Origin of the sequence: Gordonia phthalatica, from assembly GCF_001305675.1 — a bacterium.
Classification (GTDB): domain Bacteria; phylum Actinomycetota; class Actinomycetes; order Mycobacteriales; family Mycobacteriaceae; genus Gordonia; species Gordonia phthalatica.
Map to the genome: position 1 here is coordinate 171,588 of NZ_CP011853.1, position 457,655 is coordinate 629,242.

The 457,655-nt window shown below is 68.5% G+C and carries 413 protein-coding genes, 8 tRNA genes, 3 rRNA genes, 1 other RNA gene, 5 pseudogenes and 2 riboswitches (2 of these 432 cut by a window edge); of the genes and pseudogenes, 236 read left to right on the top strand and 194 right to left on the bottom strand.

The window, feature by feature from the left end; translation table 11 throughout:
* Together ACH46_RS00805 and ACH46_RS00810 are read right to left on the bottom strand one after the other, a co-directional pair.
* Positions 1-762: pseudogene (locus ACH46_RS00805) on the bottom strand (SDR family NAD(P)-dependent oxidoreductase); it reaches 35 nt to the left of the window's first position.
* A gap of 108 nt (positions 763-870) precedes the next feature.
* Entirely contained in the window at positions 871-1,263 is a 393-nt protein-coding gene (locus ACH46_RS00810; RefSeq protein WP_062391260.1) for a YccF domain-containing protein, read from the bottom strand.
* A gap of 36 nt (positions 1,264-1,299) precedes the next feature.
* Between ACH46_RS00810 and ACH46_RS00815 the strand changes: the two genes are divergently transcribed.
* Both ACH46_RS00815 and ACH46_RS00820 read left to right on the top strand, forming a co-directional pair.
* The gene (locus tag ACH46_RS00815; RefSeq protein ID WP_062391261.1) at positions 1,300-1,560 is read left to right on the top strand and encodes a hypothetical protein; all 261 of its coding nucleotides are present in this window, start codon (positions 1,300-1,302) and stop codon (positions 1,558-1,560) included.
* A 114-nt stretch (positions 1,561-1,674) separates the two neighbouring features.
* Entirely contained in the window at positions 1,675-2,184 is a 510-nt protein-coding gene (locus tag ACH46_RS00820) for a hypothetical protein (protein ID WP_226995717.1), read from the top strand.
* A gap of 10 nt (positions 2,185-2,194) precedes the next feature.
* Here the strand turns inward: ACH46_RS00820 and ACH46_RS00825 are convergent, their stop codons facing one another.
* The 6 genes from ACH46_RS00825 to ACH46_RS00850 form a co-directional block, all read right to left on the bottom strand.
* Positions 2,195-2,758, bottom strand: coding sequence for a LemA family protein (locus ACH46_RS00825; RefSeq protein WP_062391263.1), 564 nt, complete (start codon positions 2,756-2,758; stop codon positions 2,195-2,197).
* 76 nt (positions 2,759-2,834) lie between these two features.
* Entirely contained in the window at positions 2,835-4,592 is a 1,758-nt protein-coding gene (locus ACH46_RS00830) for a DUF2207 domain-containing protein (RefSeq protein WP_062391264.1), read from the bottom strand.
* Between the two features lie 133 nt (positions 4,593-4,725).
* Complete coding sequence (locus ACH46_RS00835; RefSeq protein ID WP_062391265.1) at positions 4,726-6,177, bottom strand: catalase; 1,452 nt, start codon at positions 6,175-6,177, stop codon at positions 4,726-4,728.
* 179 nt (positions 6,178-6,356) lie between these two features.
* A complete protein-coding gene (locus tag ACH46_RS00840; protein WP_062391266.1) occupies positions 6,357-7,160 on the bottom strand; it encodes a crotonase/enoyl-CoA hydratase family protein in 804 nt (267 codons plus the stop codon).
* 29 nt (positions 7,161-7,189) lie between these two features.
* Positions 7,190-9,334 carry an acetate--CoA ligase family protein gene (locus ACH46_RS00845; RefSeq protein ID WP_062391267.1) on the bottom strand — a complete coding sequence of 715 codons (2,145 nt, stop codon included), beginning with the start codon at positions 9,332-9,334 and terminating at the stop codon, positions 7,190-7,192.
* A 4-nt stretch (positions 9,335-9,338) separates the two neighbouring features.
* A complete protein-coding gene (locus ACH46_RS00850; RefSeq protein ID WP_062391268.1) occupies positions 9,339-10,112 on the bottom strand; it encodes an enoyl-CoA hydratase/isomerase family protein in 774 nt (257 codons plus the stop codon).
* Positions 10,113-10,352: 240 nt separating this feature from the next.
* Here ACH46_RS00850 and ACH46_RS00855 point away from each other — a divergent pair, with 240 nt between their 5' ends.
* Positions 10,353-11,246 (top strand): MurR/RpiR family transcriptional regulator, encoded by an 894-nt coding sequence (locus ACH46_RS00855; RefSeq protein ID WP_062391269.1) that lies wholly within the window; start codon positions 10,353-10,355, stop codon positions 11,244-11,246.
* Positions 11,247-11,265: 19 nt separating this feature from the next.
* Here the strand turns inward: ACH46_RS00855 and ACH46_RS00860 are convergent, their stop codons facing one another.
* Entirely contained in the window at positions 11,266-12,378 is a 1,113-nt protein-coding gene (locus ACH46_RS00860) for a C45 family autoproteolytic acyltransferase/hydolase (protein WP_062391270.1), read from the bottom strand.
* 195 nt (positions 12,379-12,573) lie between these two features.
* Between ACH46_RS00860 and ACH46_RS00865 the strand changes: the two genes are divergently transcribed.
* Positions 12,574-14,019 carry an amino acid permease gene (locus ACH46_RS00865; protein ID WP_062391271.1) on the top strand — a complete coding sequence of 482 codons (1,446 nt, stop codon included), beginning with the start codon at positions 12,574-12,576 and terminating at the stop codon, positions 14,017-14,019.
* Positions 14,020-14,099: 80 nt separating this feature from the next.
* Here the strand turns inward: ACH46_RS00865 and ACH46_RS00870 are convergent, their stop codons facing one another.
* Positions 14,100-15,101 (bottom strand): alpha/beta hydrolase, encoded by a 1,002-nt coding sequence (locus ACH46_RS00870; RefSeq protein WP_062391272.1) that lies wholly within the window; start codon positions 15,099-15,101, stop codon positions 14,100-14,102.
* A 211-nt stretch (positions 15,102-15,312) separates the two neighbouring features.
* Here ACH46_RS00870 and gltB point away from each other — a divergent pair, with 211 nt between their 5' ends.
* The 5 genes from gltB (at position 15,313) to rrf (ending at position 27,055) form a co-directional block, all read left to right on the top strand.
* Entirely contained in the window at positions 15,313-19,920 is a 4,608-nt protein-coding gene (gene gltB / locus ACH46_RS00875; RefSeq protein WP_062391273.1) for a glutamate synthase large subunit, read from the top strand.
* Positions 19,913-21,367 (top strand): glutamate synthase subunit beta, encoded by a 1,455-nt coding sequence (locus ACH46_RS00880; protein ID WP_062391274.1) that lies wholly within the window; start codon positions 19,913-19,915, stop codon positions 21,365-21,367. Before gltB ends, ACH46_RS00880 begins: the two co-directional genes overlap by 8 nt.
* 401 nt (positions 21,368-21,768) lie before the next feature.
* Positions 21,769-23,289 (top strand): 16S ribosomal RNA (locus ACH46_RS00885).
* Positions 23,290-23,664: 375 nt separating this feature from the next.
* A 23S ribosomal RNA gene (locus tag ACH46_RS00890) occupies positions 23,665-26,803 on the top strand.
* Between the two features lie 135 nt (positions 26,804-26,938).
* Positions 26,939-27,055, top strand: a 5S ribosomal RNA gene (gene rrf / locus ACH46_RS00895).
* The 16S, 23S and 5S rRNA genes sit together here, the layout of an rRNA operon.
* A gap of 465 nt (positions 27,056-27,520) precedes the next feature.
* Here the strand turns inward: rrf and ACH46_RS00900 are convergent.
* Positions 27,521-27,733, bottom strand: coding sequence for an RNA-binding S4 domain-containing protein (locus tag ACH46_RS00900; protein ID WP_120298678.1), 213 nt, complete (start codon positions 27,731-27,733; stop codon positions 27,521-27,523).
* Positions 27,734-27,792: 59 nt separating this feature from the next.
* On the opposite strand from ACH46_RS00900, the gene lysX reads away from it, so the two are divergent.
* The 4 genes from lysX (at position 27,793) to ACH46_RS00915 (ending at position 33,626) form a co-directional block, all read left to right on the top strand.
* Positions 27,793-31,188, top strand: a complete 3,396-nt coding sequence (lysX, locus tag ACH46_RS00905) for a bifunctional lysylphosphatidylglycerol synthetase/lysine--tRNA ligase LysX (RefSeq protein ID WP_062391275.1) — start codon at positions 27,793-27,795, stop codon at positions 31,186-31,188.
* Between the two features lie 106 nt (positions 31,189-31,294).
* Positions 31,295-31,450 carry a hypothetical protein gene (locus tag ACH46_RS21175; RefSeq protein ID WP_157850980.1) on the top strand — a complete coding sequence of 52 codons (156 nt, stop codon included), beginning with the start codon at positions 31,295-31,297 and terminating at the stop codon, positions 31,448-31,450.
* Between the two features lie 75 nt (positions 31,451-31,525).
* Positions 31,526-32,014 (top strand): ribonuclease E activity regulator RraA, encoded by a 489-nt coding sequence (gene rraA / locus ACH46_RS00910; RefSeq protein WP_062391276.1) that lies wholly within the window; start codon positions 31,526-31,528, stop codon positions 32,012-32,014.
* Between the two features lie 58 nt (positions 32,015-32,072).
* Complete coding sequence (locus ACH46_RS00915; RefSeq protein WP_062391277.1) at positions 32,073-33,626, top strand: succinic semialdehyde dehydrogenase; 1,554 nt, start codon at positions 32,073-32,075, stop codon at positions 33,624-33,626.
* Positions 33,627-33,691: 65 nt separating this feature from the next.
* Here ACH46_RS00915 and ACH46_RS00920 read toward each other — a convergent pair whose 3' ends face one another.
* Together ACH46_RS00920 and ACH46_RS00925 are read right to left on the bottom strand one after the other, a co-directional pair.
* Complete coding sequence (locus ACH46_RS00920; protein ID WP_062391278.1) at positions 33,692-34,870, bottom strand: NAD(P)/FAD-dependent oxidoreductase; 1,179 nt, start codon at positions 34,868-34,870, stop codon at positions 33,692-33,694.
* 152 nt (positions 34,871-35,022) lie between these two features.
* Positions 35,023-35,505 carry an Lrp/AsnC family transcriptional regulator gene (locus ACH46_RS00925; protein ID WP_062391279.1) on the bottom strand — a complete coding sequence of 161 codons (483 nt, stop codon included), beginning with the start codon at positions 35,503-35,505 and terminating at the stop codon, positions 35,023-35,025.
* 148 nt (positions 35,506-35,653) lie between these two features.
* On the opposite strand from ACH46_RS00925, the gene pdhA reads away from it, so the two are divergent.
* The 3 genes from pdhA to ACH46_RS00940 are packed head-to-tail and all read left to right on the top strand — an operon-like array spanning position 35,654 to position 39,085.
* Positions 35,654-36,730, top strand: coding sequence for a pyruvate dehydrogenase (acetyl-transferring) E1 component subunit alpha (gene pdhA / locus ACH46_RS00930; RefSeq protein ID WP_062391280.1), 1,077 nt, complete (start codon positions 35,654-35,656; stop codon positions 36,728-36,730).
* Positions 36,730-37,731 carry an alpha-ketoacid dehydrogenase subunit beta gene (locus ACH46_RS00935; RefSeq protein ID WP_062391281.1) on the top strand — a complete coding sequence of 334 codons (1,002 nt, stop codon included), beginning with the start codon at positions 36,730-36,732 and terminating at the stop codon, positions 37,729-37,731. The genes pdhA and ACH46_RS00935 overlap by 1 nt, the downstream gene beginning before the upstream one ends.
* 19 nt (positions 37,732-37,750) lie before the next feature.
* Positions 37,751-39,085 (top strand): dihydrolipoamide acetyltransferase family protein, encoded by a 1,335-nt coding sequence (locus ACH46_RS00940; protein ID WP_062391282.1) that lies wholly within the window; start codon positions 37,751-37,753, stop codon positions 39,083-39,085.
* Between the two features lie 80 nt (positions 39,086-39,165).
* On the opposite strand, the gene ACH46_RS00945 is transcribed toward ACH46_RS00940, so the two are convergent.
* A complete protein-coding gene (locus tag ACH46_RS00945; RefSeq protein WP_062391283.1) occupies positions 39,166-39,891 on the bottom strand; it encodes a cutinase family protein in 726 nt (241 codons plus the stop codon).
* Positions 39,892-39,898: 7 nt separating this feature from the next.
* Positions 39,899-40,624, bottom strand: a complete 726-nt coding sequence (locus tag ACH46_RS00950; protein ID WP_062391284.1) for a DUF6474 family protein — start codon at positions 40,622-40,624, stop codon at positions 39,899-39,901.
* A gap of 130 nt (positions 40,625-40,754) precedes the next feature.
* Between ACH46_RS00950 and ACH46_RS00955 the strand changes: the two genes are divergently transcribed.
* Positions 40,755-42,398, top strand: coding sequence for a TM0106 family RecB-like putative nuclease (locus ACH46_RS00955; RefSeq protein WP_062391285.1), 1,644 nt, complete (start codon positions 40,755-40,757; stop codon positions 42,396-42,398).
* Positions 42,399-42,536: 138 nt separating this feature from the next.
* Here ACH46_RS00955 and ACH46_RS00960 read toward each other — a convergent pair whose 3' ends face one another.
* Positions 42,537-43,298: an SDR family oxidoreductase gene (locus ACH46_RS00960; RefSeq protein WP_062391286.1), complete on the bottom strand. Its 762-nt coding sequence runs from the start codon at positions 43,296-43,298 to the stop codon at positions 42,537-42,539.
* Positions 43,299-43,387: 89 nt separating this feature from the next.
* Positions 43,388-44,125 carry a TMEM165/GDT1 family protein gene (locus ACH46_RS00965; protein WP_062391287.1) on the bottom strand — a complete coding sequence of 246 codons (738 nt, stop codon included), beginning with the start codon at positions 44,123-44,125 and terminating at the stop codon, positions 43,388-43,390.
* Between the two features lie 159 nt (positions 44,126-44,284).
* On the opposite strand from ACH46_RS00965, the gene ACH46_RS00970 reads away from it, so the two are divergent.
* From ACH46_RS00970 to ACH46_RS00995, 5 genes are all read left to right on the top strand, one after another.
* Complete coding sequence (locus tag ACH46_RS00970) at positions 44,285-46,312, top strand: ABC transporter ATP-binding protein (protein WP_062391288.1); 2,028 nt, start codon at positions 44,285-44,287, stop codon at positions 46,310-46,312.
* The gene (locus ACH46_RS00975) at positions 46,312-47,061 is read left to right on the top strand and encodes an energy-coupling factor transporter transmembrane component T family protein (RefSeq protein ID WP_062391289.1); all 750 of its coding nucleotides are present in this window, start codon (positions 46,312-46,314) and stop codon (positions 47,059-47,061) included. Before ACH46_RS00970 ends, ACH46_RS00975 begins: the two co-directional genes overlap by 1 nt.
* Positions 47,062-47,188: 127 nt before the next feature.
* Positions 47,189-47,641 carry an ABZJ_00895 family protein gene (locus tag ACH46_RS00980; RefSeq protein WP_062391290.1) on the top strand — a complete coding sequence of 151 codons (453 nt, stop codon included), beginning with the start codon at positions 47,189-47,191 and terminating at the stop codon, positions 47,639-47,641.
* 36 nt (positions 47,642-47,677) lie between these two features.
* On the top strand, positions 47,678-48,217 hold the full coding sequence (locus tag ACH46_RS00985; RefSeq protein WP_062391291.1) for a dihydrofolate reductase family protein: 540 nt from the start codon (positions 47,678-47,680) through the stop codon (positions 48,215-48,217).
* A 213-nt stretch (positions 48,218-48,430) separates the two neighbouring features.
* Complete coding sequence (locus ACH46_RS00995) at positions 48,431-49,060, top strand: hypothetical protein (RefSeq protein ID WP_470303241.1); 630 nt, start codon at positions 48,431-48,433, stop codon at positions 49,058-49,060.
* Positions 49,061-49,141: 81 nt separating this feature from the next.
* Here ACH46_RS00995 and ACH46_RS01000 read toward each other — a convergent pair whose 3' ends face one another.
* Both ACH46_RS01000 and ACH46_RS21180 read right to left on the bottom strand, forming a co-directional pair.
* Positions 49,142-49,771, bottom strand: a complete 630-nt coding sequence (locus ACH46_RS01000) for a superoxide dismutase (RefSeq protein ID WP_062391294.1) — start codon at positions 49,769-49,771, stop codon at positions 49,142-49,144.
* Positions 49,772-49,896: 125 nt separating this feature from the next.
* Positions 49,897-50,040, bottom strand: a complete 144-nt coding sequence (locus ACH46_RS21180) for a hypothetical protein (protein ID WP_157850981.1) — start codon at positions 50,038-50,040, stop codon at positions 49,897-49,899.
* Between the two features lie 112 nt (positions 50,041-50,152).
* Here ACH46_RS21180 and msrA point away from each other — a divergent pair, with 112 nt between their 5' ends.
* On the top strand, positions 50,153-50,872 hold the full coding sequence (msrA, locus tag ACH46_RS01005; protein ID WP_062391295.1) for a peptide-methionine (S)-S-oxide reductase MsrA: 720 nt from the start codon (positions 50,153-50,155) through the stop codon (positions 50,870-50,872).
* Between the two features lie 13 nt (positions 50,873-50,885).
* The gene (locus tag ACH46_RS01010) at positions 50,886-51,950 is read left to right on the top strand and encodes a winged helix DNA-binding domain-containing protein (RefSeq protein WP_062391296.1); all 1,065 of its coding nucleotides are present in this window, start codon (positions 50,886-50,888) and stop codon (positions 51,948-51,950) included.
* An 11-nt stretch (positions 51,951-51,961) separates the two neighbouring features.
* On the opposite strand, the gene ACH46_RS01015 is transcribed toward ACH46_RS01010, so the two are convergent.
* Entirely contained in the window at positions 51,962-52,699 is a 738-nt protein-coding gene (locus ACH46_RS01015; RefSeq protein WP_062391297.1) for a VOC family protein, read from the bottom strand.
* Positions 52,700-53,145: 446 nt separating this feature from the next.
* On the opposite strand from ACH46_RS01015, the gene ACH46_RS01020 reads away from it, so the two are divergent.
* From ACH46_RS01020 to ACH46_RS01035, 4 genes are read left to right on the top strand one after another with little or no spacing between them, the layout of a single operon-like run.
* Entirely contained in the window at positions 53,146-53,496 is a 351-nt protein-coding gene (locus ACH46_RS01020) for a rhodanese-like domain-containing protein (RefSeq protein ID WP_062391298.1), read from the top strand.
* On the top strand, positions 53,496-54,470 hold the full coding sequence (locus ACH46_RS01025) for a DUF4328 domain-containing protein (RefSeq protein WP_062391299.1): 975 nt from the start codon (positions 53,496-53,498) through the stop codon (positions 54,468-54,470). Before ACH46_RS01020 ends, ACH46_RS01025 begins: the two co-directional genes overlap by 1 nt.
* Entirely contained in the window at positions 54,467-55,255 is a 789-nt protein-coding gene (locus ACH46_RS01030; RefSeq protein ID WP_062391300.1) for a glycerophosphodiester phosphodiesterase, read from the top strand. The genes ACH46_RS01025 and ACH46_RS01030 overlap by 4 nt, the downstream gene beginning before the upstream one ends.
* A 58-nt stretch (positions 55,256-55,313) precedes the next feature.
* Positions 55,314-56,279 carry a DUF5926 family protein gene (locus tag ACH46_RS01035; protein WP_062391301.1) on the top strand — a complete coding sequence of 322 codons (966 nt, stop codon included), beginning with the start codon at positions 55,314-55,316 and terminating at the stop codon, positions 56,277-56,279.
* A gap of 2 nt (positions 56,280-56,281) precedes the next feature.
* On the opposite strand, the gene ACH46_RS01040 is transcribed toward ACH46_RS01035, so the two are convergent.
* The 4 genes from ACH46_RS01040 to serS all read right to left on the bottom strand — a co-directional run bounded on the left by ACH46_RS01040 (position 56,282) and on the right by serS (position 60,533).
* Complete coding sequence (locus ACH46_RS01040; protein WP_062391302.1) at positions 56,282-56,839, bottom strand: ferritin; 558 nt, start codon at positions 56,837-56,839, stop codon at positions 56,282-56,284.
* A gap of 72 nt (positions 56,840-56,911) precedes the next feature.
* A complete protein-coding gene (locus tag ACH46_RS01045) occupies positions 56,912-58,309 on the bottom strand; it encodes an LCP family protein (RefSeq protein WP_226995718.1) in 1,398 nt (465 codons plus the stop codon).
* Positions 58,310-58,414: 105 nt separating this feature from the next.
* The gene (locus ACH46_RS01050; RefSeq protein ID WP_062391303.1) at positions 58,415-59,233 is read right to left on the bottom strand and encodes a hypothetical protein; all 819 of its coding nucleotides are present in this window, start codon (positions 59,231-59,233) and stop codon (positions 58,415-58,417) included.
* 43 nt (positions 59,234-59,276) lie between these two features.
* Entirely contained in the window at positions 59,277-60,533 is a 1,257-nt protein-coding gene (gene serS, locus ACH46_RS01055) for a serine--tRNA ligase (protein ID WP_062391304.1), read from the bottom strand.
* A 56-nt stretch (positions 60,534-60,589) separates the two neighbouring features.
* Here serS and ACH46_RS01060 point away from each other — a divergent pair, with 56 nt between their 5' ends.
* The 3 genes from ACH46_RS01060 (at position 60,590) to ACH46_RS01070 (ending at position 63,090) form a co-directional block, all read left to right on the top strand.
* Entirely contained in the window at positions 60,590-62,032 is a 1,443-nt protein-coding gene (locus tag ACH46_RS01060; protein ID WP_062391305.1) for a septum formation family protein, read from the top strand.
* A gap of 1 nt (position 62,033) precedes the next feature.
* Complete coding sequence (locus ACH46_RS01065; protein ID WP_062391306.1) at positions 62,034-62,384, top strand: metallopeptidase family protein; 351 nt, start codon at positions 62,034-62,036, stop codon at positions 62,382-62,384.
* A gap of 127 nt (positions 62,385-62,511) precedes the next feature.
* Positions 62,512-63,090, top strand: a complete 579-nt coding sequence (locus ACH46_RS01070; protein ID WP_062391307.1) for an HD domain-containing protein — start codon at positions 62,512-62,514, stop codon at positions 63,088-63,090.
* A 21-nt stretch (positions 63,091-63,111) separates the two neighbouring features.
* Here ACH46_RS01070 and ACH46_RS01075 read toward each other — a convergent pair whose 3' ends face one another.
* Positions 63,112-63,783 (bottom strand): histidine phosphatase family protein, encoded by a 672-nt coding sequence (locus tag ACH46_RS01075; protein ID WP_062391308.1) that lies wholly within the window; start codon positions 63,781-63,783, stop codon positions 63,112-63,114.
* Position 63,784: 1 nt separating this feature from the next.
* Complete coding sequence (gene pheA, locus ACH46_RS01080) at positions 63,785-64,726, bottom strand: prephenate dehydratase (RefSeq protein WP_062391309.1); 942 nt, start codon at positions 64,724-64,726, stop codon at positions 63,785-63,787.
* Between the two features lie 104 nt (positions 64,727-64,830).
* Here pheA and ACH46_RS01085 point away from each other — a divergent pair, with 104 nt between their 5' ends.
* Both ACH46_RS01085 and ACH46_RS01090 read left to right on the top strand, forming a co-directional pair.
* Positions 64,831-65,601 carry a DUF2470 domain-containing protein gene (locus tag ACH46_RS01085; protein WP_062391310.1) on the top strand — a complete coding sequence of 257 codons (771 nt, stop codon included), beginning with the start codon at positions 64,831-64,833 and terminating at the stop codon, positions 65,599-65,601.
* A gap of 34 nt (positions 65,602-65,635) precedes the next feature.
* Entirely contained in the window at positions 65,636-66,457 is an 822-nt protein-coding gene (locus tag ACH46_RS01090) for a CPBP family intramembrane glutamic endopeptidase (RefSeq protein ID WP_082399298.1), read from the top strand.
* 258 nt (positions 66,458-66,715) lie between these two features.
* On the opposite strand, the gene ACH46_RS01095 is transcribed toward ACH46_RS01090, so the two are convergent.
* Both ACH46_RS01095 and ACH46_RS01100 read right to left on the bottom strand, forming a co-directional pair.
* Positions 66,716-68,293, bottom strand: coding sequence for an MBL fold metallo-hydrolase (locus ACH46_RS01095; protein WP_062391312.1), 1,578 nt, complete (start codon positions 68,291-68,293; stop codon positions 66,716-66,718).
* 99 nt (positions 68,294-68,392) lie between these two features.
* Positions 68,393-68,977 (bottom strand): TetR/AcrR family transcriptional regulator, encoded by a 585-nt coding sequence (locus ACH46_RS01100; protein WP_062391313.1) that lies wholly within the window; start codon positions 68,975-68,977, stop codon positions 68,393-68,395.
* Positions 68,978-69,074: 97 nt separating this feature from the next.
* On the opposite strand from ACH46_RS01100, the gene ACH46_RS01105 reads away from it, so the two are divergent.
* The 19 genes from ACH46_RS01105 (at position 69,075) to ACH46_RS01195 (ending at position 97,294) form a co-directional block, all read left to right on the top strand.
* The gene (locus tag ACH46_RS01105; protein ID WP_062391314.1) at positions 69,075-70,211 is read left to right on the top strand and encodes an acyl-CoA dehydrogenase family protein; all 1,137 of its coding nucleotides are present in this window, start codon (positions 69,075-69,077) and stop codon (positions 70,209-70,211) included.
* Positions 70,212-70,259: 48 nt separating this feature from the next.
* On the top strand, positions 70,260-71,030 hold the full coding sequence (locus ACH46_RS01110; protein ID WP_062391315.1) for a lysophospholipid acyltransferase family protein: 771 nt from the start codon (positions 70,260-70,262) through the stop codon (positions 71,028-71,030).
* 2 nt (positions 71,031-71,032) lie between these two features.
* Positions 71,033-71,803: a lysophospholipid acyltransferase family protein gene (locus ACH46_RS01115; RefSeq protein WP_062391316.1), complete on the top strand. Its 771-nt coding sequence runs from the start codon at positions 71,033-71,035 to the stop codon at positions 71,801-71,803.
* Entirely contained in the window at positions 71,800-72,636 is an 837-nt protein-coding gene (locus ACH46_RS01120; RefSeq protein WP_062391317.1) for an HAD hydrolase family protein, read from the top strand. The genes ACH46_RS01115 and ACH46_RS01120 overlap by 4 nt, the downstream gene beginning before the upstream one ends.
* A gap of 145 nt (positions 72,637-72,781) precedes the next feature.
* Positions 72,782-74,386 (top strand): SpoIID/LytB domain-containing protein, encoded by a 1,605-nt coding sequence (locus tag ACH46_RS01125; RefSeq protein ID WP_062391318.1) that lies wholly within the window; start codon positions 72,782-72,784, stop codon positions 74,384-74,386.
* Between the two features lie 110 nt (positions 74,387-74,496).
* The gene (locus ACH46_RS01130) at positions 74,497-75,552 is read left to right on the top strand and encodes a mechanosensitive ion channel family protein (RefSeq protein WP_062391319.1); all 1,056 of its coding nucleotides are present in this window, start codon (positions 74,497-74,499) and stop codon (positions 75,550-75,552) included.
* 122 nt (positions 75,553-75,674) lie between these two features.
* On the top strand, positions 75,675-76,874 hold the full coding sequence (glf, locus tag ACH46_RS01135; RefSeq protein ID WP_062391320.1) for a UDP-galactopyranose mutase: 1,200 nt from the start codon (positions 75,675-75,677) through the stop codon (positions 76,872-76,874).
* Positions 76,874-78,775 carry a glycosyltransferase gene (locus ACH46_RS01140; protein ID WP_062391321.1) on the top strand — a complete coding sequence of 634 codons (1,902 nt, stop codon included), beginning with the start codon at positions 76,874-76,876 and terminating at the stop codon, positions 78,773-78,775. Before glf ends, ACH46_RS01140 begins: the two co-directional genes overlap by 1 nt.
* Positions 78,756-79,373 (top strand): phosphatase PAP2 family protein, encoded by a 618-nt coding sequence (locus ACH46_RS01145; RefSeq protein ID WP_062391322.1) that lies wholly within the window; start codon positions 78,756-78,758, stop codon positions 79,371-79,373. Before ACH46_RS01140 ends, ACH46_RS01145 begins: the two co-directional genes overlap by 20 nt.
* A gap of 10 nt (positions 79,374-79,383) precedes the next feature.
* The gene (locus tag ACH46_RS01150) at positions 79,384-80,307 is read left to right on the top strand and encodes a decaprenyl-phosphate phosphoribosyltransferase (RefSeq protein WP_062391323.1); all 924 of its coding nucleotides are present in this window, start codon (positions 79,384-79,386) and stop codon (positions 80,305-80,307) included.
* Complete coding sequence (locus ACH46_RS01155) at positions 80,294-82,387, top strand: arabinofuranosyltransferase AftB family protein (protein WP_226995719.1); 2,094 nt, start codon at positions 80,294-80,296, stop codon at positions 82,385-82,387. Before ACH46_RS01150 ends, ACH46_RS01155 begins: the two co-directional genes overlap by 14 nt.
* A 369-nt stretch (positions 82,388-82,756) precedes the next feature.
* Complete coding sequence (locus tag ACH46_RS01160; protein WP_062391324.1) at positions 82,757-83,755, top strand: alpha/beta hydrolase; 999 nt, start codon at positions 82,757-82,759, stop codon at positions 83,753-83,755.
* A 272-nt stretch (positions 83,756-84,027) separates the two neighbouring features.
* The gene (locus tag ACH46_RS01165; protein WP_193392931.1) at positions 84,028-85,458 is read left to right on the top strand and encodes an alpha/beta hydrolase-fold protein; all 1,431 of its coding nucleotides are present in this window, start codon (positions 84,028-84,030) and stop codon (positions 85,456-85,458) included.
* 106 nt (positions 85,459-85,564) lie between these two features.
* A complete protein-coding gene (locus ACH46_RS01170) occupies positions 85,565-86,137 on the top strand; it encodes a DUF732 domain-containing protein (protein WP_062391325.1) in 573 nt (190 codons plus the stop codon).
* Positions 86,131-87,114, top strand: a complete 984-nt coding sequence (locus ACH46_RS01175) for a cutinase family protein (RefSeq protein WP_062391326.1) — start codon at positions 86,131-86,133, stop codon at positions 87,112-87,114. The genes ACH46_RS01170 and ACH46_RS01175 overlap by 7 nt, the downstream gene beginning before the upstream one ends.
* Positions 87,115-87,271: 157 nt before the next feature.
* The gene (locus tag ACH46_RS01180; protein WP_062391327.1) at positions 87,272-88,282 is read left to right on the top strand and encodes an LLM class F420-dependent oxidoreductase; all 1,011 of its coding nucleotides are present in this window, start codon (positions 87,272-87,274) and stop codon (positions 88,280-88,282) included.
* A 107-nt stretch (positions 88,283-88,389) separates the two neighbouring features.
* The gene (fadD32, locus tag ACH46_RS01185; RefSeq protein WP_062391328.1) at positions 88,390-90,291 is read left to right on the top strand and encodes a long-chain-fatty-acid--AMP ligase FadD32; all 1,902 of its coding nucleotides are present in this window, start codon (positions 88,390-88,392) and stop codon (positions 90,289-90,291) included.
* Between the two features lie 114 nt (positions 90,292-90,405).
* Positions 90,406-95,700, top strand: a complete 5,295-nt coding sequence (pks13, locus tag ACH46_RS01190; protein WP_062391329.1) for a polyketide synthase Pks13 — start codon at positions 90,406-90,408, stop codon at positions 95,698-95,700.
* Positions 95,701-95,713: 13 nt separating this feature from the next.
* A complete protein-coding gene (locus tag ACH46_RS01195; protein ID WP_062391330.1) occupies positions 95,714-97,294 on the top strand; it encodes an acyl-CoA carboxylase subunit beta in 1,581 nt (526 codons plus the stop codon).
* Positions 97,295-97,387: 93 nt separating this feature from the next.
* Here ACH46_RS01195 and ACH46_RS01200 read toward each other — a convergent pair whose 3' ends face one another.
* A complete protein-coding gene (locus ACH46_RS01200) occupies positions 97,388-97,855 on the bottom strand; it encodes a DUF2231 domain-containing protein (RefSeq protein ID WP_062391331.1) in 468 nt (155 codons plus the stop codon).
* 142 nt (positions 97,856-97,997) lie between these two features.
* Between ACH46_RS01200 and ACH46_RS01205 the strand changes: the two genes are divergently transcribed.
* The gene (locus ACH46_RS01205) at positions 97,998-98,732 is read left to right on the top strand and encodes a VIT1/CCC1 transporter family protein (protein ID WP_062391332.1); all 735 of its coding nucleotides are present in this window, start codon (positions 97,998-98,000) and stop codon (positions 98,730-98,732) included.
* A gap of 35 nt (positions 98,733-98,767) precedes the next feature.
* Complete coding sequence (locus ACH46_RS01210; protein WP_062394809.1) at positions 98,768-99,088, top strand: putative quinol monooxygenase; 321 nt, start codon at positions 98,768-98,770, stop codon at positions 99,086-99,088.
* A gap of 61 nt (positions 99,089-99,149) precedes the next feature.
* Here the strand turns inward: ACH46_RS01210 and ACH46_RS01215 are convergent, their stop codons facing one another.
* From ACH46_RS01215 to thpD, 7 genes are all read right to left on the bottom strand, one after another.
* Complete coding sequence (locus tag ACH46_RS01215; RefSeq protein ID WP_062391333.1) at positions 99,150-100,355, bottom strand: ABC transporter permease; 1,206 nt, start codon at positions 100,353-100,355, stop codon at positions 99,150-99,152.
* On the bottom strand, positions 100,352-101,596 hold the full coding sequence (locus tag ACH46_RS01220) for an ABC transporter permease (RefSeq protein ID WP_062391334.1): 1,245 nt from the start codon (positions 101,594-101,596) through the stop codon (positions 100,352-100,354). The genes ACH46_RS01215 and ACH46_RS01220 overlap by 4 nt, the downstream gene beginning before the upstream one ends.
* Positions 101,593-102,501, bottom strand: coding sequence for an ABC transporter ATP-binding protein (locus ACH46_RS01225; protein WP_062391335.1), 909 nt, complete (start codon positions 102,499-102,501; stop codon positions 101,593-101,595). The genes ACH46_RS01220 and ACH46_RS01225 overlap by 4 nt, the downstream gene beginning before the upstream one ends.
* Positions 102,502-102,610: 109 nt before the next feature.
* A complete protein-coding gene (locus tag ACH46_RS01230) occupies positions 102,611-105,943 on the bottom strand; it encodes an arabinosyltransferase domain-containing protein (RefSeq protein ID WP_417935266.1) in 3,333 nt (1,110 codons plus the stop codon).
* Positions 105,944-105,969: 26 nt separating this feature from the next.
* Positions 105,970-109,326 (bottom strand): arabinosyltransferase domain-containing protein, encoded by a 3,357-nt coding sequence (locus ACH46_RS01235; protein WP_082399302.1) that lies wholly within the window; start codon positions 109,324-109,326, stop codon positions 105,970-105,972.
* Positions 109,327-109,398: 72 nt separating this feature from the next.
* Positions 109,399-112,725 (bottom strand): arabinosyltransferase domain-containing protein, encoded by a 3,327-nt coding sequence (locus ACH46_RS01240; protein ID WP_062391336.1) that lies wholly within the window; start codon positions 112,723-112,725, stop codon positions 109,399-109,401.
* A gap of 89 nt (positions 112,726-112,814) precedes the next feature.
* Positions 112,815-113,756 carry an ectoine hydroxylase gene (gene thpD / locus ACH46_RS01245; RefSeq protein ID WP_062391337.1) on the bottom strand — a complete coding sequence of 314 codons (942 nt, stop codon included), beginning with the start codon at positions 113,754-113,756 and terminating at the stop codon, positions 112,815-112,817.
* Between the two features lie 141 nt (positions 113,757-113,897).
* Here thpD and aroQ point away from each other — a divergent pair, with 141 nt between their 5' ends.
* Both aroQ and ACH46_RS01255 read left to right on the top strand, forming a co-directional pair.
* Complete coding sequence (aroQ, locus tag ACH46_RS01250; protein WP_062391338.1) at positions 113,898-114,365, top strand: type II 3-dehydroquinate dehydratase; 468 nt, start codon at positions 113,898-113,900, stop codon at positions 114,363-114,365.
* Positions 114,366-114,626: 261 nt separating this feature from the next.
* On the top strand, positions 114,627-116,102 hold the full coding sequence (locus tag ACH46_RS01255) for a DEAD/DEAH box helicase (RefSeq protein WP_062391339.1): 1,476 nt from the start codon (positions 114,627-114,629) through the stop codon (positions 116,100-116,102).
* Between the two features lie 105 nt (positions 116,103-116,207).
* Here the strand turns inward: ACH46_RS01255 and ACH46_RS01260 are convergent, their stop codons facing one another.
* The 4 genes from ACH46_RS01260 to ACH46_RS01275 are packed head-to-tail and all read right to left on the bottom strand — an operon-like array spanning position 116,208 to position 121,197.
* On the bottom strand, positions 116,208-116,954 hold the full coding sequence (locus tag ACH46_RS01260; RefSeq protein ID WP_062391340.1) for an MBL fold metallo-hydrolase: 747 nt from the start codon (positions 116,952-116,954) through the stop codon (positions 116,208-116,210).
* 4 nt (positions 116,955-116,958) lie between these two features.
* Positions 116,959-118,956: an arabinofuranosyltransferase gene (locus ACH46_RS01265; RefSeq protein WP_062391341.1), complete on the bottom strand. Its 1,998-nt coding sequence runs from the start codon at positions 118,954-118,956 to the stop codon at positions 116,959-116,961.
* Positions 118,957-118,962: 6 nt separating this feature from the next.
* Positions 118,963-119,724: a decaprenylphospho-beta-D-erythro-pentofuranosid-2-ulose 2-reductase gene (locus ACH46_RS01270; protein ID WP_062391342.1), complete on the bottom strand. Its 762-nt coding sequence runs from the start codon at positions 119,722-119,724 to the stop codon at positions 118,963-118,965.
* Positions 119,725-119,778: 54 nt separating this feature from the next.
* Positions 119,779-121,197, bottom strand: a complete 1,419-nt coding sequence (locus ACH46_RS01275) for an FAD-binding protein (protein WP_062391343.1) — start codon at positions 121,195-121,197, stop codon at positions 119,779-119,781.
* A gap of 160 nt (positions 121,198-121,357) precedes the next feature.
* Here ACH46_RS01275 and ACH46_RS01280 point away from each other — a divergent pair, with 160 nt between their 5' ends.
* Entirely contained in the window at positions 121,358-121,777 is a 420-nt protein-coding gene (locus ACH46_RS01280) for a universal stress protein (protein WP_062391344.1), read from the top strand.
* A gap of 21 nt (positions 121,778-121,798) precedes the next feature.
* On the opposite strand, the gene ACH46_RS01285 is transcribed toward ACH46_RS01280, so the two are convergent.
* The gene (locus ACH46_RS01285) at positions 121,799-123,016 is read right to left on the bottom strand and encodes an alpha/beta hydrolase family protein (protein WP_062391345.1); all 1,218 of its coding nucleotides are present in this window, start codon (positions 123,014-123,016) and stop codon (positions 121,799-121,801) included.
* 106 nt (positions 123,017-123,122) lie between these two features.
* On the opposite strand from ACH46_RS01285, the gene ACH46_RS01290 reads away from it, so the two are divergent.
* Positions 123,123-123,623, top strand: coding sequence for a GtrA family protein (locus ACH46_RS01290; RefSeq protein WP_417935288.1), 501 nt, complete (start codon positions 123,123-123,125; stop codon positions 123,621-123,623).
* 86 nt (positions 123,624-123,709) lie between these two features.
* On the opposite strand, the gene ACH46_RS01295 is transcribed toward ACH46_RS01290, so the two are convergent.
* From ACH46_RS01295 to ACH46_RS01320, 6 genes are all read right to left on the bottom strand, one after another.
* Positions 123,710-124,732 carry a fused (3R)-hydroxyacyl-ACP dehydratase subunits HadA/HadB gene (locus tag ACH46_RS01295; RefSeq protein WP_062391346.1) on the bottom strand — a complete coding sequence of 341 codons (1,023 nt, stop codon included), beginning with the start codon at positions 124,730-124,732 and terminating at the stop codon, positions 123,710-123,712.
* Positions 124,733-124,795: 63 nt separating this feature from the next.
* Entirely contained in the window at positions 124,796-125,674 is an 879-nt protein-coding gene (locus ACH46_RS01300; RefSeq protein ID WP_062391347.1) for a TIGR03619 family F420-dependent LLM class oxidoreductase, read from the bottom strand.
* A 74-nt stretch (positions 125,675-125,748) separates the two neighbouring features.
* Positions 125,749-126,663 carry a galactofuranosyltransferase GlfT1 gene (gene glfT1, locus ACH46_RS01305; protein WP_062394816.1) on the bottom strand — a complete coding sequence of 305 codons (915 nt, stop codon included), beginning with the start codon at positions 126,661-126,663 and terminating at the stop codon, positions 125,749-125,751.
* 14 nt (positions 126,664-126,677) lie between these two features.
* Entirely contained in the window at positions 126,678-127,487 is an 810-nt protein-coding gene (gene wzt, locus ACH46_RS01310; RefSeq protein WP_062391348.1) for a galactan export ABC transporter ATP-binding subunit Wzt/RfbE, read from the bottom strand.
* Between the two features lie 9 nt (positions 127,488-127,496).
* On the bottom strand, positions 127,497-128,360 hold the full coding sequence (gene wzm / locus ACH46_RS01315) for a galactan export ABC transporter permease subunit Wzm/RfbD (protein WP_062391349.1): 864 nt from the start codon (positions 128,358-128,360) through the stop codon (positions 127,497-127,499).
* Positions 128,361-128,382: 22 nt separating this feature from the next.
* Positions 128,383-128,931 carry a bacterial proteasome activator family protein gene (locus tag ACH46_RS01320; RefSeq protein ID WP_062391350.1) on the bottom strand — a complete coding sequence of 183 codons (549 nt, stop codon included), beginning with the start codon at positions 128,929-128,931 and terminating at the stop codon, positions 128,383-128,385.
* 40 nt (positions 128,932-128,971) lie between these two features.
* Here ACH46_RS01320 and ACH46_RS01325 point away from each other — a divergent pair, with 40 nt between their 5' ends.
* Together ACH46_RS01325 and ACH46_RS01330 are read left to right on the top strand one after the other, a co-directional pair.
* Positions 128,972-130,168: an aminotransferase class V-fold PLP-dependent enzyme gene (locus tag ACH46_RS01325; RefSeq protein ID WP_062391351.1), complete on the top strand. Its 1,197-nt coding sequence runs from the start codon at positions 128,972-128,974 to the stop codon at positions 130,166-130,168.
* 126 nt (positions 130,169-130,294) lie between these two features.
* Positions 130,295-130,819, top strand: coding sequence for a MarR family winged helix-turn-helix transcriptional regulator (locus ACH46_RS01330; protein WP_226995720.1), 525 nt, complete (start codon positions 130,295-130,297; stop codon positions 130,817-130,819).
* On the opposite strand, the gene ACH46_RS01335 is transcribed toward ACH46_RS01330, so the two are convergent.
* Positions 130,776-131,741: an NAD(P)H-quinone oxidoreductase gene (locus ACH46_RS01335; RefSeq protein WP_062391352.1), complete on the bottom strand. Its 966-nt coding sequence runs from the start codon at positions 131,739-131,741 to the stop codon at positions 130,776-130,778. The two genes, ACH46_RS01330 and ACH46_RS01335, sit on opposite strands and share 44 nt — an antisense overlap.
* An 80-nt stretch (positions 131,742-131,821) precedes the next feature.
* Between ACH46_RS01335 and ACH46_RS01340 the strand changes: the two genes are divergently transcribed.
* The 4 genes from ACH46_RS01340 (at position 131,822) to ACH46_RS01355 (ending at position 136,488) form a co-directional block, all read left to right on the top strand.
* Positions 131,822-131,906, top strand: a tRNA-Ser gene (locus ACH46_RS01340).
* Positions 131,907-132,189: 283 nt separating this feature from the next.
* On the top strand, positions 132,190-132,870 hold the full coding sequence (locus ACH46_RS01345) for an MspA family porin (protein WP_062391353.1): 681 nt from the start codon (positions 132,190-132,192) through the stop codon (positions 132,868-132,870).
* Positions 132,871-132,987: 117 nt separating this feature from the next.
* Positions 132,988-134,985 (top strand): ABC transporter ATP-binding protein, encoded by a 1,998-nt coding sequence (locus tag ACH46_RS01350; RefSeq protein WP_062391354.1) that lies wholly within the window; start codon positions 132,988-132,990, stop codon positions 134,983-134,985.
* A 39-nt stretch (positions 134,986-135,024) separates the two neighbouring features.
* Positions 135,025-136,488 (top strand): alanine/glycine:cation symporter family protein, encoded by a 1,464-nt coding sequence (locus ACH46_RS01355; protein WP_062391355.1) that lies wholly within the window; start codon positions 135,025-135,027, stop codon positions 136,486-136,488.
* Between the two features lie 60 nt (positions 136,489-136,548).
* Here the strand turns inward: ACH46_RS01355 and ACH46_RS01360 are convergent, their stop codons facing one another.
* Positions 136,549-137,553 (bottom strand): bile acid:sodium symporter family protein, encoded by a 1,005-nt coding sequence (locus ACH46_RS01360; protein ID WP_062391356.1) that lies wholly within the window; start codon positions 137,551-137,553, stop codon positions 136,549-136,551.
* Between the two features lie 92 nt (positions 137,554-137,645).
* On the opposite strand from ACH46_RS01360, the gene ACH46_RS01365 reads away from it, so the two are divergent.
* Both ACH46_RS01365 and ACH46_RS01370 read left to right on the top strand, forming a co-directional pair.
* Complete coding sequence (locus tag ACH46_RS01365) at positions 137,646-138,524, top strand: LysR family transcriptional regulator (protein WP_062391357.1); 879 nt, start codon at positions 137,646-137,648, stop codon at positions 138,522-138,524.
* Between the two features lie 50 nt (positions 138,525-138,574).
* Positions 138,575-139,411, top strand: coding sequence for an SGNH/GDSL hydrolase family protein (locus tag ACH46_RS01370; protein WP_062391358.1), 837 nt, complete (start codon positions 138,575-138,577; stop codon positions 139,409-139,411).
* A 3-nt stretch (positions 139,412-139,414) separates the two neighbouring features.
* On the opposite strand, the gene ACH46_RS01375 is transcribed toward ACH46_RS01370, so the two are convergent.
* A complete protein-coding gene (locus ACH46_RS01375) occupies positions 139,415-141,613 on the bottom strand; it encodes an acyltransferase family protein (protein ID WP_062391359.1) in 2,199 nt (732 codons plus the stop codon).
* Positions 141,614-141,770: 157 nt separating this feature from the next.
* Between ACH46_RS01375 and ACH46_RS01380 the strand changes: the two genes are divergently transcribed.
* The gene (locus ACH46_RS01380; protein ID WP_062391360.1) at positions 141,771-142,466 is read left to right on the top strand and encodes a hypothetical protein; all 696 of its coding nucleotides are present in this window, start codon (positions 141,771-141,773) and stop codon (positions 142,464-142,466) included.
* On the opposite strand, the gene ACH46_RS01385 is transcribed toward ACH46_RS01380, so the two are convergent.
* On the bottom strand, positions 142,454-143,509 hold the full coding sequence (locus tag ACH46_RS01385) for a LacI family DNA-binding transcriptional regulator (protein WP_062391361.1): 1,056 nt from the start codon (positions 143,507-143,509) through the stop codon (positions 142,454-142,456). The genes ACH46_RS01380 and ACH46_RS01385 overlap by 13 nt on opposite strands.
* A gap of 130 nt (positions 143,510-143,639) precedes the next feature.
* On the opposite strand from ACH46_RS01385, the gene ACH46_RS01390 reads away from it, so the two are divergent.
* Together ACH46_RS01390 and ACH46_RS01395 are read left to right on the top strand one after the other, a co-directional pair.
* Positions 143,640-144,827 (top strand): acyl-CoA dehydrogenase family protein, encoded by a 1,188-nt coding sequence (locus ACH46_RS01390; RefSeq protein WP_062391362.1) that lies wholly within the window; start codon positions 143,640-143,642, stop codon positions 144,825-144,827.
* On the top strand, positions 144,824-145,933 hold the full coding sequence (locus ACH46_RS01395) for a CaiB/BaiF CoA transferase family protein (protein WP_062391363.1): 1,110 nt from the start codon (positions 144,824-144,826) through the stop codon (positions 145,931-145,933). Before ACH46_RS01390 ends, ACH46_RS01395 begins: the two co-directional genes overlap by 4 nt.
* Positions 145,934-146,015: 82 nt before the next feature.
* On the opposite strand, the gene ACH46_RS01400 is transcribed toward ACH46_RS01395, so the two are convergent.
* On the bottom strand, positions 146,016-146,480 hold the full coding sequence (locus tag ACH46_RS01400; RefSeq protein ID WP_062394818.1) for a winged helix-turn-helix transcriptional regulator: 465 nt from the start codon (positions 146,478-146,480) through the stop codon (positions 146,016-146,018).
* 106 nt (positions 146,481-146,586) lie between these two features.
* Here ACH46_RS01400 and ACH46_RS01405 point away from each other — a divergent pair, with 106 nt between their 5' ends.
* The 4 genes and pseudogenes from ACH46_RS01405 to ACH46_RS01415 all read left to right on the top strand — a co-directional run bounded on the left by ACH46_RS01405 (position 146,587) and on the right by ACH46_RS01415 (position 149,011).
* Positions 146,587-147,003, top strand: coding sequence for a PaaI family thioesterase (locus ACH46_RS01405; protein WP_062391364.1), 417 nt, complete (start codon positions 146,587-146,589; stop codon positions 147,001-147,003).
* A gap of 33 nt (positions 147,004-147,036) precedes the next feature.
* Positions 147,037-147,648, top strand: a pseudogene (locus ACH46_RS21545) (cysteine hydrolase family protein); the annotation flags it as partial.
* Between the two features lie 9 nt (positions 147,649-147,657).
* Complete coding sequence (locus ACH46_RS21550; protein WP_226995834.1) at positions 147,658-148,209, top strand: maleylpyruvate isomerase family mycothiol-dependent enzyme; 552 nt, start codon at positions 147,658-147,660, stop codon at positions 148,207-148,209.
* Between the two features lie 16 nt (positions 148,210-148,225).
* Positions 148,226-149,011 (top strand): substrate-binding domain-containing protein, encoded by a 786-nt coding sequence (locus tag ACH46_RS01415; RefSeq protein WP_082399308.1) that lies wholly within the window; start codon positions 148,226-148,228, stop codon positions 149,009-149,011.
* A 6-nt stretch (positions 149,012-149,017) separates the two neighbouring features.
* On the opposite strand, the gene ACH46_RS21040 is transcribed toward ACH46_RS01415, so the two are convergent.
* The gene (locus ACH46_RS21040; protein ID WP_062391366.1) at positions 149,018-150,418 is read right to left on the bottom strand and encodes a serine/threonine-protein kinase; all 1,401 of its coding nucleotides are present in this window, start codon (positions 150,416-150,418) and stop codon (positions 149,018-149,020) included.
* Positions 150,419-150,528: 110 nt separating this feature from the next.
* Between ACH46_RS21040 and ACH46_RS01425 the strand changes: the two genes are divergently transcribed.
* Positions 150,529-151,431 (top strand): D-isomer specific 2-hydroxyacid dehydrogenase family protein, encoded by a 903-nt coding sequence (locus tag ACH46_RS01425; protein ID WP_062391367.1) that lies wholly within the window; start codon positions 150,529-150,531, stop codon positions 151,429-151,431.
* Between the two features lie 166 nt (positions 151,432-151,597).
* Positions 151,598-152,143, top strand: coding sequence for a hypothetical protein (locus tag ACH46_RS01430; RefSeq protein ID WP_157850982.1), 546 nt, complete (start codon positions 151,598-151,600; stop codon positions 152,141-152,143).
* 161 nt (positions 152,144-152,304) lie between these two features.
* Here ACH46_RS01430 and ACH46_RS01435 read toward each other — a convergent pair whose 3' ends face one another.
* The 3 genes from ACH46_RS01435 to ACH46_RS01445 are packed head-to-tail and all read right to left on the bottom strand — an operon-like array spanning position 152,305 to position 155,450.
* Entirely contained in the window at positions 152,305-153,912 is a 1,608-nt protein-coding gene (locus ACH46_RS01435; protein ID WP_062391369.1) for an FUSC family protein, read from the bottom strand.
* Positions 153,903-154,523, bottom strand: coding sequence for a class I SAM-dependent methyltransferase (locus ACH46_RS01440; protein ID WP_062391370.1), 621 nt, complete (start codon positions 154,521-154,523; stop codon positions 153,903-153,905). Before ACH46_RS01440 ends, ACH46_RS01435 begins: the two co-directional genes overlap by 10 nt.
* Positions 154,524-154,550: 27 nt before the next feature.
* Entirely contained in the window at positions 154,551-155,450 is a 900-nt protein-coding gene (locus ACH46_RS01445; protein ID WP_062391371.1) for a LysR family transcriptional regulator, read from the bottom strand.
* Positions 155,451-155,590: 140 nt separating this feature from the next.
* Between ACH46_RS01445 and ACH46_RS01450 the strand changes: the two genes are divergently transcribed.
* Complete coding sequence (locus ACH46_RS01450; protein WP_062391372.1) at positions 155,591-156,619, top strand: YeiH family protein; 1,029 nt, start codon at positions 155,591-155,593, stop codon at positions 156,617-156,619.
* A 101-nt stretch (positions 156,620-156,720) separates the two neighbouring features.
* On the opposite strand, the gene ACH46_RS01455 is transcribed toward ACH46_RS01450, so the two are convergent.
* The 4 genes from ACH46_RS01455 to ACH46_RS01465 all read right to left on the bottom strand — a co-directional run bounded on the left by ACH46_RS01455 (position 156,721) and on the right by ACH46_RS01465 (position 161,020).
* Positions 156,721-157,143: a DUF779 domain-containing protein gene (locus tag ACH46_RS01455; RefSeq protein ID WP_062391373.1), complete on the bottom strand. Its 423-nt coding sequence runs from the start codon at positions 157,141-157,143 to the stop codon at positions 156,721-156,723.
* A gap of 11 nt (positions 157,144-157,154) precedes the next feature.
* Positions 157,155-158,678 (bottom strand): acetaldehyde dehydrogenase ExaC, encoded by a 1,524-nt coding sequence (gene exaC, locus ACH46_RS01460; RefSeq protein WP_062391374.1) that lies wholly within the window; start codon positions 158,676-158,678, stop codon positions 157,155-157,157.
* Positions 158,679-158,911: 233 nt separating this feature from the next.
* The gene (locus ACH46_RS21185) at positions 158,912-159,607 is read right to left on the bottom strand and encodes a hypothetical protein (RefSeq protein WP_157850983.1); all 696 of its coding nucleotides are present in this window, start codon (positions 159,605-159,607) and stop codon (positions 158,912-158,914) included.
* Between the two features lie 144 nt (positions 159,608-159,751).
* Entirely contained in the window at positions 159,752-161,020 is a 1,269-nt protein-coding gene (locus tag ACH46_RS01465) for a GAF domain-containing protein (RefSeq protein WP_062391375.1), read from the bottom strand.
* 179 nt (positions 161,021-161,199) lie between these two features.
* Here ACH46_RS01465 and ACH46_RS01470 point away from each other — a divergent pair, with 179 nt between their 5' ends.
* The 6 genes and pseudogenes from ACH46_RS01470 to ACH46_RS01495 all read left to right on the top strand — a co-directional run bounded on the left by ACH46_RS01470 (position 161,200) and on the right by ACH46_RS01495 (position 167,060).
* Positions 161,200-162,150 (top strand): ABC transporter ATP-binding protein, encoded by a 951-nt coding sequence (locus tag ACH46_RS01470; protein WP_062394821.1) that lies wholly within the window; start codon positions 161,200-161,202, stop codon positions 162,148-162,150.
* A gap of 19 nt (positions 162,151-162,169) precedes the next feature.
* Positions 162,170-162,947 (top strand): annotated as a pseudogene (locus tag ACH46_RS01475) (ABC transporter permease).
* A gap of 29 nt (positions 162,948-162,976) precedes the next feature.
* Entirely contained in the window at positions 162,977-164,083 is a 1,107-nt protein-coding gene (locus ACH46_RS01480; protein ID WP_062394823.1) for a sensor histidine kinase, read from the top strand.
* Between the two features lie 23 nt (positions 164,084-164,106).
* Positions 164,107-164,718 carry a response regulator transcription factor gene (locus tag ACH46_RS01485; protein WP_062391376.1) on the top strand — a complete coding sequence of 204 codons (612 nt, stop codon included), beginning with the start codon at positions 164,107-164,109 and terminating at the stop codon, positions 164,716-164,718.
* On the top strand, positions 164,715-165,851 hold the full coding sequence (locus tag ACH46_RS01490) for an acyltransferase family protein (RefSeq protein ID WP_062391377.1): 1,137 nt from the start codon (positions 164,715-164,717) through the stop codon (positions 165,849-165,851). The genes ACH46_RS01485 and ACH46_RS01490 overlap by 4 nt, the downstream gene beginning before the upstream one ends.
* 9 nt (positions 165,852-165,860) lie before the next feature.
* Positions 165,861-167,060, top strand: a complete 1,200-nt coding sequence (locus ACH46_RS01495) for a hypothetical protein (RefSeq protein WP_062391378.1) — start codon at positions 165,861-165,863, stop codon at positions 167,058-167,060.
* Positions 167,061-167,075: 15 nt separating this feature from the next.
* Here ACH46_RS01495 and soxR read toward each other — a convergent pair whose 3' ends face one another.
* Positions 167,076-167,534 carry a redox-sensitive transcriptional activator SoxR gene (soxR, locus tag ACH46_RS01500; RefSeq protein WP_062391379.1) on the bottom strand — a complete coding sequence of 153 codons (459 nt, stop codon included), beginning with the start codon at positions 167,532-167,534 and terminating at the stop codon, positions 167,076-167,078.
* Positions 167,531-167,992, bottom strand: a complete 462-nt coding sequence (locus ACH46_RS01505; RefSeq protein ID WP_062391380.1) for an acyl-CoA thioesterase — start codon at positions 167,990-167,992, stop codon at positions 167,531-167,533. The genes soxR and ACH46_RS01505 overlap by 4 nt, the downstream gene beginning before the upstream one ends.
* Positions 167,993-168,155: 163 nt before the next feature.
* Here ACH46_RS01505 and ACH46_RS01510 point away from each other — a divergent pair, with 163 nt between their 5' ends.
* Positions 168,156-169,112, top strand: a complete 957-nt coding sequence (locus tag ACH46_RS01510; RefSeq protein WP_226995722.1) for an alpha/beta hydrolase — start codon at positions 168,156-168,158, stop codon at positions 169,110-169,112.
* Between the two features lie 69 nt (positions 169,113-169,181).
* Here ACH46_RS01510 and hisC read toward each other — a convergent pair whose 3' ends face one another.
* Positions 169,182-170,246, bottom strand: a complete 1,065-nt coding sequence (gene hisC / locus ACH46_RS01515; RefSeq protein WP_062391382.1) for a histidinol-phosphate transaminase — start codon at positions 170,244-170,246, stop codon at positions 169,182-169,184.
* A gap of 114 nt (positions 170,247-170,360) precedes the next feature.
* Between hisC and ACH46_RS01520 the strand changes: the two genes are divergently transcribed.
* A tRNA-Ser gene (locus ACH46_RS01520) sits at positions 170,361-170,449 on the top strand.
* Positions 170,450-170,506: 57 nt separating this feature from the next.
* Positions 170,507-170,579 (top strand) — tRNA-Arg (locus tag ACH46_RS01525).
* Positions 170,580-170,674: 95 nt separating this feature from the next.
* On the opposite strand, the gene ACH46_RS01530 is transcribed toward ACH46_RS01525, so the two are convergent.
* From ACH46_RS01530 to ACH46_RS01555, 6 genes are all read right to left on the bottom strand, one after another.
* Entirely contained in the window at positions 170,675-171,613 is a 939-nt protein-coding gene (locus ACH46_RS01530; protein ID WP_062391383.1) for a hypothetical protein, read from the bottom strand.
* A 45-nt stretch (positions 171,614-171,658) separates the two neighbouring features.
* Positions 171,659-172,885: an MFS transporter gene (locus ACH46_RS01535; RefSeq protein ID WP_226995723.1), complete on the bottom strand. Its 1,227-nt coding sequence runs from the start codon at positions 172,883-172,885 to the stop codon at positions 171,659-171,661.
* Positions 172,886-172,887: 2 nt separating this feature from the next.
* A complete protein-coding gene (locus ACH46_RS01540; RefSeq protein ID WP_062391384.1) occupies positions 172,888-173,652 on the bottom strand; it encodes an ABC transporter ATP-binding protein in 765 nt (254 codons plus the stop codon).
* The gene (locus ACH46_RS01545) at positions 173,649-174,701 is read right to left on the bottom strand and encodes a FecCD family ABC transporter permease (protein WP_062391385.1); all 1,053 of its coding nucleotides are present in this window, start codon (positions 174,699-174,701) and stop codon (positions 173,649-173,651) included. Before ACH46_RS01545 ends, ACH46_RS01540 begins: the two co-directional genes overlap by 4 nt.
* Entirely contained in the window at positions 174,698-175,744 is a 1,047-nt protein-coding gene (locus ACH46_RS01550; RefSeq protein WP_062391386.1) for an ABC transporter substrate-binding protein, read from the bottom strand. The genes ACH46_RS01545 and ACH46_RS01550 overlap by 4 nt, the downstream gene beginning before the upstream one ends.
* Positions 175,745-175,873: 129 nt before the next feature.
* A complete protein-coding gene (locus ACH46_RS01555) occupies positions 175,874-176,758 on the bottom strand; it encodes a LysR substrate-binding domain-containing protein (protein ID WP_062394826.1) in 885 nt (294 codons plus the stop codon).
* Positions 176,759-176,835: 77 nt separating this feature from the next.
* Between ACH46_RS01555 and ACH46_RS01560 the strand changes: the two genes are divergently transcribed.
* The 4 genes from ACH46_RS01560 to ACH46_RS01575 all read left to right on the top strand — a co-directional run bounded on the left by ACH46_RS01560 (position 176,836) and on the right by ACH46_RS01575 (position 180,244).
* A complete protein-coding gene (locus ACH46_RS01560) occupies positions 176,836-178,074 on the top strand; it encodes an acetyl-CoA C-acetyltransferase (RefSeq protein ID WP_062391387.1) in 1,239 nt (412 codons plus the stop codon).
* On the top strand, positions 178,071-178,838 hold the full coding sequence (pcaD, locus tag ACH46_RS01565) for a 3-oxoadipate enol-lactonase (RefSeq protein ID WP_062391388.1): 768 nt from the start codon (positions 178,071-178,073) through the stop codon (positions 178,836-178,838). Before ACH46_RS01560 ends, pcaD begins: the two co-directional genes overlap by 4 nt.
* An 81-nt stretch (positions 178,839-178,919) precedes the next feature.
* Positions 178,920-179,612 carry a hypothetical protein gene (locus tag ACH46_RS01570; RefSeq protein ID WP_062391389.1) on the top strand — a complete coding sequence of 231 codons (693 nt, stop codon included), beginning with the start codon at positions 178,920-178,922 and terminating at the stop codon, positions 179,610-179,612.
* A 35-nt stretch (positions 179,613-179,647) separates the two neighbouring features.
* Complete coding sequence (locus tag ACH46_RS01575; protein ID WP_062391390.1) at positions 179,648-180,244, top strand: putative glycolipid-binding domain-containing protein; 597 nt, start codon at positions 179,648-179,650, stop codon at positions 180,242-180,244.
* Here ACH46_RS01575 and ACH46_RS01580 read toward each other — a convergent pair.
* Positions 180,241-181,212, bottom strand: a complete 972-nt coding sequence (locus tag ACH46_RS01580) for a prephenate dehydrogenase (protein WP_062391391.1) — start codon at positions 181,210-181,212, stop codon at positions 180,241-180,243. The two genes, ACH46_RS01575 and ACH46_RS01580, sit on opposite strands and share 4 nt — an antisense overlap.
* Positions 181,213-181,263: 51 nt before the next feature.
* On the opposite strand from ACH46_RS01580, the gene ACH46_RS01585 reads away from it, so the two are divergent.
* The 5 genes from ACH46_RS01585 to ACH46_RS01605 all read left to right on the top strand — a co-directional run bounded on the left by ACH46_RS01585 (position 181,264) and on the right by ACH46_RS01605 (position 183,256).
* Positions 181,264-181,785 (top strand): tRNA adenosine deaminase-associated protein, encoded by a 522-nt coding sequence (locus ACH46_RS01585; protein ID WP_062394828.1) that lies wholly within the window; start codon positions 181,264-181,266, stop codon positions 181,783-181,785.
* A gap of 8 nt (positions 181,786-181,793) precedes the next feature.
* A complete protein-coding gene (locus tag ACH46_RS01590) occupies positions 181,794-182,282 on the top strand; it encodes a nucleoside deaminase (protein WP_226995724.1) in 489 nt (162 codons plus the stop codon).
* 104 nt (positions 182,283-182,386) lie between these two features.
* Positions 182,387-182,728, top strand: coding sequence for a mannosyltransferase (locus tag ACH46_RS01595; RefSeq protein WP_335334157.1), 342 nt, complete (start codon positions 182,387-182,389; stop codon positions 182,726-182,728).
* A gap of 67 nt (positions 182,729-182,795) precedes the next feature.
* A tRNA-Ser gene (locus tag ACH46_RS01600) sits at positions 182,796-182,883 on the top strand.
* 169 nt (positions 182,884-183,052) lie between these two features.
* A complete protein-coding gene (locus ACH46_RS01605) occupies positions 183,053-183,256 on the top strand; it encodes a cold-shock protein (protein ID WP_062391392.1) in 204 nt (67 codons plus the stop codon).
* Positions 183,257-183,411: 155 nt separating this feature from the next.
* Here the strand turns inward: ACH46_RS01605 and ACH46_RS01610 are convergent, their stop codons facing one another.
* Complete coding sequence (locus tag ACH46_RS01610; protein WP_062391393.1) at positions 183,412-184,485, bottom strand: D-alanine--D-alanine ligase family protein; 1,074 nt, start codon at positions 184,483-184,485, stop codon at positions 183,412-183,414.
* Positions 184,486-184,524: 39 nt separating this feature from the next.
* Between ACH46_RS01610 and ACH46_RS01615 the strand changes: the two genes are divergently transcribed.
* Positions 184,525-185,841, top strand: a complete 1,317-nt coding sequence (locus ACH46_RS01615) for a UDP-N-acetylmuramoyl-tripeptide--D-alanyl-D-alanine ligase (RefSeq protein ID WP_062391394.1) — start codon at positions 184,525-184,527, stop codon at positions 185,839-185,841.
* A 58-nt stretch (positions 185,842-185,899) separates the two neighbouring features.
* Here the strand turns inward: ACH46_RS01615 and ACH46_RS01620 are convergent, their stop codons facing one another.
* Positions 185,900-186,358: a hypothetical protein gene (locus tag ACH46_RS01620; protein WP_062391395.1), complete on the bottom strand. Its 459-nt coding sequence runs from the start codon at positions 186,356-186,358 to the stop codon at positions 185,900-185,902.
* A gap of 46 nt (positions 186,359-186,404) precedes the next feature.
* On the opposite strand from ACH46_RS01620, the gene tgt reads away from it, so the two are divergent.
* The 5 genes from tgt to ACH46_RS01645 all read left to right on the top strand — a co-directional run bounded on the left by tgt (position 186,405) and on the right by ACH46_RS01645 (position 191,764).
* The gene (tgt, locus tag ACH46_RS01625) at positions 186,405-187,652 is read left to right on the top strand and encodes a tRNA guanosine(34) transglycosylase Tgt (protein WP_062391396.1); all 1,248 of its coding nucleotides are present in this window, start codon (positions 186,405-186,407) and stop codon (positions 187,650-187,652) included.
* A 115-nt stretch (positions 187,653-187,767) separates the two neighbouring features.
* Positions 187,768-189,348: an AAA family ATPase gene (locus ACH46_RS01630; RefSeq protein WP_062391397.1), complete on the top strand. Its 1,581-nt coding sequence runs from the start codon at positions 187,768-187,770 to the stop codon at positions 189,346-189,348.
* A gap of 62 nt (positions 189,349-189,410) precedes the next feature.
* On the top strand, positions 189,411-190,286 hold the full coding sequence (gene catA, locus ACH46_RS01635) for a catechol 1,2-dioxygenase (protein WP_062391398.1): 876 nt from the start codon (positions 189,411-189,413) through the stop codon (positions 190,284-190,286).
* A 41-nt stretch (positions 190,287-190,327) separates the two neighbouring features.
* Complete coding sequence (locus ACH46_RS01640; RefSeq protein WP_062391399.1) at positions 190,328-191,440, top strand: mandelate racemase/muconate lactonizing enzyme family protein; 1,113 nt, start codon at positions 190,328-190,330, stop codon at positions 191,438-191,440.
* Positions 191,441-191,482: 42 nt separating this feature from the next.
* Positions 191,483-191,764 (top strand): muconolactone Delta-isomerase family protein, encoded by a 282-nt coding sequence (locus ACH46_RS01645; RefSeq protein ID WP_062391400.1) that lies wholly within the window; start codon positions 191,483-191,485, stop codon positions 191,762-191,764.
* A gap of 50 nt (positions 191,765-191,814) precedes the next feature.
* Here the strand turns inward: ACH46_RS01645 and gluQRS are convergent, their stop codons facing one another.
* From gluQRS to ACH46_RS01675, 6 genes are all read right to left on the bottom strand, one after another.
* The gene (gene gluQRS, locus ACH46_RS01650; RefSeq protein WP_062391401.1) at positions 191,815-192,732 is read right to left on the bottom strand and encodes a tRNA glutamyl-Q(34) synthetase GluQRS; all 918 of its coding nucleotides are present in this window, start codon (positions 192,730-192,732) and stop codon (positions 191,815-191,817) included.
* Between the two features lie 2 nt (positions 192,733-192,734).
* The gene (locus ACH46_RS01655) at positions 192,735-194,243 is read right to left on the bottom strand and encodes an MFS transporter (protein ID WP_062391402.1); all 1,509 of its coding nucleotides are present in this window, start codon (positions 194,241-194,243) and stop codon (positions 192,735-192,737) included.
* Complete coding sequence (locus ACH46_RS01660; protein ID WP_062391403.1) at positions 194,240-194,848, bottom strand: PadR family transcriptional regulator; 609 nt, start codon at positions 194,846-194,848, stop codon at positions 194,240-194,242. Before ACH46_RS01660 ends, ACH46_RS01655 begins: the two co-directional genes overlap by 4 nt.
* A 75-nt stretch (positions 194,849-194,923) precedes the next feature.
* On the bottom strand, positions 194,924-196,912 hold the full coding sequence (locus ACH46_RS01665; protein WP_062391404.1) for an alkaline phosphatase family protein: 1,989 nt from the start codon (positions 196,910-196,912) through the stop codon (positions 194,924-194,926).
* Positions 196,913-197,051: 139 nt separating this feature from the next.
* Positions 197,052-198,140 carry a Glu/Leu/Phe/Val family dehydrogenase gene (locus ACH46_RS01670; RefSeq protein WP_062391405.1) on the bottom strand — a complete coding sequence of 363 codons (1,089 nt, stop codon included), beginning with the start codon at positions 198,138-198,140 and terminating at the stop codon, positions 197,052-197,054.
* 85 nt (positions 198,141-198,225) lie between these two features.
* On the bottom strand, positions 198,226-201,690 hold the full coding sequence (locus ACH46_RS01675) for an indolepyruvate ferredoxin oxidoreductase family protein (RefSeq protein WP_062394833.1): 3,465 nt from the start codon (positions 201,688-201,690) through the stop codon (positions 198,226-198,228).
* Positions 201,691-201,844: 154 nt separating this feature from the next.
* Here ACH46_RS01675 and ACH46_RS01680 point away from each other — a divergent pair, with 154 nt between their 5' ends.
* Both ACH46_RS01680 and ACH46_RS01685 read left to right on the top strand, forming a co-directional pair.
* Complete coding sequence (locus tag ACH46_RS01680; protein ID WP_062391406.1) at positions 201,845-202,360, top strand: Lrp/AsnC family transcriptional regulator; 516 nt, start codon at positions 201,845-201,847, stop codon at positions 202,358-202,360.
* Positions 202,347-203,321 carry an alpha/beta hydrolase gene (locus ACH46_RS01685; protein ID WP_226995726.1) on the top strand — a complete coding sequence of 325 codons (975 nt, stop codon included), beginning with the start codon at positions 202,347-202,349 and terminating at the stop codon, positions 203,319-203,321. Before ACH46_RS01680 ends, ACH46_RS01685 begins: the two co-directional genes overlap by 14 nt.
* Positions 203,322-203,434: 113 nt before the next feature.
* Here ACH46_RS01685 and ACH46_RS01690 read toward each other — a convergent pair whose 3' ends face one another.
* Positions 203,435-204,454, bottom strand: a complete 1,020-nt coding sequence (locus ACH46_RS01690) for an alpha/beta fold hydrolase (protein ID WP_062394836.1) — start codon at positions 204,452-204,454, stop codon at positions 203,435-203,437.
* Between the two features lie 117 nt (positions 204,455-204,571).
* Complete coding sequence (locus ACH46_RS01695; protein WP_226995727.1) at positions 204,572-206,308, bottom strand: hypothetical protein; 1,737 nt, start codon at positions 206,306-206,308, stop codon at positions 204,572-204,574.
* Positions 206,309-206,482: 174 nt separating this feature from the next.
* On the opposite strand from ACH46_RS01695, the gene ACH46_RS01700 reads away from it, so the two are divergent.
* Together ACH46_RS01700 and ACH46_RS01705 are read left to right on the top strand one after the other, a co-directional pair.
* Complete coding sequence (locus ACH46_RS01700) at positions 206,483-207,547, top strand: ATP-dependent DNA ligase (RefSeq protein WP_062391407.1); 1,065 nt, start codon at positions 206,483-206,485, stop codon at positions 207,545-207,547.
* Complete coding sequence (locus ACH46_RS01705) at positions 207,537-208,598, top strand: DNA polymerase domain-containing protein (protein ID WP_062391408.1); 1,062 nt, start codon at positions 207,537-207,539, stop codon at positions 208,596-208,598. The genes ACH46_RS01700 and ACH46_RS01705 overlap by 11 nt, the downstream gene beginning before the upstream one ends.
* Before the next feature lie 21 nt (positions 208,599-208,619).
* Here ACH46_RS01705 and ACH46_RS01710 read toward each other — a convergent pair whose 3' ends face one another.
* Together ACH46_RS01710 and ACH46_RS01715 are read right to left on the bottom strand one after the other, a co-directional pair.
* On the bottom strand, positions 208,620-209,387 hold the full coding sequence (locus tag ACH46_RS01710) for a helix-turn-helix domain-containing protein (protein WP_062391409.1): 768 nt from the start codon (positions 209,385-209,387) through the stop codon (positions 208,620-208,622).
* A complete protein-coding gene (locus ACH46_RS01715; RefSeq protein ID WP_062391410.1) occupies positions 209,360-209,752 on the bottom strand; it encodes a VOC family protein in 393 nt (130 codons plus the stop codon). The genes ACH46_RS01710 and ACH46_RS01715 overlap by 28 nt, the downstream gene beginning before the upstream one ends.
* 112 nt (positions 209,753-209,864) lie before the next feature.
* Here ACH46_RS01715 and ACH46_RS01720 point away from each other — a divergent pair, with 112 nt between their 5' ends.
* From ACH46_RS01720 to poxB, 4 genes are all read left to right on the top strand, one after another.
* A complete protein-coding gene (locus tag ACH46_RS01720; protein ID WP_062391411.1) occupies positions 209,865-210,956 on the top strand; it encodes an HtaA domain-containing protein in 1,092 nt (363 codons plus the stop codon).
* A gap of 50 nt (positions 210,957-211,006) precedes the next feature.
* Entirely contained in the window at positions 211,007-212,149 is a 1,143-nt protein-coding gene (locus tag ACH46_RS01725; RefSeq protein WP_062391412.1) for an AI-2E family transporter, read from the top strand.
* Complete coding sequence (locus ACH46_RS01730; protein WP_062391413.1) at positions 212,142-212,648, top strand: putative immunity protein; 507 nt, start codon at positions 212,142-212,144, stop codon at positions 212,646-212,648. The genes ACH46_RS01725 and ACH46_RS01730 overlap by 8 nt, the downstream gene beginning before the upstream one ends.
* Positions 212,649-212,724: 76 nt before the next feature.
* Entirely contained in the window at positions 212,725-214,458 is a 1,734-nt protein-coding gene (gene poxB, locus ACH46_RS01735) for a ubiquinone-dependent pyruvate dehydrogenase (protein WP_062391414.1), read from the top strand.
* A gap of 104 nt (positions 214,459-214,562) precedes the next feature.
* Here the strand turns inward: poxB and ACH46_RS01740 are convergent, their stop codons facing one another.
* Complete coding sequence (locus tag ACH46_RS01740; protein WP_062391415.1) at positions 214,563-215,228, bottom strand: DNA alkylation repair protein; 666 nt, start codon at positions 215,226-215,228, stop codon at positions 214,563-214,565.
* Between the two features lie 184 nt (positions 215,229-215,412).
* A tRNA-Ser gene (locus ACH46_RS01745) sits at positions 215,413-215,498 on the bottom strand.
* Between the two features lie 61 nt (positions 215,499-215,559).
* Between ACH46_RS01745 and ffs the strand changes: the two genes are divergently transcribed.
* From ffs to ACH46_RS01765, 4 genes are all read left to right on the top strand, one after another.
* Positions 215,560-215,654: signal recognition particle sRNA small type (gene ffs, locus ACH46_RS01750), an RNA gene on the top strand.
* A 58-nt stretch (positions 215,655-215,712) separates the two neighbouring features.
* Positions 215,713-216,984 (top strand): aspartate aminotransferase type Ic, encoded by a 1,272-nt coding sequence (locus ACH46_RS01755; protein WP_062391416.1) that lies wholly within the window; start codon positions 215,713-215,715, stop codon positions 216,982-216,984.
* Between the two features lie 10 nt (positions 216,985-216,994).
* Positions 216,995-218,269, top strand: a complete 1,275-nt coding sequence (locus ACH46_RS01760; protein ID WP_062391417.1) for a glycosyltransferase 87 family protein — start codon at positions 216,995-216,997, stop codon at positions 218,267-218,269.
* Between the two features lie 9 nt (positions 218,270-218,278).
* A complete protein-coding gene (locus ACH46_RS01765; RefSeq protein WP_062391418.1) occupies positions 218,279-220,642 on the top strand; it encodes a DNA polymerase III subunit gamma and tau in 2,364 nt (787 codons plus the stop codon).
* A gap of 89 nt (positions 220,643-220,731) precedes the next feature.
* Here the strand turns inward: ACH46_RS01765 and ACH46_RS01770 are convergent, their stop codons facing one another.
* Positions 220,732-222,000: a class I SAM-dependent methyltransferase gene (locus ACH46_RS01770; RefSeq protein WP_062391419.1), complete on the bottom strand. Its 1,269-nt coding sequence runs from the start codon at positions 221,998-222,000 to the stop codon at positions 220,732-220,734.
* On the bottom strand, positions 221,997-223,430 hold the full coding sequence (locus ACH46_RS01775; protein ID WP_120298680.1) for an FAD-binding oxidoreductase: 1,434 nt from the start codon (positions 223,428-223,430) through the stop codon (positions 221,997-221,999). Before ACH46_RS01775 ends, ACH46_RS01770 begins: the two co-directional genes overlap by 4 nt.
* 115 nt (positions 223,431-223,545) lie before the next feature.
* On the opposite strand from ACH46_RS01775, the gene ACH46_RS01780 reads away from it, so the two are divergent.
* The 6 genes from ACH46_RS01780 (at position 223,546) to ACH46_RS01805 (ending at position 226,901) form a co-directional block, all read left to right on the top strand.
* Positions 223,546-223,983: an SRPBCC family protein gene (locus ACH46_RS01780; protein WP_062391421.1), complete on the top strand. Its 438-nt coding sequence runs from the start codon at positions 223,546-223,548 to the stop codon at positions 223,981-223,983.
* Positions 223,984-224,045: 62 nt separating this feature from the next.
* The gene (locus tag ACH46_RS01785) at positions 224,046-224,918 is read left to right on the top strand and encodes a pseudouridine synthase (protein WP_062391422.1); all 873 of its coding nucleotides are present in this window, start codon (positions 224,046-224,048) and stop codon (positions 224,916-224,918) included.
* A gap of 30 nt (positions 224,919-224,948) precedes the next feature.
* The gene (locus ACH46_RS01790) at positions 224,949-225,311 is read left to right on the top strand and encodes a hypothetical protein (RefSeq protein WP_062391423.1); all 363 of its coding nucleotides are present in this window, start codon (positions 224,949-224,951) and stop codon (positions 225,309-225,311) included.
* A gap of 92 nt (positions 225,312-225,403) precedes the next feature.
* Entirely contained in the window at positions 225,404-225,700 is a 297-nt protein-coding gene (locus ACH46_RS01795) for a YbaB/EbfC family nucleoid-associated protein (protein ID WP_062394839.1), read from the top strand.
* A 10-nt stretch (positions 225,701-225,710) separates the two neighbouring features.
* Positions 225,711-226,322 carry a recombination mediator RecR gene (gene recR, locus ACH46_RS01800; protein ID WP_062391424.1) on the top strand — a complete coding sequence of 204 codons (612 nt, stop codon included), beginning with the start codon at positions 225,711-225,713 and terminating at the stop codon, positions 226,320-226,322.
* A 6-nt stretch (positions 226,323-226,328) separates the two neighbouring features.
* Positions 226,329-226,901 carry a uridine kinase family protein gene (locus ACH46_RS01805; RefSeq protein ID WP_417935269.1) on the top strand — a complete coding sequence of 191 codons (573 nt, stop codon included), beginning with the start codon at positions 226,329-226,331 and terminating at the stop codon, positions 226,899-226,901.
* 3 nt (positions 226,902-226,904) lie between these two features.
* On the opposite strand, the gene ACH46_RS01810 is transcribed toward ACH46_RS01805, so the two are convergent.
* On the bottom strand, positions 226,905-227,618 hold the full coding sequence (locus ACH46_RS01810) for a type 1 glutamine amidotransferase (RefSeq protein ID WP_062391426.1): 714 nt from the start codon (positions 227,616-227,618) through the stop codon (positions 226,905-226,907).
* Complete coding sequence (locus tag ACH46_RS01815) at positions 227,615-228,913, bottom strand: Mur ligase family protein (protein ID WP_062391427.1); 1,299 nt, start codon at positions 228,911-228,913, stop codon at positions 227,615-227,617. Before ACH46_RS01815 ends, ACH46_RS01810 begins: the two co-directional genes overlap by 4 nt.
* A gap of 73 nt (positions 228,914-228,986) precedes the next feature.
* Between ACH46_RS01815 and ACH46_RS21410 the strand changes: the two genes are divergently transcribed.
* A complete protein-coding gene (locus ACH46_RS21410) occupies positions 228,987-229,190 on the top strand; it encodes a hypothetical protein (RefSeq protein ID WP_162234636.1) in 204 nt (67 codons plus the stop codon).
* Positions 229,191-229,344: 154 nt separating this feature from the next.
* Here ACH46_RS21410 and ACH46_RS01820 read toward each other — a convergent pair whose 3' ends face one another.
* The gene (locus ACH46_RS01820) at positions 229,345-230,718 is read right to left on the bottom strand and encodes an MFS transporter (RefSeq protein ID WP_062391428.1); all 1,374 of its coding nucleotides are present in this window, start codon (positions 230,716-230,718) and stop codon (positions 229,345-229,347) included.
* Between the two features lie 18 nt (positions 230,719-230,736).
* Entirely contained in the window at positions 230,737-231,168 is a 432-nt protein-coding gene (locus ACH46_RS01825; RefSeq protein ID WP_226995728.1) for a MarR family winged helix-turn-helix transcriptional regulator, read from the bottom strand.
* 100 nt (positions 231,169-231,268) lie between these two features.
* Here ACH46_RS01825 and ACH46_RS01830 point away from each other — a divergent pair, with 100 nt between their 5' ends.
* Positions 231,269-232,336, top strand: coding sequence for an alpha/beta hydrolase (locus tag ACH46_RS01830; protein ID WP_062394841.1), 1,068 nt, complete (start codon positions 231,269-231,271; stop codon positions 232,334-232,336).
* Between the two features lie 6 nt (positions 232,337-232,342).
* Here ACH46_RS01830 and ACH46_RS01835 read toward each other — a convergent pair whose 3' ends face one another.
* Both ACH46_RS01835 and ACH46_RS01840 read right to left on the bottom strand, forming a co-directional pair.
* A complete protein-coding gene (locus ACH46_RS01835; RefSeq protein ID WP_062391430.1) occupies positions 232,343-232,672 on the bottom strand; it encodes a DUF4333 domain-containing protein in 330 nt (109 codons plus the stop codon).
* A 117-nt stretch (positions 232,673-232,789) separates the two neighbouring features.
* A complete protein-coding gene (locus ACH46_RS01840) occupies positions 232,790-234,265 on the bottom strand; it encodes an MFS transporter (protein WP_062394843.1) in 1,476 nt (491 codons plus the stop codon).
* A gap of 129 nt (positions 234,266-234,394) precedes the next feature.
* Between ACH46_RS01840 and ACH46_RS01845 the strand changes: the two genes are divergently transcribed.
* The gene (locus tag ACH46_RS01845) at positions 234,395-235,381 is read left to right on the top strand and encodes a helix-turn-helix transcriptional regulator (protein WP_062391431.1); all 987 of its coding nucleotides are present in this window, start codon (positions 234,395-234,397) and stop codon (positions 235,379-235,381) included.
* 95 nt (positions 235,382-235,476) lie between these two features.
* On the opposite strand, the gene leuA is transcribed toward ACH46_RS01845, so the two are convergent.
* The gene (gene leuA / locus ACH46_RS01850; protein WP_062391432.1) at positions 235,477-237,324 is read right to left on the bottom strand and encodes a 2-isopropylmalate synthase; all 1,848 of its coding nucleotides are present in this window, start codon (positions 237,322-237,324) and stop codon (positions 235,477-235,479) included.
* 354 nt (positions 237,325-237,678) lie between these two features.
* Between leuA and ACH46_RS01855 the strand changes: the two genes are divergently transcribed.
* Positions 237,679-238,155, top strand: a complete 477-nt coding sequence (locus ACH46_RS01855) for a hypothetical protein (protein WP_157850984.1) — start codon at positions 237,679-237,681, stop codon at positions 238,153-238,155.
* 57 nt (positions 238,156-238,212) lie between these two features.
* Here the strand turns inward: ACH46_RS01855 and ACH46_RS01860 are convergent, their stop codons facing one another.
* From ACH46_RS01860 to ACH46_RS01875, 4 genes are all read right to left on the bottom strand, one after another.
* Positions 238,213-239,718, bottom strand: a complete 1,506-nt coding sequence (locus ACH46_RS01860) for an MFS transporter (RefSeq protein ID WP_062391434.1) — start codon at positions 239,716-239,718, stop codon at positions 238,213-238,215.
* Positions 239,719-239,838: 120 nt separating this feature from the next.
* Complete coding sequence (locus ACH46_RS01865) at positions 239,839-240,516, bottom strand: cache domain-containing protein (RefSeq protein ID WP_062391435.1); 678 nt, start codon at positions 240,514-240,516, stop codon at positions 239,839-239,841.
* On the bottom strand, positions 240,513-241,265 hold the full coding sequence (locus ACH46_RS01870; protein WP_062391436.1) for a FadR/GntR family transcriptional regulator: 753 nt from the start codon (positions 241,263-241,265) through the stop codon (positions 240,513-240,515). Before ACH46_RS01870 ends, ACH46_RS01865 begins: the two co-directional genes overlap by 4 nt.
* Positions 241,266-241,402: 137 nt before the next feature.
* Positions 241,403-242,584: a hypothetical protein gene (locus ACH46_RS01875; RefSeq protein ID WP_062391437.1), complete on the bottom strand. Its 1,182-nt coding sequence runs from the start codon at positions 242,582-242,584 to the stop codon at positions 241,403-241,405.
* Positions 242,585-242,710: 126 nt separating this feature from the next.
* Between ACH46_RS01875 and ACH46_RS01880 the strand changes: the two genes are divergently transcribed.
* The 10 genes from ACH46_RS01880 (at position 242,711) to ACH46_RS01925 (ending at position 252,926) form a co-directional block, all read left to right on the top strand.
* Entirely contained in the window at positions 242,711-243,976 is a 1,266-nt protein-coding gene (locus ACH46_RS01880) for an aspartate kinase (RefSeq protein WP_062391438.1), read from the top strand.
* Between the two features lie 11 nt (positions 243,977-243,987).
* A complete protein-coding gene (locus tag ACH46_RS01885) occupies positions 243,988-245,013 on the top strand; it encodes an aspartate-semialdehyde dehydrogenase (RefSeq protein ID WP_062391439.1) in 1,026 nt (341 codons plus the stop codon).
* Between the two features lie 443 nt (positions 245,014-245,456).
* On the top strand, positions 245,457-246,749 hold the full coding sequence (locus ACH46_RS01890) for a lipase family protein (RefSeq protein ID WP_082399314.1): 1,293 nt from the start codon (positions 245,457-245,459) through the stop codon (positions 246,747-246,749).
* An 86-nt stretch (positions 246,750-246,835) separates the two neighbouring features.
* Positions 246,836-248,242 (top strand): hypothetical protein, encoded by a 1,407-nt coding sequence (locus ACH46_RS01895; RefSeq protein ID WP_062391440.1) that lies wholly within the window; start codon positions 246,836-246,838, stop codon positions 248,240-248,242.
* A gap of 47 nt (positions 248,243-248,289) precedes the next feature.
* On the top strand, positions 248,290-248,952 hold the full coding sequence (locus tag ACH46_RS01900; protein ID WP_062391441.1) for a hypothetical protein: 663 nt from the start codon (positions 248,290-248,292) through the stop codon (positions 248,950-248,952).
* A 79-nt stretch (positions 248,953-249,031) separates the two neighbouring features.
* Positions 249,032-249,463, top strand: coding sequence for an Ohr family peroxiredoxin (locus ACH46_RS01905; protein WP_062391442.1), 432 nt, complete (start codon positions 249,032-249,034; stop codon positions 249,461-249,463).
* Between the two features lie 33 nt (positions 249,464-249,496).
* Positions 249,497-249,964: a hypothetical protein gene (locus ACH46_RS01910; protein WP_062391443.1), complete on the top strand. Its 468-nt coding sequence runs from the start codon at positions 249,497-249,499 to the stop codon at positions 249,962-249,964.
* Positions 249,961-251,430 carry a hypothetical protein gene (locus ACH46_RS01915; RefSeq protein WP_082399316.1) on the top strand — a complete coding sequence of 490 codons (1,470 nt, stop codon included), beginning with the start codon at positions 249,961-249,963 and terminating at the stop codon, positions 251,428-251,430. Before ACH46_RS01910 ends, ACH46_RS01915 begins: the two co-directional genes overlap by 4 nt.
* 10 nt (positions 251,431-251,440) lie before the next feature.
* Positions 251,441-252,796, top strand: a complete 1,356-nt coding sequence (locus ACH46_RS01920) for a DUF2252 domain-containing protein (protein WP_062391444.1) — start codon at positions 251,441-251,443, stop codon at positions 252,794-252,796.
* A gap of 56 nt (positions 252,797-252,852) precedes the next feature.
* Positions 252,853-252,926 (top strand) — tRNA-Pro (locus ACH46_RS01925).
* Positions 252,927-253,095: 169 nt separating this feature from the next.
* On the opposite strand, the gene ACH46_RS01930 is transcribed toward ACH46_RS01925, so the two are convergent.
* The 7 genes from ACH46_RS01930 to ACH46_RS01960 form a co-directional block, all read right to left on the bottom strand.
* Positions 253,096-253,893 (bottom strand): iron ABC transporter ATP-binding protein, encoded by a 798-nt coding sequence (locus ACH46_RS01930; protein WP_062391445.1) that lies wholly within the window; start codon positions 253,891-253,893, stop codon positions 253,096-253,098.
* A complete protein-coding gene (locus ACH46_RS01935) occupies positions 253,890-254,921 on the bottom strand; it encodes an iron chelate uptake ABC transporter family permease subunit (RefSeq protein ID WP_062391446.1) in 1,032 nt (343 codons plus the stop codon). The genes ACH46_RS01930 and ACH46_RS01935 overlap by 4 nt, the downstream gene beginning before the upstream one ends.
* Positions 254,908-255,810, bottom strand: coding sequence for an ABC transporter permease (locus ACH46_RS01940; protein ID WP_120298791.1), 903 nt, complete (start codon positions 255,808-255,810; stop codon positions 254,908-254,910). The genes ACH46_RS01935 and ACH46_RS01940 overlap by 14 nt, the downstream gene beginning before the upstream one ends.
* 123 nt (positions 255,811-255,933) lie before the next feature.
* Positions 255,934-256,920 (bottom strand): ABC transporter substrate-binding protein, encoded by a 987-nt coding sequence (locus ACH46_RS01945; RefSeq protein ID WP_062391448.1) that lies wholly within the window; start codon positions 256,918-256,920, stop codon positions 255,934-255,936.
* 154 nt (positions 256,921-257,074) lie between these two features.
* On the bottom strand, positions 257,075-257,635 hold the full coding sequence (locus ACH46_RS01950; protein ID WP_062394848.1) for a sugar O-acetyltransferase: 561 nt from the start codon (positions 257,633-257,635) through the stop codon (positions 257,075-257,077).
* A 26-nt stretch (positions 257,636-257,661) separates the two neighbouring features.
* Positions 257,662-258,651: a metallophosphoesterase gene (locus tag ACH46_RS01955; protein ID WP_062391449.1), complete on the bottom strand. Its 990-nt coding sequence runs from the start codon at positions 258,649-258,651 to the stop codon at positions 257,662-257,664.
* 81 nt (positions 258,652-258,732) lie between these two features.
* The gene (locus ACH46_RS01960) at positions 258,733-261,150 is read right to left on the bottom strand and encodes a penicillin-binding protein (RefSeq protein ID WP_062394850.1); all 2,418 of its coding nucleotides are present in this window, start codon (positions 261,148-261,150) and stop codon (positions 258,733-258,735) included.
* Positions 261,151-261,438: 288 nt separating this feature from the next.
* Between ACH46_RS01960 and ACH46_RS01965 the strand changes: the two genes are divergently transcribed.
* Positions 261,439-261,768: a WhiB family transcriptional regulator gene (locus ACH46_RS01965; protein WP_062391450.1), complete on the top strand. Its 330-nt coding sequence runs from the start codon at positions 261,439-261,441 to the stop codon at positions 261,766-261,768.
* Positions 261,769-261,835: 67 nt separating this feature from the next.
* Here ACH46_RS01965 and bagB read toward each other — a convergent pair whose 3' ends face one another.
* Together bagB and bagA are read right to left on the bottom strand one after the other, a co-directional pair.
* Positions 261,836-262,945: an ArsA family ATPase gene (gene bagB / locus ACH46_RS01970; protein ID WP_062391451.1), complete on the bottom strand. Its 1,110-nt coding sequence runs from the start codon at positions 262,943-262,945 to the stop codon at positions 261,836-261,838.
* Positions 262,946-262,948: 3 nt separating this feature from the next.
* Positions 262,949-263,974 carry an ATPase BagA gene (gene bagA / locus ACH46_RS01975; protein ID WP_062391452.1) on the bottom strand — a complete coding sequence of 342 codons (1,026 nt, stop codon included), beginning with the start codon at positions 263,972-263,974 and terminating at the stop codon, positions 262,949-262,951.
* 50 nt (positions 263,975-264,024) lie between these two features.
* On the opposite strand from bagA, the gene ACH46_RS21045 reads away from it, so the two are divergent.
* The 4 genes from ACH46_RS21045 to ACH46_RS01990 are packed head-to-tail and all read left to right on the top strand — an operon-like array spanning position 264,025 to position 266,165.
* A complete protein-coding gene (locus tag ACH46_RS21045) occupies positions 264,025-264,189 on the top strand; it encodes a DUF4177 domain-containing protein (protein WP_120298683.1) in 165 nt (54 codons plus the stop codon).
* A 4-nt stretch (positions 264,190-264,193) separates the two neighbouring features.
* Positions 264,194-264,667 (top strand): RidA family protein, encoded by a 474-nt coding sequence (locus ACH46_RS01980; protein WP_062391453.1) that lies wholly within the window; start codon positions 264,194-264,196, stop codon positions 264,665-264,667.
* Positions 264,668-264,671: 4 nt separating this feature from the next.
* Entirely contained in the window at positions 264,672-265,280 is a 609-nt protein-coding gene (locus ACH46_RS01985) for a TetR/AcrR family transcriptional regulator (protein ID WP_062391454.1), read from the top strand.
* Positions 265,281-265,325: 45 nt separating this feature from the next.
* Positions 265,326-266,165, top strand: a complete 840-nt coding sequence (locus tag ACH46_RS01990) for an MBL fold metallo-hydrolase (RefSeq protein WP_062391455.1) — start codon at positions 265,326-265,328, stop codon at positions 266,163-266,165.
* A 124-nt stretch (positions 266,166-266,289) separates the two neighbouring features.
* On the opposite strand, the gene ACH46_RS01995 is transcribed toward ACH46_RS01990, so the two are convergent.
* A complete protein-coding gene (locus tag ACH46_RS01995; protein WP_006897367.1) occupies positions 266,290-266,964 on the bottom strand; it encodes a Crp/Fnr family transcriptional regulator in 675 nt (224 codons plus the stop codon).
* A 161-nt stretch (positions 266,965-267,125) separates the two neighbouring features.
* Entirely contained in the window at positions 267,126-267,383 is a 258-nt protein-coding gene (locus tag ACH46_RS02000) for a hypothetical protein (RefSeq protein WP_062391456.1), read from the bottom strand.
* A gap of 193 nt (positions 267,384-267,576) precedes the next feature.
* Here ACH46_RS02000 and nth point away from each other — a divergent pair, with 193 nt between their 5' ends.
* The 4 genes from nth to ACH46_RS02020 are packed head-to-tail and all read left to right on the top strand — an operon-like array spanning position 267,577 to position 270,990.
* Entirely contained in the window at positions 267,577-268,263 is a 687-nt protein-coding gene (gene nth / locus ACH46_RS02005; protein WP_226995836.1) for an endonuclease III, read from the top strand.
* Entirely contained in the window at positions 268,260-268,940 is a 681-nt protein-coding gene (locus ACH46_RS02010; RefSeq protein WP_062391458.1) for a TlpA family protein disulfide reductase, read from the top strand. The genes nth and ACH46_RS02010 overlap by 4 nt, the downstream gene beginning before the upstream one ends.
* Positions 268,941-268,972: 32 nt before the next feature.
* Positions 268,973-269,791, top strand: coding sequence for an NUDIX hydrolase (locus ACH46_RS02015; RefSeq protein ID WP_193392932.1), 819 nt, complete (start codon positions 268,973-268,975; stop codon positions 269,789-269,791).
* Positions 269,788-270,990 carry a MarP family serine protease gene (locus ACH46_RS02020; RefSeq protein WP_062391460.1) on the top strand — a complete coding sequence of 401 codons (1,203 nt, stop codon included), beginning with the start codon at positions 269,788-269,790 and terminating at the stop codon, positions 270,988-270,990. Before ACH46_RS02015 ends, ACH46_RS02020 begins: the two co-directional genes overlap by 4 nt.
* 44 nt (positions 270,991-271,034) lie before the next feature.
* Here the strand turns inward: ACH46_RS02020 and ACH46_RS02025 are convergent, their stop codons facing one another.
* From ACH46_RS02025 to acs, 3 genes are all read right to left on the bottom strand, one after another.
* Positions 271,035-271,979 carry an alpha/beta fold hydrolase gene (locus ACH46_RS02025; protein WP_062391461.1) on the bottom strand — a complete coding sequence of 315 codons (945 nt, stop codon included), beginning with the start codon at positions 271,977-271,979 and terminating at the stop codon, positions 271,035-271,037.
* 13 nt (positions 271,980-271,992) lie between these two features.
* On the bottom strand, positions 271,993-272,517 hold the full coding sequence (locus tag ACH46_RS02030) for a phage holin family protein (RefSeq protein WP_062391462.1): 525 nt from the start codon (positions 272,515-272,517) through the stop codon (positions 271,993-271,995).
* 123 nt (positions 272,518-272,640) lie between these two features.
* Entirely contained in the window at positions 272,641-274,584 is a 1,944-nt protein-coding gene (acs, locus tag ACH46_RS02035; protein WP_193392933.1) for an acetate--CoA ligase, read from the bottom strand.
* A gap of 427 nt (positions 274,585-275,011) precedes the next feature.
* On the opposite strand from acs, the gene ACH46_RS02040 reads away from it, so the two are divergent.
* Positions 275,012-275,761 carry a Fic family protein gene (locus ACH46_RS02040; protein WP_062391464.1) on the top strand — a complete coding sequence of 250 codons (750 nt, stop codon included), beginning with the start codon at positions 275,012-275,014 and terminating at the stop codon, positions 275,759-275,761.
* Between the two features lie 509 nt (positions 275,762-276,270).
* Here ACH46_RS02040 and ACH46_RS02045 read toward each other — a convergent pair.
* Positions 276,271-277,089, bottom strand: a complete 819-nt coding sequence (locus ACH46_RS02045; RefSeq protein WP_062391465.1) for an HAD family hydrolase — start codon at positions 277,087-277,089, stop codon at positions 276,271-276,273.
* A gap of 354 nt (positions 277,090-277,443) precedes the next feature.
* Between ACH46_RS02045 and ACH46_RS02050 the strand changes: the two genes are divergently transcribed.
* From ACH46_RS02050 to ACH46_RS02100, 11 genes are all read left to right on the top strand, one after another.
* Entirely contained in the window at positions 277,444-278,388 is a 945-nt protein-coding gene (locus ACH46_RS02050; protein WP_062391466.1) for an esterase/lipase family protein, read from the top strand.
* Positions 278,389-278,499: 111 nt separating this feature from the next.
* The gene (ssd, locus tag ACH46_RS02055) at positions 278,500-279,543 is read left to right on the top strand and encodes a septum site-determining protein Ssd (RefSeq protein WP_062391467.1); all 1,044 of its coding nucleotides are present in this window, start codon (positions 278,500-278,502) and stop codon (positions 279,541-279,543) included.
* 5 nt (positions 279,544-279,548) lie between these two features.
* Complete coding sequence (locus ACH46_RS02060; protein ID WP_062394852.1) at positions 279,549-280,733, top strand: TadA family conjugal transfer-associated ATPase; 1,185 nt, start codon at positions 279,549-279,551, stop codon at positions 280,731-280,733.
* Entirely contained in the window at positions 280,730-281,527 is a 798-nt protein-coding gene (locus ACH46_RS02065; RefSeq protein ID WP_062391468.1) for a type II secretion system F family protein, read from the top strand. Before ACH46_RS02060 ends, ACH46_RS02065 begins: the two co-directional genes overlap by 4 nt.
* Positions 281,524-282,093: a type II secretion system F family protein gene (locus ACH46_RS02070; protein ID WP_062391469.1), complete on the top strand. Its 570-nt coding sequence runs from the start codon at positions 281,524-281,526 to the stop codon at positions 282,091-282,093. The genes ACH46_RS02065 and ACH46_RS02070 overlap by 4 nt, the downstream gene beginning before the upstream one ends.
* 3 nt (positions 282,094-282,096) lie before the next feature.
* Positions 282,097-282,495 carry a hypothetical protein gene (locus ACH46_RS02075; RefSeq protein ID WP_062391470.1) on the top strand — a complete coding sequence of 133 codons (399 nt, stop codon included), beginning with the start codon at positions 282,097-282,099 and terminating at the stop codon, positions 282,493-282,495.
* Positions 282,488-282,793 (top strand): hypothetical protein, encoded by a 306-nt coding sequence (locus ACH46_RS02080; protein ID WP_157850985.1) that lies wholly within the window; start codon positions 282,488-282,490, stop codon positions 282,791-282,793. The genes ACH46_RS02075 and ACH46_RS02080 overlap by 8 nt, the downstream gene beginning before the upstream one ends.
* Before the next feature lie 78 nt (positions 282,794-282,871).
* Positions 282,872-283,480, top strand: a complete 609-nt coding sequence (locus ACH46_RS02085) for a RodZ family helix-turn-helix domain-containing protein (RefSeq protein ID WP_062391472.1) — start codon at positions 282,872-282,874, stop codon at positions 283,478-283,480.
* A 103-nt stretch (positions 283,481-283,583) separates the two neighbouring features.
* Complete coding sequence (locus tag ACH46_RS02090) at positions 283,584-283,805, top strand: DUF4244 domain-containing protein (RefSeq protein ID WP_062391473.1); 222 nt, start codon at positions 283,584-283,586, stop codon at positions 283,803-283,805.
* A 6-nt stretch (positions 283,806-283,811) separates the two neighbouring features.
* Positions 283,812-284,207, top strand: a complete 396-nt coding sequence (locus ACH46_RS02095; RefSeq protein ID WP_062391474.1) for a TadE family type IV pilus minor pilin — start codon at positions 283,812-283,814, stop codon at positions 284,205-284,207.
* On the top strand, positions 284,194-284,550 hold the full coding sequence (locus tag ACH46_RS02100) for an Rv3654c family TadE-like protein (protein ID WP_226995731.1): 357 nt from the start codon (positions 284,194-284,196) through the stop codon (positions 284,548-284,550). The genes ACH46_RS02095 and ACH46_RS02100 overlap by 14 nt, the downstream gene beginning before the upstream one ends.
* Before the next feature lie 8 nt (positions 284,551-284,558).
* On the opposite strand, the gene ACH46_RS02105 is transcribed toward ACH46_RS02100, so the two are convergent.
* Entirely contained in the window at positions 284,559-286,871 is a 2,313-nt protein-coding gene (locus ACH46_RS02105; RefSeq protein WP_062391475.1) for a DEAD/DEAH box helicase, read from the bottom strand.
* Between the two features lie 303 nt (positions 286,872-287,174).
* On the opposite strand from ACH46_RS02105, the gene ACH46_RS02110 reads away from it, so the two are divergent.
* The 3 genes from ACH46_RS02110 (at position 287,175) to topA (ending at position 291,526) form a co-directional block, all read left to right on the top strand.
* Positions 287,175-287,378: a cold-shock protein gene (locus ACH46_RS02110; RefSeq protein ID WP_009679429.1), complete on the top strand. Its 204-nt coding sequence runs from the start codon at positions 287,175-287,177 to the stop codon at positions 287,376-287,378.
* Between the two features lie 286 nt (positions 287,379-287,664).
* Positions 287,665-288,240, top strand: coding sequence for a hypothetical protein (locus tag ACH46_RS02115; RefSeq protein WP_062391476.1), 576 nt, complete (start codon positions 287,665-287,667; stop codon positions 288,238-288,240).
* A 187-nt stretch (positions 288,241-288,427) separates the two neighbouring features.
* Positions 288,428-291,526, top strand: a complete 3,099-nt coding sequence (gene topA / locus ACH46_RS02120; protein WP_062391477.1) for a type I DNA topoisomerase — start codon at positions 288,428-288,430, stop codon at positions 291,524-291,526.
* 119 nt (positions 291,527-291,645) lie between these two features.
* Here topA and ACH46_RS02125 read toward each other — a convergent pair whose 3' ends face one another.
* Positions 291,646-293,205 (bottom strand): adenylate/guanylate cyclase domain-containing protein, encoded by a 1,560-nt coding sequence (locus tag ACH46_RS02125; RefSeq protein ID WP_062391478.1) that lies wholly within the window; start codon positions 293,203-293,205, stop codon positions 291,646-291,648.
* 84 nt (positions 293,206-293,289) lie between these two features.
* Between ACH46_RS02125 and ACH46_RS02130 the strand changes: the two genes are divergently transcribed.
* Together ACH46_RS02130 and ACH46_RS02135 are read left to right on the top strand one after the other, a co-directional pair.
* Entirely contained in the window at positions 293,290-294,561 is a 1,272-nt protein-coding gene (locus ACH46_RS02130; RefSeq protein WP_062391479.1) for a DNA polymerase III subunit delta', read from the top strand.
* A gap of 142 nt (positions 294,562-294,703) precedes the next feature.
* Positions 294,704-294,952 carry a hypothetical protein gene (locus tag ACH46_RS02135; RefSeq protein WP_062391480.1) on the top strand — a complete coding sequence of 83 codons (249 nt, stop codon included), beginning with the start codon at positions 294,704-294,706 and terminating at the stop codon, positions 294,950-294,952.
* Here ACH46_RS02135 and ACH46_RS02140 read toward each other — a convergent pair.
* On the bottom strand, positions 294,915-295,097 hold the full coding sequence (locus ACH46_RS02140) for a hypothetical protein (RefSeq protein ID WP_062391481.1): 183 nt from the start codon (positions 295,095-295,097) through the stop codon (positions 294,915-294,917). The genes ACH46_RS02135 and ACH46_RS02140 overlap by 38 nt on opposite strands.
* Positions 295,098-295,219: 122 nt before the next feature.
* On the opposite strand from ACH46_RS02140, the gene ACH46_RS02145 reads away from it, so the two are divergent.
* The 5 genes from ACH46_RS02145 to ACH46_RS02165 all read left to right on the top strand — a co-directional run bounded on the left by ACH46_RS02145 (position 295,220) and on the right by ACH46_RS02165 (position 299,001).
* Complete coding sequence (locus ACH46_RS02145) at positions 295,220-295,642, top strand: fluoride efflux transporter FluC (RefSeq protein WP_062394856.1); 423 nt, start codon at positions 295,220-295,222, stop codon at positions 295,640-295,642.
* Positions 295,639-295,995 (top strand): fluoride efflux transporter FluC, encoded by a 357-nt coding sequence (locus tag ACH46_RS02150; protein ID WP_062391482.1) that lies wholly within the window; start codon positions 295,639-295,641, stop codon positions 295,993-295,995. The genes ACH46_RS02145 and ACH46_RS02150 overlap by 4 nt, the downstream gene beginning before the upstream one ends.
* 107 nt (positions 295,996-296,102) lie before the next feature.
* Positions 296,103-297,143: a DUF418 domain-containing protein gene (locus tag ACH46_RS02155; RefSeq protein WP_062391483.1), complete on the top strand. Its 1,041-nt coding sequence runs from the start codon at positions 296,103-296,105 to the stop codon at positions 297,141-297,143.
* A complete protein-coding gene (locus ACH46_RS02160) occupies positions 297,140-298,351 on the top strand; it encodes a sensor histidine kinase (RefSeq protein WP_062391484.1) in 1,212 nt (403 codons plus the stop codon). Before ACH46_RS02155 ends, ACH46_RS02160 begins: the two co-directional genes overlap by 4 nt.
* Positions 298,348-299,001, top strand: a complete 654-nt coding sequence (locus ACH46_RS02165) for a response regulator (RefSeq protein WP_062394857.1) — start codon at positions 298,348-298,350, stop codon at positions 298,999-299,001. The genes ACH46_RS02160 and ACH46_RS02165 overlap by 4 nt, the downstream gene beginning before the upstream one ends.
* 7 nt (positions 299,002-299,008) lie before the next feature.
* Here ACH46_RS02165 and ACH46_RS02170 read toward each other — a convergent pair whose 3' ends face one another.
* Both ACH46_RS02170 and ACH46_RS02175 read right to left on the bottom strand, forming a co-directional pair.
* The gene (locus tag ACH46_RS02170; RefSeq protein ID WP_062391485.1) at positions 299,009-299,800 is read right to left on the bottom strand and encodes a dioxygenase family protein; all 792 of its coding nucleotides are present in this window, start codon (positions 299,798-299,800) and stop codon (positions 299,009-299,011) included.
* Positions 299,801-299,830: 30 nt separating this feature from the next.
* The gene (locus ACH46_RS02175; RefSeq protein ID WP_062394859.1) at positions 299,831-300,274 is read right to left on the bottom strand and encodes an SRPBCC family protein; all 444 of its coding nucleotides are present in this window, start codon (positions 300,272-300,274) and stop codon (positions 299,831-299,833) included.
* 275 nt (positions 300,275-300,549) lie between these two features.
* Between ACH46_RS02175 and ACH46_RS02180 the strand changes: the two genes are divergently transcribed.
* Positions 300,550-301,227: a response regulator transcription factor gene (locus tag ACH46_RS02180; RefSeq protein ID WP_062391486.1), complete on the top strand. Its 678-nt coding sequence runs from the start codon at positions 300,550-300,552 to the stop codon at positions 301,225-301,227.
* On the opposite strand, the gene ACH46_RS02185 is transcribed toward ACH46_RS02180, so the two are convergent.
* The gene (locus tag ACH46_RS02185) at positions 301,187-302,596 is read right to left on the bottom strand and encodes a sensor histidine kinase (protein WP_226995732.1); all 1,410 of its coding nucleotides are present in this window, start codon (positions 302,594-302,596) and stop codon (positions 301,187-301,189) included. The two genes, ACH46_RS02180 and ACH46_RS02185, sit on opposite strands and share 41 nt — an antisense overlap.
* A 20-nt stretch (positions 302,597-302,616) precedes the next feature.
* Between ACH46_RS02185 and ACH46_RS20730 the strand changes: the two genes are divergently transcribed.
* Positions 302,617-304,146: a phosphatase PAP2 family protein gene (locus tag ACH46_RS20730; RefSeq protein ID WP_082399322.1), complete on the top strand. Its 1,530-nt coding sequence runs from the start codon at positions 302,617-302,619 to the stop codon at positions 304,144-304,146.
* Positions 304,147-304,230: 84 nt separating this feature from the next.
* Here ACH46_RS20730 and ACH46_RS02195 read toward each other — a convergent pair.
* From ACH46_RS02195 to ACH46_RS02205, 3 genes are all read right to left on the bottom strand, one after another.
* A tRNA-Thr gene (locus tag ACH46_RS02195) sits at positions 304,231-304,306 on the bottom strand.
* A 62-nt stretch (positions 304,307-304,368) separates the two neighbouring features.
* Entirely contained in the window at positions 304,369-305,226 is an 858-nt protein-coding gene (locus ACH46_RS02200) for an arylamine N-acetyltransferase family protein (RefSeq protein ID WP_062391488.1), read from the bottom strand.
* Between the two features lie 110 nt (positions 305,227-305,336).
* A complete protein-coding gene (locus ACH46_RS02205) occupies positions 305,337-306,494 on the bottom strand; it encodes an NAD(P)-dependent malic enzyme (protein ID WP_062391489.1) in 1,158 nt (385 codons plus the stop codon).
* Between the two features lie 385 nt (positions 306,495-306,879).
* Between ACH46_RS02205 and ACH46_RS02210 the strand changes: the two genes are divergently transcribed.
* Genes ACH46_RS02210 through ACH46_RS02220 form a run of 3 tightly spaced genes read left to right on the top strand, consistent with a single transcriptional unit; the run spans position 306,880 to position 309,637 of the window.
* Complete coding sequence (locus tag ACH46_RS02210; protein WP_062391490.1) at positions 306,880-307,518, top strand: GntR family transcriptional regulator; 639 nt, start codon at positions 306,880-306,882, stop codon at positions 307,516-307,518.
* Positions 307,515-308,765, top strand: coding sequence for an MFS transporter (locus ACH46_RS02215; protein ID WP_062391491.1), 1,251 nt, complete (start codon positions 307,515-307,517; stop codon positions 308,763-308,765). The genes ACH46_RS02210 and ACH46_RS02215 overlap by 4 nt, the downstream gene beginning before the upstream one ends.
* Before the next feature lie 47 nt (positions 308,766-308,812).
* Entirely contained in the window at positions 308,813-309,637 is an 825-nt protein-coding gene (locus ACH46_RS02220; RefSeq protein WP_062391492.1) for a hypothetical protein, read from the top strand.
* Here ACH46_RS02220 and galE read toward each other — a convergent pair.
* Positions 309,622-310,641, bottom strand: coding sequence for a UDP-glucose 4-epimerase GalE (gene galE, locus ACH46_RS02225; RefSeq protein ID WP_062391493.1), 1,020 nt, complete (start codon positions 310,639-310,641; stop codon positions 309,622-309,624). The genes ACH46_RS02220 and galE overlap by 16 nt on opposite strands.
* Positions 310,642-310,655: 14 nt before the next feature.
* Complete coding sequence (gene rfbB, locus ACH46_RS02230) at positions 310,656-311,660, bottom strand: dTDP-glucose 4,6-dehydratase (protein ID WP_062391494.1); 1,005 nt, start codon at positions 311,658-311,660, stop codon at positions 310,656-310,658.
* Between the two features lie 57 nt (positions 311,661-311,717).
* On the opposite strand from rfbB, the gene rfbA reads away from it, so the two are divergent.
* The gene (rfbA, locus tag ACH46_RS02235; protein ID WP_062391495.1) at positions 311,718-312,593 is read left to right on the top strand and encodes a glucose-1-phosphate thymidylyltransferase RfbA; all 876 of its coding nucleotides are present in this window, start codon (positions 311,718-311,720) and stop codon (positions 312,591-312,593) included.
* Positions 312,594-312,597: 4 nt separating this feature from the next.
* Positions 312,598-313,212, top strand: a complete 615-nt coding sequence (locus ACH46_RS02240) for a dTDP-4-dehydrorhamnose 3,5-epimerase family protein (RefSeq protein WP_062391496.1) — start codon at positions 312,598-312,600, stop codon at positions 313,210-313,212.
* A 36-nt stretch (positions 313,213-313,248) separates the two neighbouring features.
* Here ACH46_RS02240 and ACH46_RS02245 read toward each other — a convergent pair whose 3' ends face one another.
* Positions 313,249-314,739 carry an HNH endonuclease signature motif containing protein gene (locus ACH46_RS02245; protein ID WP_062394861.1) on the bottom strand — a complete coding sequence of 497 codons (1,491 nt, stop codon included), beginning with the start codon at positions 314,737-314,739 and terminating at the stop codon, positions 313,249-313,251.
* A 190-nt stretch (positions 314,740-314,929) separates the two neighbouring features.
* Here ACH46_RS02245 and ACH46_RS02250 point away from each other — a divergent pair, with 190 nt between their 5' ends.
* From ACH46_RS02250 to ACH46_RS02260, 3 genes are all read left to right on the top strand, one after another.
* On the top strand, positions 314,930-315,781 hold the full coding sequence (locus ACH46_RS02250) for an SGNH/GDSL hydrolase family protein (RefSeq protein WP_226995733.1): 852 nt from the start codon (positions 314,930-314,932) through the stop codon (positions 315,779-315,781).
* A 135-nt stretch (positions 315,782-315,916) separates the two neighbouring features.
* Entirely contained in the window at positions 315,917-316,963 is a 1,047-nt protein-coding gene (locus ACH46_RS02255) for a 2,3-butanediol dehydrogenase (RefSeq protein ID WP_062391497.1), read from the top strand.
* 39 nt (positions 316,964-317,002) lie between these two features.
* Positions 317,003-317,482, top strand: coding sequence for a nuclear transport factor 2 family protein (locus tag ACH46_RS02260; RefSeq protein ID WP_157850986.1), 480 nt, complete (start codon positions 317,003-317,005; stop codon positions 317,480-317,482).
* Between the two features lie 3 nt (positions 317,483-317,485).
* Here the strand turns inward: ACH46_RS02260 and ACH46_RS02265 are convergent, their stop codons facing one another.
* Together ACH46_RS02265 and ACH46_RS02270 are read right to left on the bottom strand one after the other, a co-directional pair.
* The gene (locus ACH46_RS02265; protein WP_062391499.1) at positions 317,486-318,844 is read right to left on the bottom strand and encodes a M1 family metallopeptidase; all 1,359 of its coding nucleotides are present in this window, start codon (positions 318,842-318,844) and stop codon (positions 317,486-317,488) included.
* An 82-nt stretch (positions 318,845-318,926) separates the two neighbouring features.
* Positions 318,927-322,805, bottom strand: coding sequence for a Pls/PosA family non-ribosomal peptide synthetase (locus ACH46_RS02270; protein WP_062394864.1), 3,879 nt, complete (start codon positions 322,803-322,805; stop codon positions 318,927-318,929).
* Positions 322,806-323,081: 276 nt separating this feature from the next.
* Between ACH46_RS02270 and fgd the strand changes: the two genes are divergently transcribed.
* Both fgd and ACH46_RS02280 read left to right on the top strand, forming a co-directional pair.
* On the top strand, positions 323,082-324,095 hold the full coding sequence (gene fgd / locus ACH46_RS02275) for a glucose-6-phosphate dehydrogenase (coenzyme-F420) (protein ID WP_062391500.1): 1,014 nt from the start codon (positions 323,082-323,084) through the stop codon (positions 324,093-324,095).
* 35 nt (positions 324,096-324,130) lie between these two features.
* Positions 324,131-325,513, top strand: a complete 1,383-nt coding sequence (locus ACH46_RS02280) for a glutamate decarboxylase (RefSeq protein WP_062391501.1) — start codon at positions 324,131-324,133, stop codon at positions 325,511-325,513.
* A 6-nt stretch (positions 325,514-325,519) separates the two neighbouring features.
* Here the strand turns inward: ACH46_RS02280 and ACH46_RS02285 are convergent, their stop codons facing one another.
* Positions 325,520-326,083: a hypothetical protein gene (locus ACH46_RS02285; protein ID WP_062391502.1), complete on the bottom strand. Its 564-nt coding sequence runs from the start codon at positions 326,081-326,083 to the stop codon at positions 325,520-325,522.
* Positions 326,084-326,406: 323 nt separating this feature from the next.
* On the opposite strand from ACH46_RS02285, the gene ACH46_RS02290 reads away from it, so the two are divergent.
* On the top strand, positions 326,407-327,450 hold the full coding sequence (locus ACH46_RS02290) for a helix-turn-helix domain-containing protein (protein WP_062391503.1): 1,044 nt from the start codon (positions 326,407-326,409) through the stop codon (positions 327,448-327,450).
* Between the two features lie 14 nt (positions 327,451-327,464).
* Here the strand turns inward: ACH46_RS02290 and thiD are convergent, their stop codons facing one another.
* A complete protein-coding gene (gene thiD, locus ACH46_RS02295; RefSeq protein WP_082399328.1) occupies positions 327,465-328,361 on the bottom strand; it encodes a bifunctional hydroxymethylpyrimidine kinase/phosphomethylpyrimidine kinase in 897 nt (298 codons plus the stop codon).
* A 62-nt stretch (positions 328,362-328,423) separates the two neighbouring features.
* Positions 328,424-330,136 carry a phosphomethylpyrimidine synthase ThiC gene (gene thiC, locus ACH46_RS02300; protein WP_417935290.1) on the bottom strand — a complete coding sequence of 571 codons (1,713 nt, stop codon included), beginning with the start codon at positions 330,134-330,136 and terminating at the stop codon, positions 328,424-328,426.
* A 4-nt stretch (positions 330,137-330,140) separates the two neighbouring features.
* A riboswitch (TPP riboswitch) is annotated at positions 330,141-330,254 on the bottom strand.
* A gap of 122 nt (positions 330,255-330,376) precedes the next feature.
* Here thiC and ACH46_RS02305 point away from each other — a divergent pair.
* A complete protein-coding gene (locus tag ACH46_RS02305) occupies positions 330,377-330,736 on the top strand; it encodes a GNAT family N-acetyltransferase (protein WP_062391505.1) in 360 nt (119 codons plus the stop codon).
* A 4-nt stretch (positions 330,737-330,740) separates the two neighbouring features.
* Here ACH46_RS02305 and ACH46_RS02310 read toward each other — a convergent pair whose 3' ends face one another.
* The 5 genes from ACH46_RS02310 to ACH46_RS02330 are packed head-to-tail and all read right to left on the bottom strand — an operon-like array spanning position 330,741 to position 333,929.
* A complete protein-coding gene (locus ACH46_RS02310) occupies positions 330,741-331,523 on the bottom strand; it encodes an exodeoxyribonuclease III (protein ID WP_062391506.1) in 783 nt (260 codons plus the stop codon).
* Between the two features lie 3 nt (positions 331,524-331,526).
* Complete coding sequence (locus ACH46_RS02315; protein WP_062391507.1) at positions 331,527-332,009, bottom strand: barstar family protein; 483 nt, start codon at positions 332,007-332,009, stop codon at positions 331,527-331,529.
* The gene (locus tag ACH46_RS02320; RefSeq protein ID WP_062391508.1) at positions 332,006-332,581 is read right to left on the bottom strand and encodes a guanyl-specific ribonuclease; all 576 of its coding nucleotides are present in this window, start codon (positions 332,579-332,581) and stop codon (positions 332,006-332,008) included. The genes ACH46_RS02315 and ACH46_RS02320 overlap by 4 nt, the downstream gene beginning before the upstream one ends.
* 30 nt (positions 332,582-332,611) lie before the next feature.
* A complete protein-coding gene (locus ACH46_RS02325; RefSeq protein WP_062391509.1) occupies positions 332,612-333,331 on the bottom strand; it encodes a GNAT family N-acetyltransferase, cg3035/Rv0428c family in 720 nt (239 codons plus the stop codon).
* A gap of 1 nt (position 333,332) precedes the next feature.
* A complete protein-coding gene (locus ACH46_RS02330; protein WP_062391510.1) occupies positions 333,333-333,929 on the bottom strand; it encodes a peptide deformylase in 597 nt (198 codons plus the stop codon).
* A 169-nt stretch (positions 333,930-334,098) separates the two neighbouring features.
* Here ACH46_RS02330 and ACH46_RS02335 point away from each other — a divergent pair, with 169 nt between their 5' ends.
* From ACH46_RS02335 to ACH46_RS02350, 4 genes are all read left to right on the top strand, one after another.
* Complete coding sequence (locus ACH46_RS02335) at positions 334,099-334,452, top strand: DUF3263 domain-containing protein (protein WP_062391511.1); 354 nt, start codon at positions 334,099-334,101, stop codon at positions 334,450-334,452.
* A 65-nt stretch (positions 334,453-334,517) separates the two neighbouring features.
* Positions 334,518-335,030, top strand: coding sequence for a LytR C-terminal domain-containing protein (locus tag ACH46_RS02340; protein WP_062391512.1), 513 nt, complete (start codon positions 334,518-334,520; stop codon positions 335,028-335,030).
* Positions 335,031-335,157: 127 nt separating this feature from the next.
* Positions 335,158-335,760 carry a superoxide dismutase family protein gene (locus ACH46_RS02345; protein WP_062391513.1) on the top strand — a complete coding sequence of 201 codons (603 nt, stop codon included), beginning with the start codon at positions 335,158-335,160 and terminating at the stop codon, positions 335,758-335,760.
* A 15-nt stretch (positions 335,761-335,775) separates the two neighbouring features.
* The gene (locus ACH46_RS02350; RefSeq protein WP_062391514.1) at positions 335,776-336,906 is read left to right on the top strand and encodes a glutamate--cysteine ligase; all 1,131 of its coding nucleotides are present in this window, start codon (positions 335,776-335,778) and stop codon (positions 336,904-336,906) included.
* Here ACH46_RS02350 and mnhG read toward each other — a convergent pair.
* The 6 genes from mnhG to ACH46_RS02380 are packed head-to-tail and all read right to left on the bottom strand — an operon-like array spanning position 336,903 to position 343,479.
* Positions 336,903-337,229 (bottom strand): monovalent cation/H(+) antiporter subunit G, encoded by a 327-nt coding sequence (gene mnhG / locus ACH46_RS02355; protein ID WP_062391515.1) that lies wholly within the window; start codon positions 337,227-337,229, stop codon positions 336,903-336,905. The genes ACH46_RS02350 and mnhG overlap by 4 nt on opposite strands.
* Entirely contained in the window at positions 337,226-337,489 is a 264-nt protein-coding gene (locus ACH46_RS02360) for a monovalent cation/H+ antiporter complex subunit F (RefSeq protein ID WP_062391516.1), read from the bottom strand. Before ACH46_RS02360 ends, mnhG begins: the two co-directional genes overlap by 4 nt.
* On the bottom strand, positions 337,486-338,271 hold the full coding sequence (locus ACH46_RS02365; RefSeq protein ID WP_062391517.1) for a Na+/H+ antiporter subunit E: 786 nt from the start codon (positions 338,269-338,271) through the stop codon (positions 337,486-337,488). Before ACH46_RS02365 ends, ACH46_RS02360 begins: the two co-directional genes overlap by 4 nt.
* Positions 338,268-339,905 carry a Na+/H+ antiporter subunit D gene (locus ACH46_RS02370; protein ID WP_062391518.1) on the bottom strand — a complete coding sequence of 546 codons (1,638 nt, stop codon included), beginning with the start codon at positions 339,903-339,905 and terminating at the stop codon, positions 338,268-338,270. The genes ACH46_RS02365 and ACH46_RS02370 overlap by 4 nt, the downstream gene beginning before the upstream one ends.
* A complete protein-coding gene (locus tag ACH46_RS02375; RefSeq protein ID WP_062394865.1) occupies positions 339,902-340,594 on the bottom strand; it encodes a Na(+)/H(+) antiporter subunit C in 693 nt (230 codons plus the stop codon). Before ACH46_RS02375 ends, ACH46_RS02370 begins: the two co-directional genes overlap by 4 nt.
* The gene (locus ACH46_RS02380) at positions 340,594-343,479 is read right to left on the bottom strand and encodes a Na+/H+ antiporter subunit A (protein ID WP_062391519.1); all 2,886 of its coding nucleotides are present in this window, start codon (positions 343,477-343,479) and stop codon (positions 340,594-340,596) included. Before ACH46_RS02380 ends, ACH46_RS02375 begins: the two co-directional genes overlap by 1 nt.
* A gap of 83 nt (positions 343,480-343,562) precedes the next feature.
* Here ACH46_RS02380 and ACH46_RS02385 point away from each other — a divergent pair, with 83 nt between their 5' ends.
* Together ACH46_RS02385 and ACH46_RS02390 are read left to right on the top strand one after the other, a co-directional pair.
* Positions 343,563-343,982, top strand: a complete 420-nt coding sequence (locus ACH46_RS02385) for a hypothetical protein (RefSeq protein WP_062391520.1) — start codon at positions 343,563-343,565, stop codon at positions 343,980-343,982.
* A 110-nt stretch (positions 343,983-344,092) separates the two neighbouring features.
* Complete coding sequence (locus tag ACH46_RS02390) at positions 344,093-344,599, top strand: hypothetical protein (RefSeq protein ID WP_062391521.1); 507 nt, start codon at positions 344,093-344,095, stop codon at positions 344,597-344,599.
* Between the two features lie 4 nt (positions 344,600-344,603).
* Here ACH46_RS02390 and ACH46_RS02395 read toward each other — a convergent pair whose 3' ends face one another.
* Positions 344,604-346,199, bottom strand: a complete 1,596-nt coding sequence (locus ACH46_RS02395; protein ID WP_062391522.1) for an acyl-CoA synthetase — start codon at positions 346,197-346,199, stop codon at positions 344,604-344,606.
* A gap of 311 nt (positions 346,200-346,510) precedes the next feature.
* On the opposite strand from ACH46_RS02395, the gene ACH46_RS02400 reads away from it, so the two are divergent.
* Positions 346,511-347,485 carry an Abi family protein gene (locus ACH46_RS02400; RefSeq protein ID WP_226995734.1) on the top strand — a complete coding sequence of 325 codons (975 nt, stop codon included), beginning with the start codon at positions 346,511-346,513 and terminating at the stop codon, positions 347,483-347,485.
* A gap of 25 nt (positions 347,486-347,510) precedes the next feature.
* Here the strand turns inward: ACH46_RS02400 and ACH46_RS02405 are convergent, their stop codons facing one another.
* The 7 genes from ACH46_RS02405 to ACH46_RS02435 all read right to left on the bottom strand — a co-directional run bounded on the left by ACH46_RS02405 (position 347,511) and on the right by ACH46_RS02435 (position 355,105).
* Positions 347,511-349,736, bottom strand: a complete 2,226-nt coding sequence (locus ACH46_RS02405; RefSeq protein WP_062391524.1) for an AAA family ATPase — start codon at positions 349,734-349,736, stop codon at positions 347,511-347,513.
* Positions 349,737-350,729, bottom strand: a complete 993-nt coding sequence (locus ACH46_RS02410; RefSeq protein WP_062391525.1) for a CDP-alcohol phosphatidyltransferase family protein — start codon at positions 350,727-350,729, stop codon at positions 349,737-349,739. It lies immediately after the preceding gene.
* Positions 350,729-351,436 (bottom strand): phosphatidylserine decarboxylase, encoded by a 708-nt coding sequence (locus ACH46_RS02415; RefSeq protein ID WP_062391526.1) that lies wholly within the window; start codon positions 351,434-351,436, stop codon positions 350,729-350,731. Before ACH46_RS02415 ends, ACH46_RS02410 begins: the two co-directional genes overlap by 1 nt.
* 209 nt (positions 351,437-351,645) lie before the next feature.
* Positions 351,646-352,104, bottom strand: coding sequence for an SRPBCC family protein (locus tag ACH46_RS02420; RefSeq protein WP_062391527.1), 459 nt, complete (start codon positions 352,102-352,104; stop codon positions 351,646-351,648).
* Between the two features lie 83 nt (positions 352,105-352,187).
* Positions 352,188-352,751: a hypothetical protein gene (locus tag ACH46_RS02425; RefSeq protein ID WP_062391528.1), complete on the bottom strand. Its 564-nt coding sequence runs from the start codon at positions 352,749-352,751 to the stop codon at positions 352,188-352,190.
* Positions 352,748-353,863, bottom strand: coding sequence for an acyl-CoA dehydrogenase family protein (locus ACH46_RS02430; protein ID WP_062391529.1), 1,116 nt, complete (start codon positions 353,861-353,863; stop codon positions 352,748-352,750). Before ACH46_RS02430 ends, ACH46_RS02425 begins: the two co-directional genes overlap by 4 nt.
* Before the next feature lie 45 nt (positions 353,864-353,908).
* A complete protein-coding gene (locus ACH46_RS02435) occupies positions 353,909-355,105 on the bottom strand; it encodes an acyl-CoA dehydrogenase family protein (protein ID WP_062391530.1) in 1,197 nt (398 codons plus the stop codon).
* Positions 355,106-355,190: 85 nt separating this feature from the next.
* Here ACH46_RS02435 and ACH46_RS02440 point away from each other — a divergent pair, with 85 nt between their 5' ends.
* Together ACH46_RS02440 and ACH46_RS02445 are read left to right on the top strand one after the other, a co-directional pair.
* Complete coding sequence (locus ACH46_RS02440; RefSeq protein WP_062391531.1) at positions 355,191-356,597, top strand: amidase; 1,407 nt, start codon at positions 355,191-355,193, stop codon at positions 356,595-356,597.
* A 250-nt stretch (positions 356,598-356,847) separates the two neighbouring features.
* Positions 356,848-358,284, top strand: coding sequence for an MFS transporter (locus ACH46_RS02445; protein WP_417935291.1), 1,437 nt, complete (start codon positions 356,848-356,850; stop codon positions 358,282-358,284).
* A gap of 188 nt (positions 358,285-358,472) precedes the next feature.
* Here ACH46_RS02445 and ACH46_RS02450 read toward each other — a convergent pair whose 3' ends face one another.
* The 7 genes from ACH46_RS02450 to ACH46_RS02480 form a co-directional block, all read right to left on the bottom strand.
* Positions 358,473-360,104 (bottom strand): solute symporter family protein, encoded by a 1,632-nt coding sequence (locus tag ACH46_RS02450; RefSeq protein ID WP_082399334.1) that lies wholly within the window; start codon positions 360,102-360,104, stop codon positions 358,473-358,475.
* A complete protein-coding gene (locus ACH46_RS02455; protein WP_062394869.1) occupies positions 360,101-360,481 on the bottom strand; it encodes a DUF485 domain-containing protein in 381 nt (126 codons plus the stop codon). The genes ACH46_RS02450 and ACH46_RS02455 overlap by 4 nt, the downstream gene beginning before the upstream one ends.
* Before the next feature lie 165 nt (positions 360,482-360,646).
* Positions 360,647-362,374, bottom strand: coding sequence for a sodium/solute symporter (locus ACH46_RS02460; protein ID WP_120298684.1), 1,728 nt, complete (start codon positions 362,372-362,374; stop codon positions 360,647-360,649).
* A complete protein-coding gene (locus ACH46_RS02465; protein ID WP_062391533.1) occupies positions 362,371-362,811 on the bottom strand; it encodes a hypothetical protein in 441 nt (146 codons plus the stop codon). The genes ACH46_RS02460 and ACH46_RS02465 overlap by 4 nt, the downstream gene beginning before the upstream one ends.
* Before the next feature lie 3 nt (positions 362,812-362,814).
* The gene (locus ACH46_RS02470; protein WP_062391534.1) at positions 362,815-363,627 is read right to left on the bottom strand and encodes a LytR/AlgR family response regulator transcription factor; all 813 of its coding nucleotides are present in this window, start codon (positions 363,625-363,627) and stop codon (positions 362,815-362,817) included.
* Between the two features lie 155 nt (positions 363,628-363,782).
* Positions 363,783-364,589, bottom strand: coding sequence for an SDR family oxidoreductase (locus ACH46_RS02475; protein WP_062391535.1), 807 nt, complete (start codon positions 364,587-364,589; stop codon positions 363,783-363,785).
* Between the two features lie 74 nt (positions 364,590-364,663).
* Positions 364,664-365,893 (bottom strand): sensor histidine kinase, encoded by a 1,230-nt coding sequence (locus ACH46_RS02480; RefSeq protein WP_062391536.1) that lies wholly within the window; start codon positions 365,891-365,893, stop codon positions 364,664-364,666.
* 175 nt (positions 365,894-366,068) lie between these two features.
* On the opposite strand from ACH46_RS02480, the gene phoA reads away from it, so the two are divergent.
* The 3 genes from phoA to groL all read left to right on the top strand — a co-directional run bounded on the left by phoA (position 366,069) and on the right by groL (position 369,925).
* Positions 366,069-367,559, top strand: a complete 1,491-nt coding sequence (gene phoA / locus ACH46_RS02485) for an alkaline phosphatase (protein ID WP_062391537.1) — start codon at positions 366,069-366,071, stop codon at positions 367,557-367,559.
* Positions 367,560-367,677: 118 nt separating this feature from the next.
* Positions 367,678-367,956 carry an excalibur calcium-binding domain-containing protein gene (locus ACH46_RS02490; protein ID WP_062391538.1) on the top strand — a complete coding sequence of 93 codons (279 nt, stop codon included), beginning with the start codon at positions 367,678-367,680 and terminating at the stop codon, positions 367,954-367,956.
* A gap of 346 nt (positions 367,957-368,302) precedes the next feature.
* A complete protein-coding gene (gene groL / locus ACH46_RS02495; protein ID WP_062391539.1) occupies positions 368,303-369,925 on the top strand; it encodes a chaperonin GroEL in 1,623 nt (540 codons plus the stop codon).
* Positions 369,926-370,078: 153 nt separating this feature from the next.
* Here groL and ACH46_RS02500 read toward each other — a convergent pair whose 3' ends face one another.
* Both ACH46_RS02500 and ACH46_RS02505 read right to left on the bottom strand, forming a co-directional pair.
* Positions 370,079-371,347, bottom strand: coding sequence for an ATP-binding protein (locus tag ACH46_RS02500; protein ID WP_062391540.1), 1,269 nt, complete (start codon positions 371,345-371,347; stop codon positions 370,079-370,081).
* A gap of 220 nt (positions 371,348-371,567) precedes the next feature.
* Complete coding sequence (locus tag ACH46_RS02505) at positions 371,568-372,893, bottom strand: amidohydrolase (RefSeq protein WP_120298685.1); 1,326 nt, start codon at positions 372,891-372,893, stop codon at positions 371,568-371,570.
* Between the two features lie 43 nt (positions 372,894-372,936).
* Between ACH46_RS02505 and ACH46_RS02510 the strand changes: the two genes are divergently transcribed.
* The 6 genes from ACH46_RS02510 (at position 372,937) to ACH46_RS02535 (ending at position 377,532) form a co-directional block, all read left to right on the top strand.
* The gene (locus ACH46_RS02510) at positions 372,937-373,767 is read left to right on the top strand and encodes a tyrosine-protein phosphatase (protein ID WP_062391542.1); all 831 of its coding nucleotides are present in this window, start codon (positions 372,937-372,939) and stop codon (positions 373,765-373,767) included.
* 11 nt (positions 373,768-373,778) lie between these two features.
* On the top strand, positions 373,779-374,414 hold the full coding sequence (locus ACH46_RS02515) for a TetR/AcrR family transcriptional regulator (protein ID WP_226995736.1): 636 nt from the start codon (positions 373,779-373,781) through the stop codon (positions 374,412-374,414).
* 9 nt (positions 374,415-374,423) lie between these two features.
* Positions 374,424-374,858 carry an SRPBCC family protein gene (locus tag ACH46_RS02520; RefSeq protein WP_062391543.1) on the top strand — a complete coding sequence of 145 codons (435 nt, stop codon included), beginning with the start codon at positions 374,424-374,426 and terminating at the stop codon, positions 374,856-374,858.
* A 276-nt stretch (positions 374,859-375,134) separates the two neighbouring features.
* Complete coding sequence (locus ACH46_RS02525) at positions 375,135-375,653, top strand: DUF6764 family protein (RefSeq protein WP_062391544.1); 519 nt, start codon at positions 375,135-375,137, stop codon at positions 375,651-375,653.
* Positions 375,654-375,744: 91 nt separating this feature from the next.
* Positions 375,745-376,701: a polyphosphate kinase 2 gene (gene ppk2, locus ACH46_RS02530; protein ID WP_062391545.1), complete on the top strand. Its 957-nt coding sequence runs from the start codon at positions 375,745-375,747 to the stop codon at positions 376,699-376,701.
* A gap of 18 nt (positions 376,702-376,719) precedes the next feature.
* Positions 376,720-377,532, top strand: coding sequence for a hypothetical protein (locus tag ACH46_RS02535; protein ID WP_062391546.1), 813 nt, complete (start codon positions 376,720-376,722; stop codon positions 377,530-377,532).
* A 12-nt stretch (positions 377,533-377,544) separates the two neighbouring features.
* On the opposite strand, the gene ACH46_RS02540 is transcribed toward ACH46_RS02535, so the two are convergent.
* Genes ACH46_RS02540 through ACH46_RS02550 form a run of 3 tightly spaced genes read right to left on the bottom strand, consistent with a single transcriptional unit; the run spans position 377,545 to position 380,604 of the window.
* The gene (locus tag ACH46_RS02540; RefSeq protein WP_062391547.1) at positions 377,545-378,354 is read right to left on the bottom strand and encodes an ABC transporter ATP-binding protein; all 810 of its coding nucleotides are present in this window, start codon (positions 378,352-378,354) and stop codon (positions 377,545-377,547) included.
* On the bottom strand, positions 378,351-379,409 hold the full coding sequence (locus tag ACH46_RS02545; protein WP_062391548.1) for an iron ABC transporter permease: 1,059 nt from the start codon (positions 379,407-379,409) through the stop codon (positions 378,351-378,353). The genes ACH46_RS02540 and ACH46_RS02545 overlap by 4 nt, the downstream gene beginning before the upstream one ends.
* A 4-nt stretch (positions 379,410-379,413) precedes the next feature.
* The gene (locus ACH46_RS02550) at positions 379,414-380,604 is read right to left on the bottom strand and encodes an ABC transporter substrate-binding protein (RefSeq protein WP_062391549.1); all 1,191 of its coding nucleotides are present in this window, start codon (positions 380,602-380,604) and stop codon (positions 379,414-379,416) included.
* 35 nt (positions 380,605-380,639) lie between these two features.
* Positions 380,640-380,774: riboswitch (cobalamin riboswitch) on the bottom strand.
* Positions 380,775-380,871: 97 nt separating this feature from the next.
* On the opposite strand from ACH46_RS02550, the pseudogene ACH46_RS21840 reads away from it, so the two are divergent.
* A pseudogene (locus ACH46_RS21840) lies at positions 380,872-381,396 on the top strand (rhomboid-like protein); the annotation flags it as partial.
* A gap of 96 nt (positions 381,397-381,492) precedes the next feature.
* Here the strand turns inward: ACH46_RS21840 and ACH46_RS02555 are convergent.
* The 4 genes from ACH46_RS02555 to ACH46_RS02570 form a co-directional block, all read right to left on the bottom strand.
* On the bottom strand, positions 381,493-383,544 hold the full coding sequence (locus ACH46_RS02555) for a prolyl oligopeptidase family serine peptidase (protein WP_226995737.1): 2,052 nt from the start codon (positions 383,542-383,544) through the stop codon (positions 381,493-381,495).
* 83 nt (positions 383,545-383,627) lie between these two features.
* On the bottom strand, positions 383,628-384,989 hold the full coding sequence (locus ACH46_RS02560; RefSeq protein WP_062391551.1) for an MFS transporter: 1,362 nt from the start codon (positions 384,987-384,989) through the stop codon (positions 383,628-383,630).
* A gap of 233 nt (positions 384,990-385,222) precedes the next feature.
* Entirely contained in the window at positions 385,223-386,470 is a 1,248-nt protein-coding gene (locus tag ACH46_RS02565) for an NADH:flavin oxidoreductase (RefSeq protein ID WP_062391552.1), read from the bottom strand.
* Positions 386,467-387,048: a TetR family transcriptional regulator gene (locus ACH46_RS02570; RefSeq protein ID WP_062391553.1), complete on the bottom strand. Its 582-nt coding sequence runs from the start codon at positions 387,046-387,048 to the stop codon at positions 386,467-386,469. The genes ACH46_RS02565 and ACH46_RS02570 overlap by 4 nt, the downstream gene beginning before the upstream one ends.
* A 114-nt stretch (positions 387,049-387,162) precedes the next feature.
* Between ACH46_RS02570 and lpdA the strand changes: the two genes are divergently transcribed.
* Positions 387,163-388,548, top strand: coding sequence for a dihydrolipoyl dehydrogenase (gene lpdA / locus ACH46_RS02575; RefSeq protein WP_082399338.1), 1,386 nt, complete (start codon positions 387,163-387,165; stop codon positions 388,546-388,548).
* Between the two features lie 104 nt (positions 388,549-388,652).
* Entirely contained in the window at positions 388,653-389,522 is an 870-nt protein-coding gene (locus ACH46_RS02580; RefSeq protein ID WP_062391555.1) for a DNA-3-methyladenine glycosylase family protein, read from the top strand.
* Here the strand turns inward: ACH46_RS02580 and ACH46_RS02585 are convergent.
* From ACH46_RS02585 to ramB, 6 genes are read right to left on the bottom strand one after another with little or no spacing between them, the layout of a single operon-like run.
* Positions 389,507-390,157 (bottom strand): helix-turn-helix domain-containing protein, encoded by a 651-nt coding sequence (locus tag ACH46_RS02585; protein ID WP_062394872.1) that lies wholly within the window; start codon positions 390,155-390,157, stop codon positions 389,507-389,509. The two genes, ACH46_RS02580 and ACH46_RS02585, sit on opposite strands and share 16 nt — an antisense overlap.
* A 31-nt stretch (positions 390,158-390,188) precedes the next feature.
* Positions 390,189-390,548 carry a cupin domain-containing protein gene (locus ACH46_RS02590; RefSeq protein ID WP_082399340.1) on the bottom strand — a complete coding sequence of 120 codons (360 nt, stop codon included), beginning with the start codon at positions 390,546-390,548 and terminating at the stop codon, positions 390,189-390,191.
* Positions 390,535-391,347 (bottom strand): class I SAM-dependent methyltransferase, encoded by an 813-nt coding sequence (locus ACH46_RS02595; RefSeq protein WP_062391556.1) that lies wholly within the window; start codon positions 391,345-391,347, stop codon positions 390,535-390,537. The genes ACH46_RS02590 and ACH46_RS02595 overlap by 14 nt, the downstream gene beginning before the upstream one ends.
* Positions 391,348-391,404: 57 nt before the next feature.
* Positions 391,405-392,052: a class I SAM-dependent methyltransferase gene (locus ACH46_RS02600; RefSeq protein ID WP_062391557.1), complete on the bottom strand. Its 648-nt coding sequence runs from the start codon at positions 392,050-392,052 to the stop codon at positions 391,405-391,407.
* Between the two features lie 16 nt (positions 392,053-392,068).
* A complete protein-coding gene (locus ACH46_RS02605; RefSeq protein ID WP_062394875.1) occupies positions 392,069-392,602 on the bottom strand; it encodes a carboxymuconolactone decarboxylase family protein in 534 nt (177 codons plus the stop codon).
* A 31-nt stretch (positions 392,603-392,633) separates the two neighbouring features.
* Positions 392,634-394,073, bottom strand: a complete 1,440-nt coding sequence (gene ramB, locus ACH46_RS02610) for an acetate metabolism transcriptional regulator RamB (RefSeq protein WP_062391558.1) — start codon at positions 394,071-394,073, stop codon at positions 392,634-392,636.
* A 37-nt stretch (positions 394,074-394,110) separates the two neighbouring features.
* Between ramB and ACH46_RS02615 the strand changes: the two genes are divergently transcribed.
* From ACH46_RS02615 to ACH46_RS02630, 5 genes are all read left to right on the top strand, one after another.
* A complete protein-coding gene (locus ACH46_RS02615; RefSeq protein WP_062391559.1) occupies positions 394,111-394,884 on the top strand; it encodes a hypothetical protein in 774 nt (257 codons plus the stop codon).
* Between the two features lie 72 nt (positions 394,885-394,956).
* Positions 394,957-395,229 (top strand): hypothetical protein, encoded by a 273-nt coding sequence (locus ACH46_RS21190; RefSeq protein WP_157850987.1) that lies wholly within the window; start codon positions 394,957-394,959, stop codon positions 395,227-395,229.
* 14 nt (positions 395,230-395,243) lie between these two features.
* Entirely contained in the window at positions 395,244-396,539 is a 1,296-nt protein-coding gene (gene aceA / locus ACH46_RS02620; protein ID WP_062391560.1) for an isocitrate lyase, read from the top strand.
* Positions 396,540-396,726: 187 nt separating this feature from the next.
* The gene (locus tag ACH46_RS02625; RefSeq protein WP_062391561.1) at positions 396,727-397,605 is read left to right on the top strand and encodes a 3-hydroxybutyryl-CoA dehydrogenase; all 879 of its coding nucleotides are present in this window, start codon (positions 396,727-396,729) and stop codon (positions 397,603-397,605) included.
* Positions 397,606-397,851: 246 nt separating this feature from the next.
* Positions 397,852-398,586 carry a hypothetical protein gene (locus ACH46_RS02630; protein ID WP_062391562.1) on the top strand — a complete coding sequence of 245 codons (735 nt, stop codon included), beginning with the start codon at positions 397,852-397,854 and terminating at the stop codon, positions 398,584-398,586.
* Between the two features lie 181 nt (positions 398,587-398,767).
* On the opposite strand, the pseudogene ACH46_RS02635 reads toward ACH46_RS02630, so the two are convergent.
* Positions 398,768-400,044: pseudogene (locus tag ACH46_RS02635) on the bottom strand (IS3 family transposase).
* A gap of 245 nt (positions 400,045-400,289) precedes the next feature.
* Between ACH46_RS02635 and ACH46_RS02645 the strand changes: the two are divergent.
* Positions 400,290-401,996: a transposase gene (locus ACH46_RS02645; RefSeq protein WP_062391563.1), complete on the top strand. Its 1,707-nt coding sequence runs from the start codon at positions 400,290-400,292 to the stop codon at positions 401,994-401,996.
* A 215-nt stretch (positions 401,997-402,211) separates the two neighbouring features.
* Here ACH46_RS02645 and ACH46_RS02650 read toward each other — a convergent pair whose 3' ends face one another.
* Complete coding sequence (locus ACH46_RS02650) at positions 402,212-402,976, bottom strand: TetR/AcrR family transcriptional regulator (RefSeq protein WP_082399859.1); 765 nt, start codon at positions 402,974-402,976, stop codon at positions 402,212-402,214.
* Positions 402,977-403,118: 142 nt separating this feature from the next.
* Here ACH46_RS02650 and ACH46_RS02655 point away from each other — a divergent pair, with 142 nt between their 5' ends.
* The 5 genes from ACH46_RS02655 to ACH46_RS02675 all read left to right on the top strand — a co-directional run bounded on the left by ACH46_RS02655 (position 403,119) and on the right by ACH46_RS02675 (position 407,130).
* Positions 403,119-404,336, top strand: a complete 1,218-nt coding sequence (locus ACH46_RS02655; protein WP_226995840.1) for a DUF445 domain-containing protein — start codon at positions 403,119-403,121, stop codon at positions 404,334-404,336.
* An 85-nt stretch (positions 404,337-404,421) separates the two neighbouring features.
* Positions 404,422-404,922 (top strand): helix-turn-helix domain-containing protein, encoded by a 501-nt coding sequence (locus ACH46_RS02660; RefSeq protein ID WP_062391565.1) that lies wholly within the window; start codon positions 404,422-404,424, stop codon positions 404,920-404,922.
* A gap of 9 nt (positions 404,923-404,931) precedes the next feature.
* A complete protein-coding gene (locus ACH46_RS02665; RefSeq protein WP_062391566.1) occupies positions 404,932-405,258 on the top strand; it encodes a DUF2516 family protein in 327 nt (108 codons plus the stop codon).
* A gap of 16 nt (positions 405,259-405,274) precedes the next feature.
* On the top strand, positions 405,275-406,054 hold the full coding sequence (locus ACH46_RS02670) for a MerR family transcriptional regulator (protein ID WP_062391567.1): 780 nt from the start codon (positions 405,275-405,277) through the stop codon (positions 406,052-406,054).
* The gene (locus tag ACH46_RS02675; protein WP_062391568.1) at positions 406,051-407,130 is read left to right on the top strand and encodes an alpha/beta fold hydrolase; all 1,080 of its coding nucleotides are present in this window, start codon (positions 406,051-406,053) and stop codon (positions 407,128-407,130) included. The genes ACH46_RS02670 and ACH46_RS02675 overlap by 4 nt, the downstream gene beginning before the upstream one ends.
* On the opposite strand, the gene ACH46_RS02680 is transcribed toward ACH46_RS02675, so the two are convergent.
* The gene (locus ACH46_RS02680; RefSeq protein WP_226995739.1) at positions 407,108-408,196 is read right to left on the bottom strand and encodes a UDP-N-acetylmuramate dehydrogenase; all 1,089 of its coding nucleotides are present in this window, start codon (positions 408,194-408,196) and stop codon (positions 407,108-407,110) included. The genes ACH46_RS02675 and ACH46_RS02680 overlap by 23 nt on opposite strands.
* Before the next feature lie 24 nt (positions 408,197-408,220).
* Between ACH46_RS02680 and ACH46_RS02685 the strand changes: the two genes are divergently transcribed.
* The 6 genes from ACH46_RS02685 (at position 408,221) to ACH46_RS02710 (ending at position 412,952) form a co-directional block, all read left to right on the top strand.
* Positions 408,221-408,709, top strand: coding sequence for a DUF2505 domain-containing protein (locus tag ACH46_RS02685; protein WP_062391569.1), 489 nt, complete (start codon positions 408,221-408,223; stop codon positions 408,707-408,709).
* Between the two features lie 22 nt (positions 408,710-408,731).
* Positions 408,732-409,250, top strand: a complete 519-nt coding sequence (locus ACH46_RS02690) for a DUF2505 domain-containing protein (protein ID WP_062391570.1) — start codon at positions 408,732-408,734, stop codon at positions 409,248-409,250.
* Positions 409,247-410,035: a class I SAM-dependent methyltransferase gene (locus ACH46_RS02695; protein ID WP_062391571.1), complete on the top strand. Its 789-nt coding sequence runs from the start codon at positions 409,247-409,249 to the stop codon at positions 410,033-410,035. Before ACH46_RS02690 ends, ACH46_RS02695 begins: the two co-directional genes overlap by 4 nt.
* Positions 410,036-410,120: 85 nt before the next feature.
* Positions 410,121-410,936 (top strand): hypothetical protein, encoded by an 816-nt coding sequence (locus ACH46_RS02700; protein WP_157850988.1) that lies wholly within the window; start codon positions 410,121-410,123, stop codon positions 410,934-410,936.
* A 22-nt stretch (positions 410,937-410,958) separates the two neighbouring features.
* A complete protein-coding gene (locus ACH46_RS02705; RefSeq protein WP_062391573.1) occupies positions 410,959-411,780 on the top strand; it encodes a carbon-nitrogen hydrolase family protein in 822 nt (273 codons plus the stop codon).
* Complete coding sequence (locus ACH46_RS02710; RefSeq protein WP_062391574.1) at positions 411,777-412,952, top strand: LmeA family phospholipid-binding protein; 1,176 nt, start codon at positions 411,777-411,779, stop codon at positions 412,950-412,952. The genes ACH46_RS02705 and ACH46_RS02710 overlap by 4 nt, the downstream gene beginning before the upstream one ends.
* A gap of 9 nt (positions 412,953-412,961) precedes the next feature.
* Here ACH46_RS02710 and deoC read toward each other — a convergent pair whose 3' ends face one another.
* On the bottom strand, positions 412,962-413,639 hold the full coding sequence (gene deoC / locus ACH46_RS02715; RefSeq protein ID WP_062391575.1) for a deoxyribose-phosphate aldolase: 678 nt from the start codon (positions 413,637-413,639) through the stop codon (positions 412,962-412,964).
* Between the two features lie 27 nt (positions 413,640-413,666).
* Between deoC and purU the strand changes: the two genes are divergently transcribed.
* Complete coding sequence (gene purU, locus ACH46_RS02720) at positions 413,667-414,557, top strand: formyltetrahydrofolate deformylase (protein WP_062391576.1); 891 nt, start codon at positions 413,667-413,669, stop codon at positions 414,555-414,557.
* Positions 414,558-414,647: 90 nt separating this feature from the next.
* Here the strand turns inward: purU and ACH46_RS02725 are convergent, their stop codons facing one another.
* From ACH46_RS02725 to ACH46_RS02740, 4 genes are read right to left on the bottom strand one after another with little or no spacing between them, the layout of a single operon-like run.
* On the bottom strand, positions 414,648-415,787 hold the full coding sequence (locus ACH46_RS02725) for an acyl-CoA dehydrogenase family protein (RefSeq protein WP_062391577.1): 1,140 nt from the start codon (positions 415,785-415,787) through the stop codon (positions 414,648-414,650).
* On the bottom strand, positions 415,784-417,448 hold the full coding sequence (locus ACH46_RS02730; RefSeq protein ID WP_062391578.1) for a class I adenylate-forming enzyme family protein: 1,665 nt from the start codon (positions 417,446-417,448) through the stop codon (positions 415,784-415,786). The genes ACH46_RS02725 and ACH46_RS02730 overlap by 4 nt, the downstream gene beginning before the upstream one ends.
* A 26-nt stretch (positions 417,449-417,474) precedes the next feature.
* Positions 417,475-418,215: an SDR family NAD(P)-dependent oxidoreductase gene (locus ACH46_RS02735; protein WP_062394884.1), complete on the bottom strand. Its 741-nt coding sequence runs from the start codon at positions 418,213-418,215 to the stop codon at positions 417,475-417,477.
* 29 nt (positions 418,216-418,244) lie between these two features.
* Complete coding sequence (locus ACH46_RS02740) at positions 418,245-419,105, bottom strand: enoyl-CoA hydratase/isomerase family protein (protein ID WP_226995740.1); 861 nt, start codon at positions 419,103-419,105, stop codon at positions 418,245-418,247.
* Between the two features lie 108 nt (positions 419,106-419,213).
* Between ACH46_RS02740 and ACH46_RS02745 the strand changes: the two genes are divergently transcribed.
* The gene (locus ACH46_RS02745; RefSeq protein WP_062391579.1) at positions 419,214-419,870 is read left to right on the top strand and encodes a TetR/AcrR family transcriptional regulator; all 657 of its coding nucleotides are present in this window, start codon (positions 419,214-419,216) and stop codon (positions 419,868-419,870) included.
* A gap of 81 nt (positions 419,871-419,951) precedes the next feature.
* Here the strand turns inward: ACH46_RS02745 and ACH46_RS02750 are convergent, their stop codons facing one another.
* Positions 419,952-420,713 (bottom strand): SDR family oxidoreductase, encoded by a 762-nt coding sequence (locus tag ACH46_RS02750; RefSeq protein ID WP_062394890.1) that lies wholly within the window; start codon positions 420,711-420,713, stop codon positions 419,952-419,954.
* 83 nt (positions 420,714-420,796) lie between these two features.
* Here ACH46_RS02750 and ACH46_RS02755 point away from each other — a divergent pair, with 83 nt between their 5' ends.
* Positions 420,797-421,930 carry an ROK family transcriptional regulator gene (locus ACH46_RS02755; RefSeq protein WP_062394888.1) on the top strand — a complete coding sequence of 378 codons (1,134 nt, stop codon included), beginning with the start codon at positions 420,797-420,799 and terminating at the stop codon, positions 421,928-421,930.
* A gap of 4 nt (positions 421,931-421,934) precedes the next feature.
* Here the strand turns inward: ACH46_RS02755 and otsB are convergent, their stop codons facing one another.
* The 5 genes from otsB to ACH46_RS02775 all read right to left on the bottom strand — a co-directional run bounded on the left by otsB (position 421,935) and on the right by ACH46_RS02775 (position 426,617).
* Positions 421,935-422,699 (bottom strand): trehalose-phosphatase, encoded by a 765-nt coding sequence (otsB, locus tag ACH46_RS02760; protein WP_062391580.1) that lies wholly within the window; start codon positions 422,697-422,699, stop codon positions 421,935-421,937.
* Positions 422,696-424,126: an alpha,alpha-trehalose-phosphate synthase (UDP-forming) gene (locus tag ACH46_RS02765; RefSeq protein ID WP_062391581.1), complete on the bottom strand. Its 1,431-nt coding sequence runs from the start codon at positions 424,124-424,126 to the stop codon at positions 422,696-422,698. Before ACH46_RS02765 ends, otsB begins: the two co-directional genes overlap by 4 nt.
* A gap of 3 nt (positions 424,127-424,129) precedes the next feature.
* The gene (locus tag ACH46_RS21435) at positions 424,130-424,294 is read right to left on the bottom strand and encodes a hypothetical protein (RefSeq protein ID WP_193392934.1); all 165 of its coding nucleotides are present in this window, start codon (positions 424,292-424,294) and stop codon (positions 424,130-424,132) included.
* Between the two features lie 68 nt (positions 424,295-424,362).
* Positions 424,363-425,157: a MerR family transcriptional regulator gene (locus tag ACH46_RS02770; protein WP_062391582.1), complete on the bottom strand. Its 795-nt coding sequence runs from the start codon at positions 425,155-425,157 to the stop codon at positions 424,363-424,365.
* Positions 425,154-426,617 carry a threonine/serine exporter family protein gene (locus ACH46_RS02775; RefSeq protein ID WP_062394891.1) on the bottom strand — a complete coding sequence of 488 codons (1,464 nt, stop codon included), beginning with the start codon at positions 426,615-426,617 and terminating at the stop codon, positions 425,154-425,156. The genes ACH46_RS02770 and ACH46_RS02775 overlap by 4 nt, the downstream gene beginning before the upstream one ends.
* Before the next feature lie 185 nt (positions 426,618-426,802).
* Between ACH46_RS02775 and ACH46_RS02780 the strand changes: the two genes are divergently transcribed.
* Positions 426,803-426,877, top strand: a tRNA-Thr gene (locus ACH46_RS02780).
* Between the two features lie 9 nt (positions 426,878-426,886).
* On the opposite strand, the gene ACH46_RS02785 is transcribed toward ACH46_RS02780, so the two are convergent.
* Both ACH46_RS02785 and ACH46_RS21440 read right to left on the bottom strand, forming a co-directional pair.
* A complete protein-coding gene (locus tag ACH46_RS02785) occupies positions 426,887-427,267 on the bottom strand; it encodes a hypothetical protein (protein ID WP_062391583.1) in 381 nt (126 codons plus the stop codon).
* Between the two features lie 69 nt (positions 427,268-427,336).
* Entirely contained in the window at positions 427,337-427,621 is a 285-nt protein-coding gene (locus ACH46_RS21440; protein WP_193392935.1) for a hypothetical protein, read from the bottom strand.
* Positions 427,622-427,846: 225 nt separating this feature from the next.
* Between ACH46_RS21440 and ACH46_RS02795 the strand changes: the two genes are divergently transcribed.
* A complete protein-coding gene (locus ACH46_RS02795) occupies positions 427,847-430,429 on the top strand; it encodes a multicopper oxidase domain-containing protein (RefSeq protein ID WP_062391584.1) in 2,583 nt (860 codons plus the stop codon).
* A 92-nt stretch (positions 430,430-430,521) separates the two neighbouring features.
* On the opposite strand, the gene ACH46_RS02800 is transcribed toward ACH46_RS02795, so the two are convergent.
* Together ACH46_RS02800 and ACH46_RS02805 are read right to left on the bottom strand one after the other, a co-directional pair.
* A complete protein-coding gene (locus ACH46_RS02800) occupies positions 430,522-431,430 on the bottom strand; it encodes an alpha/beta fold hydrolase (protein ID WP_062391585.1) in 909 nt (302 codons plus the stop codon).
* Positions 431,427-431,903 carry a GyrI-like domain-containing protein gene (locus ACH46_RS02805; RefSeq protein ID WP_062394893.1) on the bottom strand — a complete coding sequence of 159 codons (477 nt, stop codon included), beginning with the start codon at positions 431,901-431,903 and terminating at the stop codon, positions 431,427-431,429. Before ACH46_RS02805 ends, ACH46_RS02800 begins: the two co-directional genes overlap by 4 nt.
* Positions 431,904-431,967: 64 nt before the next feature.
* On the opposite strand from ACH46_RS02805, the gene ACH46_RS02810 reads away from it, so the two are divergent.
* From ACH46_RS02810 to ACH46_RS02835, 6 genes are all read left to right on the top strand, one after another.
* Positions 431,968-433,548 (top strand): carboxylesterase/lipase family protein, encoded by a 1,581-nt coding sequence (locus ACH46_RS02810; RefSeq protein WP_082399344.1) that lies wholly within the window; start codon positions 431,968-431,970, stop codon positions 433,546-433,548.
* The gene (locus ACH46_RS02815) at positions 433,545-433,937 is read left to right on the top strand and encodes a RidA family protein (protein ID WP_062391587.1); all 393 of its coding nucleotides are present in this window, start codon (positions 433,545-433,547) and stop codon (positions 433,935-433,937) included. Before ACH46_RS02810 ends, ACH46_RS02815 begins: the two co-directional genes overlap by 4 nt.
* Positions 433,934-435,112: a winged helix DNA-binding domain-containing protein gene (locus ACH46_RS02820; RefSeq protein ID WP_062391588.1), complete on the top strand. Its 1,179-nt coding sequence runs from the start codon at positions 433,934-433,936 to the stop codon at positions 435,110-435,112. The genes ACH46_RS02815 and ACH46_RS02820 overlap by 4 nt, the downstream gene beginning before the upstream one ends.
* A 110-nt stretch (positions 435,113-435,222) precedes the next feature.
* Positions 435,223-435,930 (top strand): response regulator transcription factor, encoded by a 708-nt coding sequence (locus ACH46_RS02825; protein ID WP_062391589.1) that lies wholly within the window; start codon positions 435,223-435,225, stop codon positions 435,928-435,930.
* Positions 435,927-437,498, top strand: a complete 1,572-nt coding sequence (locus tag ACH46_RS02830) for a sensor histidine kinase (RefSeq protein ID WP_082399346.1) — start codon at positions 435,927-435,929, stop codon at positions 437,496-437,498. The genes ACH46_RS02825 and ACH46_RS02830 overlap by 4 nt, the downstream gene beginning before the upstream one ends.
* Before the next feature lie 9 nt (positions 437,499-437,507).
* Positions 437,508-437,939: an HIT family protein gene (locus tag ACH46_RS02835; RefSeq protein ID WP_062391590.1), complete on the top strand. Its 432-nt coding sequence runs from the start codon at positions 437,508-437,510 to the stop codon at positions 437,937-437,939.
* 240 nt (positions 437,940-438,179) lie between these two features.
* Here ACH46_RS02835 and ACH46_RS02840 read toward each other — a convergent pair whose 3' ends face one another.
* Positions 438,180-440,279, bottom strand: coding sequence for a RecQ family ATP-dependent DNA helicase (locus ACH46_RS02840; protein ID WP_062394895.1), 2,100 nt, complete (start codon positions 440,277-440,279; stop codon positions 438,180-438,182).
* 196 nt (positions 440,280-440,475) lie between these two features.
* On the opposite strand from ACH46_RS02840, the gene ACH46_RS02845 reads away from it, so the two are divergent.
* From ACH46_RS02845 to ACH46_RS02865, 5 genes are all read left to right on the top strand, one after another.
* Complete coding sequence (locus ACH46_RS02845; protein WP_082399348.1) at positions 440,476-441,768, top strand: bifunctional glycosyltransferase family 2/GtrA family protein; 1,293 nt, start codon at positions 440,476-440,478, stop codon at positions 441,766-441,768.
* On the top strand, positions 441,765-443,858 hold the full coding sequence (locus ACH46_RS02850) for an ArnT family glycosyltransferase (RefSeq protein WP_062391591.1): 2,094 nt from the start codon (positions 441,765-441,767) through the stop codon (positions 443,856-443,858). The genes ACH46_RS02845 and ACH46_RS02850 overlap by 4 nt, the downstream gene beginning before the upstream one ends.
* Positions 443,859-443,928: 70 nt before the next feature.
* Entirely contained in the window at positions 443,929-445,146 is a 1,218-nt protein-coding gene (locus ACH46_RS02855; protein WP_226995741.1) for a low temperature requirement protein A, read from the top strand.
* Positions 445,147-445,221: 75 nt separating this feature from the next.
* On the top strand, positions 445,222-446,475 hold the full coding sequence (purD, locus tag ACH46_RS02860; RefSeq protein ID WP_062391593.1) for a phosphoribosylamine--glycine ligase: 1,254 nt from the start codon (positions 445,222-445,224) through the stop codon (positions 446,473-446,475).
* Between the two features lie 120 nt (positions 446,476-446,595).
* On the top strand, positions 446,596-447,288 hold the full coding sequence (locus ACH46_RS02865) for an LppP/LprE family lipoprotein (RefSeq protein ID WP_062391594.1): 693 nt from the start codon (positions 446,596-446,598) through the stop codon (positions 447,286-447,288).
* 4 nt (positions 447,289-447,292) lie between these two features.
* On the opposite strand, the gene ACH46_RS02870 is transcribed toward ACH46_RS02865, so the two are convergent.
* The 4 genes from ACH46_RS02870 to ACH46_RS02880 form a co-directional block, all read right to left on the bottom strand.
* Positions 447,293-448,252 (bottom strand): alpha/beta hydrolase-fold protein, encoded by a 960-nt coding sequence (locus ACH46_RS02870; RefSeq protein WP_062391595.1) that lies wholly within the window; start codon positions 448,250-448,252, stop codon positions 447,293-447,295.
* A 70-nt stretch (positions 448,253-448,322) separates the two neighbouring features.
* The gene (locus tag ACH46_RS21445; protein ID WP_193392936.1) at positions 448,323-448,460 is read right to left on the bottom strand and encodes a hypothetical protein; all 138 of its coding nucleotides are present in this window, start codon (positions 448,458-448,460) and stop codon (positions 448,323-448,325) included.
* A gap of 53 nt (positions 448,461-448,513) precedes the next feature.
* On the bottom strand, positions 448,514-448,909 hold the full coding sequence (locus ACH46_RS02875) for a DUF302 domain-containing protein (RefSeq protein WP_062391596.1): 396 nt from the start codon (positions 448,907-448,909) through the stop codon (positions 448,514-448,516).
* A gap of 29 nt (positions 448,910-448,938) precedes the next feature.
* Positions 448,939-449,211: a metal-sensitive transcriptional regulator gene (locus ACH46_RS02880; protein WP_062391597.1), complete on the bottom strand. Its 273-nt coding sequence runs from the start codon at positions 449,209-449,211 to the stop codon at positions 448,939-448,941.
* Between the two features lie 101 nt (positions 449,212-449,312).
* On the opposite strand from ACH46_RS02880, the gene purB reads away from it, so the two are divergent.
* From purB to ACH46_RS02905, 5 genes are all read left to right on the top strand, one after another.
* A complete protein-coding gene (purB, locus tag ACH46_RS02885) occupies positions 449,313-450,740 on the top strand; it encodes an adenylosuccinate lyase (RefSeq protein WP_062391598.1) in 1,428 nt (475 codons plus the stop codon).
* 10 nt (positions 450,741-450,750) lie between these two features.
* Complete coding sequence (locus tag ACH46_RS02890) at positions 450,751-451,638, top strand: phosphoribosylaminoimidazolesuccinocarboxamide synthase (protein ID WP_062391599.1); 888 nt, start codon at positions 450,751-450,753, stop codon at positions 451,636-451,638.
* Positions 451,623-453,770 carry a S9 family peptidase gene (locus ACH46_RS02895; protein ID WP_120298686.1) on the top strand — a complete coding sequence of 716 codons (2,148 nt, stop codon included), beginning with the start codon at positions 451,623-451,625 and terminating at the stop codon, positions 453,768-453,770. Before ACH46_RS02890 ends, ACH46_RS02895 begins: the two co-directional genes overlap by 16 nt.
* 190 nt (positions 453,771-453,960) lie before the next feature.
* Positions 453,961-454,503: a crotonase/enoyl-CoA hydratase family protein gene (locus ACH46_RS02900; protein WP_236995112.1), complete on the top strand. Its 543-nt coding sequence runs from the start codon at positions 453,961-453,963 to the stop codon at positions 454,501-454,503.
* Between the two features lie 89 nt (positions 454,504-454,592).
* Positions 454,593-455,171, top strand: coding sequence for a TetR/AcrR family transcriptional regulator (locus ACH46_RS02905; RefSeq protein WP_226995843.1), 579 nt, complete (start codon positions 454,593-454,595; stop codon positions 455,169-455,171).
* A 103-nt stretch (positions 455,172-455,274) separates the two neighbouring features.
* Here ACH46_RS02905 and ACH46_RS02910 read toward each other — a convergent pair whose 3' ends face one another.
* Positions 455,275-457,655, bottom strand: the 3' portion of a protein-coding gene (locus ACH46_RS02910) for a polynucleotide kinase-phosphatase (RefSeq protein WP_062394900.1). Its footprint extends 91 nt past the window's final position; only the last 2,381 of its 2,472 coding nucleotides appear in the window; its start codon lies beyond the right edge, outside the window; the stop codon is at positions 455,275-455,277.

The window sequence follows — 457,655 nt, forward strand, 5'->3', positions numbered from 1 at the left end:
CGCGGACGGCGCCACCGGTCGTCGCCGAGGCGAGTGGCGAGCTGAGGTAGACCACCATGTTCGCGATCTCCTCCGGCTCGATCAGGCGCTGCAGCAGGGACTGCGGGCGGTGCAGGCGCATGAACTCGCGCTGGGCCTCCTCCCAGGGGAGTGCCGGGTCCACGAGCTGGTAGACGAAGTCTTCGACGCCCCGGTGTGCGTGGGCCCGGCCAGCACCGAGTTCACGGTGACCCCGGTTCCCGCGGCGGCCTTCGCGAAACCGCGCGTCACACCGAGCAGAGCGGTTTTCGAGACGCCGTAGTGGATCATCTCGGCGGGCGTCACGATCGACGAGTCGCTGCTGATCACCAGGATCCGACCCCACCCGTTCTCGATCATCGCAGGCATCAGCAGTCGGGTGAGACGTACCGCGGACAGCACGTTCACGTCGAAGTAGCGGCGCCACTCGTCGTCGGAGATCTCCAGCGGCTCCGCCGCCCCGAAGATGCCGAGGTTGTTGACCAGGACGTCCACCCGGCCCAACTGTCCGACGACGCTCTCGGCGCCCGCCTCGTCGGTCACGTCGGCCACCACCGGCACCAGCTCGGCGCTCGGGACCTGGGCGAGGATCTCGACGATCGCGGCGTCGACCCGATCCCGGCTGCGACCGTTGACGCCGACGCGCGCCCCCGCGGCCGCGAGTCCGGTGGCGATGGCGAGGCCGATGCCCTGGGTGGATCCGGTGGTGACGAGGGCGGTGCGGCCGGAGAGGTCGATGTGCATGGGACGCCTTTCGGTCGAACGGTGCTGACGGTCCGGGGCGGGTGGACCCACCACGACCCTAACCGGGGACGGTCGTCGTCGAGGGTCGACCGCGGTCGGTTCCGTCGGTCAGTACGCGACGCGCGGATCGTTCGTGGAGACGATCTCGGCGCCCAACGGCACCAGCGAGATCGGGATCATCTTGAAGCTCGCGATGCCGAGCGGGATGCCGATGATCGTCAGGCACAGCGCGATCCCGGTGGTGAGATGGCCGATCGCCAACCAGATGCCGGCGACGATGATCCAGACGACGTTGCCGATGGTCGACGCCGCACCCGCCCGGGGATGGCGGACCACCGTGCGACCGAACGGCCACAGCGCGTAGTTCGCCATGCGGAACGACGCGATCCCGAACGGGATGGTGATGATCAGGAGGCAGCAGAGGATGCCCGCGACCACGTACCCGACGGCCATCCAGAAGCCGCAGAGCACCAGCCACAGGATGTTGAGGATCGTCTTCATCGCTCCATTGTGCCCGCCTCGCATAGGCTTTCGTCTATGGGGAATGACCCGGAATCCGGGGGACCGAGCGCGGTGTGGTCGGCGGCGGCCGCCGTCGTGCTGACGGTGCGGGTCGTCGCCGTCATCGCGACGCCGATCCTCGTCTTCGCCTGGCTGGTGGCCGCGGTCCGCTCCGGCCTGCTCAACGGGTGGATGTGGTGGGCGGTCGGCGCGGCGCTGGCCCTGTTGATCAGCAGCTACCTGTACAGCTACCTGCGCGTCCGGTATCCCAGTCGGAGCGAGCGCTGGGAGCCGTGAAAGACCGTTGTCCGAGTTGGTCGACGGCACGCCGTTTGTCGGATTCGGCGCGTAGGGTGAGGCGCACGCGCGGCGACCGTCAGGGTGGCCGGATCACCCCGAGGACGGTGTCTGATGACGTCACGAGCACGGCGACGTGCCACGGTGTCCATGCTGGTTTCGGCCGCCGCGGTCGGGCTGGTCTTCGGCAGCGCCCCGCAGGCAGCGGCCCAGCCGCCCACGCCGCATCGCGTCGACCAACTCGGCGACATCGTCTACGACCAGCTCTTCACCGTCGGCGTACAGGTGTACGAGCGGGTCGAGACGCGAAGGCAGACGGTGTACGCGCCGCAGCCGGTGACGAACTACATCCCGGTACTCCGGCGACTCCACTCCCCGCGAGAGGGGAAGCCGGGCTCGCTGCGATACGGCTTCCTCGGATCACCGCTGCCGGAGGCCTTCGCCACGCAGGGCACGCTCGGGCGATCCTCGGCGAGACTCGGGACGGGCCACATCGTGACACTGAATCCACGCACCCTCGGCCCGAGCGATCACTATTCGCAGCTGTGCGTCAGCGATCCGCTGGACGGCCGCCGGATCGGGCCGCTGGCCGGAGGAAGCCTCGCGCTGTGGTGCCCGTCCTGACGAGCGTCGGTCAGAACTGCACCTGCGGGGGCTGCTGCTGACCGGCCGGAGCCTGGTAGAACTCGCGGGTGCCGACGCTCGCCATGCCCTTGAAGAACATCCACGGGATGGTCTGCACCAGCTGGTTGAGGCGTGAGGTCGCGTCGTTGTAGTACTGGCGCGCGAACGGCAGCTTGTTCTCGGTGTCGGCCAACTCGGTCTGCAGCGACTGGAAGTTGGCCGACGCCTGCAGCTGCGGGTAGTTCTCCGCGACGGCGAACAGTCGCCCGAGAGCGCCGCTCATCTGCGCGTCCGCGGCTGCCTTCTGCGCCACCGACGGGGCGTGCGCCGCGTTCTGGACGGTCGCGCGCGCAGCGGTCACCGCCTCGAAGACGCCCGCCTCGTGAGCGGCGTACCCCTTCACGCTGTTGACGAGGTTCGGGATCAGGTCGGCGCGACGCGTCAACTGCACGTCGATGCCGCCGAGCGCCTCCTGCGCGACGATGTCCGCCTTGCGGAGCTTGTTGAAGCCGACCATGGCGAACACGGCCAGGAGGACGACGATCACGACGATGGCGATGATGGCCCAGATCATGGGGTTTCCTTCTCTCGGGGGACTCGGTTGTCTCTCGGGGTACTGCTGCTGAAATCTAGTCTCACCTCGAGCGCGCTCACCACGAGCCGCCGCCTCCACCGCTGAAGCTGCCGCCGAACCCACCGCCGCCGCTCGACGACGACTGCGACGCGCTGTACGCCGACAGCGAGGAGGACAGGCTCGACTCGAAGCTGTCGAGTCCGGACGTTCCGCCGCTCATCAGACCGTGAGCGCCGGCGCCGTAGTAGAGGCCGGGGAGCCAGACGGGGTCGGGCGGTTCCTGGCCGGTGGTGTACCGGTACTTGGCGGCCCATGCGTCAGCACAGTCGAACGCGATCGCGTACGGGATGAAGCTGGTGTACAGGTCTTCGCGGGCGGAGAAGTCGAGCCGGTCCTGGTTCGACGGCGTCGACAGGAGCCGCTCGAATCCGCCCGCCCGGGACCAGACCTGTCGGCCGAGGCGGGTGCGGCGGGTGCCGACGCCCGCGAGCAGCAGGCCGACGCCGCCGATCATGAACGCCGCGAACGGCAGGCCGACGATCGTGGGGACGAAGCCTAAGGCCATCAGGAGCGCGCCGATGACGAAGGCGACGCCGACGACAACCCGCCCGATGATCTCGAACGGACTGCGCCGGAGCACGCCGGTGGTCAGGGCCCACGACTTCGTCGTCTTGGTGAGTTGGTCGGTGGCACCCTTCAACTTCTCGCCCGCCTCCGTGGAGCCGTCCGCGGCGAAGGTGGCGCCCCGTGCGGTGAGGCCCAGGGCCGACATCACGACGGCCGACGGGCCGTCGAGCGCGGCGTACTCGGACGCCGACATCCGTGCGGTGATGGTCCAGTCGGTCGACGAGGCGCGCTCGAGGCCGATGTGGCCCTGCTCGGCGAGGTGGAAGAGCGTCGCGATGAGCGCCTTCTTCGGCATCGCCTCGTGGATGACGAAGTGCGTCGCCGCAGGCCCGAGGAACCGCTTCGGACTCTGCGGGTCGGCGGGCGGCTCGAACATCACCGGGAGCAGCGGGGTGTCTTCGCGGCTGCGCCTGGTCCAGAACAGGCCCGCTCCGAGGGTGAGCAGCGAGATGATCACCGCCGTGATCGGGACGGCGGGCGAGGAACCGAGCACCGGATCCATGCTGACGCCCCACGGTCGACGATCCTGCCCGGGACCGGCGAACGGCAGGCCGGCCTTCACCGCGACGCCGGTCGTCGGCGAGAGCGCGCCCGTGGTCACGGTGCGGGTGGACGCGTCGGGTTCGCCGACGGTGCACGGCGACCCGTCGTTCACGCGGCACTCGAACGACGTCGGTGCCGCCGGGAACCGGATGGTGCTGGTGCTCTTGAGGATCTGCATCTTCCAGCCGTTGGGGATTACGCGCCAGATGAAGGAGCCGGGATTGCCGTCGCGGATCGTGCCGTCGACGCGGTAGGAGATCCGGTAGGTGTGCGTGCCCGCGGAAACGGTCGAATCGGGGTCCCCGATCTTCGCGACCTTGAATCGACCGCCCTGTTCCGAGGACATCTCGAACGGGACGGACTGGCCGTCCATGGTGACGCTGATGTCCTGCGGCACATAGCGGACCTCGGCATCGGCGGCGTCGGCCACATCCCAGAACCGGAAGATGCCGTGCTTGTCCCAGCCGGGGAACTCGGTCGTCAGGGTCTCGGTCGCCGTCAGCCGACCGTTGTCGGCGAGGGTGAGATCGGCGGCGTAGTCGGTGATGACCACGGGGTCGACGCCCGCGTCGGTCGAACCCGATCCGGCGTTCGCGATCACGGGCCAGAGGAGGCCGACGGCGGTGACGAGCACGGCGATCAGCGTCAGCACGACACGTTTCATGCGGATGAGCGTAAACGGGTCGCGGCGAATCCGTCCTGTTCACGGTGTCGATTGAATGACAAGGTCCCGCACCGCGACTCGAGCGGCTTCGGCAGGTCGCCGAAGCCGCTCGATCGCCGGTGCGACGCTGCGCCTACTGCTGGGCGCGGACGCTCTTCTCGATCCGGGCACCGATGTCCGGGTCGATGTTCTTCCAGTACTGGAACGCGCGGGTCAGCACCGGTTCGGAGACCCCGTCGAGCAGGTGGCCGGACACGTTGTCGACCAGGCGCTGCCGCTGGTCGTCGTCCATCACCTCCCGGACCAGGGTGCCGGGCTGACCGGTGTCGTCGTCCTCGGCGTGGTCGACGTACGCGCTGCGGACGATGTCGCCGTCGGCGGCCCACTGCGGTTCCGGCTGCCCCGGATAGTCGGCGACGGGACCGCCCTTCGAGTTCGGCGCGTACACCGGATCCGAGACCGGATCGATCCGCATGGCGCCGTCCTTGGAGTAGCTGCGGACGTCGCTGTGCGGCCGGTTGACCGGGATCTGCTTGTAGTTGGCGCCGAGCCGCGCACGGTGGGCGTCCGAGTAGGCGAACACGCGGCCGAGCAGCATGCGGTCCGGGCTGAAGCCGATGCCGGGAACCGTGTTGCTGGGCTCGAAGGCCGCCTGCTCGATCTGCGCGTGATTGTCGGTCGGGTTGGTGTGCAGCGTCATCCGACCCACGTTGATCAGCGGGTAGTCGGCGTGCGGCCACACCTTGGTGAGGTCGAACGGGTTGAAGCGGTAGTCCTTGGCGTCGTCGAACGGCATCAGCTGCACCTTCAGGGTCCAGCTGGGGTGGTCGCCCTTCGCGATCGAGTCGAACAGATCGCGAACGTGGTAGTCGCCGTCCTGCCCGGCGAGGGTGTCGGCCTCGTCCTGCGTCAGGAACTCGACGCCCTGATCGGAGATGAAGTGGTACTTCACCCAGTGCTTCACACCGTCGACGTTGACCCACAGGTACGTGTGCGAGCTGTACCCGTTCATGTGCCGCCACGTACGCGGGATGCCGCGGTCGCCCATCAGCCAGGTGACCTGGTGCGACGACTCGGGCGACAGCGTCCAGAAGTCCCACTGCATGTCGTGGTCGCGGAGATTGTTGTCGGCGCGCCGCTTCTGCGAACGGATGAAGTGCTGGAACTTCATCGGGTCCTTGATGAAGAACACCGGCGTGTTGTTGCCGACCATGTCGTAGATGCCGTCGTCGGTGTAGAACTTCAGCGCGAAGCCTCGCGGGTCGCGCCAGGTGTCGGGGCTGCCTCGTTCTCCGGCGACGGTCGAGAACCGCGCCACCATCTCGGTCTTCACACCCGGCTGGAACAGCGAGGCGCAGGTGAACTGTGAGACGTCGGACGTGGTCTCGAACGTGCCGAAGGCGCCGCTGCCTTTGGCGTGCGGCTGTCGTTCAGCGATGCGCTCGCGATTGAACTGCGCCATCTGCTCGATCAGATAGTGATCGTGAAGCACGATGGGGCCGGCGGCGCCGACGGTGAGCGAGTGCTCGTCGCTGCCGGCCGGTGCACCGGAATCGGTGGTCGTGTGGTTGGGCTCCTGGGTCATGGCACCCTCCTGGGATAGTTGGGCTCGGCGTGGGCTGTGGTGGACGTAACAGAACCTCCCATCCATGAGGCTATCGGCCTTCCACAGGTCCGTCGACTCTCTCCCGCCGACCACTGACGGACCGGAGCGTAGGCATCCGGTCCGTCAGTCAGTCGATGGGCCGCCGTGGGCCGATGCGGCTATTGCCCAGTGAACTCCGGGTCGCGGCGTTCGAGCATGGCGTTGACTGCCTCGAGATGATCGTTGGTCTGATGCGCGATCGACTGCATCGCCGCCGCGAACTCCAGTGCCGACTCCAGAGTCTGGTGCTGCGATTCGCGCAGCAGCCGCTTGGTCATGCGGATCACCTGCGGGGGGTTCACCGCAACACGATCGGCGAGCGCCCGCGCCGCCGCGAGCAGTTCGTCGGGCTCGTGCACCGAGGAGACCAGGCCCCAGTCGAGGGCGGTCGCCGCACTGATGGCATCGCCGGTGAGCGCCATCTCGGCGGCGCGGGCCGCTCCGACGATTCGGGGCAGCAGCCAGGCGCCGCCGTCGCCCGGGATGATGCCGACCTTGACGAAACTCTCGGCGAAACGCGCGTTGGTGCTGGCGACGCGAAGATCACACATCAACGACAGATCGCAGCCCGCGCCGATCGCCGGCCCGTTCACGGCGGCCACGATCGGGATCTCACAGTGGTAGACGGCGCGGGTGATGCGCTGGATGCCGTGCCGGTAACCCTGGCGCAGTTCCGCGGGGGTACCGCCGAACATGCCGGTCTTGTCGCGCATGTGCTTGACGTTGCCGCCGGAGGAGAACGCTGAACCGGCGCCGGTGAGGATCGCGACGCGGACGGTCGGGTCGGCGGCGACGTCGGCCACCGCGTTCTCGATCGCCTCGACCATGTCGGGCTCGGAGATCGGGTTCCGCGTCTCGGGAGTATTGAGGGTCCACGTGACGACGTGGCCGTCACGCTCGATCAGCAGGGGAGAAGTGGTCATGGGATCAGCTCCGGGATGGTTGTTGGGGCTCATTCGGACAGGATGACGCGGACGTCCACCGGTAGCACGGTGGCGCCCGAGGCGATGACGGGGTTGAGGTCGAGCTCGCTGATCTGGGGGTTCGAGGCGACGATGTCGCCGACCCGAACCAGGAAACGGGCCAGTTCGCCGCGATCGACAGCGGGCAGGTTCCGGTAGCCGTCGAGCATCCGCGACGCGACGGTCTCGTCGATCATCTCCAGGGCTTCGAGCTCGGTGAACGGCGCGGCGCGGAAGGTGACGTCGGCCAGGGCCTCCACCAGCACACCGCCGGTGCCGAAGGCCACGACCGGACCGTAGATGGGGTCGTGCGTGGCGCCCACCAGCAGTTCGACGCCGCGGTCGGCCATGGGTGTGACTACGATGCCGTCGATCACCGCGTCGGGGACGTGCGAGAGCACGGTGTCGAGCATGGCGGCGGCGCGCTCGCGCGCATCGTCGGCGGTCACGTTCAAGATCACGCCGCCGGCGTCGGACTTGTGTAGGACCTGCGCCGAGACCACCTTGAGCGCACACGGCACCCCGTGGTCGGCGACGGCTGCGGCGGCGGCTTCCGGTGAGTCGGCCAGGGTCCACGGCCCCACATCGATGCCCGCGGCTTCCATCAGGCGGCGCGCACCGGGTTCGTCGAGGACGCCTGCGGGCAGCGTCGGACCGGTCGGTGCGGGCAGTGCCAGCGTGGACCGCTCCGATGCGGAGGCGATCCGGTGACCGCGGCGGTACAGCGCGGTGACTGCGCGGACCGCGTGGTCGATGGACGAGACCACCTGGACGCCACCGGCGCGCAGCACACCGTGGTTGACCAGATCTTCTGCCGCGTAGCAGCTCTGCACCAGCAGCGGGATGTCGGAGTCCGCAGAGATCGTCAGCAGGTCGCGCGCGGTGGCGTCCTCGGCGTCGGCCAGCCGGGGGTCGAACCGCACGTGGTAGCCGCCGAACAGGCCGACGATCAGGACCAGGCCGACCTCGGGATCGGTGACCAGCGTGCGGACGCAGTCGGCGAAGACCGTCGGGTCGGCGTCGGTGGCACCGGCGACGTCGACCGGATTGTGGACGGCCGCAGCGGTGCCGAGCTCGCGTCGCAAAGCCGCCTGCGTCTCGTCGGCCAGTTCGGCGAGGGGGACGCCGGCGTCGGCGAGCGCATCGGCGGCGAGGGTGGCGTGGCCGCCGCCGTCGCTGAGGATGGCGACCTTCTTGCCGGCGGGCAGGGCCGTGGTGGTGGCCAGGGTGCCCGCGATGACTGCCAATTCGTCGGATCGGTCGACCAGTTCGGCCCCGGCCTGCCGGAGCACCGCCGTCGCCACCGCATCCGAGCCGGCGATGGAGCCGGTGTGCGAGAGGGCGGTGCGCTGGCCGATCTCCGACCGGCCGCCGCGCAGGAGCACCACCGGGGTGGTCGGCGTCGTCGCCGCGAGGGCGGTGAGCACGGCGCGGCCGTCGACGAAGCCCTCCGAATGCAGGGCCACAGCACCGGTCTCCGGTTGGCGCGCCAGCGCCGTGATGCACTCGTCGTAGCGGACGTCGGACTGATTTCCCAAACCCACGTAGGCGTGGAATCCCGGGCCCTTGAGCTGGCGGTCGTCGTTGACCAGCGAGAGCAGCATGTTGCCGCTCTGGGTGACGATGCTGACCGGGCCGTCGGGCACGCCCGGCAGGCCGACGAGGTTGGCGCCGGAGCTGACGTTGAGCATGCCAGAGGTGTTGGGTCCGATCACCCGCACGCCGGACTCGGCGATCGCTTCGAGCAGGCGGGCCTCGGCTTCGGCACCGCGGTCACCGGTCTCCTTGAAGCCGTTGGCCAGTACGATCGCGCCGGGGATGCCGACGCGCGCGCACTCGCGCAGGGCGTCCGGCACGGCGGCCGCAGGCAATGCGATGAGGGCTGCGTCGACTCCATACGGGAGGTCGGTGATCGCCGAGGTCACCGGCAGATCGAGGATGGTGTCGGCGGTGGGGTTCACCGGGAACACGGGGTGGGCGTAGCCGGCGTCCTGCAGCGCTCGGATGGCCTGGTAGCCGCGCTTGGCCGGGTTGGTCGAGGCGCCGATCACGGCGATCGACTGCGGATCCAGGAGCCGGTCGAGGGGATCGAGGTCCTGGCGGGCGGGGTCGAGAACGGGATTCGCTGTGGTCATGTCGTCACCGGCCCTCGAAGCTGGGGTCGCGCTTCTCGGCGAAGGCGGCGACGCCCTCGGCCCAGTCGTACGTGCCCATCAGTTCCACGAGTTGCCGGGGCTCGTCGGCCAGCGCGGTCTCGATGTCGTCGTCGCGGTACAGGGCGGCCTTGATCTTGGCCATCGACAGCGGCGCCTTGGCGGCTAGCTTGGCGGCCAGCTCGTGGGCTGCTGCGGTCAACTCCTCGAGCGGAACCGCGCGGTAGGCCAGGCCCCACTCGGCGGCCTGCTCGCCGGTGAACCGGTCGCCGAGGACCAGCAGGTCGGTGGCGCGCCGCAGTCCCACCAGGCGGGGGAGGCGATGCGTGACGCCGCCGCCCACGTAGGTGCCGATCGAGACCTCGGGGAAGCCCATCTTGGCGTCGTCGGCCATCAACAGGAAGTCGGCGCTCACGGCCATCTCGGCGCCCGCGCCGAGCGCATAGCCCGCCACGGCGGCGATGACCGGCGTCGACATGGTCTGAATCTGTTCGCACACGCGCTGACCCAGGTCGGTGTAGTACCGCTGGCGTTCCGGGGTGCGGCCGCCCGCACCGTGGGCCTTCAGGTCGGCGCCGACGCAGAACGCGCGGCCGGTACCGGTCAGCACGACGGCGCGGATCGCGGGATCGGCGTCGGCGGCGCGGAGCGCGACAATGGTCTGCTCGTACAGCTCTTCGCTGACGGCGTTGAGTCGGTCGGGCCGGTTGAAGGCGATGGTCTGGACGGATCCGTCGACCGTCGTGAGCACGGGAGTCATCGGAGGCCTCCTGGTTCGAGAGTGGCAGGCGTGCGGGGGGAAGGTGACTGTCGGGGAGATCACTCACCGCGGCAGGTGCGTCCTATTCAACTAGAGATCGACGAGAAATGCAATAAAAATTGCAGAATGATTCGTTTGTGCAATTCTGGCGATGGGCTCGATGAAGCCTCGCCGACCGCCCCCGGTAGCGTTGAAAGGTGCCAGTACCGTTGGAGATCAGACACAGCCGAGAGGAAGACGATGGCGAAGAAGGTGGCGGCCGCCGATGCGCCGGCGACGTTCGAGGCACTCCTCGTGCTGCTCCACGCTCGGATGGAGGCTCTGTCGCCGTCGCACAAGCGCATCGCCGAGCGGGTGATGGTCGATCCGGAGAGCGTGGCGTTCATGACCGTCTCGGATCTGGCGGCGGCCGTCGAGGTCAACGAGGCCACGGTGGTCAGGTTCGCCAGCGGCCTCGGGTTGAAGGGATTCCCCGGGCTGGTCGCACTGTGCCGGGAACGGCTGCGCGAGCAGGCGCAGTTGCTTCGTCGCTTCGAGAATCTAGAGAACCTCGACGGTGATCTGCGGGCCAGTGCGGTGGCGATGGACCAGACCAACGTGGCGCGGACCTTCGCGCAGATCAGCGACTCCACCTGGGAGTCCGCGGTGCGGGCGTTGGCCTCCGCGCCGCGCGTGCACGTCATGGGCCAGCGCAAGACTTTCGCGCCCGCCTATCTGCTGGGCTACCTGCTGGGGATGCTCCGCGAGGAGGTCTCGGTGGTCACCGGCAGCTTCGGCGGACTCACCGACGACATCCGGCACATCCGCGAAGGCGACTGTTTCGTCGCGGTGTCGATTCACCGGTACTCGATGGAGACGGTGCGCAGCGCGCAGAGCGCCCGTGAGCGGGGCGCCCATGTCATCACCCTCACCGACAATCCCAGTTCGCCGCTGGCGGTGAGCGGTCACGACGTCTTCTACCTCGAGGCCGCCAGCCCTTCGGTGCTCCGGTCGATGACTGCCTTCACCGTGCTGGTGCAGGCGCTGGCGGCGAGCGTCGCGCAGCAGATGGGACGCAGCGCCCGCGAGTCCCTCCTCGAGGAGGAGGGACTGCTGAGCAGCTTCGAGACGTACTACGCGGCCGACGGCGAATAGCGTCGGCGGTCGGCCCGGACTAGCCGAGGCCGTTCGCGAAGTCCGCGACCGCGATCGACGAGGTGCCGTGCGGGGACCGCAGGTGCACACGCCCGGCGTGCAGGTCGACGATGGTGGTGCACAGCGTGGTCAGCGGGTCGTCGCCCTCGGCGGTGCGGTGGACGCCGCCGCACGGGATCGGATTGTCGCACATCAGCTCGGTGAACCATGCGACGTCGGGTTCGCCTGCAGGCAGGGCCAGGTTGTCGAGCACCCGGCCGCGATCGACGCTCTCGTCGTACAGGCCCAGGTGCGAGGTGGCCTGATCAAGTGACTGGGAGGCGGGCGAATCGATTTCGGTCGGCAGGAAGCGCAGATGGTTGGTGTGCCACATCAGCGGGGATTCGGCGGTCGGTGTGCGTGTGGCGATCTGTCCGGCCGCCGATTCGACGGTGACCGACCGTCCGGTGCCCGACTCACCGATTGTGAACGTGAAGCCGCCGGCGATCGGATGTTCTCGCAGGTAGGCGACGGCGTCCTCGAGGCTCTTCGCGCCCTGCAGTCCACGTGCCACATAGTGGCGTCCTGCGGCGACGCTCGGGTGGGCCACCTGCACGTGGTTGATGCCCCACGCCAGACCTGCGGCGTTGATCGCCCAGGCATTCGACGGCAGGAAGCCCGGGTACCACTGCGCGGTGACCGGCTGCTCGCCGTCGAGGAGCAGGGTGACGAAGCGGAAGTGGCCGTCCAGGCCGGGTGCCCCGTCCTCGTTGTGGGCGATGAACGCCGATTCGCGAGACCATGCGAGGTCGCTGCATCCGGTGCCGTCGTCGTAGCCGAGGTCGCCGCGGAAGTTCGCCAGCAGCAGGGCCTCGAAGTCCTGTCCGGAGCCCTCGGCGAGGGCTCGCAGGTCGGCCAGGGGGCCGGGCTGGTCGGCGGCCGACGCATCGGTGACGGCCGCCAGCGCCGCGCGGCCCTTGTCGGTGCTGGTGAAGCGTTGTAGGCCCGCGCGCTCGGGCATGGCGTCCTGAACTGCCGCGATGCTGTCGCGGGTGTGCTCGCCGAGGGCGCGGATGGCATCGTTTCGGGGGCCGCTCACGACCAGCCAGTCGATGCCTGCGATCGACTGCTCGCGGATGGTGACATCGGTCATTCTTCAGTTCCTCACTGTCGGTGCCGGTCGGTCTGACGTGACTGGCTTCACGTCTACGGTAACCCAAGATCTGCAGGAATCACATGCATCATCTCTCGGCAATGCAAATTCTCTTGCATTTCTTGTTGTGATCGGCCACACTGTTAATCCTGACCTTCCCCTGTAACCCTCCCCACAGTGACTCGGAGAACCCTTATGGATCACTTGCAATCGCCGTCCACATCGGCGGCGACGGCCACGGAACGGCTCCGTGGCGCGTTGACCGAGCGGCAGATGACGATGATCGCGATCGGCGGCGTCATCGGCGCCGGTCTGTTCGTCGGCAGCGGTACTGCCATCCAGAACGCCGGCCCCGCCGTGCTCGTCTCGTATGCCGCCATCGGTGTGCTGATCGTGCTGGTTATGCGGATGCTCGGCGAGATGTCGGTGAATAATCCGGCCACCGGATCGTTCTCGTCATACGCCAGCCGCGAACTCGGCCCGTGGGCCGGCCTGTCGGTGGGCTGGCTGTACGCCTACCAGTGGTGCGTGACGATCGGTTTCGAAGCCGTGGTCGGTGCCGCAGTCACCCACCAGATGTTCCCCGCGATACCCACGTGGCTCGCCGCACTCGTCTACATGGCGGTCTTGATCAGCGTCAACCTCACCCGGGTCGAGAACTTCGGCACCTTCGAGTACTGGTTCGCGATGATCAAGGTGGCCGCCATCGTCGTCTTCCTGCTCCTCGGGATCGCGGCGATCTTCGGGCTGCTGCCGAGCGCGGACGCGCCGGGCATGACGAATCTGACCGGTCAGGGCGGATTCGCCCCGATGGGGTGGACCGCGGTACTGACCGCCTCGCTCATCGTGTTCTTCTCGTTCTTCGGCACCGAAGCGGTGACTATCGCCGCCGGTGAGGCCAAGAACCCGGTCAAGGCGGTGAAGGCCGGAATCAACAGCGTCGTCTGGCGGATCCTGTTGTTCTACGTGGGTTCGATCGCGGTGATCGTCGTGCTGCTGCCGTGGAACTCCACCGACGTCGCTGAATCGCCGTACTCGGCCGTGCTCAATCATCTGGGCATCCCGTACGCCGGCACCATCATGAACGTCATCGTCCTGGTGGCCGTGCTGTCGTGCCTCAATGCCGGAATCTACTCGTCGTCACGCATGTTGTTCTCCCTCGCCGACCGGGGAGAAGCGCCGAAGCTGCTGCGTCGCACCACTTCTCGCGGAGTGCCGATCTTCGCGGTATTCGCTGCATCGAGTGTCGGGCTGTTCACCGTGTTCGCCAACTATGCGCTGCCGACCGCGACGGTCTATCAGTTCCTGCTCAACTCGTCCGGGTCGATCGCCGTCGTCGTCTACATCATCATCACGGTCACCCACATGCGCAGTCGCCGCAATCTGACGGCCGAACAGCGTGCCGGGCTCGACTTCAAGATGTGGCTCTTCCCGGTGCTCAACGTCTTGGTGCTGATCGTTCTCGGCGCCGTGATCATCGGCATGGCGATGCGCGACGACAGTCGGGAATCGTTGGCGCTGACTACGGTCGTGACCGTAGCCGCGGTGGTCGCCGGGCTCATCTACCAGCGACGCAACGGTGGCCGCGACACCCACGCGGAGACCTTGCCGGGCGAAGCCGGGCTGCCTACCGTGCCGTGACAGCGAGTTGAGAACGTCCGTGTGAACGCGCTTGACGGCGTCCTTCCCATTGGGAGGACGCCGTCGGGCTTTCCTGCAGGTCAGGGCGACGTGTGACTGTGTGCGGCGATGAAGTTCGCGGCCTCGCGGACGGCGGTGCGTGATTCGGAACTGAAGTACGGAAACATCTGGAACACGTGGCCCTGCCCGCGCCACTCCTGCAGCTCCGACTCGCCGCCGGCATCCAGGAGGAGGCGATGGATGGTGCGGGCGTCGTCGGCCATGATCTCCCGGGCACCCACCTGGATCAGAGCGGGCGGCAGATCCATGTCGGACGACAGCTTCACCCGCATCCGCGGATGATTCGGGTCGGCGGCACCGGAGTACAGGTCTAGGAACCGCCGCGCGCCGGCGACGTCGATGAGCGGGTCGCGGACACCGCTCGCCTCGAGCTGTCGGGCGAGTTCGAACGACGGATCGTACAGCGGGGAGAACAGCATCATCGCGCGCGGCTGCGGCACCCCGTCGAGGTGATTCGACGCGATCAGGTCAAGCGCCAGGTGCCCGCCGGCGGAATCGCCCGCGACGACGATCTGCTTCGCGTCGAAGCCCTGCCGAAGCAGCCAGCGGTAACCGCGGATGGCGTCGTCGCCCGCGGCGGGCCACCGGTGCTCGGGGCCCATCCGGTAGTCGAGACTGAACGCGCCGATCCCGGAACGATGCGTCAACCTGGACACCAGGCCTCGGTGGGTGCGCGGTGAGCAGATCACGTAGCCGCTGCCGTGCAGGTAGTACAGAATCGGTCGCCCGGACGCTGGATCGGGGACGCTGTCACCGCCGCCGCGCTCGTGGAGCCATTCGCCGCGCACCTGGCCGCCGCCGGTGTGCTCGTGCACCGGTGTGGTCCGGGTGTCCTTGGGGACTGGACTGAGCAACGACAGCCCGCGGTTCACACCGGGGCGAGCGGCCGACAGCAGCACCGGGCTCAACGCCGCACCGCGTCCGGCGACGGCCATCAGCGGCCTCGACGCGACGGTCGTCTTCGAGAACGCGCGTGCACGGAACGAAACACGAGACGCGACCGGCTGTGACGTGGAATACACAATGAGACTGTATCTTCTTTTTGCCTCATCGCTGGGGAAGTGGAATACTGACATCACTGCGCTCTGTGTTTCGCCGGTGTTTCCCTCCGGTTGCAGAGCGGGCCAGCAATGAAGCTGATTCCCCGGGCGGTGCGATCATCCGCGCCGACATCTACCGGGACTCTCCAGTACGTAGTTAGTGCGCAGCGTGGCGTACGGAGTAGGCAGATTCATGAATCACATGCCGGGGCCCATCGGGCTCTACGATCCCGCCCATGAGCACGACGCGTGTGGCGTCGCATTCGTCGTCGACATCCATGGTCGTCGCAGTCGCGACATCGTCGAGAAGTCGATCAAGGCACTCGAGAACCTCGAGCACCGCGGTGCCCAGGGAGCCGAGCCGAACACCGGCGACGGCGCGGGCATCATGATCCAGGTCCCGGACCGCTTCCTGCGCGAAGAGGTCGAGTTCGAGCTCCCCGAACAGGGCTCCTACGCCACCGGCATCGCTTTCCTCCCGCAGGCGTCGCACGACGTCACGGACGCGATCGACGGCGTCGAGCGGATCGTCGCAGAGCAGGGCCTCGAGGTCTTGGGGTGGCGCGAGGTGCCGATCGACGACAGCACGCTCGGCGCCCTGGCGCGCGATGCGATGCCGACCTTCAAGCAGCTCTTCGTCGGCGGCGCCGCGGGCATGGACTTGGAGCGCGCGACCTATGTGGTCCGCAAGCGCGTCCAGAACGAGCTCGGCGACAAGGGCGCCGGTCAGGGCGAGGCCGGCCGGGAGACCGTCTACTTCCCGAGCCTGTCGGGCCAGACCCTGGTCTACAAGGGCATGCTGACCACTCCGCAGCTGCGCGCCTTCTACCTGGACCTGCAGGACGAGCGTGTGGAGAGCGCGCTCGGCATGGTCCACAGCCGCTTCTCCACCAACACCTTCCCGTCGTGGCCGCTGGCGCACCCCTTCCGTCGCATCGCCCACAACGGCGAGATCAACACCGTCGTCGGCAATGCCAACTGGATGCGCGCCCGCGAGGCCCTGATCAAGACCGATGTCTTCGGGGCGGAGGCTTCGGCGCTCGACAAGGTCCTGCCGGTCTGCACGCCGGGAGCGTCGGACACCGCGACCTTCGACGAGGTCCTGGAACTGCTGCACCTCGGTGGCCGCAGCCTGCCGCACGCCGTCCTGATGATGGTCCCGGAGGCGTGGGAGCACAGCGACACCATGAAGCCCGAGCATCGGGCGTTCTACGAGTACCACTCGGCGCTGATGGAGCCGTGGGACGGACCGGCGTCGGTCTGCTTCACCGACGGCACCGTGATCGGCGCGGTCCTGGATCGCAACGGTCTGCGGCCGTCGCGCATCTGGGTCACCAAGGACGGTCTCGCGGTCCTGGGCTCCGAGGTCGGCATCATGGACGTCGATCCCGCCGACGTGATCTCCAAGCAGCGTCTGCAGCCGGGCAAGATGTTCCTGGTCGACACCGCGCAGGGTCGTATCGTCGCCGACGAGGAGATCAAGGATCAGCTGGCCGGCGAGCACCCCTACCAGGAGTGGCTCGACGGCAACCAGGTCGCGCTCGAGGATCTGCCGTCGCCCGACCACGCGCGCATGCCGCACGACCGCGTCGCCCTCCGCCAGCAGGTCTTCGGCTACACCTCGGAGGATCTGCGCCTGCTGATCTCGCCGATGGCCTCGACCGGTGGCGAGGGTCTGGGCTCGATGGGCACCGACACCCCGGTCGCCGTCCTCTCGAACCGCCCGCGGATGCTCTTCGACTACTTCCAGGAGATGTTCGCGCAGGTCACCAACCCGCCGCTCGACGGCATCCGCGAGGCGATCGTCACCAGCCTCGGGATCCGCATCGGCGGTGAGCGCGACCTGCTGAACCCGGGCGCCGAGTCGGCCAAGCAGATCGTCTTGAGCCAGCCGATCCTCGACAACGACGACCTCGCGCGTCTGGTCGAGATCGACGGCGACGCCACCGGCTTCCCGTCGGTCCACATCCACGGCCTGTACCCGGTCGCCGAGGGCGGCGAGGGTCTGCGCCGGGCGCTCGACGGCGTCCGCGCCCAGGTGTCGGCGGCCATCGCCGACGGTGCGCGCATCATCGTCCTCTCGGACCGCGAGTCCGACGAGACCCTCGCGCCCATCCCGTCGCTGCTGCTGACCTCGGCGGTCCACCACCACATGGTCCGTGAGCGCACCCGCACCCGGGCCAGCATCATCATCGAGTCGGGCGACGCCCGCGAGGTGCACCACATGGCGCTGCTCGTCGGCTTCGGCGCCAGCGGCATCAACCCGTACATGGCGTTCGAGACCATCGAGGACATGCTCGAGTCGGGCGCGCTCCCGCCGTACCAGGAGGGGATGAGCCACGAGGAGGCCTTCGCGAAGGCGCGCGCCAACTACATCAAGGCGGCGGGCAAGGGCGTCTTGAAGGTGATGAGCAAGATGGGCATCTCGACGGTCCCGTCGTACAACGGCGCCCAGCTGTTCCAGGTCATCGGCCTGAGCCAGGAGGTCGTCGACGAGTTCTTCACCGGTCTGCGCAGCCAGCTCGACGGCATCGGTCTCGACGAGATCGCAGGCGAGGTCGCCGAGCGGCATGCACTCGCGTTCACCGATCGTCCCAGCGAGCGGGCCTACCGCGAGCTCGAGGTCGGCGGCGAGTACCAGTGGCGTCGGGAGGGCGAGTACCACCTGTTCAACCCGGACACGGTGTTCAAGCTGCAGCACTCCACCCGCACCGGCCAGTACTCGGTGTTCAAGGAGTACACGAAGATGGTCGACGACCAGGCCGCCCGCCTGGGCACCCTGCGCGGCCTGTTCGACTTCAACTTCGGCGACCGCGATCCGATCCCGCTCGACAAGGTGGAGCCTGCCAGCGAGATCGTCAAGCGCTTCTCGACGGGCGCCATGAGCTACGGCTCCATCTCCGCCGAGGCCCACGAGACCCTCGCGATCGCGATGAACCGTCTCGGCGCGCGCTCCAACTCGGGTGAGGGCGGCGAGGATCCGCGTCGCTTCACGCACGACGAGAACGGCGACTGGCGGCGCAGCGCCATCAAGCAGGTGGCGTCGGGTCGGTTCGGCGTGACCAGCTACTACCTGAGCAACTGCACCGACATCCAGATCAAGATGGCGCAGGGCGCCAAGCCGGGCGAGGGCGGCCAGCTGCCCCCGCACAAGGTGTACCCGTGGATCGCCGAGGTCCGCGGCAGCACTCCGGGCGTCGGCCTCATCTCGCCGCCGCCGCACCACGACATCTACTCGATCGAGGACCTGGCGCAGCTGATCCACGATCTGAAGAACGCGAACCCGCAGGCCCGCATCCACGTGAAGCTGGTCTCCGAGATCGGTGTCGGCACCGTCGCCGCCGGCGTCTCGAAGGCGCACGCCGACGTCGTCCTGATCTCCGGGCACGACGGCGGCACCGGTGCCAGCCCGCTGACCTCGCTCAAGCACGCCGGTGCACCGTGGGAGATCGGTTTGGCCGAGACCCAGCAGACGCTGCTGCTCAACGGTCTGCGCGACCGCATCGTCGTGCAGGTCGACGGCCAGCTGAAGACCGGTCGCGACGTCATGATCGCCGCCCTGCTGGGCGGTGAGGAGTTCGGTTTCGCGACCGCTCCGCTCGTCGTCTCGGGCTGCATCATGATGCGCGTCTGCCACCTCGACACCTGCCCGGTGGGCGTCGCGACGCAGAACCCGCTGCTGCGCGAACGGTTCTCGGGCAAGCCGGAGTTCGTCGAGAACTTCATGCTGTACATCGCCGAGGAGGTGCGCGAGCTGCTCGCACGGCTGGGCTTCCGCACCCTGCAGGACGCGGTCGGTCACATCGAGGCGCTCGACACCGGCAAGGCGATGGCGCACTGGAAGGGTCACAAGGCAGGCAAGCTCGACCTGTCGCCGATCCTGACACTGCCGGAGTCGCCGTTCATGAACCAGGACCTGTACTGCTCCGGCAAGCAGGACCACGGTCTGGACAAGGCGCTCGACAACGAGCTGATCGAGAAGGCCCGCGCGGCCATCGAGTCGGGGACCCGCGTCACGCTGTCCTCGCCGATCAGCAACGTCAACCGCACGGTCGGCACCATGCTCGGCCACGAGGTCACCAAGGTCTACGGCGCACCCGGGCTGCCCGAGGGCACGATCTCGATCGACTTCGAGGGCTCGGCGGGCAACAGCTTCGGCGCCTTCGTCCCGCGCGGCATCACCATGCGCATCGAGGGCGACGCGAACGACTTCGTCGGCAAGGGCCTCTCGGGCGGCAAGATCGTCGTGCGGCCCTCGCGCAAGGCTCCCGCGGAGTTCGTCGCCGAGGAGAACATCATCGGCGGCAACGTGATCGCGTTCGGCGGCACCGGCGGCAAGATGTTCCTCCGCGGCCGCGTCGGCGAGCGCTTCTGCGTCCGCAACTCGGGCGTGCAGGCTGTCGTCGAAGGCGTGGGCGATCACGGTTGCGAGTACATGACCGGCGGCACCGCGGTGATCCTCGGTCGGACGGGCCGCAACTTCGCGGCAGGCATGTCCGGCGGCGTCGCGTACGTCTACAACCCGCACGGTGAGTTCGAGGCCAACCTCAACGACGAGTTGGTGGAGCTCGAATCCCTCGACGCCGACGACCTGGCCGTGCTGTCGGGCCTGCTGACCGAGCACCGCGACGAGACGGGGTCCACCGTCGCCGCCGCGATCCTCGACGACTGGGCTGCGGCCCAGGGGCATTTCGTCAAGGTCATGCCCCGCGATTACAAGAGGGTGCTCATCGCCATCGATGCCGCTGAGCGCTCCGGACGAGATGTGAACGAAGCGATCATGGAGGCGGCACGTGGCTGATCCGAGAGGTTTTCTCAAGCACACCGAGCGGGAGACGCCGGTCCGGCGTCCCGTCGACCTGCGGTTGATGGACTGGAAAGAGGTCTACACCGAGTTCGACAAGGACACCCTGCGCACGCAGGCGAGCCGCTGCATGGACTGCGGCATCCCGTTCTGTCACAACGGCTGCCCACTCGGCAACCTGGTTCCCGAGTGGAACGACCTGGTCTACAAGGACCAGTGGTCCGAGGGCATGGACCGGCTGCACGCCACCAACAACTTCCCGGAGTTCACCGGGCGGCTGTGCCCCGCGCCGTGCGAGGCGTCGTGCGTGCTCGGCATCAACCAGCCCGCGGTCACCATCAAGCAGGTGGAGCGCGAGCTGATCGAGAAGGCGTGGGACGACGACGATGTCGCGCCGATCCTGCCGACTCACAAGACGGGCAAGAAGGTCGCGGTCGTGGGCTCCGGTCCGGCCGGGCTCGCCGCCGCACAGCAGTTGACGCGTGCCGGCCACGACGTCGTCGTCCTGGAGCGTGCGGATCGGATCGGCGGTCTCCTCCGCTACGGCATCCCCGAGTTCAAGATGGAGAAGCGGATCATCGACCGTCGTCTGGAGCAGATGACGGCCGAGGGGACCGTCTTCCAGACCGGCGTCAACGTCGGCGTCGACATCACCGTGGAGCAGCTCCGCAGCGACTACGACGCCGTCATCCTGGCGAACGGCTCCACCATCGGGCGCGACCTGCCGATCCCGGGTCGCGAGCTCGACGGGATCCACCAGGCGATGGAGTACCTGCCGCAGTCGAACCGCGTGCAGCACGGCGACGTGGTCGACGGGCAGATCACCGCGGAGGGCAAGCACGTCGTCATCATCGGCGGCGGCGACACCGGTGCCGACTGCCTCGGCACCGCTCTCCGTCAGGGCGCCGCGAAGGTGCACCAGTTCGAGATCATGCCGAAGCCGCCCATCGAGAGGGCCGAGTCCACGCCGTGGCCGACGTACCCGCTGATGTTCCGCGTCTCCTCGGCACACGAGGAGGGCGGTGAGCGCGTCTACAGCGTGAACACCGAGTCCTTCGTCGGCGAGAACGGCACCGTGACCGCGCTGAAGGCGCACGAGGTGAAGATGGTGAACGGGCGCTTCCAGAAGGTCGAGGGCTCGGACTACGAGTTGAAGGCCGACCTGGTCCTGCTCGCGATGGGCTTCGTCGGCCCGGAGCGCGGCGACCTGCTCGACAAGCTGGGCGTCACCTACAACGAGCGCGGCAACATCGCCCGGGGCGACGACTTCGGCGCCACCGGTCTGCCCGGCGTCTTCGTCGCAGGCGACTGCGGTCGCGGTCAGTCGCTGATCGTGTGGGCCATCGCGGAGGGTCGTAGCGCCGCTGCCGGCGCCGACGCCTACCTGATGGGCTCGTCGCAACTGCCGTCGCCGATCACGCCGACGCTGGTCGCTCAGCGGTAGGGGCCTCCTCGCTGGTTGAGCCTGACGAACGTAGTGAGGAAGTGTCGAAACCCCGCGACAGCACGCCGGAACAATGAGGTTCCGGACGTGTTGTCGCGGGGTTTTCGTCATCGTCACCGACCCGTCATCGAGGTCCGATCGGAACAGTGACCACGGACACGCTCCCACGATTTGGAGTTTCGACCTCCGAGGGGGCTTAATAGTTAGGCACTCGCACCCAGTCGGGACCGCGGCCAAGCAAAACCTTCCCACCCGGAAGACAGAGTTTGCGCCAAGCCCGCCGGTGCAGTAAGCTGGAAAGGTCGCCTCGGACACGAGGTAGACGCCATAAAACTACAGATGTTCATTTGGTCAGGTTCTATTTTTCTGGCTTTGTGTTGAAACTTTTGTTTCTGCATTTTTTGTTGGAGAGTTTGATCCTGGCTCAGGACGAACGCTGGCGGCGTGCTTAACACATGCAAGTCGAACGGAAAGGCCCCTTCGGGGGTACTCGAGTGGCGAACGGGTGAGTAACACGTGGGTGATCTGCCCTGAACTCTGGGATAAGCCTGGGAAACTGGGTCTAATACCGGATATGACCTCGCATCGCATGGTGTGGGGTGGAAAGCTTTTGCGGTTTGGGATGGGCCCGCGGCCTATCAGCTTGTTGGTGGGGTAATGGCCTACCAAGGCGACGACGGGTAGCCGACCTGAGAGGGTGATCGGCCACACTGGGACTGAGACACGGCCCAGACTCCTACGGGAGGCAGCAGTGGGGAATATTGCACAATGGGCGCAAGCCTGATGCAGCGACGCCGCGTGAGGGATGACGGCCTTCGGGTTGTAAACCTCTTTCGCCAGGGACGAAGCGCAAGTGACGGTACCTGGAGAAGAAGCACCGGCCAACTACGTGCCAGCAGCCGCGGTAATACGTAGGGTGCGAGCGTTGTCCGGAATTACTGGGCGTAAAGAGCTCGTAGGCGGTTTGTCGCGTCGTCTGTGAAATTCTGCAACTCAATTGCAGGCGTGCAGGCGATACGGGCAGACTTGAGTACTACAGGGGAGACTGGAATTCCTGGTGTAGCGGTGAAATGCGCAGATATCAGGAGGAACACCGGTGGCGAAGGCGGGTCTCTGGGTAGTAACTGACGCTGAGGAGCGAAAGCGTGGGGAGCGAACAGGATTAGATACCCTGGTAGTCCACGCCGTAAACGGTGGGTACTAGGTGTGGGGCTCATTTCACGAGTTCCGTGCCGTAGCTAACGCATTAAGTACCCCGCCTGGGGAGTACGGCCGCAAGGCTAAAACTCAAAGGAATTGACGGGGGCCCGCACAAGCGGCGGAGCATGTGGATTAATTCGATGCAACGCGAAGAACCTTACCTGGGTTTGACATACACCAGACGCAGTCAGAGATGGCTGTTCCCTTGTGGTTGGTGTACAGGTGGTGCATGGCTGTCGTCAGCTCGTGTCGTGAGATGTTGGGTTAAGTCCCGCAACGAGCGCAACCCTTGTCCTGTATTGCCAGCGGGTTATGCCGGGGACTTGCAGGAGACTGCCGGGGTCAACTCGGAGGAAGGTGGGGATGACGTCAAGTCATCATGCCCCTTATGTCCAGGGCTTCACACATGCTACAATGGCGCGTACAGAGGGCTGCGAGACCGTAAGGTGGAGCGAATCCCTTAAAGCGCGTCTCAGTTCGGATTGGGGTCTGCAACTCGACCCCATGAAGTCGGAGTCGCTAGTAATCGCAGATCAGCAACGCTGCGGTGAATACGTTCCCGGGCCTTGTACACACCGCCCGTCACGTCATGAAAGTCGGTAACACCCGAAGCCGGTGGCCTAACCCCTTGTGGGAGGGAGCTGTCGAAGGTGGGATCGGCGATTGGGACGAAGTCGTAACAAGGTAGCCGTACCGGAAGGTGCGGCTGGATCACCTCCTTTCTAAGGAGCAAACAACACTCCAACGCTGGTGCCGAATGCGCATCGGGTTGGTGTTTGTTCATGGGTGAAACACAAGAAACCATCATGATGCCGGCCGGAGACAATATGTTTGCGGTTGGTGGTGGTCTGGTCTCGGTGACGAGACTGGTGAACGTGTTGGGGTTGGTGGGTGTGTGTTGTTTGAGAAGTGCATAGTGGATGCGAGCATCTAGCCCAACTTTCGGTTGGGTTGTGTGTTCTGCAATTTCGATTCTGGTTTGTGCGATTCGAGTCTTAGTGTTCGGGTTGTATGAATGATTTTTTGTTTTGAATGGTGTCCACATTCGCGCCTTGCCGGCTTTGTGGTGGTTGGTGGGGGTGTGTTTGTGGGTGTTGTTGTAAGTGTTTTAGGGCGTTCGGTGGATGCCTTGGTACCAGGAGCCGATGAAGGACGTGGTAGGCCGCGATAGTCCTCGGGGAGTTGTCAAACGAGCTGTGATCCGAGGGTGTCCGAATGGGGAAACCCAGCACGAGTGATGTCGTGTTACCCACCTGTGAATGTATAGCGGGTGTGGAGGGAACGTGGGGAAGTGAAACATCTCAGTACCCACAGGAAGAGAAAACAAAATGTGATTCCGTGAGTAGTGGCGAGCGAAAGCGGATGAGGCTAAACCATGCGTATGTGATACTCGGTAGGGGTTGTGCGTGTGGGGTTGTGGGGTGATCGTTGGGTGTTCTACCGGACATCCGGTCAGTGATAAATCATTATGTTAGGTGAAGTGGCCTGGAATGGTCTGCCGTAGTGGGTGAGAGTCCCGTAACTGAAAGCATGGTGACTGGCTTCGATTTTTCCCAAGTAGCAGCGGGCTCGTGGAATCTGCTGTGAATCTGCCGGGACCACCCGGTAAGCCTAAATACTTTCTGGTGACCGATAGCGGACTAGTACCGTGAGGGAAAGGTGAAAAGTACCCCGGGAGGGGAGTGAAATAGTACCTGAAACCGGACGCTTACAATCCGTCAGAGCCTTGCACTTTTGGTGTTGGGGTGATGGCGTGCCTTTTGAAGAATGAGCCTGCGAGTTAGTGCTCAGTGGCGAGGTTAACCCGTGTGGGGTAGCCGTAGCGAAAGCGAGTCTGAATAGGGCGTTTGAGTCGCTGGGTCTAGACCCGAAGCGGAGTGATCTACCCATGGCCAGGGTGAAGCAGAGGTAAGACTTTGTGGAGGCCCGAACCCACTTCAGTTGAAAATGGAGGGGATGAGTTGTGGGTAGGGGTGAAAGGCCAATCAAACTCCGTGATAGCTGGTTCTCCCCGAAATGCATTTAGGTGCAGCGTTGCGTGTTTCTTACTGGAGGTAGAGCTACTGGATGGCCGATGGGCCCTACTAGGTTACTGACGTCAGCCAAACTCCGAATGCCGGTAAGTGAGAGCGTGGCAGTGAGACTGCGGGGGATAAGCTCCGTAGTCGAGAGGGAAACAGCCCAGATCGCCGGCTAAGGCCCCTAAGCGTGTACTAAGTGGAAAAGGATGTGGGGTTGCTGAGACAACCAGGAGGTTGGCTTAGAAGCAGCCACCCTTGAAAGAGTGCGTAATAGCTCACTGGTCAAGTGATCCTGCGCCGACAATTTAGCGGGGCTCAAGTACACCGCCGAAGCCGCGGCACTCACACATTTCATCGGCTTCACCCTTTGGGGTGTTGTCTAGTGGTGTGGGTGGGTAGGGGAGCGTCCTGCATCCGTGGAAGCAGCGGAGTGATCCAGTTGTGGAGGGTGTGGGAGTGAGAATGCAGGCATGAGTAGCGAAAGACAAGTGAGAAACTTGTCCGCCGGATGACCAAGGGTTCCTGGGCCAGGTTAATCCGCCCAGGGTGAGTCGGGACCTAAGGCGAGGCCGACAGGCGTAGTCGATGGACAACGGGTTGATATTCCCGTACCCGTGTATCCGCGCCCAGTGATGAATCATCTGTACTAACCATCCAAAAGCCGTTTTTGATTTCTTCGGATTTCTCTGATGGTGGCTGCGTGGGACCTTGGGTGTAGTAGTCAAGCGATGGGGTGACGCAGGAAGGTAGCTGGGCCAACTGATGGAATAGTTGGTGTAAGCCTGTAGGGAGAGACATAGGCAAATCCGTGTCTCACATATCCTGAGAGGTGATGCGTAGCCGTTGAGGTGAATTCGGTGATCCTATGCTGTCGAGAAAAGCCTCTAGTGAGTTGGTACACGGCCCGTACCCCAAACCGACACAGGTGGTCAGGTAGAGAATACTAAGGCGATCGAGTGAACTGTGGTTAAGGAACTCGGCAAATTGCCCCCGTAACTTCGGGAGAAGGGGGACCACGATCGGTGACGACATTTTCTGTCTGAGCTGGTGGTGGTCGCAGAGACCAGAGAGAAGCGACTGTTTACTAAAAACACAGGTCCGTGCGAAGTCGTAAGACGATGTATACGGACTGACGCCTGCCCGGTGCTGGAAGGTTAAGAGGACCGGTTAATCAACTTTGTTGGTGAAGCTGAGAATTTAAGCCCCAGTAAACGGCGGTGGTAACTATAACCATCCTAAGGTAGCGAAATTCCTTGTCGGGTAAGTTCCGACCTGCACGAATGGCGTAACGACTTCTCTGCTGTCTCAACCACAGGCTCGGCGAAATTGCAGTACGAGTAAAGATGCTCGTTACGCGCGGCAGGACGAAAAGACCCCGGGACCTTCACTATAGCTTGGTATTGGTGTTCGGTGCGGTTTGTGTAGGATAGGTGGGAGACTGTGAAGCCGGCACGCTAGTGTTGGTGGAGTCGTTGTTGAAATACCACTCTGATCGTATTGGGCTTCTAACCTCGGACCCTGATCGGGTTCAGGGACAGTGCCTGGTGGGTAGTTTAACTGGGGCGGTTGCCTCCTAAAGTGTAACGGAGGCGCCCAAAGGTTCCCTCAGCCTGGATGGCAATCAGGTGTTGAGTGTAAGTGCACAAGGGAGCTTGACTGTGAGACGTACATGTCGAGCAGGGACGAAAGTCGGGACTAGTGATCCGGCACCGGCAAGTGGAAGCGGTGTCGCTCAACGGATAAAAGGTACCCCGGGGATAACAGGCTGATCTTCCCCAAGAGTCCATATCGACGGGATGGTTTGGCACCTCGATGTCGGCTCGTCGCATCCTGGGGCTGGAGTAGGTCCCAAGGGTTGGGCTGTTCGCCCATTAAAGCGGCACGCGAGCTGGGTTTAGAACGTCGTGAGACAGTTCGGTCTCTATCCGCCGCGCGCGTCTAGAAACTTGAGGAATCCTGTCCCTAGTACGAGAGGACCGGGACGGACGAACCTCTGGTGTGCCAGTTGTTCCGCCAGGAGCACTGCTGGTTAGCTACGTTCGGAAGGGATAACCGCTGAAAGCATCTAAGCGGGAAGCCTGTTCCAAGATGAGGTTTCTCACCCACCCTTTGGGTGGGGTAAGGCCCCCTACAGACTATGGGGTTGATAGGCCAGAACTGTAAGCACAGTAATGTGTTCAGGTGACTGGTACTAATCGGCCGAGGACTTACCAACAACACTCACCACCATTTTTCAAGGATTGGTGAGTCGGAGTTGACGACGCACAATCATAGGTTCGCGCATCCACTATGTACTTCTGAAACAACACACCAACCCCCGTGTGGGGTTGGGTGGATAGTTTCATAGAGTTACGGCGGCTATAGCGGTGGGGAAACGCCCGGTCCCATTCCGAACCCGGAAGCTAAGCCCACCTGCGCCGATGGTACTGCACTGTAATGGGTGTGGGAGAGTAGGACACCGCCGAACACAATTTCAGGAAAGCCCCTGACCACGACGTTGGTCAGGGGCTTTCCTCATGTTCGGGGTGTGGTTGCGTCCCTGCGTGCGGCGGTCTCGATACTCGACGTCGCTCACTACGTTCGCGTCGGCGAACTCGACCAACCTGCGTAGCAGTGGTCTCGATACTCGACGACCCTGGGTAAGGTCCCTGCCTGCGCCGCGAAGCGGGCAATCGGGCCGGCGGGCGACGCATGAATGTGAAACCGGACTCTTTCGCTAACTATTGCTAACACTTACGCGTGACGCGACGACACAATAGATAAGGACAGAGCCTGGGGGGTCAGGCTACAGCGGGGAAGGAACAGGAAATGTCGACCAGCCGTCAGCGTCGGAAGCCGTCGAGGCACACGATCACACGAGTCCTCAACGGATGGCGCCGCGCGCCGCGTGCCCTTGCTGAGCAGCGGGAACGACTCGTCACCCAGCAGGAGCTCAGCGAGCTGCGACTCGCACGCTGACCCCGCCCAGCTCGACGACGTCACCGTCGTGGAGCTGACGTCCGCGGCGGGTCTCGACCTCGTCGTTCACCGACACCATCTCGTCGGCGATCACCGCCTTGGCATCGGCGCCTGACTCGATCAGGTTGGCCAGCTTCAAGAACTGGCCGAGACGGATGCTCTGGTCTCTGATCTCAATGTCGTCCACGGCTTCATTGTGCCGTCCCCCTCGATGCGCTCCGTGTCGGGTGGGGATATTTTGTGTAGATGACAGCACCGGAGACCGGCAACCCCGATCCGACGTCGACCGATCCGATCCGGGACAGCGCACGACGGACCACGGCCAACCGGCGTTCGACGGCGACCATTCGACGGATATCGAATCCGAGCGGGCTGGGCCGTCGGGTCCCGCGGATCGCAGGCACGATCGTCGGGCTGCTCGCGACCATCTCCCTGCTGTCCAGCCTGTTTCCGCCGTTCCGGCACCTCATCCGTGTCCCGCGGACCTTCGTCGACGACTACCTGTTCCCGATGCCGAGTACCAGCCTGGCCTGGACCGTGGTCCTCGGTCTGCTGGCGGTCTCCCTCTCCATGCGGAAGAGGGTGGCGTGGTGGATCACCGTCGCCTACCTTGCGCTGTATCTGGTGCTCAACCTCCTGGTGGTGCTGGTGGCGGCATCGGACCCCGGCTGGATCGACGACTGGTGGGCCTCCGTGGTGGGGCTCGCCGTCAATATCGCGATGCTGGTGATCCTGATCGTCAGCTACCGGCAGTTCAACACCCGCGTCCGGAGGGGTGCGCTCCTCTCCTCCCTGGCGGTCCTCCTGGGCGGGCTCGCCGCCGGCGTCCTGGCCGGGTGGGGCCTGGTGGCGTTGGTCCCCGGGTCCCTGCAGCCGCATGAACGACTGCCGTACGCGTTCAACCACGTCGTCGCCTTCGCGATCATCGACGTGAAGCCCTTCGCGGCTCACCACGCGCCGTGGGTGATCAGTTGGTTGCTCGGCCTGTTCGGCGCGCTGGCGTTGATCGCCGCGGCGGTGGTCCTCCTGCGCTCGCAACGCCTCGCCTCATTGATGACGATGGACGACGAGCGGGTGGTGCGCGCCCTGCTCGACACCTACGGTGAGGAAGACTCTCTCGGCTACTTCTCCACCCGTCGAGACAAGGCGGTCGTCTTCTCGCCCGATGCACGCGCCGCTATCACCTACCGCGTCGAGATGTCGACGGCCGTGGCCGGCGGTGACCCGATCGGCGACCCCGACTCGTGGTCGGAAGCGATCGCCGAGTTCGTCGCCGTCTGCGAGACGTACGGCTGGCACCCGGCCGTCCTCGGCACGAGCACGCAGGGAGCCGAAGTGCTCGCGGCGGCGGGCTTCAAAGCGATCAACCTGGGTGACGAGGCGATCCTGGATGCGGCGGGCTTCAGTCTGTCGGGCTCGGCGATGAAGGGCGTCCGGGGCTCGGTGTCCCGCGTCAAACGGCTCGGGGTGACGGTCCGGATGCGTCGCATGAGTGAACTGCCGTGGGACGAGGTCGAGGGAGTGGTGTCTCGCGCCGACGCGTGGCGCGACACGAAGGAGGAGCGCGGATTCGCGATGGCTCTCGGTCGTGTCGGTGACCCTGAGGACGGCGATTGCCTGCTCGTGGAGGCCGTCGAGAACGAGGGCTCCGACGACGAGAAGGTGATCGGCATGCTCTCCTTCGTCCCCTGGGGGCGGAGCGGCGTGTCGCTCGACTTAATGCGGCGAGACCGCAAGGGACCCAACGGAATCGTCGAGACCATGGTGTCCGAGCTGGCGCGCAATGCAGAGAGCGTGGGCGTCACCAGGATCTCGTTGAACTTCGCGACCTTCCGCGACGTCTTCGAGCAGGGGCCTCAGGTCGGCGCGCGACCGGTGATGCGACTGGTCTACTCGGTCCTGACCTTCCTCTCGAAGTTCTTCCAGATGGAGTCCCTCTACAAGTCGAACGCCAAGTACCAGCCGTCGTGGAAGCCGCGCTACATCTGCTACGAGGACGCCGGCGTGATTCCGCGCGTCGCCCTCGCAGCCATGATCGCCGAGGGCTTCGTTCAACTCCCGGGCAAGCACTGGCGCGACAAGCACTACAAGACGGGGACGTCCGCGATCCCGGAGGGCATCGACGTCGACGCGCTGATCGCCGAACTCGAGGCACAGGTGCGTAGCCGGACGCACCCCGTCGCTCGCCGACCGGAACAGGTGCGGGTGCGCCTGGACAAGCTCGACCGTCTGCGGGACGACGGCGTCGACGCCTACCCGGTGGCGCACCCGCCGTCGCACACGGTGGCGCAGGCCGCAGCGGCCGACCAGGGAACGACCGTCCGGATCGCCGGTCGAGTGACCCGCGAGCGGGACTTCGGCAAGGTCACCTTCGTCGACCTGCACGACCAGAGCGGTGAGATCCAGGTCCTTGTCGAACGCGATGCGGTGACCGGCCAACCTCTCGACTTCGCATCGACCATCGACCTCGGTGATCTCATCGAAGTCACCGGCACCGTCGGAACCAGCCGCAAGGGTGAGCTCTCGATCCTGGCCACGGACTGGCGGCTCAACGGCAAGTGCCTGCACCCGTTGCCCGACAAGTGGAGCGGCCTCACCGATCCCGAGGCCCGCGTGCGCCAGCGGTACCTGGACCTCGCGGTCAATGCCGAGAGCCGCAGACTGCTCGTCACCCGCAGCGTGGTCGTCCGGGCCCTCCGCGACCATCTCGCCGGACAGGGCTTCCTGGAGGTGGAGACACCGATCCTGCAGCAGGTCCACGGCGGCGCCAACGCGACCCCGTTCCGAACCCACATCAACGCCTACAACCTGGACCTGTACCTGCGGATCGCCCCCGAGTTGTACCTGAAGCGGTTGTGCGTCGGCGGCATCGAGAAGGTCTTCGAGATGGGCCGCAACTTCCGCAACGAGGGCGTCGACTTCTCCCACAACCCGGAGTTCACCAGCCTGGAGGCGTACGCGGCGCACCACGACTACGAGACGATGATGGTCCTGACCCGCGAGATGATCGTCGCCGCGGCCACGGCAGCCAACGGTCGCGGCGTGATCGAGCGGATCGGCGACGACGGCACGGTCGAGACCGTCGACATCTCCGGGGAGTGGCCGGTGAAGACCGTGCACGACGCGGTCTCGGAGGCGGCCGGCGTCGCCGTGACCCCGGACTCGACCGTCGACGAACTCCGCGACGTGTGCCGCGGCCTCGACATCGCCTACCGCCCGGACTGGGATGCCGGGCACCTCGTGTTGGAGCTGTACGAGCACCTGGTGGAGGACCGCACCACGTTCCCGACGTTCTACAAGGACTTCCCGACGTCCACCTCGCCCTTGACGCGCGGGCACCGCAGCGTCGACGGCGTCGCCGAACGCTGGGACCTGGTCGCCTGGGGTGTGGAACTCGGCACCGCTTACACCGAGTTGACCGATCCGGTGGAGCAGCGCCGGCGTCTCACCGAACAGTCGATCCTCGCCGCGGGCGGCGACTCCGAGGCCATGGAGCTCGACGAGGACTTCCTCACCGCGCTCGAGTACGCGATGCCCCCGACCGGCGGCCTCGGGCTGGGCGTCGACCGGATCGTCATGCTCATCACCGGACAGTCGATCCGCGAGTCGCTGGCGTTCCCGCTGGCAAAGCCCCAGTCGTAACGCGCAGTCCCGAGCAGTACGTTCAGGGGACATCGGAGTGGTGTGACGACCCCGACCTTCCCTCACGTCGACGTCGTTCGGACCGCCGTGACCTACGACCCGGTGGGTGAAGGTGACGTACCGCGGTTCGACGACCGTCTACTCCATGCAGGGTGCGAGACTGAAGAATCTGGCGCTGAACTGGATCTCGGGATTCACCAGTGACCGCGCCGACGACTTCATCGGGTTCGAGGACACGTGGCGGGAGCAGCGTCTGCGTTGACTGTCGTCGCTCATCGAGGTGTGTGACGTAACCGCTCGTTACATATAGCCGGGGGTCCGCCTAGACTTGATGGCCATGAGCACGCTGAACTTCAAGGCCACCGCTGACCTCGTCGACGAGATCGGCCCCGACGTCCGAAGCTGCGACACGCAGTTCACCCAGTACGGCGGCAATCGGGAGTTCGCAGGCACGGTCACCACCGTCCGCTGCTTCCAGGACAACGCGCTGCTCAAGTCGATCCTCGGGGAGCAGAACCCCGGCGGCGTGCTCGTGATCGACGGTGACGCCTCGGTGCACACCGCGCTCGTCGGCGACGTCATCGCCGAGCTCGCCCGCTCCAACGGCTGGGTCGGCATCATCGCCAACGGCGCCATCCGCGACGCGAAGATGATCGGTGGCATGGCCATCGGCGTCAAGGCGCTCGGTACCAACCCGCGCAAATCCACCAAGACCGCCGCAGGCGAACGCGACGTCCCGGTGACTCTCGGAGGCGTCACCTTCAATCCCGGCGACGCCGTCTACTCGGACGACGACGGCATCGTCCTCGTCGCACCCGCCGACTGACGCGCTCGCCCCGATCGCAGACCAGAACAGCGTCGACCAGAACCACCCAGGAGCATTCATGCCGAAGCCCGCACCCGCCTACTTCCAGCGCCTCGCGGCGTTGGCCGCCATCGACAACGTCGCCGACCGCCCCACCAAGCCGGTCCTGGAAGCCTTCAGCGGCGCCGAGATGGCGACCATCCCCGTCGCGACCGCCCAGGACCTCGAACTGGCCGTCGCCCGCGCCCGTGCCGCGCAGGCCGCGTGGGCCGACCGTTCCGCCGCCGACCGCGCCAAGGTGATCGGCCGCTTCTCCGAGCTGGTCCACGAGAATGCCGAAGCCCTCATGGACATCGCCCAGGCCGAGACCGGTAAGGCGCGCATCTACGCGCAGGAGGAGGTCATCGACGTCGCCATGACCGCGCGCTTCTACGCGCAGGCCGGCCCGAAGATGCTCGCCGACCGCAAGGTGCAGGGCATGCTCCCGGGTGCCACCGACGTCCGCGTCCGGTATCAGCCGAAGGGCGTCGTCGGCGTCATCAGCCCGTGGAACTACCCCCTGACGCTCGCCGTGTCCGACGCCGTCGCCGCCCTGATCGCGGGCAACGGCGTCGTCATCAAGCCCGACAGCAACACGCCGTACTGCTGCCTGGCGCTGGCCGAACTGCTGTACCAGGCGGGGCTGCCGCGCGAGCTGTACGCCGTGGTCCCGGGCCCCGGCTCGGTGGTCGGCCAGGCGATCGTCGCGAACACCGATTACGTCATGTTCACCGGATCGTCGGCCACCGGAGCCACCCTCGCCGCGCAGGCGGGCCAGCGGCTGATCGGCTTCTCCGCGGAGCTCGGCGGCAAGAACCCGCTGATCATCACCCGCAACGCCGACATCGACCGAGCGGTGTCCGGTGCCGCCCGCGCCTGCTACTCGAACTCGGGTCAGCTCTGCATCTCCATCGAGCGGATCTACGTCGACCGCGCGATCTCCGACGAGTTCACTGAGAAGTTCGCCGAGCACGTCAAGAATATGACCCTCGCGAGCACCTACGACTTCAACGCCGACATGGGTTCGCTGGCGTCCGCGCAGCAGGTCGACACCGTGGAAGCCCACGTCAACGACGCGGTCGGCAAGGGCGCCAAGGTCCTCGCGGGCGGTCGTCGTCGCGCCGACCTCGGCCCGTTCTTCTTCGAGCCGACCGTCCTGGCCGACGTCAACGAGCAGATGACCTGCTTCCGCGACGAGACCTTCGGTCCGCTGGTCGCGATCTACCCGGTCGACTCCACCGACGAGGCCGTCAAGCTCGCCAATGACACCGACTACGGCCTCAACGCCAGCGTCTTCGCCGGCAGCAACGACGAGGCGCAGAAGATCGCCGAGCAGATCCACGCGGGCACCGTCAACATCAACGAGGGCTACGCCGCCGCATGGGGCTCCACCGCGGCGCCGATGGGCGGCATGGGCATCTCCGGCATGGGCCGCCGCCACGGCGCGGAGGGCCTGCTGAAGTACACCGAGCCGCAGACCATCGCGACCCAGCGCTTCATCGGCCTCGACGGGATCAAGGGCATCCCGCAGAGCCTGTACCTGAAGATGACGCCGCAGCTCATCAAGACGCTGAAGTACCTGCCGGGGCGGTAGGTATCAGTCACGCCACGGGCGCTGGAACGTTCTGCGTTCCGGCGCCCGTTCGCGTGGGGTCCGGCCTACGCCGCCAGCGCCGCCCGGCTCGCGGACAGCACGGACGCGGACAGGCCGATGCCGGTGAGGTCGGCGGGCAGTTCGCCGTGCAGGGTCAGACCCGCGCCGGCGCGCGCGAGCGCGGGTGCCATCTGGATTCCGTAGCCGCCCTGGCCCGCGAACCAGTAGAAGCCGTCGACGGTCGGGTCGGCGCCGATCACCGGCGTCCGATCCGCGGTGAAGCTCCGCAGCCCCGCCCACGACGTCGCGACGCTCCGCACGCCGAGCAGGCTCGCCTCGTTGAGGCGTTCGATGGCGCGGGCGATCTCCAGGTCGTCGGGCTTGGCGTCCGCGGGCTCCTGCAGCGTCTCGTCGGCCGGCGAGCAGAGGAAGCTCGCGCCGTCGGGCTTGAAGTAGAAGTCCTCGCTCGCCGACATCGTCATCGTCCGGCGCGACGCGGAGAACCCGGCGGGCAGCTCACGCGGACCCGACACCATGAACGCGGTCCGACGCAGCGGGCGGATGCCGATCGGGGCGGCGCCGAACAACTCGGCCACCTCATCGCACCAGGCGCCCGCGGCATTCACGACGTTCCGGGTCCGCAGCTCGTCGCCCTGCGCATCGGTCAGCACCCACGCCGACCGTTCCCGGCGGGCGCCGACGATCCCCGCGGACTTGAGCACCTCGCCGCCGCGGCGTCGGAAGCCGCGCAGGAAACCCTGGTGCAGGCCGTGGACGTCGAGCTCCAGTGAGCCGAAGTCGACCATCGCCAGATCCGTGTATCCGGGACGCAGCATCGGGTTCAGCGCCTCCGCGGCGGCGCCGTCGATCAGCTCGATGGTCCCGCTGTGCGTCGGCCCGCCGTTGACGGCCTCGTGCAGGGCGCGCAGGGTCTCGACCTCGGCTTCCTCGGCGACGATCAGGAGTGGGAGGTCGGCGACCAGCGGGCCGTCGACGAACTCGGGCGGGGCGACGAAGAAGTCGCGACTGGCGCGCGTCAGAGCGCGGACCGTCGCGTTGCCGTAGCTCTCGAGGAAGGTCGCGGCCGAGCGGCCGGTGGTGTGATACGCGAGTGTCGACTCCCGTTCGACGACGGCGACCGACTGATGTTCGGCCAACTCGTAGGCGATCGAGACGCCGGCGATTCCGCCACCGATGACGATTGTGTCGTAGTCGATGGAGGGGATCGGAGCGGTATTGTCCATGAAGATTCCCTTCGGCAGGTCGAAGAGGCGAGATGTGTCCTCACCACGAGGGTAGGCACGAAGTGTGATCGGCGTCTTGGCGATCGCAACGAATCTCAGACGACGGCTTCGGGCACGCGAACAAACTCGTCGGTCACCCCGGCCGCCGCCAGTCAGTCCTCCCGGTGTCGCCCCGCGAGCCGTTCGATCAGCGGCAGCGTCCGATAGGGGATCGCCTCGTGCATCACCACGGACACCGTTGTGCGGGTGACCCCGGGGACGGCGAGCACGTAGCCCGCGATCCGGTACAGGTCGTCGGCGTCGGCCGCCGCGACCAGCAGATGCAGGTCCGCGGCTCCGGAGATGCCGACCACCTCCAGGACCTCCGGGATGGCCCCGAGCGAGGCGACGACGCTCTCGAGGCGGTGCTGGTCGACCACCACGGCGATGTACGCCCGGAGGGGGAAGCCGAGGTCGCGCGGGTTCACGCGGCGGTCGAAGGGTGCCAGCAGCTCCTCGGTGTCCCAGCGGCCGAGCCTGCTCTGCACGGTGTTGCGCGCCATGTTCACCAGGCCCGCGAGCTGCACGCCCGTCGCGCGGGGGAACTCGCAGAGCGCTTGGAGGATTCGCGCGTCGGTCCTGTCCAGCCTGGCCATAAAGACCAGTATTACGCATCACCCAGTCGCAAAGTTGGTCACTCTGCTCAATTCGATGAAGCATCCTTGCGCAGCCTGAGCGCAGTTGAGACCGTTACCACAGGAACAAGGAGCGTGTGATCCACGCCGACTTCCGAAGGAGATTGACATGTCTGACCTCGACGAAATCGTCCAGCTCGTCACCATCGCCGGCGAGCGTCACATCCACCCCGACTTCTCGACCTACGTCGACGACGTCGACATGGCCGACATCCGCAAGCTGTACGAGGACATGGTCGTCGTGCGTCGTCTCGACGCCGAGGCCACGGCGCTGCAGCGTCAGGGCCAGCTCGGACTCTGGGCTCCGCTTCTGGGCCAGGAGGCCGCACAGATCGGCTCCGCCCGCGCGCTCGAGGCCGACGACTTCGCCTTCCCCAGCTACCGCGAGCACGCCGTCGCCTACTGCCGCGGCGTCCAGCTCAAGGAACTGATGCCGTTCTGGCGCGGCACGTCGCTGTCCGGCTGGGACCCGAACAAGTACAACATGGCCACCCCGGCCATTATCATCGGCGCGCAGACCCTGCACGCCGCGGGTTACGGGATGGGCGTCAACTTCGACGGTGCCAACAGTGCGGTCATCACCTACTTCGGCGACGGCGCCACCAGCCAGGGCGACGTGGCCGAGGCCATGGGCTTCGCCGCCAGCTTCGCCGCACCGGTCGTCTTCTTCTGCCAGAACAACCAGTGGGCCATCTCCGAGCCGGTCACCCTGCAGACCAAGGCGCAGATCTCGCACCGCGGTCACGGCTACGGGATGCCGACGGTCCGCGTCGACGGCAACGACGTTCTCGCGGTGCTCGCCGTGACGCGCGCCGCGCTGGAACTGGCGCGCGAGGGCGGCGGACCCACCTTCATCGAGGCCGTCACCTACCGCCGTGGCCCGCACACCACGTCCGACGACCCCACCCGCTACCGCACCGCGGAGGACGAGGCCGAATGGATCCGCCGCGATCCGATCGAGCGGATCCGCCTCCTGCTGGAGTCGGCGGGCGCGCTCTCGGAGGGCGACGTGAAGGCCATCGGCGATCACGCCGACGCCGCCGCCGCCGAACTCCGCCGCGGCTGCTTGGAACTCGAGGATCCGCCGGCCATGTCGATCTTCGACGACGCCTACGCCGAGCCGCACTCGCTGATCGACGCCGAGCGCCGGGAGTACGCGGCCTACCTCGACACCCTGGACGCCTGATGTCCGCCGCGGCGCCCGCACGCGTCCCGCTCGGGAAGGCCGTCAACGCCGGTCTGCGCAAGGCGCTCGCCGACGACGACAAGGTGATCCTCATGGGCGAGGACATCGGCAAGCTCGGCGGCGTCTTCCGCATCACCGACGGGCTGCAGGCCGAGTTCGGGGACAAGCGCGTCATCGACACGCCGCTGGCCGAGTCCGGCATCATCGGCACCGCCGTCGGGCTCGCGTTCCGCGGCTACCGGCCGGTGTGCGAGATCCAGTTCGACGGCTTCATCTACCCGGCCTTCGACCAGATCGTCTCGCAGGTCGCCAAACTGCATCACCGCACCGCCGGCGCGGTGAAGATGCCGATCACCATCCGCGTCCCCTTCGGCGGCGGCATCGGCGCCGTCGAACATCATTCGGAGTCGCCGGAGGGCTACTTCGCCGCGACCGCCGGACTCCGCGTGGTGAGCTGCAGCAACGCGGCCGACGCCTACACGATGATCCAGCAGGCCATCGCCTCCGACGACCCCGTGCTCTTCTTCGAACCCAAGCGCCGCTACTGGGAGAAGGGGGAGGCCGACTTCGCCGCGCTCGACGCCGCCGAGGCGTACCCACTGCACAAGGCGCGCGTCGTCCGGCCGGGCACCGACGTGACGCTGCTGGTCTACGGGCCGCTCGTGACCACCGGCCTGCAGGCCGCGAAGGTCGCCGCGGAGGAGGGACGGTCGATCGAGGTCGTCGACCTGCGGTCCATCTCCCCGCTCGACATGGACACCATCGCCGACTCGGTCCGGCGGACCGGTCGCCTGGTGATCGCGCACGAGGCACCCGTGTTCATGGGCGTCGGCGCCGAAATCGCCGCACGCGTCTCTACCGAGTGCTTCTATCACCTGGAGGCGCCGATCCGACGCGTCGGCGGATTCGCGATCCCGTACCCGCCCGCCAAGTTGGAGCAGCACTTCCTGCCCGACGTCGACCGCATCCTTGACGCCGTCGACCACACGTTCACCGATTGACCTGCGGAAGGACCCCGGCATGCCCGTCATCGAGACCTTCAACCTGCCCGATCTCGGCGAGGGCCTGACCGACGCGGAACTCGTCACCTGGATGGTGGCGGTCGGCGACGTCGTCGAACTGAACCAGGAGATCGCGGAGGTCGAGACCGCGAAGGCGTCCGTCGAGCTGCCGTCGCCGTTCGCAGGCACTGTCGTGAAGCTGCACGCCGCCGAAGGCGACACCGTCGACGTCGGCAGCCCGTTCATCGACATCCAGGTGGCCGGTGACGGGCCGGCCGAGCCGGAGGCTCCGGAACCGGTGGCTGCCGCTGAACCCGAGCCGGAACCTTCGGCGGCCGAGGAGACGGTCGAGGAGAAGAAGCCCGCGCGCACCCCGGTGCTCGTCGGGTACGGCGTCGCCGAGGAGGGGACCAGCCGTCGACGTCGCAAGCCCGCGGAGCCGGAAGCCGAATCCGCCGCCCCGACAGCTGCACCCGCTGCGCCGTCGAAGCCGCTGGCGGCGCCGCCGGTCCGGAAGCTGGCCCGCGACCGCGGCATCGACCTCGCCGACGTGACGCCGACGGGCTCCGAAGGACAGGTCACGCGCGCCGACCTCGAGGGCTATGACGACCGGGCAGCCGACACCGAGGTCGCACCGGTCGCGGCGACCGGCGAGTTGGAGGAGCGCACCCCGATCCGCGGCGTCCGTCGTCGCACCGCCGACGCAATGGTCCGCAGCGCTTTCACCGCGCCGCACGTCACCGAGTTCGTCGACGTCGACGTGACGCCGATGATGGACCTCGTCGCGCAGCTCGCCGAGCACAAGCGCTTCGACGGCGTACGAATCACGCCGCTCGCGGTGGTCGCGAAGGCGCTGCTCGTCGCGTTGCGCGGCAATCCGTCCCTGAACTCCGCGTGGGACGAGGATGCGCAGGAGATCGTCACCAAGCGCTACGTGAATCTCGGCATCGCCGCCGCGACCCCGCGCGGCCTGATGGTCCCGAACATCAAGAACGCCCAGACCCTCAGCCTGCGCGAGCTGACCGAACGACTCGGTGAGCTGACCGCGGTCGCGAAGTTGGGCAAGACGCCGCCCGCCGACCTGGTCGGCGGCACCATCTCGATCACCAACGTCGGCGTCTTCGGCGTCGACTCCGGCACGCCCATCCTCAATCCCGGTGAGGCCGCCATCCTGTGCTTCGGCGCCGTGCGACGTCGTCCGTGGGAGTGGCAGGGCGAGATCGCGCTGCGCCAGGTCACGACGCTCAGCTTGTCGTTCGATCACCGGCTGGTCGACGGCGAGCAGGGCTCCAAGTTCCTCGCGACCATCGCCGACGTGCTGTCGGACCCGCTGTCGCTGATCGCGCTGAGCTGAGCGATCGCCCCCAGGTGTGCCCGAGTGCCGCCTGCGAGCGCAGCGAGCACGCGCTGTTCGTTCTCAGACCCGTCTAGTTCTCAGACCCGTCGCGCGACGTACCCGGCGGCCTGGTCGGTCATACCGTTCACCGAGTACAGCAGGTGCAGGGCGTTGGGGCCGCCGAGCGGGGCGCCGTTGCAGATGGTGTCGCCCTGCATGCAGTAGCGGGCGGTCTTGCCGCGGTAGGCGGCCTGCGGGGTGATGGCGGGGGCGCCGGCCTCGCGGATGAACCGCTTCGACGGCGGTGCGAATTCGACGACCGCCGCGACGTGCTTCGCGACGTCGGCCGACAGCGGCTTCGGGAGGTAGGCGCGGTACTGCGAGTACTTCTGCGGAACCTTGATCTGCGAGCTGATCGCGTAACCCGCCAGCGCCGCACCCTGCGAGTAGCCGCCGAGGACGATCTTGGTGTCCGGGCAGGTGGCGGCGATCGACGTCATCCGGCGCTGCGCGTACTCGACGCCCTTGACGAAGGACTCGGCGAACTTGAGCTTCTCCCGGAAGTCGGAGCTCGCTGCATACTGCACGGCCTCGACGCGAACAGTCTTGCCGCGCAAACGGTTACGCAGTGAGTTCTGGAACGCGATCCCGGTGAGTCCGAGCGGCGGTGCCGCCTCGACGGTGCCTCGCGCGAACAGCACGTGCACGTCGGCGCACTTCGGCGCTGCTGCGGCGGGCGCCGTGCCGGTGGACGCGCCGCCGACCGTCAGGCCGACAGCCGCGAGTGCGAGACAGGACAGAAGGACCAGGATTCGGCGGAGCATCACACGTTCAGCCTACATTTGCGGGGTTCACATTGAGGCGAGCCAGCAGATCGTTGTCGATGGCGGTGAGCTCGTTGTCGATGGCGCGCTGGGCGTTCTTCCGCTGCTGCGGCGGCATCGTGTCGGCGGCGTCGGCGGCGATCTTCAGGTTGTCGAGCCGCGAGTTCATGGTCGCGACGAACTGCTGGCCCTCGGCCGACTTCTCGATCTCACCGACCTGTGCGGCCGTGTCCTGGCAGGCGGCGATGCGGGCGCGGAGCGTGGCACTGGGGCCGCCGTACTGGGTCAGGAGGGAGGCCGGGACGCCGGCGCGATGCGCCTGAACGGCGGTCACCTGGCTGCGTGCGTTGATGGCCGCGCGGTAGGCGATCGGCACGACGACGGGCGCGACCATGCGCGCGACGGTCATGTACCGCTTCATCTTGGTCGGCGTGAAGAAGGCCTTCTCAGCGTCGGCCTTCGCCTGCTCCGCGATCGTCTTCGCCTCGGCGGCGGCGACCTTCTCCTGCGCCTTGCCCGTGGCCTTGATGGTCTTGCGGTCCTGCTTGTGGGCGAGCTTGCTGTACTTGTGCTCGTCCTTGAGGAGGCGTTTCGCGGCCTTGCGGGTCTCGCGGGATTCGGCCTCGGCCTGGACTTTCGCCCTGGTCCGGATCACTTTCTCCTCGGCCTTGCGGATCTTGGCGTCGGCCTTGCGCTGGGCTCGTTTCGCGCCCATGGATGAGAACAGTCCCATGACGACCTTCCCGTCGGATACCCGACTCCTGCGATCAGTTGTCTCCAGCTTTGCATAGTCTCAGTGGGTAATGAACAACTCGGCCACCGCGGCCGTGTTGCCTGCGACAGCGAAAGTAGAGGCCGATCACGTGGGATCTGCGATTCTTGGCGCGCGGAACCTCACGGGCTGTGAACACCGACTGGCACTCGATTTCGCGTCCTCCGAGGCTGCCGCCCGAACGGGGGAGACCGCCGAGGCCAACAGGCGGATCGAAGCCGCCCAAAGCCATCGGCGCCACGTGATCGACGCGCTGCGTCAGTTCCAGAGCCATCGGCAGGCGGGCGCCGTCGTCCTGGTCGACGAACCGGACCACCGCGGCCGCGTCGCCGCGACCCGTGCCGCGATGGACGCCGGCGCCGAATGGATTCTGCAGGCGTCGCTCCCGACCGATGCGCAGCGTGGTCGCCGCGGGCACGCCGAAGCGCTCGTCCGTCAGGGAGACGGCTACGTCCCGATCATCATCGTGAACCACCGCGTCACCACGCCGATCGCCGAACCGCGCGAGGGGGAGACGCCGTCGCTGCAGACCAGCCCGCTGTCGGGGTGGGAGCCGGCACCCGACCCGACGCGCTCGTTCCGCAGTCAGCGCCGCGACGTGATGCGCCTGGCGCAGCTCGCCGCCATGCTCGACGACCTCGGCCGCCTCCACGCGCCACGTGACGAGGCGCTCGGCGGGTTGATCGGACTCGACGCCGACTGCATCGTCGCCATCCCACTCGGCGAGGTCGCCGACGACTACGACGCGATCTTCACGCGCCGTCGCGCCATCGCCGAGGGACTGATCCCGACCGCGCCGCGCAAGGTCAGCGAATGCCGCAGCTGCCACTGGTGGCCCCGCTGCGAAGCCGAACTCGTCCAGCAGCGCGACGTGAGCCTCGTCGTCGGAGGCAATCAAGGGACCGTCCTGCGTGACATCGGCGTCGTCACCATCGACCAGCTCGCCGACTATCGCGGTCGCGAACCCGAGGACTGGGTCGGTTCCACCAAGTTCCCGGACACCATCGTGTCCGCGAAGTCGTGGGTCCGCGACATCCCCCTCGTCCGCCGCCGCGAGCGCCCGCGCGTGCGGCGCGCCGACGTCGAGGTGGACGTCGACATGGAGAGCTTCTCGGAACGGGGCGCCTACCTGTGGGGCACCCTCCTGACCGACAACACGAACCCGGAGCGGCCCGTCGTGTACCGACCGTTCGTGACGTGGGATCCGCTGCCGACCCGCGACGAGGGACGGTCGTTCGCGGAGTTCTGGGCGTGGCTGATGTCCGAACGGAATGCGGCGCATCAGGCGGGGAAGACGTTCGCCGCCTACTGCTACTCCCAGCACGCCGAGAACCGCTGGCTGCGGGGGAGCGCCGACCGGTTCGGCGACATGCCGGGCGTCCCGTCACGCAAGACGGTCGACGCGTTCATCGCGTCCGACGAGTGGGTCGATATCTTCGAGGCCGTCGGCGACAACTTCGTCTGCCCGCGCGGCAAGGGGCTCAAGCGGATCGCCCCGGTCGCCGGCTTCGGGTGGCGCGACGACGAGGCGGGCGGCGAGGCGTCGATGGAGTGGTACGCCGCGGCCGTCGCCCTGGACGGCGCCGAGCTGGACCTCAGCCAGCGCGACCGCCTGCTGGAGTACAACGAGGACGACGTGCAGGCGACCAAGGTGTTGCGCGAATGGATCGCGGGCGACGACGTGCTGCGGCTGCCGTTGGCGGCTGATCTGCTCGCGGAGAATTCCGGAGCGTAGCGACCCAGCCCGCGGCGGCCTCGATGCGCTCGCTCACTGCGTTCGCGGGCTTACTCGGCCAGCGGGGATCCCTTGCTGATCGAGTAAGCGGCCGGAGCGCAGCGGAGGTCGCGCATCGAGGTCGGAGCCGGGCTGGAATCAGCGCGGCGCCATGCGGAGCGCGCCGTCCATGCGGATGGTCTCGCCGTTGAGGTAGTCGTGGGAGACGATGAAGGCGGCCAGGTCGGCGTACTCGGAGGGCTCGCCGAGGCGCTGCGGGAACGGGATGCCGGCCTCGAGGGTCTTCTTGAACTCGTCGGTGACGCCGGCGAGCATCGGGGTGTTGATGGTGCCGGGGGCGATGGTGCAGACGCGGACGCCTGCGCGTGCGAGGTCACGGGCCGCGGAGATCGTCATGGCGTGGACGGCGCCCTTCGAGGCGGTGTAGGCGATCTGACCGATCTGCCCCTCGAAGGCCGCGACCGAGGCGGTGTTGATGATGACGCCGCGCCCGCCGTCGTCGTTGACGGTCGACTCGTGCTGCATGCGGTTGGCGGCCAGACGCATCACGTTGAACGTGCCGACGGTGTTGATCTCGAGGACCTTGCGGAACAGATCGAGGTCGTGCGGACCCTCCTTGCCGAGGATGCGCGAGGCCCAGCCGACACCCGCGCAGTTCACGGCGGCGCGGAGCGGAAGCCCGGCCTCGACGATGCGATCGATGACGGCCTGGACCTGATCTTCGCTGGTCACGTCGGCGGCGACCAGCTCGACGTTGCCGACGGCCTCGGCCTTCTCGATGGACGGTGCGAGGTCGATGCCGAAGACGGTGGCGCCGTCGGCGGCGAAGCGCTTGGCGGTGGCGGCACCGAGGCCGGAGGCGGCGCCGGTGACGATGACGGCGGAGCCGGTGACGTCCATGAGTGACTTCCTTTCGAGCGATGAGCCCCGCGAGAGGGCCGGACAGGAAGTGACTCTAGCTCAAATCCGTGCCCCGACCGAGCGATCGTTCAGGCGTGGCTGGGGGATTCCTCGATATCGGCGCCCGGAGCAGCGGCGTCGATGGCGAGGGCGGCCTCAGCGCGACGGCGACGGTGCGTCGCGCGGATCCACACGGCGCCCGCGGCGGTGATCAGGACTGCGGCCGGGACGGTGATGCCGATGGTGAGGGCCGATGCGCCGGACAGTCCCTCGTAGAGGAGCCAGGCCGCGAAGGCGAAGAACAGGGCCGCGGCACCGAGCGCGATGGAGCGTTCCGGGAGGTGCCTGCCGAGCAGGCGGCCGACGGCGATGGCGAGTGCGTCCGCGGCGACCATGCCGATGGTCGAGCCGATCCAGACGCCGACCCAGTCGTTGTTGGTCGCCAGCGTGATGGTCGCGAGCATCGTCTTGTCGCCGAGTTCGGCGAGGGTGAACGAGCTCATCACCGCGAAGAAGACCGACGCACCGACTCGCTTCGCGCGAGCGGCCTCCTCGTCGTCGAGCTCGTCGCCGCGGAGTGTCCACAGACCGAACGCCAGCATCGACAGGCCGGAGAGGATCGCCATCAGGTCGGTGGGGATCGACAGACCGAGGAAGTGCCCGAAGAAGACGGAGGCTGCGTGCACCAGCGTGGTGGCGGTCAGGATGGCGCTCAGGACCACCCACCACCGGTAGCGCAGCGCGTACGTCATGGCCATCAGCTGGGACTTGTCTCCCAGCTCGGCGACGAAGATCACGCCGAAGCTCAACATCAGGGCGGCGAACATACTGTCACGGTAGGGCGGCCCATGTGCCGTACGCAACACTCGGAGAAGGTGTGAAACCGCAGGTCGGGAGGCCAAAAGTCGGGCTTCGGCGACCCGAAAACCAGGCCGCGGCGCACCGGTGGATCCGAGTCCGGTACGACGACCCGGCACAATGGGCAGGTGGTCAGGAAAGCAATCGACGCTCCAGCAGCGCCGACGGGACGTCTGCGTCCGCGCGAGTTCGCGGCGATCGCCGTGTTCAGCGGCCTGACGGTGGTTCCCGCGGTCATCGTGTCCGTGGTCCCGCTCGCCGCTGCCTTGGGATTCATGACGCCGGTGCCGATCGCGCTGCTCGCGGCTCGGACGCGGGTCCGCGCGGTCATCGCCGCGATCGTCACGACGGTCGCCGTCACCTTCGTCGTCACCGGACTCGGTCCGGCGTTCGCCGTGCTCGCGTCGGCGGTGATGGGCGGGCTGGTCGGCGAGGTGCACCGTCGCGGCGGCCGTGCGACGGCGATGTTCCTCATGTCGTTGATCGCGGCACCGATCATCGCGGGGATGTCGGTCCTGCTGATGTGGGTGCTGGTGCCCCTTCGCAAGCTGGCCCTGGAGATTCTCGACAACATCCTGTCCGGCGTGGCGAAGACGTTCCGTGCGGTCCGGTTCGAGGCGGGCGGCAACGCGATCGACTGGCTCGCCCAGCACATCATCGACAACTGGTGGCTGTGGATGTGGATTCCGGGCATCATCGGCTGCCTGCTGACGCTGTGGATCGCCGGCTGGCTGCTGACCAAGGTGCTCGACCGACTCCGCGAAGTCCCGCTCGAGGACACTCTCGAGGTCGCGAGCATCGTCGACGGAGACCGCCCCGTCGCCCCGCTGCCGCTGCGCATGGCGGGGGTGGGCTACACGTACCCCGGCTCCGACCGGCAGGTGCTGTCCGGGATCGACCTGGCACTGACCGCGGGCGAGTTCGTCGCCGTCGTGGGCGCCAACGGCTCGGGGAAGTCGACGCTGTCGAAACTCCTCTCGGGCGTCGAACCGACCATCAGCGTGATCGACCGGCCCGGGGCTCCCGGCCTCGGCCGCCAGGGCGGCACCGCGCTGGTCCTGCAACGACCCGAAGCGCAGATGCTCGGCGCCCGCGTCGCAGACGACCTGGTGTGGGGCCTGCCGGAGGGCACCGAGGTGGACGTCGACGGGTTGCTCGCCGAGGTCGGTCTGGCCGGCCTCGGCGACCGCGAGACGACCGACCTGTCCGGAGGCCAGCAGCAGCGGCTGGCGGTCGCGGCGGCCCTCGCCCGCGATCCGCGCCTGCTGATCGCCGACGAGGTGACCTCGATGGTCGACCCGGCGGGACGCGCCGACCTGATCGCGATCCTCGCCCAGTTGCCGATGCGCCGCGGCATCACCGTCGTGCTCATCACCCACCGCGACAGCGAGGCCCGCGCCGCCGACCGGGTGATCCACCTGGAGGGCGGGCGCGTCGTCGAACACCATCCGAGCTGGATGCATCCCGAGGCCATCAGCCCGCCGCTGCCGCAGCGGTACGACGATGCCGGGGAGCCGCTCCTGGTGGTGAAGGGCCTGCAGCACACCTATCTGATCGGTTCGCCGTGGGAGGTCACCGCGCTCAAGTCGGTGAACCTGCGCGTCAACCGGGGCGACGGCGTGCTGATCGTCGGCGGCAACGGATCCGGGAAGTCCACGCTCGCGTGGATTCTGGCCGGGCTGATCAAGCCGACCGAGGGCACCGTCCTGCTCGGCGACGAGCCGACCCACGAGCGGGTCGGCGACGTCGGCCTCGGCTTCCAGCACGCCCGCCTGCAACTCCAGAAGGCGACTGTCGCCGACGAGATCATGGCGGTCGGCGGCATCGAGGTCGGCACCGCCGAGGTGGGCCACGTGCTCGACCTCGTCACCCTGCCCCGCGAGATCGCGGCCCGTCGCGTCGACGCCCTGTCGGGCGGACAGATGCGCCGCGTGGTCCTGGCCTCGCTGATCGCCTCGAAACCCGACCTGCTGGTGCTCGACGAGCCGCTCGCCGGCCTCGACCCGCAGGCGCGCGAGGAGGTGCTCGCCGTCCTCGCCGGGCTGCGCGAGAAGGGCGCGACGATCATCATCATCTCGCACGACCTGGAGGCCCTCGACAAGGTGTGCAACCGACGGATCGAACTGGTCGACGGCGTGCTGGAAGGCGGTCTCTGATGCAGATCCCGATGCTCCGGCAGATTCCCGGAGACTCGCCGGTCCACCGGATGTGGGCGGGCAGCAAGCTGATCATCATCTTCTCGCTGGGCCTGATGACGTGGGTCCTGCCGTCGTGGCCGAGCCTGGCCTTCGTGACCGTCTGCCTGCTGATCTTCGTGCTCGCGGCCAAGATTCCGCTGGGTGCGCTCCCCAGGCCGCCGTGGTGGTTCTGGGCGCTGATGGCGGTGTCGGTGGTGTGGTCGTGGATCGCGCGCGGCGTCGACGGCGGTACCACCACGCTGCGCGGCATCGTGCTGGGCCTGGTGGTCGTGGCGATGTCGGTCCTGGTCATCTGGACCACGCCGATGGCCGACCTCGCGCCCGCGCTCGCCCGATTGATGTCGCCGTTGCGGATCCTGCGACTGCCCGTCGACGAGTGGGCCGTCACCATCGCTCTCGCCCTCCGCGCGCTGCCGCTGCTGGTGGAGGAGATGCGGCTGCTGTGGGCGGCGCACCGATTGCGTCCGCGGTCGAACGCCGACTCCGGACATCCGTCGGCCGAACTGTCGGTCCTCGACATCGTGGTCGCCGCGATGTCGTCGGCCATGCGTCGCAGTTCGGAGATGGCGGAGGCGATCACGGCCCGCGGCGGCACCGGTCGCCTGACCGCGTACCAGTCGCGGCCGGGGCGGATCGACGCGGTCGTGCTCAGCCTGTTCTTCGCGGCGTGCGCCGCGGCGATCACCGTCAGCGTGATCTACCTGTAGGAGTTCGCACAGCCACCACGTCGTCGGCCGGAAATGCGGCGTGTCGGCGGAGATGTCCGGCCGTACGCGTTGGTAGTGCGAGACGGGGCGCGAAGTACAGTGCGGGGAACGGGAGGAATGAGCGGAAATGAACTGGAAGAAGTACGGCGGCGGCTATCTGCTGGCGCTGATCGTGGTGACGGTGCTGTACTACCTGATCGACATGCTGCTGGGCGGTGACAGCTCGAACACGTCGATGATGCTGGTCGCGCCCGTCGTCGCGGCCATCTATCCGACGTCGGCGTTCGTCAAGGACCACCGACGCGTACCGGACTCACAGGAGCGGTGGCAGTTGCTGGGTCTGTGCTTCGGGATCTTCGTCGCGGTGCAGCTGATTCAGATCGGCGTCGTCACGGTGATCTTCGCGGACCAGGTGGGGGAGTTCTTCGACTCGCTGGACGGCGGGCTCCTGGCGATCGTGATGCTGGTGACCCTGCTGCTGGAGTTCGCGCTGATGTGGCTGCTGTTCCGCTTCTACCCGGGATACCAGCTCAAGTCGATGATCAAGGCCGAGGAGCGCAAGGCGGCCAAGGGCCGATGAGCCGTTGACCGGCATCGCCACCCGAGGAGGAACCACGTGACCGGCTACATCTACTACACCGCGTCCACGCTCGACGGCTATCTGGCCGACCCGGACGACTCCCTCGACTGGCTGTTGACGCAGCCGATCGACGAGGACGGGCCGTTCTCGATCGCCGACCTGATGGCGAGGACCGGGACCGTCGCCATGGGCGCCACCACCTACGAGTGGCTCCTGCGCCACCAGGGCGACGAGCCGTGGCCGTACGCGGAGCAGCGGACCTTCGTCTTCACCCACCGCGACCTGCAGCCGGTGCACCCGAGCATCACCGTCATCGAAGGGACGCCGGCGCAGCATCGGCAGCTCCTCGAGGACGCGGCTCGCGGGCGTGACGTGTGGGTGGTCGGCGGCGGCGACCTGGCGGCGCAGTTCGCGGCCGCCGGAATGCTCGACGAGATGGTGATCTCCTACGCGCCTGTGGTCCTCGGCGCGGGGCGCCCGCTGTTCACCGGCCGCTACGACTTCGAGCTCCTCGAGACGGCGCACAATCAGGCCTTTCTCATCGGTCGCTATCGGCTCGTCGGACCGCGGGAGTGACCGCGGCCCGATAGGTTGGGACGATCATGATCTCGGTGCTCACGGCGGCCCAACGGGCGCCTCGCGCGGAGACCCGGCGGGCCGGACCGTGCCCTGCACCGCAGAATCCGGTCCGCCGCGCGTGACGGTGATGCGGTCCTCGACGTCGACGCGATCCTGGCGCCGCTCACGAGTCAGGCGGAGATCGAGTGCACGGCAACCGATCTCGACGCGCTGCTGGAGCCGCCCGCGACGGCGTGCGCGGCGGTCTTCGCGGCGAGCGCCGACCGCGCAGGCGTGCCCGGGAATCGGGAGCCGCTGGCCGCGATCGGTGCCGACTTCGGGAGGCTCGCCCACCTGCTCGACGCCGTCGACGACCGCGCCGCCGATCGGGTCGCAGGCGATTTCAATCCGCTCGACGCGACCGGGACCACGGACGAGACCGCCGTGCGGCGTGCCGGGATGCTGGCCGAGAACATCGTCGACCGGTACGAGCAGCTGGTGCTGCACGACGACCGCCTGCTTCGGGCGCTGCTGGTCGGCGGTGTGGCCAGGGCTGTGCGGGCACGCCGGAAGGCGTTGACGCACAGGATGATCGGATGCGGTGCCGCGTCGGCGGGCGGCCGGACCGGCTGGCCCGCGTCGCCGCCGCCAGGTCACCGCGTGGACGCACCGTGGCCGCCGCCCTTCAAGCCGAATCGTCGCTGGTACGAACGGATCCTGCCGTTCACAGGCGTCAGCTGCTGCGGGCCGGCGCTCTGCACGGACCACTGGAATCACTGCTCGGACAAGTACAAGTCGCCGGCGTGCGAAGCCCTCGACTGCGGCTGCGACGCCTGCGACTGCTGCTGTTGTTGCGACTGATTCCGACCCGGGAACGCAGAACGACCCGGCACCTCTCGGTGCCGGGTCGTCGAGCCGGGTAATCGGCCGCGGACTGAAGGATCAGGCCGGGACGATGAGGCCGTTGCCCTGGGTGCGTGCGCGATCGAAGCGCTCGCCGGCGTCGGCCCAGTTCACGATGTTCCACCAAGCCTTGACGTAGTCCGGCTTCACGTTCTGGTAGTCGAGATAGAAGGCGTGCTCCCACATGTCGAGCATGACGACGGGGATCAGGGCGGCGGAGGTGTTGCCGCTCTGGTCGGTCAGCTGCTCGATGACGAGGCGCTGGCCGATGGTGTCCCAGCCGAGGATGGCCCAGCCGCTGCCCTGCAGGGTGGTGGCTGCGGCGGTGAAGTGCGCCTGGAACTTGTCGAAGCTGCCGAAGTCGTTGTCGATGGCGTCGGCGAGGTCGCCCACCGGCTTGTCGCCACCGTTGGGCGACAGGTTCTTCCAGAAGATGGAGTGGTTGGTGTGGCCGCCGAGGTGGAACGACAGGTTCGCAGACAGTCCGAAGACCTTGCCTGCGATGGTGCCGTCTTCACGAGCCTCGGCCAGCTTCTCGAGAGCGGTGTTGGCGCCCTTCACGTAAGCAGCGTGGTGCTTGCTGTGGTGGAGCTCCATGATCTTGCCGGAGATGTGCGGCTCCAGCGCGCCGTAGTCGTAGTCCAACTCAGGCAGAGTGTATTCAGCCACGATGGTCCTCTCGTATGAAGATTGGTGAAAGATCCGTACCCGGGTCCAGTTTCTACATTTCCGTAGACCGGGACTTTCTGCAACAGCCACGCCGGACCTGCGCAAAAAGGGTCGACACCCCGAAGTCAGAGAAGGGCGACCAGAGCGAGCGCGACGAGAATGACCACGATCGACGCGGAGATCGCCATGCATTGAGTACCGACCTGCTGGTCGAAGGCGGGGCGGTCGTCGGTCGCGTCGCGGAGGAGCGACTGCTGGTCCCCACTCATGCTCCACCTCCCAAAGCCGTTCCGCGGTGACGCGTCTCACAGGTCGCCGTTGGGGCGAGCCTACGTCGTTCGGGTCGCGGCGACAAATTCTCCGGCGACGTACGCTGGTCGCATGAGCTTGTTCGATCGGATCATGGCCGCAGCCGATGTGAAACGCGTGATGGTGAGTCGCGACGACGCGCTGCCCGGGCGGGCCGCGCCGATGCCCGTTCCGGCCGAGCACCTGGTGCTGCACCGTCCGCTGCGCGGTGAGCCCGACGAGACGGGTGCCTACGGCCCCGCCGGGATCGGCGACTGGGGCCCGGATCTGCGCACGGTGGTGCTCGCCGGCGGCTGCTTCTGGGGCTTCGAGGAGATCTTCTGGCAGCTCCCCGGCGTGGTGAGCACCGCGGTCGGCTACGCCGGCGGCTACACGCCGAATCCGACGTACGAGGAGGTGTGCACGGCGCGGACCGGTCACGCCGAAGCCGTGCTCGTCGTCTACGACCCGAAGCAGTTGAGCTTCGACACGCTGATCCAGACGTTCTACACGGCGCACGATCCGACGCAGGAGATGCGGCAGGGCAACGACATCGGCACCCAGTACCGGTCGGCCGTGTTCACATTCGACGAGGCCGAGAACGAGGTGGCGGTCGCTGCGGCCCGCCGCTTCGAGCCCGTGCTCGCCGCCGCCGGGTACGGGCCGGTGACCAGTGAGATCTCGCTGATGTCCGACGCGGGCGACGGAACCTTCTACTACGCGGAGGGCTACCACCAGCAGTACCTCTTCACGAACCCCAACGGATACCGCTGCCACGCGCCGACGGGGCTCACCTTCCCCGAAGCCGGGTGAGTCGCCCGCGCCGGTGACCCCCAGCGTCAGCCTGCGGCAGTGGAACCGGACCCTGCTGCATCGCCAACACCTGATCGACCGCGTCGACGACGACGCCGTCGAAGTGATCGATCGGTGCGTGGGTCTGCAGTCGCAGGACCCGCAGGCGGCGTTCTTCGCGCTCGAAGCACGGGTCGCCGACTTCGATCCGGCGGAGCTCGATGAGCTGCTGACCGAGCGCGAGGTGGTCCGGATGGCGCTTCACCGCGGGACCGTGTTCCTGATGGACGGTCTCGACGCGCGATGGATGCGTCCCGCCCTGCAGCCGGTCCTCGACGCCGCCGTCGCGACGCATGCGCGCGGATTCCACGCCGTGACCGTCGACGAGGTGACGGCCGCCGCCGTCGAGGAGTTCGCCGAGAGCGACGGGCCCGTGTCCGCCGCGGATCTGCGGGCTCGGTTGGCCGCACGATGGCCCCACGAACCCGCCGCCGACTTGGTGGCGACCGTGCGCGGTGCGCTGCCCTTGGTCCAGGTTCCGCCGCGCGGCCTGTGGCGGCGGTCGGGAGCGCCGTCGTACGCGCTGCTCGACGACTGGATCGGTGACGGCGAACCCGGGTTGACCGGCGACGAGGCCGTCCGGGACCTGATTCGCATGTACCTGCGTGGCTTCGGACCGTCGACCGTCGCCGCGATCCAGACGTGGTCGGGTCTGCGGGGTCTGCGGCCGATCGTGGAGGCGATGGAGGCGGACTGGGAGTTGATGAAGCTCACCGGCCCGAACGACGAGACCCTTTACGACCTCGAGGGCCTGCGCCTCGCCGACTCCGCGGTGCCGATCCGGTTCGTCGCACCGTACGACAACGCGGTCTTCGCGAAGACCGATCGGATTCGCGTCGCCGACCCGGACGTGTACGCGCGGACGCAGACGGCGAACGGCCGGTCGCCCGGCTTCGTCCTGGTGGACGGGCGGCTGGCGGCCACCTGGCAGCTGCGCGACGGCGCGGTGACGCTGACCGAGCTCACCGACCTGCGGCAGGCGGACCGCCGCGCGTGTGAGAAGGAAGCCGTGCGGCTGGCGGAGTTCGCCCGACGGTAGCCGGGCGCGGTTCAGACGCCGGTTCGCGGGTTGCGGTGGGTGATGCAGTACAGCCGCCCCGCGGGGTCGGCCATCCGCACGGTGTCGCCGTCACGGGAGACCACCGTGGCACCCCAGTCCTCGTGCCGCTCCACCTCGTCGTCCACATTGTTCGCGGCGAGGGCCGTGTGCGCGCTGGCCTCGCCCTCGTCGGTTCGGAGGATGACCACCTGCAGCGACAGTCGGGGGCTGTGGTTGAGGGCCACCTCGTCGCGGCCCGCGGTGTCGATGGGGCCCTTCCCGGTGAGGACCGACCAGAAGTTGACCTCGGTGTCGAAGGCCGCCGTCGGCACCTGGAAGCGGAGTTGGTCGATGATGCTGATGGCGCCGCCCGGCCAGCGGATCGGTCGCGCACGGAGTTCCTCGCCGTCCCACGGAACCAGGCAGAAGACGCCGCCGATCGGGGAGCGCAGGGTGATGACACCGTCGTCGGCGGCGGCCTCCCGGGTGGCGCCGAGGGCCTCCGCCTCGAGCGCGCCCGCGACGGGGTCGTCGACGTGGACGTCCAGGTGCATCCCGCCGGGGCCCTCGTCGACGCGCTGCACCCGCAGGTAGGGGTCGCCGTGGAAGGGTTCGAGCGTCGCGAACTGCTTCGAGTCTCCGCGCGGCGGGGAGACGGTGCTGCCGGAGATCGCCCGCCAGAAGGTCACCTCCGTACCGAAATCGGCAGCGGGGAAGTCGAAGAACGCGGTGAGCCAACGGACATGCACAGTGATCGAGTGTAGAGCGGGGAAAGTCGCGAGATCGCAACTCGAAAGTAGAACTGGAGAGTTTCTTGGCGCGTGTTGTCCACAACTCATCCACAGACGGGCTGGGGATGAACTCAACGAATTCTACTGATCGGTAGTGCCTACTTTTGGCTTCTTTAGGGTGAACGGGGGACAAAAATGAGACGTGGAGCACCCTTCGGTATCGTTTCACCTCCCGTTATCCACAATTCCACAGGTTTGTCCACAGATCGCTCCGTTCCTGTTGGCAAGTGTGGATCAACAGGCCGTCCAGCAAACTGTGGATGGAATTATGCAAGTCTGCATAGAAGGTGCTTGTTGCGTGATCGCTCTGCTGTGGTAGCGAGGCTGGCACGCCGTATTCACTCGTTCGGAGGACGGGACGGCCTCCGCGTCGGGCGCCTTTGTGGAACCATGGGGGCGTGAGCATGGACGAGATCGACACGGTGGCGGTCACCGACCTTCCCGACGACTTCACCGGAGTCGTCGGACAGGTGCTTCTGGACGTTCGTGAGAACTATGAATGGGAAGAGGCGCACGTCCGCGGCGCTCTCCACATTCCGCTCGACTCCGTCCCCGAGCGCATCGACGAGATCGATCTCGACTCCGAACTGCTCGTGGTGTGCCGCACCAGCGGAAGATCGTTCCGACTGTCCCAGTACTTGGCGATGCGCGGCATCGCCGCGACCGTGGTTCGCGGCGGGATGGTCGCCTGGCAGGCGGCCGAGAAGCCGATCGACACGGGCACCGAGGGCATGGACGGGAGCGCGTCCGACTGATGCTCGACGTCTGCCCGGCCTGCCGTATCCAAGCACCGCACCGGCAGGGCCGCGAGATCTGCCCGCGCTGCGGCGGCCCGCTGACCGTCGTCGACGACTACGGTCGCGCCGTTCCCCGGCAACGCCCGGTCCCGTCGGCTGTCGCCCGCCCGGCCCCGAGTCGGCGTCCGTCCGTGAACCGACCTCCGCTGCGCTGGACCGCAGACCGACCGGCCGAGGCCCGCCCCGAGCCCCGCGCCCCGCAGCCCGCCGCCCCGACCGGCACTCCGCGGTACTTCGCGGTGCCGCGCTGGGGTCTCGTCGACGCGCCGCTGTCGGGCGCCTCCGACGACCGGGCCGCGGTCGAGCCGTCGGCGCCGTTGCGCCGGACGCTGTCCCTGGTCACCTACATGCTCGGCGCCGCCGCGGTGGCGCACCTGATCCGCTACGTGATCGCGGTCGTCAACCGGACCACGCCGATTCCCGCGTGGCTGGACCTCCTGTCCGGGGCCGCCGTCCTGGTCTTCGGCACCTTCGCCGTCGCCGGGATGCTGCTGGCGCTGGTCGCCTTCGTGCACTGGCTGCTCGCCGTCCGGACGGCGGCGTACGCCGAGGCCGACCTGCGCGACCCGAGGCCGCGCCTGCACCAGTGGCTTCTGGCGGGTGTGCCGCTGGTCAACGTCGTCGGTGCGCCACTCCTGCTGACCGAGGCGGCACGGTGCGATCCCGACACTCTGGACGCCGCCGCCGACCGGATCCGTCGGATCGCGATCGCGTGGGGCCTGGTGAACGGTGTCGCGCTGATCGCCGTCGGCTACCGGATCGGCGGCTGGTTCAGCGACTCGGTGCAGGTGCACGCCGACGGTCTGGCCGTCGTCACGCTCTCGCTCGCCGTGTCCGCGGTCTTCGCCCACTGGGTGGCGCCGCGGCTGGTGACAGTCCTGACCGGTCCGATCCACGAGTCAACACGCGAAAGGCGGTTGGTGGCGGCATGAGTACTTCCGACATCTCCCGATCCGGCAAGCCCGCGGTCGTCGCGCACCGGGGCGCGTCCGGAGAGCTGGCCGAGCACACGGCCGCCGCCTACGACCTCGCGCTGTCCCAGGGGGCCGACGGCCTCGAATGCGATGTGCGGCTGACCGCCGACGAGGAGCTCGTCTGCATCCACGACCGCACCATCGAGCGGGTCTCCGACGGCACCGGCGTGGTCAGCGAGATGACCCTGGCGCAGTTGCGCGAGCACGACTTCGGCTCGTGGCACGCGAGCGGCGAGTCCGCGTCGGTCCTGACGTTGCGGGAACTGTTGACGATGACCCTGGACTGGCATCGCCCGGTGAGGCTGTTCATCGAGACCAAGCACCCGGTCCGGTTCGGGAGCCTGGTGGAGACCAAACTGCTCGACATGCTGCACGAGTTCGGCGTTGCGTCGCCGCCGTCGGCCGACCACAGTCGCGCCGTCGTCATCTCGTTCTCCGCCGCCGGCGTCTGGCGAGTCCGCCGGACGGCCCCGATGCTGCCGACCATCCTGCTCGGCGACACCGCCCGGATCATCGGCGGCACCGCGGCGACCGCGGTCGGCGCCACCGGCGTCGGCCCGTCGATCGAGACGCTGCGGATGCATCCGGAACTGGTGGACCGGGCCGCTGCCGCCGGACGTGTCACGTATGCGTGGACGTGCGACGCACAGCCCGACGTCCAACTGTGCGCCGACCTCGGCGTGCGGTGGGTCGCGACCAACTACCCGGCTCGGGTCCGGGACTGGCTCGTCACCGTCGACTGACGCGCCCGATCCGGTGGCGCACCGCGTGCGGTCCGGCCACGGATGAGAAGCTGTTCGCATGGGAAAGAAGAGCAAGCGCGGCAGCGGTCCGCGCCCGGGAAGCAACCGCGCGGAGCGCGTCGCCGCACGCAAGGCCAGGCAGGCGGAGTCGCTCGCCGCTCCGGCACGACCGTTCGCGGGCCTGAAGGCCGAATGCGACCTGGTCGCCATGCGGGCGTTCATCGCCTCGGCCACGGCGCAGGTGCCGTACGCCGAGAGCTTCGGGGCCGCGCACGAGGCCGATTTCGCGACCATCCTGCCGGGTGCCGTGCCCGCCGAGGTCCGGCTGCGCGACGCCGCCGTCTTCGGTGAGAAGGGCGCCGTTGCGGGCGACGCGAACGGGAAGGTGACGCAGGGCCTGGTGGGGCTGCAGACCAACCCCGAGCCCGCCGACCTGGCCGGGTCCATCGCCGGCGCCCTCGCGTGGGCGGCGTCCGCGGCCGACGGCGACAGCTACGACGGTGCCCGGACCGAGCAGGCACTGACCGAGATCCTCGATCCGGAGGCCGACCTCGACATCGTCGTCCACACCGACTTCGGCTGGTGGTTCGCGGAGGACGCGAACATCCCGCAGGAGCTGTCGATGATGCTCGATCGCGCCAACGAGACCATCCTGCCGACGGCCCGCCTGCGTCCGAGCAGCGGTGTCGGCGCCCCGTGGTGGGTGGACGCCGGCGAGAAGGCGCATCTGCGCTGGGTGCGTCCCGAGGACGAGACCACCCTGATGAACGCGCTCTCCCGGGTGCACGCGGCAGGGCACCTGACGCTGGGCGAGGGGTCGCGGTTCGCGGGCTCGTTCCGGACGCACGGGCTCATCGTGCCGGTCTTCGACCTCGACGTGGAAGCCCACCACGAGGAGTGGATCGACGGCGTGGAGGAGTTCGACGCGCGCCTGGCCGAGGCGCTCGCCGACACGTCCGACCTGACCGCGGCGCAGCGCAGCTCGCGCGCCGGGATCATCGGGCGTCAGGTGACGCTGAGGTAGCCCTAGAGGTTGCCGCCCGCGGCCAGCGGCTCGCCGGGGTCGGTCGCCGACGCCGGCGTGGCCGGGGCTGCGTTGACCTCGCGTTCGACGAAGTTCTCGAGGTCGAAGATGTTGCCGTCGGCGCGGGCGGCGATGGCCTGCAGGGTGGTCATGGTGGAGACCTCCTCCACCTGTTCCTTGAGGAACCACTGCATGAACTGCTCGCCGAGGTAGTCGCCGTCGTCGCGGGCCGCGCGGGCCAGCGCGACGATCTGCTCGGTGACGTGCTTCTCCTGCGCCAGTGCCAGCTCGATCGGTGCGCGGTAGTCGTCGAACGCGGTGACGGGCGCGGCGGCCGCGGGGATCTCGACGTCGAGGTCGCGGTCCAGGAAGTACTTGATGATCATCATCGCGTGGTTGCGCTCCTCCACGGACTGGCCGTAGAAGTGCTTCGCGAGCTGCGGCATGTCGTGGTTGTCGTAGTACACGGCGAGGGCGATGTACTGCTGTGACGCGGTGAACTCGTTGCTGATCTGATCGTGCAGGAGCTGCTGGAACGTCGTACGCGGCGTGTCGGTCATGGTCCGCAGTCTAATCGTAGGCGACGCCCCGGACACCGGTCTGCGGACCCCGCATCACGATCGGCGGCGGCGTCAGGACACGGCCCCGGCGTCGGAGGTCAACAGGTCGGCGGGCACCGCCTTGCCGCGGGCGATGTAGTCGAAGAACCGTTTGGTGGTCTCGCCGGGGATCAGGGAGTCGCCGTCGTCGGTGTACTGGTCGCCGTCGGCGGGCGCGGTGGTGGTGATGGGATCGCTGCGGAGTTTGAACGCGAGCCACGCCAGGCTCCACAGGTGGTCGCCGCTGTCGACGGTGACGGCGTCGACGGCACCGCTGACGAACGGGAACAGCCGGAACGGGTTCAGCAGGACCGAGGGGCTGGTGGCCTTCGCCATCAGCGCCGACAGGAACTTCCGCTGGTTCACCACGCGTTCCAGATCGGCGTTCGGGAACGCGCGGGTGCGGACGAGCCCGAGGGCCTGGGCGCCGTTGAGCTCCTGGCAGCCGGCCTTGAGATCGAGACCCGCCTTGGGGTCGCGGAGCGGTTGATCCAGGCACATCTCGACGCCGCCGACCGCGTCGACCAGGTTGTCGAAGCCGCCGAAACCGATCTCGGCGTAGTGGTCGATGTGGACGCCGGTGAACTCTTCCACCGTCTGGACCAGCAGCTGCGGGCCGCCGTTGTTGAATGCGGAGTTGATCTTGTGGCTGCCCATGCCGGGGATCGGCACGTACATGTCGCGCGGGATGCTGATCAGCATCGGCTTCCCGGACGGTGGCAGGTGCGCCATCATGATCGTGTCGGTGCGGGCGCCGTCGGCGTCACCGGTGGCGAGGTTCTTCTTCTGCTGGTCGCTGAGGCCGGCCCGCGAGTCGGTGCCGACGATCAGCCAGTTGGTGCCCGGGGTGTCGCCGATGCGCCCCGAGTACGAGGTCAGGGCGTCGACGCGGTGCAGTTTGCCGTCGAAGTAGAAGAGCATCGCGACCGGTGTGATCACCAGGAGCAGCACGATCACCAGCAGGATGCGACCGAGGCGGAACTTGCGGCGCTTCCGCGGCTTCGGTGCCGAGGCGGCGGCGCGCCGGCCTCGCTTGGCGGGCGGCGGGGGCGGTGACTGACGGTCGCTGCGGTGGCGGCGCGCCGGCGGCGCGTCGTGCGGCGGGCGCTGTGCGGATCCCCGTCGGCGGTCGGCGGGGATCGGCTGCGGATCCTGGCGGGGGGCGTAGCCGCCGGGGGCGGCGGCGCGGTGGTCGTGCCGCGGGGCCTGCTCGCGAGGGTCGGGCCGCTGGGGTTCGCGGCGGCGCGGTTCGATGGGCGGGGGTGCCGGTGCGCGGTGGCGCGGACGTCGGTCCGGTTCCTCGGACCAGGCGAGCGGAGGGCGGTAGTCGGCGGGCGGCGGGGGACCGGAGACCCGGCGGGTCGGCGCCTCGGGACGAGGGCCTCCACGCTGCTGCCGCGGATCGCGCGGCCCGGGTCGCTGGTTGTTCATTGGAGACACGCTACCGGCGGAAACTGACCGCACGCTGAAGGTGAGACGCGCGCGACTCTCCTGATTCCACCGAATGATCGACGTCGGCAGTGGCGTCGACGGCGCTCAACCGGCGACGCGGACGCCGTCGGACATGGCGACGGTGACGGCGCCCGCGACGGCGGCGGCGAACGCGATCACGGTGAGCGCACCCCAGCCGGGGAGGGTCTGGTCGCCGAGGAGGACGGCCCCGAACACCCCGGGGACGACGGTCTCGCCGACGGCGAGGGAGGCGGCCGCTGAGGCGACGCTCCCGGCCTGCAGCGCGACCGTGAACAGGTAGAACCCGCCGGGGCCGCAGACCAGGACCGCGTACGCGGCGGGGTCGGTGAGCAGGGTGCCGAGGTCGAGGGGTGCGAGGCCGTCGACGATGCGGATGCCGACGGCCATCAGCCCGAACAGGATGCCGGACGACATAGCGGCGAGGATTGCGACGCGGCGGGGTCTGGCGACCGCAGCGGCCACGACTCCGAGGAGGAGCAGGGCGACGCCGGCACCGAGGACGGACCAGTGCAGGACTGGCCCGGGGTCGTCGTGTCCTTCGCTGCCTGCGGTGAGCGCGAGGGTGACGAGGGCGACCATGACGACGCCGATGCCGACGATGTCGCGCCGGGTGAGCGTGACCTTCAGCAGGACGGCGGCGAGGACCGCGGTGACGACGAGGTTGGAGCTGACGATGGGCCCGGACAGGAACAGGGGGAGCGTGCGCGAGGCGACGGCGGTGCCGACGAAGCCGATTCCGTCGAGCGCCATCCCGGCGAGGAACAGCGGCTGAAGCATCGCGGAGAACGCCGTCTCCGTCTGATCTGCGGCTCGCGCCTGCAGGACCGACGCCGTCCCGAACCCGAGGGCCGCGACGACGGCCGCGATGATTCCGAGCACCATCGCTAAAAGCTACGCCGCCTCTCGCGGGAAAGACTGAAGCAGGTCAGGCCGGAGGAGCGATCCGCTCCACACCGACGAACCGAGCCAGCTCGGGCGGAAGCACGACCGACCCATCGCTCTGCTGATGGTTCTCCAGAATCGCGACCAGCCAGCGGGTGGTGGCGAGGGTGCCGTTGAGCGTCGCGGCGGTCTGCGGCTTCCCGTTCTCGTCGCGGTAGCGCACGGAGAGGCGTCGTGCCTGGAAGGTGGTGCAGTTCGAGGTCGACGTGAGTTCGCGGTAGGTGTTCTGGGTGGGGACCCAGGCCTCGCAGTCGAACTTGCGGGCGGCGGAGCTGCCGAGGTCGCCGCCTGCGACGTCGATGACCCGGTAGGGCACGTCGATCGCGGCGAGCATGTCCTTCTCCCAGCCGAGGATGCGCTGGTGTTCGGCTTCGGCGTCTTCGGGCTTGCAGTAGATGAAGCCCTCCACCTTGTCGAACTGGTGGACGCGGATGATGCCGCGGGTGTCCTTGCCGTAGGAGCCGGCTTCGCGGCGGAAGCAGGTGGACCAGCCGGCGTAGCGCTTGGGGCCGCCGGAGAGGTCGAGGATCTCGTCCTTGTGGTAGCCGGCGAGCGGGACCTCGGAGGTGCCGACGAGGTACATGTCATCGTCGTCGAGGTGATAGATCTCGTCGCTGTGGGCGCCGAGGAAGCCGGTGCCCGCCATGATCTCGGGCTTCACGAGGACCGGCGGGATCATCAGGGTGAACCCGTTGGCGGTGGCTTTGGCGGCGGCCATGTTGAGGAGGCCGAGCTGCAGCATGGCGCCGAGACCGGTGAGGAAGTAGAAGCGCGATCCGGAGACCTTGACGCCGCGCGCCATGTCGATAAGGCCGAGGGTCTCACCGAGTTCGAGGTGGTCCTTGGGGTTCTCGATGGCGCGGGGTTCGCCGACGTGCTCGAGGACGATGTAGTCGTCCTCGCCGCCGGCGGGGGCGCCTTGGATGATGTTGGAGATGGCGCGGTGCGCGTCGGACGACGCGGTATCGGCGTCGTTCTGCTTGGCGACGGCTGCCTTCACCTGCTCGGCGAGGGTCTTGCCCTTGGCGAGCAGTTCGGTCTTCTCGTCGCCGGACGCCTTGCCCACGAGCTTGCCGAGGGCCTTCTGCTCGGAGCGCAGGGCGTCGGCTTCGGCGATGGCCGAACGGCGCGCGACGTCGGCGTCGAGCAGCTGGTCGACGAGGCTCGGGTCTTCGCCGCGGGCGCGCTGCGATTCGCGGACAAGGTCGGGGTTCTCACGCACGATCTTCAGGTCGATCACACGTTGAACCCTACTCGGGACACGGTGGAAGCATCGACCAGGCATGATGGATTGCGATGACTTCGAAGCGCGATCAACCGATGCACGACGGCCGCGGCGACGACGAGGCTGAGCTCGTCGCCGACGGCGGTGCGGACGTGGGGACCCCGGACGGCGATCTCGTCGACGGTGCGGGGGTGCCCGAAAACGTGGAGACAGCAGGGGAGACAAGGGAATTCGAGTCCGCCGACGAGTGGGGGCTGGAGCCCGAGGCGGACCCGCACGGTGAGCCCCCGGACGACGACGCCGACGAGGTGGAGGACGACGTCGAGGAGTGGGGCGTCGAGCCCGAGGACGCGTATTACGACGAGGGCGAGTTCGATGACGAGGACGTCGAGGACGGCGTTCCGGCGCCGGTTGTGAGCGACGACTCGCCCGACGTCGACGATGATCCGAAACGCAGTCGGGCCGGGAAGAACCGCCTGCGCGCGGTCCTGGCCGCCGTGTTGGTGGGCGGAGTCGCGGCCGGTGGCGTGCTGTACGCGACCGGCGGCTTCGACGATCTCGGCGAGGTCGGCTCGTCGGTGATCGGCGACAAGGCGTTGCCGCAGAACGACTTCACCCGGTCGGAGGCGGGCGACTGCCTGACGTGGACTGCCGATGCGCCGGGCGACCCGGTGACGGTGGAGTGCACCAAGCCGCACCGTTTCGAGGTGGCGGGTGTGCTGGACACGTCGACCTTCCCGACCGCGGAGTTCGCGTCGACGGCACCGTTCCCCACTCCGGAGCGGTTCGCGGAGATCCGGGATGAGAACTGCTCGGTGATCGTCTCGCGCTATCTGGGCGGTGCGCTGGATCCGCAGGGTCGGTTCGCGCCCGGTCTGATGTTCCCGTCGGAGTCGGAGTGGCAGCAGGGTGTGCGGAGTCTGCGCTGCGGTATCGAGCAGCCGGGCGTCGGCGGTGTGCAGGACGAGTTCACGGGTCGGGTGCGTGACGTGGACCAGTCGTTCACGTGGGCTGACGGAAGCTGCATCGGGATCGATGCGAAGTCGCGGCAGCCGACCGGTGCCGTGGTGAACTGCGCGGAGCCGCACGCCTTCCAGGTGACCGGCAGCGTCGACATGTCGCAGCGGTTCGGCGGTCGTACATCCGGCAAGCCGTGGCCGAGTGTGAACGATCAGAACGAGTATCTGCGCGGCATCTGCCCGAACCGGACCAACCGGTTCTTCGGTGGTGCGGAGAAGTTCAAGCAGACCACGTTGAACGTGCAGCCGTCGGTGCTGTCGGAGGTCAGTTGGCTGACCGGCAGTCGTCGGGTCTTCTGCTATGTGGCACTGCCGGATCGCGGTGGTTTCGCGACCCTGGTGGGCGACGCGCGCGAGGGGCCGCTGCTGATCAACGGCAAGGTGCCGACGCCGCCGAACGAGGGTCCGCCCGGACGTTCGGTGGGCGAGCCGGTGCCGCTGCCGCCGGGGTACACCCCGTCCGATCAGGAGCCTGCCGCGCCGGTGGGCGGCTGACATGCCGGTCTCCATGTCGGAGCGCGATTTCGAGAATCTGGTCGGCGATGCGCTGGACCTGCTCCCGGAAGAGCTGATGAAGGCGATGTCGAACGTCGTCATCCTGGTGCGGCCGCGCAACGACGACGATCCGACGATCCTCGGTCTGTACACGGGCGTCGCATTGACCGAACGGACCACCGAGTACGCCGGCTTTCTGCCGGACACCATCGAGATCTACCGCGAGCCCCTGCTCGCGATGTGTCACACGGAGGAGCAGGTGCGTCGCGAGGTGGCGATCACCGTCCTGCATGAGGTGGGGCACCATTTCGGCATCGGCGACGAGTGGCTGCACGCAAACGGCTGGGGTTGATGTGACGCGGAGCGGCAGGTCGAGCCGATGGAGCGGAGCGACAGGTCGAGCCGACGTCCGAGGCCGAAGGCCGAGGCGTCGGTCGAGACCACGTGACAGACGCTGGATGCCGGTAGACGATTGAACAATGACGATCCCCACCCCCATCCGCACCGACCTCACACAACGCTGGAACGAACCCCACCGCAAACACCACAACCAGCGCCACCTCGACGAGGTCCTGGCGGCTCTGGAGACGCTCCGCGGAGCGGGCCTGGAGTTCGCCGAGCGGCCCGTGGTGTTGGCAGCGTGGTTCCACGACGCGATCTACGATCCGGCGGGCAGCGACAACGAGGGCGATTCGGCGGAGTTGGCGCGCAGCCTGTTGGCGGAGGATCCCGACCGCGACGAGGTCGCGCGGCTGGTGGAGATGACGCGCGATCATCGGCCTGCGGACGACGACGCGAACGGCATCGCACTGGCCGACGCGGATTTCTCGGTGCTGGGTGCGGACCCGGCTCGCTATGACGAGTACGCCGCGGGTGTCCGGGCGGAGTATCGGCACGTTCCCGACTTGATCTTCCGGAGCACGCGGCGTGGCATCCTGGCCGAGTTCCTGACCCGCGATCATCTCTACGCCTCGGCGCAGGCGCAGCGGCTCTGGGAGGAGCAGGCGCGCGCAAACCTGCGCCGCGAGGTCCGGAGTCTGGTGCGTCCGGCCGGCTGAGCTGCGGGGTCGGGCGCTCGCTCAGCCCATCGGGTCGGCGTTCTCCGCGGCCGCGTCGTCCTTCGGAGAGTCGTCGCCGGGCAGATCGGCCTCGCCCCAGCGATGACAGATCCACAGGCCGTCGCTGTACTCCAGGTCGACGGTGCCCGTGTTCTGCAGGTAGTTCTTCATGGCGAACTCGGGGTCGAGCTTGGTGAGGTGCGCGGCGATGAGCCGGATCGCGGCGCCGTGGGAGACCAGGTAGACGTCGCGCTGGTGTTCGCCGGTCAGGTATCGGGCGGTGAGGTCGTCGATCACCGGGAGGTACCGCGCATGCAGCATCTCGAGGGATTCGCCGCCGGGGAGGCGGGCGTCGAGGTCGCCGCGGTGCCAGCGGACCACGGTCTCGTGGAACAGGTCGTGTGCTTCGCGGTCGGAGCGTCCCTCGAGGTCGCCGACCTGGATCTCGTGAACACCCTCCACGGTTTCGGTTCCGGCATCCCAGACCGAGCCGATGAGGTCGGCGGTCTGCTGGGCGCGGTTCGCGACCGAGTTGACCAGGATCGCTTCGTCGGACAGCGGGTGTTCCAGGCCGAAGCGGACGCCCTGGCGGGCGCCGAAGTCGGTGAGCGACGCGCCGGGCAGCGCGGTGTCGAGGCGTTTGAGGACGTTCGCGGTGGTCTCACCGTGTCGGACCAGGTGCAGTCGAGCCATGTCAGCGGTCTCCCTGAAGCAGATCGTCGAACCACGCGCGGGATTCGGCGTGGTCGGGCGGGGTCGCCGCGGCGGCGACGGTCAGAAGCGGGTCGATGGGCCAGGAACCGAGGAAGACGACGCGATCGGCCGACCGATGGAGGGCGCGCAGGGCCTCACCGACGGCGGCGTCCTGCACGTGCCCCCGCGCGTCGAGGTAGAAGCGGTACTGGCCGCCGCCGCGGCTGGTCTTGGTGGGGCGCGATTCGATCCGCGTGAGGTCGAGTCCACGCATCGCGAACTCGTTCATCGCGGCCACCAGGCTGCCGGGCGTGTTCGGCAGATCGAGGATCACCGATGTGCGGTCCGCACCGGTCCGCTCCGGCGGGCGGCCCGGCCTCCCGAGCAGGAGGAAGCGGGTCACGGCGTCGTCGGAGTCGGCGACCCCGTCGGCGAGTGTCGTCAGTCCGTGCATCCGCGCGGCGGCGGTGGTGGTGACGGCGGCGTCGGCCTTCCCCGCGGCCACGTCCCGGGCGGCGCCGGCGTTGGACGTCGCGATGACGAACTCGGCGTTCGGGTACAGCTCTTCGACGCTGCGTCGAACCTGGCCCGCGGCCACCGGATAGGCGGCGACGGTCCGGACGTCGACGGGTTCGAGTGGCTGAGCTGCGGCGATGGTGAACGCGATGTCGAGCGCGACTTCGGCGTAGGCCTGCACGCGGTCCTGGTCGCCGGTCGGGGCGAGGGCGTCCATGGTGGCCGGGACGGCCCCCTCGAGGGAACTCTCGATCGGCACGCAGCCGAAGTCGACGTCGCCGCGTCGAATCATCTCGATCACGGTCGGGGGATTGCTCACGGGGACCTTGGTGGCCGTCTCGTCCTCACCGCGACGTCGCAGGACGGCGTCGAGGGCCATCTCGGTGAACGTGCCGGCGGGTCCGAAATATGCGTAGCTGGGCACCATTTCACAGTAGTCGAGACGGTGGGTCCGTGCCGTTGACGCGAAAACCCGCACGCGTTAGGTTAGGTAAGTCTAAGTTAGGTTGAGCTAACAAACGGTTACCGGAGGTGCCAGTGAACACGATCCTCGCTCCATGCGACGCCGAGTTGATCCAGACGGCATGCCGCCGCGCACACGGCGGAACCCTGTCCGTCAGTGCTCCGGAGTCGGCGGTGTCCGGCGCGGGCTGCGACAGCGTGTCGATGGTGCACCTCTTCGAGGGCGACGCATTCCTGCTGGTCGACGACGCGACGCCAGCCCTCGGGCTGGTCCGGTCCGGCGTCGAGGAGGTCACGGCGATGGTCGAGGTGATCGACTGCGCGCCGGTCCAGATGCGCGAGCGGGTGCGGTCGTTGATCTGGCTGTCGGGAACCTTGAACCCGGTGCCCGCCGAGCTCGAACGCGATCTGGCGATCGAGATCGCCGGCGATCACCCGGACGAGCGGCTCCTGGACCTGGGGCACGGCCACAGTCTGGTGCGCATGGCGCTCGACTCGGCGGTCCTGGCGACCTCGACCGGTGCCGGCGGCGTCGACGTCGAGGCGATCGCGGCCGCGCAGCCCGATCCGTTCTGGGAGTTCGAGACCGACTGGCTGGTCCACCTCGACGCCGACCACCAGGACCTGATCCACCAGCTCTCGCACCGACTGCCCGATCACGTGCGCGGCGGTCGTGCACGACCGCTCCGCCTCGATCGGTTCGGCATCACCTTCCGCATCGAGATGGGCTGCCGTGACGAGGACGTGCGGATCCCGTTCGCGCGCCCGGTCACCCGCATTCCGGAACTGTCTGCCGCCATCCACTCACTGGCGCTGCATCCCTGCCTCGGGCACGACTGACCGCACCGTCGCGCGGGCGACTACCGTTGACGACGTGACTTCTCAGCGGCGCGGTGTGGGAGCCTTGCTCCGCGCCGCGCTGCATCCGCCGGAATCGGCGATCTCACGGGTCGACGACCCCAGCGAGCGGCGTGCCCTCATCGTCGAACTCCTGCTGGTCGGCGTCCTGACCTTCGGGTTCTCCGCGCTCTACGCGATCCTGTCGTTGCTGGAGAATGCGCTGACCACCGGGATCGGCGGCACCACGGTCGCGCTGAATCCCGTCGCATCGTCGGTGGCCGCGATCGATGCGATCCGGCAGGGGATGAGCGTGATCCGGCTGCTGGCCATCGGCGGGCTCGGCGCCTACCTGCTCTGGCGCACCGGTATCGGGTTGCGTCGCGTCGGGCTGGCACGACCGTCCCGCGCCGACGTCCCGCCCGCCGTGCTCCTGGCCGCGGTGATCGGACTGCCCGGCCTCGCACTGGTGGCGGTGTCGCAGGCGATGGGCGCGAACTCGGTCCTGGACGTCGCACCGACCGACGACCTGTGGTGGCGGATCCCGGTCCTCGCGCTGAAGTCGTTCGGCAACGGCTTCGCCGAGGAGGTGGTGGTGGTCGGCTACTTCATGACTCGACTCCGCCAGCTGGGTCTGCGTGCCAACGTCGCCCTGTGGTCGTCGGCCGTGCTGCGCGGCGCCTACCACGCCTACCAGGGGCTGGGCGCCGCCGTCGGCAACGTGGTGATGGGGCTGGTCTACGGACGCTGGTACCAGGTGACGGGCAGGCTGTGGCCGCTGGTCTTGGCGCACGCGCTGATCGACACGATCGCCTTCATCGGTTACGCGGTCCTGACGCGAACCGGCGTGCTGGGCTGAGATCTCGCGGGACCTGGGGCAGAAAGAGAAAGCGCGGCGCAGGCCGCGGGACGAATTCACACCCCTGGTCTCTGCGCCGCGCTTTAACGATCCGAGCAGCTCCCTCCCAAGAGCCCCGATTCCACCCGGACCGAGCACAGCGGAGCGGGACTGAACGTCCCGCAACCTGAGGTCAAGGTACCACGATGACAACGGTTGTTGCACGGGTCGGGTGCCGCATAGTCCGCTTGAATGACGGAATCGACGGAGACGCCGGGATTACGGGGCGCAGCGCTCCGAGCGGAGCTCGTGTCCCTTCGAGGTCAGGCAGCGGCCGCTGGCCAGATCCCACTGCCATCCGTGCAGGTTGCAGGTGAGCTTTCCGTCGTCGACGACGCCGAACTTGCTCAAGTCCGCCTTCAGGTGCGGGCAGCGGCGCTGGATGGTCCAACCGTCGAGCTCGATGGACGAGGAGTCGTCGTGCGCTTCGGAGAACCAGCCGTCGGCGTACGCGATGCGCTCGTCGGTGAGGCACTTGAAGAAGGTGTACAGGTACTCGTTGTACCCGCCGATGCGCCACGTGGTGAAGCGCGTCGACAGGAAGATGGTGTTGACCCAGTCCGGCTCGTCGTCGCGCAGCACGGTGCGGACCAGTTCCGCCGGGATGCGGAAGCCGTAGCGGTATTTGCCGTCGCCGTCCTCGCGCATCCGAACCGTCCGCTGCGGGAAGTCCAGGACGTAGGTGTCATCGCCCACGACGAGTCCGACGGGGTAGCCGATGCCGTCGCAGATCAGGTCCGACTGCTTCATGATCGGCTCGAACTTGTCGCGCAGCGGCTCAAGCAGCGACGGTCCCTCGGCCGGGGCCCAGGTGGCCTTCTCTGCGGCGATGATCGGAGCGAACTTCTCCTTCATCGACTCCAGGTAGGCCTTCTTGTTCTCGCCGAAGACGTTCTCCGGCGGGTACGGGTGCTCGACGGACGTCAGCTCGGCGCCCGCGAAGTCGGCGGTCGAACCGGAGACCATCATCAGGCCGCGGTGCTTGACGCCGTCGTCGGTGCCGTGGACGCGCATCTGCTCCAGGAACTCCGCCTGATCGGGGAAGATGCTGGCCTTGTCCGAGTCGCTGCCGGTGCCCAAGTCGTTGAGCGCGAACAGGTCGTCGTCCAGGAACATCGGCGGACCGGCCGACGGGACCACCCACGTGGCGCCGACCTGCTCGATGTACGAGCGGGCGCGATCCATGCCGCGCTGACGCTTCTGGATCGCGAAGTTGGCCTTCGACTTGCGGGGGATGTCGTAGACCATCGGGTACCAGATGGCGCCCGAGTACTGCAGCAGGTGGACGTCGACGCGGCCGAACTGCTCGTTCACCATGTCCAGGTCGACGGGGCGGGCGTCGTTCATGTTGAAGCAGACGGTCTCGCCGTCGTCGACGATGAGGCCGGAGTCGCCGATCGGACCGTCGGCGGGGGCACGCAGCGCGATGATCATGATGTCGAGGTCGCCGTTGGGGCCGGACACGGTGTGCTTCGTCGAGTCGTCGGTCTCGACGAACTTCGTGAAGCCGAGGCTCTCGAGCTCGTGGCGCAGATCCGGCACCGGGTAGTCCGGCAGCAGGACGGTGGCGTCCTTGTTGACGTTGTCGAGCAGATTCTGGCGGTCGTAGTGATCGCGGTGCAGATGCGACACGTACAGGTAGTCGCAGTCGCCGAGCTTCTTCCAATCCAACTCGGTGTTGTCCGGGAACGGAATCCACGACGCGAAGTACGCCGGGTTGACCCAGGGGTCGCAGAGGATGGACCCGGCCGCGGTCTGGATGTGGAATCCGGCGTGGCCGATGCTGGTGATCTGCACGGTGGCTGTGCCTTTCGATGAGGGTGCTGCCTTGACAGGGTATCGCCGCAGGCCGCCCCAGCGCCTAACCGTGTGAGGCGAAGGTCCCCGCGGGCTTGCTCACACGCTGATGCCCGCCGTGAGGATCGCCGCGAGCTCCCGGTAGGCGCCGGCGTCGTCGAGGCCGGTGGCGGCCCGGACGTCGCCCTGCTGGATGCGGACCATGGTCGACGCGGCCAGGTCGGCGGCGAAGACGGCGTGGACGCGGCGGAACTCGCCGGCCTCCACGCCGGCGTCGATCAACTCCTTGACCCGGGCGGCGGCGATCGCAGTGTTCTGCTCGTAGGCCTCCCGCGCGGGAGCGAAGGCCGCGAGGTCGGCCAGGAACTGCGGAGAGGCCGCGGACAGTGCGCGACCCACGGCGGAGAGGTAGGCGGTGATCTGGGCCCGCGGCGAGACCTGCGCGGCGACGGCGGCCTCGACGTCCTCGGCGGCGCCGCGGAAGAAGCCGATCGTGGCGGCGCGCACGAGGTCGCCCTTGCTGCCGGCGAGCGTGTACAGCGTCGACTTGGAGCAGTGCAGCCGTGCGGCGACGGCGTCGAGCGTGAGGTGCGCGAAGCCCTCGGCGAGGAACAGGGCGAGGAGTTCGTCGAACAGCTGCGACCGTCGCGCGGTCGCGAAGTCGGTGGCAGGCGTCTCGGACATGACCTGAATGGTACTGCGGGAACTCTTGTAGTACTGGTTCGTCGGCAGTACTGTGAGGTCTGATTCAGTACTGTTCCACCTCGACGAGGAGACTCCCGTGCCCGTGAACCGCCTGCTCCCGACCGACGAAGCCCACGCGCTCATCGAACTCACGCGGGACATCTGCGACAAGGTGATGGATCCGATCGTCGATCAGTACGAGAAGGACGAGACGTACCCAGCGGAGGTCTTCGCTCAGCTCGGCGCCGCGGGGCTGCTGAGTCTGCCGTACCCGGAGGAGTGGGGCGGCGGCGACCAGCCGTACGAGGTGTACCTGCAGGTCCTCGAAGAGATCGCCGCACGCTGGGCGGCCGTCGGCGTCGCGGTCAGCGTGCACAGCCTCGCCTGCTATCCGACCTTCGCCTTCGGCACGCAGGAGCAGAAGGAGCGCTTCCTGCCGGAGATGTTCGGCGGCACCACCGTCGGCGCGTACAGCCTGTCCGAGCCCCAGGCCGGCTCCGACGCGGCCGCCCTGGCCTGCCGGGCGACCAAGACCGACGACGGCTACCGCATCACCGGCGAGAAGGCATGGATCACCCACGGCGGCATCGCGAACTACTACAACCTCTTCGCGCGGACCGGCGAGGGCTCCAAGGGCATCTCCTGCTTCCTGGTCCCCGATGGGATCGACGGCCTCTCCTTCGGTCGGCCCGAGGAGAAGATGGGCCTGACCGCGGTCCCCACCACCTCCGCCCGCTACGACGACGTCCACCTGCCCGAGGACCGTCGTATCGGCGCGGAGGGACAGGGCCTGCAGATCGCGTTCAGCGCGCTAGACTCCGGGCGCCTCGGCATCGCGGCCGTCGCCACCGGAATCGCGCAGGCCGCCCTCGACGAGGCCGTCGCCTACGCCAAGGAGCGGGAGACCTTCGGTCGCAAGATCATCGACCATCAGGGCCTCGGCTTCCTCCTCGCCGACATGGCCGCCGCCGTCGAGTCTGCGCGCGCCACCTACCTGGACGCCGCACGACGACGCGACGCCGGACTGCCCTACTCGCGCAACGCCTCGGTCGCGAAACTGGTCGCCACCGACGCCGCCATGAAGGTCACCACCGACGCGGTGCAGGTGCTGGGCGGCAACGGCTACACCCGCGACTTCCGCCCTGAGCGGCTGATGCGGGAAGCCAAGATCACCCAGATCTTCGAGGGCACCAACCAGATCCAGCGTCTGGTCATCAGTCGTTCGCTGGCCTGACGCCTTCAGCGTCGGGCGGTGTCGTATCAACCGACTAAACTCGCCCCCATGGAACCCGTCTACGCGTCCGTCGTGTCCACCGCTCGCATGCTGTGGCTCGCCCAGGGACTGAAGTTCGAGATCTCCGGGGTGGAGAACGTGCCGGCCGAGGGACCGGGTGTCGTCGCCTTCAACCACACCGGTTACCTCGACTTCACGTTCGCAGGCATCCCGGCATTCCTGCAGGGACGCCGGTACGTGCGGTTCATGGCGAAGAAGGAGGTCTTCGACAACAAGTTCGGCGGCCCCATCATGCGCGCGCTCAAGCACATCCCCGTCGACCGCGCGAACGGTGCGCAGAGCTATCACGACGCCGTCGACTACCTGAAGCGCGGCGAGCTGGTCGGCGTGTACCCCGAGGCCACCATCAGCCGCAGCTTCGAGTTGAAGTCCTTCAAGAGCGGTGCCGCCCGCATGGCGCTGGAGTCGGGGGCACCCCTGGTCCCGACCATCGTGTGGGGCGCGCAGCGCATCTGGACCAAGGGGCAGCCCCGCAGCATGGGGCGCAACGGCTACAAGATCCTGGTGGGCGTCGCCGAGCCGATCGCGCCCGAAGGGACGCCGGAGCAGTTGACGGCACGGCTCCACGAGTCGATGCGCGCCAAGCTCACCGAACTGCAGGACGCCTACGGCCCGTACCCGGCCGGCGAGTTCTGGGTTCCGGCCGCCCGCGGGGGCGGTGCGCCGACCCTCGAGGAGGCGAACGCCATGGACGCCGCCGACGCCGAGGCCAAGGCGGCCAAGCGCGCTGCCCGCGAACAGCAGGGTGACGCGAACTGACCATGGAACCCGTGTATCGAGTCCTCGAAGGGCTGGCGTCGACGATCCACGCCGTTCAGGGCACGCACCGTCGGGTGTTCGGTGCGGAGCACGTCCCCGCCGAGGGCGGCGCCGTCCTCGCCATCAATCACACCGGCTACGTCGACTTCATGCCGCTGGGCCTGGCCCTGCGGACGCGCGGTCGCCGGGCGCGGTTCCTGGTGAAGTCCGAGCTCATGGACATCGGGATCATGCGCTACCTGGTGCATCACGCGCGGGCGGTGCCGGTCGACCGCACCGCAGGCGGTGAGGCCTACCGTGCTGCGGTCCAGGCGCTGCGCGCCGGAGAGCTGATCGCGGTGTACCCAGAATCGACCATCAGCCGCAGCTTCGAACTCAAGGAGTTCAAGTCGGGCGCGGTCCGAATGGCGGTCGAAGCCCAGGCCCCGGTGATCCCGGCGATCGTCTGGGGTGCCCACCGGCAGTGGAGCAAGGGCGTCGAACGTCGCATGGGACGCGACGGCATCCCGATCGACGTCGAATTCGGCGAACCCATGCTGTTCTCGGCCGACGGCGATCTCCACGAGCAGACCGCCGAACTCCGCGAGGCGATGCTCGAACTGCTGCACCGCGTCCAGTCTCGCTATCCCGAGGCCCCGGCCGGCGCCGACTGGGTGCCCGCTCGGCTCGGCGGTGGTGCGCCGACGCCGGAGTCCGCCCTCGTGATCGAAGACGCGGAGGCCGCCGAGAAGGCCGCCCGCCGCGCCGAGAAGAAACGGAAGAAGTCACGATGACCACCGCATTCGGACCGCCCTCGCTGATCGCGTCGGACGTCGACGGCACCCTGATCGACGATGACGATCGCGTCACCGATCGCACCGTCGCGGTCCTGACCCGCGCCCGCGCCGAGGGGGTGGAGCTCGTGCTCGCCACCGGCCGGCCGCCGCGCTGGATCCCGCAGATCACCGATCAGCTGGCGGACACGCCGGCCGCCGTCCGCTACGCGGTGTGCGCCAACGGTGCGATCGTCTACGACGTCGCCGCCGATCGGGTGCTGCACGTCGCGGCCCTGCAGCCGGCCGCCCTGGCGCAGATCGCGCAGCTCTGCGTCGACCTGCTGCCAGGTTGCGGTCTGGCCGCCGAGCGCGCCGGGGCCTCGGCGTTCGACGCGGCCACCGAACCCTTCGTCGCGACCCCGGGCTACGAGCACGCGTGGCTCAACCCGGACCACGTGTACGTGAGTCGGGACGAAGTGGTGGGGGAGCCCGCGGTGAAACTGCTCGCGCGCATGCCCGGGATGTCGTCGCACGCCATGGCCGCGGCGGTCGCCCCGCACCTCGGCGATCTGGCCGAGGTCACCTTCTCCATCGACACCGGCCTGGTGGAGTTCTCCGTCCCAGCCACCCACAAGGCGTCGGGCCTGTCGTGGCTGACCGCCGAGTGCGACGTCGACGGCAGTGCGACGATCGCGTTCGGTGACATGCCCAACGACATCGAGATGCTCCGCTGGGCGGCGCACGGCGTCGCGATGGGCCACGGGAATCCAGCGGCGTTGGACGCCGCCGACGAGATCACCGCGTCGAACGTCGACGACGGCGTCGCGAAGGTTCTCGAGCGCTGGTTCTAGACCAGGCCTGATCGGCCGCCCCTGAAGTGTGACCCGGTTGTGACCGTGTGAACTTGTCGTCTCCTCAAGGGAGTCACTACAGTCACAGAAGTCCCACTAGTCACACGAGCCACAGCATGCGTGGTTCCTCCAAAGGGGTAATGCAGTGCCGAATGTTCGACCCAACCGTGCCAAGAAGCGAACTCTCACTTTCGCAGCTCTGGGGCTTGCGCCCGCGCTGCTGGCAGGCGGTCTGGTCGTCGGAGGCACCGAGGTGTTCTCGTCCGACGGCGTCACGCTGGCGGCGAGCACGCCCATCACCCTGGCGGGCCACGGCCATGGACACGGTCGCGGCATGGGCCAGTGGGGTGCGTACGGCTACGCGAAGAAGGGCTGGTCGGCAGACCGGATCCTGAAGCACTTCTACGGCAACACCACCGCGGGGAAGGTGGGCACTCCCGACATCACGGTCTCGCTCAGCGAGAAGTCGTCGGTCAGTGTTCATGCGGGTGCCGGAATGCGCGTAGGCACGGTGAAGGTCGATCCCGGGCAGGCAGTCCGTCTGTCCGGGACCACCGCCACCATCACCGCGGGTTGCGGCGGCGCCGTGGTGAAGACTGTTCCCGCCACCCAGGTGGATCCGATCGCGGCGGGCCCCAACCGTCCGGCGAACGAACTCCTGACCTTCTGCAACGGCGGCGACCAGTACCGCGGGTCTCTCGCGCTCGGTGCCGGCGGTGTCGTCAACAAGCTGCACGTCGACGACTACGTCAAGGGCGTCATCCCCAAGGAGTCCATGCCGTCGTGGGCCGATTCCGGCGGCTTCGAGGCGCTGAAGGCGCAGGCCGTCGCGGCGCGCTCGTACGTCCTGGCCGGTCTGGCGCAGGGTCGCAAGATCGACAACACCCAGCAGTCGCAGATGTACCACGGCGCCTCTGGTGAGGATCCGCGCACCAGCCGTGCCGCCGATGCGACCGCAGGCCAGATCCGCCTCCTGAACGGCAAGCCCGCACTCACCGAGTTCTCGGCGTCGACCGGCGGTTACACCGCGGGCGGGCTGTTCCCCGCCGTCCGCGACGACGGCGACTCCATCTCGCCGACCCACAACTGGACGGCGACCGTCAGCGCGTCGAGCATCGGCTCGGCCTTCGGCGTCGGCGCGCTCAAGAGCTTCGAGGTCATCGAGGCAAACGGTCTCGGTGAGGGCAGCGGTCGCGTCATCAAGGTTCGCGTGGTCGGCAGCGGCGGCACCGTCGAAGCCACCGGCGACGAGGCGCGCACCAAGCTGCAGCTGAAGTCCGATTGGTTCGCCGTTCAGGGCCAGAAGTCCATGCCGAAGATCGTGCGGCCGCAGGTCGGCCCCGAGGCGCCGGGCGGCGGCTTCCTGGACCTGAGCCCGATCAATGCGCTCCTGAATCAGATCCTGCCGGGCTTCTCGGCCGTCGGCCTGCCCGACATCGCCGGACTCACCGAGCAGATCCGCCCCATGGTGGAGAAGCTGCTGACCGAGGGCGTCAAGTCGCTCGACGCCAAGCGGGTCGCGCTCGAGAAGAGCGACAACTCGCAGGGCTCCACCGGTACCGTCGCCAAGCCCGAGCTGCTGACCGACGGCAAGGGGATGCCCGGTCTGGTCCAGGTCCTCGAGAACGGCGTCCTGTACTTCAGTCCGGCCACCGGCGCGCACGCCCTCATGGGGCAGGCGCTCACCGACTTCCTGGCGGCAGGCGGCCTGCAGAAGCTCGGCTTCCCGAACGTCGACGGACTGGTCTGACCCCCAGCTGACGCTTACTCCGTACTTCTGGACCACATAGCGGTCCAGAAGTACGGAGTAAGTCGTTTTCGGGAACGGCGGCGCCGAGAAGGGATCCGTAGGCTCGGGTCATGACTGATCTAGCGTTTCGACTCACGGACACTGGTCAAGCATGGCTGGTGGACAAGCCCGTCCAGATCGCGATCTACATCGCGCTGGGAATCGTCGTTCGGTACGTCCTGCATCGGGCGATCGACGGTGCCACCAAGCCTCCCTCGGGGGAGGGATCGCCGTCCCGGAAGGTGCGACGGGCACAGAAGCGTGCCGAGAAGCGTCAGCGCGCCGCCGAGGCGTTGGACGCCGCCGACGAGACCGCGTCCTCGAGGGTGAGCGCCGATGCGGGCAAGGGGCTGACCGCGGCTCTCGTCAGAAAACACGGCCGCAGACGTAACGCGTCGGACGTCCGCGCGGATCGGCAGCGTGACGAGCGTCGCGCCCAGCGGCTCGCCACCATCGGCTCGGTACTGAAGTCGCTGGTGTCGTTCCTCGTCCTGCTGTGGATCCTGTTGCAGAGCCTCGGCATCCTCGGCGTCAACGTGGCGCCGCTGATCGCGTCGGCCGGAATCGTCGGTGTCGCCATCGGTTTCGGTGCTCAAGCGCTCGTCCGCGACTTCCTCTCGGGACTGTTCATGCTCTTCGAGGACCAGTACGGCGTCGGAGACTGGGTGGACCTCGGAGAGGCCTCCGGCACGGTCGAGAGTGTCGGCCTGCGCGTCACCGCGGTCCGTGACCTGCACGGAACCCTCTGGTACTGCAGGAACGGAGAGATCATGCGCGTCGGCAACTACAGCCAGGACTTCGGTGTCGCCTTCCTCGAGTTCCCGGTCTCGTATCGCTCGGACGTCGACCGCGCGTGTGCCGTCGCTCTGGAGACGGCGACCGCGGCGTCGGCGGAGGAACCGATGAAGTCCAACCTCCTGTCCGCACCGGAACTGCAGGGCGTCAACCAGCTCTCGGCCGACTCGTGGACCCTGCGGATGTCAGTGGTGACTCGCGCCAACCACCAGTGGGCGGTGGAACGGGAGCTTCGTCGACGCATCCGGCTCGCGTTCGACGACGCGGGCATCGAAGCGCCGTATCCGGGCGGGCTGCCGGTGCTCGCGCGATCGGGGTCCGAGGGCACATAGCGGCGCGCTCCCGGCGTCGGTCGGCGAGCTGTGATGTGGGTGACGGCCGACCGAGGAATCTCACAGCGACCGACGCGCGTGCTGCGGAAATACTCAGGAACGGTCCGATAGGCTGAACAGCCGTGACGAAGAACAGCACATACGACCTCATCGTGGTCGGCTCCGGCTTCTACGGCCTGACCGTCGCTGAGCGGGCCGCGACCCAGCTCGGCAAGCGAGTGCTCGTCGTCGAACGGCGTGACCACATCGGTGGCAACGCGTACTCGGAGGCCGAGCCGGAGACCGGCATCGAGGTCCACAAGTACGGCGCCCACCTGTTCCACACCTCCAACGAGCGCGTGTGGGAGTACGTCAACCAGTTCACCTCGTTCACCGGGTACCAGCACCGCGTCTTCGCGATGCACGACGGCCAGGCCTACCAGTTCCCGATGGGGCTCGGCCTGGTGTCGCAGTTCTTCGGCAGGTACTTCACGCCCGACGAGGCGCGCGCACTGATCGCCGAGCAGGCCGCCGAGGTGGAGACCAGCGAGGCCGCCAACTTCGAGGAGAAGGCGATCAGCCTGGTCGGACGCCCGCTCTACGAGGCGTTCATCAAGCACTACACCGCCAAGCAGTGGGAGACCGATCCCAAGAATCTGCCCGCGGGCAACATCACCCGGCTGCCGGTCCGCTACAACTTCGACAACCGCTACTTCAACGACACCCACGAGGGCCTCCCGACGGAGGGCTACACCGCGTGGCTGGAGAACATGGCTGCGGACGATCGGATCGAGGTCCGTCTGTCGACGGACTGGTTCGACGTGCGCGACGAGATCCGCGCCGCCAGCCCGGACGCTCCGGTGGTCTACACCGGACCGCTGGACCGCTACTTCGATTACTCGGCAGGCCGCCTGGGCTGGCGCACGCTCGACTTCGAGCTCGAGGTGCTGCCGACCGGCGACTTCCAGGGCACCCCGGTGATGAACTACAACGACGCCGACGTGCCGTTCACCCGCATCCACGAGTTCCGGCACTTCCACCCGGAACGGAAGAGCTACCCGTCCGACAAGACGGTGATCATGCGCGAGTTCGGGCGCTTCGCCAAGGACGACGACGAGCCCTACTACCCGATCAACACCCCCGACGACCGCGAGATGCTCGCCGCCTACCGCGACCTGGCGAAGGCCGAGGCGGCGTCGTCGAAGGTGCTGTTCGGCGGACGCCTGGGCACCTATCAGTACCTGGACATGCACATGGCGATCGCGAGTGCGCTCACCATGTTCGACAACACGCTGGCCCCGCACCTGCGCGACGGTGCACCGCTGGCCGAGGGAGTCAATTGATGACCGACACACCACAGAGCAAGGCCGTCAGCCTGCTGCAGCGGGTCATCTTCCCGCGACCGGGCGAGCCGCTCGACGTGCGCTCGCTGTACCTGGTGGAGTCCGAGAGCAACTCCTCGCGCGCGCACGCCTCCGATGACCGCACCAGCGTCACGCTGAGCGGTGAGTCCGAGGTCAGCTTCGCCACCTACTTCAACGCCTTCGCGGCGTCGTACTGGCGCCGCTGGAGCGTCCTGGAGTCCGTGGTCCTGCGCGTCGAGGTCCGGGGCACCGCCCGCGTGGACCTGTACCGCTCCAAGATCGACGGTTCGCGCATCGCGATCGGCGGCGATCTGGTTCAGCTGGGATCCGATGGAACCGGCGTGTTCGAGTTCGAGACCGACCTGGGCCCGTTCGAGGACGGCGGCTGGATCTGGTTCGACGTCACCACCGACACGGACTCCGAGATCATCTCGGCCGGCTGGTACGCGCCGATCGAGCCGAGCGCGGGCTCCCCGAATGTCACCGTGGGAATCCCCACGTTCAACCGCCCGGCCGACGCCGTCGCCGCACTCGCCGCGCTGACGTCGGACCCGCGGGTCGACGCCGTCGTGGACGCGGTCCTGATGCCCGACCAGGGCACCAAGAAGGTCGTCGACCAGGCCGGCTACACCGAGGCCGCCGAGCGGCTCGGCGACCGCCTCCACATCTTCGACCAGGGCAACCTCGGCGGATCGGGCGGCTACTCGCGCATCATGTACGAGGCGTTGCGCCTGACCGACAGCCCGTACATCCTGTACATGGACGACGACATCATGATCGAGCCCGACTCGATCCTGCGTGCGCTGGCGCTGTCGCGGTTCGCGAAGTCGCCGATGCTGGTCGGCGGTCAGATGCTGAACCTGCAGGACCGCAGCCACCTGCACTGCATGGGCGAGGTCATCGACCGGCACAAGTTCATGTGGACCGCTGCGCCGTTCGTCGAGTACGACCACGACTTCTCCAAGTACCCGCTGAGCGATCGCGACAACTCCAAGAACCTGCATCGACGCATCGACGTCGAGGGCAACGGCTGGTGGATGTGCATGATCCCGCGCGAGGTCGCCGAGACCATCGGCCTGCCGATGCCGCTGTTCATCAAGTGGGACGACTGGGAGTTCGCGCTCCGCGCCGAGCGTGCGGGCTATCCGACGGCGACCGTCCCGGGAATCGCGATCTGGCACATGGCCTGGAGCGACAAGGACGACGCCATCGACTGGCAGGCCTACTTCCACCTGCGGAACCGCCTGGTGGTGGCATCGATCTACACCGACGGCTCGATCGACGGCATCCTGACTTCGATGGCGAAGGCCACCGCCAAGCACCTGCTGTGCCTGGAGTACTCGACGGTCGCCATCCAGAACGAGGCGATCCGCGACTTCCTCGCCGGTCCCGACCACATCCGGTCCATCCTGCCGACCGCCCTCGGGAAGGTCGCCGGGATCCGCAAGGGCTATCCGGACGCCGTGGTGCTGCCGTCGGCCACCGACCTGCCGCCCACCACCGGTGAGGCGACGGCGCTGGGCGTCAACGAGCCGAAGGGACCGGTCGCCAAGATCAAGGCCCTGGCAGCGGCGGTCGTGAACAACGCGCGCCCCGCCGACCCGCGCCACCACAGCGTTCCGCAGGCCAACTACCCGCCGATCGAGGCGCGCTGGTTCTCGCTGGGCCGCGTCGACGGCGTCACCGTCACCACCGCGGACGGTCGGGGAGTGGTGTACCGCCAGCGCGATCGCGACACGATGATCGCCCTCGGCCGCGAGTCGGCGGCGCTCGTGAAGCAGCTGCGCGACGAGTTCGACGCCAAGCGCAGCGAGTACCGTGCCGCGCACGACGATCTGGTGAGCAAGGAGAGCTGGGCCCGTGTCTTCGGAATCGATTGATCAGACCGCTGCGGATACGGCGGGTGCGGTGGCACCGGCGACCGGTGAGGCCGGTGCGCTCGTCGCCATCCAGGGCGCCCTGGCCGACCGTCCGGGCGTGCTGCCCGCGGCCCGCGGCCTCTCGCACTTCGGCGAGCACTCGCTCGGCTGGCTGGCGCTCGCCGGTGCGGGTGCCTATGCGGCGCACCGCCGCGGCGACGTCGACGCACGACGCCGCTACGTCGAGGCCGGTGCGGGAGCGTTCGTCGCCCACGCGGCGTCCGTCGTCATCAAGCGCGTGGTCCGGCGCAAGCGCCCGAACCACCCCGACATCCGAATCGGCGTCGGAACGCCCAGCAAGCTGAGCTTCCCGTCGAGCCACGCGACGTCGACCACCGCCGCGGCGATCCTGCTGGGGCGGGCCTCCGGCGTGCCCGGCGGCGCGATCCTGGCGCCCGCCGCGATCGTCCCGCCGATGCTCGCCTCGCGTCTGGTTCTGGGCGTCCATTACCCTTCCGATGTGGCCGCGGGAGCGCTCGTCGGCGCATTGACCGCGGCGGCGGTGATCGTCGCAGACTCTCGAGTCGCCGCAGCAGACCGTTCTACCGTGAGCAAGTGAGGAACCACCCATGAGCGAGGAGCCGATCGAGAACGGCACCGCAGGGCCGCCGAAGAATCTGGCCACCGGCCTGATCAAGGCGCTCCGCCCGCGGCAGTGGGTCAAGAACGTCCTCGTTCTCGCCGCGCCGATGGCGGCGGGCACCGACACCCTGACCGACCCGGCCCGGATGGGCAATGTCGGCATCGCCTTCGTCGCGTTCTGCCTGGTCGCGTCGTCGATCTACCTGATCAACGACGCACTCGACGTGGAGGCCGACCGCCAGCACCCGACCAAGCGCTTCCGCCCCATCGCAGCGGGCGTGGTCCCGCGGAACTTCGCATTCGTCCTGGCCGTGGTGCTCGCGGCCGCGTCGATCGGGATCGCGTTCCTCGCCAACTGGCAGACCGCGGTCACCATCGCGGTGTACCTGGTGATCCAACTGGGCTACTGCTTCGGACTCAAGCACCAGGCCGTCGTCGACATCTGCATCGTCTCGTCGGGCTTCCTGCTCCGCGCGATCGCCGGTGGCGTGGCCGCCGAGCTGCCCGAGGGCCTGTCGAAGTGGTTCCTGCTGGTGATGGCCTTCGGTTCGCTGTTCATGGCGGCGGGCAAGCGCTACGCCGAACTGCAGCTGGCCGAGCGGACCGGTGCCAAGATCCGCAAGTCGCTGCAGTACTACACCACCACATACCTGCGTTTCGTGTGGACGCTCGCGGCCACCGCCGTCGTCCTCTGCTACGGACTGTGGGCCTTCGACGAGGACCGCGGCGACAACGTCTTCTACGCCATCTCCATGGTTCCGTTCACTATCGCGATCCTGCGCTACGCGGTCGACGTCGACGGCGGCGAGGCCGGGGAACCGGAAGAGGTCGCTCTGGGCGACCGCGTGCTGCAATTCCTGGCGTTGGCGTGGGTCGTCCTCGTGGGAGTCGCGGTCTATGCCCCGTTCTGACGACGATTCTCGGGCGCCGCATCCCGACGATGTGACGGCCCTGATCCCGATCGCCACGGACACCGATCCCGACGACACGTCCGACGGCGGCTCCGAGACCGCCGCGGAGCGCACCCCGGAGACGGCCGTCGACGGCCCGAGCCGTCGCCGACTGATCGTCCCGGCGACCAGTTTCGCCATCGGTGCCGTCGTCGTCACCGTCTTCTTCGCGATCGGCGCGTGGCAGCGCCGCTGGATCGCCGACGACGGTCTGATCGTGCTGCGTACCGTCCGCAACCTCCTCGCGGGCAACGGACCGGTGTTCAACGCCGGCGAGCGGGTGGAGGCCAACACCTCCACCGTCTGGACCTACCTCAACTGGTTCTGGGCGTGGGTCACCGGTGCCGAGCACACCGAGTACGTGGCGCTGTGGCTGGCACTGATCCTGTCGGTCTCGGCGGTGCCGCTGGCCATGTACGGGACCGCCCGCCTGTACGGGCGTCGCGCGTTGGGCCCGGGCATCACCCTGCTGGCCCCGCTGGGCGCCGTCGTCTACATCGTCATCCCGCCCGCCCGCGACTTCGCGACGTCGGGCCTGGAGAACGGTCTGACCCTCTTCTGGATCGCGATCCTCTGGTGCCAGTTCCTGGCCTGGGGGCGACGCGACCCGGCCGACCGCTCCGTCCGGTCGCGCGCCGCCTTCCTGATCCTCGCGTTCACGGCCGGTCTGGCACCGTTGATCCGCCCCGAGATGGCGGTCTTCGGCGGTCTGGTGCTGCTGGCGATGTTCGTCACCCGGATCGGCTGGCGCATGCGCCTCGCGATGGTCGTCGTCGCCGGCGCCCTGCCGGTCGGCTACCAGATCTTCCGCATGGGCTACTACGCCGTGCTGGTCCCGAACCCGGCCATCGCCAAGGATGCGAGCGGAGCCAAGTGGGATCAGGGCTTCGCGTACCTCACCAACCTCTTCACCCCGTACACCCTGCTGCTCCCGGTGATCGTCGCGATCGTCGCCGGCCTCCTGCTGGCGATCCTGTCGCTGACGAACCGGCCCGCAGCGTCGACCGCAGAAACGGCGGATGGCTACGGTGGCGTCCTGGAGCGCGAGAAGCCCTCACCCGCACGCCGCGTCACCGGTGCGTGGGGATGGATCGTCGATCGCCTGCAGAGCCAGGGCGGCGTGGTCACGGTGGTCGTGGTGTCGGGTCTGATCCTGGGGCTCTACTGGCTGCGCCAGGGCGGCGACTTCATGCACGGTCGCGTCCTGCTCTCGCCGATCTTCGTGCTGCTCCTGCCGGTCATGGTGATCCCGGTCGGCATCCCGACGACGCTCGCCACCAAGAGTTCCCGCTACCGCCTCGGCGCCGGCCTCCTGCTGCTCGGCGGCGTCATCACCACCGTCTGGTGGGGTGCAGCCGTCAACCAGACCGTGCTGCCGAACGCGGGCATGGACATCGGCCGCGACGGCATCGTCGACGAACGCCGCTTCTACGTCACCAACATGGGCAACGAGAACCCCATCACGGCGGAGGACTACCTCGACTACCCGCGCATGCGGGCCATGGTCGAGACCATCAAGGAGACCGAGGCCGAGGGCGGCGGAGTCATCCTGCCGTCGGCCAACTACGACGAGTGGTACGTGTCGCCGCTGCCGAAGAAGATGCCGCCCGGCATCCCCCGACAGACGACGGTGTTCTTCCTCAACCTCGGCATGACGAGCATGAACGCCCCGCTGGACGTTCGCGTGATCGATCAGATGGGCCTGGCCTATCCGCTGGCCGCACATACGCCGCGGCTCACGGACGGCCGTATCGGGCACGACAAGCATCTGCCGAGCGAATGGGTGGTCGCCGAGAGCGGTGGGATCTCGGGCTTCCCCGGCTTCATCGACAAGGATGAAGTGAAGATGGCCCGCGCAGCCCTCACCTGTCCGATGACGCAGGCGCGGTTCGCGTCGTACAAGGACACCTGGTCGTTCGCGCGCTTCCGGCACAATCTCCGCCAGGCCGAGGAGTTCAACAAGTACCGGATCGCCCGCGAACCGAAGTACGAACTGCTGCGCTGCGGCATCCCCATGCCCGCAGGCGTCACCGTCCGCTGACGGCGAACCTCGGGAGATCCTGAGGGCTGCCGCAGGCGAGCCTGAGAGGGATCTGTGTCGGCTTCCGCTCCTCCGCTTGCCGCGGGTGATCTCGAAACGGTAACGTCCTTAGTCGATCAGGCGATAGACACGGCATGGTCGGAAACACAGGTGGATCCTGTACTTCGACCGGACGAGTTATGCCGATATCTCGCGGTGTGATGCCGATCACGAGGTTTGGTGAGGTGGGGTGAGTCGAATAGGCTCGCTCTATCCGGTTGCAGTTGTGACGCGTGTTGCGTTGCGACCGCGACCGCGTAGACGCAGAACGTCTTACGGGAGCCTGAGGTTCACGTGAGAGTGAAAGCAGATTTTAGGAGAAAGCGGTCAATGCGCGTAGTTGAGAGCAAGCCGAAGACCGGTTCGCGCCGGCTCACGGCGGTCCTGGTCGCAGTGCTCACTGCGATGGGCCTGATGGGAACCGCCATCGGTGCGGGCCAGTCGAGCGCGGCCTCGTACGCCGGCTTCTGGATCGACGCCTGCGGGATGCCGACCAACGGCGCCTTCGGCGGCGGGTCGATGAAGCCCGGTCAGGTCAAGGTTCAGGCGTGGCGGAAGGCTGGCAACAAGCGCACCGTCATCCTGCTCGACGGCATGCGCGCGGGCTACAACCGCAGCGGCTGGGACATCGAGACCAACGCGCGAGCGCTCGCCGACCACGGCGTCAACGTCGTCATGCCCGTCGGCGGCCCGGCCAGCTTCTACACCAACTGGGATGCGCCGTCGAACTTCAACGGCCAGCGCAAGGCCTACAAGTGGGGCTGTGTCATCGACAACCGCCTCGTCCCGGCTCTCCGCAGCAAGGGCTTCGCCAGCAAGGGCGGCAAGTACGCGATCATGGGTCTGTCGATGGGTGGCGGCGCCGCTCTGACGCACGCCGCACAGCGTCGCGACCTCTACTACGCCGCGGGCTCGCTGTCCGGTTACCTGACCCTGTCGGCTCCGGGCATGCGCACCGCGCTCCGCCTGGCGATGCTCGACGTGGCCCCGGCCCCGTGGAACGTCGACGCGATGTGGGGTCCGCCGTGGAGTCCCCGCTGGACGGCCAATGATCCGTTCATGCTCATCAACCGCATGCATGGTCTGAAGGTCTTCGTCGGTTCGGGCAACGGCTTCTTCGGTCGCTACAACTACCCGGGCAACACCTTCGACGACCTGTTCAAGGGCACCCCGCTGGAACTGCTCGCCTTCGCGCAGGCCAAGGCGTTCGAGGCGGCGGCGTTCGTCCAGGGCGTCCCGGTGATGTCGTACTCCGCCAACGGCACCCACGCCTGGGGTTACTGGCAGGACATGCTGTGGAACGCGAAGGCCCGCGGGTTCTTCAACTGACACAAACTCCGCGCTGAACAGAGCCGCGACATCCGAAAGGGTGTCGCGGCTCTGTCTGTGTGTGCGGTCTTTGTTGCCGTCTGTCGTCGGCCGACGGGACGGCCCGCTCGTGCAGGCGACGATTCTGAGTCACACACGCAACAAAATTCACACGAGTCACAGCGTGGCGCGCACACTTCTCTTCGATTCCCGTGTACAAAACACGAGAGGCGCTCTGCGGTATCGCAGGTTGCGCAAACAGAACTCGGTCGGTGACTTATGAGGAGCACGCAGTGAAGATCTGGACCAAGACGGCGGCGGCGCGGCGCGGCGCGGCGAGCGTCGCCGTGGCCTTCTCGCTGGTCGCGACCGGTGCGGCGCCCGCACTGGCCGAGCCCGCACCGAAGCCGCCGCAGAACGAGCCCGCCAAGCCCGCACCCAAGCCGAAGGCCGACAACAACAAGCCGGCACCGGCCAAGCCGTCGACCAAGCCCGCGCCCGCGAAGCCCGCGCCGCCTGCCACGGTCACCAAGACCTTCTGGTACTCGGCGCACCGCGTCGCCGTCTGGGTGCACTCGCCCGCCATGAACACCGACATCCAGGTGCAGATCCTGCTGGCGCGCGACTGGTTCTCGAACCCGTCCGCCAAGTTCCCGCAGCTGACCATGCTCGACGGCCTGCGCGCGCAGGACGATCAGAGCGGCTGGATCCTCAACACCAACATCGAGCAGTTCTACGCGGACAAGAACGTCAACGTGATCCTGCCGATCGGCGGCGAGTCGAGCTTCTACACCGACTGGAAGGAGCCCGACCGCGGTAAGAACTACAAGTGGGAGACCTTCCTGATCCACGAGCTCCCCTCGATCCTCGAGAAGGATTGGCGCTCCACCGACGTGCGCGGTGTGGAAGGCCTGTCGATGGGAGGCTCCGCCGCGATGATGCTGGCCGCCCGCAACCCCGGCTTCTACAAGTTCGCCGCGTCGTTCTCCGGCATCCTGCAGCTCTCCTCGTACGGCATGCCGCAGGCCATCCAGTTCGCGCTGCGCGACGGTGGCGGCTACGACTCCATGAAGATGTTCGGCCCGCCGACCGATCCGGCCTGGAAGGAGCACGACCCGTACGTGCTCGCCAAGGCGCTGCGCGGCACCAGCCTCTACATCTCGTCGGGCAACGGCGTCGTCGGACCGCACGACAAGCCGTCCGACATCCCGATGCTCGCCACCAACTACTCCGGTGTCGGTCTGGAGGTGCTGTCGCGAGTCACCAGCCAGCAGTTCGCCGCGCGACTGAACAAGCTCGGCATCCCGGGACAGGCCGTGTACCGCCCGTCCGGCACGCACACCTGGCCCTACTGGGAGTTCGAGATGGCGCAGGCGTGGCCGCAGGCCGCCGGTGCGCTGGGACTCGGGAGCGACAAGGTCGCCTGCACGGTCGGGGACGCGTTCAAGAAGGCGCCCCAGGTCAAGGGCCTCGGCGGCTGCCTCACCCCCGAGTACGCGGTTCCCGGCGGTCGTGCGCAGGACTTCCGCAACGGCCGGATCTTCACCGGCCCCAAGGGCCCGAAGGTGGTCGGCGGTGCGATCGGCGGCGCTTACGTGCCTGCGTTCGACCGTCTGGGGCTGCCGACGAGCGACGAGCAGACCGGTCGCGACGGGGTCAAGTTCAACACCTTCGAACGCGGCAAGATCACCTGGACTCCGCAGGGCGGCGCCAAGGTCGAGTGACCTGCTGCACTCGACCCTGAGTTTCATCTGAGGAATTGCCATGTCTTCGCAGGTAAACCCCTTGGCAGTACGGGAATCGGCCTCTACCGACGGTAGGCTGAACGCCATGACTGCCAAGTACATCCGCATCGCTGCTGCAGCCGGCGCCCTCGCTGTCGCGGTGGGTGCGCTCACCGCGTGCAACGATTCGTCGACGGCGAGCGCGCCGATCGGAACGGAGCCAGTCACCACGACCTCGATGCCGGGATCGGCGTCGCTGAAGTCGTCCGAGGCGTCGGCGTCCGCGTCGTCGGCCTCGCAGGAGGCGTCCAAGCAGGCGGCCGACGGTGCGTCGAAGGCGAGCACCTCGCTGCCGGCGACCAAGCCGAACACGTCCACCACGCCGCCCGGGACCTTCCCGGGTGACAAGCAGCCGCCGTCCGGTGTCAAGCTGTCCGCCAAGGACAAGGCGTATCTGAGCGACCTGAAGAGGCAGAAGGTGTCGTTCATGGGAGACGACGACAACAACGTCGCGCTCACCATGGGTCACTACGTGTGCGACGCGAAGGCACAGAAGGCCGACCCGATGCTGGTGAAGGCCTATGTCCGCGCCGCGATCGGTCCCATGACCAAGACCGACGCTGAAGCCAACGCCAAGTCCGACAAGGTGATCGCGGCGGCAGAGAAGAACCTGTGCTGAAGTTCCGTCGACTGCGGCGGTTGCTTCTGGTGGTCCTCGCCCTCGCGGTGGTCGCCGTCATTCTGATCGGCTTCCTCCTGTACCAGCTGTTCAAGCCCGCTCCGGTGCCTCCCCATCCGGGACCCGGCCCCACCACCAGCGCACCTCCCGGCCACGCCGACGCACAGCCGGCCGACTGCCCGGACGTGCTGACCCTGGTGATTCCGGGCACGTGGGAGTCGAAGGCGAACGACGATCCGCTGAACCCGACCGCCAATCCGAAGTCGCTGATGCTGCGTGTCTCGTCACAACTGCAGCAGAAGTATCCGGAGTCGCGGACCGAGGTCTACACGGTCCCGTACAAGGCGCAGTTCCGTAACCCGACCAACCTGGCCGACCGTCAGGCGGACTACAACGATTCGCGCCGCCAGGGCACCACGCGAGCCAAGAACAAGATCGCGAAGACCTACAAGCACTGCCCGCTGACGCACTACGTGCTGATGGGCTTCTCCCAGGGCGCCGTCATCGCGGGCGACATTGCGAGCGACATCGGTAACGACCGCGGTCCCATCCCCGCCGCCGACCAGGACCTGATCCTCGGCGTCGGACTGATCGCCGACGGCCGACGACAGCCCGGCGGCCAGCAGGACGTCGCGCCGAGCCCCAAGGGCGTCGGCACCGAGGTCGCCCTCGGTGGATTCGGCAGTCTGGTCCCCGGCATCACGATGACCGGAGGCCGCAGCGGCGGCTTCGGCGACCTGACAGACCGCGTGTACTCGATCTGTGCACCCGGTGATCTGATCTGCGACGCCCCGACCGTCACCGATCCGCTGCAAGCCATCTCGAAGCTGGCCAATGCCGCGAACAACCCGGTCCACGCGATGTACGCGACTAAGAAGTACTGGAAGTCCAAGGACGGCGGACAAACTGCCACGCAGTGGATGTTCGCGTGGTCGTCCCGGCTGATCTCGTCGGCGCCGAAGCCCAAGCACACGTGATCCGGTGACGTCGTCCGACGACTCCCGTCGCCGAGATGCACACCACAGCAAGAATGCGCGTTCCTGCCGGTCAGCTTGGGTATAGGGCGTCCCTGCGATAGCCTTTTCAGGTTGGGGTCCCATGCGTGGACCGCGGATCGATCAGGAGTGAAGCTTCGTGACGACTGCCAAAGACTCGTCGACGCACAACGCCGACGGACTTCGGAAGTTCCGATTCGGCGCGGGCGGCGAAGGCAACAAGGACGAGGGCGGTGCCCGCAAGTTCGTCAAGCTGGCGCAGACCGCCGAAGAATACGGGTACGACACCTTCGCCATCCCGGACCACCTCGGCAACCAGGTGGGACCGCTCGCCGCACTCGGTGCGCTGTCGCAGGCCACCAGCACCATTCGTCTTGCGACCTCGGTCCTCGCGAACGGCTTCCGCCATCCCGCGCTCCTCGCCAAGGAGGCGACCACCATCGACGTCCTGTCGAAGGGCCGCTTGGAACTGGGCATCGGCTCCGGCTGGATGAAGGAGGAGTTCGACAAGGCGGGCATCCACTTCGGCACGCCGGGTGAGCGGATCCGTCGCCTCGACGAGGCGCTCACCATCCTCGATCGCCTGATGCGCGGCGAGACCGTCGACTACGACGGCGAGTTCTACCAGATCAACGCGCTCGAAGGCTCGCCGCGGCCGCGGCAGGGGCCGCGCCCGCCGATCGCAGTGGGCGGAGGCGGCCCGAAGATGCTGGCCCTCGCGGCCAAGCATGCTGACATCATCTCGGTCGCCACCGGCACCACCAAGGACGGCAAGCTGCGGCTGTCGGACATGACGATCGAGAAGACCGTCGAGCGCGTCGACCGGATCCGCGAGGCCGCCGGCGACCGGTTCGACGAGATCGAGTTGAACTGGACCATCGCGACCATCGTCATCACCGACGACCGCGAAGCCACCGCGCAGATGGCGCTGAACGCGCTGGCGCAGGGCTACCCGCCGAACATCGCCCGCGATGTGGAGCTCTCGGTGGACGACATCCTGTCGTCGCCGTATCTGGCTTTCGGTTCCTTCGAGGAGATCGCGGAGCAGATCCGCGAGGTCCGTCGCCGGACCACCATGAGCTACGTGGGAGTGTTCCCCACCCAGATGGATGCTTTCGCACCTGTCATCCCGCTTCTGCGGGGAGAGTAAACTTACCGAGGTTTTGACGTTCGGCGAGCAGCACCGGTGTGCTGGGAGAGCCGTGCGGAAGACGTGACGCAGACCGTGCATGGCAGTGCGGATACAGGAGTTATTGGATGCTGAATACCGAGTTCGAGCAGTTCCTCGACGAGACCGGCAACCTCCACTTCACGGAGGACGCGACGCTGGTCGACTACGTCGAGCGCAACGTGCGTGAGCAGGCCGACACCCTGGCCTACCGCTACCTCGACTTCAGCCGTGAGCGCGACGGTGAGCGCATCGACCTCACCTGGGCGCAGTTCGGCAAGCGTTTGCGCGCTGTCGCGGCACGCCTCCAGCAGGTGACGAAGCCCGGCGACCGCGTCGCGATCCTCGCGCCGCAGTCCCTCGAGTACGTCATCGGCTTCTTCGCCTCGCTGTACGCCAGCAACATCGCCGTTCCACTGTTCAGCCCGGACGAGCCCGGTCACACCGACCGTCTGGTGGCGGTCCTCGCCGACTGCGAGCCCGCCGCGATCCTGACCTCGACCAAGTCGGCCGAAGCCGTCCGCGACTTCTTCTCGGACCGTCCCGCCAAGGACCGTCCGCGCGTCATTGCCGTCGACGCCGTGCCCGATTCGGTCGGCTCCAGCTGGGTGCCGCCGACCGCCGGCCGCAACAACCTGGAGTCGGTGGCCTACCTGCAGTACACCTCGGGCTCCACTCGCGTGCCGGCCGGCGTCGAGATCACCTACGAGGCCGTCGCGGCCAACGCCCTGCAGATCTACGACTGCATCGAGATCGACCGCAACGCCCGCGGCGTCACCTGGCTGCCGATGTTCCACGACATGGGCCTGTTGACGGTCATCCTCCCGGCCCTCGGCGGCAAGTACGTCACGATCATGAGCCCGCAGGCCTTCGTCCGCCGTCCGGGCCGCTGGATCCGCGAGCTCGCCGCGGACGACGATCGCGCGCCCACCTACGCGGCCGCCCCCAACTTCGCGTACGAGCACGCCGCGATGCGCGGACTCCCGCGTGACGGCGAGACCCTCGACCTCTCGAACGTGATCGGCCTGATCAACGGTTCCGAGCCGGTCACCGTCAGCTCCATGCGCAAGTTCAACGAGGCCTTCGCCCCGTACGGACTGTCGTCGAAGGCCATCAAGCCCTGCTACGGCATGGCCGAGGCCACGCTCTTCGTGTCGGCGACGCAGCGCGACAACGAGGCGCTCATCAGCTACGTCGACCGCGATAAGCTCAACGCCGGCGAGTTCGTGCCGGTCGAAGAGGGCACCGAGGGCTCCGTCGCCCAGGTCTCGTGCGGTCAGGTGGCGCTGAGTCAGTGGGCCGCCATCGTCGACCCGGAGACCGGGGCCGAGCTGCCCGACGGTCGCGTCGGCGAGATCTGGCTCAACGGCCTCAACATCGGCGAGGGCTACTGGAACAAGGACCAGGAGACCGTCGACACCTTCCACAACACCATCTCCCAGCGCCTCGAGAGCGGCACCCACACCGAGGGCGCGCCGTTCGACGGTCGTTGGATGCGGACAGGCGACTTCGGCGTCTGGTACGAGGGTGAGCTGTACATCACCGGTCGCGTCAAGGACCTGGTGATCGTCGATGGCCGCAACCACTACCCGCAGGACCTCGAGTTCAGCGCGCAGGAGGCGTCCTCCGCACTGCGCCCCGGCTTCATCGCCGCGTTCGCGGTGCCCGCCAACCAGCTGCCGAAGGAAGTCTTCGACAGCGGTCACAGCGGCCTCACCTACGACGCCGACGACGCGTCGGAGCAGCTCGTCGTGGTCGCCGAGCGCGGCCCGGGCCGCAAGTCCGATCCGCAGGAGATCGCCGACACCGTCCGCGCGGCCGTCGCCGGTCGCCACGGAGTCATGGTTCGCGACCTGCTGCTGGTCCCGGCCGGCTCCATCCCGCGCACTTCGAGCGGCAAGATCGCCCGCCGCGCCACCAAGGCCGCCTACATCGACGGATCGCTCCGTGGCGGCTACCAACAGACGGCATTCCCCGACGCCGACGCCTGAGACGACGATGAGCCCGGCAAGTCACCCGAAGTGACCTGCCGGGCTCGTTGCTATCCGTCGCGTGTCGCGGCACAAATAACGAATTGATTACCACCCCCGGTAGGCTGATGAGTGATGTCTGAAACTGAAAACACTGCGTTGACGGAGAGCACGGGCTCGAACGGCGAGACCGTCGGTGATCTGACCGTCGAGGATCTGCGTGATTGGCTGCGCGACTGGGTCTCGAAGGCGACCGGTGTGGCGGCCGATCAGATCTCGGACGATCGTCCGATGGAGGAGTTCGGGCTGTCGTCCCGCGACGCCGTGGCCCTGGCCGCCGACGTCGAGGACTACACCGGGGTCATCCTGACGGCGACAGCGGCCTACAACCATCCGACCATCGCCATGCTCGCCAAGCGCATCATCGAGGGCGACCCCGACGAGGGGCTCGACCTCGACGACGACCGCTTCTGGGAACGCGAGCGGTCCGCAGACGACGACATCGCGATCGTCGGCATCGCGACGCGCTTCCCTAAGGGCGGTGACACCCCCGAGTCCACGTGGGACGGACTCATCGGCGGGGTGGACGGCATCACCGACCTGCCCGACGACCGCTGGCTGGAGTTCAAAGCCGACCCGCGGCTGGCCGGGGCCATCGAGAACGGCAACGTCAAGGGCGGCTACCTCGACGACGTGAAGGGTTTCGACGCCGACTTCTTCCAGATGAGCCCCCGCGAGGTCGAGAACGTCGACCCGCAGCAGCGGCTCGCACTGGAGCTCACGTGGGAGGCGCTGGAGCACGCGCACATCCCGCCGAGCGACCTGCGCGGCGGCCAGGTCGGCGTCTTCATGGGCACCTCGACCAACGACTACCAGATGCTCGCGACCCTCGGGCTCGGCGAAGGCGCGTCGGAGACCGCCGCCTACGCCCTGACCGGCACCGCGACGTCGATCATCGCCAACCGCGTCTCGTACTTCTTCGACTTCCACGGCCCGTCGCTCGCGATCGACACCGCGTGCTCGTCGTCCCTGGTGGCGGTCCACGAGGGCGTCCGCAGCCTGCGCGGCGGCGACTCCGACGTCGTCATCGCCGGCGGCGTCAACATGCTGATCACCCCGGCCGCGACCCTCGGCTTCGACCAGATCGGCGCCACCGCCGCCGACGGCCGCATCAAGGCCTTCTCCTCGGACGCGAACGGCATGATCCGCGCCGAGGGCGGCGGCGTGTTCGTCCTCAAGCGGATGGCCGATGCTCGCCGCGACGGCGACACCGTCCTCGCGGTGATCGCGGGCAGTGCTGTGAACTCCGACGGCCGCTCCAACGGCATCTTCGCGCCCAACCCCGACGCGCAGGTCCAGGTGCTGCGCGCGGCCTACGCCGACGCCGCCATCGACCCGCGGACCGTCGACTACGTGGAGGCCCACGGCACCGGCACCGTCCTCGGCGACCCGATCGAGGCCGACGCGCTCGGCCGCGTGGTCGGCCGCGGACGCGACCCGCAGGCTCCGATGCTGCTCGGCTCGGCCAAGACCAACTACGGCCACATGGAGTCCGCGGCCGGTGCGGGCGCCATGGCCAAGGTGGTGCTATCGCTGCAGCACGACCGCCTCCCGGCATCGCTGAACTACGTGGGCCCCAACCCATACATCCAGTTCGAGGCCACCAACCTCCGGGTCATCACCGAACCCACCGAGTGGCCGCGCTACTCGGGTCACGCCATCACCGGCGTCTCCGGTTTCGGCTTCGGCGGCACCAATGCGCACATCGTGATCCGCGAGGTCCTGCCGTCCGATTACGCCGATCCGTCGGCCGCTGCGGTCGAGGCAGTCCCGGCCGCACCCGCCGTCGACGCTGATGATTTCGACGATGACGAGGACTTCCTGACCGAGGCCGAGCGCGCCGTCCTGGCCGCGCAAGCCAAGAAGGCCCCCGAGCCCGAGCCGGTCGCCGAGAAGGATCCGGCCGAGGGCTTCGCGCCCGCCGCCGTCCCCGGCGCCGTGGTCCCGCTGGTGATCTCCGGCTTCCTCGCCTCACGCCGTCGCAAGGCCGCCGCCGACCTCCTCGAGTGGCTGGAGTCCGACGAGGGCCAGGCCACGCCGCTGGTCGAGATCGGGCGCGCCCTGGCGCACCGCAACCACGGTCGCACCCGGTCGGTGGTCATGGCCCGGACGATGGAGGACGCCGTCAAGGGCGTCCGCGCCGTCGCCGAGGGCAAGGCCCTGCCGTTCGTCTACACCTGCGACTCGCCCGACGCCGCGTCGGCCGTCTGGCTGCTGTCGGGCTTCGGTTCGCAGCACCGAAAGATGGGCAAGCAGCTCTACCAAGAGAACCCGGTGTTCGCGAAGTACGCCGACCGCGTCGACGCGATCATCCAGCGCGAACTCGGCTACTCGATGGTCGAGATCTTCCTCGACGACGCACAGACGTATGCGATCGAGACCGCGCAGATCGGCATCTACACGATTCAGGTGGCGCTCGCCGACACGATGCGCCACTACGGTGCCGAACCCGGCGTCTTGGTTCCGCACTCGATGGGTGAGGCGTCGGCCGCGTACATCAGCGGCGGCCTGTCGCTGGAGGACGCGACCCGCGTCATCTGCCAGCGCTCGCGTCTGATGGGCGAGGGCGAGTCGATGCTCGAGGGCGACGACGTCCGCTACATGGCGCTGGTCGAGTACAGCGCCGACGACATCCACGGCGTCCTGGCGAAGTACCCGGACCTGGAGATCTGCGTGTACGCTGCGCCGACCCACACGGTCATCGGCGGACCCGTCGATCAGGTCGACGCGATCGTCGCGCACGCCGAGGCCGAGGGCAAGCTCGGGCGCAAGCTGCAGACCAAGGGCGCCAGCCACACCTCGCAGATGGATCCGCTGCTCGGCGAGCTCTCGTACGAGCTGACCGGCATCGAGCCGCTCCGCACGAACATCGGCTTCTACAGCTCGGTGGACCGCGAGGAGTTCTACCGCCCGGGCAGCACCGTCCACACCATCGAGTACTTCTTGAAGGGCCTGCGCCACAGCGTCTGGTTCGCGCAGGCCATCGCGAAGTCCGTCGAGGCAGGCCACCGGACGTTCGTCGAACTGTCGCCGAACCCCGCGGTCCTGATCTCCGTCGCCGCCACCACCTTCGGTGCGGGCGTGCACGACGCCGAGCTGGTCGAGACGCTGCGTCGCAAGGAGGACGAGAGCTACGGCTTCGTCAACGCCCTGATGAAGCTCTACGTCCACGGGCACCCGGTGAACGTCGCGTCGCTCTTCGGCACCGGCCCCGATCAGAAGTACGCGCCGATCCCGCGCACCCGCTTCGAGCGCAAGCCGTACTGGATCGACGCGACCATCGCGAGCGGTTCGGGCGCGGGCAGCGTCCCCGGCGCGCACGTCGCACTGCCCGACGGTCGGCACGCGTGGGAGGTCAACGCCTCCGCCGTCACCGATCCGCGCGAACTGGTCCTGGCTGCGGCCAAGCACGTCCTCGGTTCCGACGCGGCGGTCGTCGCGGTGGAGTCAGTCGCGGCCTTCCCGTCCGACGGCACCGTCACCACCACCCTGACCCGTCACCCGGGCGGCGCGGCCGTTGCCGTGCACGCGGGACCGCAGGGCGGCTTCGCGCTGCTCTACGAGGCGGCCGTCACCGGTACCGCGCTCGCGAAGCCTGCGGTCGACGCCGCTCCGACGCCGACCCCGGAGGAGGCCGCGAAGGCCTCCGGTCTGGTCGACGACAAGCTGGTCGTCGAAGACGAGGTCGTCGACGACATCGGCAACAAGTGGGACCCGGAGTCGGGTCAGTCGGTCGGTGACCGCCTGGCGATCATCGTGGGCGAGTCCATGGGCTACGACCCCGAGGACCTGCCGCGCGAGATTCCGCTGATCGAGCTGGGTCTGGACTCGCTGATGGCGGTCCGCATCAAGAACCGCGTCGAGTACGAGTTCGACATCCCGCAGCTCCAGCTGCAGGCGATGCGCCAGGCCAACCTGACCGACGTCGAGAAGTTCGTCTCCTTCGCAGTCACGCACCGCGACCAGCTCGACGACCTCGACAAGGCCACCGGCGGCGGCGAACTCGACACCGCCGCGCTGAACGCGTACATCGACGAAGAGCTGGCGAAGGATGCGGCCAAGGCCGCTGCGGCTCCGGAGCCCGAGGCCGAGCCCGAACCCGAGGCCGAGCCGGAGCCCGCGCCGGCTCCCGCAGAGCCTGCACCTGCGGCTCCCGCCCAGCCGAAGGCTGAATCTGTCGCCGAGCCGAAGGCACCCGCTGCCGCGCCTGAGAAGACCGACCTCACCGACCAGGCCGCCGTCGCGGAGGCCGCGGGCTCGGACGTCCCGCCGCGTGACGCCGCGGAGCGCTTGACCTTCGGCGCCTACGCCGTGGTGACCGGCAAGTCGGCAGGCGGCATCTTCAACAAGCTGCCGGTCCTCGACGAGGAGACGGCCGAGAAGCTGACCGCGCGCATCAACGAGCGCACCGGCGGCGAGGTCGACATCGAGGACATCCTCGACTCGGAGACCATCGAGGAGATGTCCGACTACGTCCGGCAGCAGATGGACGACGCCGCCGACGTCGACGGCTTCGTGCGCTTCCTGCGCGTCCCGAAGGGCGCCGACGGCAAGTCGAAGCATGTGTTCGACGTCACCGCGGGCGACCCGACGCCGATGCTCGTCTTCCACCCCGCCGGCGGCAACACCTCCGCGTACGAGGCTCTGGTGAAGCGGCTGCCGGAGGACATCCCGGTGATCGGCTTCGACCGCGTCGAGGGCACCATCTCCGAGCGCGTCCGCCAGTACATGCCGAAGCTCCGCGAGGTGCAGCCGCACGGACCGTACGTCCTGGTCGGCTGGTCGCTCGGTGGCGCTCTCGCCTATGGCGCCGCACAGGTGCTGCGCGAGGAGGGCGAGGAGATCTCCTTCGTCGGACTGATCGACGTGGTCCGGCCCAGCAAGGACGTCCCGGACACCCCGGAGAACAAGCGGGCCCGCCTGGAGCGCTGGAAGGCGTTCGCCGTCAAGACCTACGGTCTGGACGAGAACATCCCGGTGCCGATGGATCGCCTCGTGGAGGCCGACGACGACGAGCAGTTCAACATCATCATGGAGATGATGTCGATGTCCGACGCCAAGATCCCCGGCGGCATCATCGAGCACCAGCGGACATCGTTCATCGACAACCGCGCGCTGACCAGCATCAACCCGTCGCACTACGGCGGCAAGGTGGTGCTGTACCGCGCCGACAAGATGCACGACGGCGCCATCGAGCTGGAGCCGCAGTGGGCCGAGATCGACGAGGACGGTCGCTGGGGCGAGGTCGTCGACGATCTGGAGATCCTGCACATCGGCGGTGACCACCTCGGCATCGTCGACGAACCTCACGTCGCGAAGGTCGCCGCCGACCTCGCTCGACGCATGTCCGAACTCAATACCGAGAAGTGAGAAGGTACCTGGCGTGACGGAGACCAACGCGGGCGCGAACTCGGCCCCGACCACGACGGCCGGCAAGCTGGCCGACCTGCGCGAGAAGTTGGAGCTGGCTCAAGAGCCCGGTGGCGACAAGGCGCGTGCCAAGCGCGCCAAGAAGGGCATCCTCTCGCCGCGTGAGCGCTTGGAGCTGCTGTTCGACGCCGGTACGTTCGTCGAGGTCGGTGCGCTGGCGAAGATGCCGGGCGCCGGTGAGACCGGTTACGGCGACGGCGTCGTCACCGGCCACGGCCTGGTCCACGGTCGTCCGGTCGCCGCGTTCAGCCACGATCAGACCGTCATGGGCGGCACCGTCGGCGAGATGTTCGGCCGTAAGGTGTCGATGCTGATGGAGTGGGCGGGCAAGCTCGGTTGCCCGATGGTCGGCATCAACGACTCCGCGGGCGCCCGCATCCAGGACGCCGTCACCTCCCTCGCGTGGTATGCCGAGATGGGGCGCCGCAACGACCTCCTGTCCGGTCTGGCGCCGCAGATCTCGGTGATCCTCGGCAAGTGCGCCGGCGGCGCCGTGTACACCCCGGCCAACACCGACATCCTGGTCGCGGTCGAGGACAAGAGCTACATGTTCGTCACCGGCCCCGACGTCATCAAGCAGACCACCGGCGAGGAGATCTCCGCGGAGGACCTCGGCAGCGCCCACAACCAGGCGCGCTGGGGCAACATCCACCACATCGCGCCCGACGAGGCCGCGGCGTTCGAGTGGGTGCGCGAGTACCTGCAGTACATGCCGTCGAGCGCCCATGAGGAACCGCCGATCATCAACCCGGGTCTCGAGCCGGAGATCACCGAGTCGGATCTGAGCCTCAACACGTTCATGCCGGACAACGACAACGCCGGTTACGACATGCGCGACATCATCATCCGGCTGTTCGACGACGGCGCCTTCCACGAGGTCGCCGAGCTGTTCGCGCCCAACATCATCACCGGCTACGCCCGCGTCGACGGCCGCAGCGTCGGCATCGTCGCCAACCAGCCGAACGTCATGGCGGGCACCATCGACACCGACTCGTCGGAGAAGGCCACCCGCTTCGTCCGCATCTGCAACGCCTTCAGCATTCCGCTGATCTTCCTGGTCGACACCCCCGGCATCCTCCCGGGCCTCGCCGAGGAGCAGAAGGGCACCATCCGTCGCTCCGGCAAGTTCCTGTACGCGTACGTGGAGGCCGACGTCCCGAAGATCACCGTCGTCCTGCGCAAGGCCTACGGCGGCGCGTACGCCGTGATGGGCTCCAAGCAGTTGGGCGCTGACATCAACTTCGCGTGGCCGACGGCCAAGATCGCCGTGATGGGCGCCGAGTCGGCCGCCGCGATCCTGACTCGTCGTCAGACCGAGGGCCTGTCGGCGAACGACGCCGACAAGGTGCGCCAGGACTTCATCAGCTTCTACAACGCGATGATGGCGACCCCGTATCTCGCCGCCGAGCGCGGCTACATCGACGCCGTCATCGAGCCCGCGGAGACCCGCCTGCAGCTCCGCAAGGCGCTCGCGCAGCTCCGCGACAAGCAGGTCCTGCGCAACCCGCGCAAGCACTACCTGATGCCGATCTAGCTGCTGAGTCCGTGCTGAATGCCCTGTTGCTGATCGAGTAAGCATCCGAGCGGAGCGAGGACGCGCATCGAGATCGCCGCGGGCTGGGTCGCCTCAGCCGCCCCACACCGCCCGCGCACCGCTGTCGCCGACCAGGATCACCATGACGAGGGCGGCGATCGCGAGGGCGGCGGTCGCGACGCGGACGACGACGTCGAGCACCGCAAGGGCTTTCGGCGACAGCGGGAGTCGGTCGGTGACGACGGGCAGACTCAGCAGCCACAGCAGTGCGACGAGGCCGAACAGCGGTCCGACGAACAGGATCAGCTCGTCGCCGAGCGCGGTGTGCTTCTCCATCGCGTCGGTGGGCGGGAGCGTGTGTTCCAGCGCCTCACCCGCACTCGTGGTGATCGGCAGGACGATCAGCGTCACAAGCGCGAAGATCGACGGGAACACGCCCAGGCGCGTGCGGGCGCGGGGCCACAGCGCGACGGCCAGCGCGACGACGCCGGTGGCGAGCACGCCGACGATGGCGAAATGCACGAGGAGCGGATGCGCGGGCAGTCCGTTGATGGTGTCCATGCGATGAGGTTACGGCCCGTCGTACCGAATTCCTCTGCTCCACAGGACATTCGCAGCGACTTGCCGGAAACCTCCCGGGACGACCGGTAAGCCCCGGCATACCTTGCTTGCCGGTCTCCGGAAAGACGGCGATCATGAACAGATGACAAGCGACGAGACGGCGAGCCGCGCCTCCGAGCACGGTCACGAGCCGCACGCGACCGGCCTCAACAGCCGACTCAACTGGCTGCGCGCGGGGGTCCTCGGCGCTAACGACGGCATCGTCTCCACCGCGGGCATCGTCGTGGGCGTGGCGGCGGCGACGGTGGAGCGCGGGCCGATCTTCACCGCGGGCATCGCCGGACTCGCGGCGGGCGCGGTGTCGATGGCGCTCGGTGAGTACGTCTCGGTCAGCACCCAGCGCGACACCGAGGCCGCCATGCTGGCGCAGGAGAAGTGGGAGCTGGAGCATCAGCCCGACGCGGAGCTCGCCGAACTCGTGGACATCTACGAATCCAAGGGCATGACCACCGAGACCGCCGAGCGCGCGGCGACGGAGATGAGCGAGAAGGACGCCTTCGCCGCGCATGCCGAGGCTGAGCTCGGGATCGACCCCGACGACCTCAGCAGCCCGTGGCAGGCGGCGTTCTCCTCGGCCGTGTCGTTCACCGTCGGCGCGCTGCTCCCGCTGATCGCGATCCTCATCCCGCCGCCCACCTGGCGGATCCCGGTCGCCGTCGTCGCAGTCCTGGTCGCGCTCGCGCTCACCGGAGCGCTCGGCGCGTACCTCGGCAGGTCGTCGCCGTGGCGGCCGACACTGCGCATGCTGATCGGCGGCGGCATCGCCATGGCGGTGACCTACGGGATCGGATCCCTGGTGGGCACCGCCGTCGGCTGACATCCGGCCCGCTGACATCGGGCACAATGGCGGCCATGTACTTCATCGTCGTCAAGTTCCAGGTCAAGCCGTCCAGCGCCGACACCTTCCCCGAGGCTGTCGCCGACTTCACCGCGGCCACCCGAGCGGAGGAGGGCAACCTCTGGTTCGACTGGTCGCGCAGCCTCGAGGACCCGAACGAGTACGTGCTCGTCGAAGCCTTCACCGACGAGGGCGCCGGCCCGCACGTCTCCAGCGACCACTTCGCCAAGGGGCTCGAGGCCATGCGGCCGCACCTCGTGTCGACCCCGAAGATCATCTCCCGCCAGATCGACGGCGACGGCTGGGACGCGATGGGGGAACTGCAGGTCGACTAGGCGTCACGCTTATGCCGTATTCCTAACCCCTATACCGGGTCAGGAATACGGCACAAGCGTTTCAGCGCATCCGCAGCGCCCGACCCCAACTGATCTTGGCGCCGCTGTAGAGGACGCTGTGTCGGTAGATGCGGGCAGCGACCCAGATGCTGCCGGCCGTCGCGGCGGCCATGAGCAGGGTGGGGCCGACGGCGCCGAGCAGCGTCAGCTCGCCGAGGGCGATGCGGATCGGGACCGTCGAGATCGAGAACGGCGGGATCCACGTCAGGTAGCCGGCCAGCGCGGTGCCGGGGTTCAGCACCACGAACAGACCCGAATAGACGCTGACGAACGCGAACATCGTGACCGGCAGCACGGTGCCCGCACTGTCCTCGATCCGCGAGACCATCGAACCCGCGGCGGCGAAGAGGGCGGCGAAGAACAGGTAGCCGAGGATGAAGCCGACTAGAGCGATCGCGGCCGTCGACAGGGCGAGCGTCGGCAGCGTCAACAGTCCGGTCGCCACGGTGGTGATCAGCGCGGCGGCCCCGATCAGCACCAGCTGCAACAGGCTCACCAGACCGATCCCGATGATCTTCCCGGCCATCAGCTGACCGGGTCGCACGGTGGCGAGGAGGATCTCCACGATGCGCGACGACTTCTCCTCGATCACTCCCGTCGAGACGGCGGGGCCTGCCTGCATGATCGCGTACGTCAACAGGATCAAGCCGACCATCGCGATGACGATCCGCTCGCCGACCTCACGGTCGGGGGCGTCGTTCGCGCGCTCCACCGAGACCGCGGACGCGGCGGCCAGCGCGCGCGGATCGACGTGCGCCGCGGCCAGCGCCGCCTGCACCTGTGCGGCCTGCAGACCGCCGCGGATCGTCGCCTGAAGGCCGTCGGAGAGGTCGGACCGGCTGTAGACGGTGACGGCGCCGCGGTCCACGATGACGGCGACCGCTGCCTTCTCCGTGTCGATGCGGGCCCTGGCCTCCTCGGCGGAGGCCTCGGTGATCGTGACCGGGCTGCCGAGACGACTGCCGGTCTCGGTGATCGCGGCCTCCTGAGCAGCGGAGAGTCCGGAGGCCACGACGGCGGTGGTCGACGGCGTCGTCGGAGAGGACTGGTGATCGACGATCAACGACAGCGCGATGCCGCCGCCGACGGCGATGAGCAGCATCAGCGCGGTGCCGACCTTGAAGGCCTTGGTACGGAGACGGGTCGCGATCTCACGGGTCGCGATCAGGCGGACGGCGGCGACGGCGCCGGTGGACGACGCGCTCATGCGCCGACTCCCTTCGTTCCGGTCTTCGGCGCGTCGTGCGGCGAACCGAGACCCAGGGCGTCACGCCAACTGACGCGGGCGCCGACCTTCAGCACCGAGCGGTGGTAGACGCGCCCGGCACCCGCGACCGCGACGGCACAGACCACCACCATGATCGCGAGGGACCCGACGATCTCCACCGCGGAGGCGCTGCCGTCCGCGATCCGGATCGGTTGGACGCCCGCGGAGAACGGCGGGATCCACGCCAGCCACTGGAACAGGACGGAATCGGGGGAGCCCGCACCGAACAGGACCGCGTAGAAGGTGCCGAGCGCGGCGGTGCTCAGCGGCCAGGTGGTGCCCGCCAACTCCTCCTGCCGAGACAGCATGGCGCCGGTGCCTGCATAGAGGACGCCGTAGAACAGGAAACCGAGCAGCAGCCAGACAGTGGATGCGGCGATCACCGTCCCGGCGACCGCGAACGACGTGACCAGCCCGGTGGCGACGGCCGCCGCCAGCGCGGCGACAGCCGTCAGGAGCGTGCTGCCGAGCATCACCGCGCCCACGCCGAGGATCTTGCCCCACAACAGCCGGGCGGGTTTGACGGTGGCGAGCAGGATCTCGACGATCCGCGACGTCTTCTCCTCGATGACGCCCGTGGCGATGGTGACGCCGCCGCCGAAGACCGTCATGATCAGCAGGATCACACCGAAGATCGCGGTCCGCATCCGGTCCTCGTGCTCGGGATCGACCGGGGTGGGTGCCACGGTGGTGCGGAAGTCGACGGTCGGCGGCGTCAGCGCGGCGACGTCTCCGCCGCCGGCCCGCACGGCGTCGACGACGGCGGCGTCCGCGATTCCACGCCGCAGGGCAGCGTCGAGCGTCGCATCGAGGGTGTCGTTCTCACTGAAGACGCGGTACCCGGCACCGTCGCGCACCAGGGCCGCGTCGACGTCGCCGTCGGCCGCCTTTTGCCGCGCGTCGGTCTCGTCGCGGAACCGGATGCGCAAACCCAGTCCGGTTCCGGCGTCGGTCACCGACTTCTGGACCGTGGCGCTGACACCGGTCTGCGCGACGACGGTCGGTTCGGGGCCGCTGTCCCCGCCGCCGGACAGCGCGCCGTAGCCGATGATGATGCCGACCATGATCACCAGCGTCACGACGGTACTGATCAGGAACGAGCGGGTGCGGATCCGGGTGGTGATCTCCCGTCCCGCGATGAGGGAGATGTCCGACCAGGCGGACCGCTGCTCGCCGCTCACGAGGCGGTCACCACTTCCCGGAACAACTCGGTCAGTTCGGGGGTGGTCGCAGCGAACCGGTGGACCGGGCCGTGAGCCAGGGCTGCGGCCAGGATCTGCTGGTCGTCGTAGTCGTCGGCTACCGATAGGACCGTCGTGGAGTCGTACTCGGCGGCGACGACGCCGGGCAGACCGTCGGCCCATCCTTCGGGTGCGCCGGGGGCCTGCACCTCCAGGTGCACGCCGCCGCTGCGGCGCAGGTCGTCGACGGTGCCGAGCGCCCGCATCTCGCCCTTGGCGATGATGCCGACCGTGTCGCACAGCCGCTGCACCAGGTCGAGCTGGTGGCTGGAGAAGATCACCGGGACGCCCTGCTGTGCTTTCTCCACCAGCACGTCGCTCATCACGTCGACGGCCACCGGGTCCAGGCCGGAGAACGGTTCGTCCAGGACCAGCACGGTCGGGTCGAAGACCAGCGCGGCCGCCAACTGCACGCGCTGCTGATTGCCGAGCGAGAGGTCGGAGACGTTGTCGTCGATGCGGGAGTCGATCCCGAGCCGCTCCATCCAGTACCCGGCCCGTTCCTGGGCGTCGGTCTTCGACAGTCCGTGCAACCGGGCGAGGTAGATCAACTGCTCGCCGACCTTCATCTTCGGGTACAGGCCGCGTTCCTCGGGCATGTATCCGATGCGGCGGCGGGCGTCCGCGTCGACGGGACGACCGTCGACCGTCACCTGCCCCGCGTCCGCGGCCAGGACACCGAGGATGATCCGCATGGTCGTCGACTTTCCGGCACCGTTGGAGCCGACGAACCCGAAGATCTCGCCGGGTTGCACGGTGAAGGTCATGTCGCGCAGTGCGACGAGGTCACCGAAGCGCTTGTCGAGGCCGACGACCGCGAGGCCGCCCGAAGCAGGGGACGTCATTGGTCCCACATTTCTGGAGGCGACCGATCAGGTCAAGGGGACTCGACCGGCCCGACGGTGTCGATCCGGCATCATCTGGATGAACGACACCGTCGGGCGGGTCGGGCCGTCAGTAGCCCTTCGACCGCATCGGCGCCGGGTTGAACAGGCCGCTCACCCGGTGCGTCCCGTGGACCATCTCCGCGGGCTTCGCGTCGACGACCATCGTGTACCGCTCCAGGCCACCCCAGTCGCGTCCCCAGTTGTTCCGCAGATAGGTCGGCACCAGCGTCTGATACAGCAGGCCGTCGGTGATGCCGAGCGGTCCGCCGTTGACGCCGTCCGACCACGTCTGGCTGTTCTTCCGGGTGGCCTCGGCGTCGGGCATGATGCGCCACTCCGGGACCTCGAGGAGGCCGTAGCTGACGGCCATCGGCCGCTGGCACGGGAACACCAGGCCCGGCATCCAGTCGATGAAGACCGGATCGGTGCGGCCGACGACGTCGTTCAGCGTGCGGAGCGTCGGGACGCGCGGCGGGGTGAACGCGACCCACTCCGCCAGGGCGGCGGCGTTGTCGACCACGTTGAGGCGCACCACGTTCGCGCGCGGCGGGGCGTCCTTGAGGGCGAACCGCATCGTGCGCCAGTAGGTGTTCTCCATCGCGTCGTACGGCATCAGGGCCCGGCCCAGCGGGGTCACCGTGCCGTTGGCGGTGCGACGACCGAACTCGGCGGTCAGGGCGCGACCCGGGTTGATGCCGCCGAGGCCGTTGCGGGCCTCGATGGAACCGGCCGCGGCCACGGAGATCAGCGGCTTGTCGGCGGGCGCCTTCCCGGCCTCGAACCCGAGGTCGTACCAGGCGGTGGTGACGTTGTTCGCACCGTTCGCGCGGTAGCTGCCGAGGACCGGGGTCGCCGGATCCAGCCCGAAGGGGAGACGGACGGCGGTCGCGGGCGCGACCGGCTCGGCCTCTTCGACGGTCGTCTCGTCCTCGGTCTCGTCGACGGTGCCCGCGGTGGCGGTGCCGCCGCCCGCGCTCGGCGGGGCGTCCGCCGGGTCCTCCTCGTCGTCGCCGCTGCGCTTCTCTTCCAGCGGATCGATGTAGGTGCCCGCGGGGATACCGTCGGCGGTGAAGCCGACGTTCACTCCGGCGAGCGCCTTGTGCGGTGACGGTGCGGGTCTGCCGTCGACGGCCGCCGGGTGCAGCACCGCGGCGTTGGGGTCGGTCTCGACGAGGACGTCGTTCGCCAGACCGCACTCGTCGCCGGTCAGGGCGCGGACGTTCGACTTCGTCCACGACCAGCTGTCGCGCTGCACCCACGCGCCCTTCGCGAACGACGCGATCATGAACAGCACCATCACGGCAGCGATCACCGGGAGCGGCGAGAACTTGAATCGGCTCAATGCGGTGCGTCGTGCTCCGGTCCGGACCTCGTCGTCGACGTAGTCGTCGCGGAAGTGGTACCAGAGGCCGAACGCGGCGGTCACGAGGGCGAAGAACAGGATGATCCAGCTGATGCGGACGCCGCCGATCGCGACTGGGCGGTCCCAGAACGGGACGCCGTAGCTGCCGACGTACCACCACATGTTGGTGCCTGCGGCGGACACCGCGGTCACCAGGAGCACGGAGGCGGCGAAGAACGTACGGTTGCGACGCGACCGCAGCAGGGCGGGTGTCATCATCGCGACGACGCCCGCGCACAGGGCCGCGCCGATGCCGGCGTAGATGCCGAAGTGATGCGTCCACTTGGTGGGCGTGAACGACATGAAGAACATGGTGCCGATGACCACGGCGATCAGTCGCCACATCGGGCCGCGGGCGATGCCGTTGGGCGCGTGCCGCGACGCGAGGCGGAAGATCGCGATCACCAGCGCCAGGATCATCATCAGGATCCCGAAGCGACGCGGGAAGGTGCCGTCGCCGGTCTGCAGGATCAGGTAGTAGTACCGGACGGGTTCCTGCCACCACTGCTCGGTGGGACCGACGTCGGTCGCGACCTTGTTGCCCTCCAGCAGAGGCGCGAGCGCCTGCGCGTAGAAGATCATGAACAGCACGGCGGTGCCCGCCGCGAGCAGCGGAGCGATCAGCGGCAGCAGGCCGTCGCGTTTGCGGCGGTCGACGATGCCCTTGACCACACCGCGCAGACCGGCCACGAGGGCTGCGGCGGCCATCAGGCCGCCGGGCGCCAGCGCGAGGGTGAACGCGGCGGCGATCGCGGCGATCGCATACGGCAGCAGACGACGCGTGGCGATCGCCCGTTCGACGCACGCCCAGGTCAGGAGGGCGCCGATCGCCTCGGCGGGCTCGGGGCGGATGCCGTTGTTGTAGGGCATCCAGATCGCGAGGAAGACCATCGCGCCGGTCCACACGGCGGCCGGGCTGGTGCGGACCGCGCGACCCAGGCGGGGGAGGATCTCGCGGCTGATCAGCCACCAGCCGAGCAGTCCCAGGAGCAAGGCGGGCAGGCGCAGCCACGGGGTGGCGACCGACAGGTGCGTCATCCACGACAGCACTTGGAAGTGCCATCCGAACGGGTCCTGCGGGACGCCGAAGTAGCGGAAGTAGTTGTCCGCATACCCGGCCTGGTCGGTGATGCGGGCGACGGTGATGTTGTAGCCGTCGTCGGACGTGTTGCCGCCGATCAGCCACCACACGGTCAGGACCGCGAAGACGGCGACGTCGGGGCCGCGGATGGTGAACCAGCCTGCGGGCAGGAAGCGCTTGTGGCCGCGGCCGTCGCGGGCGTCGAGCACACCGAGCGCCAGCAGTGACAGCAGCGTGGCCAGGATGCCGATGATGATCGCGGCCAGCTTCAATGGGGTCGGGGAGTTCACGAAGCGGGTGTCGACGGTCGCGTTCAACGACAGGCCGTCGCGGGGCGCGGTGGACGGCAGGTCCGAGAAGACGCCGATGATCTGCGGACGCATGTCGGCGTCGTCGGTGCGGTAGGAGGTGGAGTCGCCCGCGGAGACGTCCTTGATCGACGCGGTGACGCCGTCACCGTCGCCGGACAGGACGAAGCGGCAGTTCGGGTTGTTCTGTGCGGCTGCGCGGTCCGTGGACAGCAGCACCACGTCGCGGACGATCATGCTGAGCGTCGTGTCGGTGGCGCGCACGAACAGGCCGCGCGCAGTGGCCTGCCTGCCTTGGCGGGGAACGGTGGAGAGCAGCACGCCGTCCTCCTTCGGGAGCTCCCGCGCCAGCGAACACGGCACCGAGGCGTCCATCGACGTGGGTACGAAGGCGACCATCGGCGCGGTCACGTTGGTGACGGCGTCGTTCTGGGGCCAATGCAGCTCGGAGGTCTTCTGATCGATCGGCAGCAGCGGCGTGGCCAGCGCCAACACCAGGCCGAGCATGCCTGCGAGCAGCGCGACCAGCTTGGCGTTGCGGTAGTCGTGGGCCTTCAGCACGGCCAGCGGGTCGCGTCGGCCGGTCTGTTCGGGTGCGTTCACGGTCACCGTTTCCTGACTCGTCTCACGGTCGGTCACTTGGCGGGCTCCAGACGGATCGATCCGTTACGCGACCAGCCCCACGTGCGGACGGATCCGGTCCGCACCTGCGCGGTCACGGCGTCCGGGCGCAGCGGTGTCTGCTTCTCCAGCGAACCCCAGTCGCGATGCCAGTCCTCGGCCAGATAGGTCGGGACCGTCACCTGCGACGTGGTGGCCTCGGTGATCGCCAGCAGACCACCCGACTTCGACGCCATCCACGTCTTGGACTGCGAGTTCGCCGTCACGTAGTCGGGCAGGATCCGCCACTGCGGAACCTCCGCCACGCCGTGCCGGATCGGGAGGGGACGCTGGCACGGGAAGTGTGCGGCCACCGGGAAGTCGATGAGCACGGGAGCCTCGGAACCGACCACCTGCTGCAGCGTGCGTACCTTCGGCGCGCGCGGCGGCGTGATCGCCATGAACTGCATCGGGCCGAGGTTGGTGTCGGCGAGCGACAGTCGCATCACGTCGGCCTTCGCGGGCACCGCGGTCATCGGGACGCGCAGATTGCGCCACGGACGGTTCGCGATCTCCGGACCCGGATCGATCGGAATCACGTCGGGACCGACCTGGGTGAACGTGCCGTCGGGACCCGCGGTGCCGAACTGCACGACCATCTTCTGACCGAACGTCGGCAGGCCGTCGGAGTCGATCGTCGAGACGGCTCCCGCGGTGGCGATCACCAGCAGCGGAGAGGCGTCGCGCGCGGGGAGCTGATACCAGCCGGTGGTGAGGTAGGCGTTGGCGTTGTAGCCGAAGCTGCCGAGCACCGGGGTCGACCTCGGATTCAGGCCGAACGGGAGGAGGGCGTGGGAGCCGTTGACGGTCTCCGGGCCGCGGCCACCGGTGGTGCCCGCCCCCAGGCCGCCGACGACGGCGAACGGCTTCGACGTGGAGCCGCCAACGTGCATCTGGCCGGCGCGGGCACTGCGGGTCTGCGGACTCAGATCGTCGGGAATGCCGGTCGGGCTGAATCCGACCGACTCGCTGCCGGTCAGTGCTCTGGTGGCGGACGCGCCGTCGACCGGAGTCAGGAAGTTCGCGTTGGGATCGGTCTCGACCAGGACTTGGTCGGCCATCGCGCACGGCTGCCCGCGCAGCGCATCGATGTTGTTGGACGCAACCGTCATGGCGGGCTGCCGGATGACGACGGCACGGCCGAACGCCAGGACGGTCGCGATCACCATCAGCGCGGCGATCACCAGCAGCGGCGTCGACGCGACCGCGATGCGACGTCGGTCGGCGGGACTGTCGGGCGCTCCCTCGGCGTGGTGCGCCAGGCCCTTGTTGGTCACGTAGTCCGACCGCAGATGCAGCCACAGGGTGGCGGCCACCGCGACGACGGCGAGGGCCAGCAGGATGCTCGAGACCTCGATGCCGGCGACCACCGGCGCGATGTTGAACCACGGGATGCCGAAGTTGTAGGCGTACGGCCACGCGTTGGTGCCCGCCGAGGCGGCGGCGAGTGCGAACAGCAGGCCCGCGGTCAGCGCCGACAGGTTCCGCAGCGATCGTGCGCTGCTCTGCGCGATGGTGATCGCCGCGAGTCCGGCGAGGGCGGCGCCGAGGGCGGTGAGGACGCCGAACTGGATGGTCCACTTGACCGGCGTGGCGAAGAGCAGCAGGAGGCTGACGCCGAACGCTCCGATCAGCCGCCACGTCGGTGCCGTCGCGACGCCCTTGATGGATCCGCGACGGAGCAGGACCGCGGCGACCAGGAACGCCGCCACGAACATCAGCAGCACCGGGATGCGACGGGCCAGCGCGCCGTCGGGCGTCCCGACCGAGAGGAAGTAGTAGCGGAGGAACTCCTGATGCCAGGGGACGATCGGGCCCGTCTGGTAGCGGACCTTCATCGACTCCAGAACGGTCACCAGGGTCTGATCGCGGAACACGACGACGGCGACGATGCCGCCCGCGGCGGCGAGCGGCGCCAGGAGGGCGACGAGACCGGCTTCGCGGCGGCGTTCGATCAGGATCCGCAGCATCGGGCGGGCGGCGACCAGCAGGATCGCGACACCCACGATGCCCTGCGGGGCCATCGCCAGGGTGAGGGCGGCGACCGTGGCGGCGAGCGCGGCGGGCAGCATCCGACGACGTTCGATCGCGATCTCGGTGGCCCACCAGGTCAGGAGCGAACCGAGGACGATGATGCCCTCGCCGCGCAGACCCGAGCAGAACGGCAGCCAGAAGGCGAGGAACACGGCGCCCGCGGTCCAGGCGGCCCACGCGTTCTTCGCGACGGCGTCACCGAGCCGCGGCAGGACGACGCGGGACAGCAGCAGCCACGAGGCGACGCCCGCCGCCAACTGGGGCAGATGCATCCACAGGATGGTCGGGGACACCTGGGACCACAGCGCGAGGAAGCTGTAGTACCAGTCGAACGGCGCCTCGGCGATGCCGAAGAAACGGTAATAGTTCGACATGTAGCCGGCCTCACCGGCGGTCCGGCCCATGTTCAAGATGTAGCCGTCGTCCGGGGCGCCCGCACCGAGGACCGTCCACAGCAGCAGGACACCGCTGACGGCGATGTCGGAGAGCTTCGGCCGCAGTCGGGACAGCAAAGATCCGCTCCGCCGCGACAATCCGCCGCGATATCCGTGGATCCGGTCCAGGCACCACAGCGCGAACAGCGCGATCAGGGTGGCCAGCACCGCGATCACCATCGCGAGCACCTTCATCGGGGTCGCGTGGCTCTCGTACCGGTTGTCGATCTCGATGTTCGCGCGCAGGCCCTGGCCCGCCGCTGCGAGTTGTTCGCCGGTGAGCGACGTGAACAGGCCGTCGACCTGCGGGCGGGTGTCCGGGGGCAGGATCGTCGCCGGGGCCAGTCCGACGAACTCCGCACCCGTCGCGCCGACCGACGAGAAGACGTGCAGGGAGCGGCACTTGCCCGCGGCGATGTCCGCGCGGGAGGCCGTGGCGGCCAGGTTGCTGCGGAACAGGACCGACACGCTGGTCTCGTTCGCGGTGATCATCAGCGCCTTGTTGGTGGACCGCTCCGCGCCCGGCGCCATCGTCGACAGGATGCTCGCCTTGTCCGGCAGTGTCGCGAGGACCGCGCAGTCGATGCTGATGTCGATGCTCTTGGCGCTCTGCGCGATCAACGGCGCGACGACCGACGGGTCGTTCGCATCGAGGTTCTGCCCCTGCGGCCACGAGATGGCGGCCGACGTCGTCGACACCGGCAGCAGCGGCGTGAGGACCGCGGCCAGCACCGCGATCACACCGGCGACCACCGCCAGCAGTCGTGCGGTCCGGGCCGACAGCGGGCTCGACCGAAGGTCGGAGGCGTCGTCGGCGGCGGTGTCGCGATCTGCGTCAGGCGGAGTGGCGGTGGGGTCTGGCACGCCCTCTGACGTTAGTCGACCTGCGGTGCAAGGACTAACCGACGAGTAGGGTCCGGCCGAATCGGTCGGGGATCAGTACCTGATCGGTGCCGGGCTCCACAGCCCGCTGCGTACGGCCTCGCTGTAATCGATCTTCGCCGGGACCGCGGCGTCGTACGGGGTGTACCGCTCCAGGGCACCCCAGTCGCGGCCGATGTCGCCGGACAGATAGGTGGCGACGGTGTCGGCGCGCTGCGAGACGTTCAGCCAGCCGAGCGGTCCGCCGCCGATCGCACCCTGCCATGCCCCGACAGCGGCCAGGTCGGCCCCGGGCCGGACGCGCCACTTCGGGATCTCGGTGACGCCGGCGTGGAAGTTGAACGGTCGCTGGCACGGGACGAACAGGCCCGAGGTCCAGTCGACGTGCGTCGGGACCGTGCTGCCGACGACGTCCTGCAGGGTCCTCATCTTCGGCAGTCGGGGCGGGGTCACCGCGATGAAGTGGTCGGCGGCGAGGTCGTAGTCGGTCGCCGAGATGCGGACCGCGGTCAGGTCGTCGGGCATCGACGCGGTGTCGATGCGGACATTGCGCCACGACGGCCGCGGGCCCGGGTCGATGAGCCCGATGGAACCCGTGTTCGTGATGTCGTCGTCCTTGGCGTCGGCGCCGAACTTCTGGTCGGTGTACTCCAGCTTCAAGGCCGACGGCGGGAAGATGCCCGCCACCGACAGGGTGACCAGCGGGAAGTCCTTGTAGTCGGCGGGCAGGCGGTACCAGCCCGACGTCAGCGTGGACGGAGTCTGCTCCTCGGCGTCGTAGCTGCCGAGGACGGGCGTGCGTGCCGGGTCGAGTTCGAAGGGGAGTTGCGCATGGCTGCCGTTGACGCCGGGGCGAGCGGTGACGCCGCCGCCGGTGCCGCCGCTGTTGGCGATCAGCAGGTCGGGGTCGATGTTCGCGTCGCGGGCCAGGACTCCCAGCGATCCGGACGAGGCCTTGGTCTGCACCTCGTCGGGGATCCCGTCCGGGGTGAATCCCGAGGTGGGGCCGCGATCGGAGTCGGGCCGCGAATGCGTCGGCGACCCCGCGAGCGGATCGGTGAGCGACCGGTCGACCGGCGTCAGGATGAACCGGCTCGGATCGGTCTCCACGAGCACGTTGTCGGCCATGCCGCACGGCTTGCCCGCAAGTGCGGCGAAGTTGGAGCGCGGAACAGAGAACGAGGAACTCTGATGGACGCCGGCCATCGCTGCGGTCGCGATCAGGAAGACCACCAGAGCGCCTGCGACGATGCCGAGCGGTGCGGCGGCGAGGACCCGGGAGGTGCCGGTGGCCGTCCGACGGAGCCGGGACGGGCTCGTCGGCGCGGGCGGCGTCGGGTCGGCGCCGGTGAACGGCTCGCGGAAGTGGAACCACAGCGCCAGGCCGAGCAGGGCCAGCGCGGCGTACAGCAGGACGTCGCCCGCGGGGACGCTGCCGATCGTCACCTGGGAGACGCCCCACGGCATGCCCCACGCGGACGCGTAGTAGTAGGAGTTGGGGGCGGTCATCGCGAGGGCGGCGACGAACAGGACCAGCGCGCCGACGATGGTGCGGTTGCGGCGAGAATGGGTGGCCTGCGCGCTCGCGGCGATGGTCGCCAGGGCGGCCAGGGCCGCCGCGAGACCGGCGAAGACGCCGAAGTGGTGGGTCCACTTGGTGGGCGTGAACATCAGGAACAGCAGCGAGCCGAAGGTGATGCCGACGATCCGCCGGGCCGGGCCCAACGCGGTGCCGGGGATCCGCGACTTCCGGATCAGGACGGCGCCCGCGATCGTCATGCCGAGCACCATCGCCAGCACCGCGAACCGGCGGGCGATGGAGCCGTCCGCGGAGAACGCGAACAGCGACGAGTAGCGGTCGATCTCGTTGTACCAGTTCAGCGACGGTCCCAGCGCCGTCTTCATGGCCGAGGCCTCGCTGAACGCGCTGAGCGTCAGCTTGGAGAACACGACGAAGATCACGAAGGTGCCCGCCGCGACGATGGGCGCCAACAGGGCGGCATACGCGGCGGTCGCGCCGCGACCGGTGAGGGAGTCGACCTCGATGGCGCGGCGGCGCAGCGCCAGGAACATCGGACGGGCGCCGGCGACGAGGGCCGCGACGGCGAGGACGCCCGTCGGGCCGGCGGCGATGCTGAACGCACCGGCCGTGCAGGCGACGGCGGCGGGCAGCAGGCGGCCGGTGGCGATGGCGCGCTCCACCGAGCACCAGGTCAGCAGGGCGCCGAGGCAGATGATCGGCTCGGGGCGCAGGCCGTTGTTGAACGGGAACCAGGCCACGAGGAAGACGGCAGCCGCCGTCCACGGAACCGCCGCGCGGATACGGGCCGCACGACCGATCCGCGGAAGGACCTCATGACTGATGATGAGCCAGCTGATGATGCCGCAAGCCAAGGCGGGCAGTCGCATCCACGGGCTCGCGACGGTCACGTGGCTGAGCAGGCCGAAGACCTCGTAGTACCAGCCGAACGGAGCTTCCGGCGCACCGAACCAGCGGAAGTAGTTGGCGGTGTAGTCGCTCTGCTGCGCCACCCGCGACATCGTCATCAGGTAGCCGTCGTCGGAGGTGTTCGGGCCGATCATGTGCCAGACGGCCAGGAGCCCGATGACGGTGTAGTCGCGGGGGTTCAATCGCCACCAGCGGGCCGGGAAGATGCGCCGGTGACCGCGGCGGTCGGTCGCGTCGAGCCGGGCGAGCGCGGCGAGGGAGATCAGGGTGCAGAGCACGCCGATGATGATCGCCAGCCACTTCAGGATGGTGGGCGCCGTGGTGTAACGGGAGTCGATCGTCATGTGCGCCCGCAAGCCGGGGAGTGCGGCTGCGGGACCGGTGAGCTGGGTGAACAAGCCGGTGACCTGCGGTCGCTGGTCGCCGCCGGGGACGTTCTCGTCGCCGGTCTTCGCCTTCAGCGGGTCGCCGGCGGAATCGGTGAGACCGACGAACTCGGCGGACACGGCGTCGGACGTCGCGCTGATCCGGAGGCTCCGGCAGTCGCTGGAACGGACGCGGTCGAGCGGTGCCGACAGGATCGGGATGTTACGGGTGACGACCTCGACGGTCGGTGTCGCGGAGGTGGTGACGCGGGCGAACAGCCCGCGGTCCGTGGCGTCCGGGGCCGACGGCGACGTCGTCGACAGCAGGATGGTCTTGCCCGGCGGGAGCGTGTCGACGGCCCGGCACGGGATGTCGACGTCGAGGTCGATCGGCGTGTACGAGAACAGGGGTGCCGACACCGAGCCGACCGTCCCGTTCTGCGGCCAGCTGACCTGCGCGACCGTCTGCGTCACCGGCATCAGCGGCGTCGCGAGAGCCAGCAGAGCGCCCAGGATTCCGGTGATGATCGCGGTTATCTGGGCCCGACGGACGGAGAAGGCTGGCACAGGTCGTCATCCTAGCTGCAGCGATCCTGACATCCGCCGGTACGCGGGCGCGGACCCGGCCGGGAGCGGTCCCGGCCGGGCGCACGCGGTCAGGCGAACGGCGAGTCGGCCAGCGGTTCGAGCGGCGTCACGTCGCGTTCGGCGAGATGGGCGGGTCTCGGCGCGGTGCCGCCGTACGGTTGCCGCGGTGCGTTCTCGACGCTGTTGAACACCAGGAACAGGTTGGCGCGCGGATACGGCGAGATGTTATTCCCCGACGCGTGCATCGAGTTCGCGTCGAAGAACAGACCGGCTCCCGCGGCGCCGGTGAACTGGTCGATGCCGAACTCGTAGCCCAACTCGGTGATCACCCGCTCGGACGGCACCCCGACCCGCTGCTGCTGCAACGACTCCCGGAAGTTGCCGTCGGGGGTGCTGCCGATGCAGGGGACGAACGTGCGGTGGGCGCCCGGCATCAGCATCAGGCCGCCGTTGAACGCGAAGTTGTCGGTCAGCGCGATCGACAGGCTCACCGTGCGCGGTGCGGGCAGGCCGTCCTCGGCGTGCCAGGTCTCGAAGTCGGAGTGCCAATAGAAGCCGCTGCCTGCCATTCCAGGCATCGCATTGATCCGCGACTGGTGGACGTACACCTCGGATCCCAGGATCTGACGTGCCCGGTCGAGGATCCGCGGTGTGCGGGCGAGGGCGTCGAACACCGGGCTCACCCGGTGGACCCGGAAGATGGAGCGGATGGCTCCCGAACCGCGTTCGCGGATCAGCAGGTCGCTGTCGGCGAGCGTCGGATCAGCGGCCATCCGGTCGAACTCCGACCAACAGCGCTGCACCTGCGTCGGGGTCAGCAGTCCCTGCTCGATGTGGAAGCCGGTGCGGTCGTAGGAGTTCAGTTCGTGCCGTCGGAACGGCCCGGGACGGGCGCCCCACACCGTCGGGTCCGGGCGCGGCAGCGTGTCGGCAGAGTCAGTGAAGTCGGGTTCGAGTCGCGACGGGTAGCGATCGTGAACGGCCTCATAGGTACTGCTCGGGGTGGTCAAAGGAATCCTCCCTCCGTGATCGGCGGGCCGGACGGCCCGCGTCGTGGACCACCTCCACCGTTACCAGGATCGGCGAGTCGGGGCGTCCGACGACGCGTCGGTGGAGACGAGTCCCACATCGTCGGCAGTAGAGTTCCAGGCATGTCGACCACCGAAGCGTCACCACTGCCGATCCTGCTGCTCAACGGTCCCAACCTGAACATGCTCGGGACACGACAGCCGCAGGTCTACGGATCCGACACGCTCGACGACGTCGTCGCACTGACGGAACGGACCGCGGCCGCGCACGGGCTGGCGGTCCGTGCGCTGCAGACCAATCACGAGGGCGAGATGATCGACGCCATCCACGCCGCCCGGGGCGCGGTGAGCGGGATCGTCATCAACCCCGGCGGTTGGACGCACACCTCGGTGGCACTGGCCGACGCGCTCGTCATCCCGGAGGTGCCGATCATCGAGGTGCACATCAGCAACGTGCATGCGCGGGAGGCGTTCCGGCACCACTCGTACATCTCGCCGATCGCCGCGGGCGTGATCGTCGGCTGCGGGATCGACGGCTACGCCTTCGCCGTTCAGCGGCTGGCTGGGCTCGTCGGTGCTACTCGTCGGTAGCCGCTGACCTGCGCGTTGCCCGAAACGGCTGCGGTGTGCCGTAAGGTGGAGTAGTCGGAGCGTGTCCACCGGGCATGCTCGTCATTCGGCGCAGATGCGCCGTGCGTCGTAGAACGCCTCCACGCAGACCCCGGATCTCTCGCGGGTGCGTCGAACTTTCATACGGCGAACCGACACGCTCACCCCGCGCGTGTTCGCCACCTGATCTGCCCCACGGTGCTTCGCCGCGCGCAGACACTGCATGTAAGGCTGATGTCCCTCATGACCACATTCGCTGATCTCGGCGTGCCCGCACCCATCTGTGATGCGCTGGCCGCCGACGGCAAGGCCGCCCCGTTCCCGATTCAGGCCGACACCCTGCCCGACACCCTCGCGGGTCGCGACGTCCTGGGTCGCGGAAAGACGGGCTCGGGCAAGACCCTCGCCTTCTCGATCCCGCTCGTCACCCGTCTCGCCGAGGCGGGCGTCCGCCGCAAGTCCGGCCGCCCCACGGGCCTCGTGCTGTCGCCGACGCGCGAGCTCGCCACCCAGATCGCGACTGCGATGGAACCCCTCGCGACGGCCGTCGGCCTGCGCGTCACCACCGTCTTCGGCGGCGTCAAGCAGACCCGCCAGGAGTCCGCGCTGCGCGCAGGCGCCGACATCGTCGTCGCCTGCCCCGGTCGCCTGGAGGATCTGATGCGGCAGCGCATCATCAGCCTCGACGACGTCCAGATCACCGTGCTCGACGAGGCCGACCACATGGCCGACCTCGGCTTCCTGCCCGTGGTCACCCGCATCCTCGCCGCGACCCCCGCGGGCGGCCAGCGGATGCTGTTCTCCGCCACCCTGGACAACGGCGTCGACAAGATCGTCAAGCGCTTCCTCTCCAAGCCCACCACGCACTCGCTCGACGAGGCCACCTCGCCCGTCGCCAAGATGACGCACCACGTGTTCCGCGTCGCGTCGACCACCGAGAAGACCGCGCTGGTGCGGGAACTGGCGTCGGGCACCGGCCGCCGCATCCTGTTCACCCGGACCAAGCATCAGGCCAAGAAGCTCGCGAAGAAGCTGACCGCCGAGGGCATCCCGGCCGTCGACCTGCACGGCAACCTGTCGCAGTCGCAGCGCGACCGCAATCTCGCGGCGTTCGCCGCCGAGGACGGTGCCAAGGTGCTCGTCGCGACCGACGTCGCCGCCCGCGGTGTGCACGTCGACGACGTCGAACTCGTCGTGCACGTGGACCCGCCGGCCGAGCACAAGGCCTACCTGCACCGTTCGGGCCGTACCGCGCGCGCCGGGCACACCGGCGACGTCGTCACCGTCTGCCTCCCCGAGCAGTGGGGAGATCTGCGCAAGCTGCTGCAGAAGGCCGCCATCAAGGTCCCCGGCCAGCAGGTGACCGCGCAGTCGGCCGTCGTCGACGAGCTCGTCGGCGAGCGCGCGCCGTACCGCGAGGCGCCGGTCGTCGCTCCGCCGCAGCAGCAGCCGAAGAAGCAGGGCCAGGGTCGTCGCCGTCCGGCGAAGTCGGGCGGTCGTTCCGCCGGTGCGGGTGCCGGTCGTTCGGGCGGCGGTCGTCGCGGAGGCCAGGGACGCGGTCGTTCCGGCGGCGCCTCGAGCCAGAACGAGCACCGCGGCAGCGGTCGTCCCGCGGCCAAGCCCGTGCACACCTCGTCCAGCCCCAAGGCGGAGGCCGGTGCGGGTGCGCCCCGCCGTCGTCGTCGTTCCAGCCGTCCCGCGGGTGCGCCGCGCGGCTGATATTGCCGCTAGCAATATTTGCGTCCCCGTGACGCCGCTCCGAGGGCAAATAGCCCTCGGCGGGTGCTCACGGGGACGCAAATGTTTGTTGAGCGATGCCCGGTGTCAGCGCGCGAGCGCCTGCTCCACGAACGTCCTCATCCGGCCGCACAGCATGGGGCCGTGGCCGGGCATCAGGATGACGGCATCCAGGTCGGCGAGGGCCGCGACGGCCGCCTCGTTGGCGGCGACGTCATGGGTGAACGTGTGGTCCAGGCACTGCGGACCGCGATGCTTGGTGGTCGGATGAGCGCTGATCAGCGCGTCGCCGGAGATCAGGAGCTCGCCGTCGCCGACCAGGAACGCGCTGTGGCCCCGCGTGTGACCGTGCGTGGGGACGGCGACGGGGGAGCCGGGAAGCGCCGAGAGGTCGCCGAGCGGCTGGGTGTCGCCGATCCCCGACTTGTCGAGCGCACCGAGGCGCACGACGCCCTGCAGCCACCGCATCACGCGGGGCCGGTAGGCGATCGGCGCGAGGGTCGACGCGTCGGCCTGCTCCAGGAACTCGCGTCGCGCGTGCGGGACCTCCGCGGGGTCGGCGTACACCGGGAACGACCGCGTGCGGCCGATCTGCGCCAACCCGCCGAGGTGATCGATGTGGGCGTGGGTCAGGAGCGCAGCCTGCACCTCCGACAGGTCGCTGCCGACGCGGCGAAGCGACTCGGCGACGGCACCCGCGTGTCCGGGGTAGCCGCCGTCGACCAGGGTGATGCCGTCGTCATCCTGCAGGATCACCCAGTTCACGTACTTGGTGTGCACCAGGTGGGTCTTCGCCCGGCCGTGGTCGATGGTGGTGATATCGAGGTCCGCCATGAGATCAGCCCTTCCGGACGACGAGGACGAATGGTCCGACCTCGGTGACCTCGAAGGCGGGATCATCGAAGGCGGTCGGCTGGAATGTCACCGTATAGCGCTTCACGTTGGGATCGTTCGGATAGACGTCCTCGGCGAGCCGCAGCGTGTAGCCGTCGGGGCTGTACCGGAAGACGAAGACGTTCGGTGCCCGCCACCGGCTCTGCTCCAGATTCGCGAGCATCTCCTGCGGCGTCGTGGCCTTCGACCACTTCTCGATGGTCGCGGCGCGCTCGGCGAACTCCGCGATCGGATTGGCATAGTGCGAGGTCAGTCCCTGGAAACCCCAGTACGGGTACACGGAGAGGAAACCGAAGTCGGCGGTCAGGACCACGTTGTCGGTCGGCGGCCTGCCGGTCTGCTCGCGGATCAGCTCGTCGAGCTTCGGGTAGTACGACTCGGCGCCGGGCGCATGCTGGTCGGCGCGTGCGCCGTAGCCGTCGGTGTCGGTGTACGCGGTGGTGATCTCCGTGGCGAGCGCTGCGGGGATGTGCTGGGCGACGGCGATCGCCGCCACCGCGCCGATCACGCCGATCACGGTGCGGATGTCGCCGAAGCGCTTGACGGCCTCGCGGCTCAGGGCGGCGACGCCGAAGACGCCGGCCGCGGCCAGCACGGCGGTGGTGACCGGCTCCAGCCGGAACGAGAGGAGGGTGGTGCCCTTCGCGGTGAGCGCCAGGGACAGCATGGTCAGGCCGACGATCCCGACCAGCGCGCAGACCATCGCCATCGCGACGGTCCGCTCCTTGCATCGCAGGAGCACCCACACGAACCCGACCAGGCACAGCAGGCCGATCAGGCTCAGATGGAACATCGGGAGCGCGAGGATCGAGCCGGCCTCGGGCAGGTAGTGCTCGGCGCTGCCGCTGACGGCGGCGTCGGTGCGGACCCGCTCCATCAGGTACGGGCCCCAGGTGATCAATGCGACCAGGCAGGCGAGGCCGCCCATCACGGCCAGGCGGACGGCGACGGCCAGGATCCGTGGCACCCGCTCGGTGCGCAGTGCTTCGGGCCGGGTGCTGCTGTTGCGAGGCAGCAGCCACGCCTGCACCGCGTAGACCAGGGCGATCAGGATCGCGGTGCCCGCGAAGAGAGCGGTGAAGAGTGTGTAGAAGGTGGCGGAGGCACCGAGGAAGACGCCGCTCGCGATCACCGCGAGCCAACTCGTCTGCCGCAGCGGAGTCGGACCGTCGGCCAACCTGGAGCGGCCGCGGAGCGCTGAGGCGATGACCACCAGCATCGGAACGCCGACCAGGATCAGCACCGCCGAATAGGGCTCGGGGGAGGCGTACTGCAGGGTCACCAGAGTCACGGCGACCGAGATGCCGGTGCCGAGGCCGACGCCGACCATTCGGTTCCACAGGGCGGCACCGAGCGCGGCGGCCGCCGCGAGGGAGACGATCGCCCACGGCTTGTAGGCCTCCCAGCCAGGCATGCCGAGCGCGTTCGCGAACCGACCGCCCAGCCAGAACCAGCTCGCCGGATAGTACGGCGACAGGTCCGGGTAGGTCATGTCGGCCAGATGCCAGGTGGACGTCAGACGCGTCAGGTACTCGGTGCGGAACTGCTGGTCGACGCTGAGCCCGAACAGGTACAGCTTGGTCGCGGCGAGCGGCATCCCCAGCGTCACCGTCACCAGACCGGCCGACGCGAACGCCGACAGCAGCGACGGCAGCGTCCGACCGCGCCCGTAGCGCGCCCACACCACCGCCGCGACCGCGGCGAGGACGACCACGGCCTGCCCGAGGGTGGTGACCGCGCGGGTGACGTTGGACGTGTTGAACGCCGGCCACCCGATCGCGCCGATCACCTTCAGACCGACGAGGGCGAGCACCGCCCCGCCGACCAGGGCACCGCCGAGTTCGACGGCGTCGCGGGCACGACCGCCCAGGCGCGACCGCGCTGCGGGGCCGGGCCGGTCGGACGCGGTGGAATCAGTGGTGGCGGGAGCGGGTGTCTGCACCGGAGATCAGATGGGGAGCTTGCGGAACACCGGGCGCGGGATGTGCCGCAGCACCATCATGATGAAGCGGAACGGTCCGGGGACCCAGATGACGTCCTTGCCCTTGTCGACCGCGGCGACGGCCATCCGCGCCACGTCCTCCTTGTTGACGGTCAGCGGGGCCTCGGCGACGTGCGCCGACAGGCGGGTGCGGACCTGACCGGGGCGGATGACGAGGACGCCGATGCCCTCGGGCCGCAGGGCGTCGCCGAGGCCGAGGTAGAAGCCGTCGAGCCCGGCCTTGGTGGAGCCGTACACGAAATTGGAGCGGCGGACGCGCTCACCGGCCACCGAGCTCATCGCGATGATCTGACCGTGGCCCTGCGCGCGGAACTTCTCGCCCAGCAGCACGCCGACCGAGACGGCGGCGGTGTAGTTGATGTTGGCTTCGAGGACGGCCAGCTTCTGGTCTTGCCAGGCCTGCTCGTCGTCGCCCTGGATGCCGAACGCGACGATCGCCACGTCGATGTCGCCGCCGGCGAACGCCTTGTCGAGGACGTCGAGGTGCGTGTCGGTGGCGAGGGCGTCGAAGTCGATCTGCTCCACCGATGAGGCACCGGCCGACTTCATCAGCTCGACGGCGGCGTCGGCGGTCGGATCGCCGGGGACCGTGGCCAGGACGATGCGCATGGCGCCCTTGGTGAGGTACTCGGACGCGATGGCCAGGCCGATCTCCGAGCTGCCGCCCAGGATCAGGATGGACTGAGGAACGCCGACGGCGTTGAACATGTGAATCTCTTTCGTCTGCGGTTCGGGCAGGTGCGGTTCAGGGGTGACGCGGGGTCAGACCAGCTCGAGGCGGCGACCCATGTCGGACATGAACACGTGGTTCGGGTCCACGCGGCGGCGCGTGGCGATCCACTTGTCGATCTCCGGGTACATCGCGTGGAAGGTCTCGGCGCTGGTCCGCGAGTCCTTCGCGGTGTAAAGGCGGCCGCCGATCGACATGACGCGCTGGTCGAGCTCGCGGACGAACTCGTGCAGCCCGCGCTTGATCGGGAAGTCGACGCAGATGTTCCAGCCCGGCATCGGGAAGCTCAGCGGCGCCTGATTGCCCTCGCCGAACAGCTTGAAGACGTTCAAGAAGCTGACGTGTCCGGACGCCTGGATGTCGTAGATGATGCCCTTGAACTCTTCGACGGCCTCGGGCGGAACGATGAACTGGTACTGCAGGAAGCCCTTCGATCCGTAGGCGCGGTTCCAGTTCCCGAACAGGTCGAGCGGGTGATAGAACTGCGTCAGGTTCGCGATCTTGCCCTGGTAGTTGCCGCCCATCCGGTAGTAGGCCTCGCCGACCATCGAGAAGTTCAGCTTGTTGGCCAGGCCGTTCGGGAAGATGTCCGGGAAGTTCACCAGCGTGGGGGCGTCGAACTTCAGCGGGTCCTTGGCGAGCTTGTCGGGCAGCTGATCCAGGGTGGCGAGGCTGCCGCGCGAGAAGGTGCCGCGCCCCAGACGGGGCGGCTTGCTGATGGCGTCGAACCAGCCGGAGCTGTAGGTGTAGTTCTCTTCCGAGCCGTCCATGTGCAGCGCGATGGTCTCGTCGAGGCTCTTGGTGACCGAGCCGTCGGCGATGAAGTACGCGGTCTCGGTGTGCGTCATCTTGATCTTGGCGCGCAGGATGATGCCGGTGAGGCCGATGCCGCCGACGGTGGCCCAGAAGATCGACGCGTCGGGGTCGTCGCTGCTGCCCTCGGGGGTCAGCGTCAGGATCTCGCCCGACGCCGTGAGCAGGTGGATCTCGACGACGTGGTTGCCGAAGCTGCCCGCGCTGTGGTGGTTCTTGCCGTGGATGTCGCAGCCGATGGCGCCGCCGACGGTCACCTGGCGGGTGCCCGGCAGGACCGGAACCCACAGGCCGTGCGGGAGGGCGATGCGCATCAGGGTGTCGAGGTCGACGCCGGCGTCCACGTCGACGACGCCGGTCTCGTCGTTGATCTCGTGGATCCGCGTCAGCTGGGTCATGTCGATGGTGAGGCCGCCCGAGTTCTGGGCGTTCTCGCCGTACGACCGCCCCAGCCCGCGCGCGATCACTCCGCGGCGCAGGTAGCTCGGCTTGTCGGCGTTGTCGTCCGCCACGCGCGCCACCGCTTCGGCGATGACCTCCGGGTACGGGGTCGACAGGACATGCCCTTCGATCGGCATGGTCCGGCCCCAGCCCATGAGCTTGCGGGTCTCGATCGGGAGTACAGCGTTGTTCGTCATCGGTGTAGAGACTACTCGTCGGTCACCTCTTTCCACGTCTGCTTGCACCCGGTCTGTGGTCGGCGGCACTCGGAATCCTGGGCCGTGCGGCGCGCCGCACGGACCCGGGATGTCCGCCGGGTGGTCTACATTTCTTTACGGGGACTTGAGAAGGGAAGCCATGATCGTCGTCGGTTACTCGGCCGGATCGTTCGGGCGGGCGTGCCTGGAACAGGGCATCGTGGAGGCGAAGCTCCGCGACACGGATCTGCTGGTTATCAACGCCGTCTCGGACGCTCGCGGGCAGCGCGTCGCGGAGCCCGAGGAGATGGTCGACGCCGAGAACCGTCTCGCGGCGTCCGGTGTCCGGTTCCGGATCTCGCAGCCCATCGGTGCGAACCCCTCGGAGGAGCTCCTCACCGCGATGGACGATCCCGACGCCGAGATGCTGATCATCGGCATGCGCCGCCGCACTCAGGTGGGGAAGCTGCTGCTCGGCAGCACCTCCCAGTACCTGCTCGTCGAATGCCGCAAGCCGGTTCTGGTCGTGAAGCCGACCGATGCGCATCGGCGCGACGAGACGGAGGCTCCGGCCGAGTAGGCCAACACGGCCCAGGCGCGCTCACCGCATGATGCGCGCCAGGAACGGCGTCGAGTCCTTCATCGAGGCCAGCACTGTCCCGGAGTGGTCCTGTGTCGGGTAGACGTGCAGCTCCACCGGCTGTCCCGCGGCCCGCATCTGCGCGTACAGGGACAGTGCCGACGGCGCGGGGACGTCCATGTCCTTGAGGCCCTGGCCGAGGAAGATGGGGCGGTCGTAGCCGCTGTACGGGGTGCTCATGTACTCGACCAGTGCCCGCTGGACGCCGGGGATCGACGTGACGGGCTTGGCGAACCAGGAACTGATCTTGTCGCCATCGACCACTGTGCGCATCTCGGCGTAGCAGCGAACCTGTGCCTGCTTCAGGACGCGACGTCCCTCGGCGGTGAGGATCGACGTCGGCTTGAGGTCCGGGCGGGCGTCGGAGAAGCCGGCCCAGATGTACGACGCGTACACGTTGAGTCCGGTCGGCAGGGCGACAGGCGGGAAGGCCGGGCCGGCCTGCCACACGATGTGCTCGATGTTGGCGGGGGTGCCGGTCGCGACCACGCCGCGGTAGTCGAGGCCGGAGCCCTTCGAGAGGGCGGTGGCCCAGCGGGCGCCGTTCAGCGCGGCGCCGGCGCCCTGCGACTGTCCGACGATCGCCCATCGCTTTGACAGCGGCAGGCCGGTGTGCGACGCGGCCTTCACCGAGTCGACGATCGAGTGCGCGGCCACCCTGCTGCTGAGGTAACTCATCAGGCCGGGCGTGCCGAGGCCCGCGTAGTCGGTGGCGACGATCGCGTAGCCCTGATCGAGCCAGTGATCGAGGTAGGCCATGTCGCGGTCGCTGCGGGGGAGGGCCGACGGTGTGCAGTCGTCGCCGAGGCCCGTCGTGCCGTGCGCCCACGCGATCACCTTGTGACCGGTCTTCGGGGCGGGACGCTTGGGCAGGAAGATCGCGCCGGTACTGACGGCGGGCTTCCCGTGGACGTCGGTGGTCGCGTACAGGATCCGGTAGGCGCTGCCGGCCCGCGGCAGGGAGATCGACCGGTCGAGTGGAGTCTTCGCGAGCAGGGTGCCCGGCGCGCCGATCGGGCCGCTGTAGTTCCGGGTGTCCAGCCCCGACCACACCGGTGCCGCGGTCGCCTCGTCGGCGTGGGCGACGGGTGCGGTCGCGCTCACCAGCCCGGCGGCCGTCGCAGCAACGGCGACGGCGGCCAGGGAACGCTTCAGACGCAGATTCCAGGTACGACGCATAAGCGAAGGCTAGGGCACCGGACCTGTGTTTCGGGACGCATCGGCGATCGACGGCACAGGTCTTGCACCGCGTACCGGTTACGCTGGCACGGTGTCAGACAAGCCTGTGAACGCCGATCCCGCGCACCCCGGCGACCATCCCGAGCACGAGGACTTCCGGACGCGTCACGCTCCGATGCCGTTGGAACTGCCGCTCGACGACGAGGAGGCTTCGACCGACGTCGACCTGAAGACCCAGGTCACGCGGTTCATCCTGACCGGCGGATTCTCGGCGATCTTCGACTTCGGGCTCACCTTCCTCCTTCAGGAGGTCTTCGGTGCACCGTTCTGGATGGCGAAGGCCGCGGGTTTCATCCTCGGCACCACCATCGCGTATCTGCTGAACCGGCGCTGGACGTTCCGCGCCGAGCCCAGCACGGCGCGCTTCATCGCCGTCGTCGTCCTGTACGCGATCACCTTCTTCGTCAACATCGGCCTCTACAACTGGCTGATGCACACGTGGGGCACCGCGTTCATCGCCATCGTCCTGGCGTTCTGCATCGCGCAGGGCGTCGCGACCGTCATCAACTTCGTCGTGCAGCGCGCGGTGATCTTCAAGATCCGGTAAGTGACCGCCGCCTGAAAACGCTTACGCCGTACTTCTGACCCACATGCTGGGCCAGAAGTACGGCGTAAGGGTCTGTGCGAGAAGCGTTACGAGAACTGGACGGTCGCGGTGCAGCGGCCGAAGACGCGCTTGCCGTTCAGCGACGCGCCGAAGGTGATCATCGCGGTCTTGTTCTCCGGGTTCAGCGACTTGACCTTGGCCGTGTACTCGACGACGGCGGGCGCGTCGGCCGGGATGTACACGGGGCTGGTGAAGCGGGCGCTCATGTCGAGGAACGCGGCGGGGTCGCCGACGAACGACGTCAGGTACCCGGATGCGGTGCCGAGGGTCAGCATGGCCTGCGCGACCACGGTGTCCAGGCCGGCCGCCTTCGCGACAGCATCGCTGTGGTGGATCGGGTTCGGGTCGCCGGAGACGCCGATGTAGTTGATGACATCGCCGCGGGTGAAACGCTGCTGCCGGGTCGGCAGGGACATGCCCTCGCTGAGCTCGTCGAACGGGATCGTCGTCCACGGTCGGTCCTCGCGTACGGGGATCTCGGCGCGCGACGACGGCACCAGCGGGTCCACGTGGCTGTCGGCACCGCTGAAGATGACCTGGTCGACGATCTCGTCGAAGTCGTCGGGGAGGCGGCCCGCGTCCTCGCCCGGACCGGCGAGGGATGTCCACGACTCCTGCAGGACGCCGCGGTTCACCTCGCGGACCAGGGTCTTCACCGTGAACAGGTCGGCGCCGGCGACGGTGCGGTACGTCTCGAGGTTGACGTCGCAGTACAGCTTGTCGCCTGCCTTGATCGGCTTGTGGAAGGTGAAGCTCTGATCCACCTGCAACACACCGGACTTCAACAGGTTGCCGGGGATGTGGTCCTCCAGCAGTTGGGCCTGCGACTTGGTGCCCATGATCGCGACCATCGTCAGCGGAGCCAGCAGAGCGTCGTGGCCGCCCGCGCGCGACTTCTCCTCGTCCCAGTGGAACGGGTTGTCGTCATGCAGGGCACGCGCGAACTCGCGAACCTTCTCGCGTCCCACTTCGTAGTAGTCGGCGGTCGTGAAGACTTCGCCGACCATCGCAGAGATCTCGTCTGCGCGAGTCATTTCACCGCTGGTCATTCAGTCAACGTACCTGACGTGCGATGGAGCATATTTAACGGGCCGTTTCCCGATGGGAAATCCTCACCCGTTGACTTTCGAGATCACATGCTCCCCGAAGCGCTCGATATTCGTGATCTTCGTCTCGACGGGCTCCGTGTCCTTCCCGAGGATGTACGGCAGGCGGAAGCCGACGATCACGTCGGTGATGCCCTTGTCCTCAAGGCGCTTGCAGCCGTCGACGGTGTAGGCGTCCATCGAGATCACGTGGATCTCGAACGGGTCGTTCTCCTTGCCCTCAGCCTTGCGGATCGCCGCCAGCTTGTCGAGTAGGGCATCCAGCTCTTCGGGGGCGCCGCCGCCGTGCATCCAGCCGTCGCCGCGTTGCACGGCGCGCTTCAGTGCAGCGTCCGCGTGGCCGCCGACCAGCAGGGGGATCGGTTCCGACGGCGTCGGGCTCATCTTGATCTTCGGGATGTCGTAGAACTCGCCGTGGAACTCGAAGTAGCCCGGCGACGTGAGGCCGCGGATGATGTCCATGCACTCGTTCATCCGCTTGCCGCGTCGCGCGTAGTCGACGCCCATGATGTCGTAGTCCTCGCGCCACGGGCTGGTCCCGACGCCGAGGGCGAGACGGCCTCCGGTCAGACAGGCCACCGACGCGGCCTGCTTGGCGACCAGGGCCGGCGGTCGGACGGGGAGCTTCAGGACGAACGGCAGGAAGCGGAGGGTGGTGGTCACCGCACCGAGGGCGGCGGCCTGGATGAAGGTCTCGATGAAGTCCTTGTCCTCCAGGAACTCGCGGCGACCGTCGGGGGTGTACGGGTACACCGAGTCGGACTCCTCCGGATAGGCCAGGGAGTCGGGGATCGTCATCCCGGCGAACCCGGACGCCTCGGCGGCCTGTGCCAGCGCGGGGTAGTAGGTGAAGTCGGTCATCGCTTCGGCGAAGGTGAATCGCATGAGGGCAACACTAGAACACGTTCTAGAAAACGTCACGCGAAACCGTACGGCGTGGCACGAGACCGCTACGGCCCCTACGGTCGCTCGAAGCGCTCCGAGCGGCCCAGCTTGCGCAGACGCATCCACTCGCGGAAGCCTGCGGCGTCGCGCTGCTGCACCAGGAAGTACCAGCCGAACCGCGCGTACTCCTGGGGGAGGAGCTTGCGCATGCCGGGCTGGCTCATCAGGTAGCCGCGGTTGCGGTAGGTGAAGAAGCGCTTCACCTCGTTGTCCGGGTACTGGGTGTGCATGCGGCCGCCGAGGATCGGGCGGAACTCGTCCGTCCCGTCCGGGTGCAGGTACGCCGTGGTCAGGCAGGTGCCGAAGCCGATGCCGGATCGGACGAGGCGACGGTGCATCTCCACCTCGTCGCCGCGGAAGAACAGGCGCAGGTCGGGGACGCCGATCGCGTCGATCGTCTCCGAGGAGAACAGTGCACCGTTCATCAGCGACGCGATGCCGGGCAGCAGATCGTTGTCCGCGCCCTGAGCCTCGTCGTCGGCGAACAGCTCCGATCGCTTACGCCGCCAGACCAGGCCGCGTCGCAGGGGGAACGCGAGGTCGTCGGGGGAGGCGATGTTCACCACGACGGGGGACACCTGTCCGAGTCCGTGGTGGTCGGCACACGCCAGCAGCGTGGACAGGACCTGCGGTCCCTCCGGTCGGCCGTCGTCGTCGGCGCACCACACCCAGTCGGCGCCCAGTGCCAGGGCGTGAAGCATGCCGAGCGCGAACCCGCCCGCGCCGCCGAGGTTGTGCTGCGACGGCAGATAGGTCGTGGGGATCGGCTGGTTCGCGACCAGCTCGCCGACCTCGGGTTCGGCGGCGTTGTCGACGACGATCAGGTGATCGAGCGGACGGTCCTGATTCGACAGGACCTTCAGCGACTCGGCGAGCAGTTCGCGCCGCTTGTGCGTGACGACGACGCCGACGATCCGCCGACCGCTCATGCCCTGCTCTTCCGTCACGCCTTGTCCGCCTCGAGTTCGGCGAGCACCTTGCGGACGCTCTGGGCTGCTTCGGGGCCCTCGTACGCGCCGACCACTTCTTCGATGCCGCCGTCCATCCGCACCTTCCCGTGGTCGATCCACAGCGCGCGGTCGCACAGCTGGGCCAGGAACTCGTTGGAGTGGCTGGCGAAGACCAGGATTCCGGAGCGCTCCACCAACGCCTGCAGGCGGGTGCGGGCCTTCTTCATGAACTCGGCGTCGACGGCGCCGATGCCCTCGTCGAGGATCAGGATCTCCGGGTCGATCGAGGTGACGACGCCCAAGGCCAGGCGCACGCGCATGCCCGTCGAATAGGTGCGCAGCGGCATGTTGAGGTAGTCGCCCAACTCGGAGAACTCGGCGATCTCGTCGGTCTTCTTCAGCATCTCGCGCTTGCTCATGCCGAGGAACATGCCGCGGATGACGATGTTCTCGTATCCGGAGATCTCCGGGTCCATGCCGACGCCGAGGTCGAAGACCGGGGCCACGCGGCCCTTGACGCGGCACGATCCCTGCGTCGGCTCATAGATGCCCGCGAGGAGGCGCAGCAGCGTCGACTTGCCCGCGCCGTTGTGTCCGACGAGGCCGACGCGCGCGCCGTGCTCCAGGTGCAGGTTGATGTCGCGGAGCGCTTCGACGACGACGGTCTTCGAACTGTTGGCGCCGATGACGCCGCCCGCCGCACCCAGGACGGCCTTCTTCAGCGAGCGCGTCTTGGCGTCGAAGATCGGGAAGTCGATGCCCGCATCCCACGTGTCGACACGGATGTCGGTTGATTTGGTCATGTTCTCCCTCTAGACCCAGTACGGCACGCGCGAGCGGAAGTTGCGCATCACGAACATCGCGGCCAGCCAGCCGAGGGCGGTGCAGCCGATGACGATGATCCAGTGATGCAGGGCGACGGGCTCGCCCATCAGCGGTGCGCGGGCGATCTCCAGGTAGTGGTACATCGGGTTCAGCTGGGCCAGCTTCGCGCGGTCGGACACGCCGCCGCTGATGTCGGTCAGCGACTTGGTGGTCCAGATGATCGGCGTCATGAAGAAGACCAGGCGGATCATGGTCGACAGCAGCTGGCCGATGTCGCGGAAGCGCGTCGACATGATGCCGAAGACGATCGTCACCCACACCGCGTTGAGGATGTACAGGCCCATCGCGGGGATCACCAGCAGCACCGACCAATCGAGCGGGGGTCGGAACACCGCGAAGATGATCACGTAGATCACCACGTTGTGCGCGAAGATGATCAGGCTGCGCCACACGTTGCGGTACACGTGGATGCTCACCGGCGCGGGCAACTGTTTGATCAGCCCCTCGTTGGTGGAGAAGACCACCGAGCCGTCGAGGATCGTCGTCTCGATGAAGCCCCAGAAGATGAAGCCCAGGGTCACGTACGGCAGGAAGTACTCGATGTCCATGTGGAACAGCGCGCCGTACAGGATGCCCATCGCGACGGCGGTGACGCCGGTGGCGATGGTGATCCACAGCGGGCCGAGAACCGAGCGCTTGTAGCGCTGCTTGATGTCGGTCCACCCGAGGTGCAACCACAGTTCACGGTTGCGGAACCCGTCGGCGAGATCCTTGAAGCCCCGGGCGAAGGTCTTCGAGTCCGAGGTGGGCGGTGCGGGCGGGATTCCGCCGTCATTGACTACGGCTGACACAACGCCACAGCATACAAGCGGTTCAGAGGTACTGGCCCGTGCTGTGCCCGTCCTGTGGCGAAGCTCCCGGCGGCAGCGCGCCCTGACGCATCTGCTCCAACTGGTTCCGCGCGGCCATCTGCTGGGCGAAGAGCGCGGTCTGGATTCCGTGGAACAGGCCCTCGAGCCAGCCGACGAGCTGGGCCTGAGCGATCCGCAGTTCCGCGTCGGACGGCGTGGCGTCGTCGGAGAACGGCAGCGCGAGTCGATCGAGTTCCTCGCGCAGCTCCGGTGCCAGGCCCTCCTCCAACTCCGAGATCGACGTGCGATGGATGTCGGCGAGTCGGTTGCGGCTCGCATCGTCCAGAGGTGCCGCCCGGACCTCTTCCAGCAGCTGCTTGATCATGGTGCCGATGCGCATCACCTTCGCCGGCTGCTCCACCATTCCCGCGACGTCGTGCGGATGCTCCGCGCCCTCCTCGCCCGGGGTGCCGGGCAGGATGATCGAACCGTCAGCGGGCTGACCGAACGAGGGGTCCGAAGGGTTACCGGGGTCGCCCGGCGTGGCCGAGCCGAACATGGCGGGGTGCATGTGACCATTGTGCACTTACTCGGCCAGTATCGTTGTGCCCATGCCGTTCGACATCGCCTCTGTTCGGGGGCTCTTCCCAGCATTGGGAGACGGCTGGATCTACTTCGACCCGCAGGCCGGCATGCAGATTCCCGATTCGGTCGCGTCGGCGGTGTCGCGGGGCTTCCGGTCGTATCCGGTCGCCGCCGGGCGACACAGTCCGCAGGCCCGTGCGGCCGCGGGCGTGGTCGACGACGCGCGGGCGGCCGTCGCCGACCTGCTCGGTGCAGACCCCGCCGGTGTGGTTCTCGGCTCCTCGCGCGCCGCGCTGATGTCGGCGCTGGTCGACGCGCTGCCGCTGTCCGCGTGGCGCGGTCGGAACATCGTGCTGTCGCGGTCCGACGACGAAGCCGTGCTGCGGCCCGCCGTCGCCGGCGCCGCCCGCTACGGATCTCAGGTCCGCTGGGCCGAGATCGACATCGAGGACGGTTCGCTCCCCGCGTGGCAGTTCGCCGAGGTGGTCGATGAGCACACGTCGCTCCTCGCGGTGACCCTCGCGTCGTCGGTCACCGGCGCCATCACCGACATCGGTCCCATCGCAGGCCACGCCCGGGCGACCGGCGCCCACCTGCTCGTCGACGCATCGACCGCCGCACCCTATGTCCCGCTGTCGATGTCCGAACTCGGCGCCGACGCCGTCATGGTCAGCGCGGAGCGCTGGGGCGGCCCCGGCGTCGCCGCGATGGTCTTCGCCGATCCGGCGCGGGTGACGTCGTTGGAGCGGATCTCGATGGATCCGTCGACCACCGGCCCGGCGCGGCTGGAGCGGGAGCCGGTGCCCAGCGCACTCCTGTCCGGGCTGATCGCGTCGGTGGAGTATCTGTCGCGACTCGACTCGTCGGCCGTCGGCACCCGTCGGGAGCGGATCGTCGCGTCGATGGACGCCACCTATGAGTATGTGCACCGGCTCCTCTTCTATCTGGTCAACTCCCTGACCCACCTGTCGAACGTCAGCGTGGTCGGTCCCGAGGTTCACAGGGTCCCGGTCGTCAGCTTCGTGGTCCACGGGGTCTCCGCCGTCGACGTCTGTACCCGATTGGGCGACAACGGAATCGCTGCGCTGGCGGCGATTCCGAGCCGCGCGTTGACGGCGATCGGCGTCGACGAGATCGGCGGCGCGGTGACGGTCGGACTGTCTGCGTACTCGACGCCGTACGAGGTCGACCAACTGGTTCGCGTCCTCGGTTCCTTCGGTTGATGGACACCCGTCGCAGCGGGACGGCGGTGTCCGTGGATTCGGAGAACAGGTCCCTGACCGATAATGTCTGATCAGCGGTATCAGAATTTTTTGAACTGAGGGGGAGCGGTGTCGTCGAGCGGTGGGGTGGGTGATCACGACGATGCTGCGGGGGTGCTGAACGGTCGCGAACGAGAGCTGTGGCACGAGTTCGTCGGCGGCGGATGGGTGCTGTATCGCGCGGTCTTCCGCGAGATCGACCAGTCGTCCGCGGACTGGCGGCTCCTGGAAGTTCTGTCGTACGCACCGCGGATGCGGATCAGCGATCTCGCCGAGGCCACGCAGATCGGCCTCAGCACGGTGTCGCGGCAGGTCAGCCGGTTCATGGATCGCGGTGTCGTGGAGCGAGTCGACGCCGAGGGCGACGACACGCGGCAGAAGTGGGTTCGGATCACCGATCTGGGGCGCGCAGAGGTCGCGCCGATCCTCGAAGCGCGCGATCGCGCCGTGCGCCGTCTCATCATCGACCGACTCAGCCCCGACGAGTTCGAGCAGCTCTGCGGTCTGTTCGGCACTCTCGGTCGACGGATCGCCGAAGACGAGGGACAAGCACGGTCCAGCTCCCGACTCAGAGCGTCAGCAGTACCTTCCCGATCGCATCGCCCGAGGTGAGCCGTGTGTGCGCGGCCTCGACGTCGGCGAGCGGGAAGGTGGAGTCGATCACCGGCACGATGTCCCCGGACTCGATCAGCGGCCACGTCCGCGCCACCGTCTCGGTGATCACCGCGGCCTTCGAATCGGGGCCGCCGGTGGTCGGCCGCGACCGGAGTGTGGTGCCGATGACCGATGCGCGCTTGGCCATCAGCGCTCCGATGTTCAACTCCGCCTTCACCCCGCCCTGCATGCCGATGATGACGAGTCGGCCGTTGGTCGCGAGCGCCGCGACATTCGCCGCCAGATACTTGGCGCCCATGATGTCGAGGATGACGTCGGCACCGCCCTCGGCCTTGACGCGCGTGGTGAAGTCGTCGGACGTGTAGTCGATCAGGATGTCGGCGCCCAACTCCTTTGTCCGGGCCAGCTTCTCGGCATTTCGCGCGGTGGTCGCGACACGGCAGCCGAGGGCGCGCGCCACCTGGATCGCGTGCGTCCCGATGCCGCTGCTGCCGCCGTGCACCAGGAACAGTTCGCCCGGAGCCAGTCGGCCGGTCATCACCACGTTCGACATCACGGTGCACGCCACCTCCGGCAACGCTGCCGCCGACACCAGATCCACGCCGCGCGGCACCGGCATCACCTGCTCCGACGGCACCGCCACCTTCTCTGCGTAGCCGCCGCCCGCGAGCAGTGCGCAGACCTGATCGCCGATCGCCCAACCGGTCACGCCGTCGCCCAGCGCGCTCACCGTGCCGGACACCTCCAGACCCAGAATGCTCGACGCTCCCGGCGGCGGCGGGTAGTTGCCCGCTCGCTGCAGGATGTCGGCGCGATTGACGCCCGCCGCGGCGACGTCGATGATCACCTCACCCGGCGACGGCACGGGTTCAGGAACGTCGGAGGCGACGAGCGGTTCGGATCCATCCACGGCACGCATGTCTCCCAGTCTGGCAGGAATCGCACTCGCGGGGCAGGGGCGCGGAACCGTACGGCCGATACGCTAACCTGGGGCGCCAGGGAAGCGTGGCAGAGCGGCCGAATGCACTCGCCTTGAAAGCGAGCGTGGGTGAAACCACCGGGGGTTCAAATCCCTCCGCTTCCGCAGTGGATGCAGGGGCGGTTTCCGAGAGATCGGGAACCGCTCCTTCTGCGTTCTGTCCCGCTATTCGCGCTCCAGGACATCGATTTCGCGATTCCGCTGCGCAATCGTAGAGGTGTGTGGTACCTGATCTTCTCCGGTCCGGAGAAATATTTCACGCTGCTGACCAGCACAGACGGCGGATCCGGCGGATTCTCCTTTGGCGCGACGCTGCAGCGTCCCTAGCGTTCATTCCGACGACACAACGGTCGTTGTTCACTCTCACCTACATGTCTCGGGGGACATCATGAGAAGAAGAATCATCCTGGCCCTGGCGGTCGCGTTCGCTGCGCTCACCGCCCTGGCATCCATCACCGCCGGCGTCAGCGACGCCCGCACCTACCAGACTCGCGAGGGCGTGAACATCACGCTCAACGCATCCAAGCTGACGGCCAAGAAGGTTGCGCCGCTGGACGGTTCGCCGTTCTCCGGCGAGGCCTACCTCTCGTCGGATGTGCACGCCGCACTCAAGGGCATCAAGGGCAAGAAGGTCCGCGCGACCGTCGAGGTCGGCTACCAGATCGGCTACCCGGTGTCGGTGGCGCCGCAGGGCGTCAAGATCACCGCGCACACGCCGGAGCTCAAGCTGACCGGCGGAGTGAACGCCAAGTTCGCACCTGAGGTCAGTGTCGACGGCACCGGCGGCGGCCTCAAGCCCGGTGAGGTCGGTGCCGAACTCGGCGCCGAGGCCACCGTGATCCCGTCTGCAGACCTGGAATTCGAGGTCGGCGCGGGCAAGATCACCACGATCACTCTCGCTGAGATCGCCCTGACCAAGCCGGTCGCCGACGTCGTCCTGTCGGGCGTCGAACTGAACATCTCGAACGCCGTCGGACCGATCAGCGTCCGCCCGTTCGCGAAGATCTCGGTCACCACTGACACCGGCGTCTACGTCTACTACGACCGCGGGCCCGTCAGCCGCATCTAAGCAGCACTGCCTGCGTAACTTGCAAAATCTCGGCCCCCGAATCCTTCTCCCAGACGGATTCGGGGGCCGAGATTTTCGATCAGTCCGCGGAGTCCTCATCCCCGGTAGGCTCCGACCATGACTCGGGGTATGGGCGGACGCGGCATGCGCGGCGTCGACGAGGACGCGATCCGGAGGCAGAACGCCGAAGCGCCCGTCGTCACGGACCTCGGTAAACGCGTCGTCTCACTGTTCGCTCCGTACCGGTGGCAGATCGTCATCACCTGCCTCATCGTGGTGGTCGCGGCGGCGATCGGCGTCATCCCGCCGCTGCTCGTCGAGCAGATCTTCGACAGGGCGCTGTTCCCGCCCGGAGGCAAGCCGTCCCTGGAACTGCTGAGCTGGCTGGTGGCTGCGATGGTCGGGTTGTACCTGGCGTCCGCCCTGCTCAACGTGGTGCAGACCTGGCTCACGGCCACCATCGGAAACCGGATCACGGGCGACCTGCGAGTCCGTCTGTTCGAGCACCTCCAGGCGATGGAGCTGGGCTTCTTCACCCGGACCAAGACAGGCGTCATCCAGTCCCGCCTCCAGAACGACGTCGGCGGCGTCTCCGGCGTGCTGACCTCGACGGTCACGTCGATCCTCGGGAACGTGGTCACGGTGATCGCCTCGTTGGTGGCGATGATCCTGATCGACTGGAGGCTCACCATCGCGTCGGTCATCCTCATGCCGATCCTGGTCCTGGTGCAGCGCCGCGTGGGTCGGATCCGCGCGAAGATCGCCGCGCGCACCCAGGAGTCGCTGTCGGAGCTGACGGCGATCACGCAGGAGACGTTGAGCATCTCCGGGATCCTGCTGTCCAAGTCGTTCAACCGGCAGCGCACCGAATCGGTCCGCTACCAGGCGGAGAACGCCAACCAGATCGCTCTGCAAGTGAAGCAGACGATGAGCGGCCAGACGTTCTTCGCCGTCGTCCAGGTCCTCATGTCGTCGGTGCCCGCGGTGATCTACCTGATCGCCGGATGGCTGCTGACCGGCGACGCGACGTCCGGGATCACCGCCGGTGCGATCGTCGCGTTCACCACCGTGCAGGCCCGACTGCTGCAGCCGCTGGTCTCGCTGATGCGCGTCGCCCTCGAAGTGCAGACCTCCCGCGCACTGTTCGCGCGGATCTTCGAATACCTGGATCTGGTCCCGGCGATCCAGGACGCACCCGACGCGATCTCGGCGGCGGACGCGCCGGGCCCGCGCGGCAGCATCCGGCTCGACGACGTCGTGTTCCGCTTCCCCGACGCGTCACCGGAGGCACGACCGACCCTCGACCACGTCAGCCTCCGCGTCGGGCAGGGCGAGCACGTGGCGCTGGTCGGGCCGTCCGGATCGGGCAAGTCCACGATCCTCTACTTGATCCCGCGGCTGTACGAGGCGACCGACGGCGCGGTGGTCTTCTCCGGCACCGATGTGCGCGCCCTGACGGCCGATTCGATCATCGACGAGATCGGGATCGTCTCGCAGGAGACCTACCTGTTCCACGCGACGATCGCCGAGAACCTCCGCTACGCCAAACCCGACGCCACCGACGACGAGCTGATCCGCGCCTGCACCGCCGCCAACATCCACCACATCATCGAGAGCTTCGAGGACGGCTACGACACGATGGTCGGCGAACGCGGCTATCGGCTGTCCGGCGGCGAGAAGCAACGCATCGCGATCGCGCGCGTCCTGCTCAAGGACCCGCCGGTCCTGCTGCTCGACGAGGCGACGTCGGCCCTGGACACCGTGTCCGAACGGGTGGTGCAGGAGGCGATCGACACCCTCGCTCACGGGCGCACCACCATCACCATCGCGCACCGACTCTCCACGATCGTCGACTCCGACGTGATCTACGTGATCGACGCCGGCCGGATCGTCGAATCGGGGACGCACGCAGAGTTGATGGCGAGCGACGGCCTGTACGCGGAACTCGCCGAGCAGCAGGTCGCGGCCGCGCGGATCGAGGGAACCGTCGCCGACGATCGGCCGCCGCTGCCGTCGCGTCGTGCCGACCGCTGCCCCGAGCCGGGGGAGCTGCCGGCGGAGATCGCAGCGCTCGTCGCGCCGTACCTGCGCCCGCGTGCACTGGAACCGGACTAGACACCCGAATGAGAGGCGTTCTCTCGTTACACTTTTCGAATGGACGCCCTCGACACCGCTGTGATCTGGTTCAACGACCACTACGGCTACGTGCTCATCGCACTGCTGGTGGGCGCCGGCGTGTGGTGGGGTGCGCGCACCGTCGTCGTGCAGATCAGGCTCGCGCCCGATATGGCGCGCGCCATCAAGGAACGACCACCGCAGGGCAAGGCGGGCGGCACCCAGATCTCGGCGTTCCGCGCCTTCTGCATCTCCGCGGCCTCCCGCGTGGGGACCGGCAACGTCGCGGGCGTCGCGGTGGCGATCACTATCGGCGGTCCCGGCGCGGTGTTCTGGATGTGGATGCTGGCGATCATCGGCGGTGCCACCGCTTTCGTCGAATCGACGCTCGGCCAGCTGTACAAGGTGCGCGACGGCGCCGACTACCGCGGAGGTCCCGCCTACTACCTGAGCCGCGGCATCAAGAACAAGAAGGTCGGCATGGCCATGGCCTTCCTCTTCGCCCTGGCCATCACCTTCACCTACGGCTTCGTGTTCAACGCGGTGCAGTCCAACTCCATCACCGCGGCCGTCGACCTCGCCATGGACGTCGACGGTGACTGGGTCCCCTACGTCATCGGTGGCGTGCTCGCCGTCCTCACCGCCGCGGTGATCTTCGGCGGCGTCCACCGCATCTCCGGTGTCTCCCAGGTGCTGGTGCCGCTGATGGCGATTCTGTACGTCGGTCTCGCGCTGGTGGTCGTGGTGACGAACCTGACCCAGCTGCCCGGCGTGGTCCGCGACATCGTCGAATCGGCGTTCGGCTTCCGCGAGTTCGTCGGCGGCGGCGTGTGGGCCGCGATCATGCAGGGCGCGCGGCGAGGCCTGTTCTCCAACGAAGCCGGCATGGGTTCCACCCCGAACGCCGCGGCGACCGCCGCCGTCTCGCACCCGGTGAAGCAGGGCCTCGTCCAGACCCTCGGCGTCTACTTCGACACCCTCGTCGTCTGCTCGGCGACCGCGTTCATCATCCTGCTGTCCGACCCCGATTACGGCAGCGACATCGAAGGCGTGCAGCTCACGCAGACCGCCCTCGCACACCACATCGGTTCGTTCGCGGGCCCGCTGCTGGCCGTGATCCTGTTCTTCCTCGCGTTCAGCTCGGTAATCGGCAACTACTACTACGGCGAGACCAACATCGCCTTCTTCACCGGCCGCACCTGGGTGCTCAACGTGTTCCGCGTGATCGTCGTCGGCTTCGTCTTCTTCGGCGCCATCGCCAAGGTGTCGCTGGTCTGGAACCTCGCCGACGTCTTCTCGTCGGTGATGGCGACGGTCAACATCCTCGGTCTGTTCGCGATCGGCGGCGTCGCGGTCGCACTGCTGCGCAACTACTCGATCCAGCGGGCCAAGGGCATCGACCCGGTGTTCCACCGCGACGACATCCCCGGCCTCACCGGCGTGGAGTGCTGGGACGGGACCGATCCGGAGACGGTGCGGAAGTCGGAGCCGGCGTCGGTCTAGCCGGAAATATCTCGGTTGCCGAACTGATCTCAGAGATCGGCTCGGCAACCGAGATTCTCGTCAGGTCGCCGCGACGGCCGCGACCGGCTCGTCAGGAGGCTCCACGGGCGCTGTCGCCGCGTACCGATTCGCCAGGACCGCGCACACCAGCAGCTGGATGATGTGGAAGATCATCAGCGGCAGGACGTACATGCCGACCTGGGCGGCCGGGAACAACAGGGTCGCCATCGGCAGGCCGGAGACCTGGCTCTTCTTGGATCCGCAGAACAGCAGGACGATCGCATCGCCGCGCGGCAGGCGCATCGCCTTGCCCAACCCGAAGAACGCGCCGAGCACGACCGCCAGCAAGACCACCGACACCGCGACCACCATGAGCAGCTGCGACGGCGGGACGACGGTCCAAAGTCCCTGCGTCACGCCGATGCTGAACGCGGCGTAGACGACGAGCAGCACGGACCCCTGGTCGACGATCGACACGACGCGGTGGTTCCGCTTGAGGAAGCCGCGCATCCGCTTGTGCAACAGCTGTCCGGCGACGAACGGGACCACCAGCTCGCCGACGATCCCGAGCAGGGACTTCGGGGTGATGTGGACGGACGACCCGAGCAGGACGCCGGCGAGCAGCGGGGTCAGGACGACGCCGAGGACGTTCGAGATCGACGCCGAGCTGACGGCCAGGGCCACGTTGCCGCGGGCGATGGAGGTGAACGCGATCGACGACTGCACCGTCGACGGCAGGATGGCCAGGAACAGGAAGCCGGTCGCCATGACCGGGCTCAGGATCGACGCCGGCAGCAGCGTGAGCGCGATCCCGAGCAGGGGGAAGACGACGAACGTACAGGCCAGCACCACCAGTTGAAACTGCCAGCGGGTGAAGCCCTCGCGGGCGTCGGACGGCGTGAGCTTGGCACCGTGCAGGAAGAACAGCAGGCAGACGGCGGCGATGGTCGCGTAGTCGAGGGCGTCGGCCGTGCCGCCTCGCGCGGGCAGCGCTGTCGCGATCAGGGGGATCGCGATCAACAGCAAGATGAACGGGCTCAAGAAGCTCGGCAGTCGGAAACGCATGAGAACGATGCTCGCAGCGCGAGACCTATTCGGAAACAGTGAGACCATGCTGACTGTATGCATGATCTGTCATAGCCATTAGGCTGGCGGGCATGGCCGATCTCGATCCCGTGCAGTTGCGGACCTTCGTCGCCGTCGCAGGCCAGTTAGGCTTCTCGCCGGCGGCCCGCCGGCTGGGTCTGAGCCAATCCGCGGTCAGCCGCCATGTGCGGGCCCTCGAATCGGCGGTGGGGCGGCCGCTCCTGGACCGTGACACGCACACCGTCCGCCTCACGGCGGCGGGGGAGATCTTTCTCGGTTACGCCCGCCGCATCCTGGACCTCTCCGACGAGGCCGTGGAGGTGCTGGGTGAAGCCGGACCGCGCGGTCGCGTCCGCTTCGGCGTCTCCGAAGACTTCGCGCTCACCCGACTGCCGGACTTCCTGCGCCGATTCACCGCCGACTACCCGGACATCGACCTCGAGTTCACCGTGGAGTTGAGCGTCGTCCTGCACCGACTGCTGCGAACCGGGGAACTCGACGCGGTCCTCGCGATGCGGATCGACGACACCAGCGGAGGCGACGCCTTCGCCTCCTGGTCGCTCTTCCGCGACCGCCAGGTGTGGATCGGCGAACCGGGATTCACCCTGCGACCCGACGAGCCGGTCCCGCTCGTGCTGTATCCGCGACCGAGCCTGACGCGCGACGCCGCCCTCGATGCGCTGGTCGCGGCGGGTCGCGCGCACCGGACGGTCGCGTCGTCGGGCAGTCTGAGCGGCCTGCGTGCGGCCGCGCTCGGCGGCCTGGGGCTGATGCCGTTCGCCGGCTCGCTGATCCCCGACGGTCTCGTCGAACTCGACACGGACTTGCCGCAGCTCCCGCCGATCACCTTTGTGCTGATGACCCGCGGGAGCCACGTCCCGGCCGCGACGCGCGTGCTGATCGAAGCGCTGCAGGCCGATCACGGCGAGGTCGGCGCCACCCAGTTGTGACCGACCCGTGCTTGTTACTGGTGAGGTATTTGTAGTTCAGTGGGGTTATTGTGACTACTTTGCAGCATTCCCGTTCAGTCCGTCGTCTCGCCACGCGCACCGTCGTCGGTGTGGTCGGCGCCGGAGCCGCCGTCGCGCTCGCGGTGCCCGCACAGTCCGCCGCGCTGCCAGACCTCTCGTCGCTCCCCAACTCGTCCGCCGAGTTGAACCTGCCCGACCTGATCAATCGGCTCCCGGACCTGATCGCGCCCAAGGCGCCGCCTGCGGCGAATGGGAAGTCGTCGTGCACCGCCGTGATCCAGATCGGCGACTCCACCTCGGTGAACGCCGACTCCGCGTCTCTCCCGGGCGCCGACGCGACGGCCGGCGCCCAGTACCGCAGGGTCGGCGCCGCCACCACGACGGTCGACGCCCTGGCCGGTCGAGCGATCGTCGGCGGTCCGGGGACCGATGCGGCAGACGCGGTCGCGGCTCGGACGGCGGCCGGGGAGCGTGGCTGCTGGGTGATCGCCATGGGCGTCAACGATGCAGGCGCCATCGCGACCGGCGGCGAGAGCGCCGATCAGCGCATCGATCGGATCATGTCGAAGCTGACCGGCCAACCCGTGCTGTGGCCGACCATCGCGTCGTCGAACCCCAAGGATCAGGCGTTCGGCTCGACGTCGATGACCGCCTTCAACGACGCCCTCAAGCGCGCGACGACGCGCTATCCGAACCTCGCCGTCTACGACTGGGCCGCTGCCGCTCGCCCCGAGATGTTCGCAGGTGACGGCATCCACTACACCGCGGCGGCGACCGCCGAACGCAACAAACGGTTCGCGGACGCGCTGGCCACGGCATACCCGGCGGGAAGTGGATCCACCCCGACAGTGAAGCTGGTCGGTTAGCGCTTACAGCGGGCAGGTGATGTTCGGATTGCGCTTGCCCGACACCGCCTGACGCAGTCCCTGCGCGACGGCGTCGGCGTACTCGTTCAGCCCGGGGCCGATCGGGTGGACGCCGTCGGGACCGAGGTCACCGCGGTGGGTGTCGGCGATCTGGCACCACGGCGCCAGATACACGTTCCGTTGTCGCGGAGCCCACCGGAGCACCTGCTGAGCTGCTTCGGCGATCCCGTCGACGTGGCCGTACGGCACCACCAGCACCACGCGACGATCAGGTCCCATCGACCGCACGATCCGCGCGAGCTGGCCCGGGAACGCCTGACCGTTGGTGCCGAGTCCGAGGACCACGTACTTGCGGAGCTGACCGTTCGCGCGGAGGGCGTCGAGCACCGGTTCCGCTCCCGAATAGTGGCGCGACACCTCGCCGTCGACGTAGATGCCGGGGAAGCGCGCGAACAGGGCCTGCGACGACGCGAGCATCACCGAGTCACCGACCGCGGTGATCTGCGTTCCCGGCGGCAGTGCGCGCTCGGTGCGGACCGCGGCCTGCCCCTTCGCATTGGCCTGCTCCTGCAGCTGCGCGAGTTGCTCCAACTGCGTCTCCAGCTGCGACTTCGACGGGCTGGATCCCAGTGCGGAGCCCGCGAGCAGACAGACGACGATCGTCCCCACGACCGCCACGGCGGGAACTGCTCGACGCGACGCCGCCCCCAGCGAGGTCAGCGTGCCGCGCAGCCCCAGCCGCCGGAACGGCGTCTCGATCCACCGGTACGACGCCTCCGACAGCACCAGCGTCAGCACGCCGGCGACGGCGCCGATGGTCCACGCGGAGCCCCAGAAGTCGCCGGCGTCGCGCAGCAGTTCGCGCGCGAACACGAACAGGGGCCAGTGCCACAGGTACAGGCTGAACGAGCGCTCGCCCAACCACCGCAGCACCCGGATCCGCAGGAGACGCGGCAGCGGGCCGGTCTCGCGGACCGCGTTGTGCACGACGATCGTGGTGAGCACGCACGCCAGGAACAGACCGCCGCGGTACGTGGCCTCCGCGGTGTCGCCCAGGACGAACAGCAGAACCATCAGCCCGACGAACGCCGCCGGCGCCAACAGCCAGCCGAGGATCGCGTTGACCCGCGGCGACAGGATCCGCGGCCAGGAGTCGTCCTCGAACGTGCCGGGTGCGGTCACCACGAGCGCCAGTCCGGCGCCGGCGAGGATGCCGAAGGCGTGGGTGTCGCTGCCGAAGTAGACCCGGCTCGGATCCACGCCCGACTGGAACAGCAGTCCCATCGCCACCGTCGACGCAAGCGCCAGAGCGGCGGCTACGCCCGCGGACGCCCACATCCGCGACCGCAGCGGCCGCTTGCGGAACGCCCACATCATGACCAGGAACAGCAGCGGCCAGAGCACGTAGAACTGCTCTTCGATGGCGAGCGACCAGTAGTGCATGAAGACGCGCGGCGTGGTGTCCGCGAAGTAGCTCTCCGAACTCGCGATCTGCACCCAGTTGTTGACGAACAGCGCCGATCCGGCGAACTGCCGCCACAGCTTCACGGCTACGTCGCCGCCGATCAGACCCGCGACGGCCGTCGTGACCACCAGGACGGTGATCGCCGCCGGAAGGATGCGTCGGACTCTCCTGGTCCAGAACCGTCGCAGCGAGATCCGACCGGAGGCGCCGTACTCGCGGACCAGCAGCGAGGTGATCAGGAAGCCGGACAGGACGAAGAAGATGTCGACGCCCAGGTAGCCGCCGGGCAGGAGGTCGCCGAACAGGTGATAGATCACCACGGCCACCACCGCGACGCCCCGCAGTCCGTCGAGCGCCAGAGCGCGGCGGATGCCGCCGGGCTTGGTCGCCGGAGTTCGGACGGGTTCGCCGCGTCGGGCGGGCGTCGCCGCGGCGGCCAGATCCACCGATTCTTCGGAGAGCACTCGCAGGGTCAGCGGATGCTCCACGATCCGATCCAGGCGGACCGGTTCCTCCAGGTACACGGGGCCGATGCGGGCGGGCGTGACGGGATCGGACGACGTCGGCCCGTCGCCGAGATCCACGGGCTGTTCGACGACTCGGGTGGCGTTCGGCAGCGCCTCGGCGACGGCTTCGTCTGTGACGGGGAAGGCGTCGTCGCTCAGCACCTCCTCGTCGACGTGGTCGAGAGTGAGCGCGCGGAAGGCTTCGTCGAGATCGGTTTCGACCTGGGTCATCGCACCGCGGCCGGACGGCGGCGGACCGCCCCGATCAGGGGATGACGAAGGGAAATTCTGAAAGCCACTCGCCTGAGGGTAGTGGAATGGTATGTGGGTTCCCGAACGGACGACGGGCTGATTCGACTATCGTCGCGCCACGACGTAGCGTTTTCGGGTGGCCTTCGACGACGATTCCAGCATCTCCGCGAAGCGGGTCTCCAGTGACCTGCCGGTTCCCTTCTCCGACGCCCTCGACGAGTGGGCGGTCGTGGCGCGCGACGTGCTCATCGAGATCGCCGGCGTCTATGGAATGTTCATCACACAGGCCGAGCTCGCGCTCCGCGTCCAGAACGACAGCGGCGTCCGCGCGGGCCAACCGGTCCGCCTGTGGATCGACGATCTCCTCCTCGCGGTGACCCGCGATCAGAAGGACGACGAGCCGCTCCTCGCGTCGCTGTGCGTGCGCCTGGACCAGTCGGTCGGTGACGTGTACTCCAAGATCGTCGAGTCGGCGGGCCGAACCCGGCTCGACGACGTCGAGGTGGACGCCGCCCACCAGCGGTTCGCCTGCTACCAGCGATACGGCGCGACGGTCCCGGCGGGCGCGCGCCCCTCGCTGACGCCTCGCGTCAGCGAGAAGCGGGCGGCGCACAAGCCCGCTAAGCAGACCAAGCCGAAGGCCGCCCCGAAGCCGCGGACCGCGTCGGCGTCGAAGTCCGTCGCCGACGGCTCGGCGAGCACGCCCAAGGCCGCCAAGCCGAGAAAGGCCGCCAAGCCCAAGCCGGAGCCGAAGGAAGAGCCGAAGCCCAAGCTCTGCCCCACCTGCTTCACCGTGCTGCCCGCCACCGGCGTCTGCGGCTACTGCGGCTGAGTCTCTGACCTCGGTCGACGCCGCGTCGACCCGCGTTCCGTGAGTTCGACCGGCAGCCTGACGTCGGCCGGCACTTCGGTCCCGGCGATGAGTTGCAGCAGCAGCTGTACTCCCGCCTCGCCGATCCGGTGTGCCGGCGTGACGATCGTCGTCAACGGAACAGGAAGCTGCGCGGCGACGGGGATGTCGTTGTAGCCGACCAGTCCCAGGTCGTCGGGGATCGTCAGGCCGAGGTCGCGGGCCACGCCGAGCAGTCCGATCGCCATCGTGTCGCTGACGCAGAACACGGCGTCGGGGCGGTCGTCGCGATCGAGCAGCGTGCGTGCGGCGTCGATGCCGCCCTGCACGTCCATCCGGGCGTGTGCGATTCGATCGTCGGGGACCGGCATGCCGGCGTCGCGCATGGCGTCGAGGAAGCCGGTGAGCCGGTCGGCGCCGGTGGTCGCGAACAGTGGGCCGCCCACCGCGGCGATTCGCCGGTACCCGCAGTCCACGAGATGCTCTCCGGCCAGGCGACCACCGAGTCGGTCGTCGCCGCCGGCGAACGGCAGTCCCGAGTTCGCGTGCCGGTTCAACGCAACGACCGGGACCGACAGACTGAGATCGTCGACGAAATCCGTTGCGGGACTGTGGAGGCTGCTGAGTATGAGGCCGTCCACCTGGCGACCGGCGAGGAGTTCGATCGCCGCGCGTTGCTCGGCGGGTTCGTCGGGCGGGCTCGACAGCAGCACGGAGTAGCCGGCGGCGCGAGCCGCCTCCTCGACGCCCTGATAGATCGTTGCGACCACGCCGTCGGTCAGGCGCGGCATCACGGCGCCGATGGTCGTCGTGCGCCGGGTCCGCAGACTCGCGGCCCACGGATTCGGTCGGTACCCGAGCTCGTCGGCGACCTCCCGCACCCGCTGCGCCGCCTCCGACCAGCCGTCGACCGGTTCGCTCTGCCGCAGCACGCGCGACACCGTCGACACGTGGACGCCTGCGCGCTCGGCGATCTCCTTCATCGTCGGCGGGCGCCCTGCCCTCCGGCGTGATGGATCGGTCATCGTGGTTCCTCACCTGAAAGAGATCGTTGACGGGTCGCCCGCGTTCTGGTTACTCTCAGTCCATCACAGTGCAATCGTTTGCGCAAAGCATTGCGCCAAGATTTCCCTCCACCCCGACAAGGAGACCGCCATGGCCGGTACCAGCACCGTCACCGAACTGTTCGCACTCGACTCCCTGCTCTCCGACGAGGAGCGGCAGATCCGCGACACCGTCCGAAAATTCGGCGAGGAGAAGATCCGCCCGCACATCGCAGGCTGGTTCGACGAGGCGCGGATCCCCGCCAAGGAGCTCGCGAAGGAGCTCGGTGGCCTCGGTGTGCTCGGCATGCACCTCGAGGGCTACGGCTGCGCGGGCATGAGCGCCGTCGACTACGGCCTGGCCTGCCTGGAACTGGAGGCCATCGACTCCGGCATCCGCTCGCTGGTTTCGGTGCAGGGGTCGCTCGCGATGTTCGCGATCCACCACTGGGGCAGCGAGGAGCAGAAGAACGAGTGGCTGCCGCGGATGGCGGCGGGCGACGCACTGGGCTGCTTCGGCCTCACCGAACCCGACTTCGGCTCCGACCCGGGCGGCATGCGGACTCGCGCGGTGCGCGACGGCTCCGACTGGGTCCTCAACGGCGCCAAGATGTGGATCACCAACGGCTCCGTCGCCGACGTCGCCGTCGTGTGGGCCAACACCGACCTGGAAGAGGGCTCCCGCGGCATCCGCGGCTTCGTGGTCCCGACCGACACCCCCGGATTCTCGGCGCCGGAGATCCGCGCCAAGATGTCGCTGCGTGCCTCGGTGACCTCCGAGCTGGTCCTGCAGGACGTTCGTCTGCCCGAGTCGGCGATGCTCCCGAAGGCCGCCGGCCTGCGAGGCCCGCTGAGCTGCCTCAACGAGGCGCGCTTCGGCATCATCTTCGGATCCATCGGTGCCGCTCGCGACTGCCTGGAGACGGCCGTCGACTACGCCGCCACCCGCCTGGTCTTCGACAAGCCGCTCGCCTCGTACCAGCTCACCCAGGCCAAGCTCGCCGACATGGCACTCGAGGTCGGCAAGGGGCACCTGCTCGCGTACCAGCTCGGCCGTCTCAAGGACGCCGGTCACGTGGAGCCCGCGCAGGTCAGTCTGGGCAAGCTGAACAACTGCCGCGAGGCCATCAAGGTGGCGCGCGAGTGCCGCACCATCCTCGCCGCCAACGGCATCACCCTGGAGTATCCGGTCATCCGCCACGCCAACAACCTGGAGTCGGTCCTCACCTACGAGGGCACCTCCGAGGTCCACCAGCTGACGATCGGCCGTGCGCTCACCGGCGAATCCGCCTTCCGGTGACCGGTGCGCTGGACGGTCTGCTGATCGCCGACTTCGGTCGCGTTCTCGCGGGCCCCTACGCGACGATGCTGCTCGCCGATTTCGGTGCCGAGGTCGTCAAGATCGAGCGTCCCGGCTCCGGCGACGACACCCGCGCGTGGGGTCCGCCCTACGCGGGCGACCAGTCGACGTACTTTCAGACCGCGAACCGGAACAAGACCTCCCTCGCCCTGGACCTGCGCGACGCCGACGACCTCGCCGCCGCGCGGGATCTGGCGCTGCGGGCCGACGTCGTCGTCGAGAACTTCCTGCCCGGCGCGATGGATCGGCTCGGCCTCGGATACGACGACGTCGCCGCGGCGAACCCGGGCGTCGTCTACTGCTCGATCACCGGCTTCGGCGGCCACAATCAGCTGCCCGGCTACGACCTCCTGGTGCAGGCGGTCGGCGGGCTGATGAGCATCACCGGGCCGTCGCCCGACGAGCCGACGAAGGCGGGCGTCGCCCTCGTCGACGTCATCACCGGGCTGCACGCCGCCGTCGGGATCCTGGCCGCGCTGCGGCACCGCGACCGGACGGGCGAGGGGCAGCGGGTGGAGGTGAACCTGCTGTCGTCGCTGCTGTCGGGGCTGGTGAACCAGAGTTCCGGCTTCGTCGGCGCCGGCGTCGTCCCGCATGCGATGGGCAACGCGCACCCGAGCGTCGTTCCGTATCAACCGTTCCCGACGGCTGATCGGCCATTGATCCTGGCCGTCGGCAACGACCGCCAGTTCGGCGTCCTGGTCCGCGAGCTCGGCGTCCCAGAGATGGCCGACGATCCGCGCTTCGCCACCAATGCCGCGCGGGTCGAGAACCGCGACGTGCTGATCGCCGAGCTGACTCGGCTGCTCTCCGCCGGCACCGCGGACGAGTGGTTCGACCGGTTCACCGCCGCCGGCGTCCCCTGCGGCCCGGTCAACGACATCGGCGAGGCCTTCGCCCTGGCGCAGCGACTCGGCCTGGACCCGATCGCGCAGATCGACGATCCGCGCCGCGACGCCCCGGTCCCGACTGTCGCCAACCCGATCCGCCTGTCCGCGACCCCGCCGACCTACCGCTCCGCCCCGCCGCGACTGGGGGAGGGGTAGGTCCCGCTTCGCGTCTTCCCGCACCACTTCCGTTTCCCGCACTCGGTCGCGACCGAGTGCGGGAAACTGATAGTGGTGCGACTCAACCGCGCACGTGAGCGCCCGGCCCGGGACTCGCGCGGACATCGCGCTGCTCGACGACGTGCCCGTCGTCGCACATCATCACCGCGCGGACGGGTGCGCCGCAGTCGCGGTGCGACACTTCGACGGCGGGGCCGTCGACGTCGGGGCGGTGCTTGTCGCCCCAACGGAGCATCGAGATGAACACCGCCTGAAGGTCCAGGCCGGCCTCGGTGAGTCGGTACTCCTTGCGGCGTCGTCGACCCGGTTCCTGGTATTCGCGGGCGACGAGGATGCCGCCCTCGACCAGCTTGCGCAGCCGGTCGGAGAGGACCGAGTCGGAGATGCCGGTGTGCTCCCTGATCTGGTCGAACCGTCGGACACCGTTGAACACCTCGCGCAGCACGATGCCGCTCCAGCGGTCGCCGATCACGTCGAGGGTGCGCTGGACGGAACAGTTGTCGGTGTCGTACGCGAGCCAGTCCATGCCGCTCATCCTAGCTGGCTTTGGTATTGACAGTCAGTGATAGTTCCGTCTAACTTCGAATCAAGAAGTCAGCGCGACGCTGGCCGAGACCAGAAGGAGAACGGTGATGACCGAGACCCCGAGCATTCCCGACACCACCAGTGCGTTCCTCGAGGCCCTGGGCCTGGAAGTCACCGAAGCCACCGGCACCCGCGTCGCCGGATACGTGGATCTCGGCGAGCGCCACCACACCCCGTGGGGCGTGGTGCACGGCGGCGTCTATGCGACCATCGTCGAGTCGGCGGGGAGCATCGGCGGCAGCCTGGCCGTCGCCGACCGCGGCCAGTTCGCCGTCGGTCTGCACAACTCCACCGACTTCCTCCGCGCGTCCAACGGCTGCCGGGCCCGCGTGACCGCCGAACCGATCATCCAGGGGCGCACCCAGCAACTGTGGCTGGTCGAGATCGTCGACGACGCCACCGGCAAGGACCTCGCGCGCGGTCAGCTTCGCCTGCAGAACGTCCCCCTGCCGAAACAGGACTGACGCCGAGGCTCGGGCTGTGCGACGATCGATGTCGTGGTCGACTATCTGGTCCCGGACTGGGCGAATGCGGCACTGCTGGTCATCGACGTCCAGAACGACTTCGTCGACGGCCCGGCGGCGATCGTCGGCACGCCCGAGGTGATCCCGAACATCGCGGCGACCATCGCCGAGTTCCGCAGACTCGGGCGTCCCGTGATCCACGTGGTGCGGTCGTATCGGCCGGGCGACAGCGACGTCGACCTCCTGCGACGCGCCGCGATCGAGGCGGGCCAGGGTGCCGTCGCGCCCGGAACGCTCGGCGCCGAGATCCCGCGCGAACTGCTCCCCGGCGACGTCGACTACGACTGGGACTCCTTGCGCTTCGGCGCGGCGCAGCAGATCGGCGACGTGGAGTACATCCTCTACAAGCCGCGCTGGTCGGCGTTCTTCCGAACCCCGCTCGACTCGCTGCTCGGCGACCACGACGTCACAACGGTCGTCGTGGCCGGATGCAACCTGCCCAACTGCCCGCGCGCGACGATCACCGACGCCTCCGAACTCGACTACCGCACCGTCCTGGTCACCGACGCGACGTCGCAGGCCACCGACGAACGGCTCGCCGACCTCGGGCTGATAGGCGTGCAGTTGCGCACGTCATCGCAGGTGGTGCAGGCGATGGCGGCGGAGGAACTGCTCGGCGAGGCCGAGTCGCTCTGGGTCGCCGGGCTGGAATCGCTCGGCGACGACATCGATGTGCCGAGCGGCTGCGGCGACTGGACCATCCGGCAACTCGTCGACCACGTCGCCGGCGGCGGCGAACGCTATCGCATCCTGCTCGACGGCGGCAGCGCCGCGGACACCGCTGCAACACGGGGCCTCGACTACATCGGCGACGACCCGATCGGGACGTTCTGGGAGCACGAACATCAGTTGCGCGAGTCCGCCGAACGCGCCGACCTGTCGGTTCTCGTCGACCACCGTGCGGGCAAGCGCAGCGGAGCGGAGCTGATGGTGCTGCGCCTCCTGGAGTTGACCGTCCACAGCAAGGACCTCGCGGACGCACTGGGGACGCCGTGGCGCCCCGGCGACGAGCTGACCGACTTCCTGCTGCGCGAAGCGGCGGACGTGGTGGACCAGATGCGGGCCCTCGGGCACATCGGTGCGGTGATGCCGACGGAGTCCGGGGACGCCGCCGACCGGCTCCTCGCCTTCGTCGGCCGTGCCTGACCGATACGCTGACCCGATGTCACCCGACTCCGAGCAGCCCGCTCCCGAGCAGCCCGTTCCTGAGCGACCCACAGTGCCGCGCCGGTTCCGACTCGCGTACGTCCCCGGCGTCATGCCCGCGAAGTGGGTCCGCAAGTGGGAGGAACGGTTCCCCGACGTGCCGCTGGAGCTGGCGTCGTGCACCGTCGCCGGCAGCGCCGCCCTCCTGAAGGACGACGGCGCCGACGCGGTCGTCACCCGACTGCCGCGTGCGCTCGACGTCGGCGACCCGGGCCCGCACCACGCCATCGAGCTCTACGCGGAGACGACGGTCGTCATCGTTCCCAAGGACCACTACCTCACGCTGGCCGACGATCTCACCGCCGACGACCTCGCTGACGAGAACTTCCTGGTCCCGCTCGACGACGTCCTCGACTGGCCTGCGCGGCCCGGCACGGTCGTGGAGCATCGCCCCGAGACGGTCGGTGACGCCGTCGAACTGGTCGCCGCGGGGATGGGACTGCTGGCGGTCCCGCAGTCCCTCGCCCGGCTGCATCACCGCCGCGACCTGGTCTACCGGCCGGTGACCGACGCCCCCACGGGCCGCGTCGTCCTGCTGTGGCCGTCGCCCACCGCCGACCTGACCGACGAGTTTGTCGGCATCGTGCGCGGTCGTCGCGCGGGCTCGTCTCGCGGCCGCGATCAGCAGCAGCCGAAGCGGAACGCGAAGGAGAAGGCCGCAGCCAAGCGGGCCAATCGTGAAGCGGCGGGCAAGGTCCCGGGCCGGAATTTCGGGAAGGGCGCTCGGCGCGGGAGGCGGTAGGGCCGCCTAGAAGTCCCAGACGAGAGCGCCGTCGGGGCCGGTCTGACAGGTCGCGACCCCATCGGTGCGAGCGATCCGTGCCCGGGCACCGGGTTCGCTACATCCCGATCCCCGTTCGACGGCAGGGCGCGACATGTGCGTCGCATCGCTCCATGCGCCGTTCATTGCACTGCACACGAGCGTGCCATCCGACGAGTAATCGCCGAACTGATCGATTCCGCACGGCTGCCCCTCGTACGGTTCCGGCGTGGTCGGCACCGTCTCGGTCACCGGTTCCTCGGTTGGCGTGGTCTCCACGACCTCGGTGGGCGTCGGCGAGGTGGAACTCGTTGTGGTCCGCGTGATCGTGGTGGTCCGCTGCGGCGCGGGCGAGGCCGCGACCGGTGCGGTCGGATCGTCCTTGCCCGAGAGGTAGACCACGCCGCCGGCGATCGCGACCGCGCCGAGGAGGCACGCGGCCGTCAACAGCGACAGCCACAGGGTGCGACGGGAACGCGGCTCCTCGGATCGCTGCTGTGTCGGCGCCGTCATCGTCTGCGCGTACGCGAACGAGGCGGGTGCGACGCCGTGCATCGCGTCCGACAGGGCGGCGACGAACTCGGCGCAGGACTGATAGCGGTCGTCGGGGTCCTTGGCGAGCACCTTCGCGAAGACCGAGTCCAGGGCAGTGGGCAGCGACGGCAGCACCTGCGACGCGGTGGGCGCCGGATGGTTGAGATGCGCGGACATGAGCGCCGTCATCGACTTTCCGGTGAACGGTGCCTGCCCGGTGATCAGGTGGAAGGCGGTGCAGCCGAGCGAATAGACGTCGGACCGGTTGTCGACGGCGTCGCCCTCGATGGCCTCGGGGCTGATGTACGCCATGGTCCCGACGGTGACGCCGGTCGAGGTCAGGGAGGTGGTCTCCTCCGCGGCCTTGGCGATGCCGAAATCGGCGAGCTTCACCCCTTCGACGACGGGCTCGTCGTCGTCGGTGTCGAGCGCCACCAGGATGTTCGCGGGCTTCACGTCGCGGTGGGTGATCCGCTGTTTGCGCCAGGCGTAGTCGAGTGCGGCACCCGCGCCCTCAACAAGGGTGAGGGCGAGCGGCAGCGGCAGCGGACCGTCGGTGTCGACGAGCCGACCGGCGTCGGTTCCCTCGACGAACTCCATCGTGATCCACAGCCGGTCGTCGTATTCGCCGCGGTCGTGCAGGGTGACGATGTTCGGGTGCGACAGCTGTGCCAGCAGGTCGGCTTCGCGCTGGAACCTGGCTTTGAAGTCGTCGTTTCGCGAGACGCCCGCGTCCAGCAACTTGAGCGCATCCCGTCGAGGCAGACGCGGATGCTCCACGAGAAACACCTGTCCCATGCCGCCGGCGCCGAGTTGGCGCAGCACCCGGTACCCGGCGATCTCAGTGATACTCATGAAGTGCTTGTTCCTCGTGAACCGAATGTCGGAGACAGTGTTTCACGGGCGGCGACGGCACTAACCTGGGGACCGGACAGCCCGGGAGGCTGTAGTCGAGGAGGGCGTCAGTGAAGATCGCGATCGAACCCGTGCAGGACACCTGTCTGGTCGAGGCGGTGACCGCGGCGGGGAGCACCGTCGTCCCGCTCGACGAGGCCGACGCCCTCGTCTGGATCGGCGGACCCGACGGCTTCCCGAAGCTGGCCGACACCGTTCGCTGGGTGGCGCTCGCGACCGCGGGCATCGAGAAGTTCGTCGCCGAGGGCGTCCTCGACGATCGTCGACTGTGGACCAATGCGTCGGGCTTCTACGCGGTCGGCGTCGCCGAGCACGCGCTCGCACTGCTCCTCGCCGGACTGCGCCAGATCAACACCGCGGTTCTCGACCACTGGGCCAAGGACCGGATCGACCCGGCCGTGCGGTCCCTTCGCGGCTCCACCGTCGCGATCATCGGCGCCGGCGGCATCGGCCGCGAACTGACGCGGCTGCTGAAGGCGTGCGGGGCCACCGTGATCGCGGTGAACCGTCGCGGTCGTGCCGTTCCCGGCGCCGACCGGACGCTGACCGCGGACCGGACCGACGAGGTCTGGGCGCTCGCCGACCATGTGGTCCTCGCCGCGCCTGCCACGGCCGAGACCTACCACCTGATCAACGACGAGACCCTCGCGCGGCTGCATTCGCACACCTGGATCGTCAACGTCGCGCGCGGACCGCTGATCGATCAGGCGGCCCTGCACCGGGCGTTGAGCAGCGGCGTCATCGCCGGTGCGGCGCTCGACGTGACCGACCCCGAGCCGCTGCCGGCCGACGACCCGCTGTGGACGCTGTCCAACGTCATCATCACGCCGCACGTCGCGAACCCGGCGTCGGGCCTCACCCGCGAGATGGCGCCGTTCGTCGCCGAGAACATCCGGCGCTTCGAGGCGGGTCAGGAGCTGATGGCCGTCGTCACGCCGGGCGCGGGGTACTGAGCCGACGTCAATGATGTAGTTCGTTACCACTTTCGTCAGCGGTCGAACTGGCGTGAGTCTGCCTGCGGCCATTGCCGGCCTCGGCCTCGCATGGGTCCTGTCGATCAATCGGCGTACATCGCAGCGCCTGATACCGAGACGCGACCTCGTGATTTAGGGTCGACGCATGATTCTCAGATCGCTCTTTACTCGCGTTGCGCCGCTGTCGGCAGCGCTTGGCGTCGCGTTCGGTGGAATAGTCGCGTGCGGTAGTGGCTCGGAGTCGCCGCCACCGGAGACCAGTCAGACCGTTGCGGTCGAGTCGGCCTGCGATCGGGTGACGACCGAGCAGGTGGTCGCTACCACGGGGGTCGCTCCCGACGCGGCGAAGCCGGGACTGTCGAAGAATCCGGGTGTGTCGACGTGCTACTGGAGTAAAGCGGGCAAGACCCTCCTGTCCCTGGCGACATTCACCGCGCCTGCCGATGTCAAGGCTACGGAGCGAGAACTCAAGAGTGGGCTGTTCTACGACGAGAAGGCACTGTCACCGGGCATTGGCGACTCGTCCTTCTTCAGGCTCGCGGGTCACAACGAGGCGGCGGTACTCGTCTTCCGGAAGGGACCGACGCTGTATGTCCTGACTGCCCGCAATCAGGGCGACGGTCAAGTGACCGTCCTCGAAGAGCAGGCTGCGAGACTCAAGCTCGCCTCTCTCGCCAGACAGATCGGTTGATCGGTACGGCTGCATGCCGCGAAGCGCCCTCAGCTATCGTCGATCTGGCTGATGCCGATCCGACCACGCTTTCTTCGTTCGTCTCGTAGTCATCGCCAGTCACTTCCTTTACCCGGCGTAACTCACAGATGCTCTGGCACGCCCGGGCTCCGGGTAACGCACTACACGTCTGGCGTCGCCACCGCCCGCGCGTGCAGTTTCAGCACGAGCGCCGGATCGACCAGCGTGTCCGGACCCGCACGCCAGCAGGCGGACAGCGTGTCGTAGCCGACGGCGCGGGCCGCGGCGTGCTGCGGCCAGTAGTCACGCGCCCAGGACGGTTCGTCGTTGGCGCTGTCGGTGGCGGCCAGCTCGGCTTCGAGGAGCTGCCACTGCAGGTCGCGGCGCCGGACCCGCATCTCCGGCGTCGACGGGACCAGTTCGGTAGCGCTCGCCAAGACGGCGAGACACGCGGCCCGCGCGCGGTCGTCGGCGGCGAGCAGAGTGCTCCGGTGAGCGCGCGGTCGAAGCAGCCAGAGCATGGCGATCGCGATCCCGACGCCGAGCAGAGTCTCGATGACCCGCGAGGTCATCTGATGCACGATCGGCTGATTCGGTGAACCGAGGAGCAGGGCGAGCGGGGTGATGAACGTCGCGGCCAGCGCGTAGTTGGTGGTCACGGTCAGCTCGATCGCCATGTTCAGCACTGCCAGCACCACGATCAGGGCGACGGCGTGCAGATCGAGACTGTGGAGGGCGGCGAAGATCGCGAGACCGATCAGGGTGCCGAGCACGCGGTGGGCGCCGCGGACGCTGCCGCGCACCCGGTCGGGTCCCAACTGCAGGACCAGGACGGCGCTGACCACCGCCCAGTCGGGTCGGCCGAGTCCCGCGAGCACCGAGACGCTGCCGACCACCAGCACCGCCACGGTGTTGCGGAGCGCCGTCACCGAGGCATGACTGTTCGGGTGCAGGGCGAACCGCAGACGGTGGATGACGCTCGGCCGGGGGAGCGGCGCCACCAGCGCGCCGGACTCCGAGTCGTGGATCCGGTGGTGCGACTCCCACAGCCGCCGGGCCAGGTCACTGTCGGTCTGCGACGCGTCGTGCAGCACCGTCCACGCGTTCAGAGTCGACGCGGCGACGCCGTGCCGACGGGACGGCTGCCGGTTGGCGGCGAGGAAGCCGTCGATCTCCGCGAGCGCCGCCTCGGTGATGTCGGTCTCGGGTCCGTGCGGACGCCAGAGTGCAGGCACCATGCTGACGATCAGTGCTGACGCAGAGCCGGCGGCGGTGCACACGACCACCGTCAGCGGCGACAGCCCGGCCTGGCAGATCACCGCGACCACGCCGCCCGCCAGGACCAGGAAGAACGGCCCGGGCGGGCCGAGACGCAGCGCATTGGACCCGAACACGCTCACGGCGGTGAGTGCGCCGAGCGCGACGACGGTGATCAGCTCGCGCGGGATCGACGGGGCCGCCCCGACCCACGCCCCGAGCAGCCCGAACAGGGTCACCGTCAGCACCAGGAGCACACCCGCCGTCAGGATCGTCTTCCACCGGATGCGGTACGGGCGTCGTTCGCCGAACAACACCGCGAACGTGCCGAGAGCGGCCAGCATCGCGTTCTGGCCGAGCCCGCCCGCCAGCAGGATCAGTGCCGGGACCAGGAAGGAGACGCCGGCCCGCAGCGCGGGCGCCCATCGGCCGCGCGCCGACGGTCGGCTCCACAGGAGGCCGGTCACGGACGGCCGTGACGGTGGGATGTGGGGGTCTTCGGTCACCGGCATCGCGCCACCAGGTGGATCTCGGGGAATCGGTGGTGGTAGTCGACGTCGGGTCGACTGACGGCACGCCACTCCTCGGCGAAACCGGCCGCGTCGACCGCCGCCGCCAGAGTCTCCGGATGCCATCGCCAAGCCCGGGCGACATGGTGGTCGAACTCGTGGACTCCCGGGTCGTCCGACGCCTGTGTCGCGACCAGCAGCCAGGCTCCGGTCGGCAGACGCGACGCCCAATCGGCGAGCGTCGCGCGCACCCGGTCGGGCGGGAGGTGGATGAGGCTGAAGCGCGCGACGACGCCGTGGACCTCCGCCAGATCAACTGCGTCGAGGTCGGCGTCGCCCACCTCGAACGAGAGGTGCGGGTACTGCCGACGGGCGATCGCCAGCATCTCCTCGCTCGGGTCGACGCCCCGGACCGACAGTCCGTGCTCGGTCAGGTGGGCGGCGACTCCGCCGGTGCCGCAGCCGACGTCGATCACGGAGGCGTCGGGAGCGGACGCGCGGACCTGCTCCGCGAAGGCATCGACCGCGTGACGTTCCAGGACGGTCACGAACGGGGACGGAAAGGTGCTGGCGTACTGCTCGGCGAGGGCATCGTACCCGGGTTGCGCATCCACGGATCCATTGTCGCCGATGGTCGCGCCCTATTGTGCGGAGCGGCGCGCGATCCGCACCAGGTCGGCCGCCGGGCCCTGCAGCGTGCTCGGCGGTCGCCACACCGCGCGCAGTTCACGGCTCAGATCGAGGCCGTCCACCTCGACGACACGAAGCTCGCCGCTCCGCGTGCCCTCGGCGACGGCGAGGGTGCTGAGCACCGCCGGACCCACCCCGGCCGCGACGGCGGTGCGGATGGCGGCGCTGCTACCGAGCTCGAGGAGCGGGACGGCACGCTGATGATCGCCGAGTGCGTACTCCAGCGTGGTGCGGGTGCCCGAACCCGGTTCGCGTTCAAGCAGCGGCGTGGCGGCGAGTTCGGTGACGTCGATCGGTGCCCGACGCCGGGCCCACTTGTGGTCCGGCGAGACGATCACGACGAGCCGGTCGCGGGCGACCACCGCGCTGTGCAGGCCGCGCGGCACCGACGGACTCTCGACGAAGCCGACGTCGCAGGTTCCGGCAGAGACCGTCTCGAACACTTCGGTGGAGTTCCGCATGCGCAGATGCACGGTGGTGCCTGCGTGTTCGGCGCGGAAGGTGCCGAGCCACAGCGGCATGAGGTGCTCGGCGACGGTCATCGACGCGTCGACGGAGATCTCGGCGGCAGTGTCGCTGTGCAGGCCTGCGGCCACGTCGAGCAACGACTGCCCGTTCTCGACGATGCGCCGCGCCCAGTGCACCAGGACGGTGCCGTCGGGGGTGAGGCGGGAGCCGGTCGTGACGCGTTCCAGGAGGCGGACACCCAGCTGACGCTCCAACCGCCCGATGGCTCGGGACGCGTTCGGCTGCGCGGTGTCGAGTGCGCGTGCGGCAGCGCTGAGGCTGCCGTGGTCGTCGACGCCGACGAGCAGTTGCAGTGCTCCCAGGTCGATCGATCGGAGGTCCACGGCGTGACACTACCGCGACGGCCATGTGCACCGGGTATCAACGCAGGTGAGAGTGCTGAAATGAGGTTATATCGAAACGATATGCCCCCATGCCGGATATTCGGGTTCTGGAGACGAAGCTTTCGGACGAACCTAGATGCATGACCCTCACGCTGAAGCGCAACACCCGACCGGACGGCGAGCCCTCGGCTCGCAAGCGTTTCGGCAGCCTGCTCCCCGGCCTCGCACTCTGCGGCGGCATCACCCTCGCCACCGTCGGCATCAACCACTTCGTTCCGGCTGCGAGCCCCCTGCTCCTCGCGATCATCATCGCGGCCGTCATCGCCAACGTCGTGCGCGTGCCCCAGGCCTGCGGTGCGGGCGTCACGTTCTCGGCCAAGGTGCTGCTGCGCATCGGCGTCGCACTGCTCGGTCTGCAGTTGGTGCTCGGCGACGTCCTCGGACTCGGTGCCGGCATGCTGCTGGTTGTGGTGGCGATCGTCGTCGGCGGCATCACTGCCGGCCTGCTCATCGGCAAGGCCCTCGGCATCCCGTTCGCCCGCCGCCTGCTGATCTCCTGCGGCATGTCGATCTGCGGTGCGGCCGCCGTGGCCGGTGTCGAGGGCGTCATCGAGGCCGACGAAGAGGACACGGCCACCGCCATCGGCACGGTCGTCATCTTCGGCACCCTGATGATCCCGGTGATCCCCCTGGCCGCCAACGCGATGGGCCTGTCGGAGGAGATCGCCGCGCTGTGGGCTGGCGGCTCGATCCACGAGGTCGCGCAGGTCGTCGCCGCGGGCGGCATGATCGGCAGCTACGCTCTGACGCTCGCCGTGGTGGTCAAGCTCGCTCGCGTCATGATGCTCGCCCCGGTCGTCACCGTCCTCTCCATCCGTCAGCGTCGTCTCACCGGCAACGCAGGCAAGCGCCCCCCGATCGTCCCGATGTTCGTCATCGGCTTCATCGCCTGTGCACTCGTCCGCTCCAGCGGCATCCTCCCCGACGAGGTGATCTCGATCGGCAAGTTCGCGCAGACGGTCCTCCTGACGATCGCGATGGCCGCACTGGGTCTCGGCGTCCGCATCCAGGTGATGCGTGCCGTCGGCTGGCGCCCCTTCGTCCAGGCCGCACTCACCACGGTCGTGGTCGCGGGGATCGCCCTCGGCGGCGCTCTGATCGCGGGTTGAGCAGACACTCCGGCGACGCCGACAAGAAACTGATGGATCACAGCCCCGCCAGGGCTGTGATCCATCAGTTTCTTCGTTGTTCGGTTGTGCTGTCGCGGCTGTCAGCCGTCGAAGTCCGCGCCCACCTTGGGCGGCGACGCGTCCAGGACGGCGTTCTCGTCGTCGGTGAACACCCGGGAGCGGGACAGGAAGCGTTTGCCCTCCGGCGCCTCCAGCGAGAATCCCGCGCCGCGGCCGGGAACCACGTCGAGGATCAACTGGGTGTGCTTCCACAGTTCGTACTGGTCGCCGTTGATCCAGACGCGCACCGGAGGAAGTGGATCCGGCAGATCCACCTCGCCGAGGAGGACGTCGCGCTGCCCGATCCGGTACTCGCCGACCGGGTAGCACATGGGGGCGGAGCCGTCGCAGCATCCGCCGGACTGATGGATCATGAGGCCACCGTGGAGCTCCGACAGCTTGGTCAGGAGCTCCACGGCGGAGTCTTCGGCCACCACGCGAGCGACGGTGCCTTGGTCGGTCATCTCACGCCGGCTTAGAAGAAGCCCTTGGCGCTCTGGGCGTAGCCCACGAGCAGGTTCTTGGTCTGCTGGTAGTGAGAGAGCATCATCAGGTGGTTCTCGCGACCGACGCCCGACTGCTTGTAGCCGCCGAACGCCGCGTGCGCCGGGTAGTCGTGGTAGGTGTTCGTCCACACGCGACCGGCCTGGATGTCACGACCGGCGCGGTAGGCGACGGCGCCGTTGCGGCTCCACACGCCGGCGCCCAGGCCGTACAGGGTGTCGTTGGCGATGCCGAGCGCGTCGTCGTAGTCGGTGAACGACGTGGTCGCGAGGACCGGGCCGAAGATCTCCTCCTGGAAGATCCGCATGTTGTTGGTGCCGTCGAAGACGGTCGGCTGGATGTAGAAGCCGCCGGACAGGTCGCCGCCCAGATCGGCGGGCTCGCCGCCGACGAGGACCTTGGCGCCCTCCTGCTTGCCGATCTCCAGGTACGACTTGATCTTCTCCCACTGGTCGCTGCTGGCCTGGGCTCCCATCATGGTGTCGGTGTCGAGCGGGTTGCCCTGCTTGATCGCGGCGACGCGGGCGACGGCGCGCTCCAGGAACTCGTCGTAGATGCTGCCCTGGACCAGGGCGCGGCTCGGGCAGGTGCAGACTTCGCCCTGGTTGAGGGCGAACATCGCGAAGCCTTCGAGGGCCCGGTCCAGGAAGCCGTCGTCGGCGTCCATGACGTCCTCGAAGAAGACGTTGGGGCTCTTGCCTCCGAGCTCCAGGGTCACCGGGATCAGGTTCTCCGACGCGTACTGCATGATCAGGCGGCCGGTGGTGGTCTCGCCGGTGAACGCGATCTTGCGGATGCGGTTGCTCGACGCGAGCGGCTTGCCCGCCTCGACGCCGAAACCGTTGACGATGTTGAGGACGCCGTCGGGGAGGAGATCGCCGATGAGGCTCACCAGGTAGAGGATCGACGCCGGGGTCTGCTCGGCGGGCTTCATCACGATCGCGTTGCCCGCGGCGAGGGCGGGGGCCAGCTTCCAGGTGGCCATGAGGATCGGGAAGTTCCACGGGATGATCTGGCCGACCACGCCCAGCGGCTCGTGGAAGTGGTAGGCGACGGTGTCCTTGTCGATCTCCGAGATGCCGCCCTCCTGGGCGCGGATGGCGCCGGCGAAGTAGCGGAAGTGGTCGATCGCGAGCGGAATGTCGGCGGCCAGCGTCTCGCGGACGGCCTTGCCGTTCTCCCAGCTCTCGGCGACGGCGATCTTCTCGAGGTTCTCCTCCATGCGGTCGGCGATCTTGTTGAGGATCGCGGCGCGCTCGGCGACCGAGGTCTTGCCCCAGGCGGGCGCGGCGGCATGGGCGGCGTCGAGCGCCAGGTCGATGTCCTCGTGGGTGGAGCGAGCCACCTCGCAGAAGGTCTTGCCGTCGATCGGCGACGGGTTCTCGAAGTACTGGCCCTTCACCGGCGCAATCCACTTGCCGCCGATCCAGTTGTCGTAACGGGACTCGTAGCTCATCAGCGAGCCTTCGGCTCCGGGCTTGGCGAAGACGGTCATGGTGCACTCCTTCGTGGATTCACTGCAATCGGTGAGGTGAATCACACGCTATGGGTGGAGTGGTTGCAGTCACGTTGCACGACGATGCAGTCGCGTTGCAAGGGGCGATGAGAAAGCCGAAACTGCGTACTTCCGATGGAACCTCAAGGGTGAGGTTCGAGGGTCAACACTGCGGGTACACGCGACATCGCTCCGATCGCGTGGGCGGCTGCGGTGTTGATCGCGCGCGACGATCAGGGCGTCCTTGTGACGGTCGGAGTGTCTGACCAGGAGTGTCTGTTCGTGGTGGCCCACTCGGTTCCGGAGGCGACGCAGCCGTTGAAGGCGGATGCCAGGGCGTACGCGGGGATGAGGTCGCCAGGAACCGGCGCGTAGCCGACCCGAGCCCAACGCTTGTTCTGCCACACGTCATAGAGGCCCGGAAACGCGTTCCGCAGTCCGTTTCGCCACAGATGCTCGCGAGGGCTGTACCCGGAGCCCAGTCGGGCGCGGTTGGGGGGTCTGATCGGGAGGATTGCTGTGAGATTTCCGAACGTCAATTGAGCGACGTAGTCGTCGTGGGACAACGGCGCCCCGAACCGGGGGTGCCCCTGCGTGCGTTGACGCTGAGCGGAGTTTGCTTGCCGCTCGATGTCGTGGAGTGCCCGTGGGCCGATGATGCGCGCCAGGTCGGGATGAGGTGTCTGGATCCAATCCGGACCGAACCCCTTTGTCAGGTTCCAGTCGCGCAGTGAGTTGTCGATTGCGTTTCGTGTCAGGACTTCGATGTGCCCGATGACCTCGAACCATGCTCCCGCGAGTGATGTCTGCCAGGCGTACATTGCTGCGATCGCCGCGTCGCTCGGCGTGCCGCCACCTTGAACCAGCCAGCGTCGACGGTAAGGCTCCAAACGCGCAGATGCGATATTTTGCGTAAATCGAACAGGCATGGCCTGACCATACAAAACGCGAGGCCTATCCGGTGGTGAACCGGACGGCCTCGCTACAAACACCAAATCCTGTCTGGCGTTTTCCACCTCCGAGGATATCACTGAACTTCGAACCGGACTCGGTCGAACCGGAGCTGACGGCCCCTATCGCCGCAGCCCGAACCGCCGATCCAGCAGCCGCACGCGGCCCTCGGCGACCGCGCGCTGCGGGTGGCTGGCGGGCAGTCGGTGGGCGAGGGCGTTCCAGGCGGTGATGTCGTCGCGGCCGTGCGGCGAGGCGACCCAGACGCTGAGGGCGGCGATGTCGCCGGTCCCGAACATCCGAGACCGGAGGTCCTCGCGCAGTTCGTCGAGCAGTTCGACGACGCCGGGAGCCAATGATTCGGCCAGCAGTCCGCCGCGGCCGAGCATGCGGATGGCGCCGGTGAGGTCGCCGGCGGCGATCGACTGACGGAGGTCGTCGAGGTCGGAGCCGAGGTCGACGGTCAGCCGGTAGGGGCGGGAGGCGACGACGTCGCCGAGATCGCGCCGCAGGCGCGAGATCTCCGCGCGCACGGTCACCGCGCCGAGTCCCTCGTCGGACAGCATGGTCGCCAACTGCTCGGTTCCGAGGCCCTCGGGATAGGACTGCAGGAGCAGGAGGATCTCCGCGTGTCGCGGCGACAGCGACCGCGGGGGAGCGGCGCCGTCGTGCCACTGGGCGGGGCCGTCGCGCAGGGCGGTCAGCCGGTGACCGACGGTCGCGAACGTCGCGGGGGAAGCCAGGTCGACGGCGCGCGAGTGCAGCTCGCGCTCCACGGCGGCGACGACCGATCGGACCGCTGCCAGCGCGAACGGGGCGGCCGCGGCCGGCCCGCCGGTCACGTCGATGACGCCGAGGAGCTCGCCGGACGTCGGATCGTGCACGGGCGCGGCCGCACAGTTCCAGTTCTGGACCGGCCCCGAGAAGTGCTCGGGTCCGATGATCTGCACACCCCGATTCACTGTCAGCGCCAAGCCGGGTGCGTTGGTGCCGACCGCGTCCTCGCTCCACACCGAGCCCTCGACGAAGTTGATGCGCGCGGCGGCGTCCCGCGCAGTGTGGTCGCCCTCCACCCAGAGCAGGCGGCCGCGGTTGTCGGTCATCGCGATCACGACGCCGGTGCCGGAGATGTCGTCGAGCATCAACGACTGCACCAGCGGACGGACGGACGCGAGGCGGTGACCCGCACGGTAGGCGTCGAAGTCGCCGTCCGACATCGGGCCGTCGTCCGGGTTCGGCTCCACGTCCTCCGGGTCGACGCCGCGGCGGCGTGAGCGCTCCCATGACTCGCGGACCAGTGAACGCACCGAGTCGTCGGCGGGGGTGGTGCCCGCGAGGAACTCTTCGTAGGCACGACGAACCCGAGACGACACGGTGGTGCCTTCCCTCATCGCGTCCCTCTCGAAATGACCGGCGTGACGTCGTCGGTGTCTCTCGATTGTGCCTGTCGGGTGTGATGTGGGCAACGACGGCCGCGTTCTGAGTCGCAGGAGACACATGACAGACGTCATGCCGAACAGGTGACATCCGCTCTGGGTGCGGACGTCGCCGCAGCGGAAGAGTCATGGGCATGACGCAACGACACCTCACCCCAGCACCGTCCGCCCCGACGCATCCGACGTCGTCGACCCCGGCCGTCGCCCTCACCGACCTCACCAAGTCGTTCCGCTCCAAAGGCGCCACCGTCCGCGCCGTCGACGGACTGAACCTGCAGGTGGAGGCCGGTCAGGTGGTCGCCTTCCTCGGCCCCAACGGCGCGGGCAAGACCACCACCATCGACATGCTCCTCGGCCTCACCGAACCGGACTCCGGGACCGCCTCGGTGTTCGGCCGCAACCCGCGCGACGCAGCCCGAGCAGGCCGGATCGCCGCGGTCATGCAGACCGGAGGACTGCTCGACGACTTCACCGTCGCCGAGACCGTCTCCACCATCGCCGCCCTCCACGGCCGCACCGCGGACATCGACGAGGTGATGGCGCGCGCCGACATCACCGACCTCGGCGATCGCAAGGTGTCCCGCTGCTCCGGCGGTGAGCAGCAGCGACTCAAGTTCGCGCTCGCCCTGCTCCCGGACCCCGACCTGATCGTCCTCGACGAGCCGACCGCGGGCATGGACGTCGAGTCCCGCCGCACCTTCTGGGCAGCGATGCGCGCCGACGCCGAGCGCGGTCGGACGGTGCTGTTCGCCACCCACTACCTGGAGGAGGCGGACTCGTTCGCCGACCGCATCGTGATGATGGCCCACGGGCGGGTGGTGGCCGACGGCTCCACCGCCGAGATCCGGGCCCGCGCCAGCAGCCGCGTCGTGTCCGCGGTCCTCGACGACGACGCTCTCCCCGGACTGCAGCGGGTCTTCCCCGACCTGCGCATCGTCGAACATCGCGGCGGTCGGATCTACCTCTCGCTCGCCGACTCCGACACCCTCGCCCGGCACCTGCTCACCAGCACCCGCGCCCGGGACGTCGAGATCGCCGGCCGCAACCTCGAAGACGCCTTCGTCGCCCTCACCGCAGACAACTGAGATCCCGAAAGGTACTGCCATGACCACGAACACGACACTCTCGACAGCGGGCGTCTCCACCGTCTACCTCCGCAACGACGTCCGCCGCGTCCTCCGCAACCGCCGCGCGATGATCTTCACCGTCGCCATGCCTGCCCTGCTCTACCTCGTCTTCGGTGCCACCCAGAAGAGCACCGACAGCGTCGGCGACGGCAACGTCGCCTTCTACGTCCTCGTCGGAATGGCGCTCTACGGAGCGGTGCTCGCGGCCGCGTCGAACGCCGCCGCCGTCTCCATCGAACAGCAGGCCGGCTGGACGCGGACGCTGATGATGACGCCGCTCCGCCCCGCCGGTTACGTCTCCACCAAGGTGGCCCTCGCCCTCACCATGAGCGCATTGCCCGTGGTCCTGCTCGCGGTGGTCGGCGTCCTGTCCGGGGGCCCGCGCCTCGGTCGGCACGTGGATCGCGTGCCTGCTCCTCGCATGGCTCGGCTCGGCGATCTTCGCGGCCCTCGGCCTCGCACTCGGCAGCGTCCTGAAGTCCGACGGCGCCATGCAGGCCCTCGGCGGCGTCCTGGCGCTGCTCGCGTTCGCAGGAAACGTGTTCGTGCCGTTGAGCGGAACCATGCTGCGAATCGCCGAGTTCACCCCGATGTTCGGCGTGGTCTCCCTGGCCCGCTACCCGCTCGACAGTGGCGTCACCGCCTACGGCACCCCGATCTCGCTGTGGGTGATCATCGCGAACACCGTCTTCTGGGCCGCCGCGTTCGCGGTTGCGGCAAGCTGGCTGTACAACCGGAGCACGCGCCGCCAGTGAGCGCGTGCCGCACAGACTCGGAGAAGACGATGAGCCCAGCGTTCGACCCCGCCTCACCGTGGCGGAGTGGACGCTGGGTCTTCGGCGCCGTCTGGCTGCTGTTCGTCGTCTACCCGGTCATCGGCATCGTCACCGCAGACGCGGGCTGGGGCGTCAAGACCGTCTCACTCGCGCTGCTGGCGGTCTTCGTCGTCGACTACGTGTGGCTGTGCGTCTACGCGATGTTCGACGAACCCGGCCGCGTCGCGGCACGCAATGTCGCGATCGCCACCCTGATCGTCATCGGGATCGTGCTGATGCCGATCCTGCACACCAGTGCCTTCGCCGTCGCGCCCTACGTGATGGCGGCGGTCGCGTTCGCCGCGCCGTGGCGCACCCGCTACTCATTGGCGGCGATTGTGGTGATCATCGCGGCGGCGATCATCGTGCCCGAGATCTTCGGCTGGGGCATCGACACCGGATTCCTCGTCGTCATGGTGGTCGTGGGGGTCATCATGGGCTTCACCCGGTTGATGCGCGACGGCGAACGCGACCGCGACCGCGCCGCGCAGCGGCAGCGAGAGCTCAACGCCCAACTCGCCGTCGTCGCCGAACGCGAGCGGGTGGCGCGCGACGTCCACGACATCCTCGGCCACTCACTCACCGTCATCACGGTGAAAACCGAACTGGCCGGCCGGCTGGTCGACCTCGACCCCGAGCGTGCGAAAGCCGAGATCGCCGAGGTCACCGCGCTGGCCCGCGATGCGCTCGCCGAGGTGCGCTCCACCGTCGGCAGCCTCCGTACCCCCGAACTGCCGAGCGTCATCGCGGCGTCGGCCAGCGCACTCGACGCCGCGGGGATCGACGCCGACCTGCCCGACCCCGCCGCCGACGCGGGTCCGAACGCCACCCTGTTCGCCTGGGTGCTGCGCGAAGCGGTCACCAACGTCGTCCGCCACAGCGGCGCCACGCGCTGCGACGTCGCACTGACGCACGACCGCATCGTCATTGCCGACGACGGCCACGGCTCGCCGCTCCTGACGTTCGGGAACGGTCTCCGCGGGCTGGCCGAACGCGTGGAGGCGGGCGGCGGGCGGCTGACCGTCGAGTCCGACGCCACCGGGACCACGGTCACCGCGACGGTGTCGGCGCGGTAGCTTCGTCAAGCGAGAGGAGACACGTGGAGACCATCAAGCTGCTGCTCGCCGACGACCAGGCGCTGGTCCGCGGCGCGCTCGCCGCACTGCTCGACCTGGAGGTAGACCTCGAGGTCGTCGCCCAGGTGGGTCGCGGCGACGAGGTGGTCGACGCCGCCCGCAGCAGTGGCGCGCAGGTCTGCCTCCTCGACATCGAGATGCCCGGCCTCGACGGCATCGCCGCGGCCGCGCTGGTGTCGCGGGAACTGCCGGGCGTGCGGTCGCTGATCGTCACCACCTTCGGCCGCCCCGGCTATCTGCGTCGCGCCGTCGACGCCGGCGCCAGTGGCTTCGTCGTCAAGGACACGCCCGCCGCGGAACTCGCCGACGCCGTCCGACGCGTCCACGCGGGGCTGCGGGTCATCGACCCGACACTCGCCACCGAGAGCCTCACCAGCGGCGACAACCCGCTCACCCCGCGCGAGAGCGAGGTCCTCACCGCAGCCCTGTCCGGCGCGACGGTCGCGACCATCGCCGGGCAGGTGCATCTGTCCGCGGGGACGGTGCGGAACCACCTGTCGTCGGCCATCGGCAAGACCGGTGCCGCCACCCGCGCCGAGGCCGCCCGCATCGCTCGGGAACGGGGCTGGATCTGAGCACACAATCCGGCAGTCGCGTCCCCGCCCTCACCGGCGTCCGCACGCTTGCCGCCCTCGCCGTGTGCCTCACGCACGCCGCGTTCTGGACCGGCCATTACACCGAGGACTACGTCGGCCGGCTGCTGTCGCGCTTCGAGATCGGCGTCGCCCTCTTCTTCGTCCTCTCCGGATACCTGCTGTTCGCGCCCTGGGTGCGGGCCCTGCACGACGCCCGCTCCGACCGTCCCGCCGCCTACCCGCCGCTGCGTCGCTACGCCTGGCATCGCGTCCGCCGCATCGTGCCCGCGTACTGGATCACGGTGATCGCGGTGTACGTGATCTATCTGTTCCGCGCCGACACCTCCGACTTCGGGCAGGGCTGGTCCGGGCTGGCCCGGAACCTGACGTTCACGCAGGTCTACGGTGTCGGGCACCTGCACACCGGGCTCACCCAGATGTGGAGCATGACCTCCGAGGTCGCGTATTACGTCGCGCTGCCCGCCGTCGCCTGGCTGATCGCCGCCGTCGCCTGCCGCGGCCTCTGGCGCCCCGACGTCCTCCTGGTCTGGCTCGGGCTGCTGCTCCTGATCTCGCCGATCTGGACGATGCTCGTGCACGGGATCGACGGTGTCGACCTCACCGCCCGCATGTGGCCGCCCGCCTTCGCGAGCTGGTTCGTCGGCGGCATGATCCTGGCGGTCCTCGCTCGACTGATCAGGCGCTGGCCCGCCGCGCCCAGCCTCGCCGTCGCGGCGGTCGCCTTCCTGGCGACCGGGGGAGCGGTGGCCGGCGAGCCGACGATCGTCCCGAACGACGCCGGCGCCGCCGTCGTCAAACACACCCTCTACCTGGTGGTCGCGATCGCCCTCGTCGCACCGCTCGCCATCGGGGACGGCGGCGTGTGGTCCCGCCTCTGCGGCAGCCGCCCGATGGTGTGGTTCGGTGAGATCTCGTACGAGTTCTTCCTGGTCCACGTCATGGTCCTGGAGTTCGTGATGCCGCTCCTCGGTTACGAGATCTTCACCGGCTCCACCCTCGCGGCGTTCGCGGTCACCACGGTGATCAGCATTCCCGTCGCGTGGGTGCTGCATCGCATCACGGCGCCGCTGTGGCGGACTTCGCCAGCGCTTTCCGTCGGAACCCGCGGGTAAGATCAAGCCATGACCTCACCGCAGCGCGCCGTCACGGCAGCCGACGTTCGGCAGTGGACGACGGATGCGCGCGTGCCGGGACAGCCGACAGAACTGTCCGACACGGCGTGCATCCTCATCGCCGCCGGTTATCTCGCACCCACCGCCCGCGCCACCGTCGTGCGCCGCATCGGGCAGGGGCTGCCGATGGCCGTCGCGCCGCAGGGCTTCAGCGAACTGCGTCGCGTGCAGCGCGGCATCCTGCACGCCGAGCGCAAGCTGTCGTCCACGATGGTCCCCGGGTTCGTGGTACCGATCATCCGGTCGCGGCTCAACGGGCTCACCCGCCGCCGCGACGACGCGCACCGCGCGGTCGTCACCGGCAAGGGCGTCTACCCGTCCGGCATGCGCGCCATCCGCCGCGAGCGTCGCGAGAACGTCTACTTCGACATCGACGAACGCGAGCAGCTGTTCGCCGGACTCCTGTGCACGCCGGTCGCGAACCTGTCGACGTCGGGCGCCCGCTGGGGCGGCACCGACGCCTTCGACAAGGTGGCGGGCGTCGTCGACAAGGTGGCCGGGCGCGCAAGCCGCCGCCAGGTGGAGCACTGGGCCGACGAGGTCTTCGGCACGGCTCCCACGGTCCAGGACAGCTCCCGCGGCGCGGTCTTCGCCGACGGCTACGAGACTCTGCTGTTCGTCGCGGGCCACTACTACCAGCGGATCCGTACCAATCCCGCGTGGCTGTCGGACCACTTCGAGATGCAGCGCGTGCAGGTGAACCTGCACGCCGAGCTCGCCGAGATCGCATCCGACATCGTCGCGCTCCGCGCCCTCCGCGTCGATCTCGATCGGGCCCGCGCCAACGGCGGCTTCGACAAGAGCTTCCTCACCCATATCAACGAGCGCGAAGAGGCGCTGCGACCGGTGTGGAGCGAGCTGATCGACCGCGTGCACGCTCTCATCGAGATCAGCGCGACCGTCGAGTCCGCCGCCGTCGAACTGCGACTGCTCAATGAGTTCGACCGTGCCACCACCATCGACGCCCGCATCGACCACCTGTTGTCGCGGTCGGGCGACCGCGAGCTGTCGGCCGATCATTCGCGCAGGCTGTCGCAGCAGGTGCGCAGCGGCGAGGAACAGCTCCGGATCTACCGTGACGTGCTGCAGGGCAACATCGCGCAGCTCGGCGGTGCGCCGCTGGAACTGCCGGAGAAGTACCAGCCGTAGCTGATTCGACCGCGGTCAGAGCCGCCGGGCGCCCGGTCCCTCCTTGCCGAGGACGTCGCCCGGGTTGGTGTACGGGCACGCAGTGAGGGACAGGCAGCCGCAGCCGATGCAGTTCGAGAGGTTGTCGCGCAGTGCCACCAGACGGTCGATGCGCTCGTTGAGGTCCTCCCGCCAGTCACGCGCCAGACGCGCCCAGTCGTGCTTGTCCGGAGGGTTGTCGTGCGGGAGGTCGTCGAGCGCCGCCTTGATCTGCGCCAGGGAGATGCCGAGCGACTGCGATGCGCGGATGAACGCGATCAGCCGCAGGGTGTCGCGTCGGTACTCGCGGCGGTCGCCCGACGTGCGACGGCTCTGGATCAGCCCGATCTTCTCGTAGTAGTGCAGGGTCGACACCGCGACGCCCGCCCGTCGTGCCACGTCGCGGGGCTTCAGCCACACGATGTCTGCGGGGATCTCGGTCGTGTTGTCCGTCATCCGGCGTCACCCTCTCGACTCCATTCCCGCAGGTACCCCTTCTCTCCGTCGGTCAGGCGGCGCAGGGTGTGGTTCTCGATGTCGACGACGGCCATCTGCGTGCTCGCGACACACGCCGGCCGGGAGTCCTCGGCGGCGGTCGTGCCGTAGATCTCGTAGCCGATCGTGAAGTCGACCGACCGGAAGCCCTTGATCCACATGCCGATGCGGACCGGGGAGTCCTCGTGCCGCAGTTGCGCCTGGTAGCGGATCTCCACGTGGACGATCATCGCGCTCTTGATCAGCGGCGCGTACTCCTCGCCCGCACTCAGCAGCCACTGGATGCGCGCCTCCTCCATCAGCGTCACCATCCGGGCGTGGTTGATGTGACCGAAGGCGTCCATGTCCGACCACCGCACCGGCACGTCGGCGACGAAGGCGTAGTGGCGACCGGAGGGCGAATCGGGTGTCGTAGGCATGTCGTGAGTGTAGGACTCGCCCGGTTGCCCATCGTGGACCTGAGTTTTCAGGAGTTTTCCGGAGGACGCCGGATCTGTGACGTCCTCTTAACGCACTACACAGGTTCAGGGTCTATCCTTGTCGCCCATGTGGTCTGAACGGGTTACACGCCGGGCGGCGTGCATGGGGTCTCTGGTCGCTGCTGCAGGTCTGCTGATCACGATGGGGAATGCACCGGCGCAAGCCGCGCCGGGTGCCCACGTCGTGGCGGAGAAGGTCCGCAGCATCCACCGCGTCGACCTCACGATCAAGTCGCCCTCGATGGACGAACCGGTTCCCGTCACCGTCCTCTCGCCGGGCGGCAGCGCGCCGCGCCCCACCGTCTACCTGCTCGACGGCGCCGACGGCGGCGAGAAGGTCAGCGACTGGATCACCAAGGGCGGTGCCGAGCGCTTCTTCGCCGGCCGCAACGTCAACGTCGTCCTCCCCGCGGGCGGCGCAGGCAGCTTCTACACGAACTGGATCGCGACCGACGCCAAGCTCGGCAAGCCGCAGTGGGAGACCTTCCTCGCCGATGAACTCCCGAAGCTGATCGACGCCAAGTTCTCCGGCTCCGGCAGCAACGCGGTGATGGGACTGTCGATGGGCGGCCAGTCGGCGTTCGCGTTGGCGACCCGACACCCCAAGCTCTACCGCGGCGTCGCGTCGATGAGCGGCTGCCCGATGATCTCCGGTCAGGCCAATGAGGCGTACGTGCGGGCCACCGTCGCCAAGTCGGGCGCCGACCCCAACAAGATGTGGGGTGCGCCCGGTTCGGCGAACTGGCGGGCACACGACCCGTCGAAGAACCTGAAGGCACTGCGCGGCAAGGCGCTGTTCATCTCGTCCGGCACCGGGGCCATCGGCCCGCAGGACCTGACGCAGAAGCGCGATCCCAAGGATGGTCCGGAAGATGTGCAGATCGCTGCCGGCTCGGGCCTGGAGATGGGCGCCAACCGCTGCTCGCTCGAGTTCGCGACGCTGCTGCGGTCGCGCGACATTCCGTTCACCAGCGGCTTCCGGCTGATCGGCACGCACTCGTGGACGTACTGGAAGCAGGATCTGCCCAAGGCGTGGGAGGCCTTGAAGCCCGCCCTGTAGACCATCGGAAGATTTCGGCGCCCGAATCCATCTGTGAAGTGGATTCGGGCGCCGAAAAACTCTTGTGAGTCAGCGCCGCGTCGCCCACTCCTCGGCGAACGCCAGGAAGGGGTCGTTCTCGCTCGGGTTCGTGACCGTGACGCGGACGCCGTCGCCCGCGAACGGTCGGACGATCACCCCGGCGTCGGCGCAGGCGGTGGCGAACGGGATCGAGTCGTCGCCGAGCATCAGCCAGACGAAGTTGGCCTGGGAGTCGGGCACGCGGTAGCCGAGTTCGCGCAGCCGGGCGGTGACCCGTTCGCGTTCGGCGACCACGGCGTCGGTGCGGGCCAGCAGCTCGGCCTGGGCGCGCAGGGATGCGACGGCCGCGGCCTGCCCCACGCTGCTGACGGTGAACGGGATGTGGACCTTGTTCAGTGCTGCGATGACCTCGGGATCGCCGACGGCGTAACCGACCCGCAGTCCGGCCAGTCCGTAGGCCTTCGAGAACGTCCGCAGGATCACCACGTTCGAGAACTCGCGGCGCAGCTCCAACGCGTCGTAGGCGTAGGGCTCCGACAGTCGCATGTACTCGAAGTAGGCCTCGTCGAGCGCGACGATGATGTCCGAGGGCACGGTCTCCAGGAAGGCGCGCAGCGCCTGCGCCTCCACCACGGTGCCGGTGGGGTTGTTCGGGTTGCAGACGAAGATCAAGCGCGTGCGATCGGTGATCGCTGCGGCCATGGCGTCGAGGTCGTGCACGGCGTCGCCGGTCAGCGGAACCTGCACCGGCGTCGCACCGGCCACCTGAGTCGCGACCGGATACATCTCGAACGACCGCCAGCCGAACAGCACCTCGTCGCCCGGGCGGGTGGTGATGGTGATGAGGTTCTGGCAGAGGATCACCGACCCGCAGCCCACCTGGACCTCGGCGGGTGTCACGCCGAGGCTCTTCGCGAGCTCGTCGGTCAGTTCCACCATCCCGTTGTCCGGGTAGCGATTGGCGTTCGCGGCGGCGTCGGCGATCGCGCTCGCCACGCTCGGCAGCGGGGGATCGGTCACCTCGTTGCTGGCGAGCTTGATCGCACCCGGGAAGGTCTTGCCGGGAACGTACACGGGCAGGGTGTCCAAGTCTGGGCGGATTCGCATGCTCACCCCTACGAATGTACGTCTGACCTGCGGTGCATGGGGCAACCGGCCACTGATTTGCATACTTCTGTTCACCCTGTGTAATGTTTTGCCCCGGCGGTTCGAAAAGGACTCCACCAGGGAGACGTGCCAGAGCGGCCGAATGGGACTCACTGCTAATGAGTTGTTCTATGAAAATGGAACCGGAGGTTCAAATCCTCTCGTCTCCGCCGACTGGGTCACGTGCCCGGTATAACTGAAGATGTGCGGATCGCAAGATCCACTACGCGCCCGTAGCTCAACGGATAGAGCATCTGACTACGGATCAGAAGGTTAGGGGTTCGAATCCCTTCGGGCGCACAAGAAGACGCAGGTCAGAACATGTTTCTGGCCTGCGTTTCTCGTTCGGCCCGTGTCTCTCGTCGGGGGTGCCGGCTTGGCACCGTCGTGTGATCTCAGACTCGTCTCCACTGTCGCGTGTCGGGATCCCGACGCCACTCCTGCCAGTCGCCCGCGGTCGTCACAGCGTCGTCGGTCAGCCAGGCGGTGCCGTCCGGTCGCCAGCCGGCGATCATCGTGTGGACGTCGTCATCGACCGCGATCGCTCGCGTCGCCGACGTCAGGTATCCCGCGACGCTGAGGTGGATGCCGTCGTACTTCGCCGCGACCGACTCCCAGTTCGGCATCACCCACCTCGTCTCCATCCCCGTCACACGCCGCCAGTCGGGCCCGACGGTGTGCGTGATCTCGAACGGGTGATCCCGACAGAGCCGAGCCCAGTCGGTCGGCGCATGGACTTCGAGGACGCGTGCATCGCTCGCGACCCGGATCGCGCAAGTCCAGATGGACTCCCACCCGCCGGAGTCCTCGACGAGGTCGAGTCGAAGCCCGAGATCGTCCCCGCTCCGGATGGTGTCGGTGGCGAGCCAGGGGGTCGACCACCAGATCCCTGAGACGTTGCTCGTGTCCCGGTCCCTTCGGCCGCTCGCGATCTCGTTCGTGCGGGCACGCGCGGCCAGGTCGGCGAGCGGCCGGACCGGTCCGTTGTACGAATCAGGACAGGAGGCAGAGACCTCGACCTGGTCGTCGGCGGCGTAGTCGGTGAACCACCACGCCGTCGACGTCGAGGCGACGATCGACTCCGCGAACGGGCGCAGTGCGTCCGTCAGATCACCGGCGGCCAACATCTGCGCGGTGCCGTCGCCGACCTGCCAGTACTGGGCGGAGCAGACGGAGTAGTCGAAGGCGCTGAGCACTGATTCGGGCCGCGCCGCCGGAACCGGAGTGCTGCGCAGCTGGGCGGCGGTCTGCAGTGAGCGCGACCCGGCGTCGACGGCGAACTCGAACACCAGCCGCCGCCCGCGCGGACCGTCGAGCAGTTGATCGGCGGTCATCGGAGGCATGGTGTCAGTCAATCACCTCTGGCCGAGCACTCGGCATCAACGACGGTGTGCCGCTACGCGCATCACCGTGGCGGCCGCCAGCATCACCGCGACCATCACCAGCCACGGCGCGGCGCGGCCGAGCGGGGAGTCGGGGGCGGCGTCGACCACGATGCCCAGCAGCGACGACGCCGGCAGGACCATCACGCCGCCGACGGAGGCGTAGACCCCGTAGTACGAGCCGAGGAAGCGCTCGCGGGCCAGCCCGGGAATCGCGGCGCGTGCGGTCGGTCCGATGATCATCTGTCCCACCGCGAGAAGCAGGACGAAGCCGGTGGTGCCCGCGATGACGGCGGCGGTGCCGATCGCCGCGCCCGCCGCTGCTGCGGCGAAACCCAGCCCGGTGAGGACCAGCCCGGAGGCGAGCGCCGTCCGCACCGAGAGCCCGCCGGCCCAGTCCGCGATCCGCAACTGCCCGAGAACGATCGCGGCCGACGACGCCGCCATCAGCACACCGAGCGGAGCCTGACTGCCCCAGCCACGCTCCAACTCCAGCGGCAGCAGCAGATACAGCTGGTTGTAGGCGATGAGCTGCACACTCATCACCAGCGCGAAGCCGAGGAAGGCGCGGTTGCGGACGATCTCCGACCATCCGGCGACGAGCCGTTGTTCACGATGCTCGGGAGGGTCCGCGGGGAGCCACCGTGCGTGCGCGAGGCCGACGAGGTCGAAGACGGCGGCACCGGTCACCGCGACGACCGCGAAGTTCGTCCCCAGCAGGACGGCGCCGATCAGCGGGCCGGTGAACGCGCCGATCTGACCGAACGCGTTGAACAGGGCGAAGCCGTCGAGCCGACTGGTTCCGCCGCCAGGGGCGGCGGTGCTGCGGGCGAGCGCCGCCTCGACGGCGGGCGAGAACAGGGCGCCGGCGAAACCGGTCAACGCCGCGCCCACGGAGACACCGACGATCGACGGGGACAGTCCCAGCATGAGCAGCCCGGCGACGCGGACGGCGCAACCGGTGAGGACGGTGGGCCGGGTGCCGATCCGGTCGGCGATCGCGCCGCCGACGAAGAACAGGCCCTGCTGCGACACCGTCCGCAGGCCGAGGACGGCTCCGACGACCGCCGTCGCCTGCCCGAGGTCGGAGCTCAGGTGCACCGACAGGTACGGCAGCACCATGAAGAAGCCGACGTTGAACGCCAACTGCGTCAGCACCAGCAGTCGGACGACCGGCGTCGCCTCGAGGAAGCTGGACAGCAGTCGGGGCCGTCGGAACGCCACGATCAGTCCGCGTCGATCGGGAGAAACCGAATCGTGAGGCCGTCGTCGCCGCGCACCTCGGCGCGCACCCGGTAGACGTCCGCGATCAGCTCCGGCGTCAGCACCTCGCGCGGAGTGCCCGCGGCGACCAGGCGACCCTGACGCATCACCATCACCCGGTCGCAGAACATCGCCGCCAGGTTCAGGTCGTGGATCGCGACGATCGACGTGATCGGGAGCCGGGTCACCAGCGTCATCAACTCCAACTGGTGATGGGTGTCGAGATGGTTGGTCGGCTCGTCGAGCAGCAGCTCGCGCGGCTCCTGGGCCAATGCGCGGGCGATCTGGACGCGCTGTCGTTCACCGCCGGACAGCTGGTGCCACAGCCGGTCGGTCTTGTCGGTGAGCCCGGTGTGTTCGAGAGCGGCGGCGACGGCGCGGTCGTCGGCGGTGCGGTCGCCGCCGAACGCACCGCGATGCGGGATGCGGCCCAGACGGACCACCTCCGCGACGCTGACGTCGACGTCGGTGTCGGCGTGCTGCGACACGACCGCGACGGCGCGGGCGATGTCGCGGCGTCGAAGGGTGGAGAGGTCCTGGCCGTCGAGGCCGACGTCGCCCGACGTCGGTTTCGCGAACCCGGCCAGCAGTCGGATGAGCGACGACTTCCCCGACCCGTTCGGGCCCAGCAACCCGATGGTCTCGCCCTGTACGGGATGGACGCTCACCCCGTCGACGACCAGGTTGCCGCTCCGGTTCCAGGTGACGCGATCGGCGTGGAGGGTCATGCGCGGCTCCTCCTCGAGAACATGATCGCGATGAACGCGGGCACGCCGATGAGCGCGGTGCCGACGCCCAACGGGAGCGGGGTGGGATGGAAGGCCACGCGGGAGAGGGCGTCGACCCACACCAGGAAGATCGCGCCGAGCAGGGCGCTGACCGGCACCAGCCGGCCGTGCCCCGGGCCGACGAGGAAGCGGGCGGCGTGCGGCAGGACCAGACCCACGAAGCCGACGGCGCCTGCGACGCTGACGAGCGCTGCGGTCAGGAGCGCGGTCAGGACCAGCATGGCCGCCCGGACACGGGCCACCGGGATGCCGAGCGACGCGGCCACCTCGTCGCCGAAGGTGAAGGCGTCGAGCGCGTGGGCCGCGGCCCAGCAGCCGGCGAGACCGATGACGGCGACCACCGCGGTCAGCCGCGCGTCGTCCCACCGGACGCCTTCGAGGGAGCCGAGGAGCCAGAACATGACGCCGCGGGTCTCGTCGGAGTCGGCGAACGCGAAGATGACGAATGAGGTGAGCGCCGAGAACAGCTGGGTCATCGCGACGCCGGCGAGGATCACCCGATCGGTGCTGCCGCCCGCGACCTTCGCGAGGAACAGGACCGCGCCGAACGCGACCAGCGCGCCGATGAAGGCACCGCCCGAGAGCCCGATGGCGGCGCTGCCGAGGCCGAGGATGCCGACGATCACGGCGCCGGTCGACGCGCCCGAGGAGATGCCGAGGAGGAACGGATCGGCGAGCGGATTACGCAGCAGCGACTGCAGGATCACGCCGCACACCGCGAGCCCGCCGCCGACGGCCGCGGCGACCACCGACCGCGGCATCCGGTCCTCCCAGACGATCACCTCCTTGTACGGGAAGACGGTGATGTCGGTCAGGTGCAGATGATTGGTGAGGATGTCGCGGACGTTGACCAGCGAGATGCCCTCGCTGCCGAGCGCGGTCGCGGCCAGGATCGACACCAGCAGGCCGATCAGGCCCGCGACCAGCAACGACGCGGTCCGGCCCCGCGACGATGCCGCGGGGCCGGACCGGGAGAGTGTCGCCGTCACGCCGGATTATTGGCGAGCCAGTCGGCGAGCTTCTCGATGCCGCCGACCGTGCGGATCGACGGGTTCATCTCGGCGCCGTGCAGAGCCACGTACTGCTGCTTCTGCACCGCGGGCATCACCTTGGTGACCGGGTCGTTCGCGAGGAACGCCTTCTTGTCGGCGAGCTTGTCGCCGGGGAAGCGGTTGCGGGCGAGGTCGCCGAGGACCAGGACCTGCGGGTTCCGCTGGACGACGGCGCTCCACGTGGTGGCGGGCCAGTCGTCGGCGACGTCGGAGAAGACGTTCTTCGTGCCGACTGTCGTGGCGATCAACTGGGCCGACGCGAGGCCGCCCGCGAAGTACGGGGTCTTGGTGTCGGCGAACCAGAACGCGATGGTGCGGCCGTCCTTCTTGACCTCGGCGGTGGCGGCTGCGGTGCGGGACTTCAGGTCGTCGACCAGCTTCTGGCCGCGCTCGGGGACGTCGAAGATCTTCGCGAGCTCGGTGATCTCCTGGTACAGCGAGTCGATGGTCAGCGGGCGGGTGCGGGTGCCGCCGCCGTTGATCGAGCGGCCGTCCTCACAGTCGGTGGGCGAGAGGAAGCTCTCCACGCCGGTCTCGGTGAGACGGTCGCGGGTCGCGACACCGCCCTCCTTCTTGAAGTGGCGACCGAACGACGCGGTCACGAAATCCGGGTTGGTGCCCATCACGACCTCGTAGGTCGGCGCGTTGTCGGCCAGGCGCTTCACGGTCGCGTTGGCCTCGGCGAGGTTCTCGCGGATCGGGTCGGTCCACGACGCGGTGCCCACGATGCGATCGGCCAGTCCCAGCGACAGGAGGATCTCGGTGGAGCCCTGGTCCAGGGAGACCACGCGCTTCGGCGCCTGGGTGAAGGTCTGCGACGTGCCGCAGTTCTCGACGGTCAGCGGATACGACGTGGTGCCCTCACCGGCGGCGACGGCGGTGGCGTCGTCGACCTTCTCGGACTCGCTGCACGCGGCGAGTCCGCTGACGGCCAACAGTGCGACGACGACCGATCCGGCCAGACGTGTGCGCAGTGACATGGGGTTCCTGACTCTTCACAGTCGAATGCGGACGCCGGTCGGGCATCCGCATTCAGCTAAGGCTTACCTTTTCGAGTGAATGGGAAACGGAGTGACCTGCACCTTGCGAATCGGACTCTCCGACGTTCGTCACTCTCGGGCGATGCGCCGCAGCACCTGCACAGCGCGGTGCACGAGCGGCGACGCGGGCGTGGCGATCCACGCCGCGGCCAACTCGATCGACGTCTCCGGTTCCAGGGGAACGTAACTGACGCCGGCGATGGCGAGCGCCTCGGTCGGTTCCGGGACCACGGCCACGCCGAGACCTGCGGCGACCAGCGTGACGAGGGTCGAGGTCTCGGCCACCTCGTGACGGATCCGCGGAACGTAGCCCGCGTCCGCGCACATCTCGACGATCAGCCCGTTCAGCATCGACGTGCCGTGTCCGGCGTGGACGATGAAGTCGTCGTCGCTCAGCGCGGCGAGGTCGACGACGGCTCGGTCGGCGAACGGATGACTGTCGGGGACCAGTGCGATCAGCCGGTCGCTGCGCACCGGTTCGACCACCACGCGCGGATCGGTGATCGGCGGACGCAGGAGCGCGAGGTCGATGGCGCCGGCGTCGAGCGCGGCCAGCTGGGCGGGCACCAGCATCTCGCCGCGCACGCTGAAGTCGACGCCGGGGAGTTCGTCGCGGAGGGCGCGGATGAGGCGCGGGAAGATGGAGTAGGTGGCCGAGCCGACGCAGCCGATCGACAGGGACCCCGCGGCACCGTCGGCCACCCGCTGCGCCTGGTGTCCTGCGGCGTCGACGGCGTCGAGGATCTCCCGGACCCGGTCCAGGTAGACGGCGCCCGCGGCGGTCAACTCCACTTGGCGGGTGGTGCGGGTGAACAGGTCGAAGCCGAGCTCGTGCTCCAACTGTTTGATCTGCGCCGACAGCGGGGGCTGCGCCATCTGCAGGCGTTCGGCGGCACGTCGGAAGTGCAGTTCCTCGGCGACGACGCGAAAATACCGGAGGTGTCGGAGTTCCACCATTGATACTTTACCGATGTCAGTCCTGGTGAAATGTGTACTTCACCGTATGGATTTCGGTTCCTACTGTTGAAACCATGGCATCTTCCGCAGGACTCTCCGGCTCCGACATCGTGATCTGCTCACCCCTCCGCACGCCGGTTGGGCGCATGGGAGGCGCGCTGAAGAATCTGACGGTGAACCGCCTGGCCACCGACCTGCTCTGCGAACTCGCGTCGCGGACGGGGCTCGGCGAGAACGACATCGACGACGTCATCCTGGGGCAGGGCTACCCGAACGGCGAGTCGCCAGCGCTCGGGCGGATCGCGGCCCTCGACGCCGGGCTCGGGGTCGGCGTCCCCGGCACCCAGATCGACCGCCGCTGCGGCTCCGGGCTGCAGGCCGTCCTCTCCGGCGCCGCCCACATCGCCAGCGGCGGCGCGGATCTGGTGGTCGCGGGCGGCGCCGAGTCGATGTCCAACGTGGAGCACTACGTCCTCGGCATCCGCAGCGGAACCGGCCAGGGCGGCGTCGAACTCCGCGACCGCCTCGACCGCGGCCGCCTCACCGCCGGCGGCGACTCGCATCCGGTGCCCGGCGGCATGATCGAGACCGCCGAGAACCTCCGTGCCAAGTACGGGCTCACCCGCGAGGCCCAGGACGCGCTGTCCGCGGAGTCGCACCGCCGCGCTCTCGATGCCATCGCGACCGGCCGCTTCGCCGACGAGATCGTCCCCGTCACCGCCCCCGGCGGACGCAAGCAGCCCGACGTCGTCGTCGACACCGACGAGCACCCCCGCCCCGGCACCACCGTCGAGTCGCTGGGCCGTCTGCGTCCGGTCCGGCAGAGGATCGACCCGGCGTCCACCGTCACCGCGGGCAACGCCTCCGGTCAGAACGACGGCGCCGCGATGATGGTCGTCACCACCCTCGCCGACGCAGAGCGTCGCGGACTGGATCCGATGCTCGCGCTGCGCTCGTGGGCAGTCGCGGGCTGCGAGCCGTCGGAGATGGGTCTCGGCCCGGTTGGCGCCACCGCCAAGGCGCTCGGCCGCGCCGGCCTCACCCTCGACGACCTCGACCTGATCGAACTCAACGAGGCCTTCGCCGCACAGGTCCTCGCCGTCCTCGCCGAATGGGGGATCGGCGCGGACGACCCGCGGCTGAACCCCAACGGCTCCGGCATCTCGCTCGGCCACCCGATCGGCGCCACCGGTGCCCGGCTGGTCGTCACCGCCGCGCACGAGGCGCGCCGCCGGCAGGCGAAGAACGTCCTCGTCACCATGTGCATCGGCGGAGGCCAGGGCCTCGCCGGCGTCTTCGAGTCCGTCCGATGAGCGCCGTCGACGTCCACGCGATCGTCACCGGCGACCCGCAGAACCCCGCGGTGGTCCTCTCGAACTCGCTGGGCTCCACACACCGGATGTGGGACGCGCAGGCCGACGCGCTCGCCGAACACTTCCTCGTCGTCCGCTACGACACCCGCGGCCACGGCGGCAGCCCGGTCCCGGACGGGCCGTACACGATCGACGACCTCGCCGACGACGTCGTCGCACTCCTCGACGGACTCGGCATCGAACGTGCCCATTTCGTCGGGCTGTCCCTCGGCGGCATGACCGGCATGCGACTCGCGGTCCGTGATCCGGGCCGGGTGAACCGGCTGGCGTTGCTGTGCACCGGCGCCGTGCTGGGCAATGCCGCGTCGTACGCCGACCGCGCGGCAGCGGTCCGGCAGACCGGTGTCGGACCGATCGCGGAGGCTGTCGTCGGCCGCTGGTTCGCTCCCGGCTACCTGGAGACGAATCCGGATCGCAAGGCGTACTACGAGGCGATGGTCGCCGCGACGCCCGCCGAGGGATACGCCGGATGCTGCGAGGCCATCGCCACCATGGACCAGGTCGCCGACCTACCGTCCATCACGGCTCCGGCCCTCGCGATCGCCGGTGCCGACGACACCGCGACCGGACCGGAGGTCCTGCGGGTGATCGCCGAGAACGTCGCCGACGGTCGGCTGCTCGTGGTTCCCGACGCCGCCCACCTCGCGCCGGCGCAGCAACCGCAGATCGTGACCCCGGCCCTCCTCGAGCACCTGCTCGGGTAGCGGACGTCCCGGCCGCGGTGCGCGGCACGCGCCGATTCTGGCACCATCGAACCCGAGGCAATCGTTCGGAGGGAAACAGTGGTGGACCGGTCAACGCAGCAGGTGCCGGGATACCGGCCGCCGCTCGCCGTCGGCCAGGTGTACCCGCCCCTGGGCTACAGCGATGCCGGCGCGCCCCTGTTCACCTACGACGACCGCGAGCGCGTCCTCGCCGGACCTCCGCCGGTCGTCGAACCGCCGCCCCCGCCCGCTCCGCCTCCGCCCGCACCCGAGCCGGACGGTCGATGGAACCTGGCGATCGGCCTCGCCGCGACGGTCGTGCTGGTGCTGATCGTCGCCGTCGGCTTCAAATGGCTCGGCGGCGGCACCGACGACGCGCCGACGAACCGCGCGGATCCGCCCGCCACCCAGTCCACCGACGACCCCTACCTCAAGGAGTTGCCGAAGCAACCGCAGTCGTCGGTCCCGCGCGACCCGGAAGCCGACGATCAGCCGGGCCGATCCGGCACCGCGACCGTCGTCTACGAAGTGGAGTCCGGCCCCGCGACCATCCTGTACTTCGCGGGCGACCGCGTGCAGATCGCACGCAACGAGTCCGGCACCTGGAAGCAGACGATTCGCGGCAGCCAGAGCAAACTGCTGCGCGTCAGCGTGATCCTCTCCAGCGACGAACCCGCGACCTGCACCATCACCGTCGACGGGAAGACGGTCGTCACGCAGTCCACGGGTGCCTCGTCGACCACCGGCATGCTCACCTGTCAGTTCCGCGGCTGATCCGCGGGGCACCGATTCCGACTACCGTAGACGCCGTGAACACCTTCGATGCGTCGTCGGCGGATGCCGATGTGAAGACCATGCTCACCTGGCGCGATGCCGACGGTGGGCGACTGGAACAGGTCCGACTCAACCTCAGCGGCACCCGTGTCCGCGCCTACGGGCGCATCGTCGCCGCCGCGACCGCCGACACCGAGGCCTACTCGGCGTCGTACGAGTTCGTCACCACCGAGAGCGGCATCACCCGCAGGCTGTCGGTGCGACTGCTCCGCGCCGGCGGTGAGAGCTCCCTCGACATCAGCCGCGACATGGACGGCCGCTGGATGGTTCAGACGCCCGTCAGCACCGTGCGCAGCGACTTCGACGGCGCTGAGGTAGTCGACCTCGCGCTGTCTCCGTTCTTCAAGGGCCTCCCGATCAGGCGGTTCGGCATCGTCGAGGGCGATCGCCGCGACGACGTCCCCGTCGTCGCCCTGCGGCTGCCCGACTGCGAGATCGATTCGGTGTCGATGAGCTACGAGGACCTCGGTGGTCGTCGGGTCCGCGTCACCGGACCGGACGGTCCCGCCGACGTCGTCATCGGCGACCGCGGTGTGGTCAGCGAGTACGTCGGCGTCGCGACGCTGATCTAGCCGACCCACACCTTCGCCTGGTGCGCCTGCTTCCGCAGGTGCTCCTGCCAGCCGTCGTCGCCGATGCGCACCCCGGTGATCGGTTCCGGATCGGCGCCCGCGATCGCCTCGTACTTGAGGCGGGCGCGGTGACCCGCCTCCACCAGCACCGACACGCTGCCGTGATCGCGCAGCGCGTCGCGGGCGGCGACGAGTCGGTCGATGGTCTCGCTCAACGTGTTGAGCAGGGAGATCGAGTTGGCCTCGAGCATCGCCCGCTGCAGTTCGGGCGCGGTTCCCGCGACGCGCGTTCCATCGCGGAAGCTGCCCGCCGCCAACCGGAGGGCCAGGTCGCTCTCGCCCGCGCCGACCGCCGCGGTCACGGCCGCGGTCAGATGCGGGTTGTGCGAGATGGCGGCGGCGGCGCGATCGTGCGCGTCGTTCGCCGCGGGCACCACGTAGGCGCCCGCTGCGCGCGCGATCCCGGCGACCGCCAGCCAGTCGTCGGCCGCGGTGTCGTCGTGCGTGGTCACCATCCACATGGCGCCCTCGAACAGGGACGGGTCGGTGGCGGCCCACCCCGAGTGCGACGTGCCCGCCATCGGATGGCCGCCCACGTACCGGCCGTTCGGATGAATCCGTTCGACGAGGCACGCGACCTCCTCCTTGACGCTGACGACGTCGGTCAGCAGGCAGGCGGGCGCGGTGTCGCGGACCGCCTCGACCATCGCCGTCAGGGCGGTGAACGGGGTCGCCAGGACGATGATCGCGTCCTGCTCGGCAGCCTGGCGGAGGGTTGCGTGCAGGTCACCGGAGGCCGCGTACCCGGCGGCCGCGGCGGCGTCGACCGTGGCCGCCCCGCGGTTGTATCCGAAGGCCCGGACGCCGGTGTCGGCGAGGCGTCGCAGGAGCGAGCCGCCGATCAGACCGAGGCCGAGTACACACACGGGACGAGATGCTGGTGCAGACACGGTTTCAGCGTGGCACATCAGTCCGGATTCGACTTGGGAGAGTCCAGAAAAGCGGCTACCGTGGCGGTCATGGCGAAGCCCGGTGCGCAGAGCGATTACGACGATGTCGATGGTTTTGCGGTGGCAGTGGTCCGCGAGGAGACCGGGTGGAAGGTGTCGGCGTTGAAGCCGTCGGCCCTCGACAGTCTCGACGACGCAGAACTGCAGCTCCGTGAGCTGCGTGCGGCGGGCGCCCTGTTCGGTCTGCTGGACGTGGACGACGAGTTCTTCATCATCATCCGGCCGTCTCCGTCGGGCGCGCAGCTGCTGCTGTCGGACGCGACGGCCGCCATCGACTACGACGTCGCCGCCGACGCCCTCGACGCCTTGCACGTCGACATCCCCGACATCGATCCCGACGAGCTCGACGACGTCGACCCGTGGGAGGAGGGCGACCTCGCGATCCTCGCCGACCTCGGCCTGCCCGACGCCGTGTTGAGCATCATCGTCGGCGACACCGACCTCTACGCCGATGAGCAACTCGGCATGGTCGCGGCGCGGCTCGGGTTCGCCGACGAACTGTCGGCCGTGCTCGACAAGCTCGGTCGCTGACCGCGCCGATGCCGCGTCCGGACCGGGGAGGGGTCGACGACGAGGCCGCCGCGATGATGTCGGCGGCCCTCGACGCCGCCCGCACCGCCCCGGTCGACGACGTCCCGATCGGTGCCGTCGTCTTCGGTCCCGACGGGACGGAGATCGCGCGCGCCGCCAATCGCCGGGAGGCGGACGGCGACCCCACCGCCCACGCCGAGATCCTCGCTCTCCGCGCCGCGACGGCCGTGCATGGCGCTGGCTGGCGGCTGTCGGACTGCACCCTGGTCGTCACCGTGGAGCCCTGCGTCATGTGCGCCGGTGCGATCGGCCTGGCCCGGATCTCCCGCGTCGTGTTCGGCGCGTGGGAGCCCAAGACCGGCGCCGTCGGATCGCTGTGGGACGTGCTCCGCGATCCGCGTCAGGTCCACCGGCCCGAGGTGCTCGCCGGTGTCCGCGAAGCCGAATGCGCCGCCCTGGTCCGCGACTTCTTCGCCGACCGTCGGGGACAACCCTGAACTCTGCCCGGATATCGGGTTTCGAGGCCCTTCACCCCTCGCCGTCGGGCGGTTCCTGTGGCAGCCTCAAAGAGGTAGAAGTCGTCCGCCCGTAGGCTCGAGAATTGGGGAACAACATGTCGGATCCGATGGACAAGATCAGCGAAGTGGTCGACACCTTCGCGCGCAAGGTCGACGAGTTCGCGACCAGCGAGCAGGTGACCGGCGCCGTGGCGAACGCCAAGGCCAAGCTGACCGAGATCGCCGCCAACGAGAACGTCGCCGGCGCGGTCGACACCGCGAAGGGCAAGTTCAGCGAGGTCGCGAACAACGAGCACGTCGTCGGCGTCGTCGGCACGGCCAAGGAGAAGATCGGCGAGTTCGCGGCCAACGAGAACGTGGTGAACGCGGTCGGCGCCGCCAAGACCAAGATCGACGAGATCGCCGCCAAGCTGTCCGGTCGCTGAACCACATCGAAATAGGCGCTGACCAGCCGATTTCGCACTGATGATCCACTGCGGTACAGTTTTCCGCGGTGGCGTGTCCGAGCGGCCGAAGGTGCAGCACTCGAAATGCTGTGTGCGGTAACCCCGTACCGAGGGTTCAAATCCCTCCGCCACCGCCGAGGGCCCTGACTTGCAGATGCAGGTCAGGGCCTTTTCCAATTCCGCGTGGTCATCCCCGATCGAGCGGCTGAAGACCGAGTCGCAGGATCGATTCAGATGTGAAACCCTGGTGCAGCGGGTACGCAGATTTTGCCTCCGCCCACTGAAAGAAAGCAGTACCAAAGCATGGCACAAGGAACCGTCAAATGGTTCAACGGCGAGAAGGGCTTCGGCTTCATCGCTCCCGACGACGGAGGGGCCGACGTCTTCGTCCATTACTCCGCGATCTCCGGTAACGGCTTCCGTAACCTGGACGAGAACCAGCGGGTTGAGTTCACCACCGAGCAGGGGCCGAAGGGTCCGCAGGCGGTCAACGTCAGCGGTCTCTGATCGCACTCTCTCGAAGGAGCCCGCGCCGGATCGGCGCGGGCTCTTTTCGACCTTGATCGCGGGCTGATGCGGAAGCCGTGCAGATTTCGGCCCCCGAATCCATCTGAGAGATGGATTCGGGGGCCGAAATCTTCGGTGTGTCCGGGGTCGAGCGGTCAGTGCTCCGTCGAGAACGAACTCCGCCGACGGTGGACCTCCAGCGCGAGGGTCACGAGGCGGTCGATGAGGTCGGAGTAGGCGATGCCGGTGGCCTCCCACATCTTCGGGTACATCGACGCGGGGGTGAAGCCGGGAATCGTGTTGACCTCGTTGAGGAGCCAGCCGCGGCCGCCCTCCTCGTAGAAGAAGTCGACGCGCGCCATGCCCGCACAGCGGAGGGCGACGAAGGCGTCGACGGCGTGCTCGCGGACGGAGGCGATCGCCTCGTCGGACAGGGGCGCGGGGATCATCAACTCGGCGGAGCCGGTGACGTACTTGTCCTCGTAGTCGTAGAAGTCGCTGCCGGGCTTCACCTCGCCGGGGAGCGACGCGTCGGGGGCGGTGTTGCCGAGGACGGCCACCTCCACCTCGCGGCCGTCGACGCCCTCCTCGATGACGATGACGTCGTCGTACCGCAGTGCCAGGTTGATGGCGGAGTCGAGCTCTTCGATGCTCTCGACGCGACTCACGCCGACCGACGAACCCATGTTCGCGGGCTTGACGAAGGCGGGGAAGCCCAACTGCTCGGTGACGTCGGTGAGGATCTGGCGGGCGTCGGTGATTCCGTCGCGGAACGTGAGCCACTTGCACTGCGGGATGCCTGCGCGGGCGGCGACCTCCTTGGCCATGGCCTTGTCCATGCACAGCGACGACGACAGCACGCCGCAACCGACGTACGGGAGCTTGAACAGCTCGAGCATGCCCTGGACGGTGCCGTCCTCACCGTGCGGTCCGTGCAGGAGCGGGAAGACGACGGTCAGGTCGTCGGCGGAGCCGCGCAGAACGGCATGCGGGTCGACGACCGGGCCGTCGATCTCGAGGCTGTTCGGGAGCTCGGCGCCCGCGGCGAGGTCCTCGGCCAACGCGTCGTTGCGATGCCACACGCCGCGCTTGTCGATGCCCACGGGAATCAGGCGGTACTTGGAACGATCCGCGGCGGCCAGCACATGTGCGGCGCTCACGCGGGAGACATCGTGTTCGGCGGATACGCCGCCGTAGAGGACAACGAGCCGGATGAGGGGGGTGCTCATGGGTGCAACGATACGTCCTTGCTTGTAGCGTTGTTTGTCGTGCGTCTCCTTGCCAGCCAGATAGCCGCCGCGACAGGCGGAACCCTCCACGGACCGGATGTCACGGTCGATTCCGCGAGCATCGACTCGCGAACCGCCCGACCCGGACAGCTGTTCGTGCCGATCGTCGCCGCGCGCGACGGCCACGACTTCATCCCGTCGGCCGTGGCTGCCGGAGCCCCCGTCTACCTCACCGACCGGACGCCCGATCCCGCCGTCGCGGCCACCGCGGTGCAGGTCGCGGACACCGCCGAAGCACTCGCCGATATCGGTCGGCACGTGCGTGCAGGGCTGCCCGGCAGCGTTGTGGGCGTCACCGGATCGGTCGGCAAGACCTCCACCAAGGACCTCCTCGCCGGCGTCCTCGCGACCACGTTCCGCACCGCGGCCAGCGAGAAGTCGTTCAACAACGAGCTCGGTCTGCCGCTGACCCTGCTCGGCGCGCCCGACGACACCGAGGCCGTCGTCCTGGAGATGGGGGCGCGCGGTGTCGGCCACATCGCGCAGCTGTGCTCCATCGCGTCGCCGAACGTCGGTGTCCTGACCCGCGTCGAAGCAGTGCACCTGGAGATGTTCGGCAGCTTCGAGAACATCGCGAAGGCGAAGGGCGAGCTCGTCGAATCACTGCCGGCCGACGGCCTCGCCGTGTTGAACGCCGACCACCCGATCGTCGCCGCCATGGCGCCGCGCACCACCGCGCGGGTCCTGACCTACGGCATCGCCGAGGGCGCCGACGTGCGGGCGACCGACATCGTGCTCGACGACGAGCTCCGCGCGAGCTTCACCCTGCACACCCCGTGGGGCACGACCGCCGTGCGGCTCGGCGCCCGCGGCGAGCACCAGGTGGGTAATGCGCTGGCCGCGGCCGCGGCCGGTGGCGGCGTCGGCGTGCCGATCGAGAAGATCGCCGAAGGGCTGCTCGGCGCCGACCTGTCCGGGCTGCGCATGGAGATGAGCACCACGGCGGCGGGCGCGACGATCATCAACGACTCGTACAACGCCAACCCGACGTCGATGGGCGCGGGCCTGTCGGCGCTCGCCCGGATCGACGCGCGCCGCCGGTTCGCGGTGCTCGGCACCATGGCCGAACTCGGGGCCGACAGTGACGCCGCGCATCGCGGGGTCGCGGAGCAGGCTGCGGCGCTGGGCGTCACCGTGATCGCGGTCGACGAGCCCGCCTACGGAGACGGCGTGACGCATGTCTCCGGGATCGACGCCGCCGTCGCCGCGCTCGGTGAGCTCGGCGAGGGCGACGCGGTCCTGATCAAGGGCAGCCGCGTCGCCGCTCTGGAACGGGTCGCCGACGCGCTGAGCTGATCGGACGCACTGAGCTGAGCCGCCGCGCTGAGCTGAGCGGACTCCTGAGCCCAGTCGGCTACTGAACCATCAGGGCGAAGGCCGAGCCGTCCTTGGTGCAGCGCGCCATCTCGCCCGCGGTGGTGGAGGGGCCGCAGTCCCAGCCGGACACGGTCTGCGGAGCGCCGGTGGCGATCAGCGGGCCGTACTCCTTGGCGATGCTCTTCGCGACGTCGCAGGTCAGGTTGCCTTCGACGATGTGAATGTAGAGAGCGCCGTCGGGTCCCTTGGTGGCGCCGCAGGTCTTGTTGCCGTCGGCGGAGACCGTCTCGGTTGGCTCGTCGGAGGTGGTGGTCTTGGGCTTCGGGCCGGGCACCACGGGGACGCTGGGATCGTTGGTGGCGGGCGTCGAGACCTCCGATGCGGCGGTGTCGGCACCGGGTGATGCGGCTTCGTTCTCTGAACCGCAGGCGGTCCCGGCGAGGGCGATCGAGGCGCCGAAGAGGACGGTCGCGGCCAGTTTCATCGTGCGAGTCATGGTTCAACGCTAACGAATTTGAGCGGTCACGCACACTGCTGGGACAATGGCGGCCGTGACTTCCAGCCTCTTCACGCCGCGCGCGACCCTCGATGGAACGGCCGGTCGTACCGGAACCATCAGCACCCCGCACGGTGAGATCCAGACGCCCGCATTCGTTCCCGTCGGCACCAAGGCGACGGTGAAGACGGTGCTGCCGGAATCGGTCGCGGCGCTCGGAGCGCAGGCCGTTCTGGCCAATGCCTACCACCTGTACCTGCAGCCCGGCCCGGAGATCGTCGACGAGGCCGGCGGGCTGGGGCGGTTCATGAACTGGCCCGGCCCCACGTACACCGACAGCGGCGGCTTCCAGGTGATGTCGCTCGGCGTCGGCTTCAAGAAGGTCATCTCGATGGAGGCCGTCGGCCCGGAGGACGACCACAAGGTGGCCGAGGGCAAGGAACGGCTCGCCAACGTCGACGACGACGGCGTCACCTTCAAATCGCACCTCGACGGTTCCAAGCACCGGTTCACGCCGGAGGTGTCGATGCAGATCCAGCACCAGTTGGGCGCCGACATCATCTTCGCGTTCGACGAGCTCACCACGCTGATGAACACCCGTGGCTACCAGGAGTCGTCGCTGGAACGAACCCGCCAGTGGGCCATCCGCTGCCTCGCCGAACACAACCGGCTGTCGCAGGAGCGGGCGCATCGTCCGCAGCAGGCGCTGTGGGGCGTCATCCAGGGCGCGCAGTACGAGGACCTGCGCCGCAAGGCCACTCGCGACCTCGTCGAACTGAGCCGCATCGACCGCGAGAACGGCGGCAAGGGCTTCGGCGGCTACGGCATCGGGGGTGCGCTGGAGAAGTCGAACCTCGGCACCATCGTCGGGTGGGTCACCGACGAACTGCCCGACGACGCGCCCCGCCACCTGCTCGGCATCAGCGAACCCGACGACATCTTCACCGCTATCGAGAACGGCGCCGACACCTTCGACTGCGTGTCGCCGACCCGGGTGGCGCGCAACGGCGCCATCTACTCCTTCGACGGCCGCTACAACATCACCAACCGCAAGTACCGCAACGACTTCCGGCCCCTCGACGAGGAGCTCGACAACTATTCGACGCAGTACACACGGGCTTACCTCCACCACCTGTTCAAGGCGAAGGAGGGCCTCGCATCCACGCTCGCGACCCTGCACAACCTGTCGTTCACCGTGACCCTCGTCGACCGCGCCCGCAAGGCGATCGAGGACGGCAACTACTTCGATTACCGCGACGACTTCCTGGCCCGGTATTACGCGGGGAGCCGATAGCCCGCAGTCATATATTCGTATCGTCTTAATGGGCATCAACTAAGTAATTTCCTATTCCTATTCGCGCCGATAGTGTGATCCGTAACGCACACATCGACGTGGAGAGGAACTGGGCATGCTGGTGGCACCGACGGCCGTCGTTCTGGCCACGACCTCCGGCGACCTGGAGCTCGCGCGGCATCAGGCGGAGAACTGGCGGTCGGCCGAGATCGCCGTCGCCGAACGAGATCTCACCGATCTCGCGCTCGCCGACCTCGCGACCACCGCCGACCTGGCGGGCGACCACAGCTTCGCGCGCGCCGTGTCCGCGGTCCGCGCGGCGCGCAGCGGCGACTTCGCTCCCGTCCCGCACATCGACGCCGCCGTCGAGATCCTGCGAACCTTCCTGCAGCGGGACATGATCGACGGCTGGCTCTACGTCCGCGAGTCCGACGGCTACCTGCACCCATACCTGGTGACCGGCATCGTGATGGAGCACGCCGATCGCACGCGCAGCGCCCGCATCAAGATCACCGCCGAGGCCGACAATCCGACCGTCAAACGGCCGTCCCGCGCGCCCCGCATCCTGTACTTCGACGAGACCGAAGTGGTCGGCAAGACGCCCGCCGACATCCTCACCGCGGGCGGCGCCTACAAGGAGACCGCGGCTCTTCGTGCCGAGTACCAGGCACGGAGAGCCGCCTTCCAGACCGTCATCGACGACGGTTTCGGGAAGCAGTTCCTGTACACCGGACGCGCGCTGCGCACCGACGACTACCGCTCGCCCAACGCGCGGAGCGGTCGGAAGATGGTGCACGATGTCGCCCCCGACGAGATCGCCCCGCTGCGCGGTGTCGCGGCGTCGCCGCTGTGGCCCGCCGACGAGTTCGGCCCCGTCCCGGTGATCACCGCCGTCCGCGTCTTCGACCTCGCCGCGCAGGACTTCCTCGACGTCAACACCGGCGACCTGGAGCCCTACCGCTACGACCGCGACCTCCAGAACAAGTTGGTGCTGCCGCCCGAGCACGGCGAACTCCTCGACATCCTCACCACCGACATCTCCGTCTTCACCGGCGACATCATCGACGGCAAGTCGGCGGGCAACGTCATCCTCGCGAAGGGTCGGCCGGGCGTTGGCAAGACGCTGACCGCCGAGGTGTACGCCGAGGTCATCGGACGCCCGCTCTACTCGATCCACTCCGGATCCCTCGGCATCACACCCGAACTGGTCCGCAAGAATCTGGAGATCATCTTCGACCGCGCCAAGCGCTGGGAGGCAGTCCTGCTGCTCGACGAGGCCGACGTCTTCGTCGCCGAACGCGGCTTCGACCTCGGTCAGAACGCGATCGTCGCCGAGTTCCTCCGCACCCTCGAGTACTACGACGGCCTGCTGTTCCTGACCACGAACCGGGTCCACGGCGTCGACGAGGCCATCCTCGCGCGCTGCGCCGCGGTCATCGAGTACCACGTCCCCGACGGCGACTCCGCCCGCCGGATCTGGCAGATCCTGGCCGACGGCAACGGCGTCGACCTGAGCGAGAGCCTCCTCGACGAACTCGTCGCCGGCTTCCCGGAGATCACCCCGCGCGACATCAAGATGCTGCTCCGTCTGGCGCTGCGCATGGCGGCCCACCGCGGCGTCGAACTCAGCACCGAGGTGTTCGCGGGCAGCGCCCGCTTCCGCGGCCTCCGCTTCGTTCCGCCGAACGAACGATAGAAACCCCGATCCCGCCGACAGCCCACGCCGGCACTCCATCCCCAGAGAGAAAGAAGCACCCCATGACCGAGACCAGCTTCACTTCAGAGGTCACCGCCAAGGCCGCCGACTCCGGCGCCAACGCCTCGGCTCAGTTCCGCGAGCGCATGGCCGCCGCGGCCGGTCGTTCCGGCGTCGTCGACACCGCGCGCGTCGACCTGCTCGCGTCCAAGGTCATCAAGTCGATCAACGACATCGTGCTCGACGAGAAGGTCAGCTACGAGGAGTACAACGCGCTCAAGGCGTGGCTGATCAAGGTCGGTGAGGACGGCGAATGGCCGCTGTTCCTCGACGTGTGGCTCGAGCACTCCGTCGAAGAGGTCGCCAGCGAGCACCGCGAGGGCAGCAAGGGCACCATCGAGGGCCCGTACTACATCCCGAACGCCCCGGAACTCCCGTGGAACGGCACCATCCCGATGCGCGACGACGAGCCCGGCACGCCGCTGGTCTTCCAGGGCCAGGTCCGTGCCGTCGACGGCCGTCCGCTCGGCGGAGCCCAGCTGGAGCTGTGGCACGCCGACGACCTCGGCTTCTACTCGCAGTTCGCCCCCGGCCTGCCCGAGTGGAACCTCCGCGGCACCTGGATCGCCGACGACGAGGGCCGCTTCGAGATCCACACCCTGCGTCCCGCGCCTTACCAGATCCCGACCGAGGGCGCGTGCGGCCAGCTGATCGCCGCCGCCGGCTGGCACGCCTGGCGTCCGGCGCACCTGCACTTCAAGGTGTCGGCGCCGGGCCACGAGCTCATCACCACCCAGCTGTACTTCCCGGGCGACCCGCACAACGGCGACGACATCGCCTCCGCCGTGAAGCCCGAGCTGATGCTCGATCCGCAGGACAACCCGAACGCCGAAGGCTTCGTCACCGACTACGACTTCGTCCTCGACCCCGAGAAGTAGAGCCTGCAGAGGAGAACCCCGAGAAGTAGACGGGCACAGTCATGAGCGATCTCGAGATCACCGCCGTCGAGGCGATCCCGTACTCCATCCCGTACCGGAAGCCGCTGCGCTTCGCGTCGGGAGAGGTGTCGCACGCGGAGCACGTGTTGATCCGCGTCCACACCCGAGGCGGTCTCGTCGGCACGGCGGACGCGCCGCCGCGCCCGTTCACGTACGGCGAGACGCAGGCCGGGGTCATCGCGGTGATCGAGTCGATCTTCGCGCCACAGATCGTCGGCGTCGACGCCGACCGGCGCGACGTGATGCGCAAGCGGTTGCATCGGACCGTCGGCAACCCGGTCGCGAAGGCGGCGATCGACATGGCGATCTGGGACGTCCTCGGGCAGGCGTGGTCGATGCCGGTGCACCGCCTCCTCGGCGGCTTCACCGACAAGCTCCGCGTCAGCCACATGCTCGGCTTCGACACCCCCGAGGCGATGGTCGCCGAGGCGAACAAGATGCGTGACGTCTACGGGATCTCCACGTTCAAGGTGAAGGTCGGTCGTCGGCCGATCGACGCCGACGTCGAGGTGGTCCGCGCCCTGCGGCAGACGCTCGGCGACAAGGCCGAGCTGTACATGGACGGCAACCGCGGCTGGTCGCCGTCGGAGGCCGCCCGAGCCCTCGAGCAGCTGTCGGACTGCGGCCTCACGCTGGCCGAGGAGCTGTGTCCGGCCGACGACGTCCTCGGGCGCCGCTGGCTGGTGAACCACTGCTCGGTCCCGTTCATCGCCGACGAGTCGGTGACGACGCCGGCCGAGGTGACGCGCGAACTGCTCGGCGGGTCGGCCACCGCGATCTCCATCAAGACCGCGCGCTCCGGCTTCAGCGGTTCCGAGGAGATCCTGCATCTCGCCACCGGATTGGGCGTCGAGGTGGTGATGGGCAACCAGATCGACGGTCAGCTCGGCACCGCGTGCACCGTCGCGTTCGGCGCGGCGCACGAGGCCACCAGCGGTCGGGCGGGGGAGCTCTCCAACTTCCTCGACATGTCCGACGACCTGCTCACCGAACCGCTCGAGATCATCGACGGGTGCCTCACCGCGCCCACCGGCCCCGGCATCGGCGTCACCGTCGACCCGGACAAGCTCGCCCACTACCGCACCGACAACTGACCCGAAAGGTCCTCGAGAACAATGCCTCTTTACGCCGTACGCATGGACGTCGCGATTCCCGACGGGATCGACCCTGACGTCCTCGCCGAGACCATCGCGACGGAGAAGGCCTACAGTCAGGAACTCCAGCGCGGCGGCGAGTGGGCGCACATCTGGCGCTGCGTCGGCGAGTACTCGAACATCTCGATCTTCGACGTCGCCGACAACGACCGCCTCCACGAGATCCTCTGGGGCCTGCCGCTGTTCAAGTGGATGACCTGCGAGGTCACCGCCCTCGCGACGCATCCGTCGGACATCGCGCTGCTGGCCCCTTCCGCTGGTTGAGCGAGCGAAGCGAGTCGAAACCCCTGACGTCCGCTGGGGCGCGGCTTCGCTCAGCCGTCAGCGGGCCGCGGCTCGAACACCCACGGCTTCGTCGGCAGTCGTGCCGGATCGAAACGCTCCAGCAAATCCGTCATCGTGACGGGTTCGCCGGCGTCCGCCATCCCGAGCGACGTCGCGATCATCGACAGCACGCCGCCGGCGTCGACGCCCTGACCGGCGAGGTCGGCCATCGTGACCGCGCCGTCGCGCTTGGCGAGTCGGGCGCCGTCGCGGTTCAGGACCATCGGGACGTGCGCGTACTCGGGCGGGCGGTGCCCGAGCAGCGTCGCCAGATAGGCCTGGCGCGGCGCGGACGTCAGCAGATCGTCGCCGCGGACCACCTGGTCGATCCCGGATGCGGCGTCGTCGACCACCACGACGAGGTTGTAGGCGGGCGTGCCGTCGTTGCGGACCAGGACGAAGTCGTCGACGTCGCCCGACACGTCCCCGTGCAGCACGTCGTGCACGGTGAACGACGAGGCACGGGCCCTCAGACGGATCGCAGCAGGTCGCTCGGCACGCCGCTCCGCGCGCTGCGCCTCCGTCAGATCCCGGCAGGTTCCGGGATAGGCACCCTGCGGGGCGTGCGGTGCGCTCGGCGCCTCGAGGATCTCGCGGCGGGTGCAGAAGCACTCGAAGGTGGTTCCGGCGTCCACCATCTCGTCGATCACCGCCCGGTACACGTCTCGCCGATCGGACTGGTAGATCACCGGCTCGTCCCAGGACAGGCCGAGCGCGCGGAGGTCGTCGAGCTGGCGCAGGTCGGCTCCCGGCTTCGCGCGGTCGAGGTCTTCCATCCGCATCGCGAAACCGCGGCCCGTCGACCTGGCGAAGAGCCAGGCGAGGACCGCGGTCCGCAGATTCCCGATGTGCAGGTCACCCGACGGCGACGGCGCGAACCGGCCGGAGACAGCGTTCGGGGAGGACATGCCTACACGGTAGTGTCGGCGCCCTTCGGGACCGGCGGGAGGTAGCCGGGCTTGGTGCTGTCCGGGCGGACCATGAACGCGACGGCGACCACGCCGATCAGCATCACGGCGGCGGGGAGGAGCATCGACTGCGACATGGCCGTCGAGAACGGATCCACCAGGAACTCCGGCAGATGCCCGGTGCCGACGGCGGCCTTGTCGGCGCTGCCCGGGGGCATGTTGGCCTCCAACCGCGACTGCATGGCGGCGGCGATGGCGGCCGAGCCGAGGACCGAGCCGATCTGCCGGGTGGTGTTGTAGATGCCTGCGCCGGCCCCCGCGTCGCGCAGTGGCAGGTTGCGCGTGGCCGTCGTCGCGAGCGGCCCCCACATGCCGGCGTTCGCGATGCCCATCAGCGCCGACGGGATCAGGAACATGAGGATCGGGGTGTCGCCGTTCATCATCGTCGCGTACCAGAACAGCGTCGCGCTGTAGAGGCCCAGGCCGGGGACCAGCAGGAAGCGCGGATCCGTGCGGTCGAGGAGCTTGCCGGCGAGGGGTGCGAGCACACCGGCGAGGACGGCCATCGGGATCAGCAGCAGGGCCGATTCGGTGGGGGTCAGGCCGCGCGCCACCTGGATGAAGAACATCATCGGCAGCGTCATGCTGGTGACGGCGAAGCCGACCACCGCGATGCCCGCGTTGGAGATCGAGAAGTTCCGGTCGCGGAACAGGCTGAGCGGCACCAGCGGTTCACTCTTGGTGCGCGACTGCTGCCAGAGGAAGATCGCCATCACGGCGACGCCGCCGATGACCATCGCCCAGATCGTGGCGTCCCAGCTGTACTTCTCGCCCTCCTGCAGGCCGAAGACGATGAGGAACATCGCGACGGTGCTCATCGCGACGCCGACCATGTCGAAGCGGTGCGGGTGGGTCGGCAGCGCCGGTACCAGCTTCCAGGCGGCGGCGAAACCGATGACGCCGACCGGCACGTTGATGATGAAGATCCACTCCCACCCGGCGTGGTCGACCAGCAGGCCGCCGGCCAGTGGTCCGACCAGCATGGCGACGCCGGCCACCGAACCCCACAGGCCCATCGCGGCACCGCGCTGATGCGGCGGGAAGGTGCGGGTGATGACCGCCATGGTCTGCGGGGTGACGAGTGCGGCGCCGAGGCCCTGGATCGCGCGGAACGCGACCAACATGGCGAGCGAGTTCGAGAGACCGCAGCCCAGCGAGGCGAGCGTGAAGATCGTGATGCCGATCAGGTACATGGTGCGCGGGCCGAAGCGGTCGCCCATGCGGCCGGTGATCAGCAGCGGCACCGCGTACGTCAGCAGGTAGGCGCTGGTGACCCAGACGACGTTGTCGAGGTTGTTGGTGTCGGGGTCGAGCGCGGTCTTGATGGCCGGGTTCGCGACCGACACGATGGTCGTGTCGACGAGGACCATGAAGAAGCCGATGACCAGCGCCCACAGCGCGGGCCAGGGATTCTCGGGGAGCTTCGGCTTCGTGGAGGTGTCAGATGTCATGAGTGCAGGCCCAACGGGTCGGGAGGCGTGTCTTCGGTGACGCCCCAGGCGAATGCGGGATCGGCGAGACGGGTGAGGAGGTTCTCCGTCCACGCCAGGTCGGTCTGAATGAGGTGCCGCTGACGGTCGACCTCGACGAGGAACTGGTCGGGGACGCCGCGGTCGGCGGCGCTGCCGAGCCCGGCGAGATGAGTGTCGAGATCGGCGGTCAGGGCGTCGCGCCGCTGCGTGAGCAGACTGATCACCTCCGTGCGGTCCAGGTTGTGCGCCTCGGCCAGGGCGACGCGGAACCGGTCGGGATGGGTGTTCTGCGGGAGTTGCGTCCGCACCCAGTCGACGACGGCGCCGCGCCCCGCCTCGGTCAGCGAGTAGGTGGTGCGCTCCGGTCGATTCCCCTCGCGGTCGACGCCCACCTCGACGACGAGTTGCTGCTCGTGCAGGCGCCCGACCGTGTGGTACAGCGTGCCGTTGGTGATCGACACCATCCGGTCGTCGCGCCGCCGTTTCAGGACCCGCACCATCTCGTACGGGTGCATGTCGTCCTCGCGCAGCAGCGCCAGGACCATCACGGCCAGCGGCGTGAGGCGAGGCGAAGTGGTCGGCATCGAATACTCCAGTTCATATAGTCCACATGGACTATATGCCTGAGTGTGCCGGGTGACAACCGGGAGCCGCACGGCCTATGCCGGCACGGCCGGATCTCTCCGCAGCGGACTCGTCCGCGTCCGGCGTCCGTTCTCCAGTCGGCCGGTGAAGTACTGCCTGCCGGCAGGCTCGGTGACGGTGACCTCGTACCAGCCGTCGCGGACGGCGGTCGCGGTGATGTCGGTGCCGTTCATCGCGACGGTGCGCGCGCTGTGGTTGAGCGTCAGCCTCGCCGTCGAGCCCTCCGCGGGGAAGGCGAAGTCGCGCAGGAATCGGTCGGGACCGGTCACGACGACGTGGGTGGTGGTGCGCGGCAGTCGGATCCGGGTGCGGTCGGTGACGGTGTGGTGCTCGGCGCGACCGTCGTAGAAGACCGCGAAGACCGCGGCGCGCGATCCCTCGTTGACCAGGTTCAGGACGCCGGCCGCCACGTGTGCCGACAGGCGGTACGGCGTCGGCAGCGCGACCGCCGTCCCCGGCTCCTGCTCGGGGATCGCGCCGCCGGGCTCGGCCTCCCACCGCTTGTCGAAGGCCGGGACCGGCCCGGGCCGCGACGGCATGCGGAGGCCGTCGGACCGCGTGAAGTCGAACGCCGACACCAGGTCGCCGCACACGCGCCGACGCCAGCGCGAGACGGTGGGGCACCGCACGCCCGTCACCCGTTCCAGGAAGCGCACGACGGAGGTGTGATCGAAGACCTCCGAGCACACGTGCCCGCCGACCGTCCACGGCGACACGATCGTCATCGGGACCCGGAAACCCAGACCCATCGGCTTGTCGTCCCACCACTCGTCCGGTTCGCCGCGCGGCGGCAGCGGCGGCACCACGTGATCGAAGTAGCCGTCGAACTCGTCGTAGGTGATCAGCACCGCGGTCTTGGCCCAGACCTGCGGGTGGGAGGCGAGAGCGTCGAGGAGTTGGTAGGTCAGCGCCGACGACTGCGCGGGCGACGACGCCGACGGGTGCTCCGAGTCGGCCGCCGATGCGACGATCCACGAGACGGTCGGCAGCCGGTCGCGGGCGACGTCGTCCCGGAACCGCGACACCAGCGTGCCGGGTTCGCTCCGATGCAGCGCGCGGTCGTAGAGGTCGCGTTCCCGCGGCGGGAGTCGACGGGAGGCCGCGTGCAGCGTGTCGGCCGCGTGACGCTGCCAGGCGTCCGGTCGCATCCGACCGTCGTCGCCGACCCGGCCGGACTCCAGCAGCCTGCCGTAGAACCCGGTCAGGTCGCCGCCCGCCATCCCGGACATCGCCACGACCGCCGACCCGATGGTCCGGAAGCGGGCGAAGAAGTCGAGATTGTTGTCGGTGTAGTTGTCCCACTCCTGGTACACGCGCCAGTCGACCCCGGCGTCCTGCAGGTTCTCGGCGTAGGTCGGCCAGCCGAAACCCGGGTGCGCGGAGTCGTACGCGTCGTTGGTGACGGCGCGCGGCCCGTGCGGCTCGAAGCCGGTGGTCCCGGAGAACAGGTAGTTCCGGTTGGGACAGGTGGAGGTGGGGCTGGAGGCGAAGTAGGCGTCGCACACGGTGAAGGTCTCGGCGAGCGCGAACTGGAAGGGGATGTCGTCGCGGTCGTAGCAGGCCATCGTGCCGCGGCCCTTCGCGTCGACCCAGTGGTCGCACCGGCCGCCGTTCAGCGCCCGCTGGCCGTCGGTCCAGGTGTGGGGGAGCGACGCGACGTACTCGACGGACAGGTCGCCGCGGTTGGCGGCGTCGCGGATCAGATACGGCTCGATCCCGTTCTGCTCGAAGACCCCGGGTTTGGCGGCGTTGTCACCGAAGCCGCGGACGCCGCGCAGAGTGCCGAAGTAGTGGTCGAACGAACGGTTCTCCTGCATCAGCACCACGACGTGCTCCACGTCGCGCAGACCGCCCGCGGGGCGCGCTTGGGCGGCGGCGGCCAGGAGGGACGGCGGCAGCAGTGTCGCCGCACCGGCGGCGCCGACGGTTCCGGCAGCGCCGGCGGCGAGCTGAAGGAAGTGCCTGCGGGACATGGAGGAGATCTCTCTGGGAGCGGTGGCCACGCTCGGACGGTAGAAGCGCCGGATTTCCGGGCGGTGACGTCCCGGTGGCGTGTGCTCGAAGAGTTGGGCAGAACAAACTGTGACTTCGAGCCGCTCAGAGCGGCTCGAAGTCACAGTTTGTGTCGGGGGAACTTCTAGGTCAGCGCGCGGACGACAGCCGCTCGGCGACGATCAGGCGGGCGGCGTCGCCGCTGGTGATGTGCTTCGACGACGCGGTGTCGAGGACGTGGCCCGCGCGCTCGCGCAGCGCCTCGACCTTGGCCTTCATCTGATCGAAGGTCCAGTCCTGCTGCTCGCTGAAGGCCTGGATCACGCCGCCGGCGTTGGCGATGTAGTCCGGGACCCAGGTGATGCCGCGCGAACCGAGGATCTGCTCGACGGCCGGGGTGACGAGCTGGTTGTTGGCGGCGCCGCAGATGATGGCGGCGGCGGTCTCGCCGGCGAGGGCGTCGGTGACGGTGCCGCCCATGGCGCACGGTGCGTAGACGTCGAGCTTCGCCGAGCGGACGTCGTCGACGACGGTCGCCTGCGGGAAGCGCGCGGCGAAGGCCTCGCGGGCCGGGGCGTACGGGTCGGCGGCCAGGACGGTGGCGCCGGCGGCGATGAGCAGCTCGGACAGCTGGGTGCCGACCTTGCCGACGCCCTCCACACCGACCACGCGGCCGGTCAGGTCGGCCGAGCCCCACACGCGCTCGGCGGCAGCCAGCAGCGAGCTGAAGACGCCGAGGGCGGTCATCGGCGCGGTGTCGCCGCAGCCGCCGTTCGCGACGGTCTTCGACGCGACGTAGGTGGTGCCCTCGCCGATCAGGTCCATGTCGTCGGAGGTGGTGCCCACGTCACCGGCGGTGATGTAGCGGCCGCCGAGGGTGTCGACGAAGCGACCGTAGGCGCGCAGCAGCTCGGGGGTCTTGTCGACGGCCGGGTCACCGATGATGACGGCCTTGCCGCCGCCCAGGTCGAGGCCGGCCGCAGCGGACTTGAAGGTCATACCGCGCGAGAGGCGCAGGACGTCGCCGAGTGCGTCGGCCTCGGCCGCGTACGGGTAGAAGCGGGTGCCGCCGAGGGCGGGGCCGAGGGTGGTGTTGTGGATCGCGATGATCGCGCGGAGACCGGTGGCGGCGTCGCGGCAGAACACCACCTGCTCGTGCGGCGGATCGATCGTCATGTCGGGGTGCGAGAAGACGCTGGTGAGGTCGGCTGCGGTGTTGGTGGCGTCTGCGATGGTCATGAGATTCCTCCTTCGGTGGTCGTCCCCAGGCTGATCGAGTGCCCGCGAACGAAGTGAGTGGGTGTATCGAGTTCGGTGAACGGGGTCAGCGGATGGGGGTGGTGTCGATGCCGAGTTCGCCGAGGCGGGCGCGGTACCGGTCGATGTTGCGGAGCTTCACGTCCTCGTAGCCGAGGACCAGTTCAGGTGCGCGGGCCACGTCGACCGACGAGGCGTACGAGGCCTCGCTGAGGTTGTTGACCAGGCCGTCGACGAGCTCGCGGTAGTGGGCCAGCAGCCGGCGTTCGATCTTGCGGACCTCGGCCTTGCCGAACGGATCGAACTTGGTGCCGCGCAGGAACTTGCCCTTGGCGAGGACGCGGAGCGCGACGTGCGAGCGGGGACCGAAGCCGATCTTCTTCTCGCGACCCATGGCGCGCAGCACCGGCGGGTGCAGCTTGTAGGTGAGGTTCCCCGCACCCGGCACCTCGGAGGCCACCGAGTCGATGAACGCCTTGTCGGTCAGCATGCGTGCGACCTCGTACTCGTCCTTGTACGCGGTGAGGCGGTGCAGGTTCGACGCGACGGCCTCGGACAGCTCGGTGCTGTCGGTGAAGACCCGCTCGCGGCGCCAGACCCGCTCGATGTCGCGGATGTACGCGGCGGCGGCGCGCTCACCCGAGTAGGCGACGAGCTGTGCGGCGCGACGCTCCACCAGCTCGCGGACGGTGCCGGTCAGCGGGCTGCCGACGAACAGGTGGGTGGGGACCACGTCGTCGCTGCGGTGAGCGATGGTGGCGGACGCGGTGGCGGCGGCGAAGGCGGTCGGGTCGGCGACGGCCACGCGACCCCAGCGGAACGCCTCCTGGTTGGCCTTGACGGCGACACCGTTGACGGCGATGGCCTCCTCGATCGACGCGGCCGGGATCGGCAGGGCGCCGGCCTGGTAGGCGGCGCCGACCAGCAGGAAGTTGGCCGTGGCGGTGTGACCGAAGATGGCCTCGGCGGCCTCGGCGGCGTCGAACGACACCACCTGGCGGGCGCGGGCCCCGACGCGGTCGAGCAGGCTCGCGTCCTCGGGGTAGGCCACGTTGCGGTCGTAGACCATCTCACCGGTCGCGGTGCGGCTGGTGGAGGCGACGGTGACGGTGCGCTCCGGATCGGCCACCCCGACGTGCTTGGCGTCGGCGGCGGTCAGCAGGTCGAAGGCGAGGACGCAGTCCGCGCCGGCCGGGCTGATCCGGTTGCTGGCCGCAAGCTCTTCGGTCGAGAGCCGCAGGTGCGAGGTGACGGGTCCGGCCTTCTGGCTCAGACCGGTCTGGTCCAGCCCCTCCACGTGCAGACCTGCGCGCAGGGCGGCGGTGCCGAGGACCTGGTTGACGGTGACGATGCCGGTGCCGCCGATGCCCGCGAGGAAGATGTTGTGGGTGTCGGTCAGCGCGGCGAACTCGGGGTCGCCGACGAGCGGAGCCTTGGCGGCCTCCTTCTTCGGCAACTGCGTGCCCTCTTCCGGGAGCTCGACGGTGACGAAGGCCGGGCAGTCGCCGTCCATGCAGGTGTAGTCGGTGTTGCAGCTGGTCTGGTCGATGCGGGTCTTGCGACCGAACTCGGTCTCGACCGGCTGGACCGAGAGGCAGTTGGACTTGACGCCGCAGTCGCCGCAGCCCTCACACGCGGCCTCGTTGATGATGACGCGGGTGCGAGGCGTCGGAAGGGTGCCGCGCTTGCGCTTGCGGCGGGCCTCGGCGGCGCACTGCTGGTCGTAGATGAGGACGGTGACGCCCTCGATGTCGCGGAGCATGCGCTGCGCCTCGTCGAGCCGGTCGCGGTCCCAGAGCAGGACGCCGTCGGCCAGCGAACCCTTCGGATGGCGCTCGGGCTCCTCGGCGCAGACGATGATCTTGGCGACGCCCTCGGACTTGAGCTTGTGGGTCAGCTGCGGGACGGTGAGACCGCCCTCGGCGTCCTGTGCGCCGGTCATCGCGACCGCTGCGTTGAACAGGATCTTGTACGTGATGTTGACGCCGGCGGCGACGCACGCCTGCACGGCGAGCTGACCGGAGTGGAAGTACGTGCCGTCGCCGACGTTCTGGAAGATGTGCTTGACGTCGGTGTACGGCGCCTGGCCGATCCACTGCGCACCCTCGCCACCCATCTGGGTGAGGCCGGTGACCTGGGAGTCGGTGCGCGAGCTCATGGTGACGAGCGTGTGGCAGCCGATGCCGCCGCCTGCCAGGGAGCCGTCCGGCACCGCGGTGGAGCGGTTGTGCGGGCAGCCCGAGCAGAAGTACGCGGTGCGCTTGGTGTCGAGCAGGGTGATGGCCGGGGGCGGCGGCTTCGGGATGTTGACGGCGACGCGGCCTTCGAGGACGTGGCGCAGGGTGCGCAGCAGACGTGCGGCGGTGAGCTCGCCGTCGGAGGGAACCAGCGGGCGCCGCTGCTCGTCGCGCTTGCCGATGATGCGCGGGGCGTTCGCGGTGCCGTACAGGACGTCGACCACCTGCGACTCGACGAACGACATCTTGTCCTCGACCACCAGGACGGTCTCGACGCCGTCGGCCAGCTGCCGGACCTTCTCGGCGCCGAGCGGGTAGGGCATGCCGACACGCATGATGCGGATGCCGGCGCGGATCAGGTCGTCGTCGTGCAGACCGAGCTCCGACAGTCCCTGGCGGAGCGAGTCGTAGGCGGTGCCGACGGCCACGATGCCGAGCCAGGCGTCGGCGGGGTTCACCTCGATGGCGTCGATCTCGCTGAGCGCGGTCATCTTCTGGACCATCTCCCAGCGCGGGCCGTAGAGATCGGCTTCGGCGAGCACGCTGTCCGGCGGGGCGGCCATGACGCGCTGACGGTAGGTCCACGGGCGACCCTGCCACTCCAGGTCGGGGACGTCGACGTGGAATTCGGTGAAGTCGCGGTTCAGGGTCCACAGACCGTCGCACACATCGGCGACCAGCTTCATCGCCGGCCAGGTGCCGGATGCGCGGGAGAGCTCGATGCCGAAGATGCCGAAGGCGATGACCTCCTCGGCGTTGCGCGGGAACAGGACCGGCATCGACAGCGCGGCGAGTGAGCGCTCGCTGGCCGCGGGGACGGTGGACGACTTGGCGGCGGGATCGTCACCGACCAGGGCCAGGGCGCCGCCCTTCGGGTGAGCGCCGTACATGGCGGCGTGACGGAAGGCGTCGCTGGCGCGGTCGAGACCGGGGCCCTTGCCGTACCAGACGCCGACGATGCCGTCGTGGGTGCGGGCGCCCTTGGGGAGCTCCTGCTGGCTGCCCCAGACCGACGTGGCGCCGAGCTCCTCGTTGAGGCCGGGGACGAAGGTGATGGCGTGCGCATCGAGGTCGGGGACCTCGCCGAAGACCTTGTCGACGGCGGCGAGGGGGCTGCCCTGGTAGCCGGAGACGAAGGACGCGACGTTGCGGCCGGTACGACGTTCACGCTCGTGGTTCTCCACCAGCATCCGGGCGATGGCCTGCACACCGGTCAGCAGGACCGGTCCGGAGTTCGGACGGTACTTGTCGGACAGATCGAAGGTCTGCGCCCGCGGGTCGGCGACGGAGGTCATGTGGTCCACCATTCGTCTCGGTCGGTTTGTGAAACCGATCACCAGTAGCTGATGGTTAAATGGTGGCCAAGCGTGGCAGGGTGGTCAATTGATTCAGTTACAACTGATCATTCTGATTAGTAAGTGATGTGGATCTCTGGAAGAGGTGACGAAAATGCTCAGCATCGACGAGCTCGACGTGGAGCTGCTGAAACTGCTCGAGAAGGATGCGCGGCAGGGGGTTGCCGGGCTGGCCTCGACACTCGGCATCTCGCGGAACACCGTGCAGTCCCGGATCCGGCGGTTGGAGGAGGGCGGACTCATCGCGGGCTATCGCCCCCAGATCGACATGACGAAGGCCGGGCTGGTGGTCCAGGCGTTTCTGGCACTGGAGACCGAGCAGGGCTCGCTGACCACGATCGCCGAGGCGGTCACCAAGATCCCGCAGGTCGTCGAGGTGCACACGGTCACCGGCCGCGAGGATCTCCTGGTGCGCGTGGCCACGTCCACCCAGCCCGAGCTCCTCACGCTGATCGAGGGCATCGTCGGCTTCTCCGGGGTCATCCACTCGACCACATGGCTCACCCTGACCACTCCGCTGCCGCATCGGACGGTGCCCGCACTCGCCGCGAAGGCGAAGGGGACGGGGTGGGGGCGATCGACGGCACCCGGCGCCGGTGGTGCACGATGACGAGATGTCGGTGATCAAGCACGATGAACGAGATGTCCGATCCTTCGTCCTGGTCTGTCTCTGCAGGCTGATCGTCAAGACGCTGCTGAGCATCCTCCCGGTGTCGGAGCGGATGCTCGGCAGGCTCGCGGTCCTCGACGAGTGGGCCGGCCGCGACCGCCGGACGATTCCGGGGGTGACGGCCGAGCGGTCGGCGATCGCCGGGGTGCCCGTCGACCGCATCACCCCGGATCTGATCGACGACCCGCGCACCGTCGTCCTCTACCTGCACGGGGGCGCGTTCATCGCATGCGGCCTCAACACGCACCGCGCAGTCGCGAGCACGGTGGCGCGCGATCTCGCGGTGCCGCTGGTGAACGTCGAGTACCGCCAGTGTCCGCAGGTGGGGGTCGGGACCTCCATCCGTGACGCGTACGCCGTCTACCGTGCGCTCCGCGCGTCCGCGGACGTCGACCGGATCGTCGTCGCGGGTGACTCGGCCGGCGGCTACCTCGCCGCCAAGATCGTCGATTACGCGGCTCGCGACGGTCTCGCCGGTCCCGACGCCTACATCGGGTTCTCTCCGCTGCTGAACCTGTCGCCGGACGCGAAGCGCTCCAGTAAACACGACGCCATGCTTCCGGTCGACCGGCTCGAAGAGCTCCGCCCGTTCTACGAGCGTGGCCCCGAGCCGCTCGACGGTTCGTTGGATGCCACGGCGGACGATGTCGCGCGGCATTTCCCGCCCGTAGTCCTCATCTGCGCCCGGGACGAGGCCCTGCAGAAGGACGCCCTGGACCTGCGCGACGGGCTCGACCGGCACGGGATTCCGAATGAGATCCACCTGTACGCGGGCCAGATCCACGCCTTCCCCGCCGCGGTGAGCAACTCGACCCAGGCGAAGGATGCGGTGCGGGTCGCCACCGCATTCGTGCGTGATGCGCTGGCTGAAGCCGGTCGGGCGGACGCCGCGTCGGCCTGATACTCGCCGCTACTGCTGAAAACGTCCCCGCTGGGGCTCACCGAGGGCAATCTGCCCTCGGAGAGCGCTGACGGGGACGTTTTCAGCAGTAGGTGTCAGATCTGGGGACGTCCTCAATCGTCGCCGAGGAGGTCCTTGACGGCCTTGTCGATGAATGCGGTGTCGACGGGGTTCATCCCGATGCCGGCGAAGTGGCCCCAGACGCCGGGGATGGGGCGGAACTCGCTGCCCTTGATGAACTGGCCTGCCCACTGATCCTCTTCCGGGGCGAAATAGCGGTCCTCGTGGCCGGGCATCTGAATGAGCGGAGCCTTGATGCGGGCGAGCGCTTTCTCGAGGTCGCCGTCGCAGCCCGGGGTGTTGCCGACGTTCGCGGTCTGCCAGGTGTCCGCGAGGACCAGCAGACAGTTCGCGTCGCGCCCGAGAAAGTGCCCCTCCCAGTAGCGGACAAGGAAGTCTTCGAGGCTCGTGAAACCGAAGTCGCGCCACACCTCGTCCCAATAGAACGCAGCGGACAGGCCCCAGCCCGCGTAAACGCGGCCGACGGCGCGCAGTCCCTTGTTCGGCGGCGAGGTGTACCAGCCGTCCTCCCATGCGGCGTCGGTCATGATTGCAGCACGCACCGCTTCGAGGAAGACGAAATTGTTCGGAGACGTCCTCGTCGAACCGCAGAACGGCAGGAGCCCGTCCATCATGTCCGGATAGGAGACACCCCACTGATACGTCTGGCCCGCGCCCATCGACCAGCCGACGACCAGTCGTAGGTGCTCGATGCCGAAGTGCTCGGTGATGAACGTGTGTTGGGCGCGGACGTTGTCGTACATCGTCACCTTCGGGAACCGCGGTCCGCTCTGAGCCAGGCCGACGTTGTTCGGTGAGGACGACTCACCGTTGCCGAAGAGCGCTGGAACGACGATGAAGTACTTGTTCGGGTCGAGGCCCATGCCCTCACCGATGAGCCACTCGTTGTTCTCGATGAATCCCGAGTACCAGGTCGGATACAGGATCGCGTTGCTCTTGTCGGCGTTGAGCGTGCCGAAGGTTCGGTACGCGAGTTTCGCATCCGCGAGGGTGATTCCCGACTGCAATGCGAAATCGCCGAGCTCGTACGTCTGGAACTTCTGGTCCGTCATCGACTGGCCTCCTCGCCGCGCCTGGTGAGCGGGCCGATTGCCCGCTGAGTCGACCAGACGCGCCATCCGCCCCGACGCTAGCACCGGGGCCGGTGGCGTCGAGGAGGATCGGCGGTGTCAGCTGCGGCCCAGCTTCACCATCTTCTTGTCGAGGGTGAAGACGGTCATCTCCTTGGTCGACGCGGTCATGATGATGTTCTCCATCCGACCGTCCGGGATCAGCGCCGCGACGGCCTTCTTCAGGGCCGGGTTCGCGGCGATCGCAGCGCGGTCAGCCGCCGACGGGCGCAGGAAGCCCTGGTAGATCCGCGGTGTGGAGGTCAGGCCGACCGGCATCCAACCGGGTCGCGGTGTGGGTGCGATGTACGCGGTCAGGTCGGCGCAGGCGCCGCCGGCGCAGATCTGGAAGGTCTGGACTTCGGTCGCGTAGTCGAACGACCTGGTGGACAGCGTCCACCCGGATTTGTCGCGCCCCGCGTAGTTCACGGTGCTGGCGGGGGAGAGCGTCGCCGAGGTCATGTCGGCGGCAGTGTTGTCGAGGACCGGCGCCGTCAGCTTCGCCTTGGCCACCGGGGTGAACTTCCACGAGGCCTTCGGGTCGATCTTCTTGGACCAGATGCCGACCTTGCCGTCCTTGCGGCCCTCCACCTGCAGTTCACGGTTCGCCGACCGCGGCCCGGTCTGCCGGACGCTGATGGCCGAGGTGATCTCGCCCGGCACCTTCGGCTGCTGAATCCACTGGGGCGACGGCAGCTGGAACTTGGCGTACGGCTTCGGGAAGATGCCGCGCAGGAACGGATACTGGGCGAAGAAGCCCTCGAAGTTGTTCGGCGCGCCCTTCAGATTCCCCTGGTCCTCCGGGGTGTACGAGAAGAAGAGGGTGTCGGCGCCGGACATGTCGAAGTCCCACAGGCGGGTGTACATGTCGCCGTAACGGTTGATGACCATGGTCGTCGAACCGGCCGACGAGAGGTTCACCGCGCGGAAGCGGCCGTCGACCGGTCCCTGCATCTCGTAGCTGTAGTCGGAGCTGTAGCGCTTGCTGCTCGGCTTGAACGGGTCGCCGCCGGGCAGCCACGGATCCAGGATGAAGATGCGGTCACCGGTCTGCGACAGCGCGTACAGGCTGGTGACGCCCGCGCCACCGACCGGCTGCTCGTGGCCGGCGCCGTCGGTCCAGAAGCCCTGCTGCTTGAACGGGATCACCGACGTGTACATCGGATCGAGCCAGGAGAAGCTCCAAGCGCGCATGGTCGGCCGGACCTTGGTGCCGCCCGGATTCATCCAGATCGGTGAGCCGAATCGAGCCGTCCACCACCACAGTTCGGGGGTCTGGTCGGCGGACTCGAGGGTGTAGACCTTGCCTCCGTTGGCGAGGACCACCAGGCGGCTGCCGTCGACCGAGAGCCCCGTGATGCGGTTCTTGACGCACAGCGGAACGGGGGCGATCCGCCAGTCGCCCTTGCCCTTGCTGGACTTGACGTACAGGTTCCGGTTGAACAGGGCGTACTGCCACGAGACGTTGAATCCGGCCTTCTCCGAACGCATCTCGATGCGCGACGGGAGGCCGCGCTGCACCGGTGCGGATGCGCGCGGCATCGTCAGCAGACCGATTCCGCGGTTCGGCGCGTGCAGCGGGACCGGCCAGGTGCCCGCGCGACCCGGGAAGGTCAGCACGGCGCAGCTCACCGGCGCGGGGAGGATGCCGATCGGCAGGTACTCGTCCGCGGTCGCCGTCGGCGGGTTGCCGAGCGTCAGCGCGGCGGCGAGTCCGGCGGCCACGGCGCCGAGACCGAATCGTCGGGCTCCGCGCCGCAGGCGCGATGCGAGAGGGGGTCGAGGGCTGGAGGGCATTGCCTGAAGTTAACTGTTTGCCGTGGTCAGGGGCCAATTCGTAGCCGGAATTCGCTTGAACGGATGATAGTTGCTCCGACTGGGCGGGGGCAGGCGCGCCGAACGCGGCCGTTTCGGTTCCCGGCTTCGGTGCGGGTCGTTGCCAACCCGCTACCCGTCGGCAACGATGAACGAGTGGACCTCCCCGTGAACCCGCCCGTGCAGCCGATGCTCGCCAAAGCGGTCACCGCCGTGCCCGACCAGCCCGACGACGGGCCCGTGTGGTCGTACGAGCCGAAATGGGACGGCTTCCGCGCCTTGATCTTCCGCGACGGCGACGAGGTCGTGATGGCCTCGCGCGGCGGCAAGGATCTGGCGCGCTACTTCCCGGAACTGGTCGACGCGGCGCGGTCGTCACTCCCGGAGCGGGTGGTGCTCGACGGCGAAGTGGCGGTCGCGCAGCCGGTCTCGGGGGTGAACCGGCTGGACTGGGATTCGCTGTCGCAGCGCATCCACCCGGCGGCGTCGCGCGTGGCCAAACTGGCGGAGGAGACGCCCGCGGTGTTCATCGGGTTCGACGCCCTCGCCACCGACTCGCTCGATCTGACGGGAGAGACGTTCGACGTGCGTCGCCGAGCGCTCGTCGACGCGGCCGCAGGCCTCGACGACCCGCGGATCCAGGTCAGCCGGGTCACGCGGGATCCGGAGCAGGCTCGGGCGTGGTTCACCGAGTTCGAGGGCGCCGGACTCGACGGCGTCGTCGGCAAGCGGCTCGACGGCGTCTACGTGCCGGGTAAGCGCGAGATGGTGAAGATCAAGCACAAGCGAACCGCCGACTGCGTCGTCCTCGGCTATCGGATCCACAAGTCGGGGACCGGGCTCGGATCCATGCTGCTGGGCCTCTACGACGGCGGCGAGCTGCGCATGGTCGGCGGCTCCAGCGCCTTCTCCGATAAGAAGCGGATCGAGCTGCAGGAGCTGTTCGAGCCGATGCGCCTCGATCCCGACCACGTCGCGCAGGGCGAGGTGAGCCGGTGGCGGACGGCGGGCAGCGCCGAGTGGATCCCGATCCGCCCGGAGCTGGTCGCCGAGTTCGCCTACGACCAGATGGAGAACCAGCGGTTCCGGCACACGGTGAAGTTCCTGCGCTGGCGACCCGACCGCGATGCTGCGAGCTGCGGATACGACCAGCTCGAGGTGCCGCTCACCTACGACATCTACGACGTCCTCGAGACCGGAAGGGCCGACGATGCCTCCTAAACCGAAGCCGGTGATGCTCGACGTCGACGGCGTCGAGTGCAAGCTCAGCAACCCCGACAAGATCTACTTCCCCGAGCTCGGCGAGAACGGCGGCCGCAAGGGCGACCTCGTCGACTACTACCAGACCATGGCGTTGGCCGGTCCGCTCCTCGCGGCGATCGGTGGTCGTCCCACCTTCCTGCAACGGTTCCCCGACGGCGTCGAGGGGGAGCAGATCTATCAGAAGCACCTGCCGAAGTATCACCCCGACCACGTCCAGTCGACGAAGATCGTCTTCCCGTCCAAGCGGACCGGGCAGGCCTTCTGCCCCCGGATCCCCGCCGACATCGTGTGGGCCGCCAACCTCGGGACCTTCACCTTCCACTCCTGGCCCACACTCGACGGCGACAACGACCACCCCGACCAGCTGCGGATCGACCTCGATCCCGCGGACGGCAAGACCTTCGACGACGTGCGTCGCGTCGCCCTCGACCTGCTGAAGCCCTTCCTCGACGAGATCGGGATGACCGGCTTCGCCAAGACGTCGGGCAGTCGCGGCGTGCACGTCTTCGTGCCGATCCGACCCGAGTGGGACTTCATCGCGACCCGTCGCGCGGTGATCGCACTCGGCCGCGAACTCGAGCGACGCGCACCGGATGCCGTCACCACCTCGTGGTGGAAGGAGGAGCGCGGCGACCGCATCTTCATCGACTACAACCAGAACGCCCGCGACCGGTCGATGGCGTCGCCGTATTCGGCGCGCAAGTCGGCCCGCGCCCGCGTCTCGACCCCGGTGACGTGGGAGGAACTGGTCGACGTCGATCCGGACGACCTCACCATCGCCACCGTCCCCGCGCTCGTCGAGAAGCGCGGCGACCCCTGGGCCGACATCGACGAGCACCGCTCCGGCCTGGAGACGCTGCTGGAGATGGTGGTGCGCGACGAGGCGAACGGTCTCGGCGACCTGGTCTATCCCCCGAACTACCCGAAGATGCCGGGCGAACCGCCGCGCGTCCCGCCGAGCAAGATGGTCGCCGAGCACTGGGACGCGGACGGGAACCGGGTGGAGTAGGGGCTCAGCCGAGTTCTAGCGTCAGCCGAACTCCTCCGCCCGCCGCCGCAGCAGGCTCCGCGGCGAGAGTCCCGTCAGATCGGTGAACTCGCGCGACATGTGCGACTGGTCCGCGTAGCCGCAGTCGGCGGCCACGTCGACGGCGGCCCGGCCGGCTTCGAGGCCCGCGCGCGCGGCGTCGAACCTCATCAGCCGAGCCGCCTGCTTGGGGCCGATGCCGAACTCGGCGGTGAAGAGCCTGGTCAGGTAGCGGGCGGACCAGCCGGACTGTTCGACGAGCTCGGCGACTGTGACGTCGCCGCGGCGGCGGGCCAGGTATTCCCATGCGGCGTGGGCATCGTCGAATGGCGCGGCATCGCTTGCGATGTCGACGAGCGCGCCGGCGCAGACCGCGGCGCGGTCGTCCGGGTGGGCCTGCGCGAGCTGATCGTGCAGTCGTCGTGCGATGTCGGTGTCGATCTGGGCCAGTTCGGACGTGCCGTTCGCCAACTCGCCGACGGGCAGTCCGAACAGTGCTCGGACGGCGGCGGGGGAGAGGCTCACCTGCACACCCACCTGGCTGCCGTCGTGATGAATGGTGACCGGCCGCAGGTGCATGCCCGCCAGGCAGCAGCGGAAGGTGTCCGTCTCGCTCCGGCCCTCGGTGCCGAGGACCAGCCCGTCGGCGAGATCGACGATCAGAGTCGCCGTGGCCGACGGCAGACCGAGGTGCTGTCCCGGACTCCCGCCGGAGATGTCGTACGGCGTGATCTCGACGCCGGTCAGCCGGCGTACGTCCCGAAGCTCCATACGTTGCCCTCCCGATCGGCGATGGAGAAGCCTCGTGATCCATAGTCGGCGTCTTCCATCTCGCGGACAAGGGTCGCGCCCAGCGCCTGCGCCTTCGCGTAGACCTCGTCGGGGTCGGTGACGACGACGTACAGGTTGCCGGAGCCGACGGGTCGGCTGAACGTGCTGTCGGCCTTGTTCGCCGAGTGGACCATGACGCGGCCTCCGTCGGGCCACAGCATCTCCGAGTGCATCACCTCGCCGTCTCCGTCGCCTTCGACGAGGATGCCGGGGAGGAACCCGAGCTGTTCCAACCAGTCGCGCAGGGCGAGCGGGTCGTCGCTGGTGATGCCCGCCCAGATGTTGGTGTCTCTTCTCTCAGTCATGACTCCAGTATCGGATGCCGACCTGCGGCGATCTTGAAGGAATCGGCACGACCGCCCGCAGGGGGACGTTGGTCTCGTTCGGTCGATCCGCACCGTAGGTTAGGGTCGGCTTATGAGCAAGATGTCTCGATTGATCGTGGTCCTCATCGCCGGACTGACGGCCGTCTCGTTGACCGCAGTCAGCGTCGCGGACGCCGAGGCGAAGACGTGGAAGCCCGCGATCGCGGTGTACCTGGCCGACGGCACCACTCCGGTCGGCACCACGCAACTGCACCCCGGCGATCAGGTGGTCGTCAAGGGCACCGGCTTCGATCCGAACGCCAACACCACCGGCGGCCTGCCGGTTCCGGTGCCGCCGGGCGTCCCGCACGGCACCTTCGTGACCTTCGGTGCGTTCTCGCCGAACTGGAAGCCGTCGAAGGGCGCCCCCGAATCGGCGCGCACCACCGTCCGGGCGCAGACCAAGTGGGCGCTTGCGCGCGACGCGCTGAACCGCGTGCCCGACGTGCCGTTCGACATGCGACGCACCGTCCGCCAGCAGTGGGTGGAACTGAGCCGCGCGGGCGAGTTCACCGCACGCATCACCCTCGCGACGCCCAAGACCATCCCGGCCGGCGGTCGGTGGGGCGTCTACACCTTCGGTGCGGCGGGGACGGTCAACGCCGCTCAGGAACTGATGACGCCGCTGAACTACTCGACGGCTGCAGGCCCGAACACCCCGACTCCCGCCCCGAAGAACCTGGTGTGGGCGTACTCGCCGACCTTCGCCGAGACGGTTCGCGGAACCACCGGTGGAGCGCTGTCGGGCAACGGCGGGGCGGCGGTCGACGACGCCGGGCGTCTCTCGTTCGAGCTCGTCGGCAACACCGTGCGCGACGGCCGCGGCGAACTCCGCTACCGCGGCACCGTCGTCGCCTCGACCAAGTTCCACCTGCTGGAGATCGCCCTCGCCGACCCGATCATCCGGATCGACGGCGACCGCGCCGTGCTGACCATGCGCACCTCCACCACCGACATGAACGGCGACGACGTGCTGCGTCGCATCGCGATCGCCGACCTGTCGCTGAGTCCGGCGCAGGTGGCACGACTGTCCCGCGGCGACGACGTCACCGGCGTCGCCGCGTCGTTCCGCCGCGGCATCACACCGACCTCGCTCGCCGCGCTGTCGCTCGGCACGGCGTCGCCGGTGAACATCACGTTCTGATTCGGACCCGCATCCGCGACGCGGCCGTCGCGGATGCGTAGGCTCGGCGTGTGAACTCCGCGCGGGACGGTCGACGATCGGTCGGTGACCCCGCGTGGGTCGAGGACCAGGTCCACCCAGGGGTCCGCGTGGCCGCCGCCTGGACGTGGCGGCTCCTCATCATCGGTGCCGGACTGTTCGTGCTCGGCAAGATCTTCCTCCGCTTCGAAGAGGTCTTCGTCCCCGTCGCCATCGCGATCCTGATGTCGGCGCTGCTGGAACCGATCGTGGGCTGGCTGACCCGACGTCGTATCCCCCGCTCGATCGGGGTGCTGTTCACCGTCGTCCTGACGCTCGCCGTGCTCGCGGCAGGTCTCACCTTCGTCGTTCAACAGCTGATCACCGGCATCCCGCGGATGTCGGGCGACATCGCCAACTCCATCTCCAAAGTCCGCACCTGGCTGGAGAACGGGCCGCTCGGCGTCAACTCCGACACCATCCGCAAGGCCAGCGACAACGTCATCTCGTGGTTGCAGGCGCATGAGGCGACCATCGCGACGGGTGCCATCGACACCGCCACCGTCGTCACCAAGCTGGCCACGGCCGCGCTGCTGACCGTCTTTCTCTTGATCTTCTTCCTGTACGACGGCCGACGGATGTGGGAGTACTTCACCCGCCTGGTGCCGCGCGCCCATCGCGAGCACATTCGCGGCGCCGGTGAGGCAGGGTTCCACACGCTGCAGTCGTACGTCCGCGCCACCGTGCTCGTCGCCCTGATCGACGCGATCGGCATCGCCATCGGCCTGGCGATCCTGCGCGTGCCGATGGTGATGCCGTTGACCGCGCTGATCTTCCTCGGCGCCTTCATTCCGATCATCGGCTCGATGGCAGCGGGTTCCATCGCGGTCCTCATCGCGCTCGCCACGCAGGGCTGGTTCACCGCGCTGCTGGTGGTCGTGGTGCTGATCGTCGTGATGCAGGTCGAGAGCCACGTGCTCCAACCCTTCCTGATGGGGCGGTCGGTGAAGCTGCACCCGGTCGCGGTGATCATCGTCATCGCCGCGGGCATCATGTTCGCCGGTGTCGTCGGCGGTCTGCTGGCCGTTCCGGTCCTCGCGTTCCTCAACACCGCGGTCGGCTATCGGCCCGACGTCGCCGACACGGATGCGCTGGTCGACGAGCCCGTCGACCTGGAACCGCCGCCCGATGCCTGACTTCGACCTCACGATCGCCGAGATCCGCGCCGTCACCGAGTACGCGCTCGCCGCCGCGCGCAGGGTGTCCGGACTGCTCGACGACCCTCGACCACGTGCCGCTCTCGACGCCGCCGCGCTGTTCGTCGACGGCGCACCCCGATCCACGCTGCAGCGGACCGCTGCGCTCGACGCTCACCGTGCCGCTCACGACGCTGCTTCCGAGAGTGCGGCGTGCGCCGCTCATGCCGCGGGCGACGCCTGCGCCGCCGCCTACCTGCACCCGCTCGCGCAGGCGACCCAGGTCGGCCATATCCTCCGTGCGAGCGCGTACGCCGCCGTCGCCGTCGAACTCGCCGACGACGACCCGGCAGCGGGCGACCGCATCGTCGCCGAGGAGGCCCGGCGGATGCCCGCGGTCGTGCTCGACGTGCTGCGCCGCTATCCGTCCGCGCCGACCGGTCGGACTCGCGTCGCGCAGCGGATGACGATGCTCGACGGCCTGCTGCGGTCGCGCTGAGGCCGCCGCGCCGGCACGCGAATGTGATTACGCTGGACCGGGATCGATCTCCGTACACCGTCAGGAAGAGGAGAGCATGAGTTACACCGTCGCCGATCTGATCGTCGAGACCATCGCCGCCGCCGGAGTGGAACGGATCTACGGGATCCCCGGAGACTCGCTCAACGGTTTCACCGACGTCCTCCGCACCTCGGACTCCCTCTCGTGGGTCCACGTCCGGCACGAGGAGGGCGCTGCGTTCGCCGCGTCGGGCGAAGCCGCGATCACCGGCGGTCTCGCGGTCTGCGCGGGCAGTTGCGGGCCCGGCAACCTGCATCTGATCAACGGTCTCTACGACGCCCACCGCTCCCGGGTCCCGGTGCTCGCGATCGCGGCGCAGATCCCCGCCGCCAATGTCGGCACCACCTATTTCCAGGAGACGCACCCGGAACAGATCTTCGCCGAGTGCAGCGCCTACTGCGAGACCGTCAACACCGTCGAGCAGCTCCCGCACCTCATCGACATCGCGATTCGGACCGCCGTCGAGCAGCGCGACGTCGCCGTCCTCGTGATCCCCGGCGAGCTGTTCCTCGCCAAGATCGACCGGCCCGATCGCGTCACCCGGATCCGCGCCGCCGCCACCGTCATGCACCCCGCCGTCGAACCGCTCCGCCTCGCCGCCATTCGACTCAATGAGTCGCGCCGCGTCACGATCCTCGCCGGGGCGGGCGTCGCCGGCGCCCACGCCGAACTCATCGCGATGGCGGCTGCTCTCAAGGCGCCGATCGTGCACGCCCTCCGCGGCAAGGAGCACATCGAGTACGACAATCCGTACGACGTCGGCATGACCGGGTTGCTCGGCTTCTCGTCCGGATACCGGGCCATCGAGAACTGCGACACCCTGCTCATGGTCGGCACCGACTTCCCATACCCGCAGTTCCTGCCGTCCAAGGCGTTCACCATTCAGCTCGACGTCCGTGGCAGTCAGATCGGCCGCCGCTGCCGCGTCGACCTGCCGCTCGTCGGCTCCGTCGTCGACACCCTGCCCTTGCTCACCGAGCGGATCGCAGCCGATCGCGACGACGCGCACCTGACGGCCGCCCGTGAACACTACGCCCGAACCCGGGCCGGGCTCGACGATCTCGCCACCCCGTCCGACACCGGCGACCCGATCCACCCGCAGTACCTGACCACGCTGCTGTCCGACGCCGCCGACGATGACACCGTCTTCATTCCCGACGTCGGGTCACCGGTCGTGTGGGCGGCCCGCTACCTGCGCATGAACGGGAGACGGCGGCTCATCGGCTCATTCAGCCACGGCTCCATGGCGAACGCCGTCTCGCAGGCTGTCGGGGTCTCGGCCGTCGACCGACGCCGACAGGTCATCGCCATGGCCGGCGACGGCGGCCTCGCCATGCTGCTCGGCGAACTCCTCACGCTGGTACAAAACGACCTGCCGGTGAAGGTGGTCGTCTACGACAACTCGTCTCTCAACTTCGTCGAACTGGAGATGAAGGCCGCCGGGTTCGTCACGTTCGGCACCGACCTCACGAACCCCGACTTCGCGGCCCTCGCCCAGTCCGTCGGCATCTGGGGCCGCCGAGTCACCGAGTCCGCCGACCTGCCCGCAGCCGTCCGCGACTTCCTCGCGCACGACGGCCCCGCCCTCCTCGACGTCACCACCGCCCGTCAGGAGCTGTCGATCCCGCCGACCATCTCCGTCGCCCAGGCCAAGGGTTTCGCGCTCTACGCGCTGCGGACCGTGATGTCCGGCCGCGGCGACGAACTGGTCGACCTCGCCGAGACGAACCTGTTCAAGCGGCTGTTCTGAGGGGATGACCGCGCCGGCCGGACCGGGCATGTCGAATCTTGTCGATCCACTGGGCCTGGAGCCCGATGGATCGACAAGATTCTGATGCCCGCGGGCCGTCCCGGTCAGCCCTCGCTGCGTCGCACCATCTCCGCGATCCAGATCGGCGCATACGGTGACGTGCAGTTCGGCGGCGTCGGGTAGTCCTTCAAGACCTCGAGGCGTTCCCCGATCTCGATCGCTCGACCGCGCAGCTCCGGATGCGCGATGCCGATCTGGGCGAGCGTCTCGTTCATCGACCACTGCAGTCGTTCCGGCGCATCGCCCATCTCGGCGTCGATCGTTTCCAGCAGGGCGTCGAGATCCAGTCCGTCGGCGTCCTTCGCCGCCCGGACGCTGGTCAGATGCCACCCCGCGCTCGCTACGACCGGATCGTCGTCGGCCATCCACCGCAGGCGGAGCTCCTCCGCGTGCTTGCTCTTCTTCACCAGATTCGCCAGCACCCAGCCGTGCACCTTCGGCGTCCGCGACTCCCGCAACAGCCCGTCGAGCTCATCCACCGAATAGTCACGTGGTCGGCTCACCAGGATCGCGAGCAGTCGTGCCGCAGTGTCACCCGTCGCCCACAACTCCCGCGCCAACTCCGGTTGCGCCTTCAGCCGTTTCGCGACCGCCCGCAACTTCGTGAGATTCACGCCGTGATCGTCACCGTGCCGCTCATTGACCGCGCGGACCTTCGGATCCTCCAGGGCAGCGAGTTCGGTGAGGACGTCGGAGAGCTCGGGGTGCATGGGGGTGAGGGTAGTGGGGGTTCGGTGTCTGTGCTGGTCCGGGGTTCCCCGCTTCGCTGGAACCTTGTGTCGCGGAGGATAGGGGACTCCGTCGCTTCGCTCCTCCTCGAATCGCCGTGTCCGAATGCAAAGGCAAAAGTCCCCCGCCGTCGAGGAACTCGACGGCGGGGGACTTTTCCCTTTGCGGAGGATAGGGGATTCGAACCCCTGAGGGCTATTAACCCAACCCGCGTTCCAGGCGAGCGCCATAGGCCACTAGGCGAATCCTCCGAGCAGAAACGATCGTAACGGGTGGGGTGGGTGGATCCCAAAACGACCCGCTACACTGATCTACGGATCCCGCGCGGCGTGCATCCTGTGAACTCCCCCAGGGCCGGAAGGCAGCAAGGGTCAACGGGCTCTCTCGGGTGCGCGGGGTCCTCTTAATTTTTAGACGGCGCGGACAGCTACAACCGCGCACCACGGTCTGTGGGAGAGGTCCACGTTGAACTTTCACTCGATGAGTGTCGACCAACTCCGAACCACCCAGGAAGATCTGCGCAAGCGTTACGCGACGCTGCAGGCCGCCGGGCTCAAGCTCGACCTCACCCGCGGCAAGCCTGCGCCCGACCAGCTCGACCTCTCCAACGAGATGCTGTCGCTGCCGGGCGAGACCTACACCAGCCCCGACGGCGTCGACTGCCGCAACTACGGTGGCGTCACCGGACTCCTCGGCCTCCGCGAGATCTTCGGCGAACTTCTCGGCACCGGCACCGAACGCACCATCGCGCTCGGCAACGCCAGCCTGCAGGCCATGCACGACATCACCGTCCACTCCCTCCTCGGCGGCAATCCCGACTCCGACCAGCCGTGGTCCACGCAACCCATCAAGTTCCTGTGCCCCGCCCCCGGCTACGACCGCCACTTCGGCATCACCGAGCGCTACGGCATCGAGATGATCACCGTCCCGATGAACCCCGACGGCCCCGACGTCGACGCCTGCGCCGCGCTCGTCGCCGCCGACCCGTCCATCAAGGGCATGTGGCTGGTCCCCACCTTCTCCAACCCCACCGGCTACACGGTGTCCGAGGAGGTGGCCCGCCGCCTCGTCGCGATGCCCGCCGCCCCCGACTTCCGCATCTACTGGGACAACGCGTACGCCGTTCACACGCTGGTCGACGAGACGCCGACCCCGCTGCCGATCCTCGACTTCGCGGAGGAGGCAGGCAACCCCAACCGCGTGTACGTCTTCGCCTCCACCAGCAAGATCACGTTCGCCGGAGCCGGTGTCGCGTTCTTCGCGTCGTCCAAGACCAACATCGACTGGTTCACCAAGAACCTCGGCGTCTCCACCATCGGCCCCGACAAGCTCAACCAGCTGCGGCACCTGATGTTCCTGCGCGACGCCGACGGCGTCCGCGCTCACATGGCCCGCCACCGCGCACTGATCGCACCCAAGTTCGCGAAGGTCCTCGAGATCCTCGAAGACCGCCTCGCCGACAGCAAGATCGCGTCCTGGACCCATCCCGAGGGCGGCTACTTCATCAGCCTCGACGTGATCGACGGCGCCGCCGCCCGCACCATCGCACTCGCGAAGGACGCGGGCATCGCGCTGACCGCCGCCGGCTCCACGTTCCCGTACAAGAAGGACCCGCGCGACGAGAACATCCGCCTCGCGCCGACCTTCCCGTCGATCGACGAACTGGCTACCGCGATGGACGGCGTCGCCACGTGCGCGCTGCTCGCCGCGACCGAGGTGCTGCTGGACGCAGAGTAAGCGTGCGGCCATGAAGCTCGAACGGTCGACTCCTGCGCTCGTCGGATTCGTGATTGCCGGGATTCTGGCGGTCTGGCTCCAAGACGTCCTCATCCCGTACACCGAGCCCTACTGGGGGCTCTTCGGGAACTTCCTCGACCTCGACGTCTACCGGGCCGGCGCCCAGGTGGTCCTCGACGGCGGCGACCTGTACGACGCCAAACTCCTCGGCCAGATGGACTTCACGTACGCGCCGATCTCAGTGATCCTCTTCGCGCCGTTCGCCTGGATGTCCGCAGGCTTCGCGCACCTGCTGTGGACCATCGGCATCTTCGTCGCGCTCTACCTGACGGTGATGCTCGGCTTCCGCAGCCTCGGCCACCAGGCGACCTGGCGGCTGCGCGTCATCGCAGGCTCGATCGTCGCGGTCAGCGCCCTCCTCGAACCCGTCCGCTCCACCATCTGGTTCGGGCAGATCAACGTGTTCTTGATGCTCCTCATCGTCGCCGACCTGGTGCGACCCGAAGGCAGCCGACTGCGCGGCGTCGGCGCAGGCATCGCGGCGGGCATCAAGCTGACCCCGCTGATCTTCGGCGCATACCTGCTGGTGACGAAGCAGTGGAAGGCCGCGGCTACGATGACCGCAGGCTTCGCCGGCACCGTGGCCCTCGGTTTCGCGCTGATGCCGACAGCGTCGTCGAAGTTCTGGTTCAACACGATGTTCGACTCCGACCGCGTGTCCTCCCCGCAGACCGTCGGCAACCAATCGATCCGCGGCACCCTCGCCAACCTCGGTCACACCGACCACCCCAGCACCGCGGCGTGGCTGGCTCTCTCGATCCCGCTGGTGCTGCTGGCCGGATGGGCCGCCGTGGTGGCGCACCGACACGGGCAGGAACTGCTGGCCATCGCAGTCGTCGGGATGACGTCGTGCGCGGTGTCCCCGGTCGCGTGGTCGCACCACTGGGTGTGGGTGGTCCCGCTGCTCGTGGTGGTGATCCACCAGGTGTCCGAGAAGCTGTCCGGCCCCGCGCAGTGGTCGCTGATCGTCCTGACCGTCGGCGGGTTCCTCGCCGCCGTCGCCTGGCGCACTCACTTCGCGTTCCCCATGTGGTTCGCCAACCGTTCGGTCGAAGACGCGTACTTCACCGGACTGTTCTTCAAGCATCCCCGCTGGTTCGACTGGTTCACCGTCCAACCGTTCACGCTGATCCTGGTGGTGACGGCAGGCGTCACGATCGCCGCGTACCAGCGGTCCGCCAGCGATCGGGTGAGCACCGGCACGACTGTCACAGGCCGCCGGTAGGCTTGCCGCGTGGCTCTCTATCGCACCTACCGTCCGGCAACCTTCGCCGAAGTCGTCGGCCAGGAGCACGTCACCGCGCCCCTGAGCCGAGCGCTCGATACCGGCCGCATCAACCACGCGTACCTGTTCTCCGGGCCGCGCGGGTGCGGCAAGACGTCGTCGGCCCGCATCCTCGCGCGGTCGTTGAACTGTGAGCAGGGACCCACCTCCACACCGTGCGGCGTGTGCTCGTCGTGCGTGTCGCTGGGCCCCGGCGGCCCCGGCAACCTGGACGTCGTGGAACTCGACGCCGCCAGCCACGGCGGTGTCGACGACACCCGCGACCTGCGCGACCGAGCCTTCTACGCCCCGGCGGAATCCCGCTACCGCGTCTTCATCATCGACGAGGCGCACATGGTCTCGTCGGCCGGCTTCAACGCCCTGCTGAAGATCGTCGAGGAGCCGCCCGAGCACCTCATCTTCATCTTCGCGACCACCGAGCCGGAGAAGGTGCTGACGACCATCAAGTCGCGCACCCACCACTACCCGTTCCGCCTGCTGGCGCCGCCCGTGATGCGCGGCCTGCTGGAGAACATCTGCGCCAAGGAAGGCGTGATCGTCGCCCCCGAGGTGTACCCGCTGGTCATCCGGGCCGGCGGCGGTTCCCCGCGCGACAGCCTCAGCATCCTCGACCAGCTCCTCGCCGGCGCAGGCGATGAGGGCGTCACCTACGAGCGGGCCCTGTCGCTGCTGGGCGTCACCGACACAGCACTCATCAACGACGCCGTCGACGCGCTCGCGGCCGGCGACGGCTCCGCACTGTTCGGCGTCGTCGAGAGCGTCGTCGACGCCGGACACGATCCTCGCCGCTTCGCGATCGACCTCCTCGACCGTTTCCGCGACCTCATCCTGATCCAGGCCGTCCCCGACGCCGCCGAACGCGGACTCGTCGAGGCACCGGAGGACCAGATCGCCGGCATGCACGACGCCGCCTCCAAGCTGGGGCCGGCCACACTGACCCGGTTCGCGGAAGTCGCGCACGCAGCGCTCGGCGAGATGCGCGGCACCACGTCGCCGCGACTCCTGCTCGAGGTGATGTGCGCCCGCCTGCTGTTGCCGTCGGCGACGGCCGACGACGCCGCGCTGCTGCAACGCATCGAGACCCTGGAACGACGTCCCGCGGGCAGTGGTGCCGCCACCGCAGCCGGCGGACCGGCACCGATCCCCTCGTCGGCGCCGAGTGCACCCGCGGCGGACGAGCCGGCTCCGCGCTTCGTCCGACCGTCCCAACGCAGGGCCGTCGAAGAAGCCCGCGCGGCCGCCCCCGCCGAACCACAGACTCCGGTACCCGCTCCTGCACCTCCGGTTCCCGAGCCGGCTCCGGTGCCGCAGCCCGAGCCGGTCGCCCCGCCGGAACCGGTCGAGCCTGCACCGGTCGCGCAGCCCGAGCCGACCGTCGAATCCGTGCCGCCGGAGCCCGTCGCAGCTCAGGAACCCGAACCCGAACCAGCACCGCGGCCGGTCGTCGAACGGCCGACCCCGCATCCGCCGATCGACTCCGACCCGCGCGCACCGGAACCTCCTCGCCGCGAACCAGAGCCCGAGCCGGTCCGCGAGCAGCGTCGCCCGGAACCAGAGCCGGAGCCGGAACGTCAGGAGCGGCAGCGACCCGCGGCCCGTGCGCCGCAGCGCCCGCCGATGCACGACGACGAGATCCCACCGGCCGAACCACCGATGGATCCCGACTACCTGCCGCCGCCCGACGACGGGTACGCGCCGCGCAAGGCCGCCGCCGCACCCGAACCCACCCGGGAACCGGAGCCGGAACAGCCCGCGGGCCTCACCGTGGACGCGGTCTCGGCGCGCTGGCCGGAGATCCGCGCGGCGGTCCGGAAGCAGAGCTCGGTCCTCGAGGCCATGCTGTCGGCGGCCTTCGTCCATCAGGTCGACGGCACCCAGGTGACCCTCGGGCATCCGCACCCGGCCCTCGTCGGGCGTCTCGCCGACGAGCGCGGGCTCCGCGCGCTGACCACCGCGGTCGTCGAGGTCTTCGGCCCGGGTCACACCGTCGGCGTGGTCAATGCGCAGCCGGGTTCGGCACCGGCGAAGGCATCCGCACCCGCGCCGGAGAAGCCCGAGCCGCGCAGGCAGACGTTCACCCGACCGAGCCGCCCCCGCGACCCGCACGCGCCGGAACCGTCGGCGGACTACCCGCCCGAGCCAGAGGAGCCTTCCGAACCGGTCCCGCCGGTTCCCGACGAAGAGCTCACCGACGATGAGCGCGACGAGATGGTCGCGCAGGCGCACTCCGGCGGTCCCGACGACCGTCTGGACCCCGACCAGGTGGCCCTGGAGCTGCTCAAGTCCGAACTAGGGGCCCGGCCCGTCGAATAGAACAGCTGAGACCAGGCCGTTCACGGCCCGCCGAGGGAAGATTTCCGCCGGCAGGCCGTGAGCGGCCTGATTTCAGCAGTACGCGTCGCTTACGGCTCCCACCACGGCCGCATCGGCAGGTTGGTCGTCGAATCGAGCTGCAACTTCGTCGCCAGCACGTGGTGCAGTTGGACGATGTCGCGCTCGAACCCGATCCGACAGCCGGCCATGTACAGACCCCACAGCCGGGCGGTGCCCTCACCCACCTCGGCGACGGCCTCGTCCCAGTTCTTCACGAGGTTCTTGTTCCAGTCGCGCAGGGTCAGTGCGTAGTGGTGACGGAAGTTCTCCTCGTGGAGCACCTCCAACCGTGACACGTCCTGCATCCGGGAGATGATGGTGCCCGACCCGGTCAGCTCCCCGTCGGGGAACACGTAGCGGTCGATGAACGGACCGGCCTTGCTGCGCGTCCGGTTGTCGGGCCGGGTGATGCAGTGGTTCAGGATCAGGCCGCCCGACCGGACCTTGTCGCGCATGAAACTGAAGTACTTGGGGTAGTTCGCGACACCGATGTGCTCGGTGAGACCGATCGACGAGATCGCATCGAAGTCCGATTCGGGCACGTCGCGGTAGTCGCTGTAGCGGACCTCGGCGAACTCCGAGAGCCCTTCGCGTTCGATGGCCTCCTGCGCCCACTGGGCCTGCTCGGACGAGAGGGTCACCCCGAGCGCGTGCACGCCGCGTCGTGCCGCGTACCGCACCATGCCGCCCCAGCCGCAGCCCATGTCCAGCAGTCGGTCGCCGGGCTGCAGATTCAGCTTGTCGAAGACGAGGCGGTACTTGTTCTCCTGAGCCTCCTCCAGGGTGGCGTCCGGAGTCGGGTAGACGGCGCACGTGTAGGTCATGGATTCGCCGAGGACCAGCTCGTAGAAGCGGTTGGAGACGTCGTAGTGGTAGTGGATCACCTCGGCGTCCCGCTCGCGGCTGTGCCGCAGACCTTCGGCGAACCGGCGCCACCGTGGCAGGCTCTCCTGCGGGGGAGGCGGGATCAGCTTGAAGTGCTCCCTCCCGATCGACCGGGCGATCTGCGCCAGCTCTACGGGGTTGGGCTTGCGGAACTTCAGGTCGCCGGCGAGCGCCTGCAGCGCACCGTATGGGTCTCCGGGGTGGGCGCCGATCAACTCCAGATCGCCGGAGACGTAGGCGCGGGCCAGGCCGAGATCGCCCGGCGCCGTCACCAGGTAGGTGGTTCCGCGCGGGGTCTTCAGATCGAGGCCGAACTCGGCGTTCTCGGGGCCGGCAGAGCTGCCGTCGTACGCGGTGATGCGAACCGCGAGGTCGCGTCCGACGAGCGTTTCGATGATCTGGGCAAGCTTCATGCGCGCTTCACTGCTTTCTCGTAGAGGCCGAGCAGGCGACGGTCGGGGTCGTAGCGACGGCGGAGTTCGTCGTAGTGTCCGCCACCGTACAACTCTTCGAATTCTTCTGGGCTGTAAAAGGATTCGGAGTACAGCGACTTGTGACCACCCAACTCGCTGACCTTCTTTTCGATGATCCGATTGGTGTGGCCGGGCCTACCGGGCGTGACGGGGACGCCGGACCAGAAGCCGACGTTGACGTAGAACTGCCCGCGTTGCAGCGGGTACAGGGTCCACGGCTGCGTCGCAGCCGCGGCTGCCGGATCGGGAGCACCGATCTCGACGGGCGACGGGTCCGCGAGCTTCAGCGGGCACAGCCAGATCGGCTCGATCGGGATCTCGGTCAGGAACCAGTCGACGAAGTCGGCGGTCCGGTCGATCGGCACCTCGATGTCCTGCACCACCCGCTCGGTGGGCGGCAGGCCTTTGCGCGCGTTCAGCTTGTCGCCGATGTCCCACCGCTGGTCGTAGCCGATGAGCTTCCAGTAGAAACTGCTGCGCAGGTACTTCGCGGGCCACAGTCGACGGATCCGCGGATTCTGCGCGCCGAACGCCCGCGAGCACCAGAACCAGTCGGTGTCCCACCGCCACAGGTAGTCGCGGATCGTGAGGCGGTCGCGCTTCGGCTCGGCGCCGTCGTGCTGGATGGACCGGTAGTAGATGTTCATGTCGGTGTAGTCGCTGACCGGGCCCGGCTCGTCGGTCTGTCGGCCGAGGACCAGGTAGCCCTCGTCTGCGGTGAAGACGACCCCGTCCAGATAGTCGACCCGTTCACCGAGGTACTCGCGGTCGACGGCGACCTGCGCCATCAGGTCCTGCAGTTCGCGGGTGCCGCGGACTCGGACGTGCCGCAGTTCCACGAACGGCGGCACCTTCTCCAGGGCGATCTTGAGCCGGACCGAATAGCCGAGCGTTCCGTACGAGTTGGGGAACCCGAAGAACAGGTCGCGGTACTCGTTGTCGGGACGCGCCACCACCAGGTCGCCGGAGCCGGTGAGGATCTCCATCTCGAGCACGGACTCGTGCGGCAGGCCGTTGCGGAACGACGTGCTCTCGATGCCCAGCCCGGTGACCGCCCCGCCCAGAGTGATCGTCTTCAACTGCGGAACCACCAGGGGGACGAGCCCGTACGGAAGGGTGGCGTCCACCAGATCCTCGTAGGTGCACATGCCTGCGACCTGTGCGGTCTGCTCCACGGGATCCACCGAGATGACGCGATGCAGTTCGGAGACGTCCAGGCCGGGTGCGGAGGAGGCTGCGCGCTTGCGGAACAGGTTCGACGTCTTCTTGGCGAGTCGGACATTGGCCCCGTCGGGGATGGCGCGGTAGCTGTCGAGCAGCTTGCGCCTGCCGCGACTGAAGGCGATGTCTCCGTATTCGGATGCGTTCAAAGCCACATTCCCACCGTAGCCCGACGACCAGTACCGTGGGGGACGTCTTCCCGCCTTTCCGGGCGCATACGAGTCGGCGCCGACCGGAGCCGACAAACCAAAGGAGCCACCACAAGTGGGACAGGTAACCGCCACCACGAACCTCGCCATCGACGCCGCACCGGAGGCGGTCAGCGCTGCGCTGGCCGACTACACCACGGTGCGTCCGCAGATCCTGCCCGCCAACTACCGCGATTACCGCGTCGAGGCCGGCGGCACCGGTGCGGGCACCGTTGTGCACTGGATCCTGCAGGCCACCGAGAAGCGGCAGCGCGACGTCCTCGCCGACGTCACCGTCAGCGGCGACACCATCACCGAGACCGACCGCAACTCCACCATGGTCACCACGTACCGCGTCACCGCGGCGGGCACCGGCTCGCAGGTCGTCGTCACCACCACATGGAAGGGTGCCGGCGGCATCGGCGGCTTCTTCGAGAAGACGTTCGCGCCCAAGGGCCTGAACCGCATGTACACCGAACTGCTCGGCAACCTGCAGAAGCGTCTGGCGCACTGAGCCGTCGGGGACGCCGCCGCGTCAAACCGCTGCCCGCCCGGGATGGTATCGATGCCACCCGGGTGGTTCTGCGTCTGCCCGAAGCGGGGACGTGGCGAGTGCTCGACTCGCTGTTGGCCGCACCACCGCTGTCGGACCTGGCCGAGGACGACCTGCGACGCCGCGCCGCGGCCGGTGAGCTCGTCGACCAGGACGGCGCCGCGGTCGATCTCGACGCTCCCGTGCGCCGGCCGACCTCGGTGTACCTCTATCGGGGCCTGCCGCCGGAGTACGACGTCCCGTTCGACATGCCGATCCTGCACCTGGACGACGACCTCGTCGTGGTCGACAAGCCGCACTTCCTCGCGACCATGCCGCGCGGCGCACACGTCGCGCAGACGGCGCTGGTCCGACTGCGCCGCGACCTGGGATCCGACGACGTCGCTCCCGCGCACCGCCTCGACCGGCTGACCGCGGGCGTCCTCCTGTTCACCCGCCGCCGCGAGGTGCGGGCGGCCTACCAGGAACTCTTCGCAGCGCGACGAGTTCACAAGGAGTACCGGGCGCTCGCACCGATCGACGAGGCTCTCGCCGGCGGCGTCCACGTGGAGAATCGGATCCTCAAGACCGCGGGCGACCTGCGCGCCCGGGTCGTCGACGGCGAGCCGAACGCGATCAGCGACATCGCCCTGCTCGGTCCGGTCCGCGACGGGCTGGGGGAGTACCGGCTGCGGCCCACCACCGGCCGCACCCACCAGCTGCGGATGCACATGGCAGGGCTCGGCGTCCCGATCGTCGGCGATCCGCTGTACCCGGAGGTCGACGCCGAGCTGGCGACGGCACCCGACCGCGGCGACTTCTCGTCGCCGCTGCGGCTGATCGCGGACGTGCTCGCTTTCGACGACCCGCTGACCGGCACCCGCCGGGAGTTCCGTTCGCGGATCGACTTCGCGTAGCAGTCCACGCTGCCGCGTACCCTCGCACTCATGGCGATCATCGGCTCCTACGAGCGGCACCCCGACCTCGGGTGCGAGGCCGTCGTCTTTCTCGACGAGGACTCCGACGCCTGCTTCCAGCTGCAGCGCGACCTGCCCGGCGGACCGCGTGCCGGCCAGTGCTGCATCACCACCGGTGCCAGTGCTCCCGTTTACGACGGTGTGACCGCCTGGCGCCTGGTGGGCGACGATCGCTTCGAGTTCGCCCTGACCGCCCGTGCGGCGCGCCTGTTCGGCGACGACCTCGTGTCCTTCCAGCTCGCGGTGGACCCCGACACCGATCCCGCCGACCACGTCGACGAACTCGCCGGACACGTCGGACGGCTGCTCGGTCTGGACCGACTACCCTCGTAGACGTGACTGACGCATTCAATCCCGGCGCAAACAATCCTGGCGCTTTCGATCCCAGCGCACTGTTCGGCGGCGGAGCCGGTGGCGAGAACCCGATGGCGGGGCTGCTCGCCCAGGTCCAGCAGATGCAGACCCAGGTGGAGTCGGCTCAGCAGGAGATGGCTCAGGCCGAGGTGACCGGTAGTGCGGGCAACGGTCTCGTGACGGTGACCGGCAACGGCACCGGAGACATCACCGCGGTCTCCATCTCGCGGGAGGTCGTCGACCCGGAGGACGTCGAGACGCTGCAGGATCTGATCATCGGGGCGCTCTCCGACCTCGCCTCGCGCCGCGACGCCCTCGTCGCCGAGAAGATGGGACCGCTCGCCGGCGGGCTGCCCGGACTGGGCTAGGCGCGACCTCATGTACGAAGGCCCGATTCAAGATCTCATCGACCAGCTCGCGAAACTTCCCGGGCTGGGACCCAAGGGTGCCCAGCGCATCGCCTTCCACCTGCTGGCGGGGGAGAACGTCGAGATCGATCGGTTGATGGCCGCCCTCGGCCACGTCCGCGACGACGTCACCTTCTGCTCCGAATGCGGCAACGTGGCCGCCGACAAGCTGTGCCGGATCTGCGGTGACGCTCGCCGCGACGTCACCAAGATCTGCGTGGTCGAGGAGCCGAAGGACATCTACGCGATCGAGCGGACCAAGGAGTTCGACGGCCGCTACCACGTCCTCGGCGGCGCGCTGGACCCGTTGTCGGGCATCGGTCCCGACCAGCTCCGCATCCGTGAACTCCTGCGTCGACTGGGGGAGATGCCCGACGGGCAGGAGGTCTCGGAGATCATCGTCGCGACCGACCCCAACACCGAGGGGGAGGCCACCGCGACGTACCTGCTGCGCATGCTCAAGGACTTCCCCGGCCTGTCGGTGACGCGTCTGGCGTCCGGCCTGCCGATGGGCGGCGACCTGGAGTTCGCCGACGAACTGACCCTCGGCCGCGCACTGTCGGGTCGCCGCGTCCTGGTGTGACCGTCGGTGACCTCCCCCGATCATGACCCGGTGCCGCAGGACTGGGCCTGGCTGGCCGACGACGTCGCCGTCCGCTGCGGTCTGACCGAGGGCATCGTCGCGATCGACGGTCCCTCCGGTGCGGGCAAGAGCACCTTCGCGGCCGAACTGGTCCGGGCCCTCGCCGACCGCGGTCGCAAGTCGGTGCTGATCAGCACCGACGACTATGCCACCTGGGACGACCCCGCCTCGTGGTGGCCGGAGCTGGAGCGCGACGTGATCGGTGCCTTCGAGCGTCGGCACGACTACTTCTATCGACCGCGGATCTGGGTGGACGGTCGGCCGGAGATCGGGCCTGAGAAGTGGGTGCGTCGGCAGCCGATCCTCATCATCGAGGGCGTCACGTCGGCCCGCCGGAGCTGCGCGCACCGCTTCACTCACCTCTTCTGGCTCGACGGCCCGCCGGCTCCGGATCGGCTGGCCCGCACCGTGGCCCGCGACGGCGAGGCCGATCGGGACCACCTGACCCGCTGGCAGCACTTCGAGGAGGGCTGGTTCGCAGTCGACGGCACCCGGGAGCGGTGCGAGGTGCTGCGGTAGGCCTCAGCGTGCGGCTGAGATCCGCTCCTTGCGGAGGCGATCGACCTGCGGAAGGTCGAGCGGCGCGAGCGCGGTTCCGGTGGCCTTCTCCAGGAGGTGATCGGCCAGCTCCGGATTGCGGGCGAGCAGCGGACCGTGCATGTACGTGCTGATCACGCTGCCCTGGACGGCGCCCTCGACCCCCGCGCCGTCACCGTTGCCGACGCCGTCGCGAACGCGGGCGAGCGGCTTGGCGGCCGGACCGAGGGTTGTCGCGCCGCGGTGGTTCTCGAAGCCCGACAGCGGCTGCGACAGGCCGTCGATCAGCGGTGTGGTGACCAGTTCGCCGATCGCTCGCGCCTCGCGCGGGGACGTGGTGAGGTCCAGCATGCTGATGCCTGCGACGCGTTCGCCTGCGGAGGTCTCGTACCAGTGGCCGAGCACCTGGATGGCCGCGCAGATCGCCAGGACCGGATGACCGGCCTCGGCGGCCCGCTGCAGACCCGGGTAGCGCTGCAGGTGCCGCGTGGCGATCCGCTGCGCGTTGTCCTCGGCGCCGCCGAGCGTGTAGACGTCCAGCGACTCCGGGACCTCGTCGTCGAGGGTGATCTCGACGATCTCCGCGTCGATGCCGCGCATCCGGGCGCGCTGGCGCAGGATGAGGGCGTTGCCGCCGTCGCCGTAGGTGCCCATCACGTCGGGCAGCACCAGGCCGATGCGCAGGGTCGATTCACTCATCGGGCGGTCCCCTCGGTGTCGGTGGTCGTGTCGACGTCGACCGCGGTGCAGCCGGCGCGTTCGAGTGCGACGTTCAGGTCGCGGAATGCGGTGTAGTTGGCCAGGACCTCGACGCGGCCCGGTGGCAGCGAGGCGATGGCGGCGAACGGGTCGTCGACCACGGTGTGCTCGGCGCCCGCGTACAGCAGGCGGACCGAGAGGTCGGCGGCGCGCTCTCCGGAGGCGACCACCTTGGACTGCTCGAAGGCTTCGAAGCGGACGTCCCACAGCCAGGACAGGTCCTCGCCGTCGGGCACCTGACCGTTGACGGCGATCACCAGGCTGTCGGCGGTCTCATCGATCATCGACAGCGCCTCCTGCCAGCCGGCGGGGTTCTTCGCGAGCAGGGTGCGGATGCGATGACCGCCGAGGTCGACGGTGCCGTAGCGGCCGGCCACGTTGCCGACGGTGCCGACGGCCTTCACCGCGAACGCGGGATCCACGCCCATCGCGACGGCGGTCGCGACGGCCTGGGTGGCGTTGCCGCGGTTGGCGCGGCCGGGGACCTTCAGCGTCATCGGCGCGACGAAACCGTCGGGACCGTAGATCTTCTCGTCGTCGAACCACCACTGCGGGATCGGTCGACGGAAATCCTCGCGGCCCGTCGAGTACCAGTCGTCGCCGGTCCGGACGACGGGCTCGCCCGAGCGGGGGCAACTCACCGAGTCGCCGACCCAGCTCGATCCCGCGGCCACCCACACCACGTTGGGGGCGTCGAACGCGGCCGACGTGACGAGGACGTCGTCGCAGTTGGCGATCACGACGGCGTCCGGGTGGCGGGCGATGCCGCCGCGCAGGCTCTGCTCGATGATGTTGATCTCGCCGACGCGGTCGAGCTGGTCGCGCGACAGGTTCAGCAGGGTGATGGCCTTCGGTGACGTGTTGTCGGCGACGTTCGCGACGTGCAGTTCGTCGACCTCGAGGGCGGCGACCTTCGCGTCCCGCTGCACACTCAGTGTGGCGATGATGCCGGCGTCCATGTTGGCGCCGTCGGGCTGCGTCGCCACCTCGCCGAGCTGGGCGAGTGCGGCCGCCGTCATCCGGGTGGTCGTGGACTTGCCGTTGGTTCCGGTGATCAGCGCTGTGGCGCGCCCGGCGGCCAGGCGGGACATGATGCGGGGGTCGATCTTCTCAGCGACGAGGCCGCCGATCATCGATCCCTTGCCGCGTCCAGCGGTGCGCGAGGCCCAGCGGGCCGAGGCGGCGGCGGCGAGCGCCGCGCGGGTGCGGACGGGTAGGCGAGTGGCTTCCGGCATTACACGAGTTTCCCACATCGGCGCGAGTGGTCGGTTCCACCCGTCGGTGGTTTCGACGTGGCAGCATGTGCCCATGGCGGCGGACGATGACAGGACGGACGAATCGCCTCTGCTGTTGGTGTGGCGTGTGGCGCACGTCGCTGCGACGGTCGTCGTGCCGTGGATGCTGACGATCAGATTCTTCGCGCCTGATCCGGCGCGCCTACGCGACGTGGTCGGCGTACGACCTGCGCCCGCCGTACAGGTGCGTCGTTCAGCTCTGCATGCCCGGCTTTGAACTCGTTTTCCTGGCGGCGCCGTTCGCCGCCGTGGTCACGACGGCCGTCATCGGATCCGCGGCGATCAATCGGGTCGTCCGCAATGGCGGAGACTTCTCTCCGGCGCAACCGCTGGACTGACCACCGCCTCCCGACACAGGTCGTCCGACCGGGTCACGCATGCCGCGGCAATGCGCGGTCGGTGACCGTCAGCGCCGCGATGCACACGCCGATCGCGACGGTCGCCCAGCCGACGACGTGGAAGCCTGCGTCGGTGGCGTGATCGCCGAAGGCGCCGCCGATCAGGCTCGCGGACGCGATCGCCCCGAGGTAGGCGAAAGTCCGGTACAGGCCGGAGGCGACGCCCATCTGCTCGGCAGGTGACTGCATGAAGAGCGCGGCCTGGTTCGCGAAACTGTTGAGGCCGCTGGCGAGGCCGATGAGCACCGACATGATCAACAGTGCCCACATCGGCGCGGTGTGGCGCAGGAGCAACATCGTCGTGCCGGCCGCACCGAAGGCGACGCCGGTCGCGAGGAGAGGGATGCGGACGGCGCCGCGTTTCGAGTTGATCGCGGCGGCGACGATGCTGACGGCGGACATCGGCAGCAGCAGGACGCCGACCTGGGTCGGGCTGAATCCCGCGGCCTCCTCCATCCACTGGCTGACGCCGTACATCGTCGTGTACATGCCGAGTGCGGCCAGCGCCTGCCTCAGATAGGTGCGGACCAGCGGGTTGTTGGCGACGAGCATCCGGATGTCGATCAGCGGCTCGGCGACACGCAGTTCCCATCGGACGAGGACGACCAGGAAGACGAGGGCTGCGCCGCCGAGCCACAGCGTGCCGACGTCGGGCGACTGCAGGAACTCCAAGGCGGCGACCACGGTGAGGGCGAACAGGACGATCCCGACCGGGTCGATGGAGACCAGGGCGCTGCGCAGGTCCTTCGGCCAGGCGGCCTGGTCCTTCGGAACGCCGATCAGCAGCAGGATCAACGAGATCACGGTGGCCGGGACGTTGATGAAGAACACGGCGCGCCAGCCGAAGACGCCGGTCAGGACGCCGCCGAGCGGGAGCCCGATCATGGCGATGACCTGCGCGGTGATGGAGAAGACCCCGAGGATCCCGCTGGGCACACCGCTCTCGGCCTCGTCGGCGCGGCGTCGGATCAGCGACATCGCCATCGGGTACGCGGCGGACGTTCCGATGCCGAGCAGGGCACGCGACGCGACGAGGGCGCCGAACGACCATCCGGCGGTCCCGATGACGCCCGCGATCAGGATCAGGCCGATCCCGCCGATCATCACGCGCCGTTCCCCGAACAGCGGCCCGAGCCTGCCCATCGTCGGCTGCGCGACGGCGCTGCACAGATAGAGGATCGAGATCAGGATCGCGGTGTCGGCCGGGCCGCGATGGAAGTCGACGCCGATCCCGACCATCGCAGTCGCGATCAGCGAGCTGTTGATCGGGTTGAGGACGGATGCCAGGACCAACGGCGCGACGAACCGGACGCCGAAGGGGCGGGTGTGACGGTGAGGGGTGGTCATCGGAGGGGAGGTGGTTTGTCAGGGCTGGTCGGCGACGCGTTGCAGCAGACCCAGCGCGTCACGGAGTCGCTCGACCTCGTCGTCGGTGAGTGCGCTGCCGATCGCATGCGACAGCCAGTCGGCGCGCTGCAGTCGGCCGGTGTCGAGGGCGGTGCGCGCCGTGCCGGTCAGGTCGAGGAGGACGCGTCGGCGGTCGGAGGGATCCGGCGAGCCGACGACGAGGCCGGCGTCGGTGAGCGCGGTGACGATCGCGGCCATGGACTGTTGGCGCATGCCGTGCGCGCGGGCGAGGTCGGCGGTGGAGGTGGGGCCGATGCGGTCGAGGGTGCTGACGACGGCCGACTGCGACCTGGTCAGATCCATCACCGTCGAATGTGCACGGAGTTTGCGGTTGAGTTCGGCGACCAGCAGCCTGAGCTGGTTTCCGACGTCGACGGACGGATGCTCCATGATTCCAGTCTAGAAAAGAACACAGGAAACTGCACAGTCAACTGTGTAATTGAGGCGCGCGGGAGTGACTGTCCCAATGGCCGGTGATAGGTTCGGCGCTGTGAGTCGTGCAACCGCAGTGAAGCTGCCCCTCCCGTACAAGATCCAGCGATCGCTCCTGAAGGGCGCGGGCCGGATCCCGGCACCGCTGCGGGCCGCGATGGCACGGTTGACCACGGTGAACGCGGATGGCGACCGCCTCGACCCGTCGCTGGCGCTGGTCGCCACCGCGTCGGCCTACATCCCGTCCCTCGCGTTGGTCGGCAAGACCGTCGAATCCTCCCGCAAGGGCATCGAGCTCAACAGCGCGATGATGGCGCAGACCTTCCCGCCCTTCGCGATCGAAGAGGATCTGGTCATCGACACCGAGGCCGGCCCCGTGCCCGCCACCCGCTACAGCGTCGACGGCTCCGGCCGCGGGCTCATCGTCTTCTACCACGGCGGCGGCTTCGTCCTCGGCAGTCGTGCCAGCCACGACTCGGCCGCCCGAGCACTCGCCGTCGCCTCCGGCGCCGATGTGCTGTCCGTCGAGTACCGGATGGCGCCCGAGCATCAGTTCCCCGCTGCGGTCGACGACTCGGTCGCCGCCTACCGGTTCGCCGTCGAGAACGCGCCGACGTGGGGACTGGACCCGCGGAAGACCGTCGTCGCGGGCGATTCGGCCGGCGGCAACCTGAGCGCCGTCGTCGCTCAGCAGGTTCGCGGCGAAGACGTCACGCCGTGCCTGCAGCTGCTGATCTACCCGGTGGTCGACATGTCGCGCAAACGCGAGTCGATGCACGAGTTCTCCACCGGCTACTTCCTCACCGAGGAGCAGATCGACTACTTCTGCGACACCTACCTGCCGTCGCGCGACATCCTGCCGGACCCGCGCGTCTCACCGTTGCTGGCCGACGACCTGACCGGGCTCGCACCCGCGCACGTCGTGGTCGCGGGCTTCGACCCGCTGCGCGACGAGGGCCTCGAATACGCCGACGCGCTCGACAAGGCGGGGGTGCCGGTGACCGTGGAGCGGGCCAGCGGCATGATTCACGGCTTCATCAACATGGCGCTGCTGAGCCCGACCGCGCAGGCCGCCGTCACCCGGATGGGCGAGGCGGTCGCGAAGGCGATCGACGCGGTCGGCTAGCAGGTCCTACTCGCTCGGCGGGGTGGTGGTGCCGGGCGGCACGTTGATGTTGAACTTCACGTTGTCGCCGTCCACCTCGGTGGCGGTGACCGTGGCCTCGCGCCACATGCCCGAGGTCTTGAGCTTGCACTTCTGCGTCGCGTCGACCTTCGCTTCGAGGCCGCCCTCGCAGACCACCTCGTCGATCTGACCGAGCTTCGGGGTCATCTTCGCGGACACCTCCTTCTGGAGGTTCTCCTGGCTGATCTCCGACGTCATCGAGCAGCCGGCGAGGAGCGCGATGGACGCCGCGCCGCCGGCTATGGCGACGGCGATGGAACGGGTGGTCTTCAGCATGGTGGCGGCCTTTCGTGAACGGGAGGTCGTGCGGCGCACGTGGGATGCGCTTCACGCTGTGCCCGGAGCCTAACCGGCGCGGCGTACGAATTCCCCGCTCCGGAGAACTGCGGTCATTCAGTCGACGGAGGCGGCGGGGTCGACCACGACCTTCTCCGGCATTGTCTGCGCCACCAGTCCGCCCACGATCAGCAGACCGATCATGGCGAGCATCGACACCTGATAGCCGTCGGCCAGGCCGTTCGACGTCGAGACCGTCGAATACACGGTGCCGAGGACGGCGGCGCCGACCGCCACCGACAGCGCCTGCATCGTGTTGAAGACGCCCGAGGCGGTGCCCGCGAGGGCGACGGGAACGTCGTTCAAGACCAGCAGGCCCGCGGCGCCGACGATGAGGCCGAAGCCCGCTCCGGCGACCACCAGGGCGACGGTGAACCACAGCGCCGGATGGTCGGAGACGTTCGCAGTGATCATCGTGGTCAGGCCGACGACGAACACCCATGCGCCGCCCTGCAGGACGCGTTTGCCGAACCGCGCTGCGAGGACGGTGGCCGACAGGCCCGCGAAGACGGGGACCGCGAGGGAGAACGGGATCCACATCAGCCCGGTGTGCAGCACGGACCACCCGTGTGCGGCCTGCACGTGCAGCGACTGGATCAGGAAGAATCCGCCGGTCGGGATGCTCAGCGCGGTGAACGCCGCGAGCCCGGTCGTGAACGAGCGCGTGCCGAACACGGCGGGCGGCACCAGCGGTTCCACGCCTGCTCGGGCCGCCAGTACCTGGCGGCGGGCGAAGCCGATCAAACCCAGTGCGCCGGCGACCATCGAGGCGAAACCCCAGATGGGCCAGTCGTGCTCGGGACCCAGCGTCACCGGAGTCATCACCGCGGCCAGCGAACCGCCGAGGAGTGCCACCGCGCCGAGGGAGATCGGCGCCGGGCGCGAGGAGAAGGTCTCCGGGATGAAGATCCGGGCCGCGACCACCGCGAGCACGGCCACCGGAACGTTGATGAGGAACACCGGCCGCCACGACAGACCGAACCAGTCGCCGTCGGTGATGACCGCGCCCAGGACCGGACCCGCGACGGCCGCGATACCGATGATCGAGGTGAACAGCCCCATCGCCCGACCTCGTTCGGCCGGCGGGTAGAGCACCTGGATGTTGGTCAGGACCTGCGGGATCATCAGTGCGGCGGCACCGCCCTGCAGGATGCGGAACGCGACGAGGGCGGTCGGTGTCAGCGCCAGACCGCACGCGAGCGACATCGCGCCGAAGGCGACGAGTCCGATCACGAACAGCCGCCGACGGCCGTAGCGGTCGCCGAGCCGGGCTCCGAGGATCAGGCCGATCGCGTAGGCGAGTGGATAGCCTGCGACCACCCATGACATCGCGGTCGCCGAGGCGCCGAGATGTTCGCTCATCGTGCGCAGGGCGACGTTCACGACGGTCGCGTCCGTCAGTTCCATGAACGAGGCGGTCAACAGGCAGACGAGCGCGATGGTGCGCGCTCGCGGGCTGATCAGAGGGCGGTCTGCGGGGTCGACGGTGTCGGTCGCGGGGACCGGTGGTGCGGTTTCGTCGGTGACGGTCACGATGTGCTCCTGCAGTCGTCGGTTCGAGGACACCGACGACGTTAGGGGCCATTGTGGACAGAACTCGTCCGGAATAGACAGGTGTCAATCAGGTCAATTTCTGTCCGGTTGATGCGGCATCATGCAGGTATGGCCGACACGACGACCCGCACGCTCAAGCTGCTCGCGCTGCTGCAGGCGCATCGGCTGTGGTCGGCGCTCGAGCTCGCCGACCGGCTGGAGACCACCGAACGGACGGTGCGCCGCGACGTGGAGCGGCTCCGCGAACTGGGTTATCCGGTGGAATCGGTGCGGGGCTCCGGCGGTGGCTATCAGTTGGCGCCGGGCGGCTCGCTCCCGCCGCTCGTCGTCGACGAGGAGGAGGCCGTCGCCATCGTCAGCGCGCTCCGGACCGCCGCCCACGGTTCGGCGGCCGGTCTCGCTGAGGCGTCGGTCCGCGCGCTCGCCAAGGTGACGCAGGTGCTGCCGCCGAAACTGCGCAAGCGAGCCGACGCCCTGCGCTCGATGAGCGTGGTGCTGCCGGGGGATGACCAGGCGCCGCCGATCGACGCCGAGACATTGACGACCGTCGCGCTGGCCTGCCGCGACGCCACGGAGCTGACCTTCTCCTATGCGCCGGCAGCGCGGTCGGGGAGCAATCCCGGAGTGCGACGCACCGAACCGCTGCGCCTGGTCCCGGTGGGACGACGCTGGTATCTGCTGGCCTACGACCTCGACCGACAGGACTGGCGCACCTTCCGCCTGGACCGGCTGAGCGGCGCCCGTCCGCAGAAGCGGCGGTTCGCCGCGCGCACACCGCCCGGCGGCGATCCCGCCTCCTACGTCCGGGCGAGCCTGCGCAGCGGTCGCGACCAGCACACGGTGCAGGTGGTGGTGGATGCGGACGCAGACGCGGTGCGGCAGAAGATCGGCCGGTGGTCCGAGGTGGAGCCGGTCGACGACGACGGTCGCCCGGGTGCACTCGTCACGATGCAGGCCGACGACCCCGGCTGGATCGCTCTCGCTCTCGGCGGACTCGACGCCGACTACCGGTTCGTCGAGATCCCGGACGCGCTGCTCCGCGAGTTCCGCAGCCGGAACGCGCGCGAGGCGCGGGCCCTGTACTCGAACCCGTGAACGACTTCTGCCGTTGTTCAGGCCCCGCAGCGGGGCCCGAACAACGGCAGAGACGATTCGGCGGTCGGAAAGTCCAGCGGTCTACCCGCGGAGAACTACGGGGCCCAGGTGCGGGCGCCTTCGGCGGCCTCCTCGACGACGACCGGCTTCCGGTAGGCGCGGTTCACGGCGGAGACCACGGCGCGCAGGCCCGCGGTGGTGATCGACGGCGCGATGCCGACACCCCACACGGTCTCACCGTTGACCTCGGCCTCCACGTAGCTGGCGGCTTCGGCGTCGTCGCCCGCGGTCATCGCGTGCTCGTAGTAGTCCAGGACGTGGACGTCGTAGTCGATGGTCGCCAGGGCGTCGACGAAGGCGGCCACCGGGCCGTTGCCGGTGCCGGAGATCTCCTTCTCCGCGCCGTCGACCAGCACGACCGCGGTGACCGTGTCCTCGCCGTCGTCGGTCTCGGCGGCGTCGACGCGCTGACGCATGCGCTCCAGCGGAGTGATCGGCTCCAGGTACTCGCGGGCGAAGACGTCCCACATCTCCTTCGGGCTCACCTCGCCGCCCTCACCGTCGGTGATCTTCTGGATCTCGCGGCTGAACTCGATCTGCAGGCGGCGCGGCAGCTCCAGGCCGTGATCGGCCTTCATCACGTAGGTGACTCCGCCCTTGCCGGACTGACTGTTGACGCGGATCACGGCCTCGTACGTGCGGCCGACGTCCTTCGGGTCGATCGGCAGGTACGGAACCTGCCACAGGATGTCCTCGACGTCCTGATCGGCCTCGTCGGCGTCGATCTTCATCTGGTCCAGGCCCTTGTTGATGGCGTCCTGGTGGCTGCCGGAGAAGGCGGTGTAGACCAGGTCGCCACCGTACGGGTGGCGCTCGGGGACGTTCAGCTGGTTGCAGTACTCGACGGTGCGGCGGATCTCGTCGATGTCGGCGAAGTTGATCTGCGGGTCGATGCCGCGGCTGAACAGGTTCATGCCGAGGGTCACCAGGCAGACGTTGCCGGTGCGCTCGCCGTTGCCGAACAGGCAGCCCTCGATGCGGTCCGCGCCGGCCATGTAACCCAGCTCGGCGGCTGCGACGCCCTCGCCGCGGTCGTTGTGCGGGTGCAGGCTCAGGATGATCGAGTCGCGGCGCGCCAGGTTGCGGTGCATCCACTCGATGGAGTCGGCGTACACGTTCGGCGTCGCCATCTCGACGGTGGCGGGCAGGTTGATGATCAGCGGCTTCTCAGGGGTCGGTGCGATCACCGCGGACACGGCGTCGCACACCTCCTTCGCGTAGCTCAGCTCGGTGCCGGTGTAGCTCTCGGGCGAGTACTCGTAACGCCAGTCGGTGTCGGGGTAGTTCTTCTCCTCCGCCAGGCACAGCTCGGCGGCGTCGGTCGCGATCTTGGTGATCGCGGCCTTGTCAGCGCGGAAAACCACGCGACGCTGCAGCACCGACGTGGAGTTGTAGAAGTGGACGATCACGCTGTTCGCACCGGCGCACGCCTCGTAGGTGCGCTTGATCAGCTCGGGGCGAGCCTGCGTCAGCACCTGGATCGTGACGTCCTCGGGGATGGCGCCGTCCTCGATGATCTCGCGGACGAAGTCGAAATCGGTCTGGCTGGCCGACGGGAAGCCGACCTCGATCTCCTTGTAGCCCATGCGAACCAGCAGGTCGAACATGCGACGCTTGCGGGCCGGGCTCATCGGGTCGATCAGCGCCTGGTTGCCGTCACGCAGATCGACGGCGCACCACATCGGGGCGCGATCGGTCACCTTGTCGGGCCAGGTGCGGTCCGGCAGCGAGATCTTCTCGACCTCGGCCTCGAAGCTGCGGTAGCGGTGGACGGGCATCGCGGAGGTGCGCTGCGGATTCCAGCTGGGCTGGCCGTCGGGAATGGGGCCCTTGGGCTCGACGATGCGGCTGGGGGCGGAACTGAAAGCGTCTGCTGGTGCCATGAGTGGTCAATCTCCTGATCGAAAAAGAAGGGGTTGACCGGCGCGTCGAGAGGCCCCGCGACGGAGAGCCGGTCGAATCAGACCCCGCCGCGGCAACCGAGAAGGAGCGCGCGCTGCATGCATTCAACGATAGCACTGCCGATCCGGGGCGTCCGGTGGAGTGCGTCGCGAAGCGGGCATCCACACGAAGAACGCGCTATCACGTCATACAGCGCACTGCCAGGATTCACAGCAACCTGTACGGAAATCGGCAGCGCCACCCAGGCTTTCGCTTCGTACGGTCATCGTCGTCTCGGCGGAACTCGTCGTCGAGCCCCGGACTGATGCCCGGTTTTCAGGTCGAAAGGACCCCAGATGAAACGACCTCTCAGAAGTGCGGCGACAGGCGGCATGGTCGTGATCGGTGCGGCGGCGATGTTCCTGGCCGGACCGGTCGCCGGCGTCGCCTCCGCAGCGCCGGCCGCGACCCACGCGGCGCCCGCGCCGGCCAAGCATGCGGCGCCCGCGCCGACGACCAAGGTGCCGGGAACGAACTGCACCCTGGCCCAGGTGGAGAAGGCCATCGCCAAGGAGGATCCGGCGCTCTGGAAGAAGATCGAGTCGAACCCCAAGGCCAAGAAGCACTTCGAGGAGCGGATCGTGAAGGCCCGCGACCACGCGAAGAAGCCGAACCACAAGAAGGGCGACCACACGAAGACCCACGAGAAGGCCCAGCACCGGAAGTCGCACGCGAAGGACCACAAGAAGCTGACCCCGGCTCAGCGCGCCGAACGACGCGCCGAGATGCTCGCGCTGCGAGTGAAGGTCGCCGCCACCTGCGCGCGGTACTGACCGATTCTCGACGCGACTCCCCGCCCCGCGGCATCGTCCGGGGGCGGGGAGTCTGCGCTATGCCGAGCGACTCCCGCGCATCACGACGTAGACGACCGCCGAGAGCACCAGCAGCGTGCTGCCGCCCGCGAGTGCCGCGACGTGCAGACCGTCGACGAAGGCGGACTTCGCGGCGAGCGCCGGCGCATCGCCCGCGCCACCGAGTTCCGCCGCTTGCTTCAAGGTCTCGCCGAGCGAGTCCGCGAAGCCGTGGCCGTCGTCGTCGGCCAGGAAGACCGCGGTCGCGACCGACCCGAGAACGGCCAGGCCGAGTGCGGTGCCGAGCTCGAAACTGGTCTCCGAGATGCCCGACGCCGCGCCGGAGTGCTTCGGCGGAACCGAGCCGACGACGATGTCGGTCACGAGGGCGAACTGGATGCCGAACCCGATGCCCGCCACCGCAGTGAGCGCCATGAAGATCCACAGGGACGACGACGTGCCCAACGCCAGCAAGCCGATCGTCGCGATGCCGGCCAGGGCAGCGGAACCCGCGAGGGCCGACCGCGGGCCGATCAGCCGAGCGACCCGCTCGGCGAGGATCGAGAACGCCGCGATGGTGACGGCCATCGGCAGACCGGCCAGTGCGGCGGCCAGGACGTCGTGCCCGAGGACCGACTGCAGATACGTGTTGGTGAGGTAGGCGATGCCGCCCTCGGACATCATGCCGACGAGTGCGACGGCCAGGCACGCGCTGAAGGTCGCGTTCCGGAACAGCCGCAGGTTCAGCAGCGGCGCGGCCGCGCGCGACTCGTGCCACAGGAAGGCGACGAGCATGGCGAGGCCGAAGAGGGCGGCGCCGATGGCCTGCGGTGACGGGCCTGCTGTCGCGAAGGCCTTCACCGCGTACACCGCGGGCAGGATGCCGAGCAGTGAGAGGATCACGCCGAGGACGTCGAACGGCGCGGTGCTCGTCGCTCGGAACTCGGGGAGGATGGCCAGACCGATGGCGAACAGGATCGCCAGCACCGGCACGTTGATCAGGAACACGACGCCCCACCAGTAGTGGTGCAGCAGGATGCCGCCGAGCACGGGACCGATCGCGGCGCCGCCTGCGAACGCGGAGGTCCAGATGCCGATGGCCCGGCCGCGCTGACGACTGTCGGGGAACATGTTGGCGATCAGCGCGAGGCTGGCGGGCATCAGGGTGGCGCCGCCGAGTCCCATCAGAGCGCGCGCCGCGATGAGGGCTTCCGGTCCGGGCGCGAACGCGGCGAGCACCGACGCGCCGCCGAAGACCGCGGCGCCGACGAGCAGGATCAGCCGACGACCGATTCGGTCGCCGAGATTACCCATCGTGATGAGCAGACCCGCGATCATGAAACCGTAGATGTCGAGGATCCACAGCTGCTGCGTGGCCGTCGGATCCAGTGACGCGACGATCGTCGGCATCGCCAGGTAGAGCACCGAGAAGTCCATGGAGACCAGCAGCACCGGCAGCATCAACACAGCCAGGCCGATCCAGGTTCGGCGATCCGCCGGCGGTGCGGGGATCGACGACACAGAGACCGGTGGTGCCGCGGACATGCGTGTAGAGCTCCAGGAATCGAACAGGGAGGGCGAGGCGGATCCGCTTCGCTGACCCGTTGAGGCTACGCCCGGACCGTCGTCTCCGGCGACCTGAATTCGGCTCGCGTGATGCAGTCGTCAGGCGATGACGGCGAGGCCGTGGCCGACATCCCAGCGGTGCTGCGGATCGACGGCGAAGTCCCCGGGCGTCACCAGCGGCGCCGCGGTCACGATGACGCGGTCCTCGGCGTTCACGAGCGCGGCCGTCGGAGCCACTGCGGTGAGCATGCGCAGCAGGCGGCGTTCGAGGGTCGCCACGGTCACGTCGACACCCGCCACACCGGCGGGATCGGGGGAGCGGTGCCAGGTCACCGGCGCCGTGTAGGTCAGTGCGAACGCGTCGGTGCACAGCAGGTCGACGTACGGTCCGGTGATGTGCAGCCGGCCCGAGCTCATCGGAAGTCGGAACCAGTCGGCGTCCACGTACCGACCCGCCGTCGCCGACGACAGATTGGCGAGGGCGTCCACGCGTTCGCAGTCCGGGCCCTGCCACCAGGCCATGAAGGTCTTGCTGCCGCTCACCAGGTTCTCGGTGGCGATGAACCCGGCACCGGCGATCGCCGACTCCGGATCCGCGAGGAGTTCGTCGACATCGGGTTTCACGATCCGGTCGATCGCCGCAGCGGTGAGCGTGCCGTGATGGGCGGCCAAAGAGTGGCCGAGCGCCACCACCCAGCGCTGCACACGATCGGAGATCATCGCGAGGGATCGCGCCACCTCGGCTACCTCGGGCGGGGTGGGCTGTGCCTGAATCATGACGGTCTCTCCAACGCTCTGGTCGACTCGGCGTGCCTGGACAGCAACCACGACGACACGTGCAGCACCAGGGCGCGCATCGCGGTCTCCGCGTCCGACTCGCTGCGGGATTCGATGGCACTGACGACCCGCGACCGGTGATCGGCCGCCGCGCGCCGGAACTCCGGGTCGGTGTTCGGGAGATAGCTGAGGACGCCGCACTCCGACAGGGTCTCCATCAGGGCCCGCGCCAGACGCGCGATGCGGCCCACGGTCGCGACCTCGATCAAGAACTCGGTCGCCAGCCGCCGCGACACCCCCGGATCGTCACAGTCGGGGTTGACGAGGGCCCGCAGCCCTTCGATGTCGCGCCCGCCCGCTCGCAGTGCCGCCGCGCGGGCGCAGGCACCGGCCAGGGCCTCGATGTGCGCGGTGAGCTCAGCCAGCTCGAGACGGGTGGTCGCCCGCAGACGTGCCTCGGCGTGCTCCACGCACGGTTCCAGATCCGGAGAGATGAAGCTGCCGCCGTTGCGGCCGCGCGTGGTGACGACGACGTCGTCGGACCGGAGGCGGGCCAGTGCCTCGCGAATGGTCAGCGGCGAGACGCCCAGGGCGGCGGCGAACTCCACCTCGTTGGGCAGGCGCTGGCCGGGAAGGAGCAGTCCGGATTCGGCCGCCTCGGCGATCCGCTCGCTGATCTGGTCGACCAGCGAACCTGAACGGAGCGGAGTGAACACCGCCGACATGCTGCGCGTCGGTGCGGTGAACATGCGTCCGTCGTCCTCTCGTCGCACCGGCCTGGGGCGAACGTCGTCCCCGGGTCACGGCAAACATACCCGGACCGTCCGGCCGCCGGGCACGACGGTCCGATCGGGATGAAACCGGCAGACCTCCGAGAGGCGACGCCTCAGATCGCGTACTGGAACACGGTCAGCATGTGCATGCCGAACCACCCCGAGAACAGCGCGACAACTCCGAGGAAGGCCACGATCTCGCCGTTCGGGCGCCGCGCGATCCGCAACGCCACCGGAATCAGCAGGACGAACGCAGGCAGCAGCAGGCGTGCGCGGCTCATCATCAAACCGTCCGACAACAGGATCGAGGCCACCACCCCCGCGCCGTACACCAGAACCGGCCACGGGATGCGGTCCACCGCAGACCAGATCAGGAGGACGACGATCGCCATGATGATCAACGCGGTCGCCACGGCGGCGAAGTCCCCGGCGTGCAGGAGAGTCGTGGTGAGGAACCGCCACGTCGCGGCCCCGCCGTCGATCTTCGTGTTCCATCCGGTCGTCTGAATCTCGAACCAGCCGCCGAGCCGCCCCGTCTTCGACGCCACCAACGCCAGATAGCTGAGGTACCCCAGCGGCGCCAGCACGATCGCCGCCCACGCGCGGGGGCCGTCGCGCCGCGACAGGAAGGCCGCGATCATCACCACCCCGATCACCGCGGCCGCTGTCGGACGCACCGCGCCCGCCCCCAGGGCGGCCAGACCCGCGAGCAGCCACCGATGCTCCAAGACACCGACCAGCGCCCAGGCGGCGGCCGCACAGAACAGGGCCTCCGTGTACGCCATGTTCAGCACCACCGACATCGGCGTCGCCGCGAACAATCCGACCAGCACGATGCCCGCCGTCGACGTGCTCGGCGGTCGAAGCGAGTCGCGGACGCGCTGGGCGCACACACGGCCCACGTGACCGACAGCCACCGCCGCGCACAGTCCGGCGACCACGTTCACGAGCATCGCGGCGGCGAACGGCGTCAGTCCCGGAACAAACGTGACCGTTCTCACCGTCATCGGATACCCGGGGAAGAATGCGTACGCCGTGAACTCCGTGTGGATGCCGTTCGCGTCCGCGAAGTTCAACGGGACCCCGCCGTAGCCGTAGCGCGCGATACCGAGCATCCACTCGCCGTCCCACTTCGACAGGACTTGCATCATGCCCAGGTGCTTCGACACCGAGACCGCGGTCAGTACGGCCAGCCCGACCATCCGAACCGCGACGTACACGGCCATGCACCGCAGAGCGAACTCGTAGTCGGTGCACCAGCGCCGAACCGAGTCGGTGGTGCGAGGGGTACTCATCGGACGCGATCCTACGGGCGATCCTCGAGGCGATCGCTGAAATGTGTCTGGCCGGGAGTGGCGGGTAAGGTGAACGCGGCGCAAGTCCCGTAGACGGATAGATGAAATTCAGGAAGGTTGCACGACGTGGCACTGGTCGTCCAGAAGTACGGCGGTTCCTCGGTGGCGGATGCCGAGCGCATTCGCAAGGTGGCCGAGCGGATCGTCGAGACCAAGCGTGCAGGCAACGACGTCGTCGTGGTCGCCTCCGCAATGGGTGACACCACCGACGAACTCCTCGACCTCGCCGAGCAGGTGAACCCGAATCCCCCGGACCGTGAGATGGACATGCTCCTCACGTCGGGTGAACGCATCTCCAACGCACTCCTCGCCATGGCGATCGAAGGACTCGGCGAGCGAGCCCACTCCTTCACCGGTTCGCAGGCGGGTGTCATCACCACCAGCAAGCACGGCAAGGCCAAGATCATCGACGTCACCCCCGGCCGCGTGCGCAGCGCGCTCGACGAGGGCACCATCGTCCTCGTCGCCGGATTCCAAGGCGTCTCGCAGGACACCAAAGACGTGACGACCCTCGGTCGCGGCGGCTCCGACACCACCGCCGTCGCCCTCGCCGCGGCACTCGAAGCCGACGTCTGCGAGATCTACACCGACGTCGACGGCATCTACACCGCCGATCCCCGCATCGTTCACAACGCCCAGCACCTCGACAAGGTCTCCTTCGAGGAGATGCTCGAGATGGCCGCGTGCGGCGCCAAGATCCTCATGCTGCGCTGCGTGGAATACGCGCGCCGCTACAACGTTCCAGTACATGTGCGCTCGTCGTACTCGACTAAGCCCGGCACCCTCGTGTCCGGCTCGATGGAGGACATCCCCGTGGAAGAAGCGATCCTCACCGGAGTCGCCCATGACCGCAGCGAAGCTCAGGTCACCGTGGTCGGCATCGAAGACAAGCCCGGCTACGCAGCCAAGGTGTTCCGTGCCGTCGCCGACGCCGAGATCAACATCGACATGGTCCTCCAGGGCGTGTCCGCGATCGACACCGGCAAGACCGACATCACCTTCACCCTGCCCAAGGAACTCGGCGACGTCGCCGTCGCAGAACTCGGCAAGCTCAAGGACGAGATCGGCTTCGCGGAAGTGATCCTCGACGACAGCATCGGCAAGGTGTCCCTCGTCGGTGCGGGCATGAAGACCCACCCCGGCGTCACCGCCACCTTCTGCGAATCGCTCAGCGAAGCAGGCATCAACATCGAACTGATCTCCACCTCGGAGATCCGCATCTCGGTTCTGGTCCGGGAATCGGACCTCGACCGCGCCGTCCAGGTGCTGCACGAGGCCTTCGACCTCGGCTCCGAGGAAGACGCCGTGGTCTACGGCGGAACCGGACGATAGGAGAAACGGACATGGGTATCCGACTGGGAGTCGTCGGCGCCACCGGCCAGGTGGGCGGCGTCATGCGTCAACTGCTCGAAGACCGGAACTTCCCGGCCGACGAGATCCGCTTCTTCGCGTCCGCGCGCTCCGCGGGCAAGACCATCCAGTGGGGCGGCCGCGACATCGTCGTCGAAGACGCCGAGACCGCCGACCCCACCGGCCTCGACATCGCCCTGTTCTCCGCGGGCGGCACCATGTCGAAGATCCAGGCACCCCGCTTCGCGGCCGCAGGCGTCACCGTCATCGACAACTCGTCCGCCTGGCGCAAGGACCCCGACGTCCCGCTGATCGTCGCCGAAGTCAACGGCCACCTCGCGAAGAACACGCCCAAGGGCATCATCGCGAACCCCAACTGCACCACCATGGCGGCCATGCCGGTCCTCAAGCCGCTGCACGACGCCAAGGTGCTCAAGCGCCTCATCATCTCCAGCTACCAGGCCGTCTCCGGCAGCGGGCTCTCCGGCGTCCGCGAACTCGCGGGCCAGGTCCGCGCCGGCGCCGCCGACGCCGAGAAGCTCGTCTACGACGGCCACGCCGTCGACCTCGGCGAGAAGATCAACTACGTCGCACCCATCGCGTTCAACGTCGTCCCCCTCGCGGGCAACCTCGTCGACGACGGCACCGGTGAGACCGACGAGGACCAGAAGCTGCGCAACGAATCGCGCCGCATCCTCGACATCCCTGGCCTCCTCGTCAGCGGCACCTGCGTCCGCGTCCCCGTCTTCACCGGCCACTCGCTGTCCATCAACGCCGAGTTCGACGAAGCCGTCACCCCGGACCAGGCCCGCGAGATCCTCGCAGGAGCCCCCGGCGTCGCCCTCGCCGACGTGCCCAACCCGCTCGACGCGGCAGGCGGCGACGTCTCCCTCGTCGGCCGCATCCGCCAAGACGAAGGCGCACCCGAAGGCCACGGACTCGCGCTGTTCGTGTCGGGGGACAACTTGCGCAAGGGGGCGGCGCTCAACACGATTCAGATCGCTGAGTTGTTGGTGTAGCTCTGTACTTGTCGTGCGCACGCGCGGCCCGCTCACGTGCGACGGGTCGCGGTGACGACGTTGCCTCGGCAGTCCTCGCTCCTCGCCTAGCGGCTCGTCCCTGCGGAGAGCTCGGCGAACGTCATCACCGCGACCCGTCGGACGTGGGCTGCTCGGCGCTGATCGGTGCTGTTCCAGAGGTGCTGCGATCTGTCGTCGTGAGCTTCTTTTCGATCTTCTGCTTCCAGCGTTCTCTTGCGTTTCCTCGTCTGCCGTTTCCGCGCTGGGTAACCGTTCCCACATGAGGCGTTGCTTCCCGCTGCACGTCCGACGTGTAGCGGGAAGCAACGCCTCATGTGGGAATCGACGTCTTCGGCGGGAGTGTGGCTCCTGTGGCGGTCGTCACCGGTGAAACGGGCAAACTGGGGCTACTCATCGGTAAGTTTGTGCTCTACATTACGAGGATGAGAAAAATTCGGGGCTTTGTCTCATCCACGTCATCCATCGGCGGGTTCGCGAAGCGGGCCGCCACCATCGCGGTCGTCGGCACCGTGGTCGGGAGCGGGCTCGTCGTCGGCACCGGCACGGCGCAGGCGGCGAACTTCTACACGCCGCCGTCGAACTTCGCGTCCGCGCCCGGCTCGGTCGTCAAGACGCAGCCGACGGAACTGCTCCTGCAGATCCCCGGCATCCGCGGCCAGTGGCCCGGAACCGCCACCAAGATCATGTACACGTCCACCAAGCAGGACGGTGCACCCACCGCGGTCACCGGAACCGTCGTCGAACCCACCGCACCGTGGCGCGGCAAGGGCCCGCGCCCCACCGTCGTCCTGGCGCCCGGCACCGTCGGACAGGGCGATCAGTGCGCCGGATCCAAGATGCTGTCGTTCCCCATGTCCATCGACCCGACCAAGCCGAGCCTCGGCGTCAACTACTCGGGCCTGGAGATGAACCTCTTCCTCCTCAACGGCGTCCGCGTCGTCATGACCGACTACATCGGCCTCGGCACCCCGGGCATCCACACCTACGTCAACCGCCTCGAGTCCGGCCACGCCGTGCTCGACGCCGCGCGCGCCGCGCTGAAGGTCGCCAAGGCGCCCAAGGACGCGCCCGTCGCCTTCTCCGGCTACTCGCAGGGCGGTGGCGCCGCCGCGTCGGCCGCCGAACTGGCGTCCACGTACGCCGCCGACCTCAACGTGAAGGCCACCTACGCGGGTGCGCCGCCCGCCGACCTCTCCAAGGTCATCACCAAGATCGACGGCACGTTCATCGCCGGTGCGATCAGCTACGCCATCAACGGCCTCGCCGCCCGCTACCCGGCGCTCGGACCGATCCTGACCAAGGAGACCAACGCCCACGGCGAGCAGGTCCTGCACAACGTCGCGACCCAGTGCATCGCCGACACCGGCCTCTCCTACGGCTTCCAGCGCACCAACCAGTGGACCCGCAGCGGCAAGTCCCTGGCCTCGGTGATCAACGGCTACCCGGAGATCCAGAAGATGCTGGCCGACCAGCGCATCGGCACTCTGAAGCCGAACGCCCCCGTCCTGATCTCCACGGGTGTCAACGACGACGTCATCCCGCACGGGCAGGTGGTCCAGCTGTACCGCGACTGGAAGAAGCAGGGCGCGACGGTGCACCTCGCCAACGACTACACCCCGCCGATCTTCCCCGGCCTCGTCGTCAACCACGCGATGCCGATGCTGTTCACCATGCTGCCTGCGACCAACTTCATTCTCAGTGAGTTCAATCGCTGAACGGGGCCCACAGTTGAACCGGGGTTTTCATGACGTGCGGCCCGATTCGCCGGTGCCCTCGGTCGATCGCATGATCGACTGAGGACATGGGAGTGGGGAAGCGCATCCTGATCGTCGTCGCCGCGACGATCCTCGGGCTCGCCACGGCGTCCATTGCGACCGCCGCGGCGAGCCCTTCTGCATCCGGGACCGGACCGGCCTGGACGTCGCTGATGCACGGCGACCCGGAATCGACAGACAGCACGGCCTATCGCGGTCCCGGAAGGACCGGGCACCTGGCCGCGTCGAGCACTCCCGGCGGCGTCTGCGCGGCCACCTTCGTCGGCAGCGACGGCTACCCGGTCTCGCTGTGCACCGCCTACGTCGCCGGCAGCCCGCCGCAGTTCGCGACGCCCGTCGTCACCCTGTTCCATCCGCGCACCGCGCGGGTCCTCGCGCGTCTCCCGCTGACCAAGGGGCAGCTGCTCGGCGGCGTGTACGGCTTCCTCGACGACCACGACCGCGTCGTCGTCGCCGACGGATCCGGACGCATCCTGCGCGTCGGGCACCACCGCACGACCGCTGGCTGGGAGCTGCGGGTCGATGCGGCCACCGACATCTCGAAGCATCTCGACGGCGACGGCGTCACCGGCCTCGCGCCCGATCACCTGGGGCGCACCTGGTTCGCGACCACCGGCGGCGTCGTCGGCACCGTCGCCCAGAACGGTCGGATCGGCACCGCACGACTGCCCGGGAGTGAACAGCTCGGCAACGGGCTCACCGTCCACCGCACCGGCGTCTCCGTCCTCTCCACGCATGCGCTCTACGAGATGCGAGCCGACGCCGACGGTGTCCCGCGCACGGTGTGGCGCCGCACCTACGACCGCGGGATCGCGCGCAAACCCGGCCAACTGACCTGGGGCTCAGGCACCACCCCCACCTACTTCGGACCCGGCGGCGACGGCTGGGTGGGGATCGTCGACAGCGCCGCCGTCCCGAATCTCATCGTCTACCGCTCCGACGACGGCTCCCGGGTCTGCCGGATGCGAGCGTTCGCAGCGCCGAACCAGGGGACCGAGAACTCGCCGATGGCGTGGGGACGCAGCCTGGTCATCCCCAGCACCTACGGCTTCCAGTACCCGCCGATGGCGGTGAGCGGACCCAGCGTGCCTGCGGCGGCACCCTTCCGAGGCGGCATGACCCGCATCGACGTCTCCGACGGCCGCTGCCGACGCGTGTGGGAGACCACCACCGATCGGATGGCGACCCTGCCGAGGCTGTCGCGCGCCGACGGTCTGATCCACGGCCTCGCCTACGGGCCGTATGCACCCGGACCGCAGCAGTTGGGACCGGTGAACTACGCGGCGATCGACTTCGCCACCGGCCGACGCGTCGTCACCCGACGCGTCGCGACCGCACCCCTCGACGAGCCGCTGCAGCTGACCGGGATGATCGCGCCCGACGGTGCGCTCTGGCAGGGGACCGCCACGCGCATGCTGAAGATCGCCCCGTGAGCCCGCGGACGGGTCGGCGGGTGCCGTCGTCTGCCATTATCGAGGGCATGACGACACCTCGACCGTCCGACGACCCCGATCGGCCTCGCATCCCCACGCAGGCCGAACTGGATGCGGAGGACATGGCGGAGATCGCTCGGAGGTCGAAGGACAACGATCACAACAACCGGTATCCCGCCCGCCCCGTCGATCCCGGTGCGCCGCCGCGCGTGCTGACCCGCGACGCGCGCATCGTGTTCTACATCGCGGCCGCCGCCTGTGCCGCGTGGATGATCTACGGATTCGTGAACCTGTCGTGGCTCGAATCGTTGATGGCGGAACGACTGCTGCCGGGGCTCGAGAGCGTGAAAGGTATCGACCCGGACACCAAGGCGGTGTCCATGGCCGACTTCTGGACGCCCGGCTTGCTGATCGGCATCCCGCTGTTCACCGCCCTCGGCTATCCGCTGCTCGTCGGCATCGCGAAGGGGCACAGCCGCAATGTGCGGAGCATCTACCTGTCGCTGATCGTCGTCACCGTCCTGTTCACCATCGTCGGCTCCGACCTTCTGTTCGGATATCCGGAGGTCAGCGTGGTGGCCCGTGTCCTCGCGTGGATCCACTGCGGTGCACTGGTTCTGTCCGGACTCATCACCCTGCGCAAGCAGGTCAGCGAGTGGCTGCCGTTGTCTATGGCCGCGAAGCCCTTCCGCCGCTCGCGCGACGAGTAGGTTGGAGGAACGGGCCCGTGCTGCGTGATGATCGCGCCGACGAGCCCGCCCGTGCCAGAAGAACCGATAGGAGAATGCAATGACCGTGAGCCCCGTGTACCACGTCTCGTCGACCTCTACCGGAGGCGGCCGAGACAGCGAGGTGGTCTCGGAATCCGGCCGCATCGACCTCGTCCTGGCGCCGCCGGTCGAGATGGGCGGCAACGGCGACGGCAGCAACCCGGAGGAGCTGTTCTCCGCCGGTTGGGCCGCCTGCTTCATGGGCGCGCTGCGTCTGATGGCGAAGAACAAGGGCGCCACTCTCACCGATGAGACCGCGGTGAAGGTGACCGTCGGCATCGGCAAGGACGACGCCGACGGCGGTTTCGGACTGACCGCCGACATCGACGTCTACCTTCCGGGACTGGAGACGGCTGCGGCCGCCGAGCTGGCTCAGGCCGCGCACGGATTCTGCCCGTACTCGAAGGCCACCCGCGGCAATATCGCCGCAACCGTGACGTCGCGAGTGTGATTCGCGGCACGAGGGCCGGTACCGTGACTTCTCGTGAGTAACTGGGCCATCGTCGCCGCCGTCGCTGTACTGGCGGTCACCATCGCGACCATCGGATACGTGCGATACCGCCAGAACGAGACGTCGACGCTCCGCAACGACGCCGACCTCGCCGTCCGCCTCCGCGAACTCGCGGGCAAGGACGCCGTTCGGCTGGCCGCGGTCGACGAGTTCGAGACCGCCGTCTACGAGCGACTGTTCTACACGCGGGCCATCGGTCCGCGCGTCCGGGCCGCGGCGTGGGCGTTGCTGGCCGCCGTCCTGTCGACCGCGGGAGTCCTCCTGCTCGACGGGAACACCAGCACCGCCAGCGTCGTTGCCTGGGCGGCCGCCGTCGTCTTGGCCATCGCCTTCGGCGTGGCCGCGGTGGTCTTCGTCGTGCTCGCGGTCTACGCCACGCTGACCACCCCGCGCGTCTCGTTCGACGAGTCGTACGAGTCCGCAGAGGCGGATCAGGAGTGACCCGGCGGCGCCGCTCGTCGGTGCTCGGTCGGTGGATCTCGGCGCTGGTCGTCGGAATCCTTGTTCTCTCTCTCGTGGCGGCGTCCGCGATGGTCGCCGTCGTCACCCGGCCCGTCAGCGTGCTGCCCGCAGCCTCCGTCGAGACGATCGCTGAGCCGGGGGTTCCCGACGCGGTTCTGGTGAGCCGCACTCTCTTCGGGGCGTCGCCGACCGCCGTGGTGGTGCCCGAGCGGACGGATGCGGCGTCGTCGGCCGCAGCCGTCGAGCTCACGAACCGCAATCGCGTGCCGATGTTCCGCGTCGCACCCACCACCGTCGGGGCGGTCGCCGACGAACTGCGCCGACTCGGCGTGCAGCAGGCCGTTCGGATCGGCGGTGAGGTCCCGGATCTCGGAGTGCCCGTCACCGACGACACCGGTGTCGTCGCCGGCGATGCCGCGCCGAACGGCGAGGGGACCGTCGTCCTGCTCTCGCAGGCGGGCGACGACGCCGTCGCTACGGCGCAGGCCTCCGGTGCCGAGACCGTCTCCATGCCCGCCCCGGACCCGCGCGTCTCCGGCGAGGCCGTTCGGCTCCTCAAAGAACAGCCGGACGCACCGGTTCGGGCGATCGGTCCGGGCTTCGGCGATCGCGCGCAACTGGTGCGCCGCATCGAACTGGCGCGGACCGTCCCGGAACTTCCCGGCGGCGGTCAGCTGATGTTTCCCGGCCGACGCGTCGTCGCCCTGTACGGGTCGCCCGGCGCGCCCGAACTGGGGCCGCTGGGGCGCCAGAGCATCCCGGCGAGCATCGCCCGCATCAAGGCCCTCGCCGCGCGCTACGACAAGCTCTCACCTGTTCCCGTGGTCCCCGGTTTCGAGATCATCGTGTCGGTCGCGTCCGCCGATCCTGGACCCGGCGGGAACTACACCTCGGTGCTCGATGTCGCCGCCATCCGCCCTTGGGTCGACGCAGCCCGCAAGGCCGGCGTGTACGTGACGCTTGACCTGCAACCGGGGCGTACGGACTTCCTCACCCAGGCCAAGATGTTCCGCGCTCTGCTGCTGGAACCGCACGTGGGACTCGCGCTGGACCCGGAATGGCGGCTGAAGCCGAATCAGGTGCACCTGACGCAGATCGGCTCCGTCGAGCCCGCCGAGGTGAACCGCACGTCGAGCTGGTTGGCCGACCTCGTCGCACGGAACAACCTGCCGCAGAAGGCGCTGGTGCTGCACCAGTTCGACGCCGACATGCTCGGCGATCGTCTGAAGATCGACACGAGCCGCGACGAACTGGCCTTCGTGATCCACGCGGACGGGCACGGCGTCCCGCACGTGAAGATGTCCACCTGGAATCGCATCGTGCAGGGTCTGCCTCCGCGAACGTGGTTGGGGTGGAAGAATTTCTTCACAGAGGACAAGCCGATGTTCTCGCCGAAGCGGACGATGGACGTCCAACCGCATCCGTGGTTCATCTCGTACCAATAGAGAGGCCCCCATGGCGCTGTCCGTCGATCAACTGGCTGCGGTCCCCGAGAGTGTGCAACGCGCCGACCCGCTGGCGATCCTGAGCGATCAGGACCGGACCCGGCTGGCCGACCTGGTGCCCGTTCGCCACGAACGGATGAGCGCGACTGCCTTCACCTTCTACCGCGGTGCCGCCGCGGTGATGGCGTCCGACCTCGCCGCCACCCCGGACAGCGGCATCGTGACCCAGTTGTGCGGCGATGCGCACCTGAGCAACTTCGGCCTGTTCCGCTCGCCGGAGCGTGCCATGGTCTTCGACCTCAACGACTTCGACGAGACCCACCCCGGGCCCTTCGAATGGGACGTGAAACGACTCGCCGCCAGCATGGTCGTCGCCTCGCAGGCCAACGGTTTCGAGGAGAAGGCAGTCCGCGACGCCGCACGTCACTCCGCGAAGAGCTACCGCAAGGCGATGGTGGCTGCGGCGGAGAAGACGGCCCTGGAATGCTGGTACGCCCGGGTGGACGCCGACGAGGTGGTGGCCGAGATCGGCGACCGCTTCGACACCGCGTCGTCCGCAGCCACCCAGAAGAACCTGGAGAAGGCCAAGCACCGCGACAGTGCGCAGGCACTGGAGAAGCTCTGCTACTTCGACCTCGCCGGCGCGCACATCAAGAGTGATCCGCCGCTGCTGGTCCCTGCGGGCGAGATCATGCCGGACATGGGCAGGGACCAGCTCACCGCGGCGTTCACCGCCGGTTTCGAGCGATACCGTGGCACCCTGCAGAACCACGTCGCAACCTTGTTCGGGCAGTACCGGTTCATCGAGGCCGCACGGAAGGTGGTCGGCGTCGGCAGCGTCGGCACCCGCTGCTGGATCGCGCTGTTCGGCGGCGATCACGTCGGCGATCCACTGTTCCTGCAGATGAAGGAGGCCACGACGTCCGTCCTCGCGCAGTACGTGCCGGGCTACGAGTACGAGAACCAGGCCGTGCGCGTCATCGACGGTCAACGACTGCTGCAGGCCTCCAGCGACATCCTGCTGGGCTGGGTGCAGCAACTGGCTTTCGAAGGGCAGCAGAACACCGACTTCTACGTTCGGCAGCTCCGCGACGGCAAGGGCTCGGTGGTCGTGGAGGCGCTGGCCCCGGAGGGCATGAAGTACTACGGCCGCCTGTGCGGCGACGTGCTGGCCCAAGCGCACGCGCGGACCGGTGCGCGAGCCGAGATCGCCGCGTACCTCGCCGACGCCGGGAAGCCGTTCGACAACGCGATCGCCGACTTCGCCGTCGAGTACAGCCGACTCAACGACGGTGACCACGCACGTCTCGTCGAGGCCATCGCCGACGGTTCGATGAGCGCCGACGCCCTCGAAAAGTCCTCCTGACCAGTCGATTTAATACTTTCGCCACCTTCGTTGTAGGCTAATGCACGCTAGACCAACGGGGTATGGCGCAGCTTGGTAGCGCGCTTCGTTCGGGACGAAGAGGTCGTGGGTTCGAATCCCGCTACCCCGACGCTTTGGTTGAGAAGCAGTAGAGGCCCTCGGATCGCAGAAATGCAGTCCGGGGGCCTCCTCGTTTCTCCAGAATCTCCGGTCCGTTCGAGACGTTCCGGTCGCCTGAATACTTCGGCCCCCGAATCCCTCTCACAGATGGATTCGGGGGCCGAAAAATCTCGGAGCCCTCAGGACTGCGGCGCAGCCTCCGCCGGTTCCAGGTCGGGCAGGCCCGCGTAGACGGCGACGGGGATGCCGTCGAGGATGTGGACGCGCACCGTGGTCCGGAAGATCTCGGTCAAGAGATCGGAGTCCATGATCTCGGCGGGAGTGCCGCTGGCGACCACGTCGCCTTCGCGCAGCACGACGATCCGGTCGGCGTAGGCGGCCGCGAAGTTGAGGTCGTGCACGACGACGATCACCGTCTTGTCGAGGGCGTCGGCGGCACGCCGCAGCCGGCCCATCATGCGGACCTGATGGCGCATGTCAAGGTTGTTGAGCGGTTCGTCGAGCAGCAGGACGTCGGTGTCCTGCGCCAGGGTCATCGCGACGTAGGCGCGCTGGCGCTGCCCTCCGGAGAGTTCGTCGAGGAAGCGGTCGGCGAGGTCGTGGAGTCCGAGGAAGCCGATGGCCTCGTCGATCTTCGCGTGGTCGAGGTCGGTGAGTCGCCCGCGCGAGTGCGGGAACCGGCCGAAGGCGATCAGGTCGCGCACCGAGAGACGCGCGTTGACGCCGTTCTCCTGCCGCAGAATCGCCAGGCGCTGCGCGAACTCCGCGGGCTTGTACGACGTGACCGGACGGCCGTCGAGACTCGCCGTGCCGGACGTGGCGTCGACGAGCCGCCCGACGATCGTCAACAGCGTCGACTTGCCTGCGCCGTTGGGGCCGACCAGGGCGGTGACGCCGCCGCGCGGGAAGGCGCCCGAAACGGGGCCGAGGACGGTGCTGTCACCGTACGACTTGGTGAGGTCGTCGAACTCGATCACAGGTTGCCCTTTCGCAGGAGGAGGATCGCGAGGAAGGCGGCGCCGCCGCAGAACTCGATGATCACGGTGAGCGTGCCCGCCGCGTAGAAGATGTTGTGGATGACGAACTGCCCGGCGGCGAGGGTGAAGACGCCGATCAGCACCGACATCGGGAGGGTGGCGCGGTGCCGCCAGTCGCCCGCCAACTGGTAGGCGAGGGTGGCGACGATGAAACCGAAGAACGTCAGGGGGCCCACCAGGGCGGTCGAGACGGAGATCAGTACGGCGATCAGCACCAGCGCGAGGGTCAGTTCGCGCTTGTGGTCGACGCCGAGGCTGGTGGCGCTCTCGCGGCCGAGGAGCAGGACGTCGAGCACGTGGCGCCGCCGCCAGACGATGACGCCGACCACGAGACAGATCACCGCCGCGATCGGCAGCAGTTCGGTGTTCACCGATCCCAGTCGCCCGAACAGCTTGATCTGCAGGGCGTCGAAGTCCGACGGGGTGATGAGCCGCTGCAGGAACTCCGACATCGCACGGAACGCGAGACCGATCACCACGCCGGCGAGGAGCAGCAGGAACAGGCTGGAGAACCGGCCGGAGAACATCCAGCGGTACAGCAGGCCCGCGAACAGGACCATGCCGGCGGTCTGCAGCAGGAACTGCAGGATGCTGTCGCTGTTGTCGACGAACCGCGCGCCGACGATCGCGACGCCCACGGTCTGGATCAGCACGTAGAGGGCGTCGAGGCCGATGATCGACGGTGTCAGGATCCGGTTGTGGGTCACCGAGTGGAACAGGACCGTCGCGACGCCCTGGCAGAACGCGGCCAGCACGATCGCGGCGACGGTCCGGAGCCGCCGCTCGAACGACGGACCGAACCGGAGGTCCCACTGCAGGACGTCGTCCGCGCCGGTGCGCAGCAGCAGGTAGAGGAGGACGGCGCCGCCGGCGAAGGCGCCGGCGATCGCCAGCCTGGCCTGCCAGGACACGCGCGTCGGGCCGCCACCGTCGAGCGACGGGGCCGCGGAGGCTTCAGAGACTGCCACGGAACCTCCCGGAGAAGATGATGGCGAGGAAGGCGACGGCGCCGATCACGCCCATGATCACCGACGTGGGGATCTCCATGGGCGCCACGACGATCCGGCCGATCAGGTCGCACCCGATGATGAGGACGGTGGCGACGACACCGATCCACGGCAGGTTCTTGCGCATGTCGTCGCCGCGCAGCATGCTCACGATGTTCGGGACCACCAGGCCCAGGAACGGGATGAAGCCGACGACGACGCTCGTGACACCGGTCGCGAGCGCGACCATCGTGACGCCGACCGCGAGGGTGCGGCCGTAGTTCAGGCCGAGACTGGTCGCGACATCGCGACCGAGTCCGGCGATCGTGAAGTAGTTGGCCAGCAGATAGGTCGCCACGGCGACCGCCAGGACCGCCCACAGCGGCTCGTAGAACCCGCGGACGATGTGCGAGAAGCCGCCCGACCGCCACGCGACGACGGCCTGCAGCATGTTCTGCTGCACCGCGATGTAGGTGGTGACCGCGCCGATCACCGCGCCCAGCATCAGGCCGACGAGTGGGACGATGGCGGTCTTACGCGCCCGGATGCGGTTGATGATGCCGAGGAAGAGGACGGTGCCGATGAACGCGGAGGTGGTCGCCACGACCATCCGCACCAGCGGGGACGCGCCGGGAAGGTAGAGGAAGCACAGCAGGACACCCAGGCCGGCCCATTCGGCGGTGCCTGCCGTCGTCGGCTCCACGAACCGGTTCTGGGTGAGGCGCTGCATGATGACGCCGGAGAAGCTCATGGCCAGGCCCGCGAAGACCAGGGCCAGGGTGCGCGGCACCCGGGAGATGAAGAACATCCGCCACATGTCGGCGTCGCCGGACAGCAGCCCGGACACCGTGATGCGGTATTCGCCGACCATCAACGACGCCGCGACGAGTACCACGCAGGCGACGGCGGCGGCGGGGAGAACGAATCGACCCGGGCCGGAAGCTGTGGAGCTCCCGGCCCGGGTCCGCGTTGCGACCGAAGTAATCACGACAGGCTATTTCTTGCCCATCGCGTCGGCGATCGCCTGGTAGTTGTCGCCGTAGCACTGGATGCCCTCACGCAGGTAGAACTGCGGGTCCAGGTAGACGATCTGGTTCTTGTCGGCGAAGGTGGTGCCCTTGAAGGCCTCCTGCGCGGCGAAGACCTGCTGCGCGGGCTTCGCCTGCTCGCCGTTCTCCGGCTTCACGGCCGCGTCACGGTCCATGACGAACACCCAGTCGGGGTTGGCCTGGGCGATGGCCTCGGGAGTGAGGCCCGAGTTCTGATGCAGGTCGCCGCCCGCACCGCCGAAGACGTCCTTGACGTTCAGGGGCGCGGTGAGCGGGCTGATGCGCTTGGCGCCGTTGTCGATCTTTCCGCCGCTGACGACGGACAGGAAGACGCTCTGGCCGGACGCGACGCCCTTGGCGGCGTCGAGCTTGCCCTGGAAGTCGCTGATGATCTTCTCGGCCTCGTCCTGCTTGTTGAAGATCTTGCCGAGGATCTCGGTCTGACGGATCATGGCGGCCACGCGACCGCCCTCGGCCTTGTCGTCGGCGGCGATGTCGATGTACGACGCGCCCGCGGCGTCGGCGACCTTCTTCAGGTCGTCGTTGTACTTGCTGAAGCGGTAGCCGCCGATGATCAGGTCGGGCTCCACGTCTTCGACGACGTCGAACTTCGGCTCGTTGTGTGTGCCGACGTCCTTGATGTCGTCGTTCTCGGTCCAGTCCTTGAGCTGATCGGTCTGGAACAGCTGCTTGGGGATGGCGACGGGGGTGATGCCGAAGGCCTTCACGGTCTCGGCGGCGGTGTTGTCGAGGACGACGACCCGCTCGGGGTCGGTGGTGACCTCGACGTCGCCGGTGTTGGTGGCGACGGTGATCTTCTCGCCCGAGGCGGATTTCTCGTCGTCGGACGTCGTGGAGCAAGCGGTGAGCGTCAGGCCGGCAGCGAGGATCGCTGCTGCGACGGCACTGCCGCGGCGGAGTCGGGAGAACATGAAGTAAGCCTCTCATTACGCAGGTGAGGCAAAGGTAACAAAGGATTGGCTTAGTTGGGTAATTGCTCTCCCGATGAGTAAGAGCGACGCAAGCTCGTCACCCTTGGTGTTCGTTACCCACTGCGGGTGAAGGGCTACCCGGCAAGCGGATTCGTCACCGAGCGGCGTCGTCTTCGGCAGGCAGCTGTCGGATCACGCGTGCCGGATTGCCGACCGCGACGACGTGGTCGGGGAGGTCGCGGGTGACGACGCTGCCGGCCCCGACGACCGTGTTGCGGCCGATCGTCACGCCGGGGCAGACGATGACGCCGCCGCCGAACCACACGTTGTCACCGATGACGATCGGTGCCGCCGACTCCCAGCGGGCACGACGGGCACGGTGGTCCTCCACCGGGTGCAGCGCGGTCAACAGTTGGACACGTGGGCCGATGGAGCAGTCGTCGCCGATCGTGATGGTGGCGCAGTCGAGCAGGATCGCGTCGTAGTTCACGAAGCTGTTGGCGCCGATCGTCACGTTGGCGCCGTAGTCGCACTGCAGACGCGGCATGATCCAGCTGCCCTCGCCGAGGCCGCCCAGCAGGTCGCGCAGAATCGCGGTGCGCTCGTCGTCGGCGTCGGCCGGCGTCGCGTTGAAGCGGTCGAGGAGACGGCCGCACGCCTTACGCAGTTCGACGAGCTCCGGGTCGCTGTCGCGGTAGAGCTCGCCCGAGAGCATCAGCTCGCGGTTCGACGCCACGGAGGTCAGCCGATCTGACCCGCCAACTGCGGCAGCGACTGGTCCTCGCGGCTGTCGTCGCCGCCGTGCGAGACGGGGGTCAGAGTCAGCAGCGACGCCTCGGGGCGGCACGCGAACCGGGCGGGCGCGTAGGGCGACGTGCCGAGGCCGGCGCTGACGTGCAGCTTCATGGTCGAACCCCAGTTGGAGACGCCCTTCACCCGCGACCGATCGATGTGGCAGTTCGTGACCAGTGCGCCGTATCCGGGGACGCAGAGCTGTCCACCGTGTGTGTGGCCCGCCAAGACGAGGTCGTAGCCGTCGTCGGCGAAGGCGTCGAGCACCCGCGGCTCGGGGGAGTGGGTCAACCCGAGGCGCAGCTGTGCCAGGGGGTTCGGGCGTCCGGCAATGGCCTCGTACCGATCGCGTTCGATGTGCGGATCGTCGACGCCCGCCGCCACCAGGCGCACATTGCCGACCTCGAGCTCGCGGACCGTGTGCGTGGCGTCGAGCCAACCGCGTTCGGTGAAGGCGGCACGCAGATCCTGCCAGGGGAGCGGCTCACCGTGCGTGCGCTTGTGATCCTTCTTGAAGTACTTCAACGGGTTCTTCGGCTTGGGGCCGAAGTAGTCGTTGGAGCCGAACACGAACAGGCCCGGCCGGGCGAGCAGCCCGCCGAGCGACTGCACGACTGCGGGGACGGCGTTCGGGTGCGCCAGGTTGTCGCCGGTGTTGATCACCAGATCCGGCTCCAGGCGTTCCAGCTCGGAGATCCAGGCCCGCTTGAGGTGCTGGTTCGGCATCATGTGGATGTCGCTGATGTGCAGGACACGCAGCGGCGTCGCGCCGACTTCGAGCACCGGCAGCGTCGCATGGCGCAGGGTGAAGGAGTTCCGCTCGATCATCGTCGAATAGACGAGGCCCGCCGCAGCGGCACCGGCCGCACCGGCGGCGACCCGAACGAGGGCTGAGGAGTCACGCGAGGACGGAAGTCCGAATCCAGGAACCGAAACCATGCCTGACAGGGTACGCGTCGACCCTGACAAGAACCTCAGACGACGACACCCCGTCGCGCCGAAGCGACGGGGCGTCGGACGTCAGTCCTCCGGGACCTCGATGACCACCGGGCCGACGCCCGGGACCTGGACGGTCTTCTCGGCAGACTTCTGTTCGCCTGGCTTGCTCGACTTCCCGCGACCGTTGCTGACGTACATCGCAATGGTGCTGCCGGGCATCGCGCTGTCGGACGGCGCCGTGAACACGACGGTTCCCTTGGGGCGTGTGCTGTCGACCTCGAGTTCGGTGACCTTGAAGCCCGCCTCTTGCAGTCGTGCTGTCGCCTGGCTGGCGGGGAGCCCGCTGACCTGCGGGATCCGACCGCTGTCACTGCCCGCGACGTACTGGGGATCCTTCGGCGGCAGGCTCACCGGACCGAACTTGGTGGCCATCGGCAGCATCGCCGAGTACCACGTGCGGGCCGGCTCCATGCCGCCGTACAGGTTGCCGTCGTAGCACTGGCGCAGCGGCGACGAGCAGATCCCGGAGGGGTGCGGGCCGTCGTTGTAGGTGTAGACCGCAGCGGCCAGGCGGTTGGTGAAACCGAGGAAGGCCGACGAGCGGTGCGCCTCGGTGGTGCCGGTCTTGCCCGAGAGCGGGAGGTTCCAGCCGACCGAACCGGCGGCGCCTGCCGACGTGCCGCCACCCTTGTCGTCTTCGCTCATCGCGTTCGCGAGGGTGTTCGCCAGACCCGAGTCGACGACCTGCTCGCACTTGGGCGGGTTGAACGGCACGTTGACCATCGCCGGCGTGCCCTCCTTGGTCTTGATCGGGTTGCTGTACGGGTCGCGCTTGACCTGCTGGATGGACTGGATCGGGTTGGGCGGGCACCACACGCCGCCCGAGGCGAGCGTCGCGGCGACGTTGGAGAGCTCCAGATCGTTGACCGCGAACGGGCCGAGGGTGAACGAACCGAAGTTGCCCTTCTTGATGTAGTCGGCGAGGCTCTGCTCGCCGACACCCGAGGTGTTGGGCTGGTTGTACGAGCGGAGACCCAGGCGGACCGCCATGTTGACCGCCGGGGTGACGCCGACCTGCTGCAGCAGTTGGACGAACGTGGTGTTCGGGGAGGTCGCGAGGGCCTGCGTCACCGACGCCGCCGGCGGATACGGTCCCGCGTTCTTGACGCAGTAGGCCTTCGCCGGGCAGCCGAACGCGCCGTTGCTGTCGCCCATGCCGTAGACGGCGACGTTCGAGGGGATCGGCAGCACGGCGGAGGTTCCGAGGCCCTTCTCCATCGCCGCGGCGGTCGTGAACAGCTTGAAGATCGACCCGGCGCCGTCGCCCACCATCGAGAACGGCTGCGGCTGAACGGTCTCGTTCTTCTTGCCGTTGAGTCCGTAGTCGCGGCTGGAGGTCATCGCCAGGACGTCATGCGAGTTCTTGCCCGGGGCGATGATGTTCATGACCGTGGCGATGCCGTCGGTGTTCGGCGAGGTGTTCGCCTTCACCGCGCGCACCGCATTGGCCTGCACTTCCGGGTTCAGGGTGGTGCGGATCAGATAGCCGCCCCGCATCACCTGGGCGCGGGGGATCCCGTTGTCCGCCAGGTACTGCAGCACGTAGTCGCAGAAGAACCCGTTGTTGTCGGCGGCGATGCATCCCTGCGTCGGCGTCTTCGGCGACGGCAGCACGCCGAGCGGCTTCTTCTTCGCGGCCTCGAGCTCGGCTCTGCGGTCCGGGAAGTTGCTGATCATGGTGTCGAGCACCAGGTTTCGGCGCGTGATGGTGGCCTGCGGGTCGGTGTACGGGTTCAGTCCCGAGCTCGACTGGACCATGCCTGCGAGCATCGCGGCCTGCTCGACCGTCAGCTCCTTGGCGGAGTGACCGAAGTAGGTCTGCGACGCGGCTTCGACGCCGTAGGCGTTGTTACCGAACGGGACGACGTTCAGGTAGCGCGTCACGATCTGCTTCTTCGCGTCCTGCTTCGCGGCGGCCTTGTCCAGACCCTTCTCACGCATCGCCTGGTCGGTGAGCGTCTGCTCCAGCGTGAGCGCCATCCGCACCTCGCGCAGCTTGCGGGCAGGCGTGGTCTCGACCGCGGCCTCGCGCTCGGCCTCGGTCCTGGCGAGGACCAGGAGCTGATAGTTCTTGATGTACTGCTGATCGAGCGTCGATGCACCCTGCTGAACCTCGCCCGACGACGAGTTCTTCAGCGCCGCACGGATGGTGCCCTTCCAGTCGACGCCGTCGTGCTCCAGGAAACGCCGGTCCTCGATCGAGATGATCGCCCGGATCATGTCCTGCGAGATGTCGTTGTATCCGACCTGGTAGCGGTACTGATCGAACAGGGTGGCGATGGGTTTGCCGTTGGCGTCGGTCACGGTGGTGACCTCGGGGACCGTGCCGCCCAGAAGCTCGGACGACGAATTCTCCATCGTGGCGGCCGCTCGGTTGGAGAGGACGCCTGCTCCCGTCGCGATGGGGAAGAGCAGTCCGGCCACGAGGACTGCCGCCATCACGATGGCGAGGGCGAGGCCTGCGAGGTTCGAAGTCTTGCGCACGACCGCCAGGATACGTGTGATTCCTGTGCATGCCGGGAAGCGACCTGCATCAATGTGGATACGGACGTAACGAAGCGGTCGCACGATAATCCACCGACTTGCGATGTACCGGCGCCCTCAATAGATTGGAGACGTGAGTTACCTAACAAAAGAACTCGATGGTAGGTATGAATCACAGAAAGATCTTATGCATGCACCACACCACGGGCATGTCGATGGGTTTGTGAAAGGCGGGATCGCGTAATGACTCTGGCGCCGTTGTCCACCGTTGACTCAGAAGCTCGACTGGCTTGGGTCTCCCAGGCACGTTGTCGCGGAGGTGACCCGGACGATCTGTTCGTTCGTGGAGCTGCTCAGCGGAAGGCCGCGACCATTTGCAGGCACTGTCCGGTTCAGCTCGAGTGCGGTGCAGACGCGCTCGACAACCGGGTCGAGTTCGGTGTCTGGGGCGGAATGACCGAGCGTCAGCGTCGCGCGCTCCTCCGTCAGCACCCCGAGGTGACGTCGTGGGCGGACTTCTTCGAAGCGCAGCGTCGCCGTCAGCGTCTCGGCGCGGTACGCAAGACCAACTGATGTGACAGCGGGCCCGGCTCATGCCGGGCCCGCTTTTTCGTCGGGGGTGCTCATTCGCCGCGATGCGTCAGCCTCGGCTGACGATCTGCTCGGCGACCGCTCGCAGTGCGTCGGCGTCGGCCACCTCGAAGGGGAGGGCAGGCACACCGACCAGCGGCACGCTGGGGTGCGATGACGTGAACCGTTGCAGCAGATGCACTTCGCGTTTCGCGGTGGCGGCACGCTCCACATGCACCTTGAGGGCGCCGCGCGTCAGGTCGTCGTCGACGGTCGCCAGTGCGGTCTCGGCGGCGGCCGCCGACATGCCGGACAGCGTCGGGTGCGTCCGATTGACGATGAGGCCGCTCAGCGGCATCGAGTCCTTGGACAGTCGTTCGACGAAGAACGAGGCCTCGCGCAGTGCGTCCGGTTCCGGTGCGGCGATGACGACGAACTCGGTTCCCGGCTGCTTCAGCAGTTCGTAGGTGCGGTTGGCGCGCTCCTGGAAACCGCCGAACATGGAGTCGAGCGACTGCACGAAGTTGGCGACGTCGCGCAGGATCTCGCCGCCGATGATGGTCGAGATCCCGCGCATGGCCAGGCTCATCGCACCGGTCACCACGCGTCCGACGCCGCGTCCGCCGCCCACCAGCATCTTCATCAGCCGGCCCGACAGGAACGAGCCGAGCCGCTGCGGAGCGTCGAGGAAGTCGAGCGCGTTCCGTGACGGCGGCGTGTCGACGACGATCAGGTCCCAGCGCTTCTGGTCCAGCAGGCGACTGAGCTTCTCCATCGCCATGTACTCCTGCGTGCCCGAGAACGACGACGCCACCGTCTGATAGAAGCTGTTGTTCATGATCGACTCGGCGCGCTCGGGAGACGACGAATGCTCGATCACCATGTCGTCGAAGGTCCGACGCATGTCGAGCATCATCGCGTCGAGGGTCCCGACACCCGGCTCGCCCGCACGATCGAGGGGGACCGGCTGCGGTTCGTTGGTGAGTTCGCTCATCCCCAACGACTGCGCCAGCCTGCGGGCCGGGTCGATCGTCAGAACGGCCACATTGCGACCGTTCTCGGCGGCGTGCAGGGCCATCGCAGCGGCGGTCGTGGTCTTGCCGACGCCGCCGGAGCCGCAGCAGACCACCACGCGGGTCGCGGGGTCGGCGAGGACGGACCCCATCTTCAGATCGGGCATGCCTTACGCACCAGCCTTCTTCAGGATCGCGGACAGTTCGTACAGTGCGCCCAGGTCGACGCCGTTCTCGACGGTCGGCAGCTCCACCTGCGCGGTGTCGATCTCGTCGAGCTCGGCGCGGGCGATCTGCTGCGCCTGCAGTCGTGAGGCGTAGTCGATGGTCTCGGTCAGCAGGCCGGCGAGGTCGTCGGGCGCCAGGTGGACGCCGACGTCCGCGAGGGCCTTCTCGATGCGCGCCGAGTCGATCTCGCCCTCGGCGATCGAATCCGACTCGGACTCCGGCAGGTACGCGGGATTGGCGCGGTTGATGACGATGGTGCCGATGTGCAGGCCCTTGCCGCGCAGTTCGGCGACCGCCTCGATGGTCTCCTGCACCGGCATCGCCTCCAGCAGGGTGCACAGGTGGACCATGGTGTCCGGCGAGTGCAGCAGGGCCGCGACGCCTTCCGACTGGTTGCGGATGGGGCCGCTCTTGGCGAGGTCGCGCATCGCGGTCGTGACGTCGAGGAAGTTGCCGATCCGGCCGGTGGGCGGGGCGTCGACGACGATCACGTCGTACAGGCGCGCACCCTGCTTGTCGGTCGCGATGACGCGTTCCTTGATCTTGCCGGTCACCAGGACGTCCTTGAGGCCCGGTGCGACGGTCGTGACGAAGTCGATGGCGCCGACCTTCTTGATGGCGCGACCGGCGAACCCGAGGTTGTAGAACATGTCGAGGTACTCCAGCAGCGCGTGCTCGATCTGCAGTGCCAGCGCCCAGACCGTCCCGCCGCCCTCCATCGCGACCAGTTGCGTGTCGGTCGGCGGCAGCGGAGGCACGTCGAAGAGCTGGGCGATCGCCTGGCGCTCCTCGCATTCCACCAGCAGGACCTTCTTGCCTTGGGAGGCGAAGGTGAGCGCCAGTGCCGCCGCCACGGTCGTCTTGCCGGTTCCGCCCTTGCCGGACACGAAATGCAGGCGTGCGTCGCCCGCCTCGGCGGGCCACACCCCGGGGCCGTTCTTCAGAACTTCGTTGACCACGTCGATCACCTTATCCACCGCGTCTACTGCGCCCGAAGATAACCGATAAGGTTGACGTCATGAGTGAAGTCACCGCTTGGGAATACGTCACCGTTCCGCTGCTCACGCACGCGACCAAACAGATCCTCGATCAGTGGGGCGCGGACGGCTGGGAACTGGTGAGCGTTCTGCAGGGACCCACCGGTGAACAGCACGTGGCCTACCTCAAGCGTCCGAAGGCGTGATGTCATGAGCGGACAGTGGTCGCAGCGCCTGGCCGAACTCGGCATCGAACTCCCGGCTGTCGTGCAGCCGGTCGGCAGCTACACGCCGGCCCTGCGCGTCGGCGATCTGGTCTACACCTCCGGACAGATTCCCGTCGCGGGCGGCGAGATCACGGTCACCGGCAAGGTGTCCGACGGCGCCGAGGGCATCGTGGCGCCGGAACGCGCCCAGGAGGCCGCGCGCCTGTGCGCGCTGAACGCGCTGGCCGCCGTGCACGCCGAAGTCGGGATCGACTCGGTGGTCCGCGTGGTCAAGGTGGTCGGCTTCGTCGCCTCGGCTCCCGGCTTCACCGGCCAGTCCGGTGTCATCAACGGCGCCTCCGACTTCCTCGGTGAGGTCTTCGGCGATGCGGGCGTGCACGCCCGGTCGGCCGTCGGCGTCGCCGAACTCCCGCTCGGCGTCCCCGTCGAGGTGGAGATCGTCGTCCAGGTGAACTGACCCGGTGTCGGTCGGCAGCGGTCCGCGGCTGCGGACGTCCGCAGCACCGGAGCAGCAGGAGGCGGAGATCCTCGCTGCTGCTCGACGAGAGTTCTCCGAAGTCGGTGTCCGACGCGCGGGCATGGATTCGGTTGCGCGTGCTGCGGGAGTCTCCCGCAGCACGCTCTATCGCCGATTCCCCAACAAGGACGCGCTGCTCGCCGCGGTCGGCGAGGACATCGCGGCCGACACCATGGAACGACTGGCCCTTGCGGTGCGGGACCTGTCTCCGCACGACGCGGTGGTCGAAGCCTTCGTCGAATGTGCGCGCATGGTGTCCGGCGACCCGTTGATCCGACGGCTGTTCCTCGACGAACCCGACCTCACCGGTGTCCTGGTGAGCCAGGCGTCCCGCGGTGCCGGCGCTTTTCTCGAGGCGTCGAGCTCGGCGATCGCCGCGACGCTCCGGCACACCGGGGCCACCATGCCCGACGACGACCTCGCGCTGGTCTCCGAGCACTTCGTGCGGATCGCGTTGTCGCTGACCCAGATCCAGACCGGCCGGCTCGACGTCGCCGACCTCGACTCGGTCCGCGAGTACGCGGTACGGCTGCTGGCCCCGCTCGTCTCCTGATCCGGGCACACCCGCTCGGCCGACGGCGCTGAGTAGGCTTGGTGAATGGCTCCCGAGAAGACTCCCGACACCGACTCCGCGATGCCCGTCCACCCCGCTTACGGGGTGCTGCGGGAAGTGACCCCGTTCGCGTCGGTGGTGCTCTGCGACAACCCCGGCTCCTTCGAGTTGGACGGCACCAACACCTGGATCCTCCGGGCACCCGGCTCCCCGACGTCGGTGGTCGTCGACCCGGGGCCGGCGAAGCACGGCAAGCACGTCCGCACGGTCGTCGAGCACGCGGGCGAGGTGGAACTGGTGCTGATCAGTCATCGTCACCACGATCACGTCGGTGCGTGCAAGAAGATGCGCAAGCTGACCGGAGCGCCGCAGCGGGCGTTCACCGACACGTACTCGTCCGACGCGCCGCGCTTCCGCGACCGGGAGGTGATCGAGGCCGCGGGCGTCACGATCACCGTCCTGCACACGCCCGGCCACACCGCCGATTCCACCAGTTTCCTCGTGGAATGGGAGGGGCAGCGCGCACTGCTGAGCGGTGACACCATCCTCGGCTTCGGCACCACGGTGCTCGATCCGACCGACGGCACCCTCGCCGACTACTTCAACTCGCTGAACCGGCTGATCGTCGAGGCGTCCGACGCGGCTCTGCTGCCCGCGCACGGTCCCGACCACCCGGAGGTGGGACCGATCGCGCGGTACTACAAGCAGCACCGCGAGGAGCGACTCCAGCAGATCGTCGATGCGCTCGACGACCTCGGCGTGTCGGCGAAGAAGGCGAAGCCGATGAAGGTCGTGAAGTCGGTGTACCGCGACGTCGACAAGAAGCTGTGGCCGGCCGCCAAGATGTCGGTCAAGGCGCAGCTGGAGTACCTGCGTACTCGCTGACCAGGCGAACCCGAGCAGACACGAACGAGGTGCGCTGGAAGTTCCAGCGCACCTCGTTCGTGGTTTCGACTCGCTTCGCGGTTCCTGAGCTCCGTCGAAGGGCGCTCAACCAGCGGGGAGAGAGCTAGCGTGCTCGCCGCGCCAACCGCTCGGAGTCCGCGATGAGGACGCTCTTGCCCTCGAGGCGCAGCCAGCCGCGCTGAGCGAAGTCGGCGAGCGCCTTGTTCACGGTCTCGCGGGAGGCGCCGACCAACTGGGCGATCTCCTCCTGGGTCAGGTCGTGGGTGACGCGCAGCGCGCCGCCCTCCTGCGTACCGAAACGCTGTGCCAGCTGCAGCAGCTGCTTGGCGACACGTCCGGGCACATCGGTGAAGATCAGGTCGGCCAGGTTGTTGTTGGTGCGACGCAGGCGACGGGCCAGGACACGCAGCAACTGCTCGGCGATCTCCGGGCGGTCCTTGATCCACTTGCGCAGCGCATCGCGGTCCATCGTCACGGCACGCACCTCGGTGACCGTGGTGGCCGACGACGTACGGGGTCCGGGGTCGAAGATCGACAGTTCACCGAACATGTCCGACGGGCCCATGATCGTCAGCAGGTTCTCACGGCCGTCCGGCGAACGGCGGCCGAGCTTCACCTTGCCCGACAGGATGATGTAGAGCCGATCGCCCGGTTCGCCCTCGTGGAAGATCACATGGCCGCGTGGAAACTCGACCGGCTGAAGTTCTTTCGCGAGAGCAGCGACGGCAGTGGGCTCAACGCCCTGGAATATCCCTGCCCGTGCTAGTACTTCTTCCACCTAAAGAACCTCTCTCGTTACATTCGCCGCGTCCAGTGACAAAGACTACGTGAAAAATCATAGATGTTGGGTTGGTCACTGTTCACATTAGTGGGCAACTACCGCGCGTCGTACTCGGCGTGTCGCGGTGTGACGGCCCGGAATTGCGTGGAATCAGACGGTCACGAAGCCCGGGTGATGGTGGCGTCGTCGGCCTCCGCGGACGGCCGAGCGGTGCGGCGACTGCGCAGTTCGTCGAGGGCGGAAGGCAATCCGTCCTTGGCGAGGCGACTGACGTCGGTGTCGTCGGCGTCGGCCAGGAACTCTTCGACGTGAGCGCGGCTGACGGACAGTCGATCCAGTGAGTTCTGAACCTTGTCCATGGCGATGGCGAAAAGCATCAGCGCAGCGGGGAAGAGAAGTCCGGCCAGTCCTTGCATATTCAACAGTAAACACCCCGTCAGGTGGCCTCCACCAAACTCAGCGGACGGTCGTCACCGAGTTGTGACCTGCGGATACGCCGCGTCGGGGCCTCGCGGTGGCACGGGTCCTCGACGCCGACGGCTAACCTGGTCTGTTGTGGGACGACGCAAGGAGGAGACCAGGCTGGGCCTGGTCCGACGTGCGCGGCGAATGAACCGATCGCTGCAGGTCGCGTTCCCGCACGTCTACTGCGAATTGGACTTCACGACGCCGCTGGAACTGTCGGTCGCCACGATCCTCTCCGCGCAGTGCACCGACGTGCGTGTGAACCAGGTGACGCCCGCCCTGTTCGCGAGGTATCCCGATGCACGCGCGTACGCCGAGGCCGACCGTGTGGAACTGGAGGAGATGATCCACTCCACCGGGTTCTATCGGAACAAGGCGAACTCGATCATCGGCCTCGGGCAGGCGCTGGTGTCCCAGTACGACGGCGAGGTTCCGCACACCCTGAAGGAACTCGTGAAGCTGCCCGGGTTCGGCCGCAAGACCGCGAACGTGGTGCTGGGCAACGCTTTCGGCGTTCCCGGAATCACCGTCGACACGCACTTCGGTCGCCTGGTCCGACGGTGGGGCTGGACCGAGGAGACCGATCCGGTCAAGGTGGAGCGGGAGATCGGTGAACTGTTCGAGAAGCGTGACTGGACCGACCTGTCGCACCGCATCATCTTCCACGGCCGCCGCGTGTGCCATGCCCGCAAACCCGCGTGCGGCGTGTGCGTCCTGGCCAAGGACTGCCCGTCGTACGGGGAGGGGCCGACCGACAAGGGGCAGGCCGCGGCTCTGGTCAAGGGACCGGAGACCGAGCACCTGCTCCGTATCGCTGGAGTCACCGAGTGAAGTTCTTGAAGGAGCCCGCGGCTCGCGCGACCATCGTGTTCGTCGTCATCGCGCTCGCGTTCATCGTGGCGCTGTGGCCGCGGGACAAGCCGTCCGACGAGGCGCCGACGTCGGCCACCGCCACCCCGAGCGCCACCGTCCCGCAGGTGAGCGACGACGAGATGTCCCGGCTCCGCACCGACGCGGCGCTGCGCCCGTGCCCGGCGGGAACCGCTGCGCCCGGCCCCGACGCGGTCCTCGCCGGCGTCACGGCGCCGTGCATGCAGTCCGGCGCTCCGGTAAACCTCGGGGTCGCGACCGCGGGCAAGCCGCTCGTCATCAACATGTGGGCGGTCTGGTGCCTGCCGTGCCGCAAGGAGATGCCGATCTTCGACCAGTTCTCCCAGCAGGCGGGTGATCGTCTCAACGTTCTCGCCGTCCACGCCAGGGAGGGCGGCGACAACCAGGTCTTCGTCCTCAAGTTCCTCGAGGAGGTCGGGGTGCACGTTCCCGTCGTCACCGACCCGGAGGGGACGATCGCGAAGGCGCTCGGCGCGCCGCGCGTGTTCCCGTCGACGATCCTCGTGCGCGCCGACGGCACCGTCGCGAAGGTGCTTCCACAGCTGTTCACTTCGCAGCAGCAGCTGGCCGCAGCGGTTCGCGAGAACCTCGGCGTCGACGTGCCGGTCGCGGGATGAGTGAGGACCGTGATCGATGAATGGGGACCGCGATGAGTAAGGACAGGGACATCCGGATCGGTGCGCTGGTGTCCCGCGAGGAGATCCCACCGTGGCTGCGTGCGGTCACCGACGACCCGTACATCGTGAACGAGAAGGTCTTGAACCGGGGCGGCGGACGCGCCCGGCTCGCGGCGGCCTTCCAGGCGCAGCGCCGCGCGGCGGTGCTGGTCCTGATGTCCGGGTCCTTCGATCCTGACCCGACGTCGCCCGGCGGGCTGCCGCTCGACGCGGACGTCCTCCTCACCGAACGCGCGGCCACACTCCGGACGCACAGCGGGCAGGTCGCCTTCCCCGGCGGAAGCCGGGACCCGGGCGACGACTACCCGGTCGGCACCGCGATGCGCGAGGCCAACGAGGAGACCGGGCTCGTCGACGACGGTGTCACCGTGCTCGCCAACCTTCCGGGCTTCCCCGTGCCGACCGGTTTCGAAGTGCATCCGGTGCTCGCGCACTGGGCGCACCCGACGCACGTCTACGCCGTCGATCAGGGTGAGACGGCTCGCGTGAGCCGCGCCAACCTTCGGGAACTCCTGGCCCCGGAGAACCGTTTCCAGGTCAGTCGATCGGTCGCCGGCGTCCGCGTCTACAAGGGGCCCGCCTTCATGCACGAGGGCATGCTGGTGTGGGGCTTCACCGGCGGGCTGATCGCCGCGATCAGCGAGGCCGCCGGGTGGGACGTCCCGTGGGACACCGACGACGTGCGTCCGCTGGAGCAGATGATCGCCGAGACCGGCGGCCGTCAAGTGTCCGGATTCGTGGACCCGCCGCCCGGCGGAGTCCCCGCCGCCGACCCGAACGGAGATCGATGAGCGGATCGTTGTGGGTCGACCTGGTGATCCTCGGGGTGGCGCTGCTCGCAGGCCTGAGCGGCTACCGCCAGGGGGCCGCGGCGTCGGCCCTCGCCTTCTTCGGCGTCGTCCTGGGTGCCGTCGCCGGCATCCTGCTGGCGCCGATCATCATCCAACGCTTCGACGACCAGCGGCTGCGGCTGCTGGTCGGGATCATGCTCATCGTCCTGCTGGTCGTGATCGGTGAGATCGCAGGCATGGTGCTCGGTCGCGCGGCCCGCAGCAGCATCCACTCGCCGGGACTGCGGCGCGTCGACAGCTGGGTGGGATCACTCCTGCAGGTGGTGGCGATCATCATCGCCGCCTGGCTGCTGGCGTTCCCGCTCCGCAGCTCCGAGCAGCTGAAGATCGCGTCGGCGATCGACGACTCGACGGTCATCCAGACCGTCGACCGGGTGGCGCCGCAATGGGTGCGCAACATCCCCAACGAGTTCACCGAGCTCGTCGAGAGCTCCGGCCTCAAGGAGGTCATCGGGCCGTTCGGGGAGACCCGCGTCGCGACCGTCGACGTCCCCGATCCCAGCCTGGTCGATCAGCCGGGTGTGCGATCGGCACGGCCCAGCGTCATCAAGATCACCGGCGTCGCGCACATGTGCAGCCAAGCCCTGGAGGGCAGCGGCTTCGTCGTCTCCCCGGAACGCGTCATGACCAACGCGCACGTGGTCGCGGGCACCGACACGGTCAGCGTCCACACCGTCGGCGGTCGTACCCTCCCCGCCACCGTCGTCTGGTTCAATCCGCGCAACGACGTCGCCGTCCTCGATGTGCCCGGGCTGCGGGCACCGGCTCTCAAGTTCGCCGCCGACCAGGCCTCGACGGGCGACGATGCGATCGCCCTCGGCTACCCGGAGAACGGCCCGTTCACGGTGACCCCGCTGCGGGTGCGGAACATCGTGAACCTGAACGGCCAGGACATCTTCGACAGCCCGCGGAAGGTGGAGCGCGAGGTCTACACGGTCCGCGGCAGCATCCGGTCCGGCAACTCGGGCGGACCGATGATCGCGCCGAACGGCGATGTCCTGGGGGTGATCTTCGGTGCCGCCGAGGACCCGACCGACGACACCGGCTTCGTCCTCACCGCGCAGCAGGTGCAGAAGGACCTCGTCGCGTCGGAGAAGAACAACGCCGAGGTCAGCACCCAGCAGTGCGTGCGTTCCTGACGACCGCGGCCGGCGTCGTCAGGACAGTGGGGCCGGACCGGGGGTCAGGGACGCTCGAGGAGTTCCAGCAGCAGCGCGTTGACCTCCGCGGGCACCTCCTGGTGCGCGAAGTGGCCTGCGCCCGACAGGATCCGGTAGTCCATGTTCGACGCCCATCGGCGGCTGCCCGCCATCAGCGAGTCGAGGATGTACTCGTCGTCGCGGCCACGGACTGCGAGGATGGGGATCCGCAGCTGCTTGTTCATCAAGTCCATGAAGCGCCAGCCGTCGGTGCGGAACTGTGAGCGGAACGCCCACCGGCGGTACTCGAGGCTGCAGTGCGCCACCCCGGGGATCTGGATCGCCATGCGGTTGCGAGTGACGGCCTCGGCGAAGTCGTCGGTCTCCTTCCACGCCGCCCCCGACCGCTCCCGGAAGTACTGCTCGACGAAGGCGCCGTTGCCGCGGGTCAGGCGTCGCTCGCCCAGCCGGGGGAGCTGGTTGTGCAGGAACGGGGCGAGGAACGCGGACCGCTCCTCCGCATTGCGGAGCACGCCGTGCTTCAGCGCGCGCGGATGCGGCGACGCCAGGACGGCGACGCGGTTCACGACGGCCGGGTGCAGGGTGGCCGTCGCCCAGCAGACGAGGCCGCCGTCGGCGTGGCCGACCAGGGCCGCCGTCGAATGGCCGAGCGACCGGATGAGGGCGTGGGTGTCGCCGGCAAGAGTCCAGCCGTCGTACCCGCGTGGCGGCTTGTCGGAGTCTCCGTAGCCGCGCAGGTCGACGGCGACGGCGCGGTACCCGGCGTCGGTCAGTGCTTCGAGCTGGTGGCGCCACGACCACCAGAACTCGCCGAACCCGTGCAGCAGGAGGACCAGCGGTCGGTCGGCGACGAACCGCTGGGTCTCCACCGCGTGGAAGCGCAGACCGTTCGCGCGGACGTCGAAGTGCCGCCAGGGTCCGTCGAAGCGGACGAGTGTCGGGTCGGGGGGAGGAGTGGCAGTGGTCAACCGAGGAGGACGATCAGCTGCGCATGGGATCGTGGGCAGGCGGGATCTGCGGATGCGCCATGCCGCCCGTGGAATCGCCGCGGCCCGGGATCACCGACGACAGTTCGTTGACCGATTCGATGGTCTTCTCGGGTGCCCGCAGCTTCTTGAGGAACAGATAGCCTGCCAGGATCAAGCCGATCGCGACGATCAGGAGAACCAGGAAGACGATGCCGAACGCGGCCCACTCCGGCAGCCAGATCGCCAGCAGGAAGCCGAGGAAGACGAAGAAGAACAGGCTCGCGTAGAGGAGCAGGACGGCGGCGACGATGATCAGGCCGCTGCCCATGCCCGCCTTCTTGGCCTCGCGGACCAGTTCGGCCTTGGCGAGGGCGATCTCGGCGCGGAACAGGGTGGAGGCGCTCGCCGTCGCATCCTTGACGAGGTTGCCGATGGTCGGCTCCCCGTTCGGGCCCAGGTTCGCGTCCGACAGCGGAATCGACGGAACGCGAGGCTGGTTGCTCGGTTCACTCGGCCAGGTGTCGGAATTTCCGCTCACGAGTACTCCCTTGATGTTCGGTGGTCGGTCTCATGTTGCCACGTCGACCCGTACGACGAAACGACACCGCCGACCCCGCGTCGTGCGCGTCGGGTCGGCGGTGTCGTCACGGGTGCCGGAGGATCAGCTCTGGCGTGCTCGGATGGCCTCGAAGACGGACGGGTCGACCAGCGTCGAGGTGTCGCCCAGTTCGCGGCCTTCGGCGACGTCCTTGAGGAGACGGCGCATGATCTTGCCGGAGCGGGTCTTCGGCAGTTCGGGGACGATGTTGATCTCGCGGGGCTTCGCGATCGGCGAGATGTCGGTGGCCACCTGGTTGCGGAGCTCGGCGATCAGCGCGTCGCCCGAGTTCTCGGTGCCCTCCATCAGGATCACGAACGCGACGATGCCCTGGCCGGTGGTCTCATCGGCGGCGCCGATGACGGCGGCCTCGGCGACGGCCGAGTGCGAGACCAGGGCCGACTCCACCTCGGAGGTGGAGATGCGGTGGCCGGACACGTTCATCACGTCGTCCACGCGGCCCAGCACCCAGAGGGCGTGGTCCTCGTCGTAGCGGGCGCCGTCGCCCGCGAAGTACCAGCCCTGCTCGGCGAAGCGTGACCAGTAGGTCTCCTTGAAGCGGGCGTCGTCGCCCCAGATGCCGCGCAGCATGCCCGGCCACGGCTTGTCGAGGACCAGGTAGCCCTGCTCGCCGTCGGCCACCGCGTTGCCGTTGTCGTCGACGACGTTGGCGCTGATGCCGGGGAGCGGACGCATGGCCGAGCCGGGCTTGGTCTCGGTGACGCCCGGAAGCGGCGAGATCATGATGCCGCCGGTCTCGGTCTGCCACCAGGTGTCGACGATCGGGCAGCGGCCGCCGCCGATGACCTCGTTGTACCAGCGCCACGCCTCGGGGTTGATCGGCTCGCCGACGCTGCCGAGCAGACGCAGCGAGGAGAGGTCGTGCGCGTCGGGGATCTCGCGGCCCCACTTCATGAAGGTGCGGATCAGGGTCGGTGCGATGTAGTACGTGGTGACGCCGTACTTCTCGATGACCTCGAAGTGGCGGTGCTCGTTCGGCGTGTTCGGGGTGCCCTCGTAGATGATCTCGGTGGCGCCGTTCGAGAGCGGACCGTAGACGAGGTAGGTGTGGCCGGTGACCCAGCCGATGTCGGCGCCGCACCAGAAGACGTCGCGGCCTTCCTTGTGGTCGAAGACGTTGTGGAAGGTGTAGCTGGCCTGCGTCAGGTAGCCGCCCGACGAGTGGACGATGCCCTTCGGCTTCCCGGTGGTGCCGGACGTGTATAGCAGGAACAGCGGGTGCTCGGCGTCGAAGGACTCCGGCTCGTGGTTCGGCGAGGCCTCGCCGACGGTGTCGTCCCACCAGACGTCGCGGCCCTCGACCCAGTTCAGGTTCGGGTCGTGGTTGGTGCGGCGGACGACGAGGACCTTCTCGATCGACGGTGCGGCGTCGGCGCCGGTGCCGACGGCCTCGTCGACGGCCTCCTTCAGCGGAGCGGGCTTGCCTCGGCGGTACTGGCCGTCGGTGGTGATGACCATCTTGGCTTCGGCGTCGTCGATGCGCGAGCGGAGCGCCGCCGAGGAGAAGCCGGCGAAGACCACCGAGTGGGTCAGGCCGAGGCGGGCGCAGGCGAGCATCGAGATGATGGCTTCGGGGACCATCGGCATGTAGATGGCGACGCGGTCACCGGTCTGCAGGCCGATCGAGGCGAAGTAGTTCGCGGCCTGCGAGACCTCGTCCTTGAGCTGGCTGTAGGTGATGTCGCGGGAGTCGCCCGGCTCGCCGACCCAGTGGATGGCGACGCGGTCGCCCTTGCCTGCGGCCACGTGGCGGTCGACGCAGTTGTAGGCGACGTTCAGCTTGCCGCCGATGAACCACTTGAAGAAGGGGGCGTCCGACGAGTCGAGGACGTCGCCGAACGGGGTCTCCCAGTCGAGGCGGCGGGCCTGCTCGGCCCAGAACTCCAACGGATCGGCCTCGGCGCGGTCGTACATTTCTTTCGTCGCGTTCGCGTCGGCGACGAACTCCGGTGACGGCGGGTAGACCTTGCTTGCGCTCGAGGACATCGTGGTTGTGCCTTTCCCTAGATCATTCATCTATCGAGTTCATTCATCTGGCGATCTCGTGACGAGACCGGGCGCGGTTCGGCAGGAACCTTCTGATGTGAAGGTAGTCACGTCACCATCGCAGTGTGACGGCGCATCGGTTGCATGCGGGTTGCGCGCGATGAACGGTCGGTGGTCCGCGATCGGCGGCAGGGTTCGGGCCGACGACGATGCAGACTACTGCCGATCGGCGGCTGGTACGGGGCTTTCGCCCAGGCCGTGTCGGATGAGTCCCTTTGCCTGTCTCGGCGGCCCGATGGACGCCTGGCTGCGTTGTCGTCGGTCGACATAGCTACCGCTATGCCTCCCTCCTCCGCCTTGCCAGCCGTCCATCGGATCCACCGATCCAAGGCAGTGGACTCATCCAACACGGCCTACTCTGGATCGGGTGAGTGAAGATCCGCTGGCACCCCTGCTCGACCTCCCCGGCGTCCGCGAGGCCTCCGACCGCGCACGGGATGCGGTGAGCGCCGCCCACCGGCACCCGATCAACATGCGGCAGTGGGACAAGACCTCGCGGGAGGCGTCGTGGCGGGCCGGTCGCCTGTCTGCGGCCATCGACGGCGCCACCACCGACATCTCTCGCGATGACCTCGGCGATCCGGTCGCCGCCGGCGCGATCCGCGTCGCGCAGACCCTCGACGGCGAGCTCATCGATTCGGCGGTCGCGGTGTTCCGCCGCGCACCGCTGCAGTATCTCGCGCGGCTGCACATGCTGGCGGCGTCCGATCTGGTGGAGGACCGTGACGCACTCGGCCGACCACGACCCGAACCGCACATCGCGCAGCGTCTGCAGTTCCTCGGCGAGCTCGTCACCGGAGCGACGTCGGTTCCCGCGCCGGTGCTGGCCGCGGTGGTGCACGGAGACATCCTGGTGCTGGAGCCCTTCGACCAGGCGAACGGTGTCGTCGCGCGCGCCGCGTCACGACTGGTCTCGGCGACCACCGGACTTGATCCGCACCTGCTCTGCGTTCCCGAGATCGCCTGGTACAAGCGGGTGGGGGAGTACCGCGAACTGTCGACCGCCTTCGCGTCCGGTGATCCGGAGGCTCTCGCCGCGTGGATCATCTTCTGCTGCGACGGCTTCGTGAAGGGCGCGGAGGAGGCGAAGTCGATCGCCGACGCGGCCCGCGGCTGAACTCTCGGCGACTCGGCCGCTGGTCGAGCCGACCTTGGGCGCTGCTTTCGCTGGTTGAGCCGATCCGGAGCGAAGCGGAGGGACGTGTCGAAACCCCGCACACGGGCTGGAACGACGGACGCACGCCGACCCCTGGGCACACATATATGCGGGCGGCCTCCCTGCCGGAATTCCGGTGTGGGTTGCCGCCCGCAAGCACGGACGTAAACGACCAATGCGTGCATATGTGGGTTGTGTGATCGCCTAGGCGAGGGAAAGCGGACATCTGCCCGTTGCTCGAAGGTTGATCGAAGACCAACGCGAGGAACGAATAATGTCCCCAATATCGCAAGCGCACAACGCTTCTGCCAATGCGGCGCGCTCCGCGTGGGATGCTTACCGCCCGTGCTGGGAACTTGCCGATCCGGGGGCTTCTGCCTTCTCTTCCGGTAGAAGCTTTGCCGTCCGGGGTTCCGTAACTCATTTCTACACGGTGACCGTCGTCACATCAAGCCCTTTCCGGAAAATCTTTAAGCGGCCTCTGACCTGGGCATTCGCCCGTGGCGCATCGAGTAGATGATCGCCAGCGCAGCGGCTGCGCCGATCCCTGTGGCACACAACGCAGTACGGGTCAGTACGGGCTTCGACGCCCAGGCCGGCGGGGGCATCGGATTGGGGAAATCGAAGATCTCCCAGCCGTTTTCGGCTGCGTGATGGCGCAGGGCCTTGTCCGGGTTGACCACCGCGGGATGTCCGACCGCGGTGAGCATGGGCAGGTCGGTGCTGGAGTCGGAGTAGGCGAAGCAGTCGTCGAGTCGGTAGCCGTGTTCGTCGGCGAGCGCGCGCATCGCCACGGCCTTGTCCTCCCCGTAGCAATAGAAGTCGAGCTCGCCGGAGTAATGGCCGTCCTCGATCCGCATGATGCTGGCGCGTACGTAGTCGGCGCCGAGCAGCTCGCCGATCGGCTCCACCATCTCGATGCCCGACGCGGAGATCAGCACCACGTCGTGGTCGGCGGCCTGGTGTCGGGCGATCAGTTCGGCGGCCTCGGTGAAGATCGTCGGCCGGACCACCTCGTCGAGGGTCTCGGAGACGATCTCGCGGACTTGCGCTGCATCCCATCCGCGGCACATGTCGGTGACGTGCTTGCGCAGCCGCTCCACCTGGTCGGCCTCCGCCGAGGTCAACAGGAACTGCAACTGGGCGATGGCGGATTTGAGCATGGCGCGTCTGGTCAGCAGGCCGCCCTCGAAGAACGGGCGGGTGAACGCCAGGGCGCTCGACCGTGCGATGACGGTCTTGTCGAGGTCGAAGAAGGCTGCGATTCGGGGCGATGACGTCGAGGTCACAGCGCAAATCCTACGACGGCCATAAGAATTGTGGGAGAGTGTGACGGACCGAACAGGAGCGTCCAGATAGTTGGTATTGCAATGTTCGCGTCGACGCGTGTAGCTTGTAGATATCCGGTTCACACCGGTAGCTTTCAGCCCGACCCCCCGGGGCTGAAACGCTGATGACCCCGGCCTCCTCCCCCCTGGCCGGGGTCGTCCCTATTTCTGAGCCTTTTCGCCGCGGCATCGCAGGCGATTCGAGACGTAATTTTCCAATTGTCTCACCCTTGGCTGTTTCGCGTCGTAGATTCGTACGATCCGACGACACGCACGTGCGCGTCGTCTCCGTGCGACCTCCAGGGGACCTCTGACATGAAGCACATCGGACGTCTGATCGTCACTCTCTGCGCGGTCCTGCTGGGGGTGCTGACCGTTGTCGCACCCGCGCAGGCCGATCCGAAACTACCGGAGAACTACAACTTCTTCGGCGGCATCCCGTACGAGCTCCAGCATCCCGGCGGCTCCCTGCCGGGCTCCAACGACTTCTCGTGCAAGCCGACCGCGGAGCATCCGCGACCGGTGGTCCTGGTGCACGGAACGGGTGGCGCCAAGACCACCAATTGGGGCTCCTATGTGCCGATGTTGAAGAACCGCGGCTACTGCGTCTTCGCCCTCACCTACGGGGCGCTTCCCGGGCTGCCGTGGCCGTTCACCGCTGTCGGCGGCATGGACCGGATTCAGGTCAGTGCGGCCCAGCTCGCGAAGTTCGTCAAGCGGGTCCGCGCGGCGACCGGCGCGAAGACGGTCGACCTGATCGGTCACTCCCAGGGCACGTACATGCCCACGTACTACCTGAAGTATCTCGGCGGGGCGGACAAGGTCACCAACTACATCTCGCTCGCGCCGCTGTGGAAGGGCACCGGGTCGCTGACCCCGCAGATGAGCGAACTCGGTCGGCTCCTCGGCGACGTTCCCATGCCCATGTGCATCGGCTGCGGCGGCATGCTGCCGGGGTCCAGCATGAACAAGAAGATCTGGCGCGGCGGCAGCCCGTACGTCAAGGGTGTGAAGTACACGAACATCATGACGCGGTACGACGAGGCCGTGGTGCCCTACACGGCGGGATACGTGCGAGCGCGCAAGGGCGAGCAGGTGAAGAACATCGTCGTGCAGGACACCTGCTCGCAGGACTACAGCGACCACATGGCGATCGCCGGCTCCCGTCGCGCCGCGTACTTCGCGCTGAACGCACTCGACCCGGCCCATCCGGTGACGGTGCCGTGCGAGTTCGTGCCGCCGTTCACCGGGCAGTCGTAGGGGACCGCCGCCCCTCGTCGAGACCACGGGCCGCGGGCCTGTGGATAGAACTGCCGGAGCCTGTGGATGACACACTTCACGGATCGGCGGCGATGACGCACCCTCGGTGGCATGAGCGATGTGCTGCTGGTTCTGGCGGGTGACGAGTTCCACGACGACCTCGCGCGGTGCAGCGCGGCCGCCGGCTACACGATGGTGGTGGGCGACGCCGCGCGGTGCCGCCATCAGTGGCTGCGGGCCGCCGCGGTGGTGGCCGACGCGGCGGCGCTGCACGTGCTGCGCGATCTCGGCCTCCCGCGTCGGACCGGACTCTTCGCCGTCGCACCACCCGGCGACGACGGCGTGCCGTGGCGGGCTGGGCTGGTGCTCGGCGCCGACGGTGGCTTCGTCCTCCCCGATGAGGAGGGCGCTCTGGTCGCCGCGCTCACCCGGGTGCGTGAGCCGCGACGGCATCCGGCAGGTGCGCTCGCCGTCATCGGCGGGCACGGAGGCGCCGGTGCCAGCACCCTGGCCGCCGCCGTCGCGCTGGTGGCTGCGCGGTCGTCGCCCACCCTGCTGATGGACGTCGACCAGGCCGGAGCGGGTGCGGATCTCCTGCTGGGGGTGGAGGCCGAGTCCGGCCTGCGCTGGCCCGACGTCAACGGTGAGACCGGTGCCATCGGCGGTGCCGCACTGCGTGCGGCCGTGCCGCGGACCCGCGGGGTCGGGGTGCTGTGCGGTGCCCGCGGTGATCCGTCGCCGCTGCGACCGGAGACCGTGTTGGCCGTCCTCGACGCGAGCCGCGGTGCGGGCGACGTCGTGATCGCGGACGTCGGCAGGGAACCCGGGCCGGTGGCGGCCGGAATCGTCGACTCGGTGGATCTGATCGTGGTGGTGACGACCGCGACCGTGCCCGCGGTGGCGGCGACGCGCCGGACCGTCGCCCGGATGCTGGACGGCCGGGAGCCGGTCCTGCTGGTCCGCGGACCGTCACCGAGCGGCCTGCGGGGGAGGCAGGTCGCCGACGCCGTCGGGCTGCCGTTGCTCGGGCAGTATCGGCCCGAGGGCGGTCTCGCAGCGCGTTGCGAATCGGGTGGCCTCACGGTGCGACGGTTCTCGCCGCTCACCCGGATCGCCGAGACCGTCTGCGCGCGCGTTGGAAGTGGTGCGCGATGACCGGCATGGCTGCCACTGTGAACCCCGACCTGCTCGACCGCGTTCGGCAGCGGCTCGCCTCGGACGTGACGGGGCCGGTGTCGGCGCCGTCGCCCGACGTCATCGCGGCGGCCATCCGCGCCGAATCCGGCGGACTCCTCGGCGACACCGATCTCCTGGCCGCGCTGCGCTACCTGCAGACGGAGATGGTCGGCGTCGGACGGCTGGAGGGCCTGCTGGCCGACCCGTCCGTCACCGACGTGCTGGTCGTGGGGCCGAAGCGGGTGTGGGCCGACCGCGGCGACGGTCTGGAACTGACCGAGGTGGTCTTCGACGACGAGGCGGGGGTGCGACGCCTGGCGGCTCGGCTCGCGTTGAGTGCGGGACGTCGGCTCGACGACGCGCAGCCGTGGGTCGACGGGCGGCTGTCGGGGCTCGGCAGGGCAGGTGTGCAGGTCCGTTTGCATGCGCTGATCCCGCCGCTGGCGCCCGACGGCACGTGCATCTCGCTGCGAGTGCTGCGCGGTGCCTTTCACAGTTTCGCGAGTCTGGTCGACAGCGGTTCGGTGCCCGCCGAGGTGGCTGAGACGGTTCGTGCGGTGGTGACCGCGCGCCTGGCCTTCCTGGTCGTCGGCGGGACCGGTGCGGGGAAGACGACGGTGTTGGGAAGCCTTCTGGGACTGGTGGATCCGGGTGATCGAATCCTGTGCGTCGAAGACGCGCCCGAGTTGGAACCGCGCCATCCACACGTGGTTCGGATGGTCGCCCGTGCGCCGAACGTGGAGGGCGTCGGGGAGGTGACCGTGCGGACGCTGGTCCGGCAGGCCCTGCGGATGCGGCCCGACCGGATCGTCGTCGGCGAGGTGCGCGGCGCCGAAGTGATCGACCTCCTCACCGCCCTCAACACCGGGCACGACGGCTGCGCCGGGACCCTGCACGCGAACTCGATCACCGAGGTGCCCGCGCGGATGGAGGCGCTCGCGGCGCTCGGCGGGATGGAACGGACCGCTCTGCACAGCCAGCTGGGACCGGCGATCCAGGTGATCCTCGGCGTGGCTCGCGACCGGTCCGGTGCGCGTGGGCTCAGCGAGATCGGTCTCGTGGAGCGCGATCGGTCCGGGCTGGTGACGGTGGTGCCCGCGTGGCGTCGGGTGACCGGGTTCACCGATCGGCGCGAGCACCTCGACCAGCTGATCCGGGAACGACGATGATCGCGGCCGTATTCTTGATGGCCCTGGCGGGGGTCGTCGTGTTGTGGCCGGTCCCCGAGGTGCATCGTCGACTGGCTTCGGTGGCCGGAGTCTCCGAGCGCGGACCGGGTGGTCGTTGGGATCCGTGGACGGCGGTGTGGGCAGGCCCGGTCGCGGCGGTCGTGACTTTCGGTCCGGCGCCGGCGATCGCCGCGATGCTGGTCGCGGGATTGGTGACGAGACAGCGGCGACGGGCGGAGCGGGCCGCGGAAGCCGATCGGGACCTGCGGAATCTGACGGCGGCGCTGGCGGTGATGGGCGCCGAGCTGTCGGTCGGAGCGCCCGTCGTTCAGGCATGTCGGGCGGCGGCGTCGGAACTGGTGTCGGCCGACGGCGACGGACCGGTGGGGCTCGAACTGTCCCGGATGGCCGCTCGCGCCGAACTCGGCGGCACCCCGGGTATCGCCTCCACGACGTCGGCTGCCGTCCGACGCTTCGCCGAGGCGTGGTCGACGTCGCTGCGGTACGGCCTGCCGATCGGCGATGTCTTGGCGGCGCTGCGGGCGGACCTGGTGGCGCGGCAGGAGTTCGCAGCTCGCACGCGGGCGGGTCTCGCCGGTCCGCGCGCGACCGCAGGGGTCCTGGCCGGCCTCCCGATCCTCGGGTTGCTCCTCGGCGAGGCGATGGGCGCCGGACCGGTCGGCGTGCTGCTGCGGACCTCCGTCGGCGGGATCCTGCTGGTGATCGGGACCGGGCTGTCCGTCGGGGGCGTGCTGTGGTCCGCGCGGATCACTGATCAGGTGGTGTCGCGATGACGCTGGTCCTGATCCTGGCGGCCGCCGCGGTCATCGCCTGGCCGCCGCCCGACTGGGTCTTGCAGCGCGTCGTCGGCAGTTCGGGACCGCAAGGGCAGGAGCCCGAGGGCGCGGGCGATCCCGATCCCTTCGACCTCGCCGCCGGCTACGACACCCTCGCCGTCTGCCTCCGTGCCGGACTGCCCGTCGCGACGGCCGCACAGGTGGCGGCACACGCGTCCCCGCCGACGCTCGGGCGGTCGTTCCTGCGGGCCGCAGACCTCCTGGCGCTCGGCTCCGACCCGGAGCGGGCGTGGGCCGCCCACCGATCCGATGATGACGACTTCGCCGACCTGGCCGCCCTGATCCGTCGCGCCTCCCGCGCGGGAGCGGCTCTCGCGGAGGCGATCTCGGGCTTCGCCGACGGGACGCGTCGTCGTGCCGAGAACGAGGCCCTGGAGGCCGCCGAGCGCGCAGGCGTCAAGATCAGCGGTCCGCTGGGCCTGTGCTTCCTGCCCGCATTCGTATGCCTCGGAATCGTGCCGGTGGTGATCGGATTGGCGTCGGATCTGCTGGTCGGGTTGTGAGGTGTGGACGGCTTCGGAGCGAACGATGACTTGCCGATTGACGTGCGCGTCATTGCGCGGACGGGTGGCACCCGAGACGACGGGCGTGTGCTGTCGCGAGAGCAGCTCGAGGGATGGGGCAAGGTCGCGCCGGACCGGAATGGCGAACGCTGGACGTACTTCGACGAGTTTCCGGACGAACGGCGCATCGCTGAGTGGCTTCGAGAGCGAGGGGTGATCGTGCGATCGGTGGATGAGTGTCGGCGAGGAGTGATCGATGCGCGAGCTACGAACGGCAGCGCCCGGGATGCTGCGGCGGCGGTTGCGTCGGCTTTGGTCGAAGTCGGGGTCAACCTTGATGAGATCGTCGTGCTGATCAGGGGTGGCCGCCAGTGTGTGGCAGTAGGATGGCGGCGTGAGTAGCCGCGAGGTGGTGTTCGCCGCAAGTTCAGGACCTGGTCCTGAACAGTTGGAGGCTGCCGTCGACGCGCTGGGCGAGTTCGGCGACGCATGGTTGGTGGCATATCGGGGGGCCGCTGAGGTTCCCGAGTTCCCGACCAGGCTCGTGTTCGAAGGCGCTGATCGGGTGGAGTTCGCTGAGCGAGCCGTCGACTGCATCAAGAAGAAGTTCGATGTCGAAGTGATCACCGGCGCCGAACTCGAAGAGCGATTCGGTCATCGTTACGGAAGCAAGGGGTCGGTGCCGTTCCGCGTCGCCTGAGGCCGCTTGTCATTCAACCAGCAGATTCTGCGGTTGCAGCACTTCCCGAAGCGTGTGGGTCGAGCGCACGCTCGATCCATGAAAACGCACGCAGTCATCCGATGGACCACCGCGGTGGTCGCGGCTGCACTCGTGGTGGGCGGGGCCACCGCGTGCAACAGCGACACCGGCACAGCGGATACCGCCGGCTCCTCCCCACCCGTCGTCACCGTGACGGAGACGGCGCCGGTCACCGCCACCTCCCCGGCAACAGACACGACGCCGGAGACGGTGGCTCCGACCGAGTCCGCTGCGCCCACTGTCACTGCGACCCGGCCGGTCGTCACTGAGCAGCCGACCAGCGAGCCGTCGTCGACGCATCCGCTGGCGGACTACTACGGCTACTGGCGCGGGCACGGTCGACAGCTGACACTGAACCCGAACGGCACCGCGACCGTAGTCCTCGCCGATGGGGCCGAAGACGTCGAGAACTGGACGGCTGACTGGGGCTCGGCGGGTGACGGCATCCGGATCACGCTCGTGACGATGACGAATCGGCACGGGCCGCCCCTGGGGTACTCGAGCGGTCAGTCGTTCACCGGGTCGATCCAACCCTCCGAGGAGGATGGTGTCACCGTCTTGCACATGCTGAACTTCGGCGACTGGTGCTCGGCCAGGTTCGGGAATTCGAGAACCTGCGGGGCCTGATCTGCGACACGCCGACGCGTGCCTTTCGGAACCGAACCGTCCTCCGCTGCGTCTAAAGGAGTGCAAGCACCCACGGGTGGAGGATCGGACTTCAGGGGATGTCATGGCTATCGGAGAGGCGATTGCGCAGCGCTGCAGGGAGATCGGGGATCTCACGATGCGGCTCGCTGCCGACGAAGAGGGCATGAGCACAGCGGAATACGCAATAGGGACTATTGCGGCGGCGGCCTTCGGGGCGCTGCTGTACACGGTGGTCACCGGCGACTCGGTGATGAGTGCGTTGACCGGCATCATCGGCAAGGCGCTCAGCACCACGACGGGGTGAGCGGTGATGCGCCGGGTCGTCGTGCTCGCGCGCCGACTGCGATGCGACGAGGCGGGCATGGTCTCGGTGGAGGCCGCGTATGCGATGGCGGCGATCGCGGTATTCCTGCTGCTCGGCGTCGGAGCGGTGATGGGGGTGTCGGCGCAGATCCGCTGTACCGATGCGGCACGGGAGGTGGCGCGGCTGACGGCGGCGGGCGTCGAGTCCGCGCGGCGCGTCGGGGCGGCGGTCGCGCCGAAGGGGGCTGGGATCGAGGTGGGCGGTGATGCCGACCAAGTGGTTGTCGTGGTGTCGGTCGACGTTCCGCTCCTGCCGATGGTCGAGGTGTCGGCGCGAGCCGTCGCCGCGCGGGAACCGGACGGCGTCGAGGCCGGCGGGGCGGCGTCTGGTGAAACGGAATGACGAGGGCTTCTCGACGGTTGCCGGCGCCGGCGTGATCGCTGGACTCGCCTTCCTGCTGGTGGCGGCGCTGTACCTGGGCGGAGCGGTCGTCGCCCGGCATCGGGCGCAGTCGGCGGCGGATCTGTCGGCATTGGCCGGTGCGTCGGCGCAGCTGTCGGGCGACGGCGACGGCTGCGAGGAGGCGACGCGTCTGGTGGCGAGGCAGGACGGAGCGCCGCGGATCATCGACTGCATCGTCGACGGCGACGACGTTCAGGTCCGCGTCGCAGTGTCGGTTCGACTGGGGCGGTTCGGGGTCCACGATGCGACGGCCGTCGCACGGGCCGGACCGGTGGAGGCGTGACCCGATGCTCAGGCGTGCAGTCGTCCGACCAGGCGGAGGAGCTTGATCGCGTGCTCCTTGTCGAGCGGCTCGTTGCCGTTGCCGCACTTGGGGGACTGCACGCACGACGGGCAGCCCGACGTGCACGTGCACGAGGAGACGGCGACGTCGGTGGCCGCGATCCAGTCGGTGAAGGCCTCGTAGCCGCGGTCGGCGAACCCGGCGCCGCCCGGGTAGCCGTCGTAGACGAAGACCGTCGGCAGCCCCGTCCCGGGATGCAGTGCGGTCGAGAGGCCGCCGATGTCCCAGCGGTCGCAGGTCGCGACCAGACCGAGCATGCCGATGGCGGCGTGCTCGGCCGCGTGCAGGGCGCCGGGGAACTTGTCGAGAGCGATGCCCGCGTCGATCATCGACTCGGGGGTGATCGTGTACATCACCGCGCGAGTGGTGAGCGTGTGTTCGGGAAGGTCGAGGGGGACGGAGTCGAGGATCTCTCCCGACAGGGCTTTGCGCAGGTAGCCGACGACCTGGTTCGTGACCTCGACGGAAACGCTCGCGACCGTGAGCGGCCCGAAACTGCGTCGATCGTGGGTCTCGATGATCGTGACATCGCTGACTTCACGGGCCGAGGTGGTCCAGTCGGGCTCCTCGGGGTGGGCCAGGGCCAGGCCGTCGTCGAGATCGAGCTCGTCGATCACGAAGCTCTCGCCCTGATGCAGGTAGACGGCGCCGGAATAGACGGACGTCATCGCGCGGGCGGTGTCGACGGTGCCGAGGAGTCGGGAACTGGTGGCGTCGACGATCAGCACCTGCCCGCCGATGCCGCCGCGGATGTCGATGTCGCCGTGCGGATCCAGGCCCGCGGCCGCGTACCAGCCGGCCTTGCGGCGCTTGAGCCGCCCTTCAGCGGTCAGGTCGGCGACCACCTGTTCCGCGTGAAACATCGCGACGTCGTCCTCGGTCAGCGGGAATTCTGCTGCGGCGCAGAGCATGTGCGGACCCAGGACGTAGGGGTTGGTGGGGTCGGTGACGGTCGCCTCGACGGACCGGTTCAGCAGCGCGTCGGGGTGGTGGACCAGGTAGGTGTCGAGCGGGTCGTCGCGCGCGATCATCACGACGATCGACCCCTCGCCGCGTCGACCGGCACGACCGGCCTGCTGCCAGAACGACGCGACGGTCCCCGGGTAGCCTGCGACGACCACCGCGTCCAGGCCCGAGATGTCGACGCCGAGCTCGAGGGCGTTGGTGGTCGCGACGCCGAGGAGCTCGCCCTCGGAGATGGCGTGCTCGAGCTTGCGGCGGTCGTCGGCGAGGTATCCGGCGCGATAGGCGGCGATGCGGGGGACCAACTCGGGTGCGGTCTCGGCGAGGATCTGCTTGGCGCGCACGGCGGTGATCTCCACGCCGCGACGGCTGCGGACGAAGCAGAGGGTGCGGGCGCCCTCGATGACGAAGTCGGCGAGCAGTCGGGCCGCCTCGGAACCCGCGGATCGGCGGACGGGCGCGTCGTTCTCGCCGGTGACCTCGTCCAGGAAGCCGGGCTCCCACATGGCGACCGTCCGGGCGCCGTGCGGTGAGGCGTCCTCGGTGACGGCGACGACGTCCTCACCGATCAGCCGGGACAGCGCCTGTGCGGGATTCGACACCGTCGCACTGGCGCCGATGACCACCGGATCGGCGCCGTACTTGCGGGCGATCCGCAGGGTCCGCTGCAGGACGAGCGCGGTGTGCGAGCCGAAGACGCCGCGATAGTGGTGGCACTCGTCGACGACGATGTACTTCAGCCTGGCGAAGAACGCGCGCCACCGCGGATGGGTGGAGGTGATGCCGATCTGCAACATGTCGGGGTTGGTGAAGATCCACCGCGAATGCATGCGCGCCCACTGTCGCAGCTCCGAATCGGTGTCGCCGTCGTACGACGAGGGTGCCAGATGCATGAACTCGGGACGACCGGCGATCAACTGCGCCACCGAGCGCAGCTGGTCGGTGCCGAGCGCCTTGGTCGGAGAGAGGTACAGCGCCGTCGAAGCGGGGTCTTCGGCGAAGGTCGTCAGGACGGGGAGCTGGTAGGCGAGCGACTTGCCCGAGGCGGTGCCGGTGCAGATGCAGACGTGGCGACCCTCGTGCGCGAGCGTCGCGGCGTCGGACTGGTGGCGCCACGGCTTCGTCAGGCCGCGTTCGACGAAGGCGTCGCGCACCGCGGGATGCACCCAGGCGGGCCAGTCGGTGAATTCGGCCAACCGTGAATCGATCACGGCCATGTGTGTCAGCGGGGAGGTCTCCTCAGGAACTCCGGCGAGAGTGCGACTGAGCAGTTCTCTGCCGTAGTTGGCCTGCCCCATCGTGTTTCGCGTCCTGACGTCGTGGATTGGAAGCTCCCGAATCACCCATGATACGCAGGGACTTAGGGCCCTAATCGGCGTGTCGGTGAGCGACCTGCCGCACAAGGGTGTCATTGCGGCCGGGAACATGCTTAGCTTGTGGTGGTCGCAAGCTCAGCCCAGGCAGAGTTCGTTGCGGCCGGTGTACTGCAGTTGGTTCCATCGCCACCCGGCGAGGCTCGTTGAAGTATGGCGGTCGGAACAGGCCCCCGTCGCGGCTCCGTTGCGGCGGGAGATGCAATGCAATGTAAAGGAATGCAGTAAATGGCACAGGGAACTGTGAAGTGGTTCAACGCGGAGAAGGGCTTCGGATTCATCGCGCCTGACGACGGCGACGCCGATGTCTTCGTCCACTACTCCGAGATCCAGGGCAACGGCTTCCGCACCCTGGAAGAGGACCAGCGCGTGGAGTTCGAGGTCGGTCAGGGCACCAAGGGCCCGCAGGCCACCGGCGTTCACGCCCTCTAAGTCTCCACTGAACCCGTCAGGGTTCGACTAAAGACTTCTTCCGGACTCCCGGACCGCGTCAGCGGCCGGGAGTCCGGTCTTTTTTGGTTTCAGGTCCGACGGCGGCGCGCCCGACGTCGAGCCGCACCACGTCTGACCGAGTCGCACCGCTTTCAGTTCCCGCACTCGGTCGCGACCGAGTGCGGGAGACACAAGTGGTGCGACTGGATGCGGACTGGTGCGAAGACAGCCGCTCGCATCACGCCACAGAGACCGAACTGTCACATTGGGGCCGTACGATGTACGCGTGAGTCAGATGTCGCTTTTCTCTGCGGAGATTGAAGATCCCGCGATCGCGGATCTCGCTGGATTGCTTGCGGCACAAGGTCAGTCGGTCCACACGAGTTGGGGTGCCCGGGTGTCGGTGGTCGTCGCCGACCAGTGGCGTGCCGACGAGATCTGCGATGAGATCCGCGGTGCGGGTCTCGAGGCGGAGATCGTCGAATCCGAAGAGGGCAAGCCGATCGCCCGGACCGAGGCGAACCCGCGGATCACGGCGCTGCATCGCGCGTGGACCACCGGCGCGGTGAAGTCGGTACCCGAGGGCTGGACGCCCACTCCGCACGCTCTGCGGCTGTGGACCCTGGCCGGCGGTCGTCCCGACGGCGCGCACTACGTTCTGGGCCTGGATCCGACCGCCCCTGAGACTTACGCGCCGCTGTCGACCGCGCTGATGCGCACCGGGATCGCGCCCACCCTGATCGGCACTCGCGGCGGCAACCCGGGCTTGCGGATCTCGAACCGGAAGCGGATCACCCGACTCGCGGAGACGGTGGGGATCGCACCCGACGGCGCGCCGACGGGAGAATGGCCGGTCGGCTGACCGGACGTTCCGCCGGCCCGGTGATTCGACGGGGCGCTGTCGCCACTGTCGTCGTTTGATCGTCCGATGCTGCTGCGCATGTCGCGGGACCTACGACCCACCCCGTCTATCTGGGGTGACGTGCAGAACACACGTTATATAAGGTACAACGGCATCGAGCAGCAATACTTCGAACTGAAGGGCACCCGTGGCCGCCACCGACAACGCATCCCCCGCCGTCCGGCGTCTCGTCATCGTGGAGTCGCCGACCAAAGCGCGCAAGATCGCGGGCTATCTCGGCAGGAACTACGTCGTCGAGTCGTCGCGCGGACACATCCGCGACCTTCCTCGCGGAGCGGCCGACGTGCCCGCCAAGTACAAGGGCCAGTCGTGGGCGCGCCTCGGCGTCAACGTCGACGACAGCTTCGAGCCGCTGTACGTGGTCTCCCCGGACAAGAAGTCGACGGTCACCGAACTCAAGTCGCTGCTGAAGGACGTCGACGAGCTCTACCTCGCCACGGACGGTGACCGCGAGGGGGAGGCCATCGCGTGGCACCTCCTCGAGACCCTGAAGCCGAAGGTGCCGGTCAAGCGGATGGTCTTCCACGAGATCACCGAGTCGGCGATCCTGGCTGCCGCCGCAAACCCGCGCGAGCTCGACATGCCGATGGTCGACGCGCAGGAGACCCGCCGCATCCTCGACCGCCTGTACGGCTACGAGGTGTCGCCGGTCCTGTGGAAGAAAGTCATGCCGAAGCTGTCGGCGGGCCGCGTCCAGTCGGTCGCCACACGGATCATCGTCGAGCGGGAACGCGAGCGCATGGCGTTCGTCTCCGCCGACTACTGGGACATCGCTGCGACCATGGACGCCGGCGCCGAGGCGTCGCCGCGCACCTTCAACTCGCGACTGGTGAACATCGGCGACGACCGCGTCGCCACGGGCCGCGACTTCGGCCCGGACGGCAAGCTCAAGAAGGCGTCCGGCGTCGCCGTTCTCGACGAGGCGCGCGCGACGGCGTTGGCCGCGGGCCTCGAGGGTGCGTCGCTGACCGTCACCTCGGTGGAGGAGAAGCCCTACACCCGCCGCCCGTACGCGCCGTTCATGACGTCGACCCTCCAGCAGGAGGCCGGCCGCAAGTTGCGCTTCTCCTCGGACCGCACCATGCGCATTGCGCAGAAGCTGTACGAGAACGGCTACATCACCTACATGCGTACCGACTCGACGACGCTGTCGGAGTCGGCCATCAACGCCGCACGCAATCAGGCACGACAGCTCTACGGCGACGCCTACGTGCATCCGACGCCGCGTCAGTACACCCGCAAGGTGAAGAACGCGCAGGAGGCGCACGAGGCCATCCGCCCGGCGGGCGACTCGTTCCGCACCCCCGGTCAGGTGGCGTCGGCGCTCAACACGGACGAGTTCAAGCTGTACGAACTGATCTGGCAGCGGACCGTCGCCTCCCAGATGGCCGACGCCCGCGGCACCACCATGAGCCTGCGGATCGGCGGTCGTGCCGCGACCGGCGAAGAGGTCACGTTCGCCTCGTCCGGCCGCACCATCACGTTCCCCGGCTTCCTGTCGGCGTACGTCGAGACGGTCGACGCCCTCGCAGGCGGCCAGGCCGACGACGCCGAGAACCGCCTGCCGAACCTCCGCGAGGGACAGGCGCTCACCGCCGCGTCGCTGACCGCCGACGGCCACTCCACCAATCCGCCCGCCCGCTACACCGAGGCATCGCTGGTCAAGACGCTGGAAGAGCTCGGAATCGGTCGCCCGTCGACGTACGCGTCGATCATCGGCACCATCCAGGACCGCGGTTACGTGGTGAAGAAGGGCAGCGCGCTGGTCCCGTCGTGGGTGGCGTTCGCCGTCGTCGGGCTGTTGGAGGGCTACTTCAACAGCCTCGTCGACTACGACTTCACGGCGTCGCTGGAAGACGACCTGGACCAGATCGCGTCCGGCAACGAGGACCGCACCCGCTGGCTCACCGAGTTCTACTTCGGTGCCGACGCGGAGGCGGCCGGTGCCGGTGACGACGACGCCGCCGGAGCGATGGCGCGTGCGGGCGGGCTCAAGAAGCTCGTCGGCGTGAACCTGGAGGGCATCGACGCCCGCGAGGTGAACTCGATCCGCTTGTTCGACGACGCCGAGGGCCGCCCGGTCCTGGTGCGCGTCGGCCGCTACGGTCCGTACCTGGAACGCAATGTGGCCGGGCCCGACGCCGAGCCCGACCTGAAGCGCGCCAACCTGCCTGCCGACATGACGCCCGACGAGCTGACCCTGGAGGTGGCGGAGAAGCTCTTCGCGACCCCGCAGGAAGGGCGCGTCCTGGGCGTGGATCCGGTCAGCGGCAACCAGATCGTCGCCAAGGAGGGCCGATTCGGCCCGTACGTCACCGAGATCCTGCCGTCGGAGGACGACGAGAAGGACGACGAGGACCCCGGCACGTCGGCACCGGTGCCGACGATTCCGGCGGGTCCCACGCCTCGGGGCGGCGGCGAAGAAGTCGTCGCACTCGACGAGGTGCCGGTGGGCGGCGGAGTCGCGACCGCGACGTCCACGACCACCGCGAAGAAGGCTGCGAAGAAGACCGCGAAGAAGGCGGCGAAGAAGGCCGGCCCCAAGCCGCGCACCGGCTCGCTGTTCAAGGGCATGGAGATCTCGACCGTCACGCTCGAGGACGCACTGAAGCTGCTGTCGCTGCCGCGCGTCGTCGGCGTGGATCCCGAGAGCAACGACGAGATCACCGCGCAGAACGGCCGGTACGGCCCGTACCTGAAGAAGGGTACGGACTCGCGGTCGCTGGCCAGCGAGGACCAGCTCTTCACGGTGACGCTTGAGGAAGCGCTCAAGATCTATTCGGAGCCGAAGCGGCGCGGTCGTGCCGCGGCCGCCCCGCCGCTGCGTGAGCTCGGCAACGACTCCGTCAGCGAGAAGCCGATGGTGATCAAGGACGGCCGCTTCGGCCCGTACGTCACCGACGGCGAGACCAACGCCAGCCTGCGCAAGGGCGACGAGGTCGCCACCATCACGCCCGAGCGCGCGATGGAACTGCTGGCCGATCGTCGTGCGCGCGGCCCGGCGAAGAAGGCTGCGAAGAAGACCGCCAAGAAGACGGCGGCCAAGAAGACGGCGGCCAAGAAGACAGCAGCGAAGAAGACAGCGGCCAAGAAGACCGCAGCGAAGAAGACCGCAGCGAAGAAGACGACGGCCGCCAAGAAGACGACAGCCAAGAAGACTGCGGCTAAGAAGACGACGGCGGCCAAGAAGACCGCGGCTAAGAAGTCGGCTCCGAAGTCGGAGTAACCGCCACTGCGTTCCCGCGTGATGCGTTGATTCCCGCTCATCGTCCGACGATGAGCGGGAATCGTCGCTTCATGCGGGAGTAGACGCCTGCAGCGGGAACGGCGCGGCGTCGGGCGGCGTCAGATCGCGTCGGGCGTCAGGTCGGCGACGTCGAGGTCGGCGCGCGCCAGCAGCGTCTCGATGCCGCGGCCGCGGAGCTCAACGCCCTCACCGATCTCCCAGTGCGCGGCCTCGGCGTCGCTGGCGAGGAACACGGCGCGCGCCGAACCGAGGACGCGGGTCGGCTCGTCCTTGGCGAGTTCGGTGAGGCGGGCGGCCTCGTTGACCGGGTCGCCGATGACCGTGTACTCGAGGCGCTGCTCGGCGCCGATGTGACCGGCGACGGCCTTGCCCGCGGAGACGCCGATGCCCATGTCGACGTCGCCGAGCCGGCTCGCCAGCTCCACGCGCAACTCGCGGGCCGCGGCCAGCGCGGCACCCGAGAAGTCGTCCTGATCGAGCGGCGCACCGAAGATCGCGAGGGCGGCGTCGCCCTGGAACTTGTTGACGAACCCGCCGTGGCGGCCGACGACGTCGACGACCACCTTGAAGAACTCGTTGAGCAGTTCGACGACCTCGCGCGGCGGTCGGTTGACGGCCAGCCGGGTGGATCCGACGATGTCGACGAAGAGCACGCCGACGTAGCGTTCCTCGCCGCCGAGTTCGGTGCCGGTCTCGATGGCGCGGCGGGCGACGTCCTCGCCGACGTACCGGCCGAACAGGTTTCGCAACTCCTGGCGTTCGCGGACGTCGGCCACCATGTCGTTGAATCCGGCCTGCAGCAGACCCAGATCGTTGCCGTCGTAGATCTTCACGGCCACATTGAGGTTGCCGGCCCGCACCTGGTTCAGCGCCATCCGCAGCTGCTTGACCGGGTCGGTGATGGATCGGACCAGCCGGGTGATCGCCAGCATGCCGAAGACCAGCGCGGCACCCGCCATCCAGAGGATCGCCCGCTGCAGTCCCTGGGCGTCGGTGTCGATGATCCGTGTCTGCTCCAGAATGATCAGCGCGATGATCACCAGCAGTGGCACCGCGACGGTCACCGACCAGAACACGGTGATGCGCGTGGCGATGCCGGGCGCATTGGAGTTGTCGGGGTCGTTGGCCATCGCCGCGACCGTGATCGGGCGCAGCACCTTCTCGGCCTGCATGAAGCTGAGCACGCCCGTCACCAGCGCACCGATGAGGCTGGCGATGAGGACGATGATGAAGTCCTTCACCGACTGCCGCAGGTTGATCGCGGCCAACAGGATGCCGCCCACCGTCCACAGTCCGAGATTCAAGGCCGTGAGCAGGGTCGGAAGGTTCAGCGCCCGTTTTCGGGCGGCTTCGTCGTCGAGCCTGGTGCGTCGGCGGTGCCAGATCAGCACCGGCATGCTCAACCGGATCGTCAGGTAGATGCCCACGATGATCGCGACGAGGAGGTACAGGCCGAACGCGAACTGGTTGAGGGCGTTGAACTCACTGAGGGAGATCGAGTCGACCCGGGGCATGCCGAACCGGAGGAACGCGAACGTGAACAGCGAACCGACGAGATTCGCGCGGAGCATGTCGAGGGCGAGGACGGGCCACGGCGTATGTGCCAGCCAGCGCATGGTGTGCGCTGTCCTGGACAAGCCCGACCGTCGTTTCACCATGTCATCCAAAGTAGCGGGCTGCTTGCAATTGTTAAACACCCCTTCAGATGTGACTTTTCTGAACTGGGCTTTAGTCTGGCTGATGTGACGTATGTCTTCAGCCGAATGATCGGACAGCGGGCGCTGATCGACGAACTCCAGGCGGCCGCGACGTCGGCTCGGGCCGTCGCAGCACGCCTCGACGAGGCTGACGACGGCGCCGTCTCGATGTTCGCCGACCAACCGGATGAGCACGTCGAGACCGCGGTGCGGGAGTCGATGACGCACGCCTGGCTCTTCACCGGGCCGCCCGGCAGCGGTCGATCGGTGGCCGCCACCTGCTTCGCCGCCGCACTGCAGTGCCAGTCGCCCGACACCGTGGGCTGCGGCGAGTGCCGGGCCTGCGCCACCGTCCTGTCCGGCACCCACGGCGACGTCCGGCACATCGTCCCCGAGGGACTCACCATCTCGGTTGCGCAGATCCGCGACATCGTTCAGCTGTCGGCGCGACGCCCGACGACGGGTCGCTGGCAGATCGTCGTCGTCGAAGACGCGGACCGGCTCACCGAGCAGGGCGCCAACGCCCTGCTGAAGGCCGTCGAGGAACCGCCCGAGCGGACCATCTTCCTGCTGTGCGCGCCGTCGGTGGCACCCGAGGACATCGCGATCACCCTCCGCTCGCGGTGCAGGCACGCCGGTCTCACGGCGCCCGCCGCGGACGACATCGCGCGCGTCCTGATCGAGCGGGACGGGATCGAACCGGACCGTGCGCAGTGGGCGGCGTCGGTGGCCGGCGGGCACGTCGGTCGTGCCAAGCGGCTAGCGACGGACCCGGCCTCGCGTGATCAGCGGGACCAGGCGCTCGGCCTCGCCCGGGCCGCCACCCGCGATGCGACCGCGTTCGCCGCCGCCGAGAAGCTCGTCAAGACGGCGGTCGACGTCGCCGCCCAGATCAGTGCCGAACGCGATGCCGCGGAGACCGAGGAACTGATGACGGCGCTCGGTGCCGGCGGTACCGGGAAGGGCACCGCACGACCGCCCCGCGGCACCGCGGGGGCCGTCAAGGAGTTGGAGAAGCGGCAGAAGTCTCGGCGCACCCGAACGATGCGCGACGTCCTCGACAGAGCGCTCGTGGACCTCGCCGCACTGTTCCGCGACGGACTCACCCTGGCGATGGGGGCACAGGTGACGCTGATGCATCCGGACAAGGCGTCGGACCTCACCGGACCGATGTCCAGGCATGCGTCCGCAGCGCAGTTGCTGCGGTGCATCGAAGCGGTTCTGGAGTGTCGCGACGCGCTGGAGAAGAACGTGAAGCCGAAGTTCGCGGTCGATGCGATGGTGGTCCGGATCGGGCGCGAACTGGACCACCGGTAGGGGCGACGGGGACCTGGAGAGCTCGGGAAACGAACTGTTTTCTCCGGTCCGGAGAAAATGTTCGGGTCGTTGACCTGCGGAGACATTCGGATTCCGTCGCCATCGCTTGGTCCGGCCCGCAGGCCCGCGTGGAATAGACGGCATGCGTACTTCGAATCTCACTTCGGCCCGGACCGGTCAGACCATCAAGCTCGCCATGCGCGTCGTGATGGCGACCGTGCTCTTCTACGCCGTGGCGGTGCTGTACGCCGGTACGGCCGGAGCGGCAGGCATGGACGTCTTCGTCCAGCCGATGATCGGTACCGCGGTGTTCGGGGGTGTTCTGGTGCTGCCGCTGGCCGCCGCGTGGGTCGTCAGTCGGCGTCTGACGGATTCGGGGAACGCGGGCTAGAGTCTGCCGGTGCGGTCGGCTCCGCGTCGTCGTGCTCCGACAGGGGATCGTCGCCGCCTGCGCCTTCGAGCACGGTCAGCTCGTTGTCGATGGCCGCTCGGACGGCATCGGCTGCGCCTTTGATCTTGTCGATGAAGCCGGACATGACGTCTCCTTCGATGGTGCCGAAAGTGACCTCACTATATGTCCGGGAACCGGTGGCCGCCCGGTAGTCCTACCCTTTCGTTGATGGGACTTCGAGAGGGCTGTGAATGAGTGAGCCAGGGGATGAGTGAGTCGGGGAAGGCCGCGACTCTCGGGTGGGTGTTCGTCGGAGGAATGGGCGGCACCGCACTGCGATGGGTCGCAGAGGAGACATGGCCCGCCCATGACGGGCAGTGGCCGTGGGGAACGTTCGTGGTGAACCTTGTCGGGGCATTCATCCTCGGCGCGCTGTTAGAGGGGTTGGCGCGACTGGGAGGCGATGTCGGGTGGCGGCGTCGAGTGCGACTGGCGGTGGGTACGGGATTCTGCGGAGCCTTGACCACCTACAGCGCATTCGCCCTGGAGATCAGCCTCCTGGGCCGCGGCGAGCACTACGGAATGGCGATCGGGTACGCGGTCGTCAGCGTCGCGGTCGGCGTGCTGCTTGCATTCTCGGGGGTGCAAGCAGCACGCCGACTGTTGCCGTTAGAGGGGGAGTCCGCATGATCTTCCTGCTGACGGTATTCGCCGGCGCCGTGGGTGCGGTGGCCCGATACCTGGTCGACGACGCCGCGAAACGTCGGTGGCCCGGTGTGTTCCCCGGACCGACGTTCGCGATCAACATCACCGGCTGTCTCACGATCGGATTCATCGCCGGACTCGTCCTGTTCGCGGGAGCCTCGCACGACTGGCTGATGGTCGTCGGGACCGGCTTCTGCGGCGGCTACACCACGTTCTCGACCGCTGCCGTCGAGACGATCCGCGACGGGGGCCGACGCGGCGTCGTCTACGGTGCGGGCACGCTGATCGGGTCTGTCGCGGCGTGCGCCCTCGGCCTGTGGCTGGGGTGGCTGGTGTAGTCGGCGGGCCGTCGAGCACAGAACTGACCGGATGGCCGCCCCGCCGTCCCGGACATCATCCTTTCGGCCGATCTCCGGGGCACCCGCCGCACGCGAAGCTGGTCGGCATGAACACCTCCCGATACCACTTCCTCGACATGCTCAGAGGCCTGGCGATCGCCGGGATCCTGCTGGTGAACGCTTACGACATCGTCCGGCTCGGCTCGGCCGTCACCGGGTCGCCCGCCGGGCGGGCGGCCCTCGACTACGGCGTCCAGTCGCGCTTCGTCCCGATCTTCGCTGTGCTCTTCGGCGTCAGCATGTGGCTCATCGTCGACGGTGCGCGACGTCGCGGCGACGCGGTGGGCGGAGCTCTGGTGCTGCGCATGATCGCGATCGGCGCCATCGGCGTCGCGCACTCGTTCTTCTATGACGGCGACATCCTGCGGGAGTACGCGATCGTCGGCCTCCTCGCGATCCCGGCAGTGCTCTGGCTGTCACCCTGGCTGTCGCTGACGATCGGTGCCGCGCTCACGGCGGTCTCGTTCGGCTTCCTCGGCGGCGGCGTCGAATCGGTTCCGGGACTCGTGCTCCTCGGCATCGGAGCCGCGGGTGCAGGTCTGCCCGCCCTTCTGGAACGCGGCGGCCGGGCGCTGTGGGTCGCCGTCGGCCTCCTGGTGCCGATTGTCGCGGTCCTGACCTGGCAGCACGTGCAGGTCGGCGGCGGAGACCCGCGATTCTCGATCGAGGGCACACGGGCGGGCCTCGCGACCGCTGCCCTGTACGTGATCGTCGCCGCCGTCATCTGGCAGTGGGGTCCCGCCCGCCGCGTGCTCTCGGCCTGCTTCATCTCGCTCGGCCGGACCTCGCTGTCCAGCTACGTCGGCGCCAATGTGATCGTCGTCGGCCTGGCGAAGGGATTCGACTTCACCCATGCGGAGTCGGTGTGGCCGCTGCTCGGCCTCTGCGCCCTCGTGCTGTTCGCGCAAGCCGTCGCGGCGACGATCTGGCTGCACTACTTCACCAACGGTCCCCTGGAATGGGTGCTGCGCGCGATCACCTGGCGCACGGTCCCGAAGCTCCGTCGGGTGGGCGCGCACCGGGCCGGCCGCAGGATCGCTGCTGACCAGCAGATTCCGGCACTGCACCCAGTAGAGTTCGTGCGGTGACAGCTCTCGACGGAACGTCTCGGGCCGGCACGATCGGATGGCATGTCGCCACGATCGTGCCGGCCCTCGGCCTGCTCGCGGCGGGAGTGGAGTCCTACCGCGGTTTCGGGCCGGTCTCGGTCACCTCCGCGGTCGTCGTCCAGACGATCGGTCTCCTCGGCGGTCTGCTCTGCTACGCGGGCGCCACCCGCGGCCGGCGCGCGGTGACCGTCGCCGGCCTCGCGGTGCTCGCGATGGCGAGCATCGGCGGTGCGCTCGTCGTCAGTCTCGACGGATTCACCGGAGGCACGGTGTGGCCCTTCGCCGGGGTGTGGGCGCTGATCGTCGCGACGGGATTCGCCGTCGCCCGGGCACGCACCATCGGCGACGGCGCGGTGATCGGCAGCGCTGTCGCGTTGGCGTTGCTCTCGGTGATTCCGGCGGCGGTGCAGTCGCCGGGCGTGGCCGGCTACGTGCTGCCGGTCGGCGTGGCGGTGGCGGTGTCGTTGACCGTCGGCGTCCGGAGCAGGGCGGCGGCCGAACGCCTCCGCGCCGTCGCCGAGTCGGTCCGCGTCACGGAGCGGACCGCGATGGCTCACGAACTGCACGACCTGGTGGCGCACGAGGTCGCGGGCATCGCGGTGCTGGCCCAAGCAGGAGTGGCGATCGGGCGGGGCGACACGGAGATCCTGACCCGCATCGGCGACAGCGCCGCCCGCGCCCTCGTCGACATCAGGGCGCTCGTCGACACTCTGCGTGATCCCGACGCATCCGGACCGGCGGTCGCGCCGACCGGCGCCGGGGCCGAGGAGCTGGTGGAGACGGCGACGAGTTTCGCGGACAGTGCGCCAGGCACCGTCGGCGTCGAGATCGACGGCCTGGACGAGACGATCCCCGCGGTCGTCTACCTGGCGGCGCACCGCATCCTGTCGGAATCGCTGACGAACATCCGCCGGCACGCGGCGACGTCGTCGACGGTCGACATCAGCATTCGTCGCGAGTCCGATGATGTGGTGCTCGAGGTGTCCAACTCACTGGACGCCGCTGCGGCGACGGCCCGAGGCGTGACGGTCAGTGCGGGATCCGGGTCGGGATCCGGGGTCGCGGGGATGGTCGAACGGGCGGAGTCCGTCGGTGGAACCGCTTCGGCGGGAGCCGCCGGCGATCGGTGGACGGTGCGCGCGACGCTGCCGGTGCACGGCAGAACGACGACGAGGAGGTCGCGATGACGATCCGGGTGGTGCTGGCCGATGACCAGGAGATGGTCCGGATCGGCTTCGGGATGATCCTCGGCGCCGAGGAGGACATCGAGGTGGTCGGTCAGGCCAAGGACGGCGTGGGCGCGGTCGCGTTGATCGCCGAGGCCCGGCCGGACGTCGCGCTCCTCGACATCCGCATGCCGCGGATGGACGGGCTGGAGGTGTGCCGTCGGGTCAAGGAGTCGGTGCCGTCGACCCGCGTGGTGATCGTGACGACCTTCGGCGATCCCGACTATGTCGACGCGGCGCTGGCGAACGGCGCGTCCGGCTTCCTCCTCAAGGATTCGGGGCCGTCGTTGCTGGTCTCGGCCGTGCGCGCGGCGATGGCCGGCGACTCCCTGATCAGCCCGGAGGTGACCGTCGACCTGTTGGAGCGGTCGCGGTCCGGACGGTCCGCGGATCCGATCGCTGCCGCTGCGGTCGCCGAGCTCACGGCGCGGGAGCGGGAGATCGCGGAGCGGGTGGCGCGAGGGCGGACCAACGCGGAGTTGGCAGAGGAGCTGTTCCTGTCGCTCAGTACCGTCAAAACGCACCTGGCGAGCATTCAGCGGCGACTCGACGCTCGGAACCGCGTCGAGATCGCAGCGGCCCTGTGGGCGTCCGGCGCGATGGACGGGTGACCAGCGGTCAGTTGACGACGACGCTCCGCTTGGCGAGACCCATCCAGAATCCGTCGATCGGCTGCTCGGGGACGGCGTCGGCGGCGGTCGCGGCGCCCAGCGTCACGAAGAGCGGGGCGAAGTGCTCGGTCCGCGGATGCGCGTAGGGCATGCCGGGCGCGCGGTGCGCGAAGTCGAGGAGACCGTCGACGTCGCCCGCGGCGAACCGTTCGCGGGCCCACTGATCGAACTCCACCGACCACTGCGGCGGCACCGCGTCGGGCGACGGGTCATCGAGATAGGGCAGCCCGTGGGTGGTGAACCCGGAGCCGATGATCAGGACGCCGTCGTCGCGCAGTTCGGTGAGGCGGCTTCCCATCGTCATCAACGCGGCCGGGTCGAGCGTCGGCATGGAGACCTGCACGACGGGGATGTCGGCGTCCGGATACATGACGGTCAGCGGCACATAGGCGCCGTGGTCCAGCCGTCGCTCCGCGTCGTGGTGCACCTCCTGCCCGTCGGGCATCAGCGCGGCGATCCGTTCGGCGAGATCGGTGGCGCCCGGCGCGTCGTAGACGGTCTCGTAGAACCGGTCGGGGAATCCCCAGAAGTCGTAGGTGAGGGGCACGCGCGGATCGGTGGATCCGATCGTCAACGGTGCGGACTCCCAGTGGGCGGAGACGATGAGGATCTGTTTCGGCCGCGGCAGGTCGACGGCCAGCTGCTTGAGTTCGGCGACCCAGCGGGTGTCGTCGACCAGCGGCGGGGCTCCGTGGCTCAGGAACAGGGCCGGCATGCGGTCGGTGCGCGGAGGCTGCATCCCACCAGCGTAGACGTGTTGCCGAGGCGATCAGAGGCTTGCGACGGAGGCGAGGAGCGACGGCAGCACCTGATTGCGCCAGCCGCGCTCGACGGCGTTGCGGGCCATCTTCTGGATGCGGTCGTTCATGTCGAATCCGCTGAACACGAGGAGGACGCGAGTGCCGCGTCCCTGGGCCTCCAGATGCCAGTCGACGGTCCACGTGGCGGGGGCGTCGCCGCGCGGATCGGTCCACGTGTAGACCAGCCGGGTGCGCGGAACCACGGTGAGCACCTGGCAGGCGACGTGGTGCGGCGGTTCGCTGAGGACCTCGACGAGGAACGACGTGCCCTCGACCGGCTCGAAACCGATCGGCCTCGACAGCCACGACTGCATCAGGTCCGGTTCCACGAGGGCGCGCCACACGACGGTCGGCGGCTGCGGCGCGAACACACCCAGTTCGACGGCGGACGGGTCGCGCTCGATGTCGAACATGAGCACCAGCGTAGCCGCGCCCCACGGCACGGCTACGGCGGTTGAGAAGTCGAATCGCGATTACATCGGCGTCCCGGTCAAGAAGTTGTAGACCATCAGGGCACCACCGGCGACCATCGAGAACACGACGGCTGCGACGATGCCGGCAGCCAATAGCGGATCACCCATTTTCCATCTCCTTATCCTTCGAATGAACTACATGAAGTACGTCGACGCGGGATGTGTTCCCCGTTACTCGCGTCGGTCGATTGAATGAGGGCCGTAGCATCGACCGGGTGAAAGTCCTCGTGGTCGACGACGACCGGGCCATCGCCGAGACCGTCCGACGCACCATGGTCGCGCAGGGGTGGACGGCGGCGGTCGCCGACAACGGGCTCGACGGCTATGCCGAGGCCTGCTCGGGGGACTTCGACATCATCGTCCTCGACATCATGATGCCGGGCCGGAACGGCTACGAGGTGGTCCGCGACCTGCGGAAGGCCGGCGTGTGGACCCCGATCCTGATGCTGACCGCCAAGGACGGCGAGTACGACCAGGTGGACGCCTTCGACTTCGGCGCCGACGACTACCTGACGAAGCCCTTCTCGGTGGCCGTGCTGGTGGCGCGCATGCGTGCGCTCGTCCGCCGTGGCGCCCCGGAACGACCGACCGTCCTCGAAGTCGGCGACCTCCGACTGGACCCGGCCGCCCACACGGTGCGCCGCGGCGACACCCCGATCGAGTTGGCGCCGCGGGAGTTCGCGCTGCTCACCCTCCTGATGCGAAACACCGGAATCGCGGTGTCCAAACAGCGGATCCTGGAATCGGTGTGGGACGTGAACTACGAGGGTGGTGACAACGTGGTCGAGGTCTACATCCACCACCTGCGCAAACACATCGACGCACCGTTCGGCTGCGCGACGGTGCAGACCGTCAGGGGCGTGGGTTATCGGCTGGTGCCAGCGGAAGTCTGAACCAGAACCGGGCGCCGCCGTCGGGGCCGGAGTCGACGCCGACCGCGCCGTCGTGCGCCGCGATGATCTCGGCGACGATCGCCAACCCCAGCCCGGAGCCGCCGGTGGAGCGGTCGCGGGCGTCGTCGAGCCGGACGAAGCGATCGAAGACGCGGCCGCGTTCGGCCTCCGGGACACCGGGACCGTCGTCGCTGACGGACACGACGACGTCGGTGGCCGTTGCGGTCATCGTCACCGTCAGGCGGTGGTGCACGTACCGGCTCGCATTGTCGGTGAGATTGCGAAGGACGCGCGTGAGTTGACCGGGGTCGCCGTGGACGGTGGCCGGGACGGTGTCGACGCGGACGTCGAAGTCGGTGGTGGCCTCGAGACGGTCGCCTGCCGCGGCGACGAGCGCGGCGAGGTCGACGTCGCCGCGTCGCAGCGGAGTGCCGCGTTCGTCGGCGCGCGCCAGGAGCGCGAGGTCGGCCACCAGCCTGCGCATCCGTGTCGCCTCGGGGAGCAGGAGGGTGCGGACGGTGTCGACGTCGATCGGTTCATCGGTCTGATCCGCGAGATCCAGGAGACCGTAGATCGAGGTCAGCGGACTGTTGAGCTCATGGGAGGCGTCGCCGACGAAGCGTCGCTGCGTCGACTGCGCCGATTCGAGGCGGGTCAGCATCGCGTTCATGGTGCGAGCGAGCGTCTCGATCTCGTCGCGGGTCGCGGGCACCGGCACGCGTTCGGCCAGGTCGGCGTCGCTGATCTCGGCGACTCGCCTGCGGATCAACTCCACCGGTGACAGCGCGCGGCCCACGAAGAAGTAGGTCAGGGCGGCCATCGCGATCATGATGATCGGGAAGATCGCCGCGCAGAGCGCCGCCACCAGGAGGACCAGGGTGTTGATGCCGGCCTCCGCGGTGCCGACCTCGACGACCACCGCGCGACTGCCGACCGTTCGTGTCCCGATGCGGGTGGCGCGGTACTCGGCGTCCGACGGCGCCGCGGCGGCGCCGTCGACGATCACCTCGTCGCCCGGCTTCAACGGCTCGCCGAGGCCACCGCCCGGATGTCGTCGGCTCGACCGGATCACGTGTCCGGTGCTGTCGAGGATCTGGATGATGTCGACGGTCTGGTCGGTGTTGAACAGCGATTCGTCGAGCTGAGCGGGGTCGCTGTCGGCGAGGGCGGCGACGATCTCGTTCGCGCGGGCGGAGTTGGCGGCGTCGGCCTTGTTCAGCAGCACGCCGTGCAGGACCAGCACCATGACCGCGCCTGCGACGAGAAGGGCGACGATCACCAGCCCGGTCGCGAGCAAGGTCAGTCGACTGCGCATCGGCCGGACCAGCCGCGCGAGGCGATAGCGCGGGGTTAAGGCTTCGGAAAGCACCCGATCCGCATTCTGTGAGCATGAGATCGAATCAGAAGACATGGGTGCTGGTCTACTCCGTGCTCATGGCAGTGGTCGCCGGGATCGGACTGTTCATGAAGGGCGGGCCCACCGGGGTCGACCGAGCCGTGTTGAACGCGGTCGAGACTACGCGCGATGCGGGCATGACACATGTAGTCTCGCTGCTGAGCGACGTCTTCAGTCCGGGCCTGGTGCCGGTGTGGGCGCTGTGCGCAGCGGCCTACCTGCTGTATCGGGACCGCCGCGTCCACCGGGCCTTCGCCGTTCTGGCGTCGGTGGCGGGCGCCGCGGTGGTGGCCGAGGTGATCAAGATGATCGTCGCGCGACCCCGACCTCCGGCCGTCGACCAGATCCCCGCGTATGAGGCGACGATGTCGTTCCCGTCCGGGCACGTCACCGGTACGGCGGCGCTGCTCGTCGCGCTGGCGCTGGTCGGGTCCGCTGCCGCCAGTCGTACGGCGCGGATCGTCGCGGTGAGCGGGGCGGTCGTGGCGACGTGCTTCGTCGCCTGGACTCGGCTCTACCTGGGCGTGCACTGGCTGAGTGATGCGGTCGCGGGACTGGTGGTCGGCACCGCGTCGGCGGTCCTCGTCGTCGCGATCACTCCGGCGGTCGTCGCCTTCGTCGCGCACCTGCTCGGCGATCACCTGTCGCCCCGGCTCGCGACGTGGCTCGCTCCGACACCCGCGGTCGGACGACACGCCCTGTCCGCTGCAGCCGAGCGGGCGCTGGTGCGGGTGCCGCTGGTCACCGTCTACTTCTGGACCATCAAGATCATGGCGACGACCGTGGGTGAGACCTACGCGGACGACCTCAACAGCAGTCTCGGCTGGGGTCTGACCGCCACCACGGTGTTCATGGCCGTCCTGCTGATCGCGGTCCTGGTCGTGCAGTTCAGCCGCCCCGGGTACACCGCGTGGGTGTACTGGCCGGCGGTCGCGCTCATCAGCGTCGTGGGAACGCTGATCACCGACAATCTCACCGACAACATGGGGATTCCGCTGCAGACCACCACCGCGGTGTTCAGCGTGGCGCTGGTCGTGGTCTTCGGCGCCTGGTATCTGAGTGAGCGCACCCTGTCCATCCACACGATCACCACGCGTCGCCGCGAAGCGTTCTACTGGCTCACCATCCTGGTGACGTTCGCTCTCGGCACCGCCGCCGGCGACCTGCTCGCCGAGAAGCTGAACCTGGGGTACCTCGTCTCGCTGCTGGTCTTCGCCGGTGTCATCGCCGCGATCGCCCTGGCCTACTGGCGCCTGCATCTCAACGCGGTGTTCGCGTTCTGGGCCGCCTACGTCCTGACCCGGCCGCTCGGCGCGTCGATCGGCGACCTGTTGTCGCAGCCGCGGGACAACGGCGGCCTGGGCTTCGGGACCTCGCTGACCTCCGCGATGTTCCTGGGCGTGATCTTCGTCCTCGTGGCCTACCTGTCGGTGACGAAGCGCGACGTGATCGAGCCGATCGAGGCCGAGGACCGTCGTCCCCGTTCGGTCTTGGAGAGTTTCGGCGGTCGAACCCGCGTGTGAGATCGGTTCGACGACCGGGATTCCGGCCGGACCCACGAATGCGAGAAGCCCCTCGTCTGCGAATGCAGAAGAGGGGCTTTCTCTTGGAGCCGCCTAGGAGAATCGAACTCCTGACCTATTCATTACGAGTGAATCGCTCTACCGACTGAGCTAAGGCGGCGTGCCGTCGTCGACAGCGCTCATGATGGTACCGAGTCGTCGGGCCTGCAAGCAAAACGGGTGCTACTGGGGATTTTTCGCAGCCCGAGCGGTCTCAGCGGAGACGAGGCTCTGCGCGTCGGCGTCGTCGAGGTCGATGCCGAAGACGTCGGCGAGGAGTGCGGGCAGTCGTGCGGGATCGACCTCCTGAACCGCCTCCTCGCCGTTCGGCAGTTCGACGGTCCACGTGGTCGCGTCGAGCGTGTGATGCTCGGCCGCTGAGAACCGCTGCACGAAGGTGCGGGCGGTGAACGGCGACCGCGGTGACGTCGAGACGAAGTGGTTGCCGACGGCCCAGTCGATCGGGAACTGCGGGTTCAGCGTGAAGACGTGGCGGGCGACCCACTCGCGGCCGTGTTGGTGCAGGGTCCACCTGTCGGTCGCGAACAGGTCGTCCATCGATTGCCGCGTCAGTCGGAACCGCCAGCCGCCCTGGTCCGCCTCGGTGCCGTCGACGAGCGGGATCGGTTCCAGGGGGCCGCGACCGAAACCGACATCGCAGAGGTGGCGCGAGCCGTCGTCGAACTCCACGACGATCAGCGCGTGCGTCGGCGGTCGCGTTGCGGGGTCGCCGCCGAGGACGACGCGGCCCGACAGTGCGGTGAATCGGAAGCCGAGCTGTTCGAGGGCAGCGGCCAGAAGTGTCGCGTGCTCGAAGCAGTAGCCGCCCCTTCGGCGGTCGACGAGCTTGGCCTGCAGTGAGGAGAGGTCGAGCGGGACCGGTCGACCGACGATGATCTCCAGGTTCTCGAACGGGATCGACGCGACGTGCGCGCGATGCAGCGTGCGGAGGGTGTCGGGAGTCGGTGACAGCGGTCCGGGCACGCCGATCCGGTCGAGATAGGCGGAGAGGTCGAGCTGATCGCTGTGCCAGACGGACATGCTGACAGCGTAGGCCGCGAGACGCCGCCGAGATCAGGCCGCTGGCGACGGTCCGCCGGAAGATTTCCGGCGGAGGTCGTCAGGTGGCCTGATCTCAGCAGTAGTCGGTGCTACGCGGTCACACCGTCGGCGCGGGCGGCGTCGGCGACGGCCTTCGCGACGGCCGGGGCCACGCGTTCGTCGAGCGGGCTCGGGACGATCTTGTCGGCTGCCAGCTCGTCGCCCACGACCGACAGGATGGCGTCGGCGGCGGCGATCTTCATGTTCTCGGTGATCCGCCGCGCACCGGCGTCGAGAGCGCCGGCGAAGACTCCGGGGAACGCGAGGACGTTGTTGATCTGGTTCGGGAAGTCGCTGCGACCGGTGGCGACCACGGCCGCGTACTTGGCGGCCACATCCGGGTGGATCTCCGGGTCGGGATTCGACATGGCGAAGACGATGGCGTCGTCGGCCATGGAGGCGACGTCCTTCTCTTCGATGGTGCCCGCGGAGACGCCGAGGAAGACGTTCGCGCCGTCGAGGGCCTCGGCGATGCCGCCGGTGAGACCGCGCGGGTTGCTCCAGGCGGCGAGCTCGTTCTTGTACTCGACCATGTCGGTGCGGCCCGAGTGGACGATGCCCTTCGAGTCGAGGACGACGATGTCGTCGATGCCCGCGGCCTTCAGGATCTTGGCGCAGGCGACACCGGCGGCTCCGGCACCGGAGACGACGACCTTCAGGCCGGCGAGCTCCTTGCCGAGGAATCGGGTGGCGCCCTTGAGGGCGGCGAGGACGACGATGGCGGTGCCGTGCTGATCGTCGTGCATCACCGGGCAGTCGAGGGCCTCGATGACGCGGCGCTCGATCTCGAAGCAGCGGGGTGCGGAGATGTCCTCGAGGTTCACCGCGCCGAAGCTCGGTCGCAGGTTGATGAGGGTCTGGACGATCTGATCCGGGTCGGTGGTGTCGAGGACGAGGGGGATCGAGTTCAGGCCGGCGAAGGCGCGGAACAGCGCGGCCTTGCCCTCCATGACCGGGAGAGAGGCGCGGGGACCGATGTCGCCGAGGCCGAGGACGGCCGTGCCGTCGGAGACGACGGCCACCAGGCGCTCGGTCCAGGTGTACTTGTCGACGAGTTCCGGCTCCTTGTGAATGGCGCGGGAGACCTGGGCGACGCCGGGGGTGTAGATGATCGAGAGATCGCGTTGGGTCTCGATCGGCGAACGCAGTTCGACGGACAGTTTGCCGCCTTCGTGAGTGGCAAAGATCTCGTCGTCGGTGATGGGCATAGCGGTGCTCTCCGGCTCCCTCGGTGCAGCGATGTCTCAGCTGCCGTACTGGTCACTGTGACGCCCGACGTGGACCTCGTTGTCTGGTGTCGAGCGCGCGGCGCGGGAAGCGAACTCCGCGCCATTGGTGAGGAGCGTATTCGCAAACTGTGGGCTGAACCGTCGAACAACCGCGCCGTAGTCGATGTCACAGGGACGCGGTGCGATCGGCGCCGGCATCGTCCGTGGCAGTGGCCGCATCGAGGGTGGTGGCGCGGCGCTCGTCCGATTCTGCCACCGGCGTTGCGGAGGAGTCCAAACGCCTGATTCGTCTCAGATGAGACCCGTGACGGTTACTCGCCGGTTGGCTCAACACTTGAATACAACTAGTATACAAGTTGTGTCTATGACGTATTCGACGGCGGATCGGGTGTACGACCAGGTCAAAGAGCTCATCTTGACGTGCGAGATCCCGGGCGGCGAGATGATCAGCGAGGGCGAGATCGCCGCGCGCTTCGCAGTGAGTCGCACGCCCGTGCGCGAAGCCTTTCTGCGGCTGTCCGCCGAGGGATGGATGCGGATGTACCCGAAACGCGGAGCGCTGATCGCGCCGATCGGCGACAGTGAGGCCCGCGACGTGCTCGATGCCCGCGTCCTTCTGGAGGGTCATGCGATGACATCCGTCGCCGGCGATTCGGGGGCGGTCGCCGCGCTCGCCGCTCGACTGTCGGACAACGTCGCCCGCCACCGGCTGGTCGAGGCAGACGATGCCGCCGAGTTCGCGCGGCTCGACGCGGAGTTCCACCAGCTGATCGTCGCCGCCGGACGCAACGGACTCCTCGCGGACTTCTACGTGTCGCTCGGCGAACGACACCGGCGGATGACCGCGGATCGACTGCGGCACGACGCGACCATCACCGACCGGATCGTCACCGACCACGCAGCGCTCGCCGCAGCCGTCGGAGACGGGGACCCGGAGCGCTTCGCCGCGATGTTGGCCGAGCATCTCGAAGGTGTTCACGGAACGGATGGAGGTCTGCGATGAGCACCAAAGGCTGGGCCGCCGTGTCCCTCGCGGTCTTCACCGCAGCCTGGGGTGGCAACGAGTTCACACCGCTGCTGGTGATGTACCGGACGGCGTCGGACATGTCGGCCGTCGTCGTCAACTTCCTCCTGTTCCTCTACGTCCTCGGGATCATTCCCGCGATGCTGATCGGCGGACCGTTGTCGGACCGGTACGGACGTCGCGCGCTGATGCTGCCTTCGCCGGTCATCGCCGCGGTCGGCTCGATGCTGTTGGCCGCGGGAGAACACTCGGTTCCGCTGCTCGCGGCGGGCCGCATCCTCAGCGGCATCGCCCTCGGCCTCGCGATGGCGGTCGGCGGCACCTGGATCAAGGAACTGTCCGACCGTGCGGGCGACCCGCCTTCGGCCGGTGCACGACGAGCCGCACTGAGCCTGACCGCGGGCTTCGGCATCGGTGCCGGTCTCGCCGCGGTACTCGCCCAGTGGGCTCCGTTCCCGGGGCAGGCTGCGTACCTGGTCAACATCGCTCTCGCCGTCGCGTCGTTCGCACTGATCCTCCGCACGCCGGAGACCAGCCGGTGCGCGACGGACGGTCGCCTGATCGACACGATGAGGATCCCGTCCGCCCTGAAGCCGCGCTTCTGGCTGCTGGTCGGTCCGGTGGCACCGTGGGTCTTCGGGGCCTGCGCCATGGCGTACGCGGTGGTCCCGGCACTGATGGTGCAACGCACGTCGAGCTGGGCGATCGTCTTCGCCGGTCTCTGCTGCGTCGCGGGTCTGGCCGCAGGCTTCTTCATCCAGACGCTCGGCAAGAAGATCGACCGGCCCGGCTCGGCCCGTGCGATCCTCGTCGCGCTGGCGCTGATCGCCGTGGGCATGGCGCTGGCGATCGGTGTCGCCGTCGCCCCGTCGATCCCGCTCGCGATCGTCGCCGCCATCGTCCTGGGCTGCGGCTACGGCATGGCGCTGATCGCCGGTCTGCTGGAGGTCCAGCGGCTGGCCGGACCCCACGACCTCGCCGGCCTGACCGCAGTCTTCTACACGCTGACCTACCTGGGCTTCGGGTCGCCGGCGGCGATGTCGTTCATCATGGCGCGTTTCCCGTCGATCACCCACACCGAACTGTTCGGCTTCGGCATCGCGATGACCGTGATCGGGGCGCTCGTCGTGGTCCTGGACAACCGCAGCCGGTTCGCGGGCCCCGGCACCCTGGCACCGGTCGAAACGGAAGTGGACCTGCGGGTCGACGAGCTGCAGCACACCTGAGTCGACGGATCCGCATGCGCGACGGGCCGGGATGACATGATTCGCGCATGCCTTCGACTCCCTTCCGCGATCGTCTGCGCGGCGTCGTCGCACGTCTGCCCGACGGGGTTGGACGGCACGTCCCGCTCGCGATCCGGATCGTGAAGGTGTTGGCGGCGGGCAACATCAGCGACCGGTCGATGACGCTCGCCGCGCAGGCGTTCACGTCGATCCTGCCGGTGCTCCTGCTGCTCACGACGATGCCGGGCTCCGGTGCGCTGGATCGGACCATCGCCATGTTCGACCTGTCCCAGGGGCTGGGCCCCACCGATTCACCCGGCACCTATGCGTCGTTCGGGGTGATCGGCGCTTTGATGACCCTGATCTCGGCGACGTCGATGGCCCGTGCCCTCGACCGGATGTACGTGGGGGTGTGGGGTGTCGACAGCGCCGGGCTCCGCGGCTGGTGGCGATGGGTGCTGGTGATCGCGGTGCTCGCGGTGGCGACCCTCGGGCAGGCGATGGTGGTGGTCGACTTCAACGAGTCCGACGGGCGCATCATCCTGAGTCTGGCGGAGACGTTCCTGATCTGGACGTGCGCGTGGACGGCGGTCCCGCGGATCCTGACGCGACGACAGCTCGGGCGCGCCGACCTCTGGTGGCTCGGCGCGGCGTCGGGCGCGGGCCTCACCGCGTTCATCGTCGTCACCGAGATCGGTTACGCGCGGGTGTTCGCGACGGCCCGCCACCAGTTCGGTGCGCTGGGAGTGGTGTTCGCTTCGATCGGCTGGCTGTTCGTCTTCACCGCCATCGTCGTCATCGTGACGCTGCTGGTCCAGGTGCTGCGAACTCCGGCCGCCGCCGATGCGGGCAGCGGTCAGGCTTCGGGGTAGCCGTTCGGATTCTGCGACTGCCAGCGCCAGGTGTCGACGCACATGTCGTCGATGTCGCGGGTGGTCTTCCACCCGAGTTCACGGTTGGCCTTCGACGGGTCGGCCCAGTAGGCGGCCAGGTCGCCGGCGCGGCGGGGCACCACCTCGTACGGGATCTCGCGGCCGCTGGCGCGCGCGAACGCCTGCACCACCTGCAGCACCGACACCGGGTCGCCGCTGCCGAGGTTCCAGACCGACAGCGCCTCGTCGGCCGCGGCGATCTTCTCCAGCGCCGCGACGTGGCCGGTCGCGAGGTCCTCCACGTGGATGTAGTCGCGGACGCCGGTCCCGTCGACGGTGTCGTAGTCGTCGCCGAACACCGCCAGCTTCTCGCGTCGCCCGACGGCAACCTGGGAGACGAAGGGCATCAGGTTGTTCGGCAGACCGCTCGGGTCCTCGCCGATACGACCGCTCGCGTGCGCGCCGACCGGATTGAAGTAGCGCAGGAGTGCGATCCGCCAGGAGTCGTCGGCGACGGCGAGATCGCGCAGCACCTGCTCCACCATCACCTTGGTCCAGCCGTACGGGTTGGTGGCCGACGTCGGCATGTCCTCGGTGCGCTCCAGCACCGGGTTCTCGCCGTACACGGTCGCGGACGAGGAGAACACGAACCGGCGCACCCCGTGCGCATCCATTGCGCGCAGGACGGAGAACGTGGTGTCGAGGTTGTTCTGGTAGTAGTCCAGCGGCTTGGCGACCGATTCACCGACGGCCTTGAATCCCGCGAAGTGGATGACGGCGTCGAAATCCTCGGCCGCGAACAGGGCGTCGGTGGCGGTCTGGTCGGTCAGGTCGATGCGGTGCAGCTTGATCGGCTGCCCGGCCAACTCCTCGAGGCGCGGCAGGACCGTCGGCTTCGCGTTGCTGAAGTCGTCGGCGATCGTCACGTCGTGGCCCGCGGCGATCAGCTGCAGGACGGTGTGGGAGCCGATGTAACCGGCGCCGCCGGTGACGAGGACGTGCATGCGGAGGTCTCCGATCAGTCGAGAATGTGCTGGGTGCGGGCGTAGTCGGCTTCGACGGCGTCCTTGTGCGGAGCCCACCAGTCGCGGTTGTCGCGATACCAGTCGATGGTCGCCGCCAGTCCGGACGCGAAGTCGGTGTAGGTCGGCGTCCACCCGAGCTCGGTCCGCAGGCGGGTGGCGTCGATGGCGTAGCGGCGGTCGTGCCCGGCGCGGTCGGTCACGAAGTCGAAGGCGTCGGCAGGCTGTCCGAGCGCGGTCAGGACGGCTTCGACGACGGTGCGGTTGTCGACCTCGCCGTCGGCGCCGATCAGGTAGGTCTCGCCGAGCTGCCCGCGGTCGATGATGGTCCACACGGCGTCGTTGTGGTCGTCGACGTGGATCCAGTCGCGGACGTTTCGGCCGTCGCCGTACAGCTTGGGGCGGATCCCGGTCAGCACGTTGGTGATCTGCCGCGGGATGAACTTCTCGATGTGCTGGTACGGCCCGTAGTTGTTGGAGCAGTTCGAGATGGTGGCCTCGACCCCGAACGACCGGACCCACGCGCGGACCAGCAGGTCGCTGCCGGCCTTGGTGGAGCTGTACGGGCTCGACGGGTTGTAGGCGGTGTGCTCGGTGAACCGGGTCGGATCGTCCAGATCCAGGTCGCCGTACACCTCGTCGGTGCTGATGTGGTGCAGGCGAACCCGGTGGCGGCGGACCGCTTCGAGCAGCGTGTACGTGCCGACCAGATTGGTCTGGACGAACGACGATGGGTCGGCGAGCGAATTGTCGTTGTGCGACTCGGCGGCGAAGTTCACCACCAGGTCGGATTCCGCGACCAGCGGGTCGACGACAGCGGGGTCGCCGATGTCGCCGCGCACGATGCGGACGCGGTCGGACACGGGGTTCAGGGTGGCCGGGTTGGCCGCGTAGGTGAACTTGTCGAGGACCGTGACCTGGGCGTCGGGCCGGGTGGCGAGGGTGCGCAGCGTGAAGTTGGCGCCGATGAAACCGGCGCCGCCGGTCACGAGGACACGCAAGGGGACTCCCGTCAGATGACTCGAATGGTCTTCTAACAGTACCGATAGGCTGGCCGCATGCGCGGAATCATCCTTGCCGGCGGTACCGGGAGCAGACTGCACCCGATCACCCAGGGCGTCAGCAAACAGCTCGTCCCGGTCTACGACAAGCCGATGATCTACTACCCGCTCTCGACGTTGATGCTCGCCGGGATCCGCGACATCCTGATCATCACGACGCCCGCCGACCGCGGCGCGTTCGAGAACCTGCTCGGCGACGGCTCGCAGTTCGGCGTTCGCCTGACCTACAGCGAACAGCGGGAGCCGAACGGCTTGGCGCAGGCCTTCGTCCTGGGCGCCGACCATATCGGCGACGAGTCCGTCGCACTGGTTCTGGGCGACAACATCTTCTACGGTCCCGGGCTCGGCTCGCAGCTGCAGGGCTTCGATCGGCTCGACGGCGGCGCGATCTTCGCCTACCGCGTCGCGGACCCCACCGCGTACGGCGTCGTCGAGTTCGACGGCGACGGCAACGCGGTCTCGCTGGAGGAGAAGCCAGCGAAACCGAAGTCCCGGTACGCCGTGCCCGGCCTGTACTTCTACGACAACAAAGTCGTCGACATCGCGGCGTCGCTGACGCCGTCGGCGCGCGGCGAGTACGAGATCACCGACGTCAACGCCGAGTACCTCCGTCGCGGGAAGCTGCACGTTCAGGTGCTGCCGCGCGGTACCGCCTGGCTCGACACCGGCACCTTCGACTCGCTCCTCGACGCCGGCAACTTCGTTCGGACCGTCGAGCAGCGGCAGGGTTTGAAGATCGGTGTGCCGGAGGAGATCGCCTGGCGACTCGGCTATCTCGACGACGACGAACTGCGTGCGGCCGCGGCGCGACTGGCGAAGTCCGGCTACGGAGACTATCTGCTCGATCTGATCGAGCGCGGACGGGAGCTGTGAACCGATGAAGGCCAGAGAACTGACGATCGTCGGGGCGTGGGAGTTCACGCCCGTCCTGCACGGTGACGACCGCGGTGTGTTCCTGGAGGCGTTCAAGGCCGACGTGCTCGCCGAGACCATCGGACATCGCTTCGACCTCGCGCAGGTCAACACGTCGGTGTCGGCTGCCGGTGTGCTGCGCGGCATCCATTTCGCGGACGTGCCGCCCGGTCAGGCCAAGTACGTGACCTGCACGGTCGGGTCGATCCTCGACGTGATCGTCGACATCCGCGTCGGTTCCCCGACCTTCGGTCGGTGGGACGCGGTTCTGCTGGACGACGTCGATCGCAAGGCCGTCTACCTCTCCGAGGGCATCGGCCACGGCTTCTGCTCGCTGGAGGACGGTTCCACCGTCACCTACCTCTGCTCCACCGGCTACAACCCGGGTGGTGAGCACGGCGTGAACCCGCTCGATCCCGAGATCGGGATCGACTGGCCGCGCGTCGCGCGCGACGGCACGCCCCTCGAGTACGAGTTGTCGGCGAAGGACCTCGCCGCGCCGTCCCTGTCGGAGGCTCGCGAGGCCGGGCTCCTGCCGGAGTACGGCGCGGTGGCGGATTTCGTCGACGGACTGCGCTGACGGCATGCCGGTACCCCTGGCCGGCGTGCTTGCCGGTCAGGCGGTCAACAGGCGGGTGAGGTAGGCCTCGACCCGGGAGTCCTCCGGGGCCGGTGGGGCGTGGGGCCCGAGGTCGGGCAGGAGTTCGGCGCCATCCGTGGGTTGAGCGAGCGCAGCGAGTCGAAACCCCCGGCGAACCTCACCACGGTTTCGACCGACGCCTCGGTCTGCGGCCTCGGACGTCGGCTCAACCCTCGACTCCGTCGCGGTTTCCCACTGGCCGACTTGGTGGCCGACCGATCGGTTGTGGCGCCCGCACGCGGCGCCGAGATTGTCGATGTCGGTGGGACCGCCGTCGCGCCATTCAGTGAGGTGGTGCGCCTCGGTTCGCGCGAACGGCGCCGAGCATTCCGGGGCGGTGCACCCGCGATCGCGGGCGAACAACATCAACCGCTGATCCTGCGAGGCCAGACGACGTCCCCGCCCGAACCACAACGCCTTACCCGTCGCGGCGGAGAACACCGCCAGGTGCGGCTGCACCGCACCAGCGACATGCACCAACTCCCGCACCGGCAGGCGGGTGCCGGTCGCGGTGACCGCGACCCAGGCCCGCTGGGCCAGTTCCTTGTCGGTGACCGTCACGACCAGTTCGGTCGAGAGTTTACCGACCGGCACCCCGGAGGCGGCGTGCGCGGTCTGCAGGATCGCCAGCAGCGCATCATGATTGCGCTGACCCGCGGTGCGGGTGTCGCGCTCGGCCGCGGCGGCCAAAACCGCCGGGTCGGCCAGATCGGCGGCCCCGCGCGGGGACTCGGGATCATCCGGATTGTTTACCCCGGGTGCGGCCCACTGGCCGAGCATGACTTCCAGGTTGGCGCGCAGCTCGGGGCTGAGTTGGGCGCGGACCTTGCTCATCAACTGCCGGTCCTGCGGCATGAGGGTCAGGCCGCGACGGCGCGCGCGGTCACGTTCGTCGGTGACCTGCCCGTCCGGATCCAGGTGCGCCAGCAGGCGGTGCCCGGCCTGCGCCACGCCCGCGGGGGACAAGTCGCGGGCGATGGCCGCCAACTGGGCCTCCGCCCGACCCCGAGTTTCGGCGTCGACCGCGGAAGGAATCCGGTCCATGACGGCCGCGATTTCCCGGACATGGCCGCCGCCGATGGCGCCGTCGGCGACCGCGGTGGCGGTGGCCGGCAACACCGGGTCGAGGGTTGCTCCGGTGAGGGAGGAGAATTGGCCGATCGCTTCGGCGGCGATCCGGCGGCGTTTGGCTTCGCCGTCACCGACCCGCAGGTGCTGGGCCAGGAACTGGTGCAGGGAGAACAGGCCGACCTTGCGGACCGCGTTGCGGTCGGAGATCTCCACCAACAAGGCGGCATCGGCGCCGTCGAGACGACGACGCGCCGACTCCATCACCTCGGCGGTGGTGACCAACTGGTCCTCGGTCACCGCCCCGAACGGAGCCGCGGCGAACTTGGCGGCCACCTGGTCCATCAGGGCGGCCAACGCGACCGGATCCTCCGGCAACTGGATGCCGTTTTCGTTCACGTAGACCACCTCCTCGGATACAGTTACGAACCTTTGTTCGAACGTTTGAATGCACTGTATCGCGACCCTCTGACAATTCCGGGAAAGTGGCATCGGACCAGTTCGCAGATGTGAAACCGCAATTCTGGGTAGTGTTCGACCTGCATTCGTCGCCTATGCGTGGATGGGCGTCTCGTGGATGGGAGGCCCGGTGAGACTAGGTTTGGTCAGCAGATCTGTGGGCGCGGTGGCGGTCGTCGCCGGGATCACCCTGGCACCGCCTGTCGATGCCGCACCGCTCGTGGACTACGTCGCGATGGGCGACAGCTTCTCCGCCGGATCGGGTGTGGAACCCGTCGCACCCGGTGGGCAGGATTGTCTCCGGTCGTCGCGGAACTATGCGCACATCCTCGCCGCGAAGAACGACTTCCGCCTGACCGACGTCAGCTGCGGTGCCGCCGACACGAACGACTTCTTCCATCCGCAGAAGGCCGGCATGAAGCCGCAACTCGCGGCGCTCGACGCGAACACCGATCTCGTCACCTTCTCGATCGGCGGCAACGACGGCAACGTCTTCGCCACGACCATCGGCAAGTGCGTGGTCGTCGGAGCGTTCGGTGTGGCGCCGGGGACGCCCTGCGACGATCTCTTCGCCGCGGGAGTGGCGCGCGAGATCAGGATGCAGACCTACCCGAAGCTCGTTCGCGCCATGCGGGCGGTCCGACAGAAGGCTCCGAACGCGCAGGTCTACGCCCTCAACTACCTTCGCCTGGTGCCGAACCGCGCGGTCGCCTGCCCGGGTGTTCCGGTCACCCGCGGCGACGTGAAGACCGCGTATCGCATCCAGACCGAACTGTCGGATGCGATCGAGCGCGCCGCCCACAAGACCGGCGTCACCTTCGTCGACGTGGCTGTCGGCTCTGTCGGCCACGAGGCGTGCAAGCCTCGCGGAGTCCGCTACGTGGAGCCGCTGGTCGGCGCCGCGCAGCTGGTCCCTCTGCACCCGAACGCGCTGGGTGAGCGGCAGATGGCGAAGGTCGTCGGCGCGGCGATCGGCCGCTGACCCCGTCCCACGATCACCCGCCGCGCGATTTCTCCCGCCGCATGATTCTCCGTCGCGCTCAGTGGGACGACCCCCACCGCGCGAGCCGCAACCGGCCGATGATCGGTCGAAACGCTCGCGACCCGGAGGTCTCACGTGAAATCGTTGCTGCTGTATGCCGCCCGGGACGCTCGGATCGCCGACGTCCCGGAACCGGAACCCGGCCCCGGCCAGGTGAAGGTCAAGGTGGAGTGCGCGGGCATCTGCGGATCCGACCTCTCGCTGTTCCAGTACTCGCCGATCCCGGCGGGATTCACCCATCCGCTGCTGTGCACACACGGCCCGCACGCGCTGGGGCATGAGTTCTCCGGACGCGTGGTCGCGCTCGGCGACGGCGTCGACGACATCGAGGTCGGCGCGCTGGTCGCGGTGCGCCCCAACGTCTACGACGGCACCTGCCCGGCCTGCGAACGCGGTGAGCAGAACCTCTGCGCGCAGGGCGGCTTCATCGGCGTCAGCGGCGGGGGAGGCGGCTTCAGCGAGTACGTCGTCGCGGGCCGCGACGCGGCGCACGTGATCCCCGAACGGTTCGGTGCCGAGGTGGCCGCGATGGTCGAGTCGACGGCGGTCGCCTGGCACGCGGTGAAGCAGTCGGGCGGGGGCGACGGCACCACGGCGCTGGTCGTCGGAGCCGGCCCCGTCGGACTGGCGCTGGTGTCCTGCCTCCTGGCGCGCGGCGCGTCGAAGGTCTTCGTCAGTGAACTCAGCGAGGCGCGCAAGGCGCGCGCCGTCGAGATGGGCGCGGAAGTTCTGGACCCGAGCCAGACGGATGTCGTGGCGCACGTACAGGCACTCGGCGGCGTCGACGTCTCCTTCGACGCGTCCGGCGTCGGCCAGCCCACCTACGACACCGCGCTCGACGCGCTCCGTCCCGGCGGCACGTCGGTCGTCGTCGCGATGTTCCACGAACCGGTCCAGGTGGACCTGCAGAAGTACATGACGAGCGAGAAGAAGCTGGTCGGATCCATGGCCTACACGGACGTGGACTTCGGCGAGGTGGTGGAGGCGATCGTCGACGGCCGCCTGGACCCGCGCCCGCTCATCACCGGGCGCATCCGACTCGACGACGTCGTCGACAAGGGCCTGAACCATCTGCTCGGTGAGGGTCGGAACAGCGAGATCAAGATCCTCGTGACTCCGTGACACGGTTCCACCGTTGATCGGAACCAGAAAGGAGTAATCGTGTCCGATATCGAAACCCGACTCCGGTTGGTCGAGGATCGTCTGGAGATCCTCAACCTGGAGGGTCTCTATGCCGAGACCTGGGACTTCGGCGACGCCGACGGCTGGGCGGCGCTCTTCACCGACGACGGAGTCTTCGAGATGCTGTCGCCGACCGGTGAGGTGACCAGGACGGTCGCAGGCACCGCGGACCTGACGGCGTTCTGCGAAGACCTCAACCGCACCTTTCAGGGCCTGCACCTGATCCACGCACCGCGGGTCACCCTGGACGGGGACATCGCCTCCGCGCACATCCAGTTCACCTTCGAGGCGCACCGCGCGCACGACCTCGGTTTCGATCAGACGTCGGTGACGGACGCCTACAGCGTGTTGTACGTCCGAACCACGGCCGGCTGGCGGATGAAGCGCCGAGTGGAGCGCGCGATGAACCGCAACAGCAGAACCGCCCACCCCGGCAGCTTCGCCCTGCGACCCGTGTGAGGGTCAGCGCATCGACGGGAACGGCGGCAGAGCCGGGGTGAACAGCCAGTCCTGCCAGATGTCGCCGAGCGGTGCCTTCGTGAAGGTCGACGCCAGGGCGATGAAGTCCTCGGTGGTGACGCAGCGGTAGGCGTACTTCTCGGTCCACCGGCGGATGAGCGCGAAGAAGTCGCCGTCGCCGATCCGCAGGCGCAGAGCGTGCAGCGTCATCGCGCCGCGCTTGTAGACCCAGTCCTCGAACATCTCCGGGGCGCCCGGATCGGCGAGCGGAGTCCGAACGGGGGAGGCGGCCAGCTTGGCGTAGTAGTGGCGCGCCCACTCGTCGGCCGACTTCCCTCCCGAGTGCTGACTCCACAGCCACTCGGCGTAGCAGGCGAAGCCCTCGTGCAGCCAGATGTCGCGCCAGCGGGCGGCGGTCACCGAGTTGCCGAACCACTGGTGCGCCAGCTCGTGCGCGACGAGTCGTTCGTGGTCGCGGGTGCCGTCGCAGTGGTTGGCGCCGAACGTCGAGAAGCCCTGTGATTCGAGGGGGATCTCGAGCTCGTCCTCGGTGATGAGCGACGTGTACTCGGGGAACGGGTACGGCCCGAACATCTCGGTGAAGGCGCTGACCATCTGCGGCTGCCGACCGAAGCTGACGTCGAACTCGGAGTTCAACTGCGGCGGGACCAGTGCGTGGACCGGCACCGGGCCGTCGGACATGGTGCGCCGTTCGTACTGACCGATCTGGATGGCGGCGAGGTAGGTCGCCATCGGTTCCACCTGCTCGTACACCCAGGTGGTCTGAGCGGCCCGACGACGCTTCGAGATCAGGCGACCGTTGGCCAGCGCGTAGTACGGGGAGTCGGTGGTGATCTCGATCCGGAAGGGCGCCTTGGCCTCGGGATGGTCGTCGCACGGGAACCACGAGTGCGCGCCGTTGGGCTGGTTGGCGCACAGCGAGCCGTCCTCCAACTCCTCCCAGCCGACGGTGCCCCAGGTGGTGCGGATGGGGCGGGGACTGCCGCCGTAGCGGACCTCCACCATCAGCGCGCCGCCCGTCGGGATCGCGGTGCCGGGCGTGATCGTCAGCTTCCCCGACCTGTGCGTGTAGCGCGCGCGACGCCCGTTGACCGTCACTCGTTCCACCCGCATGCCGGACGCGAGGTCGAGGCTGAAGCGGTCCAGATGCTGGTACGACGACGCCGTCACGGTCACCGTGCCGCTGAGCCGGTTGCTGTTGACCTTGTAGATCAGATCGAGGTCGTAGCGGGACACCCGGTAACCGAGGTTGCCGCTGGCGGGCAGGTAGGGGTCGAGCTCGTGCGAGGCTGCGCTGAGGGTGGGCGTATGCCACGCGGTCTTCCCGAGTTTGCCGGGCACCAGCTGCCTTCCTTTCGGTTCGATGGAGATGCGTGTCGAGACTACCGCCGCGCCGATCGTCGACGGCGGGGACGGGCGCGGGTCAGCGCGGCCAGGACGCGATGGGGTTGCCCTGCCAGCGGGTATGCGCCGGCACGACGTCGCCGCGCATGACGAGCGATGCGGGTCCGACGGTCGCGGACTCGCCGACACCCGACGCGGGCAGCGCCACGCAGTGCGGGCCGAGGGTGGCGCCGCGCTCCAGGACGACGGAGTCGATGGCCATGACGCGATCGTGGAACAGGTGGGTCTGGACCACGCAGCCGCGCTGCACGGTGGCGCCGTCGCCCAGCTCGACGAGGTCGGCCTCGGGCAGCCAGTACGACTCGCACCACACGCCGCGACCGATCTTCGCGCCCAGCCCGCGCAACCAGATGTTGAGGACAGGGGTGCCCGTGGCGGCATTGGCGAACCACGGGGCGGCGACGGTCTCGACGAAGGCGTCCGACAACTCGTTGCGCCACACGAACGAGCTCCACAGAGGGTGCTCGGAGGTGCGGATCCGGCCGACGACCGTCCACTTGGCGACGGTCGCGATCAGTCCGGCGACGGCACCGGCCGCGAGCAGGATCAAGCCTCCGCACAGCGCCGCGACGGCGACACCCCACTTGATAGCGAAGGTCTGCAGCGCGAAGAGCACCGTGATGCCGATTCCGAACGACACCATGACGGCCAGGATGCGCAGCGTCTCCACCGCGCCGCGCGCCGCCTTCAACCCGAACGACGGCGCGAAGGTGCGGGCCGAGTCGGTCTCCGACGCCGTGCGGCGCAGGCGGACCGGCGGGCTGCCGAGCCAGCTGGAGCCGCTCTTGGACTTCGGCGGCGCCGACGACAGGACGGCGACGAGCGAGTTCTTCGGCAGCTTGCGCGACGGCGCCACCATGCCGGAGTTCCCGAGGAAGGCGCGCTTGCCGACCTTGGCCTCGCCGATCCTCATCCAGCCGCCGCCGAGCTCGTAGGACGCCATCAGAGTGTCGTCGGCCAGGAACGAGTAGTCGCCCACGGTCGTGAACTTGGGGATCACGAGGGCGGTGGAGATCTCGGTGCCCTTGCCGATCTTCGCGCCGAGCGCGCGGAACCACCACGGTGTCAGCAGGCTCGCGTACAGCGGGAACAGGTAGGTGCGGGCCGCGTCCATCAGACGTTCGGTGGACCACACCTGCCAGCCGACGCGGGAGCGCACCGGGTAGACGCCCGACCGCATGCCGATGGACAGCAGGCGGACCGAGATCAGGATCAGCAGGGCGAAGACGGCCATGGCGACCAGCGCCGCGACGGGCGCGAGGAGGACGCCGCGGACGGCGGCGTCGCGCATTCGTTCGGCGGGCAGTGCCCAGACTCCGATGACGGCCAGCCCGGCGGCCAGCGAGACGAGGGTGATGCCGGAGATCATCAGCGCGGTCAGCGCATAGATCGGCACCCACCACTTCCGCTGCGGCGGTCGATGGTCGGGCCACTCCTTCTTGGCCTTGCCGACCTTCACCGCGGGGGAGCCGGACCAGCGTTGGCGCGGCTTCACCTTGCCGATGACGGCCGAGCCGGGATCGATGACGGCGTCGCGCCCGACGACGGCACCCGGCAGCAGCGTGGACCGCGCGCCCACGGTGGCGCCGGCCTTGATGGCGATGGAGCCGATGATCAGCTCGTCGCCGTCGATCCACCAGCCCGCGAGGTCCACCTCGGGTTCGATCGCGGCGCCGTCGCCGACCTCGAGCAGACCGGTGACCGGCGGAAGGGAGTGCAGGTCGACTCCGGTGCCGATGGTGGCGCCGAGCGCGCGGGCGAGCGTCGGCAGCCACGGTGCGCCCGACAGGTTGTAGGCGCCGCTCGCCTGCATCAGCCGCTCGGCGAGCCACAGTCGGACATGGACGCCGCCGCCGCGCGGATAGGTGCCCGGACCGACCCCGGCGAGCAGGGTGCGGGCGCCGACGCCGGCGATGACGAGTCTGCCGAACGGGGTGACGAAGACGATGAACGCGACCAGCAGGACCCACCAGTTCACATGATGCAGCCACGGCGGCGTGTAGCCGAGGGCCTCACCGATCGCGATGCCGATGTTGTTGGCGATGCCGAGCCAGATGATCCACTGCAGCCCGGTCAGGGTCGCGAGGGGGATCGAGAGAGCGGCCTGCGCGAACCCGGTCGCGAGGGGGACCGGCTTCACCTCGCGCGGGGTCACCTGGCTGATCGGGTTGCGGCCGTCGAGCAGTTCGGCGAGGGAACCGAGCCGAGGGTGGTCGTACAGGTCGGCGACGGTGATCTCCGGGTACCGCCCGCGCAGGGCGGTGACCAGTTGCGCCGCGGAGAGGGAGCCGCCGCCCTCGTTGAAGAAGTCGGCTTCGGCGGAACCCACGCTGATGCCGAGCACGGCGGTCCACTGCTCGGCCAGCCAGGCCTCGGTGTCGGTGAGGTCGCCGGTGTCGTCGGAGGATTCGGCTCCGGGCAGCGGCCAGGGGAGGGCGTTGCGGTCCACCTTGCCGGAGGTGCGCGTCGGCAGCTCGTCCATCAGGGCGAGACGCGGGACCATCGCGGCGGGCAAGTCCTTGCGGAGCAGAGCCTGGGCCTCGACGAGATCGAAGTCGGGATCGGTGGACGCCAGGTAGCCGACCAGCAGCGACGATCCGGTCGCCGTCTTGCGGACCGCGACGGCCGCCGCGCTGACACCGGGCAGGGCCTGCAGCGCGTTGTCGATCTCGCCGAGTTCGATGCGCCGGCCGCCGATCTTCACCTGGTCGTCGGCGCGGCCGACGAACTCCAGACCCTCCAGTTGGAGGCGGACCATGTCGCCGCTGCGGTAGGCGCGCTCCCAACCGAGCGAGGGCATCGTCGAATACTTCTCGGCGTCCTTGACGGGGTCGAGGTAGCGAGCCAGGCCGACGCCGCCGATCACGAGCTCGCCGGTCTCGCCGACCGCGACGGGCTGCTCGTCCGGCCCGACGACGGCCAGGTCCCAGCCGACCAGCGGCAGACCGATCAGCACGGGCTGTCCGCGGTGCATCTGAGCGGCGCAGGCGACGACCGTCGCCTCGGTGGGACCGTACGTGTTCCACAGCTCCCGGTCGTCGGTGGCGAGGCGGTCGACCAGCTCGGGCGGGCAGGCCTCGCCGCCGAAGATCAGCAGGCGCACCGCCTCGAGCGCTTCTGCGGGCCACATGGACGCGAGAGTCGGGACCGTCGAGACCACGTTGATGTCGCGCTTCACCAGCCACGGCCCCAGGTCCATGCCGGACCGGACCAGGGCGCGCGGGGCGGGGACGAGGGCGGCGCCGTGACGCCACGCCAGCCACATCTCTTCGCAGGAGGCGTCGAAGGCGACCGACAGGCCGGCGAGCACCCGGTCGCCGGGACCGAGCGGCTCGTTCTGCAGGAACATCGCGGCCTCGGCGTCGACGAAGGCGGCGGCGTTCCGGTGCGTCACCGCCACGCCCTTCGGTTTACCGGTGGAGCCGGAGGTGAAGATGATCCACGCGTCGTCGGACAACGTGGCGGGGGAGACCATCAGCGAACCGTCGCGCGGGGCCTTCTGCGGCTTGTCGGGGTTCGCGTGGATGCCGTCGGCGTCGATGATCGCGTCGACGTCAGCCTCGCCGAAGACCATCCGCGCCCGCTCATCGGGGTCGTCGGCGTCGACGGGGACGTAGGCGGCCCCGGCGTGCAGGGTCGCGAGGATCGCGATGTAGAGGTGACGGTCGCCCGACGGCATGCGGATGCCGACGCGGTCGCCGCGGCCGATGCCGAGGGCCGCGAGGCGGCCGGCGACGCGGCGGACGAGCGCGGTCAGCTCCGAGTAGGTGACGAGGTGGTCGCCGTCGTCGATCGCCGTCGCATCGGGATGCGCGCGGGCGGTTTCGGCGACGATGTCGCACAGAGTCCGCGGTGCTGGGGCGCGCGACGAGAGCAGGTACTCGGCCGGGATCATCAGGGACGAAGTCGGCACGAGTTATGGACCTCCGGGACGCGCAGCGAAAAAACGCGCCAGCGCGGCACGTCGTGGTAATTGTGCAACAGAGTCGAAGGTCGTGCAGCGTGAGCGGGGAGGATGCCTCGTGCGGGGAGTCGGACTCACAGTCGCGGCAACTCGCGGTCACAGGCCCCTGTGACGGTTGCGACGTAAGGTGGATCACGACATTCCCGGGATGAGGTGAACGCCGATCGGCCGTCCTCGTCCTCTGCGACTACCGCTGTAGGAGACACTCACATGGCAGCACCGCTCAAGCTCGGACTCAAGGCCTCCGCGGAACAGTTCGGTCCGCGTGATCTCGTCGAACTGGGGGTCATGGCCGAGGAGTTCGGTCTCGATTCGGTGACTGTCAGCGATCACTTCCAGCCGTGGCGGCACAACGGCGGCCACGCCCCCTTCTCGATCGCGTGGATGACCGCGGTCGGCGAACGCACCACCCGCCTGCAGATGGGCACGTCGGTGATGACCCCGACGTTCCGCTACAACCCCGCCGTGGTGGCGCAGGCCTTCGCCACCATGGCCTGCCTGTACCCGGACCGGGTGATGCTGGGCGTCGGCACCGGCGAGGCCCTCAACGAGTACGCCACCGGCTTCCAGGGCGAATGGCCGGCGTTCAAGGAGCGGTTCGCCCGCCTCCGCGAAGCCGTCCGCCTGATGCGCGAACTGTGGACCGGCGACAAGGTGGACTTCGAGGGCGACTACTACCGCACCCAGGGCGCCTACATGTACGACATCCCCGAGAACCCGGTCCCGGTGTACATCGCCGCGGGCGGCCCGGTCGTCGCCCGCTACGCCGGCCGCAGCGGCGACGGCTTCATCTGCACCTCCGGCAAGGGCATGGACCTGTACACCGAGAAGCTGATTCCGGCGGTCAAGGAGGGCGCGGCCAAGGCCGAGAGGAACTTCGAGGACATCGACCGGATGATCGAGATCAAGATCTCCTACGACCGCGACCCGGAACTAGCCCTGGCCAACACTCGCTTCTGGGCTCCGCTGTCCCTCACCCCCGAGCAGAAGCACAGCGTCAACAGCTCCGTCGAGATGGAACGCCTCGCCGACGAGCTGCCGATCGAGCAGGTCGCCAAGCGGTGGATCGTCGCCTCCGACCCGGACGACGCCGTCGAGCAGATCAAGACCTACATCGATGCGGGCCTCAACCACCTGGTCTTCCACAATCCCGGCGAGGACCAGCGTCGGTTCCTGGAGGCGTTCACCGAAGACGTCGTCCCGAAGCTGCGCGCGCTGAGCTGACACGGTGGCGCCGTCGTTCATCTGAAGGAGAGAGAATGACCGAATCCGACATGGCCGACTCGTTGATCCTCAACCCGGTCTTCAACCGGGACGGTGAGGCGACGGAGCTCCCGCGGTTCGAGATGCCGCAGGAGATGATGCTGCCCGGCACCGCGTACCAGCTGGTGCACGACCAGGCGATGCTCGACGGCAACGCGCGGCTCAATCTCGCGACCTTCGTCTCGACGTACATGGACGACGAGGCGCTGAAGCTGTACATGCAGACCGTCGACAAGAACATGATCGACAAGGACGAGTACCCGGCGACGGCGGCGATCGAGGACCGCTGCTGGCGGATCCTCGGGAACCTCTGGCACAACCCGGACGTCGACCACGCCATCGGGACGTCGACCATCGGCTCGTCCGAGGCGTGCATGCTCGGCGGCCTCGCGCTGAAACGGCGGTGGCAGGCCGCGCGGAAGGCGGCGGGGAAGTCGACCGAGAACCCGAACCTCGTGATGTCGACGGCGGTCCAGGTGTGCTGGGAGAAGTTCGCGAACTACTTCGAGGTGGAGCCCCGCTGGGTGCCCGTCACCGAGGACCACCTGTTCCTCGACGGCCACGAACTGGAGAAGTACGTCGACGAGAACACCATCGGCGTGGTCGCGATCATGGGCCAGACGTACACCGGAGCGTACGAGCCGGTGAAGGAGATCTCCGCGAAGCTCGACCGGATCCAGGCCGACACCGGCCTCGACGTCCGCATCCACGTCGACGGCGCGTCCGGTGCGATGGTCGCCCCGTTCTGTCAGCCGGATTTGGAGTGGGACTTCCGCGTGGACCGCGTGGCCTCGGTCAGCACCTCGGGGCACAAGTACGGCCTCGTGTATCCCGGCGTCGGCTGGATCGTGTGGCGCGACGCCGACGCGCTGCCCGAGAGCATGATCTTCCACGCCAGCTACCTGGGCGGCGACATGCCGACCCTGTCGCTGAACTTCTCCCGACCGGGCGCTCAGGTGCTGCTGCAGTACTACCAGTTCCTTCGGCTGGGGCGCGACGGCTACCGGGCCGTCCAGCAGGGCTCACTCGACGTGGCGCAGTACCTCGCCGAGGCGATCGAGCAGATGGGGCCGTTCGAGCTGATCAGCCGCGGCGACACCATCCCGGTCTTCGCATGGCGGCTGAAGGCGGGCGCGAACCCGAACTGGAATCTGTACGACCTTCAGGACCGACTGCGGATGAAGGGCTGGCAGGTGCCGGCTTATCCGCTGGCCGACGACCTCGCCGATCTGACCGTGCAGCGCATCGTGGTGCGCGCAGGCCTCAGCCACGACCTCGCGTCACGCCTGCTGATGGACCTGCGTGCCGAAGTCGACTTCCTCGAACGGCTCGACGCCCCGATGCCGCGGGAGGGATCGGAGTCGCACTTCCACCACTGAGTGTGGTCAGCGCCCCGGGAGCAGTGCCCCGGGAACCGCAGGAGCGCTGGCGCCTTCAGTCGGCGCGGGCGGGTTGACGGTCTCGGTCGTGACGCTCACCGTCGTCTTCGTCTTGGTGACCGTCGTCGTCTTCACCTGGGTGTCCGTCTTCTGGTGCACGCTGGTCTCGGTGGCTGTCGCAGTCGCAGTCTCGGTCTCGGTCGCAGTCTTCTTGACGGTGGAGACATCGGTGACGGTGTCGGTCACGGTCTCGGTGACCGGTGCGCTGGTGCTGGTGCGCCCCTCGGCGACGAAGAAGAAGCTGACGATGACGATGGCGGCGGCAGCGCACGCGAGGGCGGTGATGATCCGCCAGCGGCGGACGGCGGCGGACTCGGCGGCGGTGGCGGCCGCCGCGGCCGCATTCTTCGCGCTCGGCTGCAGGGTGCCGTCGGGGTAGACCCCGTAGACGTTCGGCTCGGGATAGGGCCGCTGCTCGGAGTAGGCGTTGGATCCGCTGGTCGACGCGCCGAGCTGGTTCGGGTCGCTGGGCGGCGGAACCTCTGGCCCGTCGTTCGGCGGCTGGGTCACGGGCTACTCCTCAGACGAGAATCGATGATGCTGCGACCCTCGCCCAGTGTCGCAGTGCTCCAGCCACACACTACCGCGTCCGATATGGGCCGCTGGTCGCTGTTCTCACCAACCGGAGACCGAGGGGGTTACCCATCAGTAGTGTTCGGCGCGTCATGCCGCATGACCTGCGGCATCGATGTGACCACCGTTTCGGTGGTGTCATCCATGTGGTCTACTCGACACTGAAAATGTGATGTGTCAGTATGTCAGATGAGATTGCAAGGCTCCCTCCCAAAGCCAGGCCGCTCTTGCCATGTCCCCATGCGAAGAAGGTCTTACGAATGTCCCACGAAACACTGTCCCGACCACGCGCCGCCGCACAGCGTCGTCCCGCCCTCGCCACCCGACTGACGCCGCGCGCCGTCGCCGAATGGGAGGCGCGCCTCGGAGTCGCGGGCGCCGCGACGCGGACGCGCCCCCGGCGCTTCACCGGAGTCTCCGGCAGCGTCGCCTACAGCCCGACGGTCGACGTCCGGGTCGCCGACCTCGAAGCCTTCCATGCGATGCGCTTCGCGCAGAGCCTGTCGTCGATCGCCACCTACTGTGCGCTGCAGCCTGCGATGGTGCTCGAGCGCACCGCGGAGCGCGTCGTCGCCGACCCGTCCGAAACCCTCCTCGTGAGTGTCAACGGCATGCGCGGACAGTCGATCGTCCGGCAGGGCGGGCGTGAGTTCTCGTACGGTCCCGGCGACCTCGTCTTCATCAGCAACGCCGCGCCCTACAGCATCCTGTCCTCGGCGGTCTCCGACCCGTCGGGTGTGCAGATCCCGTTCAGCAGGCTCGGCAAGCACCGCCACGTCGCGGAGCGGCTGCAGCGACCGGTCGCCGCCAACACCCCGCTGGCCCGGGCCGCGTCGGTCTTCGTTCGACGCTTCGCCGCCGAGACGTCGGCGCTCAGCACCGCATCGCCGGTGGGAGCGGTGTCCGAGCAGGCCGCGGTCGACCTCATCGTCGCCGCCCTGTCGGAGGTCGACGGGGCGCCGTCGGTGATGGAGGACAACGCGCTCTTCGTGCAGGAGGCGGCACGCGACCTCATCGAGCGGCACCATCGCGACGCGACGTTCACGCCCGACTCGATCGCCGAGCACCTGCACCTGTCGCGGCGGCAGCTGTACCGCTACTTCGAGGGCTGCGAACACTCGCTCGCCGGCCAGATCGCCGACCGTCGCCTCCAGAGCGCGCATGAGGCGCTCCTCGGCAACCCGTCCGCCTCCATCAGCTCGGTCGCGCTCTCGTCGGGATTCCCCACCGTCGCCACCTTCCGCAACCGCTTCAAGGCGCGGTACGGCGTGGGACCGGTGGAGTACCGGCACACGGTGCGGTAGATTTCCAGCTCAGCTCACGTGGTCTCGACCGACGCCTCGGCTATCGCCTCGGAAGTCGGCTCGACCTGTCGCTCCGCTCCATCGGCTAACGCCTCGGAAGTCGGCTCGACCTGTCGCTCCGCTCCAATCCTCCACAGCGGATTCACCGGGCCGTGCCCGGCGCCGAGCGGGTACGCGGCCTCAAGGCCTCGCGTGACCCACTCCTTGGCGAACGCGACGGCGTCGGGCACCGCGTAACCGTGCGCCAGGGCGCCGGTGATCGCGGCGGCCAGGGTGTCACCCGCACCGTGGTCGTGCCCCGTGTCGATCCGGCGGGCGGGGAACTCGGTGAACTCCTCGCCGTCGAACAGCAGATCGGGGCTGCGGTCGCTGCCCCGCAGGTGGCCGCCCTTCACCAGAGCCCACTGCGGGCCCAGCGCGCGTAGGGCGACGGCCGCCTCCCGCTGGGTGGCGTCGTCGACGACGTCGATCCCCGTCAGCAGCCGCACCTCGTCGAGGTTCGGCGTGACGACCGTGGCGAGCGGGAACAGCAGTTCCTTCAGGGCGCCGAGGGCGTCCGTGGCGAGCAGCGGGTCGCCGTGCATGGACGCGCACACCGGATCCACGACGAGGGGGATCCGGCCGTCCCGGCCGATCCCCAGTTCGCGGGCGGCGTCGACGATCGCGCGGATGATCGGATCCGACGCCAGCATCCCGGTCTTGACCGCCGACACCCCGATGTCGGGGACCACGGAGCGCATCTGCGCGGCCACGATGTCCGGCTCGATCTCCTGAACGCCGGTGACGCCGGTGGAGTTCTGTACGGTCACCGCGGTCACCGCGACGCAGGCGTGCAGCCCGAGCATCGCGAAGGTCCGCATGTCGGCCTGGATGCCCGCGCCGCCGCCGGAGTCCGAGCCCGCGACCGTCATCACCCGGGTCGGCGTGGCGCCGGGGGCGGGGAGCGTAAGTCGCGGGCCCGTCGAGGAATCGGTCACCGAACCGCCGCCGCGCCGGACGGGACCTCTTCGATCGGCAGGTACACCTGGTTGCCCGCCGCTGCGAACTCGGCGGACTTGGCGTCCATCTCGGCCGCGATCCGGGCGTCGATGTCCTCCTGGGTGACGAGGTCGTGCTCCTCGGCGTAGGTCCGGACATCGGCCGAGATGCGCATTGAGCAGAACTTGGGTCCGCACATCGAGCAGAAGTGTGCGGTCTTGGCGGGCTCCGCGGGCAGCGTCTCGTCGTGGTACTCGCGGGCGGTGTCGGGGTCCAGGGACAGGTTGAACTGGTCGTGCCACCGGAACTCGAAGCGCGCCTTGCTGAGCGCGTCGTCCCGATCCTGTGCGCGCGGGTGCCCCTTCGCGAGGTCGGCGGCGTGCGCGGCGATCTTGTAGGTGATGACGCCGACCTTCACGTCGTCGCGGTCGGGCAGGCCGAGGTGCTCCTTCGGGGTCACGTAGCAGAGCATCGCGGTGCCGGCCTGCGCGATCATCGCGGCGCCGATCGCCGAGGTGATGTGGTCGTACGCGGGCGCGATGTCGGTGGCGAGCGGGCCGAGCGTGTAGAACGGGGCCTCCTCGCACCATTCCTCCTCGAGGCGGACGTTCTCGACGATCTTGTGCATCGGCACGTGGCCGGGGCCCTCGATCATCACCTGCACGCCGTAGCTCTTGGCGATCTTGGTGAGCTCGCCGAGGGTGCGGAGCTCGGCGAACTGAGCCTCGTCGTTCGCGTCGGCGATCGACCCGGGGCGCAGGCCGTCGCCCAGGGAGAAGGTGATGTCGTAGCGGGCGAGGATCTCGCACAGCTCGGCGAAGTGCGTGTACAGGAACGACTCCTGATGATGTGCCAGGCACCAGGCGGCCATGATCGAGCCGCCGCGCGAGACGATGCCGGTGACGCGCTTGGCGGTCAGCGGCACGTAGCGCAGCAGCACTCCCGCGTGGACGGTCATGTAGTCGACGCCCTGCTCGGCCTGCTCGATCACGGTGTCGCGGTACAGCTCCCAGGTGAGCCGGGTCGGGTCGCCGTCGACCTTCTCCAGCGCCTGGTAGATCGGGACGGTGCCGACCGGGGCGGGGGAGTTCCGCATGATCCACTCGCGCGTGCGGTGGATGTCCTTGCCGGTGGAGAGGTCCATGATGGTGTCGGCGCCCCAGCGGGTGGCCCACACCATCTTCTCCACCTCCTCGGCGATCGACGACGTGACGGCGGAGTTACCGATGTTGGCGTTCACCTTCACGGCGAAGGCCTTGCCGATGATCATCGGCTCCGACTCGGGGTGGCGGTGGTTCACGGGGATCACGGCGCGACCGGCGGCCACCTCGTCGCGCACCAGTTCTGCGGAGACGCCCTCGCGGGCGGCGATGAACCTCATCTCCGGGGTGATGATCCCCTCGCGCGCCCAGGCGAGCTGGGTGGCCGCGGTGGTCCCGGTGGCCTCCAGAACGACCGGCTCGGGCCGATCCCAGGTGTCGCGGGTCTTCGGCAGACCGTTCTCCAGGTCGATCACCGCGGACGAGTCGGTGTACGGGCCGGAGGTGTCGTACAGGTCGAAGTGCTCACCGTTGGTGAGATTGACGCGACGGAACGGGACGGCCATGCCGTCGACGTCCACGTACGCCTTCTCGCTTCCCTGGATGGGGCCGAGGGTGATCTCGGTGACGGCAGCGTCGTTGCCCTTGGGCTGAGTGTCTTCGGGCATGGATGTACCCATGATTCGTCCTCCCTACGCCGGCATTATCCGGACAGGTTCAGGCGGTCGACGACCGCCTGTCGCCATCTCAGCCCCCGGTTCCGTGGGAGCCCCCGCGTGTGAAGTTGTGCGGAACACACCTTACTCATTTCTCGGATCGACGCACCATTGTGATGCAGATGGGACACATGAGGCTTGCGTGGCGCTGGGCGGAGTCTTAATCTTGTGATGCTCATCACAGGAGGTTGTATGCACCGCAAGGCACGTCGTTCCCATCCGCCACAGTCGGCACGGTCGCTGCTGCACCAGATCTCGCAGGTGGTGCACAACCCCGATCGTGAGCGATTCGAACTCTGGGTGGCCGGCGATCTCGTCGGCGTCCTCAGCTATCGCATCGACGAAGAGCCGCAGGGGAGGGTGGTGACGATCCTCCACACCGTGCTGTACGACGAGTACAGCGGACACGGGCTCGCGACCAAGTTGACCGGCGGCACCATGCAGTACATGCGTGAGAACGGACTGAAGGTGCGGCCGCTGTGCACCTTCACCCGACACTTCCTCAACGCGCACCCGGGCATGGTCGCCACCGCGCCCCCGGTGTCGGTCTGACCGGTCAGCTCAGGTCGAAGACCACCGGCGCGTGGTCGCTGGCGCCCTCGGCGGCGCGGGCGTTCCGATCGATGAAGGCGTCGTGGACGCGGTCGTCGAGCGCGGGGGAGCAGAGTCCGAAGTCGATGCGCATGCCCTCGTTGCGGGCGAACCGTCCGGACTGGTAGTCCCAGAACGTGTAGGTGTTCGGTCCCGGGGTGTACGGGCCGGCGCTGTCGGCGAAGCCGGCGTCGAGGAACCGTCGGAAAGCGGCGCGCTCGACGTCCGAGGTGTGCGTGCGTCCGTCGAAGTAGGCGCGATCCCAGACGTCGTCGTCGGTCGGGGCCACGTTCCAGTCGCCGAGCAGGGCCACCTGCGCGGCCGGATCGTGCGAGAGCTCCAGCGAGGTCACATCGGCCAGTGCGCCGAGCCAGCGGAGCTTGTAATCGAAATGCTGGTGGTCGGGCTCGCGACCGTTCGGCGCGTACAGGCTCCAGACCCGGACGCCGCCGCAGGTCGCGGAGATCGCCCGCGCCTCCGACTGCCCGTCGTACTCGGGCTGACCGTCGAAGCCGATGTGGACGTCGTGCACCCCGATGCGGGAGGCGATCGCCACGCCGTTATAGCCGCTGACCCCGTGGAAGGCGACGTCGTAGCCGTGAGCGATGAAGCTCATCACCGGGAACTGGTCGTCGGTGCACTTGGTCTCCTGCATGGCCAGCACGTCGATCGCATGCCGGTTCATCCACGCCACGACCTGCTCGGATCGGGCGCGGATCGAGTTCACGTTCCACGTCGCGATGCGCATGGCTCAATCCTGCCGCAGTCGGATCAGCTCGCCGCCTGCGGCACGCCAGCGCTGCTCCACGACGTCGACGGCCGCGTCGTCGGCCAGGAGCACGATCCCGAAACCCCGGCCGCCGCGTGCGCAGCGCTCGCGCCAGAACGACGGGCTGGTCGCGAACCACTCGCGGTCGTCGTCGGTGGCGTCGGCGAGCAGCAGACCGGCGTCGTCGATGATGGTGAGCACTCCGGTCGCGATCGCGCCCGTCGAGGTGCGCAGACCGGCCGGGAGGTCGCCGATCACGTCGTCGAAGGCGTCCTTGTTGAAGCCGAAGTGGGCCGGGAAGTCCCAGGCCGCGGCGAAGGCGTCGTACAGGCCGTCGACGGTGCGCATCGCGGCGCCGGACAATCGCCTGACCGCGGCGCCGGTGCCGTAGGTGTCGACGTCGCCGACGGCGAGGGCCGCACCCGGTCCGGAGGTCAGGAAGTCGGCGGGCAGGGCTGCGCTCATGCGGACGGTCCTCGGATCTGTGTGAAGGTCTGGTAGTGGTCCAACGTGTACCAGGCGGAGCCGTCGCTGCCGGTCACGATGCGTTCGGCGTCGCGCCCCTGCCCGCGCTTCTTGGGATTGACGTCCCACTCCTTGTAGGTGATCCGCTTGCCGTTCGCCGACTTGGTGGGCAGGTTGCCCTCTCGGTTGCGGAAGGTGTCGCCGCCGTGCGTGCCGGGCGCGTTCGCTGCCTCCGGCCAACGGCCGGAGTCGATCTGCTCCAGGGTGTCGGCGACGCGGGCGGGCACCGAGCCGTTCTGCTTCTTCGGTGCGGTCGACTTCCGCGCCGACGGCCTCGGTGACGGCTTCCTCGTGGTGTCCGCGGAGGGCGTGGTCCCGGGCGCCGTGTTCGCGGCGCCGTCGGCGAGCGGTGCCGTCGCGGTCGACGATGCGGCTGCCGCGGTCTCGTCGGGACCGCCCTGACCGTCGATCCACCAGGTGAACGCCAAGACCGCGAGGAGTGCGATCACGGAGAGGGCGGTGGCGATGATCCGCCGTTTGGTCAGATCGGTTTCAGTGCTGGAGTTCGACATCGCAGTCCACCGTAATCGACGCCCGAACTGCTACAGCGTCAGCAGTCGGCACGCGTGGTGCAGCTCGAACCCGAGTGCGCGCCACGCGGTGCGGGCGACGTCATCGTCGGCGGCGACCGTCGCGGCGGCCACGCCCTCGGAGATCAGCGACCAGTCGCCGTCCGGGGTGTCACCGGTCGGCTCCGGCCCGATCAGCACCTCGTACGGCTCGTCGCGTCCGACGCCGACCCCCAGCGACGAGACGCGCATCAGGCGTTCGGCCAGCATCACGCGGGGAGTGAGGCCGCGGGCGATGAACCAGGCGACGACGCCGGGCAGGGCCGCCGACGTCGAGCCGAACTCGATCGGTGCGGCCGCGGCCGAGCGGAGGTTGTGCGGACCGTCGGCCGGCGCGTTCACCAGCCAGCCGTCCACGTCGTCGCGCTCGGCGGCGGCCGCGGCCAGCATCAGGGTGCGCTCCACCTCGCGGATCTCGGAGTTGCGGACCACCCGTCGCGACAGCAGGCGCACCGAGGAGATCGCGGCGATCGCCAACCGATGCGACTGCCCGTCGCGTTCGATCACGTACGCGTCGTCGGTGTGCTCGCGCAGGATCCCGGTGATGTCGGAGTGGGTGGGGCCGTCGCTCCCGTCCGCACCCGGCGCAGCGGGTGTCCGCCGCCAGTCGGCGGGCGCGCCGTCGCCCAGCCGGTAGCGGATGACGACGCGGTCGCCGACCTTCGGCTGCGACGAGGTGGATCCGTCGGCCATGTCAGTCGTCGTGCCCGAACGGGTCGGTGACCGACCCGGGGAGCCAGGTGAGTCCCGGCACACCCCAGCCGTTGCGCTTCACGGCCTTCTTGGCGGCGCGCTTGTTGCGGCCGACCAGGACGTCGACATACAGGAAGCCGTCCAGGTGACCGGTCTCGTGCTGCAGCATGCGGGCGAAGAAACCGCGCCCTTCGATCTCGACGCGCTCGCCGTTGCGGTCGGTGCCGACCACCTTGGCCCAGTCGGCGCGCCCGGTCGGGAATCCCTCGCCGGGGACCGACAGGCAGCCCTCGTCGTTGTCGTCGGGATCGGGCATCGTCTCGGGGATCTCCGAGGTCTCCAGGATCGGATTGATCACTTCGCCACGCCTGCGCGCGTGCACGTCGGCGTCGGGGCAGTCGTAGACGAACATCCGCAAGCCCTTGCCGACCTGGTTGGCGGCGAGACCGACGCCGTTCGCGACGTCCATCGTCTCGTACATGTCGTCGAGCAGCGCGACGATCTCCGCGGAGGGCTTGCCGTCGGCGTCGAGGTCGACGGGCGTCGTCGGCTGATGGAGGACGGGTTCACCGATGATGCAGATCGGGAGAATTGCCATGGCATCGCATTCTACTGCCCGACGCGTTACGGGTGGCGCGGTGCGTCACCACGGACGCCGCGGCGGATCGTGGTTAGATGTTCGACGGAACCACACCGATGTCATTCGTCCGCCGGGGAGCTGCTGCGGACACGGTGCGGATGCATTTTCAGGCTGCTTGAGGAGCGAAATGAGCGGGGCAACGGCGCAGAGCCCGAAGGGCGACGATCCGTCGACGGGCGATGGTGCCCGGAACCAGGCGAACCTCGATCCGCACGAAGTCGGCGACGACGGACTGACTCGGCGCGAACGCGACATCCTCGGCTTCGAACGCCAGTGGTGGAAGTACGCGGGTTCCAAAGAAGACGCCATCAAGGAACTCTTCAACCTGTCGGCGACCCGGTACTACCAGGTCCTCGGCGCGCTGGTCGACCGCCCCGAAGCGCTCGCAGCCGACCCGATGCTCGTGAAACGACTGCGCCGACTCCGTGCCTCGCGGCAGAAGGCTCGTGCGGCACGCCGTCTCGGCTTCGACATCACGTAGTAGATCCGGACGACCCGGCGTGACGGACGAGTTGTCTGTGCTGCCGGTGGGTTAGAGTTGCCGTGATGAATGCTGAAAATGAAACCAATCGACTTCCGTTTCGTGCGGGTGCCATGCTGCTGGTGGCGATCGCCGTGGTCTGCATCGGTCTCGGCATCCATCAGTTGACCACCAGCGGTGACGACCCCGAAGCCGGCCTCAAGGCCGCCGGGCAGAGCGCGCAGGCGGAGACCAGCGAGCAGAAGCCCGCGAAGACCAGCGCCACCGACACCTCCACGTCCAAGAGTCCGGCCGACGCCGCCGACGTTCCGGAACTGTGCGTTCTGAATGCGGGCAACGTGACCGGTTTGGCGGCGGAGGTCGCGAAGACCCTCACCGACGGCGGATACAAGGTCGCGGAGACCGCGAACCTCAGCACCGCCAGTGTCAGTGAGAACACCATCTTCTACACCCCGGACCAGGAGGACGCCGCCAAGAAGGTGGCCGAGGCCGTGCCCGGCGGTGCGGAACTCAACCCGCGACCCGACGCGTTCAGCCGCTGCCTGGGGCAGTTGGCCGTCGTGGTGGTGAGCCGGTAGCGCGCGCCCGTCGCCGACCGGTCATAATCATTCTCGAACAGAAATCATATTGGCGATCACGGCACCAGCCCGGTGCGAGCGAAGCGGAACCGCCCGCCCGCACCTGCCGACCGACTAAGGAGCACACATGACCGTCCGCAGCACCAATCGCGCTTCGACCGTTCAGGTCATCGCGGCCGTCGCCGCCGCGGGCGGCGCAGTCCTCGCGCTGTCGGCCTGCACGCCCAACGAGCACGCCTCCAAGGTCGAAGGCACCACGCCGGCCGTTGTGACCGGCGACCAGGTGGCTCCCGGCGACGTGGTGAACAAGGACCACATCCCCAACGCCGCGGAGTCGGCGACGACGACCCTCGTCGACAAGGACGGCAATCGCGTCGGCTTCGTGAGCTTCTCGCAGGAGGGCAAGACGGTCGCCGTCTCGGCGCGCGTCTCGAACGTCAAGCCGGGCGAGCACGGTCTGCACATCCACTCCGTCGGCAAGTGCGAGGCGTCGAACGGCTTCACCAGCGCGGGCGGCCACCTCCAGGTGAACGGACGCACCGAGAAGCCGGAGTCGGGCGACCTGATGAACATGAACGTCCTCAAGGACGGCACCGCGTCGGCCAGTTACACCACCGAGGCCTTCACCGTGGACCAGATCCGCGGCAAGGCCGTCATCCTGCACGACCTCGCGCCCGCCAGCGGCGATGCGGTGCGCCTGGCGTGCGGCGTGCTTCGTCAGACCAGCTAGCCGCGTGGGACGTCGATGACCTCGCCGGCGGGAATCGCCTTCTCGCGGTCCCCGAAGCCCACGCTCGGCGTGGAGTGGGAACTGGCGCTGGTCGACAAGACGACCAGGGACCTCTCGAACGCCGCCGACGACCTGTTCCAGCTCGTCGAGGCGCGGGCGGGCGATCAGCGGAGCAAGATCCACCGGGAGCTGCTCCGCAACACCGTCGAACTGGTCACCGGCATCTGCACCACCGTCGGTGAGGCGATGGACGACCTCGGGGGCTCCCTCGAGGTGGTCCGCACGCTCTGCGACGAGATCGGCGTCGACCTGTACGGCGCCGGGACGCATCCGTTCGCCGAATGGTCGGCGCAGCAGCTGTCGGACGGCAGTCGCTACGCAGAACTGATCGAACGCACCCAGTGGTGGGGGCGGCAGATGTTGATCTGGGGTGTTCACGTGCACGTGGGCATCGACGACCGCGACAAGGTTCTCCCGATCCTGTCGTCGCTGCTCAACTACTACCCGCACCTGCTGGCGCTGTCGTCGTCGTCGCCCATGTGGGCAGGTCGGTCCACCGGCTACGCCAGCAACCGCGCCATGATGTTCCAGCAGCTCCCCACCGCGGGGCTGCCCTTCCAGTTCGAGACGTGGTCGGAGTTCGAGAAGTTCGCCCACGACCAGAAGACCACCGGCATCATCGACCACCTCAACGAGATCCGCTGGGACATCCGGCCGTCTCCGCATCTGGGCACCATCGAGGTGCGGGTGTGCGACGGGGTCTCGAACCGCCGCGAGATGGCGGCCATCGTCGCGTTGACGCACTGCCTGATCGTCGACCTCGATCGCCGGCTGTCGGCGGGGGAGACGCTCCCGCAGATGGCTCCCTGGCTGGTTCAGGAGAACAAGTGGCGCGCGGCCCGCTACGGGCTCGACGCCATCATCATCCAGGACTCGGACTGCTCCGAACGCCTCGTCACCGAGGACTTCGCCGACCTGCTGGTCCGGCTGGAGCCGGTGGCCGCGTCGCTCGGTTGCCTGGACGAACTGGGGATCGTCGCCGACATCATCGTCGACGGCGCCAGCTACCAGCGGCAGCGGGCAGTCTTCGAGAAGACGCAGGACCTGCGGAGCGTCGTCGACTCGGTGGTCTCCGAACTCGGCTAGCGCGGCGGCGCGAACTCGTCCTCGTCCACCACGTCCTTGCCGAGCGCCTGCTCCCGGTAGACCAGGCGGCCGACGCGCTGAGCGACGACGGGAGCGGTGATGAGAGCGAACAGTCCCGTCAAGATCAGCATGCCGCCGTCGACGTGGCCCTCCAGGCGGACGAATGCGCCGGCGAGGACCAGGATCATGCCGAAGGTCTGAGGTTTGGTCGCCGCGTGCATCCGGCTCAGCGTGTCCGGGAAGCGGACGATCCCGATCGCCGCGGTGAAGGCGAGCAGGGATCCGGTGAGGATCAGGACGGCGGAGATCACGTCGACGATCACAGCTGATCGTCCCTGACGCGGAAGCGGGCGACGGCGATCGATCCGATGAAGCCGACCAGGCTCAGGGCGACGATGCCGGGCACGATGGTGGTGTCGAGGGTGAACGCCACCCACACCGACAGGCCGCAGATGGCGATCGCGACCAGCGCGTCGACACCGACGAGGCGGTCGAGCGTCGTCGGTCCCCGCAGCGTCCGGTAGGCGGTCAACGCCGACGCCGCGAGCAGCAGTGCGCCGCTGATGATCCAGACCGCTGTCATCGCTTCTCCTTTCGGGCCGCGTCCCGGTCGGCGACGCGCTGTCGGTCGGCGTACGGCACGTGGTGGTAGTCGTCGTCGATGCCGTGCAGCGGGCTCGGATGCCATTCGTCGTCGCGTTCGAAGGTCTTGATGAACTCGCGTTCGATATACGCCATCTGCTTCAGGAATTCATCGATGTGCTTCTGCTTGCGGGCGTCGAACACGTGGATGTACAGCATGCGGGCGGGTTGATCGATCTCGACGACGATGGTGCCCGGTACCAGGTTGATGTAGTCGATCGCCAGCGTCAGGGTGAGGTCGGACTTGATGGCCATGTGCACGCGCACCACCACGCCGAGCGGCGGGGGACCGGGCTTCACCGCAGCCCACGCCACCTGGGCGCTGGAGATGAAGAAGTTGTAGAGCATGGTCGCGACCAGCTTCAGCGCCGGCAGCGGGTGGAAGCGACCTTCGACGGCGACGCGCGGCAGCGGGAGGAAGATCATCACCAGCAGGGCGATGCCCGCGCCGGCGACGATGTTGCTCCACGTGATGTCGCCCCACAGCAGCACCCACACGAATGTGAGCCACGCGAAGCCCCACAGGCGGAGCCCGATCTCGCGGAGGGAGCCGCCCATCCACTTCGGGGCGCGGAGACGCTCGTTGAGCCACACGTACAGGCGGACGACGGGCCATGCGAAGTGCACCAGGGCCACGCGCCACAGGTTGCCGAAGAATGCGGCGACGGGACCCTTTCCGACCGGTTTGGCGTGCGGCCGATCAGGGAACGGCTCCTGACTCATCGCTCACCTCCGCTCGGATGCATGGCTTCCTCGGAATTGTGCAGCACCGTCGAGATGTACTGGCTGCGGTCGAGGACACCGCCGGCCGCGTCGTCGGTGAATCCGAACATGGGACCGCCCCAGAAGGTCAGTGCCAGCCCGGCCGCGACCATCGCCATGGTCGGGACCACCATGGTCGCGGGCATGCGGCCCACGTCCTCGCGCTCCTCCAGGAGCACGTCCTCGCCCTCCAGGATCAGGGCAGACGCGGTGCTCGAGGCCATGGCGCCCTCGGGCGCGTCGGCCCGGGCCCGCCAGAACGCCTTGGTCCAGATGCGGGCCATCACGTACAGGGTCAGCAGACTGGTGACGACCGATCCGCCGACCAGCACCCAGGCGAGGACCGACCCGTCCTGCGCGCCGGCCTCCAGTAGGGCCACCTTGCCGATGAACCCGGAGAACGGTGGGATTCCGCCCAGGTTGAGGGCGGGGATCAGGAACAGGCTCGCCAGCAGCGGGCTGGCGATCAGTCCGCCGAGGCGCCGCAGCGACGAGGACCCCGCCTGCCGTTCGATGAGCCCCACCACCAGGAACAGGGTGGTCTGCACCAGGATGTGGTGTGCCACGTAGTAGATCGCCGCCGACGTCGACAGCTCGGATCCGACGGCGATGCCGAACACCATGTAGCCGATGTGGCTGACCAGGGTGAACGACAGCAGACGTTTGATGTCCGACTGCGCGATGGCGCCGAAGATGCCGACGAGCATCGTCAGCAGGCCCGCGATCATCAGGACGTTGTCCATGGAGCCGCCGGGGAACAGGAGCGAATGCGTCCGGATCAGGGCGTAGACGCCGACCTTGGTCAGCAGGCCCGCGAACACCGCGGTGACCGGGGCGGGGGCGGTAGGGTAGGAGTCGGGCAGCCACGTCGACAGCGGGAAGACGGCGGCCTTGATGCCGAACGCCACCAGCAGGACCGCGTACAGGGCGTTGCGAGTGCCGTCGGGGACGTCGTCGAGCCGGACCGCCATCTCCGCGAGGTTCAGCGTCCCGGTGGTCGCGTAGGCGAAGGCGATGCCGGCCAGGAAGATCAGCGACGACACCATCGACACCATGATGTACGACGCGCCCGCGCGCACCCGGTCGGTGCTCGCGCCCAGCGTCAACAGCACGAAGCTCGCGGCGAGGAGCACCTCGAAGGAGACGTACAGGTTGAACAGGTCGCCCGCGAGGAACGAGTTGCACACGCCCGCGGTCAGGATCAGGTAGCTCGGCAGGAAGATCGACACCGGCTGCTCGGTGGTCCCGTCGCGCACGTCCTGCCCGATGGCGTAGAAGACGACGCAGATCAGGACGATCAGCGAGATCACCAGCATGAGCGCCGCCAACCGGTCGACCACCAGCGTGATGCCGAGCGGCGTCGGGACCAGACCGTGACCGTCCCAGCCGCCGATCGTCACCGCGAAGGTGCCGTGGACTGCGGTGAGGTACAGCATCAGGCAGGATGCGACCAGGGCGACGCCGATCGCGACGACGGTCACCAACCGTTGGACGCGCGGGCTGCGACCGGCGAGCAGCGTCAGTGCGGCGGCGAGCAGGGGGACCAGGGTCGGCAGGACGATCAGCGTGGAGATCCACGACGGCTGCGGGCTCATCGCTTCACCTCGCCCTCGTCGTCGCTGTCGGCTGCATCGTCATCGTCGCCGGTGTCGTCGTCCGGGCTGTCGGAGTCGGCGGGCATCTCGTCGCCGTCGTCGGGCAGGTGCTCCAGCACGTCGGCGTCCTCCGGCATGAGGTCCGGTTCGTGGACGTTGATGTGTGCCGCGATGAACTCCTCCGCGGTCATCGGATTGCCGCGGGTGTCGAACAGGTCGCCGACGACGGTGTCGGCGCCGGTCGTCGGATCGTCGCTGCGGTCGCGGTCGGGAAGCGATTCGAACGAGCCGGTGAGGATCTTGACGTCCTCCTCGTCGTCGCCCAGTTCGTCCTCGGTGGCGATCTCCTGGCCGGGCAGCGGCTGCTCCTCCTCGGACGCGCGGTTGATCTGGAACAGGCGGTAGGCGAGGGCCAGGATGAACGCGGCGATGCCGAGGGTCAGCACGATCGCCGTCAGCACCATGCCCTGCGCGAGGGGATCGGTGTCGAACGACTGCCCGAGAGATTCGCGGCCCCGGATCGGCGGGTGCCCGGGTGGTCCGGCCAGGACGACGATCAACAGGTTCAACGCGTTACCGACCAGCAGCAGGCCGAACAGCATGCGGATCAGGCTGCGTTCGGTCAGCAGGTACACGCCGCCTGCGGCCATGACGCCGACGACGATCAGGAGACCGAGGTTCACTGCCATCACTTCACCTCCGCGGGTGCCGGCGGGGCCGGCTGTTCGGTCTCCGGGTCGCCGACGTCGAGCCGAGCGCCGAGGCTGCGCAGCACGTCGACCACGAGGCCGACGACGATCAGGTAGATGCCGAGGTCGAAGAACAGGGCGGTGACGAGTTTGAAATCGCCGAAGATCGGCAGATGCAGTGCGATGGTGGCCGACGACAGGGCGGGTGCGCCCAACAGGAGCGAGGTGACGGCGGTGCCCGCGGAGATCAGCAGGCCGATGCCGAGGATGGTGCCCGCCTCGAAGCGCATCACTTCGCCCAGCTCGTAGCGTCCGCCCGCCAGGTACCGCAGGACCAGCGCGAGCCCCATCACCAGGCCGCCGGCGAAACCGCCGCCCGGAGCATTGTGACCGGCGAAGAAGAAGTAGGCGGACAGCACCACCAGGGTCGGGAACACCAGCCGCGTGGTGGCTTCGAGGATCAGCGACCGCTGGTCGGGGTCGCGCATCTCGCTGCCGCGCAGCCAGGTGGTCCGCCCGTGCGGGGCGCTGTCGCCGTTGCGGTGTTCCGCGAGCTGATCGTCGGTCAGGCGGGGGACCGCACCGAAGCGGCGGCTGCGGAAGAGCATCGACGCGACACCGGTCGCTGCGACGATCAGGACCGAGACCTCGCCGAGCGTGTCCCAGGCGCGGATGTCGACGAGCAAGACGTTGACGGCGTTGGCACCGTTGCCGAACTCGTACGCGGCGTCGGCCAGGTAGACGTGCAGCGGCTCGGTGGAGCGCGCGGCGGCGGCGAACAGACCGATCAGCACCAGCATGGCGCCGAACGCCACCGAGATCGCGATGCGGACGGGCCGATGCCCGGTCTTCTGTTTCGGGGTCGCCTCCGACGGCAGCTTCCGCAGCACCAGGACGAAGACGACGAGGGTCAGGCTCTCGACCAGGAACTGGGTGAGCGCCAGGTCGGGGGCGCCGTACAGCGCGAACAGGGCGCCGCAGCCGTAGCCGGTGACGCCGAGAGCCAGCAGGCCGGCGAGACGGTTGCGGAGGAGAGCGGTCGCGACGGCGGCGGCGATCATGATCGCCCCGATCACGACCTCGGAGGCCGTGTTGAATCCCGCGATCCGCAGGCCCTGCCGGTTGCCGAGGAACAGCACCGTGACCGGCAGCAGCACGGCGGTGGTGAGGATGACGCCCTGGGTGATCGGCAGCGATCCGCGCTGCGTGTTGCGGGTGACCCACAGCGAGAGTCGGTCGGCGCTGCGCAGCGACGCGTCGTAGATCCGGTCGGCGTTGAGGCGCGGCGGGCTCACGAACAGGCGCCTGCGGCGGGCACGGAGGAACAGGAACAGGGCGGAGCCGCCCACCACGACGAGGATCGAGAACACGACCGGAAGCCCGAAGCCGTGCCAGAGGGCCAGGTGCTCGATCTCCTCGCCGTAGGCGGGCAGGGTCTGCGCATACGGTTCCACCAGGTCGCTGATCCAGCCGGCACCGAACGATGCGACGACACCGGTGATCGCGAGGACGGCGGGCGGCAGCAGGAACATCGGCACCGGCTGCTCCAACTGGGCGACGGCGCGCGTCGGCAGCGTGCGTACCTTGCGACCGAAGGCGCCCCAGATGAAACGGACCGTGTAGGCGAAGGTCAGGACGGAGCCGATCAGCAGCACCACGTCGACCACGGACCGCTGCATCGGCGAGAGCGCACCGGTGACCCAGATGCTGCCGAACGCGGTCTCCTTGCCGACGAAACCGAAGGTGAACGGCAGTCCGGCCATACTGGCGCCGGCGACCGATGCGATCAGCGCAAGGCCCGGCAGCCGGTGTCCGAGGCGGGCCAGCTTGCGGATGTCGCGGGTGCCGGTGGAGTGGTCGATGATGCCGACCACCATGAACAGGCAGGCCTTGAACATGGCGTGCGCGACGACCATCGCCAGGCCGGCCATCGCGACGTTCGCGTCGCCGATGCCGACGAGGACGGTGATGAAGCCGAGCTGGGAGACGGTGCCGAACGCGAGGATCAGCTTCAGGTCGAGTTCGCGCAGGGATCGCCAGCCGCCGAGCACCATGGTCAGCAGGCCCAGGCCGATCACCATCACCTGCCAGCTGACCAGCGGGGCGAAACCGGGGGCCAGGCGGGCCACCAGGTAGACGCCTGCCTTCACCATGGCGGCGGCGTGCAGGTAGGCGCTGACCGGGGTCGGGGCGGCCATCGCTCCGGGCAGCCAGAAGTGGAACGGCACGATCGCGGACTTCGACAGGGCGCCGATCAGGATCAGGACCACCGCGATGTCGACGTACACGCCGGCGGTCGGCGGGTTCGCGATCAGATCGGACAGCAGGTAGCTGCCGGTCCGTTGGCCGAGCATGATGAGGCCGACCAGCATCGCGAGGCCGCCGAAAGTGGTGACCAGCAGCGCCTGCGTGGCGGCGCGACGCGACGTGGCGCGGACCGCGTAGAAGCCGACGAGCATGAACGACAGGACGGTCGTCGCCTCCCAGAAGACGTACATGACCAGGGTGTTGTCGCTGACGACGAGGCCGAACATGGAGCCGGCGAAGGCCACCAGTTCGCCGCCGAAGACGGCGATGCGGCGGCGCATCTCCTCGAAGTAGTTGGCGCAGTAGATCAGGACCAGGGTCCCGACCCCCAGAATCAGCACCGACATCACGGCCGCGAGGGTGTCGAACCGCAGGGTGATGTCCATGCTCAGGCTGGGGATCCAGCTGACGACTTCGGTTCTCGGGGGTGCGCCGGGCTCGGGCCAGTGGGCGATCACCCAGCCCAGACCGGCGGCCGGTGCCAGCGCCAGAACATAGAACCCGCGGGAGCCGAGCGTCTTGATGATCGGAGGTGCGATGAGCGCACTGATGAACAGGGCGATCAATACCAGGATCAAAATGGCACTCCGACTTGGTGTCGAGGACGGGCGGGCGGGGTGTCGTGAAGACGAGACGCTGGGTACTACCTTACCGTTTCGGTATGACGCGCATTCGGACCGTATTGACCGCAGTTCTGATCATCCTGTGTGCCGGGGTGGTTCTGGCGGCCTGCGGATCCGATGACGAACCGGCGTCGGACGGCGTCGCACTGCCGGGCGACTTCCCGTCTCAGGTCCAGCTCGTCGACGGAGCGGTCCTCACCGCGTCCGGGTCGTCGCCCAAATGGCAGGTGACCGTTCAGGCCCGCGCCTCCGACGGCGATCCGCTCACCGCAGCCGTCACGAAGCTGACCGACGCGGGCTTCGAGGAGTCCTCGCGCGTCGACGAGGCCGCAGCCAAGTCGGTGCTGCTCAGCAAGGACCAGGACGGTGGCAAGCAACTGTGGGTCAACGTCGGGCTGTCCGCCGACGCGTCGGCCAGCCGGTCGACGGTGATCTACCAGGTGAGTGTGGTCGGCTAGAGCGGACGGCAGCGGACTGGCAGCGCGCTTCCAGCCCGCTGTCAGGATTCGCCGGTTCTCTGGGGAGTCGACCGCGGCACTGCGTCGCGGTCGCCACGAGAGGACCCATCATGACCGACCCGAATCAGCCCGCCCCGAACACTGGTCCGGACGGTGCGAATGAGCCGGCCGACGCAGTTGCCCCCGCTGCCGGAGACCCTGCCGCCGCGGCCCCGGATGCCCCGACGGCGCCGACCGAGCCGATCGCCGCGCCCGTCGCGCCGGGAGCCGTTGTCCCTCCACCCGTGCCCGTCCCGCAGGCACCCGCCGCGCCCGGTCTGCAGGTGAAGCGGTCGTGGCTCGTGGCAGGCGCCGGTGTCGGCGCCGTCGGACTGCTCGGCCTCGGCTTCGGGCTGGGCTACATCACCGGTGATCAGACCGGCGGCCACGGCGAACGCATGTCGCAGCACGAGCGCGGCGAGATGCGCGGATTCACCGGTGAGATGCCGGGCGGTCGGTTCGGCGGAGAACATCGGTGGCTGGTCGTGCCACCGAACGGCCAGGACGGTCAGGCCCCGAACCAGCAGCAACCGCAGACCCCCACCCCGGCGCCGTCGACGCCGGGCACGTCGAGCTGAGCCGTCAGGCTCCGGCCGCGCCCGCGTGCTCCACGCGCAGCGTCTTCTTGAGAATCTTCCCCGACGGATTCTTCGGGAGCGCGTCGGCGAAGATCACGTACTTGGGACGCTTGTAGCCCGCGAGCAGGCCTGCGGCGTGCGCGTCCACCTGCTCGCGGGTCAGCGTGACCCCCTCCTTCGGCACGACGACGGCGGTCACCGCCTCGATCCACTTCGGGTGCGGGACACCGAACACCGCCACTTCGGCGACGCCGTCGAGCAGATAGATCGCCTCCTCCACCTCGCGGGAGGCCACGTTCTCGCCGCCGGTCTTGATCATGTCCTTCTTGCGATCCACCACGCTGAGGTAGCCGTCGGCGTCGATGACCCCGAGGTCACCGGAGTGGAACCATCCGTTCCGGAACGCGGCGGCCGTCTTCTCCTCGTCGTTGTAGTACCCGAGGCAGGCGTGCGGGCTGCGGTGCACGATCTCGCCGACCTCACCGGTCGGCACCGGGTTGTCGTCGTCGTCGACCACGATGGTCTCCACGTTCAAGGCCGCGCGGCCCGCCGACCCGGCACGCTCGAACTGCTCGTGCGGCTGCAGGATGGTGGCGAGCGGCGACATCTCGGTCTGCCCGTAGAAGTTCCACAGCTGGACCTGCGGGAGGCGGCGGCCCATCTCGCGGAGCACCTCCACCGGCATCGCCGAGGCACCGTAGTAGCCCTTGCGCAGCGACGACAGATCGCGCGTGTCGAAGTCGGGGTGCCGCAGCAGGGAGATCCAGACGGTCGGCGGGCAGAACAGCTTCGTGGCGCCGTGCTTCTCGACCGCGGCCAGCAGACCGGCGGGTTCGGGGCTCGGCAGGATGATGCTGGTGGCGCCGAGGTAGACGTCCACCGAGAGGAAGCAGTCGAGCTGCGCGCAGTGGTACAGCGGCAGCGAGTGGACCTCGATGTCGTCGGCCGTCATGCCGCCGTCGATGATGCACGAGACGTACTGCGAGACCAGCGACTTCGACGACAGCAGGACGCCCTTCGGGCGTGACTCGGTGCCCGAGGTGAACATCATCCGCAGCGGGTCGTCATCGCCGACGAGGACTGTCGGGGCCGAGCCGTCGTCGTGCGCGATCCAGTCGGCGACGTCCTCCCAGCCGTCCGGGGCGGTGCCCGCGAGTGCGATGGTCCCGCGGACGACCTCTCCGCGCGACGAGGCGTCGAGCGCCGCACCCACCGTCCCGGCCAGGGCGTCCTCGGCGATGACGATGCTCGCGCCGGAGTGGTCGAGGATGAAGGCGATCTCGTCGGCGCCGAGACCGAAGTTGATCGGCACCAGGATCGCGCCCAGGCGGGCAGCCGCGAAGTTCAGGACCGCGAACTGCCAGCAGTTGTGACTGACCAGCGCCACGCGGTCGCCCTTGGCGAGACCTCGCGCCGCGAGGGCGTTGGCGCATCGATTCGCTGCGTCGTCGAGCTCGGCGAAGGTCAACTCGACGTCGCCGTTGATGATCGCGGTCTTGCCCGGCAGGCGGAGCGCGGTCCGTCGCAGCAGGTCACCGACGGTGTACGACCGCGCGCCGGCGACGGCCGCCGCGGTCTGCTCGCTGTAACCGGTGGTCATGGGGATTCTCCTGGGATCGGACGAAACTACTTGGAACTCCAAGCAATGTATCCGGGGAAGAGGGGGTGTGGGGCGGACTTGCGCATGAAGGCACGGGGCTTGAGCGGTGCATCCGCGTCGCGCCTAAGGCTCCGGTGTGCGCATCATGTGACGACGTGTAGACATGAGGGACGATTTGCCGGATAACGAATATCGCGAATGGAGCGAAGTTGAGGGAGTATCTTCTCCTTGCGTGTCTTTGCGTCGATGGGTAGGGTTAGGTCACTACATCCCCCACGCCTCTCGCGGAAGCGCAACTGGGGGATTTTCTTGTGTCTGGTGAGCCACGGATCTACGCTAAGCCGGCGCTCGACGAGGCTGCACTGCTCGCCCGGTGGCAGGAGCGCGGTCTGCAGATCTCTGATGAACTGCGGGCGCAGAGGTATCTGCGGCATATCGGCTACTACCGGCTGTCGGCCTACGTCAGGAGCTTCGAGACCGGAGAACGCGATATCCTTCGCGACGGCACCGAGTTCAACGACGTGTTGGGTCTGTACGTGTTTGATCGCAGACTGCGCCTGCATGTGCTGGATGCGATCGAACGCGTTGAGATAGGTCTTCGCGCGGCGATCACCGATCACATGGCGTTGATCGCCGGACCTCATTGGTACGAAGACGGCGTTCACTTCGCGGTTCAGTCGGTGCACGACCGACTCCTCGGGGATGTGGATCGCATGCTGACTGATCAACGGAGACGGAGGCCCGAGACAGCGTTGGGCTCGGACAGGTTCGCGTCCGCGCTCGATCACTATGTGGCCACCTTCGACGAGCCGTCACGGCCGCCGACGTGGATCGTGTTCGAGGAACTGACTTTCGGGACCACCATGCTGGTCTACGACGTTCTGGCTGATAAGCGTGTCAAGTCTTCGATCGCTGCATCGCTCGGCGTCGTTCCGCCGGTTCTGTCGTCGTGGCTGAAGAGCTACCAGCGAGTGCGAAACATCTGCGCTCACCACGGGCGACTGTGGAACCGCGGATTGGGCGTGTATCCCGTACTGCCGAGGTCGCAGTCGATCCGCTGGCTTGTTCAGCCGACGGTGATCACGGCGGAGCCGTGGAGGCGGCAGCGACTGTACCCGGTGCTGGTCTCGCTACAGACGATCTTGCACACCATCTCACCGAGCTCGACCTGGGCGCCGCGACTGCGTGACCTGCTCGAGGCCAGCCCTGAAGTGCCGTTGCGAGGGATGGGAATTCCTGAAGGCTGGTTCACCGATCCGTTCTGGCCGGATGGGTCAACACGGTGATCGTCTGTGTGGCCGCGGTCGGCGACTACGACTCCGCCCGTCGCTCCGCGTACGCCGCCAACTCCGCCACCTGCACCGGATCCAACGAGGGACGGACGGTGGCGCGGGCGGTCTCGACGTCGTCGGCGGTGACGGTGGCGGCGTCGATGTCGCGGCGCATCGCGGCGAGCGCGGCCTCGCGCAGCAGTGCGGAGCAGTCGGCGGCCGAGTAGCCGTCGAGGTCGGCGGCCAGGTCGACGAGGTCGACCCCCGACAGCGGGACGTTCCGGGCGGCGGCCTTCAGAATCTCGGCACGGGCGTCGGCGTCGGGCGGCGGCACGAAGACCAGGCGTTCCAGGCGGCCGGGGCGCAGCAGGGCCGGGTCGATCAGGTCGGGCCGGTTGGTGGCGCCCAGGACGACGACGTCGTTCAGGGGCTCCGCGCCGTCCAGCTCGGTGAGCAGGGCGGCCACCACGCGGTCGGCGACGCCGGAGTCGGTGGAGCCGCCGCGGCGCGGTGCGAGGGCGTCGACCTCGTCGAGGAAGACCAGCGACGGCGCGCTGGCTCGGGCGCGGGCGAACAGGTCGCGGACCGCACGCTCGGAGGAGCCGACCCACTTGTCGAGCAGCTCGGCGCCCTTGACGCTGTGCACCGACAGCTTTCCCGAAGCCGCGAGGGCGCGGACGACGAAGGTCTTGCCACACCCGGGCGGACCGTAGAGGAGCACGCCGCGCGGCGGCTCCACGCCCAGCCGGGTGAAGGTGTCCGGGTGCTGCAGCGGCCACAGCACGGTCTCGGTGAGCGCCTGTCGGGTCTCGACCATGTCGCCGACGTCGTCGAGCGTGATGGAACCGAGTGCGACGTCGGGGGACTCCAAGCGGGACGCCGGCCGGATCACGGTGAGTGCTTCGACGAGGTCTTCGGTGCGCAGGGCGGCGTCGGTGTCGTCGCGGGTGGCGCGGGAGGCGGCGCGCAGGGCGGCGTCGCGGGTCAGGGCCGCGAGGTCGGCGGCGACGAAGCCGGGGGTGCGGGAGGCGATCTCGTCCAGATCCAGGCGGCCCTGCGTGGGGACCTCGGACAGGATGGCGCCCAGCAGCTTCGCGCGCTGGGGCGCGTCGGGCAGGCCGACGGTCAGTTCCCGGTCGCACAGATCGGGTTCCCGGACGCGCGGATCCAACTGCCCGGCGTCGGAGGTGGTGGCGATCAGCGCGAGGGAGCCGTTTCCGATGGCGGCGCGGAGGTCGTCGAGGATCAGCGTGGACACCGGATCGCCGTCGACCGGCAGCAGTTTGTCGACGTCGGTGACGAGGAGGACGCCGCCGCCGGACAGTCGGGCGATAGCGTCCTTCACGGCACTGCGACGACCCTCCGCGGCGAGGGCGCCGACCGACGGGCCGTCGACCTCCACCAGCGGCCGCCGCTCGCAGACGGAGCGGACCAGCGTCGCCTTGCCCGAGCCCGACGGGCCGGACAGCAGCACGCCGAGCCGGGGTTGCGCGCCGAGGGCGCGGAGGACGTCGGGGTTGTCGAGGGTGACGCCCAGCCACTCGGTCAGGCGGGCGACCTGCGCGTCGACACCGACCAGCTCGGAGACGGGACGGACATGCGCGGGTTCGGCGGCGGGGACCGGCGTCGCCGCGCTCGCATTCGGCGTCGCAGTGTTCGGTGCCGCGGATTCGGCGGCCTCGGGGATCGGGGCGGACGCGGAGGTCGTAGCGGAGCCCTCCCACAGGACCGCGGTGTTGGTCTGCACGCTCACCGGTCCCTCGGGAACGGTGGCGACTACGGTGAGCAGCTCGTTGGTCCAGGTGATGCCGACCGACCGCGCGAGCGAGGCGGTGGCCTTGGTCGAGGCGAACTCGGGGCCCAGTTCGCGGGGCAGCAGGGAGACGGAGTCGCCGACGCTGAGAACCTTGCCCAGCAGTGCGCGACGCAGGGTCGGTTCGGCGACCGAGACGCTCGCGAGCCGCGACCCGCGAACGGTGACGCGGGTGGCGCCGTGGACGACGACGGGTGCCACCACCACGGCGCTGTCCTCCCGGATGCCGAGGTTCGAGAACGTGAGGTCGTCGAGCAGGATCAGCCCGGTCGGCGAGTCCGCGGGAGCTGCGGCGACCACCGCGGACGAGACACGGGCGCCGGTCAGCGAGACGGCGTCCCACTCGCGCAGCGACAGTGCGGCGAGCACTTCCCGGTGCACCCGGACGATGCCGCGTCGAGAGTCGGCGGCGGAGGTGTTGAGTCGGCCGGTCAGCGTCAGCGTGGGAGACATTCAGTCCTCGCGGGGTCCTTGGGGGCGACGGAGTCCGAGGCGGGCGGACGAGCGCTGCGGGATCACCCGGCGTCGGGTGCCGTTGGCGACGGCCTGGCGTCGGTCCTCGCGCCGCTGGAGTCGTCGATCGCGGGCGGGCGCGTCCCAGTGCTCCGGGTGCGACGCCGCCCACCGCTTGGTGCGCCAGGCGAACGGGATGTGGATCAGGTAGGCGCCGACCATGATGATCATCAGCAGGTACGGGAACGTGAACAGCAGGGCGGCGGCCGCGGCGACCACGAACAGCAGCCCGGCCAGGGCGCTCGGTCGGATGCTCGCCGACTTCATCGAGAGGGTCGGGACGGTGCTGACCGCGAGCAGGCCGGTGAACAGCAGCCACACGCTGACCGCCGGTGTCGACACCCACCAGCCGTGACCGAAATGCTGCTGCAGACCGATCGGGAGCAGCGCCATCACGGCGGCGGCGGGGGCGGGGACGCCGACGAAGTAGTCCTTCGTGTACTTCGGGGCGTCGACGTCGTCGAGCAGCGTGTTGAAGCGCGCCAGACGCAGAACGATCGCGGCGCAGAAGAGCAGCGCGACCACCCAGCCGAAGTCCTGGGCCGCACCCTCCTGATCGCGCAGGACCACCGCGTACACGATGAGTGCGGGCGCGACGCCGAAGTTGATGGCGTCGGCGAGTGAGTCCAGTTCGGCGCCGATCTTGGTGGTCGCATCCATCAGCCGTGCGACGCGGCCGTCGATGCCGTCGAAGACCGCGGCGAGGACCAGCAGGCCCATCGCGAGGTCCACGCTGCCCGCGTCGGCGGACCGGATCGCGGTGAGGCCGGCGCACAGTGCCAGGAGGGTGAGGGTCGACGGGACGATCAGCCGTCCCGCGCGGGCCGACCGCGCCGGTGCATCCGCCACGGGATCGTGTCGTCGGACCGACGACAGACGGAGCCGACGCGGACGGTCGGTCCGACGGCGGCGGTGCGGTCGGATGCGCGCCATCAGGGCAGCTCCGCCAGCACGGTTTCGGCGCCGACGGCGCGCTGGCCTCGGGTCACCTTCACCGTGGAGCCCTGCGGAAGGTAGAGGTCGACGCGCGAGCCGAAGCGGATCAGGCCGTAGGTGTCGCCGAGGACCAGGGCGTCGCCGGGCTTCGCGTCGTTCACGATGCGGCGGGCCAGCAGGCCGGCGATCTGCACGACGCCGACGTCGTGACCGGCATCGGTGCTGATCGTCATCGCCGTGCGCTCGTTCTCGCTGCTCGCGGCGGGCAGGTCGGCCGACAGGAACTTGCCGGGCGTGTGCACCACAGACCGGACGCGACCGGCGATCGGCACGCGCTGGACGTGGACGTCGAAGACCGACAGGAAGGTGCAGATGCGGGGAAGCGGCTGGTCGCCGAGGCCGAGTTCCGGCATCGGGACCGCGTCGTCGACCAGGGCGATGGTGCCGTCGGCGGGAGCGACGATCAGCCCCTCTCCGGCGGGCGGGACACGCTTCGGGTGGCGGAAGAACAGGGCCGACGCCGCGGCGGTCGCCATCGCCGGGCGGGCGATCCACTTGCGGTTGCGGCCGAGCAACGCGACGGCGGCGGGCGCCGCCACGAAGGGGATGCCCGCGGGATGAAGCGGTGGCACCGTCTCGCGGATCAGGTCGACGACGTGGGCCAGGCCTTCGCGGTCGTCGGGTTGAGCGGGTCGTCGAGCCACCGGTTCTGCACTCCTAGGTAACGGGCCGCGCGACGGCGCGACCGACTCCGTCCAGCTTAATCGCCGCGGTCGAGCGGGTCTGGACGAGCATCACCCTCAGACGCGGCATCCGCGTAGTTCAGCAGAGAACGCGTAGTTCTGAACTACGCGTTCTCCGTTGACATACGCGGATGCCGCCGAAGTACGGCGGATGCGTGCCGAGTGCGGGCTCAGCCCTGGGCAGCGCGCTTGATCTTGCCGAGGGTCTCGCGGATGCCCTCCTGCAGCTCGGCCTCGAACGGCTTCTCGCCGCCCATCACCTTGTCGACCAGGACAGCCGAGATCTTGGTGGTGCCGCCCTCGGGGACCGTGCGGCTCTCGGTGAGGCGGACGCCGGTCTCGGTCGGATCGATCCGGAACGACCACACGGTGTGGTTGTCGAGGATCTTGAATGCGAGCTCCTTGTTGGGCTCGAAGGTGACGACCTTCGACCGCGTCGGCCACACCAGCGGGCCGCGACGGTTCACGTTCAGGGTGGTGGTGCCGAGCTTCACGTCACCGCCGAAGACGACCATCTTCTTGCACTGCGGGCTCCACTCGCCCATGCGGCGCAGATCGCTGATGACGGACCAGACCTTCTCCGGGCTGGCGTCGATGTCGATCGAGTCCTCGATCAGGGGTGCGGCCATGACAGTCTCCGTTCTCTGCACACCGCTCGGGTGCGGCGCTCTCGTTGTCGGTCAGGTTAATGCATGTGACCGATGGTCACACCTCAGGTCAGTTCGATGTCCAGGAGGAGCCCGGTGGCGCACTCCCAGGTGTCCGGTGCCGGATGAGTGGTCCAGGTGCCGTCGGCGTGGATCTCGATCGTCGGCCGCGAGGTGTTCCGGAAGCCGGGCTTCTCACCCGGCGCGAGGTCGACGAGCTCGGTCCGCGGCGCGGAGTCCGGCTGGTCTTTGATCAGGGTGACGAGCCTGCGCCGGACGACGGTGCCGACGCAGCGGCCCGTTGTCCGATCCGCGATCTCGTAGTCGACGGCGAGGCCGACGACGATCGCGATCTCGCCGGTCGTCGGCTGGTCGAGGTATCCGATCGCGGTGAGTGCTCCGAAATCGAGCCAGGTCGGCACGCGTCCCCGGTGCTCGGGAGCACCGGTCGGCTCGGCGACGGCGCGCGCCTCGACGGAGTCTTCGCGGAAACGGTCGCGTGTCACCACGAACTCGAGTGCGTACGAGACCCGTTCGCCGTGGTCCGGGTACGGCTGCGCGCCGTCCTGCACGATCCAGGCGAGCAACGTCACCGGAATGACGTCGCCCGACTGGAGTCGCCGGGTCATCCGACGGTGACCATGTCCCAATCGCCGACGGAGGCGGACAGACGCTGCAGGTGGCTGTCGGCGTCGCCCAGCGTGTGGCCGATCGCGGTCAGGCGGCTCGCATAGTGCGCGATCGGGTACTCGGCGGTCATGCCGATGCCGCCGTGCATCTGGATCGACTCCTGACCGATGTGCCGCGCGGACTTCAGTGCCTGCAGCTTGGCGCGCGAGGCGATGATCGGATCCACGCGTCCCTCGGCGAGTGCCGCGGTCGCGTAGACGGAGATGCTGCTCGCCAACTCGAGGGACACGTACATGTCGGCCGCGCGGTGCGTGAGCGCCTGGAAGGTCGACAGCGTGACGCCGAACTGCTTGCGCGTCTTCAGATACTCGGTCGTCATCTCCAGCGAGGAGCGCATCGCGCCCACGGCCTCGGCGACGAGCGCGGTCTGCGTCACGACCTCCACCTCGGCGATGGCCGACGACGCGTCGCCCGAGCCGAGGCGGGTGGCCGCAGCGTCGGTGAAGACGATCTGCGCGCCGCGCCGGCGGTCGTGCGTGCGATAGCCGGTGCGGTCGACGCCCGCAGCGGCCGCGTCGACCAGGTACAGGCCGACCGCGCCGGACGCGTCGCGCGCGGAGACGACGAGGATGTCGGCGGCGTCGCCCGCCGGGACCAGCGACTTAGTGCCGGACACCTTCCCGTCGGCGAACTGCGTCGCGACGGCATAGTGCGGCCAACGGTCGCCGTTCTCGTGGTGGGCGAAGGCCGCGAGACGCTCGCCCGACGACAGGCCGCCGATGACGTCGGCGCGGACGTCGGCGTCCGCGGTCTTGGTGACCAACAGGCCCGGCACGACGACTGCGTCGAGGAAGGGCTCCGGTGCGATGGCCGCACCGAACTCGCCCATCACGGGCGCGAGTTCCTCGGGTCCGGCGCCGGTGCCGCCGTCGGCTTCGTCGAAGACGAGGCCGAGGATGCCGATCTCGGCGAGCGACTTCCACACGTCGCGGCTCCAGCCGAGCTCGGTGTCGGTGACTTTGCGGAGGGTCTCGATGTCGTACTTCTTGGTCAGCACTTCGCGCACGGTGTCGCGCAGCATGACCTGTTCTTCGGAGAGCTCGAATTCCATGGTGTGTTCCCTACGGGGTTTCGTGAGTCGTTGTGGGGCAGGCGGTCACAGTCCGAGGACGGCCTTGTCGATGATCTGGCGCTGGACCTCCGACGAACCGCCGTAGATCGTCACCTTGCGGTAGTTGAGGTAGGCGGGCACGGTCAGCTGGGCCCACTCCGGGCTGAGGATGTCGGCGACGTCGCCCTCCTCGGCCGAGTCGACGGCCGAGACCGGCAGGGAGTCCGGTCCCGCGATGTCGGCGAGCAGTTCGGTGGCCGCCTGCTGCAACTGAGTGCCGTGCAATTTCAGCAGGGACGACGCCGGGTTGGGCTTCCCGTCGGCGGATCCGGCGACGACACGCAACTGCGTCACCTCCAGTGCCAGCAGTTCGTTCTCCAGGGCGGCGATGCGGCCGGCGACGGCCGGGTCGTCGAGCAGGGTGCCGTTGGGAGTCTTCGTCGCGGCGGCCAGCCGCTTGGCCTTCGCGACCTTGGTCTTGGTCCAGCCGACCCGCGCGATGCCCGAGCGCTCGTTGCCGAGCAGGAACTTGGCGATGGTCCAGCCGAGGTTCTCCTCACCGACCAGGTTCTCGGCCGGGACGCGGACGTCCTGGAAGAAGACCTCGTTGACCTCGTAGCTGCCGTCGATCAGCTGGATCGGGCGCAGTTCGACGCCGGGCGTGTCCATGGGGAACAGGAAGAAGCTGATGCCCGCCTGCTTCTTCGCATCGGGATCGGTCCGGGCCAGGCAAAAGATCCAGTCGGCGTACTGCCCGAGGGTGGTCCAGGTCTTCTGGCCGTTGATGACGTAGTGGTCGCCGTCGCGCACCGCGCGGGTCTTCAGCGACGCGAGGTCCGAGCCGGCCTCCGGCTCGGAGAAGCCCTGGCACCACCAGATGTCGAGGTTCGCGGTCGCGGGCAGGAACTTCTCCTTGAGCTCCTGCGAGGCGAACTGCGCGATCACCGGGCCGACCATGCCCGCGTTGAAGGGCAGCAGGTCGGGGACGAAGTTGAGCGACATCTCCTCGCGCCAGATGTGGTGCTGAATCGGGGTCCAGTCCTGGCCGCCCCACTCGACGGGCCAGTGCGGCACCGCGTACCCGCCCTTGTTGAGGGCGCGGGTGGTGGTGACGATGTCGTCCGGGTAGTTGAGGGCGCCGGCCTCGCAGCGTTCGCGGATCTCCTGCGGGATCTCGGTCGTGAAATAGGTGCGGAGTTCTTGACGGAAGGCTTCTTCTTCCGGAGTGAATTGCAGCTGCATGGCATCAGTCTTACCGGTCCGATGGTGTGATGAGTAGCACTACCGGGCATCCGATCGATCGATCGAATCCGCTACCGTGTGTGGAATGGAACACGTTCACGCCTTCACCGACGACTGCCTGGGCGAACTCGACGCCGTCGCGGTGGCACGACGCATCGCCTCCGGCGAGATCTCGCCCGCCGACGCCGCGCGGGCCGCGCTCGCCCGGATCGACGCGGTGGAGCCGCAGCTGTCGGCCGTCGCGATCGACGACCGCGAGCGCGGACTCGCCCGCGCCGAGGCCGATGCGTTCACCGGCGCGTTCGCCGGCGTGCCGACCCTCGCCAAGAACAACATCGACGTGGCGGGCATCCCCACGCTGCACGGTTCGGCCGCCGTCGCGAACGTGCCCGCGCGGGAGAACGATCCGACCGCCCGAGAACTGATCGGGGCGGGGTTCAACATCCTCGGCGCCTCCACGCTGCCGGCGTTCGGACTCACTGCGACCACCGAGTTCGTCGACCGCCCGCCGACGCGGAACCCGTGGAACACCGACTACTCGTGCGGTGCGTCGTCGGGCGGCGCTGCGGCGCTGGTCGCGGCGGGCGCGCTGCCGATCGCGCACGCCAACGACGGCGGCGGCTCCATCCGCATCCCGGCGGCGTCGTGCGGACTGGTGGGACTGAAGCCGACGCGCGGTCGGGTGGCGCAGTCCACCGAGATGAAGGGACTGCCGATCGACCTCATCAGCAACGGCGTCGTCAGCCGTTCGGTGCGCGACACGGCGTACTACTTCGCCGACCTGGAGCGGCAGGGGAGTGCGTCGTCGCTGCCGCCGATCGGGCTCGTCGAGGGGCCGTCGAAGCGGCGGTTGCGAATCGCCCTCATCAACTCGACGGTCACCGGACGACTGCTCGACGACGACACCGACCGCGAACTCACCGCCACTGTCGAACTCCTGGAATCGCTGGGGCATCGCGTCACCACCATCCCGATCCCGGTGGACCGCTCGTACATCAAGCAGTTCACCGATTACTGGGCGCTGCTCGCGTTCGGCCTGGACCGGTTCGGTGGGATGACGATCGGCAAGGGTTTTGACCGCACCCGGCTCGACGCCTTCACCAAGGGGCTGTCCCAGTCGTTCACCAGGCACTTCTACCGCGTGCCGGGCTCGATTCTGGGACTCAAGCGGGCCGACGCGCGTTTCCGCAAGACTTTCGACGACTTCGACGTCGTCCTGTCTCCGACGCTCGCCCACCAAGTTCCGGAGATCGGCTTCCTGGCGCCCGACGGCGACTTCGACGAGGTCCTCGCACGCCTCGTGGATTACGTGGCGTTCACGCCCGCGAACAACACCACCGGCACGCCGGCCGTCACGCTTCCGCTCGGTCAGAGTGTGAACGGGCTGCCGCTCGGCATGCACTTCTCCGCCGATCTCGGCGGCGAGCGGACGCTGCTGGAACTGTCGTACGAGTTGGAGGCGGCCAGGCCGTTCGCGCGGATCCAGGACTGACTGCCCGGCCCCGTTCGCTCACCCAGACGACGCTCGCTCCCCTCCGGAGGGGAGCGAGCGTCGTTCGCGTAAGCGCACGTCGGTCGAATGGATGAACGTCCCGCTTCGTCGATGGAGATCGGCGACCGTGCCTCCTCCCTCCGAAAGGTCCCGAACCGTGGTCTTCACTTCCTTTGGCGTGCCCGCGCCAGGTCCCGTCGAACAGCGATGGACGCCGCGACTGGTCATCTCGCTGCTGTCGATCGTCCTCATGCTCGAGATGCTCGCGATCAGCTACATCATGATCGCAACCGCCCTCCCATACATCGCGAAGCACTACCAGACCACGCAGGGTGCGTGGCTGCTCACCGCCTTCCTGCTGTTCGGCGCGATGGTCGCCCCGCTTCTCGGCAAGCTCGCCGACCTCTACGGCAAACGGCTGATGCTGCTGGTCTGCGTCTTCGGCGCAGCCCTCGGCTCCCTGGTGTCGGCTGTCGCGCCCACCTACTCGATCCTGATCGTCGGACGTGCGCTCACCGGTCTCCTGGTTGCGTGCCTGTTCCTGAGCTACTCGCTGATCCGCGACGTCTTCCCGCCGAAGACCATCGCTCTCGCCGTCAGCATCGCCACCAGCGGCATGGGCATCATCGCGATCCCGGCACCGTTCATCACCGGCTGGCTGATCGACGGCTTCGGCTTCCGCTCCATCTTCTGGTTCACGCTGATCGCCCTCGCCGTCCTCGGCACGCTGATCCTGTTCACCACGCAGGAGTCGACGATCCGTCAGCACGCACGTCTGGATCTGCTGGGTGCGATCCTGCTGGGTGCGGGCATCGCCGGTGTCCTCGTCGGCGTCAGCTTCGGCCCCACCTGGGGTTGGGCCGCCACCTCGACGCTCGCCTACCTGATCGGCGGCGTCGTGCTCATCGGCGCGTGGCTGGTCTCCGCGGGCAAGCTGTCCGATCCGCTCATCGACATCAAGGTCCTGCGTCGTCGTTCGGTGGCGTTCACCGTTCTCGCGGCCGGCTGCATCTACGGCGTCAGCGGCCTGTACACCATGCTGCTGCCGATGCTCGTGATGACGCCGAAGGAACTCGGCCTCGGGTACGGCTTCGGCTCCACCGCCGAGGGCACCGCGATCTTCCAGGCGCCGCTGGGCCTGTTCACCGTGATCGGCGGTGTCATCGTCGGCGTGCTGGTCGGTCGCATCGGTGCCAAGCCTCGCATCATGATGGCTGCCGGCGCGGTCTCCGCGGGCTTCGGCTGCCTGTTCACCGCGTTCTCGCACGACGACAAGCTGCTCATCATCGTCTTCGGCGCCCTCGTCGGACTCGGCATGGGTCTCGGCTACGCCGCCGTTCCGAACCTGCTGATCGAGGCGGTGCCGCCGCAGCTGCAGGCCTCCACCGCCAGCATCGCCGGCGTCTTCCAGAGCGTCTTCCCGGCGGTCCTGCCGGTGATCGCGTTCACCGTCATGAACAACTCGTTCACCGCGGTGTTCCCGCCGGAGATCACCAAGATGCTGGGCGGCGCCGTCATGTACACCAGTGACGGCTTCAAGATCGCCTACCTGATCGCCGCCGTCACCGCGGTCGGCTGCCTGCTCGCGGCCCTCGCGCTGCCGTCGCGCATCACGCAGCTGCAGGTCCCCTCGGACGGCGCCCCCGCCGTCGACGAGGCCGACCGCGAAGACGCCGTCGTCGCCTAGTCGCTCTGTTCGCTTACGCGAATGACGCTCGCTCACCTCCGGAGGTGAGCGAGCGTCGTTTCAGTAAGCGAATGCCGACGAGGTGAGCGAACGCGAAGCGCGGCAACCCTGGCTGGGTTGCCGCGCTTCGCGTTCTTCGTGGTGCTCGGTCGGCGGGGGAGAGTGTGGGATCCCCGCCGACCGAGGTCTCAGTGGGCGGTGGCGCCTTCCGCGCCGACGCCGGTGAGGGAGCGGACCTCCATCTCGGCGTTGACGCCCGGGTCGCCGCGGTCCGGCGAGGTCAGGGTGCCGATGATGCCGAGGATGAACGCCAGCGGGATCGTGACGATGCCGGGGTTCGACAGCGGGAACCAGTCGAACGAAGCATCCGGGATCATGGCCTTCGGGCCACCGGAGACGGCGGGCGAGAAGATGATCAGGATGATGCAGGAGGCCAGGCCGCCGTACATGCTCCAGAGGGCGCCGCGGGTGTTGAAGCGCTTCCAGTACAGCGAGTACACGATGGTCGGGAGGTTGGCCGACGCGGCGACAGCGAACGCCAGGGCGACGAGGAACGCGATGTTCTGGCCGTTGGCGAGGATGCCGAGGATGATGCTCAGCACGCCGAGGACGACGATGCACTGGCGGGAGACGCGGACCTGATCGTCCTCGGACGCCTCGCCGCGCTTGATGACCGATGCGTAGATGTCGTGGGCGAACGATGCCGAGGCGGTGATCGCCAGACCCGCGACCACCGCGAGGATGGTGGCGAAGGCGACGGCCGAGATGACACCGAACAGGACGGTTCCGCCGAGTTCCAGCGCCAGCAGCGGTGCCGCGGCGTTCTCCTTGCCTGCGGCGTTCAGGATCTTGTCCGGTCCAACGAGTGCCGCAGCGCCGTAGCCGAGGATCAGCGTGAACAGGTAGAACAGGCCGATCAGGGTGATGGCCCACACCACCGAGCGACGAGCCTCGCGGGCGGTCGGAACCGTGTAGAAGCGCATCAGCACGTGCGGCAGACCCGCGGTGCCGAGGACCAGCGCCAGACCCAGCGAGATGAAGTTGACCTGCGAGGTCAGCGAGCCGCCGTACTGGGCACCCGGAGCGAGGACGTCGCGATTCTGGACGGCTTCGGTGGACGAATCGTGCATGGCCTGCTGAGCGCCGCCGAGGATGTCGGAGATGTTGAAACCGAACTTCGCAATGACCCAGAAGGTCATGGCGGCGGCGCCGATGATCAGCAGGACGGCCTTGATGATCTGCACCCAGGTGGTGCCCTTCATGCCGCCGATGAGGACGTAGGCGACCATGACGACGCCGACGACGGCGATGACGATGGACTGGCCGGTGCGGTCATGGATGTCGAGCAGCAGTGCGACGAGGCCGCCGGCGCCCGCCATCTGTGCGAGCAGGTAGAACAGCGAGACCACGAGGGTCGAGATGGCCGCGGCCATGCGGACCGGACGTTCGTGCAGACGGAAGCTGAGGACGTCGGCCATGGTGAACCGGCCGGTGTTGCGCAGCAGCTCGGCGACGAGCAGCAGGGCGACGAGCCAGGCGACCAGGAAGCCGATCGAGTAGAGGAAGCCGTCGTAGCCGTAGACGGCGACGGCGCCGGCGATGCCGAGGAAGCTGGCCGCCGAGAGGTAGTCGCCGGAGATCGCGATGCCGTTCTGGGGGCCCGAGAAGCCGCCGCCCGCGGTGAAGAACTCCGATGCCGAGGCGTTCTTCTTGTTGGCTCGGATCACCACGCCCATCGTGATGGCGACGAAGGCGATGAAGATCGAGATGTTGATGGTCGGGTTGCCCGACGATGCCTCTTCGGCGAGAAGGTGGATCACTTGGCGCCTCCCGCGTCAGGGCTGTACGTGCCGTTCTCGAAGTTCTGTCGGATCACGTCGGCCTGCGGGTCCAGATCGCGGTTGGCGAACCGGACGTACAGGAACGTGATGCCGAAGGTGGTCACGAACTGGAGCAGGCCGAGGATCAGGCCGACGTTGATGTTGCCCCACACCTTGGTGGCCATGAAGTCGTGTGCGAAGGCACCGAGCAGCACGTAGGCGGCGTACCAGACCAGGAAGAACACGCTCATCGGAAAGACGAAGCGGCGCAGCGTGGTGCGCAACTTCTGGAACTCGGGGCTCGCCTGCGCGACGAGGAACTCGTCCCGTGAGGGACTGACGCCTTTCCCCGCGGCTTGGTCGTCGGTGACTGTCACGATCACTCCTTCTTCTCGGATGTGTACAGCTCGGGATGGGAACTGCACTCAGCATGAATGAGAGGCCTGTCACAGAAAGAACGATCTGTGATCGAGACGACGAGACACGATGAACGTGCGATGAACGGTATTTCCGGTCCGACGAGCGGTGAGCGGTTCGCGGCCCTACGGCGTGCGTTCCACGCCCAGTCCGAGGCGCTCGGGCACGTGCATTCGCGCGAACGCGTTGGCGGTTCCCGCCGGGATCCGCGAGCGGGTCGCGAGGCTCACGAAGACCATGGTCGCGAAGGCGAGCGGCACGGTGACGGCCGCCGGATACCCGGCGAGGACGGCGAGCCAACCGTCCCCGTGGAACACCCCGGCCACCGAACAGGCGACGGCGACGGCGGACATCGCCGCGCCGACCGCCAGCCCGGCGACGGCCCCCGCGGCGGTGAGTCCCCGCCACCAGATCCCGAGCACCAGCAGCGGGCAGAGCGTCGACGCCGACACCGCGAACACCAGCCCCACCGATCGGGACAATTCCAGGGAGCCGGCACTGAGGGCGATCGCGATCGGCACGACGCCGCCGATCAGCGCGCAGATCCGGAAGCTGCGCACTCCCGCGGGCATCAGGTCGGTCGACATGACGCCGGCGATGCTGACGAGCAGGCCCGACGACGTCGCGAGGAAGGCCGCCATTGCCCCCGCGGCGATCAGCGCCGACAGGCCGATCGCGAGGATGCCGCCGGTCGCCGCGGACGGCAGCAGCAGGACGGCGGCGTCGGCGGTGCCGGTGGCCAGGACCTGCGGCACCCAGGCGCGGGCGAGCACGCCCAGCACCATCGGGAACAGGTAGAACACCGACAGGGCGGCGATCACGCTCAGCGCCGTCCGCCGCGCCGCACGCCCGTCGGGGTTGGTGTAGAAGCGGACCAGCACGTGCGGCAGTCCCATGGCGCCGAGGAAGGTCGCGATGATCAGCGACAGGACCTGGAACAGGGGGTGGCCGCCGCCGAGGCCGCCGCCCGAACTCATCCAGCTCTCGCCGGTCTGCGGTGCATTCGAGACGACCGGGGTCGCGGCGCCCGCGTCGAGCTCGATCCGAGCGTCGCGAGCCAGCACGTGCTGCCCGACGGCGAGGCGAGCGTCGGTCACGTCGCGGTCGTCGACGGTGCCGGTGACGCGGACGCCGGTCGGATCGGTGACGGTCACCTGCACCTCGGTGTCGACGCTGATGGTGGTGGCCGAGGTCACGCGCGGCGGCAGCGGTTCGCCCAGATCCTGGGGGTTGTTGACGAAGACCGTCGCGAGCACGAGGGCGGGGATGGCGACCGCGGTCAACTTGAGCCAGTACTGGATGGCCTGAGCGAAGGTCACCGACCGCATGCCCGCGCCGACCACGTTGACGATCACCAGCAGGCCCGTCGCCGTCGCACCGACCCACGGTGGGACGTGCAGAAGGATGTTCAAGGTGAGCCCGGCGCCCTGAAGCTGCGGCACCAGGTACAGGACGCAGATGCCGATGACGACGATCATCGCGGCCTTGCGCGCTCGCGTGGAGGCGAGGCGGAACTCGGCGAAGTCGGGAACCGTGTACGCGCCGGAGCGGCGCAGCGGTGCCGACACGAACAGCAGCAGCGACAGGTATCCGGCGGTGAACCCGATCGGATACCAGAGGGCGTCGGCACCGTGTTTGGCGACGAGGCCTGCCACGCCGAGGAACGACGCCGCCGACAGGTACTCGCCCGCGATGGCCGCCGCGTTCCACGTCGGGCCGATGCTGCGGGAGGCGACGAGGAAGTCCGACGTCGAGCGCGATCCCCGGCCGCCGTACGCGCCGACCGCGACGGTGCCGAGCGCCGCGACGAGCACGGCGGCGACGGTGAGAGCCGAGACGTGATCGGTGATCATCGGCCCTCGCGCCCGTCACCCGCGTCGGGATCCGCCGCCTCGACGCCCGGTCCCTCGATGTCGGAGTCGACGAGGCGGACGAAGTCCCGTTCGGCCTGCTCGGCGAGGCGGATGTACAGCTTCCCCGCCAGGTACAGCAGGGGCGTCGGGGCCAGCCCGAGGATCAGCCAGTTCAGCGGCAGCCCGGCGATCGTCGCGTCGGCGAAGGGATGGATGGTCGCGCCCATGACCGGGATCGCGACGAAGATGGCGAGGACCGCCAGGCCCAACCGCAACGACAGCGCGAGTTGGGCGCGGACCAGACCGCGGACCAGATGCTCACCGATGCCGGTCTGCTCGGCCACCTCCACGCGGGTGCGGACCATCCGGGCGCCGCGACGCTGCGACAGGACGACGCGTTCGCGCTGGGCGGCACGGTCGCGGGCGGAGTCGGGCATGGGTCAGTCCGCTCCCGCCTCGCCGCCGTCGGACCGTCCCGACCGGAAGGTGCGCAGCGGGTCGCGGACCAGCCGGTCTTTGAGCTCGCGCACCTGTCGTCGGCTCACCGGCAGTTCGACGGCGGGGGAGGCGCCGTTGGCGCGCACCCGCACCATGGTCGACGCCCCGGTCGACCGGAGTCCGTTGACCATCGGCAAGGAGACCAGGTAGGAGCGGTGGACGCGGGCGAAGCCTGCACTGCGCCAACGTGATTCGAGCGTCGAGAGGGTGACGCGGACCAGGTGGGCTCCGCTGTCGGTATGAAGGCGCGCGTAGTCGCCCACCGCCTCGATCCAGGAGATCGCGTCACGACGGACCAACGAGGTGACGCCGCCGAGCTCCACCGGGATCACGTCGTCGGCTGGCGGCGCCGCGGTCTCGGCGGTCTCCGTCGCCGCATTGTCGCCGGCGCGGGCGGCGAGGATGCGATCGATCGCCTGATTCAGCCGTTCGGTTCGGAGAGGTTTCAGGAGGTAGTCGAGGGCACCGACGTCGAAGGCCTCGACGGCGCGGTCGTCGTGCGCGGTGACGAAGACGATGGCGGGCGGCCGGGTGTAGTTCGCGAGGACGCCGGCCAGTTCCATGCCGGACAGTCCCGGCATGGAGATGTCGAGGAACGCGGCTTCGATCGTGTGCTCGGACAGGACACGCAGGGCCTCGGTGGCGTCGGACGCCTTGTGCACGGTCGCGATCGAGTCGTGCTGATTCAGCAGGTACGACAGCTCGTCGAGCGCGGGCAGCTCGTCGTCGACGGCGAGCACAGTCAGGCCGGTCATCGCAGGCACACCCCTCTCGTTCGACATCTGAACCGTAGTCGGTGGTTCGTCGTCTGCGCAGCGGAGCCGTCGGGACGATCGACGAAATCGATTGTTCCGCCGAAGGTCCGTCGCGGTGCGCGTGGTCGTACGCGAGGGTCAGTGCGTGCGCGGGGCTACCCGCCCAGCTGCCACACGGCGGGCCAGTCCGTGGCCCGGAGCGCCGCGTCGGTGCCGCCGTCGACGAACAGCACCGAGCCGACCACGTAGGTCGACTCCGGTCCCAGCAGGTAGGCGACCAGCGACGCCACCTCCTCGGGTCGACCCGCGCGACCGGCGGGGATCGTGGCCATGAGCTGCTCGATGCCGGCGCCGACGAGCGGATCGTCGGGGAACGCCTGGCTCATCGGGGTGTCGATGAGGCCCGGGGCGATAGCGTTGAGGCGGATCCCCTCGCGCATGTAGGCGGCCGCATTGGAACGTGCGTAATAGGCGAGGGCGGCCTTGGTGGCCGGATACGCCTGAACGACGGCGTACTCGCCCTGCGCCTCGGTGACTGCGATCGCCTCGGCCTCATCACCCGCGAGGCAGGCCTGGGTGATCTCCACCGGCCAGTCGGGCTGGGTGGTGGTCGAGTTCGAGCTCACCAGGACGACGGAGGCGTTGTCGCCCCGCGCCAGCAGTGGACGCAGCCCGGCGAGGAGTTCGACGGCGCCGAAGTAGTTGACGGAGACGAGGAGTCGAGCGGGTCGCCCGGTCGCGGGAGCCAGCCCTGCGAACGGGACGAAGCCGTCGAGCTTGCCGTCGGCGAGCTCGGAGACCTTCGCGACGGCCTCGGCGCGTCCCTCCGGGGTCCCGAGGTCGACGGTCACGTCGGCGCCGTGCAGGTCGATGCCGATGACACGGTGGCCGTCGGCTTCCAGTCGTGCTTTGGTTGCGGCGCCGAGTCCCGAGGCCGCACCGGTGATCGCGTAGGTGGACATGGGCAGACGGTAGACCCGGCGTGCTTCGGCTGCCGGGAAGTTCCCACTGACCGGAACGACCTAGTCCTCCGCCCTCATCCGGGGGTGACGGCTCCTCCGCCTCCGACATGGATGCCGGGGGCGAACTTCGGCACCCGCAGGCTCACCTTGGTGCCCGCGCCGACGGCGGTCTCGACGACCAGACCGTAGTCGTTGCCGAATGCCGAGCGGAGTCGCTGATCCACGTTCGTCAGCCCGACGTGTGCGCCGTCGGACTCCTTGGTGCCGGCCGGGTTCAGCGCGTCGATCGCGCCGGTGCGCAGGAGTTCGGGATCCATGCCGATCCCGTCGTCCTCCACGCTCAACAGGCAGTCGGGGCCCACATTGCGGGCGACGATCGAGATGGTGCCGTTGCGGCGGCCGGCCATCCCGTGACGCACCGCGTTCTCCACCAGGGGCTGCAACGCGAGGAACGGTACGACGACGCCGAGGACCTCGGGAGCCACCTGCAGCTTCACGGTGAGCCCCGGCCCGAAACGGGCCCGCTCGAGGGTCAGGTAGCGGTCGATGTTCCGCAGCTCGTCGGAGAGCACCGTGTACTCGCCGGCCGCGCGGAACGAGTAGCGGGTGAAGTCGGCGAAGTCGAGGATCAGTTCGCGGGCGCGGTCGGGATCGGTGCGGACGAACGACGCGATGGTGTTGAGTGCGTTGTAGATGAAGTGCGGGCTGATCTGGGCGCGGAGGGCGAGGACCTCGGCGCGGTCGAGGCGGGCGCGCGACGCGTCGAGCTCCGCCAATTGGAGCTGGCTGGCCGCGTAACGGGCGACCTCGGTGATGGCGCCGACGCGGCCCGGCCCCGGATTGATGAGCGAGGCGACCACCAGCACCCCGGCACTGATGTCGTCGGTGATCAGCGGGGCGGCCAGCAGATTGCGGATGGGGCCGACGCCGTGCGCCGGATCGCTCAGTGCGGTGTGCCTGCGGTCGGCGAGCGCGGTGCGGGCGAGCCCCGCGGCGGCCGACCGCAGCGGCGGGGTCCACAGCGACGTGTCGCCGTCGTACGCGAGGAGTGCGCCGTCGGCGTCGTACAGGGCGAGTCCGTCCGCACCGGTCAGCGCGCGCAGCGGGCCCGCGGCTTCGGCCGCCGACTCCTCGGTGAGGCCTGCGCGCAGCGGTTCGGCGGCGAGGGACGCGGTGTGCAGGGTGTCGTGGACGGCGCGCTCATGCGGGGTGCTGACGACGCGCCGCGTGCGCAGCGCGACGACGATCAGCACGGCGGCCAAGGCGGTGCCGAGGATCGAGATGGCGATCAGCTCCGCGGACATGTGAACGAGACTATCGACGCGGCGGTCGGTCGAGTGAATGATTGCCCCTACCGGGCGATGTCATCTCCGGTTCACGTGCCGTGCGTCGGATCGTCGCCCGCCGCAGTGTTCTCGTAGGGCGGTGTTTCCTCGGGCGTCGCCGCGAATTCAGGTGCGGCTGTTGATATCTGCAGACATGGCACAGAACCGAGTCAAGAAGACCACCGTGCGGAAGGTCGGCGCGATGTCCGCAGCCGCCGCACTGGGGCTGACCGTCCTGCTCAGCGGTTGCAGCTCCGACGACGGCGCAGGCGTCGACGGCGACAAGGCCGCGGGCGTCGACATCTCGCGCTCGGCCGGCGGTGACATCACCGAGAACGGTGGTGCCCGCCGCCTCAGCAAGGATCAGACCGAGATGATCGCGGACTCGATCCAGAAGTCCGGCGCCAAGAACGTCATCCTCGTCATCGGCGACGGCACCGCCAACCAGGAGCTGACCCTGGCCCGCAACTACCAGTGGGGCGCCGGCGGCCAGATCCCGGGCATCGACCAGCTCCCGCTGTCGGGCGACTACACCACCTACGCCCTCGACAAGAAGACCGGCAAGCCCGACTTCACCACCGACTCGGCGGCGTCGGGCACCGCATGGTCCACCGGCACCAAGACCTACAACGGCGCCGTCGGCGTCAACGTCAAGGGACAGGCGCAGCGCTCGATCCTGGACATCGCGCGCGCCAACGGCCTCAAGACCGGCGACGTCACGACCACCGAACTGCAGGATGCGACCCCCGCCGTGCAGGTGGCGCACGTGTCGCAGCGCAAGTGCTACGGACCCAAGGAGACCTTGGAGAAGTGCCCGGAGAACGCGCTGGAGAACGGTGGCGCGGGGTCGATCACCGAGCAGCTGCTCGCCACCCGCCCCGACGTCACCCTCGGCGGCGGCTGGGAGACCTTCGGACAGACCGCCACCGCGGGCAAGTACCAGGGCAAGACCCTCGAGGCGCAGGCCAAGGAACGGGGCTACCAGATCGTCCGCTCGGCCGACGAGCTGAAGAACGTCAAGAGCGCCGACCAGGACAAGCCGCTGCTCGGCGTCTTCGCGGACGGCAACCTGCCGCGCATCTGGGGCAAGGAGACCGCCGTCGTCGACGGCAACAAGCAGCCGGGTGTCAAGTGCAAGCCGAACCCCGAGTTCACCTCCGGCACCCCGAAGCTCGGCGACATGACGCAGAAGGCCATCGACCTCCTCAAGGGCGACAAGGGCTTCTTCCTCCAGGTGGAATCCGGTTCGGTCGACAAGGCCAACCACGACGCCGACCCCTGCGGTCAGATCGGTGAGACGGTCCAGCTGTCCGACGCGGTCGACGTCGCCCTGAAGTTCGCCAAGGAACAGAAGGACACGCTCGTCATCGTCACCGGCGACCACGCGCACACCAGCCAGATCGTCGAGGCCGACCCCGAGCAGAAGATGCCCGGCCTCACCAAGGTCCTGATCGGACGCGACGGCTCGCCCCTCGCCGTCAACTACGGCACCTCGCTGGAGCCCGGCGAGGAGCAGCACACGGGCGGCCAGGTCCGCATCGCCGCGTACGGCCCGGGTGCCGCCAACGTCGTCGGCCTGTCGGACCAGACCGATCCGTTCTTCTACATCACCGATCAGCTGGGACTGAACCGCGACAAGAAGTAGTCGACGGCACGCCCCCGACTCGCCGCCTCCGCGCCGACGTCCTCCGGACGATCGAAAGTGGAGGCGGCGAGCCGTTTTCGTCCGACGACCGGCCGGTTGTCGCGTTAGCGTCCTGACGATGAAACGCATCGCGCTCCTCGGTTCCACTCTCGCGCTCACCGTGTCGCTGTCCGCCGTCGTTCCCGTGGGAGCCGTCGACGCCGCACCGGCCGCTCGGTACGCGAATTGCAAGGCGCTCAACGGCAAGTACCGTCACGGAGTGGCACGCCCCGGCGCTCGTGACTCGGTCAAGGGCCGAGCCAAGCCGGTTCGCACCTTCACCGTCAACCGCGCCGTCTACCAGCGCAACACCCACCTCGATCGCGACCGTGACGGCGTCGCCTGCGAGAAGCGCTGATCCCACCGAACGACTCCTCGGCGAGTACTGTGCCCGACCGCTTCCGTCGGGTACAGCACTCGGTTGTGTTCGCTCTGGGATTAATCGTCGATGAACTTCGCGTTTCATCGTTCCCGACTCCGGCTCGCTGACCTGCTGCAGGGCTGTTTTGCAGTGGCGGGGAGCCGTCGCTGGGAACCTTGCACTCTCCATGGTCGAGTGCTAAAAAGGGGATTGGCACTCACGGCGTGTGAGTGCTAGGTCGGAACGGTGAGGCCGGTTCACAAGACACCCCGGTCGTCCGTCGCGGGCATCGAGTTCGACCCAGAATACTTAGTGTCACCCCCTACCGGAGGATCACTTACCAATGGCAAAGCAGATTGCTTTCGACGAAGAGGCCCGTCGCGGACTCGAGCGCGGCCTGAACAGCCTCGCCGACACCGTCAAGGTCACCCTCGGACCCAAGGGCCGCAACGTCGTCCTGGAGAAGAAGTGGGGCGCCCCGACGATCACCAACGATGGTGTTTCCATCGCCAAGGAGATCGAGCTCGAGGACCCGTACGAGAAGATCGGCGCAGAGCTGGTCAAGGAAGTCGCCAAGAAGACTGACGACATCGCGGGCGACGGCACCACCACCGCCACCGTGCTGGCGCAGGCGCTGGTCCGCGAGGGCCTCCGCAACGTCGCCGCCGGCGCCAACCCGCTCGGCCTGAAGCGCGGCATCGAGAAGGCCGTCGCTGCGGTCACCGAGTCGCTGCTGAAGTCGGCCAAGGAGGTCGAGACCAAGGAGCAGATCGCTGCTACCGCCGGTATCTCGGCAGGCGACCAGACCATCGGCGACCTGATCGCCGAGGCCATGGACAAGGTCGGCAACGAGGGTGTCATCACCGTCGAAGAGGCACAGACGTTCGGCCTGAGCCTGGAGCTCACCGAGGGCATGCGTTTCGACAAGGGCTACATCTCGGGCTACTTCGTCACCGACGCCGACCGCCAGGAAGCCGTCCTCGAGGACCCCTACATCCTGCTGGTCTCGAGCAAGGTCTCGACCATCAAGGACCTCCTGCCGCTGCTGGAGAAGGTCATCCAGTCGGGCAAGCCGCTGGTCATCGTCGCTGAGGACGTCGAGGGCGAGGCTCTCTCGACCCTGATCGTCAACAAGCTCAAGGGCACCTTCAAGTCCGTCGCCGTCAAGGCACCGGGCTTCGGTGACCGCCGCAAGGCCATGCTGGCCGACATCGCCATCCTCACCGGTGGCGAGGTCATCAGCGAAGAGGTCGGCCTGTCGCTGGAGAGCGCCGGCCTGGAGCTGCTGGGCACCGCCCGCAAGGTCGTCGTCACCAAGGACGAGACCACCATCGTCGACGGTGCCGGCGATGCCGACGCCATCGCCGGTCGCGTCGCGCAGATCCGCGGCGAGATCGAGAACAGCGACAGCGACTACGACCGCGAGAAGCTGCAGGAGCGCCTGGCCAAGCTGGCCGGTGGCGTTGCAGTCATCAAGGCCGGCGCTGCCACCGAGGTGGAGCTCAAGGAGCGCAAGCACCGCATCGAGGACGCCGTCCGCAACGCGAAGGCTGCCGTCGAAGAGGGCATCGTCGCCGGTGGCGGCGTGGCCCTGCTCCAGTCGGAGTCGGCCATCGAGGGTCTGTCGCTCGAGGGCGACGAGGCCACCGGCGCCAACATCGTGCGCGTCGCTCTGGAGGCCCCGGCCAAGCAGATCGCCGTCAACGCGGGCCTGGAGCCCGGCGTCGTCGCCGACAAGGTCCGCAACGCACAGATCGGCACCGGCCTCAACGCCGCGACCGGCGTGTACGAGGACCTGCTGGCCGCAGGCATCAACGACCCGGTGAAGGTCACCCGCTCGGCGCTGCAGAACGCGGCTTCGATCGCGGCTCTGTTCCTCACCACCGAGGCCGTCGTCGCCGACAAGCCCGAGAAGGCTGCTCCGGCCATGCCGGGCGCCGACGAGATGGGTGGCATGGGCTTCTGATCTGAGGATCAGAACCTGCGCAGATCTCGCAGACTCACCGAAGGCCGGTCACCCCGCGAGGGTGGCCGGCCTTCGGCGTTGTCTGCGTTCCCACGCCGGGAATCGAGACGGTGGTGGCGGTCAGGCTGGGTCTAGGGCCTCGGTGCGACCGGATCAAGGGCCGAGCAAGGCCAACGGGATCACCGCGACACCGTCGGGGCGGCGGTATGCGTACTCTCCGGTGTTGATGACCACTTGATCGATCATGCGAGAGCCCATCTGTGCCTTCAACCAGTGCAGGTGCACCACATCGCGGTCGACGACAGAAGGCTTCAGTTTCACTTCGATGCCGATGATGCTCATGTCCGGATTCTCGATGATCAGGTCGATCTCGTGGTCGCCGTTGCGCGTTCGCAAGTGGCCGACACGTGCTTCGGCAGTTTGTGCGTAGGTCCGCACGGACTGGGTGACCAGCGACTCGAACAGTGCACCGAGGAAAGTGCTGCCTTCCGCTTTGAAATGATGCCCGTCGCCCTGGAGTAGCGCGCGTTCACCCAGACCGACGAGCCTGGCCGCCAGGGCCGGGTCGACGAGGTGGTGTTTCGGCGTCTTCGCCAGGCGCTTCAACGGGGCGAACGTGGGAGTCCAGGCTGGAACCGGATCGACGACGAACAGTCGTGCCAGGTGCTCTCGATAGCGGCTGACCGTCTGTCGGCTCGGTTTGTCGGCCTCGGCCGGGGTCGCCGCGTCGAGTACCGCCGAGTACGAGGCGTCTGACGAGGTCGCGGAGGCGTAGGCGGTGAGCCAGGCGCGCAAGGCTTCGGGTGAGCGAATCGTGACGCCGCTGTCGGCGAGTTCGTGCTCGACGATCCTTTCCGCATAGCTGTCCAATTGCGCGCGACGGGCACGGTCTGGCAGGTCGCGGATACCGGGGAATCCGGAGCGGAGTATCTCGCGAGCGTAGTCGGGTACGGCGAGTTCGCTGCGACCGTCGACCTGGGCTTCAGCTGAAAGCAGCTCTGTGGTCGATACCGTTGCAGAGTTGGGGAAGCGCTCTGCCATCGACAGGGGACGCATGTGCAGTCGAATGATCCTGCCGGCGCCGGAATGCAGCCGCGCGCTCGACGGCGTGTGCGCCGATCCTGTGAGTAGGAACCGGCCACCGGTCGGATCGTCGTCGACCGCCCGCCGCACCCGGTCCCAAACAGGCGGAACGAGTTGCCATTCGTCGATGAGAACAGGTGGCTCGAGGCGAGTGACGAGGTCCAGATCGGCCGTCAATGCAGAGTGTCGTGCGGGATCGTCGAGCCGCAGCGTGGATTGAGCGCGGCGTAGCGCAGTCGCGGTTTTTCCGACACCCTTCGCGCCTTCGATTGCGATCGCGGCGACACCGGGCAACAGCTCGTCGAGTTCCTGATCGAGGACTCGTCGAAGGTAGTCCATGGCGCCCAACTTAACAGACCGCCGAACTTCTACTTAACCGATCGCCGGACTTCTGCTTAACAAATCGCCGACCGTCGGTCGCAGTCAGAGGATGACCGGCCTTCGAACTGAGCGCGTTCCCACACCGGGTATCGATTCCCGCATGCAGCGTTGGCTCCCGCGCATTGTCAGACAACGCGCGGGAGTCGACGCCTCATGTGGGAATCGAGACGGTGCGTCCCTACGGACGTCCCAGCAGCCCCAGCATCGCGTACGACGCGACCTTGGCGCCGTGGGGGATCGCGGCGAGGTCGACGATGTAGTTCGGGTTGTGCGGAGAGAACGGGAAGTCCTCGCCGCGCTCGCGGGCGGCCGCGTAGACGGCGGGGTCGGCGATGCCGACGAGCAGGTAGTTGAAGGGCATGTCGGGGTACGGGCCCTTGAGGAGTTGCACGTCCTCGGAACCGGTGGCGCGCGGCAGGTCGGTGACGATGTTCTCCTCGCCGAGCACCTCGCCGAGAGAGGCGGCCATCTGTTCCGCCAGTTCGACGCTGTTCACCAGGGGCGACGAGCCGCCCTTCATGATGATCTCCGGCATCCGGTCCTCGGGCATGCCGTACGTGCGGGCGATGCCCTCGGACACCGATCTCACGGCCTTCAGCATCACCTCTCGGACGGCGGGGTCGTACCAGCGGAGGTTGGCCTTCACCAGCGCCTCGGCCGGGATCACGTTGTTGTCGGCGCCCGCCTGGATGGAGCCGACGGTCAAGACCGCGGTCTGCTGCGGATCGATCATCCGGGAGACGATGCTCTGGAACTCGACCACCGCCATCGCCGCCATCAGCACGGGGTCCTTGGCGCGCTGCGGCATGGATCCGTGACCGCCGACGCCGTGGAAGAGGATGTCGACCTGATCGGTGCCCGCCATGCGCGGGCCGGGCGACGAGACGACGACGCCGACGGGGCCGGGAGCGGTGTGCATGCCGATGAAGACGTCGGGCTTGGGGATGAAGTTGTAGAGGCCGTCGTCGACCATCGCCTTGGCGCCGGTGATCGGCTCCTCGGCTGGCTGCCCGATCAGCACCAGCGTGCCCGACCAGCGGTCCCTGACGCTGACGAGCGCGTTCGCCATGCCGAGCATCCACGTCACGTGCGCGTCGTGCCCGCACATGTGGGCGACGGGGACCTCGGTGCCGTCGTCGCGCGTCACCCGCACGTCGCTGGCGTAATCGAGGCCCGTCTCCTCCTCGATCGCGTTGGCGTCCATGTCGGCGCGGTACATGACGACGGGGCCGTCACCGTTGCGGTAAATGGCCGCGATGCCGGTGGTGCCGATGCCCTTGGTGATGTCGAAGCCGAGATTCTGCAGGGCCAACTCGACGATCCGCGCGGTGCGAACCTCCATGAACCCGAGTTCCGGGTTCCGGTGGATGTCCTTGAACATGTCCACCAGACGCTCGGTGTCCGCATCGATGACCGCGTCCACGTCGGCGATCAGGTCGGCGGGCAGGGGGCTGGCGGGGTGCTGATCGGCGACGGCGTCTGGGAGGGTGCTCACACCCCTCATGGTAACGAGCGGGTGGCCGCGCGGCTGCGCTTAAAGTACAGACATGACTGATCAGCAGGTCCGCGTGCCCGGCGCGCCGAGTACCGTCCCCGCCCTGCCCAATCTCCGCGACCTCGGCGGCTGGTCCGGCGCCGACGGCCGTCCCGTCCGATACGGAATGCTGTTCCGCTCCACCGATTTCCGTGCACTCGTCGACGACGCCGCCGCGACGCAGCAGCTCCACGCCGCCTTGGGCCTGCGCACCGTCTACGACTTCCGCTCCACCGCCGAGACCGACGCGATGCCCGACCCCACCTGGGACGACGTGGCACCGGTGCATCTCGACGTCCTCGCCGACACGTCGACCGCCGTCCCCGCGAACCTCGCGACCGTGCTGACCGACCCGGCGGCCGTCGCCCAGGTCAACGAGTTCCTGGCCGGGCAGGGCGCCGCGCAGAAGATGGTGGGCACCTACCGCGAGATGATCACCGCCGACAGTGCGCGGAACAGCTACTCCCGGTTCTATCGCGGACTGCTCGGCGAGGACCGCTCGCCCGCCCTGTTCCACTGCACCACCGGCAAAGACCGCACGGGGTGGGCGGCGGCGTCGTTCCTGTCGCTGATGGGCGTCTCGCGCGACGACGTCTTCCGCGACTACCTCCTCACCAACGACCGACTGGTTCCGGCGCTCGCCCCGGTCTTCGAGAAGTTCGCCGCCGCCGGCGGCGATCCCGACCTGCTGACCAACGTCCTCGGGGTTCGCGCCGAGTATCTGGAGGCGGCCTTCGACGAGGTCGACACCGTGCACGGCTCGCTCGAGGCCTACTTCGCCGACGCCCTCGGCATCGACGCCGTCGCGCAGCAGGCCCTGCGCGACCGCTTCCTCGAGGCCTGACCCGACAGCCGATGCCGACACCCGAATCACCCCGCACGGCGATGATCCGGTGCGCCGCCGAACTCATCGCCCGCAAGGGGGTTCCGGGGACGTCGGTGGGCGACGTGCTCGCCGCGTCCGGTGCGGCTCGCGGTTCGGTGTACTACCACTTCCCGGGCGGCCGGGCGCAGCTCATGGACGAGGCTGTCCGACACGCGGGGGAGGAGCTCGGCGCCGAACTGAACGTCGCGCGGCGCCTGCCCGTGCACCGGTCGATCGCCGCGATCGCCGACATCTGGCGGACCCGGCTCGTCGCGTCGGATTTCGAGGCGGGCTGCCCGATCGGGGCCGGCGCCCAGGCGCGCGCCACCGACCCGGAGGCCGCCGACGCGGCGGAGGAGGTCTTCCTGCAGTGGGGCCACCTGCTGTCCGCCCGACTGCGGGAGGAGGACTTCGACGACCGCCGCGCCGAGGACCTGGCCGACGCCATCCTGTCGAGCATTCAGGGCGCCGTCGTACTGTGCCGGGCGCGGCGCAGCGTGCAGCCGTTGGATCGGGCGGTCGCCCACCTCCGGGAGCTCGCGCAGCGGCGCACCGACCCGATGTCGGAGGCCGCGGTCGACGAGGATTTGGGCGGCGGGACGGCTCAACGTCCTCCGCTGGGGTAGGTTCTCTCCATGGCTGTCTCCGCATCAACTGAATTCGATCTCAACGCGCCGGCCTCGCTGGTCATGGAGATCCTGCTCGACGTCGAGTCCCTCCCCGAGTGGTCGGGGCCGCACAAGTCGGCGAAGATCCTGACCACGGACGCCGACGGACGTCCGGATCGCGTCGAACTGTCGGTCAGCGCCGTCGGCATGACCGACAACCAGACGCTCGATTACACCTGGACCGACACCACCTGCGCCTGGACGCTGGTCGAGAGCAGTCAGCTCAGCGAACAGAGCGGCGTCTACACGCTGACCGACAACGGTGCCACCACCCACGTGAAGTTCGACCTGTCCGTCGAGCTCAAGATCAAACTGCCCGGCCTGCTGGTGAAGCGCGCGCAGAAGATCGCGGTCGACACCGCGAAGAAGGGCCTGACCGACGAGGTCAAGCGCCGCAGCTGATCTCTTCACCCCCCACCAGTCGGCCCCGGCGACGCATCATGCGTCACCGGGGTCGATTTCTGTGCCGGGTCTCGACATGGACTTGAGGGTGATTCGACCGCCCTGTGACGAGCTGAACTGGGCTTTCGTCGATCGAATTACACGTTTGGAATCGTTCCGATCACGAACGCCTGTGCGTGTGCTGAGGATCGCACTTCAAGCGGTAGTCTTGCAGCGCGTCGTACGCCGGTGGGAGGTCGTACGGTCTGCTTTCTTCACTGCTTGAGAGGGATTTCCATGAGGCTGCGCTCGCTGTCTGTTCGTGTTCTGTTCGGCCTGGTCGCCATTGCTGCGGCATTCGGGATGGCCACCCTGTTGGGCGGCGGTGACGCCGGCGCCGCGACCAAGTGCACCGCGAACAACAACCAGCGCGTCGAGCACGTGAACGGTAAGAGCCACTGCGTCGCCAATGCGGGCCCCGGCAGTAAGGCGAGCGCCAAGGACAACACGAACAACGGTGCGGCGCTGGCGGTTTCGACCACCGGCGGCACCGCGACCGCGGAGAACAACGGCAACAACTCGGCTGCCCTCGCCAGCGGCATCTACGGCGGGCATGGCTACGCCTACTCGCAGGGCCCGTACTCCACCGCTGTCGCGCAGGGCCGCCACGGAGGCACCACCATCGCGATCTCCGGTGCCGCGGGCGGCGCGTTCGCGACCGGCGACGGTGTGGCCTGCCTCGGCAGCATGGCTGCCGCCTACGACTCCACCACCGGCCGCAGCTGCCTCAAGTGGGGCGGCGTCAACCTGCGCTGAGCGGGCACGAAGACGGTGAACGGGCGGGACGGATGTCCCGCCCGTTCTGCTCGGCGTGCCGAACCGGCCGGACCGCGTTAGCCTTTCGCTCATGACAGAACTCCCCGCCGAGATCACTTCACCGCGCATCGGCCCCGATCTGAGCCTGATCTCCGGTCGGGAGGCGCTGCAGCGCATCGTCGACCTGCAGGACACCACCGGCTTCACCGTCATCGACGACGATGACGACGATCCGATCCTGCTGACGTTGCCCGAGCGGAACGTCGTCGACACCTGGCGCGAGGAGTACCCGTACGACGAGCGGATGAGCCGCCGCGAATACGAAGTGACCAAGCGGAAGCTGCAGATCGAGCTGCTGAAGCTGCAGAAGTGGACCAAGCAGACCGGTCAGCGGCACCTGATGCTCTTCGAGGGCCGCGACGCCGCGGGCAAGGGCGGCACCATCAAGCGGTTCAACGAACACCTGAACCCGCGTGGCGCGCGGACCGTCGCCCTGGAGAAGCCGTCCGAGCGGGAGGCCACCGAGTGGTACTTCCAGCGCTACGTGCAGCACCTTCCCGCCGCGGGAGAGATGGTCTTCTTCGACCGCTCCTGGTACAACCGGGCGGGCGTGGAGCGGGTGATGAACTTCTGCACACCCGAGCAGTACGACCAGTTCATGCAGCAGGCGCCGGCCTTCGAGAAGATGCTGGTGGACGACGGCGTGCACCTGGTGAAGTTCTGGTTCTCGGTGACGCCGCTGGAACAGCGGACCCGGTTCGCGATCCGGCAGATCGACCCCGTCCGGCAGTGGAAGCTGTCACCGATGGACCTCGCGTCGTTGGATCGCTGGGACTCGTACACCGAGGCCAAGGAGCAGATGTTCGCCGACACCGACACCGATTTCGCACCGTGGATCGTCGTCAAGAGCAACGACAAGAAGCGGGCACGCATCAACGCCATGCGCTACGTGCTCAGCCTGCACGACTACGACGGCAAGGACGAGGTCCTGGTGGGACAGCCGGATCCGCTGATCGTCGGGCGGGCCCGCGACCTCCTGGGCGACTGAGCCGGTAGCCTCGACACCGTGCGAAGCGTAGTTTCCGGCCTGTTCACCGCTGTCGCGATGGTCTGCATGATCGTCGCCGTTCCGAGCATGTGGCTGTCACAGCGGGTGGTCTCGGAGAGCGGCTTCTCGGCGTCCGCGGCGGAGGCCGCACACGACACCTCGGTGCAGAACTACTTCGCCGACAAGGTCGCCGCGTCGGTGGAGGAACGCACCGGATCGAGGATCGCGGCCGACGCCGTGCTGCCCGCCGCTCGCAACTATGCGCGCAGCGACGGCTTCGTCGAAGACTTCGGCGAGGTGGCCCGCCAGCAGCACAAGTGGCTGTTCACGGCACCCGGCCCCGATGTCGACCTGCACATGATGGAACTCGACATCAGCCCGATGATCGATCGGGTGATCCGGTCGGCGCCGCTCCCGATCCCGGTGAAGGTGCCGGGGCCGGTGATCGTCACGATCGACCAGAGCCAGATCACCGCCGGCTCGCTGGAGGACAGCGGCACGCTGGTGAACATCCTCGCGTGGGTCAGCGTCATCGGTGCGATCGTCGCCTCGATCCTCGCGCTCCTGACCGCGACCCGGCGCGCCACCGTGCTGGCCTGGCTGGGTGTCGGCGCCGTGCTCGCGGGAGTCGTCGGCTGGGCGCTCGGCATCCTCACCAACAACGTGGTCAGCGACCGTCTCGCCGACACCGACAGCGCGGCCAAGACCACCATCGAGGTGGTCGTCAGCGGCATCGTCGATCACCTGTCGACGATCTCCATGTACGTCGGGATCGGCGGCGTGGTGGTCGTGCTGATCGGTGTGATAGCGAGGGTGGCGTCGAACAGGTGAGCCTGCGCCTCGTCAGCGCTCCTCCGCGATGTTGAAGACGAAGTGGTCGGGGTCGAAGGTGAGGCGGCCGCGGTCGAAGGTGGCGCCGATGTCGCCGCGGTCGGCGAGTTCTCGTGGACTGCCGGCGGCCATCGTTCCGTCGGGACCGAGGAGCCAGAGGTGATCGGCCACCCGCATCATCAGCTCCAACTCGTGCGATGAGAGCAGCACGGTGATCTGCTGTTCGCGGGCGAGGGTGCGCAGCAGGTCGCAGAACTCCACGCGCGACGGTGCGTCCAGGTGCGACGTCGGCTCGTCGAGCACCAGCAGTTCCGGCTCCTGAGCCAGCGCGCGGGCGGCGAGGATCCGCTGCTTCTCCCCGTCGGAAAGGTCGATGAACGGTCGGGCAGCGAGGGACTGCCCGGCCACCGCGTCGATGGACTCCTCGACGATCCGGTGATCCGCCGCGCTCATCTTCCCGGTCATCGCCAAGTAGGGCGTGCGGCCGAGGCCGACCACCTCGCGTGCTGAGAGTCGCCCGGGGTCGACGCTGTCGGTGGTGACGACCGCGACCCGACGGGCCAGCGCGGTGCGTCCCAGCCTCTCCACCGACGTGCCGTCGGACAGCTCCACCCGACCTCCGAGCGACGGCTGAAGCCCGCAGATGGTCCGCAGCAGCGTCGACTTGCCCGCTCCGTTGGGCCCGATGAGCGCGGTCAGCTCGCCGGGCCTGGCCTGCGCGGTGATCCCGGAGGCGACGGTGGCGCCGTGCCGGCCGCGGTAGCCGATCTCCACGTCGGACAGGATGAGTCCGGTGGCCGAGACGTGCGACGGGGCGCTCATACGGCTCCTCCCACCCGGCCGCGGACCAGGACGGTGATCACGATCGGGGCGCCGATGATGGCGGTGACGGCGTTGAGCGGCAGTGAATGATCGTTGCCCGGCAGCTCGCTGAGGATGGAGCACCACAGCGCCAGCAGGGCGCCGACCACCACGCAGCCGGGGATCAGGGTGCGGTGATTCGACGACCGGAACAGTCCGCGCGTGAGGTGCGGGACCACCAGACCGAGGAAGCCGATCGGCCCGCAGTAGGCGGTCACCACGCCGGTCATCAGGGCCGACGACGCGAGCGTGAGGGTCCGTGCCCAGCGCAGGTCGACCCCCATCGACCGCGCGTAGTTCTCGCCGAGCAGGAGGGCGTTGAGCGAGCGGGCCGTCGCGAAGCAGAGCACCGCGGTGCCGGCGACGAGGGGAATGAACACCCACATGTCCGACCAGACGGTGTTGCTGAAACTGCCCATGCCCCACTTCAGGAACTGCTGCACGGACTCTGGGGTGCTGGCGTACACGATCAGCACCGACACCATCGATGCGGTGACGGCGCCGACCATCACACCCACCAGCAGCAGGACCACCGCGTTGCGCACCCAGTGCGCCATGATCAGGACGACGCCGAGCACGACGGCCGCGCCGAGTGCGGCGGCGAGCACGGTGACCGTCCGACTGCCGCCCGCGAGACCGCTGGTGAACCCCGCCCACGACGCGCCCGACGCCATCACGACCACGGCGACGCCGAGGCTCGCGCCCGAGTTGGCGCCGAGGACGTACGGGTCGGCGAGCGCATTGCGGAACAGCGTCTGCATCTGCAGTCCGGCGACCGAGAGCGCGGCGCCGGCGAGGAGTGCCGTCACGACGCGGGGGAGGCGGACCTCGCGGACGATGAAGTCCCAGCCGGGATCGGCGGAGTGGCCACCCGCGAGGATGGACACGACGTCGTGCAGGGGGATCCACTCGGAGCCGACCGCGATGGCGATCGCGACGCTGACGACACACGCGATCAGTAGCGCGGACAGCAACAGGGCTGTCCGCGCGGGGTTCCTCCCGCTCACGACCGTCATGAGATCAGGACAGGCGCTGGTAGAACACGAACTGGTGGCTCGGGTACAGCTCGGGATGGATCAGGGCCGCGAGGTCGCCGAGGACCAGGTCGGGGCGCAGCACGCCGCGCTCCCAGAAGTCGTTGGCGCCGCTCGGGCTGACGGCCTTGGTGGAGTTCCACACGTTACTGGTGGCCTTGGTGAACGCGCGGTAGCGAGGCTCCTCGGCGAACAACGCCTTCAGAGTGTTGATGTCGGCGTTGTTGATGATCCACACGGTGGCGCCGGACTGGCGGGCGATCACCGTCTCCAGGCTCAGTTCGAGGCTGCCGGTGGAGGTGTCGTCGGCCCACGGGCTGGTGCCGCCGGCCGCCTCGACCAGGTTGCTCGAATAGCTGGCGCCGCCCGGGCGGGTCCACTTGCCGGAGAAGACACTGCCCTGCAGGACGTCGACCTTCGGCGCACCCTTCACCTTCTCGGCGACCTCCAGGTAGCCCTTCTTGATGCCGGAGTAGGTGTCGGCGGCCTTCTTCTCGGTGCCGGTCAGGGCGGCGAAGAACTTGATCCATTCGGCGCGCCCGAGGGGACTCTGCTCCAGCCAGTCGGCGTCGGCCAGGACCGGGATCCCGGCCTTCGCGATCTTGGCGTAGGCGGGGTCGTCGAAGCCCGCGGAGACCAGGACGTCGGGGTGGCCGGTGATGACGTCCTCGGTCTTGACGGTGGTGCCGTCGGCGTAGCCGCGGACCTTGCCCTCGCTGATCCGGTCGCGGACCTGCTGATTCGAGACGTAGTCGGCGTTGGCGACACCGGTCACCACGTCGACTCGATCGAGTGCGGCCATCGACGGCAGCTGTGTGGTGGAGCCCGAGTACATGCTCCGGATCGGCGTCTGGACGGTCGGCGCACCGGCGAGGTCGCCGGTCAGCTTCGGCGTCGGGGCACCGCACCGGACCAGCACGTACTTGGCGGGCTCGGCACCGGGATACGGCTCGGCGACCGTCACCACCTGGTACGAGCGGTGATAGTCGATGGTGAAGCCGGTGGCGTCCTCGATCGTCGACTTGTCGGGGAAGTAGTCCTTCGACGCGTCGAAGTCCGTGATGCAGTCGCGGGAGGCGCCGGCGTCGGTGGACGTGCTGCTGGAGCAGCCGGTGGCCACGAGCGGGACGAGGACCGCCGCGGTGGCGAGCAGGACCTTCAGACGTGGGGCGCGCATGTCGGTATTTCCTCCCTGGGGTGACTCCGCCCCGGGCCGGGGATCAGCGATGCGCGAGTGTCTGACTGCTGCTTCGCGGGGAGCAGATCACAGTGGCGGGACCGTGCCGGAATCGCACCGGCTTCCTCGCATGTCATCGCTGGATGACCAGGCAAATCTAACACGCAGCGCGGACCGTCCGATCGGCCCGGATCGGCGTACCGTGAGACGGTGACCGGCGCCACGGGTTCGAGCAGAGCAGGATGGGTGCGCCGTGCCGCCGCGGCGGTGGGCCGTTGGATCCGCAGCGCGCCGATCACCTACTCGTGGCTGACGCTCCTGCTCGCGACGACGATCGCACAGCACACCCTGCCGCCGGAGCGGCTCGACCGCATCCTGGATCGCCGCTCCACCAACCTGGCCAACTTGCAGCATCATCCGATCCGGGCGCTCGTCGGGAGCCTGTTCTGGCTCGACGGCGCCTACTGGCTGCCCTACGTCGTGGGCTTCACCGTCTTCCTCGGCGTCGCCGAACGGTGGCTCGGCTGGTGGCGGTTCCTGGTCGTGGGCCTGGGCGGACACGTTCTCGCGTCGATCCTCAGCCAGGGTCTCGTCGGCGCCGCGATCGTCGACGGCCGTGCGCCCGCCGACCTCGCGACCATCGTCGACGTCGGCGTCAGCTACTTCATGGCAGCGGTGATCGGGGTGCTCGCGTATCGGATTCCGCGACCCTGGCGGTGGATCTACCTCGCGGGCTGCCTGGTCTCGTTCGCGCCGCCGGTGATCGTGGATCCGGTGACCTTCACCGACGTCGGCCACGCGATCGCGCTGCTGATCGGGTTCGCGATGTACCCGATCGTGCGCGGCAGGCCGGTCGCCGACGTCGACCGGCCTGCCGCACCGCCTCCGTCAGTTGGGGTCGACGCTGCCGATGGTCCGCCACAGGAACTCGTAGCTCAGCGCCGACTTGAACGCCGCCTGCCGGTTGTCGGCGGCGCCGCCGTGCCCGCCCTCGATGTTCTCGTAGTAGCGGACCGGATAGCCGAGCTCCTCCATCCGGGCGACGAACTTGCGGGCGTGGCCGGGATGCACGCGGTCGTCGCGAGTGGAGGTCGTCATCAGGAACGCGGGCATCGGGAGGCCGGCGCGCAGTCGTTGATAGGGCGAGTACTGCGAGATGAACTCCCACTCCGCCGGATCGTCGGGGTCGCCGTACTCGGCCATCCACGACGCGCCGGCCAGCAGCAGGTGATAGCGCCGCATGTCCAGGAGCGGGACCGAGCACACCAGTGCGCCGAACAGTTCCGGGTAGCTGGTGGCCATCACACCCATCAGCAGGCCCCCGTTGGAGCCGCCCTGAGCCGCCAGCTGCGGGGTGGTCGTGAGACCGCGCGCCACCAGATCACGTGCCACGGCGGCGAAGTCCTCGTAGACCAGGTGGCGGCCGGCCTTCTGCGCCTGCGTGTGCCACTCCGGTCCGTACTCGCCGCCGCCGCGGATGTTCGTCATCACGTACACGCCGCCGCGGGCGATCCAGTTGCGGCCCGCGATGCCGAGGTAGCTGGGCGTCATCGCGTTCTCGAAACCGCCGTACCCGTACTGCAGTGCGGGGCCGGATGCGACGTCGTCGCGCTTGATGACGAAGTAGGGGATCTGCGTGCCGTCGTCGGACGTCGCGAAGAACTGCTGTGTGGAGACGTCCGACGAGTCGTAGGCGGCGGGCGTCGCCTTGATCACCGCGACGCCACCGGTGGTCGTGCCCTGCAGCAGGCTGGGCGCCTGCGTGAAACTGCTCGCCGACAGCCAGATCTCGTCACTGTCGTCCGGATCGGCGTCGAGCACGCCGAGCGTGGCGAGCTCCGGCAGGCCGTCGAGCTCGACGGGCTCCCAGGTACCGAGGGTGAGGACCTCGATGCGGGTCGCGACGTCGTGCAGGGTGACGAGCACGAGGTGCGACTTCGTGTACGCGTGATCCTGCAGGCTGGTGTGCGCATCAGGGGTGAACAGGACGGTGTGCGTGCGGTCGCCGGTCAGATAGGCGGGGTAGTCGAAGACCAGGAGCGTTCCGGCCGGGTACTCGGTGCCGTCGACCGTCCACGGCGATCGGGTCAGCACTGTCAGCCAGTCGAGGCGGACGTCGTAGTGGGCGTCGGTCGGGACGTCGATGCGGATCAGTTCGTCGTCGGTGTCGTCGGCGCCGGGGCGGAGTTCGTAGTCGAGGGCGTTGTAGAAGTCGGTGGAGCGGGACACGAAGTGCCGCACGTGGCCGGGCGTGTGGGTGCACACCGCGCCGACCGCGACGTCGGAGACCTCGCCGGCGAAGACCGTGGGGGCGTCGGCGACGTCGGTGCCGCGCGACCAGCGGCGCACCGTGCGCGGGTAGCCCGACGAGGTGATCGCGGGCAGGCCGTCCGGCGTCTGCGCGAAATCTGTTCCGACGTAGACGGTGTCGCGGTCGATCCAGCCGACCTGCGACTTCGCCTCCGGCAGCGCGAAACCGCCGTCCACCCAGCTGCGGGTGGGGACGTCGTACTCGCGGACCACCGCGGCGTCCGCACCGCCGCGCGAGAGGGAGATCAGCGCGCGGTCGTAGGCGGGCCGATTCATGGTGGCACCCGCCCACACCCAGTTCTCTCCCTCGGCCTCCGCGAGGGCGTCGACGTCGATCAGGACGTCCCACTCGGGCGTGTCGGTGCGATAGCTGTCGAGCGTCGTGCGCCGCCACAGGCCCTTCGGGTGGGCGGCGTCGCGCCAGAAGTTGTAGAGGAAGTCGCCGCGTCGCCGGACATACGGGATCCGCTCGTCGGTGTCGAGGATCTCCAGCGCAGCGGCCTCGAGCTCGGCGAAGCGGTCGGAGGTCGTGAGCTCGTCGACGGTCGGCTGATTGTGCTCCCGCACCCAGGCCAGGGCGTCGTCGCCGGTCACATCTTCGAGCCAGAGGTACGGATCTTCGTTGGTCACGACGTCCAACGTACCGAGCGGGAAGACTTCGGCCCCCGAATCCTCCTGTGAGATGGATTCGGGGGCCGAAGATTTCGGTGGTGTCAGGCCTCGACGGGGGACACGGTGTCCACGTCCTCCTCGTCCGGACGGGCGCCGGGCGTGGTGGTGCCCGCGATCGAGACGCCGGCCGTCTCGCGGAGGAAGTTGAGGGCGATGCCGCCGATCACGCACGCGCCCATCATGTAGACGGCCGGGAACAGCGACCATCCGGTGTGCTCGACCACCGCGTCGTTCACCAGCGGTGCGGTGCCGCCGAAAGCGGCGGTCGACAGGTTGTACGAGATCGCGAAGCCCGCATACCGCACGTGGGTCGGGAACATGGCGGGGAAGGTCGCGGAGATGGTAGCCAGCTGCGGAATGTACAGCAGCCCGAGGACCACGAAGCCGACGATCGCGCCGGCCAGATTCTGGCCCATCAGCCAGTACATCGGGAGGGCGAAGACGAACAGGCCGATCAACGAGAGTCGCCACATCGGTTTGCGGCCGGTCCGGTCGGACCAGGCGCCGAAGAACGGGATCATCAGCATCATCGCGACCTGCCCGATCAGGACGACGACCGATGCCTGATTCTCGGACAGTCCGATGGTGCTCTTGAGGTACTCGGGCTGGTAGGCCAGCAGGGTGTAGTTGGCGACGTTGAGCGCCACCACCATGCCGAACATGATGAGGATCGGCTTCCAGTAGTGGACGAGGGTCTGCCGGAGCTGGCCGGTGACGCCGCCGGGGTCGGCGACCTTCTGTTCGACGTCGGTGAACAGCGGCGGATCGTCGAGCTGCGACCGGAGGTACAGGCCGGCGAGGCCGAGCGGCAACGCGATGAGGAACGGGATGCGCCAGCCCCAGTCCATCATCTGCGCCTCGGACAGCCCCAGGTTCATCACCAGGACGAGCGCGGTGCCGGAGGCGAAGCCCGCCATGGTGCCGAACTCCAGGAAGCTGCCGTACTTGCCGCGCTTCTCGGCGGGCGCGTACTCGGCCATGAAGGTGGCGGCGCCGCCGTACTCGCCGCCGGTGGAGAAGCCCTGCACCACGCGCAGAACGATCAGCAGGATCGGAGCCCAGACGCCGATCGTCGCGTGCGTCGGCAGGACGCCGATCAGGGCGGTCGCGAGCGAGATCAGCAGGATCGTCAGCGCGAGGACGTGCTTGCGGCCCAGGCGGTCGCCGATCGGACCCCACACGAAGCCGCCGAGCGGGCGGAGGAGGAAGGAGACGGCGAAACCGAGCATGGTGCCGATGGTGCCGAGGTGGCCGGGGAAGAAGGCTTGGGTGAGATAGGTGGTGGTGGCGGCGTAGACGCCGTAGTCGTACCACTCGGTGGCGTTGCCGATCGCGGACGCTGCGATGGCTTTGCGCAGGGTGCTGGGCGACGGTGCGGCCGAAGTGACGGATGAGTCAGTCATCAGACCTCCGAAGATCGATAGTCGTTGTTCTCGGGTCGTGCGAACTGGTTCACAGGCGACAGCGTGGTCGCTGTCGGTTACCACTTCCCCTGGCCGAGAGGGCCCATCGACTCTTCGGGACTGTCTCCCGAACGGACTACCATGCCTATCACGTTTGGAAAGACGATGGCCAACCGCGCCGACGAACGATCGCCGTCCCGAACGAGCTCGGAACGGCGATCGGTGCAGGTGGATCAGGCGGCGTCGAGCGGGTCGGGAACTTCGCCCGTCCGAATGGGGCAGCGAGTCGTGGAGTAGATGGTCGGCATGCACAGGTTGCAGTGCACGCACTTGCTCGTGACGGTCGGATCGGCCTGGATCAGCAGCGGCAGATCGGGCTCCCGGAGCAGCGCGCGGCCCATGGCGACGAAGTCGAAGCCCTCGTCGAGTGCGGTCTGCATGGCGGCCCGATCCGTGACGCCGCCGAGCAGGATCATCGGCAGCGAGACGGCCGCGCGCAGTTCCCGCGCCAGCGGCAGCAGGTAGGCGTCGGTGTACGGGTAGTGCTTCAGGAAGAACCGACCGCCGACCTTCATCCCGGTGCGCATCACGCCGACCATCGCGTCCGCGAACGACTCCAACGGCGGCTCGCCGTGGAAGAGGTACATCGGATTGAGCAGCGAGCTGCCCGCGGTCGGCTCGATCGCGTCGATGTGCCCGTCGGCCTCGAACAGTTCCGCGTACTTGATGGCGTCGTCGAGGTTGGTGCCGCTCCACGGTTTTCCGCCGAGGCCGCGGCCCGGCTTGCCGACGCCGTCGAACATGTTGAGCTTGATCCAGACGGCGGCCTCGTCGCCGACCTCGGTGCGGACGGCCTCCAGGACCTCACGGGCGAAACGGGCGCGATTGACCGCGTTGCCGCCGTACTCGTCGCGGCGGTGGTTCAGCATCGGCGAGAGGAACGAGCTGAGCAGGTAGTTGTGACCGAGGTGGATCTCGAGTCCGTCGAAACCGCTGTCGACGGCGAGGCGGGCGGCGCCGGCGAACTTCTGCACCATGCCGGGGATGTCGTCGCGGGCGACCTTCTTCGTCAGCGACATCCCCATCGGCGCCGGAATGCGTCCGGGGCCGAGCGCGGGCAGCTTGTTGGACAGCGAGTTGGCGACGGGGCCGGCGTGGCCGAGCTGCGCGGCTGCCAGCGCACCCTCCGCGTGGATCGCGGAGGTCAGCCGCTGCAGGCCGGGCACGGCTTCGGGCCGCATCCAGATCTGGTGGCGGTCGGTGCGGCCCTCCGGTGCGATGGCGCAGTAGGCGACGGTCGACATCGCTGCCCCGCCCGCCGCGACCTCGCGGTGGAACTCGATCAGCTCGTCGGTGACGAGTGCATCGGGCGTCATGCCCTCGAAGGTGGCGCACTTGATGATCCGGTTGCGCAGAGTCAGCGGACCCAGCTGTGCGGGTGTGAACGGGTCCTTGGCGGCGGGGGTCGGAGAGGAGGTCATCGGGGATCTTTCGACGGGCCGGACAGGCCGGCGGTGAGGAAGTCGCGGAGGGCTGCGACGGATTCGGGCGTGAACTCGCGGGGCTGTGCGAGTTCGGTCATGAGGACCGTGAAGGCGAACCGCCAGCGGTGCTGGGCGGCGCCGACATCGAGGTCGGGGACGGTGTCGAGGAGGAGGTCGGTCCATGGCGCCATGCCGAACCAGCGGCTGTTCCACTGCGCGCGCGGATTCGCGATGACGAACTCGGCCAGCACGCGGACGGTCGGCGCCGTCTCGGCATCGGCACGCAGGGCGACGAGCGGATCGAGGATCGCGTCGACGATGTCGCCGACGGTCCGCGGCCGGGCGGCGAGTCCGTCGAGCGGGCTGGCCCAGGTGGATTCGAAGCGGTCCTGAAGCAGCGCCGAGACCAGCGCCTCCTTGGAGCCGAAGTGGTAGTGGACCGCGGCCGGGTTGGCGCCCGCAGCCGCGCAGACGGCGCGCACGGAGAGGGCGTCGTAGGGGACGTCCGCGAGGAGTTTCGCGGCGGCGTCGAGCAGCCGTGCGCGGGTGCTGCTCGCTCGAGTCTCGGAGGCCATTCTCTGATCAGAACACGATTCAATCAGTAATTCAATCGGTGATTGAAATGTGATCAGTTCCCGAGCCCGCCCGGACGGCTGCGTGGCGCACACGCGGGAAGTACGCTGAACGTCGTGGCTGAACATTTTCAAACAGTTGTCCTGGGAGCCGGTCCTGGCGGGTACGTGGCCGCGATCCGGTCCGCCCAGTTGGGCATGAAGACCGCAGTGATCGAAGAGAAGTGGTGGGGAGGCGTCTGCCTCAACGTCGGGTGCATCCCGTCGAAGGCGTTGCTGCGCAACGCTGAACTCGCCCACGTCTTCAACCACGAGGCCAAGACCTTCGGCATCAGCGGCGAGGTGAGCTTCGACTTCGGGGCCGCCTTCGACCGCAGTCGGAAGGTCTCCGACGGCATCGTCAAGGGCGTTCACTTCCTGATGAAGAAGAACAAGATCACCGAGATCGACGGGTACGGCGTCTTCCGCGACGCGAAGACCATCGTCGTCGGCGATCGCGAGATCACCTTCGACAACGTCATCATCGACACCGGATCCACCGTCCGTCTCCTCCCCGGCGTCGCGCTCAGCGAGAACGTCGTCACCTACGAGACCCAGATCCTCACCCGCGAACTCCCGAAGTCGATCGTCATCGTCGGCGCCGGCGCCATCGGCATGGAGTTCGGCTACGTTCTCGCCAACTACGGCGTCGACGTCACCATCATCGAGTTCATGCCGCGCGTGCTCCCGAACGAGGACGCGGACGTCTCCAAGGAGATCGCCAAGGCGTACAAGAAGCTCGGCGTCAAGGTCCTCACCGGCACCGGCGTGCAGACCGTCGACGACAACGGCGACAACGTCACCGTCACGTACAAGGACGCCAAGGGCAACGACGGCAGCATCACCGTCGACAAGGTCCTCATGTCCGTCGGCTTCGCGCCGCGCGTCGAGGGCTACGGCCTGGAGAACACCGGCGTCGCCCTCACCGACCGCGGCGCCATCGCGATCGACGACCGCATGCGCACCAACGTCGACGGCATCTACGCCATCGGCGACGTCACAGCCAAGCTGCAGCTGGCCCACGTCGCCGAGGCCCAGGGCATCGTCGCCGTCGAGACCATGGCCGGCGCCGAGACCATGCTGCTCGGCGACTACCGCATGATGCCGCGCGCCACGTTCTGCCAGCCGCAGGTCGCATCGTTCGGCCTCACCGAGGAGCAGGCGCGCAACGAGGGCTACGAGATCACCGTCTCGAAGTTCCCCTTCACCGCCAACGGCAAGGCCATGGGCCTGAACGCGACTGCCGGTTTCGTCAAGCTCATCACCAACTCGCAGACCGACGAACTGCTCGGCGGCCACATGGTCGGCGACAACGTCTCCGAGATGCTGCCGGAGCTGACGCTCGCGCAGAAGTGGGACCTGACCGCCAAGGAACTCGCCCGCAACGTCCACACCCATCCGACGATGAGTGAGGCCATGCAGGAGACCTTCCACGGCGCGATCGGCCACATGATCAACCTGTAGTTCGCACGCTCGAACATCGACGGTGTTCCCCGTGACCAGCCCATGGTCACGGGGAACACTGCTGTTCGGGGCGGGCGGGGCGAGGCAGGCAGAATGGCACCGTGATGATCGACCGCGTGCTGGAGCCGGGCTTCCCGCTCGCCGTGCGCGCGACGCTGTCGGTGCATCGGCGGGGGAGCGGCGATCCCGCGTACCGTGTCGCGGCGGACGGCTCGGTCTGGCGCGCAGTGCACACGCCCGACGGTCCGGGAACCATCGCGGTCGGCGCGGGCCGCGAGATCCGACTGCGCGCCTGGGGACCGGGTGCCGCGTGGCTGCTCGACTCCGCGCCGGGCATGCTCGGCCTGCACGACGACCCGTCCGCGCTGACCCCGCACGACGCCGCCGTCGCCCGCCTGGTCGCGAAAGTTCCGTACCTGCGGCTCGGTAGAACGGACCGGGTGTGGGAGGCGTTGGTCGCCGGCGTGATGGAGCAGAAGGTGACCGGCACCGAGGCCTACCGCGGGTGGCGGTACCTCCTGACCCGCTACGGCGAGCCCGCCCCGGGGCCGGTGCCCGACGACATGCGGGTGCCCCCGCCGCGTGCCCGGTGGCGGGAGATCACCGAGGCGGACTGGCATCGCAGCGGGCTGGAGGCGGTGCGCGCCAGGACGATCCGGACTGCGGCGACCGTCGACGTGGAACGGAAGGCCGACCGGCTCACCGCGCTGCGCGGCATCGGACCGTGGACGGCCGCGCACACCCGGATCCGCGCGCTCGGCGACCCGGACGCCGTCCCGATCGGCGACTACCACACACCCTCAGTGGTCGGCACGGCGCTGATCGGGGAGAAGGTCGACGACGACGGGATGCTGGAACTGCTGGAACCCTATGCGGGGCAGCGCTACCGGGTGATCCGGCTGTGCGAGCTCGGCGGTGGGATGCCGGAGCGCCGCGGGCCGCGGATGTCGGTGCGGGACTACCGCTCGATGTAGGCCGCGCTCGACAGATTCAGCACCAACTCGCAGTCTCCGTCCGGGTCGGGGGAGACGTCGACGGCGTACGCGCCGTCGAGCACCGGCGACGCGGACTCGAGCGCGTAGGCGACCGCGCCCCGCACCACGCCGTGCGCGATCTCCGGATTGCGCACCGCGATCGACTGCAGCGGGCACGAACAGATCCGCACCCGGTGTTCGCCGAATGCGCTCACCGCGTCGGTGATCCGGAACCCCAGTTCGGCGAGTGCATCGGCGACGACGGTGACGGGGTCGGGCACGGCGGCCGGGGCGGAGGAGGTGACACGCGGTGTGTGGGCCTGTGCCCACGCCCGACCGGCCAGGGACGCGAGCCGCTCGCGCTCGGCCTCGGTTCCGCCCAACTGTCGGAGGAGCAGGTGCAGGAGTTCGTCGGCCGGAGGCGCAGGCATCGGTCGGTAGAGCACCCGCGGCCGACCGACGCCCTCGGGACTCAACGTCTCGCTGACGGCCGAACCCTCGTCGACCAGGTTGTTCAGGTGGAATCGGGCGGTCGTGACGTGGACGTCGAGCGCCTCCGCCACCTGGTGGGCGTCGAGGCCCTCGGGAGCGTCGGCGAGGAGGGCCCGCGCGCGGTCACGAGATCGAACCGGCATCGCGAGACCTCCCTGCATCCGGGTGCTGGGGTCAGCGCCCGTGGACCACTATCAATGCCACAGTACCGTCGGTCACGGCGGTCAGACTGTGCGGAACGCGGGCCTCCACGCGGATCGCGGTGCCGACCTCGAGCCGGACGGTCGCGCCGTCGACCGTGAAGTCGATCTCGCCGGCCTGTCCGAGCACGACGATCGGGTGCACGGCCATGTGCTCGGCCATCACCTGCCCGGCCTTGAACGACAGTCGCACGATGGTCTCGGTGTCGCTCTTGTTGATCTTCTTGATCGCCGGTTTGGCGCCGGTGTCACCGTCGTTCGGGGCGTTGAGCCCGGTCAGATAGGTGTACGACGTCGGCGTCAGATCAAGCAGCGACGGTTCACTCGGCGACACGGGGCTTCCTCACAATCACTTCGATCGCCGACATCTGGTCGCGGTACCGGATGAAGACGCTGCGCATGTCGAGGATGCGCTTGCGGGCCGCGGCGTTCCGGGCGATGTTGTATCCGATCTTAAGCGTGCCGACGATGCCCTCGTCGGCGATCATGCGACGCGTCTCGAGGAGTGCCATCGGCGCGAAGCGGACCTGCTCCACCTCGAAGCCGGCCTTCTCGAACAGCTCGCGCCATTCCACCTCGGTGAGCGGGCGGGCGTTGACCTTGATGGACCGTGCGAGAGCCTTGCGGATCTCGGTCTTGGCGTCGTCGGACAGCGTGTCCGGGTGCAGCGACAACTCGTGGACGGCGTAGCGACCGCCCGGGCGCAGGACGCGGAACGCCTCGTCGATGATCGCGGACTTGCCGCGCTCGGTCTGCATGGTCAGCATCGCCTCGCCGACCACGGCGTCCGCGCTGGCGTCGTCGAGCCCGGTGGCGTCGGCGTCGGCGTGCCGGACGGTGCCGCGACCGACGATCGCCTGCTCGGTGAGGGCGACGGCCTGCGGGTCGGCCTCGATGCCGACGTAACTGCGCGGCGAGTGCTCCAGGATCTCGGTGGCGGTCTTCCCGAGGCCGGGCGCCAATTCGACGACGTCGGCACCGGCCAGGGCGGCGTCGGCCAGCAGGTGCCGGGTCAGTTCCTTGCCGCCCGGCCGGAGGACCCGCTTGCCCATGCGGGCCAGGAGCCAGTGGCCCGGCATGTCTTCGTCTTTTCGCCCGGCGAGGGGCAGCGTGTCGGCGGTGGTTTCAGGCATGAACCTCTCCTACGAATTAACGGAACTGTGTTCGTTAATTAGGTTAGCCTCTGTTACCTATCCTGCCAATGGGCGGCGGGCGTGAATGTACTGTCCGACGCCGGTGACGGTCTGCTCCACGTGCTCCGCGCCCAAGGCCTCCAGGTGCTCCAGCAGTTCTCGACGGCCGAAGATCCGCAGGCCGGACACTCCGGCGACGGCCTCGGCGCCCGGCAGTGCGGCGATCGACGCACGGACCGAGGTGAAGACGACGATCTCCCCGCCGGGTTTGGCCACGCGCAGCATCTCGTCGAGGACGGGGAGCGGATCGGGGATCAGATACAGCGCCGCGAGGCACAGGACGGTGTCGAAGGTTCCGTCCGGGAAGGGGAGGTGGTGGGCGTCGCCCCGCACGTAGGAGACCCGCTCGCCGGGGTTCGCCGCGTGGGCCTGCGCGAGCATCGACGCGGAGAAGTCGATGCCCACGTACTGGCCGTCGCCGACCAGGCCGCGGGAGGCGTCGTCGCTGTAGTTGCCCGGGCCGCACGCCACGTCGAGCACCATCCGGTCGCCGGTCCGAGCCAGGTAGGCGCGCAGCGCGCGGTCGTAGTCGACGGTCGACGATCCGCCCAAGCTGAATCCCCGGGTGAAGACCGGCCGCCACAGCTGTTCGTAGATCTGGGAGAAGACGGGCACGCCCATCAGTCGTTGCGCGATGGTCGTCATGGCGTTGTCCGTCCGGTCAGAACTCGTCGCGCTGGACGCGCAGCGTGGAGATGGTGGTCGCGAGCATGTCGTATTGGCCCACCAGAAGGACGAAGGCGATGGCCTTGCGTTCGGTCAGGTGGCGGCGCAGGGCGTCCCAGGTGGCATCGGCGATGTCGCGGGTGTCGACGAGTTCGTCGACGGCCAGCAGGAGGGTGCGTTCGCGGTCGCCCCAGCCGGCGTCGGGGCCGTCGAGGATCTGCCCGAACGCGGCGGCGTCGATTCCCGCGCGGGCGCCGAGCCTGCGGTGATGGTCGAGCTCGTACTGGCACGACCGCCGGTGGGCGACGCGGATGATGATCATCTCCGTCTCGCGGCGCGACAGCTCACCGAAGGGCATCATCCGCGAGGAGAAGTGCAGCCAGCCGCGGAACAGCCCCTTGCTGCGGCCGAGGGTGGAGAAGATGTGCGCGTTGTCGGTACCCGTCGCGAGAGACATGGCGCGGACGACGAGCCAGTTGATCGGACCGAGATCGCCGAAGGTGCCGGGACTGACGCGAGGTGTGGTCATGAACACACGGTAGTCGACGCCGACGGCAGGTCTATGACGTCGTGTACGGCGAGATGGTGCTCCGATGCTCCTCAAGATGCAGTGCGACGCCGAGTTGAGGGAAGGCGCGCTGCGGGCAGTTCTGTCGGTCGCACACGCGGCAGCCGGCCCCGATCGGCGTCGCGCGGGCGTCGGGCCCCAGTTCCAGGCCGTCGGAGTAGATGACGCGTTCGGCGTGCCGGAGTTCGCAGCCCATGCCGATCGCGAAGGTCTTACCGGGCTGCCCGTAGCGGGAGGCGCGTCGTTCGACGGTCCGCGAGACCCAGAAGTACTCGCGGCCGTCGGGCATCTCGGTGATCTGCGTCAGGATCTTGCCGGGCGAGCCGAAGGTCTCGTACACGTTCCACAGTGGGCACGTACCGCCCGATGAGGAGAAGTGGAAGCCGGTGGCGGACTGACGTTTGGACATGTTGCCCGCACGGTCCACGCGGACGAAGGTCCACGGGACGCCGCGCATGCTGGGCCGCTGCAGCGTCGACATCCGGTGGCAGATGGTCTCGTACGAGAGCGCGTAGAACGCAGAGAGTCGTTCGATGTCGTAACGGAAGTCCTCGGCCAGCCCGTGGAACTGGCTGTAGGGGAGTACCGCGGCCGCGGCGAAGTAATTCGCCAGACCCAGGCGGGCGAGGGTGACGGCGTCGTCGCTCGAGTAGTTGGAGGCCTCGACCAGCTCGTCGATCAGGTCGCCGTGCTCGAGGAAGCCGAGTTCGGCGGCGATCTTCATGCTGCGTTGCCCGGGGGAGAGGGCCGCGGAGAACTCCATCACCTTGCGGTCGGGGTCGAAGCGGTGCAGGACGTTGTCGCCGAGATCCACGCGTCGGACGATGCGCACCCCGTGCCGGTCCTCGAGGCGGGCGGCGAGACCGGCGCGCAAGTCGGCGGAGTGCATGCGCATGCGGACGGTGAGGCTCTCGGCGGCCTCGTCGAGCTCGTGGATGTAATTGCGCCGCTGGTAGAAGAAGTTCCGGACCTCCTCGTGCGGGGCGGTGACGGCGCCGCGCGTGACGGTGTCCCCGCGACCGGAGGTGACTGCGGCCAGCCGCTCGGTGGCGATGCGGTACTGGCGGTGGATCACGGCCATGGCCTCCGCGATCGGCTGATGGGTGGCGACGAAGTCGGCGAGGTCGACGCCGTCGCGGGCGGCCTGCGCGATGTCGAGGTCCTCGTCGAGCAGCGCCTCCCGCAGTTCGGCGACCAGGCGGACGTCGTCCTGCGGATCGAAGAAGTCGATGTCGAGGCCGAAGACGTCCGTGATCCGGGCCAGGACCGGGCCGGTGAGCGGGCGGTTGTCGTGCTCGATCTGATTCAGATACGACGCCGAGATCCCGAGCAGGCCTGCGAGCGCCTGCTGCGACAGCGCCCGGTCCGCGCGCAGACCGCGGATCCGACCGCCGACGAACATCTTCTGAGCGTCGGGCCGCTGGATGCTCATCTGCGCCCTTCCTCTCCGGGGCGGGTACGGTGCCGGTGTGCCCCGCTCCATTGTGTCCCGAGTCGCAGTCTCCCGAGCCGCAGCCGTGGCGGTCGCGGCCGCCGTCCTGGGCGTCTCCTCGTGCGGCGGGGACGAGCCGCCCCGACTGTCCTTGCCGAATCTGCTGATGACCGCTGACCAGTTCCCCGGCGGCTTCAGCGCCGTCACCATGGACGTGGACCAGCTCATCGTCGCCAATCGCGCGACCATCGAGCAGGCCGCCACCGTCGGCTTCGAGCCGGAGAGCTGTGCACCGACCGCAGACGCGAAGTTCAATCCGCAACTGTCGGAAGACAACTCGGCGCTTCTGGCGGGAGAGTCGAACGACGGGACCTTCAGCGAGTTGATCTCCACGGTCCGCCGCGACATCGATGCGGATCGCCGAGCAACCACCGGACCGTGTCGCGTCGTCACCGCGACGCCCAGCAGGGGGACCCTCGCCGGGGCGAAGATCGTGACGACCAGCGTCGAACTGCCCTCTGTCGTCGACGCCGCGGTGGAGCAGTCGTTCCTGGTGCGGAGTGACTCGGTGACGACGCTGCCGGGCGGCGCGGTCCGCGCCCGGTCGGGTCTGGTCGCGAATCTGCTGGTCCGCACGGTCGGCGGCGACACGGTGACCCTGCAGTTGGGGCTGTCGTCGGGATCGGACGAGGTCACCGAGGAGCAGCGCGCCGCGGTGGCGCCGGGAGCCCCGCTGGTGCCTGCGCCGGTCTCCGACGACGAGTTCGTTCAGCTGGTCCGGACCGCCGTCGAACGCGCGACGCAGGGCTGAACAACCCTTCCGCCCACTCGGTCGGTGTGAAATGAGACACTTTCATCTCGTCGCGGGTGTCGCGGAGTCGGAATGACGCCCTCCGTCGGCCCCCGCGAAGGCCTCGAACGTTTTCCCAGTACGCGCGTACTTTTTGGCGTAAGCGGCGGAGTGCTTGTGATGCTGATCTTTGCAAGATTTGCAAAACTCGCCGGTAACCTGGTTGGTATTAACACCTGTCAAGGTCTGGACCTGGGCATTTGTTCTGTGGCAACCTGTTTTCAGGCAAAGCCTCAAGGTGTCGATCAGTTCGCAAGACTGGGCGGCACATCAAATCTCACGGTTTCTGAGATCGAGAAGTTCTAACGAAAGCGAAGGCTATGAGCAACGTCGGAAAGCCCCGTACCGCCGCCGAAATCCAGCAGGACTGGGACACCAACCCCCGCTGGAAGAACGTCAAGCGCGACTACACCGCAGAGCAGGTCGCTGAGCTTCAGGGCACGGTCGTCGAAGAGCAGACCCTCGCTCGTCGTGGCGCCGAGATCCTGTGGGACGCCGTCAACGTCGACGACGACAGCTACATCAACTCGCTCGGCGCACTGACCGGCAACATGGCCGTTCAGCAGGTCCGCGCGGGCCTCAAGGCCATCTACCTCTCGGGCTGGCAGGTCGCCGGCGACGCGAACCTCGCGGGCCAGACCTACCCCGACCAGTCGCTGTACCCGGCCAACTCGGTCCCGGCCGTCGTTCGTCGCATCAACAACGCGCTGCTGCGCGCCGACGAGATCGCCCGCATCGAGGGTGACACCTCGGTCGACAACTGGGTCGTCCCGATCGTCGCCGACGGTGAGGCCGGCTTCGGTGGCGCCCTCAACGTCTACGAGCTCCAGAAGTCGATGATCGCCTCGGGCGTCGCCGGCTCGCACTGGGAGGACCAGCTCGCTTCGGAGAAGAAGTGCGGCCACCTCGGCGGCAAGGTGCTGATCCCGACCCAGCAGCACATCCGCACCCTGACCTCGGCCCGCCTGGCCGCCGACGTCATGAACGTCCCGACCGTCGTCATCGCTCGTACCGATGCCGAGGCCGCCACCCTGATCACCTCGGACGTCGACGACCGCGACAAGCCGTTCCTGGACGGCACCCGCACCGCCGAGGGCTTCTACGGCGTCAAGAAGGGCCTGGAGTCCTGCATCTCGCGTGCCAAGGCCTACGCTCCGTACTCCGACCTCATCTGGATGGAGACCGGTGTCCCGGACCTCGAGGTCGCCAAGAAGTTCGCCGAGGCTGTCAAGGCCGACTTCCCGGACCAGATGCTGGCCTACAACTGCAGCCCGTCCTTCAACTGGAAGGCTGCTCTGGACGACGACACCATCGCCAAGTTCCAGAAGGAGCTCGGCGCGATGGGCTTCAAGTTCCAGTTCATCACCCTGGCCGGCTTCCACGCCCTCAACTACGGCATGTTCGACCTGGCTCACGGCTACGCCCGCAACGGCATGACCGCCTTCGTCGACCTGCAGGAGCGCGAGTTCAAGGCTGCTGAAGAGCGTGGCTTCACCGCCATCAAGCACCAGCGTGAGGTCGGTGCCGGCTACTTCGACGCCGTCGCCACCACCGTCGACCCGAACACCTCGACCGCGGCTCTGAAGGGCTCCACCGAGGAGGGCCAGTTCCACTAGGAACTGACTGACACGGCCTCGAAGAGGTCGGGCAAGAGCATCGTGAACCCGGGGCACTGGGAGGGGCAAGACTCCTGCATGCCCCGGGTTCACTGCTAAGCAGACGCGGTTCCGCATCCGTGCCGGCGGCGCGACGAGTCCGCCGACCGCGCGACGCGGCACCAGGACATTCAGGGAGCGCTGTCTCGTGGCAAGTGACAAGATTTCGCGCGTCGGCATCGTCGGCGCAGGTCAGATGGGTGCAGGTATCGCCGAGGTGTGCGCCCGCGCCGACGTGGACGTCCTCGTGCACGAATCGAGCCGCGACCTCGTCACCGCCGGTCGTGCCCGCATCCTGCGCTCGCTCGACCGCGGCGTCAGCAGCGGCAAACTCACCGAACGCGAACGTGAGCAGGCGTCGTGCCGGCTGCGCTTCACCTCCGACCTCGACGACTTCGCCGACCGGCAGCTGGTCGTCGAAGCGATCGTCGAAGACGAGGACGTCAAGATCGACGTCTTCCGGGCCCTGGACAAGGCGGTCGTCGACCCCGACGCCATTCTCGCGTCCAACACCTCGTCGATCCCGATCATGAAGCTCGGCATGGCCACCGAGAACGCCGGGCGGGTGATCGGCATGCACTTCTTCAACCCGGTTCCGGTGCTCCCGCTCGTCGAGCTGATCACCACCCTCGCGACGTCTGAAGACGTCTCCCGCCGCGCCGAGTCCTTTGCGTACGACGTCCTCGGGAAACAGGTCATCCGCTCTGCGGACCGCTCCGGCTTCGTCGTCAACGCCCTCCTCGTCCCGTACCTCCTGTCCGCGATGCGGATGGTCGAGAGCGGTTTCGCCACGGTCGACGACATCGACAAGGCGATGGTCCTCGGCTGCGCTCACCCGATGGGGCCTCTGAAGCTGACCGACCTCGTCGGCCTCGACACCGTCAAAGCGATCGCGGACAAGATGTACGAGGAGTTCAAGGAACCCCTGTACTCGCCGCCCCCGCTGCTCCTGCGCATGGTCGAGGCAGGCCGACTAGGCAAGAAGGCGGGCCGCGGGTTCTACCGGTACGACGCCGCACCCCGCTGACCGCCGCGTGCGCCCGAGACCCGTTCAATGGATCAAAAATGAAGGTTTTGCTAGCCGTGCGCTAAATTCCAGCAAACCATCAATTCTGTGCCAAATTCGGGAAAACACCAGTTGAATGGCATGTTTCATATCGTTGCGAAACAGAACGCTGGGGTGACATGGGACACTTTGCAAGCATCCCCGCTAGCATTTGTTAGCACTATCGCGCACACTGGTAGTGCAAGTTAAAGCAAGCAAGGAGTTGCAATGAGCACCGCCGAACGTACTTTCCCCACCCCGGTCTACGCCGTCGTCGGCGCGGGCGATGTTGCCGTCCAGGAAGTCAAGGACGCCTTCGCCGAGCTGAAGACCCGCGCACAGTCTTCGCGTGAGCGTACCCAGACCCGTCTGGACGAGACCCGCACCCGCCTGACCGAGACCCGCAGCCGCCTGACCGAGCTCCCCACCGAGTTCCCCAGCGTCGAAGAGCTCCGGGCCAAGCTGACCAGCGAAGAGCTCCGCAAGGTCGCCGAGCCGTACATCGAGGCCACCACCGGCCTGTACAACACGCTCGCCGAGCGCGGCGAGACCGCCGTCGAGCGCCTCCGCCAGACCCCCGTCGTCGAGGAGAACCTCGCCCGCGTGGAGAAGGCCTACGCCGACGCCGTCGAGCTGACCGAAGACGCCCTCGGCGCCGTCTCCACTCAGACCCGTGAGCTCGGCGAGCGCGCCGCCGCTCTCGCCGGCCGCACCGCCGACAAGGTCGAGGACGCCGCCGTCGCCGCCGACGAGGTCTCCTCGAAGCTGCAGGACAAGGCCGCCGACATCGAGAAGGCCGGCGCCAAGGCCAAGGCTGACGCCGACGCCGCCGCCACCAAGGTGACCGCCGCCCGCAAGCCGGCTGCCAAGCCTGCCGCCGCCAAGCCCGCCACCGCCGCCAAGAAGGCCGCTCCGGCCAAGAAGGCTGCGCCGGCTAAGAAGGCTGCGCCGACCGCCAAGTAAGGCTGCTGCTCTTTTCAGAGCTAGCTGAATCGACCCCCGACTCTCTTCGTCGGGGGTCGATTCTTTTGTGGTCTCACCACTTCGCGCCTCGTCGCACCAGTTCTGTCTCCCGCACTCGGTCGCGACTGAGTGCGGGAGACACAAGTGGTGCGTGTCAAGACCCGAGTTTGGTGGAGACCGATCAGTTGTTCTGTGAGGAGAGTTCGCGGGCCCGATTCTGGGTCCAGTAGTCGGCTTCGATTGCCGCGGGCGGCTGGTAGTCCAGGGCCGAGTGGAGGCGGGTGGTGTTGTACCAGTGGACCCATTCGGCGGTGGCGATCTCGACGGCGTTGGTGCTCGTCCACGGTCCTTTCTTGTAGATCAGTTCGTGTTTGTACAGCGAGTTGAGGGCTTCGGCCATCGCGTTGTCGTAGGAGTCACCACGCGAGCCGACGGAGGCGATGGCGCCGGCCTCGTGGAGGGCCTGGGTGTAGCGGATGGCTCGGTATTGCACGCCGCGGTCGGAGTGGTGGATCAGTGCGGTGAGGTCCTGCCCGGCCCGCCGGCGCAGCCACAAGCCCATGGCGAGGGCGTCGATGGCGAGGTCGGCGAACATGCGGGTCGAGGTCTGCCAGCCGACGATCATCCGCGAGAATACGTCCAGCACGAACGCCACGTACACCCAGCCGACCTCGGTCCGCACGTAGGTGATGTCGGCAACCCACAACTGATTCGGCGCTTGCGCAGCGAACTGTCGGTCGACCAGATCCGCCGGGCGTTCAGTCTCGGGTGCAGGTCTGGTGGTGCGCGGGAACTTCCCGCGCACGATCCCCCGAATCCCCAGGTCAGCGCAGAGTCGTTCGATGGTGCACTTGGCCACGGTGATCCCTTCCAGGTGGAGGGCGGCGCGGATCTTGCGGCGTCCGTAGATGCCGCCGGAGGCCTCATAGACCCGCATGATCTGGGTTTTCAGGTACTCGTCGCGCACCGCCCGAGCCGAGGGCGCTCGGGTGCGGGCGGCGTAGTAGGTCGATGGCGCGATCGCACAGCCGGCCTCGGTCAGGGCGGTGCAGATCGCCTCAACGGGCCATCGATGTCGGTGCTGATCGATGAAGGCGACGATCAGCGGTGTGGCCGGTCGAGCTCGGCCGCGAAGAAAGCCGATGCCGTCTTCAAGATCTCGTTTGCCCGACGCAGCTCTCGAACTTCCTTCTCCAACAAGCGGATCCGCTCGATATCCGAGACCGTCTCGATCCCAGGCGTAGCGGCTTGGCCGTCTTCGACGCGGCGGACCCAGTTCCGCAGGGTTTCGGGGTTGATGTCGAGTTGCTTGGCGATCCGAGCCAACGCGCCCGGCGCGGTCTCGGGATCCTTCCGAGCATCGATGGCCATACGTGTGGCACGGTCGCGCAACTCGGGCGAGTACTTCGATGGGCGAGGCGTGAAACAAGTGTCCCTTCCGGTCAAACCTGTCTCCATCAAACCCGGGTCAATTCAGCGACTGGTCGACAAGTGGTGCGGCACCTTCCCTTCGGGTGCCGGAACATCACTGTCGGCAGCCGCCGACCACCTCGTCAGTCCCTGCGCCGTCGACCGCGGGGCACTACTGCTGAAATCAGGCCGTCTGCGCCTCTCCGAGGGAGAACCGGGCTGTCGCAGTTTGATTTACGAGGTTTGTCGGTAAATCTGCGTAGAATGTGGTCCTGACCTGCGATAATGGTGGTGTGGCGAAGGATTATCGGGCGGTCGACCGCGATCAGCAGTTTCTGTTGCCTCCGAGCATGCGGGAGTGGTTGCCGGCCGATGATCCGGTCTGGTTGGTGATCTCACTGGTCGACCGCCTGGACACCTCGGGGCTGCATGCGCTGCGTAAGACCGGTGGGGTCGGGCGCCGCGGCTACGACCCGGACATGCTGCTGACGCTGTTGATCTGGGGGTGGGCGCACGGGGAACGCTCGTCGCGGAAGCTGGAGCGCCTGTGCCATCGGGACATCGCCTTCCGCGTCATCTGCGGCGGCGATCCGCCTGATCACGCGACGGTCGCGCGGTTCCGGGCGCAGGCCTCACCGGTGATGCCGGCGTTGTTCACGCAGGTGCTGGCCGCGTGCGCTCAGCTCGGGATGGGCAAGGTCGGCGTGGTCGCCTTGGACGGGGTCAAGATCGCTTCGAACGCCTCGATGGCGAAGAACCGCACCGAGAAATCGTTGGTGAAGGCCCGCGAGGCAGAGGTGGCCGCCTTGCGGGAAAAGCTCAACAAAGCCGCGCGCGAGGCTGATGCCGAGCATGCGGCCAACGACGCCGACGACGATGACAACCAGTCCGTTCCCGACGAGCTGCTCAAATCTGATCGCCTCAAACGCATCGATGCAGCGTTGGAAAATGTTCGGGCATTGAACAAGGCAGCCGAGGACAAGCAGTCCACGCCCATTGATTTCGAGGCCCTCGAAGCCAAGCGGGCCGCCGAGGACGCCGAGCGGGCCGAGTTCGTGACGCAGTGGAAACAGGAGTGGACCAACGGTTCTCGACGTGTTGGGCCCCCGCCGATCGAGATGCGTATCGAAGTCGCTGAAGCCGGCGTGCAGAAGGCTCGTGATCGGCAGCAGGCCAAGATCGATCGGCATGCAGCCAGTGGGTTGGGGCGTCCGCCGTTGCCGGTCGAGGACACCAAGAAGGTCCGTGATGCCTACGATCGCCTCGCCAAAGCATGCGCGGAAACCCACGCCTGGCAGACCCGCCGGGATGCCGAACGGCAGAAGCAGCGCGAGTACAAACAGCGGATATTGACCAATCGGGCGACGAGTAGACCGCATCGCGCCAACACCGACAACCTCGGCAACATCACCGACCCGCAGTCGCGGCCGATGCCGTTGCGGGGCGGCGGCTGGGTGCAGGGCTACAACTGCCAGGCCGTCACCACCTCCGACGGCCTGATCATCGCCACCGGCGTCGGCGACGGCCCGATCGATGCGCCGACGTTCATTCCGATGATGGACAAGGCCGTCAAGGCCGTCGCGATCCTGACCGAACACCGGCCACCCGGGTATGAGGCCGGCCCTGCTCAGATCGGGACCCTGCTCGCCGATGCCGGGTACCTCGCCGAAGACAACCTCACCGCGGCCGGCCCCAAACGGTTGATCGCCACCGCGAAATCACACAAGCTCCCGCGCGACACCAGCGAGTTGAGTCCGCCTGCCAAGAATGCTCCGCCGATCGAGAAAATGACCTACGAGCTGGCCACGCAGGAGGGTCGAGCGCTGTACTCCCAGCGCAGTCACATCGCCGAAACACCGTTCGGGCAGGCCAAGCACAATCTCCGATTCCGGCGATTCACCAGTCGTGGAATCGATCGTGCCGCTTCCGAATTCGCATTCCACGCCTTGGTCAACAACATTCTCAAGGCCATCACCGGAGGGCACCTGGCCACTGCATGAGAGGCCAATGAAGGGACCGGCCACCTCCCGCCGACCGAGTATTCATTCGGCCAGCGGGAGGAGAGCGATCATCGATTTCGAAACTGCGACAGCCCGAAATTGCCGTCGGACAGCCGCAGTCGGCCTGATTTCAGCGATATCGACGGGTGGGCAATACAGCCCAGGCCGACGCCGACCGCGACGCACTCAGAAGTTCCGTCGGCGTTTGCTTTCGCTCAGGCGGGAGGGAGTTTCGGGGGGTTGGCGGCGAAGGCTTCGGGGTCGCCGCCGGCCTGGACGATGCCGACCAGGCTGCTCCAGACCATCATCGTCAGCTCGTCCGTCAGGGCCCGGGCCGTGCGGTCGGGAGAGGAGATCCACTCCTCGACGGCGCGGGTCGTCGCGCCGACCATCGCCGTCGCCCACGTCCGGGCACCCGACGTCTGTGCGCCGCGGGCCGCAAAACGGGTCTCCAGCGTCGACTCCAGAGCGCCCGCGAAGATCTTCTCCGCATCCGCGGCCACCGGACGGCTCGCCGACGGCCGCGCCATCGTGAACCGGTACACGTTCGGATCCGACGACACCGTCTCCACGTAGACGCTGATCGTCGCCTGCACCAGGCGGTAATCGCCGATGTCGCCCGACAAGGCCTCGATCAAGCGCGGCATGATCGTCGACTCCACATACGCCAGAGTCACCGCAGCAGCCAGATCGTTCTTGTCCGCGAAATACCGGTACAGCACCGTCTTCGACACCCCGATGTGGCGAGCGATGTCGTCCATCCCCGCCTCCGCGCCCAACGCGCGGACCGCCTCGATCGTGCCCGTCGTCAACTCCGCCCGACGCTCCTGCTTGTGCTTCTCCCAGCGCTGCTTTCGACCGTCAGACGTGACGGCCTCCACCGCGGGCGTCAGCACGCGCTGTTCGAGCTCACGAGTCAACGTCGCCGCCGCATTCACAGCGGCGCGCGCAGCACTCGTCGGTATCGGTGGGTTAGCCATCACCTAGCAACCCTAGTAGGCGGTGGGTAACACTGGACGAGTGTCGTCCACCTTCGATCAACGGTCACGGCTCGCAGCGGTGCCCTCGGTGCCCGCGGGACTCACCGAAAACGACGCGCAGCGGGCCCGTGACCTGCGGCGCATGAAGATCCTCGCCACCGGTCTGCTGCTCTGTGCCGCCGCCATCTACTTCGTCATGCGATGGCTCGAACACCGCGACGGCCAGGATGTCGCGGCTTGGGTCGGGTACGTCCGGGCCACCGCCGAAGCCGGAATGGTCGGTGCGCTCGCCGACTGGTTCGCCGTCACCGCCCTCTTCCGGCAGCCCCTCGGACTGCCCATCCCGCACACCGCGCTGATCCCGCGGAAGAAGGACCAGATCGGCGAACAGCTCGGCGGGTTCATCCAAGAGAACTTCATGACCCGGGACGTCATCGAAGGCCGCGTCCGTGCCCTCGACCTACCGCGGCGCGTGTCCACCTGGTTCGCCGACCCCGCCAACAAACCGCGCGTCAACGACGAGGTGTCCCGCGTCTTCAAACTCTGGTCCGAGATGCTGCGCGACGAAGACGTCGAACGCTTCATTCAAGCCGTCCTCAAGTGGGCGGCCGAACCCGTCTGGGCACCGCCTGCCGGTCGCATCCTCGAACAGCTCGTCGCCGAAGACCGCCTAGAACCCGTCATCCAACTGGCCTGCGACCGCGCCCACGACTGGGCGCTCGGCAGCTCCCTGCTCATCGATCGCGTCGTCGACCGCGACGGCCCCGCCTGGGCGCCGAAATTCGTCAACCACCTCGTCGGCGACAAGATCTACCGCGAACTCACCGAATTCACCTACAAGGTCCGCAGCGACCCCCGCCACGAACTCCGCATCGCGATGCACGACTTCATCGCCGACTTCGCCCAAGAGCTGCAGCACGACGACGCCACCATCGCCAAGTTCGAGGGCCTCAAAGACGAACTCCTCGGCCGCGACGAGATCACCGGCGCGGCATCCACCGCATGGCAGGCAGGCAAAGCCGTCATCGAGCAGATGCTCGACGACCCCGAGTCCACCCTCCGCACCTCACTGTCCGACGCCGTCGTCCAACTCGCCGAACGCATCCGCGACGACGAGCCGCTCCAAGCCAAGATGAACGGCTGGACGGTGCGCGCCGCACGACACGTCGCCGAGAACTACTCGCCCGAGATCATCTCGGTCATCACCGAGACCGTCCGCAGCTGGGACGCCGAGGAGACCAGCCGCAAGATCGAACTCCAAGTGGGCCGCGACCTGCAGTTCATCCGCATCAACGGCACCGTCGTCGGCTCCCTCGCCGGTTTGACGATCTACACCGTCTCCGTGCTGCTGTTCTCCTGACGGCGACACCGCCGACGAAAACAAGCACGTGCGCTTGCACTTGTTAGCGCTCGTCGCGGATACTGGACGAGGGAGGAAGGGACACATGACATCCGAGCAGAGCAATCAGGACGCCCCGCAGGACGGCGCGACCACGGTCGAGGCCGTGACCAACGCGGCGCAGGACATCGGCGAGTTCATCCGAACCCAACGACTGTCCGCCAAGGTGTCGCTGCGTCAGCTCGCCGAACGCGCCGGAGTCTCCAACCCGTACCTCTCGCAGATCGAACGAGGCCTGCGCAAGCCGTCGGCCGACGTCCTGTCCCAGATCGCCAAGGGACTGCGCGTGTCCGCCGAGGTCCTGTACGTCCGTGCGGGCATCCTCGAAGCCCGACCCGCCAGCCCGGTCCGCGACGCCCTCCTCGCCGACGGCTCCATCAGCGAACGCCAGAAGCAGATGCTGCTCGAGATCTACGACTCCTTCCGCCGCGAGAACGCCCAGGGCGACGACGGCGAACAGCAGACTCCCGCCGACGAGGCCGGCTCCGCTGTGAACGAGGTGAGCGACGTCCTCGGCACCGACTCGGCCACGTCGGCCCGTGATTAAGGTGGACTCGTGAGCACCGCAGTCTTCGTCCTGTACGCCCAGCACTACATCCTGCTGGCCATCACCGTGGTATCCGGGATCACGGGTGCCGTGGCGCTCGTGCACGCCGCAACCACCCGGGCCGACGCATTCACCGCGATCAGCGCCCAGACGAAGGGGATCTGGGTGGCGATCCTCGCCGTCTCGACCGTCCTCATCTGGGTGGTGCAGGCCACTCTCGGATTCGGCCTGATGTTCTTCCTCATCGCGATCACCGCGGTGCTGGTCTACGTCGTCGACGTCCGCGCGCGGATCGACGAGATCCTGGGACGCTCGTGGTTCCGGAAGAACGCGTAGAGACGCGGCCGACCCAGTGAGCGAATACCGCATCAACGACCTCGCCCAGGTGTCGGGCGTCAGCGTCCGCAACATCCGCGTCTACCAGGACCGCGGACTGCTCCCGCCGCCGACCATCCGCGGCCGCACCGGCTGGTACTCCGACGAACACCTGGTCCGCTTGAACTTGATCTCGCGGATGCTGGAGCGCGGCTACACCTTCGCGACCATCAGCGAACTACTGCATGCCGCGCACTACGGCATGAAGGTGGAGCACGTGCTGCGTGCCGCCCCGAAGGGCGGCCGGCTGCGCAACATCAAGCGCGCAGCAACGATCACCTTCACCGAATTGAAGAAGACCCTGGGCGCCGACGAGCGGGCCATCTCACTCAGCCAGAAGCTGGGACTGCTCACCAAAGACGGCACCCACTATGCAATCCGCAACCCGGAAGTGCTGGAAGGCGCCGAGGCGCTGGTCAAAGGCGGCATCGACATCGATGACCTCCTCGAACGATGGGTACGAGTCGAGTCGGATCTGACCGATGTCGCTCGCAGCTTCGTCTCCATCATCACCGGCCAGTACTTCGACGAGAATCTGCCGGACCTGGGGGAGGCGAAGCTCGCGAAGATCGCGGGCCTGATCCAGACCGTCCGGCCGATGGCCCACGAGATCGTCGAGACCACGTTCAGTCGAGCACTCGACAACGAGATCTCCCGCGCGATCGGCGAGGCCACCAAGTATTTCGAAGCGAAGCAGCACCGGGCTGCGGGCGACGGCGCCACCGCCGCCGACCCAACGGAAGAGGACGACCGATGACGAGCAAGAGCAAGTGGGCGCAGGCGCGCAAATGGGGGGCCGTCGCGGCCGGAGCGTTCACCGCGGCCACTGCAGCGCAGTTCGCGATCACCGGCGGCGCCATGCTGCGCGAGGTCTTCAAGTACCCGGATCCCGTCGACGACGGCCCCGACCCGGCCCTGCGGACCCCGACCCACTCGATGCGCTCGTCCGTCGTCGGCACGCCCGACGGCGCCCTGCTGCACGTGGTCGCATCCGGTGACATCGACGACTCCGACGAGATCCTCGTCCTCATCCACGGCTGGACCTGCAACACCGCGTTCTGGAACGCCCAGTTCAACCACTTCGGCGACAGCCGCCCGATCGTCGCCTACGACCAGCGCGGGCACGGGCTGTCCGAGCTCGGCCCCAATCGACCGACCGTCGACATGCTGGGGCAGGACCTCGAAGCCGTCCTCGAGGCGATGATCCCGGAGGGCAAGCGCGCCGTTCTCGTCGGTCACAGCATGGGCGGCATGACCATCATGTCGTGGGCCCAGCAGTTCGGTGCCGGCATGGAGGATCGCGTCTCGGCCATCGTCCTGTGCGCCACGGCCGCCCGCGGCGTGGTGCAGCGCCAGCACCTGATCCCCGACAACCTGCCCGCCCTCGCCAAGCCGGGCAAGAAGGTGCTGCAGCGCGTGTTCACCTCGGCACCGGTGCCGCTGCCGGTCAACGCCCTCACCGCGCGCTTCGAGCACTACGTCGCACTCGGTCCGGTGGCCCGCAAGGCGCACGTCGAGTTCTCCGACAAGATGGTCTCCGCCTGCTCCCCGAAGGCGCGCGCCGCCTGGGGTTCGGCCATGTACACCCTCGACGTCCTGTCCGGTCTCGACAAGGTGACCGTTCCGACGGCCGTCGTCGTCGGCACCGCCGACCTCCTGACCCCGCAGAAGCATGCCGACGAGATGGCGAAGGCGCTCAGCAGCCGCGGCTTCCTCCGCTCGTACAGCACCTACGAGGGTTCCGGACACATGGCGCCGTTCGAGCGGTCCGCGGAGTTCAACGAACTGCTCGACGAGGTCCTCGAGGAGCTCAGCGAGGCAACCGGCAGTTGACGAAGACCGGCTCGGGGTGCAGGTCGACACCGAACGCGTCGCGCACCCCGTCCCGGACCCGTCCCGCCAACTCCAGCAGGTCCGCGGTGGTCGCCGCCCCGCGGTTCGTCAGCGCCAGGGTGTGCTTCGTCGACAGCCGCGCGGGGGCGTCGTCGCCCGGGAAGCCCTTCGTGAAGCCCGCGCGCTCGATCAACCAGCCCGCCGACAGTTTCACGCCCGCGTCCGCGGGATAGCGGGGGACCGTCACGTCGTCGCCGACCCGCGCGACGATCCGCGCCAGGACGGCCGCCGCATCGGCCTCGGGCACGATCGGATTGGTGAAGAACGAGCCCGCACTCCAGGTGTCGTGGTCGGCGGCGTCGAGCACCATGCCCTTGCCCGCGCGCAGCGACAGCACTCGTTCGCGGACGGAGGCCGCCTCCGCGGTGCCGCCCTCGTCGACGCCGATCGCCCGGGCCAATTCGCGGTAGGCGATGGGGGCGGACACGCCGTCGGCGTTGAGCCAGAACGAGACCGCCAGCACCACGTGGGTGTCACGGCCCTTCAACTTGCTGGTGCGGTACGCCAGGTCGAGGGCCTCCGGACCCACCCAGGCGGTCTCGCCGGTCGCGCGGTCCAGCAGCCGAACGCTGCGCAGCACGTCGGCCACCTCGACACCGTACGCGCCGACGTTCTGCACGGGCGTGGTGCCCGCCGCGCCGGGAATCCCGGACAGGCATTCCAGGCCGCCGAAGCCTGCGGCGACGGTGTCGGCGACCAGCGCGTCCCAGTCGGTGCCCGCCTCGGCGGTCACGAACGGTCGGTCGCCGTCGACGCCGTATTCGATGCCGCTCGACGCGATGACCACGGCGACGCCGTCGAAACCGTCGTCGCCGATCACCAGGTTGGAGCCGCCGCCGATCAGCAGGACCGGCTCGCGACGGGAATCGAGATCGCGGATCGTCGACACCAGCGTGTCGGTGTCGTCGCAGCGGACGACGCTGCGCGCGGGCCCGCCGAGACGCAACGTGGTGAGGGAGGCCAGAACGGTGTCGGCGGAACCTGCGATCTCGTGGGAATTCGTCACACCGGTAACGGTAGCCTGACTGCTATGTCGAGCAAGTTCGAGCATTCGGTGAGCTATCCGTCGTCCGTGTCCGCGCTGTGGTCGCTGCTCAGCACCGAGCAGTACTGGCGCGATCTCATCGCCGCCACCAACGGTGACCACGGTGTGCTCGAGTCGTTCACCCTCGACGGTGACACCGTCACCGTGATCACCAAGCAGGGCGTGGGCGCCGAGAACCTGCCGTCGGTGGTCACCGCCGTCCGTCCCGGCGACCTCGAGATCCCGCGGACCAGCACGTTCACCCTCGGCGGCGCCGCCATCACCGGCCGCATGGAGGCCTCGGTCAGCGGTGCCCCGGCCACCATCTCCGGCGACATCACGATCGCAGGCGACCCGGCCGTCGCCCAGTACCTCGGCAGCGCCAACGTGGCGATCCCGTTCGTCGGCGGCAAGATCGAGAAGGCCGTCATCGAGCAGGTCGGTCACCTGCTCGATGCCGAACGCGACGCGACTGTCGATTTTCTCGGACGTTAATTCTGACGTTAGGCTGTTCCACATGGCACGACGGCTCAGCTATTCGGCCCGGTACACGCACCCGGCCGAGAAGATCTACCAGGCGCTCTCGCAGAAGAACTACTGGGAAGACCTCATGGAGGGGTTCCGTGAGCTGACGCCGATCTCCAGCGTCCGCGAGTTCGAGCAGAACGGCGACGGCATCCGCGTGGTGCTGGAGCAGACCATCACCCGCGACATGCTGCCGCCGATCGCGCAGACCGTGATGATGAAGGACATGCTCATCACCCGCATCGAGACCTACGGCGTCCTCGACGGCGAGTCGAAGCGGACCACCGGCACCTACACGGCGTCGATTCCGGCGGGCCCCGGCTCGCTGACCGGTGAGCAGGAACTGTTCCCGACCGAGACCGGCTGCACCATCCGCAAGACCACCGAGGTCAAGGTCTACATCCCGTTCGTCAACGCCAAGCTGGAACAGCTGATGCTGGTCAACCTCGTCGACCTGTTCCGCGGCGAAGCCGAGTTCACCTCCACCTGGGTGCAGGACAACATCGCATGACCCGGTCCGGCCTCAAGGCCGGACGACCTCAGGGACGGATCACCCGCGGCACCACCAACATCAACCGGTTGCGACGCGTCGACCGTGCGATGGCCGCCGACCCGCGCATCCGGGCGGCGCTCGACGTCGAACGACCGCTGGCCGTCGACCTCGGTTACGGCGGTCGCCCGAACACGGCCGTCGAGATGGCGCTCCGCCTACGCCGCGCCGTGCCGTCCCTGGAGCTCGTCGGCCTCGAGATCGATCCCGCGCGCCTCGTCGAACCGCGTGAGGGCGTCCGGTTCGCGCTCGGCGGCTTCGAGTTGGCCGGTCTGCACCCGAACCTGGTCCGCGCCTTCAACGTGCTGCGCCAGTACGACGAGAGCGAGGTCCGCGCGGCGTGGGCGCAGATGCAGGAGGCACTGGCTCCCGGCGGCCTGATCGTTGAGGGCACGTGCGATGAGATCGGTCGACGCTGCTGCTGGATCCTGCTCGACGCGACCGGCCCGCAGGAGCTGACGCTGTCGTGGTCGCCGGCCTACACCCAGCATCCGTCCGAGTTGGCGGCGCGACTCCCGAAGGCCCTCATCCACCACAACGTGGCGGGGGAGGCCATCCACGAGTTGCTCACCTGCGCGGACCGCTGCTGGGATCGGGCGGCCTCGCACGAGACCTACGGTCCGCGCGACCGCTGGCGCTACGCGCGGGCCATGATGCTCGACTCCGGCATCCGCGTGACCATCCCGCGCGGTCGTCGCGTGGACAACATGCTGTCGGTCCCGTGGGAATTGGTGTCGCCGAACTGAGCCGCCACCTCGTGCGGCAGTCGGCGCCTGTCGTCCGTACGGATGGACCTGCGAAGATGTCTCATTTCCGGCTTACGATTGCCCCATGTCCACACCTGATCGGCCCGACGGGAGCGCCTCGGGCGCAGTGCCTCCGGACCAGTACGCCGAGACGATGTCGCGCGCCGTACCCGACCACTCGGCCACGCAGTACCCGGTCTCCGGCTCCCAGAGCACACGGTTCGCGAGCACACAGTTCGCAAGCAACGAGTATCCGAGCAGTGGGTATCCGAGCGCATCGACGCCCGTCGAGTACCCGACCTTCACCTACGAGCCGCCGAACAACGGCGGCGGTTCGCGCGCGGTCCTGCTCGGTGTGGCGATCGCCTGCGTGATCGGGCTGGCGGCGGCAGCCGTCTTCGTCTGGCTCAAGGTCGCCGACAAGGGCGACGACGCACCGAGCGCAGCTCAGTCCGGCCCAACAGTCGTCGAGACCCAGCAGCCGACGACCACCGTCACCGTCCCCGTCGACCCGGAGCTCGCCGCCGGCGACTCGATCCGTACGCAGATCGAGGCCGACACCGAGTCCGTGCGGACGAGTAACAACAACCAGTGGGCGGCTCAGGTCAGCTCCAAACGTCTCGGCTTGGTCGCCGAGGGAATCACCTGGGACAACCGAGCGATCTGGTCGGAGTTCGAAGCATCCAGGTCGCGCTACCCGCAGGTGAAGCTCCTCGATTCGGGCGACTGGTCGGTGTTCTCCGAACCGGGTTGGATCGTCACGATCTCGGCGCAGAACTTCTCCAGTCCGCAATCGGCGCTGACCTGGTGCCGCAGCGTCGGGCTCGACAAGGACCACTGTTTCGCCAAGCTCGTCAGTGACAGTCGGGGGCCGGAGGGAACTACGCTCTATCAGAGGTGACCGCTGCCTCGGAGGAGACGACATGCGACTGGCGATGGCCCAGATCAGTTCCACGGACGACCCGTCGACCAACCTGGCCACGGTGGTGCAGCAGACGAGGCAGGCGGCCACCGAGGGCGCCGAGCTGATCGTCTTTCCCGAGGCGACGATGTGCCGGTTCGGCGTCTCGCTCCGGGGTATCGCGCAGCCCCTCGACGGGCCCTGGGCCACCGAGGTCGTTCGGACGGCCGACGCCGAGGGGATCGCTGTGGTCGCGGGCATGTTCACCCCATCGGATGACGGGCGCGTCTGCAACACGCTGCTCGTCGCTCGTCCGGGCGAGGAGCCCGTCGGCTACGACAAGATCCACCTGTACGACGCCTTCGGGTTCGCGGAGTCCGCGACCGTCGCTGCAGGCGCGGAACCGCTCGTCGTCGAGATCGCAGGACACCTCGTCGGGGTCGCCACCTGCTACGACATCCGGTTTCCGGCGCTCTTCACGGAGCTGTCCCGGCGGGGCTCGGAGCTGATCGTGGTGCCGACGTCGTGGGGTGCGGGCCCCGGCAAGGTGCAGCAGTGGGAGGTCCTGTCGACGGCGCGAGCCCTGGATTCGACGGCCTTCGTCGCCGCGGTCGGGCAGGCGCTGCCGACCGATCCCGCCGTCCGGGATTCTTCGGCTCCGACGGGGATAGGCCATAGCCGCCTCTCAGATCCGTTCGGTAGCGTGATCGCCGACTACGATTCCGCGGTGCAGACCGGTGTCCACGACATCGACCTGGGCCTGACACACAAGGCGCGCACGGCGCTGGCCGTCCTGGCCAACGCTCGCGAGATCCCCCGCCTGGATGGGACCACAGCTAGATGACCGACAACGAACACCCGTCGCAGCCCGACGAACCGACCGGCGACTCGACCGCACGCGACGCCGCAGACGGCACGTCGAGCGAGGTCCCCGCGACGAGTTCGCCGGAGGCCCCGGCCGTGGACGACGCCCCGAAGACGGGAGCGCACGCCGCACCCGAGGAGCCGGAGTCCCAGCCGGACGATGCGACCGTGCAGCACGCGGAATCGACCCCGACCCCGCAGTACATCGACGACGCCCCGACCGGCGAGGTCGTGACCGGGCCCGTCCGCTACACCCCCGATCCCACGACGCAGGCCTACTCGCAGACCGAGAAGCCGGGGACCAAGCAGATGGATGCACTGGACTCCAGTGCATTCGAGCCGATACCGCAGACCCCGCCCGCCGTGTCGACCGGCCCGGTCAAGACGGCACCGGTGAAGGCCAAGAAGGGCGGCCGGCGTCGGACCGTCGCGCTGATCCTCGCCGCCGTGGTCCTGCTGGTCGTGATCGCGGGCGTGGGCTCCGAGCTGTACATCCGCAACAAGGTCACCGACTGCCTGCAGGCGTCGTTCCAGAATCTCACCGGGACTGACACCGACGTCTCGGTGTCGCGCCGCCCGATGCTGCTGTCGGTGATGGACGGCAACGTCCCGTGGGTGCAGATCGACACCACCTCCGGCGGAGACACGACCATGCGGCTCCATGCCCGCGCCGAGGGGATCAGCACCGACGGCGGCACCGTTCAGACCCTGAACGGCAATGGTTTCCTGCCGTACGACCGCATCAAGGAACTGAGCAAGGGCGACGGCACGCAGCCGACCGGCGCTCCGATCGAGTCGATCACCGCGGACCCGTCGGCCGGCACGCTGAAGATCGCGACCACCGTGACGTTCGCGATCATCCCGGTTCCGGCCACCGTGACGCTGAAGCCGGTTCTCAAGGACGGTGCCGTGACGTTCACCGTCGAGGACGCCACCGCCCTGGTCTTCGGCGTGCCGAAGGACTTCGCGCAGCCGATCGTCGACCAGGTGACCACCGCGATGTTCGGCCCGCTGTTCAAGCAGATCAAGGTCAGCAAGCTCGACGTCGCCAAGAACGGCATCGACTTCGCCTTCGACGGCACCGACGTCAACATGAAGTCGGCCGCCGAGAGCTCGGGTCAGACCGACAGCAGCGGCACCTGCAAGGTGTAGCGGCTTCGCCTACTCGGGGAAGCCGTCGAGCACGACGCGCGTCCCCGACAGGCCCAGGCGTGTCGCGCCCGCGGCGATCAGATCCGCGGCGAACTCCGCCGACCGGATGCCGCCGCTGGCCTTGACGCCGACCGTCGGGCCGACGGCGGCGCGCATCACCTCGATGGCGCGGACGCTCGCGCCGCCCGCCGGGTGGAACCCGGTCGACGTCTTCACGAAGTCGGCCCCGGCCTCCACCGCGCGGCGGCACACCTGCGTCAGACCGTCCTCGCCGACGGTGTCGAGCAGCACCGCAGACTCGACGATCACCTTCAGCACGTGCTCGTGGCCGATGGCCTCGCGGACGGTCAGGACGTCGCCGAAGACCTCGTCGTACTTCCCGTCGACGGCGGCGCCGACGTCGATCACCATGTCGACCTCGTCGGCACCGGTGTCCACCGCGAGCCGTGCCTCCGCGGCCTTCACCAGCGAGTGGTGCTTGCCGGACGGGAAGCCCGCCACCACGCAGGTCTTGGCGGTTCCGGTGTCGATCGGCAGCATCGACGGCGACAGGCAGATGGAGTAGACGCCCAGCTCCAGGCCTTCGGCGACGGTCGATTCGGCGTCGGCGCGGGTCGCTTCGGGTTTGAGAAGAGTGTGGTCGACCATCGCTGCGACGGCCGCTCGGGTCAGGTTGGTGTTCGTCACGAATTCGAGCTTGGCACACTGAGAGGTGTGAGCAACTCGCAGATCTCCTCCCGTGGCGACGAACGCCGCTTCGTCCTGACTCTCGGATGCCCCGACCGCACGGGCATCGTCGCCGGCCTCGCCGGTTTCCTGACCGGCGTGGGCGGCTGGATCACGGAGGCCGCGTACCACTCCGACCCGTCGACCGGGTGGTTCTTCACGCGCCAGGCGGTCCTCGCCAGTTCGGTCGAGATGGACGTCGAGGAGTTCCGCAGCCGATTCGCAGAGGTCGCCGCGATGTTCGGTCCCGACGCCGAGTGGAGCGTCACCGACTCCGGCGCCGAGAAGTCCGTCGTGCTGCTGGTGAGCAAGGACAGCCACTGCCTCACCGACATCCTCTCGCGTGCCGAGCGCGGCGACTTCCCGGCGCAGGTCAGCGCCGTCGTCGGCAATCACCGCGATCTGGAGGAGTTGACGACGCGGTTCGGCGTTCCCTTCCATCACGTGCCGTTCCCGAAGGACGGCAAAGCGGAGGCGTTCGCCGAGATGCAGCGGATCGTCGAAGGGTACGAGCCCAACGCGATCGTGCTGGCGCGGTTCATGCAGATCCTGCCCGCCGAACTGTGCGAGGCGTGGGCCGGGCGGGCCATCAACATCCACCACAGCTTCCTCCCGAGCTTCGTCGGCGCGCGTCCCTACCACCAGGCCTTCGACCGCGGCGTCAAGCTGATCGGCGCCACCTGCCACTACGTGACCGCCGACCTGGACGCCGGCCCGATCATCGAGCAGGACGTCAGTCGCATCGACCACGGCTACTCAGCCGCCGACATGGTCCGCCAGGGCCGCGACATCGAGACCCTCGTCCTGGCCCGCGGCGTCCGCTGGCACCTGGAGCACCGCGTTCTGGTGCACGATCGGAAGACGGTCGTCTTTCAGTAGGAGGACCGCAAACGCCCTGGGCGTCGATGTTCGCTCAGGGTTGAACCGTGGGCGAATCGCGACGCCCAGGGCGTTTATCGTCGGTCGTCCCTACAACCCCAGATCCTTCGCGATGATCGTCTTCATGATCTCGGTGGTTCCGCCGTAGATGGTCTGGATGCGTGCGTCGACGAATGCGCGGGAGACGGGGTACTCGCGCATGTAGCCGTAGCCGCCGTGGAGCTGCAGGCAGCGGTCGGCGGTCCGGACCTGCAGCTCGGTGGTCCACCACTTCAGCTTCGCGGCGCGTGCCGCGGTCAGCTCGCCCGCGACGTGCTGGGTGAGGCAGTCGTCGAGGAAGGTGCGCGCCAGGTCGAGTTCGGTCGCGATCTCCGCCATCACGAACTGCGTGTTCTGGAAGCTGCCGATCGGGGAGCCGAAGGCACGGCGCTGCGCCACGTAGTCGCGGGTGGCGGCGAAGACGCCCTCGGCCGCGGCGACGGCGCCGACCGACAGCGACAGCCGCTCCTGCGGCAGGTTTCGCACGAGGTGATAGAAGCCGTCGCCCTCCGCGCCCAGCCGGTTGCGGACCGGGACCCGCATGTCGGTGAACGCCAGTTCGCTGGTGTCCTGCGCGTGCAGTCCGATCTTGTCGAGGTTCCGGCCGCGTTCGAAGCCGGGGGTGTCGGCGTCGACCACCAGCAACGACAGCCCCTTGTGGCGGTCGGAGCCGGTGCGGACCGCCACCACGAACAGGGTGCCGTTCTGTCCGTTGGAGATGAACGTCTTGGCGCCGTTCACGACGTAGTCGTCGCCGTCGCGCACCGCGGTGGTCGCGATTCCGGCGAGGTCGCTGCCGGTGCCGGGCTCGGTCATGGCGATGCCGAGGATCGTCTCGCCGGTGACCACGCCGGGCAGCCAGCGGGCCTTCTGCTCGTCGTTCGCCAGGTCGGTCAGGTAGGGGAGGACGACGTCGTTCTGAAGCGAGAAGGCGATCGCGGCGGCGGCCGAGCCGGTGCGCGCCACCTCGTCGACGACGATCGCGTGGTAGCGGAAGTCGTCGACGCCGGGCCCGCCGAACTCCTCGGGGACCGGGAAGCCGAGCAGTCCGTGCGCGCCCGCCTCGGCGAACATCGACGCCGGGAGACTCCCGGCCTGCTCCCACGACTCGTGCCGCTCGGCGATCCGGCTCGCGAAGCTGCGAGCGAGGTCGCGGAACTGGCGGTGCTCGTCGTCGTACATCACGGTCATGACTGATCCTTCAGGGAGGTGAAGCGGCCGGCGGCGAGGTCGTCGTGGGCCTCCTCGGTGGCCTTGTAGTGCAGCTTCTTGCCGGTCGCGGACACCGGCAACCGATCGACGAACCGGTAGGCGCGGGGCCGCTTGAACGACGACAGCATCGGGTGCGCGAGGCAGTGGGCGTCGAGGTCGGCGACGCTCGGCGGATCCCCCGCGGCCACGATGTACGCGACCACCAGTTGACCCCACTCGTCGTCCGCGACACCGACGACCAGCGAGTCCGCGACGCCGGGGTGCGCGTTGAGTGCTTCCTCCACCTGGACGGGGTGGACGTTCTCGCCGCCGGAGATCAGCATGTCGTCCTTGCGGCCGACGATCGTCACGAACTCGTTCTCGTCCCAGGTCGCGAGGTCGCCGATGTACAGCCAGCCGTCGCGGAACTTGGCGGCGTCCTGCTCGGGGTTGTCGTAGTACTGACCGGCGCCCTTGGGGGAGCGAACGGCCACCTCGCCGACGGTGGTGCCGTCGCGAGGGACGATGTCGCTCGGGTCGGCGAGACCGCCGTCGCGGACCGCGACCACGGCGACGTCGTCGTCGATGCACGCGCGACCGGCGGTGCCCGCCATGTCGGGGAGGTCGCCCGGGCGCAGGAAGGTGTTCCAGAAGCCCTCGGTGCTGCCGTACCCGTTGAAGACCCGCGGGTTCAGGACCCGCTGGTAACGCAGTGCCGCATCCCGCTCGAGTGGTGCACCCATCGTCACCAGGCCCTTCAACGACGACAGATCGCGGGCGCGCTCCTCCTGCGCGCGGGCGAGCATCGCGAGATTGGTCGGGGCGCCGATCAGGAACGTGAGGCCGAGTTCCTCCACCAGGTCCAGGGTGCGGTCGGGGTCGAAGGTGCGTATCGGGACCAGAGAGCTGCCGAGATAGAACGTGGGGTTGGGGCCGGCGCAGTACAGGCCGCCGCGGTGGAACCACGGCGTCATGTTCAACGTCTTGTCCTCCGGAGAGAGCGGAAAGTGCATGATCACGTCGTGGGCGCTGAACACCTCGATCATGCTGTTCATCGGGACGGCCTTCGGCATGCCGGTGGTGCCCGAGGTGAACAGGCGGGTGGTCTCGTCCCACACCGTCCGCTGCACCGGCGGCGGGGTGGAACCCTCACGCGGAAGGTCGCGATAGCGCAGGACGACGCTGCCGTCCGGGGCCGCGACGGGTTCGCCGTCGCCGACCGCGACGATCACCGCGGGGACGTGCTTGGAGTGCGCGAGGGCCGCGGCCGCCGTCTCGCCGAGGTCGGTGTCGTACACGTAGACGGTCGGGGCCGTCGAACCGAGGATGTAGGCGGTCTCTCCGGCCGCGAGACGGAAGTTCATCGGGGCGCCGACGGCCCCCGCGGCTTGCGTCGCCAGGTAGAGCTCCGCGAACTCGGGCCCGTTGAACAGCTGGTAGGCGACCACGTCGCCCGGGCCGACGCCCGCCGCGATGAGCCCGGCGGCGAGGGCGTCGACCCGCGAACCGAGTTGGGCGTAGGTGACGGTCTCGCCGGTCTCCGCGATCTGCATCGCGGGACGGTCGGCGAAGCGGTGCACGTTGCGGCGGAAGCCGTTCAGATAGGTGAAGTCGTTCTCGAAGTACGTGCGGTACGCGTGAGCGTCGTAGATGTAGGACATGAGCGAACTCCTTGGAGGATGGGTCGTCAACCGGCCATGGTGAGTCCGCCGCTGACGCTGATCACCTGACCGGTGATGAACGACGCGGCATCGGAGGCGAAGAACGTGACCGGCGAGGCGACCTCGTCGGGCCGCGCGAGACGCCGGAACGGGATGGCCCGGATCAGCGCCTCCTGCAGCTTCTCGTCCTGGGCGTGGAATAGCGGGGTGTCGGTGGGGCCGGGGCAGACGCAGTTCACGGTGATGCCGTGGCGGGCCATCTCGCGGGCGAGTGACTTGGTGAGGGCGATGACGCCGCCCTTGGCTCCGGCGTAGATGGTCTCGCCTGCACTGCCGACACGACCGGCGTCGCTCGCGACGTTGACGACCCGGCCACCGGAACCGGAGTCGATCATGCCGGGCAGGAAGGCGCTGCACAGGTGGACCGGGCCGAGGTAGTTGATGGCCACGACCTTCTCGGCGAACTCGGGGGTCGCATTCAGGAATTTATCGGTGCGGTCCCAGCCGGCCGCGTTGACGAGGATGTCGGGGACGCCGATCTTGGCGTTGACGCGGTCGCGGAGAGCCGTGACGCGTGCGGCGTCCGCGACGTCGACGTCCATGGCGTGGATGCGTCCGGCCGGTCCCTGCTCCGCGGTGGCGGTCGCCGCGGCGAGATCGAGGTCGGCGGCGACGACGGTGTCGCCGCGCGCGGCGAACGCGAGGGCGATGGCGCGGCCGATGCCGGACCCTGCGCCCGTGACGACGGCGATGCTGCTGGTGCTCATGACGGTGTCTCCTGCGGTGGTCGGCGCGGTCACGCGGTGGGTGCGGCGGACGGGAACTGGGGAGCGCGCTTCTCGCGCAGCGACGTGTACCCCTCGACCACGTCGGGCGCCATGAAGCAGAGCATCTCGTAGGCGGCGGACTGATCGAAGATCGGTCCGGCGTTGCGCAGCCAGTTGTTCAGGGCCTTCTTGGTCCAGCGGATGGCGTTCTGCGAGCCGGTGGCCATCACATCCGCGATGCGCAGGGCCTCGTCGAGCACCTCGTCGCGGGGGAGGGCCTTGGTCACCAGGCCGATGCGCTCGGCCTCGGCGCCGGTGATCATCTCTCCGGTCATCAGGTAGTACTTGGCCTTCGCCATGCCTGCGAGGAGCGGCCAGATGATCGCCGCGTGGTCACCCGCCGCGACGCCCAGCTTCACGTGGCCGTCGCCCAGTTTCGCGTCCTCCGCGCACACGGAGATGTCCGACAGCAGGGCGACGACGGTGCCCGCGCCGACCGCGACGCCGTTGACGGCGGAGACCACCGGCTTGGCGCAGTCGATGATCCCGTAGACCAGGCGGCTCATCTCGTCGAGCATGTCGGCGACGCGCTGGTGGTCGCCGGCCATCGCTTCGACCATCGAGAGATCGCCGCCCGCGGAGAAGGCCTTGCCCGCTCCGGTGACGACCACGACACGGGTCTCCGGGTCGGCGGAGATCTCGGGAAACACCCGGGCCAACTCGGCGTGCATCACCTCGTTGGTGGCGTTGTACTTGTCGGGTCGGTTGAGCGTCAGCAGGAGCACGCCGTTGTCACGGCGTTCGAACAGGAGATGCTGGTAGTCGGAGAAGTTCACGGGACCGTCCTTGCTTTCGGGTGCCTGGTCGAACAAGAATGAACATTGGTTCATTGACGATGAATTTAGATTCAGTTTCGAGGTTCGTCAAGGGGTCTGGAGGATTCGATGAATATTCGTTCATCTACCGTGATGGGCGTACCCGACGAAGGGAGACAGGCGATGTCCGAGGCGCTCGACGCCGACGCCGCGGCCAAGCAGGCGCGTACGGCCCAGCGGTCGCGACAGCTGCTCGACGCGGCGGCGCGACTGATGGAGAAGGCGGGGTCGGAGGCCGTGTCGATGCAGGCGCTCGCCGCCGAGGCCGGTGTCAGCGTCGGTCTGATCTACCGCTACTTCGGCTCCAAGGACGCAGTCCTTCTCGCGGTGATCACCGACGTCCTCACCCAGTTCGAGGCGCAGGTCCCCGCCGCTATCGCCGAGGCGGGCGACGACCCGGTCCGCCGCGTGGCCGCCGCCTTCGGCGCCTACTGCCGCGTCATCGACTCACGACGGCACGCGGCCCTGCTGACCTACCGCGAGAGCAACGCGCTCGACGCCGCAGGCCGCAGCCAGATCAAGGACCTGGAGCTCGCGACCGTCGAACCGCTGCAGCGAGCCGTCGCCGACGGTATCGCCGACGGCCGACTCGTCGCGAAGCACTCCGAGCTGGTGGCCTACAACCTCCTGCTCGTCGCGCACGCATGGGCGCTCAAGCACTGGTACTTCGAGCGGACCCTCGACATCGAGGGCTACATCCGGGCGCAGCTCGCGCTCTCGCTGCGCGGCCTCGTCGCGCCGGAGTACGCCGCCGAGTACGCGGACCTGCTGGACGGGTAGAGCGGATCCGCGTAGCTCCCCGTCAGAAGCTGGATTCAGAACCCGGCTTCTGACGGTGAACCACGCGGATGCGGAACTCCGCTATCCCGTCTTGATGTTGCGGCGCGACGTCGCCTGGTCGCGCGGGCGCACGACGATCTGGTCCAGGTTCACGTGCGAGGGCCGCGACGCGGCGAAGGAGACGAGCTCGGCGATGTCGTCGGCGACCATCGGGGTCAGCCCCTCGTAGACGGCGTCGGCCTTGGCGGCGTCGCCGTCGAAGCGGACCAGGGAGAACTCGGTCTCGACCATGCCCGGGCAGATCTCGGTGAGGCGGATCGGCTTGCCGATCAGCTCCAGGCGAAGGGTGCGGTGCAGGACGCCCTGTGCGTGCTTGGCGGAGGTGTAGCCGGCGCCGTTGTCGTAGGCCTCCAGCGCGGCGGTGGAGGTGATGGTGACGATGAGGCCGTCGCCGGACGCCTCCAGGTGCGGCAGCAGCGCCTTGGTGACCCGGAGAGTGCCGACGACGTTGGTCTCCCACATCCAGCGCCAGTCCTCGAGGTTCGCCTCCGAGATCGGGGCCAGCCCCTTGGCGCCGCCCGCGTTGTTCACCAGCACGTGCACTCGGTCCAGAGTGGCGACGAACCGTTCGACGGACGCGGCGTCGGTGACGTCCAGGTACATGGCGCGACCGCCGATCTCCTGGGCGAGCTCCTCGATCCGGTCGACGCGACGGGCGCCGAGGACCACGCTGTAACCGTCGCGGGCGAGGCTGCGGGCGGTCGCGGCACCGATGCCCGAACTCGCTCCGGTGACCACCGCGACCTTGCCGTTTCCGCTGACTGAATTCCCGGGTGCGCTCATGAGCTTCAGCTTAGTGGTCCGTCGATCAGTCACCCGGTCGGCCGCAGTGAGCACGGTCACGAACGGCTGATATGTTCGAGCGCATGACCACCGGCGGCGTCGTTCCCGCGCCACTTCACTTCGGAACCGGTCCGGCCGCCGCTGTTCTGAACGCGATCCGGGTCGGCTCGCCCGCCACGCGAGATCAATTGGTCGCTGACACCGGCCTTTCGGCGGCGACGGTGAACCGCCAGGTCAACGCGTTGCTCGACGCAGGGCTGGTGGTGGAGCGGCCGGACCTGCTGAACCACAGTGGCGTCGGACGGCCGAAACTTCCGCTGACGCTCGACCGCGACCGGTACTGCGTCGCCGGGATGCACGTCGGCGCTCGGCGGACCGAACTGGTGATCGCCGACATCGGCGGGCGCACCCTCTACAGCCACGCGATCCGCACCAAGGAACTCACCTCGGCCGATGCGGACACCGCCGTCGGCCGCCTGTGTGATCTCCTCCGCGAGCTCGCCGACCGCTTCTCCGGGCGTCGTGTCCTGTGGGGTGGAGCGGCGATCGGTGGCGTGGTGGACGACCACACGGGCATCATCGATCACCCCATCCTCCGCTGGGAAAGGCAGCCGCTCGGACAGCGGCTCCATGCCGCGCTGGAGGTGCCGATCTCGGTCTCCGAGCACGTGCAGGCGATGGCCGCCGCGGAACTGCTGCTGTCGTCGACCATCACCCGAACCGGGTCGAGCCTGTTCTTCTACGCCCGCGAGACGGTCGGCATGGCGATGATCATCGACGGCGAGGTCCACCAGCCCGCGCACGGGGCAGGCACCATCGCCGGACTCCCGGTGCGCCCCGGCAGCCTGGATGAGGAGCCGGTCGCCGCCCTGCAGAGCGTCATCGGCACCGCCGCGGGTAAGGCCGCCGCCGCGCGGCTCGGCGTGGAGCCGTCGGCCGGAATCGTCGCCGACGACCGCGCCCGCATCCTCGGTGAAGCCGTCGCCATGATGCGCGACGTCCTCAACCCGGATGAAGTGGTGGTGGCCGGCGACGCGTTCTCGTCCCACACGCACGGCCTGGAACCGATCCAGGCGGCGTTCGACGCGGCGACCCGCCTGCCGCGGCCGCTGGAGATCGTGCCGACGTGCTTCGGCGTGCAAGTGCCCGAGGCGGGGGCGATCGCCGTCGCACTGTCGGCGGTGTACGCGGATCCGCTGGGGGTCGTGGGGGCGTAGCGTCCTAGCCGCGCAGCCGGGCGATCAGCTCCAGCACCGCGGCCACGCCGTCGGTGTCGGCGACCCGGTACGGCGCGGCGGTCTCGCCACCGCCGACCTTCACGCCGACATCGCCGTCGCGCAGGTGCGCGAAGGCCTTCTCGTCGGTGACGTCGTCGCCGATGTAGAAGACGGCGTCGACGCCCATCGCGGTGCGGAGTCGGTCGAGCGCATGCCCCTTGCTGGTCTCGATGACGGCCAATTCGATGACCATCTTCCCGTTCGTCACGTGTACGCCGTCCCAGCTCGCCGGACCCGCCTGCGCGAGTTCCAGGGCGCCGACGGCGTCCTCATGCGACGCCATCCGGGTGTGCAGGGTGACGCTGGCCGGTTTGCGTTCCACCGACGTGCCGGGGAACTGCGCGCTGATCTCGGTGAACTCCGCGACGATCCGCGCCAACAGGTCCTCCTGCGCGGGACTGATCGCGGTCTCGAATCCGTCGGCGAACTCGGCGCCGTGACTGCCGACCAGGGTGAGGTCGGCGCTCGCGCCCGACAGGGACTGCAGGTCGACGCGGGCGCGACCGGAGATCAGCGCGGCATGCGTCTGCGGTGCGACGGCGGCGGCCTCGAGAGCGGCCATCGACCGCGGGTTGGGCCGGGCGTCCTCGGGACGGGACACGATCGGCGACACGCAGCCGTCGAAGTCGGACGCGACGAGGACGCTGGGGCGCGAGGCGAAGGCGTCGAGCGCCGCGACCAGCGCGTCGTCGAGCACGATCTCGCTCATCGCTTGCCCGCGAGGGTGTCCAGGAAACTCTGCGCCCACTGGTCGACGTCGTTGGTCATCACCTGGTCGTGCAGCGCCTGCATGCGCTTGCCGCGCACGTCGGCGGGATCGGTGGCGGCCGCCTCGATCGCGTCGTCGACGCTGCGCTCGTCGTACGGGTTCATCAGGTAGGCCTCGGTGAGTTCGGCGGCGGCGCCGGTGAACTCGCTGAGGACGAGGGCTCCGCCGAGGTCGTCGCGCGAGGCGATGTACTCCTTGGCGACCAGGTTCATACCGTCGCGCAGCGGGGTCACCAGGCACACGTCGGCGGCCCGGAAGTAGGCGAGCAGCTCGTCGCGGGGGACCGGCTTGAGCAGGTAGCGGATCGGCGGGTGATCGACGGTCCCGTAGGTGCCGTTGATGTGGCCGACGGTCTGCTCGATCCGGTTGCGGATGTCGATGTAGCTGTCGACGCGCTCGCGGCTCGGGCTGGCGAGCTGCACCAGCACGGTCTTGGCGGGGTCGAGACGACCGTCCGCGAAGAGGCGTTCCAGGCCGGCGAGTCGGACGTCGATGCCCTTGGTGTAGTCGAGGCGGTCGACGCCCAGCATCAGGACGTCGGGGTCGCCGAGCTCCGCGCGGATCCGCGCCGCCCGATCGCCGGTGGCCGCCGCGTTGGCGGCGACGGTCGCGGAGTCGATGGAGATCGGGAACGAGCCGACCTTCACGACGCGACCCTCGTAGTCGATGGTGCCGTACCCGTCGCGGACGCCGACACCGTCACGGGAGGCGTCGACGTGGAGGAAGCGTCGCACCAGCGACTGGAAGTTCTCGGCACCGCCCGGCAGGTGGAAGCCGAGGAGGTCGGCGCCCATCATGCCCTCGAGGATCTCAGTGCGCCACGGGAGTTGACTGAACAGTTCCCGGGGTGGAAAGGGGATGTGCAGGAAGAAGCCGATGGACAGATCGGGGCGGAGCTCGCGGAGCATCGCGGGCACCAGTTGCAGCTGGTAGTCCTGCACCCAGACCGTCGCGCCCTCGGCGGCCGCCCGCGACGCCTCCTCGGCGAAGCGGCGGTTCACCGTGACATAGGTGTCCCACCAGTCGTGGCGGTACTCCGGCTTCACGAGCACGTCGTGATAGAGCGGCCACAGGGTGGCGTTGGAGAAGCCCTCGTAGTAGTCGGCGATCTCCTGGCCGCTCAGCGGAACGGCGTGGATGTCGATGCCGTCGACGGTCGGATTCTCATCCGAGTCGGGGATGCCCGACCACCCCACCCACGCACCGCTGCGGGTGGCGAGGGTGGGGGTCAGAGCGGTGACCAGCCCGCCGGGCGCGCGCTTCCAGACGGTGGAGCCGTCGGGGAGAGTCCGCTTGTCGACGGGGAGTCGATTTGCGACGACGACGAAACTCGCACCCGTCGCAGGGTGCCCTTCGGGCGAGGTCATGTCTCAGGCGGTCTCGCCGGGGGTGATGCCCAGCATGGAGAAGAGCATCCGGCACTCGTCGGCGTCGGTCGCATATGCGGCCACCACGCGGCGGGCCTGATGGGCGGTCTCGTCGGCTACCGGCTCCAGCTCGTCGTCTTCGGCGATGTCGGTCGTCTTTGCTGCCATGCCGGGGATTCTACCTGAGGGAAACGGGTGCTTCGCGCCGCGTGCCGCTCATCGGGACCGCGGTCCGATTAGGCGTGACGAGCGGCGTTCGCGACGATCGCATCGCGCACGAACTGCGCCAGTCCAGGCTCCAGTTCCTCGTACGTCGCGGTGAACCGCGGGTCGCTCACGTACATCTCTCCGAGGCACGTGTGGAACTCGTGACTGCAGTCGTAGAAGCGGTCGTTGATCTGCCGTCGAGCCTGCTCGGCGGCGTCCATCGCCGCCTCGCTCGTCGCCGGTTCGCCCGAGCGCTTGGCGGCGACGAAGGCGGCGTTGATCGCGTCGGTCTCCTCCTTCACCGCCTGCCAGTCGGCCTTGGTGAACTTCGCCGTCCGGCGAGCGGACTGCTTCCACGCGTCGGTCTGGCCCCAGCGGTCCTGCGCCTCGGTCTGGTACTCGTCCTTGAAGCCGTCGCCGAAGATCTCGCGCATCTCGGCGTCGGTGACGGGCTGCTGATTCATTTCTCTCTCCATCGCGTTGTCGATGGCTGCGACGAGCTCGGTCAGCTCGCCCAGCCTGGACATGACGGCGTCGCGCTGGCGGCGGAGGTGGGCGATCGGGTCGTCGTCTCCGTCGAGCAGTGCGGCGATCTCCTCCAGCGGCATCTTGAGCCGCAGGTAGACGACGATGCGCTGCAGGCGAGCGACGTCCGCCTCGGTGTAGAGGCGGTAGCCCGCATGCGTGCGCTCCGTCGGCGACAGCAGTCCGATCTGGTCGTAGTGGTGCAGCGTTCGCACCGTGACCCCGGTCAGATCGGCGAGCCTGCCCACCGTCCAGGTGGAGCCGGCTCGCTTGCTGTTCGCGTCGTTCGTCACCGTCATGTCCTCCAGCGTGGAGGCTTACGTCGCGTGAGGGTCAAGCCCTCGAGCCGATTCTCTATCCGCGGAATCCGCGGGCGGATCAATGCGGCCGGGAGAGTGGGGCGTTTCAGGGTGCGGGCGATGAACTCGCCCAGGGTCACGCCCGCCGCGATGGAGCATCCGACGGTGATGGCCGTCGCGAGCTCTCGGAAGCCGGGGATCGTCTGCTCGCTCATCACCCCGTACAACCCCCGGTACATCGCGAGGCCGGGCAGCAGCGGAGTGATGCCCGCGATGGCCACGACGAGCGGCGGCACCAGGGCGCGACGAGCGGCGAGACCACCGAGCAGGCCGACGAGGACGGCGGCGAGCGCACTGGACACGATCGGGCCGACCGCCGTGAACGACAGCCCGCTGATCACCCCGGTGCCGAGCATGCCGGCACCGAGAGCGACGGGGATGGCGCGTCGTTCCGCGTAGCTCGCGGCCGCGAATCCGCCCGCGGCGAGGGCGCCGCCCACCAGGCTGGGCACCGGGTTGGTGGGCCCGAACGGGGAGGCGGTGCCCAGTCCGGGGAGGATCACGCCCATCGTCTCCACCAACCGGATCGCGAGGCCGACGCCGGCCAGGATGCCGCCGGTCATCAGGACCACTTCGGAGAATCGCGCGGTGCCGGTGATCGGCGCTCCGGTGATCGCGTCCTGAACCGAGCCGACCAGGGACAGTCCGGACAGCAGCACGACGATGCCCGCGGCCACGATCTGCGACGGCGCGAAGTCGAGGTCGAGGGGTTCTCGCCAGTGATAGAGCGTGGCGGCGGGCAGCACCGCGATGAATCCGCCGAGCATCTGCTGGAAGAAGATCGGCGTGCCGATGCGGGCGAGGCGGCGGTTCCCGGCGACGATCACCATCGTCGTCACGAACGACGTGGCGCCGACGAGCGTGCCACCGCCCAGGAGGATCGAGATGCCGAGCGCCATGACGCCCCACGCCAGGTTCGCGAGCCAGTACGGGTACGGGTGCGGCGCGCTGGTGATGCCGTCGACGATCCGGTGCGCGGTGCCCGGTGTGATGGCCAGCTGCCGGATGCGGCGCACGAGCCGGTCGACGTGCGCGAGACGGGTGAAGTCGAGGGAGCGGTAGTGGACGGTCCGGACGGTGGTGACCGGCGGCAGCGTCGGACCGCGCCGTGCGCTGACGAGGATGGTGTTGAACGTGACGTCCACTTCGATGTCGTCGAGACCGTAGATGCCTGCGACGAACTCGATCTGACTGCGGGTGTCGATGGCACCGGTCCCCGAGTCGAGGAGGACCGCGCCGATGCGAGCCGCGAGATCGAGGACTTCCGTGATGGCGGCCTCGTCGTCCAGCGGGATCGGTTTGCGCGGTGCGACGACGATGCTGCCCGGCTCGATCGTGTCGATCGTGGCCGTCGCGTCGCCCAGCACCTTGCCCAGTCCGCGCTGGAACACCGACTTCAGTCGCACCCCTGCCTCCTCACAGGATTCTCGCGGGAATCCGCCCCGGGTGAGGGGCCGCCGCTGTCGATTTTCGCATCCGAGTCACCGGCCCGCAGGGATCTCCCGCACCGGTTCCCGAGGGAAGTCGTCGCGCCGACACGGGGCGTTACGGGTCCCGAGTGTGACCCTATATACTTCCGCGGCAGGCCTCCTTAGCTCAGTGGTAGAGCACCGCTCTTGTAAAGCGAAGGTCGTCGGTTCAATCCCGACAGGGGGCTCCACAGAGGGATCTACGCACCTTCGCGTCCGGTGCGTAGATTGCGGGGATCCTGTGCGACTACCGCTCGCACCCGGCTGTTCGCCATCGCCCAGCTCGGAGCTTCTGAGTCGATCGTCGACAGGACTGCGAGCAGGTCCTTCAGCCTGTTCGACGCATCGACTTCGAGTAGGTTCTCGTGGTGCGAAACTCGGTTTCTGACCCGACGGAGGCGGTCCAGCCTCGTCCCGACGAAGCGCCTGCCGGATGTTCCCCCGTGTGCCTTCGGGAACGCGCGGTGCAATGCCTCCGCCCAGATCTGCTCCACGGAACTCGGGTCCGGTGTTGCGGTGAACCCCAGCAAGGTCGACCAGTTGCCGAAGGTCAGTTGAGAGATCACATCGTCGTGGGTCACCGCCTCACCGTGTCTCGGATGGTGGCGACCTCGCCTCCGAGCTTCGGAACGTGCTCTCTTGCGTGCGTCTCAGAGCGCTTTGCTGAGCAGTAGGTAGAGGGGCTCCGCGGCGTTGCCCTCCAGTGCACACCTGGAGGGCAGGCCCTGCGCCGCATTCCACTCGGAGAGCTCTCGATCCATCGAGTTTCGGACGATGATCTCCAGGTGAGACAGCGGGGCGTGGAGTGCGCCCGCCAGTTCGGTGTTCCATCGGTAGAGCGCGACGGCACCGTCGATGTCGTCGCCCATGGATTCGAGGTACGGCGTCAGACGGGCAATACCGAGATAACGCTCAATCATGTATATATCGGTCACGCGAACGATGGTAAAATAACGGCATCGAGTAGCGGCTTGGACGCTACGATTCGATTTCGGAAGGCCCGCTCCCCGGAGCGGGCCTTCTTGTCGACTGGCGGTGGTCTCCCAGGAGGTGCATCGCAGGGTGGCGTCTCCGCGACGTGATCCCCGTCGCCACTCGACCTTTTCGAGTAATCCCCTCCTTAATATCGGGGTGTGACGAAAACCCGTGATCGTCGTCCGATGAGTTGGCATCGCCGCGCAGGCATGCCCGTCCGTGTCTGGATGACGGTATTGATCCTCGCCGGACTGCTGCATTGGACGCTGCCGAGTTCTCGGTGGCTGCTCATCCACATCTTCACCATCGGCTTGGTGACCAACTCGATCCTGCTGTGGTCGCAGACCCTCGCCGAACGATTCCTCGGCTACCACCTGCCACCGGAACGTCGAGCCGTGCAGCTCGGTCGCATCTACGCGGTGAACCTCGGCCTCGTCGTCACGATCGTGGGCATCCTCGGCACCTGGTGGCAGGTGACGATGGTCGGCGCGATCCTGATCGGCGGGGCCCTGGCCTGGCATGCGCTGTCGCTCGCGCTGCTGATCCGGGAAGCGCAACGACACCGCGCCGAGACCGGCGAGGGACCGGCGGAGCAGACGCTCAGCGTCTGGTACTTCGTCGCGTCGGCCTGCATGCTGCCGTTCGGTGCGGGTTTCGGCGTCGCGCTGGCCTACGGATTCGCCGACCCGACCCAGGCGGGTTTCCTCGTCACCCACCAGGCACTCAACATCTTCGGGTTCCTCGGCCTCGCCGCCGCGGGTGTGCTGCAGGTGATGTTCCCCCGTCTCTTCGGCGACCCGCACGTCGGCACCCGACGACGCCCCTACGCGCTGATCGTCCTACCTCTCGGCGTCGCCGTGACATGCGCGGGCGCCCTCAGCGATCAGCCGGTGCTCGCCGCCGTCGGTGTCGGCGTGTACGCGGCCGGATGGCTGATCGTCGCCGGACCGTTCGTCCGCGTCGTCCTCCGCAAGGCGCCGCACTCGTATGCGACGGCGTCGATCCCCGCCGCACTGCTGTGGCTGATCGGCTCGCTGATCGCCTACGGCGTCATCCTCCTGACCGGCCCGTTCGAGACCTCGCGCATCACCCTGATGACGGTCTGGTTCCTCGCGGGCTTCGCCGCTCAGCTCCTGTTCGGCGTCATGAGCCACCTGATGCCGGTGATGCTCGGCGGCGGACCGGTCACCAAGACCGCCAAGCAGATCATGGACACGTGGTGGATGTGGCGCGTCCTCGTCATCAACCTGGGCCTGCTGATCTGGCTGCTGCCCCTGAGCAGCTGGGCCAGGGTCACCGTGTCGGCGCTGGTGATGCTGGCCTTCGCGGCGTTCCTCCCGATCATGATGCGCAGTGCCATCACCGCGGTGAAGGTACGTCGGGCGATGGCCTCCGGCGAGCCCTCCCCGGCACCAGCCGAACCGCGCCGACAACTGGGCGTGCAGGCCGTCGCCGCGATCTCCTCGCTGGCGCTGGTGATCTCGCTCGGCGTCGCCCTGGGTGGCAGCGGCACCCAGTCGAGCGACGACGGCGCGGCCGGTGTCGTGGCAACCGGTCAGACCACCACGGTCGACGTCGACGCCGTCCACATGCGCTTCACCCCGGACACCGTCACCGTCCCCAAGGGCAACCGCCTCGTCATCAACGTCACCAACACCGACGACATGGTGCACGACCTGGTCCTGGAGACGGGGCAGTCCACCGGCCGCCTGGCGCCGAAGCAGAAGGCGACCATCGAGGTGCCCGTCGTCGGTCGGTCCATCGAGGGCTGGTGCTCCATCGTCGGACACCGTCAGCAGGGCATGGTCTTCCACATCAAGGTGGAGGGCGACGACGGTTCGGGCGGCGCCGGCGGACACTCGGGTCACGGCACCGCCTCCGGCCCGGCGTCGACCGTCGACATCATGAAGGATCCGGGCCCCGGATTCGTCGCCCGCGATCCGCGGCTCGCACCGGCGTCCGCCTCCGACACGCACAAGTTCACCTTCGAAGTCACCGAGGCACCGGGGGAGATCGCTCCCGGCACCAAGGCGGTCCGCTGGACCTACAACGGCGGCACCATGGGGCCGGTGCTCCGCGGTAGCATCGGCGACACCTTCGAGATCACCCTGGTCAACAAGGGCACCATGGCGCACTCCATCGACTTCCACGCAGGCATGGTCTCGCCCGACGAGAACATGCGCGACATCAACCCCGGTGAGCGCCTCGTCTACCGGTTCCGCGCCGAGCACAGCGGCATCTGGCTCTACCACTGCGCCACCATGCCGATGGCCGTCCACCTGGCGGCGGGCATGTTCGGCTCGGTCATCATCGACCCGCCCGGCCTGGCCCCGGTCGACGCCGAGTACGCGTTTACCCAGTCCGAGTGGTACCTGGGACGCGACGGCTCGCCGATCGACGCCGACAAGGTGGCGGCCGGCGCGGTTCCCGATCTGGTGATGTTCAACGGCTACGCGAACCAGTACGTGTTCCGTCCGCTGCGCGCGAAGGTCGGCGACCGCATTCGCCTGTGGGTGCTGAACGCAGGCCCCAACGAGCCGCTCTCGTTCCACGTGATCGGCAGCCAGTTCGACACCGTTTACAAGGAGGGGGCGTACCTCCTGCAGCGCGACAATCCCCTGGGTGGAGCGTCTCAGGCGCTCGACCTGCTGCCCGCGCAGGGCGGCTTCGTGGAGATGACGTTCACCGAGCCGGGCACCTACACCTTCCTGAACCATCGGATGGTCGACGGCGACCGCGGTGCGATGGGGAAGATCGTGGTGGAGTAGCTCGTTCGCTTACGCGGATGACGCTCGCTCACCTCCGGAAGTGAGCGAGCGTCGTCGAGTGGAGCGAATGTCGGCGACGTGAGCGAGCGGTGTCACGCGCTCGCGAAGTGCTGGGTCAGTTCGCCGATGATCTCGTCCCAGAGCACGCGGGGGAGGTCGTGGGCCATGCCGTCGATGACGGTGAGGCGGGCGCCCGGTACCGACTTCGCGACGGCTTTGGCTCCGGTCAGCCGCATCAGCCGGTCTTCGGAACCGTGCATCACGAGGGTCGGGGCGAGGATCCGCTGGTCGAACCGGACCAGGCTGCCGGTGCCGAGGATCGCGGCGAACTGCCGCGCGAACCCGGCGGGGTAGTGGGAGCGGTCGAAGTACTCGGCGGCGTGTGCGCGGGCGACGTCGGCCGCGGCCGGATACGACCTGCTGCCGATCACGGCGCCGCGTTCGAGAGCGACCTCGATGAGCTCCTCGCGGGTCGCGTGCGCGGGCTGCGGCTTCAACAGTGCAAGCAACTGTCGCGGTCCCGGCGGAGGCAGTAGCGGCCGGTTGTTGCTCGACATGATCACCGTCGCCGACAGGGTGCGATGAGCGTGTTCGGCGACGAAGACCTGCGCGATCATCCCGCCCATCGATGCGCCGACGATGTGCGCGCGGTCGATGCCGAGGTGATCGAGGACGCCCGCGGCGTCGTCGGCGAGTTCGGTCATGGTGTACGCGGTGCCGGAGGTGGCGCGGCCGAACTCGAAGCGCAGCATCGCCAGCGGCAGCGACGTCAGACCGGTGCGGACGCCGTCGAGCTTCGACGACAAACCGCAGTCGCGGTTGTCGAAGCGGATGACGTGGTAGCCCGCTGCGGCGATCTGCTCGCAGAACTCGGTGCGCCAGAACACCATCTGGGCGCCGAGCCCCATGATCAGCAGGACGGCGGGATCGTTCGGGTCACCGAACTCCTCGAAGCACAGGTCCAGCTCGCCGACCCGGGCGGTGCCGGTCGACGTCGTCACAGGACCACCAGCAGATCGGTGCGGAGGTCGTCGTGCGCGATGACGCTGGGGTCGGTCACGTAGATCTCGACGACGAACCGCGGCGCGGACCCGCCCTTCGCGAAGTGCCGTTCCATCAGCGCCTCCCACGCGGAACCGAGGCCGTCGAACCCGCCGAGGTGCGACATGATCAGCGCGTGCCCGGTGGGGAACACCCCGTTGTCCAGACCGTCGATCTCCACCGGGCCCGCGACGGGGAAGCCGATGGTGAGGTCGAACTCGTCGGAGACGTCGCCGTCGTAGATCGCGAAACCGGGCCCGACGGGTGCGGCCTGCGCGAGCTGGTGGAAGTGCCCGTCGAAGATCTCGGGCAGATCCTCCAGACGGACCTCGGGGAACTCCATCGTGACGACGGGGACGCCGGTGGGGAGCTCCACCTCGATGGCGTCGAAGAAGGGCTCTTCACGCAGGATCAGCGGCAGCGAATCGGTCATGACCACATCGTAGGGGAGGACGCGCGGTCGACGAATGGTGCGGACCACGCCGGGTGCGGGCAAAATGAGCATCGTGACTGACACCGATCTCGTCGTCGACACCGTCTACGGCCCGCTTCGGGGCACCAGCACTCCCTCCGCCGACCTGTGGCTCGGCGTCGCCTACGCCGCGCGACCCACCGGACCGCGTCGCTGGCGGCACGCCGAACCTCCCCGCGAGCGCGGCGAGGTGGTCGACGCGCGGAACTACGCGCCGGTCAGCCCGCAGCCGGTGATGCAGGTGATCGACCTCGGGCCCGACGCCTTCGCCAACGAGGACTGTCTCTATCTGAACGTCGGCACCCCGCGCGGAGTCGCGGGCACCGACGCCGGCCTGCCGGTGATGGTGTGGGTGCACGGCGGCGCCTACCTGTGCGGCTCGGGATCGCAGCCACTGTACGACCCCGGTTCGCTGATCCAGTCGTCCGTCACCCGCGGCACCCCGACCATCGTCGTCACCTTCAACTATCGGATGGGCGCGTTCGGGTTCATGGACCTGAGTCGGTTCTCGTCCGGCGACCACGTCTTCCAGGCCAACTGCGGACTGTCGGACGTGATCGCGGCGCTGACCTGGGTGCGAGACAACATCGAGCGCTTCGGCGGCGACCCCGGCAACGTCACCCTGTTCGGGGAGTCCGCCGGTGCGGGCATCGTCACCACGCTGCTCGCCTCGCCCGCCGCGAAGGGCCTGTTCCACAAGGCGATCGCGCAGAGCTCGCCCGCCACCACCGTGTACGACGCCGAGCGCGGCGAGCGGTATGCCAACATGCTGCTCGCCGAACTGCCGCCCGAGTACGTCCGGGCCGCCGACCTGCGTCGGACTCCCGCGTTGGACCTGGTGAACGCGTCGTCGCGGATCTTCAACCTGGTGCCCAACCGGTTCCCGGGCACCATCGCGTTCGCTCCCGTCGTCGACGGCGACCTGGTCCCGCTGGATCCGTTGGAGGCGATCGTCACCGGCGAATCGCACCGCGTCCCGCTGCTGATCGGCACCAACCGGCACGAGACGTCGCTGTTCCGGTGGATGTCGACGCCGCTGCTGCCCGTCAAGAACCAGGGCGTCGACGCGATGTTCACCCTCATCGGCACCGAACGTCCCGGACTCCGCGTTCCCGAACCGGAGTTCCTCGACTCGTCGTACCAGCACGTCCCGGCCGGGGCGCGGTCGATGGCGATCTCCCGCGACATCGGCTTCCGGATGCCCGCCGTCTGGATCACCGAGTCGCACGCGCAGGTGGCGCCTGTCTACCTCTACCGATTCGACTGGGCCACACCGATCCTCCGCCTCCTCGGCTACGGCGCCGCGCACGCCACCGAGGTGCCGTACGTGTGGGGCAACCCGGCGTCCAGCAAGCGCGACCCGATGTACGCGCTCGGCGGTCGTGCGACGGGCGAGAAGGTTCGGCACCGGATGCAGTACCGGTGGCTCGGCTTCGCCGCCGATGGTGACCCGAACACCGGGGAGGACGGCGACGCGATCTGGGAGGCGTACGAACCCATGCGACACAGTTCGCTGCTGATCGGCGGCACCGAGGACACTCCCGTCGAGGGGCTCGACGACACCATCCTGCGCGCCTGGGGCGACGAGGTGCTGAGCTTCCGATGACCCGATCCTTCTCCTCCCCGGCGCTGCACGACGGCGGCTTCGCCTACGGCTCACGAGTGCCCGCGGGCGGCCTGATCGTCACGGCCGGGCTCTCCCCGCTCGACCCCGACGGCGCGATCGTCGGGCCCGGCGACCCGGTCGCGCAGGTCGGCCGCGCCGTCGAATGCCTCGACGTCCTGCTCACCGAACAGGGCGCACAGCGGTCGCAGATAGCCAAGCTCACCGTCTACGTCGCCACCGCCGACTCCGCAGTGCTCGGCGAGGTCTGGCAGACGCTCGACGCCGCGTTCGACGAGACGCCGCCCGCCATCGTCGTCGGGGTCACCGTGCTGCCGTATCCGGGGCAACTGGTGGAGATCGATGCGCTGATCGCCGGAGAGCCGACATGACCGCGCGCCCTCGCATCACCGTCGAGCAGCGGCGCGCCCGCTTCCAGCGTCGGCACCTGCTCGACGGATCCGTCGACAACTCGGTCACCGCGGTCGCCGACGCGGTGGTCGGCCTGCACGCCACGACCGCGTCCACGGTGCATCTGTCGGCGTGGGCGCGCGGCGGCGCACCGACGCCCGATGCGATCGAGACCGCCCTCTACGACCACCGCACGCTGGTGAAACAGCTCGTCATGCGGCGCACCCTGTTCGTGATGACGAGGGAGATGCTCGCCGAGTCGGTGAGCGCCGTCGGACCGCGGGTCGCCGCGTCGGAGCGCACCAACCTCCTGCGCGACCTGCGCCGCGACGACGGCCCCGCAGACCCCGAGGCCTGGATCGACCGGGCGCGCGACGCCGTCCTCGCGGTGTTCGCCGACGGTGCCGACCTCACCTCGTCGGAATTGCGGACACGGTTGCCCGAGTTCGACATCGCGATCATGCGCGACGAGGGGAAGTCGTACGGCGGCCCATCGCCCATCCTCCCGCGGATCTTGAACTACCTGGCGGCGCTCGGCGACGTGGTGCGCGGACCGAACGGCGCGCCCTGGCATCGTTCGCGCCCGTCGTGGATGTCGATGGAGAGCTGGCTGGGCGAGCCGTTGCCGCGGATGGACGTCGACGCGGGGCACCGGGCGCTGGTGGAGCGCTGGCTGCGGCAGTACGGGCCCGGGACGGAGACCGACATCGTCTGGTGGCTGGGCTCCACCAAGACTGCGGTCCGCACCGCGCTCGCAGCCCTCGACGTGACCGAGGTGGACCTCGACGGCGGTGCCACCGGTTACCTGATGTCCGACGACCTCGACCCCGTCGAACCCGTCGAGCCGCGCGCCCTGCTGCTGCCAGGCCTGGACCCCACGACCATGGGGTGGAAGGACCGCGGCTTCTACCTCGGCGAGCACGCGGGGCACCTCTTCGACCGCAACGGCAACGGCGGCCAGACCGCGTGGTGGGACGGCCGGATCGTCGGCGGCTGGGTGCTGCGCGACGACGCCGTCGAGGTGGTCCCGCTCGAGGACCTGCCGCCGGAGGCGGAGGCCGCCCTCGCCGCCCGTGCCGACGAACTCCTCGCCTGGCTCGGCGACGACCGCCCCAACGCGGGTTTTCCGTCACCGCTCATGACGAAGCACCGGTGAGATCCGGCGAAAGCCCTGATCCGGCAGCACGATTGCGACGCAGAAGCGCTCACAGGAACCTGCCAGCCTTTTCCCAGTCGAACCGATGACCGGTGCGGCACGCTGGTGCCATGGCAACTGCTGACAAACCCGCCAAGGTGCTCGTGGTCGACGATGAGGAGAACATTCGGGAGCTCCTGTCGGTGTCCCTGAAGTTCCAGGGGTACGAGGTCCAGGCGGCGGCAGACGGCCCGCGCGCGCTCGACGCGGTCCGGACGTTCAAACCCGATGTGCTGATCCTGGACGTGATGATGCCGGGCATGGACGGCTTCGGACTGCTGCGGCGGCTCCGCGCCGACGGCATCGTCGCGCCCGCCCTGTTCCTGTCGGCGCGCGACAGCGTGGAGGACAAGGTCAACGGGCTCACCATCGGTGGCGACGACTACGTCACCAAACCCTTCAGCCTGGAAGAGGTGATCGCACGGCTCGCGGTCCTGCTGCGTCGCAGCGGTTTCGGGGAGGGTGAGGAGCAGTCGTCGCGGATCGTGTTCTCCGACCTGGAGCTCGACGAGGAGACGCACGAGGTCTTCAAGAACGGCGAACTGGTGTCGCTGTCACCGACCGAGTTCACGCTGCTGCGGTACTTCATGGTCAATGCCGGGACGGTGCTGTCGAAGCCGCGGATCCTCGATCACGTGTGGAGCTACGACTTCGGCGGCGACGTCAACGTGGTCGAGTCGTACGTCTCCTACCTGCGGCGCAAGATCGACACCGGCCCCAAGCGCCTGATCCACACGCTGCGCGGCGTCGGGTATGTGATGCGAGAGCCTCGCGGATGACCGCGCCCGTCCGCCCCCCGATGCCGCCACCGCCGGATCCGGTCGTGGCCGAGCAGCATCCGCCGAAGCCGCACCGCGGGGTGCCGCTCCGGGTGTCGCTGGTGGTGCTCACCGCGGTGCTGGTGGCCCTGGGCCTGGTGGCCTCCGGGTTCGCCGTCACCTCGGCGATGCGCGGTGACCTGATGTCGCGCACCGACGCCGGCCTGCAGGACGCGATCAACGGGTGGGCCCGCCCCCGCGACCTCGGACCCGCGCACGGTCCCGCGCCGGCCGGCCCGCGTCGCCCGCCGTCGCAGTACTACGTCTCCATCGAACTGCCCGGGGGCGTGATGACGATCAGCGACTTCGGCTCCAGCCCCGACCTCAGCGGGCTGCCCGACGGCAGCACCGGCCCGATGACCGTGGACTCCGTCGGCCACGGCCCGCAGTGGCGGATCATCAAACGCGACTCCGACTTCGGCGCCACGGTGGTGGCGGTCCCGCTGTCGGACGTCGACGCGACGATGAGCCGCCTGATCTGGTTGCAGGTCGGGATCGGGACCGTGGTCGTGGTGGTGATCGGCGTCCTCAGTTCGCTGCTGGTGCGGTCGAGCCTGCGACCACTGCGCCGCGTCGAGGAGACCGCGCACGCGATCGCCGGCGGCGACCTGCACCAGCGCGTCCCCGAGGCGCCCGAGAACACCGAGGTCGGGAGCCTGGGCCGCTCCATCAACCGGATGCTGAGTCAGATCCAGACCTCGTTCGCGGCGACCGCCCGCTCGGAGCAGCAGGCTCGGGAGTCCGAGGCGATGATGCGCCGCTTCATCGCCGACGCCTCGCACGAACTGCGGACCCCGCTCACCTCCATCAAGGGGTTCTCCGAACTCCTCGCGATGGGGGCGGCGGACCAGGACGACGCCGTCCGTCGGATCGGCTCGGAGGCCGACCGGATGGGGCTGCTCGTGGAAGATCTGCTGATGCTGGCCCGACTCGACGCGCAACGCCGTCTCGACCTCGGGGCGGTGGAGATGGTGACCCTCGTCGACGACGCGGTGGCCGCGGCCCGTGCGGCGTCGCCCGATGCCGACATCGTGCTGGACGTCCCGGCGACCACCGGCGATCCGGTGGTCAGCGCCGACCCGTCACGATTGATGCAGGTGCTCCGCAACCTGGTCGGCAACGCCGTCGCGCACGCCGGTCGCGACGCGCACATCCGCGTGAGCGTCGCGTCCGGCCCGTCGGAGGTGACGGTCAGTGTGGCCGACGACGGTCCCGGCATGACGGCGGACGACGCCGCCCACGTCTTCGAACGCTTCTATCGCGGCGACGACTCCCGCTCGCGCGAGGGGAAGGGAGCGGGCAACGGACTCGGCCTGTCGATCGTCGCCGCCCTGGTGGCTGCGCACGGCGGCCGGGTGGGCGTCGACACCGCCCCCGGGCAGGGAGCGCGATTCTGGTTCGTCCTGCCCCGCATCGACACCGCCGGACTCGGGCGCATCGACACCGCCGGACTCGGGCGCATGAGCACCGCCGGACTCGGGCGCATGAGCACCGCGGGAGTGGAGCCGGAGGGCCCCGACGCCACGTAATGTCGGGGCATGCCTTCGGTCTTCACACACATCATCAACGGCGATCTGCCGGGACGTTTCGTCTGGAAGGACGGCACGGCCGTGGCCTTCATGACCATCGAGCCGGTGACACCGGGGCACGTGCTGGTGGTGCCGCGCAAGGAGATCGACCACTGGGAGCAGATCGACACCCCGACGTTCACGCACGTCAGCGGGGTTGCGCAGAAGATCGGCCGCGCCGTCAAGGCGGCCTACGACGCGCCGCGCATGGGGCTGCTGATCGCCGGACTGGAGGTCCCGCACCTGCACCTGCACGTGTTCCCCGCGCACTCGCTGGAGTCGTTCGACCTCACGAAGGCCGACCACGACGCGTCCCCGGAATCCCTCGACGAGGCCGCCGAGAAGATCCGCGCGAGCCTCCGCGCACTGGGCTACGGCGAGAACGTTCCCGACACGGCCTAGTGTCCCGCACCGGAAATTCGCTTGCAGTTTCTGCGGCCCGGTGAACGCCTGGCTGCGTTGTCGTCAGTCGACATAGCTACCGCTATGCCTCCCTCCTCCGCCTTGCCAGCCGTTCACCGGATCCACAGAAACATGAAAGCAATTTCCGGCGCAGGACACTAGTGTCCCGCACCGATCACCGAGAAGTCAGGTGCGTGCGTGAACTCCGACCCGGTGTCTCCGGGGTGATCTCTCGAACGTTCAGGCGGTTCGGTGGATCACCAGGGGCAACACCGCCGACGCGCCGGCATCGCGGAGCGCAGCCGCCGCGAGCGTCACCGGCCAGCCGGTTCCGGTCTCGTCGACCACCAGCAGCACCGCACCCGACACCTGCGGCATCGAGTCCAGGTGATCACGCCAGTACGCGGCCTCGGTGGCGCCGGTGGCCTCCCGTCCGGGGCGTTGACCGGGCAGGACGGTGAGGGCGTCGCCGGTGCGACGGCCCACCTGGCGCAGCCGCTGAGCGAGCGTCGCGGCGAGCGACCCTCCGGTCAGGTCCAGCGAGAAGATCACGTCCGGCCGGATCCCCGATGCGCGGCCCCATTGGGCGACCACGGTGACCGCTGCATCGGCCAGGCGGTCGACGGCGTCGGGGGCGCCCGCCTTCGCCGCCCCGAGCACGTCGCGCCACTGCGGTGCGTCGGCGAACGCCAGCACCCGGCCGACCTCCGCCATCGCTGTCGGTGCGATGCGACCGCGGGTCCCGAAGGCGCCGCCCGGCCACATCTTGCGGGGCTCCAGGATGACGGCGTCGCGCCGCAGGACGCCGCCGACCGTCGCGATGACCTCCGCGTCGGGCGCTTCGGCGAGGCCCGGCGTGATCTCGCCGCGGCACACCGAGCACCGACCGCAGTCCTCGGATCGGGGATCGTCGAGCGACTCGGTGAGCAGGCGCATCAGGCACTTCTCGCCGCGGATGAACGACCGCATGATGTCGGCCTCGCGACGGCGGACCGCCAGGACGCCCGCGTAGTGCTCGGCGTCGTAGTGCCACGGTGCGCCGGTGATCAACCAGCCCTCGCTGACCCGCTCCACCGCGCCGTCGACGGCGAGTTGCTTGCACATCAGCTCGATGCGGCCGCGCCGGATGCCGGTGGCCGACTCCAGGCCGGGGACGGTCATCGGGCCGTCGGCGTTCGCGAGCGCGTCGAGGAGCGTGGCCATCCGGTCCGGGTCGGGGATGGTCGCGGTGGCGAAGTGCTCCCAGATCGCATCGTCGAGCGTGGATGCGAGGAGCATGACGACGGCCTCGTCCAGAGCGCGGCCGGCACGACCCACCTGCTGGTAGTACGAGACCGGCGACGGAGGGGCGCCAACGTGGACGACGAAGCCGAGGTCCGGCTTGTCGAAGCCCATGCCGAGGGCGGAGGTCGCCACCAGTGCCTTGACCTCGCCGGCGAGGAGTTGATCCTCGAGACGGTGGCGGTCGTCGGCGGGCAGACCTCCGGTGTACGCGGCGACCGGGAGGCTGTCGCCGTGGACGGCGCGGATGGCCTTGACCAGGCGGTCGGCGTCGGCGACGGTGAGGACGTAGACGATGCCCGAACCGGGGAGCATCGGCAGCTCCTGCGCCACCCACGCGTACCGCTGCAGTGGATCGAGGCCGTCGATCACGTTCAGATGCAACGACTTCCGGGCGAGCGGACCGCGCAGCACCAGGGTCGCGTCGCCGAGTTGGGCTGCGACGTCGGCGGTCACCCGCGCGTTGGCGGTGGCGGTGGTCGCGAGGACCGACGTCTGCGGGTTCAGCGTCTGCAGGACGTCCGACACCCGTCGGTAGTCGGGACGGAAGTCGTGGCCCCAGTCGGAGATCGCGTGCGCCTCGTCGATCACCACCAGGCCGAGCCTCCCGGCCAGCGAATCGAGGACCCGACGCCCGAAGCCGGGGTTCGCGAGTCGCTCGGGGGAGACGAGCAAGACGTCGAGCGCGCCGTCGAGCAGGTCGCGTTCCACCTGCGCCCACTCGTCGATGTTCGCCGAGTTGACGGTGGCGGCGCGCAGCCCGCCGCGCGTCGCGGCCGAGACCTGGTCGCGCATCAGCGACAGCAGTGGCGACACGATCAGCGTGGGGCCGCCGCCCGCCGCGCGGATCACCGCGGTCGCCGCCCAGTACACGGCGGACTTGCCCCAGCCGGTGGCCTGCACGACCAGCACCCGCGCTCCCGGCGAGGCGAGGGCCGCGACCGCCGTCTCCTGATCGGCGCGGAGCCGGGCCTCGGGGCCGGCGAGCGACGTGATGACACCGTCGGCGACGGTGCGCTGCTGGGGGTCGAGCGTCCGAGTGGGTTGCTGCGTGCTCATGTCGCCCAATGTATCGGCGCGCTGCGACACGGCCGAATGCGTCATCCACAGATCTGCGAACGCCCTGGGCGTCGAGGTTCGCTCAGGGTTGAAGCGTGTGCGTTCTTGGACGCTCAGAGCGTTTCCTGCTCGACTCACAGAGACCTGGCAGGACGGACCCAGGGAGGCGGCAGTGAATCGCACGATTCTTTGACCCATGACAGAACTCTTGAGCCGGGCCGACGAGTGCCCGGACCCGGACCCCGCCGTCGTCACGCCTCCGGCACGGCCGGTCCTGGACGTGGTGATGCCCGTCTACAACGAGGAGGACGACCTCGAGGCGTCGGTGCGACGACTCCATCGGCACCTCGTCGACACCGTGCCGTACCCAGCGCGCATCACCGTCGCCGACAACGCGAGCACCGACGCAACCCTCGCGATCGCACAGCGGCTCGCCGCGGAGCTGCCCGGCGTCCGAGCCGTCCACCTGGACCTGAAAGGGCGCGGTCGCGCACTCAACGAGGTGTGGCGCGACGACGACGCCGAGGTGGTCGCCTATTGCGATGTGGGCCTGTCCACCGATCTCAATGCGCTGATGCCGCTGATCGCACCGCTGATCTCGGGACACTCCGACATCGCGATCGGCACCAGGCTGTCGCACTCCTCGCGTGTGGTGCGCGGAGCCAAGCGCGAGTTCATCTCGCGGTCGTACAACCTGATCCTGCGGACCGCGATGCGAGCCCGCTTCTCCGACGCGCAGTGCGGCTTCAAAGCGATGCGCACCGACGTCGCGCGCACCCTGCTCCCGTACGTCGAGGACACCGGATGGTTCTTCGACACCGAACTCCTGGTCCTCGCCGAACGCGTCGGCCTGCGCATCGCCGAGGTGCCCGTCGACTGGATCGACGACCCCGACAGCTCCGTCGACATCGTCTCCACCGCCGTCGCCGACCTCCGCGGCTGCGTGCGCGTGGCGTGGGCGCTCGCGACCGGTCGCATCCCGGTCGGCGAACTGCGCCGCACCCTCGGCCGCGACCGGCTCCCGGGTCCGGCCATCGACGGCGTCCCCTACGGCATGGTGGGGCAGCTGGTCCGGTTCTGCGCGGTCGGCGTCGCATCGACCCTCGCCTTCGCCCTGCTGTTCCTGCTGTTGCGGCCGCTCGGCGCGCAGGCCGCGAACTTCCTCGCGCTCGCGATCACGGCGGTGCTCAACACCGCGGCCGACCGGCGGTTCACCTTCGGTGTCCGCGGCGCGGAAGGCCGCGCCCGCCACCACCTGTTCGGGTGGGGCGTGTTCCTGTTCGGGTGGGCGGTGACCGCGGGGTCGCTGTTCGCGCTGCACCGCTGGCAGCCCGACGCGAGCCACGCCGTCGAGTTGGCGGTCCTCGTCGTCTCGAATCTCATCGCCACCGCGACCCGCTTCGTCGGCTTGCGCTGGGTGTTCCGGCGTCGGGTCGACGTGCCCGTCCCCGCTGCCTCGTCCACCACCACCGAACGGAGCGTCGCATGACCACCGTCCTCGATCGGCCGCAGCCGGCCGACGCCGCACCCGCGGAACCGCCACGACCGTCCCGCACCGGCCTGTACCGGAAGTTGTCGCTGGCCGGGCTCCTGATCGTTACCGCAGTCCTCTACCTGTGGAACCTGTCGATCAACGGGTGGGCCAACTCCTTCTACACGGCCGCCATCCAGGCCGGCTCGCAGTCGTGGAAGGCGTGGTTCTTCGGCTCGTCGGACATGGCGAACTCGATCACCGTCGACAAGCCGCCCGCCTCTCTGTGGATTCCGGGCCTGTCGGTGCGGGTATTCGGCCTCAACTCGTGGTCGGTGCTCGTCCCCGAGGTGTTGATGGGCGTCGCCTCGGTGGCGCTGCTGTTCCTGATCGTGCGGCGCTATGTCGGTCACTGGGCGGGCGTCGGTGCGGGCGCAGTCCTCGCGTTGACGCCGGTCGCGGCGATGATGTTCCGCTTCGACAACCCGGAAGCCCTCCTCATCGTGCTGATGATCGCCGCCGTCGGCGCCGTGCTGCGGGCGATGGAGCCCGGCACCGGTGACAAGCCGGCGCATCCGCTCCGCTGGATGATCGCCGCGGGCGTCGCAGTCGGCTTCGGCTTCCTCACCAAGCAACTCGAAGTGATGCTGATCGTGCCCGCGATGGCCCTGACCTACCTGGCGTTCGGTCCGCGGACGTGGCTGCGTCGCCTCGGGCACCTGTTCGCCTCGCTGGGCGCGCTGATCGTCAGCGCCGGCTGGTGGGTCCTGGCCGTGGAACTGTGGCCCGCGTCTAGCCGCCCGTACATCGGCGGCTCACAGAACAACTCGATCCTGGAACTGACCTTCGGATACAACGGCCTCGGCAGGCTCGACGGGAACGAGCGCGGCAGCGTCGGAGGCGGCGGCGCCCGGATGCACGAGATGAGCGGTGCGGCGGCTGAGATGTTCGGCGGCGGTGCTCCCGGCGGCGGCGGAATGTGGGGCTCCACAGGCCCGCTGCGGATGTTCGAGGCTGCGCAGGGCGGTCAGATCGCCTGGCTGATCCCGTCCGCGGTGATCCTCGGCGTCGCCGCGCTGATCCTGATCGGCAAGGCCCTGCGCACCGATCTGCGACGCGCCCTCCTGGTGGCCTTCGGACTGTGGGCGGCGACGATGATCGGCGTCTTCAGCTTCATGGCGGGCATCTTCCACAGCTATTACACCGCGGCGATCGCGCCCGCCCTGGCAGCCGTCATCGGCGGTGCGGCCGTGATCTGCTGGCGCGAACGCGATCGACTGTGGGTGCGCCTGGTCCTGGTCGCGGCGACGTGGGCGGTCGCGATCTGGGGATACGTCCTGTTGAACCGGTCGCCGGAGTTCGTGCCGTGGCTGCGGTACGTCGTCCTGGTGGTCGGTCTCGTCGGCGGCGCAGTGATGCTGTTCGCGCAGCGATGGTCGGTGGCCGTGATCGCCGCGACCGCGGCGATCCTCGCGGGCCTGGCCGGTCCGCTCGCCTACACCGTCGACACCGTCACGACTGCCAAGCAAGGCTCCATCATCAGTGCCGGACCGCGCGTCGCCGGCGAGTTCGGTCCCGGCGGGATGGGACGTCACCGCGGCGGTTTCGCACCTCCGGGGGCGACCGGTCAGAACGGGCGCAACGGGTTCCCCGGCTTCCCGGGTGGCACCCCTCCGGGCATGCCCGGGCAGAACGGTCAGAAGGGGTCGCCCACAGGCGGACTGCTCAACGGCTCCACCCCGTCCGACGAGATGGTCGCGCTCCTCCGCACGGACGCCGACCGATACACGTGGGTGGCCGCGGCGGTCGGCTCCAACGAGGCCTCCGGCTACCAGATCGCCAGCGGCTACTCGGTGATGCCGATCGGCGGCTTCAACGGCACCGACCCGGCGCCGACACTGGCCGCCTTCAAGGAGATGGTGGCGCAGCACCAGGTCCACTACTTCATCGGCGGCGGACGCGGAGACCGCGGTGGCGAGGGCTTCGGCGGCATGGCGCAGATGGGCGGCAGCAAGTCGTCGTCGGAGATCCGGTCCTGGGTGGAGGCGAACTTCACCTCGACCACCGTCGACGGCGTCACCCTGTACGACCTGACGGCTCCCCGGTAGCCGTCCCGCGAGAACGACGGCCCCGTGCGTGCCCACGCGCGGGGCCGTTCGGGCGCTTATCCTCATGCGCGTGAGCATTTCCACCAGCATCCGACGCATGACGGGCCGTGACCCGCGTGAGGACGGTCGCGGTGCCAGCGACCTCGAGGTCTTCTACGACCTCGTCTTCGTCGTCGCCTTCTCGATCGCGGGCACGCAGCTCGCCGAGTACCTCGCCCAGGGGCACTATCGGGCGGCGATCATCGGCTACGCGATCGCCACGTTCGCCTCCACCTGGGCGTGGATCAACTTCGCGTGGTTCGCCTCCGCCTTCGACACCGACGACTGGATCTACCGCCTCCTGACCCTGGTCCAGATGGTCGGCGTCGCGATCATCGCGATCGGGTTGCCGCCGGTGTTCGCGTCCATCGACGCAGGCGAGCACGTCAACCTCACGGTGGTGGTCATCGGCTACATCGTGATGCGGGTGGCGATGATCGTGCACTGGCTGCGCGCCGCTGTTCAGGCGCCCGAGTACCGCGCGACGTGCCTGGTGTACGCGGGGATGACGGCGATCGCCCAGGTCGGCTGGGTGGTCGTGATGCTGGTTCCGCTTCTGCTGGTGCCGACGTTGATCGGTATCGGCGTCTGCATGGTGCTGGAACTGTCGGGACCGGCGATCGCCGAGACCCTCGTCAAGCGCACGCCGTGGCACCCGGAGCACATCGTAGAACGCTATGCGACGCTGGTCGTCATCACCCTCGGCGAGGGCGTCGTCGGCACCGTCGCCGTCCTGCAGACGCTGATCGCGAAGACCGGCTGGAGCGTCGAGACGGGTGTCCTGGGACTGTCGGCGATGGGCGTCACCTTCGCGATGTGGTGGCTCTACTTCCGGCTCGAGGTCGGGCGGCCGCTGGCTCAGCAGCCGGAGAAGTCCTTCTCCTTCGGCTACGCCAGCATGCCGATCGTCATCGGCTGCGCCGCGTCGGGCGCCGGGTTGCACCTGGTGGCCATGTGGATCGACGGTCAGACCAGCATCCCGGAGACCGCGTTGTACGCGGCCGTGGCCGTTCCGATCGCAGTCTTCTGTCTCGGCACCCTCGCCATGTACTTCCACCTCGCCGGGATCAACGTGCTGGCCGTCCCGCTGGTCATCGCGATCGTGCTCCCGCTGATCGTGGGCGGCGTCCTCGCTGCTCTCGGCGTCACCCTGCTGGTCCCGATCATCGTGGTCTGCCTGACCCCGGTCCTGCCGGTGCTGGTGGTGGAGTTCGCCGCCCGCAGCAGCGTCGCCAAGCTCCGGCGCTGAGTGGGGCGCAGATCCTCGGACGAACTCGGCCGCCCGTGACGTGCGGGTCGGGTCGCACCCACTACGCTGAACGACGTGCGCGTACTCGTGATCGGCTCGGGCGGCCGCGAACATGCCCTCCTCCTCGGACTCAAGCGTGACCCGTCGGTGAGGGAGCTGCATGCGGCTCCCGGCAACGCGGGCACCGCGTCGGTCGCCACCAACCACGCGGTCGACGTCGCGTCGACCGACGCCGTGGTCGCCCTCGCGAGAGAGATCGCCGCCGACCTGGTGGTGGTCGGTCCCGAGGTCCCGCTGGTCCTCGGCGTGGCCGACGCCCTCCGCGCCGCCGGGATCGACGTCTTCGGACCCAGCGCGCAGGCCGCGCAGATCGAGGGCTCCAAGGCCTTCGCCAAGGACGTCATGGCCGCCGCCGGCGTACGGACCGCGCGCGCGGAGATCGTCGACAACCCCGCCGAGCTCGACGCCGCCCTCGACCGCTTCGGGCCCACCTGGGTGGTCAAGGACGACGGCCTGGCCGCGGGCAAGGGCGTCGTCGTGACCCCGGACCGCGTCGCCGCCCGCGCACACGCCGCGGACTGCCTGGAGAACGGACACCCGGTCCTCCTCGAGAGCTTCCTGTCGGGTCCCGAGGTGTCCCTGTTCTGCCTGGTCGACGGCGACACCGTGGTCCCGCTGCTGCCCGCCCAGGACCACAAGCGCGTCGGCGACGGCGATCTCGGTCCCAACACCGGCGGCATGGGCGCCTACACGCCGCTCCCGTGGCTGCCGGACGCGATGGTCGCCCGCATCGTCGACGAGGTCTGCAAGCCCGTCGCGGCCGAACTCGTCAAGCGCGGCACCCCGTTCAACGGACTCCTGTACGCGGGCCTCGCCGTCGACGAGGAGGGCCCCGCCGTCGTCGAGTTCAACTGCCGATTCGGCGACCCCGAGACGCAGGCCGTCCTGGACCTCCTCGAATCGCCGCTCGGTGAGGCGCTCGCCGCCACCGCCCGCGGCACCCTCGCCGACCTGCCGCCCCTGCGCTGGCACGACGGCGCCGCCGTCGTCGTGGTCCTCGCCGCCGAGAACTACCCGGGGCGCCCGCGCACCGGAGACGTCATCTCCGGCGCGAGCGCGGAGGGCGTCCTGCACGCGGGGACCGCGATCAACGACAAGGGCGACGTGGTGTCGTCGGGCGGTCGCGTCCTGTCGATCGTCGGCCGCGGCGCCGACCTCGCCGCCGCCCGCGCCCAGGCGTACGAGCGGCTGGCCGGCGTGAAGCTCACCGGCTCGCACTTCCGCACCGACATCGGCAAGGCCGCCGAAGAAGGTCGCATCTCGCTGTAACCCGTTTCTCCCGTGACCGGGCCGTCGTTCCGTTGAATGACGGCCCCGTCACGTGTCTGATCCTCCGAACGACCTAACCGACAGGGGAAGCGCACACCTCACCGGACACACGGAGGCGACATGAGGATCAACACCGCGACACGCGCGATGGCTGCTGCGGCGACGCTCGGCGTGGCACTCACCGCCTGCTCGGGCGCGGGCGACGACATCACGGCGCAGCAGTCGAGCCGGCAGCAATCGGGGGCACCCGCCCACACCTCGACGACCGACACCGACGCCGGACCCGGGCAGACGGAGGCCACGCAGCCGACCGAGCAGGCGCCGCAGCAGCCGGGCGCGTCGACCACCGACGCCCCGCCGACCACCACTCCGGCCGCGGAGACGAACGCCCGCCCCGGCAGCGGTCACGGGTACTGCTTCGACCTGAACTCGGCGCTGGCGCGGGATGCGATCGCGACGCTCGGCACCGACATGCAGGGCGGCGCGTGGCAGCCGCAGGGGGCCAGCGAGCATCCGCTGTCCGAGGGATGCGGACTCGACTGGCTGCTCGTCAACGGCAGCGGCGTCCAGGACGCCACCTACACCTCGCGGGTGCTGCTGTTCGCGGGCGGCAAATATCTCGGGACCGTGGAGCCGCACGAGTTCTCGTACACCTCGATCGCCGGCGGCACCCTCAACTCGGTGACCGTCCGCTACCGTTGGCTGCGCAAGGACGACCCCTTCTGCTGCCCGCAGGGCGGGCCGACGGAGGTGACGGTGACGCTGTCCGGCGGGCGACTCTCGCGGACGGGACAGTTCCCGCCGGAGACGTGACGTCTCAGCGCGCCAGGTTCCGGCCCAGGAACTCGATCTGTTCGGGCAGCACGGACCGCCAGAACCGGTTGGTGTGGCCGCCCGGCGTCGTGGAGAACGCGGCGGGCGGATGCAGGTCGGCGGCCCACTGGCGGGTGTAGGTGTAGAACTGGTCGGCCATGCCGATCGACAGCAGCACCGGGATCTTGCTGAACGCGTGCTGCTGACCGAACAGTGAATTGGCCTGGTAGTCCAGGTACGAGTCGAATGCGCGCGGCGGGAAGTTGTTCGGGTCGCCCCACAGTGCGGGGGAGCTCGCGGCGATGGCCGCCACGCGCGGTGCGCCGATCAGCGCGCCCATGCGGAGGGCGCCGTAGCCGCCCATCGACCAGCCGTACAGGCCGATCCGATCGGTGCGCAGGTTCAGCTCGGGACTGCTTTCGAGCATCGGGATGAACTCGTCGAGGATCATCGCCGCACCGTCCGTGCCGTCGGTGCGGGCATGGAAGTAGTTGCGGGCCACGTCGACGCTCGCGACGGCGAACGGCGGGTTGCCTGCGTCGACGTACTGCTGCACCACGCCTTGGATGTTGAGGGCCTTGCCGAAGATGCTGCGCTCGTTGGTGTTCAACGCGTGCGCGACGATCACGACCGGGAGCTCGCCGGTCACCCCGTTGGGGCGGGACACCGCCCAACGGGTGTCCCGGCCGGCCATGCGCTGCGAGATGAAGCTTCCGGTGAGGACCGGGGGATCGTTCGGGATCTCCGGGGGAGCGGTCTCGACCGGGAGCTGGTCGTCGCCGCCGATGTCCGCCGCGTCCCGCGGATCGAGGTCCTCCGACGCGGTGCACGCGGCGATCCCGCCGAGTGCGGCCAGGCCGACCGCGCCGCCCAGGAGGGACCGGCGCGACAGCAGACGCCGCGACGTCGCCGACGAATCGGCAGAGGTCGCGGCGAGAGTCGGAAGTCGATTCCAGGAAGCCATACCGGGGTCAGAGTCTACCCGGTCGGCGAAGGGGGCCGCGTCGCGTGCGGAGGCGACGGCCGTCGGAGCGTCAGGCCGGGGCGAGGCGCGGATCGGGGCAGCTGCAGCGCTGCTCGGCGGGCACCGGGGCGAGCACCTCGTCGACGTGCTCGCCGCACCCGTCCCAGGTGATCTTGCCGCAGGTGGGGCAGGTCACGGGAAAGCACATGGGGACTCCTTCGGTCGGTGGATCCGGGCGGATCGTGGTGGTCGGTGGCGGTCTCAGTTCAGGGACTCGACGGCGGCGGTGAGCTTCGCGGTGGCGTCGTCGGCCACGCCCGCGAGATCGGGGTTGTCGACGACGGTCACCATCAGCTGCGGGTTCATCGCCTCGACGATGCTGCGGCCGGGGTTCTCGGTGTCCGTGCGGACGACGACGTTACAGGGCAGCAGCAGCCCGATCTGGCGTTCCGCGGTCACCGCGCGGTGCGCGAGCGGGGGATTGCAGGCGCCGAGGATGACGTAGTCCTCGATCTCGGCGCCGATCTTGGTCTTCAAGGTGGCGGCCATGTCGATCTCGGTGAGGATGCCGAAACCCTGGGCGGCGAGTGCGTCGCGGGTGCGGGCGACGGCTTCGGCGAGCGGGGCGTCGACGGTGGTGCTGATGGCGAGGTCCATTGTCTTCTCCTTCTGCAGGGATGGGGAGGTCAGGCGAGAGTCAGGAAGAGCTTCTCCAGCGTCTCGAGGTCCGGGCCCGCACCGGACTCGGGCTCGTCGGAGAGGCATTCGCGCAGGTTGGTGGCGATGATCTTGAAGCCCGCGCGATCGAGCGCGCGCGAGACTGCAGCCAACTGCGTGACGATGTCCTTGCAGTCGCGGCCGTCCTCGATCATCGCGATGACGCCGCCGAGCTGGCCCTGCGCGCGACGCAGGCGGTTGAGAACGGCGGTGGTGGCTTCGTCGGCCGCGGTGGACTGCATGGGATCTCCCTTGTGAGTTGCTCACTGTCGACTATACCCCTAGGGGTATCTACCGTCGTGTTGTTTCAGTCACCCCGTCGCGGGCACTACACTGCACAGTCGTGGGTAAACCTGCCATCAGCAATGTCCTGGCCAGTCGCTATGCTTCCGCGGATCTCGCGGAGATCTGGTCGCCGCAGCACAAGATCGTTCTGGAGCGCCAGCTCTGGATCGCCGTCATGAAGGCGCAGCGAGATCTCGGTATCGAGGTCCCCGCCGAGGCGATCGCCGATTACGAGCGGGTGGTCGGCGACGTCGACCTCGGCTCGATCGCCGACCGCGAGCGCGTCACGCGCCACGACGTCAAGGCGCGGATCGAGGAGTTCAACGCACTCGCCGGTCACGAGCAGATCCACAAGGGCATGACCAGCCGCGACCTCACCGAGAACGTGGAGCAGCTGCAGGTACTCCTCTCGCTGCAGCACGTCCGCAACCACGGCGTCGCCGTGCTCGCGCGCATCACCGAGCGCGCCGCGCAGTACGCGTCGGTGGTCATGGCCGGCCGCAGCCACAACGTCGCCGCGCAGGCCACCACCCTGGGCAAGCGCTTCGCATCGGCCGCCGACGAGCTGATGATCGCGCTCACCCGCGTCGACGAGCTGATCGCCCGCTACCCGCTGCGCGGCATCAAGGGCCCGATGGGCACCAGCCAGGACATGCTCGACCTGCTCGACGGCGACGCCGACAAGCTCGCGCAGCTCGAAGACAAGGTGGCCGCCCACCTCGGCTTCGCGCACGCCTTCACCTCCGTCGGCCAGGTGTACCCGCGATCGCTGGACTACGACGTCGTCTCCGCGCTGGTCCAGGTGGCCGCCGGACCGTCGTCGCTGGCCACCACCATCCGCCTGATGGCGGGCAACGAGCTGGTCACCGAGGGCTTCCAGCCCGGCCAGGTGGGCAGCTCGGCCATGCCGCACAAGATGAACACCCGCAGCTGCGAGCGCGTCAACGGCCTCACCGTGATCCTGCGCGGCTACGCGTCGATGACCGGCGAGCTCGCGGGCAACCAGTGGAACGAGGGCGACGTCTTCTGCTCCGTGGTGCGCCGCGTCGCGCTGCCCGACGCCTTCTTCGCGATCGACGGCCTGATGGAGACCTTCCTGACGGTCCTCGCCGAGTTCGGTGCGTACCCCGAGGTGATCGCCAACGAGCTCGACCGCTACCTTCCGTTCCTCGCCACCACCAAGGTGCTCATGGCGTCGGTCCGCGCCGGCGTCGGTCGCGAGACCGCGCACGAGGCCATCAAGGAGAACGCCGTCGCCGTCGCCCTGGCGATGCGCGAGGAGGGTCGCGAACCCGATCTCCTGGACCGCCTGGCCGCCGACGAGCGCATCCCGCTCGACCGCGCGCAGCTCGACGAGCTGATCGCAGACAAGTCCGCCTTCGTCGGCGCCGCCGAAGCGCAGGTCGCCACGGTCGTCGCACAGGCCGCCGAGTGGATCGAGAAGTATCCCGACGCCGCCGCGTACGCCCCCGCACCGATCCTCTAGGAGCACAGCAATGCGACCTGATCTGTCCAGCTACCGGCACATCGCCTCCGGCAAGGTCCGCGACATCTACGAGGTCGATGACGCCACCCTCCTGCTGGTGACGTCCGACCGCATCTCGGCGTACGACTTCATCCTCGACACCCCGATCCGCGACAAGGGCCGCATCCTCACGGCGGCCAGCTTCTTCTGGTTCGACCACCTCGGCGTCCCCAACCACCTCGACGGCGGACCCGACGACGAGCGCATCCCGGCCGGTCTGGTCGGTCGCTCGATGGTCGTCAAGAAGCTGCCGATGGTGCAGGTGGAGTGCGTGGCCCGCGGCTACCTGACCGGCTCCGGCCTCATCGACTACAACGCCACCGGCTCGGTGTGCGGCGTGGAACTGCCCGCCGGTCTCGGCGAGGCCGACAAGCTGCCCGAGCCGATCTTCACCCCGGCGACGAAGGCCGCCGTCGGTGATCATGACGAGAACGTCAGCTTCGATCACGTTGCGGCGGAGGTCGGCGTGGAGTTGGCGACCGCCCTGCGCGATGCCACCCTCGACATCTACGGGCGCGGCTCCGACCTCGCCGCCGAGCGCGGGATCATCCTGGCCGACACCAAGTTCGAGTTCGGGCAGGCCGCAGACGGCTCGCTGATCCTCGCCGACGAGGTCCTCACGCCAGACTCGTCGCGCTACTGGGACGCCGCCACCTACCGGCCCGGCGAGGTGCAGCCGAGTTTTGACAAGCAGATCGTCCGCAACTGGCTCACCGGCCCCGACTCCGGCTGGGATCGTAAGTCCGAGCAGCAGCCGCCGGCCCTGCCCGCCGAGATCGTCGAGCAGACCCGCGCCCGCTATATCGAGGCCTACGAGCGGATCTCGCAGCTGAAGTTCGACGACTGGCCCGACGCGTGACGGCCGCCGAGTCTCCGGTGACCCCACCGGTCGCCAAGAAGGTCCCGGCCCCGCGCGAGCACCACGGCGACGTCTTCGTCGACCAGTACGAGTGGCTGCGCGACAAGGACGATCCCGAGGTCACCGCCTACCTGGAGGGACAGAACGCCTTCGTCGAGGAGCAGACCGCGCACCTGGCGTCGCTCCGCAGCGACATCTTCGGCGAGATCAAGTCGCGCGTCCAAGAGACCGACATGAGCGTCCCGACCCGCAGCGGTCGGTTCTGGTACTTCACCCGCACCACCGAGGGCCTGGCCTACGGCGTGCGGTCGCGCAGTCCGATCCGCTCGGACGACGACTGGACGCCGCCCGAGGTGACGCCCGGCGTCGACCTCCCCGGCGAACAGGTCTTCTTCGACGCCAACGCCGAGGCCGAAGGACACGACTTCTTCAGCCTCGGTGCACTGTCGGTGAGCCACGACGGCGACTGGCTGGCGTACAGCGTCGACGTCAAGGGCGATGAGCGGTACACGCTGCGCATCAAGAACCTGGTGACCGGCGAACTGCTGCCCGACACGATCGAGAACATCTCGGCCGGCGCCACCTGGTCGCTCGACGCGAAGTACGTCTTCTATCAGACGGTCGACGACGCCTGGCGACCCGACAGCGTCTGGCGGCACGAGGTGGGCTCGGCCGAACCAGACGTGCAGGTCTTCCACGAGCCCGACGAGCGCTACTGGGTCGGGATCGGCACCACGCAGAGTGATGAGTACCTGGTCATCGGCGTCGGATCGAAGATCACGTCGGAGGCCTACGTCCTGCGGGCCGACGACCCGACCGGCGAGTTCGTCAGCGTCGCCGGCCGCACCGACGGCGTGGAGTACTCCGTGGAGCACGCGCGCATCGCAGATCAGGACTGGTTCGTCCTCGTCCACAACGACCGCGGTGCCGTCGACTTCGCCGTCGACCTGGTTCCCGTCGACGACTTCGGCGCTCGCCGCGAGCTGATCCCGCATCAGCCGGGACGACGGCTGGAGGACGTCGACTGCTTCCGCGACTACCTGGTGCTGTCGTACCGGGAGGCCGCCCTGCCTCGGTTGGCGATCGCCGATCTGCGGAGCATCGACGGCCTGCCGACCGCCGACGACTTCGTCGAGGTGACCTTCGACCAGGAACTCCGTTCCGCGGGCCTCGGTGCCAACGCCGAGTGGGAGACCCCGAAGCTGCGCATCGGCTACGGCAGTTACGTGGACCCCTCCGAGATCCTCGATCTGGACGTCGCGACCGGCGAACGGACCCTGCTGCGCAGGCAGCCGGTTCTCGGCGGGTACGACCCCTCCGACTACACGGCCGTCCGCGAGTGGGCGACCGCGGCCGACGGCACGCGGATCCCGGTGTCGCTGGTGTTCCGTCGGGATCTGGACCTCACGACGCCGTCGCCGATGTTGCTGTACGGGTACGGCTCGTACGAGACCTGCCTGGATCCGGGGTTCTCGGTGGCCAGACTGTCGATGCTCGACCGCGGCATGGTGATGGCCTTCGCGCACATCCGCGGCGGCGGCGAGATGGGTCGACTCTGGTACGAGAACGGCAAGACGCTCACCAAGAAGAACACCTTCACCGACTTCGTCGACGTGGCGCGGCATCTCATCGACACCGGCTGGACGTCTCCGGAGCATCTGGTCGCCGAGGGCGGCAGTGCCGGCGGCCTGCTGATGGGCGCCGTGGTGAACCTGGCGCCCGAGCTGTTCAACGGTGTCCTCGCCGCGGTCCCGTTCGTGGACGCGCTGAACTCGATTCTTGACCCGTCGCTGCCGCTGACGGTGATCGAGTGGGACGAGTGGGGCGATCCGCTGCATGATCCCGAGGTCTACGCCTACATGAAGTCGTACACGCCCTACGAGAACGTGGGGGCGAAGGCGTACCCGTCGATCCTCGCCGAGAACTCGCTGCACGACACCCGCGTGCTCTTCGTCGAGGCGGCGAAATGGGTCGCGCGACTGCAGGAGTGCACCACCTCCGACAACCCGATCCTGCTGAAGACCGAGATGTCCGCCGGCCACGGCGGTGTCTCCGGCCGCTACAAGCAGTGGGAGGAGACGGCCTTCGAGCTGTCGTGGATCCTGGAGAAGGCGGGCGCGCTGACGGAATAGTGTCGTCGTACCGGGCGCCAGGCCCGATTGAACGACAAGATTCTGCGCGAGCTCGCGCGGAGACGGAAGGAACGCCCCGAAGGCCTCGGCCTGCGGGGCGTTTCTGCTGTATCTCGAGCCCGGGCGATTCATTGACAGTCCATACGGACTGTGAAAATGTGATGGGCACCATTCGTCGACCATCGCCAAGGTGCACGGCTACGCGGTCGCCGGCGGCAGCGACATCGCGCTCTCGTGCGACCTCGTCGTCATGGCCGACGACGCGAAGATCGGCTACATGCCCGCCCGTATCTGGGGTTGCCCGACCACCGCGATGTGGGTGTATCGGCTCGGCGCCGAGAAGGCCAAGCGGATGCTCCTGACCGGCGACACCATCGACGGCGTTCAGGCCAAGGACTGGGGCCTCGTGATCGATGCGGTCCCCGAGGCGGAACTCGACGCCGCGGTCGACCATCTGGTGCAGCGGATGTCCGGCGTCCCGACCAACCAGCTCGTCATGCAGAAGATGATGATCAACCAGGCGTACGACAACATGGGACTGCAGAGCACGCAGAGCATGGCGGTCCTCTTCGACGGCATCACCCGGCACTCGCCCGAGGGGCGCTGGTTCGTCGACTTCGCGCAGAAGTACGGCTTCGGTGCGGCGGTGGAGTGGCGTGACACCGGACGCTTCATGCCTGACGGCGGCGGCGACCTGCCGACCGAGGACGAGATCGACGCGATGCGCCGCTAACTCGATGCGCGAGACGCGGCGAGGGACTGAGTCGACGACCTCGCTGACGACGTCGTTCCGGCTCGCCTAGGCTCACTGTCGTGGCCGGGATGTCGAGGAAGCAGCAGCGTGAGCGGACCCATCAGGTGCTGCTCGACGCGACGATGCGGTGCCTCGTCGAGTTCGGGCACTCCGGCACCACCACCCAGCGGATCCAGGAGGAGGCGGGCGTCTCGCGCGGCGCCCTCCTCCACCATTTCGGATCGAAGACCGAACTCCTGGTCGCGGCCATCCACCACATCGCCGACGTGCGGATGGCGGACGTCGACGGCATGATCGCCGGACTCGGTGACGGTCCGGATGCGCTGCGCGACATGGTGACCGCGCTGCGCGAGGCGATGACCGGCCCGCCGTTCCAAGCGGCTCTGGAGCTGTGGACGGCGTCCCGCACGGACCCGCAGCTGCGCGAGGCACTGCTCCCCGCGGAACGCCGCCTCGGAGAGAAGATCCGCACCGTCTTCAACGAGCACTCCGGGATCTCCGACCCGAAGGACTCGGTCCTCGCCTTCGAATCCCTCATGGCATTGATCCGCGGATTCGAGATCACTCGCAACATGCGCCCGGACCAACGCGTCGCCGACCTGGTGATCGACGACTGGCTGGCGCGGACGACGGCGCTGCGCGACTGAGGGAGCGGGGCTCGACCGGGAGAGCGACGTCGTGTCTGCTGGTCGAATACGGGAGGAGCGGAGCGACGACCACATCGAGACCGCCGCGGGCTGGGCTTGTCCGCTACAGCCGCGGATCCACCGGCTCGGACTCCATCGCCAGCACCGCGAACACCGACTGGTGGATCTCCCAGAGCGGCCGACGGTCGACGAACCCGGCGAGGGCGTCGAGGCCGAGGCCGTGCTCACGGATCGCCATGCTGCGCTTGCGCTTCAGACTGCGCGATCGCAGTCGGTCGAGCGAATCCGTGTAGTCCGGGCCGTAGATGATCCGCAGGTACTCGCGGCCGCGGACCTTCAAGCCCGGCTGCAAGCGCGGAGACGACAGGTCGGCGGGCTTCACCACCATGCCCTCGCCGCCCGCCGCGGTCAGCTCCGACCACCAGTCGGCGGCCGCTGCGCGATCGCTCTCCGACGACAGGTCGACCACGCGGTGCTCGGTCCGGACGATCAGCGGATCGTCGAGCCGTGCCAGCTGCTCCAGGTGCCAGGGGTGCGGCTGCTGCGTCGCGAGCAGCCGACCCTCGGTCGCGAGGATGTGGAACGGCGCCACGCGGATCGGCGCGTCCGGAGCCTCGCAGTAAGCGGCGTACGCGTCGCGGAAGGCGCGCGCGTGCTCGTCGCGTCGCTGCGTGCGCTCGGCGAGGTCGGAGACGTCGAGACCGCGCGCCGCGGCGGCGGCGAGGAGTTCCCGAGCCGCGGGCAGTGCGGTGCGGGCGGCCGCACCGACCGACGCGTACTGCGACCGGATCAGCGGCAGCGCCTTCGCCGACCACGGTAGGAGCTCGCAGTCCAGGACCAGCCAGTCGCTGTCGAGCGAGTCCATCAGCGGCACGACCGCGCGGCGGAGGCCGTCGACCAGCTCCGTCTGATCGCTGAAGAACGACCGCCCCGTCCGCGTGTAGACGATGCCGGCGGAACCGTCGTCGACGCCGAAGCGGGTTCGCGCGACGTCGGCGTCGCGGCACAGGACCGCGATCGCTCGCGAGCCCATGTGCTTGCGCTCGCACACCACCCGCTCCACGCCCCACGCCGCGTAGTCGTCGAAGGCCTGCTCGGGGTGCTCCAGGAAGCGGTCCCGCGACGACGTGGACGTCGGCGACATGGTCGGCGGCAGGTACACCAACCAGCGCGGATCCACCGCGAACCGGCTCATCACCTCCATCGCCGCGGCCGCGTTCTCCTCCGGGATCTTCACCCGTCCCGCGTGCGGACTGTCGATCCAGCGGGTGCCGGTCACGTCGTCCCAGCGCAGGACTGCGGACTCGCGGACCGGCTGCGGCGGCTCGACCGGCCGCGTCGGCGCGTACCACTCGCGCTCCGCCGGAACGGCGACGAAGTCGCGCTCGGGATACCGGAGCGCGGTCAGCGAACCTCCGAAGACCGCACCGGTGTCGATGCAGACGGTGTTGTTGATCCACTCCGGAACGGTCACCGGCGTGTGGCCGTAGACGACGGTCGCCGACCCCCGGTAGTCGTCGGCCCACGGGTAGCGGTCCGGGAAGCCGAACTCGTCGGTCTCCCCGGAGGTGTCGCCGTAGAGCGCGAACGCGCGAACCCGCTTCGACGCGCGACCGTGGTAGGCCTCCTTCAAACCGGCGTGCGCCACCACCAGGCGGCCCTCGTCGAGGACGTAGTGGCTGAGCAGCCCGTCGAGGAAGTCCCGTGCCGCGGCCCGGAACTCGTTGGTCTCGCCGTCGAGCTGCGCGAGCGATTCGGCGAGACCGTGCGAGACGGTCACCGGCTTGCCGCGCAGGGCACGACCCAGCTTGTCGTCGTGGTTGCCCGCGACGCAGAGTGCGGTGCCTGCGGCGACCATGCCCATCACCAGCCGCAGGACGCCCGGGGTGTCGGGGCCGCGGTCGACGAGGTCGCCGACGAACACCGCGGTGCGGCCCTCGGGGTGCGAGGCGCCGACCACGCGATCGTCGTCGTACTCGAGAACCCAACCGAGTTTCGCCAGCAGCGTGCCGAGTTCGCTCGCGCAGCCGTGGACGTCGCCGATCACGTCGAACGGTCCGGTCAGGTCCGCGCGGTCGGTCCACGCGCGTTCGCGGCGGATCGACGCGGCGTCGACGGCGTCCGCGCCGCGCAGGTGGTGGACTTTGCGGAAGCCCTCGCGTCGCAGCTTGCCGAGCGACCGCTTCAGGTCGGCGTACTGGCGATGCACCACGCCCGACGAGACGCTGCGGTCGGTGCGGACGCCGTTGCGCGACGACGCGACCGACTCGGGGACGTCGAGGACGATCGCGTCGACGAGGACGTCGTGATCGCGGGCGAGGCGGAGCAGCGACGCCCGCGCCTTCGGCTGCACGTTCGTCGCGTCGACGACGGTCAGCAGGCCGCGCCGCAGGCGGATCCCGACCAGGTGGTGGAGCAGATCGAAGGCGTCCGGGGTGGCGGCGAGATCGTTCTCGTCGTCGGACACCAGACCGCGGCAGACGT

Excerpts from the sequence above, each read along its gene's own strand:
- ACH46_RS00810 (WP_062391260.1), bottom strand. The coding sequence starts at position 1,263 with ATGAAGACGATCCTCAACATCCTGTGGCTGGTGCTCTGCGGCTTCTGG.
- ACH46_RS00815 (WP_062391261.1), top strand. The coding sequence starts at position 1,300 with ATGGGGAATGACCCGGAATCCGGGGGACCGAGCGCGGTGTGGTCGGCG.
- ACH46_RS00820 (WP_226995717.1), top strand. The coding sequence starts at position 1,675 with ATGACGTCACGAGCACGGCGACGTGCCACGGTGTCCATGCTGGTTTCG.
- ACH46_RS00825 (WP_062391263.1), bottom strand. The coding sequence starts at position 2,758 with ATGATCTGGGCCATCATCGCCATCGTCGTGATCGTCGTCCTCCTGGCC.
- ACH46_RS00830 (WP_062391264.1), bottom strand. The coding sequence starts at position 4,592 with ATGAAACGTGTCGTGCTGACGCTGATCGCCGTGCTCGTCACCGCCGTC.
- ACH46_RS00835 (WP_062391265.1), bottom strand. The coding sequence starts at position 6,177 with ATGACCCAGGAGCCCAACCACACGACCACCGATTCCGGTGCACCGGCC.
- ACH46_RS00840 (WP_062391266.1), bottom strand. The coding sequence starts at position 7,160 with ATGACCACTTCTCCCCTGCTGATCGAGCGTGACGGCCACGTCGTCACG.
- ACH46_RS00845 (WP_062391267.1), bottom strand. The coding sequence starts at position 9,334 with ATGACCACAGCGAATCCCGTTCTCGACCCCGCCCGCCAGGACCTCGAT.
- ACH46_RS00850 (WP_062391268.1), bottom strand. The coding sequence starts at position 10,112 with ATGACTCCCGTGCTCACGACGGTCGACGGATCCGTCCAGACCATCGCC.
- ACH46_RS00855 (WP_062391269.1), top strand. The coding sequence starts at position 10,353 with ATGGCGAAGAAGGTGGCGGCCGCCGATGCGCCGGCGACGTTCGAGGCA.
- ACH46_RS00860 (WP_062391270.1), bottom strand. The coding sequence starts at position 12,378 with ATGACCGATGTCACCATCCGCGAGCAGTCGATCGCAGGCATCGACTGG.
- ACH46_RS00865 (WP_062391271.1), top strand. The coding sequence starts at position 12,574 with ATGGATCACTTGCAATCGCCGTCCACATCGGCGGCGACGGCCACGGAA.
- gltB (WP_062391273.1), top strand. The coding sequence starts at position 15,313 with ATGAATCACATGCCGGGGCCCATCGGGCTCTACGATCCCGCCCATGAG.
- lysX (WP_062391275.1), top strand. The coding sequence starts at position 27,793 with ATGACAGCACCGGAGACCGGCAACCCCGATCCGACGTCGACCGATCCG.
- rraA (WP_062391276.1), top strand. The coding sequence starts at position 31,526 with ATGAGCACGCTGAACTTCAAGGCCACCGCTGACCTCGTCGACGAGATC.
- ACH46_RS00915 (WP_062391277.1), top strand. The coding sequence starts at position 32,073 with ATGCCGAAGCCCGCACCCGCCTACTTCCAGCGCCTCGCGGCGTTGGCC.
- ACH46_RS00920 (WP_062391278.1), bottom strand. The coding sequence starts at position 34,870 with ATGGACAATACCGCTCCGATCCCCTCCATCGACTACGACACAATCGTC.
- ACH46_RS00925 (WP_062391279.1), bottom strand. The coding sequence starts at position 35,505 with ATGGCCAGGCTGGACAGGACCGACGCGCGAATCCTCCAAGCGCTCTGC.
- pdhA (WP_062391280.1), top strand. The coding sequence starts at position 35,654 with ATGTCTGACCTCGACGAAATCGTCCAGCTCGTCACCATCGCCGGCGAG.
- ACH46_RS00935 (WP_062391281.1), top strand. The coding sequence starts at position 36,730 with ATGTCCGCCGCGGCGCCCGCACGCGTCCCGCTCGGGAAGGCCGTCAAC.
- ACH46_RS00940 (WP_062391282.1), top strand. The coding sequence starts at position 37,751 with ATGCCCGTCATCGAGACCTTCAACCTGCCCGATCTCGGCGAGGGCCTG.
- ACH46_RS00945 (WP_062391283.1), bottom strand. The coding sequence starts at position 39,891 with ATGCTCCGCCGAATCCTGGTCCTTCTGTCCTGTCTCGCACTCGCGGCT.
- ACH46_RS00950 (WP_062391284.1), bottom strand. The coding sequence starts at position 40,624 with ATGGGACTGTTCTCATCCATGGGCGCGAAACGAGCCCAGCGCAAGGCC.
- ACH46_RS00960 (WP_062391286.1), bottom strand. The coding sequence starts at position 43,298 with ATGGACGTCACCGGCTCCGCCGTCATCGTCACCGGCGCCGCCTCCGGC.
- ACH46_RS00965 (WP_062391287.1), bottom strand. The coding sequence starts at position 44,125 with ATGTTCGCCGCCCTGATGTTGAGCTTCGGCGTGATCTTCGTCGCCGAG.
- ACH46_RS00975 (WP_062391289.1), top strand. The coding sequence starts at position 46,312 with ATGCAGATCCCGATGCTCCGGCAGATTCCCGGAGACTCGCCGGTCCAC.
- ACH46_RS00980 (WP_062391290.1), top strand. The coding sequence starts at position 47,189 with ATGAACTGGAAGAAGTACGGCGGCGGCTATCTGCTGGCGCTGATCGTG.
- ACH46_RS21180 (WP_157850981.1), bottom strand. The coding sequence starts at position 50,040 with ATGAGTGGGGACCAGCAGTCGCTCCTCCGCGACGCGACCGACGACCGC.
- msrA (WP_062391295.1), top strand. The coding sequence starts at position 50,153 with ATGAGCTTGTTCGATCGGATCATGGCCGCAGCCGATGTGAAACGCGTG.
- ACH46_RS01020 (WP_062391298.1), top strand. The coding sequence starts at position 53,146 with ATGGACGAGATCGACACGGTGGCGGTCACCGACCTTCCCGACGACTTC.
- ACH46_RS01025 (WP_062391299.1), top strand. The coding sequence starts at position 53,496 with ATGCTCGACGTCTGCCCGGCCTGCCGTATCCAAGCACCGCACCGGCAG.
- ACH46_RS01030 (WP_062391300.1), top strand. The coding sequence starts at position 54,467 with ATGAGTACTTCCGACATCTCCCGATCCGGCAAGCCCGCGGTCGTCGCG.
- ACH46_RS01035 (WP_062391301.1), top strand. The coding sequence starts at position 55,314 with ATGGGAAAGAAGAGCAAGCGCGGCAGCGGTCCGCGCCCGGGAAGCAAC.
- ACH46_RS01040 (WP_062391302.1), bottom strand. The coding sequence starts at position 56,839 with ATGACCGACACGCCGCGTACGACGTTCCAGCAGCTCCTGCACGATCAG.
- ACH46_RS01045 (WP_226995718.1), bottom strand. The coding sequence starts at position 58,309 with ATGAACAACCAGCGACCCGGGCCGCGCGATCCGCGGCAGCAGCGTGGA.
- ACH46_RS01050 (WP_062391303.1), bottom strand. The coding sequence starts at position 59,233 with ATGGTGCTCGGAATCATCGCGGCCGTCGTCGCGGCCCTCGGGTTCGGG.
- ACH46_RS01060 (WP_062391305.1), top strand. The coding sequence starts at position 60,590 with ATGACTTCGAAGCGCGATCAACCGATGCACGACGGCCGCGGCGACGAC.
- ACH46_RS01065 (WP_062391306.1), top strand. The coding sequence starts at position 62,034 with ATGCCGGTCTCCATGTCGGAGCGCGATTTCGAGAATCTGGTCGGCGAT.
- ACH46_RS01070 (WP_062391307.1), top strand. The coding sequence starts at position 62,512 with ATGACGATCCCCACCCCCATCCGCACCGACCTCACACAACGCTGGAAC.
- ACH46_RS01075 (WP_062391308.1), bottom strand. The coding sequence starts at position 63,783 with ATGGCTCGACTGCACCTGGTCCGACACGGTGAGACCACCGCGAACGTC.
- pheA (WP_062391309.1), bottom strand. The coding sequence starts at position 64,726 with ATGGTGCCCAGCTACGCATATTTCGGACCCGCCGGCACGTTCACCGAG.
- ACH46_RS01100 (WP_062391313.1), bottom strand. The coding sequence starts at position 68,977 with ATGTCCGAGACGCCTGCCACCGACTTCGCGACCGCGCGACGGTCGCAG.
- ACH46_RS01110 (WP_062391315.1), top strand. The coding sequence starts at position 70,260 with ATGGAACCCGTCTACGCGTCCGTCGTGTCCACCGCTCGCATGCTGTGG.
- ACH46_RS01115 (WP_062391316.1), top strand. The coding sequence starts at position 71,033 with ATGGAACCCGTGTATCGAGTCCTCGAAGGGCTGGCGTCGACGATCCAC.
- ACH46_RS01120 (WP_062391317.1), top strand. The coding sequence starts at position 71,800 with ATGACCACCGCATTCGGACCGCCCTCGCTGATCGCGTCGGACGTCGAC.
- ACH46_RS01130 (WP_062391319.1), top strand. The coding sequence starts at position 74,497 with ATGACTGATCTAGCGTTTCGACTCACGGACACTGGTCAAGCATGGCTG.
- ACH46_RS01140 (WP_062391321.1), top strand. The coding sequence starts at position 76,874 with ATGACCGACACACCACAGAGCAAGGCCGTCAGCCTGCTGCAGCGGGTC.
- ACH46_RS01150 (WP_062391323.1), top strand. The coding sequence starts at position 79,384 with ATGAGCGAGGAGCCGATCGAGAACGGCACCGCAGGGCCGCCGAAGAAT.
- ACH46_RS01155 (WP_226995719.1), top strand. The coding sequence starts at position 80,294 with ATGCCCCGTTCTGACGACGATTCTCGGGCGCCGCATCCCGACGATGTG.
- ACH46_RS01160 (WP_062391324.1), top strand. The coding sequence starts at position 82,757 with ATGCGCGTAGTTGAGAGCAAGCCGAAGACCGGTTCGCGCCGGCTCACG.
- ACH46_RS01170 (WP_062391325.1), top strand. The coding sequence starts at position 85,565 with ATGACTGCCAAGTACATCCGCATCGCTGCTGCAGCCGGCGCCCTCGCT.
- fadD32 (WP_062391328.1), top strand. The coding sequence starts at position 88,390 with ATGCTGAATACCGAGTTCGAGCAGTTCCTCGACGAGACCGGCAACCTC.
- pks13 (WP_062391329.1), top strand. The coding sequence starts at position 90,406 with ATGTCTGAAACTGAAAACACTGCGTTGACGGAGAGCACGGGCTCGAAC.
- ACH46_RS01200 (WP_062391331.1), bottom strand. The coding sequence starts at position 97,855 with ATGGACACCATCAACGGACTGCCCGCGCATCCGCTCCTCGTGCATTTC.
- ACH46_RS01205 (WP_062391332.1), top strand. The coding sequence starts at position 97,998 with ATGACAAGCGACGAGACGGCGAGCCGCGCCTCCGAGCACGGTCACGAG.
- ACH46_RS01210 (WP_062394809.1), top strand. The coding sequence starts at position 98,768 with ATGTACTTCATCGTCGTCAAGTTCCAGGTCAAGCCGTCCAGCGCCGAC.
- ACH46_RS01215 (WP_062391333.1), bottom strand. The coding sequence starts at position 100,355 with ATGAGCGCGTCGTCCACCGGCGCCGTCGCCGCCGTCCGCCTGATCGCG.
- ACH46_RS01225 (WP_062391335.1), bottom strand. The coding sequence starts at position 102,501 with ATGACGTCCCCTGCTTCGGGCGGCCTCGCGGTCGTCGGCCTCGACAAG.
- aroQ (WP_062391338.1), top strand. The coding sequence starts at position 113,898 with ATGTCGACCACCGAAGCGTCACCACTGCCGATCCTGCTGCTCAACGGT.
- ACH46_RS01255 (WP_062391339.1), top strand. The coding sequence starts at position 114,627 with ATGACCACATTCGCTGATCTCGGCGTGCCCGCACCCATCTGTGATGCG.
- ACH46_RS01260 (WP_062391340.1), bottom strand. The coding sequence starts at position 116,954 with ATGGCGGACCTCGATATCACCACCATCGACCACGGCCGGGCGAAGACC.
- ACH46_RS01270 (WP_062391342.1), bottom strand. The coding sequence starts at position 119,724 with ATGTTCAACGCCGTCGGCGTTCCTCAGTCCATCCTGATCCTGGGCGGC.
- ACH46_RS01275 (WP_062391343.1), bottom strand. The coding sequence starts at position 121,197 with ATGACGAACAACGCTGTACTCCCGATCGAGACCCGCAAGCTCATGGGC.
- ACH46_RS01280 (WP_062391344.1), top strand. The coding sequence starts at position 121,358 with ATGATCGTCGTCGGTTACTCGGCCGGATCGTTCGGGCGGGCGTGCCTG.
- ACH46_RS01285 (WP_062391345.1), bottom strand. The coding sequence starts at position 123,016 with ATGCGTCGTACCTGGAATCTGCGTCTGAAGCGTTCCCTGGCCGCCGTC.
- ACH46_RS01295 (WP_062391346.1), bottom strand. The coding sequence starts at position 124,732 with ATGACCAGCGGTGAAATGACTCGCGCAGACGAGATCTCTGCGATGGTC.
- ACH46_RS01300 (WP_062391347.1), bottom strand. The coding sequence starts at position 125,674 with ATGCGATTCACCTTCGCCGAAGCGATGACCGACTTCACCTACTACCCC.
- glfT1 (WP_062394816.1), bottom strand. The coding sequence starts at position 126,663 with ATGAGCGGTCGGCGGATCGTCGGCGTCGTCGTCACGCACAAGCGGCGC.
- wzt (WP_062391348.1), bottom strand. The coding sequence starts at position 127,487 with ATGACCAAATCAACCGACATCCGTGTCGACACGTGGGATGCGGGCATC.
- ACH46_RS01320 (WP_062391350.1), bottom strand. The coding sequence starts at position 128,931 with ATGCACCCCGCCATGTTCGGCTCGGCCACGCCGGGCGACCCCGGTAAC.
- ACH46_RS01325 (WP_062391351.1), top strand. The coding sequence starts at position 128,972 with ATGCCGTTCGACATCGCCTCTGTTCGGGGGCTCTTCCCAGCATTGGGA.
- ACH46_RS01335 (WP_062391352.1), bottom strand. The coding sequence starts at position 131,741 with ATGCGTGCCGTGGATGGATCCGAACCGCTCGTCGCCTCCGACGTTCCT.
- ACH46_RS01345 (WP_062391353.1), top strand. The coding sequence starts at position 132,190 with ATGAGAAGAAGAATCATCCTGGCCCTGGCGGTCGCGTTCGCTGCGCTC.
- ACH46_RS01350 (WP_062391354.1), top strand. The coding sequence starts at position 132,988 with ATGACTCGGGGTATGGGCGGACGCGGCATGCGCGGCGTCGACGAGGAC.
- ACH46_RS01355 (WP_062391355.1), top strand. The coding sequence starts at position 135,025 with ATGGACGCCCTCGACACCGCTGTGATCTGGTTCAACGACCACTACGGC.
- ACH46_RS01360 (WP_062391356.1), bottom strand. The coding sequence starts at position 137,553 with ATGCGTTTCCGACTGCCGAGCTTCTTGAGCCCGTTCATCTTGCTGTTG.
- ACH46_RS01365 (WP_062391357.1), top strand. The coding sequence starts at position 137,646 with ATGGCCGATCTCGATCCCGTGCAGTTGCGGACCTTCGTCGCCGTCGCA.
- ACH46_RS01375 (WP_062391359.1), bottom strand. The coding sequence starts at position 141,613 with ATGACCCAGGTCGAAACCGATCTCGACGAAGCCTTCCGCGCGCTCACT.
- ACH46_RS01385 (WP_062391361.1), bottom strand. The coding sequence starts at position 143,509 with ATGACCGATCCATCACGCCGGAGGGCAGGGCGCCCGCCGACGATGAAG.
- ACH46_RS01390 (WP_062391362.1), top strand. The coding sequence starts at position 143,640 with ATGGCCGGTACCAGCACCGTCACCGAACTGTTCGCACTCGACTCCCTG.
- ACH46_RS01400 (WP_062394818.1), bottom strand. The coding sequence starts at position 146,480 with ATGGACTGGCTCGCGTACGACACCGACAACTGTTCCGTCCAGCGCACC.
- ACH46_RS01405 (WP_062391364.1), top strand. The coding sequence starts at position 146,587 with ATGACCGAGACCCCGAGCATTCCCGACACCACCAGTGCGTTCCTCGAG.
- ACH46_RS21550 (WP_226995834.1), top strand. The coding sequence starts at position 147,658 with ATGGCGGCGGAGGAACTGCTCGGCGAGGCCGAGTCGCTCTGGGTCGCC.
- ACH46_RS01415 (WP_082399308.1), top strand. The coding sequence starts at position 148,226 with ATGTCACCCGACTCCGAGCAGCCCGCTCCCGAGCAGCCCGTTCCTGAG.
- ACH46_RS21040 (WP_062391366.1), bottom strand. The coding sequence starts at position 150,418 with ATGAGTATCACTGAGATCGCCGGGTACCGGGTGCTGCGCCAACTCGGC.
- ACH46_RS01430 (WP_157850982.1), top strand. The coding sequence starts at position 151,598 with ATGATTCTCAGATCGCTCTTTACTCGCGTTGCGCCGCTGTCGGCAGCG.
- ACH46_RS01435 (WP_062391369.1), bottom strand. The coding sequence starts at position 153,912 with ATGCCGGTGACCGAAGACCCCCACATCCCACCGTCACGGCCGTCCGTG.
- ACH46_RS01450 (WP_062391372.1), top strand. The coding sequence starts at position 155,591 with ATGACCCTCACGCTGAAGCGCAACACCCGACCGGACGGCGAGCCCTCG.
- ACH46_RS01455 (WP_062391373.1), bottom strand. The coding sequence starts at position 157,143 with ATGACCGACCAAGGCACCGTCGCTCGCGTGGTGGCCGAAGACTCCGCC.
- exaC (WP_062391374.1), bottom strand. The coding sequence starts at position 158,678 with ATGACCGTCTTCGCCAAGCCCGGAGCCGAAGGCTCGCTGATGAGCTAC.
- ACH46_RS21185 (WP_157850983.1), bottom strand. The coding sequence starts at position 159,607 with ATGCCTGTTCGATTTACGCAAAATATCGCATCTGCGCGTTTGGAGCCT.
- ACH46_RS01465 (WP_062391375.1), bottom strand. The coding sequence starts at position 161,020 with ATGAGGGAAGGCACCACCGTGTCGTCTCGGGTTCGTCGTGCCTACGAA.
- ACH46_RS01470 (WP_062394821.1), top strand. The coding sequence starts at position 161,200 with ATGACGCAACGACACCTCACCCCAGCACCGTCCGCCCCGACGCATCCG.
- ACH46_RS01480 (WP_062394823.1), top strand. The coding sequence starts at position 162,977 with ATGAGCCCAGCGTTCGACCCCGCCTCACCGTGGCGGAGTGGACGCTGG.
- ACH46_RS01495 (WP_062391378.1), top strand. The coding sequence starts at position 165,861 with ATGACCTCACCGCAGCGCGCCGTCACGGCAGCCGACGTTCGGCAGTGG.
- soxR (WP_062391379.1), bottom strand. The coding sequence starts at position 167,534 with ATGACGGACAACACGACCGAGATCCCCGCAGACATCGTGTGGCTGAAG.
- ACH46_RS01505 (WP_062391380.1), bottom strand. The coding sequence starts at position 167,992 with ATGCCTACGACACCCGATTCGCCCTCCGGTCGCCACTACGCCTTCGTC.
- ACH46_RS01510 (WP_226995722.1), top strand. The coding sequence starts at position 168,156 with ATGGGGTCTCTGGTCGCTGCTGCAGGTCTGCTGATCACGATGGGGAAT.
- ACH46_RS01530 (WP_062391383.1), bottom strand. The coding sequence starts at position 171,613 with ATGACCGCCGATCAACTGCTCGACGGTCCGCGCGGGCGGCGGCTGGTG.
- ACH46_RS01540 (WP_062391384.1), bottom strand. The coding sequence starts at position 173,652 with ATGACCCTCCACGCCGATCGCGTCACCTGGAACCGGAGCGGCAACCTG.
- ACH46_RS01550 (WP_062391386.1), bottom strand. The coding sequence starts at position 175,744 with ATGTCACTGCGCACACGTCTGGCCGGATCGGTCGTCGTCGCACTGTTG.
- ACH46_RS01560 (WP_062391387.1), top strand. The coding sequence starts at position 176,836 with ATGGCATCTTCCGCAGGACTCTCCGGCTCCGACATCGTGATCTGCTCA.
- pcaD (WP_062391388.1), top strand. The coding sequence starts at position 178,071 with ATGAGCGCCGTCGACGTCCACGCGATCGTCACCGGCGACCCGCAGAAC.
- ACH46_RS01580 (WP_062391391.1), bottom strand. The coding sequence starts at position 181,212 with ATGTGCCACGCTGAAACCGTGTCTGCACCAGCATCTCGTCCCGTGTGT.
- ACH46_RS01585 (WP_062394828.1), top strand. The coding sequence starts at position 181,264 with ATGGCGAAGCCCGGTGCGCAGAGCGATTACGACGATGTCGATGGTTTT.
- ACH46_RS01590 (WP_226995724.1), top strand. The coding sequence starts at position 181,794 with ATGCCGCGTCCGGACCGGGGAGGGGTCGACGACGAGGCCGCCGCGATG.
- ACH46_RS01605 (WP_062391392.1), top strand. The coding sequence starts at position 183,053 with ATGGCACAAGGAACCGTCAAATGGTTCAACGGCGAGAAGGGCTTCGGC.
- ACH46_RS01610 (WP_062391393.1), bottom strand. The coding sequence starts at position 184,485 with ATGAGCACCCCCCTCATCCGGCTCGTTGTCCTCTACGGCGGCGTATCC.
- ACH46_RS01620 (WP_062391395.1), bottom strand. The coding sequence starts at position 186,358 with ATGACTCGCACGATGAAACTGGCCGCGACCGTCCTCTTCGGCGCCTCG.
- tgt (WP_062391396.1), top strand. The coding sequence starts at position 186,405 with ATGGCGGCCGTGACTTCCAGCCTCTTCACGCCGCGCGCGACCCTCGAT.
- ACH46_RS01630 (WP_062391397.1), top strand. The coding sequence starts at position 187,768 with ATGCTGGTGGCACCGACGGCCGTCGTTCTGGCCACGACCTCCGGCGAC.
- catA (WP_062391398.1), top strand. The coding sequence starts at position 189,411 with ATGACCGAGACCAGCTTCACTTCAGAGGTCACCGCCAAGGCCGCCGAC.
- ACH46_RS01640 (WP_062391399.1), top strand. The coding sequence starts at position 190,328 with ATGAGCGATCTCGAGATCACCGCCGTCGAGGCGATCCCGTACTCCATC.
- ACH46_RS01645 (WP_062391400.1), top strand. The coding sequence starts at position 191,483 with ATGGACGTCGCGATTCCCGACGGGATCGACCCTGACGTCCTCGCCGAG.
- gluQRS (WP_062391401.1), bottom strand. The coding sequence starts at position 192,732 with ATGTCCTCCCCGAACGCTGTCTCCGGCCGGTTCGCGCCGTCGCCGTCG.
- ACH46_RS01655 (WP_062391402.1), bottom strand. The coding sequence starts at position 194,243 with ATGACATCTGACACCTCCACGAAGCCGAAGCTCCCCGAGAATCCCTGG.
- ACH46_RS01660 (WP_062391403.1), bottom strand. The coding sequence starts at position 194,848 with ATGCCGACCACTTCGCCTCGCCTCACGCCGCTGGCCGTGATGGTCCTG.
- ACH46_RS01670 (WP_062391405.1), bottom strand. The coding sequence starts at position 198,140 with ATGACCATCGCAGACGCCACCAACACCGCAGCCGACCTCACCAGCGTC.
- ACH46_RS01675 (WP_062394833.1), bottom strand. The coding sequence starts at position 201,690 with ATGACCTCCGTCGCCGACCCGCGGGCGCAGACCTTCGATCTGTCCGAC.
- ACH46_RS01680 (WP_062391406.1), top strand. The coding sequence starts at position 201,845 with ATGCTCAGCATCGACGAGCTCGACGTGGAGCTGCTGAAACTGCTCGAG.
- ACH46_RS01690 (WP_062394836.1), bottom strand. The coding sequence starts at position 204,454 with ATGACGGACCAGAAGTTCCAGACGTACGAGCTCGGCGATTTCGCATTG.
- ACH46_RS01695 (WP_226995727.1), bottom strand. The coding sequence starts at position 206,308 with ATGCCCTCCAGCCCTCGACCCCCTCTCGCATCGCGCCTGCGGCGCGGA.
- ACH46_RS01705 (WP_062391408.1), top strand. The coding sequence starts at position 207,537 with ATGCCTCCTAAACCGAAGCCGGTGATGCTCGACGTCGACGGCGTCGAG.
- ACH46_RS01710 (WP_062391409.1), bottom strand. The coding sequence starts at position 209,387 with ATGGAGCTTCGGGACGTACGCCGGCTGACCGGCGTCGAGATCACGCCG.
- ACH46_RS01715 (WP_062391410.1), bottom strand. The coding sequence starts at position 209,752 with ATGACTGAGAGAAGAGACACCAACATCTGGGCGGGCATCACCAGCGAC.
- ACH46_RS01720 (WP_062391411.1), top strand. The coding sequence starts at position 209,865 with ATGAGCAAGATGTCTCGATTGATCGTGGTCCTCATCGCCGGACTGACG.
- ACH46_RS01730 (WP_062391413.1), top strand. The coding sequence starts at position 212,142 with ATGCCTGACTTCGACCTCACGATCGCCGAGATCCGCGCCGTCACCGAG.
- poxB (WP_062391414.1), top strand. The coding sequence starts at position 212,725 with ATGAGTTACACCGTCGCCGATCTGATCGTCGAGACCATCGCCGCCGCC.
- ACH46_RS01740 (WP_062391415.1), bottom strand. The coding sequence starts at position 215,228 with ATGCACCCCGAGCTCTCCGACGTCCTCACCGAACTCGCTGCCCTGGAG.
- ACH46_RS01760 (WP_062391417.1), top strand. The coding sequence starts at position 216,995 with ATGAAGCTCGAACGGTCGACTCCTGCGCTCGTCGGATTCGTGATTGCC.
- ACH46_RS01770 (WP_062391419.1), bottom strand. The coding sequence starts at position 222,000 with ATGAAGCTTGCCCAGATCATCGAAACGCTCGTCGGACGCGACCTCGCG.
- ACH46_RS01790 (WP_062391423.1), top strand. The coding sequence starts at position 224,949 with ATGGCGATCATCGGCTCCTACGAGCGGCACCCCGACCTCGGGTGCGAG.
- ACH46_RS01795 (WP_062394839.1), top strand. The coding sequence starts at position 225,404 with ATGGCGGGGCTGCTCGCCCAGGTCCAGCAGATGCAGACCCAGGTGGAG.
- recR (WP_062391424.1), top strand. The coding sequence starts at position 225,711 with ATGTACGAAGGCCCGATTCAAGATCTCATCGACCAGCTCGCGAAACTT.
- ACH46_RS01810 (WP_062391426.1), bottom strand. The coding sequence starts at position 227,618 with ATGAGTGAATCGACCCTGCGCATCGGCCTGGTGCTGCCCGACGTGATG.
- ACH46_RS01815 (WP_062391427.1), bottom strand. The coding sequence starts at position 228,913 with ATGCCGGAAGCCACTCGCCTACCCGTCCGCACCCGCGCGGCGCTCGCC.
- ACH46_RS21410 (WP_162234636.1), top strand. The coding sequence starts at position 228,987 with ATGGCGGCGGACGATGACAGGACGGACGAATCGCCTCTGCTGTTGGTG.
- ACH46_RS01820 (WP_062391428.1), bottom strand. The coding sequence starts at position 230,718 with ATGACCACCCCTCACCGTCACACCCGCCCCTTCGGCGTCCGGTTCGTC.
- ACH46_RS01825 (WP_226995728.1), bottom strand. The coding sequence starts at position 231,168 with ATGGAGCATCCGTCCGTCGACGTCGGAAACCAGCTCAGGCTGCTGGTC.
- ACH46_RS01835 (WP_062391430.1), bottom strand. The coding sequence starts at position 232,672 with ATGCTGAAGACCACCCGTTCCATCGCCGTCGCCATAGCCGGCGGCGCG.
- ACH46_RS01845 (WP_062391431.1), top strand. The coding sequence starts at position 234,395 with ATGGCCGACACGACGACCCGCACGCTCAAGCTGCTCGCGCTGCTGCAG.
- leuA (WP_062391432.1), bottom strand. The coding sequence starts at position 237,324 with ATGGCACCAGCAGACGCTTTCAGTTCCGCCCCCAGCCGCATCGTCGAG.
- ACH46_RS01855 (WP_157850984.1), top strand. The coding sequence starts at position 237,679 with ATGAAACGACCTCTCAGAAGTGCGGCGACAGGCGGCATGGTCGTGATC.
- ACH46_RS01860 (WP_062391434.1), bottom strand. The coding sequence starts at position 239,718 with ATGTCCGCGGCACCACCGGTCTCTGTGTCGTCGATCCCCGCACCGCCG.
- ACH46_RS01865 (WP_062391435.1), bottom strand. The coding sequence starts at position 240,516 with ATGATTCAGGCACAGCCCACCCCGCCCGAGGTAGCCGAGGTGGCGCGA.
- ACH46_RS01870 (WP_062391436.1), bottom strand. The coding sequence starts at position 241,265 with ATGTTCACCGCACCGACGCGCAGCATGTCGGCGGTGTTCACTCCGCTC.
- ACH46_RS01875 (WP_062391437.1), bottom strand. The coding sequence starts at position 242,584 with ATGAGTACCCCTCGCACCACCGACTCGGTTCGGCGCTGGTGCACCGAC.
- ACH46_RS01885 (WP_062391439.1), top strand. The coding sequence starts at position 243,988 with ATGGGTATCCGACTGGGAGTCGTCGGCGCCACCGGCCAGGTGGGCGGC.
- ACH46_RS01890 (WP_082399314.1), top strand. The coding sequence starts at position 245,457 with ATGAGAAAAATTCGGGGCTTTGTCTCATCCACGTCATCCATCGGCGGG.
- ACH46_RS01895 (WP_062391440.1), top strand. The coding sequence starts at position 246,836 with ATGGGAGTGGGGAAGCGCATCCTGATCGTCGTCGCCGCGACGATCCTC.
- ACH46_RS01900 (WP_062391441.1), top strand. The coding sequence starts at position 248,290 with ATGACGACACCTCGACCGTCCGACGACCCCGATCGGCCTCGCATCCCC.
- ACH46_RS01905 (WP_062391442.1), top strand. The coding sequence starts at position 249,032 with ATGACCGTGAGCCCCGTGTACCACGTCTCGTCGACCTCTACCGGAGGC.
- ACH46_RS01920 (WP_062391444.1), top strand. The coding sequence starts at position 251,441 with ATGGCGCTGTCCGTCGATCAACTGGCTGCGGTCCCCGAGAGTGTGCAA.
- ACH46_RS01940 (WP_120298791.1), bottom strand. The coding sequence starts at position 255,810 with ATGGTCGGCGAATACCGCATCACGGTGTCCGGGCTGCTGTCCGGCGAC.
- ACH46_RS01945 (WP_062391448.1), bottom strand. The coding sequence starts at position 256,920 with ATGTTCTCCCGACTCCGCCGCGGCAGTGCCGTCGCAGCAGCGATCCTC.
- ACH46_RS01950 (WP_062394848.1), bottom strand. The coding sequence starts at position 257,635 with ATGCTCTCGGGCGAGCTCTACCGCGACAGCGACCCGGAGCTCGTCGAA.
- ACH46_RS01955 (WP_062391449.1), bottom strand. The coding sequence starts at position 258,651 with ATGGTTTCGGTTCCTGGATTCGGACTTCCGTCCTCGCGTGACTCCTCA.
- ACH46_RS01960 (WP_062394850.1), bottom strand. The coding sequence starts at position 261,150 with ATGGCGGCAGTCCTCGTGGCCGGACTGCTCTTCCCCATCGCGACGGGA.
- ACH46_RS01965 (WP_062391450.1), top strand. The coding sequence starts at position 261,439 with ATGACTCTGGCGCCGTTGTCCACCGTTGACTCAGAAGCTCGACTGGCT.
- bagB (WP_062391451.1), bottom strand. The coding sequence starts at position 262,945 with ATGCCCGATCTGAAGATGGGGTCCGTCCTCGCCGACCCCGCGACCCGC.
- ACH46_RS21045 (WP_120298683.1), top strand. The coding sequence starts at position 264,025 with ATGAGTGAAGTCACCGCTTGGGAATACGTCACCGTTCCGCTGCTCACG.
- ACH46_RS01980 (WP_062391453.1), top strand. The coding sequence starts at position 264,194 with ATGAGCGGACAGTGGTCGCAGCGCCTGGCCGAACTCGGCATCGAACTC.
- ACH46_RS01990 (WP_062391455.1), top strand. The coding sequence starts at position 265,326 with ATGGCTCCCGAGAAGACTCCCGACACCGACTCCGCGATGCCCGTCCAC.
- ACH46_RS02000 (WP_062391456.1), bottom strand. The coding sequence starts at position 267,383 with ATGCAAGGACTGGCCGGACTTCTCTTCCCCGCTGCGCTGATGCTTTTC.
- nth (WP_226995836.1), top strand. The coding sequence starts at position 267,577 with ATGAACCGATCGCTGCAGGTCGCGTTCCCGCACGTCTACTGCGAATTG.
- ACH46_RS02015 (WP_193392932.1), top strand. The coding sequence starts at position 268,973 with ATGAGTAAGGACAGGGACATCCGGATCGGTGCGCTGGTGTCCCGCGAG.
- ACH46_RS02020 (WP_062391460.1), top strand. The coding sequence starts at position 269,788 with ATGAGCGGATCGTTGTGGGTCGACCTGGTGATCCTCGGGGTGGCGCTG.
- acs (WP_193392933.1), bottom strand. The coding sequence starts at position 274,584 with ATGTCCTCGAGCGCAAGCAAGGTCTACCCGCCGTCACCGGAGTTCGTC.
- ACH46_RS02050 (WP_062391466.1), top strand. The coding sequence starts at position 277,444 with ATGAAGCACATCGGACGTCTGATCGTCACTCTCTGCGCGGTCCTGCTG.
- ssd (WP_062391467.1), top strand. The coding sequence starts at position 278,500 with ATGAGCGATGTGCTGCTGGTTCTGGCGGGTGACGAGTTCCACGACGAC.
- ACH46_RS02060 (WP_062394852.1), top strand. The coding sequence starts at position 279,549 with ATGGCTGCCACTGTGAACCCCGACCTGCTCGACCGCGTTCGGCAGCGG.
- ACH46_RS02065 (WP_062391468.1), top strand. The coding sequence starts at position 280,730 with ATGATCGCGGCCGTATTCTTGATGGCCCTGGCGGGGGTCGTCGTGTTG.
- ACH46_RS02070 (WP_062391469.1), top strand. The coding sequence starts at position 281,524 with ATGACGCTGGTCCTGATCCTGGCGGCCGCCGCGGTCATCGCCTGGCCG.
- ACH46_RS02085 (WP_062391472.1), top strand. The coding sequence starts at position 282,872 with ATGAAAACGCACGCAGTCATCCGATGGACCACCGCGGTGGTCGCGGCT.
- ACH46_RS02090 (WP_062391473.1), top strand. The coding sequence starts at position 283,584 with ATGGCTATCGGAGAGGCGATTGCGCAGCGCTGCAGGGAGATCGGGGAT.
- ACH46_RS02095 (WP_062391474.1), top strand. The coding sequence starts at position 283,812 with ATGCGCCGGGTCGTCGTGCTCGCGCGCCGACTGCGATGCGACGAGGCG.
- ACH46_RS02105 (WP_062391475.1), bottom strand. The coding sequence starts at position 286,871 with ATGGGGCAGGCCAACTACGGCAGAGAACTGCTCAGTCGCACTCTCGCC.
- ACH46_RS02110 (WP_009679429.1), top strand. The coding sequence starts at position 287,175 with ATGGCACAGGGAACTGTGAAGTGGTTCAACGCGGAGAAGGGCTTCGGA.
- ACH46_RS02125 (WP_062391478.1), bottom strand. The coding sequence starts at position 293,205 with ATGGTGAAACGACGGTCGGGCTTGTCCAGGACAGCGCACACCATGCGC.
- ACH46_RS02135 (WP_062391480.1), top strand. The coding sequence starts at position 294,704 with ATGCGTACTTCGAATCTCACTTCGGCCCGGACCGGTCAGACCATCAAG.
- ACH46_RS02140 (WP_062391481.1), bottom strand. The coding sequence starts at position 295,097 with ATGTCCGGCTTCATCGACAAGATCAAAGGCGCAGCCGATGCCGTCCGA.
- ACH46_RS02145 (WP_062394856.1), top strand. The coding sequence starts at position 295,220 with ATGAGTGAGTCGGGGAAGGCCGCGACTCTCGGGTGGGTGTTCGTCGGA.
- ACH46_RS02150 (WP_062391482.1), top strand. The coding sequence starts at position 295,639 with ATGATCTTCCTGCTGACGGTATTCGCCGGCGCCGTGGGTGCGGTGGCC.
- ACH46_RS02155 (WP_062391483.1), top strand. The coding sequence starts at position 296,103 with ATGAACACCTCCCGATACCACTTCCTCGACATGCTCAGAGGCCTGGCG.
- ACH46_RS02165 (WP_062394857.1), top strand. The coding sequence starts at position 298,348 with ATGACGATCCGGGTGGTGCTGGCCGATGACCAGGAGATGGTCCGGATC.
- ACH46_RS02170 (WP_062391485.1), bottom strand. The coding sequence starts at position 299,800 with ATGCAGCCTCCGCGCACCGACCGCATGCCGGCCCTGTTCCTGAGCCAC.
- ACH46_RS02175 (WP_062394859.1), bottom strand. The coding sequence starts at position 300,274 with ATGTTCGACATCGAGCGCGACCCGTCCGCCGTCGAACTGGGTGTGTTC.
- ACH46_RS20730 (WP_082399322.1), top strand. The coding sequence starts at position 302,617 with ATGAGATCGAATCAGAAGACATGGGTGCTGGTCTACTCCGTGCTCATG.
- ACH46_RS02200 (WP_062391488.1), bottom strand. The coding sequence starts at position 305,226 with ATGTCCGTCTGGCACAGCGATCAGCTCGACCTCTCCGCCTATCTCGAC.
- ACH46_RS02205 (WP_062391489.1), bottom strand. The coding sequence starts at position 306,494 with ATGCCCATCACCGACGACGAGATCTTTGCCACTCACGAAGGCGGCAAA.
- ACH46_RS02210 (WP_062391490.1), top strand. The coding sequence starts at position 306,880 with ATGACGTATTCGACGGCGGATCGGGTGTACGACCAGGTCAAAGAGCTC.
- ACH46_RS02215 (WP_062391491.1), top strand. The coding sequence starts at position 307,515 with ATGAGCACCAAAGGCTGGGCCGCCGTGTCCCTCGCGGTCTTCACCGCA.
- ACH46_RS02220 (WP_062391492.1), top strand. The coding sequence starts at position 308,813 with ATGCCTTCGACTCCCTTCCGCGATCGTCTGCGCGGCGTCGTCGCACGT.
- galE (WP_062391493.1), bottom strand. The coding sequence starts at position 310,641 with ATGCACGTCCTCGTCACCGGCGGCGCCGGTTACATCGGCTCCCACACC.
- rfbA (WP_062391495.1), top strand. The coding sequence starts at position 311,718 with ATGCGCGGAATCATCCTTGCCGGCGGTACCGGGAGCAGACTGCACCCG.
- ACH46_RS02240 (WP_062391496.1), top strand. The coding sequence starts at position 312,598 with ATGAAGGCCAGAGAACTGACGATCGTCGGGGCGTGGGAGTTCACGCCC.
- fgd (WP_062391500.1), top strand. The coding sequence starts at position 323,082 with ATGGCAGCACCGCTCAAGCTCGGACTCAAGGCCTCCGCGGAACAGTTC.
- ACH46_RS02280 (WP_062391501.1), top strand. The coding sequence starts at position 324,131 with ATGACCGAATCCGACATGGCCGACTCGTTGATCCTCAACCCGGTCTTC.
- ACH46_RS02290 (WP_062391503.1), top strand. The coding sequence starts at position 326,407 with ATGTCCCACGAAACACTGTCCCGACCACGCGCCGCCGCACAGCGTCGT.
- thiD (WP_082399328.1), bottom strand. The coding sequence starts at position 328,361 with ATGACGGTCGCGGGCTCGGACTCCGGCGGCGGCGCGGGCATCCAGGCC.
- thiC (WP_417935290.1), bottom strand. The coding sequence starts at position 330,136 with ATGCCCGAAGACACTCAGCCCAAGGGCAACGACGCTGCCGTCACCGAG.
- ACH46_RS02305 (WP_062391505.1), top strand. The coding sequence starts at position 330,377 with ATGCACCGCAAGGCACGTCGTTCCCATCCGCCACAGTCGGCACGGTCG.
- ACH46_RS02310 (WP_062391506.1), bottom strand. The coding sequence starts at position 331,523 with ATGCGCATCGCGACGTGGAACGTGAACTCGATCCGCGCCCGATCCGAG.
- ACH46_RS02315 (WP_062391507.1), bottom strand. The coding sequence starts at position 332,009 with ATGAGCGCAGCCCTGCCCGCCGACTTCCTGACCTCCGGACCGGGTGCG.
- ACH46_RS02320 (WP_062391508.1), bottom strand. The coding sequence starts at position 332,581 with ATGTCGAACTCCAGCACTGAAACCGATCTGACCAAACGGCGGATCATC.
- ACH46_RS02325 (WP_062391509.1), bottom strand. The coding sequence starts at position 333,331 with ATGGCCGACGGATCCACCTCGTCGCAGCCGAAGGTCGGCGACCGCGTC.
- ACH46_RS02330 (WP_062391510.1), bottom strand. The coding sequence starts at position 333,929 with ATGGCAATTCTCCCGATCTGCATCATCGGTGAACCCGTCCTCCATCAG.
- ACH46_RS02335 (WP_062391511.1), top strand. The coding sequence starts at position 334,099 with ATGAGCGGGGCAACGGCGCAGAGCCCGAAGGGCGACGATCCGTCGACG.
- ACH46_RS02340 (WP_062391512.1), top strand. The coding sequence starts at position 334,518 with ATGAATGCTGAAAATGAAACCAATCGACTTCCGTTTCGTGCGGGTGCC.
- ACH46_RS02345 (WP_062391513.1), top strand. The coding sequence starts at position 335,158 with ATGACCGTCCGCAGCACCAATCGCGCTTCGACCGTTCAGGTCATCGCG.
- ACH46_RS02350 (WP_062391514.1), top strand. The coding sequence starts at position 335,776 with ATGACCTCGCCGGCGGGAATCGCCTTCTCGCGGTCCCCGAAGCCCACG.
- ACH46_RS02360 (WP_062391516.1), bottom strand. The coding sequence starts at position 337,489 with ATGACAGCGGTCTGGATCATCAGCGGCGCACTGCTGCTCGCGGCGTCG.
- ACH46_RS02365 (WP_062391517.1), bottom strand. The coding sequence starts at position 338,271 with ATGAGTCAGGAGCCGTTCCCTGATCGGCCGCACGCCAAACCGGTCGGA.
- ACH46_RS02370 (WP_062391518.1), bottom strand. The coding sequence starts at position 339,905 with ATGAGCCCGCAGCCGTCGTGGATCTCCACGCTGATCGTCCTGCCGACC.
- ACH46_RS02375 (WP_062394865.1), bottom strand. The coding sequence starts at position 340,594 with ATGGCAGTGAACCTCGGTCTCCTGATCGTCGTCGGCGTCATGGCCGCA.
- ACH46_RS02385 (WP_062391520.1), top strand. The coding sequence starts at position 343,563 with ATGACGCGCATTCGGACCGTATTGACCGCAGTTCTGATCATCCTGTGT.
- ACH46_RS02390 (WP_062391521.1), top strand. The coding sequence starts at position 344,093 with ATGACCGACCCGAATCAGCCCGCCCCGAACACTGGTCCGGACGGTGCG.
- ACH46_RS02395 (WP_062391522.1), bottom strand. The coding sequence starts at position 346,199 with ATGACCACCGGTTACAGCGAGCAGACCGCGGCGGCCGTCGCCGGCGCG.
- ACH46_RS02405 (WP_062391524.1), bottom strand. The coding sequence starts at position 349,736 with ATGTCTCCCACGCTGACGCTGACCGGCCGACTCAACACCTCCGCCGCC.
- ACH46_RS02410 (WP_062391525.1), bottom strand. The coding sequence starts at position 350,729 with ATGGCGCGCATCCGACCGCACCGCCGCCGTCGGACCGACCGTCCGCGT.
- ACH46_RS02420 (WP_062391527.1), bottom strand. The coding sequence starts at position 352,104 with ATGGCCGCACCCCTGATCGAGGACTCGATCGACATCGACGCCAGCCCG.
- ACH46_RS02425 (WP_062391528.1), bottom strand. The coding sequence starts at position 352,751 with ATGACCCGGCGACTCCAGTCGGGCGACGTCATTCCGGTGACGTTGCTC.
- ACH46_RS02430 (WP_062391529.1), bottom strand. The coding sequence starts at position 353,863 with ATGGAATTCGAGCTCTCCGAAGAACAGGTCATGCTGCGCGACACCGTG.
- ACH46_RS02435 (WP_062391530.1), bottom strand. The coding sequence starts at position 355,105 with ATGCAGCTGCAATTCACTCCGGAAGAAGAAGCCTTCCGTCAAGAACTC.
- ACH46_RS02440 (WP_062391531.1), top strand. The coding sequence starts at position 355,191 with ATGGAACACGTTCACGCCTTCACCGACGACTGCCTGGGCGAACTCGAC.
- ACH46_RS02445 (WP_417935291.1), top strand. The coding sequence starts at position 356,848 with ATGCTCGAGATGCTCGCGATCAGCTACATCATGATCGCAACCGCCCTC.
- ACH46_RS02460 (WP_120298684.1), bottom strand. The coding sequence starts at position 362,374 with ATGATCACCGATCACGTCTCGGCTCTCACCGTCGCCGCCGTGCTCGTC.
- ACH46_RS02465 (WP_062391533.1), bottom strand. The coding sequence starts at position 362,811 with ATGCCCGACTCCGCCCGCGACCGTGCCGCCCAGCGCGAACGCGTCGTC.
- ACH46_RS02470 (WP_062391534.1), bottom strand. The coding sequence starts at position 363,627 with ATGACCGGCCTGACTGTGCTCGCCGTCGACGACGAGCTGCCCGCGCTC.
- ACH46_RS02475 (WP_062391535.1), bottom strand. The coding sequence starts at position 364,589 with ATGTCCACCTACGCGATCACCGGTGCGGCCTCGGGACTCGGCGCCGCA.
- ACH46_RS02480 (WP_062391536.1), bottom strand. The coding sequence starts at position 365,893 with ATGTCCGCGGAGCTGATCGCCATCTCGATCCTCGGCACCGCCTTGGCC.
- phoA (WP_062391537.1), top strand. The coding sequence starts at position 366,069 with ATGGCACAGAACCGAGTCAAGAAGACCACCGTGCGGAAGGTCGGCGCG.
- ACH46_RS02490 (WP_062391538.1), top strand. The coding sequence starts at position 367,678 with ATGAAACGCATCGCGCTCCTCGGTTCCACTCTCGCGCTCACCGTGTCG.
- groL (WP_062391539.1), top strand. The coding sequence starts at position 368,303 with ATGGCAAAGCAGATTGCTTTCGACGAAGAGGCCCGTCGCGGACTCGAG.
- ACH46_RS02500 (WP_062391540.1), bottom strand. The coding sequence starts at position 371,347 with ATGGACTACCTTCGACGAGTCCTCGATCAGGAACTCGACGAGCTGTTG.
- ACH46_RS02505 (WP_120298685.1), bottom strand. The coding sequence starts at position 372,893 with ATGAGGGGTGTGAGCACCCTCCCAGACGCCGTCGCCGATCAGCACCCC.
- ACH46_RS02510 (WP_062391542.1), top strand. The coding sequence starts at position 372,937 with ATGACTGATCAGCAGGTCCGCGTGCCCGGCGCGCCGAGTACCGTCCCC.
- ACH46_RS02515 (WP_226995736.1), top strand. The coding sequence starts at position 373,779 with ATGCCGACACCCGAATCACCCCGCACGGCGATGATCCGGTGCGCCGCC.
- ACH46_RS02520 (WP_062391543.1), top strand. The coding sequence starts at position 374,424 with ATGGCTGTCTCCGCATCAACTGAATTCGATCTCAACGCGCCGGCCTCG.
- ACH46_RS02525 (WP_062391544.1), top strand. The coding sequence starts at position 375,135 with ATGAGGCTGCGCTCGCTGTCTGTTCGTGTTCTGTTCGGCCTGGTCGCC.
- ppk2 (WP_062391545.1), top strand. The coding sequence starts at position 375,745 with ATGACAGAACTCCCCGCCGAGATCACTTCACCGCGCATCGGCCCCGAT.
- ACH46_RS02540 (WP_062391547.1), bottom strand. The coding sequence starts at position 378,354 with ATGAGCGCCCCGTCGCACGTCTCGGCCACCGGACTCATCCTGTCCGAC.
- ACH46_RS02545 (WP_062391548.1), bottom strand. The coding sequence starts at position 379,409 with ATGACGGTCGTGAGCGGGAGGAACCCCGCGCGGACAGCCCTGTTGCTG.
- ACH46_RS02550 (WP_062391549.1), bottom strand. The coding sequence starts at position 380,604 with ATGCGCGCCCCACGTCTGAAGGTCCTGCTCGCCACCGCGGCGGTCCTC.
- ACH46_RS02560 (WP_062391551.1), bottom strand. The coding sequence starts at position 384,989 with ATGACTGACTCATCCGTCACTTCGGCCGCACCGTCGCCCAGCACCCTG.
- ACH46_RS02565 (WP_062391552.1), bottom strand. The coding sequence starts at position 386,470 with ATGACCTCCTCTCCGACCCCCGCCGCCAAGGACCCGTTCACACCCGCA.
- ACH46_RS02570 (WP_062391553.1), bottom strand. The coding sequence starts at position 387,048 with ATGGCCTCCGAGACTCGAGCGAGCAGCACCCGCGCACGGCTGCTCGAC.
- ACH46_RS02580 (WP_062391555.1), top strand. The coding sequence starts at position 388,653 with ATGATCGACCGCGTGCTGGAGCCGGGCTTCCCGCTCGCCGTGCGCGCG.
- ACH46_RS02585 (WP_062394872.1), bottom strand. The coding sequence starts at position 390,157 with ATGCCGGTTCGATCTCGTGACCGCGCGCGGGCCCTCCTCGCCGACGCT.
- ACH46_RS02595 (WP_062391556.1), bottom strand. The coding sequence starts at position 391,347 with ATGCCTGAAACCACCGCCGACACGCTGCCCCTCGCCGGGCGAAAAGAC.
- ACH46_RS02600 (WP_062391557.1), bottom strand. The coding sequence starts at position 392,052 with ATGACGACCATCGCGCAACGACTGATGGGCGTGCCCGTCTTCTCCCAG.
- ACH46_RS02605 (WP_062394875.1), bottom strand. The coding sequence starts at position 392,602 with ATGACCACACCTCGCGTCAGTCCCGGCACCTTCGGCGATCTCGGTCCG.
- ramB (WP_062391558.1), bottom strand. The coding sequence starts at position 394,073 with ATGAGCATCCAGCGGCCCGACGCTCAGAAGATGTTCGTCGGCGGTCGG.
- ACH46_RS21190 (WP_157850987.1), top strand. The coding sequence starts at position 394,957 with ATGACGCCCTCCGTCGGCCCCCGCGAAGGCCTCGAACGTTTTCCCAGT.
- aceA (WP_062391560.1), top strand. The coding sequence starts at position 395,244 with ATGAGCAACGTCGGAAAGCCCCGTACCGCCGCCGAAATCCAGCAGGAC.
- ACH46_RS02630 (WP_062391562.1), top strand. The coding sequence starts at position 397,852 with ATGAGCACCGCCGAACGTACTTTCCCCACCCCGGTCTACGCCGTCGTC.
- ACH46_RS02650 (WP_082399859.1), bottom strand. The coding sequence starts at position 402,976 with ATGGCTAACCCACCGATACCGACGAGTGCTGCGCGCGCCGCTGTGAAT.
- ACH46_RS02655 (WP_226995840.1), top strand. The coding sequence starts at position 403,119 with ATGAAGATCCTCGCCACCGGTCTGCTGCTCTGTGCCGCCGCCATCTAC.
- ACH46_RS02660 (WP_062391565.1), top strand. The coding sequence starts at position 404,422 with ATGACATCCGAGCAGAGCAATCAGGACGCCCCGCAGGACGGCGCGACC.
- ACH46_RS02675 (WP_062391568.1), top strand. The coding sequence starts at position 406,051 with ATGACGAGCAAGAGCAAGTGGGCGCAGGCGCGCAAATGGGGGGCCGTC.
- ACH46_RS02685 (WP_062391569.1), top strand. The coding sequence starts at position 408,221 with ATGTCGAGCAAGTTCGAGCATTCGGTGAGCTATCCGTCGTCCGTGTCC.
- ACH46_RS02690 (WP_062391570.1), top strand. The coding sequence starts at position 408,732 with ATGGCACGACGGCTCAGCTATTCGGCCCGGTACACGCACCCGGCCGAG.
- ACH46_RS02695 (WP_062391571.1), top strand. The coding sequence starts at position 409,247 with ATGACCCGGTCCGGCCTCAAGGCCGGACGACCTCAGGGACGGATCACC.
- ACH46_RS02700 (WP_157850988.1), top strand. The coding sequence starts at position 410,121 with ATGTCCACACCTGATCGGCCCGACGGGAGCGCCTCGGGCGCAGTGCCT.
- ACH46_RS02705 (WP_062391573.1), top strand. The coding sequence starts at position 410,959 with ATGCGACTGGCGATGGCCCAGATCAGTTCCACGGACGACCCGTCGACC.
- ACH46_RS02710 (WP_062391574.1), top strand. The coding sequence starts at position 411,777 with ATGACCGACAACGAACACCCGTCGCAGCCCGACGAACCGACCGGCGAC.
- ACH46_RS02725 (WP_062391577.1), bottom strand. The coding sequence starts at position 415,787 with ATGACCGTGATGTACGACGACGAGCACCGCCAGTTCCGCGACCTCGCT.
- ACH46_RS02730 (WP_062391578.1), bottom strand. The coding sequence starts at position 417,448 with ATGTCCTACATCTACGACGCTCACGCGTACCGCACGTACTTCGAGAAC.
- ACH46_RS02735 (WP_062394884.1), bottom strand. The coding sequence starts at position 418,215 with ATGAGCACCAGCAGCATCGCCGTCGTCACGGGCGCAGGGTCCGGCATC.
- ACH46_RS02740 (WP_226995740.1), bottom strand. The coding sequence starts at position 419,105 with ATGAACCAATGTTCATTCTTGTTCGACCAGGCACCCGAAAGCAAGGAC.
- ACH46_RS02745 (WP_062391579.1), top strand. The coding sequence starts at position 419,214 with ATGTCCGAGGCGCTCGACGCCGACGCCGCGGCCAAGCAGGCGCGTACG.
- ACH46_RS02750 (WP_062394890.1), bottom strand. The coding sequence starts at position 420,713 with ATGAGCGCACCCGGGAATTCAGTCAGCGGAAACGGCAAGGTCGCGGTG.
- ACH46_RS02755 (WP_062394888.1), top strand. The coding sequence starts at position 420,797 with ATGACCACCGGCGGCGTCGTTCCCGCGCCACTTCACTTCGGAACCGGT.
- otsB (WP_062391580.1), bottom strand. The coding sequence starts at position 422,699 with ATGAGCGAGATCGTGCTCGACGACGCGCTGGTCGCGGCGCTCGACGCC.
- ACH46_RS02765 (WP_062391581.1), bottom strand. The coding sequence starts at position 424,126 with ATGACCTCGCCCGAAGGGCACCCTGCGACGGGTGCGAGTTTCGTCGTC.
- ACH46_RS21435 (WP_193392934.1), bottom strand. The coding sequence starts at position 424,294 with ATGGCAGCAAAGACGACCGACATCGCCGAAGACGACGAGCTGGAGCCG.
- ACH46_RS02770 (WP_062391582.1), bottom strand. The coding sequence starts at position 425,157 with ATGACGGTGACGAACGACGCGAACAGCAAGCGAGCCGGCTCCACCTGG.
- ACH46_RS02795 (WP_062391584.1), top strand. The coding sequence starts at position 427,847 with ATGAGTTGGCATCGCCGCGCAGGCATGCCCGTCCGTGTCTGGATGACG.
- ACH46_RS02805 (WP_062394893.1), bottom strand. The coding sequence starts at position 431,903 with ATGACCGATTCGCTGCCGCTGATCCTGCGTGAAGAGCCCTTCTTCGAC.
- ACH46_RS02810 (WP_082399344.1), top strand. The coding sequence starts at position 431,968 with ATGAGCATCGTGACTGACACCGATCTCGTCGTCGACACCGTCTACGGC.
- ACH46_RS02815 (WP_062391587.1), top strand. The coding sequence starts at position 433,545 with ATGACCCGATCCTTCTCCTCCCCGGCGCTGCACGACGGCGGCTTCGCC.
- ACH46_RS02820 (WP_062391588.1), top strand. The coding sequence starts at position 433,934 with ATGACCGCGCGCCCTCGCATCACCGTCGAGCAGCGGCGCGCCCGCTTC.
- ACH46_RS02825 (WP_062391589.1), top strand. The coding sequence starts at position 435,223 with ATGGCAACTGCTGACAAACCCGCCAAGGTGCTCGTGGTCGACGATGAG.
- ACH46_RS02830 (WP_082399346.1), top strand. The coding sequence starts at position 435,927 with ATGACCGCGCCCGTCCGCCCCCCGATGCCGCCACCGCCGGATCCGGTC.
- ACH46_RS02835 (WP_062391590.1), top strand. The coding sequence starts at position 437,508 with ATGCCTTCGGTCTTCACACACATCATCAACGGCGATCTGCCGGGACGT.
- ACH46_RS02840 (WP_062394895.1), bottom strand. The coding sequence starts at position 440,279 with ATGAGCACGCAGCAACCCACTCGGACGCTCGACCCCCAGCAGCGCACC.
- ACH46_RS02845 (WP_082399348.1), top strand. The coding sequence starts at position 440,476 with ATGACAGAACTCTTGAGCCGGGCCGACGAGTGCCCGGACCCGGACCCC.
- ACH46_RS02850 (WP_062391591.1), top strand. The coding sequence starts at position 441,765 with ATGACCACCGTCCTCGATCGGCCGCAGCCGGCCGACGCCGCACCCGCG.
- ACH46_RS02865 (WP_062391594.1), top strand. The coding sequence starts at position 446,596 with ATGAGGATCAACACCGCGACACGCGCGATGGCTGCTGCGGCGACGCTC.
- ACH46_RS02870 (WP_062391595.1), bottom strand. The coding sequence starts at position 448,252 with ATGGCTTCCTGGAATCGACTTCCGACTCTCGCCGCGACCTCTGCCGAT.
- ACH46_RS21445 (WP_193392936.1), bottom strand. The coding sequence starts at position 448,460 with ATGTGCTTTCCCGTGACCTGCCCCACCTGCGGCAAGATCACCTGGGAC.
- ACH46_RS02875 (WP_062391596.1), bottom strand. The coding sequence starts at position 448,909 with ATGGACCTCGCCATCAGCACCACCGTCGACGCCCCGCTCGCCGAAGCC.
- ACH46_RS02880 (WP_062391597.1), bottom strand. The coding sequence starts at position 449,211 with ATGCAGTCCACCGCGGCCGACGAAGCCACCACCGCCGTTCTCAACCGC.
- ACH46_RS02890 (WP_062391599.1), top strand. The coding sequence starts at position 450,751 with ATGCGACCTGATCTGTCCAGCTACCGGCACATCGCCTCCGGCAAGGTC.
- ACH46_RS02905 (WP_226995843.1), top strand. The coding sequence starts at position 454,593 with ATGTCGAGGAAGCAGCAGCGTGAGCGGACCCATCAGGTGCTGCTCGAC.